The sequence below is a fragment of the Streptomyces sp. CA-250714 genome (assembly GCF_050936705.1).
In the GTDB taxonomy this organism is placed as follows: Bacteria; Actinomycetota; Actinomycetes; order Streptomycetales; family Streptomycetaceae; genus Streptomyces.
In genome coordinates this window covers 3,131,873-3,587,850 of record NZ_JBNJMI010000001.1, presented here as the reverse complement: position 1 = coordinate 3,587,850, position 455,978 = coordinate 3,131,873, and the positions used below count along the sequence as shown (strand labels likewise).

The window sequence follows — 455,978 nt, the reverse complement described above, 5'->3', positions numbered from 1 at the left end:
GCGGTCGAAGAACTCCAGGAAGTCGTCGTCCAGCCCGTGGTGCTTCTCGATCCGCAGATCACCGGTGACCGGATCGACGAGCTGCACATTGCCCATGCTCGTCTCGGCCACCTCCATGCTGCGCCGCAGCACGGCGGAGAGTACCTCCGCGGTGTTCGCGGAGGCTGCCCGCAGACCGGGCGCGAACGCCAGCGGGGGAGCGGGACGCCGCTCCCGCCCCGGGAACCACTCGCGGTCCAGGGAGCGCGGCGCCGGCACGGTGACGACAGCGGCGGCGAGGGTGCGCAGCCGTACGTTGAACCGCTGCGAACTGGCCTCCAGCAGCGCGAACGCCGCGCCGTCGTCGGGCAGCCGGTAGCGCTCCTCCAGAATGCCCTGGGCACGGGAGATCAACGGATGGGTGCGGACCTTGGCCCGCAGATGACGTACTTCCTCGCGCAGCCGGAGGAGTTCGCCCGACGCAGCCGTGGCCAGAGCGGGATCCTTCGTCGCGGTCGTGGAGGTCGAGCCGACCGACACCGCCGGTCCGGGCTGTCCCGGAACGCCCGGTTGCCCGGCAACGCCCGGCTGCCCCGGGTGGGCCACAAGGTCCGGTCGGCCCGTCTGCTCAGGCCGCCTCGGCGAAGGCAGGTCGGGCCCCGGGCCGGAGGCGGGGCCCCCGCACACGGTGGCCGCCTCGGCGACGGACCGTACGACGGTCAGTGCGCCGTCCGTGGCGAGCAGTCGGCCGACCGACTCGTCCTCGGTGGCCAGCAGCAGCCGGCCGCCGCCCTCCCGAATCGCATGCGCGCAGCCGACCAGCGCGCGGACGCCCGCCGCGGCGACCCGCGGGACCAGCGCGAGGTCGATCACCACGAAAACGCAGCCCGCTGCGGGCCGTTCGGCTGTCCTCAGCGCCGGATGGTCGGCGTCCGTCAGACCGCCCTCCGCGCGTACCACCCACAAGCCGTCCCCGCCCGGCAGCCGCACCACTTCCGCCCGTACGGAGCCGGGGCCGCCCGTACTGCCCATAGCGCGTCCCTTCTTCGTCCCCCGGAACATTTGCAGCGTGACAACGGTACTCATCCGTCGAACTGCACGGCAGTTCGGTCCCCGTCGGGGCGGGAAGAGGGCTGTGCCGCGCCCCGCCCCGGCGGGGAGGGGGCTGTGGCGCGCCTTCACCTCGGCGCGGAGGGGGCTGTGTCGCGCCCTCGCCCCAGCGGGAAGCGAGCCGCGGCGCTCCCCTTGTCGGCGGTCGGCGGCAGTCCCACCGTATGGACATGGACCTGGAACTCCGACACCTCAAGGTCGTCACGGCCATCGCCGAGGCGGGGAGTCTGACGCGGGCCGCGATCGGGTTGGGGCTGGCGCAGCCCGCGCTGAGCGCGCAACTGAAGCGGATGGAGCGGGCGCTCGGCGGCGAACTGTTCGTCCGGGGCCCGCGCGGGGTACGGCCCACCGAGCTGGGGGAGCTGGTGCTGGAGCGGGCGCGGGTGCTGGTGCCCGCGGTCGCCGAACTCCAGGAGGAGGCCCGCCGGTTCGGCCGCAAGCGGGCGGCCGGCCAGGGACAGCCGGCCCGCTACCGGCTCGGCGGTACGCACGGACCGCTGCTGGGCGGCCTGGTGGACCGGCTGGCGTCCGCCTGCCCCGGCGCTTCTGTGACCACGTACACCTCCTGGTCGACCCGCGAGCTGGCCGGCCTGCTGGCGGAGGGCCGGATCGACTTCGTGCTGACGGGGGTGTGCGGCCGGAGCCGCCCTCCCTCCGGGGGAGGCGGGGCTGCGCTGGTGTGGCGGGAGGTGGCCGTGGACCCGGTGTTCGTCATGCTGCCCGAGGGCCATGTGTGCGCTGCCCGTGAGGAGGTGCCGCTGGCGGAGCTGGCGGACGCGTGCTGGACCAATGTGCCGGGTGACGGCTGCTTCGCCCAGTGCTTCGCGGCGGCCTGCGCGCGGGCCGGGTTCACACCGGAGGCGGTGTACGAGACGGACACCGCCTCCTGCGTGCATCTGGTGCAGGTGGGGCGGGCGGTCGGCCTGTGCCGGGCGACCTTTCCGCCGACGCCCGGTCTGGTCACCAGGGCGCTGCGCGGATCGCCGCTGATGTGGCGGCATGTGCTGGGCTGGCACCCGGACTCGCCCGCGGCCCGTACGGCGGAGGCCATCCTGGCGCACACCCGCGCCGTACACACCCGCGCCGCCGAGCTGAGCCCCAGCTACGCCCGTTGGCGCAGGGGGCACCGGGCCGCTCTGTGACGCCGTCACACGGTGGTGGGAACGGCGCGCCGCAACACGGCCGCAGGGTCGCCCCATAACGCCGTGGCAGGGGGGAAAGTGGGAGGTCCGGGCCGACGCGGAACAGGTCTACGGTTTCGCCAACCCGTTCCCCGCCCCGCCGGGGAGCGCCCCCACAGAGGAGAACTCCATGGCGAGACCCACGAGTTCCAGTCCCCTCACCCTCCCACCCCGACCCCGCGCCGCGCGCCGGCACGGCGCCGCCGCTGCCGCCGCGGTACTGGCCGTCGTCGGCCTCGTACTGGCCGGATCCGCCGACCCCGCACCCGCCGCTGCCGCCACCGGCACCACCCCCAGGGCCGCGGAGCCCGACCCCGATCTGCTCCGGGGCATGAGCCGCGACCTCGGCCTCACCACCGACGAGGCCCGCACCCGGCTGGCCAACGAGACCAAGGCGGCAGCCACCGCGGCCAGGCTCCGTACCGCGCTCGGCGACAGCTTCGCCGGAGCCCGCGTCACCGGGCGGACGGCCGAGCGGCTGATCGTGGCGACCACCGACGCGGGCCGGACCGCACACATCACCCGGGCGGGCGCCACCGCACGCGTCGTCGCGCGGAGCCTCGGCGACCTCGGCCGCGTCCGGAAGGCGCTCGACCGCGTCGCCGCTCGCTCCGCGCCCAAGGGCGTACCGGTCTGGTACGTCGACATCGCCCGCAACGACGTCGTTCTGGAGGCGCACAACACCGTCGCCGCCTACGACCTCCTCACCCGCGCCGGCGTCGACCGGGACGCGGTGACGGTGCGCCACACCACCACCCGGCCCCGCACGTTCGCCGACCTGCGCGGCGGTGACGCGTACTACATGAACGGCAGGGGCCGCTGCTCCATCGGCTTCTCCGTCACCCGGGGCAGCCAGGGCGGCTTTGTGACGGCGGGCCACTGCGGCACCCCGGGCACCACGACCACCGGGTACAACCAGCAGGCCCAGGGCAGCTTCCAGGGCTCGACGTTCCCAGGGCGCGACCACGCCTGGGTGGCGACGAACGCCAACTGGACGCCGCGCCCGCTGGTCAACGGCTACGGCAACGGCGATGTGACGGTGGCCGGCTCCACCGAGGCGCCCGTCGGCTCGTCCGTGTGCCGTTCCGGCTCGACCACCGGCTGGCACTGCGGCACCATCCAGCAGCGCAACACCAGCGTCACTTACCCGCAGGGCACCGTCTTCGGCGTGGCCCGCACCACCGTGTGCGCCGAGCCGGGCGACTCGGGCGGCTCGTTCATCTCCGGCAGCCAGGCCCAGGGCATGACCTCGGGCGGGTCCGGCAACTGCACCTCGGGCGGCACCACGTACTTCTCCCCGGTCAACCCGGCGCTCCAGGAGTACGGCCTCACCCTCGTCACCAGCGGGGGCAGCCCCACGGCGTGACGTACCGCCGCGTCCAGGCGCACACCGCACAGCCACGCCTGGACCGGGCGGAAAAGTTTTCCGCGTCCATGTGTCACATTCCCCGCCCCGAGATCCGTCGTACGGGTGACCAAGCGAGATCGCCTCACCTGACGAAGGCGTGAGAGAGGGAGCGAGACATGACCGCACGGATCCAGAACCCCGCGGCCCTTCTGTCGGAGGCCGTACAGCCGATCCAGGACCTGGTGAGGAGCGCCCACGCCTCAGGGGTGCCGAGAGCCACGCTGGAGCTGGTCCACCTGCGTGCCAGCCAGATCAACGCCTGCGGCTTCTGCGTGGACCTCGGCGTCCGCACCGCCCGCAAGGCGGGGGAGACCGACGAGCGGCTGCACGCGGTGGCCGCCTGGCGCGACGCCCCCTACTTCACGGAGGCGGAGCGCGCCGCCCTCGCGCTGACCGAGTGCACGACCCGGCTGGCCGACCAGGCGGACGCGGTCCCGGACGCGGTGTGGGACGAGGCGGCCCGGCACTACGACGAGAAGCAGCTCGCCGGGCTGCTGTTGATGATCGGTATCACCAACCTGTTCAACCGGTTCAACGTCCCCACCCGGCAGCCTGCGGGTGGCCAGCCCTGGTGAATCAGGGGGCCCTCTTGCCGGGGTCCCGTGGGCGCCACGCGCGCCCGCGGGACCCCGCTCCCGTACCTGCCCGCCCCCCGGCGGCAGAATTGGGCGGTGTACGGGAGACGAGCTCGGCGAGAGGGGCAGTGCGTGCCGGCGGAAGGCGCACCCGGCGAAAGAGCCGACGGAGCGGAAGGGGCCGAAGCGAGCGGCCGGGCAGCCCGGGCCGACGGCCGGGAAGCCGAGGTGAACGGGCAGGCAGCGGAGGCGAACGGCAGGCCGCCCGCGGCCGACGGCCGGGACGCCGAGGCCGACGGCCGGTCGCCCGAGGGGGATGTGGTCGCGCGGGTGCTGGGTCAGTGGCGGCAGGTGCTGCCCGATCTCGACACCGAGCCGATCGCCGTCATCGGCCGCCTCACCAGGTGCGCGGCGCTGCTGCGGCAGGCGTCCGACGCGCCGCTGGTCCGCGAGGGCTTCTCGCGCCCCGAGTTCGACATCCTCAGCGCGCTGCGCCGTGAGGACCAGGAGCTGACCCCTGGCCGGCTGGCCCGGGAGACCTACGCCTCCGGCACGGCCGTCACCAAGCGGGTGCGGACGCTGGAGGAGCGGGGCCTGATCGAGCGGCGCCCGGACGCGCGGGACCGCCGCGTCGCCCATCTGTCGCTGACGGCGCACGGGCGTGAGCTGGTGGACCGGATCATGCCGGAGCAGGTGGCGTACGAGCGCTCGCTGCTCGCGGGCCTGGGCGAGGAGCAGCGCGACGGGCTCGCCCGGATGCTGGGCGAGCTGCTGTGGCTGCTGGAGAGCCGCGAGGAGGCGGGCGCCCGGCGCTGAACCCGGGCCCCTCGCCGGTCAGCGGGCGCCCTCGGCTCCTCCCGCCCCCTTGATCACCAAGCCCTCCAGGAGCTCCTCGGTGGCCGCGGTGATCCGCTCGACGGCCAGGTCGAAGGCGGCCTGGTTGTGCGCGGCCGGCGCGCGGAACCCCGACACCTTGCGTACGTACTGCAGCGCGGCAGCCCGCACGTCCTGCTCGGTGACGGCCTCGGCGTAGGGCGGACGCAGGGTCCGGATGCTTCTGCACATACTGCCGACCGTACGTCGCGTCTCCCAGGACTCGCCTGTTCGAGTGAGGCGAGGTACGGTGAAAAAGCCGTGACGTGGGAATACGTCGCTCCGTTCCCGGAAGGGAGGGCGGGCCATGCAGACCACGACGGGGCTGCTCGGCGAACTGACCCCCGAGCAGCGAGAGAGGGTGCGCTCCCTCGGCTACGAAGTGCGCTTCGAAGCCGGGGAACGGATCTTCGAGGAGGGCGGGAAAGCCGACCGCTTCTGGATCCTGCATACCGGCTCGGCGACGCTGGCCATGCACATACCGGGACACCGTGACGTGGCCATCGACCACGTCCGGCACGGGGAACTGCTCGGCTGGTCATGGATGTTCCAGCCGTATGTGTGGTCACTCGCCGCGCAGGCGGACAGTCCGGTCCGCGCCCTCGAGTTCGACGCGCTCTCGGTGCGGGTGCTCTGCGAGGAGGACAAGGCCCTCGGCCTGGCGATGACCAGGACCGTCGCGGCGGTGATGGGCGACAGACTCCAACGCTGCCGCGCCCGCCTGGTGGACCTCTTCGGCCCCTACGCCCCCCACGACCGCGCGGCGGGCCCGATCTGAGAGCGGGTTCCCCAGGAGCGCCTACCCGACCTCCTGCTCCTGCACAGGCACCGCCCCACCAGGGGCAGCCGCAACCGGATCCGGGTCGACCCCCTCACGCTGAGGCGCGGCGCCATAGCCGTCGGCGGCATCCACGCCGACGGCGTCAACGCCGACGGCCATCAACGCCGCGAGCCCATTGATGGCGCACAGATCCGGCTCCTCCGCCACCTGGACCGCCATCCCGGTGTGCTCCCGCAACTGATCGGCGAGGCCCGGCAGCAGCGCGGCGCCACCCGCCAGCACCATGCCGCGCTCGGCGAGGTCGGCCACCAGATCGGGCGGGCACCGGTGCAGGACGACGCGAATGGCATCCAGCAGGCCCGTGAGGGGGTTCTGGATGGCCCCGCGCACCTCCTCCGGCTCGATGGTGACGGTACGCGCGAGCCCCGTCACCACGTCGCGGCCCTGCACCTCGACCGGGCCGGTGCGGACCTCCGTGCCGGCGCCGCCGCTGCCGAGCAGAGCCAGATGGAGCGGCCGGACCTCCTGGCTGGGCAGCAGCAACTCATGCCGGTTGCGCAGGTACTGCACGACGGAGTGGTGGATGGTCTCCCCGCCCAGCCCGACCGTGCCCGCCGCCACCACGGCGCCCAGTGAGACCACCGCGACCTGTGTGGTGGTCGTTCCGCACAGCAGCACCATGGCCCCCTCGGGGCTCACCACCGGCAGCCCGCAGCCGATCGCGGCGGCGATGGGGGCCTCCACCAGCTCGACGTGGCGCGCGCCCACCCCGTTCAGCGTCTCGACGACGGCGCGGCAGGTCAGCGGGTCGGCGTCGTGCGGAACGGTGGCCACGGCCTGCTTCATCGTCCGGCGCCGCTTGAGCTTGTGCAGTTTGTCGCCGATGAGCGCTCGTAGCATCCGCCGGGCCATGTCGATGTCCACCACATGGCCCTTGGAGACGGGCCGGATGACCTGGATGTGCTGCGGCGTCCGTCCGTCCATCCGCTCGGCTGCCTGGCCGACCGCGATCAGGCTGCCGGAGCAGGTGTTCACGGCGACGACCGACGGCTGGTCGACGATGAGCCCCGATCCCTTCGCGTAGACGCGGGTCCTGGACGCCCCCAGATCGACAGCGACGGAGCAGCGGGTCAGGGACTCAAGGCTGGAGCAGCTCATGGCGCTCGTGTCCTTCCGGGAGCGGCTGGCGTGGACCAGTGGACCGCCCCGAGGGACGGTCCACCGCTCAGCCTGTGCCTGTGCGCGGCCCCGCGCGCGCCCAGCGCGTCCGGCAGGGTGACACCTGGGTGACTCCGCGTCAGGCGACGCTCTCCACCTCCGCGCCCTCCGCCGTCCTGGTCGCCCCCGCCGTACCGTCGTCGCCCTCCCGGAACTGCGTCCGGTACAGCTGCTCGTACCGCCCGCCCGCGGCCAGCAGCTCCTCGTGGGTGCCCCGCTCCACGATCCGGCCCTCCTCCAGGACGAGGATCTGGTCGGCGGCCCGCACGGTGGACAGCCGGTGGGCGATCACCAGTGACGTACGGCCTTGCAGCGCCTCGCCGAGCGCCTCCTGCACGGCGGCCTCCGAGGTGGAGTCCAGATGTGCGGTGGCCTCGTCCAGCAGGACGACGCGGGGCTGGGCCAGCAGCAGCCGGGCGATGGTCAGCCGCTGCCGCTCGCCGCCGGAGAGCCGGTAGCCGCGCTCGCCCACCAGGGTGTCCAGACCGTCCGGCAGGGAGGCGACGAGCCCGTCCAGACGGGCCCTGCGCAGCGCGGACCACAGTTCCTCGTCGGTGGCCTCGGGGCGGGGGAGCAGCAGGTTGGCACGGATGGTGTCGTGGAAGAGGTGGCCGTCCTGGGTGACCATGCCGAGCGTCTGCCGTACCGCGGCCGCGCTCAGGTCGCGTACGTCCTTCCCGGCGAGCCGTACGGCGCCGCTGTCCACGTCGTAGAGGCGGGGGACCAGCGAGGCGAGGGTGGATTTGCCCGCGCCCGAGGAGCCCACGAGCGCGATCATCTCTCCTGGCCCGGCGCGGAAGGAGATGCCGTGCAGCACCTCCTCGCCGCCCCGGGTGTCGAGCGTGGCGACCTCTTCCAGGGACGCGAGGGAGACCTTGTCGGGGGAGGGGTAGCTGAAGTGGACGTCGTCGAACTCGACGGAGACGGGCCCGGCGGGCACCTCTTCGGCGTCGGGCTTCTCCTCGATCAGCGGCTTCAGGTCGAGCACCTCGAAGACCCGCTGGAAGCTGACCAGTGCGCTCATCACCTCCACCCGGGCGCTGGCCAGCGCGGTCAGCGGCGCGTACAGCCGGGTGAGCAGCAGTGCGAGGGAGACGACGGCGCCCGCGTCGAGGCTGCCGCGCAGCGCGTAGTAGCCGCCGAGCCCGTAGACGAGGGCGAGCGCGAGGGCCGCCATCAGGGTGAGCGCCGTGAAGAAGACCTCCTGCACCATGGCGGTGCGCACCCCGATGTCCCGTACGCGGTCGGCGCGGGCCGCGAACTCCGCGGACTCCTCGGCCGGGCGTCCGAACAGTTTGACGAGGGTGGCCCCGGGCGCCGAGAAGCGCTCCGTCATCTGGGTGCTCATCTGCGCGTTGTGATCGGCCCGCTCCCGCTCCAGCCGCGCGAGCCTGGCGCCCATCCGGCGCGCCGGAAGCACGAACAGCGGCAGCAGCACCAGGGTGAGCAGCGTGATCCGCCAGGAGAGGTTGAACATCACCACGAGCGTCAGCAGCAGCGTGACGAGGTTGCTGAAGACCTCCGAGAGGGTGGAGGAGAAGGCCCGTTGGGCACCGATGACGTCGTTGTTGAGGCGGCTGACCAACGCACCGGTACGGGTACGGGTGAAGAAGGCCACCGGCATCCGCTGCACATGGTCGTAGACAGCCGTACGCAGATCGAGGATGAGACCCTCCCCGATGCGCGCGGACAGCCAGCGGGTCAGAATGCCGACTCCGGCCTCCGCCAGCGCGATGGCCGCGATCAGCCCGGCCAGCACCAGCACGGTGCTGCTGGAGTCCCGTCGGCTGATCGCGTTCATCACCTGCCCGGCGAGCAGTGGTGTGGCCACCGTGAGCACGGCGAGCACGCTGCTGAGCAGCATGAACGCGACCAGCTTGCGGTGGTGGCGGTGCGCGAAGCGGACGACACGGCGGACCGTGGCCGCGGAGAAGGGGTGCTGGTCCTGGTGGGCGTGGCGCGCGTTGTAGAGCGCGTGCCACGCGGTCATCTCCATGCTCATAAGGTGAAGCTAGAACTTGAAGCAAAGTTCAAGTCAAGGGTCTGACCGGCTGTGATGGGCTCGCGACCCGGGGTCGTGCACGTGCATCGGCACATGCATCAGTACGTGAACGAAGTTATGATCCCGGGAAGTTGGCAGTTCACGGCTGCACGACCAGGTCCCGCACGTTCGACCACCTCAGGAGATCCAAGTGCCCGACGCGTTCAACGGCATGGCCGCCAGGGACCTCCAGGGGGTCGTGTGGAGAAAGAGCCGGTTCAGCAACTCGCAGGGCACCTGCGTGGAGTTCGCCAAGCTGCCCAACGGTGACATCGCCATGCGCAACTCGCGCTTCCCCGACGGACCCGCGCTCGTCTACACCCCGGCGGAAGTGGCGGCGCTGATCCTCGGCGTCAAGGACGGCGAGTTCGACGACCTGGTAGCTCACTGACGACCGACCCCTCCCGGGCCCGGCGGTCGACCCGGAACAGCGCCCAGACGATCTTCCCGGCGAGCGGGCCGGACAGCGGGTGCCAGCCCCAGTTGTCGCTGAAGGAATCGACCAGGCACAGTCCGCGGCCGGACTCCGCCGTGAAGCCGGGCACCTCGAACTCCTCGGAGTCCAAGGCGCCCAACGCGTCGAACGCGTCAACGGCTTGCACGGCGCCCCCGTGCCCCCCGTATCCCCCGTGTCCCCCGTTTTCGAGGGTGCTCCCGTTTCCGAGGGAGCGCCCTCGATCCATGGAGCCCCCGTACTCCATGGAGTCCGCGAGTGCCGTGCGGCCCCCGTGGTCGGCACCGAATCCCCCGTGGGCCTCCCGGTGTGCGGCGGCACGTCGTACTGCCGACACATCGGGCGGCTGATCGCTGGGGTCCCGTACGGCACAGACCAGCCGGGCCGACCAGCGCATCAGATGCAGCCGGACCGGTGGGTCGCCCTCGTCCCCCGACGCCGCCCCGTGATCGGCGCCGGGGGAGAGGCCGTGCCGCATGGCGTTGGTCACCAGTTCGGAGACCACCAGCGCCACGTCGTCGAACTCTTCGGTCAGGCCCCAGCGCCGGAGTGTCCTGCGAGTGAAGTCCCGGGCGCTGGAGACCGCTTCGTAGCGCGGCGGCAGCGCGCAGGACGCGGAGCCGGAGACCGATGCGGCATCCGGCGTGGGGAGCCCCTGCCATAAGGGCTCCAGCACCGTCGATCCTTCGGTCCCCAACAAGGGCCACTCCTGGCGTCAGCGGCAGTGATGATCCTGCGCGGATCCTGTCGGCCGTGCTTTCCCGCCTGGTGCGGGCGCCACAGCGCAACCCGCGCAGCCAACTTCGGTGCTAGCGGGTCCACTTGTGCCATCCCCATGGTTCCCAATGCCCACAGCAGATGCAAGGGCAGATGCACGTGCACGAGAGACTTTCGATCGTGTGTAATCGGGCGGGCACGCAACGGAGCGCGGGGATGGCACACTTCCCTTCAAGCAGGGGTGGAGGGCTGATCGGAATGGCAACAGAATCGGCACAGAGCGGCACCGGAGGGGCGAAGGGGGCGAACAGCCCGAGTGGCTCAATGGTGCGGCGCATCCTGCTCGGATCCCAGCTCAGAAGGTTGCGCGAGGCCCGCGGCGTCACCCGCGAGGCCGCCGGCTACTCGATCCGGGCTTCCGAGTCCAAGATCAGCCGGATGGAGCTGGGCCGGGTCAGTTTCAAGGCCCGGGATGTCGAGGACCTGCTCACGCTCTACGGCGTCACCGACGACGCCGAGCGCGAGCCCCTCCTCAGTCTGGCCCGGGACTCCAGCGTCGCCGGCTGGTGGCACAACTACAGCGATGTGCTGCCTGGCTGGTTCCAGACCTACGTCGGACTGGAGGGTGCCGCCTCACACATCAGTACCTACGAGGTGCAGTTCGTGCACGGTCTCCTCCAGACCGGCGAGTACGCACACGCCGTCGTCACCGCCGGACACCGCACCCCGCTCGCCGAGGAGGAGGTCGAGCGCCGCGTCGCACTCCGACTGGAGCGGCAGAAACTGCTCCTCGGGGAGAACGCCCCCGATCTGGTCTGTGTGCTGGACGAGGCCGCGCTGCGCCGCCCGTTCGGCAGCAAGGCCATCATGGAAGCGCAGCTCAGCCACCTCGCCGAGGTCTCCAAGCAGCCGAACGTGCGGCTGCACGTCGTTCCGTTCGAACTGGGCGGGCACGCCGCCGAGTCCGGCGCCTTCACCCTGCTGCGCTTCCCCGAGTCCGACCTCAACGACATCGTCTACCTCGAACAGCTCACCAGCGCGCTGTACTTGGACAAGCGGGACGAGGTGGCACAGTACGACCAGGTGCTGCGGCGACTGGTGGATATCAGCCTTTCTCCCGAGCGAAGTCGGGATCACCTTCACCGAATCCGCCAACTCCTGTGACTCGCCGGTACGATGACCAAGCAGCAGCATCTCCTTCAACCCCCCGAAGGAATGGCATGTCCTACTTCACGGATCTGGCACTCCAGTGCATAGACGGCGAATGGCGTCCCGGCACCGGCTCCTGGGACATCATCGACTTCAATCCGTACAACGGGGAGAAGCTCGCCTCCATCACAGTCGCCACCCGCGACGAGGTCGACGAGGCGTATCGCGCGGCCGAACGTGCGCAGCGTGAGTGGGCTGCCACCAACCCGTACACCCGCAGACGTGTCTTCGAGCGGGCGATCCGGGTCATCGAGGAGAGCGAGCCGCGGATCACCGAGGCCATCATCGCCGAGCTGGGCGGCACCCGGCACAAGGCGGCCTTCGAGATCCACATGGTCAAGGAGTTCTTCCGGGAGGCGCTGCAGCTCTCGCTCAACCCGCTCGGTGAGATCCTGCCGTCCTCGGTGCCCGGCAAGGAGAACCGCGTCTACCGGGACCCGGTGGGGGTCGTGGGGATCATCTCCCCGTTCAACTACCCCTTTCTGCTGGCGGTGAAGTCCGCCGCACCCGCGCTCGCGCTCGGCAACGCCGTGCTCCTCAAGCCGCACCAGTCGACCCCGGTGTGCGGGGGCACCCTGGTCGCCAAGGTGCTGGAGGACGCGGGGCTGCCGCCGGGTCTGGTGAACGTCGTCATCACCGACAGCGCGGAGATCGGCGACACGCTGATCGAGCACCCGGTGCCCAAGGTCATCTCCTTCACCGGCTCCGACCGCGTCGGCCGCCATGTGGCCACCGTCGCCGGCCGCAACTTCAAGCGCGTCATCCTCCAACTCGGCTCCAACAGCGGGCTGGTGGTGCTCGACGACGCCGATGTGGACTACGCCGTGGACGCCGCGGTCTACAGCCGCTTCGTCAACCAGGGCCAGCTGTGCATGGCGGCCAACCGGATCATCGTCGACCGCCGCCTGGAGCCGGAGTTCACCGCCAAGTTCGTCGAGCGGGTCAGCAGACTGGTGGTGGGCGACCCGGAGAACCCGGAAACCCATATCGGCCCGCTCATCAACTCCCGCCAGGCGGAGCGCGTCACCGCCATCGTCGAACAGGCCCTCGCCGAGGGCGCCACGGCGCTGCTGCACGGCGGGGTCGACGGCAACCTGGTCTCGCCCAGCGTGCTGACGGACCTGCCGAAGGACTCCCCGCTGCTGCACGAGGAGATTTTCGGCCCGGTCGCCCTGATCATCCCGGTGGACGGCGAGGAAGAGGCCGTACGCGTCGCCAACGACACCCCCTACGGCCTCGCGGGCGCGGTGCACAGCGGTGACATCGAGCGCGGCGTCGCCGTCGCCCGCCGGATCGAGGCGGGCATGGTCCACGTCAACGACTCCACGGTCGCGGACGAACCGATCGTCCCCTACGGCGGCGAAAAGCACTCGGGCCTGGGCCGGCTGAACGGCCCCCAGGTGGTCGAGGCATTCACCACCACCCGCTGGGTCTCCATCCAGCGGGAGCGCAGCGAATTCCCGTTCTGACCTTGCGGGGCGCGTCTTCTCGGAAGGCGCGCCCCGCAACGGCGAGCGGCCGCCATTGAGGACAGAACCTGACCGCAAGCCCTCATACCTTGTAGTCAGCAGCCGGGGAGCAGAGAGCCCCGGCCCCGATCGAGAGGTGGCGGCAACATGCCGGTAGTCGTCAAGGCGGAGCAGCACGGTGACGAGCGCGGAGCCCTCCTGGCCTACCTGGAGGCCCAGCGCGGCGGCATCCGCCGCGCCCTGCACGGCCTCACCGAGGAGCAGGCCCGCAGCACCCCCTCGGCCAGCGACCTCTCGCTGGCCGGCCTGCTCAAGCACGTCACCGTCGTCGAGGAGGGCTGGCTGCGCACCTTCCGCGGAATCGAGACCAGCGAGGAGGAGCAGAAGGAGGCCTACGAGCACGGCTTCGCCCCCACCGACGAGCAGACCGTCGAGGCGCTGCTCGCCTACAACGAGCGGGTCGCCGCCGAGACGGAGAAGGCGGTGGGCGAGCTCTCCTCGCTCGACGAGACCTTCGTCGTGCCGCCGGCGCCCTGGGACAAGGGCGGCGAGTTCTCCTGGCGCTGGGGCCTGCTGCACCTGATCGAGGAGTACGCGCGGCACGCCGGGCACGCCGACATCGTCCGCGAGACGATCGACGGCAAGGGTGCCTTCGACCTCGTCTTCGAGACCGGTGCGATGCCCGAGCCCGACTGGTCGGCCTTCGAGCAGAATTGAGCCTCCGGCCGCTTCCCCCGGTCGGGATTTCCCTCCGCTGGTCAAGCTTGAATAGGCTGGACGGAAGACGAACGACGCAACGGAGCAGGGGAAGCGATGTCGGCGATCCGGCTGCTGGTGCTGGGAGACGTGCGCCTGCGCGGGCGGGCGCACGGTTACCAGGTCCGCAACGACCTGGAGTTCTGGGGCGCGCACCAGTGGTCGACCGCGAAGCCGGGGTCGATCTACCACGCGCTCAAGCAGCTGGCCAAACAAGGGCTGCTGCTGGCCCACGACATCGCCCCGAGTACCGCGGGCGGCCCGCCGCGGACCGAGTACGAGATCACCGAGGCGGGCGAGGCGGAGTTCTTCCGGCTGCTGCGGTACGCGCTGACCGCCACCCAGGAGAAGCAGGAGCTGCTGACCTCCGGTGTCGGCTTCCTGGTCGATCTCCCGCGCGGCGAGGCCATCGATCTGCTCAAGGAGCGGGTGGCCGCGCTGGAGGGCTGGCGTAACGAGGTCACCCAGAACTGGTCCCCGGAGGGCAGCACCCCTCAGGAGTGGGGCCATATCGGCGAGATCATGAAGCTGTGGGTGCACACCTGCGACAGCGACGCCGCCTGGGCCCGTGAACTGATCTCCCGGCTGGAGGGCGGCGCGTTCGTGATGGCGGGCGAGGGCGAGCGCGACCTCACCGTACTGACGGACCGACAGCCGCTCTGAGACCGGCAACATCTCTGAGACCGGCAACACCTCTGGACAACGTCGTCCGGCAGCTCGCCACATAGTCGCTAATCAAGTTTGACTAATCTCCCGACTGGCGCTATCTTCGTCCGCCGCTAGTCAAACTTGACTAGCAGCGGAAGGGAGACGTATGACGCACGGCGACGCCGTCCTCGTCGAGGGGCTGCGGAAGGAGTACGGGGAGAAACAAGCACTGGCCGGACTGGATCTGACGGTGCCCAGCGGCACCGTACAAGCAGTGCTCGGGCCCAACGGCGCGGGCAAGACCACCGCGGTACGCATCCTGGCGACCCTGCTGCGGCCGAGCGGGGGCCGCGCCCGGGTGGCCGGATACGACGTGATGGCGGAGCCCGACCAGGTGCGCCGCCGGATCGGGCTGCTGGGCCAGCACGCCGCGGTGGACGAGGAGCTGAGCGGCAGGGAGAACCTGGAGCTGTTCGGCCGCCTCCACCACCTGGGCACCCGGCCAGCCAAGGCCCGCGCCGACGAACTGCTGGAGCGCTTCGAGCTGGCCGGCACCGGCCGTAAACCGGTCAGCGCCTACAGCGGCGGGATGCGCCGCCGCCTCGACCTGGCGGTCTGTCTCATCGGCAGCGAGCACGAGGGCGGCCCCCAGGTGCTCTTCCTCGACGAGCCCACCACCGGGCTCGACCCGCGCGCCAGGGGCGAGGTGTGGAGCGCGGTGCGCTCCCTGGTCGCCGGCGGCACCACCGTGCTGCTGACCACGCAGTACCTGGAGGAGGCCGACCAACTGGCCGACGCCATAGCCGTTGTCGACCATGGCCGCGTCGTGGCCGAGGGCACCGCCGACGAGCTCAAGGCCGAGCTCGGCGCCGACCGGATCGACGTGGTCGTCCGCGACCCCGCCCGGCTGGCGGCCGCGGCAGCCCTGGTGGAGCGGGCCGCCGGCGGCGGCGAGGTGACCCGCGACCCGGACCGGCGGCTGCTCAGCGCCCCCGTCGGCAACCGGATGGCGGCCCTCGCCGAGACCGTACGGGCGCTGGAGGCCGCTGGGATCGAGGCCGAGGACATCGCCCTGCGCCGCCCCACCCTCGACGAGGTCTTCCTGCACACCACCGGCACCGAGGAGGACGCCGCATGAGTACGACGACCACCACCGGGCCCCACCCGGCGGTCGCGACCGGCCGCCGGGCGGGCATCGGCCCCGCACTGGCCGACTGCTGGACGATGACCTGGCGGGAGCTGGCCCACTGGCGGCGCCGGCCCGTCAAGGCGGTGATGACCGTGGTCTTCCCGCTGATGATGCTCCTGATGTTCGTCTACTTCCTCGGCGGCGGGATGCGGATCGCCAACTACCGCGAGTACCTGGTGCCCGGGATGTTCGCGCTGACCATGGCGTTCGGCCTGGAGTCCACGATGGTGGCGCTCACCCGGGATCTGACCGCCGGTGTCGTGGACCGCTTCCGTTCCATCCCGATGGCACGCTCCGCCGTGCTCGTGGGGCGCTGCGCGCACGATCTGCTGGAGTCGGCCATCGGGCTCGTGGTGCTCGTGCTGGCCGGGCTGCTGGTCGGCTGGCGCTGGCACGGCAGCCTGGTGGAGGTGCTGGCGGCGCTGGGGCTGCTGCTGTGGCTGCGCTTCGCGATGCTGTGGGCCGGCGTCTATCTGGGGCTGGTGGCCGGCAAACCGGAGATGGTGCAGACGGTGCAGATCCTGGTGTGGCCCATCGCCTTCTTCTCCAACGTCTTCAACTCGCCGGACGAGATGCCCGACTGGATGGGCGCCGTCGCCGACTGGAACCCCATGTCGGCAACCGCGCGTGCCGTACGGGAGCTGTTCGGCAACCCGGTGTGGGGTGGTGGCTCCTGGGCCGCCGAGCACGCCTGGCTGCTGGCGCTCGGCTGGCCGCTGTTGCTGCTCGCGGTCTTCTTCCCGCTGGCGGTACGCCGCTACGCGAGCATGGGGCGGTGACGGTTCCTCCCTTGGGAGCCCGTCGGGAAAAACGCGGCTTGCACCTCACGTGACGTGAGGGAGCACCGTGGATGCCCGTAAGCGACCGCAGCAAGCAAGGAGGCGGAAGTGAGCCACTCCGTCGGGCAGGTCGCCGGTTTCGCCGGTGTCACGGTGCGCACGCTGCACCACTACGACGAGATCGGGCTGCTGGTCCCCGGGGACCGTACGGCAGTCGGGCACCGGCGCTACACCGACGCCGATCTGGACCGGCTGCAACAGATCCTCTTCTACCGGGAACTGGGCTTCCCGCTGGAGGAGATCGCCGTCCTGCTGGACGACCCCGCAGCCGACCCGGTCGGTCATCTGCGCCGTCAGCACCATCTGCTGACGGCACGGATCGACCGGCTCACGGAGATGGCCGCCGCCGTGGAACGCGCTATGGAGGCACGCAAAATGGGCATCAGTCTCACCCCCGAGGAGAAGTTCGAGGTGTTCGGGGACTTCGACCCGGACGCGTACACGGAGGAGGTGGAAGCCCGCTGGGGCGGCACCGAGGCGTACCGGGAGTCGCAGCGCCGGGCCGCCTCGTACACCAAGGAGGACTGGAAGGAGTTCATGCGCGAGATGGACGAGATCCACCGCGCCATCGGCGACCGGCTGGCGGCGGGCGACGCGCCCGACGCGCCCGCGGTGACCGACCTCGCCGAGCGGCACCGGCTGTTCATCTCCCGCACCAGCTACGAGTGCGACCACGAGATGCACACCAGGCTCGGTGAGATGTACGTCCAGGACGAGCGTTTCACCGCCACCTACGAGGCGATCAGGCCGGGCCTGGCCCGGTACATGCGGGACGCCATCGCCGCGAACGCGGCGCGCGTCACCCGCGCCGACTGACGCCGTCCCTCTCCTTTCTGACGCCGTCTCTCCCTTTCCGGCGACTCTCGAAGGCCCTCTGTACAGCTCCGGTACAGGGGGCCTTTGGGAGGAGGTTTCCGGCCCGTGCTCCACTGTGAGGTAGCACGCTTCCGTTCCGTGGAATCGTCCCCGTTGGACACAGCGTTGCTCGTGTGACACTGCTGGAGAGCGAGGGAAAGGAGCGGAGACAGAGTGGTGGGGCACCCCAAGGGAAACGGCGATGCCGCGGAGCAGGGCGGTGAGCCGGAGGACGCCAAGCCGGTGTCCGACGAGTCGCACAGCGCCTTCACGGCGCCCCTGGGCGTGCCGCTTCCCCCCGTCCCGGAGGAGGAGCACCCGACCTCCGAGTTCACCATCCCCGAAGGGCTCGTCCCCCCGCCGCCGCCCGAACCCGGCAGCGCCTTCACCCCGCCCGAGGGCATCCCCGTCGTCGGCCCGCTGGCCAGGCCGGGCTCGCCCTGGCAGGACCGGATGCGCTCCCTGGTCCGGATGCCGCTCGCCGAGCGTCCCGTACCCGAGCGGATCGGGCGGGGCGACGAGGGCGCGGAGAGCGGGCCCCCCGTCCCTCGCGTCCTCGACCTGACGCTCCGTATCGGCGAGCTGCTGCTGGCCGGCGGGGAGGGCGCCGAGGACGTGGAAGCCGCCATGTTCGGCGTCGCACACGCCTACGGACTCGACCGCACCGAGCCGGAGGTCACCTTCACGCTGCTGGCCATCACCCACCAGCCGTCGCTGGTCGACGACCCGGTGACGCTCAGCAGGACCGTCCGCCGGCGCGGCACCGACTACACCCGGCTGTCCGCCGTCTTCGCGCTCGTCGCCGACATCACCCAGGGCGAGGTGTCACTGGAAGAGGCGTACCGGCGGCTCGCGGAGATGCGCCGCAACCGGCACCCCTACTCCAAGTGGGCCCTCACCATGGCCAGCGGTGCGCTGTCCGGTGCCGCCTCGCTGCTGGTGGGCGGTGACGCGCTGGTGTTCGTGCTGGCCGCGCTCGGCGCGATGCTCGGCGACCGGCTGGCCTGGCTGTGCGCGGGGCGCGGGCTGCCGGAGTTCTACCAGTTCGCTGCCGCCGCGATGCCGCCCGCCGCGATAGGGGTCAGCGTCGCGCTGCTGTCCCAGCACACCGACACCCGGATCCAGGCCTCCGCCGTCATCACCGGTGGTCTCTTCGCGCTGATCCCGGGACGCGCACTGGTCGCCGCCGTGCACGACGGACTCACCGGCTTCTACATCACCGCAGCCGCGCGCCTGCTGGAGGTCATCTACCTCATCGTCGGCATCGTCTGCGGCGTGCTGATGGTGCTGTACGTGGGCGACAGGCTGAACGCCCAGCTGACGCCGGACATTCTGCACCACACCGACCGGCGGCCGGTCACCCAGCTGCTGGCCGCCATGCTGCTGGCGCTCGCCTTCTGCGTACTGCTCCAGCAGGAACGTCACACCGTGGTGCTGGCCACCCTCAACGGGGGCGTCGCCTGGCTGATCTACGGCGTGCTGACCACCGCGGACGTCACGCCGGTGCCCGCCACCGTGGTGGCCGCCGGACTCGTCGGCCTCTTCGGCCAGCTGCTGTCCCGATACCAATTCGCCTCGTCACTGCCGTACATCACGGCGGCGATCGGGCCGCTGCTGCCGGGTAGCAACACCTACTTCGGGCTGCTGAACATCGCCCAGGGGGACGTGAACAAGGGCTTCGAACACCTCGCCACGGCGGGAGCGCTCGCGCTGGCCATCGCCATCGGCGTCAACCTCGGCGGCGAGCTGGCCCGGCTGTTCATCAAGACCCCCGGCCAGGAGACCCCGCTCCCGGGCCGCCGCGCCGCCAAGCGCACCCGCGGGTTCTGAGGGCTCGCCCCGAAGGGGCGCGGCCGGGAGGTGCCCCACCAACCACAGCTCACCCGCGGCCTGCGGGACCGGGCAAGGGGCACCCCCTCGCTCAGTGCCCGCCCTCGGCGGCCAGCCGCTTGATGGACGCCTCGACCTCGGCCTCGGCCTCGGCGCGCCCCACCCAGTTGGCGCCCTCGACCGACTTGCCGGGCTCCAGGTCCTTGTAGACCTCGAAGAAGTGCTGGATCTCCAGCCGGTCGAACTCGCTCACGTGGTGGATGTCGCGCAGGTGCTCCATCCGCGGGTCGGAGGACGGTACGCACAGCAGCTTGTCGTCGCCGCCGGCCTCGTCGGTCATCCGGAACATCCCGATGGCGCGGCACTTGATGATGCACCCGGGGAAGGTGGGCTCCTCCAACAGCACGAGCGCGTCGAGCGGGTCGCCGTCCTCGCCCAGGGTGCCGTCGACGAAGCCGTAGTCCGCCGGGTACACGGTCGAGGTGAACAGGTGCCGGTCGAGCCGGATGCGGCCCGTCTCGTGGTCCACCTCGTACTTGTTCCGCGAGCCCTTCGGGATCTCGATGGTGACGTCGAACTCCAAGGGAGGCTCCTCCGTATAGATCAAGATGAGATCAGCACTCATCAGCACTCGTGCGCCTGGGGGCCGTCCCCCAGAAGAACTCCAGTCTGGTGATTAAGTGTCCCCCACGCACATGTGTGCTCGCGAAAGGGGCTGGTCGAGGTGCGTGACGCCGGAACGAAGGTGCGTGACGCCGGAACGAAGGTGCGTGACACCGCGAACCGGGCATACCGCTCCGCGGCCCGGGTGGCCCGCACCGCGGCAACCCACACCCGTACAGCGCTGGCACGCACCCGCACAGCCGTGGCGCACCCCCGTACAGCAGTGGCGCACCTTCGCACAGCGGTGGCACGCACCCGTACGGCAGCCCTCCGCGCGACCGCCCGTGCCCGTGGCGCGGCACATGGAGCCCGGCGTCGTTGGCGGGCGGCCTCGCCGCAGCAGCGGCAGACGGTCCGGCTCACCACCGCCTCCTCCGCACTGGGACTCGTGGTCGCACTCGTGACGGTGGCAACGGCAGGGCCGTGGGACTCGGGTCAGCGTACGGCCGAGCGCGTCCGGGCAGCCCGGCAGGAGCCCGGAAGTGGCAGGGACCACACCCCGGGCCGGGACAGATACCCCCTCGCCCCCCAGGTGCTGGCCGCGGCCGGGCCGGTCCAGGAACAGGGCGCGGGGAAGGGCGGCCCGCAGAGCGGCTCCGGCAGCCGCGGCGGCACCCGCCCCGAGCAGGTGCCGCCGCCCACCGCCTCGGCCCTCGCCGACACCCTGGAACCGCTGATCGAGGACGGCTCGCTCGGCGCCGTCCGGCACGCCTCCGTGGTGGACGCCGTCTCCGGGCGGCAGCTGTTCGCGCGGTCCCCGAAGGCGGTGTCGGCGCCCGCCTCCACGGTCAAGCTGGCCACCGCCGTCGCCGCGCTGACCGCGCGGGGCGAGACGTACCGGATCGCCACCCGCGCCGTCGGCAAGGGCGACCGCGTCACGCTCGTCGGCGGCGGCGACCCCACGCTCACCCAGCGGGACCTGGCCACCATGGCGGCCCGCACGGCCCGCGCCCTCGACAAACGCGGCGTCCACAAGGTCCGCCTCGGATACGACACCTCCCGCTACACCGGCACCGACCAGCACGTCATCGGCCCCAACGAGAACCTCGCCCGGGTCACCCCGCTGATGGTCGACGAGGGCCGGACGGACGGTAGCGACCACGGGCCCGCGCCACGCGTCGCCGACCCCGCACTGGAGGCGGCCGAGGCCTTCGCCGACGAACTCGGCGAGAAGGGCGTCACCGTCGAGGGCGCCCCCGAGGAGCGCAAGGCGGCCAAGGGCGCGGCGAAGCTCGCCGTGCACCGCTCGGCCACGCTCGGCGCGCTGGTCGAGCGGATGCTCACCAACAGCGACAACGACATCGCCGAGGCGCTCGCCCGGCAGACCGCCCTCGCCCAGGGCGAGCCCGCCGGCTTCAAGGGCGCCGGCCGCGCCGTCCGCCGAACCCTCGAAAAGCTCGGCCTGCCCCTGAAGGGCGCCCGCTTCGCCGACGGCAGCGGCCTCGACCGCGCCGACCGTGCCTCTCCCGCGCTGCTCACCCAGCTGCTCACTCTTGCGGCCGATCCGGACCGGCCCGGTCTGCGCTCCGTCCTCACCGGACTGCCCGTCGCCGGATTCACCGGCACCCTCGACACCCGCTACGGCGGCGAGCGCGGCGAGCCGGGCGCGGGTCTCGTACGGGCCAAAACGGGCACCCTCACCGGGGTGAACACGCTGGCCGGCACCGTCGTGGACGCGGATGGGCGGATGCTGGCCTTCGCGTTCATGACGACGGGAGCCCCGGGACGGGACGCCGCCCAGAAATCACTGGACCGCCTCGCCTCGGCGCTGGCCAACTGCGGCTGCCGGGATTCGCCCTCCGCGGGCTGACCCCCTAGGGGCCGAGTGGTCCCCCGGTCCGCTCCCACGGCCCGCGTGCTGCACGTACGGTGAAAGAATGACGAGCCTCGGTGGTGTGCAGATGGTCGACTGGAATCTCGCGGTCGCGACCGCGACCCGGCTCGGGCGGCCGGGGCCGGAAGTCAGCAGGGAAGAAGCCCGCGGCATCGTCGCGGAGCTGCGGCGGCACGCCAAGGTGTCGGAGGAGCACGTACGCGACTTCACCCGGCTGACCCCCGCCAACCCCGAGATGGCGGACACGCCCGTGCTGGTGGTGGACCGGCCCGGCTGGGTGCGGGCGAACGTCGCCGGCTTCCGCGAGCTGCTCTCCCCGCTGCTGGCCAAAGTCGAGGAGCGCCGCGCCGGCACCCCCGGCGGGGCCGTGCTCGGCGCGGTCGGCGGCAAGGTCACCGGCGTCGAGGTCGGGATGCTGCTGTCGTTCCTCTCCTCGCGGGTGCTGGGCCAGTACGAGACGTTCGCGCCGGTCAGCCGCGATCTGCCGGGCGGCGCCGACGGCGGCGGGCGGCTGCTGCTGGTGGCGCCGAACATCGTGCACGTGGAGCGCGAGCTGGAGGTGGACCCGCACGACTTCCGGCTGTGGGTGTGCCTGCACGAGGAGACGCACCGCACCCAGTTCACGGCCGTGCCGTGGCTGCGCGACCACCTGCGGATGGAGATCCAGTCCTTCCTGGAGCAGACCGACATCGACCCCACCACGCTGCTGGAGCGGCTGCGCGAGGCCGTCCAGTCGCTGTCCGGCAACAAGCCCGGCGAGGGCGCGGGTGGCGAGGCGCCCGAGGGCGGCGCCGAGGAGCGGCCCAGCCTCGTCGAGCTGGTGCAGACCCCCGCCCAGCGCGAGGTCCTCGGCCGGCTGACGGCCGTCATGTCGCTGCTGGAAGGGCACGCCGACTATGTGATGGACGGGGTGGGCCCGCAGGTCGTCCCGACGGTCACGGAGATCCGCGAGAAGTTCCAGAAGCGCCGTGCCACCGGCGCCGGACGGCTCGACATGGCGCTGCGCAAGCTGCTGGGTCTGGACGCGAAGCTGCGGCAGTACCGGGACGGGGAGCGGTTCGTGCGCACCGTGGTGGACGAGGTGGGCATGGAGGGCTTCAACCGTGTGTGGACATCCCCGAACACCCTTCCGACGAAGGCGGAGATCGCCAGGCCCGCCGAGTGGATCGCGAGGGTGCACCGGAAGTCCGACTGAGGCGAGCGGAAGCCTCCCCAATCACCCTTCCGAGGGACCGTGCGGGGCTGGTACGCGTGCGATGCTCGGGGAACACCGTCCGTCTCTGTCACCATCGACATACACAGCGTGACAGTACTCGGCCTTCTACACACCCCCGGATCCGCGGAGCCCCCGCCCGCGATCGGCGCAGATCCCTGACGAGGAAGTGAATCGGACATGGGTCCCCACCCCGCGGTTGCCGCAATACGCCTGGCGGTCCGCCGCACACTCCACGACGTGCTCAGCGCGCACGACCTCAGCGCATCCGACGTCAGCACGCACGGCGTCGGCGCTCAAGGCGTCAGCACGCACGGCGTGCGCAGCGCACAGCTGACGGCCGCTCCCCAGCCCGCCGCCCCCCTCCCCACCGAGCCCCCGCCGCCACCGCTCGTACTGGTGGCCTGCTCCGGTGGCGCCGACTCCATGGCGCTCGCCTCCGCGCTCGCCTTCGAAGCCCCCCGCCTCGGCCTGCGCGCCGGCGGCGTCACGGTCGATCACGGCCTCCAGCCCGGCTCAGCCGAGCGCGCACAGGACGTCGCCGACCGCCTCACCGACCTGGGCCTGGCCCCCGTCGAGACCGTGGCCATCCAGGTGGGCCGCACCAACACCGGCCCCGAAGCAGCAGCACGCGAGGCCCGCTACGCCGCGCTGGACGCGATCGCCGACCGGCACGGTGCCGCCGCCGTGCTGCTCGGCCACACCCGTGACGACCAGGCGGAGACGGTGCTGCTCGGCCTCGCCCGCGGCTCCGGCACCCGCTCGCTGTCCGGCATGGCGGCCGTCTCCGGGCCCGGCGGCCGCTACCGCCGCCCCTTCCTCGCCGTCGACCGGCAGACCACCCGCAAGGCCTGCATGGTCCAGTCGCTCCCCGTCTGGGACGACCCGCACAACGCCGACCCCGCCTACACCCGCTCCCGCGTCCGCCACGAGGCGCTGCCCGCGCTGGAGAAGGCGCTCGGCAAGGGCGTCATCGAGGCCCTGGCCCGTACGGCACAGCTGTCCAGGGACGACGCGGACGCGCTCGACGCCTGGACCGACGACGCCGAACGCGCCGTGGTGCGCACCCCCGGCAGCACGGACGAGGCCGGAGTGCCGGACCAGGCGGACGGGACCGGACAACCCGGCCGGTCCGGACCCCGGCCGGACGCCGCCGGCGGCGCCGACGGGATCGTGGAACTGGACGTCGTCCGGCTGTACGCGCTGCCGCCCGCGGTGCGCCGCCGAGTGCTGCGCCGCGCCGCGATCGAGGCCGGCTCCCCGGCCGGATCGCTGTTCGCGCGGCACATCGAGGAGATGGACCGCCTCATCACCGCCTGGCGGGGCCAGCGGGCGCTCAACCTGCCCGGGCGTGTGGAGGTCGCACGGCAGGGTGGCAGACTGGTCATCCGGCACGGCTCACCGAACGCCCCGAACTGACCGGCGCCCCGGCACCGCCCGGGCCGTCCGGAGCGGCCAGGAGCGGCCATTCGGCGGGCCGGGCGACCGGACCGCGACGAGCGAGAGCAGCACGGGTGGACGAGAAAGACATGGGCACCGACCTCCAGTCGGTGCTGGTCAGCAAGGAAGAGATCGACGCGAAGCTGGCCGAGCTGGCCGCGAAGATCGACGCGGAGTACGCGGGCAAGGATCTGCTGCTGGTCGGGGTGCTCAAGGGAGCCGTCATGGTCATGGCGGACCTGGCGCGGGCCCTGTCCACCCCGGCGACCATGGACTGGATGGCGGTGTCCTCCTACGGCGCCGGAACCCAGTCCTCCGGCGTGGTGCGCATCCTCAAGGACCTGGACACCGACATCAAGGGCAAGCACGTCCTGATCGTCGAGGACATCATCGACTCGGGTCTGACCCTGTCCTGGCTGCTGTCCAACCTGGGTTCCCGGGAGCCCGCCTCGCTGAACGTGTGCACCCTGCTGCGCAAGCCGGACGCCGCCAAGGTGGCGATCGACGTGAAGTGGGTCGGGTTCGACATCCCCAACGAGTTCGTCGTCGGCTACGGGCTCGACTACGCCGAGCGCTACCGCAATCTGCCGTTCGTCGGCACACTGGCACCGCACGTCTACGGGGGCTGAACCCCGGGCGGCCGAATCCCCGGGCGTACGGACGTGCGGGCCGGGAACACAGGGCCGGTGCCCCTCGTTGCAGCTTTGAAGGGCGGTTGTAGTTGACCGTCCTCGGCGGCGCCGGGTGACAATGCTGGGGTACCGTCCGAAGGTCAGGCTTTTCAACTCACTGTGGCAGGAGGGACGGGGCCGCGCGCTCCGTATGGATGGACGTGAAGCGATACTTCCGTGGGCCGGTCATGTGGATCGTGCTGGCCGTCCTCGCCGTGGTCGTGTTGATGCAGGTCGTCGGCTCGTCCGGCGGCTTCAAGACGGTGGACACCGGCCAGGTCGTACAGGCGATCCGACAGGACAAGGTGAAGTCCGCAGAGCTCACCACGGGTGACGAGCAGATCGTCAAGCTGGAGCTCAAGGACGGCGCCAAGGTCGAGGACAGCGACAAGATCAAGGCGAGCTACATCGACGACCAGGGCGTCGATATCGCCAAGGAGCTTCAGCAGAAGTACGACCAGAAGGAGATCCCCAAGGGGTACACGGTCGCGCCGCAGGAGCAGAACCCGTTCGTCGGGATGCTGATCTCGCTGCTGCCGTTCGTGCTGATCATCGTCATCTTCCTGTTCCTGATGAACCAGATGCAGGGCGGCGGCTCCCGGGTGATGAACTTCGGGAAGTCCAAGGCCAAGCTCATCACCAAGGACACCCCGAAGACGACGTTCTCCGACGTGGCCGGCTCCGACGAGGCTGTCGAGGAGCTCCAGGAGATCAAGGAGTTCCTCCAGGAACCCGCGAAGTTCCAGGCCGTCGGTGCCAAGATCCCCAAGGGTGTGCTGCTCTACGGCCCGCCCGGTACGGGTAAGACGCTGCTGGCCCGCGCCGTCGCGGGCGAGGCCGGGGTGCCCTTCTACTCGATCTCCGGCTCCGACTTCGTGGAGATGTTCGTCGGTGTCGGTGCCTCCCGGGTGCGTGACCTGTTCGAGCAGGCCAAGGCGAACGCCCCGGCCATCGTCTTCGTCGACGAGATCGACGCCGTCGGCCGGCACCGCGGTGCCGGTATGGGCGGCGGTCACGACGAGCGGGAGCAGACCCTCAACCAGCTGCTGGTCGAGATGGACGGCTTCGACGTCAAGGGCGGCGTCATCCTGATCGCCGCCACCAACCGGCCGGACATCCTGGACCCGGCGCTGCTGCGCCCGGGCCGGTTCGACCGGCAGATCGCCGTCGACCGCCCCGACATGCAGGGCCGGCTGGAGATCCTCCAGGTCCACCAGAAGGGCAAGCCGATGGCCCAGGACGTGGACCTGAGCGCGGTCGCCCGCCGTACCCCCGGCTTCACCGGCGCCGACCTGAGCAATGTGCTCAACGAGGCCGCGCTGCTCTCCGCGCGCAGCGACCAGAAGCTGATCGACAACAAGTCGCTGGACGAGGCGATCGACCGCGTCGTGGCCGGACCGCAGAAGCGGACCCGGATCATGAGCGACAAGGAGAAGAAGATCACCGCGTACCACGAGGGCGGACACGCCCTGGTCGCGGCGGCCTCACCGAACTCCGATCCGGTCCACAAGATCACCATCCTCTCCAGAGGCCGCGCGCTCGGGTACACGATGGTGCTGCCCGACGAGGACAAGTACTCCACCACGCGGAACGAGATGCTCGACCAGCTCGCCTACATGATGGGCGGCCGGGCGGCCGAGGAACTGGTCTTCCACGACCCGACCACGGGCGCGGCCAACGACATCGAGAAGGCGACGGCCACCGCCCGTGCGATGGTCACCCAGTACGGCATGACCGAGCGGCTGGGCGCCATCAAGTTCGGCTCCGACCAGTCCGAGCCCTTCCTGGGCAAGGAGATGGCCCACCAGCGGGACTACTCCGAGGAGGTCGCCGGGCTGGTGGACGAGGAGGTCAAGAAGCTGATCGAGACGGCGCACAACGAAGCCTGGGAAATCCTGGTGGAGAACCGCGACGTCCTCGACAACCTCGTCCTGGCCCTGCTGGAGAAGGAGACGCTGAACAAGGAGGAGATCGCCGAGATCTTCGCCCCTGTCGTCAAGCGTCCCGCCCGTCCCGCCTGGACCGGTTCCTCGCGGCGCACTCCCTCCACCCGGCCCCCGGTCTCGGCTCCGCCCGCGGCGCTGACCAACGGCAACTCCGCTGCGGGTCTGGGCAAGGAGATCGGCCCCCGCGAGTCGGAGGCCATCGTCGAACCGGCGGATCCCGACAACGGATAACCGCAGGTCGGTGGGGTAGAGCCAGTACCCACGGAATGTCAGCCGCGTCCCTCGGGTTACCTTCGAGGGGCGCGGCTTTCCGCTGTGTACGCGACAGCGCCGAGTCGGTGACGCACTGTGCCGGCCCGCGGAGCTGTGCGAGTAAAGGAACGAGGGACCAGATGACCGACCCGGTGACCCTGGACGGGGAGAGCCTGATAGGCACGTTCGACGAGAAGCGCGCCGAGAACGCGGTACGCGAACTGCTGATCGCCGTGGGGGAGGACCCGGACCGCGAGGGATTGCTGGAGACCCCGGCCCGGGTCGCGCGTGCCTACAAGGAGATCTTCGCCGGGCTGCGGCAGCAGCCCGAGGACGTGCTGACCACCACCTTCGATCTCGGCCATGACGAGATGGTGCTGGTCAAGGACATCGAGGTCTACAGCACCTGTGAGCACCACCTGGTCCCGTTCCACGGTGTGGCGCACGTCGGCTACATCCCCTCCGCCTCCGGGAAGATCACCGGGCTGTCGAAGCTCGCCCGGCTCGTGGACGTCTACGCCCGCCGCCCGCAGGTGCAGGAGCGGCTGACCACCCAGATCGCCGACTCGCTGATGCGGATTCTGGAGCCGCGCGGCGTGATCGTCGTCGTCGAGTGCGAGCACATGTGCATGTCGATGCGCGGTATCCGCAAGCCCGGCGCGAAGACCGTCACCTCGGCGGTGCGGGGCCAGCTGCGGGACGCGGCCACCCGCTCCGAGGCGATGAGCCTGATCCTGCGCTGAGCCGTCGGCGGGCCGCCTGCTTGGGCTAGGCCGCGGCGGTCGGTGGGTTGTTGTTCTCGTCGTCGTCCTCGGGGAGGCGGCAGATGCGCTCGAGCAGGACGGCGGCCACTATCACGGCGATGCCCGCCACCACGGAGAGGCCCGCGTAGAGGGCCTGGGCGGCGCGGGCCGGGATGTCGGCGCGTTCGGTGATCAGATACAGCCCCGTTCCGCCGTACAGGCCCGAGACCAGGGCGGCGACCAGGGCGCTGGCCTGACCGAAGAGGACGGCGCGGGCCGCCATCATCGGGTCCACGCCCTTGGCGCCCGGCTCTCGCTCCCGCTGGGCCTTCAGCCGGGCGCGCAGCGACAGCGCGGTGGCCAGCAGGATGGCGGCGATGGCGCCGAGCACGATCGGCGCGGCGAACGGGACCCCCGGCAGCGTGCCCAGCGTGTCCCACAGCCGCGCTCCGCCCCATGAGAGCACCCCGGCGATGGCGAAGAGCGCCGCCAGGGTGCGGATACGGAGTTGGTTCATCGAGCTTCCACCTCGCGGGTGCGGTCCGGGCGGTGCGGGCGTCGCCAACGGCGAAAAGTGAGCGGCAAAGGGGAGGGGAGAAGGGGTACGGGTCGGCAACGCTCAGGCGTGCAGGCTGAGTTCCAGGTCGGGGCGGGCGATGACGCCCTCGGTACCGAGCCCGTCCAGCAGTTCCTCGACGCGGCCGTGGCCTGGCACCTCGGCGCCGGGGTCCACGTCGTGCCAGGGCACCAGGACGAAGGCCCGCTCGTGTGCCCGCGGGTGGGGGAGGGTGAGCTGTGGGTCGTCGGAGACGACCCCCTGGTAGGCGACGATGTCCACGTCGATGGGGCGTGGCCCCCAGCGCTCCTCGCGCACCCGCTCCAGCGCCTCCTCGATGGCATGGCCGCGTTCGAGCAGGGAGCCGGGCGGCAGGGTGGTCCGTACGAGGACGACCGCGTTGAAGTACGACGGCTGGCTGCCCGGATCGACGCCCCACGGCTCGGTCTCGTAGACCGGCGAGACGGCCGTGACCTTCAGCCCCGGGGTGTCCGCGAGGGCGTCGACGGCGCTTTGCAGCGACTCCAGCCGGTTGCCGAGGTTGCTGCCGAGCGACAGGACGGCGGTCTTCGGGTTGTGCAGCGTCGTGTCGGCGGCGTCCACCTGCTGCACAACGGAGGCGGGCACCGGCTGTACGGTCGGGTCACTGTTCGGCGTCATGCGCGGCTCCGCTTGATAGTGATGGTCACGTCTTCGAAGGGGACGGTGATCGGGGCGTCCGGCTTGTGGACGACCACCTCGACCTCCTGCACGGCTTCGTGCCGCAGGCAGGTGTCGGCGATCCGCTGGGCGAGCGTCTCGATCAGGTCGACGGGTTCGCCCTCGACGACCGCGACGACCTCCTCCGCGACGACGCCGTAATGGACCGTACGGGACAGGTCGTCGCCATCGGCGGCCGGGCGCGTGTCGAGGCCCATGTCGAGGTCCACGACGAAGGTCTGTCCTTCCTCGCGTTCCCTCGCGAAGACGCCGTGATGCCCCCGCGCTGCGAGGCCGCGCAGTGCGACGCGATCCACGCCATCACTCCCGTCGGTCGTACGAACATGAACACGGTGCCGCTGGTGGCGGCACCGGTTCGAATCTACCCGCGTGCTCAGCGGCTTTCGGCGCCGCCTACCCCACAGCGCCGGACGCCACTCGCACATTCCCGGCCCTGCGCCGGATCGGGTGGTCGGAGATGTTCGAGGAGATCGGGGGGAGTTGGGGGATTTTGGTCAGTATTGCGGAAGCTCGGGCGGGTTACAGCTCGATGTCCCCCTGGCCGAGCTCGCCCTCGCCGTCGGGGCCGTCCCCGTCCTCGTCGTCCTGCTCGACCAGGACCGGGGAGCCGTGGTGCGACCACAGCTTCCACTCGCCCTCCTCGGTACGGCGGAACACATTGGTGGCCACCACGAGCCCGCCGACCAGCGGCCCCGCGGAGCCGTCCGCCTCGGCCGGCCCCCCGCTGAGGATGTTCTCGGTGCAGCTGACCAGCGCGGTGTTGCCCAGTACGGAGATCTCGACGTCGGTCAGGAAGAACTGGACGTACTCGGTGTTGGCCATGATCAGGGCGTACGAACGGAGCACCTCGCCGCGGCCGGTGAGCACCGGCCAGCCGGGGTGGACGACGCGGACGCCGTGCTCGCCCTCGCCGCCCTCGGGGTCGTCCGGGTCCTCGACGTCCTCACCCAGCCACATCCGGGAGAGGGCTTCGATGTCGCCCCGCTCCACCGCGTCGTAGAGGGCGGTGTTGGCGGCCTCGACCGCCTCGATGTCCGTACGGGCGCCGCTCACGTCGCTGCCTCGGTCTCTGTGGTCTGCGTCCCCTGGCTCTCTGCCTCGGGGGTCTTCGTCTCGGTCTTCCTATTGGGTGTCTTCGTCTCGGCGGTCTTCGTCTCGGGGTGGGTTTCGGCGGCCGACTGGACGGCTTGTACGACGCGGACCGCGTCCGCGCTGGCCCGCACCTCGTGGACCCGCACTGCCCAGGCGCCCTCGCGGGCCGCCAGGGTGGTGACGGCGGCTGTGGCCGCGTCGCGCTCGCGGGCGGGCGGTGGGGGCGCGCCCTTGTCGTCGGCCAGCACCCGGCCGAGGAACCGCTTGCGGGAGGCGGCGACCAGCATCGGGTGGCCCAGCTCGGTGCGCAGCCGGGCGAGCGCCGCGACCAGCGCCAGATCGTGCTCGGCGCGCTTGGCGAAGCCCAGGCCGGGGTCGACGACGATACGGGCCGGCGCGATGCCGCCCGCGATGGCGCGGTGCACCGACTCGGTCAGCTCGGTGAGGACCTCGCCGACGACATCGGTGTAGACGGCGCGGTTGTTCATGTCGATGCTCTGGCCGCGCCAGTGCATCACCACGAACGGGACGCCTGCCTCGGCGACGGCGGGCACCATCTCCGGGTCGGCCTGGCCACCGCTGACGTCGTTCACCAGGACGGCGCCCGCTGCCACGGCCTGCGCCGCGACGGAGGCACGCATGGTGTCGACACTGACTACGACGCCTTCGCCGGCCAGCCCGCGTACGACGGGCAGCACCCGGCGCAGCTCCTCGTCCTCGCTGACCCGGGCGGCGCCGGGGCGGGTGGATTCACCGCCGACGTCCACGAGGTCGGCGCCCTGCGCCACCAGATCGAGTCCGTGCTTGATCGCGGCCTCGGTGTCGAACCATCGCCCCCCGTCCGAGAACGAGTCGGGGGTCACATTGACCACACCCATCACAGCGCAGCGGTCCCACTCGGGGAGGCCGTCCACGCGGCCACGCGTTCTCGCACCCATGCGCCCAGGGTAGGCGCCCACCCTTCGCGGGGCGGGACCGCCACCTGGTGGCCGCACCAACCCCGCCGAGCCCTCATCCCGCCGGGCCCTCTTCGCACCGCCGTCGGGGCGCACCTTCGTGTGGGCGGACACCCTTCCCGCCGCGTCGGTGATCAGCTGCCGGGGTGGGGCTCGGCGGTGCCGGGTGACGTCAGCCAGCGGTCGGGCGGCGCTGTGCGGCGGCCTGTCCGGGAGCGCTCGGCCTGGGCTTCCATGAGCGCGCGGGCCTCGTCCTCGTCGCGGAGCCGGGCGCAGACCTCGCCGTTGGCGCCGTGGTCCACGTACACATCCGCCACCCGGTGCCGGCGCTCCCACGGGCCCTGGGTCCAGCGCACGCTTTGCACCTTGGCGTGCGGGACCAGCGTGGTGCGCCGGGTGACCAGCCCCTGGCGGGCGACGAAGACCTCGGGGGTCACCCCGTGCCCGTATCCGCGCCGGACCACCGGGGCGCACCAGCGCGCACGCAGCGGTACGGGCGTGAGTGTGGCCAGGGCGGCGTGCGTATCCACTCCGGGCAGCACCCGCGCGAGGACGTCCGCCGCGTCCTGCCGGCCGGCGACGGGCACCAGCACCCCACGCCCTTCGTCGTCGTCGCTCTTGCCGACGCCCGCGATCTCCAGCTCGACCCGCACCCAGCCGCGCCGCCGCCACAGCAGCGGCTCGACGATCCGTACGGCCTGCACCCGCCCCGGCGGCACCGTGGCGTGCTGCCGGTCCAGCAGACCCGAGTCGAGGCGGAGCCCGTCGGGTGACTCGGCCACGGTCCAGTCGAACTCGCGGACGACCCGCCCGGCGGTGCTCGCCCAGCAGCCGCCCGCGAGGGGGACGGCCGCCGCCAGTACCGTCCACACGTTCTCCGTCGCCAGCCACAGCAGTGCCGGTACGACGAGCAGCGCGGCCAGCGTCCCCCAGCCCGCGCCGAGCAGCAGCACGCTGGTGATCAGGGTGCGCGGCGGGACATGCAGCAGCCGGCGGGCGGGCGCCTCGCCCGCCTCGGGGGCCGCGTCGGGCGCGATGCCCGCCGCGCGGGCGAGCAGTTCGGCGCGGAGGGCTACGGCCTGCCGCTCGCCCAGATAGGCCAGTTCGTCCTTGTCGTCGGTGCCGACAGCGTCCAGCTTCAGCTTGGCAACGCCCACGATCCGGGCGAGCAGCGGCCGGGAGAGGTCGACGGCCTGGATACGGTCCAGCCGGATGTGCGCGGCGCGCCGGAAGAGCAGCCCGGTGTGGATGCGCAGCTCCGTGTCGGTGACCAGATAGCTGGTGCACCACCACGACAGGAAGCCGTAGCCGGCGGCCACCGGCAGCAGCACCAGCAGGCCCAGCCCCACCCAGGCCGCCGTCAGCTGCTCGGACCACTCGCGGGCCTGCCGGAAGTCGTGCGCGACGAAGGCGAGCAGCGCGGCGAGCGGCGCCCAGCCCCGCCGCCATGGCGTGACCGGATGCAGCCGGTTGCCCTCGGGACGGCGCGGCAGGAACCGCGGCCCGCGGGTGGCGGGGGCCGACGCGGCGCCGGTGTCCCCCTTGTCCGCGCTCACAGCCCCGCCGACCGGGCCTCGCCCAGCTCGGTGAGCCGGTCCCGCAGCCGTTCGGCCTCCGCGGGGGCCAGCCCCGGGATGGTGGCGTCGGTAGTCGCGGCGGCGGTGTGCAGCTGGAGGCTGGCCAGCCCGTAGCGCCGCTCCAGCGGCCCGGAGGTCACCTCGACCAGCTGCATCCGTCCGTACGGCACCACCGTCGTCTCACGCCACAGCACTCCGCGCGAGATCAGCAGATCGTCCGCCCGTTCCGCGTACCGCCACGAACGCCAGTTGCGGGCCAGCGCGCCCCAGCCCCAGCCGGCCAGTGCGAGCGGGACCAGCGCGAACAGCGCCCACACCGGGCCCGCCGTCAGCGCGAGCAGCACCCCCCAGCGCCGCGGCGAGCGGCAGCAGCCAGCACAGCAGGACGAGCCTGCGCAGCGGCAGCAGCGCCTGCTCGACGCCGCGCCATTCGGTACCCGGGTCGGTCATGCGTTCAGCGTACGAGCGGGCGACAGGAGCCCTTGTCCGTCTGGAGGAGGAAGCTGACAGGATGAGCGTCATGACTCAGACGGAGACGACCGTCGGTATCGGCGGTGCCGCGGAGAGCACCGACATGGTGCTCAACATCGGCCCGCAGCACCCGTCCACACACGGGGTGCTGCGGCTGCGGCTGGTCCTGGACGGCGAGCGGATCGAGCACGCCGAGCCGGTGGTCGGCTATATGCACCGGGGCGCGGAGAAGCTCTTCGAGGCGCGGGACTACCGACAGATCATCGTGCTCGCCAACCGGCACGACTGGCTGTCGGCGTTCTCCAACGAACTGGGCGTGGTCATCGGCGTCGAGCGGATGCTCGGCATGGAGGTGCCCGAACGCGCGGTATGGACCCGCACCCTGCTGGCCGAGCTGAACCGGGTGCTCAACCATCTGATGTTCCTGGGCTCCTATCCGCTGGAGCTGGGCGGGATCACACCGGTCTTCCACTCGTTCCGGGAGCGCGAGGAGCTCCAGAACGTGATGGAGGAGGTCTCCGGCGGCCGGATGCACTACATGTTCAACCGCGTCGGCGGCCTCAAGGACGACCTTCCGGCGGGCTGGCGGGACCGGGCGCGGCAGGCGGTGGCCGCCGTCCGCAGCCGGATGGACACCTTCGACAAGCTGGTGCTCAGCAACGAGATCTTCCGCGGCCGCACCCGGAACGTCGGCGTCCTCAGCCCCGAGCTGGTGCACGCGTACGGGGTCAGCGGGCCGATCGCCCGTGCCTCCGGGGTCGATTTCGACCTGCGCCGCGACGAGCCGTATCTCGCCTACGGTGAGCTGGCCGACGTGCTGAAGGTGGTCACCCGGCAGGAGGGCGACTGCCTGGCCCGCTTCGAGGTGCTGCTCGACCAGACGCACAACTCCCTGGAGCTGGCCGACGCCTGCCTGGACCGGCTCGCCGAGCTGCCCCCGGGACCGGTCAACCAGCGGCTGCCGAAGGTGCTCAAGGCCCCGGAGGGCGCCACCTACACCTGGACGGAGAACCCGCTCGGCCTCAACGGCTACTACCTGGTCTCCAAGGGAGAGAAGACGCCCTACCGGCTCAAGCTGCGCTCGGCCTCGTTCAACAACATCCAGGCGCTGACGGAGCTGCTGCCCGGAACGCTGGTCGCCGACATGGTGGCGATCCTGGGGTCGTTCTTCTTCGTGGTCGGCGACATCGACAAGTAGCCGGACGCAGCCGGCAGCCAGCAGTCAGCACCGGCTGCCCGACCGTTCCCGTATGCCGCCGTCAGGACGAGGAGCGTGCCTTGCGCTTGCTACGTCCGAAGAAGTCGAAGCCGCCCGTACCGCCACTGCTGCCGTCCGGATCGGCAGCGGCGGGCTTGGTGGTGCCGTGCTCGGCGGACTCGGACTCCGGCTTGTCGGCGGAGGGCTTCGTCCTGTCGGGCTTGGCTCCGGGGGACTTGGCCGCGGTGGGCTCGGCCCTGTCGGGCTTGGCCGCGTCCGGCCTGGTGGGCCCGGCGGTCTCCTTCTTGTCGTCCCGCCGGGCTTCCGGAGCCGTCTGCGGTGGGACGACCGCGGCTGCCTTGCTCTCCCGCAGCCGTTCCTCCGTGCGCTGCCGCACCGCGCTGCGGGCGAGCGCGTCGAGGGCCTCGTTGGCCTGCCGGTAGGTCAGCGGGGTCGGCGCTCCGGAGCTGTGCCGGTGGTCGGTGGCCGAGGTGGTGAGCGCCTTGGCGGAGCCCGTGCTGCCCGCCTCCAGCTCCAGCAGCCTGCGGCCCTCCAGCGCGCTGGCCCGCTCGGTCTCGGCGTTGGCGTAACGGCGCAGCAGGTCGGCGTGTTCGGAGCGGAGCCGGGCCAGCTCGGCACGCTTCTCGCGGAGCTTGCCGTCCAGCTTGCCGCGGATCTCGCGCAGCTCCTCGGCCTCGCCCTCCAGCTCCGCCTGCCTCTCCTCGGCCCGCCACGCCGCGCTGGCCAGCTGCGCCTTGAGGTCGCCGACCTGTCTCCCCGCCGCGCGGTCCCAGCGGCGCAGCAGTACGGCGCCGGTGACGGCGGCGGCCGCCGCTGCCGCGGTGAGCGCGCGCAGCGTGACCGTCTCCCAGTCGGCGACGCCCGGCTCACCGATCAGCCAGGCGCCACCGGCGCAGGCCAGTGCGGCCACCGCGACCGACACCGGGGGGAGGCGTCGGTGCAGCGGCGGGGAATGGCGATGACGTCCACGAGGCATGGCTGGGAATTTACCGTGCTCCGCTGTGCGGACGACACCGGACGAACCGTGTCACGCGAGCCCGTTGCTCTTCAGGTACTCCTCGGCCACATCAGCGGGCTTCTCGCGGTCCTGGTCCACCTTGCGGTTGAGCTCGGTCAGGTCCTTGGTGGTGAGGGTGCGGTTGAGCTTGCCGAGCGCCTCGGCGATCTTCTTGCCGCCCGCGTCCTTCGCGTTGACGACCGGCACGATGTTGTCCGCGTTCTGCAGCTTCTTGTCGTCCTTGAGCAGCACCAGATCGAACTGGTCGAGGGTGGCGTCCGTGGTGGTCGTCAGCACGAGCTGGTCCTTGCCGTCCTTGACGGCCTGCTTGGACTGGCTGGTGCCCACCCCCTTGGGGTCGATGCCCTTGACGTCGATCCCGTAGGTCTTCTCCAGACCCGGCCGGCAGAACGGGCGGGTCTCGCACTCGTCGCCCGCCGCGATGGTGACGCGCTGCTTCGACTTGCCCAGGTCGCTGAGGGTCTTGAGGCGGTGCTTCTTGGCGTAGTCCTTGGCGACGGCGAACGCGTTCTGGTCCACCGCCTCGCCCGCCTCCAGCACCTTCAGCCCGCGCGGAGTGGCCAGTTCGCGCAGCGCCGCGACGGTCTTGTCCGTATCGCTGGAGGCGACCGGCTTCGCCTTGGGGCCGTTCTTCTTGGCGTTGAGGAACTCGGCCATCGTCGCCGCGTACTCGGGCACGACGTCGATACGGCCCTTCTCCAGCTCGGGCGCGTACAGCTCGCGGTTCTTGACCTTCTTGACCGTGGTCTTGTAGCCCGCCTTGGACAGCACTCCGGAGTAGAGCTCGGAGAGGATCTGCGACTCGGTGAAACCGGCCGAGCCCACCACCAGGCTGCCCTTGCCGCCGCCCCCGCCGGCGTCCTCCTTCTCCAGGTCGTTGCCCCCGCAGGCGGCCAGCGAGAGCGCCAGCGCGGTGACGGTGCCACCGGCGGCGAGGGCGCGCCGGGTGGCGGTTCTGCGCCGGGTGGGGGTGGCGCCGGGGGTGGCCTCGGCGCCGTGTGCGTGCGGGGTGGTGTGGGAGGGAGCCATCATGCGTCCATTCGTCCAGGTGTCGTTCTTGGTGGGGCCGTCAGGCAGCCGCCGGGCGCCCGGCGGGCCGGCGCCGCATCGGGTCCAGCAGCCGCTCGGCGAGGGTCAGGGTGCGCTCGACCAGCAGCGCCAGTACGGCCACGAGCAGGGCGCCCGCGACCACCTGGGGCGTGTCGTAGTTGCCGAACCCGGCCGTGATCAGCCGGCCGAGGCCGCCGCCTCCCGGCAGCGCGGCGAGCGTGGCGGTGGCGACGAGCTGCACGGCGGCGGTCTGCACCCCGGTCATGATCAGCGGGAGCGCCAGCGGCAGTTCGACCTGGCGCAGCAGCTGCCAGCCCGTCATCCCCATGCCCCGGGCCGCCTCGACGACCTCCCGGTCCGCCTCGCGCACCCCGGTGTAGGCGTTGGTCAGCAGCGGCGGCAGTGCGAACAGCACCAGCGCCACGATCGTCGCCCAGTCGCCGTACTTGCCCAGCGGGCCCATCGACAGCAGCACCAGCACGGCGAAGGTGGGTACGGCGCGGCCCGCGTTGGAGAGATTCACCGCCAGTGCGCCACCCCGACCCACATGGCCGAGCCACAGCGCGAGCGGCAGCGCCAGCGCACAGGACAGCAGCAGGCACACGCCCGTCAGATAGACGTGCTCGCCCAGCCGCTGGAGCACGCCGCCGTCGCCCGCCCAGTGGGAGCCGGTCACAAGCCAGGTCCATACGTCGGTGAGGACGCCCATACCGCTCAGCCCGCCTTCCCCACGAGATCCTGCGCGGAAGCGGCGGACGGGGCCGACGGGACGCGCACGGCGCGCTTGCGGGTGCGCACCCGGGTCCACGGCGTCAGCACCCGCTGGAGCCACAGCAGCAGCAGGTCGGCGACGATCGCCAGCAGGACGCAGATCGCCGAGGCGGTCAGCACCTGCGCCTTGAAGAAGCTCTCCATACCGTCGTAGATGAGGTTGCCCAGCCCGCCGTAGCCGACGATCGCGCCGACCGTGGTCAGCGACACCGCCGTGACCGTCGCGATCCGCACCCCCGCCAGCAGCGCCGGCAGTGCCAGCGGCAGCTCCACCTCGAACAGCAGCCTGCCCGGGCCGTACCCCATGCCCTGCGCGGCCTCCCTGGCCTCGCTGGGCACCGCGTCCAGGCCCGCCAGGATGTTGCGCACCAGCACCGTGAGGGAGTACAGCACCAGGCCCGTCACCACGACGGCGGCCGACAGCCCGAAGACCGGCAGCAGCAGCGCGAACATCGCCAGCGACGGGATCGTGTAGAGCACCGTCGTCACACCCAGGGCCGGGGCGCGGGCCGCCTGCCAGCGCCGGGCCGCCACCGCCAGCGGCAGGGCGAGCAGCAGCGCGACGGCGATGGAGAGCGCGGTGATCCAGATGTGCTCCACGGTCGCGTCGAGCAATTCGCTCTGCCGGGTGCGCAGATACTCCCCGCACAGCCATTCGTTCCGCGCGAGACAGCCCTGTGGGCCGCCTGCCGCCGTGCTGCTCATACCGGTCACCTCCCCGCGCTGTGCGGTTCTCGGACGAAGTCGCGAACTCTCATGCCACGATGACGGCCGACCCTATCCCGGCGGACTGACAATCGGTCCGCAGTGCCGTACCCCCGAAACACACTGTTCATCCTCTGCGCCGAGGATTGTCGGTGGCTCGTGTTTCGGTGTTCGGTACGCCGGAACAGCCGGAGCGGCCACGGACGGCCACAACGGCAAGGGACGGCCGGGATCAGCCGGGACGGGCCGGTCGGAGATGAGGATTGGGCAGATGATTCGCTTCGAGAACGTGGCCAAGCGCTACCCCGACGGCACCGTCGCCGTCGAGGGGCTCTCCTTCGAGGTGGCCGAGGGGGAACTGGTCACCCTCGTCGGGCCGTCGGGCTGCGGCAAGACCACCACCATGAAGATGGTCAACCGGCTCATCGAGCCCACCGAAGGACGCATCCTGGTCGACGGCGAGGACATCGTCGGCGTCGAACCGGTCGAGCTGCGCCGCCGGATGGGCTACGTCATCCAGCAGACGGGGCTCTTCCCGCACCGCACCGTGCTGGACAACACCTCGACCGTGCCGCATCTGCTGGGCTGGTCCAAGGCGCGCAGCCGCGAACGTGCCCGGGAACTGCTGGACCTGGTGGGCCTGGACCCGGACGTCTTCGGTGACCGATACCCCGAGCAGCTCAGCGGCGGCCAGCGGCAGCGCGTCGGGGTGGCCAGGGCGCTGGCCGCCGATCCGCCGGTGCTGCTGATGGACGAACCCTTCGGCGCCGTCGACCCGGTGGTGCGCGAGCACCTCCAGAACGAGTTCCTGCGGCTCCAGTCGCGGCTCCACAAGACAGTGCTGTTCGTCACACACGACATCGAGGAGGCCGTCCGTCTCGGCGACCGTATCGCCGTCTACGGCGAGGGCCGCATCGAGCAGTTCGACTCGCCCGCCACGGTGCTGGGCGCCCCCGCGTCCGACTACGTGGCCGACTTCGTCGGCGCGGACCGCGGGCTGAAGCGGCTGTCCGTCACCCCGATGGAGACCGGCGACCTGGAGCAGCCGCCGACCCTCCACCTGGGCGACCGGCTGGGCGAGGCCGCCGCGCGGATGGCGACCGACGGCGCCCGCTGGGCCGTCGTACTGGACGGCGCGGACGAGCTGCACGGCTGGGTCTCCGCCGCCACCCTCGCCGAGGCCGCGGTACGGGACGCGGACGGCTCGGGCACGGTCGGCGACCACGCGCGGCGCATGGAGGCGTGGCTGCCGCTGGGTTCCTCGCTCAAGCAGGCGTTCAGCACGATGCTGCAGCACGACGCGGGATGGATCGCGGTGCTGGACAAGACCGACCGGTTCGTCGGCGTGCTCACCCCGGCCAAGCTGCACGAGGCGCTGCGGCGGTCCGTCGACGCGGACGCCCGCGCGGTGGCTCGCCAGGACGTCGAACTGGAGACGATCGAGAGCTCGTGAGGCAGCGGTGGGCCGTGCGGCTGCGCCGTTGACAGTGTCCGTACGGTTGTGCTGCACTCCCGGCATGATCGGTACACGCGGCTTGTTCTGGCGGAGGGTCCATCTGGACCTGCTCCGCTACGCGGGCCGCGTGTGTCTGCCGTCCTCTTGATCGCTCGTTCTCGACTCCGCCGTCGGCGCTGACGCGGCCGGCGTGCGTCACGATCACTCACTCCAGGACGGTTCCTGTGTCACTCGCGCCTGCTTCCGCGCACTCGCACTCCGTGTCCGCCACGGGCACGCCCGGCTCATCCGGCCCCACCGAGGCCGAACTCCTCGCGTTCGTACGGCGGATCGCCGCCGACGACGCCCTCGTCGCCTCCCTCCCGCTCGACCCTGAAGGACGCACCTGGCTGCGGCTGGAGGGCCCTGGCGGCAGTGAGGCGTGGCTCATCGGCTGGCCGCCCGGCACCGGCACCGGCTGGCACGACCACGGCGGCTCGCGCGGCGCGTTCACCACCGCGCGCGGCGCCCTGACCGAGCACGCGCTGGCCGCCCGTATCCCCACCGAGGGATGGAAGACGCTGGAGCTGGCCGACGGTGTGGACCGCGAGCGGCAGCTGACGGCGGGCAACGGGCGCGCCTTCGGCCCGCACCATGTGCACGAGGTGCTCAACGTCTCCGACAGCGCCCACGCCGTCTCCGCGCACGCCTACTATCCGCCGCTGCCGATGATGCGCCGCTACAGCCGCACAGGTTTGGTGCTGCGGCTCGAAGAGGTCGAGCGCCCCGGGGAGTGGGCGTGAGCGCCGCGCCGGAGCCCGGGGAGAGCCGGGTCGACGCTCTGCTGGCCGAAGCGCGCAGCGGGCTCACCCGGCTGACGCCCCGACAGGCGGCCGAGGCGCAGCGGGCCGGGGCACTGCTGGTCGACATCCGGTACGCCGCGCTGCGCGAGAGGGACGGCACCATTCCGGGCGCGCTGGTGGTCGAGCGCAACGAGTTGGAGTGGCGGCTGGATCCCACCTGCCCGCACCGGGCGCCCGAGGCGACCAGCGCCGAGTTGCGGGTGGTGGTCGTCTGCAACGAGGGCTATGCCTCCAGTCTGGCCGCCCGCTCGCTGCATGCGCTTGGGTTGGCGCACGCCACCGATCTGGCCGGCGGCTTCCAGGCCTGGCGCGCCGCCGGCTTGCCGGTGACCCCGCCGCGAGAGGGCTGACGCCCTCGCCCCTCGTCCCGCTTGTGGGCGCCTTCCCCCGCTGCGCTTGGGCAGTCTGCTCCCCCAGCCTCCGGCCGGGAGGTGCCCCCAGGGCGCAGGGTGGGCAAGCGCAGCACCGGCCACCGGGCCGCAGACGGAGGGCGCCCACGCTGCGGTGCGGGGTGCGGCCGTCTTGCGGGTGCGGGCCGCTTGTGCCCACCCGTTCCGCCCTGCGGAACGATTGCCCACAAGCGGTGGGATTGCCCTCACTCCGCAGAGAGGGAGTTCAGGGCTTCCAGGACGCTGCGATGGAAGGTGGGGAAGGCGAACATCATGTCCCGCAACGTCGCGGTGGAAACCGCCCCCCGCACGGCGACCGCAAGCCCATACAGCACTTCGCCGCCCATCGGCCCGGCCGCCGTAGCGCCGACCAGAACACCGCGCTCCGCGTCCTCGACGAGCTTGATCAGGCCCTCGTTGCCCGCCTGGTGGATCCAGCCGCGAATACCGGCAGGCACCTGGGCCAGTCCGGTGCGTACGGTCAGCCCGCGCTCGTGCGCCTGCGCCTCGGTCAGCCCGACGGAGCCGATCTCCGGGTCGGTGAAGGTCACATGGAGCACCGCACGGTAGTCGGCGCCGGGCCCGGGCTCGCCCAGCCCCGCCTCGGCGAGGATGGCGCGTACCGCCACATCCGCCTGATACATCGCCACATGTGTGAAAGCGCCCTCGCCCACCAGGTCGCCGACCGCCCACACACCGGGTGCGGCCCGCATGTGCGCGTCCACCGTCACTCGGCGGGCTTCCGCGTCGAGGCCCAGCGCCTCGCGGTCGAGCGCGTCCAGCCGGGGCCGCCGCCCGGTGGCCACCAGCAGCCGCTCGGCGGACAGTTGCTCGCCGTTGTCCAGGGTGAGGGTGAACGTGCCGTTCGCGTAGCGCGCCGCCGTGGCACGCACGTTGGTCCGTACGGTCAGCCCCTCGTCCTCGAACACCCGCAGCAGCAGCTCCCCGGCCTCCGGCTCCTCCGCCGAGACCACCCGATCGGACGCCTCGACGACGGTGACGCGGGTGCCGAACCGGGCGTACGCCTGGGCGAGTTCGACGCCCACCGCACCGCCACCGAGCACCAGCAGCGACGCCGGGGCCTCGGCTGCGGAGACGGCTTCCCGGTTCGTCCAGTACGGCACCTGGTCGAGACCGGAGACGGGCGGCACCGCGGGGCCGCTGCCGGTCGCCAGTACGACGCCGCGCCGCGCGACGAACGTCTCCGGCCCGCTTCCGCCCTCCACCTCGACCCGGCCCTGGCCGGTGAACCTCCCCCGGCCGCGTACGAAGTGGCCGCCCTTGCTCGTGAACCGCTCGACTGCCGCCGCGTCGTCCCAGTCCGCCGTCGCCTCGTCCCGGATCCGCGCGTGAACGGGGGAGAAGTCCGGCTCAACATGGGCGCTGCCCGCCATTTGCGGCACCCGCCGCGCCTCGGCCAGCAGATTGCCCGCCCGCACCATCATCTTGCTGGGCACGCACGCCCAGTACGGGCACTCGCCGCCCAGCAGCTCCGCCTCGACGCCCACCACGTCCAGGCCCGCCTCGGCCAGCCGCCCCGCCACTTCCTCGCCGCCGGGTCCCATCCCCAGCACGACGACATCGCACTCCCGCGCCATGGGCCGCCTCCTCCGCCTCGTCGGCCCCGGCCGACGCCGCGGCCCCCTTCGGGGAGCATACGAGCCTGGGGGCTGCGCCCCGAAGGGGCGCGGGGAACTGCTCCCCCAGCCTCCGGCCGGGAGGTGCCCCCACCAGCCACAACCCACCCGCAGCCTGCAAACGACAGTCAGGGGCAGCCCTTGCCCACAACAAGGTGCGCCGCCCTAACCCGCCCCCCACCCAAAAGCGCACCGCACCTCACACACCAGCCACCCGAATCCGCCCAGCCCGCCCGGATCCAGCAGCTCCGCGGCCTCGCCGGCCGCGCTCAACTCCCGTACATACGCCGCGGGATCGCTGCCGGCCAGCGACAGCGCGGGACGCCGCCCCGTCACCCCCAGGGCGCGCAGCGCCGACCGCTGGGTCAGCAACGTGGTGGCGCCCGGCGCCGCGGCGGCCACCGCGTCCAGGGCGACATGCGAGGTCAGATCGCAGGAGCCGTCCGGTACGGGGCGGCACTCGTGGCCCTCGCGGAAGCCGGTGAGGGTGCCGAAGGGCGGCCGGGCCGCGCGCTCGTGCGCGTAGTCGACGGCGACGGCCACGCCCCGGCGCAGGGCGTTCGCGGCCCGCGCCCACGCGGCGTCGCGCGGATGCCCGATCTCGGCCCGCGCGCCCTCGCCCGCCGCCAGCGGCCACCAGCGCGCCAGCCACGCGGCGTCGTCCCCCGCCACCGGTGGGCCGAGCCGCTCGGTGCCGTCCGGCTCCACCAGAACCAGCCGTGCGGTGCCGGACGCGTCGTTCTCGGCGAGGTCCACGGGCACGTTGTCCAGCCACTCGTTGGCGAACAGCAACCCCGTCAGCGTCCCCGGACCGGGCAGTTCGTGCTGCCAGCCGATCGCCGCGTCCAGCCGCGCGGGCCGGGGACGGCGCTCGACGGCGACCGGACGCAGCCGGGCCACCACATCGGCACCGGCCGCCTCCCGGTCCCACAGCGCGGCGAGCACCCCGGTGAGCAGTTCGCCCTCGCCGGCCCCGACATCCACCAGGTCCAGCTGGTCGGGGTGCCCCAGGGCCTCGTCCACCCGCAGCAGGAGGCGCGCCACCGCCTCGGCGAACAGCGGGGAGGCGTGCACCGAGGTGCGGAAATGCGCGGCGGGCGCCTGACCTGCGTAGAAGCCGCGCGGCCCGTACAGCGCGCGTTCGGTGGCGGTGCGCCACCCGGGCGGCTCGGAGTTCATGGGCCTCACCGTAGGCCGCGTCTCGCCGTCGGTGCGGACCGCCACCCTCCACCTTGCGGAGTACATGCGGCGGCCAGGGATCGGCCGTCCGGTTGACCCCTGCACGTACTCGCCCTGCATACGCTTAGTTACGTGAACCGGCTCTACGACTTCATCCGCAGGCACCCCACCTGGGTGGACAGCCTCTGGGCTGTGTTCCTGCTGATGATGTCGTCGCTGTGGATCGTCGCCGCCGTCACCGCGCCCCCGGATGCCCAGGACCCGGCGCCGCTGCCGCAGGGGACGGGACGGCAGATCGCCATGATCCCGATAGCGCTCGCGCTGAGCCTCGTCGTGGCGCTCCGGCGGCGGGCCCCGGAGAAGATGCTGGTGCTGGCGACGGGTACGGGGCTCGCGCAGGTGATCGCCGATGTCGGCCCGTTCCCCGGCAACTTCGCCTTCCTGGTCATCATCTTCACCGTCGCCTCCCGGCACACCCGCTGGGCCTCCCGCTTCGCCCTGGTGGGCGCGCTGCTGGCGCCCACCATCGACACGCTGCGTTGGCCGGACGGGCCGCGGGATCTGTCGGAGCAGGTCTTCGGCACCCTGTTCATGACGCTGGCCTTCGTGATGGCGTGGGTGCTCGGCGACTCCCTGCGCACCCGCCGCGCCTACTACCTCCAACTGGAGGAGCGCGCCAAACGGCTGGAGAAGGAGCGCGAGGCGCAGGCCAAGGTGGCCGTCGCGGCGGAGCGCGCCCGGATAGCCAGGGAGCTGCACGACGTGGTGGCGCACAACGTCTCCGTGATGATCGTCCAGGCCGACGGCGCCGCCTACGTGCTGGACACCTCGCCCGAGCAGACGCGGGCGGCGCTGGAGACCATCTCCGGCACCGGCCGCCAGGCCCTCGCCGAGATGCGCCGCCTGCTGGGCGTGCTGCGCAGCGGCGACGCCGGCCGACGGGACGGTGACGAGTACGTACCGCAGCCGGGGGTCGACCAGATCGCCGATCTGGTCGAGCAGGTGCGCGGCGCGGGTCTGACGGTGGACTTCAAGGTCGAGGGCACCCCGCACCCGCTGCCCAGCAGCGTCGAGCTGACCGCCTACCGCATCGTTCAGGAGGCGCTGACCAACACGCGCAAGCACGGCGGCCCGGACGTGGGCGCCACGGTGCAGCTGCACTACGGGGACGACGAGCTGTCCGTACTCGCCGAGGACGACGGCCGCGGCGCCCAGCGCGAGCTGTACGAGGAGGGCGGTGCCGACGGCCTCGGGCACGGTCTGATCGGGATGCGCGAGCGGGTGGGCATGGTCGGCGGCGCGCTGGAGGCCGGGCCCCGCTCGGGCGGCGGGTTCCGTATCCGTGCGGCCCTCCCGCTCAAGGGCGCAGACTGAGGCCCGACTTCCGCTCCGCCCTACCGAGCCCTATTGAGCCCTACCGAGCCACCGAGCCCTACCGAGCTACCGAGAAGGACCCGAGGACCCCACATGACCATCCGTGTGATGCTCGTCGACGACCAGGCGCTGCTGCGAACCGGTTTCCGTATGGTGCTGACCGCCCAGCAGGACATGGAGGTCGCGGCGGAGGCGAGCGACGGCGCGGAGGCGCTGGCGGTCCTCCGCGAGACCCCGGTGGACGTGGTGCTGATGGACGTCCGGATGCCGAACGTCGACGGGGTGGAGGCCACCCGCCGGATCTGCGAGGGCGGCGAGGGCGGCCCCGGCGACCCCAAGGTGCTGATACTGACCACCTTCGACCTGGACGAGTACGCCTTCTCCGCGCTCAAGGCCGGGGCCAGCGGTTTCATGCTCAAGGATGTGCCGCCCGGCGATCTGCTGGCCGCCATCCGCGCCGTGCACAGCGGCGACGCGGTCGTGGCACCCAGCACCACCCGGCGGCTGATCGACCGCTTCTCGTCCGTACTGCCCGCCACCGCGTCGGAACCGGTCGCCAAGGAGCTGAGCCGCCTCACCGAGCGCGAGCGCGAGGTCCTCACCCTGATCGCCCAGGGCCTCTCCAACGGCGAGATCGCCGCCCAGCTGGTGCTGTCCGAGGCGACGGTGAAGACCCATGTGGGCCGCATCCTCGCCAAGCTGGGCCTGCGCGACCGGGTGCAGGCGGTTGTGCTGGCGTACGAGACGGGGCTGGTGCGCGCCGGGGGCTAGGTCAGCGCAGCACCGTTTCCAGGAAGTCGCTGCCCAGGCGGCCCACGACCTTCAGGTCGAGCTGGTACTGCACGTACCGCCCGCGACGCCGTGCGGTGATCAGGCCGGCCTTCTTCAGCAGGGCCAGGTGGCGGGAGATCTCCGGGGAGCTGACCCCGGTCTCGTCGGCCAGCTCCGAGGTGGTGTACGGCGCCCGCGCCAGATTGCGGCAAAGCCTCATCCGCATGGGGTGCGCCAGCGCCTCCATCCGCAGCTTGAACTGCTCTACGGACAGCGGCCCCGGCAGTTCCCGCGCCGCCAGCGGATAGTGCACGATGGGCCGCCACCCGTGCCGGTGCAGCACCGACAAATGCGGCCACTGGTGGACTGACGGCACGAAGGTGACCCCGGGCCCGACATCCGGGTCCACGGCAGTGGTGTGGGCGCTGACGAGCTTGTCCACGACGATGACCGAGCCCCGATCGTCCGTCGAGAGCGCCGGTGAGACCGCCTCCAGGGTGGCGGCCAGGCCCCGGCGGCGCAGCAGTTCCGACTTCTGCCGCGCGTCCGCGGTCAGCCGGCCGCGTACCCGGTTCCAGGTGTCGGCGAAGAACGCCTGTTCACAGTCCTCGAACAGGCGCCGTATCCAGGCCCGTACGGTGGGCGGGTCCGTCAGCAGCCGTTCGGTGAACCTCCGCTGCTGCGACCCCCGCGCGGCGGCCAGTTCCACGGCGCGCTCCTGAAGCCCCGCGTCGGACAGCGGCGAGAGCCGGGCCGCGGCGGCGTAGTCCGCACCACAGGTGAACTCCAGGGCTGCGGAGACGAACTGTTCGTCGTCCAGCTTGTCGAGCAGATCCAGTTCGTCGGCGAGCGTCGCGCCCGGCTGTACCGAGGGGTCGCGCAGCCCGGCGAAGCCCAGCAGGATGTCGGAGAACGTCGTACGCCACAGAAAGTCCGCCTCGCACAGCCGGTCGGCGAGGTCCGGCTTGAGGGACGAGTTCGTCGCGGTCGCCCAGGCGTGCGCCCCGGGGTGGTGCCCGGGCTCGGCCAGAGTGTGCAGCGCGGTGCCCAGTTCCGCCAGCGGCGAGGGGGCGAAGACGATGCGCTCCTGCGGCAGCCCCGCTATGTCGATGGTGACGCTCATGTCCCCATACTGCCCCGCTGGTCAAGCGCCATTTTCCGGCTCGGGTTCTTCCCCGATTGACCAGGCTCGTCAATCGAAGCGCGGTGGATTGACGACCCCCGTCAATTCGCGTGCTCCGGGAGGAAACGCGCCGCAGTGTCGTCGTCATGAGCATCAGTGAGCAGTACGCATTGGACATCTGGCGGCTCCGCTCCCAGGAGCAGGCACCGCCCCCGGCACCCGGCGCCCACGAGGCGAAGCTCCTGCGGGCGTGGTGGGTGGCCCGCAAGGAAGCACGGCAGGAGCTCGGCCACCCGGCGCGAAAGGAGCTCGGCCGCCCCGCGCGGGAGAGCGCGCCCCGCACTCTCCGGCGCCGTGCGCGGAGGGCTTAGCATGGCGTGGTCTCGTCCGGTACCGGCGACTGAGCGGACCGGAACGCATACGGAAGGCCACTTTCGTGAACGCACACCATGCCCACCCCCCGGGCGGCACAGGGGGTCCCGATCCGTCGACCCCGGCCAGGGCCGAGGACCGCCCGGCGCGGCTGTCCGTCGGCGTCGTCGGCGCGGGCCGGGTCGGCCCTGCGCTGGCGGCGGCGCTGCGGCTGGCCGGGCACCGTCCGGTCGCGGCCTCCGGCGTCTCGGACGCCTCCCGGCGGCGCGCGGCCGAGCTGCTGCCCGGCGTTCCGCTGGTTGACCCGGCGGAGGTGCTGGCCCGCTCCGAGCTGGTCCTGCTGACGGTGCCCGACGACGCCCTGCCGGACCTGGTGTCCGGGCTGGCGCAGACCGGCGCCGTCCGTCCCGGGCAGCTGGTGGTGCACACCTCGGGCCGGTTCGGCACCTCGGTGCTGGAGCCCGCACTGCGCGCGGGGGCGCTGCCCCTCGCGCTGCACCCGGTGATGACGTTCACCGGCACCGCTGTGGACGTACAGCGGCTGGCCGGGTGCGCGTTCGGGGTGACGGCACCCGAGGAGCTGCGGCTGGCGGCCGAGGCCCTGGTCATCGAGATGGGCGGCGAGCCGGAGTGGGTCGCGGAGGAGGCCCGCCCGCTCTATCACGCGGCCCTCGCCATCGGCGCCAACCACCTGGTGACCCTCGTCAACCAGTCGATGGATCTGCTGCGCGCCACCGGTGTGCAGGCCCCCGACCGGATGCTCGGCCCGCTGCTCGGCGCTGCCCTGGACAACGCCCTGCGCTCCGGCGACGCCGCGCTGACCGGCCCGGTGGCCAGGGGCGACGCGGGCACCGTGGCCGCACACGTCGCCGAGCTGCGCCGCAGCGCACCGGAGACGGTGGCCGCCTACCTGGCGATGGCCCGTGCGACCGCCGACCGAGCGCTCGCCCACGGCCTGCTCAGGCCGGAGCCCGCCGAGGCCCTGCTGGACGTGCTCGCGGCTGCCGACACCCCACGCGGCACCCGCCCTGACGACCATCCCTCCGACCGCCGCGACGATGACGGTGCCGACGGCGACGACGGCAACGGCGCCCGCAGGGACAGGCCGGACAGCGACGGTGACGGGGAGGCCGGCGCATGACCCCGCGAGTCGTCGCCACGGCCGCCGAGTTGCGCTCCTTCCCGCGCGGCCCTGAACGCGCCGTCGTCATGACCATGGGCGCCCTGCACGAGGGCCACGCCGCGCTGGTACGTGCGGCGCGCGAGCGGGTGGGTCCCGAGGGCCAGGTCGTGGTCACCGTCTTCGTCAACCCGCTCCAGTTCGGCGCCGGCGAGGACCTGGACCGCTATCCGCGCACCCTGGACGCCGATCTGGAGGTCGCCGGCAAGGAGGGCGCGGACGTGGTCTTCGCACCGTCCGTGGCCGAGGTCTACCCGGGCGGCGAGCCGCAGGTACGGATCTCCGCGGGCCCGATGGGCGCCGTACTGGAGGGCGCCTTCCGCCCCGGGCACTTCGACGGGGTGCTCACCGTCGTCGCCAAGCTGCTCCATCTCACGGCGCCCGATGTGGCGTTCTTCGGTCAGAAGGACGCCCAGCAGCTCGCCCTCGTCCGCCGTATGGTGCGGGACCTGAACTTCCCCGTGGAGATCGTCGCCGTCCCCACCGTCCGCGAGGAGGACGGCCTCGCCCTCTCCAGCCGTAACCGCTATCTGAGCGGCGCCGAGCGCGCCAGCGGTCTCGCGCTCTCCCGCGCCCTGCGCGCGGGCGAACAGGCCGTGCCGCGGGGCCCCGAGGCAGCTCTGCGCGCCGCCCGGCAGGTGCTGGAGTCCGCCGCCGAGCAGGGTCTCGACGTGGACTACGTCGCCCTGGTCGACCCCGGGAGCTTCGCCGAGATCACCGACGACGCGTGGCAGGGCGACGCCGTCCTCGCCGTCGCGGCCCGCGCGGGCACGACCCGGCTGATCGACAACGTTCCACTGCATTTCGGAGAAGCGCGATGACCGCCCTGAGCCGCACCCCCGCACCCGTCGGCCCCGGGATAGCCGGCAGCGCGCTGCCCGCACCCCCGCCGGGCTGGACCCTCGATGCGGACGTGGTCGTCGTCGGCTCCGGTGTCGCCGGGCTGACGGCCGCACTGCGCTGCGCGGCCGGGGGCGCCCGTACCGTCGTGGTCACCAAGGCCCGGCTGAACGCCGGATCGACCCGGTGGGCCCAGGGCGGCATCGCGGCGGCGCTGGACGAGGGCGACACCCCCGAACAGCACCTGGACGACACCCTGGTGGCCGGTGCCGGACTGTGTGACGAGAACGCGGTGCGCACCATGGTCACCGAGGGCCCCGCGGCCGTACGGCGGCTCATCGAGGCGGGCGCCGGCTTCGACCTCTCCGACACCGGCGAGATCGCGCTGACCCGCGAAGGTGGCCACCACCGCGACCGCATCGCACACGCGGGCGGCGACGCGACAGGCGCCGAGATCTCCCGCGCCCTGGTCGACGCCGTACGCGAACAGGGCATCCGCACCATCGAGAACGCCCTCGTCCTCGACCTGCTCAAGGACGCCGAGGGCCACACAGCGGGCGTCACCCTGCACGTCATGGGCGAGGGCCGGCACGACGGTGTCGGCGCCGTCCGCGCGCCCGCCGTCGTGCTGGCCACCGGCGGCATGGGCCAGGTGTTCGCCGCGACGACCAATCCGGCCGTCTCCACCGGCGACGGTGTCGCCCTCGCGCTGCGTGCCGGTGCCGAGGTCTCCGACCTGGAGTTCGTCCAGTTCCACCCGACGGTGCTCTACCTCGGCCCCGACGCGGAGGGCCAGCAGCCGCTGATCTCCGAGGCGGTACGCGGAGAGGGCGCCCACCTGGTGGACGCCGCGGGAGTCCGCTTCATGCTGGGCGCCCACCCCCTCGCCGAGCTGGCGCCGCGCGACATCGTCGCCAAGGGCATCATGCGGCACGCCGCCGAGCAGGGCACCGACCACATGTACCTGGACGCCCGGCACTTCGGCGCCGCCATGTGGGAGCGCCGCTTCCCCACCATCCTGGCCGCCTGCCGCGCCCACGGCATCGACCCGGTGACACAGCCGATCCCGGTCGCCCCCGCAGCGCACTACGCCAGCGGCGGCATCCGCACCGATCTGACCGGCCGCACCACGGTCCCCGGCCTGTACGCCTGTGGTGAGGCCGCCTGCACCGGGGTCCACGGTGCCAACCGCCTGGCCTCCAACAGCCTGTTGGAGGGCCTGGTGTTCGCGGAGCGGATCGCGGAGTCCGTCGTCGCCGGGGGGCAGTCGGAGCCCGGCCCCGTGGTCGACAGCGGCGGCGCAGCGGCAACTCTCCTCCCCGCCACCGCCCGCACCCGCATCCAGCACATCATGACGGCGGGTGCCGGAGTCCTCCGCAGCGCCAACTCCCTCTCCTCGGCAGCGGACCGACTGGCGGCCCTCGCCACCACGGCAGCCGAAAAGCACCCCGAACCGGGCGTCGACACCTGGGAGACGACCAACCTCCACCTCGTCGCACAGGTCCTGGTGGCAGCAGCGCTGCACCGCGAGGAGACACGAGGCTGCCACTGGCGGGAGGATTTCCCGGACCGCGACGACGAGAAGTGGCGCCGCCACATCATCGTCACCGTCGACAGCGCGGCGCGGCCCAGCGCCCCATTCACCCTCCGTACGACCGAGACGACCGCCTTCCCCGCGGTCGTCGCCCCGCCCAAGGAGCAACAGTGACCGACGACCTCCCCCTCCTCCAGATCGGCAGGGGTCCCTCGGCGCCGTCCGAGGAGGGCGGCTGCGGCGACGGCTGCGGCTGCGCGTCCGGGCCGGGGCCGGACGACCTCGACCCGCTGGAGTGCGGCCTGGACCCGGATCTGGCCCAGCTGCTGAGCGAGGCGGGCCTCGACCCGGTGCAGGTCGAGGACATCGCGCATCTGGCCGTCGAAGAGGACCTCGACCGCGGCGTGGACGTCACCAGTGTCGCCACCATCCCGGAAGACGCCTTCGCCACGGGCGACTTCACGGCCCGCGAGGCGGGCACCGTCGCGGGCCTCCGCGTCGCCGAGGCCGTCCTCTCCGTCGTCTGCACGGACGAGTTCGAGGTCGAGCGGCACGCGCTGGACGGCGACCGGGTCGAGGCGGGCCAGCGGCTGCTGACCGTCCGCACCCGCACCCGCGATCTGCTCACCGCCGAGCGCAGCGCGCTCAACCTGCTGTGCCACCTGTCCGGCATCGCGACCGCGACCCGCGCCTGGTCCGACGCGCTGGAGGGGACGAAGGCGCGGGTGCGCGACACCCGTAAGACGACGCCGGGGCTGCGGGCACTGGAGAAGTTCGCGGTGCGCTGCGGCGGCGGCGTCAACCACCGGATGTCGCTGTCGGACGCGGCGCTCATCAAGGACAACCACGTCATCGCGGCGGGTGGGGTCGCCGAGGCGTTCGCGCGGGTGCGTGCCGAGTTCCCCGACATCCCGATCGAGGTGGAGGTCGACAGCCTGGACCAGATTCCGCCGGTGCTCGACCAGGGCGCGGATCTGCTGCTGCTGGACAACTTCACACCGGGTATGACCGCCGAGGCGGTCACCCTGGTCGCCGGCCGGGCGCGGCTGGAGTCCTCCGGGCGCCTCACCCTGGCCAACGCGGCCGAATACGCGGCCACCGGCGTCGACTTCCTCGCCGTCGGTGCGCTCACCCACTCGGCGCCGGTCCTCGATATCGGCCTGGACCTGCGCGAAGACCCTGAGCTGCGAGAGGAGCAGCCCTGATGCTGCTCACCATCGATGTGGGCAACACCCACACCGTGCTGGGCCTGTTCGACGGCGAGGAGATCGTCGAGCACTGGCGCATCGCGACGGAGGCCCGCCGTACCGCGGACGAACTGGCCGTGCTGCTGCACGGTTTGATGGGCATGCACCCGCTGCTCGGCGAGGAGCTGGGCGACAACATCGAGGGCATCGCCATCTGTTCGACCGTCCCCTCCGTACTGCACGAGCTGCGCGAGGTGACCCGGCGCTACTACGGCGACATTCCGGCGGTGCTGGTCGAGCCCGGGGTCAAGACGGGCGTGCCGATCCTGATGGACAACCCGAAAGAGGTCGGCGCGGACCGCATCATCAACGCCCTGGCCGCGGTCGAGCTGTACGGCGGCCCGTGCGTGGTGGTCGACTTCGGTACGGCCACCACATTCGACGCGGTCTCGGGGCGCGGCGAGTACGTCGGTGGCGTGATCGCCCCCGGTATCGAGATCTCCGTCGACGCGCTGGGTGCGCGAGGCGCACAGCTCCGCAAGATCGAGATCGCCCGGCCGCGGAGCGTCATCGGGAAGAACACCGTCGAGGCGATGCAGTCGGGCATCATCTACGGCTTCGCGGGCCAGGTGGACGGCGTCGTCCACCGGATGGCCGCCGAGCTGGCGGACGATCCGGAGGACGTCACCGTCATCGCGACCGGCGGCCTCGCCCCCATGGTGCTGGGCGAGTCCTCGGTGATCGACGAGCACGAGCCCTGGCTCACGCTGATCGGCCTGCGGCTGGTGTACGAACGCAACGTCGACCGCGGCTAGCGAGGAATTCCGTCAGCGTGGCCGACGTCGCCACGCCGTGAATCGGGCGATAAGCACATTTAGCTCTTACACCCTCTATCGTCGCCTCATGCCCACGCCATACGGTTCCCGAGGCGGCGTGGCGTTCGGCCCGCACGAGCTGCGTGTGCTCAGCGGTGCTCTCGCCATCGCCCTCCAGTCCGACCCCGCGCCCGAGTCGGCCCGGGAGTATCTGCGGCTCGCCCAGGCCGTGGACGAGACGATCCGTGAGGGCGCCCGACTGCGCTCCTTCGTACGGGCGGACCTGGCCCGCTACCGCGCCGCGCTACCGGGTGCCGCCGCCGGCTACCTGGATCACCTGGAGGCGGGCCTCGCCACCGGGTACCTCCCCGTCCCCGCCGATCTGTCCGCGCTGCGCATCCTGTGCACGTACCCGGCGAGCCCGCACGAGACGGCCCGCCGCAAGGCGCTGCTCCGGCGCGCCCAGGCGGCCCGCATCCCCCAGGTCCGCCACCCCCTGGACGACGGGCCCGCCGCCCCCATCCGTATCCCCGCTGTACGTTCGGCCGAGGAGGGCGACCAGGGGGACGAAGGGCCCGAGCCGTCGCCGAAGCGCGAGGGGAAGCCGTCCCCCGGCCCCGCGAAGCCCGGCCCCGCCAAGCGCCCCGGCTCCCCTGAGCCCACCCCGCCCTCGCGACCCGTCCCCACCCCCGCCGAGGTCTTCCCACCCCGCCGCCGCCAACCCCCACCCTCCCCACCCTCCGAGCCCCCCGCAGAACCCGACACGGAGCAATCAACCCCCGCCGCCCACCACGTCGCCCTCCCGGTCTGACGCACTCGGCAGCCCGCGCCTGCACGCGGAGGGGAGGCGCGCCCCGTCAGGGGCGCGGGGCTGTGTTCATGTGCGGCTCCGCCGCGTGGGCGCGACCAGCCACGACGAAATCCGCAGTCCGCGTGTGCCGGACAGGGGCACCCTCTCCCCGGAAATCAGAAGGGCCCCGGGGCGAAGCCCCGGAATTCTGTCCGCCGGAACGGCGGCGAACCCACACAAGGGCCGGCGGAGAAGAGCCGACAGCCACCCACACCACGAGGGTCGCCCGCCCGGCGCAAGGGCCTGGCGTTAGTCTGGGGAGCCCGTTCACCGAGGAGGCCCAGTCATGGACTACGTCGCCGCACTCACCCCACCGCTCGTGATGGCGGTGGCATTCACGGCGCTCATCGTGACGATCGTCAAGACCCAGGGCGGCGCGAACAAGGCCAAGGAAGACGGAATCGTGGACGCCGCCATGGCACGTGCCGAGGCGACCAGGCAGAAGCGCCGGAGCTGAACGCCGACCGACCCCGCCCGCCTTCCGGGTAATTCCCTCGATTCGGACATTTTCCACTATTATTCTTCTGTGCCGAGGCCATTGGGAGAGCTGGAAGACGCCGTGATGACCCGGGTATGGCGCTGGAACCGCCCGGTCACTGTGCGGGAAGTCCTCGAAGATCTCCAGAAGGAACGCACCGTCGCCTACACGACGGTGATGACCGTAATGGACAACCTCCGCCAGAAGGGCTGGCTGCGGCGGGATCAAGAAGGCCGCGCCTATCGATATGCCGCTGTCTCCACCCGGGCCGCATACTCCGCTGCTCTCATGCACGAGGCATGGTCGGCCAGTGACAACCCCGCCGCCGCTCTTGTCGACTTCTTCGGGATGATGTCCCCGGAACAGGTCGATGTGCTCCGCACCGCCTTGCGCGTCGTACATCTGAACGGTGTGCATCTCGATCCCCCCGCTGCGGGCGGCGAGGGCGAGGCTCGATAGCGTCCGTTCATGGCAGAACGCGCACCGCTATCCCAGGTCACCATCCGCAGGGCACGTACGGCCGATGTCCCGGCGGTGCGCCGCCTCATCGACGCCTACTCACGTGACCGGATCCTGCTCGACAAAGCCACCGTGACGCTTTACGAGGACATCCAGGAGTTCTGGGTGGCGGAACGGGATGCGGACGCGGAAGTTGTCGGCTGCGGCGCCCTGCACGTCATGTGGGAAGATCTCGCGGAGGTTCGGACCCTGGCCGTTGACCCTTCCCAGCGCGGAACGGGAGTCGGTCATCTGCTGCTGGAGAAGCTGCTGCGCACCGCCCGCTGGATCGGGGTACGGCGCATTTTCTGTCTCACCTTCGAAGTGGACTTCTTCGCCAAGCACGGCTTCACGGAGATCGGCGAGACGCCGGTCGACGGGGATGTCTACAGCGAGCTGCTGCGTTCCCCCGACGAGGGCGTAGCGGAGTTCCTCGGTCTCGAACGAGTGAAGCCCAACACCTTGGGTAACAGTCGCATGCTGCTGCATCTGTGAACCGGCGGCGGGCCGCCGCCACTATGTCCGAAACATCCCGCCAATCCCAGCGGAGCCGCCCGGCAAACTCAGCACAGGGTTTGTGTTTCTCCGAAAAAAGCGGTTTGCTTTCCACGTCGGTATCTGTAATCCGTTATCCAGGATGAATGGGAGTAGCAGGTGGCACAGAAGGTTCAGGTTCTTCTTGTCGACGACCTCGACGGCGGCGAGGCGGACGAGACGGTGACGTTCGCGCTGGACGGTAAGTCCTACGAGATCGACCTCACCACCGCTAATGCGGACAAGCTCCGTTCCGCTCTGGAGCCCTATCTGAAGAACGGCCGGCGTACCGGTGGCCGTTCCGCGCGCGGAAAGGGGAGCCGCTCCGGCTCCGGTTCCGGCAGCAGCCAGGACACCGCGAAGATCCGCGCGTGGGCGAAGGAGCAGGGTTACGAGGTCAATGACCGCGGTCGCGTTCCGGCCAGCATTCGCGAGGCGTACGAGAAGGCCAACGGCTGACGCATTCCGGCTCACCGGTCGACCCTGATCCGATGGCCGTCCCGGTTCGGGAGGCCCCCGTGCGGTGGCCTCCCAAGGGACCACCGGCCCGGTCACCGCGGGACCGGGACCCGGCATTTTCAACGCCAGCTTTGTCACGCTCTGTTGAGATTCGTCACGTAACGTGCTCGCTTTACGGCGCTTCCGGAGAAGATGCCCGCCTGTTCGCCCTCAGCGGATGTGGGCCCCTGTATCGGCTCGATGCCGCATGGATTGTCACACCGAGCGGGTAAGAAGGCTCTGACAGCCAGGAAGCCCCAGGTGGCAAGGGCGGAGCGGGGGTGCTGAATGACAGGCGCTGCCGCAAGGCAAACGCGTCGGTGCGGGGGTGTTCGCCTTCGGCGTAGTGGATCCAGGTGAATACGCCTGGCCTGCGGGAACATCGTCTCGCACCATCGGGTTGGAACTGTTGTCGGCTGTCCGGGGCAGGAGGCGCATGATCGACTGGGCTGGCGTCGGCAGTTGGAATGAGCGGTCCCCCGTTGCGGGACTAAGCTGCGGAAGGACAGCGAGGGGAGCGTCCCCTCACTGCCTGACCGCTCTGAGGAGCGATTAACGATGTTCGAGAGGTTCACCGACCGCGCGCGGCGGGTTGTCGTCCTGGCTCAGGAAGAAGCCCGGATGCTCAACCACAACTACATCGGCACCGAGCACATCCTTCTGGGCCTGATCCACGAGGGTGAGGGTGTCGCCGCTAAGGCACTGGAGAGCCTCGGGATCTCGCTTGAGGCTGTCCGCCAGCAGGTGGAGGAGATCATCGGACAGGGCCAGCAGGCGCCGTCCGGCCACATCCCCTTCACTCCTCGTGCCAAGAAGGTGCTGGAGCTTTCGCTCCGCGAGGCCCTTCAGCTCGGCCACAACTACATCGGTACCGAGCACATCCTGCTGGGTCTGATCCGCGAGGGCGAGGGCGTCGCCGCCCAGGTCCTCGTGAAGCTGGGCGCTGACCTGAACCGGGTCCGCCAGCAGGTCATCCAGCTCCTGTCCGGTTACTCCGGTGGCAAGGAAGCCGCCACGGCCGGCGGACCCGCCGAGGGCACGCCGTCCACCTCGCTCGTGCTGGACCAGTTCGGCCGCAACCTCACGCAGGCTGCCCGCGAGTCCAAGCTCGACCCGGTCATCGGGCGCGAGAAGGAGATCGAGCGGGTCATGCAGGTCCTGTCCCGCCGTACGAAGAACAACCCCGTGCTCATCGGTGAGCCCGGCGTCGGCAAGACCGCCGTGGTCGAGGGGCTGGCGCAGGCCATCGTCAAGGGCGAGGTGCCCGAGACCCTCAAGGACAAGCACCTCTACACCCTCGACCTGGGCGCGCTGGTCGCCGGCTCCCGCTACCGCGGTGACTTCGAGGAGCGCCTGAAGAAGGTGCTCAAGGAGATCCGTACGCGCGGCGACATCATCCTGTTCATCGACGAGCTGCACACCCTGGTCGGCGCGGGCGCCGCTGAGGGCGCCATCGACGCGGCGAGCATCCTCAAGCCGATGCTGGCCCGCGGCGAGCTGCAGACCATCGGTGCCACGACGCTGGACGAGTACCGCAAGTACCTGGAGAAGGACGCGGCCCTCGAGCGCCGCTTCCAGCCCATCCAGGTCGCGGAGCCGTCGCTGCCGCACACCATCGAGATCCTCAAGGGCCTGCGCGACCGGTACGAGGCGCACCACCGCGTCTCCATCACCGACGCGGCCCTGGTCGGCGCGGCCACGCTGGCCGACCGCTACATCTCGGACCGCTACCTGCCCGACAAGGCCATCGACCTGATCGACGAGGCCGGCTCCCGGATGCGCATCCGCCGGATGACCGCGCCGCCGGACCTGCGCGAGTTCGACGAGAAGATCGCGAACGTGCGCCGGGACAAGGAGTCAGCGATCGACTCGCAGGACTTCGAGAAGGCCGCCTCCCTCCGGGACACGGAGAAGCAGCTGCTGGCCGAGAAGGCCAAGCGGGAGAAGGAGTGGAAGGCCGGCGACATGGATGTCGTCGCCGAGGTGGACGAGGAGCTGATCGCCGAGGTCCTCGCCACCGCCACCGGCATCCCGGTCTTCAAGCTCACCGAGGAGGAGTCCAGCAGGCTCCTGCGCATGGAGGACGAGCTGCACAAGCGCGTCATCGGCCAGGAGGACGCCATCAAGGCGCTCTCCCAGGCGATCCGGCGCACCCGTGCGGGTCTGAAGGACCCGAAGCGGCCCGGTGGCTCGTTCATCTTCGCCGGCCCCTCCGGTGTGGGTAAGACGGAGCTGTCCAAGACGCTGGCCGAGTTCCTGTTCGGGGACGAGGAAGCGCTGATCTCCCTCGACATGTCGGAGTTCGGCGAGAAGCACACCGTCTCGCGGCTCTTCGGCTCCCCGCCCGGCTACGTCGGCTACGAGGAGGGCGGCCAGCTCACCGAGAAGGTGCGCCGCAAGCCGTTCTCCGTCGTCCTCTTCGACGAGGTCGAGAAGGCACACCCGGACATCTTCAACTCGCTGCTGCAGATCCTGGAGGACGGTCGGCTGACCGACTCCCAGGGCCGGGTCGTGGACTTCAAGAACACGGTCATCATCATGACGACCAACCTCGGCACCCGGGACATCTCCAAGGGCTTCAACCTCGGCTTCGCCGGCCAGGGTGACGTCCGTGCGGGATACGACCGGATGAAGGCGAAGGTCAACGACGAGCTGAAGCAGCACTTCCGGCCCGAGTTTCTGAACCGTGTCGACGACACCGTCGTCTTCCACCAGCTGACGCAGGACGACATCATCCGCATCGTCGACCTGATGATCACGCAGGTGGACGAGCGGCTGAAGGACCGCGACATGGGCATCGAGCTCAGCACCGAGGCCAAGGAGCTGCTCGCCAAGAAGGGCTACGACCCCGTGATGGGTGCCCGGCCGCTGCGCCGGACCATCCAGCGCGAGATCGAGGACGTGCTGTCGGAGAAGATCCTCTTCGGCGATCTGCGCCCCGGTCACATCGTGGTCGTGGACACCGAGGGCGAGGGCGAAGCCAAGAGCTTCACCTTCCGCGGTGAGGAGAAGTCCGCCCTTCCGGACGCACCTCCGGTGGAGTCCGCCGCAGGCGGCGGCCCCAACCTGAGCAAGGAGGCGTGACCGGCCCGGCGGCCTGAGCGCCCGAACACCAAGTGGGACCGACCCGTTCCGGGTCGGTCCCACTTGCGTTCCGGTGTCCTGTCTTCCGGCGTCCTCGGGGGCCCTACGACAGGATGCGGATGCCGTCCGGCACCCCGTTCACCCGCGGCAGCCGGGGATTCACGCGCAGGGTCGTCAGCTGGGGAAAGGCGGCTAGCCAGTCCATGGGTACGCCGAGATCGTAGGCGAGCCACAGATGGGTGAGCTGTTCGTGAACCAGCCCCTCCAGCAGTTCGTCGGGGGTGAACGGCCCGACGATCTGCACGCGTGCCCTCCCGCCCAGCTTCCGCAGCGCGGCCAGCTCGAACCGGTCGGAGACCGGGAAGTACAGCCCCTCGGGATCGAGGTGGGCGATGATCTCGTCGGCGTACCGATCGGTGTCGAAGTTCCGCCACCCCCGCGCCAGCTCGGCGCGCAGCTCCAGTGAGGCCCGGTTCCGCAGCTGGGCGAGATAGTGGATGGCCGCGTCGTCGTTGATGCGGGTGACGGTCACCGCGAGGCGGTGGGCCTCCTTGTCCGAGACGCCGGCGGGATCGGGCAGCATCTCCAGCACGATGGGCCCCACCCAGCCCAGGCTGCGGGCCCCCTCGATGGTGGTCGGCCGCACCATGTTGCGGGTCTCGCGCCGGATGCGGGCGTGGGTGTCCGGGTCGAGCTCCGTCACATGCTCCAGACAGGCGGCTGCCAACAGCCGCCGCCGGTTGCGCTGCATGCCCTTGCGGCCCGGCGCCAGCAGCCCGCCCAGCAGCCGTGCGCACTCGGCGGGCCGCGCGTGCGCGACGGCCATCCGGATGACCTCCTCCCACTCCGCCTCGTGCGCATGGTCGAGCAGCATGTCGAAGGCGCCCTGCTCGACGGCCTCCTTGGCGGCCAGATAGTCCTGCACCGTACGGTGCACGAACTCGACGGAGCGGTCGGACTGTTCGCGCAGCAGCCCGGTGCGCAGCAGCAGATGGTTGAAGATGTCCTCCGGCTGCCCCTGGCCTGCGGTGGAGGGGATGGCGGGGAGGCTGCGGGATATCTCCTCCAGCGCCTCGTCCATGGTCAACTCAGCGCGCCGGTCGACCAGCATCCGGTAGGCCAGCTTGCGCAGCAGCCGCTCACGGGCGCCCCGGCGCAGCTTGACCGCGTCGGCGTACAGCACCCGTCGCTCGGGGTCGCGGCGCTGGAGGAGCATCTCCATCGCGGCCTCGTACAGCTCCTTGCGGCCCTGCGGCAGTGAGCCCGAACGGTCGCGGTTCAGCGCGCAGATCAGGCCGCACATCAGCGGGTTGGTGGCCAGCCCGCGCAGCTCCCGGTAGAGGGGGATGGAGGACAGCAGCTGGTCGCGGTACTCGGCGAGCTGCTGGTGGTCCTTGCCCTCGTCGTCGGCGGCTGCCGTGTGCCAGGCGGTGATGAAGGCGGCGACCTGGTCGCGGGTCATCGGGGCCAGCGCGAGCTCATCGAAGCCCTCGTCCGCCAGCCAATTCGGTTCGACGGCCGAGGGACGCGCGGTGACCAGGCAGAAGTTGCCCGAGTAGATCCGCATCAGCCGACGCAACTGATCCCGCAGCGCCGCCCGTTCCGACTCCGGCACCTCGTCTATGCCGTCGACCAGCAGCAGCCCGCGCTCCTCGTTGAGGACCCGCGCCACCCAGCCGTCGGGCGCCTCGTCCGCGAGCGGGTGGCGTACGGCCCGCAGGAAGTTGTCCGGCGAGGGGAAGCCCTCGCGCGCGAAGCGGCGTACGGGCAGGATGAGGGGGATCCGGCCGCGCAGCGACGTCAGTTCGGACGGCAGCACATCGCGCGCCGTGGAGACGGCGAGCCACTGCACCAGTGTCGTCTTTCCGGAGCCGGCGACACCGCGCAGCAGTACCCGTTCGTGTCCGCCCAGTGCCCGGTCGGCGGGCAGCACAGGCTCGCCGCTGCCCCCGTCGCCGGCCGCCTCCCGCCGCTCCGGGCTGGAGAACTCGGCGCTGAGACTGAGATAGGTGGCGTCCAGCGACCAGCTGTCCGGGGTGTTGGGGTTCGGCAGATCGATGCCGTAGATGGTCACGCGGTTGTACTGCTCGGCAATGGAACGGGCGTAGCGCACCTCGAACTCGGCGTCCACAGCGGACGGCTCCGGACGGCCCCGTACGGCCTCCACATCGTTCAGGTCGATCAATTGCCGTATCCGGTGGGCGCGTTCCGGCATCCGGTCCGCGAGGACGGGCGAGCGGCGGATCAGCTGGTGCAGCAGATGCAGACAGACGGTGACCAGCAACCGGTCGTGGAACCAGGCCGCCTCCGGGCTCAGCTCCCGGTCCGCACCGGGCACCGCGGAGCGCAGCCTACGCGCGAAGTCCTGCGGGCCCAGCCGGACGGCCTGCACATCCGTGGTGTCCAGCTCACCGGTGATCCACAGCGTACGGGAGAGCACGGCGGCGACGGGCGCCTCGTCCCCGGGCGGCAGCCGGTAGGCGGGCGCTGTGAGGCCCACCAGCTCCTGGGCGAGTGACAGCAGCGACTCGTACGACAGCGGTGGGCTCTCCCCGCGGAACGAGACGAGCCGCGCCAGCAGCTCCTCCTCGTCGGCCCGCGCCCTGTCGGGCGTGGCCTCCACGGGCAGCAGCAGCTGGCAGACGAGCGGATCGGCGACGCTCGAGGCGAGCCGGACGGCGGGGTCCATACGTGGGGACTCCCTGGCGAGGGTGACGGCGGTGGACTGGGTGCACTTGAGTGGGTCTTCGCGGACGGACGTTGACTGGTTGACGACCAGCGTAGGCCGTCCGTGTGCCTCCGGTCACCCTGCGTTCGCGTCAGCCTCCGCGGGGTCGGGGTGTGATGCTGACCTCGATGTGCGGGGGGAGGGGGGAGAGGTCGATGGGGCCTTGGGGGCGGAAGAGTGTGATGCGTTGGAGGTGGGGGAGTTCGGCCAGGGGTGCAAGATCGCAGGGCGCGCAAAGTTCGGTGAGGATCAGGTGCTCCAGCGTGGGGAAGCTGTCCGGCACGAGCCGCATGCCGTAGGCGTTGCCGCTGGGAAACAGGGCGAGCTCGGTCAGTTTCGCCAACTGGGCGTGCGAAGCCCTCAGGTTCAGCAGATGATGAGGCGCGCAGCTGAGCCGTTGAAGCCGCGGAAGTTCCGCCAGCTCCGTCCAGTCCTCCGCCGGCAACTGCTGCCACACATCGATGAGGTTCAGCATTTCCAGCTTCCGAAGAGCTGAGATCCCCCGGAGATTGTCGGTGTCCTCGGGGAGTAGCAGGCCCGCGAGGTCCGTAAGGGAGGCAAGGGGCGCCATGCCGGGCCAGTGCGTCCCTTCACGTACTGCCAGAAGGCGGAGACCGGTCATGGCCTCGATCCCCTTCAGGCCCGGGAGGGTCTTGATGTCCCACAGGTACAGGTCGGTGAGAGGCAGGCCGGCCAGGGGCGCGAGGTCCGTCACCGGGCACTCGCGAATATCCAGCTCGCGCAGGTTCGGGAACGACCGGACGAAGTCCAGCCGGTCGAGCACGGGGTTGCGGGCGACGGCCAGCTCGACCAGTTCGCTGGGCGAGGTGTGGGCCTCAAGGATGTCGCGCTCGGAAAACGCTCCTCTGATGCGCGAGGTGGACCTCTGGCCGAGTGTGCGCAGCCACCCAAGGTGCGCATATGTGCTCGCGGTGACGCGCACATAGCGCCTGTCGGGGAGGTGCGCGAGGATCTCCTCCGCGTACGCATCGGTGTCGAACCGGTCCCAGTGACCTGCCAGTTGCTGCAGCACGGCTTGTGACGGGTGGTCCAGGAACCGCTTCAGCAGCACGAGCGCCGCATCCGTGCCCATCTGCGCAGCTGTGTGGGCGACGGCCACTGCTTCGTCGCCGTCCAGATCCTCCAGCCCCGACAGCAGGTCCAGCACCACCCCACCCAGCGGCACCAATTCCTTCGCCTCGCCGATGTTGCGCGGCGGAATCAGCTCCCGCGCCCGCTCCTCCACATCCGCCCGCACCGCGGGATCCAGCTTCGTGGCGTGCTCCAGGCAGGCCATCGCCAGCAGATGCAGCCGGGCCCGGCACTCCGGCTCGGCGTCCCCGCGCTCGACCAGCCCGCGCAGCAGCCGTGCCCGCTCGTCGGGTCTGGCGTGGGCGACGGCCATACGGACGACGTCCTCCCACTGGTCGAGGTCGGCGTGGTGCACCAGTACGCCGAAGTCACGCTCTTCCACGGCGGCCTTGGCACCCAGGTAGTCCTGGAAGGTGCGGTGGACGAAATCGACGGCCCCGGGGCCCGGTTCGCGCAGCAGTCCGGAACGCACCAGCAGGAAGCCGAAGATCTCCCTCGCGGAGCCCTGTTCCGCCACGTGCGGCATGGCCGGCAGCATCCGTTCCACCAGCTCGACCGCGTCCGTCTGCGCCATCTCGGAGCGGCCGTTGCGAATCAGCCAGTACGCGAGCTTCTGCAAGAGCTCGACCTGGGATTCCTCGTCCAGTTCGACGCTCGCCGGATGTGCTGCGTACACGGCGCGCTCCCGGTCGCGCCGCTCCAGCAGCATCGACAGTGCCGCGTCGTACAGCGCCTTGCGGCCGCGCGGCAGAAAGCCGTGCCGTTCGCGGTGCAGGGCACAGATCAGGCCGCACATCAGCGGGTTGGTGGCCAGCAGGGACAGATCGGACCGGGCCCGTACGGCAGTGCGCAACGACGCGGCCAGTTCCTGGTCCGCCTCGGCCGCGGTGTGCCAGCGGTCGATGAACAGGTCCACGTCGGCGGGGCGCATGGGGGAGAGCGACAGTTCGGCGAAGTCGTCGCCGCCCAGCCAGTTCTCCCGTACGGCGGAGGGCCGGGAGGTCACCAGGACGAGATTGTCCGGGTAGGCCAGTGTGAGATCGCGCAGCCAGTCCCGGGCGCGGGTGCGCTCCTCCTCCGGCACCTCGTCGATGCCGTCGATCAGCAGCACCCCGCGTCCGGCTGCCAGCACGCGGTCGGCCCAGCCGTTCGGCTGTGCTCCGGCCAGCGGGCAGCCGACGGCGGACAGGAAGTCGGCAGGGGTCGGCAGTGTGGCCCCGCCGCGCGTCAGGGTGCGCAACGGCAGTACGAAAGGAACCCGGCCGATCAGATGGGCGAGTCGGCCTGTCAGCTCGGACTGGCGTGCTGTCGTGACGGCGAGCCACTGCACGAGTGTGGTCTTCCCGGAGCCCGCGATACCGCGCAGCAGTACCCGCCGATGGCCGGAAAGCGCCTGTTCCGCGGGTTGTGCCTCCATTGCGGCGGAGGCGGTCCGCAAGCTGCCCCAAGCGTCGAACGGGCCGGACCAGTGCTCGTTCGCCGTCGCTTCCAGGCTCAGATACGCCGTGTCCAGCGGCCACTCGTTCGCCTGCTGGGTGTCGATGCCGTAGATGGTGAGGGTGCGGTGCCGGTTGGCGATGTAGCGCGCGTACTGCTGCTCGAAACCGGCGTCCTGCGCGGACTGGGAGGGCACGCGCTCGATCAGTACGTCGACGAGGGTGACCAGGTCCCCGAGCTTGCGGCTCTGCTCGACCAGGGTGCGGGCGACGAAGGCGGAGCGCTGGGTGAAGAAGTGCAGGATGTGCAGGCAGGCGGTCTCCAGCACGCGCTGGTAGAGCACCTCCTCGGCGGGGTCGGCGTCCGGATGCGGGCTGTGCATGGTGGCCTGTGCGTGCAGGGCGCGGGCGAAGTCGGTGTGGCCGAGGCTGACCGCCTCCACGTCACTGAGGCCGATGTCCCCGAGCGCGTGCAGGGTGACGGCCAGCCGGGTGGCCACGCGCTGCGTTTCTTCGGACGAGGGAGCCTCGTGCGGCCCGATCTCCCGTACGGCCCGGCCGACCAGCTCCCCGGCGAGTTTTTCCAGCTCCCGCCGGCCCAGCTCGCGCTGCTCGCCGGTGAAGGAGACCAGCCGGGAGACGCGCACTGGCCGGTCCACCAGCCCGGCGCCCGCGCCCTCCCTCACGAACAGTCGTTTGACCAGTGGCGCCAGCACGCTGGAGGCGATGCGCAGCCCGACGACCCCCGCGTCCATCCATGACCCCCCGTTCGGCATCGACTCCCCGCAGTACGGGGCCGCGTACGGCGAGCAAGCGTAGAGGTGCCCGCGCGCCGCGTCGATGACCGCCCCCTCGCACTCCCCGGCCGCTCCGGGGTGCGCCTCGGGTGAGCGGGGTCATATGAGCGGGGCCACATCCGGGGCGCCCCCGCCGTGAGGTGCGGCACAGGCATTTGGGGGCGTACGAAGTGCGATAGGAGGCGCGGGGGTGTGAATGGCGTCGGGGGGCGGGGCGGGGCCGAAGCGGGGAGCGCGGGGTGACCTGGGTCTCTCGTGTTACTACGGGGTTGTTTAGTAATAACGGTCCTTGATGTCCGTTTTCTGGCGGGTTACCAAGGGGGCTGCGTCCGCTTCGAGGCGCACACCTGAACCCCCTCCCGGAGGTAGCACCCCTATGGCGATGTCTAGGACCACCAACCGCGCCAAGACCTACACGACGGCGCTCGCCGCCGGTCTCGGCGCGACGATGGCCCTGGGGGCCGGCACGGCTATAGCGGCCGCCAAGGCCGAGGCGGGCGCGGCCCAGCACGACATCTTCGCGACCAGCACGGCGAGCAGCCTTGCCAAGTCCACGAAGGCCCAGGCCGACGCACACCGCAAGGCGGCCGCAGCGGCCGAGAAGGCCCAACAGCGCGCCGCCGAGGCGAAGAAGCGGGCGGCCGAGGCGAAGAAGCGCGCGGCGCAGAAGGCCGCCAGGGACGCCAAGCGCCTCGAGGTCTCGTGGGTCAAGCCGATCGCGGACAAGTACCAGCTGAGCGCCTCGTACGGCAAGGCCGGCGGCCGCTGGGCGCACAACCACTCCGGCCAGGACTTCGCCGTGAACGTCGGCACCCCCATCCAGGCCGTGCACAAGGGCACCGTCGTCAAGGCGGGTCCGAACGGCGCGGGTGACGGCCCGGCGTACGGCAACGCCATTGTGATCCGGCACGACAACGGTGCGTACTCGCAGTACGCGCACCTGTCCCAGGTCGACGTCAAGCCCGGTCAGCAGGTCCAGACCGGCCAGACCATAGCCAAGTCCGGCAACTCCGGTAACTCCTCCGGTCCGCATCTGCACTTCGAGATCCGTCAGGGTCCCAGCTACGGCTCGTCCGTGGACCCGGTGAGCGCGATGCGTGCGGTCGGCGTCAGCTTCTGACGCTGACGTACCGCACCCCGCGATACGAAGCCACCGCCGATATCCGCGGAGCCTTTGATATCGGCGGCACCTCCGGCCAGGGGACGTGCCGGAGGTCGGCAGCAACGCCCGTCACTCGTGACGGGCGTTGCCCGTTTCCGGGCCCTGCCGCTGCACCGGTCCGTGATGGGCGGCGGTGACCAGCTCCTGGGCGACCTCCAGGGCAGCCTTGCGCTTCTCCTCGGGGTCGGTGTTGCTGGTCTCCAGCGCGAAGAACGTCGAGTGCATGGTGAACAGCGCCGAGGCGCAGCGCACCTGGTCGGTGAGGGCGGCGTCCCCGTCCTTGATCAGTTCGAGGAGCGTGAAGATGCGTGCCTTCATCTGCTCGCCGATGGAAAGTTCGCGCAGTGCCGCCTGGTTCTCGTGCATGAATCGCACGAGCGGGGTGGCGTTGCTGATGCACACGCTGTAGCGGTTCAGGATCTCCAGCTTCGTCTCCAGCGTGGTCGGCCGGTGCGCCTCCGCCCAGGCGATCACCTCGTCCGCAGGGCCCAGCACCAGGTCCTCGAAGAGGCTGGTGACCAGGTCCTCCTTCGTCTTGAAGTGGTAGTACAGCGCGGCCTTGGTGACCCCCAGCTGCTCGGCGATCTCTCTGAGCGAGGTCTTCTCGTAACCGCGCTCAGCGAACAGCTCCAAGGCGACTTCCTGGATGCGCTGACGGGTGTTTCCCCTGCTCATGCCGATCCCTTCAAAACTTACTTGACGCCCGGCTAGGAGCGTCCTACCTTGTCCATCGTACTGAACTAGCCGTGCGGCAAGTAAGTGGCAAGCAAAGGGGAGTGGCCGCGCATGGGTGCGAGTGGCGCGACAAACGGGGCAGACGTGGAGAAGGGGGGCGGCGAGGCCAAGGAAGCGTTGAGTCCGGGTCAAGCGGGAGCCAAGGGCGAGGCGGGGCCCGGACCGGCGGAAGGCGGGGCAGCCAAGCCGCGGAGCATGTACCTGGTCATGTTCTCCCTGATGGTCGCCGTCCTGCTCGCGATGCTCGACAACATGATCGTGGGCACTGCGATGCCCACCATCGTCGGCGAGCTCGGCGGCCTGGAGCATCTCTCCTGGGTCGTCACCGCCTACACCCTCACCACGGCCGCCTCGACGCCGATCTGGGGCAAGCTCGGTGACATGTTCGGGCGGAAGGGCGTATTCCTCACCTCGATAGTCATCTTCCTCGCCGGTTCGGTCACCTCCGGCGCCGCCCAGACGATGGGCCAGCTCATCGGCTTCCGCGCCCTCCAGGGGCTGGGCGCGGGCGGGCTCATGGTCGGCGCCATGGCGATCATGGGCGACCTGGTCCCGCCCCGCGAGCGCGGCAAGTACATGGGCATGATGGCCGGAGTGATGTCGCTGGCCATGATCGGCGGCCCGCTCGTCGGCGGCACCCTCACCGACCACCTGGGCTGGCGCTGGGCCTTCTACATCAACCTGCCGCTGGGCGCCATCGCCCTCGCGATGGTCGGCACCGTCCTGCACCTGCCGAAGAAGCGCACCAAGGGCCGTATCGACTACTCCGGCGCCGTGCTGCTGACCCTGGGCATCACCGCGGCCGTACTCGTCACAAGCTGGGGCGGCACCGAGTACGACTGGGGCTCGGGCACCATCATCGGGCTCGCGGCGCTCGCCGTGGTCGCGCTGATCGCCTTCCCCTTCGTCGAGCGCCGGGTCGCCGAGCCGATCCTGCCGCTCCGGGTCTTCCGCAGCAGCAACTTCTCGCTGGTCGCCTTCATCGGCTTCCTGCTCGGCTTCGTAATGTTCGGCTCGATGACCTTCCTGCCGCTCTACCAGCAGAGCGTCCAGGGCGCCTCGGCCACCAACTCCGGGCTGCTCCTGCTGCCGATCCTGCTGCCGATGATGGTCGTCTCGGTGGTCACGGGCCGCGCCACCACCAAGACGGGGAAGTACCGCATCTACCCCATCGTGGGCGGCGCGCTGATACCCGTCGGCCTCTTGCTGCTGGCGCAGATGGACGTCGGCACCAGCAGAGTGACCTCCGGCCTCTACATGGCGGTGCTCGGCGCCGGTATGGGCTTCCTGATGCAGCTGACCATGCTCATCGCGCAGAACAGCGTGGAACTCAAGGACATGGGTGTCGCCTCGTCGACGACCACGCTCTTCCGCACCATCGGCGGCTCCATCGGCGTCGCCCTGATGGGCACCATCTTCGCGCGCCAAGTGGAGGACTCCATGCGGGAGAGCGCCGCAGCGGGCGGAAACGCAGGCGGGGGGCTCGCCTCCAAGATTGCCGACGGCGGCGCCCAGCTCGACGCCGCGTCACTGGAGAAGCTCCCGGCGCAGGTCCGGGCGGCGTACGAGCACGCGGTGGTCAACGGCACCCAAGCCGTGTTCCTGCTCGCGGCCGGGATCACGGTGCTCGCCTTCGTCGCCGCGTGGTTCATCAAGGAGGTCCCGCTGAAGGACGCCGCAGCTCAGAAGTCGGAGGAGCCGCAGGACGACGCCCCTGCGGGGCAGGCCGTCGAACCGGGCACTGCCGACCCGCGGACCGCTGAAGACCCCGGCCCCGACACCACGGCGGACAAGCCGGCCGGAGTCGAAGGGCGAGCCGGCGTCGGGGCCTGAGAGCGAGCCAGCTCCCTCCGGCCGGCAACCGGTGAGGGTGCCCGCCCCTCTTCCCGCCGCCGGGACGAGCAACCACAGCGGTGGAGCCCGGCGGTGCCAGAACAACAGCAACCGCCGGGCTCATACGGAAAGCAGGTCTCCCCGGCGACGGTGCCGGCACCAACACACCGACACCGTCACCGGCAACGTCAACGGCACCGTCTACGGTGCCCGGGTCGGAGCCGGTGCCGATCCGGCGCCCTCGCGGCACCGGCTCCGAGAACGCGGCTCAGGTCAGCGGCAAGCGGTATCGCTTGCCTTCCAGGGGCTCGACCAGGCCGTCGGCCACCAGACCGTCCAGCGCCCGTGCGCGCTGGACGGGCTCGTGCCAGACGCGGTCGAGGTCGGACTGGGGGACCGGCTCCTTGGCGGCCCGCAGCACGGCAAGCAGCCGGCCACGTACCTGCCGGTCGGTACCCGCGTACGCCTGGGTGCGCCGCGCGGGGCCCTGGTGTTCCGGTGCGCCCGCGAGCTGCCAGGCGCACTGCGCCGTAATCGGGCACCGTCCGCACTGCGGGCTCCGCGCAGTGCACACCAGCGCGCCGAGCTCCATCGTCGCGGCCGCCCAGCGCGAGGCGGTCTCGTCGTCCTCCGGCAACAGCGCACGGGCGAGCTTGCGTTCGGCCGCGGTGGTGGCGTTGGGCGGGTACTGCTGTCCGCTGACGGCGCGCGCGAAGACCCGCCGCACATTGGTGTCGAGCACCGCGTGCCGCTTGCCGTAGGCGAACGACACCACGGCGGCGGCGGTGTACTCGCCGACGCCGGGCAACGCCAGCAACTGGGCGTGCTCGATCGGTACCTCGCCGCCGTGCCGTTCCGCTATGGCCTTGGCGGCTCCGTGCAGCCGGAGCGCGCGGCGGGGATAGCCGAGCCGGCCCCAGGCGCGTACGGCTTCGCCGGGCGCCTCGGCGGCCAGGTCGGCGGGGCGCGGCCAGCGCTTCATCCACTCCTCGTACACCGGCAGTACGCGGTTGACGGGGGTCTGTTGGAGCATGAACTCGCTGACCATGACGCCCCACGCGCCCGCCTCCGGGCGGCGCCAGGGGAGGTCGCGGGCGTGTGTGGCGAACCAGTCGACGACGGGAGCATGGAGGGCGCGCGCCGTCTCGCGCAGGGCGGGGTCGACGGCTTCGGTTTCCGCGGCGCGCGCATGCGGGGCGCCGGCCGAAGCGGCTTGGGGAGTCTCGGTGGTCGCAGTCATGGCATGACCGATCCTGGCACGGCGCTCCTCATCCGAAAAACGCACACGCGGTACGAAAGCCTGTCCGCTACTTCCGCCACGTATCTGTGCCGGATCCACCGCGTATCGACAGGGATGCCGTGGATGCCGCATGGCGGTACAGATTGCGGCAAATCTCTGCTGTGCCGTCCGTGCTTTGCCGCTCATCACAACAATTGGTGATCCGAGCGGTGGGTACGGTCCTGTGGTGTGGCTGATGTCTCGTAAGGTTTCCGCGTGGGATCTCTGCGCAATCCGATCGGGCCGCTTCCCTCCTCCATCTACTGGCGCCGGAGGGCAGTTGCCCTTGCTGTTCTCGCGCTGCTGGTCCTGATCGTCGTCTGGGCAGTGGCCTCGCTCGGCGGCGACGACGGCTCGCGGAACCAGGGGAAGAACGGCGACAAGGGCAACGGGCCCGCCAGCACGATCACTCCGGGCCCCACCGAATCCGGCCCGGCGATCAGCGAGCGCCCCGGTGGCCGGGACGAGGAGAACGGCGGCTCCGACGGATCGGGTGGCTCGGGCGGTTCCGGGGGGTCCGAGGAGCGGGACCAGTCCTCGGCGGGTGGCTCCGGATGGGGCCCGGGAAACAGCTCCGGCGCGGGCAACGGCGGTGCGGGCTCGCAGGGTTCGGGCTCCGGCGGTTCCGGCGGCGGGGGAGCGGCGGCTGTTCCGGCCCCGCCGAGTCTGGCGAGCTGCCGGCCGGGCGAGGTGCAGCTGGCGCTGCGCAGCGTCAAGAAGGAATACGGGCCCGGCGAGCGGCCGCAGTTCGAGCTGAAGGTCACCAACAAGCAGGGCAGCGACTGCCGGATCGACCTGGGCCGCACCGCGACCGTCGTGACGATCAACACCTCCGAGGACGCCAAGTTCTGGGCCTCCGACGACTGCCCGCCCACCAAGAAGCCGATGCCGCGCCTGGTGCCGGGCAACGGCAGCTCGACCCACACGCTCACCTGGTTCCGCAAGGCCAGCGCGGCCAACTGCGGTACGCCCACCTTCGAGGCGCCCAAGCCGGGAACCTACGAGATCGAGGTGAAGGTCAAGGGCCTCAAGACGGTCCGGACGTCCTTCAAACTGGTGAAGTAGCAGCGGGATACGGGGCGGCCGGGAAGCAGCCGTCACACATAGCGTTCGAGGATCGAGGACTCGGCAAGCCGGGAGAGGCCCTCGCGGACCGAGCGGGCGCGGGCCTCGCCGACCCCGTCAACCGCCTGGAGATCGTCCACGCTCGCCGCGAGCAGCTTCTGCAGTCCGCCGAAGTGGTCCACGAGCCGGTCGATGACGGTGCCCGGCAGCCGCGGCACCTTGGCCAGCAGCCGGAAGCCGCGCGGTGAGACGGCCGAGTCGAGCGTTTCGGGGGCGCCGCTGTAGCCCAGCGCCCGCGCCACGGTGGCCAGTTCGAGCAGCTCGGTGTGGGTGAGCCGGTCCAGGTCGTTGAGCGCGTCGGGTACGGCGCGCACCCGGCGGCCCGCGCCGACCGTCTGCGGCGCGTAGTCGCGGACGACCAGCTCGCGCTCCGGCTCCACGCCCGCGATCAGCTCGTCCAGCTGGAGGGAGAGCAGCCGTCCGTCGGTGCCCAGCTCGACGACGTACTGCTCGATCTCCGTGGCGATGCGGCGCACCATCTCCAGGCGCTGGGCCACGGCCGTCACGTCCCGCACCGTGACCAGGTCCTCGATCTCCAACGCGGAGAGTGTGCCGGCGACCTCGTCCAGTCGCAGCTTGTAGCGCTCCAGGGTCGCCAGGGCCTGGTTGGCGCGGGAGAGGATCGCCGCCGAGTCCTCCAGCACCCGCCGCTGCCCGTCGACGTAGAGGGCGATCAGCCGCATGGACTGGCTGACGGAGACCACGGGGTAGCCCGTCTGGATCGAGACCCGCTGTGCGGTCCGGTGCCGGGTGCCGGTCTCCTCCGTCTCGATGGAGGCGTCGGGGACCAGCTGCACACCCGCCCGGACGATCTTGGAGATGTCCTTGTCGAGGATGAGCGCGCCGTCCAGCTTGCACAATTCGCGCAGCCGGGTCGCGCTGAAGTCCACGTCGAGCACGAAACCGCCGGTGCACAGCTGCTCGACGTTCTTGTCCATGCCGAGGACGATGAGCCCGCCGGTGTTGCCGCGCAGGACGCGCTCCAGCCCGTCGCGCAGCGCCGTTCCGGGCGCGACCGCGCTCAGTGAGGCGCGCATCAGGCCGGATGCCCCCTCGGCCCTGCCGGGGACCGCTGCCCGGTCGTTGGCTGCCACTGCACTCCTTCGGTCGTGCGGGTGCCTGTCGGCATTTCCTCGACCACCGGATCCACCGCACCGCTGAGCGGAGCCCGTGCCGGTCCCCCCTCGCGGTGCCGTGCACAGCCCCCGTGGTGCTCGTGGTCGGTCGAGACCGGGGCAAAGTCTACCGGCGCGCCGGGCCGGGCCCTCGCCCCGTACGGTCCCGACCGCGTCGCCGGGGCCGTACGCAGCCACTATGCCGCCGCTCCGGCGCCTCAGCCCGCCGGCGCCGTACGGGCCGGGCGGGCCGGGAGGACGCGCAGGGCCTCGCCGATGTCGGCCACCTCCAGCACCCGCATACCCTCCGGGACGCGGCCCGGGTCGCCCGGCACCAGCGCGTGTGTGAAGCCCAGCCGCGCGGCCTCCGCGAGCCGTCGCTGGACGCCCGTCACCCGCCGGACCTCGCCGGCCAGTCCGACCTCGCCGATGGCCACCAGGTTCTTCGGCAGCGGGGTGTCGCTGGCGGCGCTGGCCAGCGCGAGCGCCACGGCGAGGTCGGCTGCGGGCTCGGACAGCCGCACTCCGCCGACCGTCGCGCTGTAGATGTCCCGCTTGCCCAGGGCGCTGATCCGGCCGCGCTGCTCCAGCACCGCCAGCATCATCGAGACCCGCGAGTTCTCCAGCCCGGAGGTGGTCCTGCGGGGGGAGGGGATCTGACTGTCGACGGTGAGCGCCTGCACCTCCGCGACCAGCGGCCGCCGCCCCTCCAGCGTCACTGTCAGACAGGTGCCGGGCACCGGTTCGGCGCGGCGGGTCAGGAAGAGCCCCGAGGGGTCGGCCAGGCCCGTGATGCCCTCGTCGTGCAGCTCGAAGCAGCCCACCTCATCGGTCGTCCCGTACCGGTTCTTCACCCCGCGCACGAGGCGCAGCCGGGCGTGCCGGTCGCCCTCGAAGTGCAGCACCACATCCACCAGGTGCTCCAGCAGCCGCGGCCCCGCGATGGCGCCGTCCTTGGTGACGTGGCCGACCAGCAGCGTGGACATGCCGCGCTCCTTTGAGGCCCGGATCAGCGCGCCCGCCACCTCCCGCACCTGGGCGACGCCGCCCGGCGCTCCGTCGATCTCGGGCGAGGCCACTGTCTGCACCGAGTCCAGCACCAGCAGTGAGGGTTTGACCTCGTCCAGGTGCCCCAGTACGGCCGACAGGTCGGTTTCGGCTGTCAGATACAGGTGGTCGTCGATCGCGCCGATCCGGTCGGCCCGCAGCCGCACCTGGCCGGCGGACTCCTCGCCGGTGACATACAGCGTGCGGTGGTCGTCGGACGCCGCCTTGGCCGCGACGTCCAGCAGCAGCGTCGACTTGCCGACCCCCGGCTCGCCGGCCAGCAGCACCACAGCGCCGGGCACCAGCCCGCCGCCGAGCACCCGGTCCAGCTCGGGCACGCCGGTGGCGCGGGCCGTGGCCTGCTTGCCGTCGACCTGCCCGATGGGCAGCGCCGCGACGGACACCCGGCCGGGTGCCGTGGTCCGTACGGCCGGAGCGCCGCCCGTCTCCTCGACGGTGCCCCAGGCGTGGCACTCGGGACACCGCCCGAGCCACTTGGCGGTCTGCCATCCGCATTCGGTGCAGCGGTACGTGGGACGGTCCTTCGCGGACGACTTACGGGCAGCCATGACGTCACCGTATAGGCGCCCACTGACAGCGAACCCGCGGGCGGCCGGGCGGGGGCCGCAGGGGCTGCGGAGCCCCGTGCGATTCCGTCCGGGCAGCAGGGGCTAAGCCCTCGCATGTTCGTCCGCCGCGACGGTGGGTAACCACCGACCACAGGTCCGGCGGAAGAATCGACGGTCTCGACATCAACGTTCGCCGGACCGCCGGTCCACGCGCGGTCGGCCGGGTGCGGGGTGTGCGCCCTTTGTGCGCCCCTTTGTGGACTTGCTGTCGCCAAACCCACCGCACGTGTCCTCTTTTGCCGACGCGCATCACCCGAAGGAAGTAATCCCGCGGCGGCGGCCCAGCAAAGCGCCATCATCCGCCTACCGTCGCCCGGGTGATGACGAGCAGGCGCGAGCACCCGACGAACGCCACCGGCGCACCCCCAGCGCACCGGGCGAGCAGGACGACGCACCACAGGTCCGCGAGCCGCTCCGCGAACCCGGACGTGCGCTGCGACGACGCGTACCTGGACGGCCTGTTCACCTACTGTCTCTCTGTGATGTGCGAGCACGAAGCCGCCGTCGCCGCACTCGGTGAGACGCTCGCCCTCGCGGAGCGCCAACGCTCGCGCGGGCGGGCCCCCGAGGAGGGGTGGGCCCAGCGGCCCTGGCGCTACGCACTCGCACGGTGGGTCTGTTCGCGACGGCTCGCCGATCAGAAGGCCGCCCTGGCCGCCGCCGGCCCGGCCGCCGCGGCGGCGGAACGGCTGTCCATCCCGAGGTCATCCGCTGTCCCCCGGTCATCCGCTGTCCCGCGGTCGCCCGCTGCCCCCGCGTCATCCGCCGCCCCCGCGTCGCCCCGCGTCCCCTCGTCGCCCCGCGTCCCCACGTCACCCACCGTCCCCGCGTCGCCCGCCGCCTCAGGGACCGAGCCGCTGAGCGCCGCCGCCCGCGCCCAGCGCCGTCGCGAACTCGCCGCGCTGGCCTGGCCGGAGGCGGCCGGTACCTCGCCCGAACAGCGCGAGGCCCTCGAACTGTCCGTCCGGCACGGGCTGTCCCCCGCCCAGATCGCGGCCGTGCTCGGGCTGCCGACCCCCGCGGCCGAGGATCTGTTGATGAACGCCGCCTGCGAAGTCGAGCGCACCAGGGCGGCGTTGTGTGTCGTCGAGTCCGGCGGCTGCGCGGCCGTCTCCCGGCTCGCGGGAGACGAACGGCTGCTGCTGGGCACCGCGTTGCGCAGGGAACTGGTGCGGCACGTGGACGAGTGCGGGCAGTGCCGCCGTGCCGCCGAGCGTGCCATGGCCGGGGTCTCCTGGCCCGGCACCGCGCCCGCTTCCGCCGCGCTGGCCGTCGTCCCGGCCCCGCGCCCCGCTGTCGAGGTGGCTCGCGCCCTGGCGCGGCGTGCGAGGGCGCAGCGCGCGCCCCGCTTCGACCGCGCGGGATTTCCCGTGTGCGAGAACGAGCGGGGGACGCGCCGGGACCGGCTGCGCGGGCGGGCGCTGACCTCGACGGTGATCGCCGCGGTGCTGGCGGCGCCGGTGGTCGCCCTGTGGGCCGCCTACCGCGGTTCCCCCGTCACGGGCGAACCCCAGGCGGACCGTTCCGTCACCGCGCCGGACGCGGCGGACGGCACCGGGGGAGGCCCCGGCAGCGAGGTGCCGCGCCCGGGGTTCGACGCCGGGCGCACCTTCCCCGACGGAGCCGGGGACGAGGCCAGGACCGGGGCCGGAACCGGCAGCCGGACCGGGAAGGCGGACGGCCGCGGCAAGGCGAAACCGTCCCGCACCCGCAGCCCGAAGTCGCCCGCGCGGCAGGGGCGCGGCCCGGCGGCCCCGCCGTCGGCGGACCGCCCCTCGGCACCGGTGCCAGGACCGGATCCGTCGGCGTCGGCCTCGCACCCGTCGTCACCAGCGCCGAGCGGGACACCGACCCGGCCGCCGTCCCCCACCGGATCCCCGACACCCTCCGACACCCCGACCCCGAGCCAACCCCCGGACCCGAGCGATTCCCCGTCCTGAGCGGTACGTGAAGCGCGGGAGGCTCGGCCAGTCCTGCTCCGCCCCTCCCGTCGTTCTGATCAGGGGCTGCCCCTGCCCGACGTCCGCAGGCTGCGGATCCGTTGTGGCTTGTCGCGCAGTTCCCCGCGCCCCTTCGGGGCGCGTCCTACCCTGCGGCGCTGTTACGGCACGCGCGGCTGTTCGCCGGCCTGCTCAGTGGCGTCGGCGGCAACAGCGTCAGCGGCCGCGCGGACCGTCGCCGGGTGCTCGGCCACCAGCGGGAGTTCGCTCGCCAGGCGCTGGGCGCACAGCTCGGCCAGCTGGTCGTAGGCGGGCTTGCCCATGAGCTCGGTCAGCTCGGCGCGGTACGACTCGTAGACCGGCTGCCCGGCGCCGTGCGCGGAGGGCGCCGCGGTGCACCACCAGTGCAGGTCGTGCCCTCCCGAGCCCCAGCCCCGCCGGTCGTACTCGCCGATGGTGACGTACAGCACTTCTTCGCCGTCCGGCAGCTCCACCCACTCGTAGCTGCGCCGGATCGGCAGCTGCCAGCACACGTCCGGCTTGGTCTCCAGCGGTTCGCGGCCCTCGCGCAGGGCCAGGGCGTGCAGCGCGCATCCGCCGCCGCCCTCGAAACCGGGGCGGTTGTTGAAGATGCAGGCGCCGTCCCAGCGCCGCGTCTGCCGCTCGCCCTCGTCGCTGACCTCGGTCCAGCCCAGCGCACCGGTGCCGATGTCGTGGAACTGCCAGGTCTCGGGCGTCAGCCGGGCCACATGTGCGGCGACGCGCTGCTCGTCGTCCTCGTCGGCGAAGTGGGCGCCCAGTGTGCAGCAGCCGTCGGTGGGGCGGCCGGGTGTGATGCCCTGGCAGCCGTTGCCGAACAGACAGTTCCAGCGGGACGTCAGCCAGGTCAGGTCGCAGCGGAAGACCTGCTCGTCGTCGGCCGGGTCCGGAAACTCCACCCAGGCGCGGGCGAAGTCGAGACCGACCTCCTCGTCGCGCGCCCGGGGCGCGGGAAGCGCCTGGTGTGCGCCGTCCTGCTTCTCGTACTTCGCCGCTTTCGTCTTACCCACACGCCCAGCGTACGGGCCACGCGTCACGGTACTCGGACACCGCACCCCCGGTGGTGCCCCGCGGCTGTCCACAGGCCCCGTGCGGCGGGCGGCCTGACGGTCCGACTGCCCGGCCGGGCAAACTTCCCGTAACGTCGGCGGGGAGGTTCCCGGCGGCTAGGAGGTACCTCCAGCGGTGGCCGGGGGAGGAGGCTAGCGTGCAGGGTATGAGACTCGGTGTCCTCGATGTGGGCTCTAACACGGTCCACCTTCTCGTGGTGGACGCGCACCCCGGTGCCCGGCCCCTGCCCGCGTACTCCCACAAGACGACGCTGCGGCTCGCCGAACTCCTGGAGCCGGACGGGTCGATATCGGCGGAGGGCATCGACCGGATCTGCGCCACCGTCACCGAGGCGCTGGAGGTCTCCGAGGAGAAGGGCGTCGAGGCGCTGCTGCCCTTCGCGACCTCCGCCGTGCGCGAGGCCGCCAACGCGGAGCAGGTTCTGGACCGCATCGCCACGGAGACCGGCGTCAAGCTGGAGGTGCTCTCCGGCGCCGACGAGGCGCGGCTGACATTCCTGGCGGTACGGCGCTGGTTCGGCTGGTCGGCGGGGCGGCTGCTGGTGCTGGACATCGGCGGCGGCTCGCTGGAGATCGCCTACGGGCTGGACGAGGACCCCGACGCCGCGGTGTCGCTGCCGCTGGGCGCCGGGCGGCTCACCTCGGGCCGGCTGCCGGGCGACCCGCCGGACCCGGCGGATGTCCGCGCGCTGCGGCGGCATGTGCGGGCGGAGATCGCCCGTATCGTCGGCGAGTTCAACCGGTTCAGCAAGCCGGACCATGTGGTGGCGACCTCCAAGACGTTCAAGCAGCTCGCCCGGATCGCGGGGGCGCCCCGCAGCGCGGAGGGCCTCTACGCCCGCCGCGTGCTGAGCCGGGCCTCCCTGGAGGAGTGGGTGCCCAAGCTCGCGGTGATGCCCGCCAGCGAGCGTGCCGCGCTCCCCGGCGTCTCCGAGGGCCGGGCCCACCAGCTGCTGGCGGGCGCCCTCGTCGCGGAGGCCGCCCTGGACCTCTTCGCCGTCACGGAGGCGGAAATCTGCCCCTGGGCCCTCAGAGAGGGCATCATCCTCCGCCGTCTGGACCGGTTGCGGGTCGTCTGAGCCGCCCCCTCCCGCCAGGGAGGGAGCTGTCTCACGGGGGCCGAGCCCTCGCGGCGGGCGAACCGCGCTTAGGGTGGCTGGGTGGGCATCGAAAGCGTGCGGGTCCCCCAGGCGAAGGTCGCGCTGTCGACGGCCTCGGTGTACCCGGAGTCGACGGCCGCGGCCTTCGAGATCGCCGCGCGCCTCGGCTACGACGGCGTAGAGGTCATGGTCTGGACGGATCCGGTCAGCCAGGACGTGGAGGCGCTGCGTCGGCTGTCCGACTTCCACGGGGTGCCGATCCTGGCCGTACACGCCCCGTGTCTGCTCATCACGCAGCGCGTGTGGTCGACCGACCCGTGGACGAAGCTGGTACGTGCCCGTACGGCGGCGGAGACGCTGGGCGCTTCCACCGTCGTGGTGCATCCGCCCTTCCGGTGGCAGCGCAACTACGCGCGTGAGTTCGAGCGCGGCGTGTGGCGGATGGCGAACGAGACCGACGTACGGTTCGCCGTCGAGAACATGTACCCGTGGCGCTACCGGGACCGCGAGATGCTGGCCTACGCACCCGACTGGGACCCGACCAGGAACGACTACCGGCACTTCACGATCGACCTCTCGCACACGGCGACGGCCCGTAACGACACGCTCGCCATGGTCGACCGGATGGGCGACCGCCTCGGTCACGTCCACATCGCGGACGGCAACGGCTCGGCCAAGGACGAGCACCTGGTCCCGGGGCGCGGCTCGCAGCCGTGCGCCGAGGTGCTGGAACGGCTGGCCGCACGCGGGTTCGACGGGCATGTCGTCGTCGAGGTGAACACGCGGCGTGCCATGTCGGCCGCCGAGCGCGAGGAGGACCTGGCGGAGGCTCTCGCCTACACCCGCCTCCACCTGGCCGCCCCCGGCGGCGAACCGGGCAGCGGCCAGAGCAGCGGCCACGGCGGCGGCCGGAGCGACGGCACGATCACCGGCCACCCCGCCGGCCGGGGGAACGCATGACCGGCACCCCCTCCCAGGAGCCCGCCCCCGCACCCCGCAAGCGCGGGCGCCCCGCGCGGCGCGCTGCCGAGGAGGGCCCGGGCGCCCGCGAGCGCATCCTGGCCTCGGCCCGCGGTGAGTTCGCCGAGCACGGCTACGACAAGGTCTCCGTACGTGCCATCGCACGCGGCGCGGGCGTGGACGCTGCGCTGGTCCACCACTACTTCGGCACCAAGGAGCAGGTGTTCGCCGCCGCGGTGGAGGGCGCCATGGCGCCGGCGATCGCCGTCCCCGATCTGCTGGAGGCCGCGTCGCCCGACGAGCTGGGGGAGACCATCACCCGCGCGTTCCTGCGGATCTGGGAGAACCCGGCCACCCGTGAGCCGGTGCTGGCGATCGTGCGCTCGGCGGTGAACAACGAGCGTGCGGCAGCCGTCTTCCGCGATCTGCTGACCCGCCATCTGCTCAGCCGGGCAGCCGCGCTGCTCAAGGAGCCCGACGCCGAACTGCGGGTCACTCTGGCGGCGGCCCAGCTGGTGGGCACGGCCATACTTCGGCACGTCATCCGGCTGGAGCCGCTGGCCTCCGAGCCGTTCGAGGGGGCGGTCGCCCGGCTGGCCCCCGTCGTCCAGCACCACCTGATGGGTCCTGGACCGGGCGCCGGGGAGCCGGTCCACCATCCGGACCCCCCGTCCGGATCCTGAGCCGGAGGCGTACCCTCGGTTCTTCTACGTACCGCAGCGGCCGCCGGGCCCCACCGCCATGGCGGCCGCCCGCACCAAGGGAGAGGCAGCCATGCCCGAGCTGAGGTCCCGCACCGTCACCCACGGACGCAACATGGCAGGGGCGCGTGCCCTTATGCAGGCGTCCGGCGTAGCGCGTGAGGACTTCGGTAAGCCGGTCATCGCGGTCGCCAACAGCTTCACCGAGTTCGTGCCGGGCCACACCCACCTCCAGCCGGTGGGCCGGATCGTCAGCGAGGCGGTCAAGGCGGCGGGCGGTATCCCGCGCGAGTTCAACACGATCGCGGTGGACGACGGCATCGCCATGGGCCACGGCGGCATGCTCTACTCGCTGCCCTCCCGGGATCTGATCGCCGACTCGGTCGAGTACATGACCGAGGCGCACTGCGCGGACGCGCTGATCTGCATCTCCAACTGCGACAAGATCACGCCCGGGATGCTGATGGCCGCGCTGCGGCTCAACATCCCCACCGTCTTCGTCTCCGGCGGCCCCATGGAGGCCGGCCGCGCGACGCTGGTGAACGGCACCGTGCGCAAGCTGGACCTGGTCGACGCGATGTCCGAGGCCGCCAACGACAAGGTCTCCGACGAGGACATCCTCCGTATCGAGCAGAACGCCTGTCCGACCTGCGGCTCCTGTTCCGGCATGTTCACCGCGAACTCCATGAACTGCCTCACCGAGGCCCTCGGCCTGGCCCTGCCAGGGAACGGCTCGACGCTGGCCACCCACACGGCCCGCAAGGAGCTGTACGAGACGGCGGGCCGTACGGTCGTCGAGATCACCAAGCGCTACTACGACCAGGACGACGCCACGGTCCTGCCGCGCAACGTCGGCTCCCGCGCCGCCTTCGAGAACGCCATGGCCCTGGACATCGCCATGGGCGGCTCCACCAACACGATCCTGCACCTGCTGGCCGCGGCCCAGGAGGCCGAGCTGGACTTCACGATGCACGACATCGACCAGCTCTCCCGCAAGCTGCCCTGCCTGGCCAAGGTCGCCCCGAACGTGGCGCCCGGCGGCACGTACTACATGGAGGACGTGCACCGCGCCGGCGGCATCCCCGCCATCCTGGGCGAGCTGTACCGCGCCGGGCTGCTCAACGAGGACGTGCACTCCGTGCACGCCGACTCGCTGGACGAGTGGCTCAAGACCTGGGACATCCGCGGCGGCTCACCCTCACCGCAGGCCGTGGAGCTCTTCCACGCCGCGCCCGGCTGCGTCCGCTCCGCCGAGGCGTTCTCGCAGTCCGAGCGGTGGGAGACGCTGGACGTCGACGCGGCCGGCGGCTGCATCCGTGACGTCGAGCACGCCTACTCGGCCGAGGGCGGGCTGGCGGTGCTGTACGGCAATCTCGCCGAGAACGGCTGCGTGGTGAAGACCGCCGGCGTCGACGAGTCCATCCTGACCTTCACCGGGCCCGCCGTGGTGTGCGAGTCCCAGGAGGACGCCGTCCAGAAGATCCTCGACAAGACGGTCAAGGAGGGCGACGTCGTCGTCATCCGCTACGAGGGCCCCAAGGGCGGCCCCGGTATGCAGGAGATGCTCTACCCCACCTCGTTCCTCAAGGGCCGCGGCCTGGGCAAGACCTGCGCACTGATCACCGACGGCCGGTTCTCCGGCGGTACGTCGGGGCTGTCCATCGGCCACATCTCGCCCGAGGCGGCAGGCGGCGGCGTGATCGCGCTGGTGGAGGACGGCGACACCGTCGTCATCGACATCCCCAACCGGCAGCTGCGGCTCGACGTGCCCGACGAGACACTCGCGGCCCGCCGCGAGGCGCTGGCCGGCCGCTACGCGCCCGCATCCCGCGAACGCAAGGTCTCCACCGCGCTGCGCGCCTACGCGGCAATGGCCACCAGCGCCGACCGGGGGGCTGTGCGGGACGTGACGTTGCTGGAGGGCTGAAAACCCCGCTTCCCCGCGCCCCGAAGGGGCGCGGGGAAGTTGACATGTGCGGCTCCGCCGCGTGGGCGCGACAAGCCACAACGAACCGCAAGCCCGCAACCGGCAGCCAGGGGCAGACGCTACTCGGACACCGCACGGCCATAATCGAACCGTGCCACAGCAACCCAAGACCCCCGAGACGGACGCCCCCAACACCCCGACCCCAGAACCCCTCCCCTTCTACGGCACCACCTGGGTCGACCACTCCAACGGCTACGCACTACGCCGCATCGCCCTCGGCGGAGGCGCCGTACTGGCGGCCATCGCGGGGGCCTTCGTACTGCGGTTCGCCTACCAGGGCGTCGTACTGGCCGACATCGGCCGCTGGGCAAGCGTCCTGCTCGTCGCCGCATTCGCAGTCTGCAGCGCGCTGGCCTTCTCCCGCACCCTCACCCACTACGGCCGCCGCCCCGACGAGCGCGAGGCGGCGGCCGAGTCGTCGATGCGCAGCATCCGCGTGATCGGCTTCATCGGTGTGCTGCTCGCCTACGCGCTGCGCACCTGCGTCGAGGCACCCGGCGAGAAGCTGCACCGCGCCGAGTACGAGGCCGCGCTGGCCCGCCACGAGCGGCAGCGCACCGCCCGCACCGGCAACCCGGCGCGCAGGCGGAAGAACAAGCGCTGATCCCGCGCGTCTCCACACCCCCTCAGGGAGGGCCCCTCGGGGCCCTCCCGCAGTCGTCTCAGGGGGAACCCTGAACTGTCCCCGACTAGGGGGTTCTTGGCTCGACACCGCACTCCGTCACATGTCAGATTCTTCTTACACCCAAGAGAGAGGGGTCGCGGTGAGCGCGATCGAGACCCCGACCGGAGACGAGCTGCTGAAGGTTCTGACAGCACTCGGCAACCCGCACCGGATGCGGATCGTCGAGGCGCTGGCCCAGGGCCGCAACTACGTCAGCAGACTCGCCCGCGAGATCGGCATGAGCCGCCCCCTGCTGCATATGCACCTCCAGCGACTGGAGGCGGCCGGCATCGTCGTCGGGTCGCTGGAGCTGTCGGACAGCGGCAAGGCGATGAAGTTCTTCGAGGTGGCGCCGTTCGCCTACGCACTGACCCCGCAGGTTGTGGCGGAGGCGGCACGCACCCTCACCGACCAGGTCGAGAAGGCTCAGGACGAGCCGGAAGCGGCCCGGACCGAGACGGCCCAGGACGAGAAAGAGAGAACGCAGTGAACGAGCAGCTGACGACTACGGCAGCAGCCGACCCTGCCGGTGTGTGGGCGGCGGCGCTCGGCACCGGGGGGATCTTCGTCCTGCTGATCGTCATCGTCTGGCAGATCGCCGTCACCTGGCGGTCCCGCATGCTGGCCGCCCGCGAGCAGCAGTACAAGGCACTGACCGAGAAGTACGCACAGCTCCTGGAGGACAACGTCGAACTGCACCGCCGCACTCTGGACGAGCTGACGCAGGCCAGGCAGTCGGTCGCCTCGATGGAGAAGATGATGCGCGAGATCGACTAGACACCGCAGGTACGACACCCACCGCGCTCGTACGGCCGGGAGCGGCAACTCCCGGCCGTACACGTGAGCGTGAGCATTTTGCGAACCCCTCGCGTCCCACACCCACACCATGGAGGTTACCCATGCCTGCGCCCAGCGTGCTGCGCCGCCTGGCCACGGCCCCCGGCGGCAAGCGCACCAAGTGGCTGGTACTCGCCGCCTGGCTGATCATCGTCGTCGCCCTCGGACCGCTGGCCGGAAAGCTCGGCGAGGTCGAGGACAGCGGGCCCAACGCCTTCCTGCCCGGCAACGCCGAGTCGGCAAAGGTCAATACGCAGCTGGAGAAGTTCCGCGGCGAGGACGAGATCATCCCCGCCGTCGCCGTCTACTCCCGCGCCGACTCCGCCCTCACCAAGGCCGACGCCGCCAAGGCACGCGCCGACCGCGCGGACTTCGCGCCGCTCGTCGCCAAGGGCGAGCAGATCAGCGGCCCGGTGCCGGCCGAGGACGGCAGGGCGCTGATGCTCGTGGTGCCACTGTCCACCAGCGGTGACCACACGACCGACGACCTGGAGAAGATCCGTTCGGTCGCGGCCGCCAACGCGCCACCCGGACTCGACGTCGAGGTCGGCGGCCCGGCAGGCTCGCTGGTCGACACCGTCAAGGTCTTCGACAATCTCGACTCCACGCTGATGCTGGCCACCGGCGCCGTCGTCACGCTGCTGCTCCTGATCACCTACCGCAGCCCGCTGCTGTGGCTCTTCCCCGTACTGGCGGTCGGCTTCGCCGCGGTCCTCACCCAGGTCACCACCTACGCGCTGGCCAAGTACGCCTCGCTGCCCGTCGATCCGCAGAGCGCGGGCATCCTCATGGTGCTTGTATTCGGGGTCGGCACCGACTACGCCCTGCTGCTGATCGCCCGCTACCGCGAGGAGTTGCACCGCCACGAGGACCGGCACGAGGCGATGCGGCTCGCGCTGCGCCGCTCCGGACCGGCCATCGTCGCCTCGGCCGGCACCATCGCCATCGGGCTGGCCTGCCTGGCCTTCGCGGACATCAACTCCTCGCGCTCGCTCGGGCTGGTCGGTGCCGTCGGAGTGGTCTGCGCCCTGCTGGCGATGATCACCGTGCTGCCCGCGCTGCTGGTGCTGGCGGGACGCTGGGTCTTCTGGCCGTTCGTCCCCAGCTACGCGGAGACATCAGCGGCTGCCGCCGCGGGAGAACCCCGCCAGGCTCGCACCGTCTGGTCCCGGATCGGCGGTCTGCTGGCCCGCCGTCCGCGCTGGTCCTGGCTGATGTCCATCGGCGTCACGGCGGTGCTGGCGCTCAGCGCGACCGGCATCACCATGGGGCTGACCAACGCGGAGATGTTCCAGGACAAGCCGGAGTCCGTGATCGCCCAGGAGAAGCTCTCCGCGCACTTCCCCTCCGGCTCCTCCGACCCGGCCACCGTCGTCGTCAGGACCGACGCGCGCGCCGGGGTGGAGCGGGCGGTGGCGGCGGTCGACGGAGTGGAGTCCGTACGGGCCGACGACCGTACCGCCGACGGCTCCCTGACCTCGCTGTCCGTCACACTGAAGGACGCGCCGGACAGTGCGGCGGCCAAGCACACCATCGACGAACTGCGTACGGCTGTGCACAAGGTCGACGGCGCCGACGCGCTGGTGGGCGGTACGACAGCGGAGGCGCTGGACACCCGGCGTGCCGCGGAGAGCGATCTGAAGGTCGTCATCCCGATCGTGCTCGCTGTCGTCCTGCTGGTCCTGGTGGCGCTCCTGCGCTCGCTGATCGCGCCACTGCTGCTGCTGGCGACGGTGGTGCTGTCCTACTTCGGCGCGCTGGGAGCCTCGCACCTGGTCTTCGAGCACGTGCTGGACTTCGCCGGGATGGACAATTCCCTGCCGCTGATGGGATTCGTCTTCCTGGTCGCGCTGGGCATCGACTACAACATCTTCCTGATGACCCGGGTCCGCGAAGAGGTCGCCCTGCGGGGCCACAGCAAGGGCGTGCTGGCCGGGCTCAGCTCCACAGGCGGCGTGATCACCTCGGCGGGCATCGTGCTGGCCGCCACCTTCGCGGTGATCGCCTCGATGCCGCTGGTGTCCATGGCGCAGCTCGGCGTGCTGGTCGGCATCGGCGTCCTGCTGGACACCTTCCTGGTCCGCACCGTCCTGGTGCCCTCGCTGGCCCTGGACATCGGCGCCCGCATCTGGTGGCCAAGCCGGCTGGGCCGAAAGACACGGCCGCACGACGCCCCGGCCGCAGCGACGGAGGAGCGGGTGCTGGAGAGGGTCTAGCCCCACCCTCTTCCTGCCGCAACAGCGAGAACGCCTATCCGGCGGTGCCGGACCAACCTCAGCCCGAATCGGTTGGTCCGGCACCGCCATTGTCGTGCGCCGCTTGACGCCGTCACATGGCGCCCCTCATAATTCATCACATGATGAATAAGCCTCCACCCAACCTCGGCGAAGCCCTCGCGGCCAGCGAACCCGCGGCGAGCGAACCCGCCGTACACGCCCGCGACCTCACCGTGGTCCGCGGCACCCGCCGGGTCCTCGACGGACTCTCGTTCGACATCGCACCCGGCACCGTCACCGGCCTCCTCGGCCCCTCCGGCAGCGGCAAATCCACCCTCATCAGGGCGATCGTCGGCACCCAGGCCAAGGTCACCGGCACCCTCGACGTGCTCGGCAGGCCCGCGGGGTCGGCCCCGCTGCGCTCCCGCGTCGGCTATGTCACCCAGTCCCCGTCCGTCTACGACGACCTGACGGCACGACAGAACCTCGACTACTACGCCGCGGTCCTCGGCATCCCACGCGCCGACCGCGCCGCCGCCGTCAACCAGGCCCTCACCGACGTCGACCTCACGTCGCACGCCGACGACCTGGCGGGCAACCTCTCCGGCGGCCAGTCCTCCCGCGTCTCTCTCGCCGTCGCCCTGCTGGGCACCCCCGAACTGCTCGTACTCGACGAGCCCACCGTCGGGCTCGACCCGGTGCTCCGCCGCGATCTGTGGAACCTCTTCCACCGCCTCGCCGCACGCGGCGCCACCCTGCTGATCTCCTCGCACGTGATGGACGAGGCCGACCGCTGCGAACACCTGCTCCTCGTACGGGACGGCACCCTCCTCGCCGCCGACACCCCGCAGGCGCTCCGCGAGACCACCGGCAGCGACACCGTCGAGGACGCCTTCCTCCAGCTCGTCGAGTCCGCCCGCGACGGCAACCCGCACGCACAGCCCCGACCCGCAGCCCACTCGCAGCACTCATAACGAGGTCCTCATGAACGCCGCCCGTACGCTCGCCACCGCACGCCGCGTCCTGCGCCAACTCGCCCACGACCCAAGGACGATCGCGCTGCTGCTCCTCGTCCCGGTCCTGCTGCTCGTCCTGCTCTACTACGTGTTCGACGCGGACCGCCGTGCCTTCGACAGCATCGGCGCCTCGCTGCTGGGCATCTTCCCGCTGGTCACGATGTTCCTGGTCACCTCCATCGCCACCCTGCGCGAACGCACCTCGGGGACGCTGGAGCGACTGCTGTCCATGCCCCTGGGCAAGGCCGACCTGATCCTCGGCTACGCCCTGGCGTTCGGCGCGCTCGCCGTCGTCCAGGCCTCGCTCGCCACCGGTGTCGCCCTCTGGTTCCTGGACCTCAACATCGTCGGCTCACCCTGGCTGCTGCTGCTCATCGCGCTGCTCGACGCTCTGCTGGGCACCGCGCTCGGGCTGTTCGTCTCCGCGTTCGCCGCCTCCGAGTTCCAGGTGGTCCAGTTCATGCCCGCGATTGTCTTCCCGCAGATCCTGCTGTGCGGCCTGTTCGCCCCCCGCGACAGCATGCAGCCGGCCCTGGAGGCGATCTCCAATGTGCTGCCCATGTCCTACGCCGTCGACGGCATGACGGAGGTCCTCAGGAACTCCGACGCCACCGGGGACTTCGTCCGCGACGCCGCCATCGTCGCCGGCAGCGCGCTCCTCGTCCTGTCCCTCGGCGCGGCCACCCTCCGCCGCCGTACGGCCTGACGAGCCGTACGGCCTGACGCGCTTCGACCTGGTGCGAGGATGGAGATCCCGCCCGTCACGGCAGCCGTCCCCGGGGGCAGCTGCCGGACGGAGTCCGGGGGAGGTCCACTCCTACGAGGCACGAGGTGAAGCACCCCATGAGCACCCAGAAAGTCGCGGTCCTCGGCACCGGCAAGATCGGGGAGGCGCTGCTCTCCGGCATGCTCCGGGGCGGCTGGTCGCCCTCCCGCCTCCTGGTCACGGCGCGCCGCCCGGAACGCGCCGCCGAACTGCGCGAGCGCTACGGCGTCGAGGCCGTCGGCAACGCGGAGGCCGCCAAGACCGCCGACACCCTCATCCTCACCCCCAAGCCGCAAGACATGGCGGCGCTGCTGGACGAACTCGTCCCGCACGTCCCCGCGGACCGCCTGGTGATCAGCGGCGCGGCCGGCATCACCACCCGCTACCTCGAACAGCGCCTCGCCGACGGCACCCCGGTCATCCGCGTCATGACCAACACCCCGGCCCTGGTCGACGAGGCGATGTCCGTCGTCTCCCCCGGCACCCACGCCACCGAGGACCATCTGAAACTCACCGACGAGATCTTCGGCGGCGTCGGCAAGACCCTCCGCCTCCCCGAGGGCCAGCAGGACGCCGCCACCGCCCTCTCCGGCTCGGGCCCCGCCTACTTCTTCTTCCTGGTCGAAGCCATGACCGACGCCGGAATCCAGCTCGGCCTCCCGCGCGACAAGGCACACGAGCTGATCGTCCAGGCCGCCGTCGGCGCCGCCACCATGCTCCGCGACAGCGGCGAACACCCCGTCACCCTCCGCGAGAACGTCACCTCGCCCGGCGGTACGACGATCAACGCCATCCGCGAACTGGAGAACCACCGCGTCCGCGCCGCCTTCATCGACGCCATCGAGGCAGCCCGCGACCGCAGCCGCGAACTCGGCGGCTGACGCAAGCGGAAGCCGGGGCCGCGCCAGCCGCGTCGGTCTGCGTCGGCTGGCGCAGGGGGCCGCGCCGGCCACCCGGCCCCCCTGCGTCCTGCCCCGGCCTACGCCCCGCCCCCGGTGCGGGCCCGCAACCCCCGCACCCCCTCGTGCAGCAGCGTGATCGTGAACGCGAGGGCCAGCCCCAGCGCCACCCCGTACAGCGGCGTCTCCTCGAACGCGGCCCCGCCCACATACCCCAGACAGGCCGAATACACCGCCCAGCTCACCACCGCCACGGCGTCGAACCGCGTGAACGACCGGCGCGGAAACCCCGTGGCCCCGGTGGTGAGCGTGGCGGCAGTCCGACCGCCCGGTATGTAGCGAGCCGCCACCAGCACCAGACCGCCCCGCTCGGCCAGCATCCGCCCCACCCGCTCATACACCCGCCGCGCCCGGCCACCCTCCCGCAGCCGCGCCCGGATCCGCGCCCCCGAGCGCCGCCCGATCGCATACGAGATGTGATCCCCCGCGAACGCCCCGAGCGCCGCCACCAGAATCACCCACCCCAGCGCCGGGTCCCCTTGCGCCGCCGCGAACACCCCCAGCGTGATCACCAATGTCTCGCTCGGCACCACGGGGAAGAAGCCGTCCAGCATCGCGATCCCGAACAGCGCCGCATACACCCACGGCGTGCTGACGAACCCCTCGACCGCGTGCACTATCGCGTCATTCATGCTCCGGAACGTACGGAGCGGGACAGCAGCCGAGCAGCGCACCATCGTCACCGGCCACCCTCCACTTTCGACAGATGTTCGGGGCAAAGCCGCCGCGTACCGTGACCGACGTGAACTCCCCCGCACCCGCCCCCCGCCTCCGGGACCGGCTCCGCGAGGGCCTGCGCCGCCGCCGGGTCCGCCAGGCCCTGGCCGATCTGGCCCTGTGGCTGTTCATGGCCTACCCCCTCCCCACCCTCACCGAAGTCCCGCTCTGGCTCCGCGTGGTGGCAGCACCCCTGCTCGCCGTCGCCGCACCGCTGAGTCGCCGGGCCCCGCTGGCAGCCGCGACCATCCCCGCCGTACTCGGTCTCGCCGTCACCCCCGAGCTGTTCACCAGCACCTTCAGCCCGGCCCTGGTCGCCCTCAGCTTCCTCCTCGGCCGCCGCACGCAGGACATACGCCCGTCGCTCACCGCCGCCGCACTCCTCTGCGCGGCGGGACTGGTGCTCGCCCTCACCCTGCCCGGCGCCGATCTGTGGGACTGGTTCACCCTGGTCACGACGGTGCTCTTCGCCGCCGTCCTCCCCTGGCTGCTGGGCCGCTTCCGCCGCCAGCAGTACGAACTCCACCGAGCGGGCTGGGAGCTGGCCGCCCGCATGGAGCGCGAACAGCAGCTGGTGGCCGAGCGCACCCGGCAGCGCGAACGCTCCCGCATCGCGGGTGACATGCACGACTCCCTCGGCCACGACCTCAGCCTCATCGCCGTCCGCGCCGCCGCACTCCAGGTCTCCCCAGGTGTGGACGACGCCGCCCGCGCTTCCGCCGCCGAACTCCGTCAGGCCGCCGCCGACGCCACCGAACGCCTCCGCCAGATCATCGGCCTCCTCCGCCAGGACGCGACGGAGACCTCACAGAGCCCCGCCACCGAAACCGTCCCCGACCTGGTGGCCCGCACCGCCGCCTCCGGCGTCCGCATCTCACTGCACCAGCACGGAACGGACGGCGCCGAGGACGCGGCGACGGACGGCCTGCCCCCACTCGTCGACCGCGCCGCCCACCGCGTCGTCCAAGAAGCCGTCACCAACGCGACGAAACACGCCCCCGGCTCCACCATCACCGTCGAGCTACGGCGGAACAGCACCGCACTGGAGGTGACGGTGCGGAACGGAGCAGGCAACAGCGCCACACCATCCGACCCGGCAGTCGGCAACGGCACTGGCCTGATCAGCCTGGACGAACGCGTCCGCCAGGCCGGCGGCACCTTCCGGACCCACCCCACCGACGACGGCTTCGAGGTACGTGCCCACCTCCCCCTCACGCCCTTCGCCGCCGACCCGCACCCGCGCACCGCCCCGGAGACGGTCACCGGCCGGTCCCGCTCCAGCCAGGAACTGGCCCAGGCCCGGCAACGCGCACGCCGCGGCATGGTGAACGCCCTCTGGATCCCCGCCGCCGCCACCGCAGTACTGGCCATGCTGATGTACGGCTTCCAGCTCTACACCTCCCACCAGTCCGTCCTCCCCCAGCGCACCTACGGCGACCTCCGCACCGGCGACACCGAGACCTCCGTGACCCCACGCCTCCCGTCGTACGAGTTCGACGACGAATCCCGCCCCTACGGCGCCCCACCGGACCCCTCCGACACGGACGAGTGCCGCTTCTACCGCACCGCCACCTTCGCCAACTCCCCGCTCTACCGCCTCTGCTTCACGGACGGCCGTCTCTCCCACAAGGACCGCGTCCCCAACGACAGGGACAGCGGTTGACGGAGACGAGGCCCGGAGTTGACACGCCCGCCATCCATCCGTAAGGTTCCTCGGGTTGTCAGCGTCCCGTCGCGGCCACTGGCGACCCCTCCCGCCATTCCGGCGGAATCCACTACTCAGCACCATCTCCCTTCGCAGGGGTCTGTTCGGCATGCCGAATTGCTTTTGCGGGTCGGCTCAATTTGGAGCCGGGCGGGGAAAGGCTCTAAAGTAGCGGCCAGCCGGAAGGCGCCCCGCCGACAGGGGAAATCAGATTCGGAAGACGGCACGGAAACGGGCCGGAAAACGGATCTGATAGAGTCGGAAACACCGAAAGGGCAAACGTCCGGAGGAAACCCGCGAGGGAATCCAAAGGAAGCGTCCGTTCCTTGAGAACTCAACAGCGTGCCAAAAGTCAACGCCAGATATGTTGATACCCCGACTCGCCGAAGGCGAGTTGAGGTTCCTTTGAAGAAAATTACAGCGAGGACGCTGTGGACAGTGCCCGACTATTCCTCTGGCTACTGTTCCGCTCTTCCGCGAATGAAGCATTCACGGAGAGTTTGATCCTGGCTCAGGACGAACGCTGGCGGCGTGCTTAACACATGCAAGTCGAACGATGAACCGGCTTCGGTCGGGGATTAGTGGCGAACGGGTGAGTAACACGTGGGCAATCTGCCCTGCACTCTGGGACAAGCCCTGGAAACGGGGTCTAATACCGGATACGACACGGGATCGCATGATCTCCGTGTGGAAAGCTCCGGCGGTGCAGGATGAGCCCGCGGCCTATCAGCTTGTTGGTGGGGTGATGGCCTACCAAGGCGACGACGGGTAGCCGGCCTGAGAGGGCGACCGGCCACACTGGGACTGAGACACGGCCCAGACTCCTACGGGAGGCAGCAGTGGGGAATATTGCACAATGGGCGAAAGCCTGATGCAGCGACGCCGCGTGAGGGATGACGGCCTTCGGGTTGTAAACCTCTTTCAGCAGGGAAGAAGCGCGAGTGACGGTACCTGCAGAAGAAGCACCGGCTAACTACGTGCCAGCAGCCGCGGTAATACGTAGGGTGCGAGCGTTGTCCGGAATTATTGGGCGTAAAGAGCTCGTAGGCGGCTTGTCGCGTCGGATGTGAAAGCCCGGGGCTTAACCCCGGGTCTGCATTCGATACGGGCAGGCTGGAGTTCGGCAGGGGAGATCGGAATTCCTGGTGTAGCGGTGAAATGCGCAGATATCAGGAGGAACACCGGTGGCGAAGGCGGATCTCTGGGCCGATACTGACGCTGAGGAGCGAAAGCGTGGGGAGCGAACAGGATTAGATACCCTGGTAGTCCACGCCGTAAACGTTGGGCACTAGGTGTGGGCCACATTCCACGTGGTCCGTGCCGCAGCTAACGCATTAAGTGCCCCGCCTGGGGAGTACGGCCGCAAGGCTAAAACTCAAAGGAATTGACGGGGGCCCGCACAAGCGGCGGAGCATGTGGCTTAATTCGACGCAACGCGAAGAACCTTACCAAGGCTTGACATACACCGGAAACCTCTGGAGACAGGGGCCCCCTTGTGGTCGGTGTACAGGTGGTGCATGGCTGTCGTCAGCTCGTGTCGTGAGATGTTGGGTTAAGTCCCGCAACGAGCGCAACCCTTGTCCTGTGTTGCCAGCAACTCCTTCGGGAGGTTGGGGACTCACGGGAGACTGCCGGGGTCAACTCGGAGGAAGGTGGGGACGACGTCAAGTCATCATGCCCCTTATGTCTTGGGCTGCACACGTGCTACAATGGCCGGTACAATGAGCTGCGATGCCGTGAGGTGGAGCGAATCTCAAAAAGCCGGTCTCAGTTCGGATTGGGGTCTGCAACTCGACCCCATGAAGTCGGAGTCGCTAGTAATCGCAGATCAGCATTGCTGCGGTGAATACGTTCCCGGGCCTTGTACACACCGCCCGTCACGTCACGAAAGTCGGTAACACCCGAAGCCGGTGGCCCAACCCCCTTGTGGGGAGGGAATCGTCGAAGGTGGGACTGGCGATTGGGACGAAGTCGTAACAAGGTAGCCGTACCGGAAGGTGCGGCTGGATCACCTCCTTTCTAAGGAGCATCTTTGGCCGCTTCGGCGGTCCAGAGGCCCACTACGCGAGCGAACGACTCGCGGTGGGTTGCTCATGGGTGGAACGTTGACTATTCGGCACTCTCGGTTGGTCTTGGGCTAGTACTGCTCTTCGGAGCGTGGAACGCGTAAGGCGGACTGGGGGTGTCGGGCGCGCTGTTGGGTGTCTGAGGGCACGGCCGTTGAAGGTTGTGGCTCTTGGTTGCCGGTCCCAGTGAACTCGCTCTTCGGGGTGGGGTGGTGGGTGGCTGGTTGTTGTTTGAGAACTGCACAGTGGACGCGAGCATCTGTGGCCAAGTTTTTAAGGGCGCACGGTGGATGCCTTGGCACCAGGAACCGATGAAGGACGTGGGAGGCCGCGATAGGCCCCGGGGAGCTGTCAACCGAGCTGTGATCCGGGGGTGTCCGAATGGGGGAACCCGGCAGTCGTCATGGGCTGTCACCTGCCGCTGAATGTATAGGCGGTGTGGAGGGAACGCGGGGAAGTGAAACATCTCAGTACCCGTAGGAAGAGAAAACAACCGTGATTCCGGGAGTAGTGGTGAGCGAAACCGGAGGAGGCTAAACCGTATGTGTGTGAGACCCGGCAGGGGTTGCGCATGCGGGGTTGTGGGATTCCACTTCAGTGGTCTGCCGGCTGCTGGACGAGTAAGAAATTGTCGATGTAGGCGAAGGGCATGCGAAAGGCCCGGCGTAGAGGGTAAGACCCCCGTAGCTGAAATGTTGGCAACTCGTTTGTGGGACTCCCAAGTAGCATGGGGCCCGAGAAATCCTGTGTGAATCTGGCGGGACCACCCGTCAAGCCTAAATATTCCCTGGTGACCGATAGCGGATAGTACCGTGAGGGAATGGTGAAAAGTACCGCGGGAGCGGAGTGAAAGAGTACCTGAAACCGTGTGCCTACAAGCCGTGGGAGCGTCGCGTTGCATGCTTGCGTGCAACGTCGTGACTGCGTGCCTTTTGAAGAATGAGCCTGCGAGTTTGCGGCATGTTGCGAGGTTAACCCGTGTGGGGGAGCCGTAGCGAAAGCGAGTCCGAAGAGGGCGACCCAGTAGCGTGTTCAAGACCCGAAGCGGAGTGATCTAGCCATGGGCAGGGTGAAGCGCGGGTAAGACCGTGTGGAGGCCCGAACCCACCAGGGTTGAAAACCTGGGGGATGACCTGTGGTTAGGGGTGAAAGGCCAATCAAACTCCGTGATAGCTGGTTCTCCCCGAAATGCATTTAGGTGCAGCGTCGTGTGTTTCTTGCCGGAGGTAGAGCACTGGATAGGCGATGGGCCCTACCGGGTTACTGACCTTAGCCAAACTCCGAATGCCGGTAAGTGAGAGCGCGGCAGTGAGACTGTGGGGGATAAGCTCCATGGTCGAGAGGGAAACAGCCCAGAGCATCGACTAAGGCCCCTAAGCGTGTGCTAAGTGGGAAAGGATGTGGAGTCGCAGGGACAACCAGGAGGTTGGCTTAGAAGCAGCCATCCTTGAAAGAGTGCGTAATAGCTCACTGGTCAAGTGATTCCGCGCCGATAATGTAGCGGGGCTCAAGTACACCGCCGAAGTCGTGTCACTGCAACGTGAAGGGCTAACGCCTGTTGTGGTGGGTAGGGGAGCGTCGTGTGCCGGGTGAAGCAGCCGTGGAAGCGAGTTGTGGATGGTTCACGAGTGAGAATGCAGGCATGAGTAGCGATACATGCGTGAGAAACGTGTGCGCCGATTGACTAAGGGTTCCTGGGTCAAGCTGATCTGCCCAGGGTAAGTCGGGACCTAAGGCGAGGCCGACAGGCGTAGTCGATGGAGAACCGGTTGATATTCCGGTACCCGCTATGCAGCGTCAAACATTGAATCAGGTGATGCTAAGTCCGTGAAGCCGCTCTGGATCCTTCGGGTGAAAGGGTTTTGGTGGAGCCGACGGCCCGAGCTTGTAGTAGGTGAGTGATGGGGTGACGCAGTGAGGTAGTCCAGCCCGGGCGATGGTTGTCCCGGGGTAAGGGTGTAGCCCGTCGGGTAGGGAAATCCGCCTGGCATGAGGGGTGAGACCTGATGCCGAGCCGTTTGTGGTGAAGTGGGTGATCCTGTGCTGTCGAGAAAAGCCTCTAGCGAGTTGTGTGGCGGCCCGTACCCTAAACCGACTCAGGTGGTCTGGTAGAGAATACCGAGGCGTTCGGGTGAACTATGGTTAAGGAACTCGGCAAAATGCCCCCGTAACTTCGGGAGAAGGGGGGCCATTTCTGGTGATCCAACGTGCTTGGTGAGCTGGGGGTGGCCGCAGAGACCAGCGAGAAGCGACTGTTTACTAAAAACACAGGTCCGTGCGAAGCCGTAAGGCGATGTATACGGACTGACGCCTGCCCGGTGCTGGAACGTTAAGGGGACCGGTTAGTCAGGGTTTCGATCCTGGTGAAGCTGAGAACTTAAGCGCCAGTAAACGGCGGTGGTAACTATAACCATCCTAAGGTAGCGAAATTCCTTGTCGGGTAAGTTCCGACCTGCACGAATGGCGTAACGACTTCTTGACTGTCTCAACCATAGGCCCGGTGAAATTGCAGTACGAGTAAAGATGCTCGTTTCGCGCAGCAGGACGGAAAGACCCCGGGACCTTTACTACAGCTTGATATTGGTGTTCGGTTCGGCTTGTGTAGGATAGGTGGGAGACTGTGAAGCGGCCACGCCAGTGGTTGTGGAGTCGTTGTTGAAATACCACTCTGGTCGTGCTGGATGTCTAACCTGGGTCCGTGATCCGGATCGGGGACAGTGTCTGGTGGGTAGTTTAACTGGGGCGGTTGCCTCCTAAAGGGTAACGGAGGCGCCCAAAGGTTCCCTCAGCCTGGTTGGTCATCAGGTGGTGAGTGTAAGTGCACAAGGGAGCTTGACTGTGAGACTGACGGGTCGAGCAGGGACGAAAGTCGGGACTAGTGATCCGGCGGTGGCTTGTGGAAGCGCCGTCGCTCAACGGATAAAAGGTACCCCGGGGATAACAGGCTGATCTTCCCCAAGAGTCCATATCGACGGGATGGTTTGGCACCTCGATGTCGGCTCGTCGCATCCTGGGGCTGGAGTCGGTCCCAAGGGTTGGGCTGTTCGCCCATTAAAGCGGTACGCGAGCTGGGTTTAGAACGTCGTGAGACAGTTCGGTCCCTATCCGCTGCGCGCGTAGGAGTCTTGAGAAGGGCTGTCCCTAGTACGAGAGGACCGGGACGGACGGACCTCTGGTGTGCCAGTTGTTCTGCCAAGGGCATGGCTGGTTGGCTACGTTCGGGAAGGATAACCGCTGAAAGCATCTAAGCGGGAAGCCTGCTTCGAGATGAGGACTCCCACCCCCTTGGAGGGGTTAAGGCTCCCTGGAGATGACGGGGTTGATAGGCCGGATCTGGAAGCCCAGTAATGGGTGGAGGTGACCGGTACTAATAGGCCGAGGGCTTGTCCGTAGATGCTCGCGTCCACTGTGTTGGTTCTGAGACAACAACCCCAGACACATTTGAATCAAGTGTGTTGCTGGTTGTGTGTTTCGCCGTGTTTCGGTGGTCATAGCGTGAGGGAAACGCCCGGTTACATTCCGAACCCGGAAGCTAAGCCTTTCAGCGCCGATGGTACTGCATGCGGGAGTGTGTGGGAGAGTAGGACACCGCCGAACTCATTGTGAGAATAGCCCCGTTGGCTCACGCCAACGGGGCTTTTTCCATGTTCAGGGGCGGCCCGATACGGTGTCGGGCATGAGCGGGCGCGCGCAGTTGATGTGGGATGAGGGAGTCACCGGCTACGACTTCGGCCGTGGCCATCCGATGGACCCGGTACGGCTTGCGCTGACGAAGCGCCTGATCGAGTCGCTGGGGGTGGAGCGCGCCCCGGACTTGAGCGTCGTCGCCGCGAAGCCCGTCGGGGATTCGACGCTGCGGCTGGTGCATCGCGCCGACTACATCGACGCTGTACGCCGTGCGTCCCTCGACCCCGCGTCCGCTGAGCAGCAGTACGGCCTCGGCACCCCGGATGATCCCGCGTTTGCGCGTATGCACGAGGTCTCCGCACTGATTGCGGGTCAGTCGGTGGGCGGCGCCGAAGCCGTGTGGCAGGGGAAGGCGCAGCACGCCGTGAATTTCGCCGGCGGGCTGCACCACGCGATGCCGCGAAGTGCGTCAGGCTTCTGCGTGTACAACGACCCCGCGCTCGCCATCGCCCGGCTCCTGGAGCTGGGTGCCGAGCGGGTGGCGTACGTCGATCTGGACGTGCATCACGGCGACGGTGTCCAGGAGGTGTTCTGGGACGACCCGCGGGTGCTGACCATCTCGCTGCACGAGCATCCGGGCACGCTCTTCCCCGGCACCGGGTGGCCGGAAGAGTGCGGCGGTGAGGGGGCCGAGGGCAGCGCGGTGAATGTGGCGCTGCCGCCGGGTACGGGCGACGAGGGGTGGCTGCGTGCGGTGCACGCGGTGGTGCCGGAGCTGCTGGGTGCGTTCGAGCCGCAGATGCTGGTCTCGCAGCACGGTGCGGACACCCATGTCGAGGATCCGCTGGCGCACTTGGCGGTCAGCGTGGACGCACAGCGGCTCGCGGCCGAGGCGGCACACGAGTGGGCTCATACGTACGCCGAGGGCCGGTGGCTGGCGACCGGGGGCGGCGGCTACGCCGTCGTCGATGTGGTGCCGCGTACGTGGACGCATCTGGTGGCGATCGCGGCGGGGGCGCCGGTGCCACGGGAGACCGAAGTGCCTGCCGAATGGCGGCAGGAAGTGTACGCACTCACCGGCAGGGCCGGCGCCCCGCAACGCATGACGGACGGGCTCGAACCGCGCTGGCGGGGCTGGGGCGAGGGGTACGACCCCGCGGACCGGCTGGACCAGGCGGTGCGGGCGACCCGGCGGGCGGTGTTCCCGGCGCACGGTTTGCTGCCGTAGTCCGGGCCCTCTCTCAATGCCTGTCGGTGGGGCGTACGCGCCAATGACAGTATGGGAGCGAACCGTTGCGGGCGGGGTTCGGTTGAGGGGTGCCCGGTGCGGGGTATCGGCAGTTCCGGGACCGTTTCCGGGCGGATGGTGCCCGGTTGTGTCAGCGTGGGTGTCGGCGTGGACGTCAGCGAGATCTGCTCGTCGGTGCCGGGTCCGGCCCGTCTCCTGACCGACTCCTGGTCAACTACGCCACATTGGCCCCATCCTTGTCGGCGCCCGGATGCCTCGGCCTAGCACTGTCGCAGGGGAAACGTGTCGACATAGCGATGCAATTCGGGGTACGTCAGTGCGGCTTCTCCTACGCAAGGGGGGTCGCGCTGTTCTGCGTAACCGGCGCCCGTCTCCAAGGTCGTACGCGGGGCGCGAAGGCACACGCCCCTCCCGTCACCGGGGCGGCGGCGCCCGGCGCGGCGAAGCGGGAAGGGACTGCCTCAAGCGGCGTACAAGAGGCGATGGTTGAGCTGTCAGTGCAGGTCAGCGCGGTAGCGGGGCTGTCGGGCCGCCGGGTGCGCAGGGGGCGGCGCTCGGCGCGGGGCAGCGGGAGTCAGGCACGGGGCAAGGGCGCTCGGACGTTCCGCCGGATGACGCTGCGCAGTCCGATTACTACCGGCCGCATACTCGCTATGTACTCAATCGAGCGTGTCTGTCACGGTAGGCGGACGATCCCTACTCCTCTTCACCACTTGCATCACGCGCCCCTAATCTGGGGAGGAGCGCACATGCGAGCAGGAGACACCGGAGGGGAAGCCGGTGCCCGACATGTGCGGAAGGTTCAGGTGTGACATGGCTGCTGACGAACGGCCGTTGAACGAGGTCGTGTTTCTGACCGTGGCGGAGGTCGCCGCGGTAATGCGAGTCTCCAAGATGACCGTGTACCGCCTGGTGCACAGCGGTCATCTGCCGGCGATCCGGGTGGGCAGGTCCTTCCGGGTGCCGGAGAAGGCTGTACATGAGTACCTCGAGGAGTCGTACGTGGGGGTGGAGAGCGCCTAGGCCGATATCGGGTGTGCGCTCGGTCGTCGCTGCACCGGAGCCCCGGTGCCCCTCGATTCACATCCATTCCCGGGTGGCGGGTAGGGTGGCCCCATGTAGGTCGTGTGGGCTCGGACGCCCCGCACCGAGTATCGAAGTGAGTTCGCCCCGCGTCGTGCGGGGATGATTCGTGAGCGAGGGTAGTCGTGGGCTCTGTCATCAAGAAGCGGCGTAAGCGGATGGCTAAGAAGAAGCACCGCAAGCTGCTGAAGCGGACGCGAGTGCAGCGTCGCAACAAGAAGTGAGCGAGCGCACCGCACGCCACTGACCGCCGCCTTTCTCTCCGTGCGGAGAGAAAGGCGGCGGTTCTGCTATGGATTCGCGGTGCGGCTCGTCGGGCGCGGACGGTATCCGGGTGTCAGGGAGGGATCGTGGGCAAGGTCGTGCTCGTCACCGGGGTGGCCAGACCGCTCGGTGGCCGCTTCGTACGCCGTATCCAGCGAGAACCCGAGGTGGACCGGGTGATCGGCGTGGACGCCCAGGCCCCCGCGCACCACCTGGGCGGCGCGGAGTTCGTACGGGCGGACATCCGGCAGCCGGCCATCGGCAAGGTGCTGGCCGAGCACGCCGTCGACACCGTTGTCCATATGGATGTGCACGGCACCCCGCCGACGCTGGGCGGTGGCGGGCGTGGCGCGGTCAAGGAGACCAACGTCATAGGTGCCATGCAGCTGCTCGGTGCCTGTCAGAAGGCGCCCACCGTCAGTCGTCTGGTGATCAAGTCGACGACGAGTGTGTACGGTTCCGCGCCCCGTGATCCGGCCGTCTTCGACGAGACGACGCCGGTCAGGGATCTGCCCAGCGGCGGTTTCGCCAAGGACGCCGTGGAAGTCGAAGGGTATGTACGCGGGTTCGCGCGGCGCCGCCCGGATGTCGCGGTGACCGTGCTGCGCTTCGCCCACATCCTCGGCCCCGCCGCCGAGTCGCCGCTCGCCGCGTACTTCTCGCTGCCCGTACTGCCCACCGTGCTGGGCTACGACCCCAGGCTGCAATTCGTGCACGACGACGATGTGATCGAGGTGCTCCGGCTGGCGGCGGGCGAACCGCGCCGGGGCACGCTCAACGCCGGTACGTTCAACATCGCCGGGGAGGGTGTCCTGCTGCTGTCGCAGTGCGCCCGGCGGCTGGGGCGGCCGACGGTGCCGATGCTGCTGCCGGCGATCCGGTGGAGCCGCAGCCTGCTTCGCTCGGTGGGCGCGACGGATTTCTCGCCCGAACAGATACGGCTGCTCACCCACGGGCGTGTCGTGCACACCGCCCACGCACGCGACGTGCTGGGTTTCACCCCGCGCCGGACGACCGCCGAGACGCTGGACGCCTTCGTACGGGAGCACGGCCCCGGGCTGCTGCCGCCGCACAGGCTCGCCGAGGCGGTCGACAGGTTTGCGGCACTGCTGCCGGCAACACCCGGCCCGGAGGCGTCGACCGCCGCCGCGGCGGGGTCAGAGGAGGTGCGCCAGGATGGCTGACGCGAAGGTCATACCCTTCGACGACGACAGGGACCGCTCGCGCGGCGCGGGCGCCTCGTCCGGCCGCAGCCCGGGTGACGGCGGCCTCGCCCCCCGTACGGCCCGCTCCGGCGCTCCGAAACCCTCCGGTGCGGCCGACTCCGCGCCGGAGAGCGGCTCGGGCTCGGTTTCCGGCGATGCCGATTCCGGTTCCGGTTCGGGTCCCGGGGGCGGTTCGGGCGGCCGTCGAAGGAGCGGTCGTTCAGCCAGGCGCTCCCGTCTGACGACGGTGCCGGAGCCGCAGCCGGACGCGGCGCAGGGCGCCGATGAGCCGACGGGGGAGAGCGAGCCCGCAGCGGCGGAGTCCGCGCAGCACACAGATGCTGGCCAGTCCTCAGGGCTGCTGGAGCGCGTGCTCGGCACCGACTGGGAGGCGCGGGCCTCCCGCGGCCTCGATTTCCTGCGGCGCAGGATCACCGGGGAGTACGCGGTCGACGACTTCGGCTACGACCAGGAGCTGACCGACCAGGTGCTGATGACGCTGCTGCGTCCGGTCTTCGAGAAGTACTTCCGGGTCGAGGTACGCGGGGTGGAGAACATCCCAGCGGACGGTGCCGCGCTCGTGGTCGCCAACCATTCGGGGACCCTGCCGCTGGACGGGCTGATGCTGCAGGTCGCCGTGCACGACCAGCACCCCGCTGACCGCCATCTGCGGCTGCTGGGCGCCGACCTGGTGTTCGTACTGCCGCTGGTCAACGAGCTGGCGCGGAAGGCCGGGCATACGCTCGCCTGCGCGGAGGACGCGCAGACGCTGCTGGAGCGGGGCGAGGTCGTCGGGGTGATGCCGGAGGGTTTCAAGGGCCTGGGCAAGCCGTTCGCGGATCGCTACAAGCTTCAGCGGTTCGGGCGGGGCGGTTTCGTCTCGACGGCGCTGCGTGCGGGCGCGCCGATCGTGCCGTGCTCGATAGTGGGCGCCGAGGAGATCTATCCGATGGTCGGCAACTCGCGTACTCTCGCGCGGCTGTTCGGCGTCCCGTACTTCCCGATCACACCCACGTTCCCCTGGCTCGGCCCGCTGGGGGCGGTGCCGTTGCCGACGAAGTGGACCATCCAGTTCGGCGAGCCGGTGCCGACCGACGGCTATCCGCCGGAGGCTGCGGAGGATCCGATGCTGATGTTCAACCTCACCGACCAGGTGAGGGAAACGATTCAGCACACCCTCTACAAACTGCTGGTGCGGCGGCGGTCGGTCTTCTTCTGAGCGCTTCCGTCAAGCGCTACGAGACCGCTCGCCGCCGCACCGGCCGACGTGTTCTTCCTCGCGTACGTGCCCGTCCTGCCGACTGCCGCGGCTAGCTGCCGCCGCCCAGGCCGAGTCGGGGCAGGACGTCCGGGACGATGGGAGGCAGGGTCACCTCGGGCTCGCCGCCGGGCGTGTCAGGACTGCCGGAACCGGGGCCGGACTGGGAAGGGCTGCCCTTCCTGTCCGGGTCCTCGGGCGGCTGGAGCAGGCTGCCGCCGAGCAGTCCCTCGCCCTCGCGTCCGGAGTCGGAGGGCGACGGCTCCTCACTGCCGCTGTCGCGCTGCCCGGCACCGTCGTCGGTGGACGGCGAGCTCGGCACGCTGGAGGGCTGCTCCTCACCCGTGCGGTCCCCGGTGCCGGGTTCGCGCTCGCGTGGGGCCGCCTCGCGCTCCCGTGGGAGGAGCGAGCGCAGCGGGCTCACGTCCTGGTCTATGGCGTCGAAGACGGAGCTGACCTCGTCGCTCACATCGTGCAGCTGCAGCGGCAGCCGGTCGCGCAGCCGGGACCATCCCGCGCGGTGCTTCTTCGAGAACGTGGACAGCGAACGGATCGGAGCCAGATCGCCGTTCCGCCGGTAGGCGTCGCTCAGCAGCCGGTGGCCCTCGGAGGCGTCGTGCCGCATCCCGGAGAGGGTCTTGCGCACCTCGGCCAGCGCCTCGTGGTCCAGCCCTCCGCCGGAGCGGTCGCGCTCCATCAGACGGCGGGCCTCGTGCAGCCGCGTCGAGGCGTGGTCCAGCAGAAGGCTGCCGCGGTCCGCGTCGTCGCCCGCCAGGTCGAGTTGGAGGTCCTCCATGCCGCGCTTGAGGCCGTACAGCGAGTCGCCGGGCAGGGCGTCCGTGCTGGCCGCGGTGGCGCCGCCGAAGGCGCTGGCCGCGACGCCGACGCTCAGCCCGCCGGCTGCCAGACCCTTGCCCAGCCGGGATTTGGGCCGCAGTTTGCCCAGTGGCCCGAGGCCGGGCGCCCGGTGTGCGCCCCGGCCGCGGGAGCCGCTGCGGGCGTCGCGCTGCTCGGGGAAGTACGCGCCGTGTGCCGCCGTCTCCCCCTCCCCGAAGGCGGCCTCCATGGCGGCGATCAGCTGGGCCCGCTGGACGGTCTTGACCTCGGGGTCCAACTCCGGTTTGGGCAGCCCGCTCAGCGAGTCCGCCAGGGACAGCAGCGACCGGTCCATACCGTCGGCCCGGTGGCTGTGCGGTGTGTCCGCCGGCGGTGCCCCTTCGCCCTTCCCTCCCCCGGCCTGCGGCCGGGAGCTGTCCCCGGCCCGGGACCCTTCGGGCCCTGCATCGGCCGCTGCGCCCGCGTCGCGCTCCTGCTCGTCCAGGGCTTGGGCGAAGGCGATGGCCCGTCGGCTCGTCGGCACGGATCCGATCACCGGCGGCACCTCCTCTCGTCAGCACGGTCGGCTCCCCGGCACACAGCCAAGAGCCTGGCCGGCCGTGCTCACTCAGGCGTGAGTGTGCCCCGGACAGCCATGGCTACGGGGAGTCTGCAACCCCCACAACGAGCGCAAGCCACTCGGGTTACGGAGTCGGATGTCACGATGATGTGACCGGTGCGATGGCCGATAGCCGACGGTCGATGACCGGGTGCTCAGCGCGCGTCGTCCGGCAGAAGTCTGGCGAGGGTGCGGACGGCGCGGTACTGGAGTGTCTTGATGGCGCCCTCGTTCTTGCCCATCACCCGGGCCGTTTCGGCCACGGAGAGCCCCTGGAGAAATCGGAGCGTTACGCACTCCTGCTGTTGGGGGTTGAGCTTACGTACGGCTTCCAGCAGGGCGGCGTTGGAGAGGGACTCGAGAACCGACTCCTCCGGGGAGCGCTCGACCTCGTTGGCGTCGAGCATCTCGCCGGTGGTCACTTCGAGGCGGAAGCGGCTCGACTTGAAGTGGTCGGCGACGAGATTCCGGGCGATGGTCACCAGCCAGGCCCCGAAGTCCCGGCCCTGCCAGGTGAAGGTTCCGATCCGGCGGAGGGCGCGCAGAAAGGTCTCACTGGTCAGGTCCTCGGCGGTCGCCCGGCCGCCGACCCGGTAGTAGATGTAGCGGTAGACGGTGTCGCTGTACTGGTCGTACAACCTGCCGAACGCCTCGGCCTCGCCGTCCTGGGCGCGTTCGACGAGGTCCATCATGCGGCGGCTGTCGGTGTCCGAGGCGGCGGGGCGCCGCGCGGTCGCACCGGTGCCCCGGGCGCGCCTGCCGCTCGCGGTGGAGGTGCGGGACGCGGTTGCCGCGCCCGAGCGGGCGGCCGGTGAGGTCGACGAGGAGGCCGCGGTGCGGGAGGCGGCGGACGTGGCCGCGGCCGGAGCGGTACGGGACGAGGCCGCCGGGGACGCGGCGGAGGCGGCCGGTCCGGCCGCAGCGGTCATGGCGCGGGCGGCGCGGCGGGCGAGGGCATGGCAGGGACCTGCGGGGACAGTTGAGACCCCTGCGGGGACAGGTGCGGCTGTTGCGGCGAGGGCAGGGACGGCGTACGCGGTGGGGACGAACGCACGCAGTTGGTCGATGACTGTCGTGCGCAGCGTAGCCAGGCCCGAGGCGTCAACCCCGACGTGTGGGTACACGGGACTCCCAGAGGCAGAGCTTCCATCACGTGCAGTGCGGGACCATTCACCCGGCGTAGGGACGGATGGGTACCGAATTGCGTCTGAGGAGAATAACGCTTCGTACAGGCTGCGCTACACCTAGTTGCCAAAAACGTCGCTTCGGTTCGTTCTGTTACGGATTGGAGCCGTAATCAGGCGCGAATCGGGGACTGTTTTTGATCGTTTCTCTGGCTGAATCTGATCCCTGCATGATGAGTTCCGCTCGACCCGGTAGACCGCGACTGTCGGCCCCGAGCGCCGGGTAACACTGCTGGATTAGCCCGCCGACAGTCGCGTACGGCAGGCGTGCGACGGGCGCCACGCGCCCCGGTGTGTTGGATGGTCGCCCTTGTGAGGGGCCCTAGCGGCGGCGGCGCTGAACCGCTGCCGCGGCAACCGCGCCACCCGCCAGCGCGCCGACTCCGGCAGCTGCCGGAATGCCCACCTTCGCCGCCTTGCGGCCCGTGCGGTAGTCCCGCAGTCGCCAGCCCATTTCACGAGCGTGTGCCCGAAGACGGCTGTCAGGATTGATCGCATACGGATAACCGACGAGCGACAGCATCGGGATGTCGTTCGCCGAATCGCTGTACGCGGCGCACCTGTCCAGGTCGAGCCCCTCGGCCGCGGCCAGCGCGCGCACCGCCTCCGCCTTCGCGGGTCCGTGCAGCGGTTCGCCGACCAGCCGACCGGTGTAGACGCCGCCGACCGACTCGGCGACCGTGCCCAGCGCGCCGGTCAGCCCGAGCCGCCGCGCGATGATCGTTGCCGTCTCCACCGGCGCCGCCGTCACCAGCCACACCTTCTGGCCCGCGTCCAGGTGCGCCTGGGCGAGGGCGCGGGTGCCCGGCCAGATGCGGCCCGCCATGTACTCGTCGTAGATCTCCTCGCCGATGGCCATCAGCTCGGAGACCCGGTGCCCTTTGACGATGGACAGCGCGCTCTCCCGCGCGTCGTGCATATGGTCGGCGTTTTCGGACCCGGCGAGTCGGAAGTACGCCTGCTGCCAGGCGAAGCGGGTCAGTTCGCGCTTCCGGAAGAACTTGCGCTTGTAGAGGCCGCGGCCGAAGTGGAAGAGGGCGGCGCCCTGCATCACCGTGTTGTCCAGGTCGAAGAAGGCGGCAGCATGCACGTCCCCCGCCACGGGGAACTCCGCTTCCTCCGCCTCCTCCGCGCCTTCGCGGCCGGCCGCCTCGGCCGCCGCCAGCTCCTGCTCCTGCTTCCGCGCCGCCTCAGCGGCGGCCTCGCCTGCGAGCACGCTGCGCGCAGTCGCCGAGCGCTTGCGAGAAGTGAGCCATGCGGGAAGGGCCATGCCGCGAGCATAGCCAGTCTGTTCGGAGAGTCGGTTGCGCCTGGATTGCCGGGGGTGTGAGGCGGGTGAACGGCCGGGGGTCCGGGGGTTGTCCTCCGGAGGGTTGCAGCGTGAGGGGAGTCGGTTGCGCGTGGATTGCCGGGGGTGTGAGGCGGGTGAACGGTTGGGGGGCTGGGGTGGGTGGGTTGGAGAATGGGGGCATGAAGACTGTGACCCTGATCGGGAAGCCCGGGTGTCATCTGTGTGATGTGGCGCGGGACGTGGTGATCCGGGTGTGCGACGAAGTGGGCGCCACCTGGGAGGAGAAGGACATCAACCAGGACCAGGAGCTCTACCGCCTGTACTGGGAGCAGATCCCGGTCGTGCTCGTCGACGGGCAGCAGCACGACTTCTGGCGCGTCGACCCCGAACGCCTCCGCAGCGCGCTCACCGCGTGACGCAGCGCTGACGCTCGCAAATTTCCGGCCCGTACGGCTCTCGCGCGGTGCGCGCCGAGTGTTCAGTCGAACACCGCTCAATGAGGGCTTGGGGCAGCCTTGTCCAGTGGGAATGTGGTCAGGGTTCGAGCTGGTTTCGATTAGTATCAAGGGCGTTTTGCCGTCCGGGGGCGTATACGTGAGGAGTGTGGCCGGGTGTCCCCGTTGGTGCCTGTGGCGCCGGTCACGTTGGCCGGACAAACCGGACACAATCTTTGTGCACGCGTTCACAAAGGCATAGCCTGGGCGCGACGGAGCGGTCCGGGAGAGTGCCTCACATACGACCGCTCACCGCTTCGCGCAACCGGCAGGAGCACCGTGGCAACTGGCCGAAATCACCGTCCGGCGACGAGTCGGAGCCGAGGAATCCCCGAGGCGACCGTCGCCCGCCTTCCGCTGTATCTGCGGGCACTCACCGCGCTGTCCGAGCGCTCCGTGCCCACGGTCTCCTCGGAGGAGCTGGCCTCCGCGGCGGGCGTCAATTCGGCCAAGCTCCGCAAGGACTTCTCCTACCTCGGTTCGTACGGCACCCGCGGGGTCGGTTACGACGTGGAGTACCTCGTCTACCAGATCTCCCGCGAACTGGGCCTCACCCAGGACTGGCCGGTTGTGATCGTCGGTATCGGTAACCTCGGCGCCGCGCTCGCCAACTACGGGGGTTTCGCCTCACGCGGCTTCCGGGTGGCGGCGCTGATCGACGCCGATCCGAGCCTGGCCGGAAAGCCCGTTGCGGGTATCCCCGTCCAGCACACCGACGAGCTGGAAAAGATCATCTCGGACAACGGGGTGTCCATCGGCGTGATCGCCACCCCGGCGGGCGCGGCGCAGCAGGTGTGCGACCGGCTCGTCGCCGCCGGGATCACCTCCATCCTCAACTTCGCGCCGACCGTGCTGTCCGTCCCCGAAGGGGTCGACGTACGCAAGGTCGACCTCTCGATAGAGCTGCAGATCCTCGCCTTCCACGAGCAGCGGAAGGCGGGGGAGGACCTGGGGGCACCGCCCGACCGGAGGTCGGGGGAGGACACGGCGCCGCCTGCCGCGCCGCCCGCCGTGGCCGTCGCCAAGCGGCGGCCGCCCGAGTCCGGAACTGACGGGGACCTGCCCGCCGTGATGCCGGCATGAGCCTGCTCGTCGTCGGCCTGAGCCACCGCAGTGCGCCGGTCAGCGTGCTGGAACGTGCCGCTCTGGCACCGCAGGCGCGGGGGAAGCTGTTGCAGGACACCGTGGGCGCGGAGCCCGCGGCAGAGGCCGCTGTGCTGTCCACGTGCAACCGGATCGAACTGTACGCGGACGTCGACAAGTTCCACGCGGGTGTCGCCGAGCTGTCGACGCTGCTGGCCCAGCACAGCGGGGTCGAGCTGGACGAGCTCACCCCGTATCTGTACGTGCACTACGAGGACCGGGCCGTGCACCATCTGTTCTCGGTGGCGTGCGGGCTCGACTCGATGGTCGTGGGCGAGGGGCAGATCCTCGGCCAGATCAAGGACGCGCTGGCCGTCGCGCAGGAGCAGCACACCACGGGGCGGCTGCTGAACGACTTGTTCCAGCAGGCGCTGCGGGTGGGCAAGCGCGCCCATTCGGAGACCGGTATCGACAAGGCCGGGCAGTCGCTGGTGACCTTCGGCCTGGAGCAGCTCGCCTGCGGGACGCCCGTCGACGAGTGGGTGCGCGGACGCCGGGCCCTGGTGATCGGGGCAGGGTCGATGTCGTCCCTCGCCGCGGTGACGCTGGCCCGCGCCGGTGTGGGCGAACTGGTGATCGTCAACCGGACGTTGGAGAGGGCGCAGCGGCTGGCGGAGAGCCTGGAGGCCCGGGCGATGCCGATGGCTTCGGTCGCCGATGAACTGGTCGCCGCCGACGTCGTGGTGTCCTGCACCGGGGCTGCCGGGTTGGTGCTGAGCGCCGCCGATGTCGAGGGCGCCGTGCGCCGTCGTGCTGCGGGTGCGTCGGCCGGCACAGCCTTGTCCGTGCTCGATCTCGCCATGCCCCGGGACGTCGAGACCGCTGTGCACCGTGTCGACGGAGTGCGGCTCGTGGACATCGAGTCGCTGGCCGACGCCGAGGCGAACGCCCCGATGGCCGGGGATGTCGAGGCGGTACGCGGCATCGTGGCCGAGGAGGTCGCCGCGTTCGGGGCCGCGCAGCGGGCGGCGACCATCACACCGACCGTCGTGGCGCTGCGCGCCATGGCCGCCGATGTCGTCACCAGCGAGATGACACGCCTCGAGGGGCGGCTGCACGGGATGGACGACAAACAGCGCGCGGAGATCACGCAGACCGTGCGCCGTGTCGTGGACAAACTGCTGCACGCGCCGACCGTGCGCGTCAAGCAGCTCGCGGGCGAGCCCGGCGGTGCCGGGTACGCGGACGCGCTGCGTGAACTCTTCGACCTCGACCCGCAGGCGGTCGCCGCTGTCAGCAATCCGGAACAGGAGCGGCAATGAACACCGACGCCACAGCCAACCCCCCACTGAGGCTGGGCACCCGCCGCAGCAAGCTCGCGATGGCGCAGTCCGGGCTGGTCGCCGAGGAAGTGCGCAGGGTGACGGGGCGGCCCGTCGAGCTGGTGGAGATCACCACGTACGGGGACATCAGCAAGGAGCAGCTCGCGCAGATCGGCGGCACCGGGGTGTTCGTCAACGCGCTGCGGGACGCGCTCTCCCGCGGGGAGATCGACTTCGCGGTGCACTCGCTGAAGGACCTGCCGACGACCCAGCCCGCCGAGTACGCGCTGGCCGCCGTGCCGGCCCGGGCCGACGCCCGGGATGTGCTGGTGGGCCGGGACGGGCTCGGGTTCGCGGCACTGGCCAGGGCGGCGGCGCCCGGCACGGCACGGATCGGCACCGGTTCCCCTCGCCGGATGGCGCAATTGCAGGCCTGGGCGCGTACGCTCGGGGTCGAGATCGAGACCGTCCCGATCCGGGGGAATATCGACACGCGGATCGGGTACGTGCGCTCCGGTGAGCTCGACGGCGTCGTGCTCGCCGCCGCCGGTCTCGAGCGCATCGGTCGCCTCGAAGAGGAGGCCGCCGAGTTGATCGAGCCCGACCAGGTTCTTCCCGCCCCCGGACAGGGGGCACTGGCCGTCGAGTGCGTGGCGTCCGACACGCACCTGGCCGCACAGCTCGCGGAGCTGGACGACCCGTACACACGGGCGGCCGTCACCGCTGAGCGAACCCTGCTCGCCGCCTTGGAGGCCGGCTGTAGCGCACCTGTGGGGGCGCTGGCCGACCTGCTTGTCGAGGGGCAGGTTGTCACCGAAATGCGCCTGCGCGGCGTCGTCGGCACCACCGACGGTCGCACGCTGGTGCAGTTGTCCACCACCGGTCCCGTACCGGCGTCCGACGGCGGTCCTGCCGACCTTGCGCCCTTCGAGCGTATGGGCCGGGAGCTCGCCGACGAGATGCTCGCCAAGGGCGCGGCCGGTCTGATGGGGGAGCGAGCACTTTGAGCCCCACCGCCGCCGACAGGTCGCGCGCCGACAAGTCGAGCACCGTACAGAAGACGGCAGTCGCGAACAGACAGCACCTGCACGGTGCACACGGACACGTCACCTTCCTGGGTGCCGGGCCCGGAGACCCGGGGCTGCTGACGTTGCGCGCCGTCGAGGCGCTGGGGCAGGCCGACGTGCTGGTCGCCGACCCACGCGTGTACGACGTCGTACGTGCCCATACCCGGCCGGGTGTGGACACACCGCTGCAAGCCGTGGCTGATGAGGCGTCAACTGCCTCCGCAGCGGCCGACGATGCAGCCCTCGACCCGGGCGAGTCTGCCATAGCCGCCGCACGCGCCGGCAAGCGGGTCGTGCGTGCGGTCGCGGGTGACCCCGGGCTGGACTCGGATGCCGCCCGGGAGATGCTCGCGCTGGCCGCCGAGGGGATTCCGTTCGAGGTCGTGCCGGGTGTCGCCGCGGTTGTGGGCGTGCCTGCCTACGCCGGGGTTCCGCTGCGCGACGCGCAGGGCACCGATGTGCGGTTCGTGGACGCGAGTACGGCGGACGACCGATGTTGGACCGAGTTGGGCGTGAGCGACGCGACCGTCGTCGTCTCCACCACCCTGGACCAGGTCACCGCCGCCGCCGGGGAGCTGGTGGCCGCGGGCCGCAAGCCGGACACCCCGCTGACCGTCACACTCGCCGGGACGACCACCCGGCAGCGCACCTTCACCGCGACGCTCGGCGGGATCACCCAGGCCCTCAAGCAGGCCAAGGTGCTGCCCTCGCCGGATGGCGGGCAGCCCGTCATAGCCGTGGTCGGCGAGCGCAGTGCCGCGGCCCAGCGCGATCAGCTGGCCTGGTTCGAGTCCAAGCCGCTGTTCGGCTGGCAGGTCCTGGTGCCCCGTACCAAGGAACAGGCGGCCTCCCTCTCCGACCAGCTCCGCTCCTACGGCGCCGTACCCGCCGAGGTGCCGACCATCGCCGTGGAGCCCCCGCGCACCCCGCAGCAGATGGAGCGCGCGGTCAAGGGCCTGGTGACGGGCCGCTACGAGTGGATCGCGTTCACTTCCGTCAACGCCGTCAAGGCGGTCCGCGAGAAGTTCGAGGAGTACGGGCTGGACGCCCGCGCCTTCGCCGGGATCAAGGTCGCGGCCGTCGGTGAGCAGACGGCGAACGCGCTGATCGAGTTCGGGGTCAAGCCCGATCTGGTGCCCAGCGGCGAGCAGTCGGCGGCGGGGCTGCTGGAGGACTGGCCGCCCTACGACCCGGTCTTCGACCCGATCGACCGGGTGTTCCTGCCGCGCGCCGACATCGCCACCGAGACGCTGGTGGCCGGGCTGATCGAGCTGGGCTGGGAGGTGGACGACGTGACCGCCTACCGCACGGTGCGCGCCTCGCCGCCGCCCGCCGAGACCCGGGAGGCGATCAAGGGCGGCGGGTTCGACGCCGTACTGTTCACCTCGTCGTCGACCGTGCGGAACCTGGTCGGTATCGCCGGCAAGCCGCACAACGTCACGGTCATCGCCTGCATCGGCCCGGCCACCGCCAAGACCGCGGAGGAGCACGGGCTGCGGGTGGACGTCATGTCGCCCGAGCCGTCGGTCCACAAGCTGGCCGAGGCGCTCGCGGACTTCGGCGCGCAGCGGCGCGCCGCGGCCGTCGAGGCGGGTGAACAGGTGAAGCGGCCGAGCGAGAAGCGCCCGGCCAGGAGGAGGGCACGCACATCATGAGCACGCACGGCGGCAGCCCGAGCGCGTACGGCAGCGGCGTGAGCACGTACGGCAGTTATCCGGCTGCCCGCCCGAGGCGGTTGCGTACCACGGCGGCCATCCGCAGGCTGGTCGCCGAGCACCGCACCCAGCCGGCGGATCTGATCCTGCCCGCCTTCGTGCGGGAGGGCGTCGGCGAGCCGGTGCCGGTGGGCACCATGCCCGGCGTCGTACAGCACACTCGCGACACCCTGCGCAAGGCCGCCGTGGAGGCGGTCGAGGCGGGCGTCGGCGGGCTGATGCTGTTCGGCGTGCCGGACGAGGCGAAGAAGGACGCGCGGGGCACCGCGGGCACCGATCCGGACGGCATCCTCCAGGTCGCGCTGCGGGATGTACGGGCGGAGGTCGGCGACGAGCTGGTGCTGATGTCCGACCTGTGCTTGGACGAGTACACCGACCACGGCCACTGCGGGGTGCTGACCGCCGACGGGCGGGTGGACAACGACGCGACGCTGGAGCGGTACGCGGAGATGGCCCGTGTCCAGGCCGACGCGGGCGCCCATGTGCTGGGCCCCAGCGGCATGATGGACGGTCAGATCGGGTACGTCCGCGCGGCGCTGGAGGGGGCAGGGCACAGCGATGTGGCGGTGTTCGCCTACACCGCGAAGTACTCCTCCGCGTTCTACGGGCCGTTCCGGGAGGCCGTCGGCTCCTCGCTCCAGGGCGACCGCAAGACCTACCAGCAGGACCCGGCCAACGCGCGCGAGGCGCTGCGCGAGCTGTCGCTGGATCTGGCCGAGGGCGCGGACATGGTGATGGTCAAGCCAGGGCTGCCGTATCTGGACATCCTGCGGGACTTCGCCGAGCGGGCGGAGGTCCCCGTCGGCGTCTACCAGATCTCCGGCGAGTACGCGATGGTCGAGGCCGCTGCCGAGAAGGGGTGGGTCGACCGGGAGGCGGCCATCCTGGAGACGCTGACGAGCTTCACCCGCGCCGGTGCGAACATGATCCTCACCTACTGGGCGACGGAGGCCGCGAGGCTGCTGCGCGCACGCCGCTGACCCCGTAGCCGCAGAGCACCAATAGGGCGTCATCCGCTGGGCGGATGGCGCCCTTCCGTTTTGCTCCTGCAGTTAACCACCGTTGCCGTTGTGGCCAGGCGGAAGGATCACTTACGCTCATCCCGCCTTGTTCGAACCGGCGCCGGGGGAAATCCGTCCGGCGCCAACGCAGTTGACGTCATGTCACCGCACTGTGCTGGGCGGCTAACCCCGCGCGACTTCGACGGCGTACCTCTTCCGTCTCGCGAGTCCCCTTTGTCGCAGCGCCATCGCAGAGAAAGAGGAGCACACCATGACGACTCTCGACCGGCCCGACTTCCATGTGGTCGACACCGAGGCGCTGGGACAGGTCGACCCGATCGAACTTTTCCCGGGGGTGACGGCGCAGGTGGTCGACTGGACCAGCCCGGCCGACGGTTCGGACCCGCTGCCGCGCGAGGCGTACGTACGGTTCGCACCCGGATCCGGCTACACCGAGCCCGACCACCACGGCGACAGCAGCGAGATCGTGGTCGTCCTGGAAGGCGAACTCCAGGACGAGGCGGGCAGTTACCCCGTCGGCAGCCGCGTACGCGGGGCGCAGGGCTCCACCCACACGCCGCGCAGCGAGCGGGGCTGCCTGCTGTACGTGTACTTCCCGCAGCGCTGAGGCTGTTGCTGTCCGTGCGTTGACGCGCGTGTTTGCCGCCTGTGCGGTGACGCCCGTGCGTTGACGCGTGCGCGTTGACGCGCGCTTTGCCGCCCGTGCGTTGGCGGGCGGACGTTGGCGCGCGGGCGGCAGGTGGGGCCGGGCGTGAGAGGGGTGAACCCTCTTGAGATGTGTGGCAGTTGTGACGACGCCGGTTCCGGCCCCCCGCCGCCCCGCCATCATGGCTAGACTCGCCACGCCGCGGCGGAGAATGAGTGTTCTCCGCCATGCGGAAGCTTTCCTTCCCCCGAATGAATCGCTTGAGGGAATCGATGCCCGTACCTCAAAGTTCCCCGACGCACACGCTGCGGGAAGCGCCCGCCGTCGTGGGCGCCGCGGGGGACGCGGCGCTGCGCCGCCGCATGGTGCGGCTGGCGTACACGCCCGCGCTCGTCGTGGTATTCGCGGCCGCCGGGGTGGTGGCGTACCTGTGGTCCACCTGGGAGCCGGACGACGCCACCACCGTGCAGACCGGCTTCGGTGACGCCGCCTCGCTGAGCGTGCTCGGCGCCGCGCTGCTGGTGGCCGCCGCCGCGATCGCGGCCGGCGTCCGGAGCGCGTCGACCCAGGCGCGTACGACGCTCGAACAGTACGCCGTGCTGCGGCGCGGGGCCGAGCGCAGCCGGCACCAGATCCAGAACCAGCTCCGCAGGCTGGAGGCGGGCGAGCCACCGAGCCCGCCCGCGTCCGGGCACACCGCGGCACCGGTTCCGGCGGATGGCGCGCTCGACTCCCTCGCCCAGGAACTCGCGCTCGCCCAGCGCACCGCCGAGGCGGCGGTGGCCCAGGCGGCGACCCTGAACCGGCCCGCCCGCGAGCCGGCCGCGGCCGCAGTTGAGGGCAACGGCGCGCAGGGGCTGCAGGCCGCCGACCGGGTCGCCGTCTTCGTCAACCTCGCCCGCCGCCTCCAGTCGCTGCTGCACCGCGAGATCAAGGTGCTGGACGAGTTGGAGAACCAGGTCGAGGACCCGGAGATCCTCAAGGGCGTCTTCCAGGTCGACCATCTGGCCACCCGGATCCGCCGCTACGCGGAGAACCTGGCGGTGCTGGGCGGCGCCGTCTCCCGCCGCCAGTGGACGAAGCCCGTCCCGCTCACCGAGATCCTGCGCTCCTCCGCCGCGGAGGTGGAGCACTACCAGCGCATCAAACTGGTGCCGCCGATCGAGGGCACCGTGCGCGGGCAGGCGGTGGCCGACGTCATCCATCTGCTCTCCGAACTGATGGAGAACGCGACCGTCTACTCCGCGCCGCAGACCCAGGTGCTGTTGCGCACCAGCCATGTCACCGCCGGGCTCGCCATCGAGGTCGAGGACCGTGGCCTGGGTATGACCGCCGACGAACAGCGGCGGATGAACGCCCTGTTGGCCGACCCCGAGGGCGTCGATGTCGCCGCGCTGCTGACGGACGGCCGGATCGGCCTGTACGTGGTCGGCACGCTGGCCCGGCGGCACGACATCGCCGTACAACTGCGCAGCAACATCTACGGCGGCATCCAGGCCGTCCTCGTGCTGCCCCACACCATGCTGGGCAACCAGGGGGGCAACCAGCGGGGCGGTCAGGAGAGCGGCCGGGAGGGCGGCCAGAGCAAGGTGGCCGACGCAGCGCCGGGTGCTGTGCGCCCGGCCGACGCAGCGCCGGGTCCCGCAGCCGGTGGGCTCGGCGCCCCCGAGCACACGGTGCGGCTGCAAAGGGGCCGCCATGCCGCTCCCTCGACTCCGGGCACGCCTCCGGACGCGGAGGCTCCCCGCCACGCGGCGGTTGACCGGCCCGACGGCCGTCTCCCGGCGTCCGCCGCAGGAATCGGCGGACAGCCGCCCCTCGGTGGGCAATCGCAGCCTGTTGCGCAGCCACAGCCCGGCGGTCCCGGCGGACAGCCGCAACCCGGCGCGCAACCCCAGCCCATTGGACAGCCGCACCCCGGTGCACAGCCGCAGCCTGCCGCACAGTCACACCCCGGCGGACACCCGCACCCCGATGGGCAGCCCCAACTGGGTGCCGAGGGGCGGCCTCGGCTGCCGCGGCGGCAGAAGCAGCAGCACATCGTTCCCGAGCTGCGGGACGCGCCGACGGCCGCGCCGGGCGGGGCGGCGAGCCCGCCCGGGGAGGAACCCGTGCACAATCCCGGGCTCATGGCCGCCTTCCAGCGCGGGGTCGGCCGCGCCGACGCCGAAGAGCGCGGCGGGACGCCGCCCACGCCCCCGTACGACGGTGACAGCTCGCCCCACTAGGAGGAAAACGCGAACATGATGAGCGAAGCACCCACGCGGCGCACGGCGGCGGATCTGTCCTGGCTGTTGACCGGACTCGTGGAGCGGGTACCGCACGCCCGCAGCGCCCTCCTGCTGTCGGCGGACGGTCTGGTCAAGGCCGCGCACGGGCTGGAGCCCGACACCGCGGACCATATGGCCGCGCTCGCCTCGGGGTTGTACTCGCTGGGCCGCAGCGCGGGGGTGCGGTTCGCCGACGGGGACAGCGTCCGCCAGGTCGTGGTCGAGCTGGACAGTTCGCTGCTGTTCGTCACCACCGCGGGCCAGGGCGCCTGTCTGGCCGTGTTCGCCGGGAGCGAGGCGGACGCGGGAGTGCTGGGCTACGAGATGGCCATGCTGGTCAAGAGCGTCCGCCCGTACCTGGTCACCCCCGCGCGGCACCCCAGCGGCGAATGACGGCACCGCCAGGTCCCGTACCCCCGGACCCCGTCGGTCCCGGCTGCGGTGACGAGCCGTGGCTCGACGACGACGCGGGCCGGCTGGTCCGCCCGTACACGGTGAGCGAGGGCCGCACCAAGCCCTCCACCGACCTGGACCTGCTGACCATGGTGCGGGCCACCGGGGTGCAACCGGACGGCTATCTGGGACCGGAGCACACCCAGGTGCTCCGGCTGTGCGACGGGCCGTTGACCGTGGCGGAGATCGCCGCGCACATCCGGCAGCCCGCCGCCGTCACCAAGGTGGTGCTGTCCGACCTGGTGGACTGCGGCGCCGTCGCCACCCGAGGGCCCGTGCATCTGCAGGCAGGGCCCGATCCGTACGACCGAGAAGTGCTGGAGGCGGTGCTGGATGGGCTCCGTAGAAGACTCTGACCCCTCTTCCTCCGATCCCGCTGAGACCGCGTCCGACTCCTTTCCGACCGCGCTGAAGATCATCGTGGCCGGGGGCTTCGGGGTCGGCAAGACGACCTTCGTGGGGGCCGTCAGCGAGATCGAGCCGTTGAGCACCGAGGAGCTGCTGACGCAGGTGAGCGCGGCCACCGACAGCCTGGAGGGGGTCGAGCAGAAGTCCACCACCACGGTCGCGATGGACTTCGGCCGGATCACCTTCGAGCACGGCTATGTGCTCTACCTCTTCGGCACCCCGGGCCAGGACCGGTTCTGGTTCATGTGGGACGAGCTGTCGGCCGGGGCACTCGGCGCGGTGGTGCTCGCCGACACCCGACGGCTGGAGCACTGCTTCCCCGCCGTGGACTACTTCGAGCGGCGCGGCATCCGCTTCGTGCTGGCCGTCAACGAGTTCGACGGCTCCTACCGCTACACCCCCGACGAGGTACGGGCCGCGATCGACCTCGACGAGGGCATACCCGTGGTGCTGTGCGACGCGCGGAAGTCGGACTCGTCGACCGGGGTTCTCATCTCTCTCATCCAGCACCTGATCGACCCGAGGAGCACGCATGTCATCCGCACCGCTTGACCTGACGGCCCGGCTGCTGCTGACTCCGCAGGACACGGAGGCACCGGCGCGGGTGGCCCGGCTCAAGGAGCTGGGCGTCGGCGACCGGCCGAAACCGGAGTTCGACGCCTTCGCCCGCGAGCTGGCCCGGATCACCGACGCACCGTTCGCGATGGTCAACTTCATCGACGAGGAGCGGCAGTACTTCTCCGGGCTCTACGACTCGACCATGGACCCCGAAAAGGGCCCGGTCGACCCCAACGGCGGCGTGGGCCGGGTGATGGCCCGCGACCACGGCTTCTGTGTGCACGTCGTCGCGCGGCGCACCGCACTGGTGCTGGAGGACGTCCGCGACTTCGCCAGGTTCGCGGTCAACCCCGTGGTGGACGAGGTGGGCATCACCTCCTACCTGGGAGCCCCGCTGCTGGACCCGTCGGGCATGGCGCTGGGCACGATCTGCGTCGTCGACCAGCGGCCACGTCCGTGGGGGCAGCAGGGGCTGCGCACCATCAAGAAGATGGCGGCGGACCTCCAGCAGGAGATCCTGGGAGGCCGGTCCGGCTGAACGCGGGACCGGCCCCCCAGGGGGACGGTCAGAGCCGCTCCGGCGTACGGATGCCCAGCAGCGCCAGGCCCTGGTGGAGGACCTCGGCCGTCAGATCGCACAGGAACAGCCGGTTCTCGGTCTGCTCCTCGGTGTCCGCCTTGAGCACCGGGCAGTTCTCGAAGAACCGGCTGTAGAGCGTGGCCAGTTCATAGAGATACGCCGTGACCTTGTGCGGCTCGTACTCGTCGGCCGCCGTCACCACCGTGTCCGCGAACGCGTCCAGGTGCAGGGCCAGCGCCCGCTCGGCCGGGGCCAGTTCCAGCTCGGGGTGCGGCACCGGCTTCAGCTCGCCCGCCTTGCGGAAGATGGAGCGGACCCGCGCGTAGGCGTACTGGAGATAGACGCTGGTGTCGCCCTGGAGGGAGACCATCCGGTCCAGGTCGAAGACGTAGTCCCGGGTCATCGAGTTGGACAGGTCCGCGTACTTGACCGCGCCGATGCCCACCTGCTTCGCCCGGCGCTGGATCTCCTCCTCGGTGACGGCTCCCTCGCCGGAGGCGGCCTTCTCCCGTACGACGGCAGCCGCCCGCTCGACCGCCTCGTCCAGCAGGTCCACCAGCCGCACCGTCTCGCCCTCACGGGTCTTGAACGGCTTGCCGTCCTTGCCCAGCACGGTGCCGAACGGCAGCTGCCGGGCCGCGCCCTCGGGCAGCCAGCCCGCGCGCTGCGCCGTCTCGAAGACCATCCGGAAGTGCAGCGACTGCCGGGCGTCCACCACATACAGCAGGGTGTCGGCCTTCAGCTCGCCGACCCGGTTGCGGATGGCGGCCAGGTCGGTGGCGGCGTAGCCGAAACCGCCGTTGGACTTCTGCACGATCAGCGGCGTGGGGGTGCCGTCCGGGCCCTTGACGTCCTCGAAGAACACGCACAGCGCACCCTCGGAGCGGACGGCGACGCCCGACTCCTCCAGGTCCTTGACGACCTGCTGGAGGTCGTCGTTGTAGGCGCTCTCGCCGACGATGTCCGCGTCCCGGATCTCCACGTCGAGCTCGTCGTAGACGCCCTGGAAGTACGTCTTCGACTCGTCGACGATCTTGTGCCAGAGGGCCAGCGTCTCCGGGTCGCCGCTCTGCAGCGCCGGCACCCGGTCCCGGGCCCGGGACTTGAAGGCCTCGTCGGAGTCGAAGAGAGCGCGCGAGGACTTGTAGAGCCGGTTGAGCCGGGCCATCGCGGCCTCGCCCGCGTCCTTGGCGCCCGCCGCGTCCGACTCGTGGTCCAGCTCGTGCGGGTGCTCGATCAGATACTGGATGAGCATGCCGAAGTTGGTGCCCCAGTCGCCGATGTGGTGGCGGCGGATCACCTTCTCGCCCCGGTGCTCCAGCAGGTGCACGATCGCGTCACCGATGACCGTCGAGCGCAGGTGCCCGACGTGCATCTCCTTGGCGACGTTCGGCTGCGAGTAGTCGATCACCGTGGTGCCGGGGTTGTCCTTGTACGGCACGCCGAGGCGCTCGTCCTGCCGCCGTGCCGCCAGGTTCGCCACGATCGCCTTGTCGGCGACGGTGATGTTGAGGAAGCCGGGGCCCGAGACCTCGATGTCCGCGATCTCGTCGTTGGCCGGCAGCGCCTCGGTGACCTTGGTGGCCAGCTCCCGCGGGTTGCCCTTCAGCTGCTTGGCCAGCGCCAGCATCCCGTTGGCCTGGAAGTCCGCCCGGTCGCTGCGTCGCAGCAGCGGGTCGGCGGAGGCGGCCTCCGGCAGCGCAGCCGAGAGGGCGTCCGAGACGCGCTGGTGGACCGTAGCGGCGAGGGAGGGGACCGTAGCCATGGAGTGCTGACCGTTCCTTCGGGGTGTCTGGATTCGAGGCCCAGTATCCCACGTGCATATGGGCGGGCGCCGCCGCATTGAGGGGTGGGAGAATGGGCGGCGCAGGCTTGAAAAGCGCGACGAGAAGGATGTGCCGGACGTGGCTGGGACCACTCACGAGGCCGACTGGGTCTCCCGTATCGCCGATGACGTCATCGCCGAAGCGGAACGTCGCGGTCTGAAAACAGTGGTCTGCGCCTCCGGGCTGAGCCCTTCCGGCCCCATCCACCTGGGCAACCTGCGTGAGGTGATGGTGCCGCACCTGGTCGCCGACGAGATCAGGCGCCGGGGCATCGCGTGCGAACACATCCTGTCCTGGGACGACTACGACAGGTTCCGCAAGGTCCCGGCCGGTGTCGAGGGCGTGGACGAGTCCTGGAACGAGCACATCGGCCGCCCGCTGACCTCTGTGCCCGCGCCGCCCGGCAGCCCGTACGCCAGCTGGGCCGAGCACTTCAAGGCCGCCATGGAGGCGTCCCTGCTGGAGCTGGGCGTGCAGTACCGGGGCATCAGCCAGACCGAGCAGTACACCTCGGGCGCCTACCGCGACCAGATCCTCTTCGCGATGCGCGAGCGCACCCGTATCGACGCCGTGCTCGACCGCTACCGGACGCTGGAGAAGGGCGCGAAGGGCGGCAAGAAGCAGCAGCAGAAGCCGGCCGACGAGGCGGAGGTGCAGGCCGCCGAGGGCTCGGGCGCCGCAGCCGAGGACGACGGTTCGGGCGCCGGCGCGGGCTCCGCGTACTACCCGTACAAGCCCTACTGCACCGCCTGCGGGCGGGACCTGACCACCGTCACGGCGTACGACGACGAGACGACCGAGCTGTCCTACAGCTGCCAGTGCGGGCACAGCGAGACCGTCGAGCTGCGCGACTTCCACCACGGCAAGCTGGTGTGGAAGGTCGACTGGCCGATGCGCTGGGCGTACGAGGGCGTCGTCTTCGAGCCGTCCGGCGTCGACCACCAGTCGCCCGGTTCGTCGTTCGTCGTCGGCGGGCAGCTGGTGACGGAGATCTTCGGTGCCGAGCAGCCCATCGGCCCGATGTACGCCTTCGTGGGCATCAGCGGCATGGCCAAGATGTCCTCTTCCAAGGGCGGCGTGCCAACCCCGGCCGACGCGCTCCAGATCATGGAGGCGCCGCTGCTGCGCTGGATGTACGCCAGGCGCAAGCCGAACCAGGCCTTCAAGGTCGCCTTCGACCAGGAGATCCAGCGCACCTACGACGAGTGGGACGCGCTCGTCCGCAAGATCGCGGACGGCTCGGCGCAGCCCGCCGACATTGCCGCGCACACCCGCGCCTCGTCCACCGCGCTGGGCCCGCTGCCGATCACGCCGCGCCCGCTGCCGTACCGCACCCTCGCCTCGGTCACCGACATCACCGGCGGCCACGAGGAGCAGACCCTGCGCATCCTCAGCGAGCTGGACCCGGAGCACCCGGTGCACTCACTGGACGAGGTCCGCCCGCGGCTGGACCGCGCACAGCGGTGGATCAACACCCAGGTGCCGGCCGATCAGCGCACCCGCGTCCGCGAGGAGCCCGACACCGAACTGCTGGCCTCGCTCGACGAGGAGCAGCGCGAGTCGCTGCGGCTGCTGCTCGACGGGCTGGACGAGCACTGGTCGCTGGAGGGCCTGACCTCGCTGGTGTACGGCGTGCCCAAGGTGCGGGCCGGTTTCGCGCCGGACGCCAAGCCCACCCCGGAGATGAAGGTGGCACAGCGCGGCTTCTTCGCCCTGCTGTACCGCCTGCTGGTCGGCCGTGAGACGGGGCCCCGGCTGCCCACCCTGCTGCTGGCGGTGGGCGCCGACCGCGTGCGCAAGCTGCTGGGCGCCTGATCTTCAGCCCGTTCAGCCTCTTGTTCAGCCCGCGAGGCCCATCTCGGTGTTGTAGCGGTCCTTGAACTCCCGCATATAGCCGCCGAGATAGGTCTCGCTCAGCAGGCTGCCGTCCGCCGAGGCGACACCGTGCCCCTCGTACAGGGCGCGGGAGAGCTGGCGCGCGGTCGGCCGGTCGCCGTGCGAGGCGACGTACTGGCGGTACACCGAGAAGTAGAACTCGTCCCGCGGCACTCCGTCGGGGATGCCGACGGGCTCGTCGCCGAGGTCCGGCGCGGCTGCGTACTGCGGCCCTGGTTCCGGCTCCGGTACGGCCTGTGGCCCCGGTCCCGGCTCCGGTTCCGGCTGGAAGGACGCGGGTTCGACGAAGAGTTCCTGCTGGCGGACCGGTGCCGGGTTGGCGAGAGTGCGATAGCGGCCGGGGGCCACGGGCACCGGGAACTCGGCGGCGGGCTGCGGCGCCGGCTCCGCTTCGGCGGGGACGGGCGCGGGCTCCGGCGTACGTACGGGCTCGGGCGCGGGCTCCGCGGGGGCGGGGGCGGCCTGCTCCGGAGAGGGGGCGGCCTGCTCCGGTACGAGGGAGGGCTGCTCCGGCGCGGGTGCGGGCTCCGCGGATGCGGGTGCTGGTGCGGCCTGGCCCGGTGCGGGGTCGCGTCCGTCGGCTGGGGGCTGTGCGGCTGCGGGCTGCGCGGCTCCGGACTGTGCGGCTGCCGCTGCGGGTTCGGCCGCGGCAGCCGGCTCGGGCGCCGGTGTGTGCTCGTGCGCCGGTTCGGCCCCTGGGCCGGGCGGGGTCTCGCGGGGGGCCAGTTCGTGGCCGGGCACGTCATGGTCCGGTACGGCGGCGGCCTTTGTGAAGGGCATCGGCTCCGGTTCGGGCAGGGTCGTCGCCTGCGGTGCCGTCCGGTGCAGGGGTACGCCGTAGCGGGTGAGTTTGAGGGGCATCAGTGCTTCGACGGGTGCTTTGCGCTTCCAGGAGCGGCCGTACTGGGCGCGGAGTCTGGTCTCGTAGACGAGGCGGTCCTGTTCCATGCGGATGACCTCGTCGTAGTTGCGCAGCTCCCACAGCTTCATCCGCCGCCACAGCCGGAAGGTGGAGGGGAAGGCCAGCAGCCAGCGGGAGAGGCGTACGCCTTCCATGTGCTTGTCGGCGGTGATGGCCGCGACGCGGCCGGCGGCGTGGCGGGCGGCCTCGACGGTGACGACGAAGAGCACCGGGATCACCGCGTGCATGCCCACCCCGAGCGGGTCGGGCCAGGCGGCGGCGCCGTTGAAGGCGATCGTGGCGGCCGTCAGCAGCCAGGCGGTCTGCCGCAGCAGCGGGAACGGGATCCGGATCCAGGTCAGCAGCAGATCCAGGGACAGCAGCACGACGATGCCCGCGTCCACGCCGATCGGGAAGAACGGCGCGAAGTCGCCGAAGCCCTTCCGTTCGGCCAGTTCGCGGACCGCCGCGTAGGAGCCCGCGAAGCCGATCGCCGCGATCACCATGGCACCGGTGACCACGACAGCGATAAGTATGCGGTGTATTCGGGTCAGTTGTACGCCCTGCACAGGAGTTGTCCCCCACCCTCGGAAACTGGCGGGCCCAGCCTGGCACATACGTACGGCTTGGACGGCACGAAGCCCGGTCCTCGGGGCGAGGGCCGGGCTCCGGTGCGAGGGGGAGGGGCGGTTACTTCACCTGCTTGACCGCTTCCTTCGCCGCCTTCTCGGCCTGCTTCTTCACCTCGTCCGCGCTGGGCTTCTTGGCGTCCTCGAAGCCGGCACCCTCGTAGTCGACGGTGATCACGACGTTCGCGGTACGGGCGATCAGGCGCTCGGCGCGGTACTCCTCGGTCTTGCCCTTGGTGTCCGACTTCTTGGTCTCGTACGAGAGAGAGCTGGCCTGGTCGCCGATGCCGGAGACCTCGGAGTCCTTGATGTTCCTGTTGTCCTTGTTGCTGGTCTTCTCGTCGGCCTGCTGCTTGGCGTAGTCCGCGGCGCGCTTGTCGCCGGAGCCGATCGCCGGGTCGGAGTCGAAGCGCTTCAGCGAGAGCGTCATCTGCCGGTAGTCGTACTTGTCCAGACCGCTCCACAGACAGCTGTTGGAGTCGTTGGTGTCACCGGAGCCGACGCGCTTGCCCGAGGCGTTCTTCGTCCCCGGCACCAGATCCTTCACGGTCTTCTTGCCGAGGCTCTTGCACGAGTCGGGCAGCTGCTTGAACTTCGCGGGCGCCACGGTGGGGGACTTGCTCGCGGAGGCCGAGGGGGAGTCGGACTCCTTGCTCTGGTCCGAGTCCGAGGAGCAGCCGGCGACCAGCAGGACGGGGAGCGCCACTGCCGCACAGGCGAGCGTGTTCCTGACGGTCTTGCTCCGTCGAGGGGCGTTGCGCGGGGCGTTTCGGTGCATGGTTCCTTCGCTTCCGGGGTCTTCACCAGTTGTGCCGAGCCGGGAGTGGCCGCGGTGCTGACGGCACGGTACGCGGCGCCTGGGGTGGTGTGGGCGTTTCGTGGCACCTTCCACACCGTGGGACTGCCCACAGGTGGGACTTGCCACAGAGCGGCCCGGTCAGCGGGGGGCCGCATCCGGAGTGGGAGTCGTCACAGTGCCCGGCGGGGAGGGTGTCAGTCCTCCTCGAAGCGTCCGGCGAGCTGCTCGGCGAGCTCGCGCGCCTTCTCCTGGAGCTCTTGGCTGTCCGGGATCCGGTGCTTGTCGGTCACCCATTGGTCGTACTCGACGGTGGCGATCACGTTGGCCGTCCGGAAGACCAGGGTGATGTCCCGGTGCAGTCCGGAGTCCGCGGTGTGCAGTTCGTCGTCGATGTAGGCGGCGTCGCCGATGTCGTCCAGGGCGCGGGGGGCCAGGTCCTCGTCCGGGGTGGGGGAGGCGCTGTCCTCGGCGTCGTCCTCCGGGTCCTCGGAGGAGTCACCATCGCCCGAACTGCCCTTTTTGTCGGTGGGGGAGGCGTGGCCGTCGGGCGTCTTCCCCGTCGACTGGCCGGAGGAGGAGCCGGAGCCGCCGGGGGAGGCGGCGATGCCGGCCTTGCGGACCTTCTTGTCGTACAGCCGCTCGGCCTGCTCGTCGTCGCTGACGGACGCGTCGTAGGAGACCACCCGTTCGAAGTCGACGGACAGATGGCGGGTGCTGAGTGTGGTGGCGCTCTTCCAGCGGCAGCCCACGCGCCGGTCGGTGTCATAGGTGACGCTCGCCTCGCCCTCGTACGGGCCGGCGCTGTCACTGGGCGCCGCGGTGCCCTCGTCGTCGGCCGCCGCGGCGCCGGGGAGCATCTCGCGGAGCTGGCCGACGCCGACCGTGCCGCACGGCTCGGGGAGGCTGTCGTACTTGCCGGGTGCCGGAGCCGAGGGGGAGGCGGAGGAGCTGCCGGGTTTGCCGTCCTCGCCGCGGTCGGCGCCCGAGGAACCGGTGCAGGCCGTGAGGGCTCCGGTGAGTGCGAGGGCCAGCGCGGCGTTGGTCGCGTACGACGCGAGTGCCCCGCGCGTCGCATACCTGTTTGCCCTCCGCGGCACGGCTGGCCTCCTCGTCCGGGGTCGTCGTCCGGGTCGTCCGGTATCCGGGACGTCCGGGTCCGCGTGCGCCCGAAAGCGTTTCGCCGACCGGCACATGTCTATCGCACCCGTCGCCAGGACGTCCGGTCACCTGGCCCCTATGGTGCGCAAAGTCAGGCTTTTCCCTTTCGCCTTTTATCGGGGATTCCCGCTGTTCCGATCCGCCCATGTCATGTTCCGGATCTACAACGACCCTCGCGGTTCGTGTCCTGGAGGGCGTCAGGGCGCGGGAGTGGGCCTAGGCTTACCGCGTTCTGCTGGTTACGCGCAGTGGCGAGCAGGCCTGAGGGGCGTTCAACTCTGCTGGAGAAGTGCTCAGTTGAGTGAGGGAATCGAGCTCTCAGGAGTGCTTTTCGGCCGGATTACTTTCCCGGAAGCCGGGTAGCGGCCCCCCGAATCCATGTCGGAAATGCTGCGCGAGTGCGTGGGCCGCATGTCCACCGGAGGAAGGGCAATAGACAAACGTGAAACATGAGACAGAGGAGGCATTCGCCTCCAGCGGGGGACTGACCCGGGGTCCGCAGACCGACCGGCTCGTGTTCGGCGTCACGGCGCTTCTCACGCTCGCCTTCGTCATCTGGGGCGCGGTCGCGACGGACTCCCTGGGGAACGTCTCGTCCGAGATGCTGAGCTGGACGATGCACAACGGCGGCTGGGCCTTCGTGCTCGCTGCCACCGGCTTCGTGATCTTCTCGCTGTGGCTGGCCTTCAGCCGCTACGGCAAGATCACCCTCGGTAAGGAGGGTGAGGAGCCCGAGTTCAAGACGGTCTCCTGGATCGCGATGATGTTCAGCGCGGGCATGGGCATCGGGCTGATGTTCTACGGGGTGAGCGAGCCGCTCAGCCACTTCGGCGCCCCGCCGCCCGGTACCAACCCGGGCAACGACGCGGCCAAGATGGAGACATCGCTGGCGACCACGCTCTTCCACTGGACGCTGCACCCGTGGGCGATCTACGCGGTCGTGGGCCTGGCCATCGCCTACAGCTGCTTCCGCCGCGGACGGCGGCAGACGATCAGCGCGGTCTTCACCCCGCTCATCGGCGAGAAGGCGGCCAACGGCGGTACCGGCAAGGTCATCGACATCCTGGCCATCTTCGCGACGCTGTTCGGCTCCGCCGCCTCGCTGGGTCTGGGCGCGCTCCAGATCGGCAGCGGCATGGAGCAGGCCGGCTGGGCGAACAAGGTCAGCACCGGTGTGCTGGTCAGCATCATCGTCGTGCTGACGGCGGCCTTCGTGTTCTCGGCCGTCTCCGGTGTGGAGAAGGGCGTCCAGTGGCTGTCCAACATCAACATGGTGCTGGCCGGGCTGCTGGTGCTCTTCCTGTTCATCGCCGGCCCGACGATCCTGATGCTCAACATGGTGCCGACCTCGGTCGGCAGCTTCCTGGGTGACCTGCCCCAGATGATCGGGCGCACCGACTCCAGCAGCGGCAAGGGAGTCGCGGAGTGGCTCTCGGGCTGGACGGTCTTCTACTGGGCGTGGTGGATCTCCTGGACGCCGTTCGTCGGCATGTTCATCGCCCGCATCAGCCGGGGCCGCACCATCCGTCAGTTCGTCGGCGGTGTGATCCTGGTCCCCAGCGTCGTGAGCCTCATCTGGTTCTCCGTCTTCGGCGGCACCTCGATGAAGCTGGCGTCCGACGGCGCCAAGCTCGGCGACACCGCGGAGGCCCAGCTCTTCAACGTGCTCGACCACTACCCGATCTCCAGCATCACCGGCCTCATCGTGATGATCCTGGTCGGCATCTTCTTCGTCTCCGGTGCCGACGCGGCCTCGATCGTGATGGGCACGCTCTCCCAGAAGGGCACGCTGGAGCCCGGCCGCGGCGTCGTCATCATCTGGGGTGTCCTCACCGGTGGTGTCGGCGCGATCATGCTGATGATCGGCGGCGGTGGTGACGAAGCGCTGGAAGGCCTGAAGAACCTCACCATCCTGGTGGCGGTGCCGTTCACGGTCGTGATGGTCGGACTGTGTGTGGCGCTCTCCAAGGACCTGCGCCGGGACCCGCTGATCATCCTCACCGAGCGCGGCGAGGAGGCCGTGGGCAGCGCGGTCGTCGCAGCCCACGAGCAGTACGGCGGCGAGTTCGAGTTCCAGATCGGCCCGGTCGACCCCGACGCCCCGAAGCTGGACGCCGAGGTACTGGACGCGGAGGTCGCCCAGGCCTGCGCCGACGCCGTGGTCGCGACCGACGACTCGGGCGGCTCGGACGAGGGGAAGTCGGGCCGTAAGTCGGACTGACCCCTCAGGTCCGCCAGGACCACGTACGACGGGCGTCCCGCCACCGCACAGCCGGTGACGGGACGCCCGTCGTATGTGCGACCGGGACTGTCCGTCGTACGCCGTGGGGAGGCGGCCTCGCAGTCGTCGTACGACGAGCGGACGCGCCCCTCAGCTCGCGCGGGCGCGCTTGTGCGCCCAGAACAGTTTCTGGCCCAGCAGGGTGAGCGACCCGGCCAGCACAATTCCGGCGAGGTTCACCAGCAGCTGGAGGAACGAGCCGCCCGTCTCCTCCAGATTGCCGTAGCTCAGCGCGACCGCCGCGTTGGCCGCGGCCGGCACCGTGGTCACCGAGATGGCGACCCCGACCAGCGCACCGGACTTGGCGGAGGTCAGCGAGACGATTCCGGCGACCCCGGCGAGCAGGGCCACGACGAAGGACATCGGGTCCGGCTTCCAGATGAAGGCCGTCATCGGATGCGGGTTGGTGAATTGCTCGTACGAGAAGATGCCGAGCGCGTCCAGCACCACGCTGAAGCCCCCCGTCAGCAGCATCGCCACCGGGAAGCCCACCAGCAGTGCCATCAGGGACCGCCACAGCAGCCGCGGTGCCCGCCGCACCAGGCCCGTGCACACGCCCGCCAGCGGACCGAACTCCGGGCCGACGACCATCGCACCGACGATCAGGATGGCGCTGTCGATCAGCACGCCGCAGGCCGCGAGCATCGTCGCGACGGTCAGAAAGGTGAGGTAGGTCAGCGACAGCCGCGACTCCTCGTGCGTGGCCTCGGTCAGCGACTCCCACAGCACCGCGTCCACACCCTCGCCCGGGGCCAGCTCCTCGGCGCGGTCGGCACGCGCCGAGAGGGACAGGTCGATGTCCTCCACGGAGATGGCGCCGTCCTCGGCCACCCCCATCTCGCGCAGCCGGCGCAGGAGTTCGTCCCCCGCCTCCCGTGCGACGTCGCACATGACGACATCGCCGACCGGATCGCGGGCCGCGCCCTCCAGCACCACGAGATGCGTGGTGCCCACTGACTTCTCCAGCAGGGAGGTGACCTCGGCGGTACGGCCGTGGGGAGTGATGATCCGCAGGTGCAGCATGGCGCGCAGAGTAGCGCTACGGCCGCCGGACGGGCGCCACGCGCTGGGGAGCTACGGCCACACCAGGCAGTACGCCTGGTGGCCCGCCTCGTGGAGGCGGTCGGAGAAATCCTGCCAGCGGTGCAGGAGTTGGTAGACGTTGAAGGCGTCCTGCGGGCCGGCGCGGTCGGGAACCGTGGACCAGATGAAGGCCGCGGCGCCCACCGTCTCCTCACCGACACCGCGCAGCGGATCCACGACCGTCATCGGGAGCTTCACCACCGCGTAGTCCGGATGCAGAACGACGAGTTCGAGCGGCGGAACGCGGTGCAGCGGTATCCCCTCGATCCCTGTCAGCACCATCGCCGCCATCGTCTCGGGCTTGATCTTGGTGAACATGCCCTGACCCAGCTCGTCCCCGCCCAGCTCCTCGGGACGCATCGAGATGGGTACGCGCGCGGCCGTGGCACCGTCCGGCGCCCCGAAGTACTTGTAGGTCACCCCCACTCGGCCGCCACCCCTGCCGCTCCTGGTCTTCGCCGTGCTCCCGATGCCCGCGAGGCCGCCGCCCCGCACAAGGCCGCTGCCGCTCGTGGTGCTGCCGCTCGTGGCGCCGCCCGTGGTCCCGCCGTTGGACGCGGAACCGGCGCCGGCCGTTCCCTCGTCCGTCGTGCTGCCGTTCGCGCCGCTCCCCGCCGTGGTTCCACTCTCCGCCGCAGTGCGCCTGTGGCGCCCCTGGGCTCGCTTCGGGCCAGTCTCCGAGGGGCCGGGCCCCTCCCCCAGTCCGCCACCGCGATGCATGTCACCACCCGACTGCTCATCCGAGCCGCACAGCCGTCCCCGTGCGGCCCGATCATCGTGTCAGAGACCTCCCCGCCCCGCGGAGTGTGAAACGCCCCCGGGCCCCCGCGCACAGGGCTCTGACACCATGGCTTTCGTGACTTACTCGTACAGCGCCCCAGTATCGCAGTCGCTCTTCGACCGCGCCGCCGCCGTGACGCCGGGAGGCGTGAACTCTCCGGTCCGCGCCTTCCGCGGTGTGGGCGGTACGCCCCGGTTCATGGTGTCAGGGTCCGGTCCCTACCTCACCGACGCTGACGGCAGGGAGTACGTCGACCTGGTCTGCTCCTGGGGGCCGATGATCCTCGGCCATGCGCACCCCGAGGTGACCGACGCCGTGCGCAAGGCCGTCGAGCGCGGTACCTCCTTCGGTACGCCCGTCGAGGACGAGGTGGCGCTCGCCGAGCAGATCGTGGACCGCATCGACCCCGTTGAGCAGGTACGACTCGTCTCCTCCGGTACCGAGGCGACCATGTCGGCGATCCGCCTGGCGCGCGGTTTCACCGGCCGCTCCAAGATCGTCAAGTTCGCCGGGTGCTACCACGGGCACGTCGACGCGCTGCTCGCCTCGGCCGGCTCCGGGGTCGCCACCCTGGGTCTGCCGGACACCCCGGGGGTCACCGGGGCGCAGGCGGGCGACACGATCGTGCTGCCGTATAACGATCTGGACGCGGTCCGGGAGGCGTTCGCCGCGCACCCCCGCGAGATCGCCTGTGTGATCACCGAGGCGTCGCCGGGCAACATGGGCATCGTCCCGCCGCGCGACGCCACCGAACACGAACCAAGCTTCAACCAGGGGTTGAAGGACCTGTGCAAGGCGGACGGCGCGCTCTTCATCTCCGACGAGGTGATGACCGGCTTCCGGGCGAGCGCGCGGGGCTGGTACGGCATCGACGGTGTGACCCCCGATCTGATGACCTTCGGCAAGGTGATGGGCGGCGGCTTCCCGGCGGCGGCGTTCGGCGGCCGCAAGGACGTCATGGACCACCTCGCGCCCGCGGGCCCCGTCTACCAGGCGGGCACGCTGTCCGGGAACCCGGTCGCCACCGCCGCGGGGCTGGCCCAGCTGCGGCTGCTGGCCGCCGACGACTTCGCCGCGCACGCGGTGGTGGACGCCGCGGCCCGCCAAGTGCGGCAGCTGGCCACCGAGGCGCTGAACAAGGAGGGCGTGGCGCACACCGTGCAGACGGCGGGCAGCATGTTCTCCGTCTTCTTCGGGGACTTCGGCGACGCGGGGGTCACCGACTACGCGGCAGCCAAGCGGCAGGAATCCTTCCGCTTCACCGCGTTCTTCCACTCGATGCTCTCCCAGGGCGTCTATCTGCCGCCCTCCGGCTTCGAGGCCTGGTTCGTCTCCGCCGCGCACGACGAGCGGGCCATCGAGCGCATCGCAGACGCGCTGCCCGCCGCCGCGCGCGCTGCCGCCGAGGCGGTGCCGGCATGAGCGGGAACCTCGCGGGCGGCACGGGCGACAAGACGGTCACCGTCGTCCATGTGATGCGGCACGGCGAGGTCGAGAACCCCGAGGGCATCCTCTACGGGCGGCTGTCCGGCTACCACCTCTCCGAGCTCGGCCGCCGGATGGCCGACCGGGTCGCCGAGCACCTGGAGCGGCGCGACATCACCCACGTCGCCGCCTCCCCGCTGGAGCGTGCGCAGGAGACCGCTGCGCCGATCGCCAAGCTGCACGGCCTCGACGTCGACACCGACGAGCGGCTGATCGAGGCCGGGAACGTCTTCCAGGGCAAGACGTTCGGCGTCGGCGACGGAGCGCTGCGCAGGCCGGAGAACTGGCGTCATCTGCGCAACCCCTTCCGGCCCTCCTGGGGCGAGCCGTACATCGAGCAGGTCGTACGGATGCGGGGCGCGGTCGAGAGCGCCAAGGACGCGGCGTACGGGCACGAGGCGGTGTGCGTCAGCCATCAGCTGCCCATCTGGATTCTGCGCAGCTTTGTCGAGCGGCGCAGGCTGTGGCACGATCCGCGGCGTCGGCAGTGCACGCTCGCCTCGCTGACGAGCTTCACCTTTCTCGGCGACCGCATCGTTTCGGTCGGCTACTCCGAACCGGCGCACGATCTGGTGCCGGCGCATCTGCGGGCGGGCGCGAAGCGCCCCAAGGGCGGGGGCGCCCAAAGCCGCGGGGCGGGCGCTTGAGCCCTCCCTCTCTGCCGCTTGTGGGCAATCGTTCCGCAGGGGCGGGACGGGTGGGCACAAGCGGGGCCGCACCCGCGCGACGGCCGTACCCCGCACCGTGCAGTGGGCGCCGTTCGTCTGCGGCCCGGTGGCCGGTGCTGCGCTTGCCCACCCTGCGCACCTGGCGCAGACTGCCCAAGCGCAGCAAGGGTGCAGGCCCCAAGCGCAGCAAGGGGGCAGCCCTCGCACGAGAGGGAGCAGGGGGGCGTGGAAGGTCCCGCAATGGGGCATGCGAAACTTTTCACATGAGCCAGACCCGCGCCTCCCGCCGCCGCATCACCCTGCTGGCCGCCGGGCTCGCCGCCGGCGCAACGCTGCTGTCCGCCTGCGGCGGCCAGGAGACCGGCTCGTCCTCCGGCGACACCAAGTTCGTGAAGGGTACGGGCGAGATCACCAAGGTCGCCAAGGGCAAGCGCACCTCGGTGCCCGACCTGTCGGGACCCTCGGTCGATGGGAAGAAGCTGAAGCTCTCCGACTACAAGGGCAAGGTCGTCGTGCTGAACGTCTGGGGCTCATGGTGCAGCCCCTGCCGTGCCGAAGCACCCAACCTCGCCAAGGTCGCGCGGGACACCAAGGGCAAGGACGTCCAGTTCCTCGGCATCAACACCCGTGACCTGGACAAGGCCAACGCCAAGGCGTTCGAGCGGAACTACGAGATCGACTACCCGAGCTTCTACGACCCCAGCGGCAAGCTCATCCTCAAGTTCCCCAAGAACACCCTCTCCCCGCAGGCCATCCCCTCCACCCTGATCCTGGACAAGGACGGCAAGGTCGCGGTGCGGGCCCTGAAGGAACTGAGCGAGAAGGAGCTGCGCTCGGCGCTCGACCCTCTGACCGACGCGAAGTGACCGCCCCATGACCTCCCTCGCGGCGACCTCCCTGGCGGCGTCCCAGGCGACGTCATCCCTGGCGGCAACGGGCATGAACGGCACCGTACTCAACGGTGCCCTGCTGCTCGCGCTGCCCATCGCGCTGCTCGGCGGACTGGTCTCGTTCTTCTCGCCGTGCGTGCTGCCGCTGGTGCCCGGCTACCTCTCCTACGTCACCGGCGTCAGCGGTACCGACCTGGCCGAGGCGCGGCGCGGGCGGATGTTCCTGGGCGCGGGGCTGTTCGTACTCGGCTTCACCGCGGTCTTCGTCTCCGGCGGCGCCCTCTTCGGCGGCTTCGGCGCCACGCTGCAGGAGAACCGCACTCTCATCTCCCGGGTGATGGGCAGCCTGACGATACTGCTCGGGCTCGCCTTCATGGGCGCGCTCGGGCCGCTGACCCGGTTCACCCAGCGCGAGCTGCGTATCCACAAGCGGCCAGCGATAGGGCTGGCCGGTGCGCCGATGCTCGGGGTGCTCTTCGGTATCGGCTGGACGCCGTGCATCGGGCCCACGCTCGCCGCCGTCCTCACGCTCTCCTCGAACCAGGCGAGCGCCGGGCGGGGCGCACTGCTGACGGTGGCCTACTGTCTGGGTCTGGGCGTGCCGTTCGTCGTCGCCGCGATCGCGTTCCGGCGGGCGCTGGGCGCGTTCGGCTGGGTGAAGCAGCACTACGCGTGGGTCATGCGGATCGGCGGCGGGATGCTCGTCGCGGTCGGCGTGCTGCTCGTCACAGGCATCTGGGACCGGATCGTCTACGAGATCACGGTCTGGTCGTCCGACTTCACGGTGGGGATCTGATCCATGAGCACGACCGGTACCGGCAAGGGCACCGCCGCGGCGGCAGCCGACGAGGCCGGTGACGCGACCCGGGCCGAAGCCGACAACGCGGCCGACGCCGACAAGGCGACCGAGGCCGACAAGTCGACCGACGCCGCGGGTGAGCGCGAGGCCACCGCCCAGCTCTCGACGGCCCCCAGCGAGGAGAAGCTGAACGTTCCCTCGCTCGGCCCGCTGGGCTGGCTGCGCTGGTTCTGGCGGCAGCTCACCTCGATGCGGGTGGCGCTGATCCTGCTCTTCCTGCTGTCGCTGGGCGCCATACCGGGCTCCGTCATCCCGCAGACGTCCGTCGACGCGCTCAAGGTCGAGCGGTTCCGCGAGGAGCACACCACCCTCGCTCCGCTCTACGACAAGCTCCAGCTGTTCGACGTCTACACGTCGGTCTGGTTCTCGGCGATCTACATCCTGCTGTTCATCTCGCTGGTGGGCTGCATCGTCCCGCGCACCTGGCAGTTCATCGGCCAGCTGCGGTCCCGTCCGCCGCGCGCCCCGCGCCGTCTCGACCGGATGCCGGTGTACGCGACCTGGCGCACCGACGCCGAGCCGGAGCAGGTGCTGGGCGCTGCCCGCGCGCTGCTGAAGCGCAGGCGGTTCCGTACGCACCAGGACGGCGACGGCGGGTCCCGCGGCGATGCCGTCGCCGCCGAGAAGGGCTATCTGCGCGAGGTGGGGAACCTGCTCTTCCACATCGCGCTGATCGTGCTGCTGCTGGCCTTCGCCTCCGGGCAGCTGTTCAAGTCCGAGGGCCGCAAGCTGATCGTGCAGGGCGACGGGTTCTCCAACGTCCTGACGCAGTACGACGACTTCCGGTCCGGCTCCCTCTTCAGCGCGGACATGCTCGACCCGTTCGGCTTCCGGCTGAAGGATTTCCACGCCAGCTACGAGGAGAGCGGCCCCAACAAGGGCACCGCACGCGACTACCGCGCCGACGTCGCCTACACCGAGGGTGCGAGCGGCAAGGAGAAGCACACCACGATCAAGGTGAACCACCCGCTGGAGATCGGTTCCTCCAAGGTCTATCTGATCGCCAACGGCTACGCGCCCGTGGTCACCGTCAAGGACGGCAAGGGCAACATCGCCTACCGCGGCCCGGTGCCCTTCCTCCAGCAGGACAACAACCAGACGTCCAGCGGTGTGGTGAAGGTCACCGACTATCTGGACGCCAAGGGCCGCAAGGACCAGCTCGGCTTCCAGGGCTTCTTCGTCCCCGACTTCGAGCCGCACAGCGGCACCATGTTCTCCCAGTCGCCCAGCCTGAAGAACCCGGCGATGTTCCTGACCGCCTACCACGGCAACCTGGGCGTCGACGGCGGGCCGGCCCAGAACGTGTACCAGCTGGACACCGAGAACATGACGAAGTTCAAGGACAAGGACGGCAGCCCCTTCGCCAAGAAGCTCACCCCCGGCGACACCATGACCCTCCCGAACGGGGCCGGCAGCCTCCAGTTCGACGGCGTCAAGCAGTGGGCGAACTTCCAGGTCTCCCACCAGGTCGGCAACGACTGGGCGCTCGGCGGTGCCCTCACCGCCATCGCGGGGCTCGCGGGCTCCCTGTTCATCCAGCGCCGCAGGGTGTGGGTGCGGGCCTACGCGGCCGACGACGGGCGTACGGTCGTCGAGCTGGCCGGGCTCGGCCGCAGCGAGTCGGCCCGCCTGCCCGACGAACTCGCCTCCCTGGCCACCGACATGCAAGACGCGGCCCCCGTCGCGTCCCCGGACACCGCCGATCCTGCTGACGCCCCCGAAGGAGCAGGCAAGTGAACCTCCTCGCAGCCGAACCCAACGAGCAGCTCGCCCAGATCAGCAACTATCTGATCTATTCGGCGATGGCCGTCTATGTGCTGGCCTTCTTCGCGTACATCGCCGAGTGGACGTTCGGCTCGCGCAGCAAGGTCGCGCGTACGGCCGCCGCGCTGACGAAGAAGCCGGCGGCGGAAGGGGCCGTTCCGGCCCAGGAGTCCGGCGTCACCGTACGGGCCAGGGAGGAGGGCGGCGGCACGGCCGTACTGGAGAAGCCCGCACCGCCGAAGATCGTCACCCGCTCCAGCAGCGGCCGCCGCGGCGATCTGCCCGACGGCCCCGGCGCCGCCGCGGGCGACGAACAGGGCGACATGTACGGGCGGATCGCCGTCTCGCTCACCGTGCTGGCCTTCCTGCTGCACGCCGGCGGGGTGCTGACCCGTTCGCTGTCCGTGCAGCGTGCCCCCTGGGGCAACATGTACGAGTTCTCGACGGCCTTCTCGATGGTCGCCGTCGGCGCGTACCTCGGCTTCCTGCTCGCCAAGAAGAACGTCCGCTGGATCGGGCTGCCGCTGGTCACCACCGTCCTGCTGGACCTGGGCCTGGCCGTCACCGTCCTGTACACCGACAGCGACCAACTCGTCCCGGCGCTGCACTCCTACTGGCTGTGGATCCACGTCTCGCTCGCCATCATCTGCGGCGCGCTGCTCTACCTCGGCTTCGTCGCCTCCGTGCTCTACCTGTTCCGGGACGGCTACGAGTCGCACCTGCTGGCCGGGCGGAAGCCGGGGAAGCTGCGCAGCTCGATCATGGAGCGGCTGCCCTCGGCGACGTCGCTGGACAAGTTCGCCTACCGGATCAACGCGACGGTCTTCCCCTTCTGGACCTTCACCATCGTCGCCGGTGCCATCTGGGCGGGCGACGCCTGGGGACGCTACTGGGGCTGGGACCCGAAGGAGGTCTGGTCGTTCATCACCTGGGTCGCCTACGCTTGCTACCTGCACGCGCGTGCCACAGCGGGCTGGAAGGGCCGTAAGGCGGCGTATCTCGCACTGCTCGCCTTCGCCTGCTTCCTGTTCAACTACTACGGCGTCAACATCTTCTTCAACGGCAAGCACTCGTACGCCGGAGTCTGAGGGGCCCTTCCCCAGGGGCCGGCTCTCTCCGGCGTGCCGGACGAAGGCAAGGCGGAGCTATGAGCACCGAAAGCCGTCCTGGGACCGTGGCCTCCCTGCCCTACGACATCCCGTACGGGACCGCGCGGAGCAGCGCGGACGGTGCGGCGCACACGGTCGGCTTCGAGCTGTCGTTCCCGCACCCGCTGGAGAGCGTTTGGGCGGCGGTCGCCACCCCCGCAGGGCTGCGGGGCTGGCTGGCCGCCGCCGACCCGTTCGAGCCGGGCCCCGGCGGAGCGGTGACGCTGCGCTGGCTGAACGGCGACCATACGGGCTCCGCCGACGAGGGCGGCCCCGCCTCCCCGGAGGGGGTCGCCGCACCGGGGCGGATCACCGCCTGGTCGCGCAGACGGCTCGCCGAGTACACGGTCGACGGGCGCGGCTCCTTCGGCTTCACCCTGCGCGGCTCCCTCGACGACGACCGCACCCGGGTCCGCTTCCGCAACGACTTCACGGGCGACGCGGAACGGGTCCTCGACGTCCTCGCGGGCTGGCACCAGCACTTTGAGTTGCTCGCCGACGAATTGCGGGGGCACCCCATGGACTGGTCCACCTGGACCCCCGCCCGCTTCGCCGCGCTCCGCGCGGAGTACAGCTCTTCTCGCGGCTGAGCCCTCTCTCGGGGCTGAGCCTCTTGTCGCCGCTTCCCGAGAAGAGTTCGCGGCGAGAAGGAGCGCGCTACTCGTCGCGGTCCTGCCGATTGCGGAGCTCCTCGTCCGGGCGGTCCGAACGGGGCGGCTCCGCGCGAGGCGGCTCCGCGTCATTCCGCGGCTCCGCATCCTTCGGCGGCTCGCTCCCCGAAGGGGGCTCCGCAGGGGACTGGCCCAGGGACTTGAGGAAGTCCGGATTGTCGTCCGGGGCAACCCAGCGCCGCTCATCGGCACGCACCGCGCCATACGGCGCGTTCCGGCGTGGGCGGCCCACCAGGAACCAGGCGATGGGCCCCAGCAGGACCTGCCCGAACAGCAGGATGATGATGACCCACACCACCTTCGGCAGCTTGCGCACCTCGTTCTCCGGGGTGTTCAGGCAGTCGATGAAGGCGTAGATCCACAGGGCGAGGACCAGAAGAAAGGGCAGGAGCCTGATGATCACGCGGAACGCCCCCTGGGTGCGAGATGCCGCCGGACGGATGCGGGGTGGGGGCCCGGCGTGCGGGTCCCCACGGGGCCAGCGTAATGGCCCGGGCCAAACCCCCGGCGCTCAGGGCGCGGACATCAGGGAGGATACTGAGGCGTATGGCATACGACGATCTCCGTTCGCTGCTGCGAGCCCTGGAGCGTGACCGCGACCTCGTACGGGTCAGGGCCGAGGTCGACCCGCACCTCGAGGTCGGGGAGCTCGTCGACCGGGTGAACAAGGCGGGCGGCCCCGCGCTGCTGTTCGAGAACGTCAAGGGCTCGGACATGCCGCTGGCCATGAACGTCTACGGAACCGACCGCCGTCTCCTCAAGGCGCTCGGCCTGTCCTCGTACGACGAGATCAGCGAGAAGATCGGCGGCCTGCTCAAGCCCGAGCTGCCGCAGGGCTTCGTGGGCTTCCGGGAGGCGTTCGGGAAGCTCGGCGCGATGGCGCACGTGCCGCCGAAGAAGGTGAAGGACGCGCCCGTCCAGGAGGTCGTCCACCAGGGTGACGAGGTGGATCTGGACCGGCTGCCGGCGCTGTTCACCTGGCCCGAGGACGGCGGCTCGTTCTTCAATCTGGGCCTCACCCACACCAAGGACCCCGACACCGGCGTCCGGAACCTGGGCCTCTACCGGCTCCAGCGGCACGACCGCCGCACCATCGGGATGCACTGGCAGATCCACAAGGACAGCCGCAATCACTACCAGGTGGCGGCCCGCCGCGGCGAGAAGCTGCCCGTCGCCATCGCCTTCGGCTGTCCGCCCGCCGTCACGTACGCCTCCACAGCGCCGCTCCCCGCGGACATCGACGAGTATCTGCTGGCGGGCTTTCTGCAGGGCAGGCGCGTGGAGATGGTGGACTGCAAGACGGTCCCGCTCCAGGTGCCCGCCGCCGCCGAGGTGGTGCTGGAGGGCTGGCTGGAGCCGGGCGAGATGCGGCCGGAGGGCCCGTTCGGCGACCACACCGGCTTCTACACGCCGCAGGAGCCCTTCCCCGCGCTGACCATCGACTGCGTCACGATGCGGAAGCGGCCGCTGCTCCAGTCCATCGTGGTGGGCCGCCCGCCGACGGAGGACGGGCCGCTGGGCCGGGCCACGGAGCGGTTCTTCCTGCCGCTGCTGAAGATCATCGTGCCGGACATCGTCGACTACCACCTGCCCGAGTCGGGCGGCTTCCACAACTGCGCGATCGTCGCCATCGACAAGCGCTACCCCAAGCACGCGCAGAAGGTGATGCACGCCATCTGGGGCGCACACATGATGTCGCTGACCAAGCTCATCGTCGTCGTGGACAAGGACTGCGACGTACGGAACCTGCACGAGGTGTCCTGGCGGGCGCTGGGCAACGTGGACTACGCCCGTGACCTGACGGTGGTCGAGGGCCCCGTCGACCACCTCGACCACGCCTCCTACCAGCAGTTCTGGGGCGGCAAGGCAGGTATCGACGCCACCCGGAAGCTGCCCGAGGAGGGCTATACACGCGACGGCGGCTGGCCGGAGATGATCGAGCCGGACCCGCGGGTGGCCGACCTGGTGAGCCGCCGCTGGAAGGAGTACGGACTGTGAGCGGGAGCACAGCCGAGGGGGTGCTGGGCCCCGGTCCGGGCGCGGACATCGGGCGGGTGCGGGCCTTCCTCCGCCTCGTCGTCATCGAGCACTCGGTCTTCGCGCTGCCGTTCGCCTATATCGCCGCGCTCACCGCGATGTTCCGCGACAGCCGCAGCGTCCACTGGTGGCAGCTGTTCCTGGTGACCGTCGCCATGGTGGGAATGCGGACGTTCGCGATGGCCGCCAACCGGATCATCGACCGCGAGATCGACGCCCGGAACCCGCGCACCGCCGGGCGGGAACTGGTCACCGGCGCGGTGTCGGTCCGTACGGCCTGGACGGGCGCCGTGGTCGCTCTCGTGGTCTTCCTGGGCGCTGCCGCCCTGCTCAACCCGCTGTGCCTGGCGCTGGCGCCGCTCGCCGTGCTGCCGATGGTGGTCTACCCGTACGGGAAGCGCTTCACCAACTACCCGCACGCCATCCTGGGGCTCGCCCAGGCCATCGGGCCCACCGGCGCCTGGATCGCCGTCACCGGCGCCTGGTCATGGCACGCCGTCGTGCTCGGCCTGGCCGTGGGCATCTGGATCGGCGGCTTCGACCTGATCTACGCCTGCCAGGACGTGACGGCCGACCGCGCCAACGGCGTCAAGTCCGTGCCCGCCCGGTTCGGCACCGCCGCAGCGCTGTACGCGACCCGGGCGGCCCACCTGGTCACGGTGGCGCTGCTGCTCGCCTTCGGCCTGCTCACCCACGCGGGGGCCTTCTTCTGGTTCGGCCTGCTGATCGTCGTCGTCGCCTTCCTCTACGAGCACACCATCGTCCGCCCCCACGACCTCTCCCGCCTCAACCGCGCCTTCTTCCAGGTCAACAGCTTCATCGGCATCGCACTGTTCGGGTGCGCGCTACTGGATCTGGCGGTGCGGGGGCTGGCCCTCTGAGCCGCCCGCCCACCCGCGTACCGGGCGGGCGGCCGCGGTCAGGCGTCAGTGCCAGGAGGGTTTGCCCTCGGTCAGGGCGCGGGGTTCGGCCGTGAGGCGGGCGGCGAGGACACCGCCGATCAGGCCGAAGAGGTGGCCCTGCCAGGAGACGCCGGCTTCGGTGGGGAGGACGCCCCACAGGATGGAGCCGTAGAAGACGGCGACGACCGTGCCGAGGGCGACATCGGTGATCCGGCGGTCCACGAAGCCGCGGGCCAGCAGATAGCCGAAGAGGCCGAAGATCAGGCCGGAGGCGCCGGCGGTGTTGCTGTGCGCCGGGGCGATCAGCCAGACGCCGAGGCCGCTGACCGCGACGATGATCGTGGCGACGGCGAGGAAGCGGCCCACCCCGCGCAGCGCCGCCAGGAAGCCGAGGATCAGCAGCGGCAGCGTGTTGGCTATCAGATGCTCGAAGCCGAAGTGCATGAAGGCGCTGGGGATCACATCCACCAGCTCGCCGATACGGCGGGGCTCTATACCGAAGGTGTCCAGCGCGTTGCCCGACGCCTGGTCCACCGCCTCCAGCACCCACAGCAGTGCCACCCAGCCGATGATCAGCTTCCCGGCCGCCATCGCCTTGGCGCCGCCCGAGCCGTCCGAGCCCTTCGCCATGCTGCCCTCCTCGCGGGGCGTCCCCCGCTAGGACATACCCCGTCACGTTCTATAACGGCGAACGGTGTGCTGAGGGTTCCCGAGCGTCGACAGCTACTCCGTTGTGCCGGTGAGGGGGTGCCCCTGGCCGAAGTGCGCGGGCTGCAGATTGCGGCGTGGCTGGTCGCGCAGTTCCCCGCGCCCCTTCGGGGCGCACCCCGCCCCAGGATGGCCTCAGATGTCGCCCGTGCCCAGGGCGCCGTACATCACGGCGGCCAGCAGGTCCTGCGGCTTCAGCTCGCTGACCCCGTCCGGAGCCTGTACGGAGACGGCGTCCCCGCTGCCGAAGTCCAGCCGCAGCGGGAGGTGCACCTTCCGGGCCTGCTTGCCGCTGAGGAACTGCTCCAGGTCGACGGTGAGCCCCGTCAGCTGGCCGCGCCGGATCTGGAGGTCGGCGCTGACGGTCCTGTCGGGCACCGTCGACGGATCCAGCCGGGCGCCCAGCGCCTCCAGGGCCCGCGACAGGTCGGGGGCCGCGCGGCGCGCCGGCATGGAGACCGTCACATGCTCGGCGCCGCCGTACTCGCCCGCCTTGCGGAACCGCGCGTGCTTGCCCAGGGTCTTCTCCAGCCCCTCCAGGAACTCGCGCTCGGACTCCCCGTTGAGGGCGCGGCCCGCGGCCGTCGCACGGCTCAGCCGCTTGCTCGTCTCGTCGCTCTGATCGGAGCCCTCTGCGGCGTGCCGCTGGGACCCGCCCCGCTGCTGCCCGTGCCTCTCGCCCTTGTCCTCCTCCGCGGTGATCTCCTGTGCGGCACGCGCGAAGTCGTCGAACGACTCCGGGTCGATCTCGACCCACCTGCCCTTGAGCGCGTCCTTGGCCGAACCGAGCGTCGTAGGAAGGTCCTTGGCCAGCGAGACGATCGTACGGGCGCGGTGCCGGTCCGCCTTCGAGCCGCCCGTCTGCGCGACGAGGGAGCGCAGGTTCATCCGTACGTACAGCTTTTCCTCGACCGACTTGGTGGCCAGTACGTCCTTCCCGCCGAAGTTGACGGCCGCCGCGAACCGGAGGCGTTCGGAGCGGCTCAGCTCCTTGAGGGGGGTCTCCTCGCGGTCGGAGCCGACGGCGAAGGTGAGTTCGCCGCGGGTGAGGAGCCGCGCCGCGTGCCGGACCGAGCCCTCGTCGTCGCCACCCGCGGCGCGCAGGAACTTCTCCGCGTCCGCCCTGCTGCCGTCCACCGACACCAGCACCGAGGCGGAAGGCTGATCGCCCAGCTTCTCGAAGGCGTGCTTCACCTTGAGCCCCGTGGTCACCTTCTCGGCCATGGAGCAGCCGCTGACGGCAACGGCCAGCACGGTCGCACACGCCGCCGCCGCGGCGACCTGACCCGTGTGCCGTACGTGACTGACGTGCCGTCGACTGCTGACGTGATAAGGGCGGGTGACAGGCATGCCCTTGAGGTTACGCGCTCCCGTCCCGGCGGGAGAGGCGCCCTGTAAGGGGCGCGGGGAACTGCGCGACAAGCCCCGACGTAGCCGCAGCCTGCGGACGTCGGACAGGGGCACCCCCTCACCAGTCGTAGGCTCTCAGGCGTGAACGCTAATGGACGGGTCCCCTGGATCGTGGGGGTTTCCGGCGCATCGGGAACCCCCTACGCGGCGGCGGTCATCAGGGCACTGCTCACCGCAGGCGAGGACATCGACCTCATCGTCACCCGCGCCTCCCGGCTGACGATCCTCGACGAGACGGGGCACCCCTTCCGCGACGCCCACGCGGAGCACGACCTGCGCCGCTGGCTGGCCCGCGGCGCAGACGGCACCCCGGACGCGTTCGACGTCGACCCGGCGCGGGTGCGGCACTGGTCCCCGGGCGATCTGGCGGCGGGCCCCTCCTCCGGCTCGTACCCGGTCAAGGGCATGCTGGTGGTCCCGGCGAGCACGGCGTGCGTGGCCGGTGTGGCGCTGGGGCTCTCGAAGGATCTGCTGCAACGGGCGGCGAGCGTGACGCTCAAGGAGCGCCGCCCGCTCGTCCTCGCCGTACGGGAGACCCCGCTGAACGGTCAGACGCTGCGGCACCTGGTCACGCTGGACGAGGCGGGCGCTGTGGTGCTGCCCGCGTCGCCCGCCTTCTACGCCGGCGCCCGGCACATCCAGGACCTGGTGGACTTCGTGGCGGGGCGGGTGCTGGACGCGGCGGGGGTGCCGCACAAGCTGTACAGGCGGTGGGAAGGGGAGCTTGGTCGGGGCGGCACCGGGCCGATGCCTTAGATTCGTTCCCCGGACTTCTACGTACAGGAGGCAGCGGCATCCATGGACGCGGTGGACAGGCAGCTCATCCAGGCGCTGCGCGAGAACGGCAGAGCGTCCTACGCCGAACTGGGGCGGCTGGTGGGGCTGTCGGGCCCCAGCGTCACCGACCGGATCAACCGGCTGGAGGCCGCCGGGGTGATCACCGGCTACCGCGCGACCGTCGACGCACCCTCGCTCGGTCTGGGGGTGACGGCGCTGATCGGCATCCAGCTCTCCGACGCCACCGACCACGAGGAGGTGGCCACCCGGCTGCGTGACCTCCAGGAGGTCGAGGACTGCTGGTTCATCGCCGGTGACGACTCGTACATGCTCAAGGTGCGGGCCGGTGACGTGGACGGGCTGGAGCGCACCATCCGCCGGCTGTCGGGCACCAAGGGCGTCTCGCGGACGCGGACGACGATCGTGCTGTCGACCAAGTGGGAGAACAGGGTCGGGGAGCTGCCCGAGGAGTAAGGGCCCGCGGAGGCCGGCGTAGTGTCGGCCGGGCGCGCGAATCATCAGGAACGATCACGAAGAAGCACCGAGGCAGGCAGGTGGCGCGAGGAATGGACGCGGCGGACATCGAGCGGAAGGTCCGCTCCGGTGAGCGGCTGACCCGCGAGGACGGCATCGCCCTGTACGACTGCGACGACCTGGCCTGGCTCGGCGGCCTCGCCCACCAGACGCGGACCCGGCACAACGGCGATGTCGCGTACTTCGCCGTCCACCGGACGCTGGAGGTGACCGATGTCGCGGAGGCGGTCGAGCGGGCCACCCGGTGGGCCGCCGACGGCGTCACCGAGGTGCGGCTGACCACCGGCGGCGAGACGGCGCGGAGCGACCTCGCCCGTGTGGTGCGTACGCTGCGGGGCGCGCTGCCCGAGAACGTCGCCGTGACGGTGAGCACCGCCGACGCCGGGGCGGCCGATGACCTGGACGAGCTGGTGGACGCCGGCCTGGCCGCACTGTCCGCCGAGGGCCAGGACCTCGCCTGGGACGAGGAAGCGCGCGTCCACCGGCTCGCGCACCGTAAGGGCCTCCCCACCGCGTGCGCGATGCGCTACGGGAGCACTCACGACGCCGCCGGCCGCGAAGCCTGCGTGGAGCGGGTACTGCGGCTGCGCGAACTCCAGGATGAGACCGGCGGGTTCCACGTCTTCGTACCGCTGCTCCAGGACGGACCGCAGGGCGCGACCGGTGCGGAGGTCCTGAAGACCTTCGCCGTCGCACGCCTGCTTTTCGACAACGTGCCGCATGTGGCGGTCGACTGGGCGCTGCACACCGAGCAGACGGCACAGCTGGTCCTCCAGCACGGCGCTGACGAAATGGCCGGGCGCGTCGTGGACGACGAGACCGAGCCGGAGCACGACGCCGACGCACTCACCCGCGACGACCTGCTCGAACTGATCCGCGACACCGGCTTCCACCCCGTCCAACGCGACACCCACTACGCCGCGCTGCACACCTACGAGGGCCCCGACCCACAGCGCCGCGAGACCCCCCAGCCCATGCGGGTGTAGCGCGCATTCCGGCCGTGAGAACCCCCGGAATCGGGGGTACCGCGAGCCGTATGGCAGCGAAGAAGCCCGCGGACAGTGACCGGCCGGAGGAGGCGTACGACGCGACGCCGTTTCTTCCCGAGCCCGAGCGGCGGGTGAGCGGTAACGCGGGGTTGAAGGCGTTGCGGGAGGCGGCGGCGGGGTGTCGGGGGTGTCCGCTGCATGAGAACGCGACGCAGACCGTCTTCGGCATCGGCGACGCGCATGCCCGGGTCTTTCTCGTCGGGGAGCAGCCCGGGGACCAGGAGGATCAGCGCGGCGCGCCGTTCGTCGGGCCGGCGGGCCGGATGCTGGACCGGGCGCTGGACGAGGCGGGCATCGACCCCGCGCAGACATACGTCACCAACGCCGTCAAGCACTTCAAGTGGGCGTACGAGGAAGGGCGCGGCAAGCGGCGTATCCACAAGCCGCCGACGCTGCGCGAGATGGCGGCCTGCGGACCGTGGCTAGCGGCCGAGCTGGCGCTGACCGAGCCCGAGGTGCTGGTCGTGCTGGGTGCGACGGCGGGGAAGGCGCTCTTCGGCTCGTCGTTCCGGGTCACCAAGGAGCGCGGTACGTGCACGGAACGTGAGGTGCACGGGCGTATCGAGCACGTCGTCCCCACCATCCATCCCTCGGCGATCCTGCGTGCGGGTGACGAGGACCGTGCGGAGGTCTACGGCGGCTTCCTCGCCGACCTGCGGGTGGCGGCGCGGATGCTGGAGTGAGGGCGGCGCGGGCCCGGGGGAGGCGCGGAGGGCCGACGAAGATCGCTTCCGGGGCTGTGCTTGACTGGTGAGGAACCACGAAACGCCCAAATGCATGGAGACTCCCCGTGAGCAGCAGCACCTCGCACGCGACGCTCCGCTACACCGCCATGCGGATCGGCATCTTCGTCGGCTGCCTCGTCTTCGTCGGGCTGCTGACATACCTCGGCGTCATCCCCGCCGGGGTCGGCAAGTCGAATCCGATCTGGGTGGTGCTCCTCGCGCTCATCATCTCGGCGCCGCTGAGCTACGTGCTGCTGCGCAGGCAGCGGGCGGCCATGGCGGAGCAGATCGCGCAGGGCGTGGGCAAGGCCAAGGAGCGGCTGGCGGCCAACCAGAGCCAGGAGGACGAGGTTCCGGACGCGCAGCCGAAGGCGAAGGCCAAGGCCAAGGCGCAGGCCGAGCCGGGGGCCGGCTCCGCCTGAGCACACCGCGCACACCGGGGGTGTTGTAACCCTCGTCACACCGTCGTCGGCGCCCCGCCGGGAATGAGCTTTCCCCGACGGGGCGTTGAGCTTTTCCGTAACTGTCCCCCAAAGGAGAGCTTTGGGTAAGCCAAAGACGGAGTGTTAGCGTGACGGCCATGACGAACGCAGCCACCACTTCCGACGCGCGCCTGGGCCGCCGTGGCCTGGCGCTCGTGGCGCGGCTGCATGTCGATCTCTGCCGCTGTATGTCGGCGACCTGTCGCTGACAGCGCGGCCGGACTACCCTCCGGCGCGACCGCATCGCCCGCGACCGCACCCACTGCGACGCACCGTCCTGCGATCTCCTGCTCGCGACGTCCTGTCCCCACAGTCCGCTTCCTGACGCCCCCGGAGTCTGTCCGTGTCTTCGTCCTCGTCGTCCGCGTCGTCCCCGTCGGCTGCCGCCGACACCGCCGCGCCTGAAAAGCGCTCCCGCATACCCAAGGTGCCGTTCTGGGCGCAGATCCTGCTCGGTCTCGTACTCGGCGTGGTCCTCGGCTGGGCCGCGCGCAACTGGGACGTGGCCTGGCTCGGCACCACCCTCACCAAGGTCGGCGAGATCTTCGTCCAGCTGCTGAAGCTGGCCGTCGCGCCGCTGGTGTTCTTCGCGATCACCATCTCCATCACCAACCTGCGGAACGTGCACAACGCGGCACGGCTCGCCACCCGCACCCTGCTGTGGTTCATGGCGACCTCGCTGATCGCCGTGGCGATCGGGCTGGTCATCGGCCTGCTCACCAACCCGGGCTCCGGCACGGGTCTTTCGGCCAAGGACGCCGCCAAGCCCGACACCCAGGGCTCCTGGCTGGACTTCCTCACCGGGATCATCCCGACCGACGTCATCACGCCGTTCACCGAACTCCAGGTGCTCCAGATCGTCTTCATGGCGGTCGTCGTCGGTATCGCCGCGCTCAAGCTGGGCGAGAAGGCCGAACCCATCCTGAAGCTGGGCGAGTCCGTGCTGGCGCTGCTCCAGAAGGCGCTGTGGTGGATCATCCGGCTGGCCCCGATCGGCACCATCGGCCTGATCGGCACCGCCATCAAGGACTACGGCTGGGATCTGATCGGCAGCTACGCGACCTTCACCGCCGACATCTACATCGGCTGCGCGCTGGTCCTCTTCGGCGTCTACCCGCTGCTGCTCGGCACCGTCGCCAAGGTCAACCCCATCCAGTTCTTCAGGGGCGCCTGGCCCGCCATCCAGCTGGCGTTCGTCTCCCGCTCCTCGGTGGGCACCATGCCGCTCACCCAGAAGGTCACCGAGCGGCTCGGTGTGCCCAAGGAGTACGCGGCGTTCGCGGTGCCGTTCGGCTCGACGACGAAGATGGACGGCTGCGCCTCCATCTACCCGGCGATCGCGGCGATCTTCGTGGGGGAGTTCTTCCACGTCGACATGGGCATCAAGGAGTACCTGCTGATCGTCTTCGTCTCGGTCATCGGTTCGGCCGCCACCGCGGGCCTCACCGGCGCGACCGTGATGCTGACGCTCACCCTCTCCACCCTGGGTCTCCCGCTGGAGGGCGTCGGGCTGCTGCTGGCCATCGACCCGATCCTGGACATGATGCGGACGGCCACCAACGTCGCGGGCCAGGCGGTGATCCCGGTGCTCGTCTCGGCCAAGGAGAAGATCCTGGACCGCGAGGCGTTCGCCTCCGCGCGCAGCTTCTCCATCGAGGAAGCCGACGACACCACCGGCCCGCGCCCGGCCACCACCCGGGAATCGGTGGCAACAACCTGACCTGAAGTTTTCCCTCGCTCCCGCGTACTGACTCGCGCCCCCGGCTGCACCGCCGGGGGCGCGTACCCTTTCGGGGAGCCGGAGTTGGTGGGGGAACGGCGCGCTGTCCGAGTCGGCGTGGCCGGTCCGGTGAGGGGGTCACGGGGCATACGGGGAAGGGATGGAAGCGCGTGGGGCAGAAGCGCATGCCGCGCGAGGTGAGGGAGCGACAGATGCTGGACGCCGCGGTGGCGGCGTTCGCGCGGCAGGGGTACCAGGCCGCCTCCATGGATGACATAGCCGAGGCGGCGGGCGTCTCGAAACCGCTGGTCTATCTGTACCTCAAGTCCAAGGAAGACCTGTTCATGGCCTGCGTGCGGCGTGAGGTCGGGGCGCTGGTCGCGGCCGTACGGGAGGGCACGCGGGAGCGGGGGCTGAGCGCGGACCAGCAGTTGTGGAAGGGCCTGACGGCGTTCTTCGCCCACACCGCCGCCCGTCCGGACGGTGTCGCGGTGCTCTACCGCGCCCGTACGCAGGGTGAGCCGTTCGCCCGTGAAGTCGCCGCCATGCGGGTCGAGGTCGTCACGATCGTGACGGCGTTGCTGGGGCAGGCGGCGCAGGACGCGGGCTGCGACAGCGAGTTGGCCGAACGCGAGGTCTCCGGGCTCGCCCACGCGCTGGTCGGCGCCGCGGAGTCGCTGGCCGAGTGGGCCAACTCCCGTACCGCCGAGCACTCCGGCACTCCGTCCGCCGGGGAGACCGCGGCGACGCTGATGAACTTCTGCTGGTCGGGCCTGGAGAACCTGATGAAGGGCCGGCGCTGGGTGGTGCGGGGCGCCGAACGGCACGGCTGACACCCCCCCCCCGCACCGGGGTGTGTGCGTTCGATGAAGGTGGCTACCGGGTGTTCCCCTGGCCGCACCGGGTCCCGTAAATTTACCTGTCGGTAAGGTTACCGTTACGTCAGGAGTTTGGCCGAGGACGGAGCAACCGGTGGAACTGGTCGAGCCGCACAAGAAGGTGGAGGGCGGCAGGGTCCGCGAGGTCTCCGTCCCGCCGCTGGCGCCGAGGGTGACCAGCGGCTCCCTCGCCGACATCCCCTTCACCAACGCCGCCGAGGCTCCCGACGAGCCGGCCTTCAGCCGCAAGGGCCGGGACGGCGCGTGGTGGGACATGGCGGCCCGCGACTTCGCCGCCGAGGTGCAGGCGATGGCCAAGGGCCTGATCGCGCTGGGCCTGCGGCCGGGGGACCGGCTGGCCATCATGGCCCGTACGACCTACGAGTGGACTCTCACGGACTTCGCCGCCTGGGCGGCGGGCCTGATCACGGTGCCGGTCTATCCCACCTCGTCGGCGTCGCAGGCCCGGCACATCCTGCAGGACTCCCGGGCGCGGGCCTGCTTCGTGGAGGACGTCGAGCAGACCCGGATGCTCAGCGCCGAGCGCGGCAATCTGCCGGCGCTGGAGCATCTGTGGCAGTTCAGTTCGGGCGCGGTGGGTCATGTGGTGGACGCGGGCCGGGAGATACCGGACGCGCTGGTAACCGAGCGCCGCGCACAGCTGGGCCCGCGGACCATCGCGACGCTCATGTACACCTCCGGCACCACGGGCCCGCCCAAGGGCTGTGTGCTCACGCACGGCAACTTCTTCGCGGAGGTCGACAACGCGATCGAGCTGCTGCACCCGGTCTTCAAGGCGCGGTACTCCGAGCCGGCCTCGACGCTGCTGTTCCTGCCGCTGTCCCATGTGTTCGGCAGGATGGTGGCCATCGGCTGTCTGCGGGCGCGGGTGCGGCTGGGGCACGCGCCGAGCATCAAGACCGAGGACCTGCTGCCCGATCTGGCGGGTTTCGCGCCGACGTTCCTGCTGGGCATCCCGTATGTGCTGGAGAAGATCTACAACACCGGCCGGGCGACGGCCGAACAGCTGGGGCGGGCCTCTTCCTTCGACCGGGGCGCGCGGATCGCCCAGCGCTACGGGGAGGCGGTCGAGGCGCAGGAGCACGGCTTCGGCACCGGGCCCGGATTCGGGCTGCGCGCCGCACGCGGCCTGTACGACGCGCTGATCTACCGCCGGATCCGCGCGGCGCTGGGCGGCCGCTGCCGGTATGTGATCTGCGGCGGCTCCCCGCTGGGCCACCGGCTCGCGGCGTTCTTCGAGGGCGCGGGCGTCACGGTCTACGAGGGCTACGGCCTCACCGAGACGACGGCGGCGACCACCACCACGCCGCCGCTCAAGCCCCGCCTCGGCACGGTCGGCTGGCCGGTGCCCGGTACGGCGCTGCGGATCGCGGACGACGGTGAGGTGCTCATCAAGGGCGACCACGTCTTCGCCGGCTACTGGGACGCCCGTACGGAGAGCGTGGTCCCGCACCGGGACGCGGAGGGCTGGATGCCGACAGGGGATCTGGGGGCGCTCGACTCGGAGGGGTATCTGAGCATCACCGGGCGCAAGAAGGACGTCATCATCACCTCCGCGGGCAAGAATCTGGCGCCCGCGCCGCTGGAGGACTGGCTGCGTGCGCATCCGCTGGTCAGCCAGTGTCTGGTGATCGGCGACAACCGGCCGTTCGTCTCGGCGCTGGTGACGCTGGAGCCGGACGGGCTCGCACACTGGCAGCGGATGCACAAGAAGGAGCAGCTGAGCCAGGCCGAGCTGCTCGTCGACCCGGATCTGCTGCACAACCTCCAGCAGGCCGTGGACGAGGCCAACTCGCTGGTGTCGCGGGCCGAGTCGATCCGCAAGTTCACCGTGCTGCCACGCGACTTCACGGAGGAGGACGGGCATCTGACGCCGTCGATGAAGCTGCGGCGTGGGGCGATCGTGCGGGACTTCGCGGCGGAGATCGACCAGCTCTACGCGCGCTGAACGGGCATCCCGAGAGTCATCCCTTGGCCAACGGCGGTACCGTGAGGCAAGCGCCAGGTACAGCACGGTCGGGGGACGGGATACACCTCCCTCGCCGGGAGGGACACGGGATGACGACACCCCCGCAGCCGCCGAACCAGCCCCCGGGCCGGCCTCCGGGCGGCGGTGGCTTCGGCCCGCCGTCCGCGGGCGGCTTCGGCCAGCCCGCCGGCGGCCCCGGTGCCCCGGGCGGTGGCTTCGGCCAGCCCGGATTTCCCACCCCGTACGGCAGTCCGCCGCCCCCGCCGCCGAACCGGAGCAACAACAAGGTTGTCGGCATCGTCGTGGCCGCCGTCCTGGTGGTCGCGCTCGCGGTGGCGGGCACGCTGCTGGCCGTCTCGGGCGGTGACGACGACAAGAACGACTCGGCCGACAACAAGGCCCATTCGGAGTCGTCCGAGTCCCCCTCCGACGAGCCTTCCGACGAGCCCTCGGCGGACGACGAGCCGACGCCGAGCCCGAGCGAGTCGAAGACCACCTACGAGCTGAAGTTCCCCAAGACGCTGGAAGGCGGCCAGTACCGGCTCCGTAAGGACCTCAGCGACTCGGTCGACTCCGCGGGCCCGGGCGAGGAGGCCCATCTGGGCTCCTACTCCAACTCCTCCGACACCTCCCGCCTGCTGTACGGGGCTGCCTCCGGCGAGGACTACGGCAATCCGGAGTTCTCCAAGAACCAGATGATGAACGGTATGGAGACGGGCGCGGGTATGTCGGTGGCCGTCAAGCGCCGCGACATCACCCCTGCCGGTGGCGACCCGCTGACCTGCGAGGTCCTGGTCAAATCGCAGGCCGGCCGGAAGCTGACGATCCCGGTCTGTGCCTGGAGCGACCCGGGCACCGCCGCCTACGTCGCCAAGGACAGCGCCGACACCTACTCGGTCCCCCCGAAGGACGTGGACCTGGAGGCTTGGGCGGACCGGGTCAGCGACATACGGGACGAGGTAAGGACACCCGCGAACTGACCGGTGCGGCCACCGTCCAGTTGACTTGAACCGATGTTGAAGTTGAAGACTGCTCTCCTGTCCGGCCGCCGGTCATCGACACCCCGGCGGTCATCTGCACAAGGAGAGTGGTCGCGATGCGTGGAATCCAGGTGCGGCGGTTCGGAGCCCCCGACGTCCTCGAGGTCGTCGAACTGCCCGATCCCGTCCCCGGTCCTGGACAGGCCGTCATCGAGGTGGCGTACGCCGACGTCATCTTCCTGGAGACCAGGATCCGGCACGACGGTGCCTTCTTCGCGCCGCCGCTGCCGTATGTACCCGGCGGCGCGGTCGGCGGGCGGATCGGCCCGCTGGGCGAGGGCGTCGACGCCGCCTGGCAGGGCCGGCAGGTCGTCGCCAAGACCGTCCCGCCCGCCGGGTCGGCAACCGGCGGCGGCTACGCACAGCGCGCACTCGCCGAGACCGGGGCGGCCAGTGTCGTCCCGCACGGGCTGGACCTCCGCGAGGCGACGGCGCTGGTGCACGACGGCCCCACCGCCGTACGGCTCTTCGACAACGCCGTCAGCACCGGCGCGCTGCGGCCCGGCGCCTGGGTGCTCGTCCTCGCCGCGGCCGGCGGACTCGGCGCACTGCTGGTGCAGCTGGCGAAAGCCGCCGGCGCACACGTGGTCGCGACAGCACGCGGCGAGCGGAAGCTGAAACTCGCCCGCGAGGAGCTGGGCGCCGACGCCGTCGTCGACTACACCCGGCACGACTGGACCGACCAGGTGCGCAGGACGGTCGGCGAGCCGGGCGTCCATGTGGTGTTCGACGGCGTGGGCGGCGCCATCGGCCACGCCGCGTTCGAACTCACCGCGCGCGGGGCCCGGTTCTCCGCGCACGGCGCGGCCTCCGGCGGCTTCACGGAGCTCGACGCGACGGCAGCCGCGGAGCGCGGGGTGACCCTGGCCGGTATCGACCAGGTCCAGTTCTCCGCGGCCGAGGCCAAACCGCTGCTGGACCGCGCCCTGTTGGAGGCGGCGGCAGGACGGCTGCGCCCGGTGATCGGCCAGACCTTCGCGCTGGAGGACGCGGCGAAGGCACACGCCGCGATCGAGGCCCGCGACGCGCTGGGCAAGACGCTGCTCACCGTAGGGTGAGAGGGATCCGGAAAGGCATTCGAGAACAGCCCCTCCGGAAAGGCTCCGTCCGCCCCCTTCGGGGGGAGGGGGCGGACGGAGCGGCTGAGGGATCTCAGAAGGGGCGGTCACCCACGATGGCCACCCGCTCGGCCACTCGCCGGTGCGGCGCGTAGTCGAACAGGGCGTAGTGCTGGGTGGCCCGGTTGTCCCAGAACGCGATGTCCCCGGGCTGCCAGGCGAACCGCACCTGGTACTCGGGAACATGCGCCTGCCGCACCAGCTCGGCCAGCAGCCGGTCGCTCTCCGCGCGCTCCATGCCCACGATGTGGGTGGTGAACGAGGTGTTCACGAACAGCATCCTGCGGCCCGTCTCCGGGTGCGTACGCACCACCGGGTGCTCGACCGGCGGGAACTCATCCTGGAGTTCGGCCAGCCGCTCCGCCGAGGTGAACCGCGCGAAACCGGGGATGAAGTCGTGCACGGCTGTCGCCCCGTCGATCCGCTCTCGCACCTGCGACGGCAGATTGTCGTACGCCGCCGCCATGTCCGCCCACATGGTGTGCCCGCCCAGCGGTGGCACCTCCCGCAGCTGGAGCACGGCACCCATGGCCGGCCGCTCACGGAAGGTGACATCCGTGTGCCATACGTTCTCGTACGTGGGCCGGGCCGCGGCGCCCTTCTCGAAGCGGACGATCTCGTCGCTGGAGCCGCGTGCCAGCAGCGGGTTGGTCTCCAGATCGCCCCAGTTCCGGGCGAACGCGGCCTGCTGCTCGGGGGTGAGGTTCGCGCCCCGGAAGAAGAGCACCTTCCACTCCAGCAGCGCCCGGTTCAGCTCGTCCCGCAGCGCGGGGCCCAGCGGCCGGGACAGATCGGCGCCCCGGATCTCCGCGCCGATCACCCGGGTCTGCGGCACGACCTCGATCAGCTCATAGGGCCGCTCCTCCCAGTTCTCCGGGAACGGCCGCAGAATGCGCACCCCTTCGTACAGGCCGCCCTCGGGCACGCGGGCTTCACGAAGGGTGGCGGGGGCAGTGATGCTCATGGGTCCTCCAGCGGATCCGGTCGAATTGGTGGGCCAGCACCGACCGCGCCGACGCGCGGCGGCTCCGTGACTCCCGCACGGGAGCCGAGGCCACACCTAGAGACCGGACCGCTCGCACCCACGCCGCCACGGGACGCCGTGGCGTCCGAGCGGGGAAGTGGAGTGCGCGACCATGCTGCTCATTGTGGGATTCGCACTCCGAATCGTCAACGTCGCGCAGGTCAGCCAACGGCGGCGATGGCGCGGCCCGCCCACTGCGGAGGCTCCTCGACGAGCGCGGCCAGCCGCTCCCGTACCTCCTCCGGAAAAGCGACGCTGCCCTCGTCCCCCACATGCAGCGCGAACAGCTCGCTCGTGGCGACCGTACGATCCTCGACGTATATCTCATGCGCGAAGCGCAGCTTCTTCCCGGCCACGCCCAGAACCCGCGTACGCACCGCGAGCGACGCCCCCTCCGAAACTTCGCTCACATACCGCACATGCGCCTCGACGGTGTACAGCGAGCACCCGGTGCTCTCCCGGTACGTCGGTCCCAGACCCACCGCGTCCATCATCGCGTCGGTCGCATGACCGAAGACGAGGACGTAGAACGCCTCGCTCATATGGCCGTTGTAGTCGATCCACTCGGGACGGACCGTCTGCTCGAACAGCGGCAGCCGCGTCATTCGGCACCACCCTTCGCCCCACCGGGCAGCCGGCCGGTGGCCCGCAGTACGTCGATGACGCCTTGGTCCCGCTCGGCGACCAGCTCGGCGATGCTGCGCCCGGCGGCCGCCTCCTCGCAGCCCGCCACCATCGCGTCCCGCAGCGCCGAGTCCAGCTCGGGCGCCTCCAGCCTGGTCCACGGCGACTTGAGGGACGGCCCGAAGTGGTCGAGCATGTGGCCCATCCCCCCTTCGCCGCCCGCCAGCGCGAACGTCAGACAGGGCCCCATGAACGCCCAGCGCAGCCCCGGCCCCTCGGTGATCGAGTCGTCGATCTCCTTCACCGTCGCCTCCCCGTTGGCGACCATGTGCAGTGCCTCACGCCACAGCGCCTCCTGGAGGCGGTTGGCGATGAATCCCGGCAGCTCCCGGTCCATCGTGATCACCGACTTGCCCGCCACCTCGTAGAACCGCGACGCCCATGTGACGGCCGCACGGTCGGTGCGTCGGCCTCCGGCCACCTCCACGAGAGGGATCAGATACGGGGGGTTGAACGGGTGCCCCACCAGGAGTCGGCCCGGGTTCGCCGCCTCGGTCTGCATGTCGGTCATCGGGTAGCCGGACGTGGATGAGGCGATGACGACGTCGCGCGGCGTCGCCGCGTCCGTCCTCGCCAGCAGGTCCCTTTTGAGCTCCAGCTTCTCGGGTGCGCTCTCCTGAACGAACTGCGCCTCCGCGCAGGCCTCTTCGAGTGAGCCCGCGAATCGGAGCTGCTCCTTTGAGGCCCCCTCGGCGAGCCCCAACTGGGTGAGTGCCGGCCATGCCGCGTCCACCAGTCGGCGCAGCTTCTCCTCTGCATCCGGCGCGGGGTCCCACGCCGTCACTTCATATCCGCGGGCCAGAAAGTGGGCGACCCAGCCGCCCCCTATGACCCCTGCGCCGATGCACGTTATGCGGGTTACCTCGCTGGGAGGGGAAATCATTGTGAGGGTCTCCTTTTGTGCTCTGCCTTTGAGGGCTCGTCGCTTGTGGGGGCACGTGGGTTGGTGGGGGCACGTGGCTCGTGGGGGCACGTGGGTGGGTGGGGGTGTCGGCTCGGGTGGGTGGGGGTTCGTGGCGGTGCGGGGTGGGTGGGGTTGGTGGCGGCCTGGGGTGGGTGGGGGTTGGGGGCGGCTCCCCCCGCCTGCCGCCGGGACGGCTGGCTTGTGGGGGCACGCCCCCTATCGTTTTCGGCTGTCGCCGAGGGGTCGTGTCGGGGGGCTCCGCCCCCCAACGGCCCCCCGCTAGGTGGGCTTCGCCCCCCTAGGACCCCCCTTCCGCAAATCGCCTAGCCATTGACGTAAGAGCAGCCCGCCTGTGAGCTGCTGCCTTTTGTCTGCGGGTGGCGCCCATATCTGGGGTTGGAGCAATGGGGGCTGTTATCCACCCCAGATATGGGCGCCACCCGCAGCGAATAGTCCTGGAGCGGGGGCGGAGGTCGAATTGTTCGTAGGGAAGGCATGGGGTCGGGGGGGCTCCTAGGGGGGCGGAGCCCCCGTAGCGGGGGGCAGTTGGGGGGCGGAGCCGCCCCAACGCCTGTCCGGCGAGGACCGGGGGTTTGGGGGCGGAGCCCCCAACAGAGGGAGGGGGCCCAAGGTTGGGCCCTCAGCCACCACCTCCCCCACCCACCCGCGGCCCTCAACCACTGGCGGCGGCCCTCCCAACCCGCGCGGGGAGCCCAAGGCGCGCACGGGCCTCATCCGCGGAGGCCACCGACACTCCGAGGTCCTCAACGACACGGACAGCCCTCTCGACGAGTTGCCCGTTCGTCGCCTTCACCCCCCGACTCAGATACAGGTTGTCCTCCAACCCGACCCGCACATTCCCGCCGAGCAGAATCGACTGCGCCACCCACGGCATCTGCATCCGCCCCAACGCGAATGACGCCCACTGCGCACCGGGCGGCAGGAAATTGACCATCGACTGAAGCACACCGGGATCGGCCGGAGCCCCCCACGGAATACCCATGCACAGCTGGAAAAGCGTCGGCTGATCCAGCAGCCCCTCCTCCAGCAACTGCTTGGCGAACCACAACTGCCCGGTGTCGAAGATCTCCAACTCCGGCTTTACGCCGAGCTCCTGGATCCGCCGAGCACCCTTCCGCAGCATCTCCGTGGTGGAGACATACAGCTGATCGCCGAAGTTGAGCGAACCACAGTCCAGGGTGCAGATATCGGGCAGCAGATCCTCCACATGCGGCAGCCGGTCGAGACCGCCGACCAGATCCGTACCGTCCAGCGCGCCCTTCTCCAGCGGCTGATCGGCGTCGAGCACCAGGTCACCGCCCATGCCGGCGGTCAGATTGATGACGACGTCCGTGCCCGTCTCCTTGATCCGCTCCACGACCTCGCGGTACAGCCTCCGGTCCCGCGAGGGCGCACCGGTCTCCGGGTCGCGCACATGGATATGTACGACGGCCGCACCCGCCTCCGCGGCCTCGACGGCCGAGGCGGCTATCTGCTCGGGAGTAACGGGCACATGCGGACTGCGCCCGACGGTGTCACCGGCACCTGTGAGGGCGCAGGTGATGATGACGTTCTCGTTCATGGGCATGGCAAGCGATCCCTCCGTAGGACACTCAGTCCGCGGCAACGGACAGCAATTCGGTACGCACATACGCGAGCAGCGCCGCGTACATGTCGTCGGGACTGGTCCCGTCCTCCGCTCCGGGGGCGCTGGCCAGCACCTGAGAGGCCAGCCCGTCGACGAGCGCGGTCAGCCGCAGCGCGCTGAACTCGGGGTCCACCTCGCGGAAGACGCCCTGTGCGATACCGCGCCGGATGACATCGGCGACGGTGGTGCGCCACTGCCGGTAGTACTCGACATGCAGGCGCCCGATGGCGGTCGAGCGGGCGGCCTCGGCCCACAGATCCAGCCACACCAGCCACTGCCGCCGCTGCTGCTCGGTCCGCGGCGTCTGCAGGGCGAGCAGCTCACCCAACTCGGCCTCGGTGTCCTCGGCAGCACCGGCCTCGGCGATCCGCGCCGCGCGGCTGGCGGTGTCCTCGTCCATGCACCAGCGCACGGCCGCCTCCAACAGCTCGGCACGGCCGGGGAAGTGGTAGTGGATGGCGGCGGTACTGGTGTTGCACGCGGCGGCGATATCGGCCACCCGTACGGCGTGGAAGCCATGTTCCGCGATCAGTCGCACCGTCTCCCGCACGATCTGCAACGGACGCCCTGAGGACGGAAGTACAGGCGCCCGGGCCGCCGCGTCATCCTTCGGCCCCGCGTCGCCGACCCCCGCGTGAGCGGCCCCCGTGTGGGCGACCCCCGTACTGCCGGAGCCGAGCAGCCATCCGGCGTCGACCTGCCCCGCGTCCGCGATCCGGGCCAGTTCCGCGACGGTGAAGCGGCGGGTGCCGCTGAGCGACCGGGAGAGCTTCGACGGGTCCATCACGATCCGCCGGGCGAACTCCCGCTGACTGCATCCGGCGGCCTCGATGACCTTACGGACACGCTCGGCGATCTCGCCCGCCCCGTCCTGGATCCGGTCGCCCGCTGTGTTCGGCATGCGGCCACCGTACGAGCGCGTTGAGATAACCGCAACAGCTGCTAGCTCAACAGCCAGTATTTGCCCTGATAGATCCCGTAAAGGAAGACTCGTTGCGCCACTGACTGATGTGCCAGTCAGGAGCGCAACGCCTCACTGGTCCCGGTGCCACTCGGGCGAACCGCCCCCAGCCCGGCGCAGCGCACCCAGCCGTGCGTTCGCTTTGAACAGCGCCGGTATCAGTACGTACGCGGAGACCGGCACGACGACGGCCGTGAGGATCAGCGTCCGCAGGGGGAGCGGCATCGTGGCGGTCGCCGGGCCGAGCAGGCCGAGGGCGACGGTGATGGTCGGATAGACGGCGAGCCAGGTGATCAGCGCCCGGCGGTGTACGGACGGTGCTGCGGGGGTCGGCGGTGCGGCGGGCACGGGTTCCTCCAGGTGGGACGGGAAGGGCGGCCGAAACGGGAACGGCGGTTGGAGCGGGGAACGGCGACCCCTCCCAAAACTCCAACCGGCCGGTTGGAGTTTGGCATGCGGGCGGGGCCATGTCCAACCGGTTGGTTGGAGTTCTCGGCTAGGCTGGCCCCATGGCCTGGGACACCGCACGCACCAAGCAGCGACTCCTCGACGCCGCCGTCGAGGAGTTCGCCGAGTACGGCCCGGAGGGCGCCCGTATCGCCCGCGTGGCGGCCGGCGCGGATGTCAACAAGGAGCGCATCTACCAGTACTTCGGCAGCAAGGAGAAGCTGTTCGTCGCCGTACTGAGGAGCGAGATGGAGCGGGTGGCCGCCGCCGTGCCGTTGACCGGCGACCAGGCTGCCGATCTCGGCGACTACGCGGGCCGCCTCTTCGACTACCACCGCGCCCATCCGCATCTGGCCCGGCTGCTGGCCTGGGAGGGGCTTCAGCGCCGGCACCAGGACCGGGTGGTCTCCGAGGCCGAGCGCACCGGGCGCTACCAGGAGAAGGCCGCGGCCCTCGCGGAAGCCCAGCGAGCGGGCGCCCTCACCACCGCCGCCTCGCCGGGCGCCCTGACGCACGCCGTCATCGCGCTGACCGCCTCCTGGTTCACCCTGCCGCAGGTGGCCCGGATGCTCGTCCCGGCGGACGGCGGGAGCTCGGACGACACCGACGGTGCCCTCGCGGCACAGCGCACCGCGCTCGTCGCCCTGGTACGTCAGCTGGCAGGACAGAGCCAGGCCGCCTCCGCAAAGTGACGTCATAGCCAGTCATCGATGGTGGCGCCGTCCGCCCGGAACGCGACCACCAATCCGGCGAACCTTTCCCCGCGCCCCCGAAAGGGGCGCGGGGAACTACAACGCAACCCGCGCCCCGCAAGCGTCGGCCAGGGGCACCCCCTCACCGGACGAGGCGGTGCCCCTTTCGGTCAGGGCTCCGCCCAATAGCGCGCCGTCACCGCGCGCACCGCTTCGATCATGGCGTCCCGCAACGCAGGCGGTCCCAAGACCTCCGCCTCCGCGCCGAGGCTGAGCAGATCGGAGACGGCGACCGGCTGCGACTCGACGGCCAGCTCGACCTCGACCCACCCGTCCGCGTCGGCGGGCCCCGCGCTTTCCAGCGCACGCTCGCCCTGCGTACCGAACTTGGCCGGGAGCAGCCGTCTGCCCTGCGGGGAGAGCCGAACCCGGGCCACGTCCTGCCGGAGCATCGCCTCCAGACGGCGTGCTGACGCCTCCCAGTACGCGGCCAGATCGAAGCCCGCGGGCCGGTCGAAGGTCTCCTCGCCGGTGCTGACCTCCACCAGCCGGGAGATCCGGTACGTGCGTACGGCCTCCTCGTCCGTACCGGCGGCCACGGCCACCGCGTACCAGATGCCGCCCTTCAGGACGATGCCGAGCGGGCGCAGTTCGCGCTGTACCTCGCCCCGCCAGCGCCGGTAGCGCACGTGCAGCACCCGCTGCTCCCACACCGCGCGGGCGACCTGCGGCAGATACGGCACCGGGTCCGCGTCCCGGAACCAGCCCGGCGCGTCCAGATGGAACCGGTCCTGGATGCGCCGGCTGTGCTCCGCGAGCGGGGCCGGGAGGGCGGCGCGGACCTTCAGCTGTGCGGTGGTCAGTACGGCGCCGATCCCCAACTCCTGGGCCGGGCCCGGGAGACCGGACAGGAAGAGGGAGCCGGCCTCGGAGTCGGTCAGCCCGGTGAGCCGGGTGCGGTATCCGGCCATGAGGCGGTAGCCGCCCGCCGGGCCGCGGTCGGCGTAGACGGGGACGCCGGAGCCGGCCAGCGCCTCGATGTCGCGGTAGACGGTGCGGACGGAGACATCCAGCTCGGCAGCGAGTTCGGGCGCCGTCATCCGGCCGCGGTTCTGCAACAGGAGGAGCAGCGAGAGGAGCCGGTCGGCGCGCATGCCGTCATTCTCGCGCCCCGGTTTCCGGTACCTGACAGAAGGTGTCAGGTACGACCGTGAGGATGCCGGTACGCAGTCCGCCGCTACTTACGGAAAGGCCGCCCGCCATGGCTGAGCACTCCACCACCGCCGTCTTCACCTTCTCCTCCTGGGACGAGAAGAACGTCACCGACGCCGAGCGCAGCCCCCGTCTCGCGCACGCCGCCGTCGTCAACAACTACAGCGGGGGCATCGAGGCGGAGGGCACCGCATGCCAGTACGTACTGACATACGCCGCCGAGACGCGCGGCTCCTTCTGCGGGATGGAGCTGCTGACCGGCTCCGTCGACGGGCGGGAGGGGACGTTCGTCATCCACCAGAACGGCACCTTCGACGAGGAGGGCGTCATCCGCTGCTCGTTCGACGTGGTTCCGGGTTCCGGAACCGGTGACCTCGCCGGTCTGGCCGGTACCGGAGGGTTCGAGGTCCACGAGGGGGAGAAGGATGTGAAGGTCTCCTTCACGTACCAGCTGGACTGAGGCCGCCCCGCTCGCCGAACGGGTGCGCAACGCGACGGCGGTCAGTGGGCGCTCCCACTGACCGCCGTCGCGGTGAGAAGAGGTGCTCGGCGAGCGGCTAGGCCGGCGTCGGGGTCGAGCTCTTGCCGGGAGGGGACGCGGTGACCGGCGCTGCGGAGCCGCCCTGTTCCTCGGGCATCTTGAGGAACAGGGTCAGCACCATGGCGACCAGGTACAGCGCCAGGAAGACGATGGTCACGCCACCCGCACCGACGAGGGGGAGGAACACGGACGCGATGGCGGGACCCACGAAAGTGGCGCCGCCCGCGCCGAGGTTGAGGAGTGCCATGGCACCGCCCTTGTTCTCGGGGGCCATGTTCGGGATCAGCGCCGAGATGGGGACGAAGCCGGCCAGTGTGGCGCCGTACAGCATGCCGGCGAGTACGGCGACCCAGTAGTAGTCGGGGCCGAGCCAGGTCGGCACGAAGTACAGCACCGTCACGCTGATCGCACAGCCGAGGGCGCCGAATGTCGCGATGGTGGTCCGCCAGCCGATCCGGTCGGAGACCGCGCCGAAGATCAGGTTGAAGAAGATATTGGTGCCATAGATGATCGCCAGCAGCTGGAGCCACTTGTCGGTGCCGAAGCCGACGTCGTCGGAGAAGATCCGCGGCAGGTAGACGAGCATGCCGAACTCGGGCGCCGTATTGATGATCCGTACCAGGCAGCCGACCAGCACCCGCGGGTGGGTCCAGATGATCGAGACGCTGTTGTAGAGGGACTCACCCGTGGTGACGCCGGGCTCGGCCAGCCGCTCGCCGCCCTCCCGCCGCTTGGCGCCGACCAGTGCGATGGCACCACCGGCCAGGATGAGGCCGAGCGCGCTCCACAGGGTGCCCATCTCGCCGATGGCGGGGATGGTGAAGCTGGACCAGAGGGAGCCGAGGGTGGGCAGGCCGCCGGTGAAGGCGAAGTAGAACCAGCCGACGGCGGTGCCCAACCGGGCTTTCGGGGCGCTGCCGGTGATCCAGACGAGGAACCCGAAGGCGAAGAGCGGATAGCCGAAGCCGCGGATGCCGTAGAGGATCAGCATCATCGGGTAGTTCTCGGTGCCGAGCGCGAAGACCAGGTAGAGCGCGTCGAAGACCGCCCAGATGATCAGGCCCACCCACATCACCTTGCGCGGGCCCCACACCTGGGAGAGCGCACCGGAGAACCAGGAGGCCAGCATCACGGCGACGCCGTAGGCGGTGATGACGTAGCCGGCCTTCACATCGCTGCCCGCGCCGTGGTCGGCCATGTACGGCGCGATGAACCCGCTCTCGACCCCGTCGCCGATCATGAACAGCAGTACGCCGATGTAGCCGAGGACCAGGGGCTTGGGCAGCCCTATGCGATCGAGGAGCCCTCGGCCGGGGGCTCGGGTCGCTGGATCCGTCATCGGGGGGCCTCCGCTCTGAGGTAACCAGTTGGTGCACCGCAGATACTCAGCCCGCCTGCGAGAAATATCAAGACCCCTGTTAAAAATAACGGCCAGGCCTGTTGCCGCGTAACAGCGCGGGGCGGGGGCGCCCCGAAGGGGCGCGGGGAACTGCTCCCCTGGGGGCACCTCCCGGCCGGAGGCTGGGGGACTCCGGCCGGGAGGTGCCCCCAGCGACCACGACGTACCGGCAGCCTGGGGTCATAGGAAGGGGCAGCCCCTACCCAGCACGCCCGAGAGGGCGAGCCCACATCCACCGGGCACCCCTCACGCGGAGACCACCCTCACCTCCGTAACCTTGCGCATCTCCGCCACCAACTCGTCCTCCACCGGCCCGCTGAGCACCACATGGTCGAACTCGCGCACCGGGTCGAGCCGGTGCAGCGCGCTGCGGCCGACCTTGCTGTGGTCCATCAGCAGCACGCTGACCGAGCCCGCCTCCCGCATGGCGCGTTTGAGGGCGACGATCTCCTGCTCCTGGTGGTAGGTCATGGTGCCGGTGATGGCGGAGGTGGAGACGACGGTCAGATCCACCGAGAAGCTCTTGATCATCTCCAGCGCGGAGAGCCCGATCCATGAGTCGTGGGTGCGCGAGTACTCGCCGCCGATCCCGATGAGCCGTACGTCCTCGACGGGCCGCAGCTCCTCGGTGATCAGCCGGTAGTTGGTCACCACCGTCAGCGGCCCCACCTGCGGCAGCAGCTTCGCGAAGGCCAGCGCCGTGGTCGAGTCGTCCAGCATCAGCGACATCCCCGGCGTCACGAACTCCAGCGCCGCCCTGGCCAGCGCCTCCTTCTCGCCGGTGTGCGCGTGCAGCCGGAAGTCGGAGCTGGACTCGAAGACGGTGGAGGGCTGGGCCGAGACGCCACCGTGGTACTTGCGCAGGATGCCGCGGTCGGCGAGCTCGGCGATGTCCCGGTGCACCGTCATCACGCTGACGCCGGTCAGCTCCGTCAGCTCCGCCACCGAGGCGTCGCCCTTGGCCAGCACATGGTCGACGATCTGCTGCTGACGCTTCTGGCGCGTGGCACGCGCTGCTGAGTGGGCGGTCATACGCACCATCCTGCACCCCTTACGGCGTCTTCCGGCCCCCGGTCCGCTCGAAGTCTCACATTGCCCCTGGTGCGAGTACCAACACCTGAGTGACAGATAACAGAAGCAGTGTTAATTTGCAGGGAGCCGAAGGTGAGGAGTTCCGGCCGTGGCCGATGCAGTGGTGTTTGACATGGACGGAGTGCTCGTGGAGAGCGAGCATCTCTGGGAGCGGCTGTGGACCGCGTTCGCCGCCGAACGCGGCAAGCAGTGGGGGCCCGAGCAGACCAGAAGCTGCCAGGGGATGAGCGCTCCGGAATGGGCCGCCTTCCTCACCGAGTTCGCCGGCGCGGGCGACAGCGCCGCCGACACCGAACGCACTGTCGTGGACGGCATGATCAAGGCGCTGGAGGACGGTGAGATCGAGCTGCTGCCCGGCGCCCGCGGGATGATCGCCGACGCGGCCGCGCGCGGTCCCATCGCGCTCGCCTCGTCCGCGCCGCGCCGCGTGATCGACGCCGTCCTCGCGCACCATGGAGTCGAGCACCACTTCAAGGCCACCGTCTCCAGCGCCGAGGTCCCGCGCGGCAAGCCCAGCCCCGACGTCTATCTGGCAGCGGCCGGCAAACTCGGCGTCCCCGCGGCCGACTGCCTGGCGGTGGAGGACTCCAGCAACGGGCTGCGCGCCGCCGCGGCGGCCGGGATGACGGTCGTCGCCATCCCCAACCCCGGCTATCCACCGGCCGCTGACGCCCTCGCGGGCGCCGCGCACTCGGCCACCGACCACGACGACGTACGCCGCTATCTGCTCTCCCAGCTCAAGGAAGGTGACCGGGCATGACGGACCCGATCAAGGTGCTGGCCTCGGGCGACCACTTCATCGCCCCCCAGCTCTTCATCGACGCGCTCAAGAACGCGGCCCCCGGCACCGCGCTGGACTTCCGCACCCGGACCACCCCCTGGCCGCACACCCCCTTCGGCCCCGTCGGCAACGTCAAGGAGGCCAGCGGCACCGAGGACGAGCTGCTCGAAGCGCTCGGCGACGCCGAGATCGCCCTCATCCAGATGGCGCCGTTCACCGACCGCGTCATCCGCGAGGCCCCGAACCTGAAGCTGATCGCGGTGGCCCGCGGCGGCCCGGTCAACGTCGATGTGCCGGCTGCCACCCGCGCCGGCATCCCCGTCACCTTCACCCCCGGCCGCAACGCGGCGGCCGCCGCCGAGTTCGCGCTCGGGCTGATGCTCGCCGCGCTGCGCCGTATCCCCGCCTCCGACGCGGAGCTGAAGAAGGGCACCTGGCGGGGCGACTACTACGCCATCGAGAACGCGGGCATCGAGCTGGACGGCACCACCGTCGGACTCGTCGGTTACGGCGCCATCGGCGCGATCGTCGCCCGCGTGCTGCGCGCCTTCGGCTCCCGGGTGCTGGTCGCCGACCCCTACGCCGACCCGGCCAAGGCCGCGGCGGACGGCGTGGAGTTGGTGGCGCTGGAGGAGCTGCTGCGCCGCAGCTCGGTCGTCAGCCTGCACGCCCGCGTCACCGCGGAGACGCGGCACATGCTGAACGCCGACAACCTCAAGTTGCTCCCCAAGGGCGCGGTGCTCGTCAACTCGGCGCGCGGCGAACTCATGGACTACGGCCCGCTGCCCGCGATGCTGGAGTCCGGCCACCTGGGCGCGCTGGCGCTGGATGTGTACGACGTCGAGCCGCCGCCCGCCGACTGGCCGCTGCACCGGGCGCCCAACGTCATCACCACCCCGCACCTGGCGGGCGCCACCCGGCAGACCGCCGACCGCGCCGCGGCCATCACGGCGGCCCAGGCAGCCGCGTATCTGCGCGGCGAGCGCCCCGAGTTCGTGGTCAACCCGGAGGTGTTCCAGGCCACGGGGGCAGGGGGAGGGCGGCAGTCGTGATCGTCGGGGTCGACGTCGGCACCTCGGTCACCAAGGCCCAGCTCATCGCGCGCGACGGGCGCACCACCCCCGCGCACGAGGCCCGCAGCACGCTGTACACGCTGCCGGGCAATCGCGTCGAGCAGGACATGGACGAGGTCATCGGCACGGTTGTCACCGTCGTACGGGCCGCCGTCGCCGACGCCGCACAACTCGACCCGGACGAGCCCCTCGAAGCCCTCGCGCTGACCGGGCAGGGCGACGGCCTGTGGCTGCGGGACGCCGGCGGCCGCCCGGTGGGCCGCGCACTGTCCTGGATGGACGGCCGCGCGGCCCCCGTCCTGGACAAGTGGGCAGCGGACGGCACGGCCCGCGAGGTCCACCGGCGCACCGGAGCCGGCATGTTCCCGGGCGCGGCCGGACCCCTCCTCGCCCACCTGGCCGAACACGAGCCCGAACGGCTGGCGGCCGCCGATGTGGCCGGGTACTGCGTCGACGCCATCGCCCAGCGGTTCACCGGCGAGCGGACGGTGGACGCCTCGGACGCCTCGGTGCCGTTCCTGGACGTGGCGCGCCGTACGTACGACGACGAGGCACTTCAGCTGTGCGGGCTGGGCCGGTGGCGCGGGCTGCTGGCCGAACCCGCGCCGCCCGGCGCGCTGTTCGGGCTGCTGCCCAAGGTCGCGGCGGAGCTGGGCCTGCCTGCCGGGCTCCCGGTCAGTGCCGGGCCGTTCGACATCCCGGCCTGCGGTTTCGGCTCGGGCCTGGAGCGGGTCGGCGAAGGCAACCTCATCATCGGTACGACGCTGGCCTGCCAGGTGCTGAGCGACGATCCCACGCCGGGCGCGGGGGACGAGGCAGCCGGGATGATCCTGGCCACCCCGTACCAGGACCGGTATCTGCGGGTCATGCCCGCCATGATCGGCACCGCCGGACTGGACTGGCTGCTGGGCATGCTGGGCGTGCGTATCGAGGAACTCGACGCGCTGCTCGCGCAGTCCCCCTACGGCGCCGCCGGGGTGACCGCCCTGCCGTTCCTGTCCACCAGCGGCGAGCGGGCCCCCTTCGTGGACGCCCGCGCCCGCGGCCGGCTCGACGGGCTCTCGCCCCTGACCGGCCGCGCCGACCTGGTGCGTGCCCTGTGCGAGGCCGTCGCCTACTCGGCGCGGCACTGTCTGGAGACCCTCGGCGTCGACGGGGCCGTCACCGCCTGCGGGGGCGGCGCCCGCTCCGGCGAGTGGGGGCGCATCTTCGCCGGCGTCCTGGGGCGGGACGTCCATGTGCGGGAGGACGCCGTGGGCATCCGCGGCGCCGCGCGGATCGCCTGGCGCGCGCTGGGCGCTGACGACGCGGCCGGCGGCGCTCTGGGAGAGGGCCGTATCGCGCGCGCCGACAACGCGGCCGTCGCCTTCTACGAGGACGGCTACCACCGGTACCTCGACACCTTGGAAAGAGCCCGCCAGTCCTGGTGACCCCGCCCCCGCTCCTTACCCGGGCTCCGTCCGGTCCCGGCACAACACCCTGCTGGAGTCCCCTATGACCCGCGTATTCAACGACCCTGCCCGCTTCGCCGAGGACATGGTCCAAGGCTTCACCGCGGCCCACCCCGAACACGTCCGCGCGGTCCCCGGCGGCGTAGTCAGAGCCCACCGTCCCGCCGCCGCGAAGGTCGCGGTGCTGACCGGCGGCGGCTCCGGCCACTACCCCGCGTTCTGCGGCGTGGTCGGCAAGGGGTTCGCCGACGGCTCGGTCATCGGCAACGTCTTCACCTCACCGTCCGCCGCGCAGGCGTACTCCGTGGCGGCGGAAGCCGAAACCGGCGCAGGTGTGCTGTTCCTCTTCGGCAACTACGCGGGTGACGTCATGAACTTCGGCCAGGCCGCCCAACGCCTGACCGCGGACGGCATACCGGCCCGCTGCTTCGCCGTCACCGACGACATCGCCGGCGCCCCCACCGCGGAGGCCGACCGGCGGCGCGGCATAGCGGGCGGCTTCACCGTCTACAAGACCGCCTCCGCCGCGGCCGAGGAGGGCGCCGACCTGGACGAGGTGGTCCGGATCGCGGAGCACACCAACGCCCGGACCCGCTCGCTCGGCGTGGCCTTCGCGGGGTGCACACTGCCGGGCCAACGGGAACCGCTGTTCACCGTGCCGACGGGCAAGCTGGGCCTCGGCCTGGGCATCCACGGCGAACCCGGCGTGCGCGAAACCGAGCTGACGACCGCCCAGGACCTGGCCCGCACCCTGGTGGAGGGGCTGCTGGCGGAGCGGCCGGCGGAGGCGGCGGACAGCCACCGGGTGGCGGTCCTGCTCAACGGTCTGGGCGCCACCAAGTACGAGGAGCTGTACGTGCTGTGGGCGTCCGTGGCGCGGCTGCTCACCGAGGCGGGGCTGGAGCTGGTACGCCCCGAGGTGGGCGAACTGGTCACCTCGCTGGACATGGCGGGCTGTTCACTGACCGTCACCTGGCTGGACGAGGAGATGGAACGGCTCTGGCTCGCCCCCGCCGACACCCCCGCCTACCGCCGCGGCGAAGTCGCACCCCAGGCCCCGGCAACGGACCGGAGGGCCGCGCCGCGTACGGCCACCGTCCCCCGTACGGCCGACGAGCCCGCCACCGCGACCGGGGAGGCGGTCGCCACCGCGGCCACCGTCGTACGTGCCTTCCGGACAGCGCACACCCTCCTCCACGAGCAGGAGGAGACCCTCGGCCGGCTCGACGCCGTCGCCGGGGACGGAGATCACGGGCGCGGCATGTGCAAGGGCGTGGACGCGGCGCTGGCCGCCGCCGAGAAGGCGCAGGCCACAGGCGCCGCGCCGGCCGCGCTGCTCGGTGCGGCGGGGGATGCCTGGGCCGCCGAGGCGGGCGGCACCTCGGGGGCGCTGTGGGGCGCTGGCCTGCGCGCGTTCGGCTCCGCACTGCCCGCCGACCGTGCTCCCGCGCCCGCGGAACTGGTGTCCGGCGCCCGGGCCGCGCTGGAGGCGGTCACCTCGCTCGGCAAGGCCGAACCCGGCGACAAGACCCTGGTCGACGCGCTCGCCCCGTTCGTCACCGCTTTCGAGGGACGGCTGGAGGCGGGCAGCCCGCCTGCCCAGGCCCTGGCCGACGCGGCCGAGGTGGCCCGTACCGCCGCCGAGGCCACCGCCGAGCTGCGCCCCAAGCTGGGCCGCGCCCGGCCGCTGGCCGAACGCAGCCTCGGCACCCCGGACCCGGGCGCCACCTCGCTGGCGCTGGTCCTGGGCGCGCTGGCCGGCACCGTACGCGCCGCAGCCTGATCTCTTCCCCCGCCACCAGGAGGAACGCACCATGAGCACCACCCCCGCAGCGCCCCGGCAGCCCTTCCGTATCGTCGTGGGCTGCGACGACGCGGGTCTCGACTACAAGGAAGCCCTCAAGAAGGACCTGCTCGGCGACGCCCGGGTGGCTCAGGTCACCGATGTCGGCGTCGGCAGCGGCGGCGCCGACCGGGACCGGGCCTATCCGCACGTCGCCGTCGAGGCGGCCCGCCGTGTCGCCGACGGCGAGGCCGACCGGGCGCTGCTGATCTGCGGCACCGGTCTGGGCGTCGCCATCAGCGCGAACAAGGTCCCCGGCATCCGCGCCGTCACCGCGCACGACAGTTACTCCGTGCAGCGGTCCGTACTCAGCAACAACGCTCAGGTCCTCTGCTTCGGCCAGCGCGTCATCGGCCTGGAACTGGCCCGCACACTGCTGGACGAGTGGCTGGACCAGCGCTTCGACGAGGGCTCGGCCTCGGCGGCGAAGGTCGCCGCGATAACGGGCTACGAGCAGGGCTGCTGACGGCCGCGGTCCCGCACAGGTGACGGGTCACGAAAAGGCAGGAGCCCCCGCCGAGGCGGGGGCTCCTTGGATTACTGCAGAGTCAGGGACTACTGCGCGGTGACGTTCTCCGCCTGCGGACCCTTCGGGCCCTGCGTGACATCGAACGACACCATCTGGTTCTCCTCAAGAGAGCGGAAACCGGATGCGTTGATCGCGGAGTAGTGGACGAAGACATCGGGACCGCCGCCGTCCTGGGCGATGAAACCGAAGCCCTTTTCGGCGTTGAACCACTTAACGGTTCCGGTAGCCATAAGCCCTCCTTGGGCCTATAAGGGTGTCCCTGCTCCCAGAACCCACAAAGAAGCCTGAAAACGACGAGAGCCCGCGGTCACATGCTCCGCAGGCTCTGTACTGCAAGGGAAACCAAACTGCAACTTGGCTCCGAGCCTAGCACGGTGGGACCCGGCGCGGAAGAGTTCCGGATCATGTCCCACAGCCCTCCCGGAGGACCCCGCGTGGCGCCTCCCGGAGGACCCCGCGTGGCGGGGTACAGACCGGGGCGTACTCTCCGGAGAGTGACTGCTGAACCGAGGCCTGTGCGCACCCGCCCCCGCGTCGCGCACATTCAGTTCCTCAACTGTCTGCCGCTCTACTGGGGCCTGGTCCACACCCACACGCTGCTGGATCTGGACCTGACCCGGGACACCCCGGAGAAGCTCAGCGAGATGATCATCGATGGGCGGCTCGACATGGGGCCCGTGACCCTGGTGGAGTTCCTGCGCAACGCGGACGACCTGGTCGCTCTCCCGGACATCGCGGTGGGCTGCGACGGCGACGTCATGTCGTGCGAGATCGTCTCCCGCCTGCCCCTCGACCAGCTCGACGGCGCGCGGGTGGCCCTCGGCTCGACGTCGCGTACCTCCGTACGCCTCGCCGAGCTGCTGCTGGCGGAGCGCTACGGGGTGCGGCCCGAGTACTACAGCTGCCCGCCGGACCTGGAGCGGATGATGAAGGAGGCGGACGCCGCCGTCGTCATCGGCGACGTGGGGCTGCGCGCCTATCTGCGGCAGTTGCCCGAGGACGACCTCCGGGTGCACGACCTTGGGCGGCTGTGGAAGGAGTGGACGGGGCTGCCGTTCGTCTTCGCCGTCTGGGCCGTGCGCCGCGACTTCCTCCAGCGGGCTCCGGAGACGGTGTACGAGACGCACCGGGCCTTCCTGGCCTCGCGCGATCTGGCCATGGAACAGGTCGACCAGGTGGCCGAGCACGCCGCGCGCTACGAGGTCTTCGAGCCGAAGGTGCTGGAGCGGTACTTCACCACGCTCGACTTCCGGTTCGGTGAACGGCAGCTGGAGGGCGTGGCCGAGTTCGCCCGCCGTACCGGCGCGACGACCGGTTTCCCGCCCGACGTCCGGGTGGAGATGCTCAGCCCCGAGCCGGGCAGCTGAGCCCCTCGGGGGCATGCGGACGCGTCTCGGGGACACTCCGAAGATCGGCCGAATGCCCCTGGCGTAGGCTGGTCCGGCGCCGCTGTGCTGTGGTAAGCGGCGAGATGTGTCGAATGTGCGACCTTTGGAGGGACGCCACGGTGACAGCGCACGTGTCGGAAGCCGACCTGCTCTCCGCCCTCGATCGCGCCGCCACCGGGGGGCGCGTCACTCCCGAAGAGGCGCTCGACCTCTACCGGTACGCGCCGCTGCACGCGCTGGGCGCCGCCGCCGACAAGGCGCGCCGCCGCCGGTACGCCGGGACCGAGCACATCGCGACGTACATCATCGAGCGCAACATCAACTACACCAACTCGTGTGTGACGGCGTGCAAGTTCTGCGCCTTCTACGCCTCGCCCAAGAGCGACAAGGTGTGGATCCGGGATCTGGACGACATCCTGCGCCGCTGCGCGGAGACGGTCGAGCTGGGCGGCACCCAGATCATGTTCCAGGGCGGCCACCACCCGGACTTCGGGGTGGAGTACTACGAGGAGCACTTCGCCGCCATCAAGAAGGCGTTCCCGCAGCTGGTCATCCACTCGCTGGGCGCCAGCGAGGTCGAGCACATGGCGCGGATCTCCGGGGTGTCGCCGAAGGAGGCGATCGAGCGCATCCACGCGGCGGGTCTCGACTCCTTCGCGGGCGCCGGCGCCGAGCTGCTGCCCGCCCGGCCCCGCAAGGCCATCGCACCGCTCAAGGAGTCGGGTGAGCGCTGGCTGGAGATCATGGAGATCGCCCACAACCTCGGTGTGGAGTCCACCTCCACCATGCTGATGGGCACGGGCGAGACGAACGCCGAGCGCATCGAGCACCTGCGGATGATCCGCGATGTGCAGGACCGGACCGGCGGCTTCCGCGCCTTCATCCCGTACACCTACCAGCCGGAGAACAACCATCTGAAGGGGCAGACGCAGGCGACCGTCTTCGAGTACCTGCGGATGATCGCCATCGCGCGGATCTTCCTCGACAACGTCGCCCACATCCAGGGCTCCTGGCTGACCACCGGCAAGGACGTCGGACAGCTCTCGCTGCACTACGGCGCCGACGACCTCGGCTCGGTGATGCTGGAGGAGAACGTCGTCTCCTCGGCGGGCGCCAAGCACCGCTCCAACCGGATGGAGCTGATCGACCTCATCCGCAAGGCGGGCCGCGTACCGGCGCAGCGTGCCACGACGTACGAGCACCTGCTGGTGCACGACGACCCGGCGAACGACCCGGTGGACGACAAGGTCGTCTCGCACCTGTCCTCCACCGCCATCGAGGGGGGAACAGCCCACCCCGAGCTGGCTCTCATCGACGCGAAGTGACGGGCGGAACAAGGGACATGAGCCGCGCATCCCTGGACAAGCAGCCGCACGAGGTCGCCGCCATGTTCGACGACGTGGCGGACAAGTACGACCTCACCAACGATGTGCTCACGGCCGGCCAGGCCCGGCTGTGGCGGCGCGCCGTCGCCGCCGCCGTCGACGCCCGGCCCGGCGAGAAGGTGCTCGACCTGGCGGCGGGCACCGGCACCTCCTCGCTGCCGTTCGTGGAGGGCGGCGCCTTCACCGTGCCGTGCGACTTCTCGCTCGGCATGCTCCGCAAGGGCAAGGAGCGCCATCCCTGGATGCCGTTCACCGCCGGGGACGCCACCCGGCTCCCGTTCGCCGACGGCACGTTCGACGCCGTGACGATCTCCTACGGGCTGCGCAACATCAGCGACATGGACGCCGCGCTCGCCGAGATGCGGCGCGTCACCCGGCCCGGTGGACGGGTTGTCATCTGCGAGTTCAGCGAGCCGACCTGGGCGCCCTTCCGCACCGTCTACATGCAGTATCTGATGCGGGCGCTGCCGTCCATCGCACGGCAGGTCAGCAGCAACCCCGACGCGTACGTCTACCTTGCGGAGTCCATCCGCGAGTGGCCGAACCAGCCGCAGTTGGCGGCCCGGCTCCAGCAGGCGGGCTGGACCAAGGTGGCCTGGCGCAATCTGACGGGCGGCATCGTCGCCCTGCACCGGGGTTTCCGGCCGAAGGACTGAGCGCCTCGGAGGACTGAGCACCTCGCGCGCTTCGTATCCGGTTGCGCTTGGATAAATGTCCTTCCCCCAAGGGGAGTTCGGCGGAACGATGTAACCCGTCCCTCGTACGGTACGCACACAAGCGGTGCCCCTGCGTGCCGCTTCGTCCCCCCACCTCCCCGAACGCAACCGCATCGGAGCGCCATGTCGTCCCCGCCGCCGTCGTCTTCGCCCTGCCCGCAATGCGGTGCTGATTCCCCGGCCGAGGCCCGCTTCTGCATGTCGTGCGGTGCCCCCACGGCCCCGGCAGCACCGCCTGCACCGGCAGCGCCGCCCGCGCCCGCCGCACCCGCGGCGCCTCCCGCCCCGGCGGCCCCGCCCGTGCCTGACGCGCCCGCCGCACCTCCCGAGCCGACGGCCGCACCCTCCCCGCCTGACGCACCGTCTCCGCCTGACGCACCGGCTCCGCCCGCCGCACCCCCCACGTACGTACCCACCCAGACCTCGCTGCCGGCACAGCCCGCCCACGTGCCGCCCCCGCCTGTGCCGCCCGCTGGGCCGACGCCGCTGGGGATGTTCCTGGCCCGGACCGTCAAGGGCGACTGGCTCGGGGCGCTGCGCGTCGCGGGCTGGCCGTTGGGGGTGCTGTTCCTGGCGGCCTGCGTGCTCGGCATCTGGTCCAACGACGACCTCGACGACCTGGACATCGGCTGGGGGACCCGGATGCGGGTCGCGCTGGCCGCGCTGCTCCAGGGCGTCGGCGGCGGGTTCGGCGTCTCCGGCGACCCCGACTACCTGACCGGTGGCACGCGTGTCGCGGGGGAGGGAGAGGTCTCCGGACTGCCGCTGCTGGCAACCGCCGTATGGATCGGCGCTCTCGTCCTCGCCGCCCGCTTCGAGCGGCGCCGGCTGGAATCCGCGCCACCCTCGGCCGGTTTCGAGGCGGCGCTGCGTATCGGCGCGCTGTGCGGAGTCGGCGGGTTCGCGCTGGGGCTGTACGCCTCGCCCTCGTACGAGGGACTGGAGTTGGAGTCCTCGCCCGGACTCACCCTGCTGTGGGCGTTCCTGCTCTCCACCTTCGTCGCGGCGCTCGTGCTGACCAGGGGCGGGACCGACGCCTGGCTGGCCGCGCGGCCCGCGGTGCGCGCGGTGGTGGGCGCGCTGCGGACGGCGGGGCTCGCGCTGGTGTGCGTGATCGCGCTGGCCTCCGTGGTGATGTTCGTCGTCCTGCTGGCCACCGAGGACGAGGTGAGTGCAGGGGACGTATGGGGGCTGGTGGCGCTGCTGCCCAACGTCGGCACGTTCGGGCTCGCGCTGGCCTGGGGCGCGCCCATCGACGTCAAGTGGGACATCAGCCAACTGGACGCGGGGCGCGAGTCGTTCGGCTACTCGGAGCTGAGCGAGCTGGCCCATGGCGACTGGGCGGTGGTGGGCGCGCTGGCCGGCGGGCTGGCGTGCGCGCTGCTGCTGGGCACGCTGGTGGCCCGGCGCAGCGTCGACCGCCGCGAACAGCTGCTCGCCGCCGGGTTCTTCGTCCTCGGCCTGCTGCTGGTCGCCGCGCTGGCCGGGGCGAGCTTCGAGGCCGGCTTCCGCGAGCCGACCGCCGGTGTGGACGACGGCAGCGGCCTCGGTGACGGCTACGGCGACGATTACGGCAGCGACTACGACGGCGATTACGGCAGCGGCTTCGGTGACGGCGGCCGCTTCTACGCCCATGGAGAGGTCTCGGCCGGCATCGCCGAGCTGCTGCTGTTCGCGCTGCTGTGGTCGTACGGCGGCACGCTGCTGGTCCCCTTCCTGCGGGCCCAGTTCGGCAAGGGCGGCCCGGGCGGTACGGGGCTGGGCGGCACCGGCCTGGGCGCGGGCGCCTTCGGCGCGGGCCTCCACGGTCCGGCCTCCCACGGCCCGGCCTCCCACGGCGCGGTCCCGCACGGCCCGGCCGCGTACGGTCCGCCCGCCGCTCCGCCGATGCCGCCCGCGCAGACCCCGCAACCCCCGCAGACCCCGCCGCCCGCGCAGGGCGATGAACCCGGCCCCGCGTACCCCGCCGCCGACGCCGAATCCGGCCCCGACGCCCTCGGCCCTGGCGGAGGCAGCCCGACGCCACCTCCGCAGCGCAACCGTGGCCTCATGTGGGCGGGCCTCGTCCTGGCCGGGTTCCTCGTCGTCGGCGCCGCGGCAGGGGGTGCCGTCTATCTCGCGGGCAGCGACGGCAAGGACGACCGCAAGCCGGCGGCCGAGGAATCCGCGAAGAAGCCCGCCAAGAAGTCCACCGAGGAGCAGCCCGCCGACAACAGCCCGGAGGGGCCGACGCCCGCGCCGTCCGACCCGACCGATCCGTCCGATGATTCCGGCCCGGGCGCCGAATCCGATCCGGACGCGCAGTCGGACGGCTCGCCCGGCACTCCCCAGCGCACCGATCTTCCCGCGGGCTTCACCAGGGCGGACGACCCCAAGGGCTTCTCCGTCGGAGTGATGGAGGGCTGGCAGCGCCGGGCGAAGGGCACCCAGGTCGACTACGAGGCACCCACCGGCGGCGACTATCTGCGCGTCGGCATCATCGAGAACGCGGGCCAGTCGTCGTACGACAACTTCCGCACCCTGGAGAAGGGCGCCGCCAAGCGGGACGGCTACCGGCGCCTCGAACTGACGAAGAACACCTTCAGGGGACGGCCGGGCGCCCGCTGGGAGTTCGTCTACACCTCGGACGACTCGGGCCGCACCATCCACGCCATCGACCAGGCGTACGTCAGCGAGGACGGCACGGAGTACAGCCTCTACGTGGAGAGCCGCTACGACGAGTGGGACCCGGACCGGGAACAGGTCTTCAGCACGGCGCTGAGCACCTGGGACGAGAACGGCTCCTGAGCCGGGGCGGGCGGGGGAGGGGCCGGACGGCGGCGGCCCCTCAACCCCCGCATAGACTGGCGCCGTCAGCACACCAGCCAGCAAGCGGGAGTCCTCGTGGCCGACCCCCAATCGAAGGCGCACTCCGAGTCCAAGGCGCAGCCCCGGCCGGAGGCGGCCGCTTCCGAGCGGTCCGCCGATGTGATCGTCGTCGGCGCCGGACCCGCGGGCTCCACCACCGCGTATCACCTGGCCCGCAGCGGCCTGGACGTACTGCTGCTGGAGAAGACCGTGTTCCCGCGCGAGAAGGTCTGCGGCGACGGCCTCACCCCGCGCGCCACCAAGCAGCTGGTGGCCATGGGCATCGACATCTCCGAAGAGGCGGGCTGGCTGCGCAACAAGGGCCTGCGCATCATCGGCGGCGGCCACCGTCTCCAGCTGCCGTGGCCCGAGCTGGCCAGCTACCCGGACTACGGGCTCGTCCGCAAGCGCGACGACTTCGACGAGCAACTCGCCCGCCAGGCTCAGAAGGCGGGCGCCCGGCTGCACGAGCGCTGCAACGTGACCGACCCGGTCCTGGACGAGCGGACGGGGCGGATCACCGGGGTGCACGCCAAGCTGGGCGAGGAGAAGACGCCCGTCACCTTCCACGCGCCGATCGTGGTGGCCGCTGACGGCAACTCCACCCGGCTGTCCCTCAAGATGGGCCTGCACCGCCGCGAGGACCGGCCCATGGGCGTGGCCGTACGGACGTACTTCACCTCGCCCCGGCACGACGACGATTACCTGGAGTCGTGGCTGGAGCTCTGGGACCGGCGCGGTGCGCAGGACCGGCTGCTGCCCGGCTACGGCTGGATCTTCGGTATGGGCGACGGCACCTCCAACGTCGGCCTCGGTGTCCTCAACACCTCCGCCGCCTTCAAGGAGCTCGACTGGCGCGAGATCCTCAAGGCCTGGTGCGCCTCGATGCCGCAGGAGTGGGGCTACACCCCGGACAACATGACGGGCCCCATCCGCGGCGCCGCGCTCCCCATGGCGTTCAACCGGCAGCCGCACTACACCCGCGGGCTGCTGCTGGTCGGCGACGCGGGCGGCCTGGTGAACCCGTTCAACGGTGAGGGCATCGCCTACGCGATGGAGTCCGGCGTCATCGCCGCCGAGACCATCGTCCAGGCGCACGCCCGTGCGACCGAGGCGCAGCGGGAGCTGGCGCTGCGCCGCTACCCGAAGGTCCTCAAGGACACCTACGGCGGCTACTACACGATGGGCCGCGCTTTTGTGAAGCTCATCGGCAACCCCAAGGTCATGAAGCTCGCCACCGAACGCGGCCTCTCGCACCCGGTCCTGATGCGATTCACCCTCAAGATGCTGGCCAACCTCACCGACCCCTCCGGGGGCGACGCCATGGACCGCATCATCAACGGCCTCGCCAAGGTAACCCCCCGCGCCTGAGCCTCGCGGCTCCCTATCTTCTCGGCAATCGGCGTATGTCCCTTCCGGGCGGTCTCGTGGCACTCTGCCCGCACAGTCGGGACGCGGCCTGGGAGGGCTCGATGGCGGACGGTACGAGGCGGGGCGGCACGGACGGCGCGAGACGGTTAGCGGTGGCGGCCGTGACCGCGGCACTCATGGCCGCCGCGGTGCCGGCGGCGGTGGCGCAGGAACCCACCCCGCACTGGACGGCACAGCGCATGACCGGCCCGGTGGGCTCGATGCACATCGTGACGGGCGCCAATGACCGGGGTCAGGTCGTCGGCTGGGGAGTCACCGGCGACGCGGAGTGGCGCTCGTTCCTGTGGGACGGCACCCGGCTGACGGCGCCGCCGGCCCTTCCGGACGGCACCGAGCCGCAGTTCGAGGCCATCAACGACAAGGGCCAGGTCGCCGGGTACGACAAGCAGCCGGACGGCAGCCGGCGCGCCGTGCTCTGGAGCCCGGAGGGCCGCCCCAGGGTGCTGGGCGCGACGAACATCCTCGGCGTGAAGGATCTCAACGAGCGCGGCCAGGTCCTCATCGACAGCCGTGCGCACCAGCGCGATCTGGTGTGGGACGGCGACCGGCTGCGTACCGTCACTTCGCCGGACCCCGACGACGCCGCAGCGCCCACCCAGGGCTTCCGGCTCAACAACCGCGGCCAGGTCCTGGCGAACACCTACCCCAGGCTGACACCCGCACCGCAGCCCCGTCCCGAGCGCACCTTCGTCTGGCGGGACGGCGCGAGCAACTGGATCCCCGCGCCGCCCGGCACGGAGGGGGAGGAGATCCTGCCCGCCGGGTTCACCGAGCGCGGCCTGTCGGCGGCCGAGGTGGGCAACCCGTTCGACAGCTCGGACCGCCGCCCGTATCTGACCTGGCGGGGGAAGGTCACCCAGCTCCCGCCGCCGTCAGGCAGCGACCACGCCGTGCTCTCCCGACGGCAGGACACCCTCAACGAGCGCGGGGATGCCGTGGGGACGGCGTTCGATCCGAGGACCGGCGAGCGCCGCGCGGTCCTGTGGTCGCACGGGCAGCCGCGGGAGCTGGGCGGCGGGCTGGGCAGCGACACGGAGGCGATCGTGCTCAACGAGCGCGGTGACGCGGCCGGGTGGAGCGAGACGGCCGGCGGCGTCCCGCACGCCGTGCTGTGGCGGGACGGCCGGATGCATGTGCTCGGCACGCCGGAGGGCTACGTCTCCAGCCGGGCGACCTTCGTGACCGAGCGCGGGGACGTCGCCGGGACCGCCATCAGCGAGGCCGGCGATGTGCACGCGTTCCTGTGGCGGCTGCGCTGAGGCTCTGCGCTCGCTTGAGGTCCTGGCGCTGAGATCTGGCGTACGAACGGTGCGAGGAGCCCCGCCGTCCTGGCGGGGCCCCTCGACTGCCGGCTGTGCGGCGTGGCGTTCGGTGCGGCGTCCGGTTCTCAGAGCACGCGGACCGCGCCCGTGGGCTGGTCGTAACTCAGGGGGCGCTCCACGACACCGGTGGAGGAGTTCTGGGCGCCGATGAACTTGCCGCCACCCACGTAGACACCCACGTGGTAGGCGCTGCCCGCGCTGCCCCAGTAGAGGATGTCGCCGGGCTGGAGGTTGTCCAGGGAGACGGGGGTGCCGGTGGTGGACTGCGGCTGCGAGGTGCGCGGCAGGTTGACGCCGACCTGCTTGAAGGCCGCCTGGGTCAGGCCCGAGCAGTCGTACGCGGAGGGGCCGGTGGCGCCCATCACGTAGGACTTGCCGACCTGGGCCCGCAGGAAGTTGAGGAGGGTGGCGACGTTGCCGCCCTGGGGCGCGGAGGCCTCGGGGAGGGAGGCGCGGTCGGCGGAGCGGGAGGCGCGCTCGGTCGTCTGTGCCGCCGCCTTACGGGCGGCTTCGGCCTTGCGCTTGGCCTCTGCCTTGCGCTTCGCCTCGGCCTCGGCCTTCTCCTTGTTCTCCTTGGCCAGCTTCTTGGCCTCGGAGGCCGCGTTCTCCTGCGCCTCCTGGAGGCTGTACTGCTCCGCGGAGTTGTGCAGGGACTCGGCCGCGAGGGTGCTGGAGTCGGCCGTGGACAGGGTGGGCATCTCCACCGTCTCGGCCGGTGCGTTCTTGTCGGCCGCAAGGGCCGGCGCCGCCGCCGCGGTAAGCGCGATGGTGCCCATGACGCCGCCCGTCATGCCCGCACGCAGCGCCGTATTCATCTTGCTGGAGCGGGGCTTTCGGTGGCTGGGTATCTGAGCTTTCGGGGACATGAGGGAATGCCTAGCAGGCTTCAAACGCTTCCCTCAACAATCGTGCGATGCGCCACAGTGACCGTGTACACGGGCACTTGGGCCCTACAGATACTGCTCTGCACCGCTTCCCCGACGTGATCATTGCCCAACTACGGGGCCGTGACCACGTAGTTGTCCGCATTGCCGGAATCCCTTGCGCGCTTACCACGGAGAAATCGAGAGCGCAAAGAAGGCAGCGGCTGCCGGGAATGGGAGTGGCGCAGCTCACATTTTCCCCCGACTCCCGAACTCAACTCTTCGTGCAAAGCGGGCGTTGGGCACCTATCGCCCATCCCGCTCGGTCACGGGCGGGACTCGGCGGGGTCGCGTGGGGGTCTCGGCGCTTGTGCCGGGCTTCACGAGTGCACGATCATCAGTGGTTCGCGCATAGCAGGTGAAACCATCCAGCGCGAATTTGCCTCTGCACCCCCGTGCTTGGTACAGCGACCCGCTCACAACGGGTGTGAGCACGTCTGAATGTGACCTCCAGTGATCATCTGTGGGCTTTGCGTATGAAGATTGCTGCTCATCGGATCGGATGATTGGCCGTCAGGTGGTGGAGATCACAAACCAGTTGGCGCCCCCCCGTGTCGCAGATCACAGAGGGGCGGGCTTAAGATGCCTGCGAACAGGGCTTGTGAACTGCCTCACATAAGAGCGATCTTCGTGGGGGTACGCAGCGGCCCAGCGGTCTGCCGGCAGTCAGAGTCGACGCCTGGAAGGAGACGGGAGCGGTGAACGTCTACACACCAATCCTCGTACTGGGAGCGATCGCGGCCGCGTTCACGGTCTTCTCCGTGGTCGTGGCCTCGATCGTCGGCCCCAAGCGCTACAACCGGGCAAAGCTGGAGGCATACGAGTGCGGCATCGAGCCCACGCCGCAGCCGGCCGGAGGCGGCCGCTTCCCGGTGAAGTACTACCTGACGGCGATGCTCTTCATCATCTTCGACATCGAAATCGTCTTCCTCTACCCGTGGGCCGTCCATTTCGACTCACTCGGGATGTTCGGGCTCGTCGAAATGCTGGTCTTCGTCGCCCTCATCGGTATCGCGTACGCCTACGACTGGCGGCGCGGCGGCCTGGAATGGGACTAGGGGCAGGATAAGCAATGGGACTTGAAGAGAAACTGCCGAGCGGATTTTTGCTCACCACGGTCGAGAAGATGGCCGGGGCGGCACGTAAATCGTCCATGTTCCCGGCGACGTTCGGGCTCGCCTGCTGCGCCATCGAGATGATGACGACCGGCGCCGGCCGCTACGACCTCGCCCGGTTCGGCATGGAGGTCTTCCGCGGCTCGCCGCGCCAGGCCGACCTGATGATCGTGGCCGGCCGGGTCAGCCAGAAGATGGCCCCGGTGCTGCGGCAGGTGTACGACCAGATGCCGAACCCCAAATGGGTCATCTCGATGGGTGTGTGCGCCTCTTCCGGCGGCATGTTCAACAACTACGCCATCGTGCAGGGCGTCGACCACATCGTTCCCGTCGACATCTATTTGCCCGGCTGCCCCCCGCGCCCCGAAATGCTGCTCGATTCGATTCTCAAGCTGCACGAGAAGATTCTGAATTCGAAGCTCGGCGTCAATCAGAAGGAAGCGGCCCGCGAGGCGGAGGAGGCGGCCCTGAAGGCCGTACCGACGATCGAGATGAAGGGGCTGCTGCGATGAACGCCGGCGAAAAGCGTCCCAAGGGGCCCAACGAGAACGACCCCGACCAGCGGGCCGAGGAGTCGCTGCCCGTCCCGCAGGGAGACCCGGGTGAGGTCATCGACGTCCGCCGCGGCATGTTCGGCGCCCGCAACGGCGGCGACACCTCCGGCTACGGCGGCCTGGTACGCACCGTACGGCTGCCCGGCGCGACGCCCCGGCCCTACGGGGGCTGGTTCGACGAGGTGGCCGATGAGCTCGAAGGCGCGCTGGAGGAGCAGGGGCTGGACCCCGCGCACGTCATCGAGCGGACGGTGGTCGACCGCGGCGAGCTGACCTTCCACATCGCCCGTGAGCACCTGCCCCGGGTGGCCCGCACCCTGCGCGACGACCCCGCGCTGCGCTTCGAACTGTGCACCGGTGTCAGCGGCGTCCACTACCCGGGTGACAAGGGCCGCGAGCTGCACGCCGTCTACCACCTGCGCTCGATCACCCACAACCGGCTGATCCGGGTGGAGGTCAGCGCGCCCGACGCGGATCCGCACGTGCCCTCGATCGTCGACATCTATCCGACGAACGACTGGCACGAGCGCGAGACCTACGACTTCTTCGGGCTGATCTTCGACGGCCACCCGGCGCTGACGCGGATCATAATGCCGGACGACTGGCAGGGCTTTCCGCAGCGCAAGGACTATCCGCTCGGCGGTATTCCCGTCGAGTACAAGGGCGCCCAGATTCCGGCTCCTGACCAGCGGAGGTCGTACACCTAAATGGCTTCTACAACCCACGCACCCGCAGGCATTCGGGAGACCACCGAAGGCACCGTCTACGACGTCACGGGAGGGGACTGGGACGAGCTGGCCGCGCACGCCGCCAAGAGCGACGACGAGCGGATCATCGTCAACATGGGCCCTCAGCACCCGTCCACGCACGGGGTGCTCCGGCTGATCCTGGAGATCGACGGCGAGACGGTCACCGAGGCCCGCTGCGGCATCGGCTACCTGCACACCGGCATCGAGAAGAACCTCGAGTACCGGACCTGGACCCAGGGCACCACGTTCGTCACGCGCATGGACTATCTGACGCCGTTCTTCAACGAGACGGCGTACTGCCTGGCCGTGGAGCAGCTGCTGGGCATCGAGGACGAGGTGCCCGACCGCGCCAACGTCATCCGTGTGCTGCTGATGGAGCTCAACCGGATCTCCTCGCATCTGGTGGCCATCGCCACCGGCGGTATGGAGCTGGGCGCCACCACGGTCATGATCTTCGGCTTCCGGGACCGCGAGCTGGTGCTCGACCTGTACGAGCTGATCACCGGGCTGCGGATGAACCACGCCTACATCCGCCCCGGCGGGCTCTCCCAGGACATTCCGCCGGGGACCGTGGACGCGCTGCGCGAGTTCATCAAGAAGATGCGCAAGAACTTGCCGGAGTACGACGCGCTCGCCACCGGCAGCCCCGTCTTCAAGGCCCGGCTGCAGGACATCGGCTATCTGGACCTGGCCGGCTGTATGGCGCTCGGCGCCACAGGACCGATTCTGCGCTCCGCCGGGCTGCCGCACGACCTGCGCAAAGCACAGCCCTACTGCGGCTACGAGACCTACGACTTCGACATCCCGACCGTCGACACCTGCGACTCCTACGGGCGGTTCCTGGTGCGTCTGGAGGAGATGCGCCAGTCGCTGCGGATCATCGAGCAGTGTGTGGACCGGCTGGAGCCGGGCCCGGTGATGGTCGCCGACAAGAAGATCGCCTGGCCGGCGCAGCTCGCCCTCGGCCCGGACGGGCTCGGCAACTCCCTCGACCACATCAAGAACATCATGGGCACCTCCATGGAGGCGCTGATCCACCACTTCAAGCTGGTGACCGAGGGCTTCCGGGTCCCGCCGGGCGAGGCGTACGCGGCCGTCGAGTCGCCCAAGGGGGAGCTCGGCGTGCACGTCGTCAGCGACGGCGGCACCCGCCCCTACCGGGTGCACTTCCGCGATCCGTCCTTCACCAATCTGCAAGCAGTGGCGGCGATGTGCGAGGGCGGCATGGTCGCGGACGTCATCGTCGCCGTCGCGTCCATCGACCCCGTGATGGGAGGCGTCGACCGGTGACAAACGTCGAGATGGGCATCCCCGAGATGCCCGCGCCCGACTACCCCGCCGAGGTACGCGAGCGGCTGGAGGCGGACGCCCGCGAGATCATCGCCCGCTATCCGGACAGCCGCTCCGCACTGCTGCCGCTGCTGCACCTGGTGCAGTCCGAGGAGGGGCATGTCACCCGCACCGGGCAGCGCTTCTGCGCCGAGGTGCTGGACCTGACCACGGCCGAGGTCAACGCCGTCGCCACCTTCTACTCCATGTACCGCCGCAAGGCGTCCGGCGACTACCAGGTGGGGGTGTGCACCAACACGCTGTGCGCCGTCATGGGCGGCGACGCCATCTACGCCTCGCTGCGTGAACACCTGGGCGTGGGCGATGGGGAGACCACCGAGGACGGCAAGGTCACCCTCGAACACGTCGAGTGCAACGCGGCCTGCGACTTCGCGCCCGTCGTGATGGTCAACTGGGAGTTCTTCGACAACCAGACCCCCGACAGCGCCCGCGCCCTCGTCGACGACCTGCGCGCGGGCCGCGAGGTCACCCCCACCCGCGGCGCCCCGCTGTGCACCTTCAAGCAGACCGCGCGGGTGCTGGCGGGCTTCCCCGATGAACGGCCCGGTGCGGTCGAGGCGTCCGGCAGCGCGGGTCCCGCCACGCTGGCCGGGCTGCGGCTGGCCAAGGGAGAGAGCACCCCTGGCGTCATCGCCCCGCGCGGAGCGGTATCCGACGAGGAGGGGAAGTGACGACGGTGACACACGACGGCGGACAGGACGAGACCTCCCAGCACCTGAGCCACAGCAGCGCCGACCCGCAGAAGCTGCTGACCCCCGTACTGTCCGCGCACTGGGACGAGTCCGACTCCTACACGCTGGCGGGCTACCGCCGGCACGGCGGCTACCAGGGGCTGCGCAAGGCGCTCGCCATGGACCCGGACGACCTGATCGCCTACGTCAAGGACGCGGGCCTGCGCGGCCGCGGCGGCGCCGGCTTCCCCACCGGGATGAAGTGGCAGTTCATCCCGCAGGGCGACGGCAAGCCGCACTATCTCGTCGTCAACGCCGACGAGTCGGAGCCCGGCACCTGCAAGGACATCCCGCTGCTGTTCGCCAACCCGCACTCCCTCATCGAGGGCATCGTGATCGCCTGCCATGCGATCCGCTCCAGCCACGCCTTCATCTATCTGCGCGGCGAGGTCGTGCCCGTACTGCGCCGGCTGCATCTGGCCGTACGCGAGGCATACGAGGCGGGCTATCTCGGCCCGGAGGCGCTCGGCCCCGGCAAGGGCCTCGAACTCACCGTGCACGCGGGCGCCGGCGCCTACATCTGCGGTGAGGAGACCGCGCTCCTCGACTCGCTCGAAGGCCGCCGCGGCCAGCCCCGGCTGCGGCCCCCCTTCCCGGCCGTCGCCGGCCTGTACGCGTGTCCCACAGTGGTGAACAACGTCGAATCCATCGCCTCGGTTCCCGCTCTCGTCGACAAGGGCAAGGACTGGTTCCGCTCCCTGGGCAGCGAGAAGTCCCCCGGCTTCACGCTCTACTCACTCAGCGGCCACGTCGCGCGCCCCGGCCAGTACGAGGCACCGCTGGGCATCACCCTGCGCCAGCTCCTCGACATGAGCGGCGGCATGCGGCCGGGCCACCGGCTGAAGTTCTGGACACCCGGGGGATCCTCCACGCCGCTGCTCACCGACGAGCACCTGGACGTCCCCCTCGACTACGAGGGCGTCGGCAACGCCGGATCCATGCTCGGCACCAAGGCGCTCCAGTGCTTCGACGAGACCACCTGCGTGGTGCGGGCCGTCACCCGCTGGACCGAGTTCTACGCACACGAGTCCTGTGGCAAGTGCACCCCCTGCCGCGAGGGCACCTACTGGCTCGTCCAGCTGCTCCGTGACATCGAGGCGGGCAAGGCGGGCCACGCCGATCTCGACAAGATCGCCGACATCGCCGACAACATCAACGGCAAGTCCTTCTGCGCCCTCGGCGACGGCGCGGCGTCCCCGATCTTCTCGTCGCTGCAGTACTTCCGCGACGAGTACGAAGCCCACCTCGCGGGCCGCGGCTGCCCCTTCGACCCCGAGAAGTCCACCGCGTGGGCCGATGGCCCAGGCTCCGCTCACCTGGAGGTGAACGCGTGACCGTCACCACTGCTGGCACCTCCCAAGGAGGAGGGGAGGTCGCCCCGCCGCCCGAAGACCTCGTGTCGCTGACCATCGACGGCGCCCAGATCTCCGTCCCCAAGGGCACGCTGGTGATCCGCGCGGCCGAGCAGCTCGGCATCGAGATCCCCCGCTTCTGCGACCACCCGCTGCTCGACCCGGCGGGCGCCTGCCGGCAGTGCATCGTCGAGGTGGAGGGCCAGCGCAAGCCGATGGCGTCCTGCACCATCCAGTGCACCGACGGCATGGTCGTCAAAACCCATCTGACCAGCGATGTGGCGAGCAAGGCGCAGCGCGGCGTGATGGAGCTGCTGCTGATCAACCATCCGCTGGACTGCCCCGTCTGCGACAAGGGCGGCGAGTGCCCGCTGCAGAACCAGGCGATGTCGCACGGCAACGCCGACTCCCGCTTCGAGGGCAAGAAGCGCACCTTCGAAAAGCCGGTGGCCGTCTCCACCCAGGTGCTGCTGGACCGGGAACGCTGCGTGCTGTGCGCGCGCTGCACCCGCTTCTCCAACCAGATCGCCGGCGACCCGATGATCGAGCTGCTGGAGCGGGGCGCGCTCCAGCAGGTCGGCACCGGTGAGGACCAGCCCTTCCAGTCGTACTTCTCCGGGAACACCATCCAGATCTGCCCGGTCGGCGCGCTCACCTCGGCGGCCTACCGGTTCCGTTCCCGCCCCTTCGACCTGGTCTCCTCACCGGGCATCTGCGAACACTGCGCGGGCGGCTGCGCCATCCGGCACGACCACCGGCGCGGCAAGGTCATGCGGCGGCTGGCCGAGAACGACCCCGAGGTCAACGAGGAGTGGCTGTGCGACAAGGGCCGCTTCGCGTTCCGCTACGCGCAGCGCCCCGACCGGCTGCACACCCCGCTGGTCCGCAGCGAGGACGGTGAACTGGCGCCCGCCGGCTGGCCCGAGGCGCTGGAGGCGGCAGCCCGCGGACTCGCCGGGGCGCGGGGCCGCGCGGGCGTGCTGACCGGCGGCCGGGTCACCGTTGAGGACGCCTACGCGTACGCCAAGTTCGCCCGGGTCGCGCTGCGCACCAACGACATCGATTTCCGCGCCCGGCCGCACTCCGCCGAGGAAGCGTCCTTCCTCGCCTCCCATGTGGCGGGCCACGGCCGCGATCTGGACTCCACAGGAGTCACCTACACGGCACTGGAGGCCGCGCCCGCCGTGCTGCTGGCCGGTCTCGAGGCCGAGGAGGAGGCGCCCGGCGTCTTCCTGCGACTGCGCAAGGCCTGGCGCAAGCACGGGCAGCGCACCTTCGCGCTGGCGACCCACGCCACCCGCGGTCTGGCGAAGGCGGGCGGCACGCTGCTGCCCGCGGCGCCCGGCACCGAGACGGAGTGGCTGGACGCGCTCGCGGGCGGCGTCGGACTGGACGAGCTGGGGGCCGCGGCAGCCGAGGCACTGCGCGGCGAGGGCTCGCTGATCCTGGTCGGCGAGCGGCTGGCCACCGTGCCGGGTGCGCTCACCGCCGCCGTACGCACCGCCGTCGCCACCGGCGCCACGCTGGTGTGGGTGCCGCGCCGCGCGGGCGAGCGGGGCGCGGTGGAGGCCGGCTGTCTGCCGGGGCTGCTGCCCGGGGCGCGGTCGGTCCAGGACGCCGAGGCACGGGCGGAGGTCGCCCGCGCCTGGGGCGTCGCCGAACTCCCCGCGCAGCCCGGCCGCGACACCTCGCAGATCATCGAGGCGGCGGCCGAGGGCGAGCTCGCCGCGCTGGTCGTCGGCGGGGTCGGCATCGAGGACCTGCCTGATCCGGCCCGGGCCCGGCAGGCGCTGGAGGCCGTCGGCTTCCTGGTCAGCCTGGAGCTGCGGCCCAGCGCCGTGACCGAGCTGGCCGATGTGGTGCTGCCCGTCTCGGCCACCGCGGAGAAGTCGGGCACCTTCCTCAACTGGGAGGGCAGGCTGCGGTCGTTCGAGGCGGCGATAAAGCCCGACCAGATGACGCGCCGCCACGCCCAGCCCGACGGCCGGGTCCTGCACATGCTCGCGGACGCGCTCGACGTACACCTCGGACTGCCGGACGTCCGCATGGTGCGCGGCGAACTCGACCGGCTCGGTCACCGCCAGGGCGGCACCCGGGCGACCGCGGCCGTCCCGGCGGCCCGCACCGTGCCGCAGCCGGAGGCGGGCGAGGCCGTGCTGTCCGGGCACCGGCTGCTGCTCGACCAGGGCCGGCTCCAGGAGGGCGACGAGGCGCTGGCCGGCACCCGGCACCGGGCGCTCGCCCGGCTGTCGGCCGCGACGGCGGACGAGATCGGCGTCAAGGACGGCGACGTACTGGCCGTCACCGGTCCACGCGGCGAGGTCCGACTCCCGCTCCAGGTCACCGAGATGCCCGACCGCGTCGTATGGCTGCCGCTCAACTCGCACGGCTCCGGCGTACCGGCCGACACCGGCGCGGGCCTCGGCGAGCTGGTGAGGATCGCGCCCGCGGCCATGGGCACCGTCGACCGGGGAGACGGGGAGGTGGAGGCGTGAGGGATCGACGTAACGGCGAGGTCGCCCTGCCCGCACCGGCCGCAGGCCCGGAATTCGCCGTGTCCGCCAATGACCACCACCCGGAGGAGGGAGGCGCCGCATGAGTGCTCTCGCCATGGCCGCCCCGTCCCAGCGGAGCGTTCTCGCCGCCGAGGACCTGTCGATGTTCGGCACGGACCCCTTCTGGCTGGTCGCGCTGAAGGCGGTGTTCTGCTTCGCGTTCCTGATGGTGACGGTGCTGGTCTCCATCGTCTTCGAGCGGAAGATCGTCGGCTGGATGCAGCTGCGCATCGGGCCCAACCGGCACGGGCCCTGGGGCATGCTCCAGTCGCTCGCCGACGGTGTGAAGCTGATGCTCAAGGAGGACATCACCGTCAAGGGCAGCGACAAGCTGGTCTATCTGCTCGCCCCGGTGATCGGCGCCGTGCCCGCCTTCATGGCGATCGCGGTCATTCCGTTCGGTCCCGCGGGCAACGAGATCTCGATCTTCGGGCACCGTACGGCGATGCAGCTGACGGACATGCCGGTCGCTGTCCTCTACATCCTGGCCACCTCCTCCATCGCCGCCTACGGCGTGGTGCTGGCCGGCTGGTCGTCCGGCTCGACCTACCCGCTGCTGGGCGGGGTGCGGGCCACGGCGCAGATCGTCAGCTACGAGATCGCGATGGGCCTCAGCTTCGCCGCGGTCTTCCTCTACTCCGGCTCGATGTCCACCTCGACCATCGTCGGGGAGCAGGCCGACGGCTGGTTCGCCTATCTGCTGCCGGTCTCCTTCCTGATCTATCTGGTCTCGATGGTCGGCGAGGCGCACCGGGCGCCCTTCGACATGCCGGAGTCCGAGGGCGATCTGGTCGCGGGCTTCCAGACCGAGTACAGCTCGATCAAGTTCGCGATGTTCATGCTGACCGAGTACATCCACGTGGTGACGGTCTCCGCGCTCGCGGTCACCCTCTTCCTGGGCGGCTGGCGGGCCCCGGCGCCGCTCTCCACCTGGTGGGAGGGCGCCAACCACGGCTGGTGGCCGCTGCTGTGGTTCAGCGCCAAACTCGCCGTGCTGATCTTCTTCTTCATCTGGATCCGCGGCACGCTGCCGCGGGTGCGCTACGACCAGTTCATGAAGCTCGGCTGGAAGGTCCTCATCCCGATCGCGCTGGTGTGGCTGATGCTCGTCGCCACCGTCCGCGCCATGCGCAACGAGGGCTGGGACTACAGCGAGGTCGTCTACTGGGTCGCCGGGACCGCGCTGGTGCTGCTGCTGATCACCTTCGTCGTGGACTTCTTCCGCGGCGCCGAGAAGGAGGAGGAGCAGCCACCCCCGGAGAAACCGTTCGACCCCATGGCCGGCGGCTTCCCCGTACCACCGTTGCCGGGGCAGACACTGCCACCGGTGCCGCGGCGGCCCTCGCGTGCCGACCGGGACCGTGAGCCGGTCGGTGCGCAGGCGGGCGGGCCGACCACCGCAACCGACGGAACCACCGAGAGCAAGGGGGCTGACGGTGCCTGAGAACCCCGTGGCCGGCTTCGGCGTGACCTTCAAGGACATGTTCAAGAAGCGGCTGACCGAGCAGTACCCCGAGTACAAGAAGCCGACAGCGCCCCGCTTCCACGGTCGCCACCAGCTCAACCGGCACCCGGACGGGCTGGAGAAATGCATCGGCTGCGAACTGTGCGCCTGGGCCTGCCCCGCCGACGCCATCTACGTCGAGGGCGCCGACAACACCGACGAGGAGCGCTACTCGCCCGGCGAGCGCTACGGCCGCGTCTACCAGATCAACTATCTGCGCTGCATCCTGTGCGGCCTGTGCGTCGAGGCGTGCCCCACCCGGGCGCTGACCATGACGAACGAGTACGAACTGGCCGACGACAGCCGAGAGTCGCTCATCTACACCAAGGAAGAGCTGCTCGCGGGCCTGGAAGAGGGCATGGTCGACTCGCCGCACGCCATCTACCCCGGCATGACGGAGAAGGACTACTACCGGGGCCTGGTCACCGAGGCCGCCCCCGGCACGGTGCGGCAGACGGTCACCGACACCGGAGAGCCGCAGAAGTCCGCGGACACCTTCGGCGCCGACGAACCGGCCGCCGCGGGGGACGCCACCTTCGACGCGGCACCGCACGGCGCCATGACGCACGGCACCGTGACAGCCAGCGGGGAGGGGGAACGATGAGCGCTCTCGCCGCACCGGTGACCGAGCTCGCGGCCACCGCCACCTCCACGGGCGAGGCCCTCCAGTTCTGGGTGCTGGGCACCATCGCCGTGCTGGGCGGGCTGGGCACCGTACTGATGCGCCGGGCCGTGCACAGTGCGCTGTGCCTGGCCGGGACCATGATCATCCTGGCGATCTTCTACCTCGCCAACGGCGCCTACTTCCTGGGCGTCGTACAGATCGTCGTCTACACCGGCGCGGTCATGATGCTGTTCCTGTTCGTGCTGATGCTCGTCGGCGTCTCTTCCGCCGACTCCCTCAGGGAGACCCTCAAGGGCCAGCGCTGGCTGGCGGCGAGCTGCGGTCTCGGGCTCGGCATCCTGCTGATCTCCGGCATTGGCCAGGTCTCGGTGAGCAGCTTCAACGGCCTGGACGCCGCCAATGCGCAGGGCAACGTCCCGGCGCTGGCCGCGCTGCTGTTCACCAAGTACGTGGTCGCCTTCGAGGTCGTCGGCGCGCTGCTGACCGTCTCCGCGGTCGGCGCCACGCTGCTCACCCACCGTGAGCGCGTCGAGAAGATCAAGTCCCAGCGCGAGCAGGCCATCGAGCGCGTACGCGGCGGCAAGCAGCTCCCGCCGCTGCCCGCGCCCGGCGTCTATGCCCGGCACAACGCCGTCGACCGTCCCGCGCTGCTGCCCGACGGTTCGCCCGCCGAGCTCAGCGTCAACCCCACGCTGCGCAGCCGCGGCCAGATCCGCGAGGTCAGCGCCGAACAACTGGCCCAGCTCGCCGCGATCGAGCAGCGCACCTCCGAGTACCACGGCCGGCCCGGCTACCCCGGCCCCAAGGACCCCGGTGAACGCGCCCTCGAGCGGAAGGCCGCGGCGGACCGTGCCGAGGAGGGGTCCACGGACGAAGGCCGTCCGGGGGACGAGGAACGAGCCACCGAACGCGGGACCGAGCGCGAGGAGGCCGCCAAGTGAGCCCGATGAACTACGTCTATCTGGCAGCGCTGCTGTTCACCATCGGCGCCGCCGGAGTCCTCATCCGGCGCAACGCCATCGTGGTGTTCATGTGCATCGAGCTGATGCTGAACGCCGCCAACCTCACGCTGGTCGCCTTCTCCCGGATGCACGGCAACCTCGACGGCCAGATCATGGCGTTCTTCGTCATGGTCGTCGCCGCCGCCGAGGTCGTGGTCGGCCTGGCGATCATCGTCATGCTCTACCGCGCCCGCCACTCGGCCTCGGTCGACGACGCCAGCCTGATGAAGCTGTAAGGGGTACGAACCAGTGGAGTCAATGATCGGACTGCTCGTCGGGGTGCCCCTGTTGGGGGCCGCGGTGCTGTTGTGCGGGGGGCGGCGCCTGGACCGTTCGGGGCACTGGGTGGGGACGCTGCTGGCCGCGGTGTCCTTCGCCATTGGTGCGGCGCTGTTCTTCACCATGCTGGGGGAGGACGCCGAACACCGGGCGATGCACAGCAAACTCTTCTCCTGGGTGCCGGTGGAGGGCTTCCAGGCGGATGTGGCCTTCCAGCTCGACCAGTTGTCGATGACGTTCGTCCTGCTGATCACCGGCGTGGGCACGCTCATCCACCTCTACTCGGTCGGCTACATGGAGCACGACCCGGGGCGACGGCGCTTCTTCGGGTACCTGAACCTGTTCCTGGCGGCGATGCTGCTGCTCGTCCTCGCCGACAACTACCTGCTGCTGTACGTCGGCTGGGAGGGCGTGGGTCTCGCCTCGTATCTGCTGATCGGGTTCTGGCAGCACAAGCCGACGGCGGCGACCGCGGCGAAGAAGGCGTTCCTGGTCAACCGGGTCGGTGACGCGGGTCTGGCCATCGCCATCTTCCTGATGTTCACCACCTTCGGGTCCTTCGCCTTCGCGCCGGTGCTGTCGAACGCGACGGACGCGGGCGAGGGCAAGCTGACGGCCGTCGGGCTGATGCTGCTGCTGGCGGCCTGCGGCAAGTCGGCGCAGGTGCCGCTCCAGTCCTGGCTCGGCGACGCGATGGAGGGCCCGACCCCGGTCTCGGCCCTCATCCACGCGGCGACGATGGTGACCGCGGGCGTCTACCTGATCACCCGCTCCGGCGCCATCTTCAACGCCGCTCCGGACGCACAGCTGGCGGTGGTCGTCGTCGGCGCTGTCACGCTGCTGTTCGGTGCGATCGTCGGTTGCGCGAAGGACGACATCAAGAAGGCCCTGGCGGGCTCGACCATGTCGCAGATCGGCTACATGATCCTGGCCGCCGGGCTGGGCCCGATCGGCTACGCCTTCGCCATCATGCATCTGGTCACCCACGGCTTCTTCAAGGCCGGGCTCTTCCTCGGGGCCGGTTCGGTGATGCACGGCATGAACGACGAGGTCGACATGCGGCGCTACGGCGGGCTGCGCAAATACATGCCCGTCACCTTCGTCACGTTCGGGCTGGGGTATCTGGCCATCATCGGCTTCCCGGGGCTGTCCGGGTTCTTCTCCAAGGACCAGATCATCGAAGCCGCCTTCGCCAAGGGCGGCACCGAGGGCTGGATCCTGGGCGCGGTCACCCTGCTGGGCGCGGCGATCACCGCGTACTACATGACCCGCGTGATGCTGATGACCTTCTTCGGCGAGGAGCGCTGGCGCAAGGCGGCCACCCCCTCCCCGGCCGAACCGAGCGTGGAGCCCGCCGCCGAGACGCGCGGCGAGCACGCGGAACCGCACCCGCACGAGTCCCCGAAGGTCATGACGATCCCGATGATCGTGCTGGCCTTCGGTTCCGTCTTCGCGGGCGGCATCTTCAAGGCCGGCGAGTCCTTCGTCAACTGGCTGGAGCCGGTGACCCAGTTCGAGCACGGGCACTCCCCGGTCTCCGCCGCCACGGTGACGACGGCGACGGTCGTCGCGCTGGTCATCGGCGTGGTCGCCGCCTGGTTCCAGTACGGGCGCAAGCCGGTGCCGGTCGTGGCACCCCGCGGCAACCTGCTCACCAGGGCCGCCCGCCGCGATCTGCTCCAGGACGACTTCAACCATGTGGTGCTGGTCAGCGGCGGTACGCATCTGACCCGCAGCCTGGTCTACGTCGACCACAAGGTCGTCGACGGCGCCGTCAACGGCACGGCCGCCACCTTCGGCGGGCTGTCCGGGCGGCTGCGGCGGCTCCAGAACGGTTTCGCCCGCTCCTACGCGGTCTCGATGTTCGGCGGCGCGGCAGTGCTGATCGCCGCGACCCTGCTGATGAGGGCGGTCTGAGATATGTCATTTCCTCTGCTGACGGTCACGGCAGCGCTGCCCGCCGTCGGAGCCGTCGCCACCGCGGCCGTACCGGCGGCCAGGCGCACCGCCGCCAAGTGGCTGGCGCTGATCTTCTCGCTGGCCACGCTGGTGCTGGCCGGTGTGGTGCTGGCCCGCTTCGACCCGGACGGGGCCCGCTACCAGCTGACCGAATCGCACGCCTGGATCTCCGACTTCGGGGTCCGCTACGAGCTGGGCGTCGACGGGATCGGCGCCGCGCTGATGGCGCTGACGGCGCTGCTGATCCCGTTCGTCATCGGCGCCGGCTGGCACGACGCCGACCCCGATCCCGAGGAGCGGGTCACCAGCCGCTGGCGGCCCACCCAGGGCTTCTTCGCGCTGATCCTGGCCGTCGAGGCGATGGTGCTGCTCTCCTTCGCCGCCACCGACGTCTTCCTCTTCTACATCTTCTTCGAGGCCATGCTCATCCCGATGTACTTCCTCATCGGCGGCTTCGGGGACCGGGCGCACGCGGCCGGTGAGGAGGAGGCCGCCAAGCAGCGGTCGTACGCGGCGGTGAAGTTCCTGCTCTACAACCTGGCCGGCGGACTGATCATGCTGGCCGCCGTCATCGGGCTGTTCGTCGTCAGCTCGGACAGCCTCGGCGAGGGCACCTTCTCGCTGCCGGAGCTGCTCAGGGCGCGGGCGGACGGCGAGCTGACGATGTCGACGACCACCGAACGGCTGCTGTTCCTGGGCTTCTTCATCGCCTTCGCCATCAAGGCCCCGCTGTGGCCGCTGCACACCTGGCTGCCCAACGCGATGGGGGAGGCCACGGCGCCGATCGCGGTGCTCATCACCGCGGTCGTCGACAAGGTCGGCACCTTCGCGATGCTCCGCTTCTGCCTGGGCCTGTTCCCCAACGCCAGCGATTGGGCCACCCCCGTGGTGCTCGGCCTGGCGCTGGTCAGCGTGTTGTACGGGGCACTGCTGGCGGTCGGCCAGCGGGACATCAAGCGGCTGGTGGCGTACGCCTCCATCTCGCACTTCGGCTTCATCATTCTGGGCATCTTCGCGATGACCAGCCAGGGCCAGGGCGGCGCCACGCTCTACATGGTCTTCCACGGCATCTCGACAGCCGCGCTGATGCTGGTGGCGGGCTTCCTCATCTCGCGCCGCGGCTCGCGTCTGATCGCGGACTACGGCGGAGTGCAGAAGGTCGCCCCCGTACTGGCGGGCACCTTCCTGGTGGGCGGTCTGGCGACGCTCTCGCTGCCCGGACTGGCGCCGTTCGTCAGCGAGTTCCTGGTGCTGGTGGGCACCTACAGCCGCTATCCGGTGGCCGGAATCGTGGCCACCGCCGGGATAATCCTCGCGGCGCTGTACGTGCTGGTCCTCTACCAGCGGACGATGACGGGCCCGGTCCGCAAGCCGGAGATCGAGCGGATGCCGGACCTGAAGGTGCGGGAGCTGGCCGTGGTGGCGCCGCTGGTGGCGCTGCTGCTCTTCCTCGGCGTCTTCCCCAAGCCGCTCAGCGAGATCGTTGACCCCGCGGTGGAGCACACCCTTTCGGACGTACAGAAGAAGGACCCCAAGCCGCAGCATCCCGTCGCCGACCACACCGCGTGGTTCGACTACAAGCCGGCTGGACACGGCGGAGGTGACCACGAGTGACAGGTATGACAGACGTGGCGTCGGCGGGAGGCGCACCCGGGGCATCCGGCGTCCCCAGCCTGTGGACAGTCGCGGCCGAAGCGGGCGAGACGCTCCAGGCCCCCAGCATCGAGTACGGCAAGCTCTCCCCGGTGCTGATCGTCCTCGGCGCCGCCGCGCTGGGTGTCGTGATCGACGCGTTCGCGCCGCGCAAGTCCCGCTACGGCGCTCAGCTGTTCGTGGCGCTGGCCGGGCTGGCCGCCGCGTTCGCCGCCGTCATCGGGCTCGCGGCCGGCGGCGTCGGCACCACCAAGGCGCAGATCGCCGGCATGGGCGCGCTCGCCATCGACGGCCCGACACTCTTCCTCCAGGGCACCCTGCTGCTGGTGGGCATCGTGGGCGCGTTCACCTTCGCCGAGCGGCGGCTGGAGCCGGCCGCGCACGGCAGCCGGGTGGACTCCTTCGCCGCGCAGCCCGCCTCGGTGCCCGGCGGTGAGGGTGAGCAGCAGGCCGTCAAAGCGGGCTGGACGACCACCGAGGTCTTCCCGCTGCTGATGTTCGCGGTCGGCGGCATGATGCTCTTCCCCGCCGCCAACGACCTGCTGACCCTCTTCATCGCGCTGGAGGTCTTCTCCCTCCCGCTGTACCTGCTGTGCGCGCTGGCCCGCCGCAGGCGGCTGCTGTCCCAGGAGGCGGCGGTCAAATACTTCCTGCTGGGCGCGTTCTCCTCGGCGTTCCTGCTGTTCGGCACCGCGCTGCTGTACGGCTACGCGGGCACCGTCAACTACTCGGCCATCGCCCGGGTTGTCTCCGGCGCCGACGCCGTCAGCGACCCGGTGCTGGCCGACACCACGGGCAACGACGCGCTGCTGCTGATCGGCGGCGCGCTGGTGGTGATGGGGCTGCTCTTCAAGGTCGGCGCCGTCCCCTTCCACATGTGGACCCCGGACGTGTACCAGGGCGCGCCCACTCCGGTGACCGGTTTCATGGCGGCCGCCACCAAGGTCGCGGCCTTCGGCGCGCTGCTGCGGCTGCTGTACGTGGTGCTGCCGGGGCTGCGCTGGGACTGGCGGCCTGTGATGTGGGGCGTGGCGATCCTGACGATGCTCGGCGGCGCCGTGGTGGCCATCACCCAGACGGACATCAAGCGGCTGCTGGCCTACTCCTCCATCGCGCACGCGGGTTTCCTGCTGGCGGGTGTCATCGCCACCTCGGAGGACGGCATCTCCTCGGTGCTGTTCTATCTGGGCGCCTACTCGTTCGTGACGCTGGGTGCCTTCGCGGTGGTCACGCTGGTACGGGACGCGGGCGGTGAGGCGACGCATCTGTCCAAGTGGGCGGGGCTCGGGCGGCGTTCGCCGTTGCTGGCCGCCGTATTCGCTGTCTTCCTGCTGGCGTTCGCGGGTATTCCTCTAACGTCCGGTTTCGCAGGGAAGTTCGCGGTGTTCAAGGCGGCGGCCGAGGGCGGAGCGGGCGCGCTGGTCGTGGTCGGTGTGATCGCCTCGGCCATCGCGGCCTTCTTCTACCTGCGCGTCATCGTCCTGATGTTCTTCAGCGAGCCGCAGGCCGACGGGCCGAGCGTGGCGGTGCCGAGCGTCATGACGACCTCCGCCATCGCGCTGGGCGTGGTGGTCACGGTCGTGCTCGGTGTGGCGCCGCAGTACTTCCTGGATCTGGCGGGTCAAGCGGGGGTGTTCGTTCGGTGATTGCACAACGGGTCATGCAGCGCACCCGGCCGGCTTGCCGTACCGCGTCGTAGATGCCGGTTGCAATGCTCATCAGGAGACCGCCAGAGGCCCACGAGAGGGGCTCTGGCGGCCTCTTGTGAGGTAACGGTGACAACAAGTGCGCTGAAACGGTAGGAATTCAAGGCATGGGTTGTGTGATTCTCCGCCGTGAGAACGGCGGTTACGAGGGGAAGCAGGGCGGGATCTTCACCGAGGGGGTGTCAGCCCAGTCGGTGGGTGCGAAAGGACTGTGTCTGCACGTCCTGCACATCCCGGCGAACTCCCGAGGCGAGCCCCATCTGCACGCGGGCCACGAGTCGGCGATATACGTCGTCAGCGGCGCGCACGAGATCTGGCACGGGGAGGACCTCTCGAACCGCGACATCCTCAACCCGGGCGACATGGTCTACGTCCCCGCGAACATGCCGCACATGCCGGTCACCGGCGAGGAGCCCGTCACCGTCGTGGTGGCGCGCACCGACCCCAACGAGCAGGAGTCGGTGCATCTGCTCTCGCCACGCGATCCCTGAAGGGCGGGGCGTGGCGCGCTGCGCCACGCCCCTCGGGCTCAGTTCCCGGGGTACTCCCGCACCTTGCCGGGCTCCTCGGTGACCTTCTTCAGCTTGTCCTTGAGGCCGGGGACATCGCCCAGTTCGCCGGGGTCCTTCGGCAGCTTCGCGGGGGCCTCGGCGACCTTGGTGTAGGTGTCGGTGGCGCCGCCGTTCCAGGAGACCGTCAGCGTCTTGGCCGTCATCTTCCCTACCTTGCCGTTGGTGCGCTCCTCGCCGACGCCTGCGGGGCACTTGAGCATGAGGGACTTGTCGGCGCCCGAGTTCATGACGTGGCCGTCGCACATCTTCTTCTCCCGCAGCAGGGAGACGGCGTCACCGACGACGGTCAGGGTCAGCTTCTCGCCGTCCGCCTGCGCCGACCACACGCCGGGCAGCTGCCCCTTGCCCGCGGGCTGCTTGCCCGGGGTCTCGGTGGGCGCGGCGGACTTCTCCTTGTCCGCCTTGGACTTCTCGTCCTTCTTGCCGTCGTCGCTGCTGCCGCAGCCGCTCACCAGGAGCGCGATCGCCGCCGCCGCGGCCATTGCCCCCGTCATCCGCGCTGACGTGCGCACTTCCCCTCCTCGATCGTCGTGCCCTGGTGTTTCCGCAGGGTCACGACAACCTAGCAGGGGAGGGTGGCGGGCCCGTCCCCGGCCACCTTGCCGTCGCACCGGTCGGCATCGGCATGCTCGTCGTCCTCGTCATGCCGACGCGCTTGCCGGGGCCCGGGCGCAGGCCGTTCGGGGCGGGCCGCGGATGTCAGCCGGGCGGCCTATGGTGGCGGCATGCTTCAGGAGAGTGCCGGGGGATCCGGCGGGGCGTCCGAGACGGCGGCGCTGCGTGTGCTGCGCAGGGTCTTCGGCTACGACGCGTTCCGCGGGCAGCAGGAAGCCGCCATCGAGCACGTCACAGCGGGCGGCGACGCGGTCGTGCTGATGCCGACCGGTGGCGGAAAGTCACTCTGCTACCAGATCCCGTCCCTGGTCAGACCGGGTACGGGCGTGGTGATCTCGCCCCTCATCGCCCTGATGCAGGACCAGGTGGACGCGCTGCGGGCGCTGGGCGTACGCGCCGGGTTCATCAACTCCACGCTCGACTTCGACCAGCGGCGTGTGGTGGAGGCCGAGTTCCTGGCGGGCGAGCTCGACCTGCTCTACATCGCTCCCGAGCGGCTGCGCCTGGAGGCCACGACGGCGCTGCTGGAGCGCGGCAAGGTGTCGGTCTTCGCGATCGACGAGGCGCACTGTGTCGCTCAATGGGGTCACGACTTCCGCCCCGACTACCTGAATCTGTCGATGCTCGGCGAGCGCTGGCCCGACGTGCCGCGTATCGCGCTGACGGCCACCGCGACCCGCGCCACCCACCGCGAGATCGTCCAGCGGCTCGGGCTGGGCGGGGCGCGGGACTTCGTCGCCAGCTTCGACCGGCCCAACATCCAGTACCGCATCGTGCCCAAACGCGACCCGAAGAAGCAGCTGCTGCGCTTCCTCAAGGACGAGCATCAGGGCGACGCGGGCATCGTCTACTGCCTGTCGCGGAACGCGGTCGAGCGCACCGCCCGGTTCCTGTGCGAGAACGGCATTGAGGCGGTGCCGTACCACGCGGGGCTGGACGCGGGCACCCGCGCGGCGCACCAGTCGCGCTTCCTGCGCGAGGAGGGCCTGGTCGTGGTGGCCACGATCGCCTTCGGTATGGGCATCGACAAGCCGGACGTACGCTTCGTCGCCCACCTCGACCTGCCCAAGTCCGTCGAGGGCTACTACCAGGAGACCGGCCGCGCCGGGCGCGACGGCCTGCCGTCGACCGCCTGGCTCGCCTACGGTCTCCAGGACGTCGTCCAGCAGCGCAAGCTGATCGAGAGCGGTGAGGGCGATCCGGCCTTCCAACGCCGGGCACGGACGCATCTGGACGCGATGCTCTCACTGTGCGAGACGGTCAGCTGCCGGCGCGGCCAGCTGCTCGCCTACTTCGGCCAGCAGCCGGAGGACGGCGCCGCCGAGACCTCGTGCGGCAACTGCGACACCTGTCTGACCCCGCCCGAGTCGTGGGACGGCACCGTCCCGGCGCAGAAGGCGCTTTCCACCGTCGTACGGCTCAAGAGGGAGCGCGGCCAGAAGTTCGGCTCGGGGCAGATCGTGGACATCCTGCTGGGCCGCAAGACCGCCAAGGTCATCCAGTTCGACCACGACGCGCTGTCGGTCTTCGGCATCGGCACCGAGCTGGGCGAGGCCGAATGGCGCGGCGTCATCCGCCAGTTGATCGCCCAGGGCCTACTGGAGATCGAGGGCGAGCACGGCACGTTGGTCCTCACCGACGCGAGCGCCACGGTGCTGCGCGGCGAGCGGGAGGTGCGGCTGCGCAAGGATCCGGCGCCGGTGAAGGTGCCCCGCCGCCGTGAAGCTGAGGGCTCGCGCTCGCGGGGCGGGTCCGGGAAGAGCGCCGCCCCCGTGGACCTCCCCGAGGAGGCCCAGCCGCTCTTCGAGGCCCTGCGCGCCTGGCGCACCGAACAGGCACGGGAACAGGGCGTCCCGCCGTACATCGTCTTCCACGATGCGACGCTCCGCGAGATCGCGGTCCGCCGCCCTGGCACTCTGGCGGAGCTCGGCGGCATCGCGGGTGTCGGCGAGAAGAAGCTGGCGACTTACGGGGAGGGGGTGCTGGCCGCACTCGCGGGCTAAGCCCTCCCGGGGGCTGCGCTTGCCCACCCTGCGCCCCTGGCGCAGACTGCCCAAGCGCAGCGCAGGGGGGACGGGACCGCGCCCCGTCAGGGGCGCGGGGAACTGCGCGACAAGCCACGACATAGCTGCAGTCCGCGGACGACGGACAGGGCACCCCCTCCCCGGAAGGGGTGCCCTTGAAGGCGGTGCCCTCACTTACACGCTGGGCTCCACCCGTCCGCGCACCTCGCCCAACCCGATCCGGCCCCCGCCAGGCCCCGGCGCCCAAGCGGTCAGCGTCACCTCGTCACCGTCTTCCAGAAAAGCCCGCTCGCCCTCAGGAAGGGCGAGCGGCTCGCGCCCGCCCCACGTCAGCTCCAGCAGGGACCCGCGCTGCTTGTGCTCAGGCCCGCTCACGGTGCCGGACGCGTACAGGTCACCCGTACGCAGCGAAGCACCGTTCACCGTCATATGCGCCAGCTGCTGCGCCGCGGTCCAGTACATGGTGGCGAACGGCGGCTCCGCGATGACGTGCCCGTTCAGCTCCACCGTGATCCGCAGGTCGAACCCGCCCGGCTCGATGTCCTCCGCGGAGTCGTCCAGATACGGCAGCAGGGGGAAGTCCCGCTGCGGCGGTGCCACCCGCGCGGCGTCCAGCGCTTCCAGCGGGGTGATCCACGGCGAGACGGAGGTGGCGAACGACTTGCCCAGGAAGGGGCCCAGCGGCACGTACTCCCACGCCTGGAGGTCCCGCGCCGACCAGTCGTTCAGCAGCGTCACGCCGAACACATGGTCGCGGAATCCGGTCAGCCCCACCGGACGCCCCTGCTCGCTGGGGGTGCCGACGACGAAGCCGACCTCCGCCTCGATGTCCAGCCGCTGCGAGGGGCCGAAGACGGGCAGCGGCTCCTTCGGGGGCTTGCGCTGCCCCTGGGGGCGCACCACGGGCGTGCCCGAGACGACGACGGTGCCCGCGCGTCCGTGGTAACCGATCGGCAGATGCTTCCAGTTGGGGGTGAGCGCGTCACCGTCGGGGCGGAAGATCCGGCCGACGTTGGTGGCGTGGTGCTCGCTGGCGTAGAAGTCGACGTAGTCGGCGACCTCGAACGGGAGGTGGAGCTGGACATCGGACAGCGGCAGCAGGTGCCGGGCCGCGGTCGCGCGGTGCGCGTCGTCGGTCAGCCAGCCGCGCAGCCGGCTGCGCACTTCCTGCCAGACGGGCCGGCCGGCGGCCAGCAGCGGATTGAGCGAGGGCGCTCGCAGCAGCTCGGTGTGGTCGTCGCCGAACGCGGCGGCGGCCGCGCCCACGTCGAGCACGTCGTCGCCGAACCGGACACCGAGCCGGCGGTGGCCGGGCTGGTCCGGGGTGCTGAAGAGGCCGTACGGAAGGTTGTCCGGGCCGAAAAGGGCACTGTCACTCATGAGGGTCAGGTTAAGTGCCGGGTGCCTGCCCTGCCTCTACCCGTTTCCGCGAAAGACCGGCCCTTCCGACGCCCCTTCCGTGCGGCGGCCGCCGCCCTCTCCCGGCGGACAATTTCTGGGTAAAACACGCCCTATGCGCGATTTGTCCCCTATCCGGTATATACCGGCATGGCACGCCAAGAGTGGTCTGCTGGGCAGGCGCCGACCGTGATCGTTATGTGACCGGTTACGCTGCCACAGGAGGGTGCACTCGAGAGACGGGTGACATCCGGCCGGGAAGACGCGACGAAGACACAGCAGACGCCAGGAAGACAGAGCCACCCAGGAGCCGGCGCCGCCGACCGGTGCCCAGCACCCGTACCCGTTCGTTCCACGTACGCAGACAGGAGTACCCCTCGTGACCGTCGTCGGGCCCTTCGGGCTGAGCGTGCGGGACCAGGCTCTCGAAGCCGATGTCCTGGCCGGGTTGGCGGCCGTCGAGGAGGGCCTGCTCGAGGCCACCAAGAGCGACGTGCCCTTCATAACGGAGGCGGCGCAGCACCTTGTGCGGGCCGGTGGCAAACGGTTCCGGCCACTGCTGGTGATGCTCGGCGCCCAGTTCGGCGACCCGCACGCGCCCGGTGTCGTCCCGGCTGCGGTGGTCGTCGAGCTGACCCATCTGGCCACGCTCTACCACGACGATGTGATGGACGAGGCCGACGTGCGGCGCGGGGTGCCCAGCGCCAACGCCAACTGGGACAACTCCGTCGCCGTGCTCACCGGCGACTTCCTCTTCTCCCGCGCCTCGCACATACTGGCCGACCTCGGCCCGGAAGCGGTCCGTATCCAGGCCCAGGCGTTCGAACGGCTCGTCACCGGCCAGATCATGGAGACCGCCGGCCCCGCCGACGGCCACGACGCCATCGACCACTACCTCGAGGTGATCGCGGGCAAGACCGGCTCGCTGATCGCCGTCGCCGGCCGCTTCGGCGCCATGATGTCGGGCGCCGACGAGCGGACCGTCTCGGTGCTCACCCAGTACGGCGAGCGCATCGGTGTCGCCTTCCAGCTCGCCGATGACGTCCTCGACATCGCCAGCGACGAGCACGAGTCGGGCAAGACACCGGGCACCGACCTGCGGGAGGGTATTGCCACCCTGCCGGTGCTCTATCTGCGCGCGCGTGCGGCGGGCCCGGACGGGACCCGCGAGGACCGCGAGTTGTGCGCGCTGCTCGAAGGGGACCTCTCCGACGACGGACGGCTCACCGAAGCGCTGACCGCGCTGCGCGTCCACCCCGCGCTGGAGCAGGCCCGCCGCGCCACCGTCCGGTACGCCGACGAGGCCCGCGAGATGCTGGCGCCGCTGCCCGACAACGCCGCCAAGGCCGCACTGTCCGGGCTGTGCACGGCGGTCGTCGACCGGGCGGGCTGACGGCGCGGACGAGTTGGGCCGACGAGCCGTACTCCTTCGCCCTGTACTTCCGTACTTCTCCGCGCCGTGCTTCTGTGGTCCTTCCCGCCGTACTCCGTACTCCTCCGCATCCCCGTACTCGTCCGCAACTGCGGCGTGTCCGCGCGGAGATGACCCCGAGTCGCCGTCGGCCGGTGCCAACCCGAAGGCGGAGGGCCGTCATCCCGGGGGAGTAGCGGAATGTGCCTCCCACGGTTGACGCGCCATAGCGCGGAATTTGGTGCCATGGAAGCACCCACCCAGCACCGATTCGGGTGAGAATGGCGGCAAAGGGTGGACGAGTGCGACCTTTGAAGCCGCCGCCGATCACGGAGGTAGGACAGACAGATGGCACAGATCCAACCGGGGAACCCCCGGCGCAAGACGGTCCGGTACGGCGTGCCGGTGGCTGTTGCCGGGGTTGCCGCCGCGACCGTCGGCCTGGTGCCCGCGCTCGCCAGTTCCGGCGATCCTGACCTGCCGAAGGTCAGCGCGGAGGAACTGGTCGCGAAGGTGGCCGCGTCCGACGTCGAGCACATGTCCGGCACCGTCAAAGTGAGCACCGACCTCGGCCTGCCCTCCCTTCCCGGCAGCGGGGGTGCGGGCGGTGGCGGAGGCGGCGGCTTCGGCGGCGGACCGCACGGTTCCGACGGCGGCGAGGGCAAGGAAGGCAAGGGGGAGAAGCCGGACGCCTCCCCGGACAAGAAGCTGGCCCAGCTGGCCTCCGGGGAGCACACGCTGCGCTTCGCCGCGGACGGTCCCGACAAGCAGCGCGTCTCGATCATGGAGGACGCGGCCGAGTACAGCCTCGTCCACAACGGCCGCGACCTGTGGGCGTACGACAGCGGCAGCAACACCGCATGGCACGCCAAGGCGCCCAAGGACGCCAAAGATTCCAAGGGGGCGCACGGCAGGTCCGCCGAGCGGTGGCAGGGCAAGAAGCCCGACGCGGTCACCCCGCAGGAAGCCGCGAAGCAGGCCCTCAAGGCGGTCGGCAAGTCCACTTCCGTGACCGTCGACGGCACCGCGAAGGTCGCCGGGCGCGACGCCTACCAGCTGGTGATCAAGCCCAAGGGCGCACCGGACTCCACCATCGAGTCGGCTCGCATAGCGGTGGACGCGGACAACGGTGTGCCGCTGCGGTCCACGCTCAACCCGAAGGACGGCGACAAGCCCGCCGTCGATGTGGCGTACACGAAGGTGGACTTCGGCAAGCCCGACGCCGACAGCTTCGACTTCACCCCGCCCAAGGGCACCAAGGTCACCGAAGCGAAGCCGCACGAGATGGCCGGCGGCGGCGACCGACGGGCCCCGGGAGGGCTCGCCGGGCTCTCGGGTTCGGGCCTGGAGGTCGTCAACAAGTCCGCCGGCGACTGGGGCAAGGTGGCCAGGATCGACACCGGGATGCCCGGCGGACTCGGCGGCCCGAGCTCCGGCGGCAAGGAGTCCGGCGAGATGCTGGACAAGTTCACCGACAAGGTGCAGGGCGACTTCGGCACCGGACGGGTCTTCAGCACTCGCCTGGTGAACGCTCTGATGACCGACGACGGCAAGGTCTACATCGGCGCCGTCACCAAGGACGGCCTGGTCAAGGCCGCCAACCAGGACAAGTCGGCCAAGTAGCCGCTGCCCGACCGGCGCCCAGCGGCCGAGCGGGCGCACAGCGGCCGCGCGAGGAAGGACAGGACGGGGGCATATGACCGAGCCGACCGCCGTAACGGAGGACGACAGCGCGGTGATCTCCACCCAAGGGCTCACCAAGCGCTACCGCGGCGGTCAGCTCGCCGTCGACTCCCTCGACCTGTCCGTCCCGCGCGGCAGCGTCTTCGGCTTCCTCGGGCCCAACGGCTCGGGCAAGACCACCACCATCCGGATGCTGCTCGGCCTGATCGAACCCACCGGCGGCACCGCTCGTCTGCTGGGCGAGCCGATGCCGGGGTCGGTCCGCCGGGTGCTGCCCAGGGTGGGCGCACTCATCGAGGGGCCGGCGCTCTACGGCTTCCTCTCCGGGCGGGAGAACCTGCTGCGCTACGACGCGGCCGACCCCACCGCCGATCCCCGTAACCGCGCGGCCCGGGTGGACCGGGCGCTGGAACGCGTGGGTCTCTCGGCAGCCGCGGGCAAGAAGGCGCGGGCCTACTCGCTGGGCATGAAGCAGCGGCTCGGCCTGGCCGCCGCGCTGCTCCAGCCCCGCGAGCTGCTCGTCCTGGACGAGCCGACCAATGGGCTCGACCCGCAGGGCATGCGGGAGATCCGTTCGCTGGTACGGGAGTTGGCGGGTGATGGCAGCACCGTCTTCCTCTCCTCCCATCTGCTGGACGAGATCGAACAGGTCTGCACCCATACGGCCGTCATGCACCGCGGCCGCCTCGTCACCCAGGGGACCGTCGCCGAGATGTCGGCGGGCGCCAGGGGCAGGCTGGCCGTCACCACCCCCGACCCGGGCGAGGCCGCCCGGGTGCTGAAGGAGCACGGGGTGTCTGACCTGATCACCGACGGCGAAGAGCTGACCGGCGACCCGCCGCCCGGCGATCTCGCCGAGCTCAACACGGCCCTCGTGAGGGCCGGCGTCCGAGTCCGCGCCTTCGGCGTGCAGCGTGCTTCGCTGGAGGACGTGTTCGTCTCGCTCACCGGGGAGGGCTTCGATGTCGCGGACTGAGGCGTCACCCGACGGGCGGTCGTACGACGGGGAGTCGCGTGAAGGGCAGTCGTACGACGCGAAGTCGTACGACCAAGAGGCCGGAGCCGGAGCCGGGACGGTGGCCGTAGCCGAGGCCGGGCCCGGGGCCGCGCCGCGTGCTGCCCGTAAGTCGTCGCCGCTGTGGACACTTGGGCTGTTCCGCAGCGAACTGCTCGTCACCTTCCGGCGGTGGCGGACCCTGGCGCTGCTGGCCGTGCTGGCGGCCGTGCCGGTGCTGGTGGGCATCGCGGTGAAGGTCGAGACCAGCGACGGCGGCTCGGTCGGCGACGGTGGGGGAGAGGGCCCGGCGTTCATCTCCCAGATCACCAACAACGGCCTGTTCCTGGTCTTCACCTCGCTGGCCGCCACCCTGCCGTTCTTCCTGCCGATGACGGTCGGTGTGGTGGCCGGGGACGCCGTGGCGGGAGAGGCGGGCGCTGGCACCCTGCGCTATCTCCTGGTCGCCCCGGCGGGCCGTACCCGGCTGCTGCTGGCGAAGCTGACCACGGTGGTCGTCTTCTGTCTGGCGGCGACCATGACGGTGGCCGTCTCCGCGCTGGTGACCGGTGCGCTGCTCTTCCCCACCGGCGAGGTCACCCTGCTGTCCGGCACCACGGTCTCCTTCGGCCACGGGCTGCTGCGTGCCCTGGCCATCGCCGCGGTGGTCGCCCTCAGTCTGCTCGGTCTGGCGGCGCTCGGCCTGTTCATCTCGACCCTCACCAACAGCGGTATCGCCGCCATGGCCGCCACGGTGGGACTGCTGATCGCGGTGCAGATCGTCAACACCATCCCGCAGCTGGACGAGTTCCACCCGTTCCTGTTCCCCAACTACTGGCTGAGCTTCGCCGATCTGCTGCGCGATCCCGTCTACTGGGACGACATCCTGAAGAACCTCGGACTCCAGGCCCTGTACGTGGCTGTCTTCGGCTCAGCGGCGTGGGCCAGGTTCAACAACCGCGACGTGACGGCATAGCAGCGGGTCCGGTCGTCGTGCGACAACCGGACCCGACGACGTTCGGCCGACCCGCGAGGACCGTCAGCGCTCGGCCGCCCCCGCAACCGGAGGCTCGGCGATCGGCGACTCGCTGCCAGGCGTCTCGTCGGCCTGCGACTCCGCGACAACGGCCTCCGCGGCAGCGGCACTCGCGGCCCGCAACCGGGCCCGCCCGCGCTGGGCGTTCCGCAAGGCGTCCCAGGTGAGAATGGTGAGCGCCACCCACACCAGGCCGAAGCCGGCCCACCGCTCCGGCGGCATCTCCTCGTGGAAGAGGGTGAGGCCGAGGACGAACATAAAGGCAGGAGCCAGATACTGGAGCAGCCCGATGGTGGACAGCGGCAGCCGTACGGCGGCGCTGCCGAAGAAGATCAGCGGCAGCGCGGTGGCCACCCCGGCGCAGGCCAGCAGCAGCGCGTTGCCGAGCCCGTCGGAGGCGAAGGAGGATTCACCGCGCGAGCCGAGGAAGACCAGGAAGCCGAGCGCGGGCAGGAACTGCACCGCCGTCTCCGCGCTGAAGCCCTCCACACCGTCCAGCTTCACATGCTTCTTGATCAGCCCGTACGTCGCGAAGCTGAACGCCAGGCAGAGGGAGAGCCAGGGCAGTTTGCCGTAGGCGACGGTCATCACGACGACGGCGGCGGCACCGATGGCGACGGCCGCCCACTGGGCGACACGCAGCCGTTCCCGGAGCAGCAGTACGCCGAAGGCTATGGAGACCAGCGGGTTGATGAAGTAGCCGAGCGAGGATTCGAGCACTCTGTCGACGCTGACGGCCCAGATGAACAGCCCCCAGTTGAGGGAGATCACGGCCGAGGCCAGCACCACCAGGCCCAGCTTCTTCGGCTGGCGCACCAGTGCGGTCACCCATGACCAGCGGCGCAGCAGCGCCAGGATCACCAGTGCTGTCGGCAGCGACCAGAGCATGCGGTGGGCGAGCACCTCTCCGGCACCGACGTGGGCGAGCGCGTGCCAGTACAGGGGCAGCAGTCCCCACATCCCGTACGCCGCGAAGCCGAACAGCAGCCCCGTGCGCTGTGTACTCGGTGTCTGCATGACCCTCCCTGCTTTCTGTCCCGATCGCCCGGCTGCCCCGGCTGCTCCAACTGCCTCGGCTGTCCCGGCTGCCCCGGCTGCCCCCGGCTGTCGCGGAACCGGTGTGCCGCTTCCCGAAAGGTAACGGGAGGGATCCCCTCTTGTCATTCCCGTTCCGAGTTATGGTCCTGTCGCCCCCGGTGGCAGGCGTTCCGGGCTCGGGAGACGCACCGAGGCCCGGCACCCACCGGGTGCCGGGCCTCGATGTCGGGCAGCGCTTCGGGGCGTCAGCCCACGACCGTCCAGGTGTCGTTGCCGTGCAGCAGCGCGGACAGATCGCCCTTGCCGTTCTGTTCGACGGCGCGTTCCAGCTGGTCGGCCATCTCCGTGTCGTAGACCGGGCGCCGCACATCGCGCAGCACACCGATGGGGGTGTGGTGCAGCGTGTCCGGGTCGGCGAGCCGGGAGAGGGCGAACGCGGTGGTCGGCGAGGCGGCCGAGGCGTCGTGCACCAGCACCTCGGCGGTGCCCTCCTCGCGGACGTCCACGATCCGCAGGTCGCCGGTGGCCCGGTCGCGGACCACGCCCTGGGAGCCGAGGCCGTCCTCGGCGGGGGCGCCGAAGCGGATCGGCTCGCCGTGCTCCAGCCGGATCACGGCCTCCTGCGCCTGCTCCTTGTCCTTGAGGGCATCGAAGGCGCCGTCGTTGAAGATGTTGCAGTTCTGGTAGATCTCCACCAGCGCCGAGCCCGGGTGGTCGGCGGCGGCGCGCAGCACGCTGGTGAGGTGCTTGCGGTCCGAGTCGACCGTACGGGCCACGAACGACGCCTCGGCACCCAGCGCCAGCGACACCGGGTTGAACGGCGCGTCCAGCGACCCCATGGGCGTGGACTTGGTGATCTTCCCGGCCTCCGACGTCGGGCTGTACTGGCCCTTGGTGAGCCCGTAGATCCGGTTGTTGAACAGCAGGATCTTCAGATTCACATTGCGCCGCAGCGCATGGATCAGATGGTTGCCGCCGATGGAGAGCGCGTCCCCGTCACCGGTCACCACCCACACGCTCAGGTCGCGCCGCGAGGCCGCCAGACCGGTCGCGATCGCCGGGGCGCGGCCGTGGATGGAGTGCATCCCGTAGGTGTTCATGTAGTACGGGAAGCGCGAGGAGCAGCCGATACCCGAGACGAAGACGATGTTCTCCTTCGCCAGCCCCAGCTCCGGCATGAACCCCTGGACGGCCGCCAGTACGGCGTAGTCACCGCAGCCGGGGCACCAGCGGACCTCCTGGTCGGACTTGAAGTCCTTCATCGACTGCTTGCCGACCGCCTTGGGCACCAGCGACAGCGCCTCGGGCGTGCCGGCCGGCGGAGGAGATGTGGGGGAACCGTTCTGCTGGGCCCGGGCGGTCTCCGGAGCGAGACCGGAGGACGTCTCAGCCATGTGTGATGGCCTCCTTGAGTGCGGTCGCGAGCTGCTCCGCCTTGAAGGGCAGGCCGCGGACCTGCGTATACGACTGTGCGTCGACCAGGTATCGAGCGCGGATCAACGTGGCGAGCTGGCCGAGGTTCATCTCCGGGATGACGACCTTCTCGTAGCGCCGTAGCACCTCACCGAGATTCTGCGGGAACGGGTTGAGGTACCGCAGATGCGCCTGCGCGATCTCGTCCCCGGCTTTGCGGATCCGGCGTACGGCGGCGGTGATGGGCCCGTACGTCGAGCCCCAGCCCAGCACCAGCAGCTTCGCGTTTCCGCTCGGGTCGCTGACCTCCACGTCCGGCACCTCGACGCCGTCCACCTTGGCCTGGCGGGTACGGACCATGAAGTCGTGGTTGGCCGGGTCGTAGGAGATGTTGCCGGTGCCGTCCTGCTTCTCGATGCCGCCGATACGGTGTTCGAGCCCCGGCGTACCCGGCACCGCCCAGGGGCGGGCCAGGGTGTGCGGGTCGCGCTTGTACGGCCAGAAGACCTCGGTGCCGTCGTCCAGCTGGTGGTTGGGCCCGGAGGCGAACTGTGTCCGCAGATCGGGCAGCTCGTCCACCTCGGGGATCCGCCACGGCTCGGAGCCGTTCGCCAGATAACCGTCCGACAGGAGGAACACCGGCGTCCGATAGGTGAGCGCGATCCGCGCGGCGTCCAGCGCCGCCGTGAAGCAGTCGGCCGGGGTGGCCGGCGCCACGATCGGCACCGGCGCCTCGCCGTTGCGCCCGTACATCGCCTGGAGCAGATCGGCCTGCTCGGTCTTGGTCGGCAGCCCGGTGGAGGGGCCGCCGCGCTGGATGTCGATGACCAGCAGCGGCAGCTCCAGCGAGACGGCCAGGCCGATGGTCTCCGACTTGAGCGCCACGCCGGGCCCCGAGGTGGTGGTGACCGCCAGCGAGCCGCCGAAGGCAGCACCGAGCGCGGCACCGATGCCTGCGATCTCGTCCTCCGCCTGGAAGGAGCGCACCCCGAAGTTCTTGTGCTTGCTCAGCTCGTGCAGCACGTCGGAGGCCGGAGTGATCGGGTACGAGCCGAGGAAGAGCGGCAGGTCCGCCTGCTGAGACGCCGCGATCAGTCCGTAAGAAAGCGCGAGGTTGCCGGAAATGTTCCGGTACGTCCCGGGCGGGAAGGCGCTGGAAGCGGGCGCGACCTCGTAGGAGACCGCGAAGTCCTCGGTCGTCTCGCCGAAGTTCCATCCGGCGCGGAACGCCGCGATGTTCGCCTCGGCCACCGTCGGCTTCTTCGCGAACTTCGAGCGCAGGAACGCCTCGGTCTGCTCGGTCGGCCTGTTGTACATCCACGACAGCAGGCCCAGCGCGAACATGTTCTTCGACCGCCCGGCCTCCTTGCGGCCCAGCTCGTAGTCCCTGAGCGCCTCGACCGTCAGCGTCGTCAGCGGCACGGGATGCACGCTGTAGCCGTCCAGCGAGCCGTCCTCCAGTGGGCTGGCGTCGTAGCCGACCTTCGCCATCGCCCGCTTGGTGAACTCGTCCGTGTTCACGATGATCTCGGCACCGCGCGGCAGATCCGCCATGTTGGCCTTCAGCGCCGCGGGATTCATCGCGACCAGCACGTTGGGCGCGTCACCCGGGGTGAGGATGTCGTGGTCGGCGAAGTGCAGCTGGAAGCTGGAGACGCCCGGCAGGGTGCCCGCGGGGGCGCGGATCTCCGCCGGGAAGTTCGGCAGCGTCGACAGGTCGTTGCCGAACGAGGCCGTCTCGGATGTGAAACGGTCCCCGGTGAGCTGCATACCGTCGCCGGAGTCTCCCGCGAACCGGATGATGACCCGGTCCAGGCGCCGGACCTCCTTGTCCCGTCCGCTGTCCTGGCCCCCTTCGGGGCCGGACTGTTGCCCGGCTGGGCTACTGACCTGACTGGTCACGTTGGATCGGACCTCCCTCAAGGCGGCGGCTCGCCTGCCATCGTACGTCGCTAAGGGTTGCCTTCCCGCGGCTGTTCCCATCGTGGACAGATTTCTGAGATGTCTTGGTACTGGAGGTACCTGAGGCATCTTTTGAGGCATCTGTGCGCGCCGTAGGACCCACGGTCCGCCCCCCTCCTGGAGGGTTCCTCAAACGATGAGCACTGGCGCAGTCCCCCTGAAGCACTCCATCTGAAGCGCCCCTGCTGTTCCCCTCTATTCCCGTTATGCCCCATCGCCCCCCGGCCGCGACGTGCCCGAGCCGCGGAAAAGCTCTACGCAGAGCAGCTCCGGAGCGCCTCCAGGGCGGCTCAAGGGCAGCTCCAGCAGGGCATCATGAGCCCCGGCAGAGCTTCACGAGTTCAGATACGCCAGCACAGCCAGCACCCTGCGGTGATCCGCGTCACTCTGGGAGAGCCCCAGCTTCACGAAGATGCTGCTGACGTGCTTCTCCACCGCCCCCGCGCTGATCACCAGCCGGGCGGCGATCGCGGAGTTCGTCCGCCCCTCCGCCATCAGTGCCAGAACCTCCCGCTCCCGCGGGGTGAGCCCCGCCAGCACATCCTGCTTCCGGCTGCGCCCCAGCAGCTGGGCCACCACCTCCGGGTCCAGGGCGGTGCCGCCCCCGGCCACCCGTGCGACCGCCTCCACGAACTCCCGCACCTCGGCCACCCGGTCCTTGAGCAGATAGCCCACCCCGCGGCTCGACCCGGCCAGCAGCTCCGTGGCGTACTGCTCCTCCACGTACTGGGACAGCACCAGCACCCCCACCGCCGGGTGCTCCGTGCGCAGCCGCACCGCAGCGCGTACCCCTTCGTCCGTGTGTGTCGGGGGCATCCGGACGTCCGCCACCACCACATCGGGGGCCTCACCCCTGGCGGCCAGCTCGCTCACGGTCTTCACCAGCGCGTCGCCGTCCCCCACCCCGGCGACCACCTCATGCCCCCGGTCCGTCAGCAGCCGGGTCAGCCCCTCCCGCAGCAGAACGGAGTCCTCCGCGATCACCACCCGCACCCCGGGCTCCCCTTGTTCCACGTTCTCCCCCACCTGCTGCCCCATGGCTCCCCCACTGTGCTGCCCATCGTCCGCGCTGTGCGCGTTCCGGTCGTCCGCGCTGTGCGCATTCCGGGCGATGAGCATCCCAGAACGTCACCGCCAGGGCAGTTCAGCCGTCACCGTCGTCGGCCCGCCGGCGGGGGAGTGCACCGCCAGCAGCCCGTCCACCGCCCGCAGCCGGTCGGCCAGCCCGGCGAGCCCGGAACCGTCCTCGACCTGGGCCCCGCCCTTGCCGTCATCCGTCACCTGTATGAGTAGGCGCTGCTCGCTCCGCCATATCTCCACCGACCCGCGCCGCGCCGCACTGTGCTTGCTGATGTTCTGCAGCAGCTCGGAGACGGTGAAGTAGGCGATGCCCTCGATCGCGGCGGCCGGACGCCGGTCCAGCTCGACCGTGACCGGGACCGGCACGGTGCAGCGGGCGGCCAGCGCGGAGAGCGCCGGGCCGAGACCGCGGTCGGTCAGTATTGCCGGGTGGATGCCCCGGGCCAGGTCCCGCAGCTCCTGGAGGGCGAGCTTCACCTCACCGTGCGCCCCGTCGATCAGCGCCGCCACGGCCTGCGGGTCCGGTTCCGGATCGTCCAGCAGCTTCTCCTTCGCCAGCCCCAGTTCCATGGCCAGCGAGACCAGGCGCGCCTGGGCACCGTCGTGCAGATTCCGCTCGATCCGCCGCAGATCGGCTGCCGCCGTATCCACGACCGCGCCGCGGTCCGTCTCCAGCTGAGACACCCGCGCCGACAGCGACCACGGCCCGAGCAGCCCGCTGACCAGCAACTTGTCCACCTGTACGAGACCGCGAACGAGCCAAGGCGTGAGCAGGACGATCACCAGCCCCAGCCCCAGGACGAACGCCTGCGCGGCACCGCCGTCCAGCACCGTGCTGCTCTGCTGCGGCGTCGAGGCGGAGGTGATGCCGTCGCGGCCGACCCGGAGCACGGGAACGTCTATAGAACCGGGGGACAGCCATTCCGCCGGCGGGTAGAGGACCATCGACCAGCCGCCACACCAGGCCAGCAGTGCCACGCCGCAGCTGAAGAACGACCACGGCAGATGCAGCAGGGTGTAGAGCAGATGCCGCCAGGAGACCCCGCTGCGCAACAGCGCCCCTATCCACGACATCAGCCCGCTCGACCGGCGCAGCGTCCGCACCGGCTTCGGCTCACCCACCTCGAGACCCAGCAGCGCCCGCGCCCGCCCCCGCTCCAGATGCCCCAGCGCCCGGCACCCCGCCAGCCCGGCCGCCAGCACCGGCAGCCCCACAAAGGTGACCGCCAGGAGCCCGCCGAAAAACAGCATCCCCGCGGCAAAGCAGAAGGCGATGCCCGCCACCGGCAGCCCCGTGACGACGTACGCCAGCTCGCGCAACGACCGCCGGGCCAGCGGAGCCCGCAGGAAGACGAGCCAGGGCCGCCGCGGCGCCGGAGCCGCGGGAGTGATGGAGCAAGCGTTGCCAGTCATGGATCAAGCATCGCCCGCCGAGGCGCCGCAGGTAATCGCGCGAGCTGGAGTCTTGATACGGGGGTTATCCCTAGCCCTCGACGCCGGCTGATCTCCGCGTCATGCCCGGAGATGCGCTTGCGCGATCTTGACCAGGCTGGACGGCGATCCGGCCGAGGCCCGGCGCCGAAGCCCTCGAGTGTGACGCGGCTGTCCTCAGCGGGTCCGGCAGGGCCTACACTCCGTGCGTACAGATCGTCGAACGTATAACACCGACACAGGACGGGGCAGGCGTGCCGGACTACTTCCACGGCTATACAGTCGTCGGGCTGGTAGCCGTCGTCGGTGTGCTCTTCGTCTGCGTGGCCTTCGCCGCAGGTCGGCTGCTGCGGCCGGTGGTTCCCACCCGCGAGAAGATGCTGACGTACGAATGCGGGGTCGACCCCGTCGGCGAGGGCTGGGCACACACGCAGATCCGCTACTACGTCTACGCGTTCCTGTACGTCATCTTCGCCGTCGACGCGATCTTCCTCTTCCCCTGGGCGACGGTGTTCGCAGCGCCCGGTTACGGCGGGACCACGCTGGCGGAGATGTTCGTCTTTCTCGGCTTCCTGGCCGTCGGCCTGCTGTACGCGTACAAGAAGGGCGTCCTGGAATGGACGTAACGAACACCCCGACTCCCGCAGCGACGCCGGCAGCCGAGGGACGCCCCCAGCTCGGCCTGCTTTCGCGGCTGGCGCCCGAACCCATGAAGGTGGTCCTCAACTGGGGCCGCCGCTACAGCCTCTGGGTCTTCAACTTCGGTCTGGCCTGCTGCGCCATCGAGTTCATCGCCGCCTCCATGGCACGGCACGACTTCATCCGGCTCGGCGTCATCCCCTTCGCGCCCGGGCCGCGGCAGGCCGACCTGATGGTGGTCTCCGGGACGGTCACGGACAAGATGGCCCCCGCCGTCAAACGGCTGTACGAGCAGATGCCGGAGCCCAAATACGTCATCTCCTTCGGTGCCTGTTCCAACTGCGGCGGCCCCTACTGGGACTCGTACGCGGTCACCAAGGGCGTCGACCAGATCATCCCCGTCGACGTCTACGTCCCCGGCTGCCCGCCCCGCCCCGAGGCGCTGCTGCAGGGCGTACTGAAGCTCCAGGAGAAGATCGCCGCCGAGTCCACCGCTGACCGCTATGCGCGCAGCGGCGGGCAGGGCGCCCCCGCCGTCGGCGCCCCTTCGGCCGGTGTTCCTTCGGCTGGTGCCCTCACCAGCGGTCTGGTCGCCCCACCGACGGCGTCGCCGTCGGCACCGGACGCGGGCCCGGACGGTGACACCGAGGAGGATGGACGGTGACCGAGCCGCCCCAGCACCCCGGCTGGCTGCCGCGCCCGGCCGACGAACTGTTCGGCGAGGGTGCGACGGCCGAGGACGCCTACGGACTCCTCACCGTCGACGTACCCGCCGAAGCCTGGATCCCCGCACTGACCGCAGCCCGTGACGAACTGGGCTGCACCTACTTCGACTGGCTCAGCGCCGTCGACGAGCCGGGCACCGGCTTCCGGACCTGCGCCCACCTGGTGGCGCTGCCCGCCCCGGGCACCGGCGTGCGCCGCCTCGTCCTGCGTACGACGATTCCGCACGAGGCCGCAGCGCTGCCCACCGCCACCGGCGTCTACGCCGGTGCGGCCTGGCACGAGCGGGAGACCCACGAGATGTTCGGCGTCGACTTCCCTGGCCACCCGCATCTCGTACCGTTGCTGCTGCCCGACTCCTTCGAGGGACATCCGCTGCGCAAGGACTTCGTCCTGGCAGCCCGCGTCGTCAAGGCGTGGCCCGGTGCGAAGGAGCCCGGCGAGTCGGGGCACGGCGGCCCCAAACGCCGCCAGATGCTCCCTCCCGGCGTCCCCGACCCGAACGAGTGGGGCCCCCTCAAGGGACAGCTCCCTCCTGCCCCCACCCGCGAACGCTCCCGCCGCGCCACCGGCGACACCCCGCGCCGCACCCGCAGCGCGAGCGCCGGTTCGGCGTCCCAGCAGGACGCGGAGGCAGCCGCGACCACCCCGCGCAAGCCACGCCGCGACCGCAGCGCAAGCAGCGGCTCGGCCTCACAGCGCGCGACGAGAGGGGAGCAGCCCGCACCTACGGAGGAACCCGCACCGTCCGAGGGGCGTCCGGCAGCTGAGAAGGGCCGTGCCGCAGGTGAGCGCCCGGCGGCCGGGGCCCCCAGGACGCCGCGCTCGACCGACGCGCCGTGGCGCCACGCCCCGTCGGCCGGTGAAGCCGAGTCAGGCCCCGACAGCGACGCGAAGCAGCCCGACAGCGACGCGAAGCAGGACGAAAGCCGGGACACACCCCAAGAAACCGGCGGCGACGACAACCGAACGGGCGACGACAACCCGACTGGCGACGACAGCCGAACCGGCGACGGCAACCGATCCGGCGACGACAACCCGACCAGCGGCAGCAGCGCCGGCAACCGGAACCAGAGCTCAGACGGCGAACAGAGCGAGAGCACAGACGGCGCACAGGGGGACGGAGCCTGATGGACGCCCTCGATGTCACCGTCCGGATCCTCGCCGTGCTGCTCGCCTTCCTCGTGCTCCCTCTCCTGGTGGGACAGACCGAGCACAAGGTGATGGCCCATATGCAAGGACGCGTCGGTCCGATGTACGCGGGCGGCTTCCACGGGTGGGCCCAGCTGGTGGCCGACGGGGTGAAGTTCGCCCAGAAGGAGGACGTCGTCCCCGACGGCGCCGACCGCCGCGTCTTCCAGCTCGCGCCCGCGCTGGCGCTGATCCCGTACCTCCTCGTGCTCGTCGCGATCCCGGTCGCCCCCGGCGGGGGAGTCGCGCAGGCGCTGGACACCGGGATCTTCTTCGTACTGGCCGTGATGGGCGTCGGCATCCTCGGTTCCCTGATGGGCGGCTGGGCGTCGGCCAACAAGTTCTCCCTTCTCGGCGGCCTGCGTACCGCCGCCCAGCTGATGGCGTACGAGCTGCCGATGCTGCTCGCCGCCGCCTCCGTCGCCATGGCCGCCGGCACCCTCTCCCTTCCCGGGATCCTCGGAGTGTGGGAGTGGTGGTGGCTGCCGTGGCAGCTCGTCGGGGCCGCCGTCTTCTTCATCGCGGGCCTCGCCGAGTTGCAGCGCCCGCCGTTCGACGCGCCGATCGCCGACTCGGAGATCATCTTCGGCGCGTACACCGAGTACACCGGGCTGCGCTTCGCGCTCTTCCTGCTCGCCGAGTACGCGGGCATCGTCGTACTGTCCGCGCTCACCGCCGTGCTCTTCCTCGGCGGCTGGCACGGGCCCTTCGAGGACGGTCTGGGCTGGCTGTGGATGCTGCTCAAGACCGGCATCCTCGCCTTCGGCGTGATCTGGCTGCGGGTCAGCTACCCCCGGTTGCGCGAGGACCAGATCCAGCGGCTGGCCTGGACGGTGCTCGTTCCCCTCTCCCTCTTCCAGATCGCCCTCACCGGTGTCGTCAAGGTGGTGATGTAGCCGTGTCCCACGCCCACTCCGAGGGCGCCCACTCCGCGGGCACGCCCGCCGAGCGGCCCGGCTCGAAGCGCGGAGTGTTCGGCTCCGGGCTGGCCAAGGGCCTGGCCGTCACCCTCCGCACGATGACCCGGCGTTCGGTCACCGAGCACTACCCCGACGCGCAGCCCGAACTGCCGCCCCGCAGCCGGGGCGTGATCGGCTTGTTCGAGGAGAACTGCACCGTCTGCATGCTCTGCGCCCGCGAGTGCCCGGACTGGTGCATCTACATCGACTCCCACAAGGAGACGGTGCCTCCCGCCGCGCCGGGCGGACGCGAGCGCAGCCGCAACGTCCTGGACCGGTTCGCCATCGACTTCGCCCTGTGCATGTACTGCGGTATCTGCATCGAAGTTTGTCCTTTTGACGCGCTGTTCTGGTCGCCCGAATTCGAGTACGCGGAGACCGATATCCGCGAGCTGACCCACGAGCGGGACAAGCTCCGCGAGTGGATGTGGACCGTGCCCGAACCGCCACCCCTGGATGAGGCAGCAGAGGAGGCCAAGGAGCTGGCCGCCGCCCGCAAGGCCGCCGACAAGGCAGCCCAGGCCGCCGGAACCGACATGCTCGCCGCCCACCGCGAGCAGCCGGCGCAGGAGACCGCCGAGGCCCCCGACCGGAAGCCGACGCAGAGCTCCGACCGGAAGCCGACACAGGCCCCCGGCCAGGACTCGCAGCGCCCCGGTCAGGACTCGCGGGGTGGTGCCGAGTGAGCACCGTCCTCGCGCAGCCCCTCGCCGCCGGCCACCCCGGCTTCCTCTCACCCACAGGTGTCGAGATCGTCTTCGTCCTGGTCGGGATCGTCACCCTCGGCGCCGCCCTGGTGACCGTGGCCACCAGACAGCTCGTGCACGCCGCGCTGTGGCTGGTGGTGGCACTCGGCGGGATCGCCGTCGAGTACCTCCTGCTGACCGCCGAGTTCATTGCCTGGGTGCAGGTGCTGATCTACGTCGGCTCCGTCGTCGTCCTCATCCTCTTCGGCCTCATGCTCACCAAGGCGCCCATCGGGCGCTCGCCCGACGCCGACTCGGGCAACCGCTGGATCGCGCTCGCCGTCTCGCTCGCCGCGGCGGCCACCCTCGTCACCGTCGTCGTCGACGCCTTCCGCTCCACCTGGATCGACCTCGATGCGCCCGCCGGTCCCGGCGAGGGCTCCTCCGAAGTGACCGGTACGGCCCTCTTCCGGCACTGGGTGCTGCCGTTCGAGGCGCTGTCCGTACTCCTGCTCGCCGCACTCGTCGGCGCCATCGTCCTCTCCAGGCGGAACAACACCGCCGCTGATGTCCACCCCGGGCGGAACAAGGCCGGTGAGCGCTGATGCATCTCGCCTATCCCGCAGTCCTCGCCGTCCTCCTCTTCTGCGTAGGCATCTACGGCGTCCTCGCGCGCAGGAACGCCATCCTCGTCCTGATGGCCGTCGAGCTGATGCTCAACGCCGTCAACCTCAACCTCGTCGCCTTCGACGTCTGGCTCCGCGACACCCTGCACGCGGGCCAGGCGCTCACCCTCTTCACCATCGCGATCGCCGCAGCCGAGATCGGCATCGGTCTGGCGATCGTCCTGCTGGTCTACCGCAACCGCGGCAGCTCCGACATCGACAGACTCAGGGACCTCCGCGAGAGCGACGGCCCACCAGGGGGCGACTCCAGCGACGGTTCACGCGATGAGAAAAGGATGGCACCCGCCACTGACAACGACGCCGAGAGCGGCTCCGACCAGCAGGTTCAGGGCCCGGCCGCAGGGAGGCGGCACGCGTGAGCACCACGACCCTCGCAGCGCTCGTCCCCGTACTCCCGGCGCTCGGCGCCCTCGCGGGGCTGCTCCTCGGCCGCCGTGCCCCCGGCTTCGTACGCCCGCTCGCGGTCCTGCCCACGCTCGCCGCCGCGGCCCTCGCCGTCGCCGTCGCGGTCCGCCAGGGCGGCGGTGCCCCGGTGCGCGCCGCGACGGAGCTGGCGCCGACCGGCAACGAGGCGCTGCCGATCCAGCTCGCGCTCAACCTCGACGGCTTCGCGGTGCTCGTCGCCGTCCTCGTCGGTGTCGTCGCCACCTGCGTGCAGCTCTACTCGACCGGCTATCTGCGCGACGACCCGCGCTACGCCTCGTACGCCGCGCTGGTGTCGCTCTTCACGGCCGCGATGTTCCTCGTCGTCTACAGCGACGACCTGATCGTGCTGCTCGTCGGCTGGGAAGTCATGGGCATCTGCTCATACTTCCTGGTCGGGCACTACTGGGAGACCCCGGCCGCGCGCTCCGCCTCCCTCAAGGCGTTCCTCGTCACCAAGCTGGGCGATGTGCCGTTCCTCATCGGCATCCTGGCGCTGGCCTCCGAGACGGGCAGCTTCCGCATCAGCACCGTCGTCACCCGCCTCACCTCCAGCCTCTCCGGCTTCGAACTGACGCACCCCACGCTGATCGCGCTGCTCCTGCTCGCCGGAGTCGCGGGCAAGTCGGCGCAACTGCCGCTGCACTCCTGGCTGCCGGACGCGATGGCAGGCCCGACGCCGGTCTCCGCGCTGATCCACGCGGCCACGATGGTCGCGGCGGGCATCTACTTCGTGGCCCGGCTGCTGCCCGTCTTCACCGCCTCCACCGCCGCACTCGTCGTCCTCGCGGTGCTGGCCGCGCTCACCATGACCGGCTCGGCGCTGGCCGCACTCGCCCAGGACGACATCAAGCGCGTCCTCGCCTACTCGACGATCAGCCAACTCGCCTACATGGCCGCGGCGCTGGCTGTCGCGGACCGGGGTGCCGCCGTCTTCCACCTGCTCACCCATGGCGCGTTCAAGGCGCTGCTCTTCCTCGCCGCCGGAGTTCTCATCCACACCGCCGGCACCAACTCGCTGACCGTGATGGCCCGTACAGGCGGCATCGCCAAGCGTGCGCCCGACGCCTACTGGACGATGACCATCGCACTGCTGGCACTCGCCGCCGTCCCGCCGTTCTCCGGGTTCTTCTCCAAGGAAGCCGTGCTGGCGGCAGCCGAACACGCTGCCTTCGGCGACGCGCACGCACCGTTTACGGGGGCGCACGCCGCCCCCGCGAGCGCCGGATGGATCGTCCTTGTCGCCGGGCTTGTCACCGCACTGCTGACCGCCGCCTACGCGGCCCGGCTGTGGCTGCTGGCCTTCCGTGGCACAACAGCGGTGGCACCGCTCGCCGTCAAGAGCGAGAAAGCCGCCGAACACGTACCCGAGCAGGTGCCGCAGCAGGCGCCCGAGACCGAACTCGCCACCCCCGGGCCCGCGCACCGACCGTCGCACGAACCGGCCGACCGCGACGCGCACGACCACCATCCCGCGCCCGCTGTCATGACCGTCGTCCTATGGGTGCTCGCGCTGCCGTCCCTCGTCCTGGGACTCGCTTTTCTCGTACTGCCCGACTGGTTCGACAGGGCGTCCCTCACCCCCACCCTGACCACCTCCGTGCTCGCCACCGGCGTGACACTGGTGGGCGGTCTTCTCACCTACGCGACCTGGCGGCACAGCAGCGCGCTCGCCGCACTGCACCCGGAACACGACGCCGACCCCGGCGTGCTGCTGCTGGGACCGCTGCACAGGCACGCGGCAGCCGGCTTCCACCTGGACACGCTCTACCGCGCTGTCGCCGTACGTCCCGCCCAGGGCGCGGCCCGGCTGGTGCGCTTCCTGGACCGCGAGGTGGTCGACGCCTATGTGGCAGGCGCCGGGCGGGGCTCCCGGCTGCTGGGCGCCGCTGTCCGGCGTGCGCAGACGGGCAACGTGCAGACCTACCTCGGTGCGCTTCTGACGGGCTCACTGGTGCTCGCCGTCGTCGCCGTGGTGGCCGTGACCGGAAACGGAGGGGCGTGACGTGATCCCGCTCGACGACACCGTCATGCAGGCGCTCCTCGTCGCCGTCGTCGTCCTGCCGCTGCTCGGTGCGCTCGCCGCACTGCTGCCCGCACCGCCCGGGCTGCGCGGCCGCGGCCCCGACCAGGCGGTGCTGCGGCACTGCGTGACCGTCACCGGCGCCGTACTCGCCCTCACCGTCCTGCTCGCCCTCGGCTTCGACCACGACCGCCCCGGCACCATGCAGGCCGAGTCCAACGTCAGCTGGATCCCCGCGCTGGGCGTGCGGCTGCACTTCGGGACCGACGGCGTCTCCCTGCCGCTGCTCGTGCTCACCGCACTGCTGACATTCCTGTGCGCGCTCTACAGCTACGCCAGAATGCCGCAGGGGCCGAGCCCCAAGGCGTTCGTCGCACTGCTGCTCCTGCTGGAGTGCGGCACCCTCGCCACGTTCGCGGTGCTCGACCTGATGCTGTTCTTCCTGGCGTTCGAGATGGTGCTCATCCCGATGTACTTCCTCATCGCCCGGTGGGGCGGCGAGGGCAGGGGACCAGCAGCGTGGAAATTCGTGCTGTACACACTGCTCGGCTCCGTGGTGATGCTGCTCGGACTGCTGGTGCTCGGGCTGAACGCCGGCACGTTCGACATGGTGCGGCTCGCCCACCTCCACGGTTCGGGCCTCAGCCACACCACCCAGCTGATCGCCGCCCTGGCCATCGGTATCGGACTGGCCGTCAAGGCACCCATGTGGCCACTGCACAGCTGGCTCCCCGACGCCCACACAGCAGCGCCCACAGTGGGCTCCGTCCTGCTGGCAGGCGTGCTGCTGAAAATGGGCACCTACGGGTTCGTACGGATCCTGCTGCCCGGTGCTCCGGACGGTGCGCACACATTCGCTCCGTACCTGGCGGCATTCGCCGTGGTCGGCATCATCTACGGGTCGCTGGCCTGCCTCGCCCTGGCGCGGAGGGGTGCCAAGGGCGACCTCAAGAGGCTGATCGCGTACTCCTCGGTCGGGCATATGGGCTTCGTCCTGCTGGGCATCGCAACCCTCACCCACACGGGCGTCAACGGCGCCCTCTACGCGAACCTCGCGCACGGCCTCATCACCGGCCTGCTGTTCTTCCTGGTCGGCGCCCTGAAGGACCGTACGGGCACCAGCGACCTCGACACACTGGCCGGAACCACCGGAGGCGCGCTCTACGGCAGGGCGCCACGGCTGGGCGGGCTGCTCGCCTTCGGCGCGGTCGCCTCCCTGGGGCTGCCCGGACTGGCCGGGTTCTGGGGCGAGTTGCTGGCGCTGCTGGGCGCCTACCACCCGGCGGCCGGACTCAGCAGACCCGCCTTCATGGTGTTCCTGGCGTGCGGTGCACTCGGCACCCTGCTGACCGCCGCGTACCTGCTCGTCGTCGTACGCCGCGTCTGCATGGGCGACCCGGCCGAGGCCCGCCCCGAACGCCTCGCCACGGTGCCCGATGTGCGCCCGTACGAGATCGCTGCCTGGACGCCCCTGGTCGTCCTCACCGTCGTGGCCGGACTGTGGCCCGGGGCCCTCCTCGGACTGATGGACCCGGCCGTGCAGAGCCTCCTGCCAGGAGTGACCCGATGACAGCGCTCACCGCCCCACAGGGCGTGCACAACCTCGCCCAGTCCGCGCAGAGCGTCGACCCCGCGCGGAGCGTGGACCTCGCCAAGGGCGGCGACCTCGTCCAGAACATCGACTGGGCCGCTATCGCGCCGCCCGTGATCGCCGCTGTCGCCGCACTGGTCGTCCTGGTGGCCGACCTGTTCCTGGACGAGCGCCACAAGAGCTGGCTCGGCCGGCTGTCCGCCGCCGCGCTCGCACTCGCCGGGCTGGCGCTCGTTCCGCTCGTCGGCGATGACCGCGCCACCTTCTGCCTCACTGCCGGCACGCGCGCGTGCAGCTACGTCGCCGACCCGTTCACTCTCACCGTGCAGCTGCTCGTCCTGGGCGGTGCCTTTGTGACCGCGCTGCTGTCGATGACTTCCGTACGCCAGGAGAAGCTCCCCGCGGGAGAGTTCTGGTTCCTGCTGCTCTCCTCGGCCTCCGGCGCCGCCCTGCTGCCCGCCTCGCGCGACCTGGCGACGCTTGTCGTCGCCCTGGAGGTCGCCTCGCTCCCGGCGTTCGCACTGGTCGGACTGCGGCGCGGAGAGCGGCTCTCCTCCGAGGCGGCGCTGAAGTTCTTCCTGTCGTCCGTCGCCGCCACAGCAGTGATGCTGCTGGGCGTCAGCTTCGTCTACGCCGCCACCGGCAGCATGCACCTGAGCACTGTTGCGCAGGCCCTGCCCAATGTCGACAGCAGGCTGAGCACTCTCGCAGCCACGGGAGTGGCACTCACTCTGGTCGGCTTCGCCTTCAAGACTGCTGCCGCGCCGTTCCACTTCTGGGTTCCGGACACCTATGTGGGCGCACCGGTGCCGGTCGCCGCGTATCTGTCGGTCATCGGCAAGGCCGCGGGCTTCTCGGGGCTGATCCTGGTCACCGTTCAGGCCTTCCCCTCGTACGCGGACGCCTGGGGACCCACACTCGCGGTGCTCGCCGCGCTGACCATGACCGTCGGCAACCTCGGTGCGCTGCGCCAGCGTGCCGACCGCGCGCACAGTGCCGTCCGCCTGCTCGCCTGGTCGTCGGTCGGACAGGCGGGCTATCTGCTCGTCCCGATCGCCGCCGCCGGGTACGCGGACGAACCGGACCAGGCGGTCGGCGCGACACTCGCCTACGCGCTGATGTACGCCGTCGTGAACCTGGGCGCCTTCGCCGTCGTCGCCGCCCTTCAGCAGCCCGGCTCGCACGGCCGTCTCGACGACTACCGGGGCCTGGTCCGTACGCACCCGCTGGCTGCCGCCGCACTGGCGTTCTTCCTGCTGTGCCTGGCCGGACTGCCACCGGGGATCGTCGGCCTGTTCGCCAAGGTCACCGTCTTCCAGGCGGCCGTGGACGCCGGGCTGGGCTGGCTCGCCGTCGTCATGGCCCTCAACGTCGTGATCGCCCTTGTGTACTACCTCACCTGGACGGCCCTCCTCTTCCGTCCCGCCCCCGGCCAGGAAACCGCCCCCGGCCAGGAGGCCGCCGCCCCGGCCCTCCCGCGGCTCTCCGCGCCGCTGACCGCGACGGTCGCCCTCACCGGGGTGCTCGCCCTGGCCACATCCGGTGCCCCGCAGCTGGTTCTCCGGTTCGCCGGCACGGCGCTGTTCTGAGCGCTCCCTCACGGCGCTGTGCTGAGCGCCCCCTCCCCGGGGAACTGAGGATGCCCACTCTCCGTTGACGCAGAAGGGAGGGTCCACTGGACGGGGTTGCTGAGGGCGGAAGGTCCGCCCGGCTCAGGGCTCCGCAGCACCATCTGGAGGGCGAACCGTGCACCGCCGGCACAACGGGCTGAGGACAGCTCTGCTCCTGGGAGGGCTGTCCGCCCTCATCATCCTCATCGGGAGCTTCTTCGGCACCACGGGCCTGGTCATCGCGCTGCTGATCGCGCTGGGTACCAACGCCTACGCGTACTGGAACAGCGACAAGCTCGCGCTGCGCGCGATGCGTGCCCGCCCGGTCAGCGAGTTCGAAGCCCCGCAGTTGTACCGCATGGTCCGCGAGCTGTCCACGGCCGCCCGGCAGCCGATGCCGCGGCTCTACATCTCGCCCACCCAGGCACCCAACGCCTTCGCGACCGGTCGCAACCCGCGCAACGCTGCTGTGTGCTGCACGGACGGCATCCTGCGCCTCCTCGACGAGCGTGAGCTGCGCGGCGTCCTGGGCCACGAGCTGAGTCACGTCTACAACCGCGACATCCTCATCTCCTCCATCGCGGGCGCCCTCGCCTCCGTGGTGCTCTTCCTCGTCAATTTCGCCTGGCTGATCCCCATAGGGCGCTCCGACGACGACGAGGGCCCCGGCCTGGTCGGCATGCTGCTGATCATGCTGCTGGGCCCGCTCGCCGCCTCCCTCATCCAGCTCGCCGTCTCCCGCTCCCGCGAATACGAGGCGGACGCCTCCGGGGCGCAGCTCACCGGCGACCCCCTCGCGCTCGCCTCGGCGCTGCGCAAGCTGGAGGCGGGTACGGCCCAGCTGCCGCTGCCGCCCGAGCCGCGGCTGGAGACGGCGAGTCACATGATGATCGCCAACCCGTTCCGCAGGGGCGAGGGCGGCATGACGAAACTTTTTTCCACCCACCCGCCGATGGCCGAGCGTGTCGCCCGACTGGAGAAGATGGCAGGCTGGCGAGGGTGAAGACCCTCCTCAACCTCATCTGGCTGATTCTGTCCGGCCTTTGGATGGCCCTCGGCTATGTGCTCGCCGGGCTCGTCTGCTGCGTGCTCATCATCACGATCCCCTGGGGCCTGGCGTGCTTCCGTATCGCCGCCTACGCCCTGTGGCCGTTCGGCAGAACGGTGGTGCAGCGCCCGGACGCCGGGGCTGCCTCCGGCGCCGGAAACGTCGTCTGGCTCGTCTTCGCGGGCATCTGGCTCACGCTCGGTCACATCACCATGGGCGTGGCGCTCTGCGCGACCCTCATCGGGATCCCCTTCGGCCTGGCCCACTTCAAGATGATCCCGGTCTCGCTGATGCCGCTCGGCCGCGAGATCGTCCCCACCAACACCCCGGCGGCCTACCCCGGATACCGCTGGTGAGTGCTCACCCACCCGGCGAGGCCAGTGCTCGCCGGTGGTAACTGCTCACCCCTCCCGCTCGGCCGCGGTCCAGGACGGAGCCGAGCGGGTCGGTGACGGTTCGCGCACCTCGACCTCGGTGCGCTGACCTCAGCGGAAGTTCACGTACTGCAGGGCGAAGTCGAAGTCCTTGCCCTTCAGCAGGCCGATGACCTCCTGCAGGCTGTCCCGGCTCTTCGAGGTCACCCGCAGCTCGTCGCCCTGCACCTGGGCCTTGACGCCCTTGGGCCCCTCGTCCCGGATCACCTTCGCGACCTTCTTCGCGTTCTCCTGGGAGATGCCCTCCTGGAGCGAAGCGGAGATGCGGTACTCCTTGCCGGACGCCTGCGGCTCCCCGGCGTCCAGCGACTTCAGCGAGATGCCGCGCTTGATCAGCTTGGACTGGAAGATGTCGAGCACGGCCTTCACTCGCTCCTCCGAGTTCGCCCGCATCTCGATCCGCTCGCCCGACCAAGCGATGGAAGCGTCCACACCCTTGAAGTCGTAGCGCTGGGAGATCTCCTTCGCGGCCTGGTTCAGCGCGTTGTCGACCTCCTGCCGCTCGACCTTCGAGACGATGTCGAAACTGGAGTCGGCCATGGTGAGTTGGCTCCTCGTACATAGATCCGGCAGAAACGGCCCCGAGGGCCGTGCGCAAAGCCTAGCCACCCGCGACGGCAGCCCGGCCCTGGCGGCGAGGGGCACGCGGTGGAGTACCTCCGGGGGCCGTTCCGGGACCGTTCCGGGACGGCCAGCGAGCCGTCCGGCGGATGCGTACGGCGGCTCGTACGCGACTGATCAATCGGGTGGCGAACCACCCCCGGCCATCGGGTATGGTTTACACCGTTGCCACGGCGCACCGCCCCGAGCGGGGTGTCGGGCAGCAATCCCAGGCGGTGTGCCCGAGCGGCCAAAGGGAGCAGACTGTAAATCTGCCGGCTCAGCCTTCCTAGGTTCGAATCCTAGCGCCGCCACAGCGAAGGAAAGCCCTTCTGACCTGCGATAGAGCAGGATCGGAAGGGTTTTTTCTTATTCGAACACACTGATTCGAACGAGGGTCGAAAAGGGCGGGTTGTCTCACCCTGTCTCGCCGGTGTGTCGGAGCTGACCAGTGTGCTTCCCCCAGGCGTCCCCCGGGGGGGGGCCGGTCAGGGGCCAGGTGTGGACCGTCCCCAGACATGCCGATGGCCCGCAGCGCGGGTGAGCGCTGCGGGCCATCGGCTATCGGACTACTCCTCTCCCCACTCCTTCATCGCAGCTTCGATCCGGCTGTTCGCTTGGTCCTGGGCCTGGGCCAGCACCTTGGCGTAGACGCGGAAGAGCACATTCAGGCTGTGCCCCGCCCGTCGTGCGCACTCCGCCGGATCCACCCCGGAGCTGAGCCAGAGGGAGACCCCGGCGTGACGAAGGTCATATGGCCTGCGAGCCAGTGGGGAAGCGGCTTCTTCCTCGCTCAGCGCCGCCCCTCGGGCCCTTGCCCAGACCTCCCCATAGCCGGTGTCCTGCAAGAGACCATTGCGGTTGGTGCGGAAGAGCCGTCCGTCCGGGGCAGTGCCGTGCTCATCCAGATGCGCACGGAGCAGCCGTACGAATGTCGGTGGGATCGGCACAGGGCGCGTGTCGTCCTCTGCTCGTGCCTTCAGTCCGCGCTCCTCATGTGAAGCACCGTCGTCAGTCCAGTCGCGGCCGGGGTAGACGACGCCCTTGCGCAGCTTGAGGGTCCCCCAGCCCTTGTCTGGGAGGTGGCACTGGGAGCGCTTGAGGTTGATGGCCTCCGCCGGGCGCATGGCCGCGTAGTAGAGGCAGCCGAAGAACGCTTCCAGGCGCTCCCCGCGCTCTCCCTGCTCCCGTACGGCAGTGAGGAGCCGCCGCACTTGGCGAGGGTTGGCGACGCTGTCGGGGTCCACCTCTTCGGCGGTCTTGGGAGGTGTCCACTTGACCGCCCCGATGGGGTTTACCGGGATTGTGAAGTACCCGGCTTCGACTGCGACGCCGAGAGCGTCGCTCAGGCACGCGCGCCGGCGCTTGGCCGTGCGTGCTGCCGCCTTGCCGCCGTCGAGCTTCCTGGAAAGGGCTTCCAACGCCTTGCGGACGGTCTTGGGGTCCTCGAAGTCAGAGACAAGCACGGAATGCTTCTCCAGCCATGCCAGGGCCTCCGCCCACTGCCGTGGAGGCTCCTCCTCTCCCTCCCATCGCTTCTTGTTGTATGCCCAGCTATAGAGCGCTCGGCGCAGTACACGAGGATCCGGGCGCTTCACGTTTGTGTTGACCATGGCCGGAGTGATGGACGCGAGTGCATCGGCGAAGTTTCTGCGGGACTTGCCCGGCGCGTCGGTCCACTTCTTCTCGATGAACGCGCAAGTGTGCTCGTACCAGGTGACCGCCTTCTCTTTCGCTTCGCGGGCCCTGAGCTCAGAAGCAGGCAAGCCCTGCTCAGTGTCGAACTGCTCGCCCCTGCGCAGCGCTTCCATCAGCTCGGAGCGACGGCCGTCAGCCTGCGGCTTGAGCCGGTAGCTCTTGGAGTGCTTACGCGCGTGCGGGCCCGAACCGACCAGCCACCGGACGCGATAGGGCTTGGGTCGGCCTGTCCTCGTCTCGATTGAGTAGATCCGGACGTCGTAGGTCAGCATGCCGTCAGGTCCTCCTCGCAGTTCGCCAGCCATGACTCGACGTCCGTACGGCGGAAGCGCAGCTGCCCGTTGGGGAGTTTCAGGCACCTGGGCGCCTTGCCGCGGGCACGCATTCGGTAGAAGGCCGGGCGGGACATGTCCAGCTCGGCGAGGACATCGCGAAGCTTCAGATAGGGCTCGTGGGACACGGCTTCCGACACCTTCCGTACGAGGCGGGCGGGGGAGGTTGAGGTTCCGACGCGGGGGACACCTGCCGCAGAAACCGCAGAATCCACAGAAATACGCGAATCTGGGGCCTGACCTGAGGTGATGGGGTGGGGCGGGGTGGTGCCGCAAAAATCGCGGGAAGTGCCGCAGAAATCGGCGGGGCCCTCGGCGGCGCCGGGCTCCCCCGGGGGCGTGGTGGATTTCTGCGGAGCTTTCGCGGGTTTCTGCGGCGAATGGGTCGTACTGCCGTGTGGGGTGCTCCGCCGCAGGTCAGCATGGGTGTGCTGGGGTTTTTGTTGTTTCTGCGGTTTCTGCGGCTGGGTGGTCGTGATCGCGGTCATGCGTCGCCCTCCCGCACCTGGGGGTGGACGACGTAGCGCGGGGCCGGGGGCCGGCCGCGCTTGCCATTGCGGGGTGGGGTGTCGACGCGGAGGTAGCCGTGATCCTCAAGGAGCGCGACAGCCGGTTCCATGTCGGCGACCGTCGGGAACTCCGAGCGGGAGAGCTTGGCGAACAGGTCGCGTCGGCTGACGGTCTCCCAGCCGTTCGCCCGCAGCACCTCAAGGAGAGTGGCGGCGCGGGCCTGGGCGGCGTCGGCGCCCATCAGGTCGAAGACCACCAGGGCGTGAGCGGCAAAGTAGTCGGCTACCTCGATGGCGGCCGTCATCGTCGTGCCATCGACGGGCTTGCCGTAGCCGTCCGCCAAGTGCGCGGCCAGATGGAGAAGCCCGGCGATACGCGCAGCGGTGCCGACCAGCTTGCCCGCCCACTTGCCGACGTGGCCCAGCTTGCCGCCCTTGGCGCGGAGCTGCGGCTCCATACGCTCCTCGTACGCGACGAGCGCAGCGCTCGCCTCGTCTGTCAGCCGGAGAACCATGGGGTCGGTCCACTCGGCGAGTGAGAGCGTGAGCGCGAGGACGTTGCGCTCATACGCCGTCGCGACCGCTTCCGGGACCGGCGACGGGTTGATCTTGCGGTAGCCGACCAGGGATTCCGGGAGCGCGTAGAGGAAGCGGGCGAGCAAGCCTCGTCCGTCGAATCCGCGGTTCTTGCCGATGTCCTCCAGGACCGACGGCTGTACTGCAAGTCCCATGGTGAGTGCCGGGGCCTCGATGAATTCCTCGCGGCTGCGGCGGTCGACGCGGAGACGGTCTCCGGCGTGGCCCTTGAGGAAGACCTCCATGTTCGGTGTGCCGGAGTAGCGCCCGGCGATGATGTCGAAGATGCCGCCTTCGGCCGACATCACTGCGAGGCGTCCTCCCTGCTCGGCGAGCAGGGAGGAGACGACCTCCGGGGTCGCGTCGTCCGCCAGGAGGCGGGGACGGACGGGCACTGTCAGGGACTCGGCGGCCTGGGCGAGCCCGACGGCCTCGGCCATCAGCGCGTCCTGTTCCGGGCCTTCGGCGTTCGCTGCCTTGGCCGCTGCCTTGTCGGCGGCCTCGCGGGCGACCTTGGCAGTCAGTTCCGCCTCTACGATGCGTCCGGCCGCCTCGTCCACGAGCCGTTTCTCCGCCACGTAGAGCGGGCCGGTCATGGCGGAGAAGACCGCGCTCTTGCGGTTGGCCGGCGGGAGTGCGACGACCACGTACAGGTTCGTCGGCTCGCGCCAGCGGCCCCGCACCTGCGCGACGCTGCGGCCACCAGCAGCCGTGCCCAACACGCTAAGGGCGAGCGCGGCAGCCATGTCCGGGGGTGTCTGCGTCTCCTCGGCAAGAGCGGCGCAGAAGTCACCCAGCCACCCCGGGAACGCGTGCAGCGGGAAGGGAGGCAGAGCCGGGCGGGCATTGAGGGGGACGGGCTCCTGCCACGCCTCCGGGAGCTTCCCCTCGGCCAGCACGTACGCCTCGCGTACCTCGTCGGCCGTCGCGTTGGGGGTCGAGGCGGCCTGTACCAGCCTCGTGCCCGCTTCGATGAGACGGCGTCGCTCGGCCAGTTCGTGAACGATCTCGGCGTAGTACCCGGCGTTCGCGGCTGTGGGCACCGCTTGGACGAGGGACTGGACGTAGCCGGGGCCACCGACACGGCGCAGCTCGCCGAGGTGGTCCAGGTGATGCGTGAGGGTGATCGGGTCTACCGGCTGGCCCTCTTCGTGCAGGACGAGGATGGCGCGGTGAATCGTCTCGTGCGCGGGCCGGTAGTAGTCCTCCGGACTCAGAGTCTCGGTCACCTCGGCGATGGCCTCGGCGCGGAGCATCATGGCTCCGAGTACGGCCGCTTCGGCTTCAACATCGTTCGGCGGACCACTGTTTTCGGACTGATCGAACAGAGCGCGCACATTGCTGTACGGCGCGGCCATGGACTCAGATGGCATGCTGGTGCCCTCCTGTTTCCTGGTTGGGATGGGAGAACCGGAGGCGGCGGGCGACCTTGGTCGGGAGTGCCGCCGCCTCCGGGCGTAGCTAGGAGTCGGTGTGAGCCGTGAGCCAGGCCAGGTACTCCTGGCGGACGTAAGGCCGGTAGGACCGGCCGGGCGGGTTCAACAGCGGCTTGATGGGGCCGCGCGTCGTGTAGTGGGTGTGATCGAAGTCGGCGAGCCGTCCGGCCGCCTCTTCCGCCGTCTCGACTGCTGCGGCAGCGACTTCGGGCGCGTGCTTCTCGACCTGGTCGAGAGCGACGCGGTCGAGTAGGGCGGCCTTGCGGAGCCAGAATTCGCGTCCCATCGGCACGCCGAATTCCCGGTCGGCTGCCGCGCCGGCCACCCACGAAATCTCTCGGGTGATGCGGGGTGCGTCCGCGTACGCGGTCTCGGGGGACGGGCACATTGCGGCGTTGGGATCGGGTGTCACTTCTTCTCCCTCGCTTGCTCGGGTGGGGCTCACTGCTCGATTTCGAGCGCGTTGAGAAGGTCGGCAACGCTTCCGCCGAGGGTGGCCAGCCGCCGTTCAATGGCCTGCCATGACTCGGCATCGATGGCCATGAGGCTGGCGACGGCGGTGCCTCGGTCGCCGCGTTCGAGGGCAGTGAAGGCGTCGCGCAGCTCGCCGACGGCCATGAGTGAGATGCGCTGCGGGCGGAGTGCTATGGCGTTCAAAGCGTTCTCCGTTCTGGTCAGTTGCCGATGTCTGCGACGGCGTCGCTGAGGGCGCCGATGAACTGGGTGATGGTGGGGGCAGCGTCGGTGTCGGAGAGGCTGAAGCCGAAGAGCGCGACGAGGATGAAGGCGCCGACGCCGATGGCGCGGAACTTCAGCGCGACGGCGACCAGGACGCCGAGGACGAGCACAACGGAAACGGTCAGGGTCATGGCATGGGCCTTTCTGCGGGTCAGCGGGTGCCTTGGTCGTGCAGCCGGGCGGCGCGGTTGTAGAGCCAGCGGCCAAGGCGGATGCGCTTGCCGTAGCCGTCGCAGCGGCGGCAGTCCTTGCCGCGCCGGAGCTGGCCGCGCCGGTTGGTCTTGAGTTGGAAGCCGAATCCTCGGCACTTGCGGCAGGTGCCGAACGGCGAGACCGCGCACAGCGCGACGTAACACAGGGTGAGGAATAGGAGGCCGGGTATAGCGGCCAGGACATCGGTCATGGAGCCCTCCCTGGGCGGGTTTTCGGGCGTGCGAGGAGAGGGCCGCTATCCGCTAGCGGCCTGATCAGGTGGGATATGCGGCGCTAGCGGGGCCGCTAACGTTAGCGGTGGCTGCCGCTAGCGTCAGCGGCCCCGGACACTCATCCGGCGTCGCGCTTTTCGTCACGCTCCGCAGCGATGCGGGTGACGTCGGCGCGGACGATGCCGCGCCGGTTGACGACCTTGCCGTCGATGCGGCGGCCGATCTGGGTCGTCTCGATGCCGAACGGCTTGAGCGCGGCGGTCAGTTGCTCGGCGCCCCAGCCCTCGTATGCCTCGGGGCGCAGTTCGGCCAGGCGCTCGATGACCGTCTCGTTCCACACCTTGGCTTCCTTGGGCGGGACGACGGAGAGGATGTCGGCCAGCAGCGTCTCGTTGCGTCCCTCGCGCTGCGGCTCCTCACCGGCGGCCAGGCCGCTGAGGGTGCCTGCCTTGATGCGCGCTTGGCGGGCGCGCTCACACACGCTGTCGGCCTTGGGGTTGTCGAGGTAGTAGCCACGCACGATCTGCGGCTCATCGACAGCGCCGACCAGATAGCCGATACCCACGTCGGACTTGGCGAACGTGCTGGCCTGGATGCCCCGCCTGTACATCGAGGTGCCAAGGATCATGTCGTTCTCCGTCTGCCCCATCACGCGCAGGCAGAAGCGGGTGCCGACGTTGGCGCTGATGGCCGTAGGAAGCGAGTCCTTGTCAGGGCGCTGGGTGGCCAGCAGCAGGATGACGCCCAGAGCGCGGCCCCGCTTGATGATGGCCGTGCACAGGTTCGCCGCTTCCTTGCGGTACCTGTCGTGCGTGAACAGCTCTTGGCACTCATCGATGGCCAGCACGAGTGGGTGCAGCCCCAGACTCTTGATCTTGGCCAGTTCGGCGGTGACCTTGTTCTCCGGGCACTTGTCCTTGGGCAGCGAGGCGATGACCTTCGCCCGACGCTCCAAGTCCCGGTAGACGTACCGCAAGGACTCCAGCGCGGCTGCGGCCGTGGCGTCATCCGGACCGCTGCCGTAGTCGGCGGCAACCTTGGCCAGCGGCGCCAGGTCGCCGGTTCCCTTCAGCTCCCACACCCGCAGCTCGGCGCGCACGTCCAGAGCAGCGGCCAGCAGCAGGTTCCGCAGCGCGAAGGTCTTGCCCATGCCGGGCATGGCGCCGATCAGCACGTTGTCGTACATCAGCGTCAGGTCGACACCCCGGCCACGCTGGTCGGTGCCGAACGGGACAGGCTTGAACAGTGAGGTGGACCCGCTGTTGAGCAGCGGTCCCGGGTTGGGCTTGCCCTTGTTGAGCGCCTGGTGTCCGACCCACAGCATCATGCGTCCGGCGTGCTCGTCCGCTACCGGTTCGGGCCACACGCAGCCCAGCGGGCGGCGCAGTCCGGAGGCGAGGCGTTCGCGGCGGTCAAGGATGTCGGCCACCGTCACGCCGTAGGGCAGGTCGACGTCCGCGCGCCAACCGGGGCCGTCCTGCCGGATCGGGTGCGGGAAGGTGATGCCTTCCCCGCCCTTGCCCAACGCCTTGTTGATCTCGGCGATGCCCAGGGCGCCCAGCGCGCGCTCGATCATCGGGGAAGTCAGCCGCTCCACATGGGTGGGTACGACGGCCTGCGAGATGACAGGCTTGTCGGCCGGAGCGCCGACGCGGCCCAGCACCAAGGCCAGGGCCGTGGTGGAGGTGACCACCAGCCAGGACGGCGCCAGCACGTAGAAGGCGAGCGCTGCGGGCAGGCCGATCAGTAGCGACAGCGCAAGGACGGCGCCGCGCCAGCGCACGCGCCGGTCGCGCTGCCGGGAGAGTTTCAGGTACTCGCCGATGTCCTCGCTCGTTGCGGCGGCCTGACGTAGCGGCTCCCCCTCGGCATCCGAGGCCCAGCGCAGCGTCCCCCCGACGACCTTGGCCGCGCCGACCGGGGAGCGCGCTGCCAGGTTCGCGGCGTAGTAAGGGGTGCGGATCGCGTGATACGCGGCGGTGTGGCCGACGTGCCCGACCAGCCATCCGGCAGCGTCCAGCAACTCCGCCTTGGACCGCAGCCAGCCGGGCAGCAGCGCGTTGCGCCGCGCGCCCCGGATGCGTTCCATCAGCCCGGGTCCGGAGAGGGCGGGCGGGTCCACCATCACGGCGTCGCCGTCCGGCTTCCCCTCGGCCGGCCCGGGCTCGGCGTCGGGAGTGACGCGTGAAGACCTGGCCTTGCCCAGGTCGAGCACATTGCTGGGCTCTTCCTGGCTCATCTCCGATTCGAGTCGTTCGAAGAGTTCGTTCTCTTCCTCGTGGTTCACTGACGATTCCTTCCTTGGCTGGGAGGAGCCAGGGGCCCGGCCGCTGCTTTGGTCGGTTGGTGACCGGGCCCCTGCGTTCAAGCGATCAGCTGGCGGTGGCGTAGAAGTTGGCGAAGTAGCCCTTCACGCCCTGACCGCGCAGCCAGGCGTAGACGTCGCGTCGCGCATCCTGGACGCTGTATCCGGCCGGACCGGTGGTGTGTCCGGCGTAGGTGTGCTGGATGAGCTGCGGGCCGCTGCTGGTGAGGACCTTCACGGTCCACCGGTAGGTGACAGTCGAATTGCTCATGTCGGAGGCTCCTTCGGCAGGCGTGGTGGGATCAGGCGGGCTGTTCTTGGCCGTCTGGGGCGGCGCGACTGGCGGCCGACGGCGAGGCAGCGCTGAAGGGCTAGGCGTGTTGCAGCTCACGCATGCGTGCGCTGATCCAGCCAACGGACCAGCCGGTTCGCTCGGCGAGCTGCCGCACGGTGTCGTCCGGGTCGGCGGTACGGATGACCTCCAGGGCCTCCTCCTCGCTCAACTTCCCGGACGCAGCACTGGCCTTCGGCAACGGCTGCTTGTCCGCTGCACCGGGCTGCGGCTGGTGTTCACGAGCGGCGTGCTCAGCGCGTTCATGAACGGAGCGCTGCTGCTTACGCTGTTCACGCTGCTGCCGTTCCTGCTGTTCACGGCGCCCTCGGTCGGCCCGTTCGCGTGCCTCGCGGGCCAGCTCGAACTCCCGCTGTTCACGCCGCTCTCGCTCCTCGCGCTCCGCGTCCAGGCGGCGCAGCCGCTCTTCGTGCTCACGCTGCTCACGGCGCTCGGCTGCTTCCCGCTCGGCGCGCTGTTGTTCCAACTGGGCGGCGTGCTCGCGTGCTTCCCGCTCCCGGCGTTCGGCAGCTTCCCTCTCCCGTTCACGCTCCTCACGAGCCAGGCGCGCCCGTTCATCGCTCTCGGCTTGTTCACGCGCGGCCTGTTCGCGCTGCTCACGCTCGATGCGTTCAAGCGCGGCAGCGATCGCGCGCCGGTAGGCCAGCCCTGCCTCGGCGGTGACGATGAGCAGGGTTGGCGCGACCGCGTGAACAGCGACGCCGACCAGGTCGCCATGAAGAGCCGAGTCGCCGATGTTGAGGGCGAGCGTCATGATGCCGGTCAGCCAGCGCAGCACGGTCGGCCAGCGGCCGGCCGAGCCGCCGAGGCGGGCCACGGTGGAGTCGAGACGTACGACGATCACGACCGCCGCATCGACCACCAACGGCAGTACCGGCGCCGTCGGCTCCCACCCATCCGGGGTCACACTGCGGACGAGCGGAGTGACGGTCAGAACGGAGTAGAGGATCGCGCCGAAGGTGATGCTCCACGTACCGGCCGACAGCGTCCGCTCGGCGGAACGGATCTGGCTCGCGCTCATGGTGGAGAGCCGCACGCCCCCTCCCGCCGGATGCGGCTCAGGAGTCGGGCTCAAGCTGCCTCACCACCCAGCAGCGCGCCGACAGACAAGGCGGCCGAGCGAACCGAGAACAGTGAGGTGGGCATATCCGGCAGCCCCTCGGCCACGAGTGCGGTGACCCGGTCGTACAGCTCTGGCTCCTCGGCAAGGATGTCGCGCGCTGCGTCCAGGCGAGCCGCGCGCTCCTCTGCGCTCTCCTCAGCGACGCCGAGCCACAGTTCTAGCGGCGTGCCAAGCGCCAGCTCCAAGGCGTCGTCCTCGGTGACGACCTGGTGACCAGCGATGAATGACTTCATGGTCATGATCCGGACTCCTGCTTCCTGGTTGGGATAGGGAGACAGGGACGGCGGGCGCTGCTTGGTCGGGAGTGCCGCCGTCGCCTGCTGAGCGCGTGCAGGTCAGACGCGAATGCGCCGGGGACGCAGAAAAACGCCGGTCAGGCCGGAGATGACGGTCACGGTGGAGGTGAAGGTGACCGACGCGATAAGGAACGTGCCTCCGCCGAGCTGAGCGACAGCGGTACCCATGACGACGCCGATGATCAGCCCGAGCGCGATGAAGCAGAGGTTGGCGACGTCCAGCGCCGGAGTCCGCGGCTTCACCGCGCGAGCCACCATCTCGACGTTCGCCGAGGGCACCGGGCGAACCGCGTCGTTGAGCCGCAACAGCACAACCCCGGAGGCCATGCCGGCGACCGTGCCCAGAGCGTCGTCCTGGCGGTCGCGGACGACGTCCCCAATGGCGAGCAACATGATCGTTCTCCTTCCGAGTCAGGCAGCCAGGAATCCCCTGGCTGCGAACCGCTCGTCACAGACGAGTGGTCATGACCCGCGACGCCGCAGCTCAGGCGGCATCGCGGACCAAAATCACTCGGCTTGGACACACTGTTGAGTTCTCAAAGAACAGCCGCTTCCTTTGGGCCCCTTTCACCGGGCCCTCCGGGCGGTCCAACACGTGACATCTTGTGCTGTCACGTTACATCGCGCAAGCCCCTCGGGGCGGTTTCTGTGCTGGTACGTGTTAGTGATGGGTAGGCTCGGGGTGTGACCAGAGCTGAGAACGACCCCAGAGCGCCCTTCGAGCAACTAGCCGATGACCTGCGGGAACGGATCAAGAGCGGCGCGATCGCACCCGGGGAGAAGCTTCCTTCCGTACGGAAGCTGGCCGAAGAGTCCGGCTTCGTTCCCGTGACGGTTCAGAAGTCCCTCAGTCTCCTTCGCCATGAAGGGTGGATCTTCACCACGGGGCGCGGAAGCTTCGCCTATGACCCCGAGTCGCCGTACAGCCCCACCGCTTCTCCGGTCACCGCTGAACAGCTCGCCGAACTCAAAGCTCAGATCTCGGAGTTGGCCAAGCGGGTCCAGGCCCTCGAAGAGCAACAGGCCGACCGTGCCGACTCGTAGGTTCCTCACCTCCTCTCCTCCCGTCTTCATCGCTGCGGTGAGCACTCAGCGTCGATAGGCTGTGTGCCGCTTGTGCATCTGTTGTACGGCCGCTGGCGGGCCGTCAAAAGACTGTCCATGTGGCCTCGATGGAGCCGCCACAAAGGACACAAGGGGAGGGCCGCTGTGGGACAGAAGCCCAAAGCGCTGACGCCAGAGGCGGGGCCTCAGCACGAGTTGGGCGCGGAGATGCGGGCGTGGCGCGACCACCGGGGCTACTCGCTGGGGGAACTCAGCAAGAGAATCAACTACAGCCCCAGCTACATGGCCCGCGCCGAGCGCGGGGACCAAGCCGCGTCGGCTGACCTGGTGACGGCCTACGACCACGAGTTGCGCGCCGAGGGTGCGCTCATCCGCAAGTACAGGCGCATTCGAGCCGCAGCTTCACAACGCCATGAGACACGTGACCAACCCCGTGTCCATGTGTCCTATCAGGGCCCTGATGTGTCCAACAGCTCTGTCCTTCTGGAGGACAGAGCCGAGGGTGAGGCAACGTCGTCGGAGGGGATTTCTGTCCCTGCCCGCACCGACGACGGAAGGATCATCTTCGTGTCGATATCCCGCCGAGCGTTGCTCGGCACCCTCGGCACTGCGGCGGCAGCAGCCGCGCTCTCGGATGCTCCCGCCGCCGCTGTCTCGCCGACTTCAGGGACGCTGCCCGCCTTGAATCCCATCGAACATTTGCAGGCCACCCGCCGCGTACTCATCGACAACGACAACCTGTTCGGGCCATACCAGAGCATCCCGATCGTTGAGCGCCAGATGGCGGCGATGAAGTCTCTACGGCGAGATCTACGCGGCGAGGATCGAAGGCAGCTTCTCCAGCTCCACACCCAGTACGCAGAGCTTGCGGGCTGGTTCCACCAGGACGCCGGGAACTTCCGCGCAGCCCAGCACTGGACGCGCGAAGCGCTGGAACTCTCCCACCTGACCGGGGACAACGAGCTCACCACCTACATCCTCGCGCGGCGTAGCCAGCTGGCCGGCGACATGCGCGACCCGATCGAGGCCCTGGACGTGGCGGAGGCGGCCGAGGGCCGAGCAGAGCCCGGCAGCCGCCTTGCCGCTGTCGCCGCGACATTCGGTGCTCATGGGTACGCGCTGCAAGGGGACGCGAACGCCTGTAAGCGCGCCTACGACCATGCGCACGACTTGCGGCAGGCCATGGATCCGAACCCCCACTCGCCCTGGGGCGTCTGGCTCGATGCCGCGTACATCGAAGTCCACCGTGCACAGAGCCTCAACGACCTCGGCGAGCACCAGGCCGCCGCTGAAAGCTTCGGCCGCGCCATTGCGAACCTCCCGGCGGGGTTCCACCGTGACCGTGGTGTCTACCTCGCCCGTCAGGCCGTCGCGCTCGCAGGAGCGGGTGAAGCGGAGGAAGCCGGGCGCACGGGCCTGCAAGCTCTCCGTATCGGAGTGGAGACCGGTTCCGGACGCATCACGCGAGAGCTGGCCCGCCTCGATGAAGACCTCGGCAAGTGGCATAGCGTCATCACCGTGAACGAGTTCAAGGACGCCATGAGGGACGCAGTGCTCAAGCAAGCCTGAGCCTCGTATCGTCTGCCTCAGTCCGCTCAGCCACCAAGGAGATGCCAGTGCCCCGCCCGTACGTCACGCTCAGCGTCGCCACCTCGATAGACGGCTACATCGACGACACCAGCCCGTCGCGTCTCCTGCTGAGCAACGCTGACGACTTCGGCCGCGTCGACCAGGTCCGCGCCGACTCCGACGCCATCCTGATCGGGGCCGGGACGATGCGGGCCGACAACCCGCGGCTCCTGGTGAACAGCGAGGAGCGGCGCGCAGCGCGCGAGGCAGCCGGCAAGCCCGCGTACCCGCTCAAGGTCACGGTGACGAAGACCGGCGACCTGGAGCGCGAGCTGAAGTTCTGGCACCACGGCGGAGAGAAGGTCGCGTACACAACGGACGCTGCCCAGGACAAGCTGCGGGAGCGGTTGAAGGGCCTCGCCGACGTTGTCTCCACTGGCGAAGACCTGGACTTCGGCGCCCTCCTGGACGACCTGGGGGAGCGCGGCATCCAGCGCCTCATGGTTGAGGGCGGCGGCCACGTCCACACGGCGTTCCTCTCCCAAGACCTCGTTGACGAGATCCACCTCGCCGTTGCCCCGCTCGTCGTCGGCCAGGCCGACGCTCCGCGCTTCCTTCACCCCGCCGACTACCCCTGGGCCTCCACTCGACGCATGAGGCTCGCCGAGGCCCGTCCGATCGGCGATGTCGTGTTCATGCGCTACCTGCCCAGGCAGGAGAGCCGCCCATGACGGCCGAGCCGTCCGCCGCCGACGAAGCCTGGATGCGCCGAGCCATCGAGCTGTCCCGTCTCTGTCCGCCGAGCCATACGGCGTTCTCGGTCGGTGCCGTCATCGTGGACGCCGAGGGAAACGAGATCGCGAACGGCTACTCGCGGGAGATGGACGAGCACGTACACGCGGAAGAGTCGGCCCTGGCCAAGCTCGCCACTGACGATGCTCGGCTCGGCTCGGCGACCATTTACAGCACGTTGGAGCCGTGCGCGAAGCGCCGCTCCCGGCCTCGGACGTGCACGGAGCTGATTCTGGCTGCTGGCATCCCGCGGGTCGTCATCGCCTGGCGTGAGCCAGACCTGTTCGTGACGGACGTTGACGGGGTGGAGGTTCTGCGTTCGTCCGAGGTGGCGGTCATTGAGCTGCCCCATATATCCGCAGAAGTACGCAAGGCGAACGCGCACCTACCCGGCATCGCCGAGTGAGCCGACGAGAACAGCCCTGCGGCCAGCCATGCGATTCCAGACTCCATCCGTATGAGATTTCCCGCGAATAATTGAAATACAGGGATTCCTCAGACCGAGATTAGACGGGCATGGCGGTTTTCCGGCAGTCGGCTCGCTGGTAGTGGGGAAGCGCGCTCGGGTCACTTGCGATGACTGCCGCTGTCGTTGCGATGGACCTCCAAAGACTGCGGCGGAAGATCGTGATTGAGCTGCCAGTGAATTTCTGAATCAAGTCCTGCAAGAGGCAAGCACGCACGCCGGTAGAGGAGGCTTAATCTTCTTTATCACCCGATCCAGGCAACCTGGCGTTGGGCGATAGACGATCAGTGAGTCGCCACAAGCCGTAAAGGAGACCGGCGCCCGTCAGGATCAGCAGGACAGATGAGCCAATCCTATCTCCCCAGGCAGTTCGCTCGTCGAGTAGGAGGCCAGGCGTCACGCTGAACACGATGACCAAAATTGAATAGAACAGCAGTCGCAACAATGATCCTGATACCGACCGCAGTGGGTACCACAGCAGAAGCTGTTCTGAACAGAGCCCAGAATCCCGGGCGTTTTGGTCGAAGCACTGCCGTAGACGCATATACGTCCTGGATCTGTTGATCCAAATAACTTACTGCCCATGCCCGCCAAGGTGTGATGTTGGCGTCTGGGGCGATCAGAGCATGCGCGTTGAACCACTCGGTGAGAAATCCCAAATAAGCACGAGCCTCATCAAGCTGTCGCCGACGTCTTGTCTCTTCGTTTCGTCGGGCACGCCACTCGTGAAACCACAAGCTTGCGACACCTAGAACCGAGGCAACAATGACTGGCAACACCGAGACGATTAGACTTGCAGGAATGCTCGTTCCGTCGTCTCTGGCCATGCCGTCACCTCATTCACCGGTCGGGGAGGCCATACGCAACCTGGAGTCGAGTATCTTGCAGTTCACAGAAATATGCTCAGGGTGAACCGCCGTCTGGGCTATCAGGCGGTCTGGGCTGGCTCCATAGTCACCAACGAGGCGCCCAGCTCTTCGATGATCGAGCACCACGCTGGCGTGGCGCGGCTCCGGGGGCTGTAGCCTCCTGGCACGCCTCGCGTGATCGGAGTCAACGTCAGCTGCGGTGGCGCAGATACCAGGCGCCACAACTGGGCAAACTCAGCGCTCACCTCCGCCTAGCAGGCAGCGCCTCGGCCTCGATCTCCCCGCCCGTCATTCTCCGGGGCTTATCTCCAGTTCGTAGACAATCTCCGCGCGTGCGGCAGTCACCACGATGTCGGCCGTCTCCACAGGTCGCCCGTCGTCGGCGTAGTACGTCCGCTCGATGCGGGTGACGAGAGAGCCTCGCGGGATGCCGAGCATCTGAGCTTCCCGAGCTGACGCTTCCCCGGGCTCCGGCTGCTCAACGGCGCGGCTCACCCGGATGCCGATCACATCCATGCGCTCAACCACACCACGGCCGGCGTGCGGGCCGCCTTCCGGCAGGACGATGATCGTGCCACCCGTGATGCTCAGCGGTTCCCAGCTGGTTGAGAGCTGCACCGGCTTGCCCTCGGCCAGGAACTCGTAATCCGTGCGGACGCAGAGGTCACCTTCAGTCAACCGGAGACGGGCTGCGATGTCGGGTGGCGCCAGCACCTTGGCCTCGCTCTGCGCCTCCCAGGTTCCGGTCTTGCCGAGATCGGCCATGTCTGCACGGAAGGGTGAGCCGTCACGCCGCGCACGCCGGAGCGAGCGCACCATGCGTAGGCGCTCGCGCGGCTCGGCGACGTAGGTGCCCGAGCCTGCACGGCCTTCCAAGAGGCCCTGAGAGATGAGCAGTTCTTGAGCGCGGCGGACCACTGCGTCGCCGACTCCGTACTCAGCGGCGAGACGCGCCCGAGACGGCAGCCGCTCGCCCGGCGACCACTCGCCGTCCGAGATGCGGCGCCGGAGCAGGTCAGCGATGTGGAGATAGGGCGGCTGCTCAGGCATGTGGAAAATCTAGCTCACCAGCTTTAATCTAGATATCTAGCTTCACTCACCGTGAGACCCGGCTGGCAGAGGATCACCATGCCCCAACCAGAGGCCGTGGCCCAATCGATCGCGTCAGCGATCACCGTGGCTGGGCTCACCCCACACATCAAACGCCAGGCCGGTTCCATCCGTGTCGAGGTGGTCACCACCGAAGTCATGTCAGCGACGGCGTGGAACGCGCTCTTAGCTGCGCTGGACAGAGGTGACCGGTTCGGGATGGAAGTCAGTGCGCAGGGTTCCGTTGCGTGGGCCGTCGTCCTCACCGACGCCTCACCGAGCGAACGCGCTGCCACTCCAGAGGGAACTGGGCCTCTGGCGTAGGGAGCTGCATGTCATGACCCGATACCTCGTCCGAGCCTTGGAGTGGACGGCTCGCTGGCTCTTCCCCGCGACCGGACGCCACCGGCCGGTTCCGCCTCCGAAGGTGAGTGGACACCTCGATGCCTCACCGAGGCTCTATCGGCCGCCCACTTACACGGAGGGGGCACCCAGCGCGCTCGTTCGCCCGTATTTCCTGGCACATGAAGCCCGTACGCGGCAGAGCAGCACGCAGGACCGCAGGCTCTTGATCTGTCCTCGTCCAGGCACGACGTACCTGGGCGGTGGCCAGGCATGAGCTATCGATCCCCCGCCTGCAGCCTCGGTCTCCATCAGGGCTGCCGCCACGCCGAGCCCAAACAGCCACCGGCCGGCACCGGCGTCACCTACGAGCCGTGCAACTGCTCATGCCACCGCACACAAACGGCAAGGGCCGCCCTTACAGGAAGGCCCAGGCATGGCGCGAAGTGAAAAGCAGGTCGCCATCGAGGTCAGCGCAGCTTCGGTCCTACTCGGCGACGAGATCCAGATAGGCGGTCAAGCCATGAGCGTGCGAGACCTCGTGCACCTCTCCGGAGGCTGCAAGCGGGTCACGTTCGCCAGCGGCGAGACCTTGATCATTACCCCAACGACCACGCTCACCGTTCTTCGTACAGCCAAGGGATGGGACGAATCATGCTGACCGCGACCACGAGACTCCGCGTCGGGGGGCGGGTACGTTGACCTACGACCGAGAAAACACGACCCCGCCCCGTCGAGGACTTCGCCTCCTGCCATGGGTGAACGAGACTGGCAATCCTTGCTTCCTCAGCCCAGAAGACGGCGCGAGCGTGCTCACGCTGCTCGCCGACGCCGTTGAGGAAGAGCAACTGTGTGACGCTGATGCGGCCCGCAGGGATGGACAAGAAGTGCTCGGCAACAGCGCGGCAGACGCGAGCGCGCTCCGCCAGGCGCTTGAAGCCTCCAACCGTGCGCTGACCGATACGCTGCGCGTCGCTGACAGCAGGGGTGACCGACTGGCGGACTATGAGGTCGCTGAGAGCGAGCGCGACGACTTGAACCGGGGGAGCGAGGGTGATGAAGACCCCGACTTCCTGGAAAGACGCTCAGCCGATGGCCAGGTGGGCGTGGCTACACGCTGACACATTCGGCGTAGCTCAGCGTTTGATGCGTCCGCGGACGGCGAGAAGGGCGAGGGGGCCAGGAGGCGGGAGATAGTGTCGTGGCCCGATTCTCGGTCCCCTGTAAACCTGACCAGCTACTACAAACCTGAGTATGTCTAGGGGACGGGCATCGTCGACCCGCGCCCGACCTTGCTAGCCCCTGTGGCGGGTACCGCCTCCTCTGCTGCATCAAGACGCTCGCTGCGCTAGCGCGTTGGTAGCCCGGGCCGTCGCCGGTGTGCGAGCCGCCCGATCGGCCCCCAGAAGGAAGGACCAGGACGGCCCGGCCGCCATGCTCGACAGCAGGGGAGGGGTGGGCAATCTGAGGGGCACATTTCGCGGGAGCGTCCGCAGCGATTCCCGGCCCCTCGTCATCGCCCGGGAGGCCAATGTCGTGGCGGGACGACATCAGAAGATCGGCGGCTTCGCTGTCAGTGCCTCGCGGTACGCTGCATGGTCGCTGGCAAGCAACAGTCAGAGCGGGCAATCGGGCTAACCGAGCTCGGAGCACCGTCGCCCCGTTAGGACACATCTGGAGACCCGAGTGCAGCCCACCAAAATCGTGGACCTCTTCGCCGGCCCCGGCGGACTCGACGTGGCAGCGGAGAAGCTTGGTGTCCCCACGGTGGGCGTTGAATGGGACTCGGCCGCATGCGCTACCCGCCGTGCCGCGGGCCTGGAGACTGCTGAGGGTGACGTTCGCCTCTATGGGCCCTCCGACTTCCCCGAGGCGGACGTGTTGGCTGGGGGGCCGCCGTGCCAGACCTTCACCGTCGCGGGGACAGGCGTCGGTCGTAGGGCCCTCGACGACGTTCTCACGTTTGGTGAACGGCTCGTGGCTCGAGAGGACCGCGAGGAGATCGAGAAGGATCTTGCCAAGCTGGACGACGAGCGGACGGGGCTCGTCCTGCAACCTCTGATGTGGGCGCTCGACGCCATCGACAGAATCGACCGCCCCTACCGGGCAATCGTCCTTGAGCAGGTGCCCGCAGTACTTCCAGTGTGGAAGGCGTATGGAAAGGCACTGGTCGAGGAGGGCTACCAGGTCGACTGCGGCATCCTGCACACCGAAGCATTCGGCGTCCCGCAAACCCGTCGGCGGGCTGTCCTGATCGCCCGATACGGCAAGGACCCGGTGACGCTCCCATCAGCGACACACCGCATCTACCGCAAGGGCGTTGCCCGAGACTCCGGAGACACGAACCTGTTGCCGTGGCGGACGATGGCCGACGTGGTCAGCCGACCGACCCCCTTCGAGGTCATCTCCAACTACGGCACCGGGGGCGACCCGAAAGCCCGCGGTCGCAGGCGGTCCGATGAGCCGTCCGCCACAGTCACGGGGAAGATCTCCCGCAACCGTGTCGTCGGCCAGGATGGCTCCGAACTCGACCGGTTCTCCTTCGCCGAGGCAGGCCGCCTTCAGACCTTCCCGTCCAACTACCCGTGGTCTGGACGGGATGTCGGTCAGCAGATTGGCAACGCCGTGCCGCCCCGGCTGGCTATGCATGTCCTCAGCGCCGCATTCGGCTGGGCCAGCCCAAGCGAAGACCAGCTACAGGGCCTTGACACGTGGCCGGTTCGCCAGCCGGTCGAGGATGCGGCTCCCGCTGCGCTGATTGCTGATTGACGACCGCGCCCGCCGTGGTGGGGCTCGTCGAACCCGGCTGAGTGGGTGCTGCCAGACTTCAGCGCGTGACGATACAAGAGGGTCTGCCGTTCCCGCAGGATGCCGCCCAGGCTGGCATGCAGGAGTCGCGAGCGTTGGCGGCGAAGCACTCGCGCCGCAATACGTTCCGCACCTGGGAGCCCCCGCGCGAGGCCATGGGCAAGGTGCCGCGCGAGTGGCGGATCCAGTCCGGTCTTACGCAGCACGTACCCGATGACCTTGCCCCGTTCGTGGATTGGTTCTACCACCAACCGGAGGCGCGAGAGCGCTTCCGATGGGCGCTCCGTGACTCCCTCGACGAATTGATCGATGGACCGCGGACAGGGCGCTGGGCGTACCAGCACCTGACGAAGACCGAGAAGACGTATCTCGGCACAGCTGTCGAGGTGAACCTCACCAAGGAGTTCGACATCGACAACGGCGCCGACCTCGACTGGTCCATTGCCGGCCTCGACATCGACTGCAAGTTTTCTAAGGATCTCGGCGGCTGGGAGATCCCGATGGAGATGTATCTGTGCGCTGACCACGGCGAGCGTAGTGGTCGGGCCGACCATGTTGCAGTCTTGACCTGGATGAACGACGACACGAGCCAGTGGGCCGCGGGCATAGTGCGAATCACCGATGAGCGCCTGCGCTGGAAGCAGAAGCGGGATGCAAGCGGCGGCCGCGTCCGTGCATACAACCGAGACAACAAACGCAAGCTCGACTACGGCGCCAAGTCTGAGGTGTACTGGCTCTGGGGTGGGCTCCAGACAGATCTGCCGACGAACCTGCTGCTCCACCTGGATGCCGAAGCACGCGAGCGGATTCTCACTGCATCATTGCCGCGCCGAAGTTCGTCGGGCCAGCAGCGGCTGAACCAGCTATTCCGCGAGGTGCGGGACCGGATCATTGGCCGACAGGCCGTGTTGACAGTCGGTCAGCAGGACGACTCGCCGAAGCGAGCCCGCGACGCACGGATACCCCTGCGCCCGGAGGGCATCGTCGTGCTGGGTCACCAAGGATCACACCCCCACGTCGCCCGTGCGCTCGGATTGCCGGTACCGATCAAGGGCGAATGGATCTCCACCCGCCTCGTTCCTGTCTCATTTGACGATGCGCGACCGAAGTTCTCACTCGACGGCCGGTTCTGGGCGCGCGCTCGGGAGGATGAGCTGCAGCTTGAACCCGATCCAGCGCCCGACCTTCCCCACGACCGAGAGATCGACGCGCCGAACCGCTCCGGGGTCGATTTCACCTCGTAGCTGCCCACTCAAACGTCTCCGGCGGCACGACGGCCCAGCAGATCTATGGGCTAGGCCGTAAGCCTCACGAAGAGCGCCGCGTTGTCATCTGTGCCACTCCAAGGTGTCCGATCAGAGACGTCGAGCGGTGCTGGCAGCGCGCTACCCCATGTGCAGGCCTGCCCATCTGGCCAGGGACCGTAGTACGTCTCAGGTCAACGTGCGCAGCCCAATGTCAGTGCCCGTAACTACTGTTCGGGCGTGGATGAACTCTTGAGTGAGGTGCTCGGCCTTCAGAAGGTGTGGCAGGCGAAGAACACCGAAGAGATGCAGCGCCGTGGCTTCGTCGTTCGTACCAAGATCCGCGCTTGGTTGCGTGAGCATGCCGAGGCTCTCGCCGTAGCCATGGAGATACCTCTCGACGACGTAGGAGTGGAGGGGAAGGATGGGGCCGGCCAGCGGGCCGAAGTCGTATGGAACCGCGTCTACTCGAAGAGCAGAGCCCCGAGCGCAACCGACGGCTGGTACATCGTCTATCTGTTCAGCGGCGATGGAGAACGCGTCTACCTCTCGCTCATGCAGGGCACGACCGAGTGGATCGCCGGAGAGCTCAAGCCCCGCGAGCCCGCCGCACTGAAGAAGCGCATCGACTGGGCCCGCCCGCTCATCGAGCATGTTGCCGTCGAGCGCGCCGACTTGCTGACGGAGATCCGTCTCAACGCACGCACGAAGCTTGGCAAGGGCTACGAGCCTGGCAACGTCGTGGCCATCGAGTACCAGCGCGACGCCATCCCCAACTCGGACGTCCTGAGTGAAGATCTGCTCTTCATGGCACGACTCTTGGGCCTCCTCTACAAGGCCGCGGACGATGCGACCTACGTTCCCGGCGACCTGCCGGTGGAGGTCCGAGAGGCAACCCAGAGTGCGGCGACCACCGCGAACCGCAGGAGCGCCCGCAAGGGCGGTCAAGGGTTCCTCCTGACCGCCGCCGAGCGCAGGGCCATCGAGAAACGCAGTGTCCTGCTCGCCACTGAGCATTTCGAGGCCCAGGGATGGACCGTGAAGGACGTTGGCGCCAGCAAGCCGTACGACCTGCACCTGACGCGAGGAGACGAGAAGCTTCACGTAGAGGTGAAGGGGACCGTGTCCGACGGTAGCCAGATCATCTTGACGCGGGCGGAGGTCGAATGGCAGCGCAGGTTCGCACCGGACAATGCCCTTGTGATCGTCCACTCGATCGAACTGGATCGCTCCGTTGAACCTGTGACCGCGACGGGTGGTGTCCTCCACTGCACCTCACCGTGGACCATCGAGGAGGAGACCTTGACCGTCATCTCCTACACCCACCGAACCGGACTGTGAGGCGGCTGGCGAGCGACTTCCTCCCCCAGGTGTCCCCCGGCAGAAAGGCAGCACACGGAACTTCGCAGGTCGTAGGTGGTCAACGGAGCCCGCTGTAAATCTGCCGGCTCAGCCTTCCCTAGGTTCGAATCCTAGCGCCGCCACAGCAGGAAGCGGCCCCCTCGCATCAGCGAGGGGGCCGCTTTCGTTGTCGGATCAGCAGGGCGCTCCGGGGGGTCAGCCCGCCTCGACTCCGGCCACCTCGTCGATGGCCTCGGGGATCGGCATGCGGCCGCCCACCAGTTCCAGCGTCAGTCCGGAGGTGCGCGGCTCGTCCAGCAGGGCGACCAGGACCGCTGCCACGTCGTCCCTCGTCACCTCGCCGTGGCCGGTCGCGGGGGCCAGATGGACGCGGCCGGTGCCCGGGTCGTCGGTCAGCCGGCCGGGGCGCAGCACTGTCCAGTCGAGGCCGCGCCGGGCCCGCAGATCGTCGTCTGCGGCGCCCTTGGCGCGCAGATAGTCGGCGAAGACCGGGTCCATGCCCTCGGGCGTCCCCTCCAGGGAGGCGTCGGCGCGCATGGCGGAGACCATCAGATAGCGGCGTACGCCGGCTGCCTCCGCGGCGTCCGCGAACAGGACGGCCGCCTTGTAGTCCACCGTCTCCTTGCGTGCGCTGCCGCTGCCCGGCCCTGCGCCGGCCGCGAAAACGACCGCGTCGGCGCCCTCCAGATGGCGGGCGACCTCGTCGACGCTCGCCGTCTCCAGGTCGCATACGACGGGTTCGGCGCCGGCCGCCAGGAGGTCGCTCGCCTGCTCCGGGCGGCGTACGATGCCCGCCGCCCTGTCCCCGCGCCCGGCGAGCAGCCGCTCCAGCCGCAACGCGATCTGACCGTGTCCACCAGCGATAACTGTGCGCATGTCTCGACCGTACGCCCACGTCGACAGTCACCGGCGCACCCCGGCCCGGGTCACCCCTGTGACTGGCGCGGCAGTCCCAACTCGCGGGCTCCGACCAGGTCGCAGTACTCGCGTACGGCGCTGGTGCGGGCCACCACGCGCCCCCGGTGGACGACGATCCGGCTGTAGGCGAGCGAGAGCGCCCCGGCCAGCTCGCTGCCGCGGACCGCGAGCAACTCGGCGGGGAATCCGGCCTCGACCCGTACCTCGGGCAGTCCCATCGCGGCTCGCGCGCGGGTGCTGACTGCCTCGTAGGCGCTGTACGGGCGGGCTTCGCCGTGCGAGGCCAGCAGGTAGGCGGCCTCCAGCGGGTCGCCCCGGCCGACCTGGTTGGCGGCGTCCCGCAGCGCCCCGCTGCCCGCGGCGACCGTGACCCCGGCCGCCGTCAGCACCCGTACGGGTGCCGTCCGGGAGGGCACGGTGGGGGTGGGACGGCCCAGGACACCGCAGTTGCCCTGCGGCAGACACACCACCGTCACCCCCGCGGCGGCCAGTTGACCCGCCGCGCGCTGTGCGACCTGGTGCGGCAGCCGGGCGAGGCCGCCGCACGGGCCGATCGTGACGCCGGGCCGCAGCCCGCCAACCGCCGCGGCGAGCCGGGCGAGTCGCGCCGGGTCGCTGCCGTCGGTGTGCAGGTCGACCGGGCAGCCGTGTTCGGCGGCGACCTCCATCACCGCCTCCACGTAGCCGCCCGGATCCGGATCCAGGTCGGGGCAGCCGCCCACCGCCGCCGCGCCCATCTTCACCGCGTCCCGCAGCATCGACAGCCCTTCGGCGCCCGCCGCACCGGTCAGCAGCCGGGGCACGGCGACGGCGCTCAGGTCCACCAGACCGCGCAGCGCCCTGCGGGCCTGGAGCACCGCGGCCAGGGAGCGCAGTCCGGCGACGTCACCGATGTGCACATGGGTGCGCAGCGCGGTGGCGCCCTGGCTGAGCTGGAGGAGCGCCGCCTCGGTCGTGCGCCGCTGTACGTCCTCCGCGGCAGGGTCGCCGGGTTCGGCACCGTCGCTGTGGCGGCCGAGTTGGGGCCGGCCAGGGGGTTCGGCTGTCAGTGCGGTGTCGTAGTGCGCATGGGGCTCGGCGGGAGCGGGGAGCAGCAGATAGCCCGACAGGTCGACACGGGTGGCGCTGTCCTGCCCGGCTTCGAGGCTGCCGGCCGTACCGACGGCCTCGATGCGCTCGCCGACCAGCCGTACGTCGACGGTGCGGCCGTCCGCGAGCCGTGCGCCGCACAGCACGAGGGAGCGTGCCGGGCGGGCGGAATGCCGGGCGGCGGCATCGCGGAAATCCCGCCCCGCCTTTTCCGGTTCCTGCGGCTCGCTGTCGGTCATCTGGCTCCCACGTCGCATCTGGGACGAGCGTAGGACGCCCGGTGAGCGGCGGCGGGGAGGAGGCGAATAGTCGTACTGGTGTGGTGGCGGAGCCGGTTGGGACGGCCGGTACGAGGTACTCGTAGGGGGTCCGTGCGCTGCACGATCCGCGACGGACGGGGCGTGATCCGGGACAAGATCGGGGAGTGTCGGCGGTGCGAATACCGATTTCACGTTTGGCGGCGGGACGTGTAATGTCTTCACCGCTCGCCCCAATAGCTCAGTCGGCAGAGCGTCTCCATGGTAAGGAGAAGGTCAACGGTTCGATTCCGTTTTGGGGCTCTGATGTGAGAGATCTTCCGTCGGGAGGTCGCCGCATCGTGGCGGTGTAGCTCAGTCGGTAGAGCAAGCGGCTCATAATCGCTGTGTCACCGGTTCAAGTCCGGTCACCGCTACTTCACCGACAGTAGCCGGTTGTGGGGTCGGTCCTCCGATCGGCTACTCTTTCTGCGTTAAAACCCCGTCCGTTCGTCAAGGAGCACTCACGTGGCTGCCACAGACGTCCGCCCGAAGATCACGCTGGCCTGCGTGGAGTGCAAGGAGCGGAACTACATCACTAAGAAGAACCGGCGCAACAACCCGGACAGGCTTGAGATGAAGAAGTTCTGCCCGCGCGACAACCGGCACACCGTGCACCGCGAGACGCGCTGATTCCTCTCATGCTCTGAGGCCGTCCCCGCCAGTCGGGGTCGGCCTCGTGCTGTGTCCGGCTCCCCTGACCCGGCTCCGGGAGTCCGGACGTCGCCCGGCTACTGGAGCCGGACGCCCGCGAAAGCCGTACCCGTCGTGAAACCGCCACACTGCCGCAGGAGGCGCCGCCGATGGCACTCGATCAGTCCTTCGTCGGACGGACGTACCCGCCCAGCAGGCCGTACGAGGTCGGCAGGGAGAAGATCCGCGAGTTCGCGGAGGCCATCGGTGACGACAATCCCGCCTACACGGACGTCGAGGCGGCCAGGGCGCTCGGTCACCCGGATGTGATCGCGCCGCCCACCTTTGTCTTCTCCGTCACCTTCCAGGAGGCGGCCGGCGTGGTGCGGGACCCGAAGCTGGGCCTGGACTACGCCCGGGTGGTGCACAGGGACCAGCAGTTCGCCTACCACCGTCCTGTCCGTGCCGGGGACCTGCTTTCGGTCACCTCCACGATCGAGTCCATCAAGTCCCTGGCGGGCAACGAGGTCCTCGACATCCGCGGCGACGTCCAGGACGCGGCGGGGCAGCCGGTGGTGACCGTGCACACCAAGCTGGTGGCGCGTGCGGTCGAAGCGGTCGAAGGGGAGTGACGGAAATGACAGCAAAGGTCGCCTACGCCGATGTGGAGGTGGGCACTCAGCTGCCCTCCCGCACCTTCCCGGTGGACCGTGCCCGGCTGGTCAGGTACGCCGGTGCCTCCGGGGACTTCAACCCCATCCACTGGAACGAACGCTTCGCCAAGGACGTCGGACTGCCAGACGTCATCGCACACGGCATGTTCACCATGGCCGAGGCCGCCCGGGTGATCACCGACTGGACCGGCGACCCCGGTGCGCTGCTGGAGTACGGCGTGCGCTTCACCAAGCCGGTCGTTGTCCCGGACGACGACAAGGGCGCGGCCATCGAGGTGGCGGCGACGGTCGCCAAGAAGCTGGACGACGAGGCCCGTACGGTCCAGGTGGATCTGACGGTCACCAGTGCGGGCACCAAGGTGCTGGGCATGTCCCGGGCCGTGGTCAAGCTCGCCTGACCGCTGCCCGCGCCGCTTCAAGGGCCACCGCGCCCGGCCTCCGGCGGAGCGGTGCGCGCTTCCCCGTACTCTGGAGCGCGTGCAGGAACTCTACGTTGACTCCGGTGTCCCTCTGGTCTCGCTCGCCCCGCTGACGACGCTGCGCCTCGGCGGGCCGGCCCAGCGGCTGGTCACGGCGACCACTGACGACGAGGTGATCGCGGCGGTCCGCGAGGCGGACGACAGCGGTACCCCGCTGCTGATCATCGCCGGCGGCAGCAATCTCGTCATCGCCGACGAGGGCTTCGAGGGAACGGTCCTGCACATCGCGACCGGCGGTTTCTCGCTCTCCGGCACCGGCCTGGAGCTGGCGGCGGGAGAGAACTGGTCCAACGCTGTCGCACGCACCGTCGAGGCGGGGCTGGCGGGCATCGAGTGCCTGGCCGGTATCCCGGGCTCCGCGGGCGCCACGCCGATCCAGAACGTGGGCGCGTACGGCCAGGAGGTCTCCAGCACGCTCACCGAGGTTGTCGCCTACGACCGGCAGACCCGCGAGACGGTCACCCTCACGAACGCCGAGTGCGGGTTCTCCTACCGGCACAGCCGCTTCAAGGCCGACCCCGCGCGCCACGTCGTACTGAGGGTGCGTTTCGCGCTGGAGGACGCGGAGGGCCTGTCCGCGCCGATCAAGTACGCGGAGACGGCACGTCTCCTCGGCGTCGAGGCCGGCGACCGGGTACCGGCCGCCACCGCGCGTGAGGCCGTGCTGCGGCTGCGCGCCGGGAAGGGCATGGTGCTCGACCCCGACGACCACGACACCTGGTCGGCCGGCTCCTTCTTCACCAACCCGATCCTGGACGACGCGGAGTTCGCCTCCTTCGTCGACCGGGTGCGGGACCGGCTCGGGCCCGAGGTGGCGCCCCCGGCCTTCCCCGCGGGGGACGGGCGGACCAAGACCTCGGCGGCCTGGCTCATCGACAAGGCGGGCTTCACCAAGGGATACGGCCAGGGCCCGGCCCGTATCTCCACCAAGCACACCCTGGCGCTCACCAACCGCGGCTCCGCCACCACCGCCGACCTGCTCGCGCTCGCCCGCGAGGTGCGCGAGGGAGTACACGCCGCCTTCGGTGTGACCCTCACCAACGAGCCGGTGATGGTGGGCTGCGCGCTGTAGGCAGTTCCTAGAGGCCGAAGTCCGGAGGGGCGGCGGGGCTCAGTTGGCGATCCCGATGACCTTCCGCTCGGTGCATGTGTCGTCCACCATCCCCAGCATCGCGGCCGCCAGGTCGGCACGGGTGATACGGAGCCGCCGCGGGACGGCAGTGCCCTCGCGCAGTTGCCACTCGCCGGTGGCGGGCTTGTCCGTGAGCTGCGGCGGGCGCACCACCGTCCACCGCAGCGCGCTGTTCCGGATCTCCTCCTCCATCACGGCCAGATCGGCGTAGACGTTCCTGAAGACCCGCCGCACCAGCGGCAGCAGGACCGCGCGGTGCAGGCGGCTCTCGTCGGGCGGCTGGGTGCCCACCGGCGCCGCGCTGACCGCGAGGTAGCGCTCCACGCCCTCCGCCTCCAGGGCGCGCAGAATGGCGCGGGTGCCCGTGGAGGCGATACCGGCGGCCTTGTTGGAGGGGGCGCCGAGCCCCGACAGCGCCGCGTCGGCGCCGGCGACCAGGGGGCGCAGTGCCTCGGTGTCCCGTACGTCGGCTGTGGCGACGTTCAGCAGTTCGTGCCGTACCGGCAGCCGGTCCGGATTGCGTACCACGGCTGTCACCTTGTGGCCCGCTTCCAGGGCCTGGCGTACGAGCTGCTGCCCGGTGCCGCCGGTGGCGCCGAAGATCGTGTAGCGCATGACGCATTGCCTCTCCGCCGAGGTGGGTGAGTATTCACTCACCGATAGGGTGGGTGAATGCCCACTCACAAGTCAACACGGCAGGTCCGGCCCACCCGTGAACGCATCATCGACGCCGCCGAGCATCTGCTGCGCACCATCGGCCTCGCCCGCACCACCACGAAAGAGATCGCTCGTGAGGCGGGCTGTTCCGAAGCGGCGCTCTACAAGCACTTCTCCGGCAAGGAGGAGATCTTCGTACGCGTCATGCACGACCGGCTGCCGCGCCTCAACCCGCTGCTGAGCGAGCTCGCCCAGGAGCCGGGGCAGCGCGGCCTGGAGCGCAACCTCACCGACATCGCCGAGCACGCCGCTCTCTTCTACGAGCAGAGCGTCCCCATCGCGGCGTCCCTCTTCGCCGAACCGGCCCTGAAGCGGCGCCACTTCGAGGGCGTACGCGAGCTCGGCGCCGGTCCCCGCACCCCGCTGATCGCCCTCGCCGCCTATCTGCGTGCCGAGCAGAAGCGCGGTGCTGTGCGGCCCGACGCCGATGTCGAGTCCGCTGCCGCGCTGCTGCTGGGCGCCTGTTCGCAGCGCGCCTTCCTCTACGACTTCGCCGGTGGAGAGCGCCCCGAGCAGCCGCTGGGCGACTTCGTACGCGGCCTCGTCCGCACCCTGCTGCACGGTCTGGCCCCGGGCGGGGCGGACCGTTCCGGGGCACGCTAGCCGGGCTCGGCCGCCAGCCAGGTGTCGATGTCGGCCAGCACTTCCTCCCGTACGTCCTGCGGCATCGCGGCGCCCCGCACCGACTGCCGCGCCAGTTCGGCCAGCTCGGCGTCGGAGAACCCGTGCTCGCGGCGCACCAGTTCGTACTGTGCTGCCAGCCGCGAGCCGAACAGCAGCGGGTCGTCGGCCCCCAGCGCCATCGGCACCCCGGCGTCCCACAGCACCCGCACCGGCACGTCCTCCGCCTTGTCGTAGACGCCCAGCGCCACATTCGAGGAGGGGCAGACCTCGCAGGTGACCTGCCGTTCGGCCAGCCGCGCCAGCAGCCAGTGGTCCTCGGAGGCGCGGACCCCGTGCCCGATCCGGGCGGCGCGCAGATCGTCCAGGCAGTCCCGTACGCTGCTCGGCCCCGACAGTTCGCCCCCGTGCGGCGCCGCGAGCAGCCCGCCCTCCCGCGCGATGGTGAAGGCCCGGTCGAAGTCCCGGGCGAAGCCGCGCCGCTCGTCGTTGGAGAGCCCGAAGCCGACGATGCCGCGGTCCCGGTAGCGCACCGCCAGCCGGGCCAGCGTGCGGGCGTCCAGCGGGTGCTTCATCCGGTTCGCCGCCACCAGTACGCGGATGCCGAGCCCGGTCTGACGGGAGGCCGACTCCACCGCGTCCAGGATGACCTCCAGCGCGGGGATGAGCCCGCCGAGCCGCGGTGCGTACGAGGTGGGGTCGACCTGGATCTCCAGCCAGCGCGAGCCGTCCTGCACGTCCTCCTGGGCCGCTTCCCGTACCAGGCGCTGGATGTCCTCGGGCTCCCGCAGGCAGGACCGCGCGATGTCATACAGCCGCTGGAACCGGAACCAGCCGCGCTCGTCGGTCGCCCGCAGCTTCGGGGGCTCGCCCCCGCTCAGCGCGTCCGGCAGATGCACGCCGTACTTGTCCGCCAGTTCGAGCAGCGTGGAGGGACGCATCGACCCGGTGAAGTGCAGATGCAGATGAGCCTTCGGCAGCGTACGCAGGTCCCGCTCTCCGGAAGAGTGCAACATCCCAAGATCCTGCCGCATCCGGGCCCCCGAGAGGTAGCCGGTTCCCGGAAGGGGACGTTCCGGCAGGGGACATCCCGAAAACGCGAGCGGGCCCGGGGCAGTGCCCCCGGGCCCGCTTCGCCTGCTCCCATGAGCCGGCCGCGTCAGTCGCTCGCCTCGGCCAGCAGCTTCTGCATCCGCGAGACGCCCTCCACCAGGTCCTCGTCGCCCAGCGCGTAGGACAGCCGCAGATAGCCGGGGGTGCCGAAGGCCTCGCCCGGTACGACGGCGACCTCGACCTCCTCCAGGATCAGAGCGGCCAGTTCGACGGTGGTCGCGGGCCGCTTGCCGCGGATCTCCTTGCCCAGCAGCCCCTTCACCGACGGGTAGGCGTAGAACGCGCCCTCCGGCTCCGGGCAGAGCACGCCGTCGATGTCGTTGAGCATCTTCACGATGGTGAGGCGGCGCCGGTCGAATGCCTTGCGCATCGCCGCCACGGCGTCCAGGTCGCCGGATACGGCGGCCAGCGCGGCGGCCTGCGAGACGTTGCTGACGTTGGACGTGGCGTGCGACTGGAGGTTCGTCGCGCCCTTGATCACATCCTGCGGGCCGATCAGCCACCCCACGCGCCACCCCGTCATGGCGTACGTCTTGGCCACACCGTTGACGACCACGCACTTGTCGCGCAGCTCCGGCACGACAGCCGGCAGCGAGCTGAACTGCGCGTCGCCGTAGACCAGGTGCTCGTAGATCTCGTCGGTGAGCACCCACAGCCCGTGCTCCAGCGCCCAGCGGCCGATCTCCTCGACCTGCTCGCGCGGGTAGACGGCGCCGGTCGGGTTGGAGGGCGAGACGAACAGCAGCACCTTGGTCTTCTCGGTGCGCGCGGCCTCCAACTGCTCGACCGAGACCCGGTATCCGGTCGTCTCGTCCGCCACCACCTCGACGGGGACGCCGCCCGCGAGCCGGATGGACTCGGGGTAGGTGGTCCAGTAGGGCGCGGGCACGATGACCTCGTCGCCCGGGTCGAGCAGCGCGGCGAACGCCTCGTAGATCGCCTGCTTGCCGCCGTTGGTGACGAGCACCTGGGAAGCGTCGATCTGGTAGCCGGAGTCGCGGAGCGTCTTGTCGACGAGGGCGGACTTGAGTTCGGGGAGTCCACCGGCGGGGGAGTAGCGGTGGTTCTTCGGGTCGCGCGCCGCCTTCACGGCCGCCTCGACGATGTAGTCGGGCGTCGGGAAGTCGGGCTCGCCGGCGCCGAAGCCGATCACGGGGCGCCCGGCGGCCTTCAGCGCCTTTGCCTTGGCGTCCACGGCCAGCGTCGCGGACTCGGAGATCGCGCTGATACGGGCCGACAGACGTCGCTCGGACGGGGACTGTGCAGGGGGAGTCGCTGCGGTCATACAGGCATGTTCCCAGACCCGGCACTCGCGGGGCACCGGGGTTTGGCCGCGACCGGATCACACTCCGCGACGGCGGGCGGGCCAGATCCTGTTCGACGCCCGGCCGTGGAGCACGTACACTCCTACGTCGTTGGCCTTCAACCGTCACTCACAGCGTGCTCTTGGCGCGCACTCCATGCAACGGCGTGGATGCGGTAGGTTGAGGGAGACACAAAGGGTCGTAGCTCAATTGGTAGAGCACTGGTCTCCAAAACCAGCGGTTGGGGGTTCGAGTCCCTCCGGCCCTGCTACACACACGTCGCCGAGGTGTGTGCTTGCGTACGTAGAATTGCACTGAATTGCACCGCCGTGCGGCCGGGCCGGACGCCGCAGGGCAACGACCCGGATCAGGTGAGGACGAGTGACGGAGATCACGGATACCACCGAGGTCCCCGAGCCCGGAGGGTCGTCCGAAGGCAAAAAGCCGCGGAAGGGCGGAAAGCGGGCGAAGAAGGGGCCGCTGGCTCGGCTCGCGCTCTTCTACCGCCAGATCATCGCGGAGCTCCGGAAGGTCGTCTGGCCGACGCGGCAGCAGCTCTCCACGTACACGAGCGTTGTGATCGTCTTTGTCATCATCATCATCGCTTTGGTGTTCGTGATTGACTATGGGCTGACCGAAGTCATGAAACACGTCTTCGGCTGACCCTCCGCGAAGAGCCCCCTCCGCGGGGCTTTCCGCATGTTCGACCCCTTGAAGCCAGGAAGAAGCAGCCACCGTGTCTGAGCCGAACATGAACGATGCCGTCGAGCCCTCAGAGGGCGACGACACGGCGCGCGACATCGTCGAGGCAGCGGACAGCAGCGTCGACCAGGCGGAAGCCGCCGAGGCCGCTGCCGGTGAGCCCGCCGAGGAGGCCGCCGTCCGCGAGGAGGGCGACGCCGAGGCCGTGGCCGAGTCCGACGAGTCCGCCGAGGAGGCGGCCGCCGAGGCCGAAGAGGCTGCTGAGGGCGAAGAGGCCGAGGAGGAGCAGGTCGACCCCGTCGCCCAGCTCCGCGAGGAGCTGCGCTTCCTCCCCGGTGAGTGGTACGTGATCCACACCTACGCCGGCTACGAGAACCGCGTGAAGACCAACCTGGAGCAGCGCGCCGTCTCGCTCAACGTCGAGGACTTCATCTTCCAGGCCGAGGTGCCGCAGGAGGAGGTCGTCCAGATCAAGAACGGCGACCGCCGCACCGTGCGCCAGAACAAGCTGCCCGGCTATGTGCTGGTCCGGATGGATCTGACCAACGAGTCGTGGGGCGTCGTCCGTAACACCCCCGGCGTCACCGGCTTCGTCGGCAACGCCTACGACCCGTACCCGCTGACCCTCGACGAGATCGTCAAGATGCTCGCCCCGGAGGCCGAGGAGAAGGCCGCCAAGGCCGCCGCGGCCGACGAGGAGGGGAAGCCCGCGGGCGGCCCCGGCCGCAAGGTCGAGGTGCAGGTCCTCGACTTCGAGGTCGGCGACTCGGTCACCGTCACCGACGGTCCGTTCGCCACCCTCCAGGCGACCATCAACGAGATCAACGCCGACTCGAAGAAGGTCAAGGGCCTTGTCGAGATCTTCGGCCGCGAGACCCCGGTCGAGCTGAGCTTCGACCAGATCCAGAAGAACTAACCCTCCCGAACCCTCTGCGGGTCCCCGGTCTTTCGGCCAGGGGGCGCCCCCAGGGGCGGGAACACCAGCTTCCGGACAGGTCAGGAAGGCGCTCGCGCCCTTCCTGACCTGCTCGGTTTCAAGCCGCGTAACGGTACGGGCTATCGTTGTGCGGTATGCCTCCGCCCGGGTGACGGGCGGAAGGACGAATCACCTCTCACCAGGACCCGGAGAGAACATGCCTCCCAAGAAGAAGAAGGTCGCGGGGCTGATCAAGCTCCAGATCCAGGCCGGCGCCGCCAACCCGGCTCCGCCGGTCGGCCCGGCGCTGGGTCAGCACGGCGTCAACATCATGGAGTTCTGCAAGGCGTACAACGCCGCGACCGAGTCGCAGCGTGGCTGGGTGATCCCGGTGGAGATCACGGTCTACGAGGACCGTTCCTTCACCTTCATCACCAAGACGCCGCCGGCCTCGAAGATGATCCTCAAGGCCGCCGGCGTGGAGAAGGGCTCCGGCACCCCGCACACCAACAAGGTCGCCAAGATCACCCGCGACCAGGTGCGCGAGATCGCCACGACCAAGATGCCCGACCTCAACGCCAACGACCTGGACCAGGCGGAGAAGATCATCGCCGGTACCGCCCGTTCCATGGGTGTGACCGTCGAGGGCTGAGCCCTCGGCACCGGCACCTCTCCCCACCCCCGTGGCAGGGCCAAGCGCTGGCCCGCACCACGACTCCATACCGTCAGGAGCAGCAGTGAAGCGCAGCAAGACTCTCCGCGAAGCGGACGCCAAGATCGACAGGACGCGTCAGTACGCGCCTCTGGAGGCGATCCGTCTCGCCAAGGAGACCTCCACGAAGAACTTCGACGCGACCGTCGAGGTCGCCATGCGCCTGGGCGTCGACCCGCGCAAGGCCGACCAGATGGTCCGCGGCACCGTCAACCTCCCGCACGGCACCGGTAAGACCGCCCGGGTCCTGGTCTTCGCGACCGGCGACCGTGCTGCGGCGGCGGAGGCCGCGGGGGCCGACATCGTCGGCTCCGACGAGCTCATCGAGGAGGTCGCAGGCGGCCGTCTCGACTTCGACGCCGTCGTCGCCACCCCGGACCTGATGGGCAAGGTCGGCCGCCTCGGCCGCGTGCTCGGTCCGCGTGGTCTGATGCCGAACCCGAAGACCGGCACCGTCACGCCCGACGTGGCCAAGGCCGTGGGCGACATCAAGGGCGGCAAGATCGAGTTCCGCGTCGACAAGCACGCCAACCTGCACTTCATCATCGGCAAGGCGTCCTTCGGCGAGCAGCAGCTCGTCGAGAACTACGCCGCCGCCCTTGAGGAGATCACCAGGCTGAAGCCCGCGGCGGCGAAGGGCCGGTACATCAAGAAGGCCTCCGTCACCACCACGATGGGCCCCGGCATCCCGGTCGACCCGAACCGCACCCGCAACCTCCTCGTCGAGGAGGACCCGGCCGCGGTCTGATCCGCGACCGGCTCGCAGGCGCCCGAAGGCCGGTGCCCGCCCCTCACGGGGCGGGCACCGGCCTTCGCCGTTCCCGGGTGAGGGCGCTTTGCCGTCCCCGGGCGAAAGCGAGAGGGGCGAGAGGTCGCCCGGCGAGGGCTTCCTGCGCGGGCCGTGGAACCCGTCCCGGTGCGTGCTTCGTCTTCTCCGTTGCATAAAGTGCGGATAAGCCGATGAACGGGGCCCGGCCGGGCCCGCCCATACCAAGGGGGAGTCCATGCGGAGGACCAGGATGGCGGCAGCTGCCGCGGGCATCGCACTGATGGCGGGCCTGACGGCGTGCGGCAGCGAGAAGGCGGGCGGCAGCAGCGGGGGCGGCGACGCCAAGGGCGACGGAGGCGGCTCGGCCGTCCAGAACGCCCTGACGGCCCTCAAGAAGGCCTCGACAGCCACCGACAAGCAGAACTCCGCCAAGGTCGAGGGCGTCAACAAGCAGACGTCCCAGGGCAAGTCCATGGAAACCAAGATGGACGGCGCCTTCGACTGGTCCGACGGCGGCATGAAGGGCGAGGCGAACCTGACCATGGCCGCCGGCGCCCAGTCGGCCGAGGCCCGCTACCTGCCCGACGCGATGTACGTCCACCCCACCACCGGAGGCGCTCCCGGCGGCAAGAAGTGGATGAAGTACGACTACGACGCGCTGGCCAAGCAGGGCGGAGCCTCGGGCGCCATGCTCAAGGACCAGATGCAGAACAACAACCCGGCCCGCTCGGTCCAGCTCGTGCTGGCCTCGGGCAAGGTCAAGGCGCTCGGTACCGAGACGGTGCGCGGCAAGAAGACCACGCACTACTCCGGCACGATCTCCGTCTCCGAGCTGACCCGGATGCAGTCGAAGGACCTCTCGGAGAAGGACCTTCAGACGCTGGAGCAGCAGTTCAAGCAGCAGGGGCTGAAGAAGGAGAAGATCGATCTGTGGATCGATGAGAACGACCTGCTGGTCAAGAAGCACGAGGTCGCCAAGAGCACCGACGGCGCCACGGGCATCGACGCCACCAACTACTACACGGACTACGGCACCCCCGTGAACGTGACCGCTCCGCCCGCCGGCGAGACCTCGGACGCCGCCGAGCTGATGAAGAGCGGCGGCGGCCTCAGCTGACCCGGGAGCCCGGGACCGGATTTGCCGGTCCCGGGCTCGTTCGCGTAGTCTCCATACGAAGCCAAAGACCGCTGGTCGTCGTCGTGCACGCACAGAGTGCCGACGGCCGAAGGATCCGCTCGCTGCGGACGACCCGCGCAGGTGACTGAGGAAGAACTCCTGAAGCGCTTGTACGCACGCACTTCGGTCGAGTCCACGCCCCATGCGCCTGCGCTGGGGCGTTTGTTGTGTTCAGCCCCTTCCGAGCGGTCCTCATCACCCGGAAGGAGGCCGAGGCCCATGGCGAGGGAACAGGTCGCTCCCGACAAGATCGCAGCCGTCAACGAGATCACGGACAAGTTCCGTGGCTCCAACGCGGCTGTGGTCACCGCGTACACCGGACTCTCCGTGGCCCAGCTCAAGGAGCTGCGCCGTGCGCTCGGTGACAACGCTCAGTACCGAGTGGTGAAGAACACGCTGACCAAGATCGCGGCCAAGGAGGCCGGGATCAACGAGCTCGACGAGTTCCTGACGGGCTCCTCGGCTGTCGCCTTCGTGACCGGTGACCCGGTCGAGGCGGCGAAGGGTCTTCGTGACTTCGCCAAGGAGAACCCCGCCCTCGTGATCAAGGGCGGCATCGTCGACGGCGCGCTGTACGGCGCCGACGACCTCAAGAAGCTCGCGGACCTCGAGTCCCGCGAGGTGCTGCTCGCCAAGCTGGCCGGTGGCATGAAGGCGTCCATGGCCAAGGCCGCGGCGACCTTCCAGGCCCCGCTCTCGAAGTTCGTCCGCACCGCGGACGCGCTTCGCAGCAAGGTCGAAGAGCAGGGCGGTGCCGACACCACGGCTCCCGCCGAGGCCGAGTCCGAGTAACCGGCGGAGCCGGTCCCCCGCGACAGCGGGTGACCGACCGTAACCGGTGACCGGCCGCACTCGGTCACAGCGGGCCGTAAGCCCGCCGACATATTGATCCGGCACCAGCCGACTGAAGTGGAAGGACCACCAACCATGGCGAAGCTCAGCCAGGACGAACTGCTTGCCCAGTTCGAGGAGATGACCCTCATCGAGCTGTCGGACTTCGTGAAGAAGTTCGAGGAGAAGTTCGACGTCGAGGCCGCCGCCCCGGCCGCCGCCGTCGTCGCCGCCCCGGGTGCCCCGGGCGCCCCGGCCGAGGCCGCTGAGGAGCAGGACGAGTTCGACGTCATCCTGACCGGCGCCGGCGACAAGAAGATCCAGGTCATCAAGGTCGTGCGTGAGCTGACCTCGCTGGGTCTGAAGGAGGCCAAGGAGCTCGTGGACGGCACCCCGAAGCCGGTCCTCGAGAAGGTCGCCAAGGACGCCGCCGACAAGGCCAAGGAGTCCCTCGAGGGCGCCGGCGCCTCCGTCGAGGTCAAGTGACGCTGACCCGATGAGCCACCGGCTCGCGGAGTCATCGCGGTAGACCGCGGGCTACCCCGCGCGGGTAGCTGTGCAGCGAAGGGCGATCACCCAGACGGGTGGTCGCCCTTCGCCGTTGCTGGACGGTCGCGCCCTGGGTGGGCGACGGCGGGTATGGTGATCTTCGTTGCTCCTGGGGGCCTTGACGAACGGCACGCAGCGCGCAATTCTCGGGACGCGTCGTCACATCGATCCGAACTCCGAGGCATGGATCGACGGCGAAGCGGGAAGTGTTGCGGCAGGCACGACGAGCCGCAGCAGAGCACGTCCGCCCTGGCGTATCGAGGCCGCCGGGGACGGGGGCGGAACGAGAAGAACAATCGCAGGAGGTGGAGACCGGGGCGTGAGCCGGTTTCCCGTAATCCTTTCTGGACATCAGTGGGCCTTGTGGCTACACTGACCCTTTGCGCTGCCTATTAGCTGCCCCCTGCCCGTCACCAGGGGCACCGGTATGCGTGTAGAGAGTCCGAGCCCTCGGAAGGACCCCCTCTTGGCCGCCTCGCGCACTGCCTCGACTGCCAATTCGAACAACGGCGCCAGCACTGCCCCGCTGCGTATCTCTTTTGCGAAGATCAAGGAGCCCCTCGAGGTTCCGAACCTTCTCGCGCTCCAGACCGAGAGCTTTGACTGGCTGCTCGGCAACGACGCCTGGAAGGCTCGCGTCGAGGCCGCGCTGGACAGTGGACAGGACGTCCCCACCAAGTCCGGTCTGGAAGAGATCTTCGAGGAGATCTCCCCGATCGAGGACTTCTCCGGGTCGATGTCGCTGACCTTCCGCGATCACCGCTTCGAGCCCCCCAAGAACTCCATCGACGAGTGCAAGGAGCGCGACTTCACCTACGCCGCGCCGCTCTTCGTCACGGCGGAGTTCACCAACAACGAGACCGGTGAGATCAAGTCCCAGACGGTCTTCATGGGCGACTTCCCGCTCATGACCAACAAGGGCACCTTCGTGATCAACGGCACCGAGCGTGTCGTGGTCTCGCAGCTCGTCCGCTCGCCGGGCGTGTACTTCGACTCCTCGATCGACAAGACGTCCGACAAGGACATCTACTCCGCCAAGATCATCCCGTCCCGGGGTGCCTGGCTGGAGATGGAGATCGACAAGCGCGACATGGTCGGTGTCCGTATCGACCGCAAGCGCAAGCAGTCCGTCACCGTGCTGCTCAAGGCGCTCGGCTGGACCACCGAGCAGATCCTGGAGGAGTTCGGCCAGTACGAGTCCATGCGCGCCACCCTGGAGAAGGACCACACCCAGGGCCAGGACGACGCGCTGCTCGACATCTACCGCAAGCTGCGTCCGGGCGAGCCGCCGACGCGCGAGGCCGCGCAGACGCTGCTGGAGAACCTCTACTTCAACCCGAAGCGCTACGACCTGGCCAAGGTCGGCCGGTACAAGATCAACAAGAAGCTCGGCGGTGACGAGCCGCTGGACTCCGGCGTGCTGACCAACGCCGACATCATTGCCACGATCAAGTACCTGGTGAAGCTGCACGCCGGTGAGACCGAGTCGACCTCCGCCGAGGGCGACACGATCGTCATCGAGACCGATGACATCGACCACTTCGGCAACCGCCGTCTGCGCAACGTCGGCGAGCTGATCCAGAACCAGGTCCGCACGGGTCTCGCCCGTATGGAGCGCGTGGTGCGCGAGCGTATGACCACGCAGGACGTCGAGGCGATCACGCCGCAGACGCTGATCAACATCCGGCCGGTCGTCGCCTCCATCAAGGAGTTCTTCGGCACTAGCCAGCTGTCCCAGTTCATGGACCAGACGAACCCGATCTCGGGTCTCACCCACAAGCGCCGCCTGTCGGCGCTGGGCCCGGGTGGTCTGAGCCGTGAGCGGGCCGGCTTCGAGGTCCGTGACGTGCACCCCTCGCACTACGGCCGGATGTGCCCGATCGAGACGCCGGAAGGCCCGAACATCGGTCTGATCGGCTCGCTCGCCTCCTACGGGCGCGTCAACGCGTTCGGCTTCGTCGAGACCCCGTACCGCAAGGTCGTCGACGGCGTCGTCACCGACGAGGTGAACTACCTCACGGCCGACGAGGAAGACCGCTTCGTGATCGCCCAGGCGAACGCGCCCCTCACCGAGGACATGCGGTTCGCCGAGGACCGGGTGCTGATCCGCCGCCGTGGCGGCGAGGTCGACCTGATCCCGGGCGACGACGTGGACTACATGGACGTCTCGCCGCGCCAGATGGTGTCGGTCGCGACCGCCATGATCCCGTTCCTCGAGCACGACGACGCCAACCGCGCGCTGATGGGGTCGAACATGATGCGGCAGGCCGTGCCGCTCATCAAGGCCGAGGCGCCGCTGGTCGGCACCGGCATGGAGTACCGCTGCGCGGTCGACGCCGGTGACGTCATCAAGGCCGAGAAGGACGGTGTCGTCCAGGAGGTCTCCGCCGACTACATCACGGTGGCCAACGACGACGGCACGTACACGACCTACCGCGTCGCCAAGTTCACCCGCTCCAACCAGGGCACCTCCTTCAACCAGAAGGTGCTCGTGGACGAGGGCTCCCGGGTCATCGAGGGCCAGGTGCTGGCCGACGGTCCGTCCACCGACGAAGGTGAGATGGCGCTCGGCAAGAACCTGCTCGTGGCCTTCATGCCGTGGGAGGGCTACAACTACGAGGACGCGATCATCCTCAGCCAGCGGCTGGTGCAGGACGACGTCCTCTCCTCGATCCACATCGAGGAGCACGAGGTCGACGCCCGTGACACCAAGCTCGGCCCCGAGGAGATCACCCGGGACATCCCGAACGTCTCCGAGGAGGTCCTGGCCGACCTCGACGAGCGCGGCATCATCCGGATCGGCGCCGAGGTCGAGGCGGGCGACATCCTCGTCGGCAAGGTCACCCCGAAGGGTGAGACCGAGCTGACCCCCGAGGAGCGGCTGCTGCGCGCGATCTTCGGTGAGAAGGCGCGCGAGGTCCGTGACACCTCGCTGAAGGTGCCGCACGGCGAGACCGGCAAGGTCATCGGTGTCCGCGTCTTCGACCGCGAGGAGGGCGACGAGCTGCCTCCGGGCGTCAACCAGCTGGTGCGCGTCTACGTCGCGCAGAAGCGCAAGATCACCGACGGTGACAAGCTCGCTGGCCGGCACGGCAACAAGGGCGTCATCTCGAAGATCCTGCCGGTCGAGGACATGCCGTTCCTGGAGGACGGCACCCCGGTCGACGTGATCCTCAACCCGCTGGGTGTCCCCTCCCGGATGAACCCCGGCCAGGTCCTGGAGATCCACCTGGGCTGGCTGGCCTCCCAGGGCTGGAAGGTCGAGGGCTCCGAGGAGTGGATGCAGCGCCTCCAGGCGATCGGCGCGGACGATGTGGCGCCGCGTACCAACGTGGCGACGCCGGTCTTCGACGGCGCCCGTGAGGACGAGATCGCCGGTCTGTTCGAGGCCACGCTGCCCAACCGGGACGGCGACCGCATGGTCCAGCCCTCCGGCAAGGCGCAGCTGTTCGACGGCCGCTCCGGCGAGCCGTTCCCGGACCCGATCTCGGTCGGGTACATGTACATCCTCAAGCTGCACCACCTGGTCGACGACAAGCTGCACGCTCGCTCGACCGGTCCGTACTCCATGATCACCCAGCAGCCGCTGGGTGGTAAGGCCCAGTTCGGTGGCCAGCGCTTCGGTGAGATGGAGGTGTGGGCCCTGGAGGCGTACGGCGCCGCGTACGCACTGCAGGAGCTGCTCACCATCAAGTCCGACGACGTCACCGGCCGCGTGAAGGTCTACGAGGCCATCGTCAAGGGCGAGAACATCCCCGAGCCGGGCATCCCCGAGTCCTTCAAGGTGCTCATCAAGGAGATGCAGTCGCTCTGCCTCAACGTCGAGGTGCTGTCCTCGGACGGCATGTCGATCGAGATGCGTGACACCGACGAGGACGTCTTCCGCGCGGCGGAGGAGCTCGGAATCGACCTGTCCCGGCGCGAGCCGAGCAGCGTCGAAGAGGTCTGACGGAGTCGGCCGGGGCGCGCGCCCCGCGTCCCGGCCCTCCCCGCGACCCGTTCAGACCATTGACATACGACCCTGAGAGGGATTGACGAGAGTGCTCGACGTCAACTTCTTCGACGAACTGCGAATTGGCCTTGCCACCGCTGACGACATCCGTCAGTGGTCGCACGGCGAGGTCAAGAAGCCGGAGACCATCAACTACCGCACCCTCAAGCCCGAGAAGGACGGACTCTTCTGCGAGAAGATCTTCGGTCCGACCCGGGACTGGGAGTGCTACTGCGGCAAGTACAAGCGCGTCCGCTTCAAGGGCATCATCTGTGAGCGCTGCGGCGTCGAGGTGACCCGCGCCAAGGTGCGCCGTGAGCGGATGGGCCACATCGAGCTTGCCGCTCCCGTGACCCACATCTGGTACTTCAAGGGTGTTCCCTCCCGGCTGGGCTACCTGCTCGACCTGGCGCCCAAGGACCTGGAGAAGGTCATCTACTTCGCGGCGTACATGATCACGTACGTCGACGAGGAGCGCCGCACCCGCGACCTGCCCTCCCTGGAGGCGCACGTCGGTGTGGAGCGCCAGCAGATCGAGCAGCGCCGTGACGCCGACCTCGAGGCCCGCGCCAAGAAGCAGGAGAGCGACCTGGCCGAGCTGGAGGCCGAGGGCGCCAAGGCTGACGTGCGCCGCAAGGTGCGCGAGGGTGCCGAGCGCGAGATGAAGCAGATCCGTGACCGCGCCCAGCGTGAGCTGGACCGGCTGGACGAGGTCTGGAACCGCTTCAAGAACCTCAAGGTGCAGGACCTGGAGGGCGACGAGCTGCTCTACCGCGAGCTGCGCGACCGCTTCGGGACCTACTTCGACGGCTCCATGGGCGCTGCCGCGCTGCAGAAGCGCCTGGAGACCTTCGACCTGGAGGAGGAGGCCGAGCGGCTCCGCGAGGTCATCCGTACCGGCAAGGGCCAGAAGAAGACCCGTGCGCTGAAGCGGCTCAAGGTCGTCTCCGCGTTCCTCCAGACCAGCAACAGCCCCAAGGGCATGGTGCTGGACTGCGTGCCGGTGATCCCGCCGGACCTGCGTCCGATGGTGCAGCTGGACGGTGGCCGCTTCGCGACCTCCGACCTGAACGACCTGTACCGCCGGGTCATCAACCGCAACAACCGCCTGAAGCGGCTTCTCGACCTCGGCGCGCCCGAGATCATCGTCAACAACGAGAAGCGGATGCTCCAGGAGGCCGTCGACGCGCTGTTCGACAACGGCCGCCGCGGTCGTCCGGTCACCGGTCCCGGTAACCGTCCGCTGAAGTCCCTCAGCGACATGCTGAAGGGCAAGCAGGGCCGCTTCCGGCAGAACCTGCTGGGTAAGCGCGTCGACTACTCGGCCCGTTCCGTGATCGTCGTCGGCCCGCAGCTCAAGCTGCACCAGTGCGGTCTGCCCAAGGCGATGGCGCTGGAGCTGTTCAAGCCGTTCGTGATGAAGCGGCTGGTGGACCTCAACCACGCGCAGAACATCAAGAGCGCCAAGCGCATGGTCGAGCGCGGCCGTACGGTCGTCTACGACGTGCTGGAAGAGGTCATCGCGGAGCACCCGGTGCTGCTCAACCGCGCACCGACGCTGCACCGCCTCGGCATCCAGGCCTTCGAGCCGCAGCTGGTCGAGGGCAAGGCCATTCAGATCCACCCGCTCGTGTGCACCGCGTTCAACGCGGACTTCGACGGTGACCAGATGGCCGTGCACCTGCCGCTGTCCGCTGAGGCGCAGGCCGAGGCCCGCATCCTGATGCTGTCCTCGAACAACATCCTCAAGCCGGCCGACGGCCGGCCGGTGACGATGCCGACGCAGGACATGGTCCTGGGTCTGTTCTTCCTCACCACGGACGAGGAGCAGCGCGTCACCAAGGGCGACGGCCGCTCGTTCAACTCCACCGCGGAAGCGATCATGGCGTTCGACGCCGGGGAGCTGTCGCTCCAGGCGAAGATCGACATCCGTTTCCCGGCCGGCACCACTCCGCCGCTGGGCTGGACCCCGCCGGCGCCGGAGGAGGGCGAGCCCGAGTGGCAGCCCGGCGACCCGTTCCGGCTGCGGACCTCCCTGGGCCGTGCGCTCTTCAATGAGCTGCTGCCCGAGGAGTACCCGTACGTCGACTACACGGTGGGCAAGAAGCAGCTCTCCCAGATCGTCAACGACCTGGCCGAGCGCTACCCCAAGGTCGTCGTCGCCTCGGCGCTCGACAACCTGAAGTCGGCCGGTTACTACTGGGCGACCCGTTCGGGTGTCACCATCGCGATCACGGACGTCGTCGTCCCGGACGCCAAGCCGGCGATCATCGCCGGCTGGGAGGCCCAGGACGAGAAGGTCCAGAAGCAGTACGAGCGCGGTCTGATCACCAAGGACGAGCGCACCCAGGAGCTCATCGCCATTTGGACCAAGGCGACCAACGAGGTCTCCGAGGCGATGAACGACAACTTCCCGAAGACGAACCCGATCTTCATGATGGTGGACTCGGGCGCCCGAGGGAACATGATGCAGATGCGTCAGATCGCCGGTATGCGCGGTCTGGTGTCGAACGCGAAGAACGAGACCATCCCGCGGCCGATCAAGGCGTCGTTCCGTGAGGGTCTCTCCGTGCTGGAGTACTTCATCTCCACGCACGGTGCCCGTAAGGGTCTCGCCGACACCGCCCTGCGTACCGCGGACTCGGGTTACCTCACCCGTCGTCTGGTCGACGTCTCGCAGGATGTGATCATCCGCGAGGAGGACTGCGGCACCGACCGCGGCCTCAAGCTGCGGATCGCCTCCAAGGGCGAGGACGGCGTGCTGCGCAAGGCGGAGGACGTCGAGACCAGCGTGTACGCGCGCTGCCTCGCCGAGGACATCGTCGTGGACGGCATGGTGCTGGCCCCGGCCGGTACCGACCTGGGCGATGTGCTCATCGACGAGCTGGTCCGGCACGGTGTGGAGACCGTCAAGACGCGGTCGATCCTCACCTGCGAGTCGCACGTGGGCACCTGCGCCATGTGCTACGGCCGCTCGCTGGCCACCGGCAAGCTGGTCGACATCGGCGAGGCCGTCGGCATCATCGCCGCCCAGTCGATCGGTGAGCCCGGCACCCAGCTGACGATGCGTACCTTCCACACCGGTGGTGTGGCCGGTGACGACATCACCCAGGGTCTGCCGCGTGTGGTCGAGCTGTTCGAGGCCCGTACGCCCAAGGGCGTCGCGCCGATCTCCGAGTCGGCGGGCCGGGTCCGGATCGAGGAGACGGAGAAGACCAAGAAGGTCATCGTCACCCCCGACGACGGCTCGGACGAGACCTCCTACAGCGTCTCCAAGCGCGCCCGGCTGCTGGTGGGCGAGGGCGACCACGTCGCCGTCGGCCAGAAGCTGACCGTCGGTACGGAGAACCCGCACGACGTGCTCCGTATCCTCGGCCAGCGCGCAGTGCAGGTGCACCTGGTGGGCGAGGTCCAGAAGGTCTACAACTCGCAGGGCGTGTCGATCCACGACAAGCACATCGAGATCATCATCCGGCAGATGCTGCGCCGTGTGACGATCATCGAGTCCGGCGACGCCGAGCTGCTGCCGGGCGAGCTGGTGGAGCGCACCAAGTTCGAGTCGGAGAACCGGCGCGTGGTGCAGGAGGGCGGCCACCCGGCCTCCGGCCGTCCGCAGCTGATGGGCATCACCAAGGCGTCGCTGGCCACCGAGTCGTGGCTGTCGGCGGCGTCCTTCCAGGAGACGACCAGGGTCCTGACCGACGCGGCGATCAACGCCAAGTCGGACTCCCTGATCGGCCTCAAGGAGAACGTCATCATCGGTAAGCTCATCCCGGCCGGTACGGGCCTGTCCCGCTACCGCAACATCCGGGTCGAGCCCACCGAGGAGGCGAAGGCCGCGATGTACTCGGCCGTCGGTTACGACGACATCGACTACTCGCCCTTCGGCACGGGCTCCGGCCAGGCCGTTCCGCTGGAGGACTACGACTACGGGCCGTACAACGCCTGAGGTCGCCGCAACACGCCCACGGGGCGGTCACCCGACACGGGTGGCCGCCCCGCGGCCGTATCGGCGGGTATCCGTACGGCGTGAACCAGCCAAAGGCCGCCTGCGTCATGGATGATGGAGGGGACGGCAAGCGAGCTGGGAGGTGGGGGCCGGTGGCGTTCGGACCGTGGAATCCTGGAGGTGCCCCGAGCCAGGGACACAAGCCTGGTCTTGTCCCGGGCCAGAGTCAGCAGAGTTCTGGCGGGCTCCCGACCCAGGGGCAGCAGAGTCCTGGCGGGGTCCCGATCCAGAGTCAGCAGCAGGTCGGTTCGATGCGGGCGTCGCACACGGACCGGGAGCGGGCGATCGACGTTCTGAAGGCCGGCTTCAGCGAGGGGCGGCTGGGTCAGGAGGAGTACGAGCAGCGGCTGGCGCGCGCGTCGCAGGCGCAGACGTACGCGGAGCTGAGCGTGCTCATCGCGGATCTGCCGCAGGGGCCGGTGCCCGTGCCGGCGCCGCAGCCCTCCTATCCGTCCGTGCCGACCACGTTCCTGCCCACGCCTCCGCCGCGTACCAACGGCACCGCGATCGGGGCGCTGGTCTGCGGTGTTCTGACGCCGATGTACGGGGTGACGGCGATCCCCGCGGTGATTCTCGGGCACAAGGCGAAGGCGGAGATCCGCCGGACAGGGGAGCAGGGAGACGGCCTGGCCACGGCGGGTCTGGTACTGGGCTGGCTGGCCATCGGTGCCGTCCTGGCGATCATCTTCGGAGTGCTCGTGGCAACGAGCTGACGTAGCTTGTGGCGGACCTGTCGGCGGGCCGAACACGAGCGCTCTCGCGTGCCCTTCTTCTCGCAGGTCGGGGGCGCTATGGTGGCCGGTCCATTTGTTTTGACCCCAGCCGATGAGGTAGGTACCCTCAGTCTCTGTGCCTGGGGTGTCCCCTGCGCTGTTGTCCCCCGCAGATGCGGTCCCGCAAATGCGGTGACGGTGCGCGCAGCTTGAGACACCGGAATCTGCATGCTTCTCACCATGGAGAAGTCTTCCGCCCTCAGCGGAGATCGCAGTCTTCGACACACCCGACCTCGTGGGTCGGGTATGGCCCGGGTTAGCTTTACCGAGACTGGCACACAGAAACCGGAGAAACGGTGCCTACGATCCAGCAGCTGGTCCGCAAGGGCCGGCAGGACAAGGTCGAGAAGAACAAGACGCCCGCACTCGAGGGTTCGCCCCAGCGTCGAGGCGTCTGCACGCGCGTGTTCACGACCACCCCGAAGAAGCCGAACTCGGCCCTGCGCAAGGTCGCCCGTGTGCGCCTGACCAGCGGGATCGAGGTGACCGCCTACATTCCGGGTGAGGGTCACAACTTGCAGGAGCACTCCATCGTGCTCGTGCGCGGTGGCCGTGTGAAGGACCTGCCGGGTGTTCGCTACAAGATCATCCGCGGCTCCCTCGACACGCAGGGCGTCAAGAACCGCAAGCAGGCTCGCAGCCGCTACGGCGCCAAGAAGGAGAAGTAAGAATGCCTCGTAAGGGCCCCGCCCCGAAGCGCCCGGTCATCATCGACCCGGTCTACGGCTCTCCTCTGGTGACCTCCCTCATCAACAAGGTGCTGCTGAACGGCAAGCGCTCCACCGCCGAGCGCATCGTCTACGGCGCCATGGAGGGGCTGCGCGAGAAGACCGGCAACGACCCGGTCATCACGCTCAAGCGCGCCCTGGAGAACGTCAAGCCGACTCTCGAGGTCCGCTCCCGCCGCGTCGGTGGCGCCACCTACCAGGTTCCGGTCGAGGTCCGCCCCGGCCGTTCCTCCACTCTCGCGCTGCGCTGGATCGTGGGGTACTCCCGCGCCCGCCGCGAGAAGACCATGACCGAGCGTCTGATGAACGAGCTGCTCGACGCCTCCAACGGGCTCGGCGCCGCCGTGAAGAAGCGCGAGGACACGCACAAGATGGCCGAGTCCAACAAGGCCTTCGCGCACTACCGCTGGTAGTCGCTACCCCCATCGAGACCGAGAGAAGACTGAAGCCTTATGGCTACCACTTCACTTGACCTTGCCAAGGTCCGCAACATCGGGATCATGGCGCACATCGACGCGGGCAAGACGACGACCACCGAGCGGATCCTCTTCTACACCGGTCGCAGCTACAAGATCGGTGAGGTCCACGACGGCGCTGCCACGATGGACTGGATGGAGCAGGAGCAGGAGCGCGGCATCACGATCACGTCCGCCGCGACGACCACTCACTGGCCGCTCAACGGCGTCGACTACACCATCAACATCATCGACACCCCGGGCCACGTCGACTTCACCGTCGAGGTGGAGCGTGCGCTGCGCGTGCTCGACGGTGCCGTGACGGTGTTCGACGGTGTCGCCGGTGTGGAGCCGCAGTCCGAGACGGTGTGGCGGCAGGCCGACCGCTACGGCGTTCCGCGCATCTGCTTCGTCAACAAGCTCGACCGTACCGGCGCGGAGTTCCACCGCTGCGTCGACATGATCAGCGACCGCCTCGGCGCGGTCCCGCTGGTCATGCAGCTGCCGATCGGCACCGAGGCGGACTTCAAGGGCGTCGTCGACCTGGTGTCGATGAAGGCCCTCGTCTGGTCGCCCGAGGCCAAGATGGGCGAGATGTACGACACCGTCGACATCCCGGACACCCACGCCGAGGCGGCCGAGGAGTGGCGCGGCAAGCTGCTCGAGGCCGTCGCGGAGAACGACGAAGAGATGATGGAGCTGTACCTGGAGGGCCAGGAGCCCTCCGAGGAGCAGCTCATCGCGGCGATCCGCCGGGTCACCCTCGCCTCCACCGGCGGCGAGGGCAGCCTCACGGTGACGCCGGTCTTCTGTGGCACCGCGTTCAAGAACAAGGGTGTGCAGCCGCTGCTCGACGCGATCGCGCGGTACCTGCCCTCCCCGCTGGACGTCGAGGCCATCGAGGGCCAGTCCCCGAAGGACGCCGAAGAGGTCATCAAGCGTCGTCCCTCCGAGGAGGAGCCGATGTCGGCGCTGGCCTTCAAGATCGCCAGCGACCCGCACCTCGGCAAGCTGACCTTCCTGCGCGTCTACTCCGGCCGCCTGCACACCGGCACCCAGGTGCTGAACTCGGTGAAGGGCCGCAAGGAGCGCATCGGCAAGATCTACCGGATGCACGCGAACAAGCGTGAGGAGATCGACTCGGTGGGTGCCGGCGACATCGTCGCCGTCATGGGTCTCAAGCAGACCACCACCGGCGAGACCCTCTGCGACGCGAGCAACCCGGTGATCCTGGAGTCGATGGACTTCCCGGCCCCGGTCATCGAGGTCGCCATCGAGCCCAAGTCGAAGGGCGACCAGGAGAAGCTGGGCGTCGCGATCCAGCGGCTGGCCGAGGAGGACCCGTCCTTCCAGGTCAAGACGAACGAGGACACCGGCCAGACGATCATCGCGGGCATGGGCGAGCTGCACCTGGACGTGCTGGTCGACCGCATGAAGCGCGAGTTCAAGGTCGAGGCCAACGTCGGTAAGCCGCAGGTGGCCTACCGCGAGTCGCTCCGCAAGAAGGTCGAGAAGGTCGACTACACCCACAAGAAGCAGACCGGTGGTTCCGGTCAGTTCGCGAAGGTGCAGATCGACGTCGAGCCGCTCGAGGGCGACGGCTACGAGTTCGTCAACCAGGTCACCGGTGGCCGTATCCCGCGGGAGTACATCCCGTCCGTGGACGCGGGCTGTCAGGAGGCCATGGAGTTCGGCGTGCTGGCGGGCTACCCGCTGACCGGTGTCCGCGTGACGCTGCTCGACGGTGCCTACCACGACGTCGACTCCTCCGAGATGGCGTTCAAGATCGCCGGTTCCATGGCGTTCAAGGAGGCCGCCCGGAGGGCGAGCCCGGCTCTGCTGGAGCCGCTGATGAAGGTCGAGGTGACGACGCCCGAGGACTACATGGGCGAAGTGATCGGCGACATCAACTCGCGGCGTGGCCAGGTCCAGTCGATGGAGGACCGCGGCAACGCGAAGCTCGTCACCGGTCTGGTACCGCTGTCGGAGATGTTCGGCTACGTCGGAGACCTGCGCAGCAAGACCTCCGGCCGTGCCACGTACTCCATGCAGTTCGACTCCTACGGTGAGGTTCCCAAGAACGTCGCCGAGGAGGTCATCGCGAAGGCCAGGGGCGAGTAAGACACTCGCTCAGGGGTGAGTGATCCACTCACCCGGGGGCGAGTAGGACACCCGTGCTCACCCCTTAGGCTGGAGCAAAAGGCATTCGGGGCACTCCGGTACAGATCGCTCGGTCATCGATGCGGACTGTGCCGGGGTCGCCCCGGCCGCCGGCCCACCCAAGCGAACAGGTCAAGGGCATCCCCCTCGGGGTCCTGACCGGTTCGGTACGACCACCTGAACCCCTCCGCAAAATGTGGAGGGTGTACAGCACCAGTCCACAGGAGGACCCCAGTGGCGAAGGCGAAGTTCGAGCGGACTAAGCCGCACGTCAACATCGGCACCATCGGTCACATCGACCACGGCAAGACCACTCTTACCGCGGCGATTACCAAGGTGCTGCACGACGCGTACCCGGACCTGAACGAGGCTTCGGCTTTCGAGAACATCGACAAGGCTCCCGAGGAGCGCCAGCGCGGTATCACCATCTCCATCGCGCACGTCGAGTACCAGACGGAGAACCGTCACTACGCCCACGTCGACTGCCCGGGTCACGCGGACTACATCAAGAACATGATCACCGGTGCCGCGCAGATGGACGGCGCCATCCTCGTGGTCGCCGCCACCGACGGCCCGATGCCGCAGACCAAGGAGCACGTGCTCCTGGCCCGCCAGGTCGGCGTTCCGTACATCGTCGTCGCCCTGAACAAGGCCGACATGGTGGACGACGAGGAGATCATGGAGCTCGTCGAGCTCGAGGTCCGTGAGCTGCTCTCCGAGTACGAGTTCCCGGGCGACGAGGTTCCGGTCGTCAAGGTCTCCGCGCTCAAGGCCCTCGAGGGCGACAAGGAGTGGGGTGACTCCGTCGTCAAGCTGATGCAGGCTGTCGACGAGGCCATCCCCTCGCCGGAGCGTGACACCGACAAGCCGTTCCTCATGCCGATCGAGGACGTCTTCACCATCACCGGTCGCGGTACGGTCGTCACCGGCCGTATCGAGCGCGGTGTGCTGAAGGTCAACGAGAACGTCGACATCATCGGCATCAAGGAGACGAAGACCTCGACCACCGTCACCGGTATCGAGATGTTCCGCAAGCTCCTTGACGAGGGCCAGGCCGGTGAGAACGTCGGTCTGCTGCTCCGCGGCATCAAGCGCGAGGACGTCGAGCGCGGCCAGGTCATCATCAAGCCGGGCTCGGTCACCCCGCACACGGAGTTCGAGGCGCAGGCGTACATCCTGTCGAAGGACGAGGGCGGCCGCCACACCCCGTTCTTCAACAACTACCGCCCGCAGTTCTACTTCCGTACCACCGACGTGACCGGCGTGGTGACCCTCCCCGAGGGCACCGAGATGGTCATGCCGGGCGACAACACCGAGATGAGCGTCCAGCTCATCCAGCCCGTCGCCATGGAAGAGGGCCTCAAGTTCGCCATCCGCGAGGGTGGCCGGACCGTGGGCGCCGGCCAGGTCACCAAGATCATCAAGTGACCTTGCGCGGCTAGCGCTCTTCAGCCTCGGCTGAGAAGAGGGCCCGTACGGCAGCTGCCGTACGGGCCCTCTTCGTGTGCGCACTTCTGATGCGCGGCCGTCACTCGTACGATGGACGGGTCGGCGCGCACCCCTGGCTGATGGGGGCGCGACCCTACTTTCACAACGGAGTGACGCCGTGCTGCGCACCATGTTCAAGTCCAAGATCCACCGGGCCACGGTGACCCAGGCCGACCTGCACTATGTGGGCTCGGTGACGATCGACGCCGAGCTGATGGCGGCAGCGGATCTGTTGCCGGGCGAGCTGGTCCATATCGTCGACATCACCAACGGCGCCCGGCTGGAGACGTACGTCATCGAGGGCGAGCCGGGATCGGGCGTCATCGGCATCAACGGCGCGGCTGCGCATCTCGTCCACCCCGGGGACCTGGTGATTCTGATCAGCTATGCGCAGGTGGACGACGCGGAGGCGCGCTCGATGCGGCCGCGCGTGGTGCATGTGGACGCGGCGAATCGGGTGGTGGGCGTCGGCGCCGACGCGGGGGAGCCGGTGCCGGGAGCGACCGATATGGCGCGGAGCCCGCAGGCGGTGGCGTCGCGCTGATCACGTCCGGTCGGCTGATCACGTCCGGTCGAGGGCCGCACGGGCGCGGAGCGCCGTCACGGCGGCCGTCGGGTCCTCGGCGTAGCAGCGGAAGACGCGGGCCTGGGCGGGCTTGCCCAGCGCGCGGACGAAGGCGACGGGCTGCGTCAGTTCCACGGTGACCGTCGTCTGACCGCCTACCCCGAGGTCCGCGGCGCCGTCCGCGCCGACGGCCGCCAGCGTACTGTCCGGGAAGCGCCGCTCGACGCGGGCCGAGGCCAGCAGACCGGCGGGGATACGGATGTCCAGCAGCGCCCCGTACCGCAGCCGCAGCCCGCCGTCGGCGTCGATGACGTGCGGGCGCACGACGCAGGAAGCGTGCAGGGCGATGACGAAGTACACGCCCCACAGGTCGAGGACGAGGGTGACGGCGTGCACCACCGGCCAGGGGATCAGATACGCGAGAGCCACCGTCTCGACGACGCAGACGAAGAGGAAGCCGTACATGGTGGCCGTCTGCCCCGAGGCGTACGGCACCGCCAGCTGACCCTCGCGCTCGCGTACGCCGTGCGGCCCGCGCCGGGTGACCCAGCGCAGAAAGCTGGTGGAGAGCCTGACCTCGTGGGCGCTGAGCGCACGCACGGGCGCCGGGACCGTGTCCGCGACGGCGGCAAGGAGGGCCGCACGCCGGTCGAGGCCGTCGCGCCGGTGGCGGAGGTGGTCCAGGGCCAGCAGCAGGCCCGCCGCCACGGCTGCCGCGAGCACCGCCAGTTCGACGGCGAGTCGCACGGGCGGGGGGATGCGCACCCCGCCTGCCAGGCAGAGGATCAGCACCAGTTCGCCGGGCAGCATCGCGCCGAGCGACCACCGCACCGCCCGGCGCAGTCCTCGCAGCCTGGTCATCGGTCCTGCTCCTCGCAGAGCAGCTGTATGACGCGGCGTACGGTCGCGGCCTGCGCCGGCGAGAACTCCGCGAGCAGCGCCTCGGCGAAGCCGCCGCTGTCGGGCGCCGCGTCCTGGTCGGCGGGGGGTGTCATCGCCCGCCTGGCCGCTTCCGGAAGGCTGTCGACGACGGCTCGCGCGGTCTGCTCCACCCGAGGGTCGTCCTCGGCCGCTTCCGCCAGTTGATCGAGCTGGGCGTAGACCGCGTAGGCCCGCGCCATGGCTTCGGGGTCGGAGCTGAGTGCGTGCAGCAGGCCGTCCAGCCAGTCGCGGTTCCCGCCGCCGGAGCCGGAGTCCAGCAGGGTCAGCAGCTCGCGCTCCTTCGCGGCCATCGCGGGCTCGGGACCGGGCAGCCGGGTGGAGAACCGCGCCATATCGTCGAAGAGCGTGGCGAGCGCGGGCGAGACCGGCGCCTCTGCGGGCAGCCTGCCGTCCTCCTCCGCCTGCCGCAGCAGCTGCGCCAGGCGCTCGCGCCGCTGCCGGATGGCCTCCTCCTGCTGCCGCAGATCCGCGTCCAACTCGGTGAGCACCTCGGCCAGTTCCTTGCCGGCGTCCTCAGCCAGTACGTCGCGGACCTCGTCGAGGCTCAGCCCCAGCTCCGTGAGGCGGCGGACGCGGGCCAGCTCGACGGCGTCGCGCAGCGTGTACTCGCGGTAACCGTTGGGCTGCCGCGCCGGCTCGGGCAGCAGACCGATCCGGTGGTAGTGCCGTACGGCACGTGTGGTGACGCCGACGATGCGGGCGAGCTCTCCGATGCGCATGCCGCCAGTAGAAACGTTGTCGTCGCGACAAGGTCAAGCGGCCGCTGCGCGGGGATCCTCAGCGAGGCGCGTCTATCGGAACGGCGGATACCAGTCCCTCGGTAGTCCCTGGATTTTTTCGATTTCCCCGACTTCCTCGTTCACGATGCGGAACGAGGAATACGTCGCAGGGTAGTTCACAGCAGATGTGGAGTGCTCCTGGCTGACCACGACCAACTCTGCTTCTTCCCCTGATCCGCGCCGCCGCAGGTAGGAGCGGAAGCCGATGGACGGGTCGTGCAGGACGTCTGTGATTTCCTGTGAGGGCGCACCCTCCCGGAAGCTGATCTGCCAGACGGTTTCCCATTCGCCGGTGTCCAGTTCTCGGTATTCCCCCCACTCGGTTTTGCGTAGAAAATCCGCCGAGTACGGGTTTTCCTGGCTCATCCGCCAGGAGTGATCGGGCCCAGCCATTGTATTTCCCTGTTCAGGTCGGAGAATGCATCGGGGTGGAATATCGTCTCCGGTGGGACGCCTTCGCCTATCTCTCTCACCGTTACATGCCCTTGGGAAACCAGCCGCTGGTACGTCTCCTCGGGTATGCGGGCGATGAGGACGCTGGATGGGGAGTCGGAACTCTTCCGCAGTCCCCACTCATAGGCCGACTGGAAACCAGGATGCGTCGGCCCGTCCACTTCGTGCGCGTAGAAGTGCCCCGGCCTGGCCAGCGAGCCGCCACTGGTCGAGACGCGGCCGGCGTCCTGGCTGAGGCCGTTGGCCTTGATGTCCTCGGCGAAACGCAGTGAGGTTCCGTGCGCGAAGTCACGATACGGCCCGAGTCCGAGCGGGTCGGCCCATGAGTGCGGATTCGTGACGTACGTCGCCGTGTTGGGTGCGGGATCGAGGCCCAACGGGTCCGGCGTCAGATAGCGGGCTGTGGCCGGGTCGTAGTGGCGGAAGCAGTTGTAGTGGAGGCCGGTTTCGGGGTCGTAGTACTGGCCGGGGAAACGGAGCGGGGTGTAGGCGGTGCTGTCGGAACGCCAGGCGGTGGTGCCCCAGAGAGTGGAGCGGGTGCGCCAGGCGATGGCGCCGGACTCGTCCACCAACTCGGTCGGGGTTCCCACCAGATCGGTGACTATCGCGTAGAAGCGAGAATCGATTTCCTGCTGGGTTGTTTCGCTGGTTATGCGTTCTGTTTGGGCGAGTGGCACGAAGCCCTGGTGGTCCCAGGTGAGAGTTACCGGGTGGCGGAGGCCCGGGGCGGTTGTGGTTTGTTCCACGAGGGTGTGGCCGTCCCACGTGAATGTGGTGGTTTCGGCCGGCTGCCGGCCCTCTTCCGCCATACGGTGTTTCGCCGTGCGGCGGCCCAGGGGGTCGTACTCGTAACGCCAGACCGTTCCGTCGGGTGTGATGACCTGGGTGAGGCGGTCTTCCGCGTCCCAGGTGTAGCGCCAGTTTTCGGGTTTCTTCGACAGGCGGGATTTCTGGCGGAGGGTGATGCGGCCGGCTTCATCGTGTTCGTAGCGCACCCGGCCCGCGGTGGTGATGGTGGTGCCGGTGTAGGTGCGGGGGCCGATTGCCTCCGGGGCCGCGTGGGTGGTGGGCCAGTGGGCTTCGGTCTGGTTGCCTGCTTCGTCGTAGGCGTAGCGCTCGGTCCAGCCGCGCGCGTGGACGGCTGTGACGCGGCCCGTCGAGTCCAGGTCGAAGGTGGTGCGGCCGGAGAGCAGGTCGTCGATGCCGGTGAGGTGGCCGTCCGGGCGGTAGGTGTACTCCCGGTGCTGGATCGTGTCCTGGCCGGTCAGGGACTGGGTTCGCAGTCGGCCTGCGGGGTCCCTGACCTGCGCCAGCGCGAGCCCTCCGGCGCCGATGCGGCGTTCCGTTTCGCGGCCTGCCGCGTCATGGGAGAAGACCACCGTGTGGCCCGACGCCGTCAGCGCTGTGCGGTTGCCGACCGCGTCGTACTCGCTCGTGGAGATCGCCCCCGAGGGGGTCACACGGCGGATGCTGCGGCCGAGGGCGTCATAGGTGTGTGTGAGCGCGCGGCCGTCGACCAGTTCCGTCTTGATCCGGCCGAGCTTGTCGCGTTGGTAGCGGAGCTCGGCGTCCGGACCGACGGCCTCCACCAGTCGGCCCGCGGCGTCGTACGTGTATGTCGTGACCTTGCCCGCCGCATCCTTGCGTGTCGTGCGGCCCAGCGCGTCGCGTTCGAAGGTGATCTCCTCACCCAGAGGGGTGACCCGCCGCCGCAACTGGCCTGCCGCATCGAGCTCGTATCGCTGCGTACGGTTGTCGAAGTCGGTCTCCGCGACCAGGCGGCCTGCGGGATCGTAGGCGTAATCCCAGGTCAGGCCCTGCGGGTTGGTGACGCGGGTCAGGCGGAGCTCCGCGTCGTACGCGAACTCGTAGCGCACTCCGTCCGGGCCGGTGCGAGCCTCCAGCATGTCGAAGTGGGTGTACTCGTACCGCGTTTCGCCGCCTGCCGGGTCGATATAGCGGACGCAGTTCCCCTCGCCGTCCCACTCCCAGCGCTCCGTCGCGCCGTCGGGCGCCGTGCGGGAGGAGAGGTGGCCTTCGACCGTCCAGGTCAGCTTCGTCTCGGCACCGAGCGGGTCCGTCAGCCGGACCGGGCGGCCGAACGCGTCACGCTCGTAGCGCGTCACCCCGCCCAGTGGATCGGTGATCTCCACCGGGAGTCCGGCCGCATCGCAGCGGACCCGTGTTGTGGCGCCCAACGCGTCCGTCACCGCCGTCAGATGGCCCTGGCCGTCGTACGTGTAGCGCGTCGTGTGACCTGCGGGGTCGGTGAGGGCGGTGCGGTTGCCGTGTTCGTCCCACTCCTGGCGCCACACCGCACCGTCGGGGTCCGTGGTGACGGTCGGCAGACCCAGGCCGTTGCGCTCGATGGTGAGCATCGTGCCGTCGGGACGGTGCACCGTGGCCAACTGGCCCGCCTCGTCGTAGGTGAACGACGTACGCCGGCCCAGCGCGTCCGCGTGGGAGACAGGCCGGTTGCAGGAGTCCCGCGCCGTGCGCGTGCGGTGGCCGAGCGGGTCGATCTCCCCGACCGGCTGACCCTGTTCATTGAACAGATGCCGGGTCGCGTGCCCGGCCGCCGTTGTCACCGTCGTGACGCTGTGGCCCGTTGCCTCGTCGACGCCGTCGTAGTCGATACGGATCTGCATATGGCCCGCGGTGCCGCCTTCGGCGATGACGCGGTGCAGGTTGTCGTAGACGTAGTCGTAGCGGCGGTCGTTGGTGTCGGTCCAGGAGGTGACGCGGTTGTCGTCGTCGTATTCGAAGTGGAGGGGGAGGCCGGAGGAGTTGGTGACGGCGGTGAGGTTTCCGTCGGTGTAGGTGTAGCGCATGACCGTCTGGTCGGTATGTGTTCCATGTGTGCCATGCGCCCCGGCGAGGGCCAGTGCTGTGATGCGGTTGTTCTCGACGGTCAGCTTCACCATGTAGCCGCCGCTGTGGACCAAGCGGGCGGGGGCGCCGGTGTGCTGGTCGTATTCGAAGGTGATGCTGTGGCCGTTGCGGTCGGTGATCTGTTCGAGCCGGGCGGTCCCGTTCCCGGAGGCGCCGCTGTGTGGGGGAGTGAAGTGGCGCACCTGCCCGGTGTCGGGGTCGGTGAGCGTGTAGCCGCCGTCCGGTGTGCGCTCCAGCGGCATACGGGCCGAGCCGGCCGTCGGCAGGGTGGGGACGCCGGGTGCGGGGTGTGGGTAGGACAGCAGGCGGCCATCCTCCGCGATGAAGACGACGCCCTCCGGGTCGATCTCCAGCCGCTGGTCAACCGTTGAGGCCCAGGTCGGCCCGAACCAGTGGCCCAGCCGGTAGCCGGATTCCACATGGCGGCTGAAGGTGAGGGGGAGTGAGCCGGGCAGCTCCAGGTCCGTCTGTTCCAGGAACATGAGCCCTGTCGCCAGGTCGACGGGGTCGGTGCCGTTCGCACACCTCTGGAACGGGAGAGTGGCCGACGGCTGCGCGCCCTTTGCCGTGAGGGCGTTGCGTGCGTCGGCGGCTTCCTTGGCGAGTTTGCCAGCGCGGCCGGCTTTGGTTGCCATGCCGAGGCCTTTGGTGCCGAGGAGTTCGGGCAGGAGGCGGCCGATCCCTTCTGAGGGGTCCTTCTTGAAGGTCTCCCACATCTGTTTGCCGGTGCCGACGGGATCGTTGGCGACGCGGACGAGACCAGTGACCGTCGAGTTGAGGTTGGTGACGTACTCGGCCGGGTGGGTGATGTTGTACGGGTCGAGCGGGTTGACGCCCCTCACAAAGTTGTTGAGCCCGGCCAGCCCTTTGACCACGCCGCCGCCGAGGTGGGTGGCATCCAGCTGGAGACCCTGGAGACCGTCACCGGCCTGGTCCCAGTAGTCCGGCTTGGGCGGAGCGGCATCGCGCGCTGCCTTGACGGCCGTCTGGGCGATACCCGCAGCCGTATTCCGCTGGGAGCGGGCGCGGGAGAGCTGTTCTTCGGCTTCGTCTTTCTTGTCGTCCTTGTATTTGGCCACCGCCTCGCGGGCCTGGGACTGGGCTCGTTCGACGGTGTGGGCGAAGTCCTCCAGCGCCCCGGCGGCCTTCTCACAGGCATCGGCGGCCTTGGTCCACTTGGCCGGCTCCAGGCCGACCTTCTCCCAGAACGCGTCCGCCGCCTTCCCCTTCAGCGTGCCTTTGGGAAGCTTCTTGAGGCCGTTGGCGACGTTGTCGAACGCGGTCTGGAAGTCCTTCAGATGCTTCGCGGTGGAGCGGATCTTGCTCGGGCTGCCGAAGATCAGCTTGGTGGGGTCGTCGGTCTCATCCAGCTGGAACTCTGCGGTCTCGGCACCCATGGCGTTGGCCGCCGAGCGGGACTTGTCCCGCGTCCAGTCGGCGCCGCTCTCCCAGCCGATGTCGTCCATCCGGTCGGCGGTCCAGTTCCCGCCGCCCTCGACCAGGTCGCCCGCGCCCTCGACGAGGTCCTCGCCCTTGTCCTCGATGGAGTCGGGTACGAAATCCCGCCAGCCCATCAGCCCTCACCCCCCTGGCCTGCCTGGCCCTGCTGCTGTTGCTGCGCGGCTGCGCGTTCCTCAGGGGAGGGGCCGAAGGCCCTGTCCCGTCCGGCCTCGATCTGCTCGTCTGTGAGGCCGGTGGCGTCCTGGGCCATGTCCATGTACATCCCGCCGCGGCCCTTGGTGGTCAGCTCCCGCCCGGTGTCCTGCCAGTCCTGCTTGATGTCCTGGCCCGCCTTCTCCCAGGACTCCCCACTCCAGTCCGGCGCATCCGGCATCAGAATGTCGCCATAGCCCTGCTTGGCGACCTCCTCCTCGGTCGCGTGCGGGTTACCGGTGTAGGAGACGGAGTTCAGGGCGACCTTCATCGTTCCCGCCCGGTACTGGTCCTCCTCGTGCGCCATCCCCGCCGACAGCCCCAGCCGCTCCGCCAGCCCGCTGGCGTTCTGCACCAAGGCGCGTACGCCCCACTCCCACTTCTCGCAGAAGTCCTCAAAATCCGTCGCCAACCCGGGATGCCCCATCTCCATCCCGGACAGCGACAGCCCCCCGAAACCCGCACCCTGCAACGACGACGTCGCCGAGCTGCCCGACTGCTTCAGCTCATCGATGGCGCCCTTGAGCCCCTTTTCGATCAGGTTGAGGGACTCTTTGTTCCAGTTGACGCCGTCGCCCTTGTCGTCACCCATCAGGCGCCCTCCCCGCTACCGGCGCCGACGGCCACCTCGTCCGGCACGATCCCCGGCACAGGCGGAAAGAGCATGGAGCCGTCCTCATCCGCGATGTCGACGGCCACACCCGTCGGCCCATCGAGTGCGGGGATGACGGCGTCCAGCAGCCGGGCACCCAGCACCGACGCGTACTCCCACGGCTCACCCGCGGCGCCCCCACCGCTCTCCCGGGCGAACCGCGCCAGCGCCCCCTCATCCGTGAACGCGAGAATCCAGCGCACCCCACCCAAGCTGCGCGTCAGCAGCTGATCGGCATCCGGCCCCAGAGTCGGCACCAATACCGCCGCCCGCCGGAACTCACCCAGCAACGCACCGGGATCCCCGGTCCCAGCGCGCATCGCAGCGATCTCCTCCGGAAGCTCCATCTCCGGTCCCCCCTCGTCCCCCGACGTTCGTTAACCCTCTTCACTGAATCAGGGTCCGGGACGGCCACGCAACGCCATACCTGCACAGCGGTTAGTGACCTTCCCCGCATTCGTGCACGTCAAGGGATGCGCCTGTGACACTGGGGCAGTCCGTGCGCGTGAGCGGCGAGTGTGCTAGTGGCCCGATTGGCGACTGCTCTCACCTCTATGGCACACTGTCCAGGTTGCTCGGTTGAGTGCCGATGCTGCGCGCCTCCCGCCGGGAGGACTGGAAGCGAGTCCCAGGTATTCGTCGTCCCTCATCAGGGACGGAAGTACGGGAATCTTCCGGGAAGCGTAGGAGGGGCTTCCAGCCAGGCACCCGGTGGGTTTCCTCCCCCGGCTCCCCTCTCACGGAACCCCTGAGGTCCGCGAGCCCCAGGGTTCGCGAAGGCCCCCAGGGGCGTATTCCTGCGGATCCGTACGAGAAGGAAGCCGACACGCCCGACCGCGTGGGTCGAGCGAAGGGTTGGGACCCATGGGTTCCAGAGCGTTACGAGAGACAGGACTACGAAGTAGCCATGGCGGGACAGAAGATCCGCATCAGGCTCAAGGCCTACGACCACGAGGTCATCGACAACTCGGCGAAGAAGATCGTCGAGACGGTGACGCGTACTGGCGCGTCGGTCGCCGGCCCGGTGCCGCTGCCCACAGAGAAGAACGTGTACTGCGTCATCAAGTCGCCGCACAAGTACAAGGACTCGCGCGAGCACTTCGAGATGCGCACCCACAAGCGTCTGATCGACATCCTCGACCCGACCCCCAAGACCGTTGACTCGCTGATGCGCCTGGACCTTCCGGCCGGCGTCGACATCGAGATCAAGCTCTGAGGGGTGTCGTAGAGATGGCTAAGCAGATCAAGGGCGTCCTGGGCGAGAAGCTCGGCATGACCCAGGTCTGGGACGACAACAACCGCGTTGTCCCCGTGACCGTCGTCAAGGCCGGGCCGAACGTCGTGACCCAGGTCCGCACCGCAGACAAGGACGGCTACGCGGCCGTCCAGATCGCCTTCGGCGAGATCGACCCGCGCAAGGTGAACAAGCCCCTCAAGGGCCACTTCGCCAAGGCCGACGTCACCCCCCGCCGCCACCTGGTGGAGATCCGCACCTCCGACGCGTCCGAGTACACGCTCGGCCAGGAGCTGAACGCGGACACCTTCGAGGCCGGCGTCAAGGTGGATGTGACCGGCAAGTCGAAGGGCAAGGGCTTCGCCGGCGGTATGAAGCGCCACGGCTTCCACGGCGGCAAGGCATCGCACGGTGCCCACCGCGTGCACCGCAAGCCGGGCGCCATCGGTGGCTGCGCCACCCCGGGCCGTGTCTTCAAGGGCACCCGCATGGCCGGCCGGATGGGCAACGAGCGGGTCACCACCCAGAACCTGACCGTCCACGCCGTTGACGCGGAGAAGGGCCTGCTGCTCATCAAGGGCGCAGTCCCCGGTCCGAACGGCGGCCTCGTCCTGGTCCGTACCGCGGCCAAGGGGGCCTGAGGAACCGATGAGCACCATTGACATCCTTTCGCCGGCCGGCGACAAGACCGGGACAGTCGAGCTCCCCGCGGAGATCTTCGACACCCAGGTCAGCGTTCCGCTGATCCACCAGGTCGTCGTCGCCCAGCTGGCCGCTGCCCGACAGGGCACGCACAAGACCAAGACCCGCGGCGAGGTCCGCGGCGGCGGCAAGAAGCCGTACCGCCAGAAGGGCACCGGGCGCGCCCGTCAGGGCTCGACCCGTGCGCCGCAGTTCGCCGGCGGTGGCGTCGTGCACGGCCCCGTGCCGCGCGACTACTCGCAGCGGACCCCGAAGAAGATGAAGGCCGCCGCCCTGCGCGGTGCCCTCTCCGACCGGGCCCGCCACGGCCGCGTCCACGTCGTCTCCGGCGTGGTCGAGGGTGAGATCTCGACCAAGGCCGCGAAGACCCTGTTCGGCAAGATCAGCGAGCGGAAGAACCTGCTGCTGGTCGTCGAGCGCACCGACGAGGCCGCCTGGCTGTCCGCCCGCAACCTGCCCCAGGTGCACATCCTGGAGCCGGGCCAGCTCAACACCTACGACGTGCTCGTCTCGGACGACGTGGTCTTCACCCAGGCCGCGCTCGAGTCCTTCGTTGCTGGCCCGCAGGCCCACACCGAAGGGAGCGACGCCTGATGGCTACGCGACACCCGAGCATTGCCTCCAAGGCAGCGAAGGCCGCGAAGGCCGCCCGCGTCGCCAAGGCCGCCCGCCGGGCTGCCGACGGTCCGGGCCCGGTCGCGCCGGCCGAGCCGAGCAAGGTCTTCTCCGACCCGCGCGACCTGCTCCTGCGGCCGGTCGTCTCGGAGAAGAGCTACGCGCTGCTGGACGAGAACAAGTACACGTTCATCGTCGACCCGCGTGCGAACAAGACCCAGATCAAGCAGGCCGTCGAAGAGGTCTTCTCGGTCAAGGTCGCCGGGGTCAACACGATCAACCGCCAGGGCAAGCGCAAGCGCACCCGCACCGGTTACGGCAAGCGCGCAGACACCAAGCGCGCCATCGTGACCCTTGTCGAGGGCGACCGTATCGACATCTTCGGCGGCCCGGCCTCCTGACGGGGGCCAGGTCGTTCAGAAGTCCTGAATCTTCCGAGGACTGAGAAATGGGTATCCGCAAGTACAAGCCGACGACTCCGGGCCGTCGCGGCTCATCCGTCGCCGACTTCGTCGAGATCACGCGGTCCACGCCGGAGAAGTCGCTGGTCCGCCCGCTGCACAGCAAGGGCGGCCGTAACAACGCCGGTCGTGTGACAGCACGCCACCAGGGCGGTGGCCACAAGCGCGCCTACCGCGTGATCGACTTCCGTCGGCACGACAAGGACGGCGTGCCGGCGAAGGTCGCGCACATCGAGTACGACCCGAACCGCACCGCGCGCATCGCGCTGCTGCACTACGCGGACGGCGAGAAGCGCTACATCCTCGCCCCGCGCGGCATCCAGCAGGGCGACCGCGTCGAGAACGGCCAGGGCGCCGACATCAAGCCGGGCAACAACCTGCCGCTGCGCTTCATCCCCGTCGGTACCACGATCCACGCGATCGAGCTGAAGCCGGGCGGCGGCGCCAAGTTCGCGCGCTCCGCCGGTGCTTCGGTGCAGCTGCTGGCGAAGGAGGGCCGGATGGCCCACCTGCGTATGCCGTCCGGTGAGATCCGGCTGGTCGACGTCCGCTGCCGCGCCACTGTCGGTGAGGTCGGCAACGCCGAGCAGTCGAACATCAACTGGGGCAAGGCCGGCCGGATGCGCTGGAAGGGCGTCCGCCCGACCGTCCGCGGTGTGGTCATGAACCCGATCGACCACCCGCACGGTGGTGGTGAGGGTCGTACCTCCGGTGGCCGCCACCCGGTCTCGCCGTGGGGTCAGAAGGAGGGGCGTACGCGCTCGCCGAAGAAGGCCAGCAACAAGTACATCGTCCGCCGCCGCAAGACGAACAAGAAGCGCTAGGAGGCGGGTTTAGATGCCGCGCAGTCTCAAGAAGGGGCCCTTCGTCGACGACCACCTCGCAAAGAAGGTGGACGCCCAGAACGACGCGGGCACCAAGAACGTCATCAAGACCTGGTCTCGCCGCTCGATGATCGTCCCGGCCATGCTGGGCCACACGATCGCGGTGCATGACGGCCGCAAGCACGTCCCGGTGTTCGTCACCGAGTCGATGGTCGGCCACAAGCTCGGCGAGTTCGCGCCGACCCGCACTTTCCGCGGCCACGTCAAGGACGACCGCAAGTCGCGTCGTCGCTGACGGGCGGGGTGTGTAGATCATGACTGACACCGAAGGGACAACCATGGAAGCCAGGGCCTCAGCGCGCTACGTGCGCGTCACGCCCATGAAGGCCCGCCGGGTGGTGGACCTTGTTCGTGGCATGGACGCCACGGAGGCTCAGGCGGTCCTGCGTTTCGCCCCGCAGGCCGCGAGCGTGCCGGTGGGCAAGGTGCTCGACAGCGCCATCGCCAACGCCGCGCACAACTACGACCACACGGACGTCGACAGCCTCTACATCTCCGAGGCCTACGTCGACGAGGGCCCGACCCTGAAGCGGTTCCGGCCGCGCGCCCAGGGCCGCGCCTACCGGATCCGTAAGCGGACGAGCCACATCACCGTGGTCGTGAGCAGCAAGGAAGGAACCCGGTAATGGGCCAGAAGGTAAACCCGCACGGGTTCCGGCTCGGCGTCACCACCGACTTCAAGTCGCGCTGGTATGCCGACAAGCTCTACAAGGACTACGTCAAGGAAGACGTCTCGATCCGCCGCATGCTCACCCAGGGCATGGAGCGGGCGGGCATCTCCAAGGTGGAGATCGAGCGGACGCGTGACCGCGTCCGTGTCGACGTCCACACCGCCCGTCCGGGCATCGTCATCGGCCGCCGCGGCGCCGAGGCGGACCGGCTGCGCGGCAACCTGGAGAAGCTCACCGGCAAGCAGATCCAGTTCAACATCCTCGAGGTGAAGAACCCCGAGACGGACGCGCAACTCGTCGCCCAGGCGGTCGCCGAGCAGCTGTCCTCCCGGGTCTCCTTCCGCCGCGCCATGCGCAAGAGCATGCAGACGGCGATGAAGGCCGGTGCCAAGGGCATCAAGATCCAGTGCGGCGGCCGTCTCGGCGGTGCCGAGATGTCGCGCTCGGAGTTCTACCGCGAGGGCCGGGTTCCGCTGCACACGCTGCGCGCCAACGTCGACTACGGCTTCTTCGAGGCCCGTACGACCTTCGGCCGCATCGGTGTGAAGGTGTGGATCTACAAGGGCGACGTCAAGAACATCGCCGAGGTGCGCGCCGAGAACGCCGCGGCCCGTGCGGGCAACCGCCCGTCGCGCGGTGGCGGCAACGACCGTCCCCGTGGTCGGGGCGGCGAGCGCCGCGGCCGTAAGCCGCAGCAGCAGGGCCAGGGCGGTGCCGAGACTCCGAAGCCGGAGTCCGTCGCGCCCGCCGGTGCCGCTGCCGAGCCGAGCGCTTCAGGAAAGGAGAGCTGACCCATGCTGATCCCGCGCAGGGTCAAGCACCGCAAGCAGCACCACCCGAAGCGCACGGGTATGGCCAAGGGCGGTACCGAGGTCGCGTTCGGTGAGTACGGCATCCAGGCTGTGACCGGTGCCTACGTGACGAACCGGCAGATCGAGGCCGCTCGTATCTCCATGACCCGTCACATCAAGCGTGGCGGCAAGGTGTGGATCAACATCTACCCGGACCGTCCGCTGACCAAGAAGCCCGCCGAGACCCGCATGGGTTCCGGTAAGGGTTCGCCGGAGTGGTGGGTCGCGAACGTCAAGCCGGGGCGCGTGATGTTCGAGCTGTCCTACCCGAACGAGAAGATTGCTCGTGAGGCGCTCACCCGCGCTGCTCACAAGCTTCCGATGAAGTGCCGCATTGTGCGGCGCGAGGCAGGTGACGCGTGATGGCGGCCGGAACCAAGGCGTCCGAGCTGCGCGAGCTGGGCGACGAGGAGCTTGTCTCCAAGCTCCGCGAAGCCAAGGAAGAGCTGTTCAACCTCCGCTTCCAGGCGGCGACCGGGCAGCTCGAGAACCACGGTCGGCTCAAGGCCGTCCGCAAGGACATCGCCCGGATCTACACCCTGATGCGTGAGCGCGAGCTGGGCATCGAGACGGTGGAGAGCGCCTGATGAGCGAGACGAATGTGACAGAGAAGACTGAGCAGCGCGGATTCCGCAAGACCCGCGAGGGTCTTGTCGTCAGCGACAAGATGGACAAGACCGTCGTCGTCGCCGTCGAGGACCGCGTCAAGCACGCGCTGTACGGCAAGGTCATCCGCCGTACCAACAAGCTCAAGGCGCACGACGAGCAGAACGCTGCCGGTGTCGGCGACCGCGTCCTCCTGATGGAGACCCGGCCGCTGTCCGCCACCAAGCGCTGGCGCATCGTCGAGATCCTCGAGAAGGCCAAGTAGGCAATTCCCGTAAGGGAATTCCAAGAGATGCTGCCTGGAGCCCGTCCTGGGCTCTCAGGTTCGTTCCGCCAGGCTCGGCAGGGATCGTGAGATCCCTGCCGGGAACCGGCAGACATACAGGAGATAGACGTGATCCAGCAGGAGTCCCGGCTTCGCGTCGCCGACAACACGGGTGCGAAGGAGATCCTCACCATCCGTGTCCTCGGCGGCTCGGGCCGGCGCTACGCGGGCATCGGTGACGTCGTCGTCGCTACCGTCAAGGACGCGATCCCCGGCGGGAACGTGAAGAAGGGCGACATCGTCAAGGCCGTCATCGTGCGCACCGTCAAGGAGCGCCGCCGCCCGGACGGTTCGTACATCCGGTTCGACGAAAACGCCGCTGTCATTCTGAAGAACGACGGCGACCCTCGCGGCACCCGCATCTTCGGCCCGGTGGGCCGCGAGCTGCGCGAGAAGAAGTTCATGAAGATCATCTCGCTCGCGCCGGAGGTGCTGTGACCATGAAGATCAAGAAGGGCGACCTGGTTCAGGTCATCACCGGCAAGGACAAGGGCAAGCAGGGCAAGGTCATCGTGGCCTACCCCCGCGAGGACCGGGTCCTGGTCGAGGGTGTCAACCGGGTCAAGAAGCACACCAAGGCCGGTCAGACGGCCCGCGGTTCGAAGACCGGCGGCATCGTGACGACCGAGGCCCCGATCCACGTCAGCAATGTTCAGCTGGTCGTGGAGAAGGACGGCAAGAAGGTCGTGACCCGCGTCGGATACCGCTTCGACGATGACGGCAACAAGATCCGCGTTGCCAAGCGGACCGGTGAGGACATCTGATGACTGCCACCACCACCGAGGCCCCGCGCCTCAAGCAGCGCTACCGCGCCGAGATCCAGGGCAAGCTGCAGGACGAGTTCTCCTACGACAACGTCATGCGGATCCCCGGTCTGACCAAGATCGTGGTCAACATGGGTGTGGGCGACGCCGCCCGCGACTCCAAGCTGATCGAGGGTGCCATCAAGGACCTCGCCACGATCACCGGCCAGAAGCCCGCCGTCACCAAGGCCCGTAAGTCCATCGCGCAGTTCAAGCTGCGTGAGGGGCAGCCGATCGGCGCCCACGTGACGCTGCGCGGCGACCGGATGTGGGAGTTCCTGGACCGCCTGCTGTCCCTCGCACTGCCGCGCATCCGCGACTTCCGCGGTCTGTCGCCCAAGCAGTTCGACGGCCGGGGCAACTACACCTTCGGTCTCACGGAGCAGGTCATGTTCCACGAGATCGACCAGGACAAGATCGACCGGGTCCGGGGCATGGACATCACCGTGGTCACCACGGCGACCAACGACGACGAGGGTCGTGCCCTGCTTCGTCACCTCGGCTTCCCGTTCAAGGAGAACTGATCATGGCGAAGAAGGCTCTGATCTCGAAGGCCAGCCGCAAGCCGAAGTTCTCGGTGCGTGCCTACACACGTTGCCAGCGCTGCGGTCGTCCGCACTCCGTCTACCGCAAGTTCGGCCTGTGCCGCGTGTGCCTTCGCCAGATGGCGCACCGTGGCGAGCTGCCGGGCGTGACCAAGAGCTCCTGGTAATCCCTTCGGGGATCAGCCAGGACTCTCGGTAAGCTGAAAAGTCGCTTACTACGCCGTAGGTCCCCCGCGACGCACCCGTCCCGTCGTCGGCCGCAAGGCCGGCGGACGGGGAGAAGGACGACGCATACAGGGAAACCCCGGCGAGAGAGGCCGAAGGCCATCACATGACCATGACCGATCCCATCGCAGACATGCTGACGCGTCTGCGTAACGCGAACTCGGCGTACCACGACACCGTGGAGATGCCGCACAGCAAGATCAAGTCGCACATCGCGGAGATCCTCCAGCAGGAGGGCTACATCACCGGCTGGAAGACCGAGGACGCCAAGGTCGGCAAGAACCTTGTCCTCGAGCTGAAGTTCGGCCCGAACCGCGAGCGCTCGATCGCCGGCATCAAGCGGATCTCGAAGCCGGGTCTGCGGGTCTACGCAAAGTCCACCAACCTGCCGAAGGTGCTCGGCGGCCTGGGCGTGGCGATCATCTCCACGTCGCACGGTCTGCTGACCGACAAGCAGGCGCAGAAGAAGGGCGTGGGTGGGGAAGTCCTCGCCTACGTCTGGTAACGGAAGGGAACGGAGGTAAAGCAATGTCGCGTATCGGCAAGCTCCCCATCCAGGTTCCCGCCGGTGTGGACGTCACCATCGATGGCCAGACGGTCGCGGTGAAGGGCCCCAAGGGCTCCCTCTCGCACACCGTTGCCGCGCCCATCGAGATCGCCAAGGGCGAGGACGGCGCGCTCGTCGTCACCCGTCCGAACGACGAGAGCCGGAACAGGGCCCTGCACGGTCTGTCCCGCACGCTGGTGGCGAACATGATCACTGGCGTGACCCAGGGGTTCAGCAAGAACCTCGAAATCAGCGGTGTCGGCTACCGGGTCCAGGCCAAGGGCTCCAACCTGGAGTTCTCGCTGGGCTACAGCCACCCGATCCTGGTGGAGGCCCCCGAGGGGATCTCGTTCAAGGTCGAGTCCCCGACCAAGTTCACGGTCGAGGGCATCGACAAGCAGCAGGTCGGCGAGGTCGCCGCGAAGATCCGCAAGCTGCGCAGGCCCGACCCCTACAAGGCCAAGGGCGTGAAGTACGCCGGCGAGGTCATCCGCCGCAAGGTCGGAAAGGCTGGTAAGTAAGCCATGGCATACGGCGTGAAGATCGCCAAGGGCGACGCCTACAAGCGTTCCGCCACCAAGCGCCGTCACATTCGCATCCGCAAGAAGGTCTCGGGCACCCCCGAGCGCCCCCGCCTTGTGGTGACGCGCACCAACCGTGGTATCACCGCCCAGGTGATCGACGACATCGCGGGCCACACGCTGGCCTCGGCGTCGCACCTGGACAGTTCGGTCCGCGGTGGTGAGGGTGACAAGAGCGCCCAGGCCAAGCAGGTCGGCGCACTGGTCGCCGAGCGTGCCAAGGCCGCGGGTATCGAGGCCGTCGTGTTCGACCGCGGTGGCAACAAGTACGCAGGGCGGATTGCCGCTCTGGCTGACGCCGCCCGCGAGGCCGGGCTCAAGTTCTGAGCCCTGGTTCCGTGAGCTAGCGGACAAAGAGAGAGGTAATTCCAATGGCTGGACCCCAGCGCCGCGGTGGCGGCGCCGGTGGCGGCGAGCGGCGGGACCGTAAGGGCCGGGACGGCGGCGCTGCCGCCGAGAAGACCGCGTACGTTGAGCGCGTTGTCGCGATCAACCGCGTCGCCAAGGTTGTGAAGGGTGGTCGTCGCTTCAGCTTCACCGCGCTGGTCGTGGTGGGCGACGGTGACGGCACCGTGGGTGTCGGATACGGCAAGGCCAAGGAGGTGCCGGCCGCCATCGCCAAGGGCGTTGAGGAGGCCAAGAAGCACTTCTTCAAGGTCCCGCGTATCCAGGGCACCATTCCGCACCCGATCCAGGGTGAGGAAGCCGCGGGTGTCGTGCTGCTCAAGCCGGCCTCGCCCGGTACCGGTGTGATCGCCGGTGGCCCGGTGCGTGCCGTGCTGGAGTGCGCGGGCATCCACGACGTGCTCAGCAAGTCGCTCGGCTCGTCGAACCCGATCAACATCGTGCACGCCACGGTGGCGGCGCTCCGCGGGCTTCAGCGCCCGGAGGAGATCGCGGCCCGTCGTGGTCTGCCGCTCGAGGACGTGGCACCCGCCGCTCTGCTGCGGGCGCGTGCAGGGGTGAGCGCGTAATGGCTCGCCTGAAGATCACGCAGACCCGTTCCGTTATCGGGACCAAGCAGAACCACCGTGACACGCTGCGGACCCTCGGTCTCAAGCGCGTCAACGATGTGGCCGTCCGCGAGGACAGCGCCGTCGTGCGCGGTCAGGTGCACACCGTGCGCCACCTCGTGACGGTCGAGGAGGTCGACTGAGATGGCTGACTCTCAGGGCGAAAACCCGCTGAAGGTCCACAACCTCCGTCCTGCCCCGGGTGCCAAGACCGCCAAGACCCGTGTGGGTCGTGGTGAGGCGTCCAAGGGCAAGACCGCGGGTCGTGGCACCAAGGGCACCAAGGCCCGGTACCAGGTTCCGGAGCGCTTCGAGGGTGGGCAGATGCCGCTGCACATGCGGCTGCCCAAGCTCAAGGGCTTCAACAACCCCGCCCACAAGCAGTTCCAGGTCGTGAACCTGGAGAAGCTGGCCGCGCTCTACCCCGAGGGTGGCGAGGTCACGGTGGCCGATCTGGTCGCCAAGGGCGCTGTGCGCAAGAACGAGCTGGTCAAGGTGCTCGGCGATGGCGACATCTCGGTGGCGCTGACGGTGACCGTCGACAAGGTCTCCGGCTCCGCCAAGGAGAAGATCACCGCTGCCGGCGGCACCGTCACCGAACTCCTCTGAGTTCGTTGACCAGGTGAACGACAGGCCGGGGATGTCCCAACGGGACATCCCCGGTTGGTCGTTTGCACAGCTGGTCGTTTCTCGGTGGTGCACCGGCCGGTAAGGTGGCACCACGTTGATAACTGTCGATCCTCAAGACCGTCACCTCTCGCGCAGTAGATCGCGGGGGGCGCAGGAGGCACCGTGCTCACCGCGTTCGCCCGGGCGTTCCAGACGCCCGACCTGCGCAAGAAGCTGCTCTTCACGCTCGGCATCATGGTGCTCTTCCGAATCGGAGCGCACGTTCCCGTGCCGGGCGTCAGCTACGAGAACGTCCAAGCCTGTATGGACGAGGCCAAGGGCGCGCAGGGCCTGTTCGGCCTGGTCAACATGTTCAGCGGTGGCGCGCTGCTCCAGATCACCATCTTCGCGCTCGGGATCATGCCGTACATCACGGCGAGCATCATCCTGCAGCTGCTGGTCGTGGTCATCCCACGGCTGGAGGCGCTGAAGAAGGAAGGGCAGGCCGGGCAGGCGAAGATCACGCAGTACACGCGTTATCTGACTGTCGCGCTCGCCATTCTCCAGGCCACCGGCCTGGTCGCCACCGCACGCAGCGGCAGCCTTTTCCAGAACTGCAGCGTCGGCACCCAGATCATCCCCGATCAGTCCATCTTCCCCACCATCGTGATGGTCATCACGATGACCGCGGGTACCGGCCTGATCATGTGGCTGGGTGAGCTGATCACCGACCGCGGAATCGGCAACGGTATGTCGATTCTGATGTTCGTCTCCATCGCGGCCGGATTCCCCGGCGCGCTGTGGGCCATCAAGAAGCAGGGCAAGCTGGCCGATGGCTGGATCGAGTTCGGCGCCGTCATCCTCTGCGGACTGGCGATGGTCGCCCTGGTGGTCTTCGTCGAGCAGGCGCAGCGCCGTATTCCGGTGCAGTACGCGAAGCGGATGATCGGCCGGCGGAGTTACGGCGGGACCTCGACCTACATTCCGCTCAAGGTCAATCAGGCCGGTGTGATTCCCGTCATCTTCGCCTCGTCGCTGCTCTACATTCCCGCGCTGATTGTCCAGTTCAGTGGTTCCCAGGCGGGCTGGGCGCAGTGGATTCAGGCCCACTTCGTGAAGGGTGATCACCCTCTTTACATCGCGACCTACTTCCTGCTGATTGTCTTTTTCGCCTTCTTCTACGTGGCCATCTCCTTCAACCCCGAAGAAGTTGCCGACAACATGAAGAAGTATGGTGGCTTCATCCCGGGCATCCGGGCTGGTCGTCCCACCGCGGAGTACCTGAGCTACGTGCTGAACCGCATCACGTGGCCCGGCTCTCTGTACCTGGGTCTGATCGCACTGGTGCCGACCGTCGCGCTGATCATGTTCAACGCCAACCAGAACTTCCCGTTCGGCGGCACGAGCATCCTGATCATCGTGGGCGTCGGTCTCGAAACCGTGAAGCAGATCGAGAGCCAGCTTCAGCAGCGCCATTACGAAGGGTTCCTCCGCTGATGCGTATCGTCCTCGTCGGGCCCCCTGGTGCGGGCAAGGGAACACAGGCGGCGTTCCTCGCCAAGAACCTCGCGATTCCCCACATCGCCACCGGCGACCTCTTCCGCGCCAACATCAGCCAGGGCACCCCGCTCGGGCAGAAGGCGCAGGAGTACATGCGGGCCGGCCAGCTGGTACCCGACGAGGTCACCATCGGGATGGCCAGGAGCCGGATGGAGGAGCCGGACGCTGCGGCCGGATTCCTGCTCGACGGCTTTCCGAGGAACATCGCCCAGGCTCAGGCGCTGGACGGCTATCTGGACGAGACCGGCCAGAAGCTGGACGCGGTGCTCGACCTGGAGGTCCCCGAGGACGAGGTCGTCAAGCGGATCGCCGGACGGCGCATCTGCCGCAACGACAGCAGCCACGTATTCCACGTCGAGTACAGCCCGGCCACGACCGAGGGCGTCTGCGACGTGTGCGGCGGCGAGCTCTACCAGCGCGAGGACGACCGCGAGGAGACCGTGCGCAAGCGGCTCGAGGTCTACCACAGCGAGACGGAGCCGATCATCGACCACTACAAGGCGCAGGGCCTCGTGACCACGATCTCCGCGCTGGGCGCGGTCAGCGAGGTCACGGAACGCGCAATGCAGGCGCTGTCCGCGGAGTAGTCGTACGTATGGGCTCGGCTGCGTGACGATGCGGCCGGACCCTGTGGCGCGGTGGCTGACTGCCGTCGCGGCCGGTTTCGAGGTGGGGCCGGGCTGACGCCCGGCCCCACCTCGCGTTCCGCGGCCCCCCGTCAGGGCGGGCCCTCGCGGTCGGGGCGCCCCCCAGGGGCTGGCAGACTGGTGGGAGTACTCAGTCAGCGGTGAGGCCCGAGCGGCCAGCGGAGAGGCGGACGTCGGCATGGTCGAGATCAAGACCCCGGAGCAGATCGCGAAGATGCGCGAGGCGGGGCTGGTCGTCGCCGCTATGCACGAGGCGTGCGCGGAGGCCGCCGTGCCGGGCGCGACGACGAAGGACCTGGACGAGGTCGCGGCGAAGGTGCTGGCCGACCACGGCGCCAAGCCGAACTTCCTCGGCTACGGCGGATTCCCGGGCAACATCTGCACCTCGGTGAACGATGTCGTCGTCCACGGCATCCCCAGCAAGGACACGGTCCTGAAGGCCGGTGACCTGCTCTCCATCGACGCCGGCGCGATCATCGACGGCTGGCACGGGGACGCCGCGCTGACCGTCTTCGTCGGCGAGGGCCACTCCGCGGAGCTGCACGAGCTCAGCCGGGTGACGGAGGCGTCGATGTGGGCCGGGATCGCCGCCATGCGCAAGGGCAACCGGCTGGTCGACATCTCCAAGGCCATCGAGGGCTACATCCGGCGGCAGCCGCGCCCGGCGGGCGGCAAGTACGGGATCATCGAGGACTACGGCGGCCACGGGATCGGCTCCCAGATGCACATGGACCCCCACCTGCTGAACTACGTCGAGCGGCGGCGGGGCAAGGGGCCGAAGCTGGTGCCGGGGATGTGCCTGGCCATCGAGCCGATGGTGAGCCTGGGCACGCCTCGTACGCATGTGCTGTCGGATGACTGGACCGTCAAGACGAATGACGGCACCTGGTCCTCGCACTGGGAGCACTCCGTCGCGCTGACCGAGCAGGGGCCGCTGGTGCTGACCGCGCGTGACGGTGGCCGCGCCAAGCTCGCGGAGCTCGGCGTCGAGGCCGCACCGGACCCGCTCGGCTGAATCTGTCTACACCGCTGAATCGGCCTCGATCGGCTCTTGATCCGGGCTCGGCGGATTAATCCCGTCGTGCGACGGGGAGACTCCCCGATTCGTCTATTCGGGAGCGGTGTCGTAGACTGGCTCGTCGGCCCAGGTGTACCCCTATGCCTTGGGCCTCCCAGGTAGCCGATCCCGGAAGGTGAAGCGCTCAAGCATGGCCAAAAAACAAGGGGCCATCGAGATCGAGGGCACCGTCGTCGAGTCTCTCCCGAACGCGATGTTCAAGGTTGAGCTCCAGAACGGGCACCAGGTCCTCGCGCACATCAGCGGCAAGATGCGGATGCACTACATCCGTATCCTTCCCGACGACCGGGTTGTGGTGGAGCTCTCTCCCTACGACCTGACGCGCGGACGGATCGTCTACCGCTACAAGTAGATCGACAGATCGTGCCGGCTTCCCGCTCCCGTGGGGAGATGGCCAGACCCGGAGAACCTCACACCATGAAGGTCAAGCCGAGCGTCAAGAAGATCTGCGACAAGTGCAAGGTGATCCGCCGCCACGGCCGGGTCATGGTCATTTGCGAGAACCTGCGCCACAAGCAGCGCCAGGGCTGACTTAACGACCTGCCTTTCGCAGTTCCTTCGCGCGACGCGAGCAACAGTTGCATAAGCAGGGCCCGACACCGGTGACGGTGTCGACACCCCCGGTCGGAGGCCGGGGACCCTCCCCTTCCGGGGACGGGAGCGGCACTGCTTCAGACCTCCGACGGAATACATCAGGAGCCACATCCATGGCACGCCTCGCTGGCGTCGACCTCCCGCGCGAGAAGCGCGTCGAGGTCGCCCTCACCTACGTCTTCGGCATCGGCCGCACCCTTGCCCAGCAGACCCTGCGCGAGACCGGGGTCAACCCGGATACCCGCGTCCGGGACCTGGGCGAGGAAGAGCTGGTCAAGCTCCGCGAGTACGTGGACAACAACCTTCGGGTCGAGGGTGACCTCCGCCGTGAGATCCAGGCCGACATCCGCCGCAAGGTGGAGATCGGCTGCTACGAGGGTCTGCGCCACCGGCGCGGTCTCCCGGTCCACGGTCAGCGCACCAAGACCAACGCCCGCACCCGTAAGGGCCCGCGTCGCGCCATCGCCGGCAAGAAGAAGCCGGGCAAGAAGTAGTCCGCACCGGACACGCTGCAAGCGGTCCGCGTAGTAGGACCGACCACCTCACGGGAGTTATCTCTATATGCCTCCGAAGGGCCGTACGGCCGGCGCCAAGAAGGTGCGCCGCAAGGAGAAGAAGAACGTCGCCCACGGGCACGCTCACATCAAGAGCACGTTCAACAACACCATCGTTTCGATCACCGACCCCACCGGCAATGTGATCTCCTGGGCCTCCGCCGGCCACGTCGGCTTCAAGGGCTCGCGGAAGTCGACGCCGTTCGCCGCGCAGATGGCCGCCGAGAACGCGGCGCGCCGCGCGCAGGAGCACGGCATGCGGAAGGTGGACGTCTTCGTCAAGGGTCCCGGCTCCGGCCGTGAGACCGCGATCCGTTCCCTCCAGGCCACCGGCCTCGAGGTCGGTTCCATCCAGGACGTCACCCCCACCCCGCACAACGGCTGCCGCCCGCCGAAGCGTCGCCGGGTCTGAGAACTGAAGTAGGAGATCACCACACATGGCGCGTTACACCGGGGCCGACTGCAAGCGTTGCCGTCGGGAGAAGCAGAAGCTCTTCCTCAAGGGAGCTAAGTGCGAGAGCGCGAAGTGCCCGATCGAGATCCGTCCTTACCCCCCGGGTGAGCACGGGCGCGGGCGCACCAAGGACTCCGAGTACCTGCTGCAGAAGCGCGAGAAGCAGAAGGCCGCCCGTATCTACGGCGTCCTGGAGAAGCAGTTCCGCGGGTACTTCAACGAGGCCAACCGTCAGCAGGGCAAGACGGGTGAGAACCTGCTGCGGATTCTGGAGACCCGTCTGGACAACGTCGTGTACCGGGCCGGCTTCGCCAAGTCCCGTGACCACGCACGTCAGCTGGTCAAGCACGGCCACATCGCGCTGAACGGTGTCAAGACCGACATTCCTTCGGCGCGGGTGTCCGTGAACGACATCATCGAGGTCCGCGAGTCCTCCCGTAACATGACGCCCTTCCAGGTGGCTGCTGCGGAGGCCGGCGAGAAGACCGTTCCGGCGTGGCTGGAGGCCATCCCGTCGAAGCTGCGGATCCTCGTCCACTCGATGCCCGAGCGCCAGGTGATCGACACCCAGGTGCAGGAGCAGCTGATTGTGGAGCTGTACTCGAAGTAATCGAGACGGCTGCTCGTAGAGGGGTGCGGGGCGGTTTCGGCTGTGATATGGCCGGGCCGCCCGTACCCTTGCAGTACCGGCATCAAATAGCGGTTGCCGAAGACTGGAGGAACACATCTCATGCTGATCGCTCAGCGCCCTTCCCTGACCGAAGAGGTCGTCGACGAGTTCCGCTCCCGGTTCGTGATCGAACCGCTGGAGCCGGGGTTCGGCTACACCCTCGGTAACTCCCTGCGTCGTACGCTCCTCTCCTCGATCCCCGGCGCTGCTGTGACCAGCATCCGGATCGACGGTGTCCTGCACGAGTTCTCGACCGTGCCGGGCGTCAAGGAGGACGTCACCGACCTGATCCTCAACATCAAGTCCCTCGTCGTCTCCTCGGAGCACGACGAGCCGGTCGTGATGTACCTGCGCAAGCAGGGCCCGGGCCTGGTCACCGCCGCGGACATCGCGCCGCCTGCCGGTGTCGAGGTGCACAACCCGGACCTGGTCCTCGCCACCCTGAACGGCAAGGGCAAGCTGGAGATGGAGCTGACCGTCGAGCGCGGTCGCGGTTACGTCTCCGCCGTGCAGAACAAGCAGGTGGGCCAGGAGATCGGCCGGATCCCGGTCGACTCCATCTACTCGCCGGTGCTCAAGGTCACGTACAAGGTCGAGGCGACCCGTGTCGAGCAGCGCACCGACTTCGACAAGCTGATCGTCGACGTCGAGACCAAGCAGGCCATGCGGCCCCGTGACGCCATGGCGTCCGCGGGCAAGACGCTGGTCGAGCTGTTCGGTCTGGCGCGCGAGCTCAACGTCGACGCCGAGGGCATCGACATGGGCCCGTCGCCGACGGACGCCGCGCTCGCGGCCGACCTGGCGCTGCCGATCGAGGAGCTGGAGCTGACGGTCCGCTCCTACAACTGCCTCAAGCGCGAGGGCATCCACTCGGTGGGCGAGCTGGTGGCCCGCTCCGAGGCGGACCTGCTGGACATCCGCAACTTCGGTGCGAAGTCCATCGACGAGGTCAAGGCGAAGCTCGCCGGTATGGGTCTGGCCCTCAAGGACAGCCCGCCCGGATTCGACCCGACCGCCGCGGCCGACGCGTTCGGCGCGGAGGACGACGCGGACGCCGGGTTCGTCGAGACCGAGCAGTACTGAGTACGTACTGATCGACGGGGGCTCCGCCCGGGGCCCCCGTAAACCCCCGGTACCTGATACGGCCGGGACTGCCGCCGGTGCCTGATACGGCCGGTGCAGTGACAACGAAGGAGAGACACCATGCCGAAGCCCACCAAGGGTCCCCGTCTGGGCGGCAGCGCCGCGCACCAGAAGGCGATGCTGGGCAACCTGGCGACCGCGCTGTTCGAGCACGGCCGCATCACGACGACCGAGGCGAAGGCCCGCCGCCTGCGTCCGGTCGCCGAGCGTCTGATCACCAAGGCGAAGAAGGGCGACCTTCACAACCGCCGCCAGGTCATGCGCACGATCCTGGACAAGAGCGTCGTCCACACGCTCTTCACCGAGATCGGCCCGCGGTACGAGAACCGCCCCGGTGGTTACACCCGCATCACCAAGATCGGCCCGCGTCGTGGCGACAACGCCCCGATGGCGGTCATCGAGCTGGTGGAGCCGCTGACGGTGCAGCAGGCCGCGGTCGGCGAGGCCGAGGCCGCGACCAAGCGTTCCGCGAAGGACGCCGCTGGTGACGAGGCTGCCGCCGAGCTGAAGAAGGAGTCGGCCGAGGGCGCCGAGGGCGAGTCCAAGGAAGCCTGACGCCTGACGTCGGATGACATGTGAGCGGGTCCGTTCCCTGCGGGGGGCGGGCCCGTTCCGTTCGAGTGGAGGATGTCGCCGTGGTGCGGATTCGGCTGGACCTGGCCTATGACGGGCGGGAGTTTTCCGGGTGGGCGCGGCAGCGCGGGCAGCGCACGGTCCAGGGTGAGATCGAGGACGCGCTCCGCGTCGTACTGCGGCAGAGCGAGACGCCGGAGCTGACCGTCGCGGGGCGTACCGACGCGGGGGTGCACGCGCGGGGGCAGGTCGCCCATGTGGACCTGCCGGAGGAGGTGTGGGCCGAGCACCGGGAGCAGCTGCTGCGCCGGCTCGCGGGGCGGCTGCCGATGGACGTACGGGTGTGGCGGCTCAGCGAGGCGCCCCCGTACTTCGACGCACGCTTCTCGGCGGTCTGGCGGCGCTACGCGTACCGCGTCACCGACCACCCCGGCGGCGCCGACCCGCTGCTGCGCGGCCATGTGCTGTGGCACAACTGGCCGCTGGACGTCGACGCCATGAACGAGGCGGCGCGAGGGCTGCTGGGCGAGCACGATTTCGCCGCGTACTGCAAGAAGCGCGAGGGAGCGACGACGATCCGTACGCTCCAGCGGCTGGAGTGGGTGCGCCGCCCGGACGGCGTACTGGAGGCGACCGTGCAGGCGGACGCGTTCTGCCACAACATGGTCCGCTCCCTGGTGGGCGCCATGCTCTTCGTCGGCGACGGCCACCGCCCGCCGGAGTGGCCCGCGAAGGTGCTGGCCGCGGGCGTACGGGACTCCGCCGTCCACGTCGTACGCCCCCACGGTCTCACCCTGGAGGAGGTCGCCTACCCGGCGGACCACGAGTTGGAGGCCCGAAACCTGGCCTCCCGCAACAAGCGCACGCTGCCGACGCTGCCGGGCAGCGATACGGGTTCCGGCTGCTGCTGAACGAGTACGGGGCCGCGCGCCCTACTTCGCGGCGGCTTCCGACTGGTCCTTGCCGCGCTTGAGGACTCGGGCGTAGGCGTAGTTGGAGCCGTCCAGGGCTGCCTGCTGGGCCTTCTTGTCGCTCGCGCCCGACGCCTGTCCGTTGGTGCGGCCGGCGATGGTGAAGTAGGCGTAGCGGCCGAGGGAGTTGGCCGTGGTGCGGCAGGTGACGGTGCGGCAGAAGTCGGGGACGCCGCCGCCGGGGAGGGCGACCAGGTTGGGCTGGTACTCCTGCTTGACCTTCTCCGCGGTCTTGGCGTCCTTGAAGGCCGCGATGCCGACGGTGACGGCGAGGCCGTTGTTGATGTAGGTGGCGCGGTAGAGGGCGGTGCACTTGTGACGGGTCAGCACCGGGCCCAGGCCCGCGTGGGCGGCCTCGGCGCAGTTCTTGCTGGTGTCGGTCTTGGCCAGCTTGTAGGGGTGGCCGTTGATGGTGACGCGCTTGGTGGGGTAGAGCGTCTGCGCGCTGAGCGGCGCCTTGTCCCGTTTGACGTCCGAGATGAAGTCACGGGGCGGCGGCGGGGGTGGCGGCTCGTTCTTGAAGGTGGGCTTCGGCTGGTCGCCCGTGGGGGACACGTCCTTGGCCGGGGGCAGGGAGTCGGAGGGCTTGTCGGAGGCGCCCTGCGAGCCGTCCTCGTTGACGACGGCCACAGCGACGATGCCCGCGATGGCGGCGGTTGCCAGCGCTCCGCCGCCCGCCATCAGCCAGCGGCGGCGCCGGGCACGGGTGCGTTCGGCCTGCTCCGCGAGTGCTGCCCAGTCGGGTCCGGAGCCCCCGGGGCCGCCGGGGTTCCAGCCCCCGGAGTTCCCACCGGAGTTCCAGTCGGGTCCGCCTTGGGAACCCCACCCGGGTCCCCCTTGCCCAAAGCTCATGAGCGCATCTTATTGCGCGCGATATTCGCTTGGCTCAGGCGTCGTCAGAACGTGACGATTGCGGGATGGGACATGTCGAAGTCGCGCATCTGGAGTTCTATCTGCCCGACGGGAGAGCGCTCTTCGATGATGCGTCGCTGCGGGTCGGCGAGGGCGCCTCGGTGGCGCTGGTGGGGGCGAACGGCGCCGGAAAGACGACGCTGCTGCGGCTGATCGCGGGGGAGTTGAAACCGGACGGCGGGACGGTGACGGTCAGCGGCGGTCTGGGCGTGATGCCGCAGTTCGTGGGGAGCGTACGGGACGAGAGCACGGTGCGGGACCTGCTGGTCTCGGTCGCTCACCCGCGCATCCGGGCGGCGGCGCGGGCCGTGGACGACGCGGAGTACGCCGTCATGACCGTCGACGATGAGGCGGCGCAGATGCAGTACGCGCAGGCACTCGCCGACTGGGCGGAGGCGCGCGGGTACGAGGCGGAGACGCTGTGGGACATGTGTACGGTCGCGGCGCTGGGCGTCCCGTACGAGAAGGCCCAGTGGCGGCAGGTGCGCACCCTCTCCGGGGGCGAGCAGAAGCGGCTCGTGCTGGAGTCGCTGTTGCGCGGCACGGACGAGGTGCTGCTGCTGGACGAGCCGGACAACTATCTGGACGTCCCCGGCAAGCGGTGGCTGGAGGAGCGGCTGCGCGAGACGAACAAGACGGTGCTGTTCATCTCCCACGACCGTGAGCTGCTGGCCCGCGCGGCGGACCGGATCGTGAGCGTGGAGCCGGGGGCCGCGGGCAGCGACGTATGGGTGCACGGGGGCGGCTTCGCGACGTACCACGAGGCGCGCAAGGAGCGGTTCGCGCGGTTCGAGGAACTGCGGCGGCGCTGGGACGAGGAGCACGCGAAGCTCAAGCGGCTGGTCGCCATGTACAAGCAGAAGGCGGCCTTCAACTCCGACATGGCCTCCCGGTTGCAGGCGGCCCGCACCCGGTTGCAGAAGTTCGAGGAGGCGGGCCCGCCGCTGGAGCCGCCGCGCGAGCAGGACATCCGGATGCGGCTGCGCGGCGGCCGTACGGGGGTCCGGGCGATCACCTGCGAGGGGTTGGAGCTGACGGGGCTGATGCGCCCCTTCGACCTGGAGGTCTTCTACGGGGAGCGGGTCGCGGTGCTGGGCTCGAACGGCTCGGGCAAGTCGCACTTCCTGCGGCTGCTGGCCGGCGGTGAGGTCGCCCATACGGGTCGCTGGAAGCTGGGGGCCCGCGTGGTGCCCGGCCACTTCGCCCAGACCCATTCCCACCCCGAGCTGGAGGGCCGCTCCCTGCTGGACATCCTCTGGAAGGAGCACGCCCACGACCGCGGCGCCGCGATGTCCGCCCTGCGGCGCTATGAGCTGACCCGGCAGGCGCAGCTCCCCTTCGACCGGCTGTCCGGCGGCCAGCAGGCCCGCTTCCAGATTCTGCTGCTGGAGCTGGCGGGGGCGACGGCGTTGTTGCTGGACGAGCCGACGGACAACTTGGATCTGGAGTCCGCGGAGGCGTTGCAGGAGGGGCTGGAAGCGTACGAGGGGACGGTGCTGGCGGTGACGCATGACCGCTGGTTTGCGCGTGCGTTTGATCGTTTCGTGGTGTTCGGCGCTGATGGGCGGGTGCGGGAGGTCGCGGAGCCGGTGTGGGACGAGGGGCGGGTGGCGCGGGTCCGGTAGGGGGTTGACCAGGGGCCGTTTTGACCCGGGGTGAGCGCCCCAGTATCCTGCTGGTTCGTTGTGTGTATTGGCTTGCCTGTTCTCACGTGGGGGGCTATACACCGGCCTACCGGTCGATGACCAGCGATCAGCATGCGGATGCGTCACCGCATGCGATCTTGCCTGTCGTGATCTGCCTGGTTGGCCCTGTCAGGACCCAATCACTGAAGAAGCGAAGGCTACGACCGTGCGTACGTACAGCCCCAAGCCTGGCGACATTCAGCGCCAGTGGCACGTCATCGACGCCCAGGACGTCGTCCTCGGCCGTCTGGCCTCTCAGGCCGCCACCCTCCTGCGGGGTAAGCACAAGCCCGTGTACGCGCCCCACGTCGACACCGGTGACTTCGTCATCATCATCAACGCCGACAAGGTGCACCTCTCGGGCAACAAGCGGACCCAGAAGATGGCGTACCGCCACTCCGGCTACCCGGGTGGTCTGCGTTCCGTCCGCTACGACGAGCTGCTGGAGAAGAACCCGGAGAAGGCCGTGGAGAAGGCCGTCAAGGGCATGCTTCCCAAGAACTCCCTGGGCCGTCAGATGCTCTCGAAGCTGAAGGTCTACGCGGGCGACCAGCACCCTCACGGTGCTCAGCAGCCCGTGCCGTTCGAGATCAGCCAGGTCGCGCAGTAAGTCCGGCCACCCCCTACGACTGAAGAGAAGCTGAGGAGAATCGTGGCCGAGACCACCGCTGAGACCCCCGTCGAGGGTGTCGAGGAGTACACGACCGAGACCCCCGAGGCGCCGGAGGAGTACACCTCCGAGTCCCTCGCCTCCCGTTTCGGCGACCCGCAGCCGGCCGCCGGCACCGGTCGCCGCAAGAACGCCATCGCCCGCGTCCGGATCATCCCGGGCTCCGGTCAGTGGAAGATCAACGGTCGCACCCTCGAGGGTTACTTCCCCAACAAGGTGCACCAGCAGGAAGTCAACGAGCCGTTCAAGGTCCTGGAGCTGGACGACCGCTACGACGTGGTCGCCCGTATCTCCGGCGGCGGCATCTCGGGTCAGGCCGGCGCCCTGCGCCTCGGCGTGGCCCGCGCGCTGAACGAGGCGGACGTGGACAACAACCGCGGCCCGCTCAAGAAGGCCGGTTTCCTCACGCGTGACGCCCGTGCGGTCGAGCGCAAGAAGGCCGGTCTGAAGAAGGCCCGTAAGGGCACGCAGTACAGCAAGCGCTGACCTGGCGCTCGCTGGGACTGGAGCCTTTTTGGATGCCCCGTCGGCACCTCACCTCGGTGCCGGCGGGGCATCGGTCGTTCGGGCCCGCCGTGCGGTGCCCGGCCCGACACCCGGTCTTGTGACGGCGGCGTAGTGGCCGTCACGCTGACAACGGGGCGTATACCTGGTGTGCCGGGCTTTCCCAGGCCCGCCCGGTGAATGCCCGGAGAACGCCCCCAGAACTCGGAGGAACGACTGTGGCACGACTCTTCGGTACCGACGGCGTACGCGGTGTCGCCAACGAGGGGCTGACGGCCGAGCTGGCGCTCGGTCTGTCGGTCGCGGCGGCACACGTGCTGACCGAGTCGGGGGCGAGCGCGGAGACGAGCCGTCCCGACGGCTCACGGCCGGTCGCCGTCGTCGGGCGGGACCCGCGGGCCTCGGGTGAGTTCCTGGAGGCCGCCGTCGTGGCCGGGCTGGCCAGCGCCGGGGTCGATGTGCTGCGGGTCGGCGTGCTGCCGACGCCCGCCGTGGCCTATCTGACCGGCTCCCTCGGTGCCGACCTGGGCGTGATGCTGTCGGCCAGCCACAACCCGATGCCCGACAACGGCATCAAGTTCTTCGCACGCGGCGGCCACAAGCTCGCCGACGAGCTGGAGGACCGTATCGAGGCCCTGCACCGCGAGCACGCGGCGGGCGAGCCGTGGGCACGGCCCACCGGGGCCGGGGTCGGCCGGGTCAGGGACTACGACGAGGGCTTCGACAACTACGTCGCCCACCTGGTCGGCGTGCTGCCGAACCGGCTCGACGGGCTGAAGATCGTCATCGACGGGGCGCACGGTGCCGCGGCCCGCGTCTCGCCCGAGGCGTTCGCCCGGGCCGGTGCCGACGTGATCACCATCGGCACCGACCCCGACGGCCTCAACATCAACGACGACTGCGGCTCCACCCACCTCGACGGGCTGCGGGACGCCGTCGTACGGCACGGCGCGGATCTCGGCGTCGCGCACGACGGTGACGCGGACCGCTGCCTGGCGGTCGACGCGGACGGCCACGAGGTCGACGGCGACCAGATCCTCGCCGTTCTCGCGCTCGCCATGAAGGAGGCCGGGCAGCTGCGCAAGGACACCGTTGTCGCGACGGTGATGTCCAACCTCGGCTTCACGCTCGCCATGGAGCGGGCGGGCGTCGGCCTGGTGCAGACCGCGGTCGGCGACCGCTATGTGCTGGAGGAGATGAAGCGCGGCGGGTTCTCGCTCGGCGGCGAGCAGTCCGGGCATGTGATCGTGCTCGACCACGCCACGACGGGTGACGGGACCCTGACCGGGCTGATGCTCGCCGCGCGCGTCGCCGCCACGGGCACACCGCTGGCGGAGCTGGCCGGGGTGATGGAGCGGCTGCCGCAGGTGCTGGTGAACGTGCCGGACGTGGACAAGTCGCGGGTGGACACCGCGCCCGAGCTGGTTTCCGCCGTCGCGGAGGCGGAGCGGGAGCTGGGGGAGACCGGCCGTGTGCTGCTGCGGTCCTCCGGGACCGAGCCGCTGGTGCGGGTGATGGTGGAGGCCGCGGACATCGAGCACGCGCGGGCGGTTGCCGGGCGGCTCGCGGATGTGGTGAAGCGCGCGCTGGGGTGAGGGCGCCGCGGATGGATGGGCGCCGCGCTGGGTGGCGCCGGCGCTGAGTGGGGTGCGCGTGGGCGGGCCGGTGCGGCTACAACTTGCGCAGTGACAGCCGCTGCACCTTGTGGTCGGGGTCCTTGTGCAGCTGGAGGGTGGCGCGGCCCCGCGTGGGGGCTATGTTCTGGCGGAGGTTGGGCTCGTTGATGGTGCGCCAGGTGTTGCGCGCGTAGTCGAGGGCCTCTTCCTCGGAGACCGCCGTGAAGCGGTGGAAGTACGAGCGCGGGTCCTGGAACGCGGTGGCGCGCAGTTTGCGGAACCGCTCCAGGTACCAGCGCTCGATGTCGGCCGTACGGGCATCGACGTAGACGGAGAAGTCGAAGTAGTCGGAGACGGCCAGCCGGGTGCGGCCGTCCTTGCCGGGCAGCGCGGGCTGGAGGACGTTGAGGCCCTCGACGATGAGGACGTCGGGGCGGTGCACGACCAGCCGCTCGCCCGGGACGATGTCGTAGATCAGATGCGAGTAGACCGGAGCCGTCACCTCCGGCTTGCCCGCCTTCACGTCGGCGACGAAGCGGGTGAGCGCGCGGCGGTCGTACGACTCGGGGAAACCCTTGCGGGACATCAGGCCGCGCCGCTCCAGCTCGGCCTTGGGCAGCAGAAATCCGTCCGTCGTCACCCGCTCCACGCGCGGGTGCTCCGGCCATCTGGCGAGCAGGGCCTGGAGCAGCCGGGAGACCGTGGACTTGCCGACGGCGACGCTGCCCGCGACGCCGATCACGAACGGGGTGCCGCGCTGCGGGGTGTGCTTGCCGGGACGGTTCGGGTCCTCCAGGAAGGTGTTGAGCGCCCTGCGCAGCTCGTGCGTGGCTCCGACGTACAGATTGAGCAGCCGGGACAGCGGCAGATAGATGTCCCGCACCTCGTCGAGGTCGATGACGTCGCCGAGCCCGCGCAGCGCCTCCACCTCGGCGGCGGTCAGGGGGAGCGGGGTGCGCTCGCGCAGGGCGCTCCACTCCGAGCGGCCGAGATCGACGTAGGGCTTCGTGGACACGGTGCCATTCTGCGCGGGCCGCGCGGGGCGCTCACCTCCGGGGCGGCTGACCCCCGGTAACCCGGACCGGGCCGGCTTCCGGTGCCCGGGGGCGGGGCTGCGAGTTGGCCGGATGCTGCTCTATGCCGACCGGTCGGACAATCTGCGAACAAAAGGTGTACGTGGTGTGCCGATCGGGGCTATCTTCCGCCCATGTCGTACCCCTTGCGTCGCATACGTCGCCCTCGCATCCGGCGCACTGTCCGCGCCGATCCGCTAACGGGCCCCGCGGGCCACGTCTACAGCGATCTGGCCGACGGGCTACCGGACGAGGATCTGACCGAGGACCTGACGGACGCGCTGGAGCTGTATGTGATGGGCAGCAAGCCGCGCTGCGAGGAGTCGGAGTACCTGGAGCTGATGCAGGAGGCCATAGAGCGGATGGCGCGGGACGAGTAGCCTCCGGCGGTCGCTGCGGTCGCTGCGGTCGCTGCGGTCGCTAAGGTCGCTGCGGTGGCTCGTGGCGCATCGGTGACCTAGGTGATGTACTCGCGGCGTGACCAGGTGGCGAGGTGCGGAGTGAGACAGCGGTGATCATCGGGGTGGGAATCGACGTCGCGGAGATCGACCGCTTCGCCGCCTCCCTGGCGCGTACGCCCAGCATGGCGGACCGGCTCTTCGTCGACCGTGAGCTGTGGCTGCCCAGCGGGGAGCGGCGCGGAGTGGCGTCGCTCGCGGCCCGGTTCGCCGCGAAGGAGGCGCTGGCCAAGGCGCTGGGCGCGCCCGCCGGGCTGCGCTGGACCGACGCCGAGGTGTGCACCGCCGACTCGGGCCGGCCGTATCTGCGGGTGCGCGGCACCGTGGCGGAGCGCGCCGCCGAGCTGGGGGTACGGGGCTGGCATGTCTCCCTCTCGCACGACGCGGGGGTCGCCTCGGCCGTGGTCGTCGCGGAGAGCTGACGCCCTCGAAGCCCCGGGCCCGGGGCGCGGCCGGATGAGGCGGACGCCACACTGGGGGCATGAGGACTGGTTACGGCGTGGAGACCGTGCGTGCCGCGGAGCGGGCGCTGATGGCACGGCTGCCGGAGGGCGCGCTGATGCGGCGGGCCGCGGCCGGGCTGGCGGCGGCATGCGGACAGTTGCTGGGACGGACGTACGGGGCACGCGTGGTGCTGCTCGTCGGCAGCGGCGACAACGGCGGGGACGCGCTCTACACGGGTGCCCGGCTGGCGCGCCGCGGCGCCGGGGTGACCGCGCTGCTGCTGGCGCCCGAACGTGCGCACGAGGGCGGGCTGGCCGCGCTGCGCGCCGCCGGGGGCCGGGTACGGGTGGCGCCGGGAGCCGTGGTGGAGGGCGTCGCCGAGCCGGTCGGTGACCTCATCGCGCGCGCCGACCTGGTGGTGGACGGCATCGTCGGGATCGGCGGCAAGGGCGGACTGCGGCCCGCCGCCGTGGAGTTGGCCGACCTGGTGCGGGAGGCGGAGGTGCCGGTCGTCGCCGTCGACCTGCCCAGCGGGGTGGACGCCGACACGGGCGAGGTGCCGGGGCCCGCCCTTGCCGCCGAGGCGACGGTCACCTTCGGCGCCTACAAGCCGGGGCTGCTGATCGACCCCGCCAGGGAGTACACCGGAGCCGTCCGGCTGATCGACATCGGGCTCGCCCCGCACCTGCCGGAAACCCCCGACGTGGAGGCCCTCCAGCACGCCGACGCGGCCCGGCTGCTGCCGCGGCCGCAGGCGGAGAGCGACAAATACCGGCGCGGGGTCGTCGGGGTCGTCGCGGGCTCCGGGCGCTATCCCGGGGCCGCGGTGCTGGCCGTCTCCGGCGCGCTGCGCAGCGGCGCGGGCGCCGTGCGGTATGTGGGGCCGGGCGGGGAGGCGGTCGTCACCCGCTTTCCGGAGACCCTCGTCTCCGAGGGGCCGCCAGGACACGCCGGGCGGGTGCAGGCGTGGGCCGTCGGCCCGGGCCTGGGCGACGAACCGGCGGCACGGCAGGCCGTCGACGAGGTGCTGGACTCCGAGGTGCCGGTGCTCGTGGACGCGGACGGGCTGCGGCTGATGGACATGGACGCCGTACGTGCCAGGACGGCCCCCACCCTGCTGACCCCGCACGCCGGTGAGGCCGCGGCACTGCTCGGTACGGCACGCGAGGAGGTGGAGGCCGGGCGGCTGGCGGCGGTACGGGAGCTGGCCGCGCGGACGGGGGCCACCGTGCTGCTCAAGGGCTCCACGACGCTGGTCGCCGAGCCGCCCAGGCCCGGCTCCCCGCCCTCCCCCGTACGGGTGAACGCCACCGGGACCGGATGGCTGGCCACGGCGGGCAGCGGCGATGTACTGACCGGCCTGGCGGGCGGTCTGCTGGCGGCGGGCCTGTCCGCACGCGACGCCGCCTCGGCCGCCGCCTATCTGCACGGACTCGCCGGCCGCCTCGCCGCCGACCCGCCCGCGGCGACGGACGTCGCCACGGCGCTGACCACGGCATGGCAGAACGTGATCCGGGGGGAGTGACCCGGGGGCGCGCGCCCTGTCATCCCCGCAGCCGGGCCGGCAGCTGCTCGTACGCCGCCGGCTGGGCCTCTGGGGCGATGCCGGCCAGGTTGAGGTCCCAGTGGCCCGCTACCGCACCGGCCTGCGTTCCTGGAGGGGGGCGAGCAGCGGGCGCAGCGGTTTGCCGAACCAGTGGTCGGCGTAGGGCGAGTCGTTGAACGGTGCGATCTCCTCGTACCCGTGCCGCGCGTACAGCCGCTTGGCCTCCACCAGATCGCGCCGGGTGTCCAGCCGTACGGACGTCGCACCCATGTCGAGCGCGGCGCACTCGGCGGTGCGGATCAGCAGCCCGCCGAGGCCGCCCTTGCGGGCGTGCGGGGCCACCCAGACGCGGCGGATCTCGGCTGTCGTCCCGGTCACCATGAGGACGGCGATACAGCCGGCGACGGCGCCGTCCGCACGCGCGCGGGCCAGCAGGAACGCGCCCTTGGGCGGGACGAGTTCGTCGTCCGGCTCCTCGGCCAGCGCGGCGTCGATCTCCTGCTCGGTCGCGGGGCGCCCGTAGTAGCGGCCGGCGATCTCGCCGATGTACGCGCGGACGGTGGCGACGGCGTCGGGGCTGTCGATGGGCTCGGGCTGAATGGTCCACGTCACGCCAGTCATTGTCCGAACGCCCGCAACCGGTTTTCCGCGGGCGCCCGTTGCCGAGTTCTCCGCAGCGCGCTCGTTGCCGAGTTGTCCGCAGCGCACCCGTCGCCGGGCCGATCCGGGTGGCCTCGCACGCCCGTGGCGTTGTCAGTGGCCGGTGTCACACTCCTGCCATGACCGAGCCGAGCGCCGCGAGCGCCACGCCGACCGCCTTCGCCGCCCAGTGGGCGGACGACAGCCGGGAACCCCTGCCCCTGGTGGGGGGCGAGCGGGAGCTGCTGACCCGCTATCTGGACTGGTACCGCGAGACGCTGCTGCTCAAGTGCACAGGGGTGCCGCCCGAAGCGCTCTCGGAGCGTACGGTCCCGCCGTCCGGTATGAGCCTGCACGGGCTGCTGCGGCATCTGGCGGGGGTGGAGCGCTGGTGGTTCCGCATCCAGTTCGCGGGGGAGGAACTGCCGCTGCTGTACTACTCGGACGAAGACCCCGATCAGGACTTCGACGCACTGGACGGTGACCCCGCCGAGGCGCTGGCCGTATGGCGCGCCGAGTGCGAGCGCTCCCGCGGGATCGTGGCTGCCGCGGAGCTGGACGCGACGGGGACGCACGCCCGCACGGGCCGCCCCGTCTCGCTGCGCCGGGTGCTGATCGACATGATCGCGGAGTACGCCCGGCACTGCGGTCACGCCGATCTGCTGCGCGAGGGGATGGACGGGGCGACGGGCCACTGAGAGCGCGAGGGGCCAATTGAGTGGCCGCATCGGATCCGGCACCTGCGACACTGAACCGGTGAACGACGTGTACCAGCGCCCTGGCGGCGACATCCAGGCCGAGGACTTCGGCAGGGCCCGGGCGACGATCGATCTCGGTGCCCTGCGGAACAACGTACGGACCCTGCGCGGATATGCGCCGCGGGCCGAGCTGATGGCCGTCGTAAAGTCGGACGGATACGGGCACGGGGCGGTGCCGTGCGCCCGCGCTGCCCGGCAGTCGGGGGCCGCCTGGCTGGGCACCGCCACCCCGCGGGAGGCGATAGCGCTGCGGGACGCCGGGGACCGGGGCCGGCTCCTGTGCTGGCTGTGGACGCCGGGCGGGCCCTGGCGGGAGGCGATCGAGCGGGACATCGACGTCTCGGCGAGCGGCACCTGGGCGCTGGACGAGATCGTGACGGCGGCCCGCGCCACCGGGCGTACCGCGCGTGTGCATCTGAAGGCCGACACCGGGCTCGGCCGCAACGGCTGCCAGCCCGCCGACTGGCCGCAGCTGGTGGCCGCCGCGCGGGCCGCGGAGGCGGAAGGCGCGCTGCAGGTCACCGGCATCTGGTCGCACTTCGCCTGTGCCGACGAGCCGGGCCACCCCGCCAACGCCGCGCAGCTCGACGCCTTCCGCGAGGCCGTCGCCGTCGCCGAGCGCGCCGGGCTGGACCCCGAGGTGCGGCACCTGGCGAACTCCCCGGCCACGCTCACCCTGCCCGAGTCCCACTTCGACCTCGTACGGCCCGGCGTCTCCGTCTACGGCCTCTCGCCGTCCCCCGAGGTCGGCACGGCCGACAGCCTCGGGCTGCGCCCGGTGATGACGCTCAGCGCCTCGCTCGCGCTGGTCAAGCGGGTGCCAGGCGGTCACGGAGTCAGCTACGGGCACACCTACACCACCCCCGGGGAGACGACTTTGGGGCTGGTGCCCGTCGGCTACGGCGACGGCCTCCCGCGGCACGCGTCCGGCGCGGGGCCGGTGCTGGTGGCGGGCAAGTGGCGGACGGTGGCGGGCCGGGTGGCGATGGACCAGTTCGTCGTGGACCTCGGCGGAGACCATGCGGCAGCGGGCGACCGTGTCGTCCTGTTCGGCCCCGGCGACCTGGGCGAACCCACCGCCGATGACTGGGCCCGCGCGGCAGGCACCATCTCCTACGAGATCGTCACCCGGATCAGCGGCCGGGTGCCCCGGGTATACGCCGATGAGCAGGCCGACCGGTAGCCGCGATCGGTAGGCGGTACGGGACCGGGCGTACGGGACGAACGGGGGGCGGTCATGAGCGACGACAGCAAGGCCCAGAGGCACACACAACGCGCACAACCGGCACAGCAGTCACCACCCGCACAGCAGGCACCGCAGTCGGCGCAACGTGCGCAGCAGGCGCTGCAGGCCGTCGGCGCCGTACAGACCGCCCGCAGCGCCTGGCGTACGGCAGCGGCAGCCGCCGAGGGTGCGGCGGATTTGTCCTCGCGGGCCGCGCAGCCCTCGCAGGCTGCCGGTGGTGCGGACTGGGCGCGCCGGGCGGGCGTCGCGGGGGCCGCCCTCGGTGTCGTCGCGGCCGGTGTCGCCCTGGAACGGCTCACCGTCCACCGCGCCGTACGCCGTAAGGCCCGGCTGGCGCTGGACGCGGCCGGCCCCTACGGCACGCTGCGCGGGACCTCCGGCCGGGTGCCGGCCGAGGACGGCACGGAGCTGTACTACGAGATCGACGAACCCGCCGACTTCCCGCTTCCGGCCGGATCGACGGAGACCGCGGCATCGGCCGCCGGATCCGGCGACGGCCTGGGCGGCCCCGAAGTGAGCCCCGTACCCCTGCCCGGGGAGCCGTCGGGGGCGGACGCGGACGACGGGGCCGCCGCCGGGTACTGGGCGCGGCTGATGGGGCTGCTGCGCGGCCGGAGCAGGACCGATGAGGCGCCGCTGACCGTGGTGTTCTCCCACGGCTACTGCCTCAGCCAGGACGTCTGGCACTTCCAGCGCGCCGCGCTGCGCGGTGCCGTGCGGTGCGTGTACTGGGACCAGCGCAGCCACGGCCGGTCAGCGCGTGCCCCCGCTGGGGAGCCGGTCTCCATCGATCTGCTGGGCCGCGATCTGAAGGCCGTGCTCGACGCCGCGGCACCCGAGGGGCCCGTGGTGCTGGTGGGGCACTCGATGGGCGGCATGACGGTGATGGCGCTGGCCGAGCAGTATCCGGAGTACGTGGCCGAGCGCGTCGCCGGCGTGGCACTGCTGGGCACCAGCGCGGGCGGCCTCGCGGAGGTGACCTACGGCCTTCCGGCCGCCGGGGTGCGGGCCGTACGGCGGGTGGTGCCCGGGGTGCTGCGCGCGCTGGCCGCGCAGTCCGAGCTGGTCGAGCGCGGGCGCCGGGTGACCGCCGACCTGTTCGCGGGGGTGGTGAAGCGGTACTCGTTCGGCAGCCCCCGCGAGGTGGACCCGGGGGTGGCACGGTTCGCGGAGCGCCTGATCGAGTCGGTGCCGGTGGATGTCGTCGCGGAGTTCTACCCCGCCTTCGCCGAGCACGAGAAGACCACCGCGCTGGCCGCCTTCGACGGGCGGCCCGTGCTGGTGCTGGCCGGTGACCGCGACCTGATGACGCCGAGCGAGCACAGCGAGCAGATCGCGGAGGCGCTGCCGGATGCCGCGTTCGTGATTCTGGAGGCGACCGGGCACCTGGCCATGCTGGAGCGTCCCGAGCCGGTCAACCGACATCTCGCCCGGCTGCTGACGACTACCATCCGGACGCATGGAAGCACCGCACCACCAGCATCCTGCCCCGCCTCCCCAGGCTCCGTCCGGCGACCGTTCCGGCGGTGACGGCGGCCTCCCCGGCGGCCCCGCAGGCGGCACCCGCCACGAGGTCACCGTCACCGTGCACACCGCCGAGGCCATGCGCGAGCTCGGCGTACGGCTCGCCGGGCTGCTGCGCGCCGGGGACCTCGTCCTGCTGACGGGTGAACTCGGCGCAGGAAAGACGACGTTGACCCGCGGCCTGGGCGAGGGGCTCGGCGTGCGCGGCGCCGTGACCTCGCCCACCTTCGTCATCGCCCGCGTACACCCCTCGCTGACCGAAGGACCGCCGCTCGTCCATGTGGACGCCTACCGGCTCGGCGGCGGCCTGGAGGAGATGGAGGACCTCGACCTGGATGTCTCGCTGCCCGAGTCGGTGGTCGTCGTCGAGTGGGGCGAGGGCAAGGTCGAGGAGCTGACGGAGGAGAGGCTGCACGTCGTCATCACCCGCACGCTGGGGGAAGGCGTGGAAGAGGGCGCCGACGACTCGCGGACGGTCACGTTCCTGGGGGTGGGAGCGCGCTGGGCCCGGGCGGATCTCGAAGCCCTCGCCGCCCTCGGCTAGGACGTACGGCGCAGGGCGCCCGGCACGGGCCGTCCCGACATGGTGTCGGCAAGATGTTGCGCGGTCGGTGCGGGCCATGGTCCCATGGGAGGTGAGAGCACGGTTAGGTATGCCTAAGTGCCGCCGTGCCGACGCCCCTGGAGGAGCCATGACCGCACACAAGCCGGAGCAGCGAGCGCTGCGCGGGCGGCCGCGTGTGCCCGCGCGGGACGAGGCGGCGTCCGCCGGCGGAAGCACCCACCGCGTCCCACACGGCCCCCCGCCCATGAGTGAGCTGCTCGCGTCCTGCGCGGCCGCGGCCGCCGTTTCTCGACCGCCGTCGGACGCGGAGCAGTCCGACTCGGAGCGTTAGCCTGCCCGGTTCCCCGGGTGCTGCGTAGGGGGTGCCCCTTTGTGTCGTCCGCAGGCTGCGGGTGCGTTGTGGCTTGTCGCGCAGTTCCCCGCGCCCCTTCGGGGCGCGCCCCTGCGGGGCGCCCCCGCACCCCGCGCCTAGCGGAGCACCACCACGCGGGTGCCGATTGGTGCGTGGAGCCATAGGGCTTCGCCGTCTGCTCGCTTCTCGCGGATGCCGCCTGTCTTGCGGGAGGTGTCCGGGGTCGGGGTCGAGCGGTTCAGGGCGGCGCTGAAGCCGATCGTGACGCCGTCGACGGTGGCGAACCGTACGACGTTCTCCACCGGCACCCCGTCCGAGCCCGTCACATGGGAGGCCCGCGAGGTGACCTTGTAGGTGCCCGGCGGTGGGCTGACGGCGCTGGGGGAGACCTTGTACGTCCTGGTGACCTTGCCGTTCTTGCCGACCAGCCACACCCGCTGCCGCTTGAGCGCGTAGACGACCCGGTGGCCCTGTCCGCTGGCGGAGGGCAGCGCGGTGTCCTTCTCGGCGGGCGCGCGGCCCTTCCCGTCGGAGCCGCCGGGGGAGGGCTCGGCCTGCTTCGCGTCGGACGGCTTTCCGGCCCGGTCCTGGGCGGCCGACGCCTGGTACGCGAAGAAGCCGATCACGGCGAGGGCCACAGCCGTCAGTCCGGCCACGATCACTCCGGCGCTGCTGCCGCTGCTGCGTGCCACCGTGCGCTGCCACCTCTCGTGCCTGCGTGCTCCGGCGGGGTGTTCGTCACCCGTCCCGCCCGGGAGCTGACCTCTGGTTGACGGTAGCAGCAGGCGCGGTGCCGACTGCCCCAGGCCGGGCGGCGCCCTCGGCCCTGCGGCCGGCCGGGGGCCACCCGGCCTGCGCTATCTTCCGGCGGTGGCCGGGGAGCGGCTGAAGAGAGAACTTGGAGTAACAGCCGTGCTTGTGTTCGCATAAGGCGATGACCCCCCACGGTTCATCGACAAACTCCACAACCCCCATACCGAAAATCCCCGAACCTCAGGGCCACCACGTCCCCGAGGGGTACGGGGGTCACCCGGGCCACCAGGGCGACCCCCACCGTCCGGCCAACCCGTACGAGGAACTGGCCGCGCTGGCCCCGCCGGAGGACGACGCCCCCACGAGCGGCCCCGCCCCCAACCCGTACGAGGCGCTCGGGGACGGCGGCGCGTCCGGGGCGCCCGATGACCCGTACGAGGGCGGACTGCGGGGTTTCGGCCTGCGCTCGGACTACGACGAGCCGGCGTACGAGGACCGGATGCCGTATCTGCGCGCCGTCCGCAGGCGCCGCCGCTCCCGCTTCTCGCGCACCGTCAAACTCGGCATCGCCTGCTGCGCGCTGCTCGCGTTCCTCGGGATCGGCGACCGCTGGGCCGCGCTCTACGCCGAGGGCAAGGCGGCCGAGAAGGTGCAGGACTCGCTGCATCTGCACGCGCGCCCCGAGGTGCACATCAACGGCTTCCCGTTCCTGACCCAGGTGGCGCGGGGCCGCCTGGACGACGTGGAAGTGGCGATTCCCGATGTGCCGGCGGGCCGGGTGTCGGTCGCACAGGTCAGCGGCACCGTCAACGATGTGAAGATCATCGGCGATGCGCCGTCCTCCGTCCGGGGTGCGGTGCTCGGCCGGATGAAGAGCGACGTCCTGCTCGACTTCGACGACCTCGACCGCGAACTCGGCACCTCGCAGGTGAAGTTCACCCCGGGTGGCAAGCGCACCGTGCTGGCCGCCGGGAAGCTGCCCGTCGCGGGCTCCGAGGTCAAGGTGCGGGCCCGCGCCCGCGTCGAGCGCACCGGGGACCACGGCGTGGGCACCACGGTGGACGACATGCGGCTGGTCGTCCCCAAGATGTTCAGCTTCACGCCCGGCACCGGCGACGAGGCGGGCCTGCGGCTGTCCCGTCCGCTGGCCGAGCGCATCCAGAAGGACCGGGAGAAGGCACGGGCGCTGTTCGGGGTGCGCGCGATCGCCAAGCGGTTCGGTATGACGCCCGAGCGCGCCCAGCAGGTACGGCGCAGCGACCGTGAGCTGCACCGGGTGACGGGGTCGCCGCGCTTCGCGGACAAGGTGATGCGGCTCAACCTGCTCGACGTCGTCGTCCGGCACCCGCAGCTGCTGAAGAAGATGGGGATCGACCCGGCGCTGGTCGAGGCCCTCAAGAAGATCGAGGAGCCGAAGCTCGCCGACAAGCTCGCCCTGCACCTCACGCTGCCCAAGATGCCCGGCGATGTGCGGCTGCGCGGCGTCTCCGTCGCCAAGGAGGGCATCCGCGCCGAGCTGACCGGCGTCAACGTGCCGTTCGGCAAGGCAGCCACGAAAGAGGCAGCGGCCCGGCACGGGTGAGGGCGTGCCGTGCGGGCGCCGTAGGCTGGTCGGGTGTTGATGCTCGCGCTGGATACCGCCACACCCGCCGTCACCGTCGCGCTCCACGACGCCGAGGGTGACCGCACGCTCGCCGCCGCCCACAAGGTCGACGCCCGCCGCCACGGCGAACTGCTGCTGCCCTGTGTCGATGCCGTGCTCAGCGAGGCGGGCCGGAAACTGGCCGAGGTCACCGACGTGGTGGTCGGCGTCGGGCCAGGGCCCTACACCGGGCTGCGGGTCGGCCTGGCGACGGCCGAGGCGTTCGCCGCGGCGCTCGGCCAGCGGGTGCACGGGGTGTGCACGCTGGACGGCATCGCGTACGCCTCCGGGCTGACGGAGCCGTTCGTCGTCGCGACGGACGCCCGCCGCAAGGAGGTCTACTGGGCGCGGTACTCCGACGCCCGTACCCGGGTGACCGACCCGGCCGTGGACAAGGCCGCCGACATCGAGGCCGCCGACCAGCAGATCGGCGAACTGCCGGCCGTCGGCGCCGGCGCGGTGCTGTACGAGTCCGTCTTCCGCGGCGTACGCCCCGATCTGCCGACCGACCAGTCGGCACCCGCCCTCGCCCGGCTCGCGGCCGAACGGCTGGCCCGCGGCGAGGAGCTGCTGCCGCCCCGCCCGCTGTATCTGCGGCGGCCGGACGCGCGGGTGCCCGCGGGCTACAAGGTGGTCACGCCGCGGTGAGTGCGGCAGAGCCGACCGGGGACGTGGCCGGCCCGGTCCGGAGCCCGGCCGGTGTCACGCTGCGCGAGATGCGCTGGTGGGACATCGAGCCGGTGCTCGCCCTCGAACAGCGGCTCTTCCCCGAGGACGCCTGGTCGGCCGGGATGTTCTGGTCGGAGCTGGCGCACACGCGAGGGCCCGGCGCCACCCGCCGCTATCTGGTCGCCGAGGACGCGGACGGTGTGCTCGTCGGGTACGGCGGCCTGGCGGCGGTCGGCGGCACCGGCGACATCCAGACCATCGGCGTGCTGCCCGCCCACCGGGGCACCGGGCTCGGCTCCCGGCTGCTGCGCGCCCTGCTGCGGGCCGCGACCGACTTCGAGTGCACGGAGGTGCTGCTGGAGGTGCGGGTGGACAACGCACCGGCGCAGCGCCTGTACGAGCGCTTCGGCTTCGTGCCCATCGGCATACGGCGCGGCTACTACCAGCCCGCGAACGTCGACGCGTTGGTGATGAGGCTGGCCGACCCGGCGGCGTACGCGGCCGTCGCCGACACCCCGGGGGACACCCCCGCGAACACCCTTCCGAACACGCACCAAGGATCGAAGACCCATGGCTGACGAACCGCTCGTTCTCGGCATCGAGACCTCCTGCGACGAGACCGGCGTCGGGATCGTGCGCGGCCACACGCTGCTGGCCGACGCCGTCGCCTCCAGCGTGGACACCCACGCGCGGTTCGGCGGCGTCGTCCCCGAGATCGCCAGCCGGGCCCATCTGGAGGCGATGGTTCCGACGATCGAGCGCGCGCTGAAGGAGGCCGGAGTCGCCGCGTCCGACCTCGACGGCATCGCCGTCACCGCGGGCCCGGGGCTCGCCGGGGCGCTGCTCGTCGGTGTCTCGGCCGCGAAGGCGTACGCGTACGCGCTGGGCAAGCCGCTCTACGGCGTCAACCACCTCGCCTCGCACATCTGCGTCGACCAGCTCGAACACGGCGCGCTGCCCGAGCCGACGATGGCGCTGCTCGTCTCCGGCGGCCACTCCTCGCTGCTGCTGGCCCCCGACATCACCTCCGACGTACGGCCGCTGGGCTCGACCATCGACGACGCGGCGGGCGAGGCATTCGACAAGGTCGCCCGCGTGCTGAATCTCGGCTTCCCCGGCGGCCCGGTCATCGACAAGTACGCCAAGGAGGGGGACCCGGACGCCATCGCCTTCCCGCGCGGTCTGACCGGACCGCGCGACGCCCCGTACGACTTCTCCTTCTCCGGGCTCAAGACGGCCGTGGCCCGCTGGATCGAGGCGAAGCGGAACGCGGGCGAGGAGGTGCCCGTCGCCCATGTCGCCGCCTCCTTCCAGGAGGCCGTCACCGACGTGCTGACCCGCAAGGCCGTCCGGGCCTGCCGCGACGAGGGCGTCGACCACCTGATGATCGGCGGCGGCGTCGCGGCCAACTCGCGGCTCCGCGCCATGGCCGAGGAGCGCTGCGCAGCCGCCGGTATCACCCTGCGGGTCCCCCGCCCCAAGCTGTGCACCGACAACGGCGCGATGGTGGCTGCGCTCGGCGCCGAGATGGTCGCCCGTAACCGCACCACCTCCGCCTGGGACCTCCCCGCCGACTCCTCCCTCCCGGTGACGGAACCGCATGTACCCGACCCCTCGGCGGCAGCGTCCGGGCCCGGGGACTCGCACTCCCACTCCCACTCGCACGACCACGATCACGTCCACGAGCTGAGCAGGAAGAACCTCTACACCTGATGCCCACCGTCGCCCTCATGTGGGAGGCCAAGGCCGCCCCGGGCCGCGCCGCCGAACTCCTCAGCTGGGCCCGCGCCCAGGACCTGCCGGAGTCCGGCATCCCCTGTGAACGCCGGGAACACTTCACAGCTCCGGGCGACCGGGTCCTGGTCATCACCTGGTGGCCCGGTGACTACACCGCGGATGTTCCCGAACTCCCCGATCCGCCAACGGAGTTGACGGCTCGGCCGGTGCACAGATGGCGGTTCGAGCGGGTGTAACGGGTGAGCTGGGTGTGTTCACGGTGAGTTACGCGGCAGGATGGGTCGGGTCGGGAAGGTCGACTGTCGCGGGGGGCCGGAATGCGCAGGGTGATCGCGAGGGCCGTGCGGGTCGGTGCGGTGCTGCTCGTCGTCCTCGCGGGGCTCGGTGCCGGTGCCGGGACCGGGACGGCGGCCGAGCGCGGGCAGCCGACGCCGGCGGCGTACCTGGCCGGGCAGCTGCGGAAGAGCCCCGTCTATCTCTCCGACCAGCTTCCGCGTACGAACCCCCTCTCCGCCCGACCCGCCTTCGTCAAGGAGGCGAAGCGGACCGGGGTGCCGACGTATGTGCTGGTGCTGCCCGGAACCGGGACCGGCGCCGAGACCGGGGACGGGCTGCTGGCGGCAGTGCACGAGCGGCTCGGGAAGGACGGGCTGTACCTGCTGTTCGGCGGGGACGGCGGCAGCCCTCAGGTGGCGACGTTCGGGGTGGACGTTCCGGCACGGGACGCGGCCATGGCGACCACATTCGAACTGCCCTACGACGCGGCCACGCTGGACACGTTCCGGCACTTCGTCGACGTGCTGCGGTCCGGCGACGCGGCACACCGCGCCGAGCAGGGGGCTGACGCCAGCCGGGCCGGCGAGGAGCCGGACACTCTGTACACCAGCCGCACCGACCGCGAGAACCAGAGCTTCCTCACCGGCATCCTGCTGACCGGAGTGCCGGTGCTCATCGTCGCCGTCGGCTGGTACGTACGCCGGTGGCGGGGCGGCAAGGGGCCGGGGCTCCGGCTGCTGGTGCCCGTCGCCGCCGGGGTGGCCCTCGTCATCGGTGCCGGCGCGCCGTTCGTCTGGGCCGACACCCGCTCGACCGGCGATCCGGTGCCCACCGCCGCCGATATGAAGGCCAGGACCGTCCGGGTCGCCCAAGGGCTGCGCTCCGGGCCCGTCTACCTCGACCCGCTCGCGGCGGGGCTGCTGAGCCGTGCCGAGCTGCACCGGCTGCGGGAGCGCGCGGAGCGGCTGGATGTGCCGGTGCACATCGCGGTCGTCCCCCTCGACACGACGGACGAGTCGGGCGGTGACGGCGAACTCCTCGCCAAGCGGCTGCACAGCAGGCTTGGCAACGACGGCGACGGCATCTACGTGATCGCGGACGCCGCCGAGGACGGCGAGCTCGAAGTCGTCAACTACGGCGCCAAGGTGGACAGTGCGGCGCTGTACGACGCGACGGAGGATCTCCGCTTCGGCGAGGACAAGGCGAGCAAGGACGACGCGGGGCTGTACCCGCGGCTGGCCGAAGCCCTGCGGATCGTCGACCGGGCCCCCTCAGGCCCGCGCAACGGCCCCTATCTGGACCCGCTCGCCGCCGAGGACCCGGTCACGGAGGACGAGCTGCCCTCGCTCTACTCCGGGGACTTCGGGCCCGGAGCCTTCATGGGGGCGGTGGCCGCGCTGGCAGCGCTCGGCGTGACGGCGGCCGGGCTGGCCATCGCCCGGCGCACCGGCCTCGGCGCGCCGCCGTCCGCCGCCCGGACGTCCGGGGCCACCACCGCCTCGGGCGACCAGTCCCCGCAGGCCCCCGCCCGCCCCTCGACCGGCTGGCTGCGCAGGACGGCACGGCGCGAACTGGACGAGCTGAACGACGAGTTCGAGCGGCTGGCCGACGGGCTCCCGGACGCCGTACGCACCCGCGCCTGGGACTGTCTGGACGCCGCGACCCTCCTCCTCGACCAGGAGGGCGACGACCGGGTGGACGCCGACGCCGACGCGCCCACCCTCGCGGCCGGACTCGCCCTGATCCGCACCGGCCGCGCGGTGCTCGCCGACCGGGCCACAGCCACCGCACCGCAGCTCCGGCTGTGCGCCCTCAACCCGCTGCACGGGCCCTGGGCCGCCACCAGGAAGCTGAAGCTGCCCGGCGAGGGCGGTGCGGCACGCTCCCACCCGGTCTGCGCCGGGTGCCGTGCCGCGCTCGACGGACGCGAGGAGGGGGCGTCCGCGTTCTCCGGCTCACGGACGGCCCGGTCGGCGCGGACGGCCCGGACAGCCGGTGTCGTCGCCGAGCGGCTGCTGTGTCTGCGCGCCCCCGGCTCCGGGCTCCCCCAGCCTCCGGCCGGGGGGACCCCCAGGCCGCACGAGCCCTACCACCGGATCCCGGGCCCGCTCGAGGCCGCCCAGGGCGGCGGCCGGGGCCAGAGCCCGACCGCCGATCAGATCGTCCGCCGAGTACGGGAGCAGCTAGGTGTCCACTGAGTCATGCGCCGCACCCGGCGCCCCCTCCGCCCGCCCCGCCCGGCTTCCCGCAGCCGTACTCGCGGCCCTGCTCGGCGCGGTGCTGCTGGTGCTCGGTACGGCCGGTGCAGCCGGTGCAGCCGAGGACAGGCCCGGCGAGCGGATCGCCGACGAGCTCCGTAAGTCACCGGTCTTTGTCGACCCGTCGTACCGGCAGGCGTTCCCGGCCGACCAGCAGCGCCGGCTGGCGAAGAAGATCAAGGCGTCGGGCATCCCGGTCCGGGTCATCGTGGTCCCGTTCATCTCCGGGGACGCCTGGGGCGGCGAGCCGGAGAAGATGGTCGACGTCGTACGCGACCGGCTCGGCGAGAGCCGGCAGAAGGAAGCCGTCTACATGACCCTCAGCCGGACCGAGGGCTTCCTGAACGGTTACGAGTTCCCGCGCGACGGCAAACACCAGGCGTTCTGGGGTGTTTCGGCCGTCGGCCACCAGGAGGACATGGCGGACAAGAGCCTCTACGCGAAGTTCTCCCGCGCGCTGGAAATCGTGAAGTCGGGCGACGGGGACAAGCAGTACGAGGAGGCCACCAAGGACCTCAAGGGCGGCGACCGCCCGTCGGCGGACGAGAACGGCGAGGACGGCCCGTCCCCGCTGTTGCTCGCGGCGCTGATCGTCCCCGCGCTGGCCGTACTCGTCGTCGCCGTGCTGACCGTACGGGCCCGCCGTTCGCGCACCTCCGTCCGGGCGCCGTTCACCTCACCGCGTTCCGTCTTCGCGACGGCACGCAAGGCGGGCGTACGCGATCTGCGCAAGCGCGCACAGCGCGAACTCCTCGCGTACAACGAGGAACTGCTCGCCCACGAGCCCGGCGACGCCGGTGCCGCGGCCGCCGACACCGAGCTGCTCCAGCTCTCCCTCGACGCCTACTCCGCCGCCGGCACGGTGCTGGACAACGCGCGGGACATACCCGACCTCGCGGGCGTTCTCGCGCTCCTCCACGAGGGCCGGGACGCACTGCGGCGCTCCGAGTCCGCCGACGGCGCCGCCGCGGCGCTGCCGCTGTGCTTCTTCCACCCGCTGCACGGGCCCGCCGCCGAGCGCGTCCGCTGGCGGCCGCTGGGCCGCCGCGAGTCGCTGCACGTCGCCGCTTGCGGCGATTGCGCCGCCGCGGTGGGCGCCCGCCGCGCGCCGGAAGTGCTCACCCAGACCCACGAGGAGCGGCGCATCCCCTACTTCGAGGTCCCGGCCGAACGCAGTTTGTGGGCCGCCACCGGGTATGGCTCCCTCACGGAGGATTCTCTGACCGAGCGCGTGCTGCGCGGCGATTTCACCCGTACCCGGTAGAGGGTGCCCCTGCTCGACGCTTGCGGGCTGCGGGTTGCGTCGTGGCTGGTCGCGCAGTTCCCCGCGCCCCTTGCGGGGCGCGTCCCTCCATGTCGGTGTTACCGCAGCGGGTGGCCCAGCAGCATGGAGGGGGCGCCGGCGACGCGGGTCAGAAACACGGTGCAGGAACCGGCCGCCGACTTCTCCAACTTCAGCTTCCGGCGCAACTCCTCCGGCTCGACCGCCGAGCCACGCTTCTTGACGGTGACGACACCGACACCGCGCTCCCGCAGCAGCGCCCGCAGCTTCTTGACGTTGAACGGCAGTACGTCGGTGATCTCATACCCGGCCGCGTACGGCGTCGAGTGCATCGCGTCCGTCGTCACGTACGCGATCGTGGCGTCGATCAGCCGCCCCGCCACCCGCTCCGCCAGCTCGGCGACCAGATGGGCGCGGATGACCGCACCGTCCGGCTCGTACAGGTACCGGCCCACCGGCCCCACCTCGGGGTCGGGCAGCCCGCGTCCGGTCAGCGTGTCACCGGCGGGCAGCAGTGTCGCCCGCACCCCGCCCGGCTGCCGCGCGCCGAACCACAGGACCGCCTCCTTGACGTCCCCGCCGTACGAGACCCATTCGGCCTCCGCCTCCGGCGGCACGGCCTCGTGCGGGATGCCGGGCGCCACCTTCAGCGCGGCCAGCGGCGCCGCGCGGGCCGCCGCCACGGCCCAGCTGAGCGGCGGCGAGTACGCCTCCGGATCGAAGACGCGGCCCCGGCCCGTGCGGCGCGCCGGGTCGGCGAAGAGCGCGTCGTATCCGTCGAAGGACACCTCCGTGACATCGGCGCAGCGCACCTCGACGAGGTCAGCGAGGCCCAGCGCCCCGGCGTTGGCGCGGGCCACCGCACACGTCAGCGGCGAGCGGTCGACGGCCAGCACCCGGATGCCCTCCCGGGCGAGGGCGAGCGCGTCCGCGCCGATACCGCAGCACAGGTCCGCGGCGGTGCGGACGCCGAGCTCCCTCATCCGCCGGGCACGGTGCGCCGCAACGGAGGTGCGGGTGGCCTGTTCGAGTCCGTCCGCGGTGAAGTAGAGGGCGTGCGCGTCGGCCGGGCCGAACTTCGCCTCGGCCCTGCTGCGCAGCCGGCTCTGCGCCATGGCCGCAGAGACGAGCGCGGGCTCGTGCCGCTGCCGCAGCCGGGTGGCCACGGCCAGCTCCTGCGCGGGCCCGACGCCCCGCACCTCGCGCAGTAGCGCTTGCCCCTCGTCGGAGAGCAGCTCCGCGAACACCTCGCTATCCACCTGGTCATTGTCCCGTGCCGGGTGCCGTGCCGGCGGCCGGGCCGGGGCAGTGGGGTGGGGCGCGCGAAGTGATGACTTGCGCCCCGCGCGGCTCCGTGCCCGCCTCGTCTGCTCCGGGCAAGGGGTGCCCCTGCCTGCAGCTCGCGGGCTGCGGGTGCGTCGTGGCTTGTCGCGCCGTTCCCCGCGCCCCTTCGGGGCGCGCCCCGTCGCGAACTCGCCCCACCACAACGGCGCCGCACCCGGCGGACAACATCACCCCCACGGCGAATCTCCGCACGCAGCGACAGCGTGAGAGGGGGCGCCCTCACATCGGCGCAAGCCGGAGCGGCTAGCACTCCGCTTGACCGAGTGCTAAGCCAGGCATAATCTCAACCCTGGCACTCTCCCTATGGGAGTGCCAGCAGTACGCGACGGGCAGATCCGGCACCCGCGACGACGGATCTACCAGGTCGCCACCCCAGACATAAGACCCCGTTTTGAGATCTCCGAAGGGGGAGGTCGGATCGTGACGACCGCCAGCTCCAAGGTTGCCATCAAGCCGCTCGAGGACCGCATCGTGGTCCAGCCGCTCGAAGCCGAAGAGACCACGGCCTCGGGCCTGGTCATTCCGGACACTGCCAAGGAGAAGCCCCAGGAGGGCGCTGTCCTGGCCGTCGGCCCGGGCCGTTTCGAGAACGGCGAGCGTCTGCCGCTCGACGTAAAGGTCGGCGACGTCGTGCTGTACAGCAAGTACGGCGGCACCGAGGTGAAGTACAGCGGCGACGAGTACCTCGTTCTCTCGGCCCGCGACGTTCTCGCGATCGTCGAGAAGTAATTCAGCCGCACAGTTTGCAGCGACCCGCGCCCTGGTGCCCGCTCCCGATGAGGTAGCAGGGGCCAGGGCGCAGCTCGTACCCGACGTGCGAGACGTGTGAGAGGACACAACAGCTTCCATGGCGAAGATCCTGAAGTTCGACGAGGACGCCCGTCGCGCCCTTGAGCGCGGTGTCAACAGCCTCGCCGACACCGTGAAGGTGACCATCGGCCCCAAGGGCCGCAACGTGGTCATCGACAAGAAGTTCGGCGCCCCCACCATCACCAACGACGGCGTCACGATCGCCCGCGAGGTCGAGGTCGAGGACCCGTACGAGAACCTGGGCGCCCAGCTCCTCAAGGAGGTGGCGACCAAGACCAATGACATCGCGGGTGACGGCACCACCACCGCCACGGTGCTGGCCCAGGCGCTGGTCCGCGAGGGCCTGCGCAACGTTGCCGCGGGTGCTTCCCCGGCCGCCCTGAAGAAGGGCATCGACGCCGCGGTGAGCGCCGTCTCGGACGAGCTGGTCAAGACGGCCCGCCCGATCGACTCCAAGGAGGACATCGCCTCCGTCGCCGGGCTGTCCGCGCAGGACAAGCAGGTCGGCGAGCTGATCGCCGAGGCGATGGACAAGGTCGGCAAGGACGGTGTCATCACCGTCGAGGAGTCCCAGACCTTCGGTCTCGAGCTGGACTTCACCGAGGGCATGGCCTTCGACAAGGGCTATCTGTCGCCCTACTTCGTCACCGACCAGGAGCGTATGGAGGCCGTCCTCGACGACCCGTACATCCTGATCCACCAGGGCAAGATCAGCTCCATCCAGGACCTGCTGCCGCTGCTGGAGAAGATCATGCAGGCGGGTGGCTCCCGGCCGCTGCTGATCATCGCCGAGGACGTGGAGGGCGAGGCCCTCTCCACCCTGGTCGTCAACAAGATCCGCGGCACCTTCAACGCCGTCGCCGTCAAGGCGCCCGGCTTCGGTGACCGCCGCAAGGCCATGCTCGGCGACATGGCGACGCTGACCGGCGCCACCGTCATCGCCGAGGAGGTCGGCCTCAAGCTCGACCAGGCCGGTCTCGACGTGCTGGGCAGCGCTCGCCGCGTCACCGTCACCAAGGACGACACCACGATCGTCGACGGTGCCGGTACGGCCGAGGACGTGCAGGGCCGCGTCGCCCAGATCAAGGCCGAGATCGAGACCACCGACTCCGACTGGGACCGCGAGAAGCTCCAGGAGCGCCTCGCCAAGCTGGCCGGCGGCGTGTGCGTCATCCGCGTCGGCGCCGCCACCGAGGTGGAGCTGAAGGAGAAGAAGCACCGCCTGGAGGACGCGATCTCCGCGACCCGCGCGGCCGTCGAGGAGGGCATCGTCTCCGGCGGTGGCTCCGCGCTCGTCCACGCGGCCAAGGTGCTGGACGGCAGCCTCGGCAAGGGGGGCGACGAGGCGACCGGTGTCGCCACCGTCCGCCGCGCCGCGGTCGAGCCGCTGCGCTGGATCGCCGAGAACGCGGGCCTGGAGGGCTACGTCATCACCTCCAAGGTCGCGGAGCTGGAGGCCGGCCACGGCTTCAACGCCGCCACCAGCGAGTACGGCGACCTGATCAAGGCCGGCGTCATCGACCCGGTGAAGGTGACCCGCTCCGCGCTGGAGAACGCCGCCTCCATCGCCTCGCTGCTGCTGACGACCGAGACCCTGGTCGTCGAGAAGCCGGCCGAGGAGGAAGAGGCCGCCGGTCACGGCCACGGCCACGGTCACGCCCACTGACGGGCGTCTGAACGACGCGCGGCTTCCCCGCGCCCTCGGGGGCGCCCCGAAGGGGCGCGGGGAACTGCGCGCTCAGCCACAAACAACGAGCACTCGGCGACGCACCAGCAACATCAGCGGCGGCGCCCCGCAACCTACTTGGGCCCGTACTTCCGCCCCGTCGTGGACGAAGCCCGCGCCAGCACCCCACGGGGAAGAAACTTCGAAGCGCCCAGCAGAGCCTTGTACCGCGGGTCCGGCACGGACAGCACGCGCCCCCGCGCAAGATCCCGCAGCGCCGTCTCGACCACCTGATCGGCATCCAGCCACAGCCACTTGGGAATGTCCCCCGAGTCCATCCCGGCCCGCTCGTGGAACTCCGTACGGACGAATCCCGGGCACAGCGCCAGCAGCCGTACGCCCTGACCGGCGAGATCCTTGGCCGCGCCCTGGGTGAACTGGGTGACCCACGCCTTGGAAGCGCCGTACGTCCCGCGAGGGAAGAACGCGGCGACGGAGGCGACGTTGATGACGCCCCCGCGCTCCCGTTCGCACATGGACTCGGTGGCGGCCGAGGTCAGCCGCAGCACCGCTTCGCAGTGCACCTTGAGCATCTTCAGCTCGTCGGCGACGGGCACTTCGAGGTAGCGGCCCTTGTTGCCGAAGCCCGCGTTGTTGACCAGCAGATCGACGGGGTGCTCGCGGTCGCGCAGCCGGTCCTCGACGGCGGTGATGCCCTTCTCCGTCGCCAGATCGGCGGTGATGACGTCGGCCTCCACGCCGTGCCGGTCGTGCAGTTCGGTCGCCTCGCGCCAGAGCCGGTCCGTGTTCCGCGCGGTGAGCACGAGGTTGTAGCCGCGGCTCGCGAGCCGCCGGGCGAAGGCGGCGCCGATGCCGGCGGTGGCTCCCGTAATGAGTGCAGTCGTCATACGGCCACGCTATCGGCCCTGCACCAGGGGTCCCGCCGCCGCGCAACCGCCGTACCCGGCAGCACGCATGGCAGTCCGTCAGCCGGCCCGGCCGTCGGGCGGCACGGCCTGTCAGGAGCGCGTACGCCGCAGCGCCTTCTCCCTGGCCAGCGGGTCCAGCGCCGCGCCGGCCGCCAGGATCCGCGGCAGCAGCTCGGGCTCCAGGGTCAGCGAGCGGAACAGAAAGCTGACCGAGACTTCGTGGTCGGGGCGGTGGACGACGGTGACGGCGTCCCCCGCGCGCACCTCGCCGGGCTCGATGACCCGCAGATAGGCACCGGGCATCCGGCGGTTCATGAACTGCTTCATCCAACCCTGTTCACCGAGCCAGCCCGCGAACGTACGGCAGGGGATCCGCATGGAGCACACCTCCAGCAGCGGCCCGGTGCCGGGGGCGCCGAGCTGCCAGCGCTCGCCGATGCGGGCGTCGTCGACGGGGACGCCGCGGGTGGTGAGGTTCTCGCCGAAGACGCCGTTGGGCAGCTTCCGGTCCAGCTCGCGCTCCCAGAAGTCGAGCTCTTCGCGGGCGAAGGCGTAGACGGCCTGTTCATTGCCGCCGTGATGGCGCAGGTCGCTGACGGTGTCACCGGCCAGACCGCTGCCGCCGGTGCCGCGCGGCCCGGGTGCGGTGACGGTGACGGCGCCTTCGACGGGCTGTTTGTCGATGCCGGTCCACCGGCCCTCGGCGTCGGTGTGTTCCGAGCGGTGCGGTTTGGCGAGGTTCACGGAAAGCAGCTGCATGGGCAGAGGCTAACGGTGTGCTTCCCCAAGCCGCGAGCGCGTTTGTGCGCCCTTCCCCAAGGAAGTCTTATGCTCGGACCCATGATCGAGGCCCGACATCTGCGTGTCCTGCGCGCGGTTGCCAGCACTGGTTCGTTCTCCGCGGCGGCGCGCGAGCTGGGCTGCACCCAGCCCGCCGTCAGCCAGCAGATGAAGGCCCTGGAAGCCGCCACAGGCACCCCGCTCCTGGTGCGGACAGGCCGCGAGACCCGGCTGACGGAGGCGGGCGAAGCCCTGGTACGGCACGCGTCGGGCATCCTTGCGGGGCTGGCGGCCGCCGAAGAGGAGGTCGCGGCGCTGGCCGGGCTACGGGCAGGGCGGGTACGGCTGGTGTCCTTCCCCAGTGGCAGCTCCACGCTGGTGCCGACCGCCGTCGCGGCAATGCGGGCCGACCATCCGGGCACCCGGGTTTCACTGGTGGAGGCCGAGCCGCCGCGCTCGGTGGAGATGCTGCGTGCCGGGGACTGCGAGATCGCCCTGGCGTTCCGCTACGAGACGGCGCCCGAGTGGGACGACCTGGTGATACGGCCGCTACTGACCGACCGGTTGGTAGGTCTGGTGCCCGAGGGGCATCCGTTCGCGGACGCCGAGGAAGTGGGCATCGGCACCCTCGCCGAGGAGCCGTGGATCGCGGGCTGCCCGCGCTGCCGCAGCCATCTCGTCCAGGTCTGCGAGGCGGCGGGATTCACACCTCGGATCGACTTCGCGACCGACGACTACCCGGCAGTGGTGGGCCTGGTCGGAGCGGGCCTGGGAGTCGCGGTCCTGCCGGAGCTGGCGGTGGAGTCCGTACGCCCGAGAGGCACACGCGCGGTACGGGTGACCCCGGCGGTCCAGCGCGAGGTCGTCGCCCTCACCCTCCCCGACCTCACCCACGTCCCCGCCGTCGCAGCAATGCTCGACCGCTTGGCGGCGGCAGCACACCGCTGAGAGGGACTGCGCCCCGTCAGGGGCGCGGGGAACTGCTCCCCCAGCCTCCGGCCGGGAGGTGCCCCCACAGCCACGACCTACCCGCAGCCTGCGGATGTCGGACAGGGGCACCCCCTGCGCAGCACGGCTCTACGACTCGTGGGCCGGTTCCGAGGCGCCGTCAGTGGAAGGGGCGGCAGAACCGCCTTCGGCGGCACTGTGCGTGGTCACCAGCCGGTTCCGCGCGCGGCCCAGCAACTCCTCGCGCTCGTCCTCGGTGAGCCCGCCCCACACCCCGTAGGGCTCCCGCACCTGGAGAGCGTGTGCCGCGCACTCGGCGCGCACGGGGCAGCGCATGCAGACTTCCTTGGCCGACGCCTCCCGCGCGCTGCGGGCGGCGCCGCGCTCCCCCTCGGGGTGGAAGAACAGCGAACTGTCCACCCCACGGCAGGCGGCCAGAAGCTGCCAGTCCCACAGATCCGCGTTGGGGCCAGGAAGGCGGGAGAAGTCTGCCATCGCGTCTCTCCTGAGTGCTGCTGGGGTGTGATCTGTCACTGGTGCGTAAATATGACTCTTTCGCGAATCTAGCCAGCAATTGCGCAAAACGAAAGAAATGCATCTGAATAGGGCACTTCCGTACGGAAGGTGCGTCGACTGCTGTAAAGCTCGGATGTTGCTGCTCTGTGTACGGACGCTCACGTAGAGTGCTGATGTCGGCGGCCGGAAGCCGTAACTCTTTCGGGTGACCGTCGTTGAGAGAGCGAAAGCGATTGGCTCGGAACCGGCCGGGGCATTCACGTCCGAGGCCGTCAATCGTGCAGGTGACGATTCTCAAGCAGCCTGGAGGCTCAAGGTGATGCGCATCAGCAGCGGAGGGCGGCCATGACATCCGTCCTCGTATGCGACGACTCCCCGCTCGCCCGAGAGGCCCTGCGCCGCGCGGTCGCGACCGTGCCCGGCGTCGAGCGTGTGACGACGGCGGCCAACGGCGAGGAAGTCCTCCGCCGCTGGGGCGCCGACCGGTCCGACCTGATCCTGATGGACGTGAGGATGCCCGGCCTGGGTGGAGTGGAGACCGTACGCCGGCTGCTCTCCGCCGACCCCGGCGCCCGCATCATCATGCTGACGGTGGCCGAGGACCTCGACGGTGTGGCACTGGCCGTCGCGGCCGGCGCACGCGGCTATCTGCACAAGGACGCGTCCCGCGCCGAACTGCGCGCGACCGTCACCCAGGCGCTGGCCGACCCCACCTGGCGGCTCGCTCCCCGGCGGCTGCGCTCGGCCGAGATGGGCGCTGCGCCGACGCTCACCGCGCGTGAGATCCAGGTGCTGGAAGGCATGAGCCACGGCCGCTCCAACGCGGAGATCGGACGTGAGTTGTTTCTCTCCGAGGACACGGTCAAGACGCACGCCAGGCGGCTCTTCAAGAAGCTCGGCGCATCGGACCGCGCGCACGCGGTGGCGCTCGGCTTCCGCTGGGGCCTCGTCCGCTGACCCGGTGCCGGGCGCCCGCCTGGTGGCAGGCCCCGGCCGAAGGCCGGGGGAGACGGTCCACCGCCTCGAACGACTCCCGCTCGTCCGCCCGCTCGTCCGCGCCCGGCACCGGTCGCAGACGGGTGGGACGGCGGCCCTCGTCCGGGTCCGGGTCCCCGCGGATTCCCCCGCGGCAGCCGGGAAATCTCGCGCGTGCCGCATGCTTGTTGTATGGAGTTCCTCGGGGACCGGTCGGTCAGGCGTGAGGGGAGGGCGTGGACATGAGGGCCAGTGCGCCTGCTCATAACGCTTCGGCTCACATCTACGAGCGCGGTGCGGCGAACCGCGCGGCATCGGTGCACCATGGACCGATGCGCGACGAGGAGAACGGGCCGCCGCCGCCCGGGGCCGCGGACGCGGCCGAGGTCGCGAAGGTCAGCAAGCTCGTCCAACGCGCGGTCGAGGGCGACCGCGAGGCCACGCACGATCTGCTCGCCCATGTACATCCACTGGCTCTGCGCTACTGCCGTACCCGGCTGACGCGACTGCCCGGTGATGCGCGTCACTTCGTCGACGACCTCGCCCAAGAGGTCTGCATCGCGGTGCTCTGCGCGCTGCCGCGCTACCGGGACACCGGGAAGCCGTTCGAGGCGTTCGTCGTCGCCATCGCCCAGCACAAGGTCGCCGACCTTCAGCGGGCCGCGATGCGCGGGCCCGGCTCCACCGCCGTGCCCTCGGACGAGATGCCCGAGCGGCCCGACGACTCCCTCGGCCCGGAGGAGCGGGCGCTGCTGTCCAGCGACGCGGAGTGGGCGAAGAAGCTGCTGGCCAATCTGCCCGAACACCAGCGCGAGCTGGTGCTGCTGCGGGTCGCTGTGGGGCTGACGGCCGAGGAGACCGGACAGATGCTGGGAATGTCACCCGGCGCCGTCCGCGTTGCCCAGCACCGGGCGCTCAGCAGGCTGCGAGCGCTGGCCGAGCAGTAGTTTCCGGGGCCGCCGGGGTTATCCACAGGCGGTCCGGTCATCTGCTCCGGGCCGATAGCATGGACATCCTGCCGGGGCAAGCAGTGGCTCCCCGTGAAAGTCGGGGTGGACCGCATGGGAAAGGTGTCATGACTGAGAACGTCGACGGGGTGCCCGCCAAATTCGCCACTATGGGCCTGACATACGACGACGTCCTGCTGCTGCCGGGCGAGTCGGACATGGCCCCGCAGGACATCGACACCGCGTCGTACGTCTCGCGGAACGTACGCGTCAACGTGCCGCTGCTGTCGGCCGCCATGGACAAGGTCACCGAGGCCCGGATGGCCATCGCCATGGCCCGCCAGGGCGGCGTGGGCGTGCTGCACCGCAATCTGTCGGTCGAGGACCAGGCCAACCAGGTCGACCAGGTCAAGCGGTCCGAGTCCGGCATGGTCACCGACCCCATCACCATCCGCCCCGACGCCACGCTCCAGGAAGCGGACGCGCTGTGCGGCCGGTTCCGCATCAGCGGCGTCCCGGTCACCGACGCGGCGGGCAAGCTGCTGGGCATCGTCACCAACCGCGACATGGCCTTCGAGCTGGACCGCAGCCGCCAGGTGCGGGACGTCATGACACCGATGCCGCTGGTCACCGGCGAGGTCGGCATCTCGCGCGACGCGGCGATGGAGCTGCTGCGCCGCCACAAGATCGAGAAGCTGCCGCTGGTGGACGGCGCCGGCACGCTCAAGGGCCTCATCACCGTCAAGGACTTCGTCAAGGCCGAGCAGTACCCCAACGCCGCCAAGGACGCCGAGGGCCGGCTGGTCGTCGGCGCCGCCGTCGGTGTCGCGGGTGACGCGTACGAGCGGGCGCAGGCGCTGATCGAGGCGGGTGTCGACTTCATCGTCGTGGACACCGCGCACGGCCACTCACGGCTCGTCGGCGACATGGTCGCCAAGATCAAGTCGAACCATCCGGGCGTCGACGTCGTCGGCGGCAACGTCGCCACCCGTGACGGCGCCAAGGCGCTGATCGACGCGGGTGTCGACGGTGTGAAGGTCGGCGTCGGCCCGGGCTCCATCTGCACCACCCGCGTCGTCGCCGGCATCGGCGTCCCGCAGGTCACCGCCATCTACGAGGCGTCGCTGGCCGCGCAGGAGGCGGGCGTCCCGGTCATCGGCGACGGCGGCCTCCAGTACAGCGGCGACATCGCCAAGGCCCTGGTGGCCGGCGCCGACACGGTGATGCTCGGCAGCCTGCTGGCCGGCTGCGAGGAGTCGCCCGGCGAGCTGCTGTTCATCAACGGCAAGCAGTTCAAGTCCTACCGCGGCATGGGCTCGCTCGGCGCGATGCAGACCCGCGGCGACGCCAAGTCCTACTCCAAGGACCGCTACTTCCAGGAGAGCGTCAGCGGTGACGACAAGCTGATCCCCGAGGGCGTCGAGGGCCAGGTCTCCTACCGCGGCCCGCTCTCCTCCGTGGTGCACCAGCTCGTCGGCGGTCTGAAGCAGTCGATGTTCTACGTCGGCGGCCGCACCGTCCCCGAGCTGAAGGCCCGCGGCCGGTTCGTCCGTATCACCGCGGCAGGGCTCAAGGAGAGCCACCCGCACGATGTGCAGATGACGACCGAGGCGCCGAACTACTCACGGCGCTGAAGCGGCGCCCCGGGGCTGTCCCGGGGTGGCGGCCGCGCGGCGTCGGCGGTGGCCCTCGGCGGTCGTGGGGTGCGGCGTGTCGGTGATACTGGACCGCGGCACACCAGAGTGAGAGGCAGTAGACGTGACTGAGATCGAGATCGGGCGCGGCAAGCGCGGGCGGAAGGCGTACGCCTTCGACGACATCGCCGTGGTGCCCAGCAGGCGCACCCGAGACCCGAAGGAGGTCTCGATCGCGTGGCAGATCGACGCCTACCGCTTCGAGCTGCCGTTCCTCGCCGCCCCCATGGACTCCGTCGTCTCGCCGCGTACCGCCATCCGGATCGGTGAGCTCGGCGGCCTCGGGGTGCTCAACCTCGAGGGCCTGTGGACCCGGTACGAGGATCCGGAGCCGCTGCTGGCGGAGATCGCCGAGCTCGACGAGGCCACGGCCAACCGCCGGATGCAGGAGATCTACGCCGAGCCGGTCAAGGAAGAGCTGATCGGGCAGCGGATCAAGGAGGTCCGCGACTCGGGCGTGGTGACGGCCGCGGCGCTGTCGCCGCAGCGTACGGCGCAGTTCTCCAAGGCCGTGGTGGACGCGGGCGTGGATCTGTTCGTGATCCGCGGGACGACGGTGTCGGCGGAGCATGTCTCCAGCGCGGCCGAGCCGCTGAACCTCAAGCAGTTCATCTACGAGCTGGATGTGCCGGTCATCGTCGGTGGCTGCGCCACCTACACCGCCGCGCTGCATCTGATGCGGACCGGCGCGGCCGGGGTGCTCGTCGGTTTCGGCGGGGGCGCCGCGCACACGACGCGGAACGTGCTGGGCATCCAGGTTCCGATGGCCACCGCGGTCGCGGACGTCGCCGCGGCGCGGCGGGACTACATGGACGAGTCCGGTGGCCGCTATGTGCACGTCATCGCCGACGGCGGGGTGGGCTGGTCCGGAGACCTGCCCAAGGCCATCGCCTGCGGTGCCGACGCCGTGATGATGGGCTCGCCGCTGGCCCGCGCCTCGGACGCGCCGGGCAAGGGACACCACTGGGGCATGGAGGCGGTGCACGCCGATGTGCCGCGTGGCCGCCGGGTCGACCTCGGTGCGGTCGGCACCATGGAGGAGGTCCTGCTGGGCCCCTCCCACACCCCTGACGGGTCGATGAACTTCTTCGGCGCGCTGCGGAGGGCCATGGCGACGACGGGGTACTCCGAGCTGAAGGAGTTCCAGCGCGTCGAGGTGACGGTCGCCCGCTCCCGCTGAGTCACCCCGCTCCCGCTGAGCCACCCCGCTCCCGCTGAGCCACCCCGGGCGGCCCCCTCACAGCCGGTGGGCCGCGCCGGTGGGGCTGGCGCCGCGGGTGTCGAGCAGCAGCTGGGCCTTGGCGGCGAGCCCCTGCAGGTCGTAGGTGCGGTGGTTCTGCAACAGCAGGGTGAGATCCGCGTCGGCTGCGGCTTCGTAGAGGGCGTCGGCGCGGGGTACGGGCTGCCCCGCGACGCGCCACTGGGGGACGTAGGGGTCGTGGTAGCTCAGCTGGGCGCCCAGTTCCTTGAGGCGCCCGGCGACCTCCCGTGCGGGAGCGCCCTCCTGACTGGCGAGGTCGGGCTTGTAGGTGACGCCGAGCAGCAGGATCCGCGCGCCCCGGGCCGACTTGCCGTGCTCGTTCAGGAGCACGGCCGCGCGCTGTGAGACATAGCGCGGCATCCGCTCGTTGACTTCCTGCGCGAGTTCCACCATCCGGAGCGGATAGCCCAGCGAACGGCTGTGGTACGAGAGGTAGTTGGGGTCGACGGGGATTCCGGGGCCGCCCACCCCGGGGCCGGGGCGGAAGGACTGGAAGCCGAAGGGCTTGGTCTCCGCGCACCGTACGACGTCCCACAGATCGATGCCCAGATCGTGGCAGAAGACGGCCATCTCGTTCATGAGGGCGATGTTGATGTGCCGGTAGTTGGTCTCCAGTAGCTTGGTGGTCTCGGCCTCCCGCGGCCCGCGGGCGCGGACGACCTTGGTGAGCCGGCCGTAGAACGCGGCGGCGGCCTCGGTGCAGGCGGGGGTGAGGCCGCCGATGACCTTGGGGATGCCGGCGTAGCCGTGGCTGCGGTTGCCCGGGTCGACCCGGGTGGGTGAGTAGGCGAGGTGGAAGTCGCGCCCGGCGCGCAGCCCGGACCCCTCTTCCAGCAGCGGCCGTACCACGTCCTCCGTGCAGCCGGGGTAGACGCTCGACTCGACGATGACGATGGTGCGCGGCCGCAGCCGTGCGGCCAGGGTGCGGGCCGCGGTGCGGACCGCGCTCATGTCGGGGGCCCGGTTGGGGCCGAGCGAGGTGGGCGCGCAGATGACGGCGGTGCGGACGCGGCCGAGGACGGCGGGATCGCTGCTGGCCCGGAACCCCTTGGCGAGCATCCGCCGCACCTCGGCGGCGGTCAGCGGCGCGTCCGCCGGAGGGCGGCCCGCGCCGATGTCGGCGACGGTCGCGTGGTCGGGGTCGTACCCGATGGTGCTGATTCCGGCCGCCGTGGCTGCCTGGGCGAGCGGCAGCCCCGAATGGGCGAGTCCCAGCACGGCGAGATCTGCGGGCATGACAGCGGTCTTCCCTTCCCCTTATCGTCCCGGTTCCGTCCCCGGGCAGCACCGGGAGTGGCGAGCGGCGCGCATTAAGGTTAAGAGCCCATATGACAGACAAGTCGGATTGCGCGCTCAGCAGGGCCGACGCTCGGCCAAAGTCGCGGGAATGGGGGACCATCGTCAGGGGGACCACGGGGGCGGTGTCCGAGAACTGACGACAACCCGACGACGAGCACCAGTCGAGCACCAGTCGAGCAGCTTGGGAGGCAGCAGTGAGGACAGCGGCACTGGGACCGGAACAGCGCGCGGACGCGCTGGCGAGAATGGCCGAGACCGAACTCGACGTACTGGTCGTCGGCGGCGGCATCGTCGGCGCGGGCACGGCGCTGGACGCGGTCACCCGCGGCCTGTCCACCGGCATCGTCGAGGCGCGCGACTGGGCCTCGGGCACCTCCAGCCGCTCCAGCAAGCTCATCCACGGCGGGCTGCGCTATCTGGAGATGCTGGACTTCGCACTGGTGCGCGAAGCGCTCAAGGAGCGCGGGCTGCTGCTGGAGCGGCTGGCGCCGCACCTGGTCAAACCGGTGCCGTTCCTCTACCCGTTGCAGCACCGCGCCTGGGAACGGCTGTACGCGGGCGCGGGCGTGGCGATGTACGACGTCATGTCCGTCTCCTCCGGGCACGGCCGCGGCCTGCCGAGGCACCGTCACCTGTCCCGCCGTCACGCACTGCAGGTGGCACCCGCGTTGAAGAAGGAAGCGCTGGTGGGTGCGTTGCAGTACTACGACGCACAGGTGGACGACGCGCGGTTCGTCGCCACGCTGGTGCGCACGGCGGCGGAGTACGGGGCGCTCGCGGCCAACCGCGCGCGGGTGGTCGGCTTCCTGCGGGAGGGGGAGCGGGTCGTCGGGGCGCGCATCGAGGACCTGGAGCAGGGCGGCGAGTTCGAGGTGCGGGCCCGGCAGGTCGTCAACGCGACCGGCGTGTGGACGGACGACACCCAGGGACTGATCGCCGAGCGCGGCCAGTTCCACGTCCGCGCCTCCAAGGGCATCCATCTGGTCGTGCCGAAGGACCGCATCAACTCCACGACGGGGCTCATCCTCCGCACGGAGAAGAGCGTGCTGTTCGTCATCCCGTGGGGCCGGCACTGGATCATCGGCACCACGGACACCGACTGGGACCTGGACAAGGCGCACCCGGCCGCTTCCAGCGCCGACATCGACTATCTGCTCGACCACGTCAACTCGGTGCTGGCCGTGCCGCTGACCCGCGACGACGTGGAGGGCGTCTACGCGGGGCTGCGGCCGCTGCTGGCGGGCGAGTCCGAGGCGACCAGCAAGCTGTCCCGCGAGCACACGGTCGCCCACCCGGTGCCGGGGCTCGTGGTCATCGCGGGCGGCAAGTACACGACGTACCGGGTGATGGCCAAGGACGCGGTGGACGAGGCGGTGCACGGGCTCGACCACCGGGTCGCCGACTGCGTCACCGAACAGGTGCGGCTGGCGGGCGCCGAGGGCTATCACGCGCTGTGGAATGGGCGCGCTCGTCTCGCACAGCGCGCCGGGCTGCATGTGGCGCGGGTCGAGCATCTGCTGGGCCGCTACGGCTCGATGACCGAGGAGGTGCTCGATCTGATCGAGAACGACCCGGAACTGGGCGAGCCGCTGCCCGCCGCGGACGACTATCTGAAGGCGGAGATCGTCTACGCCTGCACACACGAGGGCGCCCGCCATCTGGACGACGTCCTGACGCGCCGTACGCGCATCTCCATCGAGACCTTCGACCGGGGCGCACGGAGCGCCCGCGAGTGCGCCGAACTGATGGCACCGGTGCTGGGCTGGGACGCGGACCAGGTGGACCGGGAGATCGAGCACTATGAGAAGCGGGTCGAGGCCGAACGGGAGTCGCAGTTGCAGCCCGACGACCAGACAGCGGACGCGGCACGGCTGGGCGCGCCCGACATCGTGCCGGTGTAGCAGTACCGGCACCGGTGCGGGAGAGCCCGGACAGCCACGGGGGACCCGGCGCGGGTCCCCCGTTGGACTGGTCATCTCCGCAAGGGCTGTTGGCGGTGTGAACCCGGGTGAGAAGTGGTGGGGCTGTGGTGTAACTGTGCCGCCCCCGTACACGTCTTGTCAGAGCGATGGTTCACAATGAAGGCTCTGCCGGGGGCGGGCTCTCACGCAGAGGGGACACAAGGGGATTCATGAGCGAGGACGCGGGACGGCTGGTAGGTGGCCGCTATCGGCTCGGGGGAGTCCTCGGGCGTGGCGGTATGGGCACCGTCTGGCGCGGCGAGGACGAAATCCTGGGCCGGCGCGTCGCGGTGAAGGAGCTTCGGTTCCCCTCCAGCGTCGACGAGGAGGAGAAGCAGCGGCTCATCACCCGCACCCTGCGTGAGGCCAAGGCCATCGCGAGGATCCGCAGCGGCAGCGCCGTCACCGTCTTCGACGTCGTCAACGAGGACAGCCGGCCCTGGATCGTGATGGAGCTGGTCGAGGGCCGCTCCCTCGCCGACAAGATCAAGACCGACGGCCCGCTGGATCCGCAGCGCGCGGCCGAGGTCGGCCTCGCCATCCTGGATGTGCTTCGCGCCGCACACCGCGAAGGCATCCTGCACCGCGATGTGAAGCCCTCCAACGTGCTGCTGGAAGACGGCACAGGGCGTGTGGTCCTCACCGACTTCGGCATCGCCAAGGTCGAGGGCGACCCCTCCGTCACCTCCACCGGCATGCTCGTCGGCGCCCCCTCCTACATCTCGCCCGAGCGGGCGCGCGGCAAGCCCCCCGGCCCGCCCGCCGACCTGTGGTCGCTGGGCGGCCTGCTGTTCGCCGCCGTCGAGGGCCGCCCGCCCTACGACAAGGGCTCCGCCATCTCCACGCTGACGGCCGTGATGACCGAGCCCGTCCCGTATCCCGAGCACGCGGGCGAACTGCGCGACGTCATCTCCGGACTGCTGGTCAAGGACCCGGAGAAGCGGCTGGACGTGGACGGCGCACGGCTGCTGCTGGAGCCGGTCGCCTCCGGCCACAAGAGCCCGGCACCCGTGGACGGCCCCGCGGAACGTACGTCGATACTGCCGCCGGTTCCGGACGCGCCCTCGTCCTCGGCACCCCCGGCCGCCGGCAAGAGCGGCGGCTCCTCTCCGGGCGGCCCCGCCTACAGCCCCGGTACGACAGGCGGCAGGCGCAAGCGGCGCTCGGAGGGCAGCAGTTCGGGCGAGCGGCTGCGCGGTGCCTTCAAATCCGTCCGCAACGCGGCGGGCGGCGCCGGTTCGGCCGGTGCGGGCACCGCTGGCTCCTCCGGCCGTACAGGCACCGGGTCCGGCTCCGGTTCCCGCTCCACCGGCGGGGCGGCGTCCGGTGGTACGCGCTCGGGCCCCAAGCACGGCGGCAGCTCCGCGGGTGGCGCGGCCTCCTCCGCCGCGCGTGCCTCATCGACGCCGCCCCCGCCCACGAGCCCGCCGCCCTCGGCGCCCGCGAGTCCGCCCCGCCCCTCGACGCCGCCCTCCTCATCGCCGGGCCGGCACTCGGTCAAAAAGGGCGACGACGCGGCCCGGCGCGGCGGCCAGGGTGCCCGCACGACGGGCGCGGCAGCGGCCGGCAGTGGCGCGGGTGCCGCCGGTGCGGGCGGCGGCCGCACGGAGGCGGGGCACAGAGCCGAGCCGTCCAACGGCGCCGGGACAACGCCCGGTTCCGGCACCGGCGGCTCCGGCGGCGCTCCGCTGCCGGGCACGGGAAGCGGCGGCCGGGCGCTGCCCCCCGAGAGCGGCGGCAGTGACGCGATCACCTCGCTCCGCGACCTGCGGGAGCTGCCCGAGCTGCGCAAGGGCATCCCGCGCCGGACGCTGGCCATCGCGGCGGCGGCCGTGGTCGTCGTCATCCTCGTCATCGTGCTGATCGTCGCGAACCTCGGCGGCGGGGGCGGCGACAACGCGTCCAAGGGCGGCTCCGCCGACACCAGCGAGGGCAACGGCCAGGGCGGCAGCAGGGAGGCCGAGCAGGTCAACGCCGGTACCGCCGGGCAGTCCGACGAGAAGCCCGAGGGCGAGCAGGGCGGCAAGGCGGACGACGGCGGGAAGCAGGACGACGCCAAGGGCGACGAGAAGGACAAGCCAGAACTCCCCGATGGCTACGCCCAGGTCAAGGACGGCCGGTTCCACTTCTCCGTCGCCCTGCCCGACCACTGGAAGCCCGCCGGGATAGCGGGCAAGAACTCGGGCCGCAAATACGCCCCGCCCGGTGGCGGTTATCCGCGGATCCAGATCGACCACACCAGCAGCCCCGGCGGCGACGCCGTCGGGGCCTGGCGCAGTCTGGAGCCCGCGGTCAAGGGCTCCAGCCCCGGCTACAAGTCGCTGGGCATCAAGAAGGTCGACTGGCGCGGCTATCCGACCGTGGCCGACTGGCAGTTCCTGCGCAAGGAGAACGGCAAGAAGGTCCACGCCCTCAACCGCGGCTTCAAGGTCGACGGCAAGAACGGTTACGCCATACTCATCACCTGCAAGGCCGACGGCTGGCAGGACAAGCCGTGTGTGACGCTGCGGAAGACGGCCTTCGCGTCGTTCAAGCCGCACGGCTGACGGCTCCTCGCGCTTCCGCGTTCCGAGGGGCGGCCTCGATCTCGTTGTCGTCCGCGGGGCGGTGCCGCGGCCTCATGGCGGGGCAGTGGGTCGCTCATAGTGGGGCAGCAGGTCGCCGAGGCGCGGTGACGCGGACGGTTCCCGGACGTATCGTGAAGGACGCGGACCGTAGCTATCCGCAAGGAGGCGGAAACAGAACGAAATTGGCGGTCTCGTGCGCGGTGGGGAGGGCGTCGTGGAGGAGAACGCGGGATACGCGGGCCGGCTGCTGGCCGACCGCTACCGTCTGCCGCTGCCGCCTGCCGACGCGTACGAACTCGCCGAGTCGCCGGCCTGGGACACCGCCAGCGGCCAGGAAGTCCTCGTCCGACAGGTGCCGTTGCCCGAGGTCGTCGAGGCAGAGGTGGTCGACGACGGCTACAGCACCCCTGGCCGGAGCCCGGACGGCGGCCCGCGCGGCCAGGTCGGGCGCGCCACGCGGCGCCCGGCGGATCCCGGGGTGCGCAGGGCGATGGAGGCCGCCGTCGCCGCGGCGCAACTGCCCGACCATCCCCGGCTCGACCAGGTCTTCGACGTCTTCGTCGAGGACGACGGGCTGTGGATAGTGAGCGAGTCGGTGCCCGCCAGACCCCTCGCCTCGCTGCTGGCCGAACGCCCGCTGGGCGCGCATCGCGCCGCCGAGATCGCCGCTGATCTGCTCGCCGCGCTGCGCATCGTGCACGCGCACGGCTGGGTGCACCGCAATGTGACCGCCCGCACCGTGCTCATCTGCGAGGACGGGCGGGCGTTGCTGACCGGCCTCGCGGTGGGGGCCGCCGAGGAGGCGCTGTGCGGCTACGATCCGCTGCCGCCGCCCCCACCGGACGGACCCGAAACCGGACCCGGAGCCGGCCCTGGAACCGGTCCCGAAACCGGTCCTGGTGCAGGGCCGGTGGCCGGTGCTGAATCAGGCTCCGGCTCCCGGGCCGAGCGTGGCACCGGAAGTCGTCCCGGTCCCGTACCCCGGGCGCGTCGGGGGGCCGAGGATGTCTCCCGTCGAAGAGCCGGGGACGCCGGTGGCGCGGCGGGCCCGGAGGCGTCGCACCGGCCGGGGCGCGGCGGACCGGCACCCGCGACCTGGACCGGGCACCGGCTGCCCGCGGGCTTCACCGCGCGCGACAGCGGCTCGTACGAGGCGCGGCGGGACGAAGGGACCGACGACCTCGCCGCACACCCGTACGGCGCGGAGGAGCGCCGCAGAGGCATCTTCGGCTTCGAGGGCATCGAACCCGAGGAGGACGTACGGGGACCCCGCGGCCAGGGTCTCCCGGGCCGTGAGGACCCGCCCGACGACATCTCCGCACGCGCCGCGCGGCGTGGTGCGATCGCCGCGTACCGGGAGGGCGCCCAGCGTGCTGCCGCCGATACCCGGGACGCCGGGCGGCGGGCCCAGGAGGGGGACGAGGGCGCACGGCGGCCGCCCGGCACAGACTGGTGGTCCACCGCCCCGGGCGGCGGCCCGGCCGGGCAGGACGCCGAGGGCGAGCACGGAGCCGGTCCCACCCACGCCCTCGACGACGACGTGCGCTGGCTGCCGTCCGACGAGGACGAAGTGCTGCCCGGCGCGCTGACGGACGGCGGCGTGCGCGAGGTCGAGCGCGACGAGATCTACGGCCCGCACGCGTCGGGCCCGTACGGCGTGCCCCCGCCGTACGGGCGCACCGGCGCGGACGACGGGCCCGGCGGAGGCGGGCGCAGACCCGGGACCGACAGCGGTCCCACGGCGCTGCCCGGCGCCCGGCCCGCCGACACCCGCAGCATCCCCGCCCCCTGGGCCACCGGCCGCGACGAGCCCCACCGCGAGCAGCCCGCCACCGAGTACGCGGCTGAGTACGGCACCGAGTACGGGGCTGAATACGGCACCGAGCCCGCCACCGAGTACGCGGCTGAGTACGGCACCGAGTACGGCACCGGCACCGAGGCGTCCCCCGTCCCCGACGCGTCCCCCGACCCCGGCGACGGCGGCCCCTGGGGCGGCGCGGCGGAGTCCGTCGGCCGCTATCGCGGGCCTGCGACGGCGCTGGCGGCGGAGCGGGCGCGGCATGCCCGGATGACCGTCGTGGGGCCGGTCACGGAGCGCTGGGCGCCGGAGCAGGCGGGGCCCGTGTACGAGAACTGGCGGCTCGCCCCGCCCGTGGGCCCGGCCGCCGATCTGTGGGCGCTGGGTGTGCTGCTCTTCCGCGCCGTGCAGGGCCACGCCCCGTACCCCGAGGACAGCGCGGCCGAGCTGGTGCAGATGGTGTGCGCGGAGCCGCCCGCGTTCGCGGAGGACTGCGGGCCGCTGCGCCCGGTGGTCGAGTCGCTGATGCGGCAGGACCCCACCGAGCGGCCGGACTTCGAGGAGCTGCGGGGCTGGCTGCGGTCGATCATCCGCTCGGCGCCGGAGCCGGATGTCGGGCTGCGCACGGTCACGGCGCCGCTCACCCTGGACGCCGGCGGCCCGGCCGACCCGCGCCGGCTGCCGATCGTACGGCGGCGGGGCGAACTGGTACGCAGGCGCCGCCGGGCGAAGCGCGCGGCCGCCGCCGAGCGCCCGCCGCGCAGGGAGCGGGTACCGCGGGCCGACCGCCCGCAGGCCGAGCCCCTCGCGGAGCCGGTCCAGCGCCACCGCGGCCCGAAACGGGGCGGCGGTCCGCGTCGGCTGGGGCTGCTGGTCCTCGCGCTGATCCTGCTCGGCATGGCGGCGGCCGTGGCGTTCGTGGCGTGGTTCATGCCGGGCGACGACGGCGGGGAGGGCGCCCAGAAGGGCTCGGTCGTGGTGCCCGAGGAGCAGCAGCCGGAGCGGACCGGGGACGGCGGATCCGGCGACGACAAGCCCGCGGACAAGCCCGACGGCAAGAACGACGACAAGAACGACAGCAAGGACAACGACCGCAAGGACAACGGCAGCAGCGGCAGCGAGTCCGGCAACGAGAGCGGCACGGACGACAAGGCCCCCAAGGGCTACCGGATCAGCAACGATCCCGCCGGGTTCCGGATCGCCGTGCCGAAGGAGTGGGACCGCCGCTCCAGCAACGGGCGCGGACAGGTGCGTTACAACGGCGGCGAGGTCGAGATGGTCGTCGTCAACGGCCGGGACGGCACCGGCAAGTTCGGCAAGGACCCGATGGCGTATCAGAGCGAGGACGAGCCGGAGCTTTCCGCCTACCGCGCCTCCGACTGGGCGAGCACCGGCGGGCTGCGGCGTATCGACGTGGGGGACACGGCGATGGCCGAGGGGACGTTCAGCTGGCGTGAGGACGGCGGCCGGCAGGTGTACGCACGCAACCGGGCGATGATCCTGGGCGGGCGCTACCACGTGCTGCTCGTACTCGGCTCCAAGAGCCAGAAGGCGGAGATCGACCGGCACTTCGAGGCCGTCGCCGACACCTACCGCGTCACCAGGGCGCCTTGACTTCACAGGCGCCCTGACAGCACAGGCGCACTGACATCACAGCTCTGTGAACCCAGTGGCGATCGCGGTGCCCGGCGGGTGAAGCTGAGCCCATGATGAACGAGGGGGACCGGTTGGACGAGTCGACCAGCTACGGATTGCAGCCGCCACGACAGCCCGGCCCTCCCGAATCGAAAGCCTCCGCCGCCCGTTCGTACGAGCCGACCGAGGTCTCCGCGCCGCCGTCCGGCGCGGCCGGCGGCGCCCCGGGTGGCGGGCGGCTCATCGGCGGCCGCTACCGGCTCACGGCCCGGCTGGGGCACGGCGGCATGGGCACCGTGTGGCGGGCGCACGACGAGGTGGTGGACCGGGACGTGGCGGTCAAGGAGCCGCGGCTGCCCGACCATCTCTCCGAGCGCGAGCGCGAGACGATGTACACGCGGATGCGGCGTGAGGCGCGTACGGCCGCGCAGATCGACCACCCCTCCGTCGTCACCATCCATGACGTGGTGGTGGAGGACGAGCAGCCGTGGATCGTCATGGAACTGGTCCAGGGCCGTTCGCTCGCCGATGTGCTGAACGAGGGCACGATCGATGTGCGCGAGGCAGCGCGGATCGGGCTCGCCGTCGCCGGCGCGCTGGACGCCGCGCACGAGAAGGGTGTGCTGCACCGCGATGTGAAGCCGGACAACGTGCTGTTGGGACGTTACGACAGAGTCGTGCTCACCGACTTCGGGATCGCCAAGGTCCAGGGCGAGCAGGGCCTGACGGAGACCGGCGCGTTCGTCGGCTCACCGGAGTTCGTGGCGCCCGAGCGGGTGCTGGGCCAGCGGCCGGGTCCGGAGTCGGACCTGTGGTCGCTCGGAGTGGTGCTGTACACGGCGGTCGAGGGCGTCTCGCCGTTCCGCCGCTCCAACAGCCCCGCCACCCTGCAGGCGGTGCTCTCGGCCGTACCGCAGCGACCGACACGTGCGTTGAGCGGCTCCGGGGCCTTCGGGATGCTGCTCACCAGGCTGCTGAGCAAGGAGCCCGGGCAGCGTCCGGACGCCGCGGAGATCCGGCAGATCCTCGCCGAGGTGGCCCGTCCGCCGCAGCAGTCCCGCCCGCTGTCGCGCCCCGACGGCGGCAACGCCCTCGTCCGCGCGCTGCGCGGGTTCGGCGGCAAGTTGCGGACCAGCCGTGGCTGGCAGTTCGGCACCGGGGGAGTGGTGGTCGCCGCGGCCGCGGCGCTCGCGCTGTTCTTCGTCTTCACCGGCGACCAGGCCCCGGAGGGCTGGAAGACGCGGAACGAGGACGCGCGGGTCAGTGCTTCCCTCGCGGTGCCCGAGGACTACCAGCGCAGCGCGAACGACGGTGAGGTGACCTTCACCGACCCGGGGAACGTCGTCTCCCTCAAGCTGAGCCGCAGCAGCGACGACATCCAGGAGAACTCTCTCAAGGAGGCCAACTCCTGGAAGAGCTTCTACGACAACGGGGCAAAAGAGGACTCCTACAACGAAACGATGGAGGAGACGGATTCCCGGGTCACCGAGGCGAAGCAGCAGGGCAAGGACGCGGCCGAAGTCTCCACCACCTACCGGCCCAAGGCGGAGATCGGGGAGCCCAAGGAACCCAAGAAGTTCCGCCACGAACTGGTCTACGTCAACGACAAGGGCGTCCGCTGGCGGCTGTACGTGGACATGCCCGCCGCAGGCAATGCGCGCAAGGACGGCGAGGCCGTCTACCAGGAGGCGAAGAAGTCCCTCAAGATCAACGATCTGTAGCCCGGCGCTGCGCCGACGGCTCTGCCGGCAATCCGCCGATGGCTCTGCCAGCAATCACTGGCAGATTCCGTGAAAAGCGGTTACCGCTGGGTATACGAGCCCGCGTCCCCGGTCGTACGCTCACTCGCATGACGGACCCGAAGGACAGCAGCAATCCGGTCGCCCCCGCCGTCGAGCGTGCCAGGACGGCGGCCGACGTGGTCACCCCCGCCCTCGTCGCCGCGCTGAGCCGGGGCGTGGTGGGCAGCGGCAAGACCAGCAGCCGTTCCCCCTTCACCGGGGAGGTGCTGGCCGAGCTGCCCGAGTCCACCCCCGAGGACGTGGCCACCGCCTTCGAGAAGGCCCGCGCGGCGCAGCGCGCCTGGGCCGCCACCCCGGTACGGCAGCGCGCCGCGGTGCTGCTGCGCTTCCACGACCTGGTGCTGGCCCGCCAGTCGGAGGTGCTCGACCTCATCCAGCTGGAGACCGGCAAGGCGCGGCTGCACGCACACGAGGAGGTGCAGGCGGTCGCCGTCGCCGCCCGGCACTACGGGCGCAAGGCCGCCGCGTATCTGCGCCCCAAGCGGCACACCGGCGCGATACCCACCCTGACCAAGGTCACCGAACTGCGCCACCCGCGCGGCGTCGTCGGCCAGATCGCGCCATGGAACTACCCCTTCGAACTGTCCGTCGGCGACGCGCTGCCCGCCTTCGTCGCGGGCAACGCCGTCGTGATGAAGCCCGACACCCAGACCGCGCTGACCGCCCTGTGGGCACGCGATCTGCTGATCGAGGCGGGGCTGCCCGCCGATGTGTGGCAGATCGTCCTCGGCGAGGGCCCGGTGATCGGCCCCGAGGTCGCCGACCGCGGTGACTACATCTCCTTCACCGGCTCCACCCGCACCGGCCGCGAGGTCGCCCGGCGTGCCGCGGCCCGGCTGGTGGGCTGCTCCCTGGAGCTGGGCGGCAAGAACGCGATGCTCGTCCTGGAGGACGCCGACCTCGACAAGGCCGCGGCGGGCGCGGTGCGCGGCGCCTTCTCCTCCGCAGGGCAACTGTGCATCTCCATCGAGCGGTTGTACGTGCACGAGTCGGTCGCCGACGCCTTCCTGGAACGCTTCGTGGCCCGCACTCGCGCCATGCGGCTGGGCGCGTCCCTGGCCTACGGCGCCGATATGGGCTCCCTCGTCTCCGAGCGGCAGTTGGAGACGGTCAAGCAGCACGTCGAGGACGCCGTCGCCAAGGGCGCCACTGTGCTGACCGGCGGCAGGCCGCGCCCCGACATCGGCCCGCTGTTCTACGAGCCCACCGTGCTGGAGGGCGTCGAGCCGGCGATGACCGTTTGCGGCGAGGAGACCTTCGGCCCCGTCGTCTCCGTCTACCGCTTCTCCGACATCGAGGAGGCCGTCGAACTCGCCAACGCGACCTCCTACGGCCTCAACTCCAGCGTATGGAGCGGCAACGGCCGCCGGGCCCGCGACATCGCCGCCCGGCTGCGCACCGGCACCGTCAACGTCAACGAGGGGTACGCCTCCGCCTACGGCAGCGCCCAGGCCCCCATGGGCGGCATGGGCGACTCCGGACTCGGCCGCAGGCACGGCTCGGAGGGCATCCTCAAGTACACCGAGCCGCAGACGGTGGCACACCAGCGGGTGCTGCCCATGGCACCGTCGTTCGGCATGAGCGATGAGGCGTACGCCGCGTTCATGTCGCGCTCCCTCAAGGCGCTGAAGGCGCTCCGCTTCCGGTGAGGGGGTGCCCCTGGCTGTTGTTCGCGGGCTGCGGGCCGGTTGTGGTTTCTCGCGCAGTTCCCCGCGCCCCTTATGGGGGCGCTCCCATACCCGTTGGCGTCACCCCGCAGAACCGGAGGTATTCGTGTCCCAGGAACGTTTCGACTATGACGTAGTCGTCGTCGGCTCCGGTTTCGGCGGCTCGGTCTCGGCGCTGCGGCTGACCGAGAAGGGCTATCGGGTGTGTGTGCTGGAGGCCGGGCGGCGCTTCGCCCGTGAGGAGTTGCCCAAGAACTCCTGGGACCTGAAGAACTTCCTGTGGGCGCCCTCGCTCGGCCTCTACGGCATCCAGCGCATCCATCTGCTCGCCAACGTCATGATCCTGGCGGGCGCCGGGGTGGGCGGCGGCTCGCTGAACTACGCCAACACGCTCTACGTACCCCCCAAGCCGTTCTTCGAGGACCGCCAGTGGGGCCACATCACCGACTGGCAGGCCGAACTCGCGCCCTACTACGAGCAGGCCAAGTGCATGCTCGGCGTCCGCCTCAACCCCACCACCACCCCCTCCGACGTCCATCTGAAGGCCGCCGCCGACCGGCTCGGCTACGGCGACACCTTCCATCTGGCGCCGGTCGGCGTCTTCTTCGGCGACGGTGACGACGCGGACGGCACGGTACGGGCGGGCGCGGGCGAGACCGTCCCCGACCCGTACTTCGGCGGCGCGGGCCCCGAGCGCACCGCCTGTGTGGAGTGCGGCGAGTGCATGACCGGCTGCCGCCGGGGCGCCAAGAACACCCTCAACGAGAACTACCTCCACCTCGCGGAGCGGGCCGGCGCCGAGATCCGCCCGCTGACCACCGTCGTCGGCATCCGGGAGCGCACCCCGGGCACGGACGCGGACGGCTACGAAGTGCTGACCGTACGCACCGACAAACGGCGAGGGAAGCCGCACATCCTGCGCGCCCGGCACGTCGTGCTGGCCGCCGGTACGTACGGCACCCAGAAGCTGCTGCACCGGGTGAAGGACGCCGGCACCCTGCCACGACTGTCGCCCCGCCTGGGCGAGTTGACGCGCACCAACTCCGAAGCGCTGGTCGGGGCGCAGACGGTGCCGCGCCGGTACCGCAAGAAGTGGGGCAAGGACGCCGAACTCGACTTCACCAAGGGCGTCGCCATCACCTCCTCCGTGCACCCCGACGCCCACACCCACATCGAACCCGTCCGCTACGGCAAGGGCTCCAACTCCATGAGCGCCCTGACCACCCTCCAGGTACGGCAGAACACACTGCTGCCGCGCGCTCTCGCCCACGTCTTCACCTGCCTGCGGCACCCGGCGCTGTTCCTGCGCTCGCTGTCCGCGCGCAAATGGTCCGAGCGCATCATCATCGGGCTCGTCATGCAGACCCTCGACAACTCGCTGACGACCTACCGCAAGGACAAGGGCCTCGGCAAAGGCATGCTCACCGCACGGCAGGGGCACGGCGCGCCCAACCCCGTGCACATCCCGGAGAGCGCCGAGGCCGCCAGCGCGCTCGCCGAGGAGATCAACGGCTTCCCCGGCACCAACGTCGGCGAGCTGATGGGCACCCCCCTCACCGCCCACTTCCTGGGCGGCTGCCCCATCGGCGACAGCCCCGAGCACGGCGTCGTCGACCCCTACCACCGGCTGTACGGACACCCCGGGATCTCCGTCGTCGACGGCTCCGCGGTCTCCGCCAACCTCGGCGTCAATCCGTCCCTCACCATCACCGCACAGGCCGAGCGCGCCATGGCCTTCTGGCCGAACAACGGTGAGGAGGACAGCCGTCCCGCACAGGACCGCCCGTACGAACGGCTGACACCGGTCGTCCCCCGCAGCCCCGCCGTACCGGACGGCGCCTTCGGGGCGCTGCGGCTTCCCCTGCTGCCGGTCCCGGCCGTGCCGGAGCGGAGGGCTCCACAGGATGTGGCAGCCGTGCCGGAGCAGCCGGCTGCCGAGTGATGTGCTGGGGGGCTGCGCCGCACTGGTGGTGCCCAACTGGTGGGAGCTGTACCGGAGTTCACTCTCGGCCAGCTGTGAGCGGCGGCAGCCTCGCAGGTGGGCACCGACGAAGGGCCCCGGGCGCCGACCGGGTGGGTGGCGGCAGCCGCGGGGCCCTTGGGTCAGCACCGGCGTCAGGGCAGCGCCTGTGCTGAGGGCGGCGCCGGGGGGAAGCGCCGCCGGATTGGTCGAACCAATGGCAGAAGTGTGCCACGGTCCACCAACTGGCCTTGTGGTCAGGCGGTTTGTTCGTCGACTCTCTGCATCGTGCTGGATACGCCGCGCCCCGCGCAACCGTTTCGACGGAGAGGGATTCTCAGGTTCTGGCAAAGATCCCGTGCGGGGCCGGTGCATGGCATCCGGAGGCCGTTGAAGAGCCGGGAGAGCTGGGAGAGCCGCGGAGCGGCCGGCCCAGAGCGTCCCCGGGACCGGCCGCTGTCGTGACCGGGCTGCTGTCCCCTGCCGTCCGGTCACAGCACCGGAGCGAGGTCCCACGACACCCGGCGTCTCCCCTCCCGGGGAGGACGGGCGTCTCATCGCTCCGGTGACGCCGCCCCGCTCGCCGCCGGGCGCCCGGCGGAGATCAGGGACACCGGGTCCAACGAAGCCCCTTCGGGGCGGTCACGCGCCGTACGGGTGAGGGCCCCGCCCCGTGCTGGGTAGGGGGTGCCCCTTGCTGCCGTCCGCAGGCTGCGGGCGCGTTGTGGCTGGGCGCGCAGTTCCCCGCGCCCCTTCGGGGCGCAGCCCCACCGACCTAGTGCCCCCGGCACAGCCGCAGCAGTGTGCGGGCCAGCTCTCGGCCCGGCGCCCCTAGCTCCGCGCTGTAGTGGTCGAGGATCTGCATCTGGCGGGACAGCTGCACCCTCCCCCAGACTCCGTCCGGGGGTGCCCCCAGCCCGCCCGACTCGATCCGCGTCTGCTGGATGCTGTCGGACAGTTCCATACGGTCGCGTACGAGCGCGATCAGGCGGGCGTCGAGCGCGTCGATCCGGGCGCGTTGGGCCGCGATCGACGCCTCCGGCGCGGGCGCCGCCTCGGTGCTGGTGCTGGTGCTCGTCGTAGTCATCTGCTGCGTGCTCCTCGGCTCACGGAGCCCGCGGGCTGCGGCGGACCGGGCCGACACACACAGGCGCCCCGGGCCTGACCGGCCCGGGGCGCCTGGGGAAGTTCGTATGTGGCTTCTCTCACACAGAACGACGACCATGGCAGCCGGCCGGGCCGGTGCCATAGGTAAACCACGTGTTCCGCATGCGCATGCGCCCAGTATGCCACCCCTCCAGCGGCGGGCTCGGCCCCCCAGGGGCACCGTTATCATCGGTGGTGAACCCCCGCTTCACCGCCGAAAGGCATCAGCTTCGTGGCTTCCAACCCGTCCGAGAGCAACACTCCGGACACCGTTCTCGTCGTCGACTTCGGCGCGCAGTACGCCCAGCTCATCGCGCGCCGCGTGCGCGAGGCGCGGGTGTACAGCGAGATCGTGCCGTCGACCATGCCGGTCGCCGAGATGCTCGCCAAGAACCCGAAGGCGATCATCCTGTCCGGTGGCCCCTCCTCCGTGTACGCGGAGGGCGCGCCCTCCCTCGACCGTGCGCTGTTCGAGGCGGGCGTCCCCGTCCTGGGCATCTGCTACGGCTTCCAGCTGATGGCGACGACGCTGGGCGGCACGGTCGACAACACCGGCAGCAGGGAGTACGGCCGTACCCAGCTGACCGTCGCCAAGTCGTCCTCGACACTGTTCGAGGGCACCCCGGACGAGCAGCAGGTGTGGATGTCGCACGGCGACGCCTGCTCGGCGGCGCCGGAGGGCTTCACCGTCACGGCGTCCACGGATCTGGTGCCGGTCGCGGCGTTCGAGGATGACGCGCGGAAGCTGTACGGCGTGCAGCACCACCCCGAGGTGATGCACTCCACGTTCGGCCAGCAGGAGCTGGAGCACTTCCTGTACCGGGGCGCGGGGCTGTCCCCGTCCTGGACGACGGAGAGCATCGTCGACGAGCAGGTGGCGGCGATCCGCGCCCAGGTCGGCAGCAGGCGCGCCATCTGCGGACTGTCCGGCGGGGTGGACTCGGCGGTTGCCGCCGCGCTTGTGCAGCGGGCCATCGGCGACCAGCTGACCTGCGTGTACGTCGACCACGGGCTGATGCGCAAGGGCGAGACCGAGCAGGTCGAGAAGGACTTCGTCGCGGCGACCGGCGTCCAGCTGAAGGTCGTGGACGCGGCCGACCGCTTCATCGACGCGCTGGCCGGAGTCTCCGACCCGGAGCAGAAGCGCAAGATCATAGGCCGGGAGTTCATCCGGGTCTTCGAGCAGGCACAGGCGGAGATCGTCGCCGAGGCGCCGAGCGACGAGCCGGTGGCGTTCCTCGTGCAGGGCACGCTCTATCCGGACGTGGTGGAGTCCGGCGGCGGCACCGGCGCGGCCAACATCAAGTCGCACCACAACGTCGGCGGCCTCCCCGAGGACCTCGAATTCGAGCTGGTGGAGCCGCTGCGCAAGCTGTTCAAGGACGAGGTGCGGATGGTCGGGCAGGAGCTCGGGCTGCCGGACGAGATCGTCCAGCGGCAGCCGTTCCCGGGCCCAGGCCTGGGGATCCGTATCGTCGGCGAGGTCACCCGCGAGCGGCTGGACCTGCTGCGGGAGGCGGACGCCATCGCCCGCGAGGAGCTGACGGCCGCGGGTCTGGACCGGGACATCTGGCAGTGCCCTGTGGTGCTGCTCGCGGATGTCCGCAGCGTCGGCGTCCAGGGCGACGCCCGCACCTACGGTCACCCTGTGGTGCTGCGTCCGGTGTCCTCGGAGGACGCGATGACGGCCGACTGGTCGCGGCTGCCCTACGACGTGCTGGCCCGCATCTCGACGCGGATCACCAACGAGGTCTCCGAGGTGAACCGGGTCACGCTGGACGTCACCAGCAAGCCGCCGGGGACCATCGAGTGGGAGTGAGCTCCCGCTGAGCAGTACGCCGTGTGCCCCGCGCTCCTCCGCCAGGAGCCCGGGGCATACGTGTGTTCGGGGCGGGTTCGGGGCTGGGATACGGTGCCGGGGTGTCGGATGCGGAGGGCAAGCAGCAGCGGGACGAGACGGAGACCGAGGCCGAGCGGCGTGAGCGGTGGCGGCTCCTCCAGGAGCGCGGCGACCGGCGTCGCCGCCGTACGAGGATCGCCGTGTGGTGCGGCCTCGGCGTGCTGGCGCTCGGCGGCGTGGGGTGGGCCGTCACACCCACGGTCAAGGACCAGCTGATCACCTCGGACGCGTGCGACGGCGCGCTGCCCGACGGCAGCCTGGACACCCTGCGGGCCACCACGGGCAACGCTGAGGCGCACCTGGGCGATTCCAAGTCGGAGACCGACAGCGACCTGGGGCGCTACAGCTGCGAGGTGGTGAACGAGCAGGACGAACGGGTCCTGGAGATCCGCGTCTACAGCCGCCGCGACGACATCGACAGCGAGCTCGTACGGGAGTTCAGGGACGACGGGGTGCACCCGGCGGCCGCGCTCCCCGCCGGACTGCCGGGGTTCGAGTCCCGGCTGGCCGGTGTGACGCTGATGCCGGAGTGCCCCGGACGCGGCAAGGACGCCGCCGGGCACCGGGGGCAGCTGCTGGTGAACGTGCTGTCCGGGCACCGCTCCGAGCCGCACCAGTTGGTCCGCGCGGGTGCGGCAGTCGCCAACAAGGCGGCCGAGAAGCTCGGTTGCGACGCCGAGCCGCTGCGCGTTCCGGCGCGGGACACCGAGAAGGCCGAGCCCGACGGCGTACCGTCCGCACGCGCTGCGGGCACCACATGCGCGGCGCTCGCCCGCGATCCGTTCCAGGGTGCGGGCTGGTCCGTCGACCTCCGGATCCCCAAGGGGCGCGGCCCGATGACCAGTTGCCTGGTACGGCCGTCCGGCAGCGACGAGGACGGCGAATCGCACAGCCCGGTGGTCTCGCTCTACGGCCTGTACGGGGAATGGTCGCAGCGGGTGATGTACGGCGAGGCCGGCCTCAGCGGCGCGCGTACGGACGAGTCGCGGACCCGGCCATGGCTCACGGATACCTCCGGTTGGGCAACGGCACGGTGCGGGGGGCGGGCGGCCGGCTTCCAACTTGCCGTCAGCCGGCCGGATGACCAGTCGGACGGGCAGCAGAGTCTGAGCCGCGAGCAGTTGGATCGCGGCGCCATGCGTGCGATCCTCGCGTCCTTCGCCGAGAAGGAGAGCGCGGAGCGCGGCTGTACGCAGCTTCGGTTGCCCGGCGCGGGCTGATCCGGCGGGAGGGGGTGCCCCTGTCTGCCGTCCGCCGGCTGCCGGTGGGTTGTGGCTGGGCGCGCAGTTCCCCGCGCCCCTTCGGGGCGCAGCCCCCATGCGAAGTACGCGTCAGGGCAGGTTGAGGGCGTTGGCGTACCGCGAATCCATCTGTATGCGGAGACGTTCGGCGTGCCCCGCAGGAATCGCGCGCTGGCGGGTCCACGTGTCGAAGACGGCGAAGAGTTGGACTCTGCCGTCCATCAGTCGTTCGGCGGCCCGTTTGCCGTTGCCCGCGGACGCGTCGGGGTGGCGCTGGGCGAGGGTGGCGGACGAGGGCCGGCTGCGGATTCGGTGGTCGGCGGGGTGGTAGAGGCCGCGGGTGTGCCGCAGTACCGCGCGGTCGAACTCGGCGAGGGAGGGTGCGAGTTCTTCCTTGACGGCGAGCGTACGGGAGGCCATGAGCTCGGCGACGAAGGTGGCGCTCTGTTCGAGCTCCATCTCGGTGGACGACAACCCGTCCTTGGGCTTGTCGCCGGGCTCCTGTGCGCCGTCGGTCAGCCGCTCCAGGTACCAGGCGAAGCGGGCGCGTTCGGCGTCGTACAGCGTGGCGAACGCACGCGGTGAGGCGGCCACCCGGCGCACCACCTTCTGCGCCCGCTCGAACTCCGGGAAGACGACGTGCACATCGTACTTGTGGGGGAAGGGGGTGGCCCAGTTGCCGCTGCCGTCCCCGAATTCGGCTTCCTCGGCGGTGGCGGTGGGGTGTTGCCAGTCGTGCGGCGCCCCGTACGCCACCGATCTGCTGGTGTCCTGGATGTACGCGGCGAACATCTGGGCGAGGAAGGGGTTGAGCCCGAGCGGGAAGTCGGGCAGATAGCTCTTACTGCCCTCGCTGAGCAGCAGCACGGCGGCGTGCGCGACGCGTGCCGACCGTTCGGTATGCGGCCGGGCCTGCTTGTGCTGGTCGTCGGCGGTGCGGCCGGTCGTCGCCGCGACGAGCGCGCGGCCCGCGAGCTGTGTACCGTCCGCGCCCTCGCACAGGGGGGCGCCGGCGGTGCGCAGCAGATGCTTGAGCGGTCCCGTACGGGTGATGTCCGGGCCCGGGTCCAGCGCCTTCGCGGCCCGCCCTGGGTCGCGGGCCAGCGCGCGGGCGGAAACAGGCGCCTGTCGGCACGTCTGCGTATCCTCCCCGCCGAGCAGCAGGAGCGGGAGGAGGACGGCGGTCAGGGCGAGGGCGAGGACGCCGCTCAGTACGAGGAGCTGGGTGCGCCGTGCGGCGCCGCGTATCCGGCCGAGGAGAGACACCGGGTGAGGGTACCCGGGCGGCTCCTCGGCCGCGGAGTGCGGCTGTCCGGCGGCCGAGCCGGGCGTCACTGCCCCCAGGCGCGGGTCAGCGCGGCGGCCTCGCCGCGGGTGGTGACGCCCAGCTTGGCCAGAATGTTGGAGACGTGGAACTTCACCGTCGACTCGCTGATGCCGAGCGTGCCGGCGATCTCCCGGTTGCGGCGCCCGAGGGCGATCTGCTCCAGTACATGCACCTCGCGCGGGTGGAGCGCGTCCAGGCCCTCCGGGGTGCTGTCGGCAGGGCGCCGGGGCGCAGGCGCGGAGGGGGCCAGCGGCAGGGTGACCGTCACCGTCGTCCCCCAGTCCGGCACCGCGTCCACGTGCAGGGTGCCGCCGAGCGCCGCGACGCGCTCGGTGACGTTCGGGGTGACGGCCTCCGCGGCGCGCAGCCGCCCCGGCCCGTCGTCCCGTACGGTGGCCCGCAGTTCCTCGTTCTCCAGCCACCACCCCACGTGCACCCGCTCCATCCCCTCCTGTTCCAGCAGCGCTGACGTCGCGGCCCGTACGGCGGCGCGTGCGGTGTGCGCGGTGTCGGACGGTACGGAGCGCGTACTGCCCGGCGCACGCAGCACGAGCCGCGCCGTGTGGTGGCGGAACAGCGGCCGCAACTCGCGTGCCGCGCGGTGGAAGGCGTCGTCGGCGGGCTCCTCGCTCAGTTCGCGGTTCCAGTACGGCGCCCGCCGCAGCGCGGCCTGCGCTTCGACGGCCAGTTCGGTGGCCGTCGCGCGGGCTGCCGCGTCGTCGAGCGAGGGCGCCCTCAACGCCGCGAGGACGCCGGTGAGTGCCGCGCCGTGCGCGTCGGCCAGCTCCGCCAGCGCTGTCGCCCGCGCTGCCGCCGCGGCGCGGGAGACGGCGGTGCGCTCCGGGTAGGCCTCGGCGCTGAGTTGGTAGGTGTAGACGGTCACCAGGTCCCATACCCGCTGCACGGTGCGCAGTATGTCGCCGGGTACCGGGGCCGGTTGGGCGCCGAGGCCGGTGAGGGCCAGCAGCGCGCCCCCTTTGCCGCGCGGGGCCGAGGCGACACCGAGCACGGCACGGGGCGCGCCGGCCAGCACCGCCTCGCCCTGCCACGGCGTACCCACGGGCACCAGGACCGCGAGCTGTCCCAGCTCGGCGGCGGTGATCCGGCCGGCGAGCGCGCTGTCCGTACCGGCGGACTGCCTCGGCGCGTACGCGCAGACTTCGCTCAGCTGTGCCGCGGCGGTGTGCGGCACCAACCCGCGCAGCACCCGCGAGGTGCGCTGGAGCAGTTGGGGCAGCGGCGCGGCCACGATCTCCGTCACCCGGTCCAGCGCGTCCTCGGTACTCGTCCAGCGGCGTTCCACCCGCCCCACCGTACGGCGCTGCCGCGGGGGCGTGCCTGGTCGTCGGGGGAGGCGCCGACCGGCCGTACGACGGGCCCGGTGGCGGGACGGTGGCACGCACAGTGGTGCCGCACTGTCCGTCCGACGGTGCGCCACTGTTCGTCCGACGAGGGAGCACTTCCGCATGCCATCGACGACTCGCGCCATGGCCTTCGACCGCTTCGGCCCCGCCGACGTCCTCGCCCCGAGGGAGGTCGAACTGCCCGACCCCGGGCCCGGCCAGGTCCGCCTGGCCGTACGGACGGCCGCGGTCAATCCGCTGGACTGCAAGATCCGCAGAGGGGAGATGCAGGACCTCTTCCCGCTGCCGCTGCCGCATGTGCCCGGGCTGGAGGCGGCCGGCGTCGTCGAGGCAGTCGGTCCCGAGGTCGCCGAACTCGCCGTCGGCGACGAGGTGTTCGGCTGGACGCTGACCGGAAGCTACGCCGGACACGCGCTCGCCGAGGCCCGTAACCTGGCCCGCCGTCCGTACCAGCTCGGCTGGGCCGAGGCAGCCGCGGTGCCGTCCTCCGCCGAGACGGCGCTGCGCTGCTTCACGATGCTGGGCCTGAAGCCGGGCGAGACGCTGTTGGTGCACGCGGCAGCCGGCGGCGTCGGCACACTCGCCCTCCAGTTCGCGGCGGCCCGCGGGATCCGGGTGATCGGCACCGCGAGCGAGCGCAACCACGCCTACGTACGCGAGTTGGGCGCCGTGCCCGTCAGCTACGGGGAGGGGCTGGCCGAACGGGTGCGCGCCGTAGCCCCGCAGGGGGTGGACGCGGCACTGGACGGTGCGGGGCGGGACGGCGCCATCGAGGCGTCGATCGAGCTGACGGGCGGCACCGAGCGGGTCGTCACCCTCACCCATCCCGCCGAGGCGGCCCGCCACGGGGTGCGCTTCGCGGAGGGCGGCGAGGGCGTCGATGTCGCCGGGGCACTGGCGGAGGCGACCGCGCTGCACCTCGCGGCCGGCCTTCGGCTGCCGGTGCACCGCCTCTACCCGCTCACGGAGGCCGCCGAAGCCATGCGGGAGAGCGAACGCGGCCATGTCCGGGGGAAGTTGGTGCTGGTGGTGCGGTGATCCGCGGACGCCTGCCCGGCCTTCCGATGTTGCGCAGGTGCTGCCGCATATAGTACTTCTTATACATGAGCGAGCACGTACACAACAGGTTGGCGGTCGTGCGGGCGGAGCGGAAGGTGTCCCGGCAGGCGCTGGCCGAAGCGGTCGGTGCGCACTACCAGACGATCGGCTACATCGAACGCGGGCAGTACAACCCGAGTCTCGATCTGGCGCTGCGCATCGCCGCCTACTTCCGGCTGCCGGTGGAGGCCCTGTTCTCCCTGGAGCCGTTCCGCCCGCTCACGGACGAGGTGTACGGCACGGGCAGCGCCCCGGACACGACCGGCACCAACGCGCGAACCACGGGGAGGACCACCACATGAGCATCAGCACCCACGCCGACGGGCGGGCCACGCGCCACGACAAGTGGCTGCTCAAGACGATGAACGACCCGCGCACCAAGCGCTACCACGCCACCCGCGCCGCGCGGCTGCGCATCGTGGTGGCGCACATGGTGACGACGGCCGTGGGGCTGGCGGGCATGGTGGGCGCCTACGCGTGGGCCGCCGCCTGGCCGCTGGCCGCCCTGCTGGTCGCGCTGGTCGTCTGGGTCCCGCTGACCGGCCTCCTCAACTCCATGACCCGCGGCCTGCTGGAACTGCGCGTACGTGTGCTGGACGAGCGGCAGGTGGCCGAGCGCGGCGAGGTGCACGCCAGGGCGTACCGCATCAACTCCTGGGTGATGACAGCCGCGCTGCTCGGCTTCTATATCGCCTGGCTCGCGGACAGCTCCATGGCCGGCCTCGCCGTCCCGCTCGCCGCCACCGGGCTGGTCGTCTGGGCGCTGCACCGGCTGCTGCCGCTGTGGATCGCGGCCCTGCGGGTGCAGGACGAGCCGGAGGACGACGAGGTGGCGCCGCCGGCCTGAGCGGCGGGACGGCTGGGCCGTTCGAGGGGACTCCGGGAATCGCCGCGCGCGGCTCCCGGAGTCCGCCTTGTGCCGGTGCTAACCAAAGATCATGCGATCCGATAGTCATATTGTTTCGCGCAGGGCTCTGCTGTACATCGGCCTCGGTGCCGGTACGGCGGGGATCGTGGGCGTCGGTGCCGCGCTCACCGGCGAAGACGCCGGTGGCGGTGGCCATGCCGCGAGGGCGCCCGCTCCCGGAGGCCCCGCCCCCGGCGCACGGACGGGCCCGCGAACAGGCTCGCGCGCCGCGGGCGGCGCACCGCACCTGGCCAGGGCAGCACCGGACAGCTACCGCCTGCGTCCCCTCGCGGGTGAGACCTCCATGGGTGAACCCGCGGCCCACCCCCCGGTCCACACCCAGGCGGAAACGACCCTCCCCGAAACCGCGGGCGGACGCGTACTGGCCCTCACGTTCGACGACGGACCGCACCCCGAGAACACCCCCAGGCTGCTGGAGGTGCTGCGGCGGCACGGTGTGCAGGCCACATTCTTCGTCGTCGGCGAGAACGCCGCCGCCTTCCCCGGTCTGCTGAACGCCATCGCGGCCGACGGCCATGTGGTGGGCAACCACTCCTGGGCCCACCATCCCCTGAACCGGATGCGCCCGGCCGACGTACGCGCCGACCTGAGCCGCACCAGTGAGCTGATCGACCGCGTCGTCGGCACTCCGCCCCGCTGGTGCCGCGCCCCCTACGGCGCCTGGCACCCGCCCTCACTCGAAGTCTGCGCCGACCTGGGCATGGAACCCATGGGCTGGTCCCTCGACACCCTCGACTGGGCCCGCCCCGGCACCGCCCGCATCGTCCGCCACGTCACCGACCGGGCCACCCCCGGCGCCATCGTCCTCCAGCACGACGGCGGCGGCCCCCGCCACCAGACGGTCGCCGCAGTCGACCGCTACCTCCCCGTCCTCCGGGCCCGCGGCTTCACCTGCGTCCGGCCCCAGCTGTGACGGGTCGGCCGCAGCACGGTGCGCTTTCGCGCCCGTTCTACACCAGCCGCCGCGCCGTCGCCCAGCGCGTGAGTTCGTGACGGTTCGACAGCTGAAGCTTGCGCAGGACCGCGGAGACGTGGGACTCGACCGTCTTGACGGAGATGAAGAGCTGCTTGGCGACTTCCTTGTAGGCGTAGCCGCGGGCGATGAGGCGCAGGACCTCGCGTTCGCGCTGGGTGAGGCGGTCCATGTCCTCGTCCACGGGCGGGGCGTCCGAGGACGCGAAGGCGTCCAGGACGAAGCCCGCCAGGCGCGGCGAGAAGACGGCGTCGCCGTCCGCGACCCGGAAGATGGCGCCGACCAGATCGTCGCCGGTGATCGTCTTGGTGACGTAACCGCGCGCGCCGCCGCGGATGACGCCGATGACGTCCTCGGCGGCGTCCGAGACGGACAGGGCCAGGAAGCGGACGGGCTGCTCCGCGTCGCCCATCAGCGGGGCGCTGCGGCGCAGCACCTCCACCCCGCCGCCGCCCGGCAGATGGACGTCCAGCAGGACGACGTCGGGACGGGTCGCCTCGATGACCGTCATCGCCTGGTCGACGTCGCCCGCCTCGCCGACCACGTCCACGCCCGTCTCGTCGGTGCGGCCGATCTCCGCCTGAACGCCCGCGCGGAACATGCGGTGGTCGTCGACCAGGACGACCCGGACCCGGCGCTCCCCTCCGGGGTCGCTGCCGCCGTCGCCCTGCTGCTCGTTCGCCGTCGCCTCGTTGGTCACGACTCCGCCGCCCTCTCCATCTCCAGCTCGACCTCTGTCCCCTCGCCCGGTGCGGTGCGCAGCCGCGCCGTGCCGCCGTTGCGCCGCATCCGGCCGACGATGGACTCGCGTACACCCATCCTGTCCTCCGGGACGGCGTCCGGATCGAAGCCCGGCCCGCGGTCCCGCACGGAGATGAAGACCGTACGCCCCTCCACCTCGGCGAAGACCTGTACCGCGCCGCCCTCGCCACCGTACTTGGCGGCGTTGACCATCGCCTCGCGTGCGGCCTGAAGCTGGGCGCCCAGCGCCTCGTCGAGCGGGCAGTCGCCGACGCAGACCACCTCGACGGGCACCCCGTGGTGGTCCTCGACCTCCGCGGCCGTGGCCTTGACGCCCTCGGCGAGGGTCTTGGGCTCGTCCTCCTCCTCGGCGGCGGCGCCCGCGGCGTCGGCGGGCTTGTAGAGCCAGGCACGCAGCTCTCGCTCCTGGGCACGGGCGAGCCGCGCCACCTCGCGGGGCTTGTCGGCGTTGCGCTGGATCAGGGTGAGGGTGTGCAGTACCGAGTCGTGGACGTGCGCGGCGACTTCGGCCCGCTCCTGGGCCCGGATGCGCATCAGCCGTTCCTCGGACAGGTCCTGCATCATCCGTACGAGATACGGGCCCGCCATCAGCGCGATGCCGACCAGCACGGCGAGCGCCGCCTGGAGGACCGAACCCAGATGACTGACCGAGCCCTGTACGACGACGATGCCGGTCACGCCCACGGCGACCAGCGCGACACCGGCCGCACTGCGCGCGATCGGCAGCAGCCGCGTACGGCGGCTGACCTCCGCCCAGTGGGCGCGGCGGGAGTTGTCGGCCTGGCGCCACACCAGGGCGACACCGATGCCGATGAGGACGACCGGCCACAGATAGGTGTTGGCGGCGCCGAACTGGAGGTTGTCCGCGGTGATGAAGATCGCGACGATCAGCGCCAGGACGGCGATGAGCTGGCCCTTGTCGGGCTTCCGGAGGATGCGGCGGCGCAGCCCGTCGGGGTCGGTGACGGCTTCGGACAGCCCTGCGGCACCGGTGCGGTGCCCGGCACCGACCCCGCCCGTACCGAGCGGCACCACGAACCAGAACGCCGCGTACAGCAGCACCCCGAGGCCGTTGGCGAGGCTCAGCGCGATGAAGACGATCCGCACCCAGGAGACGGGCAGCCCCAGGTGCCCCGCGAGCCCGCGCGCCACCCCGCCGAGCATCCGGCCCTCCGCGCTGCGGTAGAGCTTGCGCAGCGGCGGGTCTTCGGTCGGCGGCTCCGAGGCGGCGGCTCCGTGTCCAGGGGCTCCGGGTCCCTGCGGGGCCGTCTCGGGGGCGGGCGAGGCGGGCGCTGTCATGCTCCGATCGTCACACGACCGGCCCGGCCGGACATCAGGGTTGAGCCCTGAGCCACCCCGGAGCCGGTCCCGGAGCCCGGTCCCGGATCTCAGGGATCGCTCGGGGTAGGCCCCCGATGCCTCCCCGTGCCCGGGGCGCGACCATAGGGGCTATGAGCGAGGAGGAGCAGCACGCGGCGGAGCACGCCGAGGGCGTCGGCCGGGCACGTGGCGGGGCCGGCACCTCACGCGGCGGGTCCGGCACCTGGGGCGCGCACAATCCGGTGCCCCGGCCTCGGCAGGGCAAGCTGCGGCGGAGCCGTACGCACAAGGTCGCGGGGGGCGTGTGCGGCGGCCTCGGGCGGTACTTCGACCTCGATCCGGTGATCTTCCGGGTGCCGCTGGTCGTGCTCTCCGTCCTCGGCGGGTTCGGCCTCATCTTCTACGGGTTCGCCTGGCTGCTCATCCCCGCCGAGGGGGAGACGCAGAACGAGGGGCGGCGGCTGCTGTCCGGCCGGGTGGAGGGCAGCTCGCTGTCGGCGATCCTGGTCGCGCTGGTGGGCTGCGGCCTCTTCCTCGCCTCACTCGGCAACCGGAGCGTGCCCTACTCGGTGCTGCTGATCGGCGTGGTCGCGGGCGCGGCGTACTGGTCGCAGCACCGGCGGCAGGTCGAGGCCGCCGGTGCCGAGGGTGCGCAGCTGGACCCCGCCACGGCGCACGCCGTCGCCGACGCGCCCCCAGAGGCGAAGGCACCCCCCGTCCCGGCCCCTGCCTCCTGGTGGCGGGAGCCGATCACCAAGGAGGCCGGGGCCACCAAGGGCGGTCCCGCCTGGGGCCGGGCCGGGGCGGCGACCGGCTATCTGTGGGGGCCCGAGGACGCCCTCCCGTACGCCGCGCCGCCCAGCGCCCATGAGCGTCCAGGTGCGCCGCCCAGGGCCCCCGTCGCCGCCGGAACCCCCGGCGGAGGGCCGCCCGCCGAGAGCCGTCAGGGCGGCGGGTTCTCGCTGGGCGGGCTCACCTTCCTGCTGGCGCTGCTGGTCGGCGGCATCTCCACCGCCGTCGCCTGGAACACCCACCCCCTGGCGGCCACCCTCACCATCGGGCTGAGCTGCGCGCTGGCCGTCTTCGGGCTCGGCCTGGCCATCAGCGCGTTCGTCGGCCGTACCGGGCCGGGCACCATCGTCTGCGTCGTACTGACAGCCGGACTGCTGGCGGGCGCGGCGGCGCTGCCCGACGACATCAGCACACACTTCCGCGAGACCCGCTGGGTGCCCACGGCGGCCAAGGAAGTCGACCGGCGGTACGCACTCGGGTCCGGCTCCGGCGAACTCGATCTGCGCGGAACGGGACTGAAGGCGGGCCAGACGCTGCGGACCGAGACCCGGGTCGGCGCGGGCGACATGAAGGTGGTCGTACCGACGGACGCGGTGGTCGAGGTGAGAGCGGACGTCGGCGTGGGGGACATGAGATTTCCGCGGGCCCTGGACGGCGACGGAGAGGTCGTCTTCGACAAGGCGAGCGGCCTGGGGACGAAGCGGAAGCTGACCCTGCATCCGCTCGACGGCAAGAAGGCGAAGGGCACGGTCGTGGTGAAGCTGAGCGTCGGCGTGGGCCGCGCCGAGATCGTACGGGAGCTGCCCTCGGGCGCGCGCTCCGACAACGATTCGGTGCCGGACACCCCGCCGGCACCCAGCCGGCCACCGGCGGCACCGAGCGAGACTCCGACCGCACCGGCGACACCGAGCACGCCGACGCCGCCGACGACGACCGCACCGAGCAAGGCTCCGACGGGAGGGGCCCGATGAGGCACCGCTTCGAACCCTCCCGGCTGCTGCTCGGGCTCGCCATGGGCGCGGTCGCGGTGGTCTGTCTGCTGGACGTCGCGGGCGAGGTGGACGTCCCGTTCTGGGTGCTGCTGGTGGTGGTGCCGGTCTCGCTGATACTGGCGGGCCTCACGGCGCTGGCGACGTTCCTGGTCCGGCGTTCGGTCGCCCGGCGGCGGGAGCTGCGCGACTGAGGCGGACCGGGGACCGGCTGCCGCCGCTAGCCGAATATCTGCTGCCCCTTGCGCCGCCTGCGTACCGCCAGCAGTGAGTCCAGCGAGAACATCGGCGCTCCTGCCATCACCAGGGGCAGCCACGCCATGAAGTAGGGCAGGTCGTTGCCGTAGTAGTACGGATCGCTGTCCCAGCTCACCGTCAGCCACAGGGAGAGGGAGAGCAGCGCCCCGCCGGCCGCCGCCACCCGTGCCCACAGTCCGCACAGTGTGCCGAGTCCGACGGCTATCTCGCCGACGGCGATGGCCGTACCGAACCCCTGCGGGCTCTGCTGCGCCAGTTCGACCAGCCAGGGAGCCGCCGCGGAGCCGTGCACGGCGCTCAGCGTCCCGGCGAGCGAATCGGGCCCCTCACCGGTGAGGAACACCGAGCTGGTCAGCTTGTCGATGCCCGCGTAGAGGAAGGTGACGCCGAGGAAGAGCCGCAGCGGGAGCAGCGCGTACCTGGCGGCGAGACCACGTATCCCCACGGGAGCCCCGGCGACCGGTCCCGGATAGGCGCTGACGGCCTTGGGTCCGTCGTCGGCACGGCCACCTGTCGGCCCTGTCACAGACATCCGTCGCTCCCGCCTTCCGCAAACGCGTTCGGTGTGCGGAGGCGATTCTTCCCCCTGTGCCTACCCGGCTGGCAAGTGTCCGACGGCCCCTCGGCAGTGCCTGCGTGCAGCCGTCATTCGACCACGTCGATCGGGTAACGGTTCGTCTCCACACCCGCCGCCGTGACCACTTGGACCTCCACCCGGCCCGGTTCGACCTCCACCGGGACCGGGACGGTCAGCGCGCTGTCCGCGGGGCTGCTGAAACCGCCGCGGACGGGGATGAGGGGCGCGTGCACGTGGACGGTGCCGATCCGCACGACCATACGGGCCAGCCGGTCGGCCGCGGTGGCGCCCGGCGGGACGAAGCCGGCACCGCGGATCTCGATGTCGTCGCCGGTACGGATCGGGGAGTGCAGGTCGCCCATCTCGCGCGCCCGTACGACCGAGAGCACGACGGGATGGCCGCCCTCGGCGTATTTCCCGGCCAGATACGTCGCCGCCGAGACGACCACCAGCAGCGCCAGCCCCCAGGGCAGATCGGGCAGCTGGTCGGGCTGGCGGGCCAGCCGCACCGCGGCGAAGACCACGGCTACCGCGCTGATGAGGACGTACTGCACATCCGAGAACGCGCCCCGGCCCGCGTCGTCCGTCAGCAGATCGGCGGCGTGCGGGCGGTCGGCACGCACCTTCTGCAACCGCCGGCCCTGCACCCGTACGGCCACCGTACGGCGCACCACCACAGCCACCGCGCACGTCAGCGCCAGCACGGTCACCACCCCCGCACCCCGCGACAGGTCCAGCCCGGCCAGCAGCGTACGGCGCTCGTCCGAGCCGGACGCCGCAGCCAGTTCGACGGCCAGCACCAGCACGGCGAAGACGGCCAGCAGCACCCAACCGGCAGCCACCGTACGGGAGGTGGAGAGCCGGTTGTCCTCGCCGATGACCGGCGCCAGGACACCGCCACGCGCCCGGTGCAGCCAGGCGGCGAGGGACAGCAGCGCGGCCGAGACGAAACCCGCCACCAGGCCGGCCGTCCGGCCGGTCGACCAGCCACCGGCCAGCGCCATCAGCAGCTGCACCAGCACCAGTACGCCGACAGCCGCCCATACGGCGAGTACGGTGCGCCGCCACAGCCGCGCCACCCACGCCTCGCCCTCCTCGCGGCTCCGGTCCGCGACAGCGCGCGCGGCCTCGGTCAGCTCGTCCGAGACCCACTGGCGCGAGGCACCAGCCGAGTGGGCCAGCCCCACCGGGACGCCTTCGCCCGCGGCCAGTTCGTCCCGGCGCTGCACGAAGGCGGCCAGTGCCTTGCGGTAGCCCTCGCGGGCGCTGTGCGGGCAGTTGTCGCACTGACACGGCGGCTTGGTGCTGTCACTGGTGGAACGGGTGTCTGGGGTGGGGCGGTTCGGCGGGGGAGGGGTGGACGGGGTGGGTGTGGTGGCTGGAGTGGGAGGGCTCGGGCGGGAGGGAGAGGCGGCGGAGGGTGTGGCGGGAGCGGAGGGGGTGGCGGCCGGGTCCGGGTACCGGGGGGCGCGCCCGGGGGAGGGCGCGCCGGCTCGCGTGCCGGGTACGCGGCCTGCGCCGGTGCCAGGGGCTGTGCCTGTCCCTGCGCCAGGGGTGGCGCTCTTCCCCGTGCCTGGGGCGGCGCCTCTCCCTGGGGTGGCGGGCTTCTCCATCGCGGGGGCGGTGCCTCTCGCCGGGGTGGGGGGCTTCTCCGAAGTGGGGGCGGCGCTTCGCCCAGGGGTGGCGCGCTTCCCTGTGGTGGGGGCGGCGCTTCTCCCTGGGGTGGAGGTGTTCTCCGCGGTGGGGACGGCGCTCCTCCCTGAGGCGGGGGGCTTCTCCGTGGAGGGGGCGGAGCTTCGTCCCGGCGTGGGGGGCCTTTCCGCGCTGGGGCTCTTCCTGGCGGTGGCGCCCTCTCCCGCGGGGGGAGTCTTCCCCGCGGCGGCTCCCTTTCCCGCGTCAGGGCCCGTACCGGCCGCCCGGCCCGTGCTGGAAGCACCGCTCGCGCCCGGCGCGCCGCTGCCCTGCCCGTCCTCGTCGCCCGGGCCCTTCGAGCCGTCCTGAGCCGTGTCCACGGCCACTGCGCAACCCCGCCTCTCAACTTCCGTGGGATGGAAGGGGATTGTGCCTTACATGAGTCGGTGTCAGCTCAGCAGGTCGGGGCTCGTCGCGGGTGATCCTGGTGGAGAGAGGTTGATAGCTGTGCCACGCGGCGAGATCACTGCCGAGCCGCTCGCGGGTCGCGACGGCGCTCTGGTGACCGATCGGCACCGGCTTTCCGGCCGCCTTCGCACAAGCCGTCTCTCGCGGGCACGCTCCATCTAAAAGATCCACCACGCCGCCGTATCCACCGGGCACCCGACCGTCAACGAGCCGTGACTGCGCAGGATGTCGCCCTTGTACGGCCCCAGCGCGGCGGCCATGCGCACACCCCGGCCGACGTCCACCGCCACACCGGTACAGCAGCCGAGCGGCGCGCGCCCCTCGCAGCAGTCGCACGCTTCCGGGCGATCGGCTCCAGCAGTTCACCGAGAGCCAAGAGGGCACGGCCTCACGCCGTATGCCCGTCGGCGACGGCGACAACCTCCGGCCGCGCGCTGTGCACCTGTGAGTGAACGGCGACAGCCCCCTGGTTGACACGGCCGCGCCCTCCTCGAAGTCCCGTGCCTCCGGGTTCACGAGGAGGAGGTGTCGACCGACTGACCAGTCGGTCGGTCAACACCTGTCTTCCCGCCGTCACGGCAAGAGACAGAGGGATCGACGGCCCTTCTCCCGCCGTACGACGAGAAGCTCGTCGTACGTGCATCGAGCGGGTCGCCGTCACCGCGAGGGGCCAAGGGATTGGCGGCGGCCCTTTTCCCGCCGCAGTGGCGAGAAGTTCGACGTACGTGCTCGGCGGTGCCGGAATCAGCTGCACCGCCGGGCCGCAGCACGGGGCGGGCGGGGGAGGCGTCGCCGTCACCGCGAGGGGCAAAGGGTCGGCGGCGGCCCTCTTCCCGCCGCAGCGGCGAGAAGCTCGACGTACGTGCTCGGCGGTGCCGGAATCAGCTGCACCGCCGGGGCGCAACATGGGGCGGGTCGCCGTCGCGGCGGGCGGGGGAAGGCGGTGGCGTTCCCGGCCCTCCGGGGCCGTCACGCGGGGCGGATCGCGCCGGCGAAGGGCATGTGGTCGATGGGGGCGACGCGCACGGCGGTGCCGGGGCGGGGGGCGTGGATCATGCGGCCGTCACCGATGTACAGCCCCACATGGCTGATGCTGTCGTAGAAGAACACCAGGTCACCGGGGGCGAGTTCGCCGCGGGAGACGCGTTTGCCCGCGTGGATCTGGCTGTAGCTCGTGCGCGGCAAGGACACGCCCGCCGCTTTCCACGCGGCCTGAGTGAGCCCGGAACAGTCGTATCCGGAAGGGCCGGTGCCGCCCCAGACGTACGGCTTCCCGATCGCGCTGCGGGCGAACGCGACCGCCACGGCGGAGCGCCCGGCCGGCGCTTGCCCGGTCGGACGCGCCGCCGGGCCGCCCTCCCGGCCGACACTCTCCCGATCGGCACTCTCCCGATCGGCACCCTCCCGGTCGGAGCCCGCTCGCGACGGGTGGGCCTGCCCAGCGCCGACGCGGCTGCGCGCAGCGGGGGCGTACTCGTCGAGAACGGCGGCGCGCTGCCGCGGAGTCAACCTGTCGAGCAGCCGCTGTGCGCTGCGGAGCTTCCCCTGGACGGTGCGCTTGTGGCGCCGCGCACCGGCAGCGGCCTCAGCGAACTCCGCGGAGACACCCGCTGCCTCCTTGCGCAGCTGCGCGAGCTGCCGGGTCTGGGCGGCGGTACGTTTCACCACCGCCGCCTGGCGGTCCCCGGCGCGCTCGGCGATTGCGGCGCGCTCCAGATAGTCCGCGGGGGCGGAGGACAGCGCGAGCCGGAGCGCGGGGTCAACGCCGCTGCCGTCGCGGTACTGCGCCGTCGCGTAGGTGCCGAGCCTGTCCCTGGAGGCGTTGAGCCTCTCCTGGCGGCGTGCTGCCTCGTCCCGTAGCGACTCCAGCCTGCGCTGCGCCGTCCGGGACTTCCGGTGCGCGCCGTTGTACGCCTCGGTCGCGCGCTCGGCGTCCCGGTGCAGACGGTCGACCTCGGCCTTCACCTGGGCCATGGCCGGCTTCGGCTGGGACCGCGGTGGGGGTTCCGGCTGCGGGTCCGGCTGCGCATGGCCCGTGCCCTGGAACGAGGTGGCGCCGGCGGCACCCGCCAGCACGAGCGTGAGGGCTGCACGGGCGGCGGGGACGGCGAGGGGGTGCGGCGAGGGCTTGCGGTGCGAGGCCATGGGCGGCCGTCACTTCCTTACTGGTGCTTACTGGACTGGTGCTTACTGGTCCCTACGAGCGGTGTTGTGCACATCACACCTGTCCCGGCAGCCGGGGTGGCCGCGCCGACCGGCAGGGCGCGGCCACCTGGCGAGGACGCTATGCGGAACCGCGGCGGCCGGGCACGGGGATGACCGCAAGTGATCCATTTCGCCGCCAAGCTGCCCGGGTCGGTCCGCTTGGCGGCTCGATGCAGGGGGCATATGCGCGGGCTCTGACCGGTGCCGGGAGAGCCTCGGCCCAGAAGCCGGGGGTGTGCTAAAGGCCCCGAAAACGCCCGGATACGCTCGCGCCCATGGACGTACTCATCAATGTCTTCGTCGGCCTGCACATCATCGGGATAGCCGCGCTCCTCGGCGGCTTCTTCACGCAGATGAAGGCGATGGGCAAGGGCGAGGCCCGGATCAGCCCCAGCATGCTGCACGGGGCGCTGACCATGCTGGTCACCGGCGTGGCCCTGGTCGGGCTCAACCAGGCCGACGACAGCTCGGTGAACAACGTCAAGATCGGTCTCAAGCTGGCGCTGCTCGTCGTGGTCCTCGGTATCACCTATGTGAAGCGGGACGAGGAACGGCTGAGCGCCCCGCTCTTCGGCACCGTCGGCCTGCTGACGACGGCGAACATCTTCATCGCCGTGCTCTGGGTCTGAACAGCCGTGCTCCGGGCCCTGAGCGTTCCGTACGCCGCCGGAGCCGCGAAGCGCCGGGAGGGGAAGCGCCGGGTTTTCCACAGGGCAATCCGGGTGTCGGTACGGCCGCCTAGACTCGTACGACGATGAGCAGCCTCTTCGACGACAGCTTCCTGGCGGACCTCGACGGCATGGCGCCCGACGCGGACGCGCCCCCGCCGCCCGACCCCGAGGGCTCCGGACACCCGGGCCCCGCGGAGGAGATCCCGGACGATCTCTTCGCGGGCACGTTCACGGGCGGACCGGGCACCGGCGGGCGCGACGCGTACCACCGCGACGGCGCGCCCCGGTCCGTCATCGACCCTGCCGCGCTGCTGGAGGGGATGAACGAGCAGCAGCGGGACGCCGTGCTGCACGCCGGCTCCCCGCTGCTCATCGTCGCCGGCGCGGGCTCCGGCAAGACGCGCGTGCTCACCCACCGCATCGCCTATCTGCTGGGCGCCCGTAACGTGCACCCCGGGCAGATCCTCGCCATCACCTTCACCAACAAGGCGGCGGGCGAGATGAAGGAGCGCGTCGCCGAGCTGGTGGGCCCCCGCGCCCAGTCGATGTGGGTCTCCACCTTCCACAGCGCGTGCGTGCGCATCCTGCGCCGGGAGAGCAAGAAGCTCGGCTTCACCTCGTCGTTCTCGATCTACGACGCCGCGGACTCCAAGCGGCTGATGGCCCTGGTCTGCCGCGATCTGGACCTGGACCCCAAACGCTTCCCGCCCAAGGCGTTCAGCGCCAAGGTCTCCAACCTCAAGAACGAGCTGATCGACGAGGAGGACTTCGCGGGGCAGGCGAGCGATGGTTTCGAGAAGACCCTCGCCGAGGCGTACACGATGTACCAGTCGCGGCTGCGCGAGGCCAACGCACTGGACTTCGACGACCTGATCATGACCACGGTCCATCTGCTCCAGGCGTTCCCCGACGTGGCCGAGCACTACCGCCGCCGCTTCCGGCACGTCCTCGTCGACGAGTACCAGGACACCAACCACGCGCAGTACCAGCTGGTGCGCGAGCTGGTCGGCCCCGCCGAGGAGCAGGCCGAGCTGTGTGTCGTCGGCGACGCCGACCAGTCGATCTACGCCTTCCGCGGTGCCACCATCCGCAACATCCTCCAGTTCGAGGAGGATTACCCGAACGCGACCACGATCCTGCTGGAGCAGAACTACCGCTCCACACAGACGATCCTCAGCGCCGCCAACGCCGTCATCGAGCGCAACGCCGACCGCCGTCCCAAGAATCTGTGGACCAAGGCGGGCTCCGGCCCTCGCATCACGGGCTATGTCGCCGACACCGAGCACGACGAGGCGCAGTTCGTCGCCGACGAGATCGACCGCCTCAGCGACGGGGAGCACGGCGAGGACGAGGGCGGCGCCGAGGGCAAGGTCCGCCCCGGCGACATCGCGGTCTTCTACCGCACCAACGCCCAGTCCCGTGTCTTCGAAGAGGTCTTCATCCGCGTCGGCCTGCCCTACAAGGTCGTCGGCGGGGTGCGCTTCTACGAGCGCCGGGAGGTCCGCGACATCCTGGCGTATCTGCGGGTGCTGGCCAACCCGGAGGACGCGGTGCCGCTGCGCCGCATCCTCAACGTGCCCAAGCGCGGCATCGGCGACCGCGCCGAGGCCATGATCGAGGCGCTGGCGCTGCGCGAGAAGATCACCTTCCCGCAGGCGCTCGCGCGCGTGGACGAGGCGTACGGCATGGCCGCGCGCTCCCTCAACGCCGTCAAGCGGTTCAACGCGCTGATGGAGGAGCTGCGCACCATCGTGGAGTCCGGCGCCGGCCCGGCCACGGTGCTGGAGGCGGTGCTGGAGCAGACCGGCTATCTGGCCGAGCTACAGGCGTCCACGGACCCGCAGGACGAGACGCGTATCGAGAACCTTCAGGAACTGGCCGCTGTAGCGCTGGAGTTCGAGCAGGAGCGCGGCGAGGAGGAGACCCCCGGTACGCTCGCCGACTTCCTCGAACAGGTCGCCCTGGTCGCCGACTCCGACCAGATCCCGGAGGAAGGCGAGGACGAGGGCGTCGTCACGCTCATGACCCTGCACACCGCCAAGGGCCTCGAGTTCCCCGTGGTCTTCCTGACGGGCATGGAGGACGGCGTCTTCCCGCATATGCGCGCCCTGGGGCAGACCAAGGAGCTGGAGGAGGAGCGCCGGCTCGCCTACGTCGGCATCACACGTGCCCAGGAGCGGCTGTACCTCACCCGCGCCGCGATGCGCAGCGCCTGGGGCCAGCCCTCCTACAACCCGCCCTCCCGCTTCCTGGAGGAGATCCCCGCCGAGTACCTCGACTGGAAGCGGACGGGCAGCGGGGCCATGGGCGGCGCTGCCTCGGGTGCCGCCGGGATCAGCGCGTCCCTCTCCTCGTCCGCGAGTGCCTCGGCCCGGCGCGGGGGCCCCTCCGGCTTCGCGACGCGGCGCGCCGGCGACCGGCCGGTGGTCTCCCTCCAGGTCGGTGACCGCGTCACCCACGACAGCTTCGGTCTGGGCACGGTGCAGTCGGTGAAGGGCAGCGGCGACAACGCCGAGGCGACGATCGACTTCGGCGGCGACAAGCCCAAGCGGCTGCTGCTGCGGTACGCGCCGGTGGAGAAGCTCTGAAGCGGTAGGGAGCGCGTTCGCCATGAGGTGGGGCGCCCTTCGCCATGCGGTCGGACCCCGGCACCGAGCGGCCTTCGCCATGCGGGCGGCCCCGGCAAGAGCGTGCCGGGGGCCCCGGCGTGAGCATGCGGCGGCCTCCGGCGTGAGCGTCCGGGCGGTCCCCGGCATGAGCGTGCGGGGCCCCGGCCTGAGCATCCGGGCGGTGCCCGGTTTCAGCCGATGCTGAGGCCCTTGCCCTGGAGCCACGGGATCGGGTCCACCGCCGAGCCGCCGCCCGGGTGGACCTCGAAGTGCAGGTGCGGGCCAGTGGAGTTGCCGGAGTTGCCGGAGTAGGCGATCACGTCACCCGCCTTGACCTCGCCGGAGCGGATCTTGTTGCTGCTCAGATGGCAGTACCAGGTCTCCGTGCCGTCCTTCGCCGTCACGACGGCCATGTTCCCGTACGACGCGTCGTGCTTCGTGGAGACGGTGCCGTCGGTGGCGGCCATCACGGGCGTGCCGTAGCTGACCGGGAAGTCGATCCCGGTGTGGACCGACATCCAGTTGACGCCTGCCTGGCCGTAGCGCGCGCTGAGGGTGTGGTTCTTCACCGGGACCACGAACTTGGGGCGCATGGCCTCCTTGCGCGCCGCCTCCTTCGCCTTGCGCTCCTTCTCGGCCTGCTGGCGCTGCTTGAGGTCGATGCGCTCCTGGGTACGGCTGGCGCGGTCGGCGAAGTCGTCGGCGTCGGCGGAGAGGCCCTGAAGCTGGGTGTCCAGCTTGTTGTTGGCGCTCGACGGTTTCACGGGTGCCGCGTCCGGCGCGGCGACGGTGGAGGTGTCCTTCTCGCCGCCGTCGTCCCCCATCACGCTTGCCGCCGCGGCGCCGGCGACACCCATGACGGCGACGGACGGCACGGCCACAGTCATCAGCGCCCGGCGGCGCGGACGGGGCTTGGGGGAGCGGCGGCGCCCACGTCCGTGCGGGCCGCCGACGCTGCCGAGCGCGGCGGGCGCGGAGGCGTCCTCGTGACCGTCCCACGCGTCGTCCGGCGCCGGAGTCCCGGGGAAGTCGGGCGCCGCGGCGTCGAATCCGTGCTCGCGTTCGTGCTCGTGCTCGTACGACGGCTCCTGCTCGTACGGCTGCTCGGGCACGTACGGCTGCTCGTGCTCGTACGGCTGCTCGGACCCGTGCTGTGCGAGTCCGGCGAAGTCCCACTGGGCGGTGGCGTCCTGGCCCTGGTCGGGCCCGAACTGCGCGATCCCGTCGCCGTAAGCACCATCCGCGCCGTAACCGGCCTCAGCCCCGTAACCGGGCTGCTCGGGCCCGGTCGGCTGCTGCCCGCCCGGACCGCTGTAGCCGTCGTAACCCTCGTAGGCGTCATAGCCGCTGTGGCCGTCGTGACTGCCGTGGCTGTCGTGTTGGCCGTCGTAACCGCCGTACGCCGCGTGCTCGTCGTAGGCCGCGTGCTCGTATCCGGCGTAGCCCTCATGGCCCTCGTAGCCGTAGGCCGCGCCCTGGCCGGCTGTCGTCCAGTCACCGGTTTCGGGTCCGGCCGCCTCCCAGCCGCCGGTGCCCCAGGAGGTCGCGTCCCAGCCGCCGGTCTCCTGGACGCCGAAGTTCCACTGACCGGTGCCGTCGTCCGCGGTGGGGAGACCTTGCCCGAACTCCGCCGTTGGGGCGCCCGCGTAGCCCTGGTCGGGGCCTGGCTGTGCCGGGATGTCGTGGGCGGCCATCGCGTCGGGGCCGTAACTGCCCGTTCCGTAGGCGGTGTTGGCGTCCCAGGAAGTCGTCGCGTAGCTGCCGGTGTCGGGCCCGGCTGTTCCGGGAAGAGTGCCGAAGAGGGGGTCGTCGTCTCCGTAGGAGGTGTACGAGGCGTACGAGCCGTCGGCGTAGGAGCCGCCGGAGGTGTCGTACCCGCCGGTGGAATATCCGTCGTGCGAGCCGGTCTGGTAGGCGTTCTCGCTGTACGTGCCGTACGCCGACGGTCCGTAGTCCGCGTCGTAGGTGCCGTACGAGAAGCCGGAACCGGGGTCGTCGGGATTCGGGACTCCCGACGGATGACGGTCGTTCACCACCAACTTCTCTTTCGCCTCGGCGACAGGGGCGGAGCAGTGCGGTGACTGTACCCGGCGGTATGCGACGGCGACAATCTTCGGGAGGTTTTAGCGGCGCAGGAAAAGGGCAATCGGCCGTCTTTCGGCGGACTACGGACTGGTAGCAGAGGTTGAGTTCGAAATTCGTTCGAAAGAGTGAGTCTCTCGTACGGGTTGTCAGCCGTCCCGGTGTCCGGCATGACGCTCACGGCCTCCTTGCCCTCGCCCGGTCCCAACTCCGCCCGGAGGCGGGCACAAACACCTGAGTCCGCCAGCAGTGGAACACGCCCGGCACCCTGCCCATGTGCAGCCGATACGCACAGGTCGGAATGGCCGCGCTGGTCGGTTTCCGATGGAAAGATCCATCGTTCGGGAATGCCGGTGCAGTCGGCGAAAGGTGAGCGGCGGCGGTGGCGGACGGTCGGCGCCGCGGTCGACCTGACCGCTCCGCGACTGTCCGGTGTCGACAGGTGGGGGCGCATCCGGCGCTCGCCGGGGAGCGCGCAGGGTCCGGGCGCCAGGCGGGTGTGCGCGTCGGTACCGGGTCGCGTGTCGAAGCGGAAGCGCGCCGCGTGTGGGGGTGGCGGGGCGGGGTGCGCGCGGATGTCGCGCTCATGTGGCTGGGGCGCCGTAGGGGAGGGGCGGCGCGTAGTGCGGGGCGACGCTGCGTGCGGGGGCGTGCCAGGGGTGATGCGGCGCGTGGCAGCGGTGCGGCGCGCGAGGTGCGGCGCGGCGTGTGGGGCGGTGCTCGTGGGCGAGATGCGGCTTCGCGTGCGAGGTGCGCCGCGGGATGCGAGGTGCGGCCCGCGTGGAGATGCGGCGCCGCGTGTGATTTCCCCCTCGCTTACGAGCACGGAACGGACGGGTGCGGGATGCTGGAGATAACGTGCGTTCACACCCCGTGGCCCGTTCCGGCCGGGAGGTCGTTCCAAGGGAGGCAGTGATGGATGTGACCGGTCCAATCCGCGTGGTGGTCGCCAAGCCGGGCCTCGACGGCCACGACCGGGGCGCCAAAGTCATCGCCCGCGCCCTGCGCGACGCCGGTATGGAGGTCATCTACACCGGGCTGCACCAGACTCCGGAACAGGTCGTGGACACCGCCATCCAGGAGGACGCGGACGCCATCGGCCTCTCCATCCTCTCCGGCGCGCACAACACGCTCTTCGCGCGAGTGCTGGAGCTGCTGCGCGAGCGGGACGCCACCGACATCAAGGTGTTCGGCGGCGGCATCATCCCTGAGGCGGACATCCCGCTGCTGAAGGAGCAGGGCGTCGCCGAGATCTTCACCCCGGGCGCCAGCACCACCGAGGTCGTCGACTGGATCCGCACCCATGTGGGCCCGGTCGCAGCCTGAGCGGCCTCCCTGCACGGCCTGCCCCCACGCCCGGTGTCACCCTTCGCCGTCCTCTCGCCTCCCTTCCCGCAGCTCCGCGAGCATCGCGGAGCGCAGCCGCAGCGTGGCGACGAGCCGCTGGAACGACTCCGCCCAGTAGGCCCCGGCCCCCGGTGACTCCCCCTCCTTCTCGTCGGGCACCGCGGCGAGCGGCGCGAGCCGTTCCGCGTCGGCCGGGTCCAGACAGCGCTCGGCCAGCCCCATCACCCCGCTGAAGCTCCACGGGTAGCTGCCCGCGTCCCTCGCGATCTCCAGCGCGTCCACCACCGCCCGCCCCAGCGGCAGCGGCCACGGCACGCCGCACACCCCCAGGATGCGGAACGCCTCCGACAGCCCGTGCGCCGCCACGAAACGCGCCGCCCACTCGCCGCGCTCCTCCTCGGGCAGTACCGACAGCAGCTTGGCCGGGTCGCCGGGGCCCTCGGCGAACGGCTCGGTGGGCTCCCCGATGAGGGCGCGCGCCCACTCGGCGTTCCGCTGTCGTACGGCCGCCCCGCACCACGCCGCGTGCAGATCGTCCCGCCAGCCGTCGGCGACCGGCAGCGCCACGATCCGGGCCGGCGCCAGTCCGCCCAACTGCTCGCTCCACACCTCCAGTGGCGCCGCCTCCACCAACTGGCCCAGCCACCAGGCTCGTTCGCCACGCCCCGTGGGCGGCTTGGGGATGACACCGTCGCGCTGCATGTCGGCGTCGCAGGTGTGCGGCGCCTCCACCACGATCCCTCCCCCTTGGGCGCGCCCACCGCTCCGGTCCAGAGCCACACAGCTGCGGGCGCGCTCCGCCATCCTTGAGGCCAGCGCAGAGCCGGGCAGCGTGGCCAGCAGCTCGGCCGCCGTCGCCCGAACGGTGCGGCTGCGGTCGGCCAGCGCCCGCTCCAGGAACGGCTCATCGGCGGGGCCGAGACCCTGGCGTAGCGAGTCCAGAAACATCAGCCTGTCCTCGGCGCGCTCGGTCTGCCAGGTGGAGGCCAGCAGCGCCAGCGCCGCCTCGGGCTCGCGCTGCCGCAGGGCCGTCAGCAGAGCCACCCGCTCGGCGAACAACCCCTCCTGCCAGAGCTGCTCGGCCTCCTCCGGGCGCTCGGCTGACACCTGCCGCCGGACACCGTCACGCAGTGCGAACTTCCAGTCGGCGTTCTGCCGAGCCAGCCACAGCGCCCGCGGACCGGCGAACGCCAGCGTCTCCGCCCGCAGATCTGTACGAGCACGCGCCGCGTCCAGCAGGGCGGGCAGCAGCGCGGCGGGCGCGCGGTAGCCCTGGGCGTTCGCCTCCGCCAGCCACTGCGGCAGCAGTTCGCCCAGGTCCGGGCCGGAACCACGGCGCCCGGCCGCAGCGCCCGCCGGGCTCGGCCCGCTCAACGCGCGGTCCGCGAGCAGCGTCGCCAGCCGTCGTTCGGCCGCGGTGGGCAGCGGAGCCCGCTCGTCCGCCGGCGCCGGCTCGGGCCGCTGCCCGGGTACGACGGGCCGGGCGCCTGCCCGACGGCGAACGGTCTCGATGGCCGCCGCGTCCAGCAGCGCCGCCACGCTCCCACCGGGCGGGCGCCGCCGCTCGGCACCCAGCAGCGCCGCGGCCACCAATTCCCCCCAGCCGTCGGTAGACCCGGTCCGCTGCATTGCCTTGTGCGTGGCCCCTGCCCCAGGCGCCGCCCTTGGCTCCGGGTCGGGCCCTGGTGCCGGGCCAGGCGCTGGCTCAGGGCCCGGCGCCGCTCCTGCCTCGCGCGCTGCTCCCGACTCCGGCCCGGGGCCTGTTGCCGGGCCAGGCCCCGGTTCCGGCCCTGGCCCCAACCCTGGCTGCGGCTCGGGCCCTGGTGGAAGGCCGAGCGCGGGCTCAGGCCTTGGCGCTGCCCATGGCTCCGGCGGCCTTGCCTCATGCACGGCCCCTGCCTCATGCGCTGCCTCCGCCCCAGGCGTCGCCCCAGGCTTTGGCGCCGGCCCGGGCTCCGGCCCAGGACCCGGCCCGCCAACCGAGAGCTCACCCGCCCGTATGCGCCGCCCCGCATCCGATTCGACCGTCACATCCGCCCCTTCTGTTGCCGCCCGCCCGCTTGTTCGCTTCGGTCCCGTCTTCCCGGGCCGCCCTCGGTCCTGCCCCGACAGCCTGTGCCTCTCGCCGTGCCACCCCGCCCTCACAAGGGGATGGCCTTGCCCTCGCTCCAGGCCGTGTGTGGGGCGAATCCGCGGTGGCCGCATTCGCCGAAGACGGTGACCGGGCCGTCGGCGGAGATCGCCAGCAGCCGCCACAGGGCCGCGGTGCCGGTGCCCGGCGCCACCGGCAGGGCGGACTCCCCGTCGGCCGCCGCGAGTTGCCACCCGCTCCCGTGCCAGTCCCCGGCGCGACCGCTTCCACCGCCCCGCTTCGGCCCCGCGCCACTGCTCCCCGTACCGGAATCGGACGGCGGAACGGGGATCATCTCCCGCAGCACGCACGGCCAGCCCTCCAGCCACGGGTCGTCCCGGAGCGCCCCGGCGTAGGCGTCCAGGGCCTGCGATATGTCCCCGCCCGGTGGCTGGAAGCCGGGCAGCGGCGCCCCGTGCCGCTCCCCGAGCGCGGCCCGCAGCGGTCTGGCTCCCGGGTAGTAGGCCAGCTCCGCGTCCAGCGCCGCGCCCACCGGCAGCGTCAACTCCGGAGCGCGCCCGCCCGCGCCGTAGGACAGCAACAGGGCGTGCCGTCCCGTGGCGCGGCCGTGCAACCAGAAGCGGCGCACCGTCAGACGCCCCTCGTCCGTGTCCCGCTGGGCCAGCACCAGCCACTCGTCACGTATCAACCGCTTCTCGTCCGCGAGCAGTTCGGCCGCCTCCACGGTCAGACCCACCCGTGATCTGACCGTCTCGGCGAGCGGGCCCGGCAGCTCGTCGGCCCGCATCCAGCCGCGGGCCAGCAGACGGAGCAGTGCGCACTCCGCCAGCAGCCGTTCGGGCCAGCCCTCCCCGGAGCCGGGGATCGCCCCCAGCTCGCGTATCCGGGTGGCCAGCCCGGGAGCCTGGGCGTCGACCATGCGGGCCGCCATCTCCTCCCACGGCGCGTACCCCGTCTGCTCCGCGCCCGCGAGGCCGCCGCGCAGCAGATCCGTCAGCCGCTGCTCCAACTCCTCGGTGCCTGCCGTGATCCGCGCGGCGCGCTGTTCGGCGCGGCGGCGCGCGGCCTCGGCCCGCGAGTGGACGTCCCCGCTGTCGTCCCCCGCCGCTTCCCCAGCGGTCACCCCCTCCCCGGCGGCCTGCGCCGCACCGGATGTGCCGTCCGTGGCCCCGCCGGCCCCGGCCGCCGTCTTCTTCTCCGCGCGCTGTCTGCGGCCGCTCAGCCAACCGTCGGCCCACTCCGGCGGTTCGCTCCCCTCCTTGACGGCCGCTTCGTCGCCCGCCCAGAGCAGCAGCAGCCCGACCGCGTGCTTGCACGGGAACTTCCGGCTGGGGCACGAGCACTTGTAGCCGGGCCCCTGGCCCCCGTTCAGATCCACGACCGTCTGATACGGCTTGCTTCCGCTGCCCTTGCACAGCCCCCAGACCGCGCCGCCGCCCGACCCGGCCTCCGTCCACGGACCGGGCGCCGACAGTTTGCTCCCCGCGCGACGTGACGCATCGTCAGGCGCCAGCGCCATTACTTGCTCCGCCGTCCAGCGGACCGCCTGTCCACCCATGCCGAAAACGTTAGGTGGCGCCACTGACATCGCCCCCTCAACTGCCCATCGCCGCAGGTCAGGGCGATTGTCAGTGGCAGGGTGCAGAGTGATTCACGGATCGGCCGAGGCGCTGCGGCGCGGGGGTTCCTTCCTTGGCCATCCCCTTGTCTTTTTCCGTACGAGAGCCCTGCGTTGAGGGGGAGTTGTGACCGAGAGCCATGTCGCAGACCCGGCCGTCGAGTCCGCAGTGGAGCCGGCGTCAGGCCCGGCCGCCGCGGCCACTCCCGCGACCGCGCTGCGGCCGCACGCCGAGGACGCCTTCGCCGACGAGCTGGCGGCCCTCGCCGAGGCCGACGACCGGCCGCGGCCCGCGCGCTGGCGGCTGTCCCCGTGGGCCGTGGCGACGTATCTGCTCGGCGGCGAGCTGCCCGGAGGAACGGTCATCACGCCCAAGTACGTGGGCCCGCGCCGGATCATCGAGGTCGCGATCAGCACGCTGGCCACGGACCGGGCACTGCTGCTGCTCGGCGTGCCCGGCACCGCCAAGACCTGGGTGTCGGAGCACCTGGCCGCGGCCGTCAGCGGGGACTCGACACTGCTGGTCCAGGGCACGGCCGGCACCGCGGAGGAGGCGATCCGCTACGGGTGGAACTACGCGCAGCTGCTCGCCCAGGGCCCGAGCCGCGAGGCCCTGGTGCCGAGCCCGGTGATGCGCGCGATGGCCGAGGGGATGACGGCGCGGGTCGAGGAGCTGACCCGTATCCCCGCCGATGTGCAGGACACGCTGATCACCGTGCTGTCGGAGAAGACCCTGCCGATTCCCGAGCTTGGCCAGGAAGTGCAGGCGGTCAGCGGATTCAACCTGATCGCGACGGCCAACGACCGGGACCGGGGCGTCAACGAGCTGTCCAGCGCGCTGCGTCGCCGCTTCAACACCGTCGTGCTGCCGCTGCCCGAGACGGCGGAGGCGGAGGTGGAGATCGTGGCACGCCGGGTCGGCCAGCTCGGCCGCTCCCTCGATCTGCCGCCCGCGCCCGAGGGGTTCGACGAGATCCGCCGGGTGGTCACCGTTTTCCGCGAGCTGCGCGAGGGCGTCACCGACGACGGCCGCACCAAGCTCAAGTCCCCTTCCGGCACGCTCTCGACGGCCGAGGCCATCTCGGTCGTCACCGGAGGTCTCGCACTGGCGGCGCACTTCGGGGACGGGGTGCTGCGGGCGGGAGATGTGGCCGCCGGCATCCTCGGCGCTGTCGTCCGCGACCCGTCCTCGGACCAGGTGGTGTGGCAGGAGTACCTCGAGGCCGTCGTGCGCGAGCGCGAGGGCTGGAAGGACTTCTACCGCGCCTGCCGAGAGGTGTCCGCATGACGGCCGTACGAGCGGGGTCGGCGGATCCGCCGGGCGGAGAGGGCGTGGCACGTGCGACCGTTCGGGGGAGCGCAGCGGGCGCGCCGGTTCCAGAGGGTGCCGGGGGAGCGCCGGTTCGGGGGAGCGCTGCGGGTCCGCTGCTGCTGGGGGTGCGGCATCACGGTCCTGGTTCGGCGCGTGCGGTCGGTGCCGTGCTGGATGCGTACGAGCCGCGCGTCGTGCTGATCGAGGGCCCGCCCGAGGGCGACGCGGTGGCCGAGCTGGCCGGGGACGAGGCCATGGTCCCGCCGGTGGCGCTGCTGGCGCACGCCGTCAACGAACCGGGCAAGGCCGCGTTCTGGCCGCTGGCGGAGTTCTCCCCGGAGTGGGTGGCGATCCGCTGGGCGGTGCGGCGTAACGTCCCGGTCCGCTTCATCGACCTGCCCGCGGCCCACACGCTCGCGATGGGCGACGGGGAGGAGAAGCCACCGGGAGAGGGGGAAGAGACGGTCCCCGGCGGCACCGACGGGGGTGGTGCTGCCGGGGACGCCGACACCGCGCTCGCGCCGGAGCGCGCGGACGGCGTACGGCTGGACCCGCTGGCGGCGCTCGCGGAGGCCGCCGGATACGACGATCCGGAGCGCTGGTGGGAGGACGCCGTCGAACACCGGGGCGGCCTGCGCGGCACCCAAGCCGCCGACCCCTACGAGCCGTTCGCGGCGCTCGGCGAGGCCATGGCCGAACTGCGCGCTGTGCACGGGGAGGGCGGCCACGCACGGGACCTCGTCCGGGAGGCCCATATGCGGCTGCGGCTGCGCGAGGCCCGCAAGGAGTTCGGGGACGCGGCGACGGCCGTGGTCTGCGGCGCCTGGCATGTGCCCGCGCTCACCGAGGCCACCACCGTCACCGCCGACCGGCAGGCCCTCAAGGGGCTGCCCAAGGTGAAGGCCGAGATCACCTGGGTGCCCTGGACGCACCGACGCCTGGCGCGCCAGTCCGGATACGGGGCCGGTATCGCCTCCCCCGGGTGGTACGGCCATCTGTTCGCCGCCCCGGACCGGCCCGTGGAGCGGTGGATGACGAAGGTGGCCGGCCTGCTGCGCGACCAGGACCACTCGGTCTCCTCCGCGCACCTCATCGAGGCCGTACGGCTGGCCGAGACGCTTGCCGTGATGCGCGGCCGCCCCCTGGCCGGGCTGACCGAGACGACCGACGCGGTGCGGGCTGTTCTGTGTGAGGGTTCGGACGTGCCGCTGGAGCTGATCCGGGACCAACTCGTGGTCGGTGATGTGCTGGGCGAGGTGCCCGAGGGGGCTCCGGCCGTCCCCCTCCAACGCGACCTGGCGCGTCAGCAGCGTGCCGTGCGGCTGAAGCCGGCCGCTGCCGAACGCGAACTGGACCTGGACCTGCGCAAGGAGACCGACGCGGAGCGCAGCCGGCTGCTGCACCGGCTGCGGCTGCTCGGCATCGGCTGGGGCGAGCCCGTCCGCTCCCGGAGCGGCAGCACCGGCACCTTCCGCGAGAGCTGGCGACTGCGCTGGGAGCCGGAGCTGTCCGTACGGGTGGCCGAGGCCGGTATCTGGGGCACGACCGTGTACGAGGCGGCCACCGCAAAGGCACGCTCGCAGGCGACGGACGAGGGCGGCAGCACGCTCGCCGACGTCACGGCGCTGGCCGAACTGTGTCTGCTGGCCCACCTGCCGGAGGCGCTGCCCGTCGTGATGCGGGTGCTGGCCGACCGGGCGGCACTGGAGTCGGACGTCGGGCATCTGGCGCAGGCGCTCCCCGCGCTGGTGCGCACGCTGCGCTACGGCGATGTACGCGGCACCGACGCGGGCGCGCTGGCACAGGTCGCCGGGGGCATGGCCGAGCGGGTCTGCGTCGGCCTCCCGCCTGCCTGCGTGGGGCTGGACGACGAGGGTGCCCGCGATATGCGGGGCCACCTGGACGCGGCGCACCAGTCGGTGAATCTGCTCGCCCGCGACGAGCCGGACACCTCCGGCGCCGCGTCGGCGCCCGACCAGGAGGGCCAGGTCGCCGGGGGACTGCTGGCCAGGTGGCGGGGGATGTTGCGCACGCTCGCCGGGCGGGAGCGGATACCCGGTCTGCTGCGTGGCCGCTGTGCCCGACTGCTGCTGGACGACGGTCAGTTGGCGGACGAGGAGGCGGAGCGGCTGATGAGCCTCGCGCTGTCCCCGGGTACTCCGCCCGCGGAGGCCGCGGCGTGGATCGAGGGCTTCCTCTCGGGTGGCGGGATGCTGCTGGTCCACGACGAGCGGCTGCTCACGCTGGTCGACCGCTGGCTGACGGGCGTTCCCGGGGACGCGTTCACGGACGTACTGCCGCTGCTGCGGCGGACGTTCGCGGAGTACGAGGCGGGAGTGCGGCGCACCCTCGGGGAGCTGGTGCGGCGCGGCCCGGCGGGCGACGGCGACCGGCGGGCGGCCGACGCGGCGGAGGGGCTGCCCGGGTTCGGGGCCGGGCTGGATGTGGCGCGGGCCGACGCCGTGCTGGAGACGGTACGGCTGCTGCTCGGCGAGGCGCACGAGAGGGACGGCGGACGGGGCGACCCGAGTTACGAGAGGGGCAGCAGAGGCCGGGGCGACCGGAGGCACGAGAGCGAGGGGGCAGGCGTATGACGGTCCGGGAGGAGCACGCCGAGGCGATCGGGACGGAGGCCGACGGGGCGGCGGAGACCGAAGAAGCGGCGGAGGCCGACGGAGTGGCGGAGGCCGAACGGCTGCGGCGCTGGCGGCTGGTGCTGGGTGGCGGTGCGGCGGACGGCACCGGCTGTGTGCTGGGCGCCACCGACAGCGGCATGGACCGCACCCTGGAGGCCGTCTACGGCGGGGGCGGAGGGCCCGGCGGCAGTGGCTCGGGCGGCAGCGGGACCGGCGGCGGCAGCGGCGGCGGCACTTCGGGCGGGCTCGGTGCCTCGGCCCCGCACGTGTCGCGCTGGCTGGGGGACATCCGTACGTACTTCCCCAGCTCCGTGGTACAGGTCATGCAGCGCGACGCGATCGACCGGCTCGGGCTCTCCGCGCTGCTGCTGGAGCCGGAGATGCTGGAGGCCGTGGAGCCGGACGTGCATCTGGTCGGCACCCTGCTGTCGCTCAACAAGGCGATGCCGGAGACCAGCAGGGAGACCGCACGGGCTGTGGTGCGCAAAGTCGTCGCGGAGCTGGAGAAGCGGCTCGCCTCCAGGACCCGCTCGACCCTCACTGGCGCGCTCGACCGCTCGGCGAAGGTCAACCGGCCCCGGCACCGGGACATCGACTGGGACCGCACCATCCGCGCCAACCTCAAGAACTATCTGCCCGAGCACGGCACGATCGTTCCGGAGCGGCTGATCGGATACGGGCGGGCGGCGCAGGCCGTCAAGAAGGACGTCATCCTCTGCATCGACCAGTCCGGCTCGATGGCGTCCTCCGTCGTCTACGCCTCCGTCTTCGGCGCGGTGCTGGCGTCGATGCGGACGCTGAACACCCGGCTCGTCGTCTTCGACACCAGCGTGGTGGATCTGACGGACGACCTGGACGACCCCGTCGATGTGCTCTTCGGCACCCAGCTGGGCGGGGGCACCGACATCAACCGGGCGCTCGCCTACTGCCAGTCCAGAATCAGCCGCCCGGCCGAGACGGTCGTCGTACTGATCAGCGATCTGTACGAGGGTGGGATACGGCAGGAGATGCTGAAGCGGGTCGCCGCAATGAAGGCCGCGGGTGTTCAGTTCGTCACCCTCCTCGCCCTCTCCGACGAGGGCGCGCCCTCCTACGACCGCGACCACGCAGCCGCGCTCGGGGCGCTGGGCGCCCCCGCGTTCGCCTGCACCCCCGACCACTTCCCGGAGGTGATGGCGGCCGCGATCGAAAAGCGCCCCCTGCCGGTCCCGGACTAGTTGGTGCCCCGCGCCCCGAAGGGGCGCGGGGAACTGCGCGAGCGACCACAACGCACCCGCAGCCTGCGAACGGCGAACAGGGGCACCCCCTCCCCCAGCACAGGGAGAGGGGGCAAGCCGCATAAGCCGGCGGGACCTGTCCGCGCTGTGACCGTTGTCACCGCGTATGTGTGAGGTGCGATTTAGGCAGCGCACGCACGCAGGGCTAACCTGCAAGGCGGACATGCCGCGCGACCCGTGGACGCCGCGGCCCTGCGGCACGCCCACGCTGACAACGACCGCGAGACCACTGATTAAGGGGACGGACGCGCGTGGACCTGTTCGAGTACCAGGCGAGGGACATCTTCGCCAAGCATGACGTACCGGTGCTGGCCGGTGAAGTCATCGAGACGCCCGAGGCGGCGCGCGAGGTGACCGAGCGGCTCGGCGGCCGGGCGGTCGTCAAGGCGCAGGTCAAGACCGGCGGCCGCGGCAAGGCCGGTGGCGTCAAGCTGGCCTCCGACCCGGCGGACGCGGTCGAGAAGGCCGGCCAGATCCTGGGCATGGACATCAAGGGCCACACGGTCCACAAGGTGATGCTGGCCCAGACCGCGGACATCCAGGAGGAGTACTACGTCTCCTTCCTCCTCGACCGCACCAACCGCACCTTCCTCGCCATGGCCTCCGTCGAGGGCGGCATGGAGATCGAGGAAGTCGCGGCCACCAAGCCCGAGGCGCTGGCCAAGATCCCGGTGGACGCCATCGAGGGTGTGACCGAGGCGAAGGCCCGCGAGATCGCCGAGGCGGCGAAGTTCCCGGCCGAGCTGGTCGACCAGATCAGCAATGTGCTGGTCAAGCTGTGGGATGTCTTCATCAAGGAGGACGCCCTCCTGGTCGAGGTGAACCCGCTGGTCAAGACCGCCGACGGCAAGATCATCGCGCTGGACGGCAAGGTGTCGCTGGACGCCAACGCCGACTTCCGGCAGCCCGACCACGAGGCCCTCGAGGACAAGGCGGCGGCCAACCCGCTGGAGGCCGCGGCCAAGGCCAAGAACCTCAACTACGTCAAGCTCGACGGCCAGGTCGGCATCATCGGCAACGGCGCGGGTCTGGTCATGTCCACCCTCGACGTCGTCGCGTACGCGGGTGAGGCGCACAACAACGTCAAGCCCGCCAACTTCCTCGACATCGGCGGCGGCGCCTCCGCCGAGGTGATGGCCAACGGCCTGGAGATCATTCTCGGTGACCCCGACGTCAAGTCGGTCTTCGTGAACGTCTTCGGTGGCATCACCGCCTGCGACGCGGTCGCCAACGGCATCGTGCAGGCGCTGGAGCTGCTCAAGTCCAAGGGCGAGGACGTCAACAAGCCGCTGGTCGTCCGCCTCGACGGCAACAACGCCGAGCTGGGTCGCAAGATCCTGACCGACGCAGCGCACCCGCTCGTGCAGCAGGTGGACACCATGGACGGCGCGGCCGACAAGGCCGCCGAGCTGGCCGCCAAGTAAGCCCGGACGAGACCGAACGAGGACATCGACACACCATGGCTATCTTCCTCACCAAGGAGAGCAAGGTCATCGTCCAGGGGATGACCGGCTCGGAGGGCCAGAAGCACACCAAGCGGATGCTGGCCTCCGGCACCAACATCGTCGGCGGTGTGAACCCCCGTAAGGCGGGCACCACCGTGGACTTCGACGGCACCGAGGTGCCCGTCTTCGGCGGCGTCAAGGAGGCGATGGAGGCCACCGGCGCCGACGTCACCGTGATCTTCGTCCCGCCGAAGTTCACCAAGGACGCCGTCATCGAGGCGATCGACGCGGGCATCGGCCTCGCCGTCGTGATCACCGAGGGCATCGCCGTCCACGACACCGCCTACTTCTGGGACTACGCCACCCAGAAGGGCAACAAGACGCGGATCGTCGGCCCGAACTGCCCGGGTCTGATCACCCCCGGCCAGTCGAACGCCGGCATCATCCCGGCCGACATCACCAAGCCGGGCCGCATCGGTCTGGTCTCCAAGTCGGGCACGCTGACGTACCAGATGATGTACGAGCTGCGTGACATCGGCTTCTCGACCTGCGTCGGCATCGGCGGTGACCCGGTCATCGGCACCACGCACATCGACGCCCTCAAGGCGTTCGAGGCCGACCCGGACACCGACCTGATCGTCATGATCGGTGAGATCGGCGGTGACGCGGAGGAGCGCGCGGCCGACTTCATCAAGGAGAACGTGACCAAGCCGGTCGTCGGCTACGTCGCGGGCTTCACCGCTCCGGAGGGCAAGACCATGGGCCACGCCGGCGCCATCGTCTCCGGCTCCTCCGGTACGGCACAGGCCAAGAAGGAGGCCCTCGAGGCCGCGGGCGTGAAGGTCGGCAAGACCCCGTCCGAGACCGCGCGGCTCGCGCGGGAGCGGCTCAGCGCCTGACGGCGCGACCGACTGGTCGGTCGGTCGCCCGACCCATGGCTCGACGGGCCCGCACCCTCCCGGCGTGCGGGCCCGTCAGCTTTTCCGGTCCGCACCGGGGGCCGCTTCCTCGGACCCGGGCTGCCGGAAATCGTCCAGATGTACGCGCTCATTGGTGGAGCGGAGCTGGGGGAGGTAGGCCTGACCGGCACCCCCAGCCGGCCCGTGATGAGCGCGTCCGGCCGTGTCCTCATCACTCGTACGAGTGGCGCCGGAGCCCGTTTCCCCGCCCCAGGCCGTGCCCGGTCCGCCCAGGAGCGTCACCGGGGCGAACGTCCGTGGCGGTGTGCGGACGACGGGCTGCTCCCGCGGCCCGCCGCCGGTCTCCGTCGTCAACAGCGTGAAGGCCGTCGCCGCGGTCACCATCGCGGTCAGCCCGATCGAGGCGCGGGTCCACAGCCGAGTCGTACGGAGACTGCCGCGCCGTACCAGCCGGGGCGGCAGGGGGTGCACCGGCTGCGCGGCCACAAGTTCGCGCAGCGTCTCCGCCAGTACGGCGCCGCGCTGCGGCCTAGGCGTACGGGCCAGCAGCGGCCAGCACTCCTCCAGCGCGGCACGGCCGTGCGTGACCCGTCCGGCCGCCGCCTCCGTACTGCACTCGACCTCGGCGGCCGTCTCGGGCAACGTCAGCCCGAGCCCGTAGTGCAGCAGCAGCGCGGCCCGGTAGCTGCGCGGCAGTCCGAGGAACGCCTCCAGGACCGCGCGGTCGTCGGGTGGCCCCGGATACGCCCGCGGTGTGCGGCGCCCAGGGTGGAATCGGTGCCAGGGAGAGAGCGCGTAGTCGTACACCGTCGCCCGTACCGTTCGGGTGGGATCGCCCGCTGACAGCACCTTCGGCCAGTGCTGCCACGCCTGATGGAACGCCCAGCGCACGGCCCGCTCCGCCAGCCGACGGTGCCCGCAGAGCAGGAACGCCTGCCGGGTCAGTGGCCGTGCCTGCCACAGGTACAGCTCGTCGAACGCCGCGACCGGATCGTCCGGCAGTGCCCCGGTCTGCCTGGCCGACCGCACGAAGTCCGCAACCGGACCGGGCACCGTCGTCACCACCTCGACCCGCGGTTCCGGCTCACTCCGCGGCCCCGGCGCCGCCACCCGCGGCAGACCCCCCGCTTCCGGCCACGGCTCACTCCGCGGCGTCGGCGTAATCGGCCCCCGACTGCCCCCCTCCTGCTCCTCGTCCCCGGCCGCCTCCGACACCGCGGGGGCACGTGCCGCGGGCGCCGCCGTCGAGCTCTCCGGGGCCTCCGGCTGCACCGGTGCCTCCGGCGGCTCGGCCGACGCTTCTGTGGCGGGGCCTGCGGTGACGTCCGGATCCGTTGGTTCCGTCCGGTCCAGCGCTTCCGCCTCCGGCGGCTCTGGTCCTGCTTCTATGCCGAGTCCTACGGCGACGTCTGGCTCCGTGGATTCCGTTGGGGTCGGCGCTTCGGGCAGCTCCGTTGCTTCCGGTGGCTCTGGTGTCTCTTCTGCGCCGGGCCCGACGGCGGCGTCCGGCCCCATTGGTTCCGTTCGGTCCACCGCTTCCGTCGGCTCCGGTGCCTCTTCTGCGCCGGGTCCTACGGCGACGTCCTCGTCCACCGGTTCCGTCGGCGTCGGTGACTCCGGCGCATCCGGCATCTTCGGGCGCTCCGGCCCGCCTTCCGTTCCGGGCTCCGCGATGAGGCCCTGTTCGGTGGGCTCCACCGGCTCTGTCGGCTCCGGCGAAGCCTCGCGATGCGGCTCCTCCGGCGGGTCCGGGGGCGGTGAGGCGGCGCCGTCTTTCGCCCGGTTCGCGGCCGAGCGCTTCCCCTGCGATCCCTCCGCACCGGGAGCCCCCTGCGCTCCCTGCCGCCCCCTCCTTCCTTTCGCTCCCTTCCTCGCCCTCTTCTTCCCAGTCCGGCCCCTTGCCGGAGCCTTCGCCATGGGAGCGGCCGAAGCGGCGGAAGCCGCAGATGCGCCATCGGCGGAGGCGGCGTCAGATGCTCCGGAGGAACGGCGCGTTGCCGCGTCCGCGGCTGCATCCGCAGAGGGGGCAGAGGCGGAAGGAAGATGCATAGCTCTTAGCTTGTGCGACACAGCGACAAAATGCCTGCTACTAGGGCAAAACGGGTGTTCTTGGCAGCATGGCGCTGTGAGCCAAGTGACGCACCGCGGTCCCTCGTTGTCCTCGGGCCGTGGCCACCCCCGCCCCCTGCCCCTCACCAGCGGCTGGCTGCTGAGCGGCGCCGTGGCCGCCGGGCTCGGGCTCGGCGCGTTCGCCGTCGTCGTCCTGCTGCTGTGGACCGTCTCGCCGTACCCCGACAGCGGGGCCGGTGGAGCCCTGCGGATCGCGGCGGACCTGTGGTTGCTGGCGCACGGGGCGCATCTCCTACGGCACGAAACGCTGTCCGGCCTGCCCGTACCCGTGGGGGTGACGCCGTTGCTGCTGACGGCGGTGCCCGTGTGGCTGCTGTGGCGGGCCACGCGTGAGGGGCTGGACGCTCGTGTGGAGTCGGCTGACGAGGAGTACGGGACGCTCGCGGTGGCCGGCTGGGTCTCGGGCGGCTACCTCCTCGTCAGCGCCGGCGCGGTCGCCTACGCGTCCGGCAGCCCGATCGAGGCGGAGCCGGTCAGCACGGTCTGGCGCCTGCCCCTGTTCGCCGTTGTGGTGACCGGCCTGTGCGCGGTCTACTACGCGCGGGCCCGCTCCGTCGTGACGGCCTGGACAGCGTTCTCCGCACACTTGCCGGACGCGGTATGGGCGTGGACCCGGGCAGTCCTCCGGCACCTCACCCGCGAGCGTGCCGTCGTTGCCGTACAGGCCGGCGGGGCGGCCACCGTGGTCCTGTGCGCCGGGGGCGCGACGCTGCTTGTGGGCGCCCTCATCTGGAACGTACAGGCCGTGTACGGCGCCTTTCCGCAGCTCACCAGCAACCTCTCCGGTCATTTCGCACTGCTGCTGCTCACTGTCGTGCTGCTGCCCAACGGGGTGCTGTGGGCGACGTCGTACGGGCTGGGGCCCGGCTTTACGCTGGGCGCCGACAGCGTCGTCGGCCCGCTCGCCACGACGGCGGCGCCGCAGCTGCCGCCGTTCCCGCTGCTGTCCGCCGTTCCCGAGGAGGGGGCGGGCAGTGTTCTGGAGTGGTGTGTGGCGGGCGTCGTCCCGCTGCTGGGCGGTCTGATGTGCGGCTGGTGGGTCGGTCGCTCGGAGGTGGCTGTCGGCACCGGGGCGCGGAAGGGTTCCCGTGGAACCACCGGCTGGCGCGCCATTGTCGTGACCGTCCCCCTTGCCGCAGTCCTGTGCGGCACCGTTCTGGCACTGCTGGTGGCCTGCGCGAGCGGCCCGCTCGGCAACAGGGCGCTGGCGCACCTGGGCCCCTACTGGTGGCAGACGGGTGGCGCGGCATGCGCCTGGATGATCGTCGTCGGCCTGCCGACCGCGCTGTGGATCCGGTGGTGGACGCGGTACAGCGCGCGGAGGGTGGCAGCCGCGGCGAAACGGGCGGTGGAACAGGCGGCGGAAGCCGCGGCCCAGGCTGCCGCAGGGCACGGCCCGGACGCCGCCTGGCATACGGACGAGGCCCGCCGCGAGCGCTGGTCCGCGATGAAAGTTGCCTCCGGCGGGCTGATGCCGGACTTCGAACCCGGCGACGCGGCGCCCGTAGGAGAGGGTTCAGCCCTCGAACCGGACCCCGTCCCCTAGGGCAAGCGCAGCAGGGGGATGCGGACGCGCCCCGTCAGGGGCGCGGGGAACTGCGCGACAAGCCACAACACACCCGCACCCCGCAAACCCCGGACAGGGGCACCCTCTCAGCGGTCTTCGAGGAACGGCCGCAACTCCTCCGGCAGATGCCGCTTGCACTCATCGCGGGAGGACTGCGTCAACGCATCGTTCTGGCAGGCGAAAAAGTCGCTGTACACAAACTGGAACGCGAACGTGGCGGCCACAATCGCGAGCGTCAGTCCGGCGGTGACCAGACCGCTGATGGCCGCTGTCCGCTTCGCCTTGTCCGCCTGTGCCGGAGTCACGGCGAGCGGCACCGGCGGCCGGCCGCCTCCGCGGCCGCCCCCAAGACCCGTATCGGCCCCGGCACCCTCCCGCTCCGTACCGCGGGACGTACCCGCCACGTCCTCCGCGGTGGCGGCCACTCCGCGATGTCCGCGCTTGCCGCTCTTGTCCCTTTTCTCCGCCGCGGACTTGGGCAGCTTGCCCCGCAGCGCGCTGATGCCCCAGTACAGCGAGAGCGCCCCCAGCAGCAGGGCGACCTGCGGCACGCTCAACAGGGCGAAGAAAAGCCCCCAGATGCCAGCGTGCAGTGAGTAGCGGGCGTGCCGCTGGAGGGGATCGGTCGGGTCCCAGCGCATACCGCGGGTGCCTCCGGAACCGGCCGGGCCGCCCGGTCCACCGGGACCGCCGGGCCCCTGACCGCCGTTGCCCGGGCCGCCCGCACCACCGTTGCCGCCGCCCGCGCCCGGTCCGCCGCCGAATCCGCCGCCCTGCCGCCCGGGTTGCTTGCTGCTCCACTGGCTGCCCCAGGCCGACGGCTGCTGCTCACCGGAGGAACCGGAATCGCCACCCTCGGCGTTCCCCTCCCCGTCACCGCTGTCGTTCCCGGTTCCGGATCCGGTCCCGGGACCGGAAGACCCGGAGTCCGCCGCACGCGGCACGCGCGGCTCCCACGGCTGGTCCGGCTGCCCCTCCGGCGGTGGCGCGAAGGGGTTGTCCTCGCGGGAGGTGCTGTCGGATGCGGCCGCACGGCGGCGTCGGTCGGTCATCTGGTGTGTGTCTTCCTCATCGCTTCCGCGTCGGTTACCACGGCCCTGCGGGCCCCCGAGCCCCCGCGGGAGCCCAAGGAGACCGTCTCCCTGACGCTACCTTCCGCTTGCGCCCCCGTCCCGTGGGGGCCGTTCCGAGTGCCGGTATCGTTGCCGACGGTCGGACGCTTCGTAGAGTTCCCCGGAATCATCGGGTCCACGTACTTGTACGACCACACAATTCCGTCTCCCCGCGAGAGAGAGCCCCGTCGTGGACGCGCAGTCCTTCCGTCCCGTCGCCCCCGTGCGTCTCGTCGTCCTGGTGTCCGGTTCCGGTACGAACCTTCAGGCGTTGATCGACGCCGCGGCCGACCCCGCCGTCGACACCCCGTACGAGATCGTCGCCGTCGGGGCCGACCGGAGCGGGATCGAGGGGCTGGCACGGGCCGAGCGGGCCGGTATCCCCACGTTCGTGTGCAGGGTCAAGGACTTCGGCAGCCGCGAGGAGTGGGATGCCGCGCTCGCCGAGGCCACCGCGGCGCAGGCACCGGATCTGGTGGTATCCGCGGGCTTCATGAAGGTGGTCGGCAGTCGCTTCCTGGCGCGTTTCGGCGGGCGGTTCCTCAACACCCACCCCGCACTGCTCCCCAGTTTTCCCGGCGCCCACGGCGTACGCGACGCGCTCGCGTACGGCGCGAAGGTGACCGGGTGCACCGTCCATTTCGTCGACGACGGCGTCGACACCGGGCCCGTCATCGCGCAGCGCGCCGTCGAGGTCCTGGACGAGGACTACATCGACGAGGGTGCCGCCCTGCACGAGCGGATCAAGGAAGTCGAGCGACGGCTGCTCGTCGAGGTCGTGGTGCGCATCGCACGCCACGGCTACACCCTCGAGGGGCCGAACATGAGAAGGGTACGACTGGGACATGAGTGAGAGTGCTGCACTGGGCGCCAAGCGGCCGATCCGCCGCGCGCTGGTCAGTGTGTTCGACAAGACGGGGCTCGAGGAGCTGGCGCGGGGGCTGCACGCCGCCGGGGTGCAGCTCGTCTCGACCGGTTCGACGGCGAAGCGGATCGCGGATGCCGGGGTTCCGGTCACCCCTGTCGAGGAGCTGACCGGCTTCCCCGAGTGCCTGGACGGGCGGGTCAAGACACTGCATCCGCGCGTACACGCGGGCATCCTCGCCGACCAGCGGCTTGAGGCGCACCGCGAACAGCTGGGCGAGCTCGGTGTCGAGCCGTTCGAGCTGGTCGTCGTCAACCTCTACCCGTTCGCGGAAACCGTCGCCTCGGGTGCCTCCGACGACGAATGCGTGGAGCAGATCGACATCGGCGGCCCCTCGATGGTGCGTGCTGCCGCCAAGAACCACCCGTCCGTGGCGGTTGTCGTGAACCCGGACCGTTACGGCGACGTGCTGCGGGCGGTCGAGGAGGGCGGCTTCGACCTGGCGGCGCGCAAGCGGCTGGCCGCCGAGGCGTTCCAGCACACGGCCGCCTACGACGTGGCGGTGGCGGGCTGGTTCGCGACGTACGCCGAGAACGCCCAGAACGCCGAAGCTGGGGAAGAGGCCGCCTCGTCGCAGTTCCCCGCCTTCCTCGGCGTCACCTACGAGCGCAAGAGCGTGCTGCGGTACGGCGAGAACCCGCACCAGCCCGCCGCGCTCTACACAGGAGGCTGCGGCGGTCTGGCCGAGGCGCAGCAGTTGCACGGCAAGGAGATGTCGTACAACAACTACGTCGACACCGACGCCGCGCGCCGCGCCGCCTACGACCACACCGAGCCGTGTGTCGCCGTCATCAAGCACACCAACCCCTGCGGTATCGCGGTGGGCGCCGACGTCGCCGAGGCCCACCGCAAGGCGCACGCCTGTGACCCGCTGTCCGCGTACGGCGGTGTGATCGCCGTGAACCGGGCGGTGTCCCGGGCGATGGCCGAGCAGGTCGCGGACATCTTCACCGAGGTCATCGTCGCTCCGGACTACGAGGACGGGGCGCTGGAGGCCCTCTCCCGGAAGAAGAACATCCGCGTGCTGCGCTGCCCCGAGGCGCCGACCACGCCGGCCGAGTTCCGCCCCATCGACGGCGGCGGTCTCGCCCAGGTCAAGGACGCCTTCCAGGCGGCGGGCGACGATCCGGCGAACTGGACCCTGGCGGCCGGTGAGCCGCTCTCCGCCGACGAGCTGGCCGAACTGGCCTTCGCCTGGCGGGCCTGCCGCGCGGTGAAGTCCAACGCGATCCTGCTCGGCAAGGACCGTGCGACCGTGGGCGTCGGCATGGGTCAGGTCAACCGTGTCGACTCCGCTCGCCTCGCCGTCCAGCGGGCCGGTGCGGAGCGGGCGCGCGGGTCGTACGCGGCCTCCGACGCGTTCTTCCCCTTCCCCGACGGCCTGGAGGTGCTGGCCGAGGCGGGCGTGCGCGCTGTCGTCCAGCCGGGCGGCTCGGTCCGCGACGAACTGACCGTCGAGGCCGCCACCAAGGCGGGCGTGACGATGTACCTCACGGGGACGCGGCACTTCTTCCACTGATCCCCTGCCGCACACCGATACGGGTCGGGCCCCTCTCCGCGGAGAGGGGCCCGACCCGCATGCCGGAGGAGGAAGGCTCAGTACTGCGGCCGGTTGAACCACTGACCCGCCGGGCTCATCGAGCAGAAGACGATGGTCAGTACGGCGGTCGCCAGCCACAGCAGGCACATGAAGAGCGAACCGCCGGCGAAGTTTCCGTTGCCGAGCGCCGCGATCATGGCCAGCAGCGGAATCAGCGTATTGAGCGAGCCGGCGATGATGGCGGTGACGCGGGTACCGATGCGTCCCTTGCCGAACATGCAGGCGGGCACGATGTGCAGCGCCGCAAGGCCACCGAAGATCAACAGGCCTACCAGCGCCCCGCCGAGCGCCGCACCGCCCACCGAGTCGGCGACAGGCACGTCGTCGAGAGCGTCGTTCGCCGCCGCGCCCGCGACGAGTACGGCGAAGGCGAACAGCGCCCACAGCACCCCGGCGACGAACAGCAGCACGCGCGCGGTGACAACCACCCCGGGCATGCTGACGGCCGGCTGGATGCCACCGCCGGGGCCGCCCGGATAGGCCGGCATCCCGCCCGGGTAGCCGCCGTAACCGGGCTGTCCGGCGCCCTGCTGGGGGTAGCCGTACGGGCCGCCGGGAGCGCCCTGCTGGGGTGCCGAGTACGGGTTGTTCGGGTTCTGGCCGGGGGGCGGGGGGTAGCTCACGGGCTGTTTCCTCCGACGGTGTTGAGGAGCGGATGGGGCCGAGTGACTCCGGAGAATCACGGCCTGCCCTCAGCAATGTCGCTTCCCCCGGTACGGCGCCGCACCGTCGGCCCTCCTGCACTGCCCGACGCCGTCCACCAATGGTGATGGTCCGACTGTCGGCCTGTCCAGCCAGGTTTCCCGACTGTGGCGAACTCGCAATCCCAGGTCAGGGCCGGGTCAGCAGCGAACCGGCAGCTCCCGCCGCCCGCGGCCTGCCGGGCGTTGCACGCCCCGTCACACCAACTGTCCCTCCAGGACGGCCAGATGCCCCTCCTGCACAAGGTCGAACCGGAGCGCGAACCGCACCAGCGCCTCACGGACGGTCTCCGGATCGTCCGGTGTGCGCAGCCGCAGCTTCACCCGCAAGTAATCGATGTTCCACGCGACGGCTGCGGGGGTGACATCGGGCCATACGGGGCGCAACCGCTCCGTCAGCTCCGCCACGTCCGGCACCGGGACCGCTGGAGCCTCGCCGGTGCGCAGACTCGCCTCGCACAGTGCTGTCAGAACGAGGAAGTAGTGGCAGGTGTGGTCGAGGGGATAGGGGCGGGGGAAGGGGTCGAAGCTCCAGTCCTCCGCCCCACGCGCCCCGTCGGCGCGCGGTCCGTCGACACCGGCCCCGTCGCCCACCGGTCCACCGATGAGCGAGCCGCACGGCGTCAGATAGTCGTGACGCGGCGCCAGTACGTCGAAACCGCAGCCGGGTCTGGACTCACCGGCGCACAGGTGTACGCGCGCGAACTCGAACGGCACCGGCGCATCCGCGCGGCCGGGCGCGACCCTGATGTGCTCTCCCGCGCTCTCGGGATTCTCGACGAGGTAGGTCTGGTCGCTGCTGAAGTTGGTCAGTATCCAGAAGGCACCGGTCGCCGTGATCTCCCCGGCCGCACACGCGACACCGGGGTGGGAGAGGGTCAGGCCGTTGCCTGCCGGTGCCGAGCGGCCGAAGCGCAGCGTATGGCCGGGCTCCAGCCGGTACTGCTCCTCGGGTCCCCGGCACCCGTCCGGGACGATGATCACGCTGAACACGCCCGGCACGCTACTGACTCTCCGTCCCTGTGCACAACGGAGCGTAGGGGGAGCAGAGAGGCACATGAACCGACCTTTGCCGTCCCGTTGCCAAGCCGACGCCACGCGGGTGACACGGGCTCGCACAGCAGGCTGAGCGGATCGCACAGCAGCACCGTGAAGCATGGCGGAGCGGCCTCCATGATGGCCGCGCAGAGGGTCCAGCGGGGTGTCGCGGAGCAGCCTCGTGAAGCGTCGCGGAGCAGCAACCGCGCGGCATTGTGGTGGAGCGTCGTAGAGCACCACCGTGGAGCTTCGCGGCGCCCTCAGACGAGCCTCGCGGCGCTCTCGGACGTGGCTGAGCGGAACCTGAGTGGAGAGCAGGGGCCCGGATCCGCGAGGATGGGCCCATGACCGCCCAGATTCTCGATGGCAAGGCCACCGCCGCCGCGATCAAGTCCGACCTCACCTCGCGAGTCGAGGCGCTCAAGGCGCAGGGCATCACGCCCGGCCTGGGCACACTGCTGGTCGGCGAGGACGTCGGCTCGCAGAAGTACGTCGCGGGCAAGCACCGCGACAGCCAGCAGATCGGCATCAACTCCATCCAGCGGGAGCTGCCGGCCACGGCGACGCAGGAGGAGATCGAGGCGGTCGTCCGCGAGCTGAACGAGGACCCGGACTGCACCGGCTACATCGTCCAGCTGCCGCTGCCCAAGGGCATCGACGTCAATCGGGTGCTGGAGCTGATGGATCCGGCCAAGGACGCCGACGGGCTGCACCCGACCAACCTGGGCCGGCTGGTCCTCAACAAGCCCGCGCCACTGCCGTGCACCCCGCAGGGCATGGTCGTACTGCTGCGCCGCTACGGCGTCGAGCTGAACGGCGCACATGTGGCGGTGGTCGGACGCGGCGTGACCGCGGGCCGCCCGCTGCCGCTGCTGCTGACCCGGCGCAGTGAGAACGCGACCGTCACGCAGTGCCACACCGGCACCCGCGATCTGCCGGGAGTGCTGCGGCAGGCGGACATCGTCGTCGCGGCTGCCGGAGTGCCGCACCTGATCAAGCCGGAGGACGTACGTCCGGGCGCCGCTGTGCTGGATGTGGGCGTCAGCCGGGACGAGAACGGCAAGATCGTGGGCGATGTGCACCCGGGCGTGGCCGAGGTCGCGGGCTGGATCTCGCCCAACCCGGGCGGCGTCGGGCCGATGACCCGGGCCCAGCTGCTGGTGAACGTGGTGGAGGCCGCGGAGGCCAGGGCAGCCGAGGCGGCGGCCCGCTGAGCGCGGTCAGGGGGAATGCGGTCATGGACGAGGGCGACCGGGCCGCCCAGGACAGCGGCGACGGCCACCCGAACGGTGCGACGGGCGGCGACGGAGCCCGGGACGGAGGCGGCGACGTGACAGGCGACTCCGCGACGGCCGCGCAGGAGCCGGCCTCGCCGCGCAAGGCGTCGCGGCGCTTCCCGGTCCTGACCCGGGACACCGCACGGCCCGAGGGCGGCGGTCGCGCCATAGGAGGACACCACCCGGCCCCGTACCGGCAGTGGCCACTGCTGGCCGTGTGCGCCGGGGTGCTGACGGGGCTGCTGGTGACGGTTGCCGAGTTCCGCGCCGGCACGCTCATCATCGGCCTGTCGCTGCTGGGCGGCGCCGTGCTGCGCTGGTGGAGGCCGTCGGTCGGCATGCTGGCGGTGCGCTCGCGCTTCACCGACATGATCACCTATGGCGTACTCGGCCTCGCCATCGTGCTGTTGGCCATGATGGCGCAGCCCGACCCTTGGCTCTCGGTGCCGTTCCTGGAGACCATTGTGCACTTCACAGTGCGCTGACCTGCGCCTTCCTCTGCGCTGAGTTCGCCTGCTGCGCCGTTGCAACAGTGCCGCGAAATGTGCCGGTGGCCCGCCCTTTCCGGGCGGGCCCGGTTCAGCTCCGCACCAACTAGGCCGGGAGGCACCCCGGTTCGGGGGGCGGGATGCGGCCGGAACGCCCGGCACCGGTACTAGCAGCGGGCGAGCACCGCGCCGCGCGAGGCTGCGCGGGGTGCTGGCTGCTGCCGTATCGGCCGGGGCGTGCGGGCTGACGCTCCAGGGAGTGCGTCATGGCACAGCTGTGAGCGGGTACGCGGGATGAACTGGCAACTGTTCGGGGACGTGTCGAGCGGCTGGGGCAGACGTGACGGGCGGTTACATGGGGGACGTATCGGTTGGCGTCCGGACGGGCTGGCAGACTAGGGGGCGTTTGCGCGGACGAGCACCGGCGGCCGTGGCGCGACACGGGGGAAGGGAACACTGAGAGCGCATTCGCGGACAAGGGGGAGGCAATGCCTCGTTGGAGGTCGCTACCGGAGGATCTGGACCCGCAGATCCGGGAGTTCGCGAGCCAGTTGCGGCGGCTCGTCGACCGCAGCGGGCTGAGCGTCGCCACGATCGCCGACCGGACCGGGTACAGCAAGTCGTCCTGGGAGCGCTATCTGAACGGCCGTCTGCTGCCGCCGCGCGGCGCCACCCAGGCGCTCGCCGAGGTGACCGGCACCGATGTGCGCCACCTCGGCACCATGTGGGAGCTGGCCGAACGCGCGTGGAGCCGCAGCGAGATGCGGCACGACACCACTCTGGAGGCCATCCAGATCGCCCAGGCGCGGGCCGCACTGAACGAGCCCGGAGAGGCGCGCGAGAAGGGGCGTAGATGGCGCAAGGGAAGGAGCGCGCCTGAGAGCACCACGCCTGACAGCGCCTCACTTGGTGGAGCCGCAACTGACGCCGCGCCGCTTGGTGGTGCCGCACTGGGTGGCGCCGCACCTGGTGGTGCCCCGTTGGATGGCACCGCACCCGACAGCCGCGCACCCGACAGCCCTCCGGCCGAGGGCGGCGTGCCCCCACAGAGCGGCACCCCGCAGCAAAACGCCCCCGAGGACGCGGACGTGGGGACGGCCATCCTGCGCAAGGACGCCATCCGCGCGGCGGGCAACAGCGCGAGCCTGCGCGAACGACGTCACCAGTCCGACTCCACCGACTGGGGAACTCCCACCCGCTCCGGCACGGACAGTCCCGCAACCACAGCTGGCCAAGGCGGGGGCAGCGCACCCGGCACATCAGCGACCCCCAGCGCACCAGCCACACCCGGCACGCCAAGTCCGACCCCGGCAGCCACGGGCAGCGGCAGCGCGGCCCCCCAAGGCGTGCCCGCACCGCTGGCCCCGGGAGATCCCGGCAGCGACCGCAGCGACCGCAGCGACCGCAGCGACCGTACGGCCAAGGGCCCGGGCGGCCGGCGCAAAGTCACCGTGCTGTTGGCGTCCCTCGTGGCCGTACTGGTCGTCGCGGCAGGCGCAGTGCTCTTCTTCGACCTCGACGGCGGCAAGGACGACTCCGCGGAACCGAAGCCCAGCCCCAGCCGGAAGAGCTCGCCGCAGCTCCCGGCAGGAGTGAAATGTTCAGGCAAGGACTGCTCGGGCAAGGACCCGGAAACGATGGGCTGCGGCGGCAAGCACGCCGGCACCAGCAGCTCGGCGTGGGTCGGCACCAGCTTCGTCGAGGTCCGTCACAGCAAGGTCTGCAAGGCCTCTTGGGCCCGGATCACCAGGGCCAGGACAGGCGACGCGCTGCGTATCACCGGGCCTGGCGGCCAGGCGGAGAGCGACAAGGTGAGGACGACCAACGACGCCTACACCAAGATGGTCTCCGTCGGAAAGCGGGACGAATCGCGCGCCTGTGCGACGCTGCTGGCGGGCGGCAAGGGCTGCACCGTTCCGGGGAAGAAGGAGCCGGCGAGCGGCCCTTCGGCGGGGCAGTGAGCGGACCCGGGGGTGAGGCGGGCACGGGGTCGGATAGCCTGACCGATGGGTCTCTTGACGTAGAGAGACTTCCGGCCACCCGCCAGCCACGTCAGGTACTACGGAGAAGCCATGACCCGCACTCCCGTCAGCCCCGTCAACGTCACCGTCACCGGCGCCGCAGGCCAGATCGGCTACGCGCTGCTGTTCCGTATCGCCTCCGGCCAGCTGCTGGGCGCCGACGTACCGGTCAGGCTCCGCCTGCTGGAGATCACCCCGGCACTGGGGGCCGCCGAGGGCACCGCCATGGAGCTGGACGACTGCGCCTTCCCGCTGCTCCAGGGCATCGACATCACCGATGACCCGAACGTCGCCTTCGACGGCGCCAACGTGGCACTGCTCGTCGGCGCCCGGCCCCGCACCAAGGGCATGGAGCGCGGTGACCTGCTGGAGGCCAACGGCGGGATCTTCAAGCCGCAGGGCAAGGCCATCAACGACCACGCGGCGGACGACATCAAGGTCCTCGTCGTCGGCAACCCGGCCAACACCAACGCCCTGATCGCCCAGTCGGCGGCGCCGGACGTACCGGCCGAGCGGTTCACCGCCATGACCCGCCTCGACCACAACCGCGCGCTCAGCCAGCTCGCGAAGAAGACCGGCTCCTCCGTCACCGACATCAAGAAGCTGACGATCTGGGGCAACCACTCCGCCACGCAGTACCCGGACATCTTCCACGCGGAGATCGCGGGCAAGAACGCCGCGCAGCTCGTCGACGACGAGAAGTGGCTGGCCGACGAGTTCATCCCGACCGTCGCCAAGCGCGGCGCGGCCATCATCGAGGCGCGCGGCGCCTCCTCGGCCGCCTCCGCCGCGAACGCCGCCATCGACCACGTGCACACCTGGGTCAACGGCACCCCCGAGGGCGACTGGACTTCCATGGGCATCCCCTCGGACGGGTCCTACGGCGTGCCGGAGGGCATCATCTCCTCCTTCCCGGTCACCACGAAGGACGGCAAGTACGAGATCGTCCAGGGCCTGGAGATCAACGAGTTCTCCCGCACCCGCATCGACGCCTCCGTCAAGGAGCTGACCGACGAGCGTGACGCTGTCCGCGGTCTCGGCCTGGTCTGAGCCGACCGCGCACTGCTGTGCGCTGCCCGAGGGCCCGTACGGATCCGCTGATCCGTACGGGCCCTCGGGCTTTCCGGCTGCTCGGGCCGGTTCGGGCTCACCGGTTGCTCCGGATTGTTCCGGGGTTTACCGGTTACTCCGGGTCGTTCCGGATCGTCGGGGTTGTTCCGGGTTGTTCGGGCGGCTCCGGTTGGCTCCGGGCGGCTCCGGGAGTGGGCCGGCGGCGCGCGGAGGCGCGTCAGTCCTCGTCGCCGCCGTCCTCCTCGGCCATCGCGTCCTCGTACGCACGCAGGGTGGTGACGATCAGGGCACGCTCCGCGGGGGAGAGCTCGGTGAGCACCTGGCGCCAGGCGCCCGCGCCCCGGGCCAGCCACCGCGAGATGGTGGGCCGCTGGGCCTCGGTGATGCTCACGATGCGGCGGCGCCGGTCGTTCTCGTCCTCCTGCCGCTCCAGTACGCCCTTCCGGCTCAGCTCACCCACCAGCAGGCTGACCGTGGTGGGGGCGACCTCCAAGCGGGTGGCCAGCTCGTTGACGGTCATCGGGCCGTCGAAGAGGAGGTACGAGAGCAGGGACAGATGGCGCGGAGCCAGCGCCAGGGCTTGCAGTTCCTCGGGCACGGGGATGCGCTTGACCCGGCCGACGATGCGCGGCATGAGCAGCAGGAGCGCGCGTACGGCGTCGTCCTCGGCAAGCTCTGTCTGCTGTTTCGTGGCCACCTGCTGTTCCTCGTATCCCAGTTGTCCCACTGTGCCCTGTGGTCCCTTCGCCTTCTCCCGTCTCTCTCTGTGACCGTCCATTGACATGGCGGCGGGCCTCCCATTAGCTTTGTTGTCAAAGATGCTTTGCCGTCAAAGGTGAATCCGTACCGCGATAGTAGCGATCCGGCTCTTCACCTTGCCGATCGGAGGGTCGCCATGCCGCACTTCGAGGTGCAGATTCATGAGGAAGCCCTGGGCGGGGAGGATTCGCCCGTCGCCGGGCAGTTGGTGAAGGAGCTGACGGAGGCGGCTCTGACGGTGTATCCCGAGTCGTTCCGGGAGCTGGTCGGCGTCGAGCTCTTCGGCGTCCCGCGGGGGAGATGGGGCGCGGGCGGGAAGGTGACGGACGAGCTGTCGCCGATCGTCACCTTGCGCTCCCGGGAGGGGCTCTTCCACCATCCCGACTTCGTCGGAGCGCCCACCCGGCTGATATCCGCGATCACCGACGCCGTGGTCGCCGTGCTCGGAGAGAGCGTCCGGGACCGGGTGACGGTACGGCTGGTGGGGATTCCCGCGGGTCGCTCCGGCGTGGGCGGCGAGCTGGTCTGAGCAGGCGGCCTACGGGAGAGGGGCTGCGGGCGAGGGTCAGGGGGAGACGGTCCCGTGCTCACCGGAGCGGAGGCCCGGCCGCTTCCTGGGCGAGGCCCGGCCGCTCCTTGGGGCGGAGGCTCGAGGCGAGGCTGAGAGTCACCGTCAGCGAGAGGGCGGCCAGCACGGTCATGGCAGTGGCGGGGGAGGTGTGTTCCGCGACGGCGCCCGCGAGCGCGGCGCCCACGCCCTGCATGGCCAGCGTTCCGGACGCGTGCAGTCCCAGCGCGTGACCGCTGAGCTCGTCCGGCGTCAGCTCCATCAACCGCTCCTGAAGCAGCAGGCTTGCGCCGAAACCAATGGACGCCAGCACCACCAGCACCGCCGCCAACGGCAGCGCAGGCTGCAGTACGAAGAGGAGATAGGGGGAAGCCAGCAGCACGAGCATCGGTACGGCCAGCCGCTTCCGCCAGTGCGGGGGCACGAAGCGGCCCGCGGCGGTGTCCCCGGCCAGCATCCCCACCGCTCCGCACGCGAAGAGGAGTCCGGCCTCCCGCGGGGCGAACGGCACGAAGAGGGACTCGCAGCCGACCACCAGACCATTGGGCACCCACAGCCCCAGATAGACGAAGCGACGAGAGGGGGACGACCACAGCAGGGCATTGGTCCGCCAGGTCCGGGCCAGGGAGGGCCGGCCCGTGGCGCGAGGCGGGCGGTGCCCCAGGCCGAGCCGGGCGACACAGGCGCCCGTCAGATACAGCGCGGCACCGGCCAGCAGGGTGCCGCGTGGGGAAAGAACAGTGACGAGCACACCGCCGAGCGCGTAGCCGCAGATCTGCATCACGCCGTTGGACATGTTGAGCACCGAGCGACCGAGGAGGTACCCGTCCTTGGAGAGGATCTCGTTGAGCAGCCCGTAACGCACCCCACCCCCCAACGAGGCCAGCACACCGAGGACCAGCAGCACGGAGAACGACGCCGCCACGGGTAGCCCCGGTACGGCCTGAACGGCGGTACCGAGCGCGAACACCAGAGGGAGCGCAGTCATCGCGGCGCGCGGCCGCAGCCGGTCGGCGGCCGAAAGCAGCGTCGTCGCCCCGATGAGCTGCGCCAACGAGGGGCCGAACATGGCGAGGGAGGACAGCAGTGGGGACCCGGTAGCGGTGTAGATGAGCGTGCCCAGCGCCAGGCCGCTCACCGTCTGCCCCGCCACCTGGAAGGTACTGGTGAGGAAGAGAGGGGTGAACTCGGGCGCCCGGAAAAGCTCGCGATAGGTGCGCATGCCCGGAGTCTCTGGCGGAGAGGGACGGCCGGTTAGTCTTTCGCAGCAGTGCGAAAGGTCCTTCGCGGACGGCGGGTTGGGCTGCGGGGCGGGTCCGCGGATGCGGGCCGCGGATCCGGATTGCGGTCCGGTCTGCGGGTCCGGACTATGGGTCCGGACTACGGGCCCGGCTGGCGGGTCCGGACTATGGATCCGGGCTGCGGATCCGGATTACGGGCCCGGCTGGCGGATCCGGTCTGCGGGGTCTGCGGGTTACGGATTTCCGATTCGGACTACTGGCCCGGCCTGCGGATCCGGTTCTATGGGCCCGGACTACGGATTCGGACTACGGGCCCGGTCTGCGGATCCGGACTACTGCTGGCCCAGGAACGGGAGGGAGTCGTGGGGTGGTGGCAGGTGAACGCCGACACGTTGGCGGGCAGCCGGTTCGTGGTGTCGCCGCTTGCCGAGGCGATAGCGAGCCTCAAAGTGCTGGAGCGGGGGAGCGCCGCCCACCCCGGCGAGCGTGCCTGGCTCGACGCCCACCAGCCGGCCTACCGTGCCCGTCAGGCGGCTGACCCTGTCACCGCGCAACTGATACGCGCGGCACTCGGCCCCACCTGGAACGCGGACTTCCTCACTCCCACCCCCGATCCCGACGCGGCTGATCCCGCCGGGGTGTCCTTCGAGGAAGAGGTCACCCGGGTAAGGGAGGCCGCGCCGGAGGTGGCGCGGGCCGACCTGCTGGTGTCGTCGGGAAGCAGGGGCCCGCTGCCCGCGCCCCTGCGCCGTGACGACTTGCCGCAGCGCACGGCGGACACCCTCGAGTGGGTGTGGCGGGAGACGGTGCTGCCGTACTGGGCGCGTCGGCGCCGGATCGTCGAAGCCGATGTGGTGGCGCGGACCGCGCAGCTGAGCCGGGGTGGCTGGGCCGCGGCGCTCGACGACATGCGGCCCGGTATGCGGTGGCTCGGCGGGAGCAGACTCCAGATAAACGCCCGGAACTATCCGCCGCGCGAACTGGCGGGCGCCCGGCTGATGTTCGTGCCGGTGACGCCACGCACGGGGTGGGTGTCCTGGGAGGTGCCGGTACGCCCTCGCTATGCCGTGGTGTATCCGTGTTCGGGGGCGCTGACCGACGCCGAAGGGACGCCTGTGCCCGAGGCGTTGGGGGCTCTGCTCGGCCATGCGCGGGCCACGGTTCTGGTGCTGCTCGACTCCCCGATGAGCACCAGCCAACTCGTCGCACTGACCGGCCAGGGGCTGGGCTCCGTTGGCCGCCATCTGCGGGTACTGCGCGACGCGCGGCTGGTCCAACGGCGACGGGCGGGGCGCTCGGTGCTCTACTACCGCACCGCGGCGGGAGAGTGTCTCCTCCACGCCCAACACTGAGCGCCCGCCTCCACCGTTGTGGCCCGGCTCCCGTCCTTGCCCCGCTCCCGTTTTGGCCCCGGCGCCCGTCCTTGCCCCTCTCCGGGCTCTGGGTTCCCGCTAGTTGTGTCCCGGCCCGGGGGTCCTGGTGCGGCCTCGGCTGCGGGCTCGGGTGCCCTTGCCCGGGGCCCTGGCTCCTGCCCATTCACCTGCTCCGGGGGCCTGGCTCCGGTGCTTGCCTCCCGGGCGGGTTCCCGGCTTGTGGCCTAGGTTCGGGGTACTGCCTTTGTTCCTGGGCTCCCCAGTTGCCTCCGGTCCTCTGGGCCTTCGGCTCGCGGCCTCGGCTCCGGCTCCCCGCCCGTGGCCCTGCCGGGGTCCGGCTCGCGGACCAGGCTCCAGGTTCCCGCCCGGGCTCCCGGCCCCCGGCCCCGGCCCCGGCCCACGGTCCCCAGTTCCGGGCCCCGGCGCCGGCTTGCCGGCTTCGGCTCCGCCCTCACCCCCTGCGACCCACGCGGCAACGTCGAGCTGTTGTGGGGGAGTTCCGGGGGCGGGGTGCCCAGGGGCCCGACAGTGGGGAACCTATGAGGGCAGCTTGGCTGGGGGAGTTGTCTGGGTTTTGGGAGTGGCCGGATTCTGGGATTGGGCGTCGGCTGGGTCGGTGTCAGGGGACTTGGCGGGACGTAGCCAGAGCACCGTGATCGTGCCGAGTAGGGCGAGGACGGCTGTTGCGACGCGGAAGCCGGCGGCCATTCCGGCTGTGAAGCCGCCGGTGTGGGAGGCCATCACGGTGCCCATGGCGGCGACGCCGAGGGCGCTGCCGAACTCTCGGGCCGCGCCGTTGAGTCCGGAGCCGAGGCCCGCGCGGTCGGCGGGGAGGGAGCTGAGGACGGTCATGGAGAGCGGCGGCATCGACAGTCCCATGCCGACGGCCATCAGCAGCAGGATGGCGGCGTAGGGGAGGTAGGGCGTCCGGCCGTCGACCAGGGAGAGCAGGCCGAGTCCGACTGTGAGGCAGGCCAGGCCGAGGGCCACCATCGGGCGGGGGCCGAACCGGTGGACGAACCGGGGGCTGAGGCGGGAGAAGACCAGCATGCCGACGGCGATGGGCCCGATGGCGAGCCCGGCGACGGCGGGGGAGTAGCCCTTGGCGTACTGCAAGTACTGGGCGTTGACGAAGAACAGGGCGAAGAGCCCGAAGAAGATGGCCGTCACCCCCAGAACGCCTGCCCGCAGTGGGCGGGCCCGGAAGAGCCGCGGGTCCACCAACGGGCGTGCCGCACGCAGCCCGTGGCCGACGAAGGCGCCCAGCAGCAGGGCGGCCAGCGCGAAGCAGGTGAGCACCAGCGGGGAGCCCCAGCCGTGTCCTGGGCCCTCGATCAGGGCAGTGAGCAGCGCGAGCGAGCCGAGCACCAGCAGCGCGGTGCCCACCGGATCGGCCGGGCCCGCCGGGGCGGAGGCCGTACGCGGGGTCAGCCGTGCCGTCAGCGCGAGCAGGAGCAGCGCGGCGGGGGCGGAGGCCCAGAACAGCCCCTGCCAGGGCAGGTATTGGAGTACGAGGCCGCCGCCGAGGTTGCCCAGCATGCCGGCTGCCCCGGTGGCGCCCGTCCAGACGGCGACGGCGTGGGCCCGGCGCTCGGGCGGCGCGGAGCGTACGGAGATCGACAGCGTCGCGGGCATCACCAGTGCCGCGCCCGCGCCGGAGAGCGCCCGGGCGGCGATGAGGACGGCCACGTTCGGGGCGAGCGCCGCCAGCAGGCAGCCGGTGGCGAAGACGGCGAGCCCGGCCAGCAGGGCGCCCTTGGGGCCGCGCCGGTCGCCCAACGCCCCGGCGGGGATGAGGAGTCCGGCGAAGACGAGGACGTACGAGTCGACTATCCACAGCAGTTGTGCGGAGGTGGGGTGCAGGCTGCTGGCGCTGAGCTTGGGCAGTGCGAGGTTCATGGCGGCCACCAGCGCGACGACGAGCATGACGCACGCCGACATCAAGCCGAGCACGGTGCTGTGACGTGGGGCGCGGGAGGCACGAGAGATTCGCGAGGCTGGAGCTGCGGGCAGGGCGTTGTCAGGCATGGGTGTACCTCGAGTACGAGTAGGTGTGAGGTGAAGGGAGCCGGGCGCGAGCCCGCGTCGTCGGTCTGCCGGACACCCGCCGCCGGTCCGCACGGCGCCCAGGCCCCCGGCACCGGACCGTCCGGTGTCGGGAGGCCCGGCGGCAGGCCCCGGCGTCGGACCACCCGGCGCCAGGCCTCCGGTGCCAGACCGACCGGTCGGACTGCCCGGCGCCAGACCCTCGGCGTCGGATCGCCCGGAGTCGGACCGCCCGATGCGAGGCCGCCTGGTGACGGACTGCCAGGCGCTAGGCCCCCGGTGTCGAACTGCCCGGTGTCGGACCGCCCGGCTCGGACCCCCGGCGTCGGGCCGTCCGGTGTCGGACCGCCCAACGCCGGATTGCCCGGCGCCAGGCCACCGGTGGCGGACCGACCGGTCGGACTGCCCGGCGCCGAACTGTCCGGCTTCGGAAGGCCCCCGGCGCCGGTTCGCGGGTCGGTTCCGAGGTGTCCGTGCGGTGTTCCGGTGTGCACCAGTACGGTAGACAGCCCGCCCGGATTACTTCAATTGCAACGTTCGCAAGGAGGAGTTGCGCCGCATGCAATCCACCCCATCCCTGGATCTCAACCTGCTCGTCGCCCTCGATGCTCTGCTCGCTGAGGGCAGCGTCACCGGGGCTGCGCAGCGGTTGCATCTGTCGGCGCCTGCGATGAGTCGGACACTGACGCGGATTCGGCGGGCGTTGGACGATCCGGTGTTGGTGCGGGCGGGGCGGCATATGGTGCCCACGCCGCGGGCGTTGGAGCTGGCCGGGGAGGTGCGGGAGATCGTGGAGCGCGCCGAGACCGTGTTCACGCCGGGTACGGGGAGCAGCTTCGAGCCGGCGACGTTGGAGCGTACGTTCACGTTGCTGGCCGAGGACGCGCTGCTGACCGGTATCGGGATGCGGCTGCTGGAGCGGGTGCGTACGGAGGCGCCGGGCGTCTCACTGCGGCTGATCCCCGAGGGGCCGGGGGAGTCGACGGCGTTGCGCGACGGCAGTGCGGACCTGGAGTTGGGCGTGGTGAACACGCCGGCGCCGGAGACGCGGGTCGAGCACATCTTCACCGACACCAATGTCGGCGTCGTCCGCCGGGGGCACCCGCTGCTGGAGGGGGAGATCACTCCGGAGCGGTTCGCGGCGGCGGACCATGTGACGGGCTCGCGGCGGGGCAGGCTGCATGGTCCGATCGACGAGCTGCTGGCCGCGCAGGGGCTGCGCCGTCGGGTGGTCGCCTCCGTGCCGACGCTGACCAGCACGCTGCTGGTGGTGGCGCAGACCGATCTGGTGGGCCGCACGGGGCTGCGGCTGGGCGCGGCCCATGTGGCGCGGCTCGGGCTGGCCACCTTCGAGATCCCGCTCGAACTGCCGGCCCTCCCCATCGCCCAGGCATGGCACCCCCGCTATGAGAAGGACCCGGCGCACTGCTGGCTGCGCCGTTGTGTGCGGGAGATCGTGCGGGACCTCGGCCCCGCACGATCAGCCTCGGCGGATCATTGATCCGCCGGCTACGACGATCAGCCGACTACACCGAATCCGACGGCGGTTCTACACCGATTCCGACGGTGGTTCGTCCCGCTGGGCGTGCTCGAAGTGCCGGCGGAGCTGGCCGACGGTGACGGTGCGGTCCTTGGACGGGACGGCGCGCGAGACGGGGCGGTCGAAGCGGCCGAGCTCGATCTCGTCGTGGTTGCCGCCCGCTCTGCGCTCCAGGCGCAGCGGGTAGGGCTTGCCCTCGGTGGCGACGTGCATGGTGACGCGGGCCTTCTTCTGGGCGCGGGTGACGGGTACGGAGCGGTGGCCCTGCACGCTCGACTCGTCGCCCCGCTTCCAGCGCGGGCCAGGGGTGTCGCGCACTCCGGAGGCGGCGCGGAAGGCGTCGAGGTCGCAGGCGGTGGCCAGGCCCTTGCCGCCGAGGTCGTCGTTCCGGGCGCTGCCCTTGATGTAGCGGCCCTTGAACTTCTCGGCAGCCGCCGCGCCCTGTTCGGCGCCGAGCTGCGCTCTCCAGAAAGCGGCGTCGGGCTTGAGCCAGACGGTGTCGCCGCGCTTGACCAGTTGTACGGAACCCTTGCCCGGAACCCCAATTTTTCCGGAACAGTTCGCCTTTTCGTCGAGGGTGAGGTCGAGCCGGAGGTCGGGTGCCTTCATTCTGACCCGCAGAGAGTGTGCGGAATTCAGCTCGGCGGACGCCTTTTCCGCTATTTCCTCACCCGACAACTCTGTGATATCCGGCCCGTCACGCTGGGTGGCCGTGGGGGCGGCATGAGCCGGGGCCAGGAGTCCGCCGGAGGCCGTCGCCGCAGCGCATACGGCTACGACCAGTGAGGTGCGGTGCTGCTTTCGCATGGATTGGCTCCGATCCGCCGTGGGGGAGGCAGTGGCCGTGCGTCGGCACGCCGATCCGCCATATACGGACAAAGACGTACTCACCGTACGTTCCGTCGGGGGGTGGCGCACTTCGGCCAGTGACGAAGCCCACTTGTCAACGGTTTTTGGACATGAGACAGGGAGAACGGGGCAGGGTTCCCGACTGCCATCTGCCCAGGGCTGTGGCAAAAGCCCCGCACGGGGTGTTCCGCGGAAAAGCAGTAAGTAACGGAAGGCAGTACCGAAGGTGTCCGTTCTGGAGAGCATTCACATTGACGGCGCGTGGCGCACCGCCGCGGCCGGCGGTACGCGGGAGGTGCTGGACCCCGCGGACGCCACCACGCTCGCCGTAGTCGCCGAGGGCGACTCAGCGGACACCGACGCGGCCGTCGCCGCGGCTCGCCGCGCGTTCGACGAGGGCCCCTGGCCGCACACCCCCACCGCCGAGCGGGCCGCGCTGCTGCGGCGCGTCGCCGACCTCCTCCAGCGCGACCGCGAGGAGATCGCACTGATCGAGTCCCGCGACACCGGCAAGACCCTCGAAGAGGGCCGGGTGGACGTGGACGACGTCACCAACGCCTTCCGCTACTTCGCCGACCTGGTGATGAACGAGTCCGGCGGCCGGGTCGTGGACGCGGGCAGCGCGGATGTGCACAGCGTCGTCGTGTACGAGCCCGTCGGCGTCTGCGCCATGATCACCCCCTGGAACTACCCCCTCCTCCAGGCGAGCTGGAAGGTCGCCCCGGCGCTGGCCGCGGGCAACACTTTTGTGATCAAGCCCAGTGAGGTCACCCCGCTGTCCACCGTCCACCTGGTGAAGCTGCTGGTGGAGGCCGGGCTTCCGGCGGGGGTGGCCAATATCGTCACCGGCGCCGGCGACCCGGTGGGTGCCCGGCTGTCCGAGCACCCCGACGTGGACCTGATCTCCTTCACCGGCGGACTGGTCAGCGGCACCAAGGTCGCACAGGCCGCGGCGCCCACCGTCAAGAAGGTCGCCCTGGAGCTCGGCGGCAAGAACCCCAACGTGGTCTTCGCCGACGCCTGCGCCACCGAGGAGGGCTTCGACACCGCCGTCGACCAGGCCCTGAACGCCGCGTTCATCCACAGCGGCCAGGTGTGCTCGGCCGGTGCCCGGCTGATCGTCGAGGAGTCGGTCAAGGACCGCTTCGTGACGGAACTCGCCTCCCGCGCCCAGCGCATCAGGCTCGGCCGCGGCACCGAGGAGGGCGTCGAATGCGGTCCGCTCGTCTCCCAGCAGCAGCTGGAGAAGACCGAAGCGTATGTCGCCTCGGCCCTGGAGGAGGGCGCCCGGCTGCGCTGCGGTGGCGAGCGCCCGAAGCCGTCCGAGGTGCGGCCCGAGGGCGGCTACTTCTACTCACCGACCGTGTTGGACAACTGCCACCGCGCGATGCGGGTCATCCGCGAGGAGACATTTGGCCCAATCGTGACGGTAGAGAGCTTCAGCACCGAGGACGAAGCTGTAACGCTGGCCAACGACACCGAGTACGGCCTGGCGGGCGCCGTCTTCTCCGGCGACACCGCCCGTGCGCGCAGGATTGCCGCGCGACTGCGCCACGGCACGGTGTGGATCAACGACTTCCACCCGTACCTGCCGCAGGCCGAGTGGGGAGGGTTCGGCAAGTCCGGCGTCGGCCGGGAACTGGGCCCCCACGGACTGGCCGAGTACCGCGAGACCAAGCACGTGTACGAGAACCTGCGCCCCGCGCCGGTCCGCTGGTTCGCCGGCTGAGCCGGCTGAGCCTGCCGAGCCGGCTGAGCCTGCCGAGCCGACCCGCGGCATCCCGCCCCCGACACCCCGAACAGAGCGCGACGGCGGCTCGCCCCTCCGAGCCGCCGGGGCGCACCCGTATCAACCGCAAGTCCCCTCCCGGAAGTCCCCAAGGAGCAGTACCTCTATGTCCAGCTATGACTACGTGATCGTCGGAGGTGGAACGGCCGGCTCGGTGATCGCCTCACGGCTCACCGAGGACCCGGACGTCACCGTCGCCCTCATCGAAGGCGGCCCCTCGGACATCGACCGGCCCGAGGTGCTCACCCTCCGTAAGTGGCTGGGTCTGCTGGGCGGCGAGCTCGACTACGAGTACACGACCACCGAGCAGCCCCGCGGGAACTCGCACATCCTGCACAGCCGCGCCAAGGTGCTCGGCGGCTGCTCGTCGCACAACACCCTGATCTCCTTCAAGCCGCTGCCCTCCGACTGGGACGAGTGGGAGGCGGCAGGCGCCACCGGCTGGGGCGCCGAGGCGATGGAGCCGTACTTCGGCAAGCTGCGCAACAACATCGTGCGGGTCGCCAAGAAGGACCAGAACGCGATCGCGCAGGACTGGATCGACGCCGCCAAGGACGCCCTCGACATCCCCGAGGTGGTCGGCTTCAACGACCAGCCCTTCGAGGAGGGCGTCGGCTTCTTCGACCTCTCCTACCACCCGGAGAACAACAAGCGCTCCTCCGCCTCGGTCGCCTATCTGCACCCGCACATCGAGGCCGGCGACCGTCCCAACCTGCACATCCTGCTGGAGACCTGGGCGTACAAGCTGGAGTTCGGCGGTGCCGACGGCAAGACCGTCACCGGCGTGCACGTACGCACCAAGGACGGTGAGGAGCAGCTGCTGACCGCGGGCCGTGAGGTGCTGGTGTGCGCGGGTGCCGTCGACACGCCGCGGCTGCTGATGCACTCGGGCATCGGCAAGAAGGAGGACCTTCAGGCGCTGGGCATCCCGGTCGTGCACGATCTGCCGGGCGTCGGCGAGAACCTCATCGACCACCCCGAGTCGGTGATCGTCTGGGAGACGAACGGGCCGATCCCGGACAACTCCGCGATGGACTCCGACGCCGGCCTGTTCGTCAAGCGGGACCCGGACCACAAGGGTCCCGATCTGATGTTCCACTTCTACCAGATCCCCTTCACCGACAACCCCGAGCGACTGGGGTACCAGCGCCCCGAGCACGGCGTGTCGATGACCCCCAACATCCCCAAGTCCCGCAGCCGCGGCCGGGTCTATCTGACCTCCGCCGACCCCGAGGTCAAGCCCGCGCTCGACTTCAAGTACTTCGAGGACGAGGGCGACTACGACGGCCGGACCCTGGTGGACGGCATCAAGCTCGCCCGCAAGGTCGCCCAGGCCGAACCGTTCGCCAAGTGGCTCAAGCGGGAGGTCTTCCCCGGGCCCGAGGTGACGGACGACGAGGAGATCAGCGAGCTTGTGCGCAAGGCCGCGCACACCGTCTACCACCCGGCGGGCACCTGCCGGATGGGCGCCGAGGACGACGCGCTCGCCGTCGTCGACCCACGGCTGCGGGTACGCGGCCTGTCGGGCATCCGCATCGCGGACGCCTCCGTCTTCCCGACCATGCCCGCCGTCAACCCGATGATCGGCGTGCTGATGCTCGGCGAGAAGGCGGTCGATCTCATCCGACCCACTGTGTCCGAAAAACGAGCGACTACGGCACCGGGAGGTGTTGCGTGATGTCCGAGACCGCTGAAGCCACAGCCGCCACCGAGACCGAGAACGCGAACGAGCAGAGCGGCCAGGCAGGTCCCGTCTTCTCCGTCCGCAATCTGTGGAAGGTCTTCGGGCCCAAGGCGGACCGGGTACCCGGCGACGCCTCGGTCAAGAAGCTCTCCCAGACCGAGCTGCGCGAGAAGACCGGTTGCACCGCCGCCGTCCGTGACGTCTCCTTCGACGTGCACAAGGGCGAGGTCTTCGTCGTCATGGGCCTGTCCGGCTCCGGAAAGTCCACCCTGGTGCGCTGTCTGACCCGGCTGATCGAACCCACCGCCGGGACGCTGGAGTTCAACGGCGAGGACGTCATCTCCATGGGCAAGGACGCACTGCGCCGGCTGCGCAGGCACCGCGCCTCCATGGTGTTCCAGAACTTCGGACTGCTGCCGCACCGCTCCGTGCTGGACAACGTCGCCTACGGCCTGGAGATCCAGGGCGTCTCCAAGCCCGAACGCCGCGCCCGCGCCGCCGAGATGGTGGAGAAGGTCGGTCTGGAGGGCCTCGGCGAGCGGCGCCCCGGCCAGCTCTCCGGCGGTCAGCAGCAGCGTGTCGGCCTCGCCCGCGCGCTCGCCGTCGACCCCGAGGTGATGCTGTTCGACGAGCCGTTCAGCGCCCTCGACCCGCTGATCCGCCGCGACATGCAGGAGGAGGTCATCCGGCTGCACCGCGAGGAGGGCCGCACGATGGTCTTCATCACCCACGACCTGTCCGAGGCGCTGCGCCTGGGCGACCGCATCGCGCTGATGCGGGACGGTGAGGTCGTGCAGCTGGGCACCCCCGAGGAGATCGTCGCCAATCCGGCCGACGACTACGTACGTGACTTCGTCCGCGACGTCCCCCGCGAGCAGGTCATCTCGGTGCGCCGCGCGATGCGCCCCGCGGACGCCGCCGAGGCGAAGAGCGGCACCGAGATCGCCCCCGGCACGCTCGTCGCGGACGCGATCGAGACCGTCGCGCGCAGTGGCAAGCCCTGCCGCGTCGTCGAGAACGGCCGCACGCTCGGCATCGTCGACCACGCGAGCCTGCTGACCGTGGTGGCCGGTCTCGACAAGGACACCACAGGCGAAGGCGGCAAGGAACGAGAGGTGGCCGCGGTATGAGCAGCACACGACACGGCGCCGCGGAGGCGTCCCATACCGGCGGGGGGCTGATATGAGTTCCCCGACCCTCGCCAAGGACGAGGCCACGAAGCCCGCGCCGTCGCCGGCCGGCGCTCCCGAGCCGCAGCAGCCGGCGGGTCCGCCCTCGGCGCTCGCCCGCTTGCTGGCGAACCCGAAGGCCCTCGCGCTGGTGGTCGCGGCACTCGTTGTCGTCGTCAGCTCACTGGTCACCGGTGCGGGCACCTGGCCGCACTCGCTGACCGCCGATGTGAAGTCGCCGCTGAACGACCTGGACAACTGGCTGGTCGACAACCGCGACACGCACTGGATCTTCCTGTACTTCCTGCTGCACATCAGCAACTTCGCGCAGAGCGCCTATGACACGTTGCTGAGCCTGCTGGAGTCGATGAGCTATGTCGGCGTCATCGTCGTCGGCACCCTGATCGCCTGGGCCGCGGGCGGTGCCGACCTCTCCCGGCGTGCGCTGCGCACGGGCGGTACGGCGCTCGCGGTGTTCGTCGTGTGCGGCGTGCTGGACGTGTGGGAACCGACGATGGAGACGCTCGCGCTGATGGTCGTCGCCGTCGTCTTCTCCGCGCTGCTCGGCGCGCTGCTCGGGCTGGCCTCCGGGCTCTCGGACCGGTTCGAGAAGATCCTGCGGCCCGTCTTCGACACCATGCAGGTCATGCCGGCGTTCGCGTATCTGCTGCCGCTTGTGCTGATGTTCGACATCGGCATCCCGTCGGCGCTGATCGCGACGGTGATCTACGCGGCGCCGCCGATGGCCCGACTCACCTCGCTCGGTCTGCGCCAGGCCGACCCGACCGTGCTGGAGGCGGCCACCTCGCTGGGCGCCGACTCCCGGCAGCGGCTGCTGACCGCGCGGCTGCCGCTGGCCCGCAAGCAGATGATGCTCGGCCTCAACCAGACGATCATGATGTGTCTTTCCATGGTCGTCCTCGCCTCGCTGATCGGCTCCGGCGGACTGGGATCCGAGGTGTACGAGGCGCTCGGCGCCCTGAAGATCGGTGACGCACTGGTCGCGGGCATCGCGGTCGTCCTGCTGGCCGTACTGCTGGACCGTACGACGGCTGCGGCCGGTGAGCGGCTCGACGACGTCGTCAAGGCGGGTGTCTCGCGCACGATGGCACAGCTGCGGCTGGCCCTCTGGGGTGTGATCGCCGCGCTGACCGCGGTGTTCGCGTTCGTCGGCACCGCGATCGCCGGAGACGAGTGGCCCGAGGGCTGGGTCGTCGACTTCTCCAGCTCCGTGGACAAGGCCGTCGACTGGTTCACCGACCACCTGGGCTCCGGAATCCCCGTCGTCGGCGGCACCATCACCTGGGCCGAGGGCTTCACCGAGTACGTCCTCAACCCGCTGCGCGACGGCCTGCTGGCCACCCCCTGGTGGGCGCTGGCGCTGCTCGTCGCCGTCGTCGGATGGATCGTCGGCACCTGGCGCGCCGCGCTGACCGGCGTGATCTGCCTGGCGCTGGTCGGCTGGATGCGGCTGTGGGACGTCGCCATGGACACCCTCTCCCAGGTGCTCGCGGGCCTCGTCCTGACGCTGATCGTCGGTGTGCTGGTCGGCATTCTGTGCGCCCGCGTCGAGCGGGTGGACAGGATCATGCGGCCCGTGCTGGACACCATGCAGACGATGCCGCAGTTCGTGTATCTGATCCCCGTGATCGCGCTGGTCGGCCAGAACCGTACGGGCGGCATCCTCGCCGCGGTCGTGTACGCGGCTCCGGCCGTCATCCGGATCACCGCGCAGGGGCTGCGCCACGTCGACCCGGCCGCGATGGAGGCCGCGACCTCGCTCGGAGCCACCGGCAAGCAGCAGCTGTTCGGTGTGCAGCTGCCGCTGGCGCGGAAATCCATGCTGGTCGCGCTCAACCAGGGCGTCGTACTGGTGCTGTCGATGGTCGTCATCGCCGGACTCATCGGCGGCGGCGCGCTCGGCTACATGGTGGTGCAGGGCCTGTCGAAGGGCGACCTGTCGCAGGGCTTCCCGGCCGGTATCGCCATCGTCTGCCTCGGCATCATGCTCGACCGCCTGTCCCAGCCGGCCGTCAAGCGGATCCGCGACTGAGACCTCCCCCGAGGAAGACTCCCCGCCCCGACGGATCTTCCCCGTCCGTCCCACAGAAAAGAGAAATTCGCATGAGAATCAAGCGTGCAGGCACTATCGGCGTCGCCGGCGCCGGAATTCTGGGCGTCCTCGCCCTGACGACCGGCTGCGCCGCCGACACCAAGGCGAGCGGCGGTGGCGACGACAAGGTCGTCCTGGCCGAGCCGTCCTGGGTCGGCGCCACCGCGAATGCGGCTGTTGTCAAGAAGCTTCTCGAAGACGAGCTCGACGTGAAGGTCGAAGCCAAGCAGATGGATGAGCCTGTCGCTTTCGACGCGCTCAACAGCGGCAAGGCCGACGCGATTCTCGAGGACTGGCACGGCGTTCCGAAGAAGGAAAAGCTGTACGTCGACAAGAAGAAGACCGTGGTCTCCGGCGGTGACCTGGGTGTGGTCGGCCACATCGGCTGGTTCGTGCCGAAGTACTGGGCCGACAAGCACCCGGACGCCGTCAAGGATTTCAAGAAGCTCAACAAGTACTACAAGGACTTCAAGACCTCCGAGAGCGGCGACCTGGGGCACTTCATCGGTGCCGCGCCGTCGTACTCGCAGCATGACAAGGAACTCATCAAGAACTTCGACATGAAGTTCAAGCACATCCCGTCCGGCGCGGAGGCGGCTCAGCTCAAGGAACTGAAGCGGCTGTACGACGCCAAGAAGCCGTTCCTCACCTACTGGTGGGAGCCGCAGTGGATGAACGAGAAGATCGACATGGTCGAGGTGAAGCTGCCCAAGCACACCCCGGGCTGCGAGGAGCCCGCTGCCAAGGCGAAGTGCGGCTACGAGACCAACCAGCTCGAGAAGTTCATGAACGCGGACTTCGCGAAGGGCAACAGCAAGGCCGCGCAGTTCATCAAGAACTTCCACTGGTCCACCAAGGACCAGAACGAGGTCGCCGGCATGATCGCGGGTCAGAAGATGGACCCGGAGGACGCCGCCGCCAAGTGGATCAAGGAGAACAAGCCGAAGTGGGAGAAGTGGATCCCGAAGAAGTAACGCTGCGCCGTTCCTTCTGAGAAGAGCCACCACCCCCACCGCCCGCCCCCGTGACACTGTCGTCGCGGGGGCGCGGTGTGCCCCGAAGGGGCGCGGGGAACTGCGCGCTCAACCACGACGTGGCCGCAGCCCGCAAACGACGAACAGGGGCACCCCCTTACCGGAACAACCCCCGGCGCAGCTCCGCCGCCATCTCCCGTACACCCTCATACGCACGGGCCGCGAGCCCACCGCCAAAGGTGACCCGCGCGCAACCGACCGCAGACAACTCAGCGGGAGACGGCCCTCCGTCAAGGGCCAACCCATTGACCGGCACCGACAACTCACGGGTCAGCACCGCAAGGTCATCGAGCGGCGCACCGATGGGATACACCCCATCCGCACCGGCCTCGACATAGGCGCGGCCCCGCGCCAACGCCTCCTCCAAAGGCTGCTCGGCGCCGCGGAGATAGACATCGATCCGCGCGTTCACAAAGGGCCCGCGCCCCAGCGCCTCCCGCACGCCGGCCAGAAACTCGGCCTGCTCCCCGGCCGCCACCAGCCCACCCGAGACCGAGTCCTCCAGGTTGCAGCCGACGGCTCCCGCGTCCAGCAGCCGCTCGGCGATCTCCCGCGGCGGCAGCCCGTACCCCCGCTCGATGTCGGCGCTCACCGGCACCTCGACCGCGCGGACGATACGGGCGACGGCGGCGAACATCTCCTCTGCGGGGCACTCCCCGTCGGCGTGGCCGAGCGACGCCGAGACGCCCGCACTCGGCGTCGCCAGCGCGGCGAACCCCGCCTCGGCGAAGATCCGGGCACTGGCCGGGTCCCAGGCACCGGGCAGCACCAGCGCCTCGCCCGGCTTCCTGTCGTGGTGCAGCTCCCGGAGCCGGGCGGCGGGATCGGTACCGCTCATCGAGCGGTGTCCTGCGCGGCGCCGTCCAGCAGGCTCTGCGGGACGCCCCGCACGGCCACGTTGAACCGGTTCCAGGAGTTGATGGCCACGATCTGGCCCAGCAGCGCGGCCAGTTCCTCCTCGGCGAAGTGCTTGGCGGCCTCCTCCCAGACCGCGTCCGGCACGAAGCCGTCCGTCAGTTCGGTGACGGCCTCCGTCAGCGCGAGCGCGGCCCGCTCCCGCTCGGTGAACAGGTCGCCGGCCTCCTCCCAGGCCGGGAGCAGGTCGAGCCGCAGCTGCGACTCGCCGTTCTTGCGGGCGTCGGTGAAGTGCATGTCCAGGCAGTAGGCGCAGCGGTTGATCTGCGAGGCGCGGATCTTGACCAGCTCGCCGATCACCGGGTCGAGCCCTGCCGCCGAGGCGGCCTGCTGGAAGGCGTACATGCCCTTCATGAGCCGGGGTGCGGTCTTCCAGATGTCCATACGCGGTGTCGTCGTCATGCCCTTGAGCCTATGCGGGATTGGGCCACGGGTATGGTCCACTTTCATGGCAGATTCGTGGGCCATTTCCGGGTCTGGAGAGCACCGCCACCGGCGCCGTACCGGCAGTGACCTCCACCTCGATCTCCCGCCGTCCGCAGGACCCGGCGCGCCCCGCCCCCGCGCCGCCCTCCTTGCCGCACTCCGCGACGCCATCCGCACCGGCCGCCTCGCTCCGGGCACCCGTCTGCCCTCGTCCCGTAGCCTCGCCGCCGACCTGGGCCTGGCCCGCAACACCGTGGCCGGTGCCTACGCCGAACTCGTCGCGGAGGGGTGGCTGTCGGCGCGGCAGGGCTCCGGCACCCGGGTGGCGGACCGCGCCGAGCCGGCACTCCCGTCCTGCCCGCGCTCCCCGTCCCGCCCGCGCTCCCCGTCCCGCGCCAGGAAGCCCTCGTCCCGCGCCGGGAAACCCTCCCGTCAGTCGCTCAACCGCATCCAGCGGTGGGAGCAGCAGCCCGCGCACGATCTGCGGACCGGCGCGCCCGATGTCTCGGCGTTCCCCCGCCCGGCGTGGCTGACCTCGGCCCGCCGTGCGCTCACCGCCGCCCCGGCCCACGCCTTCTCGCACGGTGATCTGCGCGGCGCCGGTCAGCTGCGGCAGGCGCTGGCCGGCTATCTGGCCCGGGCACGCGGCGTACGCGCCGACCCCGACCGCATCGTCGTCTGCGCCGGGTTCGCCCAGGGCGTCGCACTGCTGGCACGTGCGGTGCGGGGGGACATCGCCGTCGAGGAGTACGGGCTGCCCTTCCACCGCGAGCTGCTGGAACCGGCAGTCCGCACCCGCTCCCTCCCGGTGGACGAACAGGGCGCCCGTACGCAACTCCTGTACGCCGACGCGCAGCTCGCCGACGTACGCGCGGTGCTCCTCACCCCCGCGCACCAGTACCCGCTCGGCGTTCCGCTGCACCACGACCGCAGGGCGGCCGTGGTCGACTGGGCGGGGCGCACCGGCGGGCTGGTCCTGGAGGACGACTACGACGGCGAATTCCGGTACGACAGAAATCCGGTGGGGGCTCTGCAAGGACTCGACCCCGAACGCGTCGTCTATCTCGGCACCTCCAGCAAGGCCCTCGCGCCCGCACTGCGGCTGGCCTGGATGGTGCTTCCCGACCACCTGGTGGATCCGGTCCTGGCCGCGAAGACGCCCGCCGAGTGGACGACCGGCGCGCTCGACCAGCTCACCCTCGCGGACTTCCTGGAGTGCGGCGCCTACGACCGGCACGTACGGGCCATGCGGCACCGCTACCGCACACGCCGCGACCGGCTGGTCGAACAGCTGGCCGCCCGCGTCCCCGAAGCGTGCGCCACCGGCATCGCCGCCGGGCTGCACGCCGTCCTCCGCCTCCCGCCCGGCGTCACGGAAGCAGCCGCCCTCCGCGCCCTGCACCGCGCAGGCGTCGCCCTCGACCCCCTCGCCGCCTTCCGCCACCCGGCAGCCCGCCAGGATTCCGCTTCCGCCCCGTCCCTGGTCGTCGGTTACGGCACCCCGCCCGAACACGCCTACACGGCAGCCCTGGACGCCCTGTGCGGAGCGCTGGCGCGGTGCCGTCCGGGCGGCTCTTGACGGTTCGGCCCGGTCTCGCTGATCTTGAGTCGGCACGGGGCCGAGCGGCTCCCGTGAACGGAGCGGGGGTAACGCCATGCCGGCGGTGGAGGAGAACGGCCTCAACGTCATAGCGGAGGCCGAGCGCAAGGGACGGCCCGCGCAGCTGTTCTGGCCGTGGTTCGGTTCGAATGTCTCGGTTCTCGGGCTCGGTTACGGCTCGTTCGCGCTGGGCTTCGGCCTGTCGTTCCGGCAGGCGCTCATCGCGGGCGTGGTGGGCATCGTCGCCTCGTTCCTGCTGTGCGGCCTGGTGGCGGTGGCGGGCAAGCGCGGCTCCGCGCCGACGATGGTGCTGAGCCGGGCCGCCTTCGGAGTACGCGGCAACCGGCTGCCGTCCGCGGTCTCCTGGGTGCTGACGGTCGGCTGGGAAACCGTCCTGGTGACCCTCGCGACACTGGCGACGGCCACGGTCCTCGACCGGCTGGGCTGGGGCGGCGGTACGGGCACGAAGGTGACGGCCCTGGTGGTGGTCTCCGCGCTGACGGTTGCCGCTGGCATCGCCGGATTCGACCTCATCATGCGCCTTCAGACGGCCATCACCGTGGTGACGGGAGCACTGACGGTCGGCTACATGGTGCTGGTGGCGGACGAGATCCGCTGGGAGCGGGTGTCGGCGCTGCCGGACGGCTCGGCGCAGCAGATGCTGGGCGCCCTGGTGTTCGTGATGACCGGGTTCGGCCTGGGCTGGGTGAACGCGGCAGCCGACTACTCCCGCTATCTGCCCAGGACAACGCGGGGCGCGGCGGTCGCGGGCTGGACCACGTTCGGCGCCTCGCTCGCCCCTCTGCTGCTGTTTGTCTTCGGCCTGCTGCTGGCCGGTTCCTCCCCGCGGCTGAACGAGGCGGTGGCCGCCGACCCGATCGGCGCGCTCACCACCCTCCTCCCGCTGTGGTTCCTCGTTCCGTTCACCCTCGTCGCCGTGCTGGGGCTGGTCGGCGGCGCCGTCCTCGACATCTACTCCTCCGGCCTGGCACTACTGGCCGCGGGCGTCCGGGTGCCGCGCTATGCGGCCGCCGCCGTGGACGGCGCCCTGATGGTCGCGGGCACAATTGCCCTCGTCTTCTTCGCCGACGACTTCCTCGGCACGTTCATGGCCTTTCTGACGACGCTGGGCGTCCCCATCGCCGCCTGGTGCGGCATCATGCTGGCCGACACGGCCCTGCGCAGCCGCCCCTTCGACGACACCGACCTCTTCCGCCCCCGCGGCCGCTACGGCGACATCCGCCTCCTCCCCGCCGCGATCCTGGCCGGGGCCACCGCGCTCGGCTGGGGCCTGGTCACCAACACCGGCGCCGCCTGGCTCAACTGGCAGGGCTACCTGCTCTCCCCCCTCGCCCTGGGCGGCCGAACCGGCCCCTGGTCGGCCGCCAACCTGGGCCTCCTCGCCGCGCTGGCGTTGTCCTTCACCCTGACCTTGGTCACGCAGCGCCGGACGGTACGCGCGCAGGAAGCCGCCCCTCACTCGGGATGACGCCCTCTTACCTGGTTGCCTTCTCGATGGCCTCGAAGATGTCCGCGTCCGTTTCCCTCTGCCACTCGGGGAGATCGGGCCAGTCCGCAACGTAGCCCGGCTTCGGGTCCTCGAAGTGCTTGTACATCTGGGCTGTCCAGCAGATGGCGACGAACCGGCCCTTCTGTTCCCGGGTGATCCGGGAGGCGTGCCCGCCGCTCAGTTCGAGGAACTGCCGCACCTGCTCGTAGACGGCACCCGCGGCTTCGCGTTCCCAGTCGGGGGTGTCCTCCCAAGGAGTTACGTACCCGGCCTTCGGCTCACCGGGAAAGTACCGGCGCACACCCGCGATCCACGCCTCCCGGAACAGCCGCCCACCCTCGGTCTGGGACATCCTGCCCACCCCTTTCGTCAGTCCACGCCAAGCGCCTTGATGTCGGCCTCCAGCCCGGCGATACGTCCGTCACGTGCCAAGGGCCCGAAGTCGGCACAGAGTGCTTGGAGTCTACGGGCGACGTAGCCGGAGGACGTTTCGACAGCCAGGTGCAGTGCCTCCTGGGCGTACGTGATGACCTGGTCAGGGTCATTGCGCTTGGCGCCGATCGCGGCCAGGTTCGTGAGCACAGCGCCTCGCCTGCGGAAGGAGTGGCCGTGAGCGAGGGCGCCTTGGCTCAGGGCTGACTGGAGGGTGCGTTCGGCCAGGTCGAGCCGGCCCAGTTGTACGTAGCGGGCACCACGTTCCTCAGCCAGGCGGGTGCCGTCGAAGCGGAGCCAGCCCCCGTTGTGTCCGGAATCGGACAGGTCGGCCACCTTTTCCGCCTCATCGAGGGCGCGCTCGCAGTTGGTCAGGTCGCCGATGCCCGCGAATGCCTCGGCCTGCACAGCGGCGACCCAATGCCGGGTCGCGAGGGAGCGATCACCACGCCGAGCAATGCGCTCGGCAGCAGAAAGTACATCGAGCGCATCGCGGTAACGGCGCTCGTAGACGTCCAGGTAGGCGTGGCGGGTAAGTGCGCAGGCCCACAGATCGAACGCCCTCGCTTCTTTGCTGGCGGAGGCCGCGAGCATGTATGAGGCAGCCGCGTCCGGGTAGCGGTTGCCGTCGAAGGCCAACTCGCCCGCCAATTGGAACAGATCGCCTGCGGCACCGCACAGCGCTTGCGCGTCCTGCTCCGTGCGGTGGTCGAGTGTCCTGGCCAGCGCGGAGAGCTGGTCTCGGACGACGGGGTAGACGGAGCCCTTGGTTCGAGCGAGCTGATACACCTGCCAAAGGTGCTCGTTCATCCGGGCAAAGTCAGTGGAGGCTCGCCGCTGGACCCCTTCCGCAAGAGCCTCCGACTCCTCGGCCGTCAAAGCCCCGGCAACGGCGAGCACGCGCAGGAACTCGCGTCGGATCATGTCATCGATATCCCTTGAGCCGTAATGGTCGCCTGGATGCCGCCTTGCAACGTCTGGCGGGTCGGCTGACTGCCCGCTTAAGAAAACGTCCAGTTCGGCAAGATCGAGCTGAAGAGCCGCCGCATACCTTGCCCGAAGCGAGGGCTGGATCTCGCCCTTCCCTTTCTCCCAGCGGCCGACCGTTGTGCGGTCGACCCCGAGCACATGAGCGAGCCCTTCCTGACTGTAACCCAGTGCTTTCCGCCGCTCAGCGAGGCCCACTGACACTCTCCCTCCCCGCTCCGCCGGTCAGTGCCCGGCGTGCACACCGTGCACGGTTCTGCATCAAGGCTGCCGCAGTGATGCCGTGGAGCGAACCCTTCCGAAGCGGTTCGCTTGACCTTGTCAGCAACAAGAACCGGCGGAAACCACCGCGGGATGCGGTCGAGTGCCCCCACCGCCCGGAGGGAAGACCTCGTGACCATCACTGGAAAGCGATCTGTGGGGACCGGTGTTCCCGGTTACACAGAAGTCCTGACCCGCGAAGAGGCGTCATCCGCCCACGCCCGCGGACTCGTCATTGCCGCATTGCATACGTGGAATCTCGAAAACTTGGCGCAGGACGCGGAGTCGATCACAGCCGAATTGGTTGCCAACGCTGTACAGCACAGCAGAGGCAGCGTGCTGCGGGTCAGCGTCGACCGCATCTCTTCGAGCACCGTGCGCATTGGTGTAGCCGACCGGTCCCATACCTGCCCGGTTGTACGTCGGCCCGAAGGTGATGAGGACTCAGGGCGAGGCCTGCTCCTCGTCAGTGCCCTGGCACATCGCTGGGGCACCGGAACGCGCCGCTGGGGGAAGGTCGTCTGGGCGGAGATGGTCGCCGGTAAATCCACCAATGCCAGGAAGGAAGTCCTGTGAAAGCGATCCCTGAAGAGCCAACCGTCCAGCCGCGACTCACCAAATTATTGTGGCTCGATCTGACTCGCAAGTGCCAACTCCAGTGCAGCCCCTGCTTCAATTCCTCGGGCCCTCGGGGCTTTCACGGCACCATGACGCGCGAGGACTGGATCAGTGTCATCGACCAAGCTGCCGCCGGCGGAGTCCGCCGGGTGCAACTCATCGGTGGCGAGCCGACCTTCGTACGCAGGAGGCCGCCCCTCACTCGGGTGTCGGCTGCCCGTAGCGCTCGACGGCACCGCCGGGATCCGTCTGGTAGGAGAGAGTCAGCCGCGGTGGCAGGCACCATTCGCCGTACAGGATCATGCCGTCCTCGTCGCTCCAGCGGTGTGCACCCGCGAGGGTGGGCGCGCCCGGCGGAATGCCAAGGTGCCCGGCCTCGCGCTGGTCCGCTTCGCGGGCGTGCATGTCGTCGCGGGCGTAGGTGGGAGCACGCCCGGTGGCTTCGAGGACCTTGGACAGCAACCCGTGCACTTTGCCGGGCGCGGTGCTGAGCAAGTCCGGGACGAGCGCGGCGAAGTGGGCGGGGAACCAGTCGACAGCCAGCATCAGTCGCGCCTTGCCCCGACCGACGACGTACTCGCGCCTGACGACCTGGTCGCCGTGGTCGAGGTCGAAGATCTCCGCGACGTACAGCGGCGGCACGATCAGCTCCGCCGCGGTGACGACAACCGACTCGCCGTCCGTCAGCACGCTTCCGGTCCGCCGCGCGAGCCCCGCCCGCTCGGCGGGCGTCATACTGACCGGCGCCTCGTCCGCGACGAACGTGCCGCGCGGCGATGTCCGTACGACCCCTTCCACCGCGAGCTGCCCCAGCGCACGCTGCGCGGTCGCCCCGGCACATCGATAGGACGCCGCCAACTCCTTGACGGTCGGCACCTTGTCCCCGGGCCCCAACTCCCCGCTCAGGATCCGGTCCCGCAACTCCGCCGCGATGTCCATGAAGCGCTGCTCTGCCATGCAACGCACGCTAGCCCGTGAACTAGGTCACCGAAAGGGCCCAACTGCGAACCAGTACACCCCTGATGGGTGAATTCCGACGCCAGAGCTTGAGAGTGAACTAGGACGGCTACACAGTGACCTAGTACGCAATGGCTGATCCCCCTCACGGGAGGAGCGCTGCATGAGCACCGACAAAGGCCCCTACTTCAAGGAAGACCTCCGGCTGCTGCCGTGGGCGTCGGACACCGGGAAGCCCTGCTACCTGGCGCCCGGCGCGGAGGACGGGATGATCTCCGCGCTGGCCGACGCGACCGAGGACCGGCAGGTCAGGGACGCGGCACGGGTGTTGGGGGAGTGCGAGGCGGTGCTGGCGCAGCCCGCCGCAGGCGCCCTCGCTTTGCGGCTGGCCTTAACGGCAGCCGTCCGTGCCCTCGGCGACGTACTGCGGGTCGCGCACAGTCGGGGCTTGCGGCTCGGCGCCTGTGACGACGAGTAGCAGTTGTCCGGGATGATCCGGGGGCCGGTGTACGGGAGACAGATCGGAGACCGCCCCCATCGCCGTCCTGCCTCGTTCACGAACTGAGGCGATGCAGCGGGAGGGACACGCCCCGTCAGGGGCGCGGGGAACTGCGCGTTCAGCCAAGACGCACCCGCAGTCTGCGAACGCCCGGCAGGGGCACCCCCTCACCCGCACGAGGGAGGGGGCGCCCACAGACACCGGCTAACCCGCCAGCACCGACCGCAACTGCTCCAGCCCCCAGTCGAGGTCCTCCTTGGAAATGGACAGGGGCGGGGCGAGCCGGATGGTGGAGCCGTGGGTGTCCTTGACCAGGACCCCGCGGGCCAGCAACTGCTCGGAGATCTCACGGCCCGTGCCGCGGGCGGGATCGATGTCGACGCCGGCCCACAGACCCCGGCCCCGCACCTCGCGGACGGCCGAGCCCGGCAGCAGATTCAACTCGCGGTGCAGATGCTCGCCGAGCTCCCTGGCCCGCTGCTGATATTCCCCGCCGCGCAGCATGTCGAGGACTTCGAGGGCGACCGCGCAGGCCAGCGGGTTGCCGCCGAAGGTGGAGCCGTGTTCGCCGGGACGGTGGACGCCCAGCACCTCGCGGGAGGAGACGACGGCGGAGACGGGCACCACGCCGCCGCCCAGCGCCTTGCCGAGGACGTACATGTCGGGGACGACGCCCTCCTGCTCGCAGGCGAAGGTCGCGCCGGTGCGGCCCAGCCCCGACTGGATCTCGTCGGCGATGAACAGTACCCCCCGCGCGCGGGTCAGCTCGCGGACCCCGGCCAGATAGCCGGGCGGGGGCACCAGCACGCCCGCCTCGCCCTGGACGGGCTCCAGCAGAACGGCGACCGTGTGCTCGTCGACGGCTGCCTCCAGCGCCGCCAGATCGCCGTACGGGACGACCTCGAAACCCGGCGTGTACGGACCGTGGTCGGCCCGGGCCTCCTCGTCGGTGGAGAAGCTGACGATCGTCGTCGTACGGCCGTGGAAGTTGTTCTCCGCGACGATGATCTTCGCCTGCCCGGCGGGCACCCCCTTGACCCGGTAGCCCCACTTGCGGGCTGTCTTGACGGCTGTCTCCACCGCCTCGGCGCCGGTGTTCATCGGCAGCACCATCTCCATCCCGCACAGCTCGGCGAGCTGCGCGGCGAAGTCGGCGAAGCGGTCGTGGTGGAAGGCCCGGGAAGTGAGGGTGACCCGGTCCAGCTGGGCCTTGGCCGCCTCGATCAGCCGCGGATTGCGGTGGCCGAAGTTCAGGGCCGAGTAACCGGCCAGCATGTCGAGATAGCGGCGCCCCTCGACGTCGGTCACCCACGCGCCGTCCGCGGTGGCGATGACGACGGGGAGAGGGTGGTAGTTGTGCGCACTGTGAGCTTCCGCGGTGGCGATGCTCTGCGCGCTGCCCGAGGCACTCGACGCGTTCGAGAGAGCGCCCGAGGGGCTTGAGAGGGTGGACATCGTCGTCTCCGTTCCTCCGTACATACCGGCGTGCCTGCCCGGTGGGGCCGCACCTTTCTATCTTCTGTCGCCGGGGAGCGTGCGAGGGCGCCCCGTCCAATTCCCCGCGCCCCGTCGCTCAGGGCCCGCGCCCCCTGGCCGATCCGGGTGCTCCCATGGGCCGGTCCCGTGCCCCAGCTCACCCGGAACTGGGGGGCGGGCGGGTCCGGACACCTGAGAGAATGGCCGCATGGTCAATGATCGTCCTCGTGTGCTGTCCGGAATCCAGCCCACTGCCGGTTCGTTCCATCTCGGCAACTACCTCGGTGCCGTGCGCCAGTGGGTGGCGCTCCAGGAGACCCACGACGCCTTCTACATGGTCGTCGACCTGCACGCCATGACGATCCCGAAGGACCCGGCCGACCTGCGCAACAACTCGCGGATGGCCGCCGCCCAGCTGCTGGCCGCCGGGCTGGACCCGGAGCGCTGCACGCTCTTCCTGCAGAGCCATGTGCCCGAGCACACCCAGCTGAGCTGGATCGTGGAGTGCCTCACCGGCTTCGGCGAGGCCGCCCGGATGACGCAGTTCAAGGACAAGTCCGCCAAGCAGGGCACCGACCACACCAGCGTCGGGCTGTTCACCTACCCCGCGCTGATGGTCGCCGACATCCTGATCTACCACGCGCACCAGGTCCCGGTCGGCGAGGACCAGCGCCAGCACCTGGAGCTGACCCGCACCATCGCCGAGCGGTTCAACGGGCGCTACGGCGCCACGTTCCCCGTCCCGGAGGCGTACATCCTCAAGGAGACGGCGAAGATCTACGACCTCCAGGACCCGGAGGTCAAGATGAGCAAGTCCGCCTCGGCCCCGAAGGGCATCGTCGAGCTGCTGGACGAGCCGAAGACCACCGCGAAGAAGATCAAGAGCGCGGTCACCGACACCGACACCGTCATCCGGTTCGACCGGGACAAGAAGCCCGGTATCAGCAACCTGCTGACGATCTACTCGACGCTCACCGGTGCCGGAATCGAGGAACTGGAAGATAAGTACGCGGGCAAGGGCTACGGTGCGCTGAAGACGGATCTCGCGGAGATCGTCACGGAGTGGGTGACGCCGTACCGTGACCGGACGCGGGAGTTCATGGAGGACCCGGCCGCACTGGACAAGATCCTGTTCGACGGTGCGGAGAAGGCCAGGGCCGTGGCGAGCGAGACGCTGCGGACCGTGTACGACAAGGTGGGCCTAGTGCCCAGCAGGCGGTGAAGGGAGAACCTATGGGCGCGGGAGCGACCGTCACCCTCGGCGTATCGCTCGCCGTCCCGGAGCCGTACGGCACACTGCTCCAGGCGCGGCGGGCCTCCTTCGGCGACGCCGCCGCCCATGGCATCCCCACCCACATCACCCTGCTGCCGCCCACCGAGGTGGCCGCCTCGGCGCGGCCCGCGATCGAGGCACATCTGGCGGGCGTGGCCCTGGCCGGACGCTCCTTCCCGGTCCGACTGTCGGGTACGGGCACGTTCCGGCCGCTGTCGCCGGTGGTGTTCGTGCAGGTCGTGGAGGGTGCCACGGCCTGCTCCCGGCTCCAGGAACGGGTCCGCGACCCGGAGGGCCCGCTTGATCGCGAACTGCACTTCCCGTACCACCCGCATGTGACCGTCGCGCACGGCATCCCCGAGCCGGCCATGGACCGCGCCTACGAGGAGCTGTCCGACTTCGAGTGCGCGTGGACGGCCACCGGCTTCGCCCTCTACGAACAGGGTGAGGACCAGGTGTGGCGGCTGAAGCGGGAGTTCCCCTTCGCCCAGCAGCCGAGCCCCGGCTATGGGAAGGGCGGCCCGGGGCTCGACGGGGCGCCACCGCTGGAGGTCCCCGTCCCGGCGCCCTGCCGTCCGCCGCACCAGCGGCGCTCCTCCCTGCGCCCGCCCGCCGCCACCCTCTGAGCGGCCGCCGCCCTCCGAGCCACCGCGCTCCGAGCCGCCGCCCGCACCGGTCGGCACCCGGTCCCGGCGACCCGGACTGCCCACCGGCGGCGGGAACAGCCGGACAGCCGGTCGTGGACGGTAACGTCCGGTGACGGCTGAAGATCACCAGGGCTGGGCAGGTGGCTGATGTGGAGAGACTGAAGAAGCTGCCGCTCGTGGGCCCGCTCCTGGCCTGGTTCCGCGCCGGGGCCGCCCGCTTCCGCGCCACCCGGATCTGGCGGATCTACCAGCACCTGGAAGACCGCAAGTGGACGCGGCTGGCCGCCGCCATCACCTTCATCAGCTTCCTGGCGCTGTTCCCGATGCTCGCCATCGGCGTCGCCGTCGCCGCCGTGCTGCTCTCCCACGACCAGACGAAACGGCTCCAGGACACCCTCACCGACCAGGTGCCCGGCATCTCCGACCAGCTCGAAATCCAGTCGCTGGTGGACAACGCGGGCACCGTCGGCGGTATCGCGGGCGTAGCGCTGCTGTTCACCGGCGGACGCTGGGTCGGCACCCTGCGCGAGAGCCTGCGCGCCGTATGGGACCTGGAGGAGGACCCCGGCAACCTCGTCGTCCGCCGCGCCGTCGACGTGGGCATCCTGCTGGGCCTCGGCGTCCTCGGGCTGGTCTCCTTCGGCGGCTCCGCGTTCGCCGTGACCGCCGTCGCCTGGGTCGCCGAGCAGTTCGGACTGGCCGAGGGCGGGGCGGGAACGGTGCTGCTGCGCGCCGCCGGATACACCGCCGCCGTCGCCGCCGACTTCGTGCTGCTGTGGTACGTGCTCACCCTGCTGCCCCGCGTGCAGCCCCCGCGCCGCGCGACCCTGGCGGCGGCCCTCCAGGGCGCGGTCGGCTTCGAACTGCTGAAGCTGCTGCTCGGCGGCTACCTCCAGCAGGTAGCCGCCAAGAACGTCTACGGCGCCTTCGGCGTACCCATTGCCCTGCTGCTGTGGATCAGCTTCATGACCAAGCTGCTGCTCTACTGCGCCGCCTGGACGGCCACCGCCCCCGCACCGGGGGAGGGCCCAGGAGCCCAGCAGCCCGTCAAGGACCTCACCGGCGACGGCGACGACGTCAGCGCAGACGGCGACGCGCCAGCTCCGGAAGCGGCCAGCGACGATGCACCCCGTACGCCACCAGAGCCAGGGCGACCAGAACACCGGCCGTGATCCCCAGCGCCGTCCCGGCACCGCCCGAGGGCTTGCTGTCGGCGTTCGCCGCCGCGCGGGCGTTCGAGCCGCCCGCCTCGCCGCCCTTGCCCGCGGGCGTGCCCCCGCCGTTCGCCGCGCTGCCCGGCGCCGCCAGCTCGCCCACCGGCTCCACCTTGCCGTCGGCGGCGAAGCCCCAGTCCAGCAGCTTGGCCGTCTCCTTGTAGACGCCGTGTGCCTCGGTCGCCTCCGGATGCATGACGGTCACCAGCAGCACCCGGTCGCCGCGCTGTGCCACGCCGGTGAAGGTGTTGCCCGCGTTCGTCGTCGAGCCGTTCTTGACGCCCGCGATGCCCGGGTAGGGGTCGACGCCGACGTCTCCGGTCAGCAGCCGGTTGGTGTTCTGGATCTGGAAGCTCTCGCGCTTCTTCTTGCCGGTCTTCTTGTCCTTCTTCGTCTCACCGGGGAACTTCGCGGTGGCGGTGGCCGCGTACTCGCGGAAGTCCTTGTTCAGCAGGCCGGAGCGGGCGAACAGCGTCAGGTCGTACGCCGAGGAGACCTGGCCCTTGTGGTCGTACCCGTCCGGACTGACCACCTTGGTGTCGTTGGCGCGCAGGGTGCGGGCCCGCTGGTTCATCTCCTTGACGGTCTTCGCCTTGCCGCCGTTCATGGCCGCCAGCACGTGCACCGCGTCGTTGCCGGAGCGCAGGAAGACACCGAGCCACAGGTCGTGCACCGTGTACGACTCGCCCTCCTTGACGCCGACGAGGCTGCTGCCCTCGCCCATCCCCGCCAGGTCCGAGGCGACCACCTTGTGGCTGCGGTTCTTGGGCAGCTTGGGCAGCACCGTGTCGGCGAAGAGCATCTTCAGCGTGCTGGCGGGAGGCAGCCGCCAGTGCGCGTTGTGCGAGGCCAGCACCTTGCCCGACTCCGCGTCCGTGACGATCCAGGACCGCGCCGAGAGCTTGGTGGGCAGCTTGGGGGCGCCGTTCTTCAGGTTCACCTGGGTGCCGGGCCGGCCGAGCCGCTCGCCGCCGACGGTGGACATCTGCGCGGGCGGCTTGGGCTGCTTCTGCTTGCCCGCCGGCTCGTTCTCGTCGGCGTGGGAGGGCTGGGCTCCCACGGCGGTCAGCAGCGAGAGCACCAGGGCGGTGGAGGCGAGGCCACCGAGCGTGGTCGCGCGGCGCTTGCGCGAGGCGCCGCGCGGGCACGGGCGCGCGGCGTGGTCTGAATAATGCGAAGAAATGGGCACCCTGCGAACGTACAGGCCCCCCGGCCCGTTGGGGACGCCGAGGCCCTCCATGAGCGGGATCCGGTAGCCCAACTCGCGCAGTCCCGTAGGCCAATGGGGGCAGGGGCCGCAGCCGGGCCCCCGCGGGCCGGCACCCCGCCGGATGACGGCGCCGGACCCCGACCGGCGGCGGGTCCCGCTGCGGCCGCATACTGGACATCATGCGCGACACCTCCACACCCCCCGCCACGGACCGCGAGCCGGCGGCGGCTGAGCCCTCGGCGGCACGGCGGACGGGGCTGGTGCTCTCCCGGCGGGTCTCCTGGTTCCTGCTGGCCTTCGGGGTCTGGTCCTGGTTCGTCTGGATCACGTTCGTCAAGAACCTCTGGAAGGACAGCAGCGGACTGGCATTCGACGACGCCGGTGAGCCGACGGGTTATTTTTGGGTTCACCTGCTGCTGGCGATCACCTCGTTCCTGCTGGGAACAGCGATCGGTCTGATCGGTCTGCGCGGACTGCGGGCGGCCCGGCGCACCTGAGCCGCCCGGGGCAGGACCGGGAACGGGTGAGAGCGAGGGGGAGGGACGGGCTGTGATGGTGGTTGTGGGCGTACTGATCGGACTCGTCGTGCTGGGCCTGCTGGCCGGTACGCACCTGTATCTGTGGCGGCGCTTCGTACGCGACATATCCGCGCCGCGCAGCTGGTGGCGGCGCCTGGGCACGGTGCTGGCGGTGGCGCTGCCCGTCACCACGTTCAGCGGGCTGGTCTCAGGGCGCGCGGGCGCGCCCTTCGCGCTGGAGCGCGTACTGGCCTGGCCCGGCTATCTGTGGCTGGCCTGCCTGCTGTATCTGACGCTGGCGCTGCTCGCCGGGGAACTGGTGCGGTTCGTGCTGCGGCGCACGGCCTGGGGGAGGGAGCGGGCGGGCCGGCTCACGGCGGAACCGGCAGCCGTCATGGGGCAGCCCGCGCCGGTCGCGGAGCCCGTCACTGTGACCGAGCCGGCACCGGCGGTGGCAGAAGCGGTGGGCGGCGGCACGGGCGGCGGTGTCGCGACCGAACCCGACGCTCCCTCGCGCACCAGCCCGCACACCGTCCCCCTCTCCGCTCCCGTGCCCTCCCGCCGGGTCTTCCTCGCCCGCACCCTCGCCGGCACCGCGGCAGCGGTGGGTCTCGGTACGACGGCGGCCGGGGCCTACAGCGTGCTGAACGGGCCGACGCTCAAGAACATCACCGTCCCGCTGGCCAAGCTGGGCCGGCGTGCGCACGGCTACCGCGTCGCCGTCGTCAGCGACATCCACCTCGGGCCGATCCTGGGCCGCGCCCACACCCGGCGGATCGTCGACACCATCAACCGGGCGCAGCCGGACCTGGTGACGATAGTCGGCGACCTGGTCGACGGCAGCGTCGCCGATCTCGGCCCGGCCGCGGAGCCGCTGCGCGAGCTGCGGTCCCGGCACGGGTCGTACTTCGTGACGGGCAACCACGAGTACTTCGGCGACGCCCGCGAGTGGATCGACCACCTGCGCGAGCTGAACGTCCATCCGCTGGAGAACGCCCGGCGCGAACTGCCGGGCTTCGATCTCGCCGGGGTCAACGACCTCGCCGGTGAGGAGCAGGGGCAGGGGCCGGACTTCGGCAAGGCGCTCCGCGACCGGGACACCTCACGGGCCTGCGTGCTGATGGCGCATCAGCCGGTGCAGATCCACGAGGCCGTCGACCACGATGTCGACCTCCAGCTCTCCGGCCACACCCACGGCGGCCAGCTGTGGCCCGGCAACCACCTCGCGGCCCTCGCCAACCCCACGGTCGCCGGGCTCGAACGCTACGGCGACACCCAGCTGTACGTCACCCGCGGCGCCGGCGCCTGGGGCCCACCCGTGAGGGTGGGCGCCGAATCGGACATCACCATCGTGACCCTGGCCTCGAAGAAGGCGTAACCGCGTAGCCGCGGGCCTCACCGACCTGGACGGAAGCTGCCCCTGTTCGCCCGTCGCAGGCTGCGGGCCCGTCGTGGCTGCTCGCGCAGTTCCCCGCGCCCCTTACAGGCGCGTGCTCCCTGCTGCGCTCGGGCAGTCTGCTCCCCCAGCCTCGGCCGGGAGGTGCCCCCAGGGCGCAGGGGCAAGCGCAGCCGCCTGGTGCCGGGCGCGCCCTACTGAGCCAGCATCTGCAAGACCCTCCGCCAGGAGTCGCCGCGAGCGGCCTGGTCCGCCCTCGCGGTGGCGATGACCGCACCATTGCGGCCGCCCTCCTGACCGGGCTGCCCGAGCGGGAACCAGTTCACATGGTGCCCCGCGTCCGGATACACCAGCTTCTTCGCACCGCGCCGGGCCATGGCGGCAGCCGAGTCCGCCGAGCCCCACATCTTGTCGTTGCCGCCGGCCACGGCGAGCACCGTGCCGCGTACGCGGTCGAGCGGGATGGGGCCGGTCGGGACCGGCTTGCCATGGTCGGTCCAGGCGGTGGTACCGCTCGGATAGGGGCCGTTGACGTTCGAGGAGGGCGCGTACGCGATGACGTCGCGGAAGACGGACGGGCGGCGCTGCCCGAGCAGCTGCGCCGCCTCGCTGCCGCGCGAGTTGCCCATGACGGCCAGCCGTTCGGGGTCGGCACCCTCCTGCTTGCGCAGCAGCTGCCCGGCGCGGGTGAAGTAGTCCAGGTCGATGTCGTCGATACCGTTCGGGCGCCCGGACCCGGCCCCGCAGCGGAAGTAGCACACCGACATCGCGGGGTGCCCGTGCGAGGCGAGCAGCGCCGCGGTGTACGTACCGGCGTTGCCGCCCTCCGAGCCGCCGAAGACCAGTACCGGAGCCTTCTTGTCGCCGCCCTTCGGCGGCAGGTACAGATCGCCCGCGATCCGGTCCTCGGCGACGGTGAGCTTGCGGTGCGTCGCGCCCTTGGTCAGCCACTCGCGGACCAGATCGCGGCGGGCGACCCGCTCGCCCTTGTCCTTGCCCGTCAGGGCGGTCGCGCTGAGCCGCAGCGGGTAGGAGCGCTGCTTTCCGGGCGGGCCGGGGTGGTACGAGAACGCCTTGCCGCTGCCGATCAGCTTCGCGGTGCGCCCGCCCGTCGGCAGCATGCTCTCCAGCAGCCGTGCGCTGCCCTTGTCGCCCAGCTCGACGGTGCCCTTGCTGTCGGCCGTACGCGACACCGTGGCCGCCCACCGTGCGCCGTGGCGGTCCTCGGCCCGGGCGCTGATCTTCACCTTGGTGCGCGGCGCGAGCCCCTTGAGCCGTATGTCGACCGGCGCATCCGCGAGACCGACCGACTGGTCGGTCTCGAAGCGAACCCCATGCTGCCCCGAGGGCTTCGCGGGCCCACCCCCACCCCCGCCGTCGCCCCCCGCGCAACCCGCCGCGGCGAGCGCCAGTGCGACGGCCGCCGTTGCCGTCGGTCCAATCCGCATCCGTCCCATCAGCCGCACGATACGCACCCGGAACCGCCACCCTCCACGAGGGCCGTCCCCACTACCCACCCGCAGCGCCGGACGCCGCCCCGGTCCCGGACCCGTTCCCGGACCGGTCCGGCGCCCCGGAACCCCCAGGTCGCCGACGCCGTGCCGCCCACCGCCTCCGCGGTCGCCAGCACCGCCAACGAGGGGTCACCGCCGAGCGGTTGGAGCCCGACGAACAGCTGCGAGGCGCACCGTACGAGGTCCGTGGTGAGCGCGACCGTACGCGCCCGTAAGCGGTCGGCCAGCACTCCGCCGACCGGCAGCAGCACCAGCTTGGGCACCATCGCGCAGCCCAGCACGAGCGCGAGGGCCGAGGCGGAGCCCGTGGCGCGCAGTACGGCCAGCGCGAGAGCCGCTGGTACGACGGCATCGCCCAGCAGCGACAGCGCACGACCGGTGAGCAGAACGCGGAACGCACGCTGACGCAGCGGATGCGGCTGTGACGGCATGCCCGCACGGTAGGGGCGGCCCCCCGGCGGGCGCCGGGATATCGCTGGGGGGCTTATCGCATGGCGTAGCGTCAGGCAACTGCCCGACCACTAGTGGAGGAACCGGTGAAGCGCCCCGACCCGGCCCTGCTCGGACTGCTCCCCGCCCCGCATCCGGACGAGGCCCCACTCCCGCCCGCGGCGTCCCTCGGCGGCCTCCGGCTGCTGCGCGGCGTGCCCTACGCCGTCCCCGAGGGCAGCCGGCCCCTCGAACTGGACCTGTGGCTCCCCGAAGAGCCGGCTTCCCTGGTGCTGTACGTCCACGGGGGCGCCTGGCGGCGTGGACGCCGCGACGACATGGGGATGCGTACCCGTGACTGGAACCCCGGCCCCTTCGCCCGGCTCGCCGCCGCGGGGCTCGCGGTCGCCTGCGTGGACTACCGCCTCAGCGGCGAGGCCCACTTCCCCGCCCCGCTGGACGATCTCCGCGCCGCCTTGCGGTGGCTGACGCTGCGTTCGGGAGAGCTCGGCATCGACACCGGCCGCACCGTGGTGTGGGGCGAGTCCGCGGGAGGGCACCTCGCCGCGCTGCTCGCCCTCACCCACGCCGATCCGCCGTTGGCCGGAGCCGTCGTGTGGTACGGCCCCAGCGATCTGACCGCCCCACGGGGCGGCTTCTCCCCGGACGCCGCCAGCACTCCTGAAGCGCTGCTCCTGGGTGCCGCTCCGGCTGCTTGTCCCGAACTGGCTCGGGCGGCCAGTCCGCTGGCGCGGGTTCACGCCGGTGCGCCGCCGTTCTTCCTCGCCCACGGTACGGAGGACACCATGGTGTCCCCCTCCCACAGCGAAGACCTCGCAACTGCGTTGCGGGCTGTCGGCGTTGACGCCCAGCTTCACCTTTTGCGGGGTGCCGATCATGGCTGGTACGGCGCCGAAGATGCCGACGTCGCCGCCCTCTTCGCCGCCTCCACCGACTTCGCGGCTCACCGGGTGGCTTGAGGGCCCAACCTTGGGCCCGGGGTGGGTGGGGGAGGTGGTGGGTTGAGGGCCCCACCCCCGGGCCCCCTCTCGTGTTGGGGGCTCTGCCCCCAAACCCCCGGTCCTCGCCGGACGGGCGTTGGGGCGGCTCCGCCCCCCAACTGCCCCCCGCTACGGGGGCTCCGCCCCCCTAGGAGCCCCCCGACCCCATGCCTCCGTCTGGACAATTTGTCCTCCGCCCCTGCTCCAGGACTATTCGCTGCGGGTGGCGCCCATATCTGGGGTGGATGAGAGCGCCCATTGCTCCAACCCCAGATATGGGCGCCACCCGCAGACAAAAGGCAGCAACTCACGTACGGGCTGCTCTTACGTCAATGGCTCAAGGGTGTGCGGAAGGGGGGTCCTAGGGGGGCGAAGCCCACCTAGCGGGGGGCCGTTGGGGGGCGGAGCCCCCCGACACGACCTGTCGGCGTCAGCCGAAAAACAAAGGGGGCGTGCCCCCACAAGCAGCCGTCCCGGCGGCAGGCGGGGGGGGAGCCGCCACCACCCCCACCCACCCACGCCGCCCCCAACCCCCACCCACCCACGCCACCACGAACCCCCACCCACCCCAGGCCACCACCACCCCCACCCACCCGGAGGCCCCCAACGGCGGCCCGGCGGCAGCCGGGAGCACCAACTCGGCGGCAGCCGAAAACAGCGGCTCGGCGGCAGACGGAGGCCGCGACGGCGGGCGGAGCCCTCAGAAGCGGCGGGTGATAAGCGCCCGCTTGACTTCCTGAATAGCCTTCGTCACCTCAATACCCCGCGGACAAGCATCGGTGCAATTAAAAGTAGTCCTGCACCGCCAAACCCCATCCCGGTCGTTCAGAATCTCCAACCGCTGCTCCCCGGCCTCATCCCGCGAATCGAAGATGAACCGGTGCGCATTCACAATGGCGGCGGGCCCGAAGTACTGCCCGTCGTTCCAGAAAACGGGGCACGACGACGTGCACGCCGCACACAGAATGCACTTGGTGGTGTCGTCGAACCGCTCCCGGTCCTCTGCGGACTGGTACCGCTCACGCGTCGGCTCGTTCCCGGAGGTGACGAGGAACGGCATCACATCGCGGTAGGCCTGGAAGAACGGCTCCATGTCGACCACGAGGTCCTTCAGCACCGTGAGCCCCTTGATGGGCTCAACGGTGATCGGCTTCTCGGGAGAAATATCCTTCAGCAGCGTCTTGCAGGCGAGCCGGTTACGCCCGTTGATCCGCATGGCGTCCGAACCACAGATGCCGTGCGCGCAGGACCGGCGGAACGTCAGCGTCCCGTCCAGCTCCCACTTGATCTTGTGCAGCGCGTCCAGGACGCGCTCCTTGGGGTCGATCTCCAGCGTGAAGTCCTGCCACTGCGGCTCGTCGGAGACCTCGGGGTTGAACCGCCGGATCCGCAGCGTGACGGTGATCAGATGCGCAGCGGCAGCAGCGGAGTCCGCGGAATCCGCGGAGTCGTTCTTGTCCAGCGTTGCGGTGCTCACACGTTCCTCCTGGCGCCGTGCGGGTGAGCGAAAATGCCGATGGGGGCGGGCCGCGAGGCGACGGACCGTGCCGCCGCGTCCGGCCGGGCCGACCGGGTCGGCCGAGGGGTCGGGGGGTGTCCCCCGGGGGGATGCAGCATCAGTACTTACGCTCCATCGGCTGGTAGCGGGTCTGCACGACCGGCTTGTAGTCCAGCCGGATCGACTCGGTGCCGTCGTCGCCCACCTCGCGGTACGCCATGGTGTGCCGCATGAAGTTGACGTCGTCGCGGTTGGGGAAGTCCTCGCGGTAGTGGCCGCCGCGCGACTCCTTGCGGGCGAGCGCGGAGACCGCCGTGACCTCGGCCAGGTCGAGCAGGTTGCCCAGCTCGAGGGCCTCCAGCAGGTCGGTGTTGAAGCGCTTGCCCTTGTCCTGGACGCTGATGTCACGGAAGCGCTTGCGCAGGGCGCCGATCTCCTCGACGGCCTCCTTCAGCGTCTGCTCCGTACGGAAGACCATGACGTTCTTGTCCATGCACTCCTGGAGCGCCTTGCGGATCTCCACCACGCGCTCGCTGCCGGTGGCGTCCCGCAGGTTCTCGATCTCGTCGAGAACGAACTTCGCGGGCTCCTCGGGCAGTTCGACGTAGTCGGCCGTCGCCGAGTACTCGGCAGCGGCGATACCGGCCCGGCGGCCGAAGACGTTGATGTCCAGCAGCGAGTTGGTGCCCAGCCGGTTGGCGCCGTGCACGGAGACGCAGGCGACCTCGCCCGCCGCGTACAGGCCCGGTACCGGGGTGCTGTTGTCCTGGAGCACCTCGCCCCGCACGTTGGTGGGGATGCCGCCCATCGCGTAGTGCGCGGTCGGCTGGATCGGCACCGGGTCGGTGTACGGCTCGATGCCCAGGTAGGTGCGGGCGAACTCGGTGATGTCCGGCAGCTTGGCGTCCAGCTGCTCCGGCGGCAGGTGGGTGAGGTCCAGGAAGACGTGGTCACCCTCGGGACCGCAGCCGCGGCCCTCGCGGATCTCGGTGTAGATCGCGCGGGAGACGACGTCGCGGGAGGCCAGGTCCTTCATGACGGGCGCGTACTTCTCCATGAAGCGCTCGCCGTCCTTGTTGCGCAGGATGCCGCCCTCACCGCGGGCGCCCTCCGTGAGCAGGATGCCCATCTTCCAGATGCCGGTCGGGTGGAACTGGAAGAACTCCATGTCCTCCAGCGGCAGTCCGCGCCGGAAGGCGGCCGCCTGGCCGTCCCCGGTGAGGGTGTGCGCGTTGGAGGTCACCTTGAAGAACTTGCCGTTGCCGCCCGAGGCGAAGACGACGGCCTTGGCCTGGAAGACGTGTACGTCACCGGTGGCCAGCTCGTAGGCGACGACGCCGGCGGTCTTCTTGACGCCCTCGTCGTCGTTGAGCAGCAGGTCCAGGACGTAGAACTCGTTGAAGAACTCCACGCCCTCCTTGACGCAGTTCTGGTACAGCGTCTGGAGGATCATGTGGCCTGTGCGGTCCGCCGCGTAGCAGGAGCGGCGCACCGGGGCCTCGCCGTGGTTGCGCGAGTGCCCGCCGAACCGCCGCTGGTCGATGGTGCCGTCGGGGGTGCGGTTGAAGGGCAGGCCCATCTTCTCCAGGTCGAGGACGGAGTCGATGGCCTCCTTCGCCAGGATCTCGGCGGCGTCCTGGTCGACCAGGTAGTCGCCGCCCTTGATCGTGTCGAAGGTGTGCCACTCCCAGTTGTCCTCCTCGACGTTGGCGAGGGCGGCGGCCATACCGCCCTGCGCCGCGCCGGTGTGGGAGCGGGTGGGGTAGAGCTTGGTCAGCACCGCGGTGCGGCTGCGCTTGGTGGCCTCGATGGCCGCGCGCATACCGGCGCCGCCCGCACCGACGATGACGGTGTCGTACTTGTGGATCTTGACGTTGTTCATCGGGAAAACCTCAGCCTTCAGCCCCGGTACGTCAGCGGATGTTCGGGTCGAAGGTGAAGATCACCAGCGTGCCCAGCAGGACGGTGAAGACGGTGGCCGTGTACAGCAGCATCTTCAGCCAGAAGCGGGTGTTGTCGCGCTCGGCGTAGTCGTTGATCACTGTGCGCAGCCCGTTGGCGCCGTGCAGCATCGCCAGCCACAGCATCAGCAGGTCCCACGTCTGCCAGAACGGCGAGGCCCAGCGGCCCGCGACGAACGCGAAGCCGATCTTGCTCACGCCGCCGTCCAGTACCAGCTGGATCAGTAGATGGCCCAGGACGAGCACCACCAGCACGATGCCCGACAGCCGCATGAACAGCCATGCCTGCATCTCGAAGTTGCCGCGGGACGCCTTGGGCGTCTTCGCGGTCCGCTTGCGCGGCGGCTCGATCACCGGGGCCGGGTGGTCCACGTCGAACAGCGTGACACTGTCGGTGGGCTCACCGGCGGCGTCGTTCTTCGACTGCTCAGTCGTCTCGGTCGTCGACATCACGCATCAGCTCCCGAACAGTTCGCGCAGCGTGTGCTGGAGGACCGGGTAGAAAGCGCCCGCCATGAGGACGACCCAGATGCCCATCACGGTCCACAGCATCTGCTTCTGGTACCTCGCGCCCTTCGACCAGAAGTCCACGGCGATGACCCGCAGGCCGTTCAGCGCGTGGAACAGGATGGCGGCCACCAGGCCGTACTCCATCAGGTTGACGAGCGGGGTCTTGTAGATCGCGACAGTGTCGTCGTACGCCTCGGGCGAGACGCGCACCAGCGCGGTGTCGAGGACGTGCACGAACAGGAAGAAGAAGATGAGGACGCCGGTGACTCGATGAGCCACCCAGGACCACATTCCTTCCCGGCCGCGGTACAGCGTTCCAGCCGGCACGGATAAACCCTCCGGGAGCGGATATTGGGGCCTGCCGGCTTCGGTAGGTCGGGCGGGCCCGGCCGGGTACGGTCCACCGGCCTCGGTCATCGTAGCGACGGGCTGTCGGCACGTTCGCGCAGGGGTATGCAGGTGTGATCAATCAGGCACGGACGGCCTACCTGCGATGTGAGGGCCGCCACACAGCACTTTTGGGCCGCGGTGGACGTTCAGCGCCTCCGGGGCCACCGCCCGGCCGTGGTCCGGGGAGGTGCCGGGGGCTGTGCGGTCGAACCGGAGGTCGCCAGCCGCCCCAGCCGGCCCCGCGCCAGCCTTCGGAGCTCCTCGGCCGTCACGGCCCACTCCTCGTCCGCATCGTTCTCCAACCGCAACCGGATCCCCGCCAGCACCTGATCCAGCCGCTCCTCCACCGCGAACCCGTCCAGGCAGCACAGGAACGCGTGTCCGAACTTGCGCTCGTACGCGCCGTGGGCCGCCCGCAGGGCGGTGTGCGCGGCGAGTACGCCCAACTGCGGCTCCCCCTCCAGCGGGTGCGCGGCCGACTCGCAGACCAGCGCCTCGCGCAGGTCCGCACATGTCAGGTCGTAGCTCGCCTCGTCGGCCGCCGCCAGCAGCGCGTCCACATCGGGATAGGGCCGGTGCGCCACGATCCGGCGCGCCCAGCGGCGGCTGCCGCAGCAGCGCAGCAGAAGAGGCTCGACCGTGTCGACGGCCGCCGAGTTGAGCCGATCCAGATGTGTCCGCGTATGCGAGTGCGAAGAGGTGGGAAGGCTCATGCGCTCCGTAAAGTCCGAAGGATCCCGATGTCGGCCCGGAGTCGTCACCGTAGTCGGGGGCAGGGAAGATCGGCCGTACGAATCCTGTTTTTCACCCGGAAGGGAACGCGCTGGAGTGCATAGCTGACCGGGAAGGGTCGGAAAGGGGAAATACCGTATCCGTATGGGACGAAACTGGTCGAAGAAGTCCGGACGGGCTGCTGTCGGGGCAGCCGGCCGCCCCGGTGCGGTGCTGGCACTCACCCTCGCCGCCGGTCTGGCGGGCCTCACTAGCCTGACCGGCTGCTCCGGCAACGGCGAGGGCGGCGGGAACGGCGACCGCGACGCGCCCTCCGCGTCCAAGGCCGACCGGCACCCCAAGGGCCCCGACCGGCTCGGCCCGACCCCCGCCGCCGTTCCCTCCGTACGCGAATGGAAAGCCGTACGCGGCCCCGGCTGGCAGCGTACGAAGCACACCCGCGTGGTCACCGGCACGGACTCGCTCCGCGACGAGGCGAAACTACTCGCCGACGAGCTGAAGGTGGACGTGGCCAAGGGCCCGGCCCATACGGGCGACATCGAACTCAGGCGCGACAAGGGCGGCAAAGGCACCAAGAGCGGCAAGAGCGGCAAGAGCGGCGAGCCGGGCAGCGGGCCGGAGAGCTATCGGCTCGTCAGCCGCGACGGCACTGTCACCATCACCGGCGCCGACGACGCCGGGGTCTTCTACGGCACCCGCACCCTGCTCCAGACCCACCGCGCACAGGGCCGGTTCGCCGAGGGCACGGTCCGGGACGCACCGGACCGCCCGCAGCGCGGCTTCTCCCTCGACATCGCGCGCAAGAACTTCAGCGCCGACTGGATCAAGGCCCGGATCCGCGCCATGGGAGACCTGAAGCTCAACCAACTCCAGCTGCACCTCTCCGACGACCAGGCGTTCCGCGTCGAGAGCGACACCCACCCCGAGATCGTCTCCGACCCGCATCTGACCAAGGCGCAGATCCGCGACATCGTCCGGCTCGCCGCGTCCCGGCACATCACCGTGATCCCGGAGATCGACTCACCCGGCCACCTCGGCGCCGTCCTCAAGGCCCACCCCGACCTCCAGCTGCGCAGCGTCACCGGACGGACGCCGCAGGGCACGATCGACATCAGCAAGCCAGAAGCGGCGAAACTCGTCGACGACCTGCTGGTCGAGTTCGCCGATCTGTTCCCGGGCAAATACGCCCACGCGGGCGGCGACGAGTATCTGGCGCTGATGACGCAGAACCCCGAGCAGACCTACCCCGGTCTCGCGCAGACCGCGCGGCAGAAGTTCGGTGAGCAGGCCAGGGTCCAGGATCTGGCGACCGCCTGGCTCAACGACCGCGCCACGACGCTCCGCGAACACGGCAAGACGCCGCAGGTGTGGAACGACGGCATGCACCGCGGCGGCGTCGTACACCCGAACAAACCCCGCGAGGTCGCCTACTGGACCGGCCGGGAGGAGGGCGAGCGGCAGCCCGTCGAGTATCTGAAGGAAGGCTGGAAGGTCGTCAACCTCAACGACGAGTACCTGTACTACGTCCTCGGCCAGCCCAACCGATTCACGTACCCGACAGGCCGCCGCATCTACGAGCACTGGAACCCCGCCGTGGTGCGCGGCACCGAGCCGGTGCCCGCGAAGTGGGCCGGGCGCGAGCACATCCTCGGCGGGCGGTTCGCCGTCTGGGGCGACATCGCGGACGCGCAGACCACCGAGCAGGTCGCCAGCGGCATCCGGCTGCCGCTCGCCGCGACGGCCCAGAAGCTGTGGGACCCCCGGCAGCCGGAGCGCTCCTGGAGCGACTTCGTGAAGCTGGCCGACCAGGTGGACTGACCCGCACACCGGCACCCCCGGGGCCCCGGTCGCCCCCGCACCCCGTGCCCGCGGCACCCGAGCCCCGGGACCCCCGCGGCCCCCGGCCGCAGGGCCGGTAGGTGCCCACATGCAATCCGCAGGTGCCAGGAGGAGCATGGAAGAAAGGAGTGTCCATCACAGGAGTGCGAACGATGACACGGTTCATGGACGTACATCACGGTATGGAGGGGATCACGGCAGGCCAGCTCATGGCCGCCCACCGGGCGGACCAGGAGATCGAGAGCGAAGAAGGCGTGCGCTTCGAGCGGGCGTGGGCGGATCCCGAGTCGGGGACCGTCTACTGCCTCTCCGAGGCGCCCTCGGCCGACGCCGTCCAGCGTGTGCACGACCGCGCCGGGCACCCGGCGGACGAGATCCATCCGGTGCCCCTGGTGGTCTGACCCCGGCTCGACCCCGGCGGTGCCGTATCGGTCACCGGGCGCCCGACCAGGATCGATGGCGCACGGCCGGATCCGGAAAAGCCGAAGACGACCGGGGTCGCCACCCCCCACAGGAGAGACCCCGGTCGCCGTCGGACACGGGCTCACTACGCCAGCGGCTTGCCCGTACTCCCCTCAGCGTCACTGCCGCGCAATGTGTTACGCCGTGATGCCGCATCACCCCGAACATGTGTCACCAACCGGCGCACATGTGCCCGCCTCGCGCCGGGCCCCTCTCCTGTGTCCCGGCACCCTTGTCACCCCCGCACACAGCGCTGACGGCGGGCAACCACGCCCTCACGCACAGCGCACTGTCGCCCCGCCCCTCCCTCCGGCATGGACGAGCGTGCACACTTGGCCTTAGCGTGCTCCTCGCGCCGCGCCAGGTTGACCGATCCTGGCAGCCGGGACGCTGACCTGGCAGTCGGAGGGCCGACCCGGCAGTGGCGCGTGGCACAGACACCTTCGCGGAGTGGGGCGAGACACGAGCGTGCAGGGGGATGACGCGGAGCTGACCGCTGCGGTGCGCGCGGCGCAGGAGGGGGACGAGCCCGCCTTCCGCACCGTCTACCGCGCCGTGCATCCGCGCCTGCTCGGCTACGTCCGCACGCTGGTGCCGGACGCGGACGCCGAGGACGTGGCTTCCGAGGCGTGGTTGCAGATCGCCCGTGATCTGCCGCGCTTCAAGGGCGACGCGGACCGGTTCCGGGGCTGGGCGGCGCGTATCGCCCGCAACCGGGCCCTGGACCATCTGCGGATGCGCGGGCGCCGCCCGGCCGTCGGCGGCGACGAGAGCGAACTGACCAGCCTGCCCGCGGGCGCCGACACGGCGGACGAGGCACTGGAGGCGCTGGGGACGAGCAGCACGATGGCGCTCATATCCCAACTCCCGCGCGACCAGGCCGAGGCCGTGGTGCTGCGGGTGGTGGTCGGACTGGACGCCAAGAGCGCCGCACAGGTACTCGGCAAGCGGTCGGGCGCCGTACGGACGGCAGCACACCGCGGACTGCGCAAGCTCGCGGAACTCCTGGAGGAGGGGATGCCGGGGCCGTCCGGCGGTGCGGCCGACGGCGTGGCCGGTCCGGTGGCCGAAGGGCAGCGCACCGGGCCCAGGCCGGGCGGTGGTGTGGCCAAGGGCAGGGCACGCGGCATGGCGCGCGGTGTGACGCATAAAGCCACACGAACGCTGAGGGAAACGTGATGGCGGACGACCGGTACAGCTGGCTGGATGAAGAGACTGCGGAGCGATTGCTGCGCGGGCTGCCGGTCGACGCCTGCGACGGCGACGACCCCGGTACGGGCGCGGAGCAGGAACCCCGCACCAGGCCGGACGACCCCGCCGCGCCGGAGGGCCACCCGGAGACCGCCGTCGCCGGCCGGTCCGCACGGCCCGGACAGCACGGACGGCCCCCACAGCCCGAAAGCCCGGGACGAAGAGCCGAGGGCCGTCTCGACGTGCCCTCCCACGCCTGGTTCCGCGAGGCCGACCGCCGTACGGCCGCCCGGCTCGCCGCCGCGCTGGACGAACTGTCCGCCACCTACAGCGCGCCCCCGCACACCGCCCCCGGCACCACACCCGTCGAACTTCCCGGCGAGGCCGCGGCGCTGGACGCCTTCCGTGCCGCCCGGCTCGGCGCGGCGCGCGGCAGCGCCCCCGACGCCACCTCGGCCGGCGCGCTCGGTGGCGGCGGAGCACCCGGCCGCGCCCGCAGCCGTGCCCGCAATCTGCTGACGGGCAGGCCGCTGCGTGCCGGGTTCGCCGTCGCCCTCGCGGGCTGCGCGCTCGGCGGCGTAGCGGTCGCGGCCGGTACGGGCATGCTGCCCACCCCCTTCCACAGCGGCGACTCGCCCGCGGCCACCGCATCCCCGGGCACCAGCCGCAGCGACGGCAGCTCGGACGACGGCGGAAGCCACCCCGAGGAGTCACCGGGCCGGGACACCGCGGGTGACCGGCACGACGGCCGCGGCCGGTCCGACGGCGACGGCGGGGCCACCGAGGACGGCGACAAGGGGCCCGGGCAGGACGGCTCCCGTGACCTCGCCGACTCCGGCGGTGCCGGAGGCGACAAGGGCAAGGAAAAGGACAAGGGCAAGTCGGACGGCAAGCTTCCGGACACCGACAAGCACCTCGACGATTCCCAGAAGGACGCCATCGCTTCGGCGCTGTGCAAGGCGTACGTGACGAACAAGCTCGAAGCGGACGACCGCAGAAAGCTGGAGCGGGCGGCCGGCGGCCGGGCCGTGGTGCGGAAGTTCTGCGCGACGCACGACGGCGGTGGTTCCGGCGGCTCCGGTGGTTCCAGCGGCGGGCAGGGCGGCGACTCGGGCGGCTCCAGCGGGGGCAGCAGCGAGGGAAGCGGCAACAGCGGGGGAAGCGGCGGTAGCGGGGGAGACGGCGGTTCGGGCGGTGGTGACGGTGACCCCCCGCCCCCGGGTGACTCGGGCGGCGCGGCCACCGGTGGCTCCGGTGCGCCCTCCGCTCCCGCGGAGCCCGCGCCGAGTCCGACGGTGAGCGGCAGTACACCGGCGCCCTGAACCGGTGGTGTGACACTTTCGCCGGGCACGGCGCTGAAGAGAGTGAGCCGACTGGTCATCGGCGGCGCGGTAAGCCCGAGGTTCCCCCCGTACCTCTGGGTTCGCGCGATGGCGCGGGCGGGACACGTTCCCCCGGTCCCGCCCGCGCCCCCTTCTCTTCGGCCGGGGGTCCGGGGGTTGTCCCCGGGAGGATGCAGTCCCCGGTCCCGCCCGCGTCCCCTTCTTTCCGGCCGGGGCCCGGGGGTTGTCCTCCGGGAGAATGCAGTTCCCCGCCCCTTCGGGGCTCACTTGTAGACGATGACCTTGTCGCCGGGGCGGATTTGGGCGAAGACCTTGGCGATCTTCTTCTTGTCGCGGACGTTCACACATCCGTGTGAAGCTCCGGCGTATCCGCGGGCGGCGAAGTCCGCGGAGTAGTGCACCGCCTGGCCGCGGCTGAAGAACATCGCGTACGGCATCGGGGTGTCGTAGAGGGTCGAGTGGTGGTGCCGGCTCTTGAAGTTGACCTTGAACTGGCCTTCCCGGGTCGGCGTGTACGCCGACCCGAACCGCACATCCATTGCCGTCCGCACCTGCCCGTTCACCATCCATGTCGCGGTGCGGCTCGCCTTGCTGACGCACAGCGCGCGCCCCGTCAGACAGCGCGGATCGGGCTTGGCCGGCGGCCGGCTGGTGGGCGGGTACAGCTCGCTTCGGGTGGGCTGGTGGGTGCGGGCGCGCAGGGCGCTCAGCACCGCGTCGGTGACCTTGCCGGTGCGGGCCATGCCGCGCTGTCTCTGGAACGCGGTGACCGATCCGGCTGTCACCGGGCCGTAGTAGCCGGTCGGATTCCGGTGGAAGAGCCCCAGCTGCCGCAGCCGCGCCTGGAGTTCGCGTACGTGCGCCCCGCGCGCGCCCCGCGCCATCCGTACGGTCTGCGCGACCGGTTGCGCCGCCTCGGGCTTCTGCCGCGGCTGTGCGGGCTGCACCGGTTTCGGTGCGGCGTTGGTGTGTGCGGGCGTTGTGGACGGCTGGGACGGCGGCTTCTGCGGTACCTGCTGCGGCGCCTTGGAGACGCGGACAGCCGGACCGGCGGAACCATCCTTGACCTGGCATCCGGCGAGCGCGCCCGCCGACAGCAGCACCGCCGCCGAGGCCGCGAGGCCGCGCAGCGCCGCCGCTCCCCTCCTGTGCATCCCGAGCATCCCCACCCCCGGACGATTCGATGGATGTACGGGTCCATCACTGCCCAGCGCGCCGCCCTCGCGAACCTGTGGCGCCCCGGGTGATGCTGGGTGGGACGACGCCCGCCGAGCGCCCGCGCGCCCCTGGGTGCGGGGCTTTTCAGGAGGCACTTGCGATGACACGTCCCACCGATTCCGGCCGGCAGTCCGAGTCGGGGCTGCCCGTGGAGCCGGTCTACGGGCCGGATGCGCTGGCGGACTGGGATCCCGCCGTACGGCTGGGGGAGCCGGGCGGCTATCCGTTCACGCGGGGCGTCTACCCGACGATGTACACCGGGCGGCCGTGGACGGTGCGGCAGTACGCGGGTTTCGGGACGGCGGCGGAGTCCAACGCGCGCTACCGGCAGTTGATCGAGCACGGCACCACGGGCCTGTCCGTCGCCTTCGATCTGCCCACCCAGATGGGATACGACAGCGACGCCCCACAGGCCGCGGGCGAGGTCGGCAAGGTGGGGGTGGCGATCGACTCGGTGGAGGACATGCGGGCGCTCTTCGACGGCATCCCGCTGGGCGAGGTCTCCACCTCCATGACCATCAACGCGCCCGCCGCACTGCTGCTGTTGCTTTATCAGATCGTCGCCGAGGAGCAGCAGGTGGCGCCAGCGGCGCTGACCGGCACTGTGCAGAACGACGTGCTCAAGGAGTACATCGCCCGCGGCACCTACATCTTCCCGCCGAAGCCCTCGCTGCGGCTGACCGCGGACATCTTCCGCTACTGCGGCGCCGAGCTGCCGCGCTGGAACACCATCTCCATCTCCGGCTACCACATGGCCGAAGCGGGGGCGACGCCCGTGCAGGAGATCGCCTTCACGCTGGCCAACGGCATCGAGTACGTACGGGCGGCCGTCGCGGCGGGCATGGACGTGGACGCGTTCGCGCCCCGGCTGTCGTTCTTCTTCGTGGCCCGTACGACGCTGCTGGAGGAGGTCGCCAAGTTCCGTGCGGCGCGCCGGATCTGGGCGCGGGTGATGCGCGAGGAGTTCGGCGCGCGCAACCCCAAGTCGCAGATGCTGCGCTTCCACACCCAGACGGCCGGAGTCCAACTGACCGCGCAGCAGCCGGAGGTGAACGTCGCCCGTGTCACGGTGCAGGCGCTGGCCGCCGTGCTGGGCGGTACGCAGTCGCTGCACACCAACTCCTACGACGAGGCGCTCGCCCTGCCGTCCGACTCCGCCGCCCGGCTGGCGCTGCGTACCCAGCAGGTGCTGGCGCACGAGACGGACGTGACGGCGACGGTGGACCCGTTCGCCGGTTCGTACGCCGTCGAGTCGCTGACCGACGACGTGGAGGAGGCGGCGCTCGATCTGATGCGGCGTATCGAGGACCGGGGCGGCGCGGTGGCCGCCGTCGAACAGGGCTTCCAGAAGAGCGAGATCGAGCGCAGCGCCTACGCCGTCGCGCAGGAGATCGAGAACGGCGAACGCGTCGTGGTCGGCGTCAACCGCTACCGCACCGAGGGGCAGGACGAGAAACCGTATGTGCCGCTCACCGTCGACCCCGGTCTGGAGGCGGCCCAGGCGGAGCGGCTGGCGCGGCTGCGTGCGGGACGCGACGCCGCCGCCGTACGGTCCGCGCTGGACGCGCTGCGCACAGCGGCCGGGCAGGAGGACGAGAACGTGCTGTACCCGATGAGGGAGGCGCTGCGCGCCCGCGCCACGCTGGGCGAGGTGTGCGACGCGCTGCGCGAGGTGTGGGGTGCCTACGAACCGCGGGACGCGCTGTGAGGGTGGGCCCTTTTCCGGCTCCGACGGCAGTTTCTTGTTACTGATGGGTTTCCCCTCGGGCCCGGAGCGGGGACAGTAGGCGCGAGCCGTGAACGACGTCGAGCGCCTGCGAGGTGTCCGTGGCGACCGATACCAGGACCGGATCCGCCGAAGAGCCTGGTGCGGGTGGGGAGGGGGCCGCCCGGCCGCTGCCCGGCCTCGCCCGCGCGGCGGCGGAGCTGATGGCCGGTGAGACGACCTCACGGGCGCTGACCGAGCGGGCGCTGGCCCGGATCGAGGCGACACAGCCCACGCTGAACGCGTTCCGCCTGCTGCGCGCCGAGTCGGCACTGGCCGAGGCGGACGCCGCGGACCGGGCGCTGGCCCGTGGCGAGCGGGGGCCGCTGCTGGGCGTGCCGGTGGCGGTCAAGGACGACACCGACGTGTGCGGCGAGCCGACCGCGTTCGGCTGCGCCGGAGTCTTTCCGCTCAAGACGGCCGACGCGGAGGTGGTGCGCAGGCTGCGGGCCGCCGGTGCGGTCATCGTCGGCAAGACCAACAGCCCCGAGCTGGGTCAGTGGCCGTTCACCGAGGGCCGTGCCTTCGGTGACACCCGCAACCCCTGGAACGCGGCGCACACCCCGGGCGGCTCCTCCGGCGGCGCGGCCGCGGCCGTCGCGGCGGGTCTGGTGCCCGCGGCGCTGGGCTCGGACGGTGCGGGGTCTGTACGGATCCCCGCGGCGTGGACGCATCTGGTCGGCATCAAGCCGCAGCGCGGGCGGATCTCGACCTGGCCGGACCCGGAGGCGTTCAACGGCATAACGGTTTTCGGCCCGTTGGCGCGCACCGTCGAGGACGCGGCGCTGCTGCTGGACGTCGCAGCGGGCAACCGGGAGGGCGATCTGCACCGGCCGCCGCCGGTGGACGTGCGGGCCGCGGTGGGCCGGGACCCGGGGCGGCTGCGGATCGCGCTGTCCACCCGCTGGGCGTTCACGGCCACCCCGAAACGGCTGGACACCCGCGTGGACGCCGCCGTGCGCGCCCTCGCCGAGCGGCTCACCGCGCTGGGGCACGAGGTGGAGGAGGCGGACCCGCACTACGGACCGATAGGGCTGACGTTCGTGCCCCGCGCCACCGCCGGCATCCGCACCTGGGCGCGCCGCACCCCCGACCCCGGACTGCTGGACCCGCGTACCCGGTCCGCGGCCCGCACCGGACGGCTGCTGGGCGGCCCGGTGCTGCGCGCCGCGCGGGCCGCCGAGGGGCCGCTGCGCCGCCACGTCGGCCGGATCTTCCGCCGTTACGACGTCGTGCTGACCCCCACCACCGCCACCCCGCCGCCCCGGATCGGCGATCTGGCGCGGCTCTCCGGCTGGCAGACCGACCGCAGGATGATCGCCCACTGTCCGTACGCCTGGCCGTGGAACGTGCTCGGCTGGCCCGGCATCAACGTGCCCGCCGGGATCACCGAGCCGGAGGGTCTGCCGCTGGGCGCCCAGCTCCTCGGTCCCGCCAACAGTGAGCCGCTGCTGGTCTCTCTCGCCGCGCAGCTGGAGGCGGACCAGCGGTGGTATGAGCGGCGGCCCCCGACGGCGTGAGCGCGCCACCGGCGTCAGAGGGCCCGCCTGCGTGAGAGGGCCGCCTGCGTGAGCGGGCCGGGCCGGTGTCAGTGGTGTCTGTCACGGTGATGACGTGGACACCGAGATGTGGACGGCCGGGGGCGAGGGCTGGCGGATGTGGGCGCGGGAGCCCGCACCGCCGCTCCGGTACGCGGTGGCCGCTCCCTATCAGGGCTATCGGGAGCAGCGGGGTGCGCCGCTGCGCCGGGCCGAGCTGCCCTGGTGCGGGGTGACGCTGATCCTCAGCTTCGGCGACCGGATCGCCGTCACGCCCCGGGTGGGCTCCGGTAGGCCAGCACCGCCCGTTCCGTACGAGAGCTTCGTCGCCGGGCTGTTCGACAGGCCCGTCACCACGGAGCACGCCGGGACACAGCACGGGCTGGAGGTCCAGCTCAGCCCGGCCGGCGCCTATGGCCTCTTCGGCATACCGCCGGGTGCGTACGCGAATCAGGTGGTGCGGTTCGAGGAGTTGGCGGCAGCCGCGCCGCGCGGCAGCGGTGTGACCCGCACCCTGGCCGGGCTTGCGGAGCGGCTGGCGGAGGCCCCTTCCTGGGCGGCCCGCTTCGACCTGGTGGACCGGACGCTGGGCCGGCTGACGGTTCGGGGGCCGGCCATGGCGCCGGAGGTGGCCCGCGCCGCCGAGCTGCTGGCCCTGACCGACGGCCGTACGGCGGTGAGCGAGCTGGCCCGGGCGACGGGCTGGAGCAGACGGCATCTGAGCAGTCGCTTCACCGAGCAGATCGGGATGGGCCCGAAGGTCTACGCGCGGGTGTGCCGGTTCCGGAACGCCCTACGGATGCTGGAGGCGACGGCCGCACGTCCGCCCGGCAGCACCCGATCGGGTGGTCCGGCCGACAGCCTGGCGCGGATCGCGGAGGTGTGCGGCTACTACGACCAGGCGCATCTCAACCGCGACTTCCGCGAGCTGGCGGGCCGCGCGCCGACCGCCCATCTGTCCGCTCTCGCCGACCAGGGCGAGCCGGGGGCCTTCCCATTCGTCCAAGACGCGGACCGGTCCGGTGTCTAACGTCGGAGAGGAGATACCGGCAAGACGCGCGAAAGCCACAAGGAGGGCACCATGCCGCTCAACCCCGTACTGACCTACCGCGACCCGCGCGCCGCACTGGACTTCCTGCACAAGGCGTTCGGTTTCGAGGCCGTGAATGTCTACGACGCCGACGACGGCTCGGTCGCCCACGCCGAGCTGCGGTTCGGCGACGGCATCGTCATGCTCGGCACCGCCAGGAACAGCGGGGTGATGGGCGGCCTTGGCCCCAGCGCCGTCTACGTCACCGTGCAGGACCCGGACGCGCACCACGCCCGCGCCGTGGAGGCGGGCGCGGAGATCGTGCTGCCCGTCACCGACCAGGACTACGGCTCCCGCGAGTACGCCGCCAAGGACCCGGAGGGCAACCTGTGGTCCTTCGGCACCTACGAGGCCAAGGCCTGAGCGCGCGCAGGCCCCGGCGGACGGGCCGCGCGGGGCCGCCTGCCCGCCGGTCGCGCAGGGCGGCGCGGACGGGAATCAGCCCGGGGAGGGGCGTCAGCCCAGGGCGGCGCGCTTGAGGGCGCGGGCGCGGCGGGCGACGCGGCGGACCGTGCGGTTGCGGGGGACGAACGCGAACTGGCGGGGCACGGCGCCGGGGAGGGCCAGCGCGGTCAGCCGGCGGCGCTTGAAGTAGCGGCGGGTCTCCGGGGACAGCCGCGTGGCCAGATAGCGCTCCGCCTCCGGGCGCAGCTCCGGATAGATCTGCGACTGCATACAGAAGCCGACGGCACGGATCAGCCCCGTCAGCTCGCGGCCCGTGGGCGGGGTGAAGCCCTCGCCCGCCGCCTCGCTGTCCAGATCGGGCAGCAGTGCGTCCACCAGCGTCACCGGCACGCGGTTGCTGTTCTGATACGGCGTCACCCGCTCCAGCAGCAGCTCCGTTCCGGCGCGGGCGACGGGCAGCCCGTAGAACTCGGACGCCGTCAGCAGCGCCGTCGAGAAGCAGCCCACCACCAGCGCCGGGCGCATCCGCTCGTACAGCACCTCCGCCAGCACCGGCGCGTCCAGCACCGTCAGGCTGACGCCCAGCTCGCCCGCCTCCTTCTCCATGGCGCGGGAGTGCCGGGCCGGGGCCACCGGGTGCGGTTTGAAGACCACCTCGCGGTGGCCGCGCGCGGCGGCACCGCGCAGCATGCGCAGATGCAGCCGCTCCTCCTCGTCCGGGGAGAGGATGTCCAGCGCGGACAGATACTGGCCCAGCAGCAGCGCCCCGCCGCGGGGTGCCGCGGTCACCGACGGGGGCACGTCCTGTGCCACCTCGGCCAGCACCGCGCGGAACGCGTCCGTGGACACGATCTCCGGCTCCACCCCGAACTCCGAGAGCAGCAGCGGCGTCAGGCCCGGCACCAGGGCCAGATGGAGCAGCCGCCGCACCCGCGCGCCCACCAGCGGGTCCAGCTTGTTGCGGGTGGGGCCGTAGCTCATCAGCCCGTCCGCGTACACCTCGATCGGCGCGTCGGGGAACAGCCGTGCCACCGCCAGCGCGGGGTCGACCTGGATGGACTCCAGGACGAGCGTGACCTCGTCCTCCGGGCTGTCACCCAGGCCCCACAGCAGCCGCAGATGGCGCTCCCACAGCGGGGCGTCGTCCGTGCGCGGGGACCAGCCGCCCGGGTGGAAGGGACGGATCGTCTCGTTCCATGACAGCACCCGGTCGAAGCGGCCGCGCAGCCGCTCGAAGCCCGGCATGACATCGAGCGCGGGCGCGGTCTCCGGGTTGGCGGCGTTGTTGCTCACCAGCAGCAGCCGCTGGTCGGCGGCCTCGAAGCGGTCCGCGTCGATGGCCGCGGCGAGGGTGGCGGCACCGTACAAGGTGGAGGCGAAGAACAGCTGGGTACGCATCAGGCCGCCACCTCCGTGTCGCGCGCACCGGTGGTGGCGCTCTTCTTCGCATCGTCACCGGCGGCGCCCGCCGTGCCCGCCGCGGGCTCGTGGTGGCCCGGGCGCCTGCGGAGCCGCCGTAGCCGGGAGGCCCGTTCGCTGTCCATCGAGTCCAGTGCCTCGGAGAGCAGATCCGCCGGGAGCCGCTTGAGTGCCGCCGCGCTCATCGCCCGCAGCTTGCGGGCCACCTGCGGCTCGAACCTGCCGCTGGTCAGATGGTGCGAGATGATCGCGCAGTAGGTGCGGACCGCCTTCGGCAGCAGCTGCTCGGCGTCCCGGTCCTGCGCGGTCTCCTCGATCACCTGGTCGAAGGCGCGGATGAAGTCGAGCTGCCGTACGTCACCGATCTGGGTGAGCGAGGAGGCGACCCCGCGCCGGTAGAAGACGCCCAGCAGGCCGACCGCGGCGAACGAGCGGGCCTCACGGTGCAGCCGCCAGATCCACGGCCGGTCCTCGGCGGTGCGCAGCCCGTCGGTGAAGTGCAGCAGCCCCTCGTCCAGCAGCCTGCGGTGGTAGATCCCCGCCCAGGCGTAGGCGTAGTCCACCGAGGTGCTGCGGGTGGCGGGCAGGATCGCCGCGCGCGGGTCGTCCACCACGCCCCGCCGGCCGTGCGGCACCCGCGCCAGGGTGCGGGAGCGCGCCGTGCACTGGACGTGATCGGTGCGGACGAATTCGCAGCCCAGCCGCTCGATGCAGGACACCAGCTGCTGGTAGTAGCCGGGCGCCAGCCAGTCGTCACCGTCCAGGAACGTGACGTACTCGCCGTTCGCCCGGTCCAGTCCCGTGTTGCGCGCGGTCGCCAGACCGCCGTTGCGCGCATGCCGGGTCCTGATCACCTGCGCAACGTCCTGAAGATCATTTTCGGCGCGTTCCAGAATCTCCGGCGTCTCGTCCTTTGAAGCGTCGTCGACCAGAATGAACTCGAAATCCTGGCGCGCGTTCGCTCGGAGACTCCGCAGCGTTTCCGGGGCGTATGACTGCACGTTGTAAAACGGCACGATGACGGAGAGCTTGACCACCCAAGGGACCTTAGGGTCCGCGCCCCGCCCCGTCTTGACCTGCGGCGGACCCAGGAGTGAACGGCGCGTGGCGGGATGGTGAACGGGGCTGCGGCGCGGGCTCGTTGGGGATTCGTCGGTGTGCTGTTAACCGGCTGTTGCCTTTACGTTGGGCCGCCTTCCGGAATCCCTTCCTAGCGTCGATGACGTGCCCTCCCGAGAAATCCTCTCCGATTCCGCCGCGAATGCGCCGGCTGCCATGACCGCACTCGTCACACACGAGCGGTCGGCACCAGGCCGGGTGGCGGTGCTGGCGGATTCCGACACCCGCTGGAAGTGGGGTGTACTGACCGCCCGCAGGCTGGCGCCCGAGGCCGCCATCGACGGCCTGCTGCTGCGCGGCCGCGCCACGCCCACCCCGCGCCAGCTCGCAGAGGTCGGCGTCACTGTCGACACGCTGCGTGAGGTCACCACCGCCGAGTTCCTCCGCGCGGCCACCGCGCCCGCCGCCTACGACGTGATCGTCCTCGCCTGCGTCGGGGGCGCCGTGCAGGCCATGCTGCACGGGCTCGGGCGGGCGGTTGCCGGGGATACCGGCGAGCGAGGGCCCGCGCGCCGCCCCGTGGTCGTCACCGGGTACGTCGGAGTCGTCTACGAGAAGCTCACCGACGGGCTGCTGCTGCGGCACGGCGCCGATGTCGTCCTCGCCAACTCGCCCCACGACGCCGACCGCTTCCGCGCGGTGTACGAGGGCGTGGGGGCGGACGGCGGGAGCGTGGTGCAGTGCTCACTGCCGTTCCTGGAGGGGGCCGGAGAGGGCGCCCCGGCGGAGGGTGCGGGCGCTGCGGGGGAGACTCCGGACGGTCCGTTCACCGTCGTCTTCGCGGTGCAGCCCTCCGTGCCGGCCGGCCGCGCCGATCGGGCCTATCTGCTGCGCCGGGCCGTCGGCCACGCGCTGCGGCACCCGGAGCGCGACGTACTGATCAAACTGCGCAGTAAGCCCGGCGAGCACACCACGCACATCGAGGAACTTCCGTACCAGAAGCTCGTCCGCAAGCTGCCCGGCGGACGGGACGGCGGGGACGGCGGATTGCCGCCCAACTGCCGCCTCGTCTACGGGAACATGGGGGAGATCCTCGACCGGGCGCAGCACACCGGCGGGCTGCTGGTGACGGTCAGCTCCACCGCGGCGCTCGAGTCCCTGCACCGGTCCCTGCCCACCGCCGTCCTCACCGACCTCGGCGTCCGCGAGGCACTGGGCAATCACTACTTCACCGGCTCTGGCTGCCTGGCCTCCTGGGACGAGCTCGACGACGGCCTGCTGCCCCGAGCCGACGAGAAATGGGCGCTGCGGCAGGGCGTGCGCGGCGGCGACGGCTTCGCGACCGCCCGCGAACGGGTCGGTGAACTCGTCGCCCGCGCGGCGAGCGGCGGGCTGCCGCCGCTCGCGCCGTACTACACCGTCCGGACAGCGTCCGGCTATCTGCCCGGCATCCTGCGCCGTTACGGGCTCGAACCGGACGGTTCGCCCGCGGGCGGCGCGGCCGGTGAAGCGGCCGACGGGCTGGGCGCGGCCGGGCGCGGCGTCGTACGGCGCGTCGTACGCGAAGCCGCCCGCGGCGCCTACCGGCACGGGGTCCAGCGGGTCGCCCCGCTGATCCGGAAGGCGGGCGAACTGTGATGCCGCGCCCTGATGCCTCCCCGGCCCCGGCCTCCCCGGCCGCGCCCGGGATCCGTTCCTCTGCTCTGTCCGAGTCCCACCACTCAGGAGCCAGCATGTCCCCAACCCCCGCCGTACTCGCGGTGATTCCCGCCCGGGGCGGGTCGAAGGGTGTGGCCGCCAAGAACCTCGCCCCGGTCGCGGGCGTTCCGCTCGTCGCGCGGGCCGCACGCGAGTGCCTGGCCGCGCGGAACGTGACCGACGTCGTCGTCTCCACCGACGACAGTGCCATCGCCGAGGCAGCCCGCTCCGCCGGCGCCGAAGTGGTCGAACGGCCCGCCGAGATCGCCGGCGACCTGGCCACCAGCGAAGCCGCCGTACTGCACGCCATGGACGCCTACGAGAAGCGGTACAGCAGACCGCTGCAAACCGTGCTGCTCGTCCAGTGCACCAGCCCCTTCCTCGTCCGCGAGGACATCGAGCGGGTGACGGCGGCCGTCGTCGAGGACGGCGCGGACAGCGCGCTGACAGTGGCGCCGTTCCACGGCTTCGTATGGCGGGACGGCGCGGCCGAGGACGGTTCGGAGCTCGCTTCGGCGAACGCTTCAGGGGGCGCTTCGGAGAGGGACGCGGGCGCGGTGCAGGGTGCATCGGGCTCGGTGCGGAGCGCGTACGGCGTCAATCACGACCGTGCCGTACGCCCCCGGCGCCAGGACCGGCCCGAGGACCTGCTGGAGACCGGCGCCGCCTACGCCATGGACGCCATGGGCTTCCGCGAGTCCGGGCACCGGTTCTTCGGACGTACGGCCGTC

406 protein-coding genes, 4 tRNA genes, 3 rRNA genes and 4 pseudogenes (2 of these 417 running past the window's edge) are annotated in these 455,978 nt (G+C 70.6%); 288 read left to right on the top strand and 129 right to left on the bottom strand.

All coding sequences use genetic code 11. From position 1 onward, the window contains the following. Positions 1 to 1,065: the 5' portion of an ANTAR domain-containing protein gene (locus tag ACQEU8_RS15935; protein ID WP_433101067.1), read on the bottom strand. The gene continues 345 nt to the left of window position 1, outside the view; the window shows 1,065 of its 1,410 coding nt (coding positions 1-1,065); the start codon lies at positions 1,063 to 1,065; its stop codon lies off the left edge, out of view. Between the two features lie 194 nt (positions 1,066 to 1,259). On the opposite strand from ACQEU8_RS15935, the gene ACQEU8_RS15930 reads away from it, so the two are divergent. From ACQEU8_RS15930 to ACQEU8_RS15915, 4 genes are all read left to right on the top strand, one after another. Further along, positions 1,260 to 2,231, top strand: coding sequence for a LysR family transcriptional regulator (locus ACQEU8_RS15930; RefSeq protein WP_433101065.1), 972 nt, complete (start codon positions 1,260 to 1,262; stop codon positions 2,229 to 2,231). Between the two features lie 169 nt (positions 2,232 to 2,400). Then, positions 2,401 to 3,636 carry a S1 family peptidase gene (locus ACQEU8_RS15925; protein ID WP_433101063.1) on the top strand — a complete coding sequence of 412 codons (1,236 nt, stop codon included), beginning with the start codon at positions 2,401 to 2,403 and terminating at the stop codon, positions 3,634 to 3,636. 158 nt (positions 3,637 to 3,794) lie between these two features. After that, a complete protein-coding gene (locus ACQEU8_RS15920) occupies positions 3,795 to 4,253 on the top strand; it encodes a carboxymuconolactone decarboxylase family protein (protein ID WP_433101061.1) in 459 nt (152 codons plus the stop codon). A gap of 318 nt (positions 4,254 to 4,571) precedes the next feature. Beyond that, complete coding sequence (locus ACQEU8_RS15915; protein ID WP_433102433.1) at positions 4,572 to 5,069, top strand: MarR family winged helix-turn-helix transcriptional regulator; 498 nt, start codon at positions 4,572 to 4,574, stop codon at positions 5,067 to 5,069. A gap of 18 nt (positions 5,070 to 5,087) precedes the next feature. Here ACQEU8_RS15915 and ACQEU8_RS15910 read toward each other — a convergent pair whose 3' ends face one another. Continuing rightward, the gene (locus ACQEU8_RS15910) at positions 5,088 to 5,318 is read right to left on the bottom strand and encodes a DUF2277 domain-containing protein (RefSeq protein WP_433101059.1); all 231 of its coding nucleotides are present in this window, start codon (positions 5,316 to 5,318) and stop codon (positions 5,088 to 5,090) included. A 115-nt stretch (positions 5,319 to 5,433) separates the two neighbouring features. Here ACQEU8_RS15910 and ACQEU8_RS15905 point away from each other — a divergent pair, with 115 nt between their 5' ends. Beyond that, the gene (locus ACQEU8_RS15905) at positions 5,434 to 5,904 is read left to right on the top strand and encodes a Crp/Fnr family transcriptional regulator (protein WP_433101057.1); all 471 of its coding nucleotides are present in this window, start codon (positions 5,434 to 5,436) and stop codon (positions 5,902 to 5,904) included. A 21-nt stretch (positions 5,905 to 5,925) separates the two neighbouring features. Here ACQEU8_RS15905 and ACQEU8_RS15900 read toward each other — a convergent pair whose 3' ends face one another. Together ACQEU8_RS15900 and ACQEU8_RS15895 are read right to left on the bottom strand one after the other, a co-directional pair. Beyond that, on the bottom strand, positions 5,926 to 7,065 hold the full coding sequence (locus ACQEU8_RS15900) for a rod shape-determining protein (RefSeq protein ID WP_433101055.1): 1,140 nt from the start codon (positions 7,063 to 7,065) through the stop codon (positions 5,926 to 5,928). Positions 7,066 to 7,204: 139 nt separating this feature from the next. After that, positions 7,205 to 9,127, bottom strand: a complete 1,923-nt coding sequence (locus ACQEU8_RS15895; protein ID WP_433101053.1) for an ABC transporter ATP-binding protein — start codon at positions 9,125 to 9,127, stop codon at positions 7,205 to 7,207. A 190-nt stretch (positions 9,128 to 9,317) separates the two neighbouring features. Between ACQEU8_RS15895 and ACQEU8_RS15890 the strand changes: the two genes are divergently transcribed. After that, positions 9,318 to 9,557 carry a DUF397 domain-containing protein gene (locus ACQEU8_RS15890; protein ID WP_433101051.1) on the top strand — a complete coding sequence of 80 codons (240 nt, stop codon included), beginning with the start codon at positions 9,318 to 9,320 and terminating at the stop codon, positions 9,555 to 9,557. Here the strand turns inward: ACQEU8_RS15890 and ACQEU8_RS15885 are convergent. Next, positions 9,520 to 9,705 (bottom strand): annotated as a pseudogene (locus ACQEU8_RS15885) (ATP-binding protein); the annotation flags it as partial. The gene ACQEU8_RS15890 and the pseudogene ACQEU8_RS15885 sit on opposite strands and share 38 nt — an antisense overlap. 210 nt (positions 9,706 to 9,915) lie before the next feature. Beyond that, positions 9,916 to 10,317 (bottom strand): annotated as a pseudogene (locus tag ACQEU8_RS15880) (ATP-binding protein); the annotation flags it as partial. A 344-nt stretch (positions 10,318 to 10,661) separates the two neighbouring features. Here ACQEU8_RS15880 and ACQEU8_RS15875 point away from each other — a divergent pair. From ACQEU8_RS15875 to ACQEU8_RS15840, 8 genes are all read left to right on the top strand, one after another. Continuing rightward, positions 10,662 to 11,501 (top strand): helix-turn-helix domain-containing protein, encoded by an 840-nt coding sequence (locus ACQEU8_RS15875; protein ID WP_433101049.1) that lies wholly within the window; start codon positions 10,662 to 10,664, stop codon positions 11,499 to 11,501. Between the two features lie 56 nt (positions 11,502 to 11,557). After that, positions 11,558 to 13,015, top strand: coding sequence for an aldehyde dehydrogenase family protein (locus tag ACQEU8_RS15870; RefSeq protein ID WP_433101047.1), 1,458 nt, complete (start codon positions 11,558 to 11,560; stop codon positions 13,013 to 13,015). Between the two features lie 147 nt (positions 13,016 to 13,162). Further along, positions 13,163 to 13,732, top strand: coding sequence for a DinB family protein (locus ACQEU8_RS15865; protein WP_433101045.1), 570 nt, complete (start codon positions 13,163 to 13,165; stop codon positions 13,730 to 13,732). A 96-nt stretch (positions 13,733 to 13,828) separates the two neighbouring features. After that, positions 13,829 to 14,434, top strand: coding sequence for a PadR family transcriptional regulator (locus ACQEU8_RS15860; RefSeq protein ID WP_433101043.1), 606 nt, complete (start codon positions 13,829 to 13,831; stop codon positions 14,432 to 14,434). A 151-nt stretch (positions 14,435 to 14,585) separates the two neighbouring features. Next, positions 14,586 to 15,557 (top strand): ATP-binding cassette domain-containing protein, encoded by a 972-nt coding sequence (locus ACQEU8_RS15855; RefSeq protein ID WP_433101041.1) that lies wholly within the window; start codon positions 14,586 to 14,588, stop codon positions 15,555 to 15,557. After that, the gene (locus tag ACQEU8_RS15850; RefSeq protein ID WP_433101039.1) at positions 15,554 to 16,387 is read left to right on the top strand and encodes an ABC transporter permease; all 834 of its coding nucleotides are present in this window, start codon (positions 15,554 to 15,556) and stop codon (positions 16,385 to 16,387) included. The genes ACQEU8_RS15855 and ACQEU8_RS15850 overlap by 4 nt, the downstream gene beginning before the upstream one ends. 108 nt (positions 16,388 to 16,495) lie before the next feature. After that, positions 16,496 to 17,263: a MerR family transcriptional regulator gene (locus ACQEU8_RS15845; protein ID WP_433101037.1), complete on the top strand. Its 768-nt coding sequence runs from the start codon at positions 16,496 to 16,498 to the stop codon at positions 17,261 to 17,263. Positions 17,264 to 17,476: 213 nt separating this feature from the next. Continuing rightward, positions 17,477 to 19,132 carry a threonine/serine ThrE exporter family protein gene (locus tag ACQEU8_RS15840; protein ID WP_433101035.1) on the top strand — a complete coding sequence of 552 codons (1,656 nt, stop codon included), beginning with the start codon at positions 17,477 to 17,479 and terminating at the stop codon, positions 19,130 to 19,132. A gap of 91 nt (positions 19,133 to 19,223) precedes the next feature. Here the strand turns inward: ACQEU8_RS15840 and ACQEU8_RS15835 are convergent, their stop codons facing one another. After that, complete coding sequence (locus ACQEU8_RS15835; protein WP_099883295.1) at positions 19,224 to 19,715, bottom strand: inorganic diphosphatase; 492 nt, start codon at positions 19,713 to 19,715, stop codon at positions 19,224 to 19,226. Between the two features lie 141 nt (positions 19,716 to 19,856). Between ACQEU8_RS15835 and dacB the strand changes: the two genes are divergently transcribed. The 6 genes from dacB to folE all read left to right on the top strand — a co-directional run bounded on the left by dacB (position 19,857) and on the right by folE (position 27,894). Then, on the top strand, positions 19,857 to 21,605 hold the full coding sequence (dacB, locus tag ACQEU8_RS15830) for a D-alanyl-D-alanine carboxypeptidase/D-alanyl-D-alanine endopeptidase (protein WP_433101033.1): 1,749 nt from the start codon (positions 19,857 to 19,859) through the stop codon (positions 21,603 to 21,605). A gap of 67 nt (positions 21,606 to 21,672) precedes the next feature. Further along, positions 21,673 to 22,824: a zinc-dependent metalloprotease gene (locus ACQEU8_RS15825; RefSeq protein WP_433101031.1), complete on the top strand. Its 1,152-nt coding sequence runs from the start codon at positions 21,673 to 21,675 to the stop codon at positions 22,822 to 22,824. 198 nt (positions 22,825 to 23,022) lie between these two features. Next, entirely contained in the window at positions 23,023 to 24,261 is a 1,239-nt protein-coding gene (gene tilS, locus ACQEU8_RS15820; RefSeq protein ID WP_433101029.1) for a tRNA lysidine(34) synthetase TilS, read from the top strand. Positions 24,262 to 24,371: 110 nt separating this feature from the next. Further along, on the top strand, positions 24,372 to 24,911 hold the full coding sequence (hpt, locus tag ACQEU8_RS15815) for a hypoxanthine phosphoribosyltransferase (RefSeq protein ID WP_243088570.1): 540 nt from the start codon (positions 24,372 to 24,374) through the stop codon (positions 24,909 to 24,911). Between the two features lie 197 nt (positions 24,912 to 25,108). Beyond that, a complete protein-coding gene (gene ftsH, locus ACQEU8_RS15810) occupies positions 25,109 to 27,130 on the top strand; it encodes an ATP-dependent zinc metalloprotease FtsH (RefSeq protein WP_433101027.1) in 2,022 nt (673 codons plus the stop codon). 161 nt (positions 27,131 to 27,291) lie between these two features. Then, a complete protein-coding gene (gene folE, locus ACQEU8_RS15805) occupies positions 27,292 to 27,894 on the top strand; it encodes a GTP cyclohydrolase I FolE (protein ID WP_433101025.1) in 603 nt (200 codons plus the stop codon). 25 nt (positions 27,895 to 27,919) lie between these two features. Here folE and ACQEU8_RS15800 read toward each other — a convergent pair whose 3' ends face one another. The 7 genes and pseudogenes from ACQEU8_RS15800 to ACQEU8_RS15770 all read right to left on the bottom strand — a co-directional run bounded on the left by ACQEU8_RS15800 (position 27,920) and on the right by ACQEU8_RS15770 (position 33,245). Further along, on the bottom strand, positions 27,920 to 28,411 hold the full coding sequence (locus tag ACQEU8_RS15800) for a DUF3180 domain-containing protein (protein ID WP_433101023.1): 492 nt from the start codon (positions 28,409 to 28,411) through the stop codon (positions 27,920 to 27,922). 102 nt (positions 28,412 to 28,513) lie between these two features. Next, positions 28,514 to 29,110, bottom strand: coding sequence for a 2-amino-4-hydroxy-6-hydroxymethyldihydropteridine diphosphokinase (gene folK, locus ACQEU8_RS15795; protein WP_433101021.1), 597 nt, complete (start codon positions 29,108 to 29,110; stop codon positions 28,514 to 28,516). Beyond that, positions 29,107 to 29,466 carry a dihydroneopterin aldolase gene (gene folB / locus ACQEU8_RS15790; protein WP_433101019.1) on the bottom strand — a complete coding sequence of 120 codons (360 nt, stop codon included), beginning with the start codon at positions 29,464 to 29,466 and terminating at the stop codon, positions 29,107 to 29,109. Before folB ends, folK begins: the two co-directional genes overlap by 4 nt. 223 nt (positions 29,467 to 29,689) lie before the next feature. Beyond that, positions 29,690 to 30,223 carry a nuclear transport factor 2 family protein gene (locus ACQEU8_RS15785; protein WP_433101017.1) on the bottom strand — a complete coding sequence of 178 codons (534 nt, stop codon included), beginning with the start codon at positions 30,221 to 30,223 and terminating at the stop codon, positions 29,690 to 29,692. Continuing rightward, entirely contained in the window at positions 30,220 to 31,200 is a 981-nt protein-coding gene (folP, locus tag ACQEU8_RS15780; protein WP_433101015.1) for a dihydropteroate synthase, read from the bottom strand. Before folP ends, ACQEU8_RS15785 begins: the two co-directional genes overlap by 4 nt. Positions 31,201 to 31,352: 152 nt before the next feature. After that, a complete protein-coding gene (locus ACQEU8_RS15775) occupies positions 31,353 to 32,774 on the bottom strand; it encodes a PH domain-containing protein (RefSeq protein ID WP_433101013.1) in 1,422 nt (473 codons plus the stop codon). Beyond that, positions 32,771 to 33,245: pseudogene (locus ACQEU8_RS15770) on the bottom strand (PH domain-containing protein). The gene ACQEU8_RS15775 and the pseudogene ACQEU8_RS15770 overlap by 4 nt, the downstream one beginning before the upstream one ends. A 70-nt stretch (positions 33,246 to 33,315) precedes the next feature. On the opposite strand from ACQEU8_RS15770, the gene ACQEU8_RS15765 reads away from it, so the two are divergent. Continuing rightward, positions 33,316 to 34,464, top strand: a complete 1,149-nt coding sequence (locus tag ACQEU8_RS15765) for an NADH-quinone oxidoreductase subunit D (RefSeq protein ID WP_433102430.1) — start codon at positions 33,316 to 33,318, stop codon at positions 34,462 to 34,464. 61 nt (positions 34,465 to 34,525) lie between these two features. Here ACQEU8_RS15765 and ACQEU8_RS15760 read toward each other — a convergent pair whose 3' ends face one another. The 4 genes from ACQEU8_RS15760 to ACQEU8_RS15745 are packed head-to-tail and all read right to left on the bottom strand — an operon-like array spanning position 34,526 to position 38,029. Then, positions 34,526 to 35,461: a hypothetical protein gene (locus ACQEU8_RS15760; protein WP_433101011.1), complete on the bottom strand. Its 936-nt coding sequence runs from the start codon at positions 35,459 to 35,461 to the stop codon at positions 34,526 to 34,528. Between the two features lie 51 nt (positions 35,462 to 35,512). Then, entirely contained in the window at positions 35,513 to 36,535 is a 1,023-nt protein-coding gene (locus tag ACQEU8_RS15755; RefSeq protein WP_433101009.1) for an ABC transporter substrate-binding protein, read from the bottom strand. Between the two features lie 37 nt (positions 36,536 to 36,572). Further along, on the bottom strand, positions 36,573 to 37,262 hold the full coding sequence (locus ACQEU8_RS15750) for an ABC transporter permease (RefSeq protein WP_433101007.1): 690 nt from the start codon (positions 37,260 to 37,262) through the stop codon (positions 36,573 to 36,575). 5 nt (positions 37,263 to 37,267) lie between these two features. Then, a complete protein-coding gene (locus ACQEU8_RS15745) occupies positions 37,268 to 38,029 on the bottom strand; it encodes an ABC transporter permease (protein WP_433101004.1) in 762 nt (253 codons plus the stop codon). A gap of 271 nt (positions 38,030 to 38,300) precedes the next feature. On the opposite strand from ACQEU8_RS15745, the gene ACQEU8_RS15740 reads away from it, so the two are divergent. The 3 genes from ACQEU8_RS15740 (at position 38,301) to ACQEU8_RS15730 (ending at position 40,677) form a co-directional block, all read left to right on the top strand. Next, positions 38,301 to 39,482, top strand: coding sequence for an ABC transporter ATP-binding protein (locus tag ACQEU8_RS15740; protein WP_433101002.1), 1,182 nt, complete (start codon positions 38,301 to 38,303; stop codon positions 39,480 to 39,482). Positions 39,483 to 39,745: 263 nt separating this feature from the next. Next, entirely contained in the window at positions 39,746 to 40,267 is a 522-nt protein-coding gene (locus ACQEU8_RS15735) for a cysteine dioxygenase (protein ID WP_433101000.1), read from the top strand. After that, positions 40,264 to 40,677: a rhodanese-like domain-containing protein gene (locus ACQEU8_RS15730; protein ID WP_433100998.1), complete on the top strand. Its 414-nt coding sequence runs from the start codon at positions 40,264 to 40,266 to the stop codon at positions 40,675 to 40,677. Before ACQEU8_RS15735 ends, ACQEU8_RS15730 begins: the two co-directional genes overlap by 4 nt. Positions 40,678 to 40,922: 245 nt before the next feature. Here ACQEU8_RS15730 and ACQEU8_RS15725 read toward each other — a convergent pair whose 3' ends face one another. Continuing rightward, on the bottom strand, positions 40,923 to 42,314 hold the full coding sequence (locus ACQEU8_RS15725; RefSeq protein ID WP_433100996.1) for a dihydrolipoyl dehydrogenase family protein: 1,392 nt from the start codon (positions 42,312 to 42,314) through the stop codon (positions 40,923 to 40,925). 204 nt (positions 42,315 to 42,518) lie between these two features. After that, positions 42,519 to 43,532 carry an SAM-dependent methyltransferase gene (locus ACQEU8_RS15720; protein WP_433100994.1) on the bottom strand — a complete coding sequence of 338 codons (1,014 nt, stop codon included), beginning with the start codon at positions 43,530 to 43,532 and terminating at the stop codon, positions 42,519 to 42,521. A 132-nt stretch (positions 43,533 to 43,664) separates the two neighbouring features. On the opposite strand from ACQEU8_RS15720, the gene ACQEU8_RS15715 reads away from it, so the two are divergent. Together ACQEU8_RS15715 and ACQEU8_RS15710 are read left to right on the top strand one after the other, a co-directional pair. Then, a complete protein-coding gene (locus ACQEU8_RS15715) occupies positions 43,665 to 44,906 on the top strand; it encodes a sensor histidine kinase (RefSeq protein ID WP_433100992.1) in 1,242 nt (413 codons plus the stop codon). A gap of 93 nt (positions 44,907 to 44,999) precedes the next feature. After that, positions 45,000 to 45,677: a response regulator gene (locus ACQEU8_RS15710; RefSeq protein WP_433100990.1), complete on the top strand. Its 678-nt coding sequence runs from the start codon at positions 45,000 to 45,002 to the stop codon at positions 45,675 to 45,677. A 1-nt stretch (position 45,678) separates the two neighbouring features. On the opposite strand, the gene ACQEU8_RS15705 is transcribed toward ACQEU8_RS15710, so the two are convergent. Continuing rightward, entirely contained in the window at positions 45,679 to 46,800 is a 1,122-nt protein-coding gene (locus tag ACQEU8_RS15705) for a DUF5937 family protein (protein WP_433100988.1), read from the bottom strand. 146 nt (positions 46,801 to 46,946) lie between these two features. Between ACQEU8_RS15705 and ACQEU8_RS15700 the strand changes: the two genes are divergently transcribed. From ACQEU8_RS15700 to ACQEU8_RS15645, 12 genes are all read left to right on the top strand, one after another. Continuing rightward, on the top strand, positions 46,947 to 47,171 hold the full coding sequence (locus ACQEU8_RS15700) for a hypothetical protein (protein WP_433100986.1): 225 nt from the start codon (positions 46,947 to 46,949) through the stop codon (positions 47,169 to 47,171). 65 nt (positions 47,172 to 47,236) lie between these two features. Then, on the top strand, positions 47,237 to 48,313 hold the full coding sequence (locus ACQEU8_RS15695) for a Rossmann-like and DUF2520 domain-containing protein (protein WP_433100984.1): 1,077 nt from the start codon (positions 47,237 to 47,239) through the stop codon (positions 48,311 to 48,313). Continuing rightward, the gene (gene panC / locus ACQEU8_RS15690; RefSeq protein WP_433100982.1) at positions 48,310 to 49,173 is read left to right on the top strand and encodes a pantoate--beta-alanine ligase; all 864 of its coding nucleotides are present in this window, start codon (positions 48,310 to 48,312) and stop codon (positions 49,171 to 49,173) included. Before ACQEU8_RS15695 ends, panC begins: the two co-directional genes overlap by 4 nt. Then, on the top strand, positions 49,170 to 50,900 hold the full coding sequence (locus ACQEU8_RS15685; RefSeq protein WP_433100980.1) for an L-aspartate oxidase: 1,731 nt from the start codon (positions 49,170 to 49,172) through the stop codon (positions 50,898 to 50,900). The genes panC and ACQEU8_RS15685 overlap by 4 nt, the downstream gene beginning before the upstream one ends. Continuing rightward, entirely contained in the window at positions 50,897 to 51,931 is a 1,035-nt protein-coding gene (gene nadC, locus ACQEU8_RS15680; protein ID WP_433100978.1) for a carboxylating nicotinate-nucleotide diphosphorylase, read from the top strand. The genes ACQEU8_RS15685 and nadC overlap by 4 nt, the downstream gene beginning before the upstream one ends. Beyond that, a complete protein-coding gene (locus ACQEU8_RS15675) occupies positions 51,931 to 52,728 on the top strand; it encodes a type III pantothenate kinase (RefSeq protein WP_433100976.1) in 798 nt (265 codons plus the stop codon). Before nadC ends, ACQEU8_RS15675 begins: the two co-directional genes overlap by 1 nt. Positions 52,729 to 52,816: 88 nt before the next feature. Beyond that, positions 52,817 to 53,539: a hypothetical protein gene (locus ACQEU8_RS15670; RefSeq protein WP_433100974.1), complete on the top strand. Its 723-nt coding sequence runs from the start codon at positions 52,817 to 52,819 to the stop codon at positions 53,537 to 53,539. Positions 53,540 to 53,864: 325 nt separating this feature from the next. Next, a complete protein-coding gene (locus ACQEU8_RS15665) occupies positions 53,865 to 54,035 on the top strand; it encodes a hypothetical protein (RefSeq protein WP_433100972.1) in 171 nt (56 codons plus the stop codon). Between the two features lie 69 nt (positions 54,036 to 54,104). Further along, positions 54,105 to 54,515 (top strand): BlaI/MecI/CopY family transcriptional regulator, encoded by a 411-nt coding sequence (locus tag ACQEU8_RS15660; protein ID WP_433100970.1) that lies wholly within the window; start codon positions 54,105 to 54,107, stop codon positions 54,513 to 54,515. Between the two features lie 9 nt (positions 54,516 to 54,524). After that, entirely contained in the window at positions 54,525 to 55,049 is a 525-nt protein-coding gene (locus ACQEU8_RS15655; protein WP_433100968.1) for an amino-acid N-acetyltransferase, read from the top strand. A 159-nt stretch (positions 55,050 to 55,208) separates the two neighbouring features. Then, on the top strand, positions 55,209 to 55,547 hold the full coding sequence (locus ACQEU8_RS15650) for a histone-like nucleoid-structuring protein Lsr2 (protein ID WP_433100966.1): 339 nt from the start codon (positions 55,209 to 55,211) through the stop codon (positions 55,545 to 55,547). A gap of 597 nt (positions 55,548 to 56,144) precedes the next feature. Beyond that, positions 56,145 to 58,670: an ATP-dependent Clp protease ATP-binding subunit gene (locus ACQEU8_RS15645; protein ID WP_433100964.1), complete on the top strand. Its 2,526-nt coding sequence runs from the start codon at positions 56,145 to 56,147 to the stop codon at positions 58,668 to 58,670. Positions 58,671 to 58,773: 103 nt separating this feature from the next. Here the strand turns inward: ACQEU8_RS15645 and ACQEU8_RS15640 are convergent, their stop codons facing one another. Both ACQEU8_RS15640 and ACQEU8_RS15635 read right to left on the bottom strand, forming a co-directional pair. After that, positions 58,774 to 61,359, bottom strand: a complete 2,586-nt coding sequence (locus tag ACQEU8_RS15640; RefSeq protein ID WP_433100962.1) for an NACHT domain-containing protein — start codon at positions 61,357 to 61,359, stop codon at positions 58,774 to 58,776. 130 nt (positions 61,360 to 61,489) lie between these two features. Next, positions 61,490 to 64,681, bottom strand: a complete 3,192-nt coding sequence (locus ACQEU8_RS15635) for an NACHT domain-containing protein (RefSeq protein WP_433100960.1) — start codon at positions 64,679 to 64,681, stop codon at positions 61,490 to 61,492. Positions 64,682 to 65,099: 418 nt separating this feature from the next. Between ACQEU8_RS15635 and ACQEU8_RS15630 the strand changes: the two genes are divergently transcribed. Beyond that, the gene (locus tag ACQEU8_RS15630) at positions 65,100 to 65,843 is read left to right on the top strand and encodes a M23 family metallopeptidase (protein WP_433100958.1); all 744 of its coding nucleotides are present in this window, start codon (positions 65,100 to 65,102) and stop codon (positions 65,841 to 65,843) included. Positions 65,844 to 65,954: 111 nt separating this feature from the next. Here ACQEU8_RS15630 and ACQEU8_RS15625 read toward each other — a convergent pair whose 3' ends face one another. Beyond that, on the bottom strand, positions 65,955 to 66,560 hold the full coding sequence (locus tag ACQEU8_RS15625; RefSeq protein ID WP_433100956.1) for a TetR/AcrR family transcriptional regulator: 606 nt from the start codon (positions 66,558 to 66,560) through the stop codon (positions 65,955 to 65,957). Positions 66,561 to 66,815: 255 nt separating this feature from the next. Here ACQEU8_RS15625 and ACQEU8_RS15620 point away from each other — a divergent pair, with 255 nt between their 5' ends. Next, a complete protein-coding gene (locus ACQEU8_RS15620) occupies positions 66,816 to 68,453 on the top strand; it encodes an MDR family MFS transporter (protein WP_433100954.1) in 1,638 nt (545 codons plus the stop codon). Positions 68,454 to 68,721: 268 nt separating this feature from the next. Here ACQEU8_RS15620 and ACQEU8_RS15615 read toward each other — a convergent pair whose 3' ends face one another. Continuing rightward, positions 68,722 to 69,693, bottom strand: coding sequence for an A/G-specific adenine glycosylase (locus ACQEU8_RS15615; RefSeq protein ID WP_433100952.1), 972 nt, complete (start codon positions 69,691 to 69,693; stop codon positions 68,722 to 68,724). A 255-nt stretch (positions 69,694 to 69,948) separates the two neighbouring features. Here ACQEU8_RS15615 and ACQEU8_RS15610 point away from each other — a divergent pair, with 255 nt between their 5' ends. Continuing rightward, on the top strand, positions 69,949 to 70,797 hold the full coding sequence (locus ACQEU8_RS15610) for a hypothetical protein (protein ID WP_433100950.1): 849 nt from the start codon (positions 69,949 to 69,951) through the stop codon (positions 70,795 to 70,797). A gap of 32 nt (positions 70,798 to 70,829) precedes the next feature. Here the strand turns inward: ACQEU8_RS15610 and disA are convergent, their stop codons facing one another. Continuing rightward, positions 70,830 to 71,951 carry a DNA integrity scanning diadenylate cyclase DisA gene (gene disA / locus ACQEU8_RS15605; RefSeq protein WP_433100948.1) on the bottom strand — a complete coding sequence of 374 codons (1,122 nt, stop codon included), beginning with the start codon at positions 71,949 to 71,951 and terminating at the stop codon, positions 70,830 to 70,832. A 239-nt stretch (positions 71,952 to 72,190) separates the two neighbouring features. After that, positions 72,191 to 73,588, bottom strand: a complete 1,398-nt coding sequence (gene radA / locus ACQEU8_RS15600) for a DNA repair protein RadA (RefSeq protein WP_433100946.1) — start codon at positions 73,586 to 73,588, stop codon at positions 72,191 to 72,193. A 380-nt stretch (positions 73,589 to 73,968) separates the two neighbouring features. Here radA and ACQEU8_RS15595 point away from each other — a divergent pair, with 380 nt between their 5' ends. Beyond that, entirely contained in the window at positions 73,969 to 75,588 is a 1,620-nt protein-coding gene (locus ACQEU8_RS15595) for a hypothetical protein (protein ID WP_433102428.1), read from the top strand. 161 nt (positions 75,589 to 75,749) lie between these two features. Here the strand turns inward: ACQEU8_RS15595 and ACQEU8_RS15590 are convergent, their stop codons facing one another. Beyond that, positions 75,750 to 76,637, bottom strand: coding sequence for a hypothetical protein (locus tag ACQEU8_RS15590; protein ID WP_433100944.1), 888 nt, complete (start codon positions 76,635 to 76,637; stop codon positions 75,750 to 75,752). Positions 76,638 to 76,843: 206 nt separating this feature from the next. Here ACQEU8_RS15590 and ACQEU8_RS15585 point away from each other — a divergent pair, with 206 nt between their 5' ends. From ACQEU8_RS15585 to proC, 11 genes are all read left to right on the top strand, one after another. Continuing rightward, positions 76,844 to 77,776 (top strand): Ppx/GppA family phosphatase, encoded by a 933-nt coding sequence (locus tag ACQEU8_RS15585; protein ID WP_433100942.1) that lies wholly within the window; start codon positions 76,844 to 76,846, stop codon positions 77,774 to 77,776. An 81-nt stretch (positions 77,777 to 77,857) separates the two neighbouring features. Continuing rightward, on the top strand, positions 77,858 to 78,757 hold the full coding sequence (locus ACQEU8_RS15580; protein ID WP_433100940.1) for a sugar phosphate isomerase/epimerase family protein: 900 nt from the start codon (positions 77,858 to 77,860) through the stop codon (positions 78,755 to 78,757). Then, the gene (locus ACQEU8_RS15575) at positions 78,754 to 79,440 is read left to right on the top strand and encodes a TetR family transcriptional regulator (RefSeq protein ID WP_433100938.1); all 687 of its coding nucleotides are present in this window, start codon (positions 78,754 to 78,756) and stop codon (positions 79,438 to 79,440) included. Before ACQEU8_RS15580 ends, ACQEU8_RS15575 begins: the two co-directional genes overlap by 4 nt. 91 nt (positions 79,441 to 79,531) lie before the next feature. After that, complete coding sequence (ilvD, locus tag ACQEU8_RS15570) at positions 79,532 to 81,385, top strand: dihydroxy-acid dehydratase (protein WP_433100936.1); 1,854 nt, start codon at positions 79,532 to 79,534, stop codon at positions 81,383 to 81,385. Between the two features lie 151 nt (positions 81,386 to 81,536). Beyond that, positions 81,537 to 82,049 carry a hypothetical protein gene (locus ACQEU8_RS15565; RefSeq protein ID WP_433100934.1) on the top strand — a complete coding sequence of 171 codons (513 nt, stop codon included), beginning with the start codon at positions 81,537 to 81,539 and terminating at the stop codon, positions 82,047 to 82,049. Between the two features lie 160 nt (positions 82,050 to 82,209). Continuing rightward, positions 82,210 to 82,599: an ArsR/SmtB family transcription factor gene (locus ACQEU8_RS15560; RefSeq protein ID WP_433100932.1), complete on the top strand. Its 390-nt coding sequence runs from the start codon at positions 82,210 to 82,212 to the stop codon at positions 82,597 to 82,599. Then, positions 82,596 to 82,886 (top strand): hypothetical protein, encoded by a 291-nt coding sequence (locus ACQEU8_RS15555; protein WP_433100930.1) that lies wholly within the window; start codon positions 82,596 to 82,598, stop codon positions 82,884 to 82,886. The genes ACQEU8_RS15560 and ACQEU8_RS15555 overlap by 4 nt, the downstream gene beginning before the upstream one ends. Before the next feature lie 122 nt (positions 82,887 to 83,008). After that, complete coding sequence (locus ACQEU8_RS15550; RefSeq protein WP_433100928.1) at positions 83,009 to 85,162, top strand: MMPL family transporter; 2,154 nt, start codon at positions 83,009 to 83,011, stop codon at positions 85,160 to 85,162. A gap of 140 nt (positions 85,163 to 85,302) precedes the next feature. After that, a complete protein-coding gene (locus tag ACQEU8_RS15545; protein ID WP_433100926.1) occupies positions 85,303 to 86,136 on the top strand; it encodes an ABC transporter ATP-binding protein in 834 nt (277 codons plus the stop codon). A 10-nt stretch (positions 86,137 to 86,146) separates the two neighbouring features. Continuing rightward, a complete protein-coding gene (locus ACQEU8_RS15540) occupies positions 86,147 to 86,884 on the top strand; it encodes an ABC transporter permease (RefSeq protein WP_433100924.1) in 738 nt (245 codons plus the stop codon). Between the two features lie 137 nt (positions 86,885 to 87,021). Next, on the top strand, positions 87,022 to 87,825 hold the full coding sequence (proC, locus tag ACQEU8_RS15535) for a pyrroline-5-carboxylate reductase (protein ID WP_433100922.1): 804 nt from the start codon (positions 87,022 to 87,024) through the stop codon (positions 87,823 to 87,825). Positions 87,826 to 87,923: 98 nt separating this feature from the next. Here the strand turns inward: proC and ACQEU8_RS15530 are convergent, their stop codons facing one another. Then, entirely contained in the window at positions 87,924 to 88,535 is a 612-nt protein-coding gene (locus tag ACQEU8_RS15530) for a DedA family protein (RefSeq protein WP_433100920.1), read from the bottom strand. A gap of 110 nt (positions 88,536 to 88,645) precedes the next feature. On the opposite strand from ACQEU8_RS15530, the gene ACQEU8_RS15525 reads away from it, so the two are divergent. From ACQEU8_RS15525 to ACQEU8_RS15480, 10 genes and pseudogenes are all read left to right on the top strand, one after another. After that, complete coding sequence (locus ACQEU8_RS15525) at positions 88,646 to 90,283, top strand: sensor histidine kinase (RefSeq protein ID WP_433100918.1); 1,638 nt, start codon at positions 88,646 to 88,648, stop codon at positions 90,281 to 90,283. 530 nt (positions 90,284 to 90,813) lie between these two features. After that, positions 90,814 to 92,344 (top strand): 16S ribosomal RNA (locus tag ACQEU8_RS15520). A gap of 310 nt (positions 92,345 to 92,654) precedes the next feature. Next, positions 92,655 to 95,782 (top strand): 23S ribosomal RNA (locus tag ACQEU8_RS15515). Positions 95,783 to 95,871: 89 nt separating this feature from the next. After that, a 5S ribosomal RNA gene (gene rrf, locus ACQEU8_RS15510) occupies positions 95,872 to 95,988 on the top strand. Together the 16S, 23S and 5S rRNA genes form the textbook arrangement of a ribosomal RNA operon. A 79-nt stretch (positions 95,989 to 96,067) precedes the next feature. Further along, complete coding sequence (locus ACQEU8_RS15505; protein WP_433100916.1) at positions 96,068 to 97,246, top strand: acetoin utilization protein AcuC; 1,179 nt, start codon at positions 96,068 to 96,070, stop codon at positions 97,244 to 97,246. Positions 97,247 to 97,775: 529 nt separating this feature from the next. Beyond that, positions 97,776 to 97,952: pseudogene (locus ACQEU8_RS15500) on the top strand (phosphatase); the annotation flags it as partial. Between the two features lie 128 nt (positions 97,953 to 98,080). Further along, positions 98,081 to 98,290: a helix-turn-helix domain-containing protein gene (locus ACQEU8_RS15495; RefSeq protein WP_157846443.1), complete on the top strand. Its 210-nt coding sequence runs from the start codon at positions 98,081 to 98,083 to the stop codon at positions 98,288 to 98,290. 185 nt (positions 98,291 to 98,475) lie between these two features. Continuing rightward, complete coding sequence (locus ACQEU8_RS15490) at positions 98,476 to 98,574, top strand: 30S ribosomal protein bS22 (protein WP_003948845.1); 99 nt, start codon at positions 98,476 to 98,478, stop codon at positions 98,572 to 98,574. 126 nt (positions 98,575 to 98,700) lie between these two features. Next, positions 98,701 to 99,798 carry an NAD-dependent epimerase/dehydratase family protein gene (locus ACQEU8_RS15485; RefSeq protein ID WP_433100913.1) on the top strand — a complete coding sequence of 366 codons (1,098 nt, stop codon included), beginning with the start codon at positions 98,701 to 98,703 and terminating at the stop codon, positions 99,796 to 99,798. Continuing rightward, a complete protein-coding gene (locus ACQEU8_RS15480; RefSeq protein ID WP_433100911.1) occupies positions 99,791 to 101,038 on the top strand; it encodes a lysophospholipid acyltransferase family protein in 1,248 nt (415 codons plus the stop codon). Before ACQEU8_RS15485 ends, ACQEU8_RS15480 begins: the two co-directional genes overlap by 8 nt. Before the next feature lie 91 nt (positions 101,039 to 101,129). On the opposite strand, the gene ACQEU8_RS15475 is transcribed toward ACQEU8_RS15480, so the two are convergent. The 3 genes from ACQEU8_RS15475 to ACQEU8_RS15465 form a co-directional block, all read right to left on the bottom strand. Then, positions 101,130 to 102,449, bottom strand: coding sequence for a DUF5667 domain-containing protein (locus tag ACQEU8_RS15475; protein ID WP_433100909.1), 1,320 nt, complete (start codon positions 102,447 to 102,449; stop codon positions 101,130 to 101,132). Positions 102,450 to 102,667: 218 nt separating this feature from the next. Next, positions 102,668 to 103,636, bottom strand: coding sequence for an ECF subfamily RNA polymerase sigma factor, BldN family (locus tag ACQEU8_RS15470; protein WP_433100907.1), 969 nt, complete (start codon positions 103,634 to 103,636; stop codon positions 102,668 to 102,670). Between the two features lie 382 nt (positions 103,637 to 104,018). Next, a complete protein-coding gene (locus tag ACQEU8_RS15465) occupies positions 104,019 to 104,966 on the bottom strand; it encodes an HAD family hydrolase (RefSeq protein ID WP_433100905.1) in 948 nt (315 codons plus the stop codon). 200 nt (positions 104,967 to 105,166) lie between these two features. Between ACQEU8_RS15465 and ACQEU8_RS15460 the strand changes: the two genes are divergently transcribed. The 12 genes from ACQEU8_RS15460 (at position 105,167) to ACQEU8_RS15405 (ending at position 116,563) form a co-directional block, all read left to right on the top strand. Further along, positions 105,167 to 105,403, top strand: coding sequence for a glutaredoxin family protein (locus ACQEU8_RS15460; RefSeq protein WP_433100903.1), 237 nt, complete (start codon positions 105,167 to 105,169; stop codon positions 105,401 to 105,403). 357 nt (positions 105,404 to 105,760) lie between these two features. Beyond that, positions 105,761 to 106,564: a redox-sensing transcriptional repressor Rex gene (locus ACQEU8_RS15455; RefSeq protein ID WP_433100901.1), complete on the top strand. Its 804-nt coding sequence runs from the start codon at positions 105,761 to 105,763 to the stop codon at positions 106,562 to 106,564. Then, the gene (locus ACQEU8_RS15450) at positions 106,561 to 107,886 is read left to right on the top strand and encodes a glutamyl-tRNA reductase (protein ID WP_433100899.1); all 1,326 of its coding nucleotides are present in this window, start codon (positions 106,561 to 106,563) and stop codon (positions 107,884 to 107,886) included. The genes ACQEU8_RS15455 and ACQEU8_RS15450 overlap by 4 nt, the downstream gene beginning before the upstream one ends. After that, on the top strand, positions 107,883 to 108,893 hold the full coding sequence (gene hemC, locus ACQEU8_RS15445; RefSeq protein ID WP_433100897.1) for a hydroxymethylbilane synthase: 1,011 nt from the start codon (positions 107,883 to 107,885) through the stop codon (positions 108,891 to 108,893). The genes ACQEU8_RS15450 and hemC overlap by 4 nt, the downstream gene beginning before the upstream one ends. Before the next feature lie 77 nt (positions 108,894 to 108,970). After that, on the top strand, positions 108,971 to 110,608 hold the full coding sequence (locus ACQEU8_RS15440) for a uroporphyrinogen-III synthase (protein ID WP_433102426.1): 1,638 nt from the start codon (positions 108,971 to 108,973) through the stop codon (positions 110,606 to 110,608). Between the two features lie 38 nt (positions 110,609 to 110,646). After that, the gene (gene hemB, locus ACQEU8_RS15435) at positions 110,647 to 111,648 is read left to right on the top strand and encodes a porphobilinogen synthase (protein WP_433102424.1); all 1,002 of its coding nucleotides are present in this window, start codon (positions 110,647 to 110,649) and stop codon (positions 111,646 to 111,648) included. 292 nt (positions 111,649 to 111,940) lie between these two features. Further along, a complete protein-coding gene (locus ACQEU8_RS15430; RefSeq protein WP_433100895.1) occupies positions 111,941 to 112,297 on the top strand; it encodes a cupin domain-containing protein in 357 nt (118 codons plus the stop codon). A gap of 311 nt (positions 112,298 to 112,608) precedes the next feature. Beyond that, positions 112,609 to 114,564 (top strand): ATP-binding protein, encoded by a 1,956-nt coding sequence (locus ACQEU8_RS15425; protein WP_433100893.1) that lies wholly within the window; start codon positions 112,609 to 112,611, stop codon positions 114,562 to 114,564. A gap of 15 nt (positions 114,565 to 114,579) precedes the next feature. Next, positions 114,580 to 114,999 (top strand): roadblock/LC7 domain-containing protein, encoded by a 420-nt coding sequence (locus tag ACQEU8_RS15420; protein ID WP_433100891.1) that lies wholly within the window; start codon positions 114,580 to 114,582, stop codon positions 114,997 to 114,999. Further along, positions 114,996 to 115,415, top strand: coding sequence for a DUF742 domain-containing protein (locus ACQEU8_RS15415; protein ID WP_433100890.1), 420 nt, complete (start codon positions 114,996 to 114,998; stop codon positions 115,413 to 115,415). Before ACQEU8_RS15420 ends, ACQEU8_RS15415 begins: the two co-directional genes overlap by 4 nt. Beyond that, a complete protein-coding gene (locus ACQEU8_RS15410) occupies positions 115,393 to 116,019 on the top strand; it encodes a GTP-binding protein (protein WP_433100888.1) in 627 nt (208 codons plus the stop codon). Before ACQEU8_RS15415 ends, ACQEU8_RS15410 begins: the two co-directional genes overlap by 23 nt. Then, complete coding sequence (locus ACQEU8_RS15405) at positions 116,000 to 116,563, top strand: GAF domain-containing protein (RefSeq protein ID WP_433100886.1); 564 nt, start codon at positions 116,000 to 116,002, stop codon at positions 116,561 to 116,563. Before ACQEU8_RS15410 ends, ACQEU8_RS15405 begins: the two co-directional genes overlap by 20 nt. Positions 116,564 to 116,591: 28 nt before the next feature. On the opposite strand, the gene argS is transcribed toward ACQEU8_RS15405, so the two are convergent. Continuing rightward, the gene (gene argS / locus ACQEU8_RS15400; RefSeq protein WP_433100884.1) at positions 116,592 to 118,370 is read right to left on the bottom strand and encodes an arginine--tRNA ligase; all 1,779 of its coding nucleotides are present in this window, start codon (positions 118,368 to 118,370) and stop codon (positions 116,592 to 116,594) included. A 139-nt stretch (positions 118,371 to 118,509) separates the two neighbouring features. Here argS and lysS point away from each other — a divergent pair, with 139 nt between their 5' ends. Then, the gene (gene lysS / locus ACQEU8_RS15395; protein ID WP_433100882.1) at positions 118,510 to 120,246 is read left to right on the top strand and encodes a lysine--tRNA ligase; all 1,737 of its coding nucleotides are present in this window, start codon (positions 118,510 to 118,512) and stop codon (positions 120,244 to 120,246) included. Positions 120,247 to 120,270: 24 nt separating this feature from the next. Here lysS and ACQEU8_RS15390 read toward each other — a convergent pair whose 3' ends face one another. The 3 genes from ACQEU8_RS15390 to ACQEU8_RS15380 form a co-directional block, all read right to left on the bottom strand. After that, positions 120,271 to 121,734 (bottom strand): DUF2637 domain-containing protein, encoded by a 1,464-nt coding sequence (locus ACQEU8_RS15390; RefSeq protein WP_433102422.1) that lies wholly within the window; start codon positions 121,732 to 121,734, stop codon positions 120,271 to 120,273. A 184-nt stretch (positions 121,735 to 121,918) separates the two neighbouring features. Beyond that, positions 121,919 to 122,635: a DUF3558 domain-containing protein gene (locus ACQEU8_RS15385; protein WP_433100880.1), complete on the bottom strand. Its 717-nt coding sequence runs from the start codon at positions 122,633 to 122,635 to the stop codon at positions 121,919 to 121,921. 215 nt (positions 122,636 to 122,850) lie between these two features. Beyond that, on the bottom strand, positions 122,851 to 123,753 hold the full coding sequence (locus ACQEU8_RS15380) for a hypothetical protein (RefSeq protein WP_433100878.1): 903 nt from the start codon (positions 123,751 to 123,753) through the stop codon (positions 122,851 to 122,853). 503 nt (positions 123,754 to 124,256) lie between these two features. On the opposite strand from ACQEU8_RS15380, the gene ACQEU8_RS15375 reads away from it, so the two are divergent. Further along, entirely contained in the window at positions 124,257 to 126,035 is a 1,779-nt protein-coding gene (locus ACQEU8_RS15375; RefSeq protein WP_433100876.1) for a BCCT family transporter, read from the top strand. A gap of 150 nt (positions 126,036 to 126,185) precedes the next feature. Here ACQEU8_RS15375 and ACQEU8_RS15370 read toward each other — a convergent pair whose 3' ends face one another. Both ACQEU8_RS15370 and ACQEU8_RS15365 read right to left on the bottom strand, forming a co-directional pair. Then, entirely contained in the window at positions 126,186 to 127,118 is a 933-nt protein-coding gene (locus ACQEU8_RS15370) for a DUF389 domain-containing protein (RefSeq protein WP_433100874.1), read from the bottom strand. A gap of 51 nt (positions 127,119 to 127,169) precedes the next feature. Continuing rightward, positions 127,170 to 127,898, bottom strand: a complete 729-nt coding sequence (locus tag ACQEU8_RS15365) for a hypothetical protein (protein WP_433100872.1) — start codon at positions 127,896 to 127,898, stop codon at positions 127,170 to 127,172. Between the two features lie 127 nt (positions 127,899 to 128,025). Here ACQEU8_RS15365 and hemL point away from each other — a divergent pair, with 127 nt between their 5' ends. From hemL to ACQEU8_RS15330, 7 genes are all read left to right on the top strand, one after another. After that, a complete protein-coding gene (hemL, locus tag ACQEU8_RS15360) occupies positions 128,026 to 129,381 on the top strand; it encodes a glutamate-1-semialdehyde 2,1-aminomutase (RefSeq protein WP_433100870.1) in 1,356 nt (451 codons plus the stop codon). Then, positions 129,378 to 130,091 carry a histidine phosphatase family protein gene (locus ACQEU8_RS15355; RefSeq protein WP_433100868.1) on the top strand — a complete coding sequence of 238 codons (714 nt, stop codon included), beginning with the start codon at positions 129,378 to 129,380 and terminating at the stop codon, positions 130,089 to 130,091. The genes hemL and ACQEU8_RS15355 overlap by 4 nt, the downstream gene beginning before the upstream one ends. Before the next feature lie 284 nt (positions 130,092 to 130,375). Further along, positions 130,376 to 130,978, top strand: a complete 603-nt coding sequence (locus tag ACQEU8_RS15350) for a TlpA family protein disulfide reductase (RefSeq protein WP_433100866.1) — start codon at positions 130,376 to 130,378, stop codon at positions 130,976 to 130,978. A gap of 73 nt (positions 130,979 to 131,051) precedes the next feature. Next, positions 131,052 to 131,798 carry a cytochrome c biogenesis CcdA family protein gene (locus ACQEU8_RS15345; RefSeq protein WP_433102420.1) on the top strand — a complete coding sequence of 249 codons (747 nt, stop codon included), beginning with the start codon at positions 131,052 to 131,054 and terminating at the stop codon, positions 131,796 to 131,798. 3 nt (positions 131,799 to 131,801) lie between these two features. Continuing rightward, entirely contained in the window at positions 131,802 to 133,598 is a 1,797-nt protein-coding gene (gene resB, locus ACQEU8_RS15340) for a cytochrome c biogenesis protein ResB (RefSeq protein WP_433100864.1), read from the top strand. Then, complete coding sequence (ccsB, locus tag ACQEU8_RS15335; protein WP_433100862.1) at positions 133,595 to 134,713, top strand: c-type cytochrome biogenesis protein CcsB; 1,119 nt, start codon at positions 133,595 to 133,597, stop codon at positions 134,711 to 134,713. Before resB ends, ccsB begins: the two co-directional genes overlap by 4 nt. Before the next feature lie 59 nt (positions 134,714 to 134,772). Next, complete coding sequence (locus tag ACQEU8_RS15330) at positions 134,773 to 135,363, top strand: hypothetical protein (RefSeq protein ID WP_433100860.1); 591 nt, start codon at positions 134,773 to 134,775, stop codon at positions 135,361 to 135,363. 67 nt (positions 135,364 to 135,430) lie between these two features. Here the strand turns inward: ACQEU8_RS15330 and ACQEU8_RS15325 are convergent, their stop codons facing one another. Then, positions 135,431 to 135,844, bottom strand: a complete 414-nt coding sequence (locus tag ACQEU8_RS15325; RefSeq protein WP_433102418.1) for a PLD nuclease N-terminal domain-containing protein — start codon at positions 135,842 to 135,844, stop codon at positions 135,431 to 135,433. A gap of 146 nt (positions 135,845 to 135,990) precedes the next feature. Here ACQEU8_RS15325 and ACQEU8_RS15320 point away from each other — a divergent pair, with 146 nt between their 5' ends. Both ACQEU8_RS15320 and mqnP read left to right on the top strand, forming a co-directional pair. Next, positions 135,991 to 137,442, top strand: a complete 1,452-nt coding sequence (locus tag ACQEU8_RS15320) for a menaquinone biosynthesis decarboxylase (RefSeq protein ID WP_433100858.1) — start codon at positions 135,991 to 135,993, stop codon at positions 137,440 to 137,442. Beyond that, positions 137,439 to 138,362, top strand: coding sequence for a menaquinone biosynthesis prenyltransferase MqnP (gene mqnP / locus ACQEU8_RS15315; protein ID WP_433100856.1), 924 nt, complete (start codon positions 137,439 to 137,441; stop codon positions 138,360 to 138,362). The genes ACQEU8_RS15320 and mqnP overlap by 4 nt, the downstream gene beginning before the upstream one ends. A 45-nt stretch (positions 138,363 to 138,407) precedes the next feature. Here mqnP and ACQEU8_RS15310 read toward each other — a convergent pair whose 3' ends face one another. Beyond that, positions 138,408 to 139,013, bottom strand: a complete 606-nt coding sequence (locus tag ACQEU8_RS15310) for a rhomboid family intramembrane serine protease (protein ID WP_433100854.1) — start codon at positions 139,011 to 139,013, stop codon at positions 138,408 to 138,410. A gap of 213 nt (positions 139,014 to 139,226) precedes the next feature. Beyond that, positions 139,227 to 140,441: a hypothetical protein gene (locus ACQEU8_RS15305; protein ID WP_433100852.1), complete on the bottom strand. Its 1,215-nt coding sequence runs from the start codon at positions 140,439 to 140,441 to the stop codon at positions 139,227 to 139,229. Between the two features lie 141 nt (positions 140,442 to 140,582). On the opposite strand from ACQEU8_RS15305, the gene ACQEU8_RS15300 reads away from it, so the two are divergent. The 10 genes from ACQEU8_RS15300 (at position 140,583) to ACQEU8_RS15255 (ending at position 150,754) form a co-directional block, all read left to right on the top strand. Next, positions 140,583 to 141,257 (top strand): UbiX family flavin prenyltransferase, encoded by a 675-nt coding sequence (locus ACQEU8_RS15300; protein WP_433100850.1) that lies wholly within the window; start codon positions 140,583 to 140,585, stop codon positions 141,255 to 141,257. A gap of 42 nt (positions 141,258 to 141,299) precedes the next feature. Then, complete coding sequence (locus ACQEU8_RS15295) at positions 141,300 to 141,752, top strand: Lrp/AsnC family transcriptional regulator (protein ID WP_243084147.1); 453 nt, start codon at positions 141,300 to 141,302, stop codon at positions 141,750 to 141,752. Between the two features lie 92 nt (positions 141,753 to 141,844). Then, a complete protein-coding gene (locus ACQEU8_RS15290) occupies positions 141,845 to 142,798 on the top strand; it encodes a radical SAM protein (protein ID WP_433100847.1) in 954 nt (317 codons plus the stop codon). 50 nt (positions 142,799 to 142,848) lie between these two features. Then, positions 142,849 to 143,544, top strand: coding sequence for a UdgX family uracil-DNA binding protein (locus ACQEU8_RS15285; protein ID WP_433100845.1), 696 nt, complete (start codon positions 142,849 to 142,851; stop codon positions 143,542 to 143,544). Between the two features lie 107 nt (positions 143,545 to 143,651). Next, entirely contained in the window at positions 143,652 to 144,008 is a 357-nt protein-coding gene (locus tag ACQEU8_RS15280; RefSeq protein WP_433100843.1) for a DUF4229 domain-containing protein, read from the top strand. Between the two features lie 403 nt (positions 144,009 to 144,411). Next, positions 144,412 to 145,788: a dicarboxylate/amino acid:cation symporter gene (locus ACQEU8_RS15275; protein ID WP_433100841.1), complete on the top strand. Its 1,377-nt coding sequence runs from the start codon at positions 144,412 to 144,414 to the stop codon at positions 145,786 to 145,788. A 185-nt stretch (positions 145,789 to 145,973) separates the two neighbouring features. Then, the gene (locus ACQEU8_RS15270; RefSeq protein WP_433102417.1) at positions 145,974 to 146,621 is read left to right on the top strand and encodes a TetR/AcrR family transcriptional regulator; all 648 of its coding nucleotides are present in this window, start codon (positions 145,974 to 145,976) and stop codon (positions 146,619 to 146,621) included. Between the two features lie 139 nt (positions 146,622 to 146,760). Continuing rightward, complete coding sequence (locus ACQEU8_RS15265) at positions 146,761 to 148,635, top strand: AMP-dependent synthetase/ligase (RefSeq protein ID WP_433100839.1); 1,875 nt, start codon at positions 146,761 to 146,763, stop codon at positions 148,633 to 148,635. 110 nt (positions 148,636 to 148,745) lie between these two features. Further along, positions 148,746 to 149,636, top strand: coding sequence for a hypothetical protein (locus ACQEU8_RS15260; protein ID WP_433100837.1), 891 nt, complete (start codon positions 148,746 to 148,748; stop codon positions 149,634 to 149,636). 116 nt (positions 149,637 to 149,752) lie between these two features. Next, positions 149,753 to 150,754 carry a zinc-binding dehydrogenase gene (locus tag ACQEU8_RS15255; protein ID WP_433100835.1) on the top strand — a complete coding sequence of 334 codons (1,002 nt, stop codon included), beginning with the start codon at positions 149,753 to 149,755 and terminating at the stop codon, positions 150,752 to 150,754. Between the two features lie 94 nt (positions 150,755 to 150,848). On the opposite strand, the gene ACQEU8_RS15250 is transcribed toward ACQEU8_RS15255, so the two are convergent. The 6 genes from ACQEU8_RS15250 to ACQEU8_RS15225 form a co-directional block, all read right to left on the bottom strand. Continuing rightward, positions 150,849 to 151,778: a TauD/TfdA dioxygenase family protein gene (locus tag ACQEU8_RS15250; protein WP_433100833.1), complete on the bottom strand. Its 930-nt coding sequence runs from the start codon at positions 151,776 to 151,778 to the stop codon at positions 150,849 to 150,851. Positions 151,779 to 151,999: 221 nt separating this feature from the next. After that, positions 152,000 to 152,443 (bottom strand): thioesterase family protein, encoded by a 444-nt coding sequence (locus ACQEU8_RS15245; protein WP_433100831.1) that lies wholly within the window; start codon positions 152,441 to 152,443, stop codon positions 152,000 to 152,002. Next, entirely contained in the window at positions 152,440 to 153,405 is a 966-nt protein-coding gene (locus ACQEU8_RS15240) for a 3-hydroxyacyl-CoA dehydrogenase NAD-binding domain-containing protein (protein WP_433100829.1), read from the bottom strand. The genes ACQEU8_RS15245 and ACQEU8_RS15240 overlap by 4 nt, the downstream gene beginning before the upstream one ends. 694 nt (positions 153,406 to 154,099) lie before the next feature. Beyond that, positions 154,100 to 155,014 carry a 3-keto-5-aminohexanoate cleavage protein gene (locus ACQEU8_RS15235; RefSeq protein ID WP_433100827.1) on the bottom strand — a complete coding sequence of 305 codons (915 nt, stop codon included), beginning with the start codon at positions 155,012 to 155,014 and terminating at the stop codon, positions 154,100 to 154,102. A gap of 25 nt (positions 155,015 to 155,039) precedes the next feature. Further along, entirely contained in the window at positions 155,040 to 155,975 is a 936-nt protein-coding gene (locus ACQEU8_RS15230; protein WP_433100825.1) for a TetR family transcriptional regulator C-terminal domain-containing protein, read from the bottom strand. Between the two features lie 132 nt (positions 155,976 to 156,107). After that, positions 156,108 to 156,383 (bottom strand): hypothetical protein, encoded by a 276-nt coding sequence (locus tag ACQEU8_RS15225; protein WP_433100823.1) that lies wholly within the window; start codon positions 156,381 to 156,383, stop codon positions 156,108 to 156,110. 161 nt (positions 156,384 to 156,544) lie between these two features. Between ACQEU8_RS15225 and ACQEU8_RS15220 the strand changes: the two genes are divergently transcribed. Next, positions 156,545 to 157,174, top strand: a complete 630-nt coding sequence (locus ACQEU8_RS15220) for a TetR family transcriptional regulator (protein WP_433100821.1) — start codon at positions 156,545 to 156,547, stop codon at positions 157,172 to 157,174. Positions 157,175 to 157,344: 170 nt separating this feature from the next. Here the strand turns inward: ACQEU8_RS15220 and ACQEU8_RS15215 are convergent, their stop codons facing one another. Continuing rightward, positions 157,345 to 158,328, bottom strand: a complete 984-nt coding sequence (locus tag ACQEU8_RS15215) for a helix-turn-helix transcriptional regulator (protein WP_433100819.1) — start codon at positions 158,326 to 158,328, stop codon at positions 157,345 to 157,347. 107 nt (positions 158,329 to 158,435) lie between these two features. Here ACQEU8_RS15215 and ACQEU8_RS15210 point away from each other — a divergent pair, with 107 nt between their 5' ends. After that, positions 158,436 to 158,846 (top strand): DUF3224 domain-containing protein, encoded by a 411-nt coding sequence (locus ACQEU8_RS15210; protein ID WP_433100817.1) that lies wholly within the window; start codon positions 158,436 to 158,438, stop codon positions 158,844 to 158,846. A gap of 97 nt (positions 158,847 to 158,943) precedes the next feature. On the opposite strand, the gene ACQEU8_RS15205 is transcribed toward ACQEU8_RS15210, so the two are convergent. Beyond that, entirely contained in the window at positions 158,944 to 160,266 is a 1,323-nt protein-coding gene (locus ACQEU8_RS15205; protein ID WP_433100815.1) for an MFS transporter, read from the bottom strand. 306 nt (positions 160,267 to 160,572) lie between these two features. Beyond that, positions 160,573 to 161,358, bottom strand: coding sequence for a DeoR/GlpR family DNA-binding transcription regulator (locus tag ACQEU8_RS15200; protein WP_433100813.1), 786 nt, complete (start codon positions 161,356 to 161,358; stop codon positions 160,573 to 160,575). 148 nt (positions 161,359 to 161,506) lie between these two features. Here ACQEU8_RS15200 and ACQEU8_RS15195 point away from each other — a divergent pair, with 148 nt between their 5' ends. The 5 genes from ACQEU8_RS15195 to ACQEU8_RS15175 all read left to right on the top strand — a co-directional run bounded on the left by ACQEU8_RS15195 (position 161,507) and on the right by ACQEU8_RS15175 (position 167,032). Next, the gene (locus ACQEU8_RS15195; RefSeq protein ID WP_433100811.1) at positions 161,507 to 162,178 is read left to right on the top strand and encodes an HAD family hydrolase; all 672 of its coding nucleotides are present in this window, start codon (positions 161,507 to 161,509) and stop codon (positions 162,176 to 162,178) included. Next, complete coding sequence (locus tag ACQEU8_RS15190) at positions 162,175 to 163,251, top strand: 2-hydroxyacid dehydrogenase (protein ID WP_433100809.1); 1,077 nt, start codon at positions 162,175 to 162,177, stop codon at positions 163,249 to 163,251. Before ACQEU8_RS15195 ends, ACQEU8_RS15190 begins: the two co-directional genes overlap by 4 nt. Then, positions 163,248 to 164,702: an FGGY family carbohydrate kinase gene (locus ACQEU8_RS15185; RefSeq protein WP_433100807.1), complete on the top strand. Its 1,455-nt coding sequence runs from the start codon at positions 163,248 to 163,250 to the stop codon at positions 164,700 to 164,702. Before ACQEU8_RS15190 ends, ACQEU8_RS15185 begins: the two co-directional genes overlap by 4 nt. A 64-nt stretch (positions 164,703 to 164,766) precedes the next feature. Beyond that, positions 164,767 to 166,506 carry a dihydroxyacetone kinase family protein gene (locus ACQEU8_RS15180; protein ID WP_433100805.1) on the top strand — a complete coding sequence of 580 codons (1,740 nt, stop codon included), beginning with the start codon at positions 164,767 to 164,769 and terminating at the stop codon, positions 166,504 to 166,506. Positions 166,507 to 166,537: 31 nt separating this feature from the next. Further along, positions 166,538 to 167,032: a ribose-5-phosphate isomerase gene (locus tag ACQEU8_RS15175; protein WP_433100803.1), complete on the top strand. Its 495-nt coding sequence runs from the start codon at positions 166,538 to 166,540 to the stop codon at positions 167,030 to 167,032. Between the two features lie 89 nt (positions 167,033 to 167,121). On the opposite strand, the gene ACQEU8_RS15170 is transcribed toward ACQEU8_RS15175, so the two are convergent. Beyond that, the gene (locus ACQEU8_RS15170) at positions 167,122 to 167,325 is read right to left on the bottom strand and encodes a cold-shock protein (protein ID WP_019354156.1); all 204 of its coding nucleotides are present in this window, start codon (positions 167,323 to 167,325) and stop codon (positions 167,122 to 167,124) included. A 285-nt stretch (positions 167,326 to 167,610) separates the two neighbouring features. Between ACQEU8_RS15170 and ACQEU8_RS15165 the strand changes: the two genes are divergently transcribed. The 6 genes from ACQEU8_RS15165 (at position 167,611) to ACQEU8_RS15140 (ending at position 176,121) form a co-directional block, all read left to right on the top strand. Further along, a complete protein-coding gene (locus ACQEU8_RS15165) occupies positions 167,611 to 168,462 on the top strand; it encodes a menaquinone biosynthetic enzyme MqnA/MqnD family protein (protein ID WP_433102415.1) in 852 nt (283 codons plus the stop codon). Between the two features lie 140 nt (positions 168,463 to 168,602). Then, the gene (gene mqnC, locus ACQEU8_RS15160) at positions 168,603 to 169,808 is read left to right on the top strand and encodes a cyclic dehypoxanthinyl futalosine synthase (RefSeq protein WP_433100801.1); all 1,206 of its coding nucleotides are present in this window, start codon (positions 168,603 to 168,605) and stop codon (positions 169,806 to 169,808) included. A gap of 17 nt (positions 169,809 to 169,825) precedes the next feature. Further along, the gene (locus ACQEU8_RS15155; protein WP_433100799.1) at positions 169,826 to 170,524 is read left to right on the top strand and encodes a demethylmenaquinone methyltransferase; all 699 of its coding nucleotides are present in this window, start codon (positions 169,826 to 169,828) and stop codon (positions 170,522 to 170,524) included. A 507-nt stretch (positions 170,525 to 171,031) separates the two neighbouring features. Next, positions 171,032 to 173,371, top strand: a complete 2,340-nt coding sequence (locus ACQEU8_RS15150; RefSeq protein ID WP_433100797.1) for a hypothetical protein — start codon at positions 171,032 to 171,034, stop codon at positions 173,369 to 173,371. A 180-nt stretch (positions 173,372 to 173,551) separates the two neighbouring features. Then, on the top strand, positions 173,552 to 174,802 hold the full coding sequence (locus tag ACQEU8_RS15145) for a geranylgeranyl reductase family protein (protein ID WP_433102413.1): 1,251 nt from the start codon (positions 173,552 to 173,554) through the stop codon (positions 174,800 to 174,802). Between the two features lie 161 nt (positions 174,803 to 174,963). Then, on the top strand, positions 174,964 to 176,121 hold the full coding sequence (locus ACQEU8_RS15140) for a hypothetical protein (protein ID WP_433100795.1): 1,158 nt from the start codon (positions 174,964 to 174,966) through the stop codon (positions 176,119 to 176,121). A gap of 128 nt (positions 176,122 to 176,249) precedes the next feature. Here ACQEU8_RS15140 and ACQEU8_RS15135 read toward each other — a convergent pair whose 3' ends face one another. Then, positions 176,250 to 177,050, bottom strand: a complete 801-nt coding sequence (locus ACQEU8_RS15135) for a C40 family peptidase (protein WP_433100793.1) — start codon at positions 177,048 to 177,050, stop codon at positions 176,250 to 176,252. Between the two features lie 755 nt (positions 177,051 to 177,805). Here ACQEU8_RS15135 and ACQEU8_RS15130 point away from each other — a divergent pair. The 15 genes from ACQEU8_RS15130 to ACQEU8_RS15060 all read left to right on the top strand — a co-directional run bounded on the left by ACQEU8_RS15130 (position 177,806) and on the right by ACQEU8_RS15060 (position 194,731). Then, entirely contained in the window at positions 177,806 to 178,165 is a 360-nt protein-coding gene (locus tag ACQEU8_RS15130; protein ID WP_019354165.1) for an NADH-quinone oxidoreductase subunit A, read from the top strand. A gap of 14 nt (positions 178,166 to 178,179) precedes the next feature. Further along, a complete protein-coding gene (locus ACQEU8_RS15125) occupies positions 178,180 to 178,734 on the top strand; it encodes a NuoB/complex I 20 kDa subunit family protein (RefSeq protein WP_099883410.1) in 555 nt (184 codons plus the stop codon). Then, positions 178,731 to 179,483 carry an NADH-quinone oxidoreductase subunit C gene (locus tag ACQEU8_RS15120; protein WP_433100790.1) on the top strand — a complete coding sequence of 251 codons (753 nt, stop codon included), beginning with the start codon at positions 178,731 to 178,733 and terminating at the stop codon, positions 179,481 to 179,483. The genes ACQEU8_RS15125 and ACQEU8_RS15120 overlap by 4 nt, the downstream gene beginning before the upstream one ends. Then, the gene (locus tag ACQEU8_RS15115; RefSeq protein WP_433100788.1) at positions 179,484 to 180,815 is read left to right on the top strand and encodes an NADH-quinone oxidoreductase subunit D; all 1,332 of its coding nucleotides are present in this window, start codon (positions 179,484 to 179,486) and stop codon (positions 180,813 to 180,815) included. It begins immediately after the preceding gene. Continuing rightward, positions 180,812 to 181,546: an NADH-quinone oxidoreductase subunit NuoE gene (gene nuoE / locus ACQEU8_RS15110; protein ID WP_433100786.1), complete on the top strand. Its 735-nt coding sequence runs from the start codon at positions 180,812 to 180,814 to the stop codon at positions 181,544 to 181,546. The genes ACQEU8_RS15115 and nuoE overlap by 4 nt, the downstream gene beginning before the upstream one ends. Positions 181,547 to 181,551: 5 nt before the next feature. After that, positions 181,552 to 182,940 (top strand): NADH-quinone oxidoreductase subunit NuoF, encoded by a 1,389-nt coding sequence (nuoF, locus tag ACQEU8_RS15105; RefSeq protein WP_433102411.1) that lies wholly within the window; start codon positions 181,552 to 181,554, stop codon positions 182,938 to 182,940. Continuing rightward, a complete protein-coding gene (locus tag ACQEU8_RS15100; RefSeq protein ID WP_433100784.1) occupies positions 182,937 to 185,453 on the top strand; it encodes an NADH-quinone oxidoreductase subunit G in 2,517 nt (838 codons plus the stop codon). Before nuoF ends, ACQEU8_RS15100 begins: the two co-directional genes overlap by 4 nt. Positions 185,454 to 185,553: 100 nt before the next feature. Further along, entirely contained in the window at positions 185,554 to 186,957 is a 1,404-nt protein-coding gene (gene nuoH, locus ACQEU8_RS15095) for an NADH-quinone oxidoreductase subunit NuoH (protein WP_433100782.1), read from the top strand. Between the two features lie 37 nt (positions 186,958 to 186,994). Then, positions 186,995 to 187,621 (top strand): NADH-quinone oxidoreductase subunit NuoI, encoded by a 627-nt coding sequence (nuoI, locus tag ACQEU8_RS15090; protein ID WP_433102409.1) that lies wholly within the window; start codon positions 186,995 to 186,997, stop codon positions 187,619 to 187,621. Beyond that, entirely contained in the window at positions 187,618 to 188,583 is a 966-nt protein-coding gene (locus tag ACQEU8_RS15085; protein ID WP_433100780.1) for an NADH-quinone oxidoreductase subunit J, read from the top strand. Before nuoI ends, ACQEU8_RS15085 begins: the two co-directional genes overlap by 4 nt. Further along, positions 188,580 to 188,879, top strand: coding sequence for an NADH-quinone oxidoreductase subunit NuoK (gene nuoK / locus ACQEU8_RS15080; RefSeq protein WP_243084113.1), 300 nt, complete (start codon positions 188,580 to 188,582; stop codon positions 188,877 to 188,879). Before ACQEU8_RS15085 ends, nuoK (ACQEU8_RS15080) begins: the two co-directional genes overlap by 4 nt. Before the next feature lie 13 nt (positions 188,880 to 188,892). Beyond that, positions 188,893 to 190,839 carry an NADH-quinone oxidoreductase subunit L gene (gene nuoL / locus ACQEU8_RS15075; RefSeq protein WP_433100778.1) on the top strand — a complete coding sequence of 649 codons (1,947 nt, stop codon included), beginning with the start codon at positions 188,893 to 188,895 and terminating at the stop codon, positions 190,837 to 190,839. A gap of 3 nt (positions 190,840 to 190,842) precedes the next feature. Next, positions 190,843 to 192,495: an NADH-quinone oxidoreductase subunit M gene (locus tag ACQEU8_RS15070; protein ID WP_433100776.1), complete on the top strand. Its 1,653-nt coding sequence runs from the start codon at positions 190,843 to 190,845 to the stop codon at positions 192,493 to 192,495. A gap of 5 nt (positions 192,496 to 192,500) precedes the next feature. Further along, positions 192,501 to 194,180: an NADH-quinone oxidoreductase subunit NuoN gene (gene nuoN, locus ACQEU8_RS15065; protein ID WP_433102407.1), complete on the top strand. Its 1,680-nt coding sequence runs from the start codon at positions 192,501 to 192,503 to the stop codon at positions 194,178 to 194,180. 167 nt (positions 194,181 to 194,347) lie between these two features. Continuing rightward, on the top strand, positions 194,348 to 194,731 hold the full coding sequence (locus ACQEU8_RS15060) for a cupin domain-containing protein (protein ID WP_433100774.1): 384 nt from the start codon (positions 194,348 to 194,350) through the stop codon (positions 194,729 to 194,731). Positions 194,732 to 194,769: 38 nt separating this feature from the next. On the opposite strand, the gene ACQEU8_RS15055 is transcribed toward ACQEU8_RS15060, so the two are convergent. Beyond that, positions 194,770 to 195,324: a hypothetical protein gene (locus ACQEU8_RS15055; protein ID WP_433100772.1), complete on the bottom strand. Its 555-nt coding sequence runs from the start codon at positions 195,322 to 195,324 to the stop codon at positions 194,770 to 194,772. A 213-nt stretch (positions 195,325 to 195,537) separates the two neighbouring features. On the opposite strand from ACQEU8_RS15055, the gene recQ reads away from it, so the two are divergent. Beyond that, positions 195,538 to 197,430 carry a DNA helicase RecQ gene (gene recQ / locus ACQEU8_RS15050; protein ID WP_433100770.1) on the top strand — a complete coding sequence of 631 codons (1,893 nt, stop codon included), beginning with the start codon at positions 195,538 to 195,540 and terminating at the stop codon, positions 197,428 to 197,430. Between the two features lie 195 nt (positions 197,431 to 197,625). Here recQ and fahA read toward each other — a convergent pair whose 3' ends face one another. Next, complete coding sequence (gene fahA, locus ACQEU8_RS15045; RefSeq protein ID WP_433100768.1) at positions 197,626 to 198,831, bottom strand: fumarylacetoacetase; 1,206 nt, start codon at positions 198,829 to 198,831, stop codon at positions 197,626 to 197,628. Positions 198,832 to 199,228: 397 nt separating this feature from the next. Between fahA and ACQEU8_RS15040 the strand changes: the two genes are divergently transcribed. The 4 genes from ACQEU8_RS15040 (at position 199,229) to ACQEU8_RS15025 (ending at position 203,913) form a co-directional block, all read left to right on the top strand. Further along, on the top strand, positions 199,229 to 200,242 hold the full coding sequence (locus ACQEU8_RS15040; RefSeq protein WP_433100766.1) for a polyprenyl synthetase family protein: 1,014 nt from the start codon (positions 199,229 to 199,231) through the stop codon (positions 200,240 to 200,242). A 366-nt stretch (positions 200,243 to 200,608) separates the two neighbouring features. After that, the gene (locus ACQEU8_RS15035) at positions 200,609 to 201,883 is read left to right on the top strand and encodes a LolA family protein (RefSeq protein ID WP_433100765.1); all 1,275 of its coding nucleotides are present in this window, start codon (positions 200,609 to 200,611) and stop codon (positions 201,881 to 201,883) included. Between the two features lie 73 nt (positions 201,884 to 201,956). Continuing rightward, positions 201,957 to 202,919 (top strand): ATP-binding cassette domain-containing protein, encoded by a 963-nt coding sequence (locus ACQEU8_RS15030; protein ID WP_433100763.1) that lies wholly within the window; start codon positions 201,957 to 201,959, stop codon positions 202,917 to 202,919. After that, positions 202,906 to 203,913 (top strand): ABC transporter permease, encoded by a 1,008-nt coding sequence (locus ACQEU8_RS15025; protein WP_433100761.1) that lies wholly within the window; start codon positions 202,906 to 202,908, stop codon positions 203,911 to 203,913. The genes ACQEU8_RS15030 and ACQEU8_RS15025 overlap by 14 nt, the downstream gene beginning before the upstream one ends. Before the next feature lie 63 nt (positions 203,914 to 203,976). Here the strand turns inward: ACQEU8_RS15025 and rarD are convergent, their stop codons facing one another. From rarD to ACQEU8_RS15000, 5 genes are all read right to left on the bottom strand, one after another. Continuing rightward, positions 203,977 to 204,990, bottom strand: coding sequence for an EamA family transporter RarD (gene rarD, locus ACQEU8_RS15020; protein WP_433100759.1), 1,014 nt, complete (start codon positions 204,988 to 204,990; stop codon positions 203,977 to 203,979). Between the two features lie 266 nt (positions 204,991 to 205,256). Beyond that, the gene (locus ACQEU8_RS15015) at positions 205,257 to 206,273 is read right to left on the bottom strand and encodes a 2-oxoacid:ferredoxin oxidoreductase subunit beta (protein WP_433102405.1); all 1,017 of its coding nucleotides are present in this window, start codon (positions 206,271 to 206,273) and stop codon (positions 205,257 to 205,259) included. Between the two features lie 124 nt (positions 206,274 to 206,397). Next, positions 206,398 to 208,326: a 2-oxoacid:acceptor oxidoreductase subunit alpha gene (locus tag ACQEU8_RS15010; RefSeq protein WP_433100757.1), complete on the bottom strand. Its 1,929-nt coding sequence runs from the start codon at positions 208,324 to 208,326 to the stop codon at positions 206,398 to 206,400. Between the two features lie 393 nt (positions 208,327 to 208,719). Continuing rightward, entirely contained in the window at positions 208,720 to 209,379 is a 660-nt protein-coding gene (locus tag ACQEU8_RS15005; protein WP_433102403.1) for a response regulator transcription factor, read from the bottom strand. A gap of 135 nt (positions 209,380 to 209,514) precedes the next feature. Then, positions 209,515 to 210,879: a sensor histidine kinase gene (locus ACQEU8_RS15000; protein ID WP_433100755.1), complete on the bottom strand. Its 1,365-nt coding sequence runs from the start codon at positions 210,877 to 210,879 to the stop codon at positions 209,515 to 209,517. A 272-nt stretch (positions 210,880 to 211,151) separates the two neighbouring features. Here ACQEU8_RS15000 and ACQEU8_RS14995 point away from each other — a divergent pair, with 272 nt between their 5' ends. The 12 genes from ACQEU8_RS14995 to ACQEU8_RS14940 all read left to right on the top strand — a co-directional run bounded on the left by ACQEU8_RS14995 (position 211,152) and on the right by ACQEU8_RS14940 (position 222,832). After that, positions 211,152 to 211,523 (top strand): NADH-quinone oxidoreductase subunit A, encoded by a 372-nt coding sequence (locus ACQEU8_RS14995; protein WP_433100753.1) that lies wholly within the window; start codon positions 211,152 to 211,154, stop codon positions 211,521 to 211,523. Continuing rightward, positions 211,514 to 212,200 (top strand): NADH-quinone oxidoreductase subunit B, encoded by a 687-nt coding sequence (locus ACQEU8_RS14990; RefSeq protein WP_433100751.1) that lies wholly within the window; start codon positions 211,514 to 211,516, stop codon positions 212,198 to 212,200. The genes ACQEU8_RS14995 and ACQEU8_RS14990 overlap by 10 nt, the downstream gene beginning before the upstream one ends. Then, on the top strand, positions 212,197 to 213,390 hold the full coding sequence (locus tag ACQEU8_RS14985; RefSeq protein ID WP_433100749.1) for an NADH-quinone oxidoreductase subunit C: 1,194 nt from the start codon (positions 212,197 to 212,199) through the stop codon (positions 213,388 to 213,390). The genes ACQEU8_RS14990 and ACQEU8_RS14985 overlap by 4 nt, the downstream gene beginning before the upstream one ends. Beyond that, complete coding sequence (locus ACQEU8_RS14980; protein ID WP_433100747.1) at positions 213,390 to 214,346, top strand: complex I subunit 1/NuoH family protein; 957 nt, start codon at positions 213,390 to 213,392, stop codon at positions 214,344 to 214,346. The genes ACQEU8_RS14985 and ACQEU8_RS14980 overlap by 1 nt, the downstream gene beginning before the upstream one ends. Positions 214,347 to 214,468: 122 nt before the next feature. Further along, a complete protein-coding gene (locus ACQEU8_RS14975) occupies positions 214,469 to 215,095 on the top strand; it encodes a 4Fe-4S binding protein (protein WP_433102401.1) in 627 nt (208 codons plus the stop codon). Next, the gene (locus ACQEU8_RS14970; RefSeq protein WP_433100745.1) at positions 215,092 to 215,700 is read left to right on the top strand and encodes an NADH-quinone oxidoreductase subunit J family protein; all 609 of its coding nucleotides are present in this window, start codon (positions 215,092 to 215,094) and stop codon (positions 215,698 to 215,700) included. Before ACQEU8_RS14975 ends, ACQEU8_RS14970 begins: the two co-directional genes overlap by 4 nt. Next, positions 215,700 to 216,140, top strand: coding sequence for an NADH-quinone oxidoreductase subunit NuoK (gene nuoK, locus ACQEU8_RS14965; protein ID WP_433100743.1), 441 nt, complete (start codon positions 215,700 to 215,702; stop codon positions 216,138 to 216,140). The genes ACQEU8_RS14970 and nuoK (ACQEU8_RS14965) overlap by 1 nt, the downstream gene beginning before the upstream one ends. Continuing rightward, the gene (locus ACQEU8_RS14960; RefSeq protein WP_433100741.1) at positions 216,137 to 218,209 is read left to right on the top strand and encodes an NADH-quinone oxidoreductase subunit 5 family protein; all 2,073 of its coding nucleotides are present in this window, start codon (positions 216,137 to 216,139) and stop codon (positions 218,207 to 218,209) included. The genes nuoK (ACQEU8_RS14965) and ACQEU8_RS14960 overlap by 4 nt, the downstream gene beginning before the upstream one ends. Before the next feature lie 25 nt (positions 218,210 to 218,234). Continuing rightward, positions 218,235 to 219,797, top strand: a complete 1,563-nt coding sequence (locus tag ACQEU8_RS14955; protein ID WP_433102399.1) for a complex I subunit 4 family protein — start codon at positions 218,235 to 218,237, stop codon at positions 219,795 to 219,797. Continuing rightward, positions 219,794 to 221,407, top strand: a complete 1,614-nt coding sequence (locus tag ACQEU8_RS14950) for an NADH-quinone oxidoreductase subunit N (protein WP_433100739.1) — start codon at positions 219,794 to 219,796, stop codon at positions 221,405 to 221,407. The genes ACQEU8_RS14955 and ACQEU8_RS14950 overlap by 4 nt, the downstream gene beginning before the upstream one ends. A gap of 157 nt (positions 221,408 to 221,564) precedes the next feature. Beyond that, positions 221,565 to 222,431 carry a zinc metalloprotease HtpX gene (gene htpX / locus ACQEU8_RS14945; protein WP_433100737.1) on the top strand — a complete coding sequence of 289 codons (867 nt, stop codon included), beginning with the start codon at positions 221,565 to 221,567 and terminating at the stop codon, positions 222,429 to 222,431. Next, positions 222,428 to 222,832: a YccF domain-containing protein gene (locus ACQEU8_RS14940; RefSeq protein WP_433100735.1), complete on the top strand. Its 405-nt coding sequence runs from the start codon at positions 222,428 to 222,430 to the stop codon at positions 222,830 to 222,832. Before htpX ends, ACQEU8_RS14940 begins: the two co-directional genes overlap by 4 nt. A 129-nt stretch (positions 222,833 to 222,961) precedes the next feature. Here ACQEU8_RS14940 and ACQEU8_RS14935 read toward each other — a convergent pair whose 3' ends face one another. After that, entirely contained in the window at positions 222,962 to 223,450 is a 489-nt protein-coding gene (locus ACQEU8_RS14935; RefSeq protein WP_433100733.1) for a YajQ family cyclic di-GMP-binding protein, read from the bottom strand. A gap of 292 nt (positions 223,451 to 223,742) precedes the next feature. On the opposite strand from ACQEU8_RS14935, the gene ACQEU8_RS14930 reads away from it, so the two are divergent. Beyond that, positions 223,743 to 223,824 (top strand) — tRNA-Tyr (locus tag ACQEU8_RS14930). Positions 223,825 to 224,079: 255 nt separating this feature from the next. Here ACQEU8_RS14930 and ACQEU8_RS14925 read toward each other — a convergent pair. From ACQEU8_RS14925 to ACQEU8_RS14870, 12 genes are all read right to left on the bottom strand, one after another. Beyond that, the gene (locus ACQEU8_RS14925) at positions 224,080 to 225,480 is read right to left on the bottom strand and encodes a tyrosine-type recombinase/integrase (RefSeq protein WP_433100731.1); all 1,401 of its coding nucleotides are present in this window, start codon (positions 225,478 to 225,480) and stop codon (positions 224,080 to 224,082) included. Beyond that, positions 225,474 to 225,668 carry a helix-turn-helix transcriptional regulator gene (locus ACQEU8_RS14920; protein ID WP_433100729.1) on the bottom strand — a complete coding sequence of 65 codons (195 nt, stop codon included), beginning with the start codon at positions 225,666 to 225,668 and terminating at the stop codon, positions 225,474 to 225,476. Before ACQEU8_RS14920 ends, ACQEU8_RS14925 begins: the two co-directional genes overlap by 7 nt. A gap of 356 nt (positions 225,669 to 226,024) precedes the next feature. Continuing rightward, the gene (locus ACQEU8_RS14915; protein ID WP_433100727.1) at positions 226,025 to 227,998 is read right to left on the bottom strand and encodes a DUF3987 domain-containing protein; all 1,974 of its coding nucleotides are present in this window, start codon (positions 227,996 to 227,998) and stop codon (positions 226,025 to 226,027) included. Between the two features lie 88 nt (positions 227,999 to 228,086). Beyond that, a complete protein-coding gene (locus ACQEU8_RS14910) occupies positions 228,087 to 228,473 on the bottom strand; it encodes a hypothetical protein (protein WP_433100725.1) in 387 nt (128 codons plus the stop codon). A 29-nt stretch (positions 228,474 to 228,502) separates the two neighbouring features. Then, positions 228,503 to 228,718: a hypothetical protein gene (locus ACQEU8_RS14905; RefSeq protein WP_433100723.1), complete on the bottom strand. Its 216-nt coding sequence runs from the start codon at positions 228,716 to 228,718 to the stop codon at positions 228,503 to 228,505. 17 nt (positions 228,719 to 228,735) lie between these two features. After that, positions 228,736 to 228,930: a hypothetical protein gene (locus tag ACQEU8_RS14900; RefSeq protein ID WP_433100721.1), complete on the bottom strand. Its 195-nt coding sequence runs from the start codon at positions 228,928 to 228,930 to the stop codon at positions 228,736 to 228,738. A gap of 20 nt (positions 228,931 to 228,950) precedes the next feature. Then, positions 228,951 to 229,202, bottom strand: coding sequence for a hypothetical protein (locus tag ACQEU8_RS14895; RefSeq protein ID WP_433100719.1), 252 nt, complete (start codon positions 229,200 to 229,202; stop codon positions 228,951 to 228,953). A gap of 140 nt (positions 229,203 to 229,342) precedes the next feature. Beyond that, positions 229,343 to 231,511: a cell division protein FtsK gene (locus tag ACQEU8_RS14890; RefSeq protein ID WP_433100717.1), complete on the bottom strand. Its 2,169-nt coding sequence runs from the start codon at positions 231,509 to 231,511 to the stop codon at positions 229,343 to 229,345. 85 nt (positions 231,512 to 231,596) lie between these two features. Then, positions 231,597 to 231,800 carry a hypothetical protein gene (locus ACQEU8_RS14885; protein WP_433100715.1) on the bottom strand — a complete coding sequence of 68 codons (204 nt, stop codon included), beginning with the start codon at positions 231,798 to 231,800 and terminating at the stop codon, positions 231,597 to 231,599. Positions 231,801 to 231,900: 100 nt separating this feature from the next. Further along, the gene (locus tag ACQEU8_RS14880) at positions 231,901 to 232,902 is read right to left on the bottom strand and encodes a DUF2637 domain-containing protein (protein ID WP_433102397.1); all 1,002 of its coding nucleotides are present in this window, start codon (positions 232,900 to 232,902) and stop codon (positions 231,901 to 231,903) included. Positions 232,903 to 232,952: 50 nt separating this feature from the next. After that, a complete protein-coding gene (locus tag ACQEU8_RS14875) occupies positions 232,953 to 233,243 on the bottom strand; it encodes a hypothetical protein (RefSeq protein ID WP_433100713.1) in 291 nt (96 codons plus the stop codon). Between the two features lie 96 nt (positions 233,244 to 233,339). Beyond that, the gene (locus ACQEU8_RS14870; protein WP_433100711.1) at positions 233,340 to 233,693 is read right to left on the bottom strand and encodes a hypothetical protein; all 354 of its coding nucleotides are present in this window, start codon (positions 233,691 to 233,693) and stop codon (positions 233,340 to 233,342) included. Between the two features lie 291 nt (positions 233,694 to 233,984). Here ACQEU8_RS14870 and ACQEU8_RS14865 point away from each other — a divergent pair, with 291 nt between their 5' ends. The 4 genes from ACQEU8_RS14865 to ACQEU8_RS14850 all read left to right on the top strand — a co-directional run bounded on the left by ACQEU8_RS14865 (position 233,985) and on the right by ACQEU8_RS14850 (position 237,132). Further along, entirely contained in the window at positions 233,985 to 234,344 is a 360-nt protein-coding gene (locus ACQEU8_RS14865) for a GntR family transcriptional regulator (protein ID WP_433100709.1), read from the top strand. A 165-nt stretch (positions 234,345 to 234,509) separates the two neighbouring features. After that, entirely contained in the window at positions 234,510 to 235,934 is a 1,425-nt protein-coding gene (locus ACQEU8_RS14860; protein ID WP_433100707.1) for a helix-turn-helix domain-containing protein, read from the top strand. Between the two features lie 47 nt (positions 235,935 to 235,981). Then, a complete protein-coding gene (locus ACQEU8_RS14855) occupies positions 235,982 to 236,665 on the top strand; it encodes a RibD family protein (protein WP_433100705.1) in 684 nt (227 codons plus the stop codon). Continuing rightward, a complete protein-coding gene (locus ACQEU8_RS14850) occupies positions 236,662 to 237,132 on the top strand; it encodes a deaminase (protein ID WP_433100703.1) in 471 nt (156 codons plus the stop codon). The genes ACQEU8_RS14855 and ACQEU8_RS14850 overlap by 4 nt, the downstream gene beginning before the upstream one ends. A 1,217-nt stretch (positions 237,133 to 238,349) precedes the next feature. Here ACQEU8_RS14850 and ACQEU8_RS14845 read toward each other — a convergent pair. Then, positions 238,350 to 239,111, bottom strand: coding sequence for a GntR family transcriptional regulator (locus tag ACQEU8_RS14845; RefSeq protein WP_433100701.1), 762 nt, complete (start codon positions 239,109 to 239,111; stop codon positions 238,350 to 238,352). 817 nt (positions 239,112 to 239,928) lie between these two features. On the opposite strand from ACQEU8_RS14845, the gene ACQEU8_RS14840 reads away from it, so the two are divergent. The 5 genes from ACQEU8_RS14840 to ACQEU8_RS14820 all read left to right on the top strand — a co-directional run bounded on the left by ACQEU8_RS14840 (position 239,929) and on the right by ACQEU8_RS14820 (position 244,885). After that, entirely contained in the window at positions 239,929 to 240,153 is a 225-nt protein-coding gene (locus ACQEU8_RS14840; RefSeq protein ID WP_433100699.1) for a hypothetical protein, read from the top strand. A 97-nt stretch (positions 240,154 to 240,250) separates the two neighbouring features. Next, positions 240,251 to 240,613 (top strand): hypothetical protein, encoded by a 363-nt coding sequence (locus tag ACQEU8_RS14835; RefSeq protein WP_433100697.1) that lies wholly within the window; start codon positions 240,251 to 240,253, stop codon positions 240,611 to 240,613. A gap of 565 nt (positions 240,614 to 241,178) precedes the next feature. After that, positions 241,179 to 242,261: a DNA cytosine methyltransferase gene (locus ACQEU8_RS14830; protein WP_433100695.1), complete on the top strand. Its 1,083-nt coding sequence runs from the start codon at positions 241,179 to 241,181 to the stop codon at positions 242,259 to 242,261. 65 nt (positions 242,262 to 242,326) lie between these two features. After that, the gene (locus tag ACQEU8_RS14825) at positions 242,327 to 243,544 is read left to right on the top strand and encodes a NaeI family type II restriction endonuclease (protein WP_433100693.1); all 1,218 of its coding nucleotides are present in this window, start codon (positions 242,327 to 242,329) and stop codon (positions 243,542 to 243,544) included. A gap of 240 nt (positions 243,545 to 243,784) precedes the next feature. Next, positions 243,785 to 244,885 (top strand): MrcB family domain-containing protein, encoded by a 1,101-nt coding sequence (locus tag ACQEU8_RS14820; RefSeq protein WP_433100691.1) that lies wholly within the window; start codon positions 243,785 to 243,787, stop codon positions 244,883 to 244,885. A 216-nt stretch (positions 244,886 to 245,101) separates the two neighbouring features. Here the strand turns inward: ACQEU8_RS14820 and ACQEU8_RS14815 are convergent, their stop codons facing one another. After that, positions 245,102 to 245,782, bottom strand: a complete 681-nt coding sequence (locus ACQEU8_RS14815; protein ID WP_433100689.1) for an SDR family oxidoreductase — start codon at positions 245,780 to 245,782, stop codon at positions 245,102 to 245,104. Between the two features lie 50 nt (positions 245,783 to 245,832). Then, positions 245,833 to 247,152 carry an amidohydrolase family protein gene (locus ACQEU8_RS14810; protein ID WP_433102395.1) on the bottom strand — a complete coding sequence of 440 codons (1,320 nt, stop codon included), beginning with the start codon at positions 247,150 to 247,152 and terminating at the stop codon, positions 245,833 to 245,835. Between the two features lie 248 nt (positions 247,153 to 247,400). Between ACQEU8_RS14810 and ACQEU8_RS14805 the strand changes: the two genes are divergently transcribed. The 6 genes from ACQEU8_RS14805 to ACQEU8_RS14780 all read left to right on the top strand — a co-directional run bounded on the left by ACQEU8_RS14805 (position 247,401) and on the right by ACQEU8_RS14780 (position 250,067). After that, positions 247,401 to 247,473: transfer RNA gene (locus ACQEU8_RS14805), tRNA-Thr, on the top strand. A gap of 40 nt (positions 247,474 to 247,513) precedes the next feature. Next, a tRNA-Met gene (locus ACQEU8_RS14800) sits at positions 247,514 to 247,586 on the top strand. A gap of 91 nt (positions 247,587 to 247,677) precedes the next feature. After that, on the top strand, positions 247,678 to 247,842 hold the full coding sequence (gene rpmG, locus ACQEU8_RS14795; RefSeq protein WP_019354206.1) for a 50S ribosomal protein L33: 165 nt from the start codon (positions 247,678 to 247,680) through the stop codon (positions 247,840 to 247,842). Between the two features lie 170 nt (positions 247,843 to 248,012). Further along, positions 248,013 to 248,474, top strand: a complete 462-nt coding sequence (locus ACQEU8_RS14790; RefSeq protein ID WP_433100687.1) for an FAS1-like dehydratase domain-containing protein — start codon at positions 248,013 to 248,015, stop codon at positions 248,472 to 248,474. A gap of 5 nt (positions 248,475 to 248,479) precedes the next feature. Further along, positions 248,480 to 248,914: a MaoC family dehydratase gene (locus tag ACQEU8_RS14785; RefSeq protein ID WP_433100685.1), complete on the top strand. Its 435-nt coding sequence runs from the start codon at positions 248,480 to 248,482 to the stop codon at positions 248,912 to 248,914. Positions 248,915 to 248,993: 79 nt separating this feature from the next. After that, positions 248,994 to 250,067, top strand: a complete 1,074-nt coding sequence (locus ACQEU8_RS14780) for a UDP-N-acetylmuramate dehydrogenase (RefSeq protein ID WP_433100683.1) — start codon at positions 248,994 to 248,996, stop codon at positions 250,065 to 250,067. Positions 250,068 to 250,106: 39 nt separating this feature from the next. Here ACQEU8_RS14780 and ACQEU8_RS14775 read toward each other — a convergent pair whose 3' ends face one another. After that, positions 250,107 to 250,742 (bottom strand): NAD(P)-dependent oxidoreductase, encoded by a 636-nt coding sequence (locus ACQEU8_RS14775; protein ID WP_433100681.1) that lies wholly within the window; start codon positions 250,740 to 250,742, stop codon positions 250,107 to 250,109. 57 nt (positions 250,743 to 250,799) lie between these two features. Here ACQEU8_RS14775 and ACQEU8_RS14770 point away from each other — a divergent pair, with 57 nt between their 5' ends. Beyond that, positions 250,800 to 251,447 (top strand): TetR/AcrR family transcriptional regulator, encoded by a 648-nt coding sequence (locus ACQEU8_RS14770; protein ID WP_433100679.1) that lies wholly within the window; start codon positions 250,800 to 250,802, stop codon positions 251,445 to 251,447. On the opposite strand, the gene ACQEU8_RS14765 is transcribed toward ACQEU8_RS14770, so the two are convergent. Beyond that, entirely contained in the window at positions 251,444 to 252,499 is a 1,056-nt protein-coding gene (locus ACQEU8_RS14765) for an adenosine deaminase (RefSeq protein ID WP_433100677.1), read from the bottom strand. The genes ACQEU8_RS14770 and ACQEU8_RS14765 overlap by 4 nt on opposite strands. Positions 252,500 to 252,624: 125 nt before the next feature. Further along, positions 252,625 to 253,863, bottom strand: coding sequence for a pyridoxal phosphate-dependent aminotransferase (locus ACQEU8_RS14760; protein WP_433100675.1), 1,239 nt, complete (start codon positions 253,861 to 253,863; stop codon positions 252,625 to 252,627). 214 nt (positions 253,864 to 254,077) lie between these two features. Between ACQEU8_RS14760 and ACQEU8_RS14755 the strand changes: the two genes are divergently transcribed. The 16 genes from ACQEU8_RS14755 (at position 254,078) to panD (ending at position 273,686) form a co-directional block, all read left to right on the top strand. Then, positions 254,078 to 254,150, top strand: a tRNA-Trp gene (locus ACQEU8_RS14755). Positions 254,151 to 254,263: 113 nt separating this feature from the next. After that, entirely contained in the window at positions 254,264 to 254,545 is a 282-nt protein-coding gene (secE, locus tag ACQEU8_RS14750) for a preprotein translocase subunit SecE (protein WP_433100673.1), read from the top strand. A gap of 73 nt (positions 254,546 to 254,618) precedes the next feature. Beyond that, the gene (nusG, locus tag ACQEU8_RS14745; protein WP_433100671.1) at positions 254,619 to 255,500 is read left to right on the top strand and encodes a transcription termination/antitermination protein NusG; all 882 of its coding nucleotides are present in this window, start codon (positions 254,619 to 254,621) and stop codon (positions 255,498 to 255,500) included. A gap of 217 nt (positions 255,501 to 255,717) precedes the next feature. After that, positions 255,718 to 256,152, top strand: coding sequence for a 50S ribosomal protein L11 (gene rplK / locus ACQEU8_RS14740; RefSeq protein ID WP_433100669.1), 435 nt, complete (start codon positions 255,718 to 255,720; stop codon positions 256,150 to 256,152). An 85-nt stretch (positions 256,153 to 256,237) separates the two neighbouring features. Continuing rightward, on the top strand, positions 256,238 to 256,960 hold the full coding sequence (gene rplA / locus ACQEU8_RS14735; protein ID WP_433100667.1) for a 50S ribosomal protein L1: 723 nt from the start codon (positions 256,238 to 256,240) through the stop codon (positions 256,958 to 256,960). 256 nt (positions 256,961 to 257,216) lie between these two features. After that, positions 257,217 to 258,098, top strand: coding sequence for a hypothetical protein (locus ACQEU8_RS14730; protein ID WP_433100665.1), 882 nt, complete (start codon positions 257,217 to 257,219; stop codon positions 258,096 to 258,098). Between the two features lie 279 nt (positions 258,099 to 258,377). After that, complete coding sequence (gene rplJ / locus ACQEU8_RS14725) at positions 258,378 to 258,950, top strand: 50S ribosomal protein L10 (protein ID WP_433100663.1); 573 nt, start codon at positions 258,378 to 258,380, stop codon at positions 258,948 to 258,950. Between the two features lie 135 nt (positions 258,951 to 259,085). Then, entirely contained in the window at positions 259,086 to 259,475 is a 390-nt protein-coding gene (gene rplL, locus ACQEU8_RS14720) for a 50S ribosomal protein L7/L12 (RefSeq protein WP_433100661.1), read from the top strand. 529 nt (positions 259,476 to 260,004) lie between these two features. Next, the gene (gene rpoB, locus ACQEU8_RS14715) at positions 260,005 to 263,487 is read left to right on the top strand and encodes a DNA-directed RNA polymerase subunit beta (protein ID WP_433100659.1); all 3,483 of its coding nucleotides are present in this window, start codon (positions 260,005 to 260,007) and stop codon (positions 263,485 to 263,487) included. A gap of 91 nt (positions 263,488 to 263,578) precedes the next feature. Beyond that, positions 263,579 to 267,478 carry a DNA-directed RNA polymerase subunit beta' gene (locus tag ACQEU8_RS14710; RefSeq protein WP_433102393.1) on the top strand — a complete coding sequence of 1,300 codons (3,900 nt, stop codon included), beginning with the start codon at positions 263,579 to 263,581 and terminating at the stop codon, positions 267,476 to 267,478. Positions 267,479 to 267,789: 311 nt separating this feature from the next. Continuing rightward, complete coding sequence (locus ACQEU8_RS14705; RefSeq protein WP_433100657.1) at positions 267,790 to 268,251, top strand: DUF1707 and DUF4190 domain-containing protein; 462 nt, start codon at positions 267,790 to 267,792, stop codon at positions 268,249 to 268,251. Positions 268,252 to 268,607: 356 nt separating this feature from the next. Next, positions 268,608 to 268,979, top strand: a complete 372-nt coding sequence (gene rpsL / locus ACQEU8_RS14700) for a 30S ribosomal protein S12 (RefSeq protein ID WP_003948652.1) — start codon at positions 268,608 to 268,610, stop codon at positions 268,977 to 268,979. A 2-nt stretch (positions 268,980 to 268,981) separates the two neighbouring features. Then, positions 268,982 to 269,452 carry a 30S ribosomal protein S7 gene (gene rpsG / locus ACQEU8_RS14695; protein WP_019354980.1) on the top strand — a complete coding sequence of 157 codons (471 nt, stop codon included), beginning with the start codon at positions 268,982 to 268,984 and terminating at the stop codon, positions 269,450 to 269,452. A 39-nt stretch (positions 269,453 to 269,491) separates the two neighbouring features. Further along, positions 269,492 to 271,615 (top strand): elongation factor G, encoded by a 2,124-nt coding sequence (gene fusA / locus ACQEU8_RS14690; protein ID WP_433100654.1) that lies wholly within the window; start codon positions 269,492 to 269,494, stop codon positions 271,613 to 271,615. 273 nt (positions 271,616 to 271,888) lie between these two features. After that, entirely contained in the window at positions 271,889 to 273,082 is a 1,194-nt protein-coding gene (gene tuf / locus ACQEU8_RS14685; protein WP_433100652.1) for an elongation factor Tu, read from the top strand. Between the two features lie 178 nt (positions 273,083 to 273,260). After that, positions 273,261 to 273,686, top strand: coding sequence for an aspartate 1-decarboxylase (gene panD / locus ACQEU8_RS14680; protein WP_433100650.1), 426 nt, complete (start codon positions 273,261 to 273,263; stop codon positions 273,684 to 273,686). An 18-nt stretch (positions 273,687 to 273,704) separates the two neighbouring features. Here the strand turns inward: panD and ACQEU8_RS14675 are convergent, their stop codons facing one another. The 6 genes from ACQEU8_RS14675 to ACQEU8_RS14650 all read right to left on the bottom strand — a co-directional run bounded on the left by ACQEU8_RS14675 (position 273,705) and on the right by ACQEU8_RS14650 (position 281,425). Next, positions 273,705 to 274,568, bottom strand: a complete 864-nt coding sequence (locus tag ACQEU8_RS14675) for a hypothetical protein (RefSeq protein WP_433100648.1) — start codon at positions 274,566 to 274,568, stop codon at positions 273,705 to 273,707. Next, entirely contained in the window at positions 274,565 to 275,368 is an 804-nt protein-coding gene (locus ACQEU8_RS14670; protein ID WP_433100646.1) for a MerR family transcriptional regulator, read from the bottom strand. The genes ACQEU8_RS14675 and ACQEU8_RS14670 overlap by 4 nt, the downstream gene beginning before the upstream one ends. Positions 275,369 to 275,440: 72 nt before the next feature. After that, complete coding sequence (locus ACQEU8_RS14665; protein WP_433100644.1) at positions 275,441 to 275,794, bottom strand: hypothetical protein; 354 nt, start codon at positions 275,792 to 275,794, stop codon at positions 275,441 to 275,443. Next, positions 275,791 to 280,347 carry a putative T7SS-secreted protein gene (locus ACQEU8_RS14660; RefSeq protein WP_433100642.1) on the bottom strand — a complete coding sequence of 1,519 codons (4,557 nt, stop codon included), beginning with the start codon at positions 280,345 to 280,347 and terminating at the stop codon, positions 275,791 to 275,793. Before ACQEU8_RS14660 ends, ACQEU8_RS14665 begins: the two co-directional genes overlap by 4 nt. Continuing rightward, on the bottom strand, positions 280,347 to 281,018 hold the full coding sequence (locus ACQEU8_RS14655; RefSeq protein WP_433100640.1) for a hypothetical protein: 672 nt from the start codon (positions 281,016 to 281,018) through the stop codon (positions 280,347 to 280,349). The genes ACQEU8_RS14660 and ACQEU8_RS14655 overlap by 1 nt, the downstream gene beginning before the upstream one ends. Beyond that, complete coding sequence (locus tag ACQEU8_RS14650; protein WP_433100638.1) at positions 281,018 to 281,425, bottom strand: hypothetical protein; 408 nt, start codon at positions 281,423 to 281,425, stop codon at positions 281,018 to 281,020. Before ACQEU8_RS14650 ends, ACQEU8_RS14655 begins: the two co-directional genes overlap by 1 nt. 560 nt (positions 281,426 to 281,985) lie before the next feature. Between ACQEU8_RS14650 and rpsJ the strand changes: the two genes are divergently transcribed. The 32 genes from rpsJ to truA all read left to right on the top strand — a co-directional run bounded on the left by rpsJ (position 281,986) and on the right by truA (position 299,934). Beyond that, the gene (gene rpsJ, locus ACQEU8_RS14645) at positions 281,986 to 282,294 is read left to right on the top strand and encodes a 30S ribosomal protein S10 (protein ID WP_016473429.1); all 309 of its coding nucleotides are present in this window, start codon (positions 281,986 to 281,988) and stop codon (positions 282,292 to 282,294) included. A 14-nt stretch (positions 282,295 to 282,308) separates the two neighbouring features. Continuing rightward, the gene (gene rplC / locus ACQEU8_RS14640; RefSeq protein WP_433100636.1) at positions 282,309 to 282,953 is read left to right on the top strand and encodes a 50S ribosomal protein L3; all 645 of its coding nucleotides are present in this window, start codon (positions 282,309 to 282,311) and stop codon (positions 282,951 to 282,953) included. 7 nt (positions 282,954 to 282,960) lie between these two features. Continuing rightward, positions 282,961 to 283,608: a 50S ribosomal protein L4 gene (gene rplD / locus ACQEU8_RS14635; RefSeq protein ID WP_433100634.1), complete on the top strand. Its 648-nt coding sequence runs from the start codon at positions 282,961 to 282,963 to the stop codon at positions 283,606 to 283,608. Continuing rightward, entirely contained in the window at positions 283,608 to 284,030 is a 423-nt protein-coding gene (gene rplW, locus ACQEU8_RS14630; RefSeq protein WP_433100632.1) for a 50S ribosomal protein L23, read from the top strand. Before rplD ends, rplW begins: the two co-directional genes overlap by 1 nt. A gap of 47 nt (positions 284,031 to 284,077) precedes the next feature. Beyond that, entirely contained in the window at positions 284,078 to 284,914 is an 837-nt protein-coding gene (gene rplB, locus ACQEU8_RS14625; RefSeq protein ID WP_433100630.1) for a 50S ribosomal protein L2, read from the top strand. Positions 284,915 to 284,927: 13 nt separating this feature from the next. Continuing rightward, positions 284,928 to 285,209 carry a 30S ribosomal protein S19 gene (gene rpsS, locus ACQEU8_RS14620; protein ID WP_099883474.1) on the top strand — a complete coding sequence of 94 codons (282 nt, stop codon included), beginning with the start codon at positions 284,928 to 284,930 and terminating at the stop codon, positions 285,207 to 285,209. 43 nt (positions 285,210 to 285,252) lie between these two features. Further along, positions 285,253 to 285,600, top strand: a complete 348-nt coding sequence (gene rplV / locus ACQEU8_RS14615) for a 50S ribosomal protein L22 (protein ID WP_237320015.1) — start codon at positions 285,253 to 285,255, stop codon at positions 285,598 to 285,600. After that, complete coding sequence (gene rpsC / locus ACQEU8_RS14610) at positions 285,600 to 286,436, top strand: 30S ribosomal protein S3 (protein ID WP_433100627.1); 837 nt, start codon at positions 285,600 to 285,602, stop codon at positions 286,434 to 286,436. Before rplV ends, rpsC begins: the two co-directional genes overlap by 1 nt. A 3-nt stretch (positions 286,437 to 286,439) precedes the next feature. Then, positions 286,440 to 286,859, top strand: a complete 420-nt coding sequence (gene rplP / locus ACQEU8_RS14605; RefSeq protein ID WP_099883477.1) for a 50S ribosomal protein L16 — start codon at positions 286,440 to 286,442, stop codon at positions 286,857 to 286,859. Then, positions 286,859 to 287,083 (top strand): 50S ribosomal protein L29, encoded by a 225-nt coding sequence (rpmC, locus tag ACQEU8_RS14600; protein ID WP_016473420.1) that lies wholly within the window; start codon positions 286,859 to 286,861, stop codon positions 287,081 to 287,083. The genes rplP and rpmC overlap by 1 nt, the downstream gene beginning before the upstream one ends. Continuing rightward, entirely contained in the window at positions 287,083 to 287,367 is a 285-nt protein-coding gene (rpsQ, locus tag ACQEU8_RS14595; protein WP_433100625.1) for a 30S ribosomal protein S17, read from the top strand. The genes rpmC and rpsQ overlap by 1 nt, the downstream gene beginning before the upstream one ends. Positions 287,368 to 287,496: 129 nt before the next feature. Continuing rightward, the gene (rplN, locus tag ACQEU8_RS14590) at positions 287,497 to 287,865 is read left to right on the top strand and encodes a 50S ribosomal protein L14 (protein WP_019354942.1); all 369 of its coding nucleotides are present in this window, start codon (positions 287,497 to 287,499) and stop codon (positions 287,863 to 287,865) included. Between the two features lie 2 nt (positions 287,866 to 287,867). Continuing rightward, entirely contained in the window at positions 287,868 to 288,191 is a 324-nt protein-coding gene (gene rplX / locus ACQEU8_RS14585; protein WP_099883479.1) for a 50S ribosomal protein L24, read from the top strand. Further along, positions 288,191 to 288,754 carry a 50S ribosomal protein L5 gene (gene rplE, locus ACQEU8_RS14580; RefSeq protein ID WP_099883480.1) on the top strand — a complete coding sequence of 188 codons (564 nt, stop codon included), beginning with the start codon at positions 288,191 to 288,193 and terminating at the stop codon, positions 288,752 to 288,754. The genes rplX and rplE overlap by 1 nt, the downstream gene beginning before the upstream one ends. Before the next feature lie 2 nt (positions 288,755 to 288,756). Next, entirely contained in the window at positions 288,757 to 288,942 is a 186-nt protein-coding gene (locus ACQEU8_RS14575; protein ID WP_027738922.1) for a type Z 30S ribosomal protein S14, read from the top strand. Positions 288,943 to 289,106: 164 nt separating this feature from the next. Continuing rightward, entirely contained in the window at positions 289,107 to 289,505 is a 399-nt protein-coding gene (gene rpsH / locus ACQEU8_RS14570; protein ID WP_209239898.1) for a 30S ribosomal protein S8, read from the top strand. Positions 289,506 to 289,528: 23 nt separating this feature from the next. Continuing rightward, positions 289,529 to 290,068 carry a 50S ribosomal protein L6 gene (rplF, locus tag ACQEU8_RS14565; protein ID WP_433100621.1) on the top strand — a complete coding sequence of 180 codons (540 nt, stop codon included), beginning with the start codon at positions 289,529 to 289,531 and terminating at the stop codon, positions 290,066 to 290,068. Between the two features lie 3 nt (positions 290,069 to 290,071). Further along, positions 290,072 to 290,455 (top strand): 50S ribosomal protein L18, encoded by a 384-nt coding sequence (rplR, locus tag ACQEU8_RS14560; RefSeq protein ID WP_433100619.1) that lies wholly within the window; start codon positions 290,072 to 290,074, stop codon positions 290,453 to 290,455. A gap of 44 nt (positions 290,456 to 290,499) precedes the next feature. Further along, positions 290,500 to 291,102: a 30S ribosomal protein S5 gene (rpsE, locus tag ACQEU8_RS14555; RefSeq protein ID WP_016473411.1), complete on the top strand. Its 603-nt coding sequence runs from the start codon at positions 290,500 to 290,502 to the stop codon at positions 291,100 to 291,102. Next, positions 291,102 to 291,284 (top strand): 50S ribosomal protein L30, encoded by a 183-nt coding sequence (rpmD, locus tag ACQEU8_RS14550; RefSeq protein WP_433100616.1) that lies wholly within the window; start codon positions 291,102 to 291,104, stop codon positions 291,282 to 291,284. The genes rpsE and rpmD overlap by 1 nt, the downstream gene beginning before the upstream one ends. A 1-nt stretch (position 291,285) precedes the next feature. Beyond that, positions 291,286 to 291,750 (top strand): 50S ribosomal protein L15, encoded by a 465-nt coding sequence (gene rplO / locus ACQEU8_RS14545; protein ID WP_209239894.1) that lies wholly within the window; start codon positions 291,286 to 291,288, stop codon positions 291,748 to 291,750. A gap of 183 nt (positions 291,751 to 291,933) precedes the next feature. Further along, on the top strand, positions 291,934 to 293,247 hold the full coding sequence (gene secY, locus ACQEU8_RS14540; RefSeq protein WP_433100614.1) for a preprotein translocase subunit SecY: 1,314 nt from the start codon (positions 291,934 to 291,936) through the stop codon (positions 293,245 to 293,247). Continuing rightward, a complete protein-coding gene (locus tag ACQEU8_RS14535) occupies positions 293,247 to 293,897 on the top strand; it encodes an adenylate kinase (RefSeq protein WP_433100612.1) in 651 nt (216 codons plus the stop codon). The genes secY and ACQEU8_RS14535 overlap by 1 nt, the downstream gene beginning before the upstream one ends. Positions 293,898 to 294,135: 238 nt before the next feature. Next, the gene (gene map, locus ACQEU8_RS14530; protein WP_433100610.1) at positions 294,136 to 294,972 is read left to right on the top strand and encodes a type I methionyl aminopeptidase; all 837 of its coding nucleotides are present in this window, start codon (positions 294,136 to 294,138) and stop codon (positions 294,970 to 294,972) included. A 193-nt stretch (positions 294,973 to 295,165) separates the two neighbouring features. Further along, positions 295,166 to 295,387, top strand: coding sequence for a translation initiation factor IF-1 (infA, locus tag ACQEU8_RS14525; RefSeq protein ID WP_003948620.1), 222 nt, complete (start codon positions 295,166 to 295,168; stop codon positions 295,385 to 295,387). Between the two features lie 65 nt (positions 295,388 to 295,452). Then, positions 295,453 to 295,566 carry a 50S ribosomal protein L36 gene (gene rpmJ / locus ACQEU8_RS14520; RefSeq protein ID WP_009740505.1) on the top strand — a complete coding sequence of 38 codons (114 nt, stop codon included), beginning with the start codon at positions 295,453 to 295,455 and terminating at the stop codon, positions 295,564 to 295,566. Positions 295,567 to 295,742: 176 nt separating this feature from the next. Further along, on the top strand, positions 295,743 to 296,123 hold the full coding sequence (gene rpsM / locus ACQEU8_RS14515) for a 30S ribosomal protein S13 (RefSeq protein ID WP_209239890.1): 381 nt from the start codon (positions 295,743 to 295,745) through the stop codon (positions 296,121 to 296,123). Positions 296,124 to 296,190: 67 nt separating this feature from the next. Next, positions 296,191 to 296,595 (top strand): 30S ribosomal protein S11, encoded by a 405-nt coding sequence (gene rpsK, locus ACQEU8_RS14510; RefSeq protein WP_016473404.1) that lies wholly within the window; start codon positions 296,191 to 296,193, stop codon positions 296,593 to 296,595. Between the two features lie 25 nt (positions 296,596 to 296,620). Further along, the gene (rpsD, locus tag ACQEU8_RS14505; RefSeq protein ID WP_433100606.1) at positions 296,621 to 297,247 is read left to right on the top strand and encodes a 30S ribosomal protein S4; all 627 of its coding nucleotides are present in this window, start codon (positions 296,621 to 296,623) and stop codon (positions 297,245 to 297,247) included. 120 nt (positions 297,248 to 297,367) lie between these two features. Then, entirely contained in the window at positions 297,368 to 298,390 is a 1,023-nt protein-coding gene (locus ACQEU8_RS14500) for a DNA-directed RNA polymerase subunit alpha (RefSeq protein ID WP_030883950.1), read from the top strand. A gap of 120 nt (positions 298,391 to 298,510) precedes the next feature. Then, the gene (gene rplQ, locus ACQEU8_RS14495) at positions 298,511 to 299,005 is read left to right on the top strand and encodes a 50S ribosomal protein L17 (RefSeq protein ID WP_433100603.1); all 495 of its coding nucleotides are present in this window, start codon (positions 298,511 to 298,513) and stop codon (positions 299,003 to 299,005) included. 80 nt (positions 299,006 to 299,085) lie between these two features. Further along, complete coding sequence (truA, locus tag ACQEU8_RS14490) at positions 299,086 to 299,934, top strand: tRNA pseudouridine(38-40) synthase TruA (RefSeq protein ID WP_433100601.1); 849 nt, start codon at positions 299,086 to 299,088, stop codon at positions 299,932 to 299,934. 21 nt (positions 299,935 to 299,955) lie between these two features. Here the strand turns inward: truA and ACQEU8_RS14485 are convergent, their stop codons facing one another. Continuing rightward, entirely contained in the window at positions 299,956 to 300,846 is an 891-nt protein-coding gene (locus ACQEU8_RS14485) for a hypothetical protein (protein WP_433100599.1), read from the bottom strand. Positions 300,847 to 300,911: 65 nt separating this feature from the next. Between ACQEU8_RS14485 and ACQEU8_RS14480 the strand changes: the two genes are divergently transcribed. From ACQEU8_RS14480 to glmM, 4 genes are all read left to right on the top strand, one after another. After that, positions 300,912 to 302,531, top strand: a complete 1,620-nt coding sequence (locus tag ACQEU8_RS14480) for an ABC-F family ATP-binding cassette domain-containing protein (protein WP_433100597.1) — start codon at positions 300,912 to 300,914, stop codon at positions 302,529 to 302,531. A gap of 226 nt (positions 302,532 to 302,757) precedes the next feature. Next, a complete protein-coding gene (gene rplM / locus ACQEU8_RS14475) occupies positions 302,758 to 303,201 on the top strand; it encodes a 50S ribosomal protein L13 (protein WP_433100595.1) in 444 nt (147 codons plus the stop codon). 42 nt (positions 303,202 to 303,243) lie between these two features. Beyond that, complete coding sequence (gene rpsI, locus ACQEU8_RS14470) at positions 303,244 to 303,747, top strand: 30S ribosomal protein S9 (RefSeq protein ID WP_099883495.1); 504 nt, start codon at positions 303,244 to 303,246, stop codon at positions 303,745 to 303,747. A 236-nt stretch (positions 303,748 to 303,983) separates the two neighbouring features. Continuing rightward, on the top strand, positions 303,984 to 305,360 hold the full coding sequence (gene glmM, locus ACQEU8_RS14465; RefSeq protein WP_433100592.1) for a phosphoglucosamine mutase: 1,377 nt from the start codon (positions 303,984 to 303,986) through the stop codon (positions 305,358 to 305,360). A 76-nt stretch (positions 305,361 to 305,436) separates the two neighbouring features. Here the strand turns inward: glmM and coaA are convergent, their stop codons facing one another. Next, positions 305,437 to 306,396 carry a type I pantothenate kinase gene (gene coaA / locus ACQEU8_RS14460; protein WP_433100590.1) on the bottom strand — a complete coding sequence of 320 codons (960 nt, stop codon included), beginning with the start codon at positions 306,394 to 306,396 and terminating at the stop codon, positions 305,437 to 305,439. A gap of 192 nt (positions 306,397 to 306,588) precedes the next feature. Here coaA and ACQEU8_RS14455 point away from each other — a divergent pair, with 192 nt between their 5' ends. The 3 genes from ACQEU8_RS14455 (at position 306,589) to ACQEU8_RS14445 (ending at position 308,881) form a co-directional block, all read left to right on the top strand. Continuing rightward, positions 306,589 to 306,834 (top strand): hypothetical protein, encoded by a 246-nt coding sequence (locus ACQEU8_RS14455; protein WP_433100588.1) that lies wholly within the window; start codon positions 306,589 to 306,591, stop codon positions 306,832 to 306,834. 131 nt (positions 306,835 to 306,965) lie between these two features. Beyond that, positions 306,966 to 307,334 (top strand): holo-ACP synthase, encoded by a 369-nt coding sequence (locus ACQEU8_RS14450; RefSeq protein ID WP_433102390.1) that lies wholly within the window; start codon positions 306,966 to 306,968, stop codon positions 307,332 to 307,334. A gap of 59 nt (positions 307,335 to 307,393) precedes the next feature. Further along, positions 307,394 to 308,881 (top strand): NAD(P)H-hydrate dehydratase, encoded by a 1,488-nt coding sequence (locus tag ACQEU8_RS14445; protein ID WP_433100586.1) that lies wholly within the window; start codon positions 307,394 to 307,396, stop codon positions 308,879 to 308,881. A 108-nt stretch (positions 308,882 to 308,989) separates the two neighbouring features. Here ACQEU8_RS14445 and ACQEU8_RS14440 read toward each other — a convergent pair whose 3' ends face one another. Continuing rightward, on the bottom strand, positions 308,990 to 309,523 hold the full coding sequence (locus ACQEU8_RS14440; protein WP_433100584.1) for a GNAT family N-acetyltransferase: 534 nt from the start codon (positions 309,521 to 309,523) through the stop codon (positions 308,990 to 308,992). A gap of 158 nt (positions 309,524 to 309,681) precedes the next feature. On the opposite strand from ACQEU8_RS14440, the gene ACQEU8_RS14435 reads away from it, so the two are divergent. From ACQEU8_RS14435 to tsaE, 4 genes are read left to right on the top strand one after another with little or no spacing between them, the layout of a single operon-like run. After that, the gene (locus ACQEU8_RS14435) at positions 309,682 to 310,239 is read left to right on the top strand and encodes a DinB family protein (RefSeq protein WP_433100582.1); all 558 of its coding nucleotides are present in this window, start codon (positions 309,682 to 309,684) and stop codon (positions 310,237 to 310,239) included. 58 nt (positions 310,240 to 310,297) lie between these two features. Further along, positions 310,298 to 311,482 carry an alanine racemase gene (alr, locus tag ACQEU8_RS14430; RefSeq protein WP_433100580.1) on the top strand — a complete coding sequence of 395 codons (1,185 nt, stop codon included), beginning with the start codon at positions 310,298 to 310,300 and terminating at the stop codon, positions 311,480 to 311,482. A 54-nt stretch (positions 311,483 to 311,536) separates the two neighbouring features. Then, positions 311,537 to 313,075 carry an alpha/beta fold hydrolase gene (locus tag ACQEU8_RS14425; protein WP_433100578.1) on the top strand — a complete coding sequence of 513 codons (1,539 nt, stop codon included), beginning with the start codon at positions 311,537 to 311,539 and terminating at the stop codon, positions 313,073 to 313,075. Continuing rightward, positions 313,005 to 313,613, top strand: a complete 609-nt coding sequence (gene tsaE / locus ACQEU8_RS14420) for a tRNA (adenosine(37)-N6)-threonylcarbamoyltransferase complex ATPase subunit type 1 TsaE (protein WP_433100576.1) — start codon at positions 313,005 to 313,007, stop codon at positions 313,611 to 313,613. Before ACQEU8_RS14425 ends, tsaE begins: the two co-directional genes overlap by 71 nt. Positions 313,614 to 314,102: 489 nt before the next feature. Here the strand turns inward: tsaE and ACQEU8_RS14415 are convergent, their stop codons facing one another. Next, complete coding sequence (locus ACQEU8_RS14415; protein ID WP_433100574.1) at positions 314,103 to 314,678, bottom strand: L,D-transpeptidase; 576 nt, start codon at positions 314,676 to 314,678, stop codon at positions 314,103 to 314,105. A 242-nt stretch (positions 314,679 to 314,920) separates the two neighbouring features. On the opposite strand from ACQEU8_RS14415, the gene ACQEU8_RS14410 reads away from it, so the two are divergent. The 7 genes from ACQEU8_RS14410 to ACQEU8_RS14380 all read left to right on the top strand — a co-directional run bounded on the left by ACQEU8_RS14410 (position 314,921) and on the right by ACQEU8_RS14380 (position 322,585). Next, positions 314,921 to 316,321: an LmeA family phospholipid-binding protein gene (locus ACQEU8_RS14410; RefSeq protein ID WP_433100572.1), complete on the top strand. Its 1,401-nt coding sequence runs from the start codon at positions 314,921 to 314,923 to the stop codon at positions 316,319 to 316,321. Between the two features lie 33 nt (positions 316,322 to 316,354). Further along, positions 316,355 to 317,029, top strand: a complete 675-nt coding sequence (tsaB, locus tag ACQEU8_RS14405) for a tRNA (adenosine(37)-N6)-threonylcarbamoyltransferase complex dimerization subunit type 1 TsaB (protein ID WP_433100570.1) — start codon at positions 316,355 to 316,357, stop codon at positions 317,027 to 317,029. Next, positions 317,026 to 317,628 carry a ribosomal protein S18-alanine N-acetyltransferase gene (rimI, locus tag ACQEU8_RS14400; RefSeq protein WP_433100568.1) on the top strand — a complete coding sequence of 201 codons (603 nt, stop codon included), beginning with the start codon at positions 317,026 to 317,028 and terminating at the stop codon, positions 317,626 to 317,628. Before tsaB ends, rimI begins: the two co-directional genes overlap by 4 nt. After that, positions 317,621 to 318,763, top strand: a complete 1,143-nt coding sequence (tsaD, locus tag ACQEU8_RS14395; RefSeq protein ID WP_433100566.1) for a tRNA (adenosine(37)-N6)-threonylcarbamoyltransferase complex transferase subunit TsaD — start codon at positions 317,621 to 317,623, stop codon at positions 318,761 to 318,763. The genes rimI and tsaD overlap by 8 nt, the downstream gene beginning before the upstream one ends. Then, a complete protein-coding gene (locus ACQEU8_RS14390; RefSeq protein ID WP_433100564.1) occupies positions 318,763 to 319,023 on the top strand; it encodes a hypothetical protein in 261 nt (86 codons plus the stop codon). Before tsaD ends, ACQEU8_RS14390 begins: the two co-directional genes overlap by 1 nt. Positions 319,024 to 319,104: 81 nt before the next feature. Beyond that, a complete protein-coding gene (locus tag ACQEU8_RS14385; RefSeq protein WP_433100562.1) occupies positions 319,105 to 321,261 on the top strand; it encodes a hypothetical protein in 2,157 nt (718 codons plus the stop codon). Next, positions 321,251 to 322,585 carry a hypothetical protein gene (locus tag ACQEU8_RS14380; protein ID WP_433100560.1) on the top strand — a complete coding sequence of 445 codons (1,335 nt, stop codon included), beginning with the start codon at positions 321,251 to 321,253 and terminating at the stop codon, positions 322,583 to 322,585. The genes ACQEU8_RS14385 and ACQEU8_RS14380 overlap by 11 nt, the downstream gene beginning before the upstream one ends. Before the next feature lie 98 nt (positions 322,586 to 322,683). On the opposite strand, the gene ACQEU8_RS14375 is transcribed toward ACQEU8_RS14380, so the two are convergent. After that, positions 322,684 to 323,862, bottom strand: a complete 1,179-nt coding sequence (locus ACQEU8_RS14375) for a class I SAM-dependent methyltransferase (RefSeq protein WP_433100558.1) — start codon at positions 323,860 to 323,862, stop codon at positions 322,684 to 322,686. Between the two features lie 505 nt (positions 323,863 to 324,367). Here ACQEU8_RS14375 and groES point away from each other — a divergent pair. After that, complete coding sequence (gene groES, locus ACQEU8_RS14370) at positions 324,368 to 324,676, top strand: co-chaperone GroES (RefSeq protein ID WP_433100556.1); 309 nt, start codon at positions 324,368 to 324,370, stop codon at positions 324,674 to 324,676. Positions 324,677 to 324,794: 118 nt separating this feature from the next. Continuing rightward, a complete protein-coding gene (gene groL, locus ACQEU8_RS14365; RefSeq protein WP_433100554.1) occupies positions 324,795 to 326,423 on the top strand; it encodes a chaperonin GroEL in 1,629 nt (542 codons plus the stop codon). A 134-nt stretch (positions 326,424 to 326,557) separates the two neighbouring features. Here the strand turns inward: groL and ACQEU8_RS14360 are convergent, their stop codons facing one another. Together ACQEU8_RS14360 and ACQEU8_RS14355 are read right to left on the bottom strand one after the other, a co-directional pair. Continuing rightward, positions 326,558 to 327,331 carry an SDR family NAD(P)-dependent oxidoreductase gene (locus ACQEU8_RS14360; protein WP_433100552.1) on the bottom strand — a complete coding sequence of 258 codons (774 nt, stop codon included), beginning with the start codon at positions 327,329 to 327,331 and terminating at the stop codon, positions 326,558 to 326,560. A 111-nt stretch (positions 327,332 to 327,442) separates the two neighbouring features. Further along, on the bottom strand, positions 327,443 to 328,111 hold the full coding sequence (locus ACQEU8_RS14355; protein ID WP_433100550.1) for an MOSC domain-containing protein: 669 nt from the start codon (positions 328,109 to 328,111) through the stop codon (positions 327,443 to 327,445). 81 nt (positions 328,112 to 328,192) lie between these two features. On the opposite strand from ACQEU8_RS14355, the gene ACQEU8_RS14350 reads away from it, so the two are divergent. Continuing rightward, complete coding sequence (locus tag ACQEU8_RS14350; RefSeq protein ID WP_433100548.1) at positions 328,193 to 329,080, top strand: LysR family transcriptional regulator; 888 nt, start codon at positions 328,193 to 328,195, stop codon at positions 329,078 to 329,080. A 129-nt stretch (positions 329,081 to 329,209) separates the two neighbouring features. Here the strand turns inward: ACQEU8_RS14350 and ACQEU8_RS14345 are convergent, their stop codons facing one another. Continuing rightward, entirely contained in the window at positions 329,210 to 329,575 is a 366-nt protein-coding gene (locus ACQEU8_RS14345; protein ID WP_433100546.1) for a WhiB family transcriptional regulator, read from the bottom strand. Positions 329,576 to 329,941: 366 nt separating this feature from the next. On the opposite strand from ACQEU8_RS14345, the gene ACQEU8_RS14340 reads away from it, so the two are divergent. From ACQEU8_RS14340 to ACQEU8_RS14325, 4 genes are all read left to right on the top strand, one after another. After that, positions 329,942 to 330,553: a response regulator transcription factor gene (locus ACQEU8_RS14340; protein ID WP_003948568.1), complete on the top strand. Its 612-nt coding sequence runs from the start codon at positions 329,942 to 329,944 to the stop codon at positions 330,551 to 330,553. A gap of 350 nt (positions 330,554 to 330,903) precedes the next feature. Further along, positions 330,904 to 331,518, top strand: coding sequence for a sigma-70 family RNA polymerase sigma factor (locus ACQEU8_RS14335; RefSeq protein ID WP_433100544.1), 615 nt, complete (start codon positions 330,904 to 330,906; stop codon positions 331,516 to 331,518). 128 nt (positions 331,519 to 331,646) lie between these two features. Next, positions 331,647 to 333,152, top strand: a complete 1,506-nt coding sequence (guaB, locus tag ACQEU8_RS14330) for an IMP dehydrogenase (RefSeq protein WP_433100542.1) — start codon at positions 331,647 to 331,649, stop codon at positions 333,150 to 333,152. A 124-nt stretch (positions 333,153 to 333,276) separates the two neighbouring features. Then, positions 333,277 to 334,392 carry a GuaB3 family IMP dehydrogenase-related protein gene (locus tag ACQEU8_RS14325; protein ID WP_433100540.1) on the top strand — a complete coding sequence of 372 codons (1,116 nt, stop codon included), beginning with the start codon at positions 333,277 to 333,279 and terminating at the stop codon, positions 334,390 to 334,392. Positions 334,393 to 334,449: 57 nt separating this feature from the next. On the opposite strand, the gene ACQEU8_RS14320 is transcribed toward ACQEU8_RS14325, so the two are convergent. Next, positions 334,450 to 335,709 carry a nucleotide sugar dehydrogenase gene (locus tag ACQEU8_RS14320; protein WP_433100538.1) on the bottom strand — a complete coding sequence of 420 codons (1,260 nt, stop codon included), beginning with the start codon at positions 335,707 to 335,709 and terminating at the stop codon, positions 334,450 to 334,452. A 257-nt stretch (positions 335,710 to 335,966) separates the two neighbouring features. Here ACQEU8_RS14320 and ACQEU8_RS14315 point away from each other — a divergent pair, with 257 nt between their 5' ends. The 6 genes from ACQEU8_RS14315 to ACQEU8_RS14290 all read left to right on the top strand — a co-directional run bounded on the left by ACQEU8_RS14315 (position 335,967) and on the right by ACQEU8_RS14290 (position 349,144). Then, positions 335,967 to 337,673, top strand: a complete 1,707-nt coding sequence (locus ACQEU8_RS14315) for a glycerol-3-phosphate dehydrogenase/oxidase (RefSeq protein ID WP_433100536.1) — start codon at positions 335,967 to 335,969, stop codon at positions 337,671 to 337,673. A gap of 230 nt (positions 337,674 to 337,903) precedes the next feature. Beyond that, complete coding sequence (locus ACQEU8_RS14310; RefSeq protein WP_433100534.1) at positions 337,904 to 340,279, top strand: serine/threonine-protein kinase; 2,376 nt, start codon at positions 337,904 to 337,906, stop codon at positions 340,277 to 340,279. 235 nt (positions 340,280 to 340,514) lie between these two features. Then, a complete protein-coding gene (locus ACQEU8_RS14305; RefSeq protein ID WP_433100532.1) occupies positions 340,515 to 343,712 on the top strand; it encodes a protein kinase in 3,198 nt (1,065 codons plus the stop codon). 92 nt (positions 343,713 to 343,804) lie between these two features. Beyond that, entirely contained in the window at positions 343,805 to 345,454 is a 1,650-nt protein-coding gene (locus ACQEU8_RS14300; RefSeq protein WP_433100530.1) for a serine/threonine-protein kinase, read from the top strand. 128 nt (positions 345,455 to 345,582) lie between these two features. Further along, positions 345,583 to 347,184, top strand: coding sequence for a succinic semialdehyde dehydrogenase (locus ACQEU8_RS14295; protein ID WP_433100528.1), 1,602 nt, complete (start codon positions 345,583 to 345,585; stop codon positions 347,182 to 347,184). Positions 347,185 to 347,308: 124 nt separating this feature from the next. Then, positions 347,309 to 349,144, top strand: a complete 1,836-nt coding sequence (locus ACQEU8_RS14290; RefSeq protein ID WP_433100526.1) for a GMC oxidoreductase — start codon at positions 347,309 to 347,311, stop codon at positions 349,142 to 349,144. A gap of 793 nt (positions 349,145 to 349,937) precedes the next feature. On the opposite strand, the gene ACQEU8_RS14285 is transcribed toward ACQEU8_RS14290, so the two are convergent. Further along, positions 349,938 to 350,306 carry a chorismate mutase gene (locus ACQEU8_RS14285; protein ID WP_433100524.1) on the bottom strand — a complete coding sequence of 123 codons (369 nt, stop codon included), beginning with the start codon at positions 350,304 to 350,306 and terminating at the stop codon, positions 349,938 to 349,940. 234 nt (positions 350,307 to 350,540) lie between these two features. Here ACQEU8_RS14285 and guaA point away from each other — a divergent pair, with 234 nt between their 5' ends. Continuing rightward, positions 350,541 to 352,127: a glutamine-hydrolyzing GMP synthase gene (gene guaA / locus ACQEU8_RS14280; RefSeq protein ID WP_433100522.1), complete on the top strand. Its 1,587-nt coding sequence runs from the start codon at positions 350,541 to 350,543 to the stop codon at positions 352,125 to 352,127. A gap of 101 nt (positions 352,128 to 352,228) precedes the next feature. After that, positions 352,229 to 353,428, top strand: coding sequence for a hypothetical protein (locus ACQEU8_RS14275; protein WP_433100520.1), 1,200 nt, complete (start codon positions 352,229 to 352,231; stop codon positions 353,426 to 353,428). A gap of 111 nt (positions 353,429 to 353,539) precedes the next feature. Here the strand turns inward: ACQEU8_RS14275 and ACQEU8_RS14270 are convergent, their stop codons facing one another. Both ACQEU8_RS14270 and ACQEU8_RS14265 read right to left on the bottom strand, forming a co-directional pair. After that, complete coding sequence (locus ACQEU8_RS14270; protein ID WP_433100518.1) at positions 353,540 to 354,715, bottom strand: hypothetical protein; 1,176 nt, start codon at positions 354,713 to 354,715, stop codon at positions 353,540 to 353,542. Positions 354,716 to 354,780: 65 nt separating this feature from the next. After that, positions 354,781 to 356,079, bottom strand: a complete 1,299-nt coding sequence (locus ACQEU8_RS14265; protein WP_433100516.1) for a LuxR C-terminal-related transcriptional regulator — start codon at positions 356,077 to 356,079, stop codon at positions 354,781 to 354,783. A gap of 163 nt (positions 356,080 to 356,242) precedes the next feature. Between ACQEU8_RS14265 and ACQEU8_RS14260 the strand changes: the two genes are divergently transcribed. The 4 genes from ACQEU8_RS14260 (at position 356,243) to ACQEU8_RS14245 (ending at position 359,079) form a co-directional block, all read left to right on the top strand. After that, complete coding sequence (locus tag ACQEU8_RS14260) at positions 356,243 to 357,178, top strand: NADP-dependent oxidoreductase (RefSeq protein WP_433100514.1); 936 nt, start codon at positions 356,243 to 356,245, stop codon at positions 357,176 to 357,178. A 65-nt stretch (positions 357,179 to 357,243) separates the two neighbouring features. After that, positions 357,244 to 357,540: a helix-turn-helix transcriptional regulator gene (locus tag ACQEU8_RS14255; RefSeq protein ID WP_433100512.1), complete on the top strand. Its 297-nt coding sequence runs from the start codon at positions 357,244 to 357,246 to the stop codon at positions 357,538 to 357,540. Continuing rightward, positions 357,537 to 358,085: a hypothetical protein gene (locus ACQEU8_RS14250; RefSeq protein ID WP_433100510.1), complete on the top strand. Its 549-nt coding sequence runs from the start codon at positions 357,537 to 357,539 to the stop codon at positions 358,083 to 358,085. Before ACQEU8_RS14255 ends, ACQEU8_RS14250 begins: the two co-directional genes overlap by 4 nt. A 91-nt stretch (positions 358,086 to 358,176) precedes the next feature. Continuing rightward, positions 358,177 to 359,079 carry a polysaccharide deacetylase family protein gene (locus ACQEU8_RS14245; protein WP_433100508.1) on the top strand — a complete coding sequence of 301 codons (903 nt, stop codon included), beginning with the start codon at positions 358,177 to 358,179 and terminating at the stop codon, positions 359,077 to 359,079. Positions 359,080 to 359,116: 37 nt separating this feature from the next. Here the strand turns inward: ACQEU8_RS14245 and ACQEU8_RS14240 are convergent, their stop codons facing one another. Both ACQEU8_RS14240 and ACQEU8_RS14235 read right to left on the bottom strand, forming a co-directional pair. Further along, positions 359,117 to 359,839, bottom strand: coding sequence for a LuxR C-terminal-related transcriptional regulator (locus ACQEU8_RS14240; protein ID WP_433100506.1), 723 nt, complete (start codon positions 359,837 to 359,839; stop codon positions 359,117 to 359,119). After that, a complete protein-coding gene (locus ACQEU8_RS14235) occupies positions 359,836 to 361,200 on the bottom strand; it encodes a PspC domain-containing protein (RefSeq protein WP_433100504.1) in 1,365 nt (454 codons plus the stop codon). The genes ACQEU8_RS14240 and ACQEU8_RS14235 overlap by 4 nt, the downstream gene beginning before the upstream one ends. A gap of 152 nt (positions 361,201 to 361,352) precedes the next feature. Here ACQEU8_RS14235 and ACQEU8_RS14230 point away from each other — a divergent pair, with 152 nt between their 5' ends. After that, positions 361,353 to 362,984, top strand: coding sequence for a PspC domain-containing protein (locus ACQEU8_RS14230; protein WP_433100502.1), 1,632 nt, complete (start codon positions 361,353 to 361,355; stop codon positions 362,982 to 362,984). Further along, positions 362,981 to 363,196, top strand: coding sequence for a hypothetical protein (locus ACQEU8_RS14225; protein WP_433100500.1), 216 nt, complete (start codon positions 362,981 to 362,983; stop codon positions 363,194 to 363,196). The genes ACQEU8_RS14230 and ACQEU8_RS14225 overlap by 4 nt, the downstream gene beginning before the upstream one ends. A 26-nt stretch (positions 363,197 to 363,222) precedes the next feature. Here the strand turns inward: ACQEU8_RS14225 and ACQEU8_RS14220 are convergent, their stop codons facing one another. From ACQEU8_RS14220 to ACQEU8_RS14210, 3 genes are all read right to left on the bottom strand, one after another. Next, positions 363,223 to 363,792: a DoxX family protein gene (locus ACQEU8_RS14220; RefSeq protein ID WP_433100498.1), complete on the bottom strand. Its 570-nt coding sequence runs from the start codon at positions 363,790 to 363,792 to the stop codon at positions 363,223 to 363,225. Positions 363,793 to 363,905: 113 nt separating this feature from the next. Continuing rightward, positions 363,906 to 365,078: a hypothetical protein gene (locus ACQEU8_RS14215; RefSeq protein WP_433102388.1), complete on the bottom strand. Its 1,173-nt coding sequence runs from the start codon at positions 365,076 to 365,078 to the stop codon at positions 363,906 to 363,908. A gap of 1,828 nt (positions 365,079 to 366,906) precedes the next feature. Then, the gene (locus ACQEU8_RS14210; RefSeq protein ID WP_433100496.1) at positions 366,907 to 368,082 is read right to left on the bottom strand and encodes an NlpC/P60 family protein; all 1,176 of its coding nucleotides are present in this window, start codon (positions 368,080 to 368,082) and stop codon (positions 366,907 to 366,909) included. Positions 368,083 to 368,417: 335 nt separating this feature from the next. Here ACQEU8_RS14210 and ACQEU8_RS14205 point away from each other — a divergent pair, with 335 nt between their 5' ends. Both ACQEU8_RS14205 and pcrA read left to right on the top strand, forming a co-directional pair. Continuing rightward, on the top strand, positions 368,418 to 368,771 hold the full coding sequence (locus ACQEU8_RS14205) for a hypothetical protein (RefSeq protein WP_433100494.1): 354 nt from the start codon (positions 368,418 to 368,420) through the stop codon (positions 368,769 to 368,771). A 125-nt stretch (positions 368,772 to 368,896) separates the two neighbouring features. Continuing rightward, on the top strand, positions 368,897 to 371,401 hold the full coding sequence (pcrA, locus tag ACQEU8_RS14200; RefSeq protein WP_433100492.1) for a DNA helicase PcrA: 2,505 nt from the start codon (positions 368,897 to 368,899) through the stop codon (positions 371,399 to 371,401). 212 nt (positions 371,402 to 371,613) lie between these two features. Here the strand turns inward: pcrA and ACQEU8_RS14195 are convergent, their stop codons facing one another. Beyond that, positions 371,614 to 373,455: a M23 family metallopeptidase gene (locus ACQEU8_RS14195; protein WP_433102386.1), complete on the bottom strand. Its 1,842-nt coding sequence runs from the start codon at positions 373,453 to 373,455 to the stop codon at positions 371,614 to 371,616. Positions 373,456 to 374,419: 964 nt separating this feature from the next. On the opposite strand from ACQEU8_RS14195, the gene ACQEU8_RS14190 reads away from it, so the two are divergent. Next, complete coding sequence (locus tag ACQEU8_RS14190; RefSeq protein ID WP_433100490.1) at positions 374,420 to 374,830, top strand: cobalamin B12-binding domain-containing protein; 411 nt, start codon at positions 374,420 to 374,422, stop codon at positions 374,828 to 374,830. A 36-nt stretch (positions 374,831 to 374,866) separates the two neighbouring features. Here the strand turns inward: ACQEU8_RS14190 and ACQEU8_RS14185 are convergent, their stop codons facing one another. Further along, positions 374,867 to 376,480, bottom strand: coding sequence for a DUF5691 domain-containing protein (locus ACQEU8_RS14185; protein WP_433100488.1), 1,614 nt, complete (start codon positions 376,478 to 376,480; stop codon positions 374,867 to 374,869). Between the two features lie 512 nt (positions 376,481 to 376,992). Beyond that, positions 376,993 to 378,501 carry an SWIM zinc finger family protein gene (locus ACQEU8_RS14180; RefSeq protein WP_433100486.1) on the bottom strand — a complete coding sequence of 503 codons (1,509 nt, stop codon included), beginning with the start codon at positions 378,499 to 378,501 and terminating at the stop codon, positions 376,993 to 376,995. Between the two features lie 187 nt (positions 378,502 to 378,688). On the opposite strand from ACQEU8_RS14180, the gene ACQEU8_RS14175 reads away from it, so the two are divergent. From ACQEU8_RS14175 to sucD, 5 genes are all read left to right on the top strand, one after another. Next, the gene (locus ACQEU8_RS14175) at positions 378,689 to 379,849 is read left to right on the top strand and encodes an ATP-binding protein (protein WP_433100484.1); all 1,161 of its coding nucleotides are present in this window, start codon (positions 378,689 to 378,691) and stop codon (positions 379,847 to 379,849) included. Then, positions 379,846 to 382,467 carry a DUF5682 family protein gene (locus tag ACQEU8_RS14170; protein WP_433100482.1) on the top strand — a complete coding sequence of 874 codons (2,622 nt, stop codon included), beginning with the start codon at positions 379,846 to 379,848 and terminating at the stop codon, positions 382,465 to 382,467. The genes ACQEU8_RS14175 and ACQEU8_RS14170 overlap by 4 nt, the downstream gene beginning before the upstream one ends. Next, complete coding sequence (locus ACQEU8_RS14165; protein WP_433100480.1) at positions 382,464 to 383,726, top strand: VWA domain-containing protein; 1,263 nt, start codon at positions 382,464 to 382,466, stop codon at positions 383,724 to 383,726. Before ACQEU8_RS14170 ends, ACQEU8_RS14165 begins: the two co-directional genes overlap by 4 nt. A 311-nt stretch (positions 383,727 to 384,037) precedes the next feature. Then, positions 384,038 to 385,210, top strand: coding sequence for an ADP-forming succinate--CoA ligase subunit beta (sucC, locus tag ACQEU8_RS14160; protein WP_433100478.1), 1,173 nt, complete (start codon positions 384,038 to 384,040; stop codon positions 385,208 to 385,210). Between the two features lie 35 nt (positions 385,211 to 385,245). Further along, positions 385,246 to 386,130, top strand: a complete 885-nt coding sequence (gene sucD, locus ACQEU8_RS14155; RefSeq protein WP_433100476.1) for a succinate--CoA ligase subunit alpha — start codon at positions 385,246 to 385,248, stop codon at positions 386,128 to 386,130. A gap of 75 nt (positions 386,131 to 386,205) precedes the next feature. Here sucD and ACQEU8_RS14150 read toward each other — a convergent pair whose 3' ends face one another. Next, positions 386,206 to 387,204, bottom strand: coding sequence for an RNA polymerase sigma factor (locus ACQEU8_RS14150; RefSeq protein WP_433100474.1), 999 nt, complete (start codon positions 387,202 to 387,204; stop codon positions 386,206 to 386,208). Between the two features lie 1,072 nt (positions 387,205 to 388,276). Here ACQEU8_RS14150 and ACQEU8_RS14145 point away from each other — a divergent pair. Next, positions 388,277 to 389,827, top strand: coding sequence for a cell division protein PerM (locus tag ACQEU8_RS14145; RefSeq protein WP_433100472.1), 1,551 nt, complete (start codon positions 388,277 to 388,279; stop codon positions 389,825 to 389,827). A 107-nt stretch (positions 389,828 to 389,934) separates the two neighbouring features. On the opposite strand, the gene ACQEU8_RS14140 is transcribed toward ACQEU8_RS14145, so the two are convergent. Then, on the bottom strand, positions 389,935 to 390,900 hold the full coding sequence (locus tag ACQEU8_RS14140; protein ID WP_433100470.1) for a hypothetical protein: 966 nt from the start codon (positions 390,898 to 390,900) through the stop codon (positions 389,935 to 389,937). A gap of 250 nt (positions 390,901 to 391,150) precedes the next feature. On the opposite strand from ACQEU8_RS14140, the gene purN reads away from it, so the two are divergent. Together purN and purH are read left to right on the top strand one after the other, a co-directional pair. Next, the gene (gene purN, locus ACQEU8_RS14135; protein WP_433100468.1) at positions 391,151 to 391,813 is read left to right on the top strand and encodes a phosphoribosylglycinamide formyltransferase; all 663 of its coding nucleotides are present in this window, start codon (positions 391,151 to 391,153) and stop codon (positions 391,811 to 391,813) included. Next, on the top strand, positions 391,806 to 393,404 hold the full coding sequence (purH, locus tag ACQEU8_RS14130; protein WP_433100466.1) for a bifunctional phosphoribosylaminoimidazolecarboxamide formyltransferase/IMP cyclohydrolase: 1,599 nt from the start codon (positions 391,806 to 391,808) through the stop codon (positions 393,402 to 393,404). Before purN ends, purH begins: the two co-directional genes overlap by 8 nt. A gap of 77 nt (positions 393,405 to 393,481) precedes the next feature. Here the strand turns inward: purH and ACQEU8_RS14125 are convergent, their stop codons facing one another. Both ACQEU8_RS14125 and ACQEU8_RS14120 read right to left on the bottom strand, forming a co-directional pair. Continuing rightward, on the bottom strand, positions 393,482 to 394,108 hold the full coding sequence (locus ACQEU8_RS14125; RefSeq protein WP_433100464.1) for a hypothetical protein: 627 nt from the start codon (positions 394,106 to 394,108) through the stop codon (positions 393,482 to 393,484). Between the two features lie 276 nt (positions 394,109 to 394,384). Continuing rightward, a complete protein-coding gene (locus ACQEU8_RS14120) occupies positions 394,385 to 395,179 on the bottom strand; it encodes a hypothetical protein (RefSeq protein ID WP_433100462.1) in 795 nt (264 codons plus the stop codon). 389 nt (positions 395,180 to 395,568) lie between these two features. Between ACQEU8_RS14120 and ACQEU8_RS14115 the strand changes: the two genes are divergently transcribed. The 4 genes from ACQEU8_RS14115 (at position 395,569) to ACQEU8_RS14100 (ending at position 400,060) form a co-directional block, all read left to right on the top strand. Then, positions 395,569 to 396,438: a bifunctional methylenetetrahydrofolate dehydrogenase/methenyltetrahydrofolate cyclohydrolase gene (locus ACQEU8_RS14115; RefSeq protein ID WP_433100460.1), complete on the top strand. Its 870-nt coding sequence runs from the start codon at positions 395,569 to 395,571 to the stop codon at positions 396,436 to 396,438. 23 nt (positions 396,439 to 396,461) lie between these two features. After that, the gene (locus ACQEU8_RS14110) at positions 396,462 to 396,986 is read left to right on the top strand and encodes a DUF3017 domain-containing protein (protein WP_433100458.1); all 525 of its coding nucleotides are present in this window, start codon (positions 396,462 to 396,464) and stop codon (positions 396,984 to 396,986) included. A gap of 491 nt (positions 396,987 to 397,477) precedes the next feature. Then, on the top strand, positions 397,478 to 398,950 hold the full coding sequence (locus ACQEU8_RS14105; protein ID WP_433100456.1) for a helix-turn-helix domain-containing protein: 1,473 nt from the start codon (positions 397,478 to 397,480) through the stop codon (positions 398,948 to 398,950). Positions 398,951 to 399,061: 111 nt separating this feature from the next. Continuing rightward, positions 399,062 to 400,060, top strand: coding sequence for a malate dehydrogenase (locus tag ACQEU8_RS14100; RefSeq protein WP_433100454.1), 999 nt, complete (start codon positions 399,062 to 399,064; stop codon positions 400,058 to 400,060). 238 nt (positions 400,061 to 400,298) lie between these two features. Here the strand turns inward: ACQEU8_RS14100 and ACQEU8_RS14095 are convergent, their stop codons facing one another. Next, a complete protein-coding gene (locus ACQEU8_RS14095) occupies positions 400,299 to 400,715 on the bottom strand; it encodes a MarR family winged helix-turn-helix transcriptional regulator (RefSeq protein WP_433102385.1) in 417 nt (138 codons plus the stop codon). A 261-nt stretch (positions 400,716 to 400,976) separates the two neighbouring features. Between ACQEU8_RS14095 and ACQEU8_RS14090 the strand changes: the two genes are divergently transcribed. After that, on the top strand, positions 400,977 to 401,369 hold the full coding sequence (locus ACQEU8_RS14090; RefSeq protein ID WP_433100452.1) for a tautomerase family protein: 393 nt from the start codon (positions 400,977 to 400,979) through the stop codon (positions 401,367 to 401,369). 58 nt (positions 401,370 to 401,427) lie between these two features. On the opposite strand, the gene ACQEU8_RS14085 is transcribed toward ACQEU8_RS14090, so the two are convergent. Then, entirely contained in the window at positions 401,428 to 402,630 is a 1,203-nt protein-coding gene (locus ACQEU8_RS14085; RefSeq protein ID WP_433100450.1) for an MFS transporter, read from the bottom strand. Between the two features lie 381 nt (positions 402,631 to 403,011). On the opposite strand from ACQEU8_RS14085, the gene ACQEU8_RS14080 reads away from it, so the two are divergent. Then, positions 403,012 to 404,001 carry an ArsR/SmtB family transcription factor gene (locus ACQEU8_RS14080; RefSeq protein WP_433100448.1) on the top strand — a complete coding sequence of 330 codons (990 nt, stop codon included), beginning with the start codon at positions 403,012 to 403,014 and terminating at the stop codon, positions 403,999 to 404,001. Between the two features lie 558 nt (positions 404,002 to 404,559). Here ACQEU8_RS14080 and ACQEU8_RS14075 read toward each other — a convergent pair. Further along, on the bottom strand, positions 404,560 to 405,963 hold the full coding sequence (locus ACQEU8_RS14075; protein WP_433100446.1) for an MFS transporter: 1,404 nt from the start codon (positions 405,961 to 405,963) through the stop codon (positions 404,560 to 404,562). Positions 405,964 to 406,627: 664 nt separating this feature from the next. On the opposite strand from ACQEU8_RS14075, the gene ACQEU8_RS14070 reads away from it, so the two are divergent. Next, entirely contained in the window at positions 406,628 to 407,569 is a 942-nt protein-coding gene (locus ACQEU8_RS14070) for a LysR family transcriptional regulator (RefSeq protein ID WP_433100444.1), read from the top strand. A 48-nt stretch (positions 407,570 to 407,617) separates the two neighbouring features. Here the strand turns inward: ACQEU8_RS14070 and ACQEU8_RS14065 are convergent, their stop codons facing one another. After that, positions 407,618 to 408,415 (bottom strand): hypothetical protein, encoded by a 798-nt coding sequence (locus tag ACQEU8_RS14065; protein WP_433100442.1) that lies wholly within the window; start codon positions 408,413 to 408,415, stop codon positions 407,618 to 407,620. A 268-nt stretch (positions 408,416 to 408,683) separates the two neighbouring features. Here ACQEU8_RS14065 and ACQEU8_RS14060 point away from each other — a divergent pair, with 268 nt between their 5' ends. From ACQEU8_RS14060 to ACQEU8_RS14040, 5 genes are all read left to right on the top strand, one after another. After that, positions 408,684 to 410,186 (top strand): aldehyde dehydrogenase family protein, encoded by a 1,503-nt coding sequence (locus ACQEU8_RS14060; protein WP_433100440.1) that lies wholly within the window; start codon positions 408,684 to 408,686, stop codon positions 410,184 to 410,186. Positions 410,187 to 410,352: 166 nt separating this feature from the next. Beyond that, a complete protein-coding gene (locus tag ACQEU8_RS14055; RefSeq protein ID WP_433100438.1) occupies positions 410,353 to 411,924 on the top strand; it encodes a GMC family oxidoreductase in 1,572 nt (523 codons plus the stop codon). Further along, complete coding sequence (locus tag ACQEU8_RS14050) at positions 411,924 to 413,060, top strand: quaternary amine ABC transporter ATP-binding protein (protein WP_433100436.1); 1,137 nt, start codon at positions 411,924 to 411,926, stop codon at positions 413,058 to 413,060. The genes ACQEU8_RS14055 and ACQEU8_RS14050 overlap by 1 nt, the downstream gene beginning before the upstream one ends. A 52-nt stretch (positions 413,061 to 413,112) precedes the next feature. After that, the gene (locus tag ACQEU8_RS14045) at positions 413,113 to 415,152 is read left to right on the top strand and encodes an ABC transporter permease (RefSeq protein WP_433100434.1); all 2,040 of its coding nucleotides are present in this window, start codon (positions 413,113 to 413,115) and stop codon (positions 415,150 to 415,152) included. 71 nt (positions 415,153 to 415,223) lie between these two features. After that, a complete protein-coding gene (locus ACQEU8_RS14040; RefSeq protein ID WP_433100432.1) occupies positions 415,224 to 416,186 on the top strand; it encodes a glycine betaine ABC transporter substrate-binding protein in 963 nt (320 codons plus the stop codon). Between the two features lie 157 nt (positions 416,187 to 416,343). On the opposite strand, the gene ACQEU8_RS14035 is transcribed toward ACQEU8_RS14040, so the two are convergent. Together ACQEU8_RS14035 and ACQEU8_RS14030 are read right to left on the bottom strand one after the other, a co-directional pair. Next, the gene (locus ACQEU8_RS14035) at positions 416,344 to 417,084 is read right to left on the bottom strand and encodes an isocitrate lyase/PEP mutase family protein (protein ID WP_433100430.1); all 741 of its coding nucleotides are present in this window, start codon (positions 417,082 to 417,084) and stop codon (positions 416,344 to 416,346) included. After that, complete coding sequence (locus ACQEU8_RS14030; protein WP_433100428.1) at positions 417,081 to 417,563, bottom strand: carboxymuconolactone decarboxylase family protein; 483 nt, start codon at positions 417,561 to 417,563, stop codon at positions 417,081 to 417,083. The genes ACQEU8_RS14035 and ACQEU8_RS14030 overlap by 4 nt, the downstream gene beginning before the upstream one ends. 46 nt (positions 417,564 to 417,609) lie before the next feature. On the opposite strand from ACQEU8_RS14030, the gene ACQEU8_RS14025 reads away from it, so the two are divergent. Next, on the top strand, positions 417,610 to 419,166 hold the full coding sequence (locus tag ACQEU8_RS14025) for a PLP-dependent aminotransferase family protein (RefSeq protein ID WP_433100426.1): 1,557 nt from the start codon (positions 417,610 to 417,612) through the stop codon (positions 419,164 to 419,166). Positions 419,167 to 419,242: 76 nt separating this feature from the next. Then, a complete protein-coding gene (locus ACQEU8_RS14020; RefSeq protein ID WP_433100424.1) occupies positions 419,243 to 420,676 on the top strand; it encodes a purine-cytosine permease family protein in 1,434 nt (477 codons plus the stop codon). A 7-nt stretch (positions 420,677 to 420,683) separates the two neighbouring features. Here the strand turns inward: ACQEU8_RS14020 and ACQEU8_RS14015 are convergent, their stop codons facing one another. Both ACQEU8_RS14015 and ACQEU8_RS14010 read right to left on the bottom strand, forming a co-directional pair. Further along, complete coding sequence (locus tag ACQEU8_RS14015) at positions 420,684 to 421,049, bottom strand: hypothetical protein (protein WP_433100422.1); 366 nt, start codon at positions 421,047 to 421,049, stop codon at positions 420,684 to 420,686. A 17-nt stretch (positions 421,050 to 421,066) separates the two neighbouring features. Next, on the bottom strand, positions 421,067 to 422,314 hold the full coding sequence (locus ACQEU8_RS14010; RefSeq protein WP_433100420.1) for a helix-turn-helix transcriptional regulator: 1,248 nt from the start codon (positions 422,312 to 422,314) through the stop codon (positions 421,067 to 421,069). A 195-nt stretch (positions 422,315 to 422,509) separates the two neighbouring features. On the opposite strand from ACQEU8_RS14010, the gene ACQEU8_RS14005 reads away from it, so the two are divergent. Next, positions 422,510 to 422,953 (top strand): ATP-binding protein, encoded by a 444-nt coding sequence (locus tag ACQEU8_RS14005; RefSeq protein WP_433100418.1) that lies wholly within the window; start codon positions 422,510 to 422,512, stop codon positions 422,951 to 422,953. Between the two features lie 240 nt (positions 422,954 to 423,193). Here ACQEU8_RS14005 and ACQEU8_RS14000 read toward each other — a convergent pair whose 3' ends face one another. Then, positions 423,194 to 423,952, bottom strand: a complete 759-nt coding sequence (locus tag ACQEU8_RS14000) for a GntR family transcriptional regulator (protein ID WP_433100416.1) — start codon at positions 423,950 to 423,952, stop codon at positions 423,194 to 423,196. 163 nt (positions 423,953 to 424,115) lie between these two features. Between ACQEU8_RS14000 and ACQEU8_RS13995 the strand changes: the two genes are divergently transcribed. Further along, entirely contained in the window at positions 424,116 to 424,430 is a 315-nt protein-coding gene (locus ACQEU8_RS13995) for a hypothetical protein (RefSeq protein WP_433100414.1), read from the top strand. Positions 424,431 to 424,655: 225 nt separating this feature from the next. On the opposite strand, the gene rocD is transcribed toward ACQEU8_RS13995, so the two are convergent. Then, a complete protein-coding gene (gene rocD, locus ACQEU8_RS13990; protein ID WP_433100412.1) occupies positions 424,656 to 425,906 on the bottom strand; it encodes an ornithine--oxo-acid transaminase in 1,251 nt (416 codons plus the stop codon). A gap of 229 nt (positions 425,907 to 426,135) precedes the next feature. Between rocD and trpS the strand changes: the two genes are divergently transcribed. The 3 genes from trpS (at position 426,136) to ACQEU8_RS13975 (ending at position 429,019) form a co-directional block, all read left to right on the top strand. Then, entirely contained in the window at positions 426,136 to 427,149 is a 1,014-nt protein-coding gene (trpS, locus tag ACQEU8_RS13985; protein ID WP_433100410.1) for a tryptophan--tRNA ligase, read from the top strand. 11 nt (positions 427,150 to 427,160) lie between these two features. Further along, positions 427,161 to 427,826 carry a 2'-5' RNA ligase family protein gene (locus ACQEU8_RS13980; RefSeq protein WP_433100408.1) on the top strand — a complete coding sequence of 222 codons (666 nt, stop codon included), beginning with the start codon at positions 427,161 to 427,163 and terminating at the stop codon, positions 427,824 to 427,826. Positions 427,827 to 427,996: 170 nt separating this feature from the next. Further along, positions 427,997 to 429,019, top strand: coding sequence for a YihY/virulence factor BrkB family protein (locus tag ACQEU8_RS13975; RefSeq protein WP_433100406.1), 1,023 nt, complete (start codon positions 427,997 to 427,999; stop codon positions 429,017 to 429,019). Here ACQEU8_RS13975 and ACQEU8_RS13970 read toward each other — a convergent pair. Continuing rightward, positions 428,925 to 430,046: a D-alanyl-D-alanine carboxypeptidase family protein gene (locus ACQEU8_RS13970; protein WP_433102384.1), complete on the bottom strand. Its 1,122-nt coding sequence runs from the start codon at positions 430,044 to 430,046 to the stop codon at positions 428,925 to 428,927. The two genes, ACQEU8_RS13975 and ACQEU8_RS13970, sit on opposite strands and share 95 nt — an antisense overlap. A 482-nt stretch (positions 430,047 to 430,528) precedes the next feature. On the opposite strand from ACQEU8_RS13970, the gene ACQEU8_RS13965 reads away from it, so the two are divergent. Together ACQEU8_RS13965 and ACQEU8_RS13960 are read left to right on the top strand one after the other, a co-directional pair. Further along, entirely contained in the window at positions 430,529 to 430,768 is a 240-nt protein-coding gene (locus tag ACQEU8_RS13965; RefSeq protein WP_433102382.1) for an SCO4848 family membrane protein, read from the top strand. 55 nt (positions 430,769 to 430,823) lie between these two features. Continuing rightward, positions 430,824 to 432,167 (top strand): metallophosphoesterase, encoded by a 1,344-nt coding sequence (locus ACQEU8_RS13960; protein WP_433102380.1) that lies wholly within the window; start codon positions 430,824 to 430,826, stop codon positions 432,165 to 432,167. Positions 432,168 to 432,379: 212 nt separating this feature from the next. Here ACQEU8_RS13960 and ACQEU8_RS13955 read toward each other — a convergent pair whose 3' ends face one another. Both ACQEU8_RS13955 and ACQEU8_RS13950 read right to left on the bottom strand, forming a co-directional pair. Next, on the bottom strand, positions 432,380 to 433,642 hold the full coding sequence (locus tag ACQEU8_RS13955) for an alpha/beta hydrolase family protein (RefSeq protein WP_433100404.1): 1,263 nt from the start codon (positions 433,640 to 433,642) through the stop codon (positions 432,380 to 432,382). Continuing rightward, positions 433,642 to 434,130: a hypothetical protein gene (locus ACQEU8_RS13950; protein WP_433100402.1), complete on the bottom strand. Its 489-nt coding sequence runs from the start codon at positions 434,128 to 434,130 to the stop codon at positions 433,642 to 433,644. The genes ACQEU8_RS13955 and ACQEU8_RS13950 overlap by 1 nt, the downstream gene beginning before the upstream one ends. A gap of 105 nt (positions 434,131 to 434,235) precedes the next feature. Here ACQEU8_RS13950 and ACQEU8_RS13945 point away from each other — a divergent pair, with 105 nt between their 5' ends. Continuing rightward, entirely contained in the window at positions 434,236 to 435,108 is an 873-nt protein-coding gene (locus tag ACQEU8_RS13945; RefSeq protein WP_433100400.1) for an alpha/beta hydrolase fold domain-containing protein, read from the top strand. A gap of 721 nt (positions 435,109 to 435,829) precedes the next feature. On the opposite strand, the gene ACQEU8_RS13940 is transcribed toward ACQEU8_RS13945, so the two are convergent. From ACQEU8_RS13940 to ACQEU8_RS13920, 5 genes are all read right to left on the bottom strand, one after another. After that, positions 435,830 to 436,606, bottom strand: coding sequence for a succinate dehydrogenase iron-sulfur subunit (locus tag ACQEU8_RS13940; protein ID WP_433100398.1), 777 nt, complete (start codon positions 436,604 to 436,606; stop codon positions 435,830 to 435,832). A 139-nt stretch (positions 436,607 to 436,745) separates the two neighbouring features. Further along, positions 436,746 to 438,509 (bottom strand): succinate dehydrogenase flavoprotein subunit, encoded by a 1,764-nt coding sequence (sdhA, locus tag ACQEU8_RS13935; RefSeq protein WP_433100396.1) that lies wholly within the window; start codon positions 438,507 to 438,509, stop codon positions 436,746 to 436,748. A gap of 31 nt (positions 438,510 to 438,540) precedes the next feature. Next, positions 438,541 to 439,038, bottom strand: a complete 498-nt coding sequence (locus tag ACQEU8_RS13930) for a succinate dehydrogenase hydrophobic membrane anchor subunit (protein WP_433100394.1) — start codon at positions 439,036 to 439,038, stop codon at positions 438,541 to 438,543. Between the two features lie 6 nt (positions 439,039 to 439,044). Continuing rightward, a complete protein-coding gene (gene sdhC, locus ACQEU8_RS13925) occupies positions 439,045 to 439,425 on the bottom strand; it encodes a succinate dehydrogenase, cytochrome b556 subunit (protein WP_433100392.1) in 381 nt (126 codons plus the stop codon). A 209-nt stretch (positions 439,426 to 439,634) separates the two neighbouring features. Further along, positions 439,635 to 440,201, bottom strand: a complete 567-nt coding sequence (locus tag ACQEU8_RS13920; protein ID WP_433100390.1) for a 2-oxo-4-hydroxy-4-carboxy-5-ureidoimidazoline decarboxylase — start codon at positions 440,199 to 440,201, stop codon at positions 439,635 to 439,637. A gap of 163 nt (positions 440,202 to 440,364) precedes the next feature. Between ACQEU8_RS13920 and ACQEU8_RS13915 the strand changes: the two genes are divergently transcribed. The 4 genes from ACQEU8_RS13915 (at position 440,365) to ACQEU8_RS13900 (ending at position 445,034) form a co-directional block, all read left to right on the top strand. Further along, positions 440,365 to 442,038, top strand: a complete 1,674-nt coding sequence (locus ACQEU8_RS13915; RefSeq protein ID WP_433100388.1) for a beta-N-acetylhexosaminidase — start codon at positions 440,365 to 440,367, stop codon at positions 442,036 to 442,038. Positions 442,039 to 442,211: 173 nt separating this feature from the next. Beyond that, positions 442,212 to 442,460 carry an SCO4226 family nickel-binding protein gene (locus ACQEU8_RS13910; RefSeq protein WP_433100386.1) on the top strand — a complete coding sequence of 83 codons (249 nt, stop codon included), beginning with the start codon at positions 442,212 to 442,214 and terminating at the stop codon, positions 442,458 to 442,460. Positions 442,461 to 442,989: 529 nt separating this feature from the next. After that, complete coding sequence (locus ACQEU8_RS13905; protein ID WP_433102377.1) at positions 442,990 to 443,700, top strand: RNA polymerase sigma factor; 711 nt, start codon at positions 442,990 to 442,992, stop codon at positions 443,698 to 443,700. Then, positions 443,700 to 445,034, top strand: a complete 1,335-nt coding sequence (locus ACQEU8_RS13900) for a hypothetical protein (RefSeq protein ID WP_433100384.1) — start codon at positions 443,700 to 443,702, stop codon at positions 445,032 to 445,034. The genes ACQEU8_RS13905 and ACQEU8_RS13900 overlap by 1 nt, the downstream gene beginning before the upstream one ends. 284 nt (positions 445,035 to 445,318) lie before the next feature. On the opposite strand, the gene ACQEU8_RS13895 is transcribed toward ACQEU8_RS13900, so the two are convergent. Then, positions 445,319 to 446,209 (bottom strand): L,D-transpeptidase family protein, encoded by an 891-nt coding sequence (locus ACQEU8_RS13895; protein ID WP_433100382.1) that lies wholly within the window; start codon positions 446,207 to 446,209, stop codon positions 445,319 to 445,321. 164 nt (positions 446,210 to 446,373) lie between these two features. Here ACQEU8_RS13895 and ACQEU8_RS13890 point away from each other — a divergent pair, with 164 nt between their 5' ends. The 4 genes from ACQEU8_RS13890 (at position 446,374) to ACQEU8_RS13875 (ending at position 451,029) form a co-directional block, all read left to right on the top strand. Then, complete coding sequence (locus ACQEU8_RS13890; protein WP_433100380.1) at positions 446,374 to 447,981, top strand: acyl-CoA mutase large subunit family protein; 1,608 nt, start codon at positions 446,374 to 446,376, stop codon at positions 447,979 to 447,981. A gap of 221 nt (positions 447,982 to 448,202) precedes the next feature. Then, complete coding sequence (locus tag ACQEU8_RS13885; RefSeq protein WP_433102375.1) at positions 448,203 to 449,558, top strand: amidase; 1,356 nt, start codon at positions 448,203 to 448,205, stop codon at positions 449,556 to 449,558. A gap of 94 nt (positions 449,559 to 449,652) precedes the next feature. After that, entirely contained in the window at positions 449,653 to 450,606 is a 954-nt protein-coding gene (locus ACQEU8_RS13880) for a helix-turn-helix domain-containing protein (RefSeq protein ID WP_433100378.1), read from the top strand. Positions 450,607 to 450,657: 51 nt separating this feature from the next. After that, positions 450,658 to 451,029 carry a VOC family protein gene (locus ACQEU8_RS13875; protein WP_433100376.1) on the top strand — a complete coding sequence of 124 codons (372 nt, stop codon included), beginning with the start codon at positions 450,658 to 450,660 and terminating at the stop codon, positions 451,027 to 451,029. A gap of 93 nt (positions 451,030 to 451,122) precedes the next feature. Here the strand turns inward: ACQEU8_RS13875 and ACQEU8_RS13870 are convergent, their stop codons facing one another. Together ACQEU8_RS13870 and ACQEU8_RS13865 are read right to left on the bottom strand one after the other, a co-directional pair. Next, positions 451,123 to 452,469 carry a polysialyltransferase family glycosyltransferase gene (locus tag ACQEU8_RS13870; RefSeq protein ID WP_433100374.1) on the bottom strand — a complete coding sequence of 449 codons (1,347 nt, stop codon included), beginning with the start codon at positions 452,467 to 452,469 and terminating at the stop codon, positions 451,123 to 451,125. After that, complete coding sequence (locus tag ACQEU8_RS13865; protein WP_433100372.1) at positions 452,469 to 453,527, bottom strand: glycosyltransferase family 2 protein; 1,059 nt, start codon at positions 453,525 to 453,527, stop codon at positions 452,469 to 452,471. The genes ACQEU8_RS13870 and ACQEU8_RS13865 overlap by 1 nt, the downstream gene beginning before the upstream one ends. Positions 453,528 to 453,765: 238 nt before the next feature. Between ACQEU8_RS13865 and ACQEU8_RS13860 the strand changes: the two genes are divergently transcribed. Together ACQEU8_RS13860 and ACQEU8_RS13855 are read left to right on the top strand one after the other, a co-directional pair. Continuing rightward, positions 453,766 to 455,187 (top strand): DUF6716 putative glycosyltransferase, encoded by a 1,422-nt coding sequence (locus ACQEU8_RS13860; protein WP_433102373.1) that lies wholly within the window; start codon positions 453,766 to 453,768, stop codon positions 455,185 to 455,187. Positions 455,188 to 455,282: 95 nt separating this feature from the next. Further along, positions 455,283 to 455,978, top strand: partial view of a cytidylyltransferase domain-containing protein gene (locus tag ACQEU8_RS13855; protein WP_433100370.1) — the 5' portion only. It continues 585 nt past the right edge of the window; 696 of the gene's 1,281 nt are visible here — the first part of the coding sequence; it begins with the start codon at positions 455,283 to 455,285; its stop codon lies beyond the right edge, outside the window.

Coding starts and splice junctions, on each gene's coding strand:
- ACQEU8_RS15575 (WP_433100938.1), top strand. CDS start 78,754: ATGACCGGCACCCCCTCCCAGGAGCCCGCCCCCGCACCCCGCAAGCGC.
- ACQEU8_RS14385 (WP_433100562.1), top strand. CDS start 319,105: ATGCGCAGGGTGATCGCGAGGGCCGTGCGGGTCGGTGCGGTGCTGCTC.
- ACQEU8_RS14040 (WP_433100432.1), top strand. CDS start 415,224: ATGAGAATCAAGCGTGCAGGCACTATCGGCGTCGCCGGCGCCGGAATT.
- ACQEU8_RS15405 (WP_433100886.1), top strand. CDS start 116,000: ATGTCATCCGCACCGCTTGACCTGACGGCCCGGCTGCTGCTGACTCCG.
- ACQEU8_RS15085 (WP_433100780.1), top strand. CDS start 187,618: ATGAGCGCTCTCGCCGCACCGGTGACCGAGCTCGCGGCCACCGCCACC.
- ACQEU8_RS15420 (WP_433100891.1), top strand. CDS start 114,580: ATGATGAGCGAAGCACCCACGCGGCGCACGGCGGCGGATCTGTCCTGG.
- rplX (WP_099883479.1), top strand. CDS start 287,868: ATGAAGATCAAGAAGGGCGACCTGGTTCAGGTCATCACCGGCAAGGAC.
- ACQEU8_RS14770 (WP_433100679.1), top strand. CDS start 250,800: ATGCCCACTCACAAGTCAACACGGCAGGTCCGGCCCACCCGTGAACGC.
- ACQEU8_RS14045 (WP_433100434.1), top strand. CDS start 413,113: ATGAGTTCCCCGACCCTCGCCAAGGACGAGGCCACGAAGCCCGCGCCG.
- ACQEU8_RS14440 (WP_433100584.1), bottom strand. CDS start 309,523: ATGACTGGCGTGACGTGGACCATTCAGCCCGAGCCCATCGACAGCCCC.
- ACQEU8_RS15720 (WP_433100994.1), bottom strand. CDS start 43,532: ATGAACTCCGAGCCGCCCGGGTGGCGCACCGCCACCGAACGCGCGCTG.
- ACQEU8_RS15635 (WP_433100960.1), bottom strand. CDS start 64,681: ATGGACGCGGGGGTCGTCGGGCTGCGCATCGCCTCCAGCGTGCTGGCG.
- ACQEU8_RS14185 (WP_433100488.1), bottom strand. CDS start 376,480: ATGCAGCGGACCGGGTCTACCGACGGCTGGGGGGAATTGGTGGCCGCG.
- rpsC (WP_433100627.1), top strand. CDS start 285,600: ATGGGCCAGAAGGTAAACCCGCACGGGTTCCGGCTCGGCGTCACCACC.
- tilS (WP_433101029.1), top strand. CDS start 23,023: ATGGGTCCCCACCCCGCGGTTGCCGCAATACGCCTGGCGGTCCGCCGC.
- ACQEU8_RS14485 (WP_433100599.1), bottom strand. CDS start 300,846: ATGAGCTTTGGGCAAGGGGGACCCGGGTGGGGTTCCCAAGGCGGACCC.
- ACQEU8_RS13970 (WP_433102384.1), bottom strand. CDS start 430,046: ATGTCCACCGTCGGCGGCGAGCGGCTCGGCCGGCCCGGCACCCAGGTG.
- ACQEU8_RS14190 (WP_433100490.1), top strand. CDS start 374,420: ATGGATGTGACCGGTCCAATCCGCGTGGTGGTCGCCAAGCCGGGCCTC.
- ACQEU8_RS15530 (WP_433100920.1), bottom strand. CDS start 88,535: ATGAATGACGCGATAGTGCACGCGGTCGAGGGGTTCGTCAGCACGCCG.
- ACQEU8_RS15350 (WP_433100866.1), top strand. CDS start 130,376: ATGAGCCAGACCCGCGCCTCCCGCCGCCGCATCACCCTGCTGGCCGCC.
- ACQEU8_RS14760 (WP_433100675.1), bottom strand. CDS start 253,863: ATGACCGCAGCGACTCCCCCTGCACAGTCCCCGTCCGAGCGACGTCTG.
- ACQEU8_RS14090 (WP_433100452.1), top strand. CDS start 400,977: ATGCCGCACTTCGAGGTGCAGATTCATGAGGAAGCCCTGGGCGGGGAG.
- ACQEU8_RS15710 (WP_433100990.1), top strand. CDS start 45,000: ATGACCATCCGTGTGATGCTCGTCGACGACCAGGCGCTGCTGCGAACC.
- folK (WP_433101021.1), bottom strand. CDS start 29,110: ATGACGCCGAACAGTGACCCGACCGTACAGCCGGTGCCCGCCTCCGTT.
- ACQEU8_RS15235 (WP_433100827.1), bottom strand. CDS start 155,014: ATGCCCATGAACGAGAACGTCATCATCACCTGCGCCCTCACAGGTGCC.
- ACQEU8_RS14085 (WP_433100450.1), bottom strand. CDS start 402,630: ATGCGCACCTATCGCGAGCTTTTCCGGGCGCCCGAGTTCACCCCTCTC.
- ACQEU8_RS15460 (WP_433100903.1), top strand. CDS start 105,167: ATGAAGACTGTGACCCTGATCGGGAAGCCCGGGTGTCATCTGTGTGAT.
- hpt (WP_243088570.1), top strand. CDS start 24,372: ATGGGCACCGACCTCCAGTCGGTGCTGGTCAGCAAGGAAGAGATCGAC.
- ACQEU8_RS14665 (WP_433100644.1), bottom strand. CDS start 275,794: ATGAGCCAGGAAAACCCGTACTCGGCGGATTTTCTACGCAAAACCGAG.
- ACQEU8_RS14925 (WP_433100731.1), bottom strand. CDS start 225,480: ATGCTGACCTACGACGTCCGGATCTACTCAATCGAGACGAGGACAGGC.
- rpmD (WP_433100616.1), top strand. CDS start 291,102: ATGGCTCGCCTGAAGATCACGCAGACCCGTTCCGTTATCGGGACCAAG.
- rpsK (WP_016473404.1), top strand. CDS start 296,191: ATGCCTCCGAAGGGCCGTACGGCCGGCGCCAAGAAGGTGCGCCGCAAG.
- ACQEU8_RS15615 (WP_433100952.1), bottom strand. CDS start 69,693: ATGACTGCGACCACCGAGACTCCCCAAGCCGCTTCGGCCGGCGCCCCG.
- ACQEU8_RS15480 (WP_433100911.1), top strand. CDS start 99,791: ATGGCTGACGCGAAGGTCATACCCTTCGACGACGACAGGGACCGCTCG.
- ACQEU8_RS15425 (WP_433100893.1), top strand. CDS start 112,609: ATGCCCGTACCTCAAAGTTCCCCGACGCACACGCTGCGGGAAGCGCCC.
- ACQEU8_RS15060 (WP_433100774.1), top strand. CDS start 194,348: ATGGGTTGTGTGATTCTCCGCCGTGAGAACGGCGGTTACGAGGGGAAG.
- ACQEU8_RS15355 (WP_433100868.1), top strand. CDS start 129,378: ATGAGCGGGAACCTCGCGGGCGGCACGGGCGACAAGACGGTCACCGTC.
- ACQEU8_RS15415 (WP_433100890.1), top strand. CDS start 114,996: ATGACGGCACCGCCAGGTCCCGTACCCCCGGACCCCGTCGGTCCCGGC.
- ACQEU8_RS14765 (WP_433100677.1), bottom strand. CDS start 252,499: ATGCGGCAGGATCTTGGGATGTTGCACTCTTCCGGAGAGCGGGACCTG.
- ACQEU8_RS14880 (WP_433102397.1), bottom strand. CDS start 232,902: ATGAGCGCGAGCCAGATCCGTTCCGCCGAGCGGACGCTGTCGGCCGGT.
- ACQEU8_RS15700 (WP_433100986.1), top strand. CDS start 46,947: ATGAGCATCAGTGAGCAGTACGCATTGGACATCTGGCGGCTCCGCTCC.
- ACQEU8_RS13915 (WP_433100388.1), top strand. CDS start 440,365: ATGGGACGAAACTGGTCGAAGAAGTCCGGACGGGCTGCTGTCGGGGCA.
- ACQEU8_RS13860 (WP_433102373.1), top strand. CDS start 453,766: ATGACCGCACTCGTCACACACGAGCGGTCGGCACCAGGCCGGGTGGCG.
- ACQEU8_RS15180 (WP_433100805.1), top strand. CDS start 164,767: ATGACCCGCGTATTCAACGACCCTGCCCGCTTCGCCGAGGACATGGTC.
- nuoI (WP_433102409.1), top strand. CDS start 186,995: ATGTTCAAGAAGCGGCTGACCGAGCAGTACCCCGAGTACAAGAAGCCG.
- tsaE (WP_433100576.1), top strand. CDS start 313,005: ATGGAAGCACCGCACCACCAGCATCCTGCCCCGCCTCCCCAGGCTCCG.
- rpsE (WP_016473411.1), top strand. CDS start 290,500: ATGGCTGGACCCCAGCGCCGCGGTGGCGGCGCCGGTGGCGGCGAGCGG.
- ACQEU8_RS14165 (WP_433100480.1), top strand. CDS start 382,464: ATGACGGTCCGGGAGGAGCACGCCGAGGCGATCGGGACGGAGGCCGAC.
- ACQEU8_RS14875 (WP_433100713.1), bottom strand. CDS start 233,243: ATGACCATGAAGTCATTCATCGCTGGTCACCAGGTCGTCACCGAGGAC.
- proC (WP_433100922.1), top strand. CDS start 87,022: ATGAGCACCCAGAAAGTCGCGGTCCTCGGCACCGGCAAGATCGGGGAG.
- ACQEU8_RS15740 (WP_433101002.1), top strand. CDS start 38,301: ATGATTCGCTTCGAGAACGTGGCCAAGCGCTACCCCGACGGCACCGTC.
- ACQEU8_RS15645 (WP_433100964.1), top strand. CDS start 56,145: ATGTTCGAGAGGTTCACCGACCGCGCGCGGCGGGTTGTCGTCCTGGCT.
- ACQEU8_RS14225 (WP_433100500.1), top strand. CDS start 362,981: ATGAGGCACCGCTTCGAACCCTCCCGGCTGCTGCTCGGGCTCGCCATG.
- ACQEU8_RS14030 (WP_433100428.1), bottom strand. CDS start 417,563: ATGACGACGACACCGCGTATGGACATCTGGAAGACCGCACCCCGGCTC.
- ACQEU8_RS13950 (WP_433100402.1), bottom strand. CDS start 434,130: ATGCCGTCACAGCCGCATCCGCTGCGTCAGCGTGCGTTCCGCGTTCTG.
- ACQEU8_RS14435 (WP_433100582.1), top strand. CDS start 309,682: ATGACCGAGCCGAGCGCCGCGAGCGCCACGCCGACCGCCTTCGCCGCC.
- ACQEU8_RS15250 (WP_433100833.1), bottom strand. CDS start 151,778: ATGAGCATCACTGCCCCCGCCACCCTTCGTGAAGCCCGCGTGCCCGAG.
- ACQEU8_RS14255 (WP_433100512.1), top strand. CDS start 357,244: ATGAGCGAGCACGTACACAACAGGTTGGCGGTCGTGCGGGCGGAGCGG.
- sucD (WP_433100476.1), top strand. CDS start 385,246: ATGGCTATCTTCCTCACCAAGGAGAGCAAGGTCATCGTCCAGGGGATG.
- ACQEU8_RS14775 (WP_433100681.1), bottom strand. CDS start 250,742: ATGCGCTACACGATCTTCGGCGCCACCGGCGGCACCGGGCAGCAGCTC.
- ACQEU8_RS15230 (WP_433100825.1), bottom strand. CDS start 155,975: ATGCCGAACACAGCGGGCGACCGGATCCAGGACGGGGCGGGCGAGATC.
- argS (WP_433100884.1), bottom strand. CDS start 118,370: ATGGCTACGGTCCCCTCCCTCGCCGCTACGGTCCACCAGCGCGTCTCG.
- ACQEU8_RS15330 (WP_433100860.1), top strand. CDS start 134,773: ATGAGCACCGAAAGCCGTCCTGGGACCGTGGCCTCCCTGCCCTACGAC.
- ACQEU8_RS14210 (WP_433100496.1), bottom strand. CDS start 368,082: ATGGCCTCGCACCGCAAGCCCTCGCCGCACCCCCTCGCCGTCCCCGCC.
- ACQEU8_RS15410 (WP_433100888.1), top strand. CDS start 115,393: ATGGGCTCCGTAGAAGACTCTGACCCCTCTTCCTCCGATCCCGCTGAG.
- ACQEU8_RS15175 (WP_433100803.1), top strand. CDS start 166,538: ATGAGCACCACCCCCGCAGCGCCCCGGCAGCCCTTCCGTATCGTCGTG.
- ACQEU8_RS14000 (WP_433100416.1), bottom strand. CDS start 423,952: ATGGCAGAGCAGCGCTTCATGGACATCGCGGCGGAGTTGCGGGACCGG.
- ACQEU8_RS14815 (WP_433100689.1), bottom strand. CDS start 245,782: ATGCGCACAGTTATCGCTGGTGGACACGGTCAGATCGCGTTGCGGCTG.
- ACQEU8_RS14105 (WP_433100456.1), top strand. CDS start 397,478: ATGCCTCGTTGGAGGTCGCTACCGGAGGATCTGGACCCGCAGATCCGG.
- ACQEU8_RS14140 (WP_433100470.1), bottom strand. CDS start 390,900: ATGACCGACCGACGCCGCCGTGCGGCCGCATCCGACAGCACCTCCCGC.
- ACQEU8_RS14935 (WP_433100733.1), bottom strand. CDS start 223,450: ATGGCCGACTCCAGTTTCGACATCGTCTCGAAGGTCGAGCGGCAGGAG.
- ACQEU8_RS14115 (WP_433100460.1), top strand. CDS start 395,569: ATGACCGCCCAGATTCTCGATGGCAAGGCCACCGCCGCCGCGATCAAG.
- ACQEU8_RS14455 (WP_433100588.1), top strand. CDS start 306,589: ATGTCGTACCCCTTGCGTCGCATACGTCGCCCTCGCATCCGGCGCACT.
- ACQEU8_RS13900 (WP_433100384.1), top strand. CDS start 443,700: ATGGCGGACGACCGGTACAGCTGGCTGGATGAAGAGACTGCGGAGCGA.
- ACQEU8_RS14220 (WP_433100498.1), bottom strand. CDS start 363,792: ATGTCTGTGACAGGGCCGACAGGTGGCCGTGCCGACGACGGACCCAAG.
- ACQEU8_RS14340 (WP_003948568.1), top strand. CDS start 329,942: ATGACATCCGTCCTCGTATGCGACGACTCCCCGCTCGCCCGAGAGGCC.
- ACQEU8_RS14730 (WP_433100665.1), top strand. CDS start 257,217: ATGCGGAGGACCAGGATGGCGGCAGCTGCCGCGGGCATCGCACTGATG.
- ACQEU8_RS14790 (WP_433100687.1), top strand. CDS start 248,013: ATGGCACTCGATCAGTCCTTCGTCGGACGGACGTACCCGCCCAGCAGG.
- ACQEU8_RS14110 (WP_433100458.1), top strand. CDS start 396,462: ATGGACGAGGGCGACCGGGCCGCCCAGGACAGCGGCGACGGCCACCCG.
- rpsQ (WP_433100625.1), top strand. CDS start 287,083: ATGAGCGAGACGAATGTGACAGAGAAGACTGAGCAGCGCGGATTCCGC.
- ACQEU8_RS15665 (WP_433100972.1), top strand. CDS start 53,865: ATGGACTACGTCGCCGCACTCACCCCACCGCTCGTGATGGCGGTGGCA.
- ACQEU8_RS15640 (WP_433100962.1), bottom strand. CDS start 61,359: ATGGACCCCGCCGTCCGGCTCGCCTCGAGCGTCGCCGATCCGCTCGTC.
- ACQEU8_RS15000 (WP_433100755.1), bottom strand. CDS start 210,879: ATGACTGGCAACGCTTGCTCCATCACTCCCGCGGCTCCGGCGCCGCGG.
- ACQEU8_RS14035 (WP_433100430.1), bottom strand. CDS start 417,084: ATGAGCGGTACCGATCCCGCCGCCCGGCTCCGGGAGCTGCACCACGAC.
- rpmC (WP_016473420.1), top strand. CDS start 286,859: ATGGCGGCCGGAACCAAGGCGTCCGAGCTGCGCGAGCTGGGCGACGAG.
- ACQEU8_RS14075 (WP_433100446.1), bottom strand. CDS start 405,963: ATGTCGGCGTGCGTCATGCTCGTCGTCGCGCTGGTGGCCGCCATGAAC.
- ACQEU8_RS14235 (WP_433100504.1), bottom strand. CDS start 361,200: ATGACAGCGCCCGCCTCGCCCGCCCCCGAGACGGCCCCGCAGGGACCC.
- ACQEU8_RS15120 (WP_433100790.1), top strand. CDS start 178,731: ATGAACGCCGGCGAAAAGCGTCCCAAGGGGCCCAACGAGAACGACCCC.
- ACQEU8_RS15495 (WP_157846443.1), top strand. CDS start 98,081: ATGGCTGCTGACGAACGGCCGTTGAACGAGGTCGTGTTTCTGACCGTG.
- ACQEU8_RS15125 (WP_099883410.1), top strand. CDS start 178,180: ATGGGACTTGAAGAGAAACTGCCGAGCGGATTTTTGCTCACCACGGTC.
- ACQEU8_RS15685 (WP_433100980.1), top strand. CDS start 49,170: ATGACCGCCCTGAGCCGCACCCCCGCACCCGTCGGCCCCGGGATAGCC.
- ACQEU8_RS15900 (WP_433101055.1), bottom strand. CDS start 7,065: ATGAGCTGCTCCAGCCTTGAGTCCCTGACCCGCTGCTCCGTCGCTGTC.
- ACQEU8_RS15930 (WP_433101065.1), top strand. CDS start 1,260: ATGGACCTGGAACTCCGACACCTCAAGGTCGTCACGGCCATCGCCGAG.
- ACQEU8_RS14445 (WP_433100586.1), top strand. CDS start 307,394: ATGAGGACTGGTTACGGCGTGGAGACCGTGCGTGCCGCGGAGCGGGCG.
- ACQEU8_RS14300 (WP_433100530.1), top strand. CDS start 343,805: ATGATGAACGAGGGGGACCGGTTGGACGAGTCGACCAGCTACGGATTG.
- ACQEU8_RS15625 (WP_433100956.1), bottom strand. CDS start 66,560: ATGAGCAGGGGAAACACCCGTCAGCGCATCCAGGAAGTCGCCTTGGAG.
- ACQEU8_RS15365 (WP_433100872.1), bottom strand. CDS start 127,898: ATGCATCGCGGTGGCGGACTGGGGGAGGGGCCCGGCCCCTCGGAGACT.
- groL (WP_433100554.1), top strand. CDS start 324,795: ATGGCGAAGATCCTGAAGTTCGACGAGGACGCCCGTCGCGCCCTTGAG.
- ACQEU8_RS14535 (WP_433100612.1), top strand. CDS start 293,247: ATGCGTATCGTCCTCGTCGGGCCCCCTGGTGCGGGCAAGGGAACACAG.
- ACQEU8_RS14785 (WP_433100685.1), top strand. CDS start 248,480: ATGACAGCAAAGGTCGCCTACGCCGATGTGGAGGTGGGCACTCAGCTG.
- ACQEU8_RS15875 (WP_433101049.1), top strand. CDS start 10,662: ATGGTGCGGCGCATCCTGCTCGGATCCCAGCTCAGAAGGTTGCGCGAG.
- ACQEU8_RS14670 (WP_433100646.1), bottom strand. CDS start 275,368: ATGCGCATCGGAGAGCTCGCCCGCATCGTCGGCGTCACCACACGTGCC.
- recQ (WP_433100770.1), top strand. CDS start 195,538: ATGCTTCAGGAGAGTGCCGGGGGATCCGGCGGGGCGTCCGAGACGGCG.
- ACQEU8_RS15240 (WP_433100829.1), bottom strand. CDS start 153,405: ATGATTTCCCCTCCCAGCGAGGTAACCCGCATAACGTGCATCGGCGCA.
- ACQEU8_RS14335 (WP_433100544.1), top strand. CDS start 330,904: ATGCGCGACGAGGAGAACGGGCCGCCGCCGCCCGGGGCCGCGGACGCG.
- fusA (WP_433100654.1), top strand. CDS start 269,492: ATGGCTACCACTTCACTTGACCTTGCCAAGGTCCGCAACATCGGGATC.
- ACQEU8_RS14810 (WP_433102395.1), bottom strand. CDS start 247,152: ATGACCGACAGCGAGCCGCAGGAACCGGAAAAGGCGGGGCGGGATTTC.
- rpsM (WP_209239890.1), top strand. CDS start 295,743: ATGGCACGCCTCGCTGGCGTCGACCTCCCGCGCGAGAAGCGCGTCGAG.
- ACQEU8_RS15245 (WP_433100831.1), bottom strand. CDS start 152,443: ATGACGCGGCTGCCGCTGTTCGAGCAGACGGTCCGTCCCGAGTGGATC.
- ACQEU8_RS14675 (WP_433100648.1), bottom strand. CDS start 274,568: ATGACCAGGCTGCGAGGACTGCGCCGGGCGGTGCGGTGGTCGCTCGGC.
- ACQEU8_RS13955 (WP_433100404.1), bottom strand. CDS start 433,642: ATGGGACGGATGCGGATTGGACCGACGGCAACGGCGGCCGTCGCACTG.
- ACQEU8_RS15320 (WP_433100858.1), top strand. CDS start 135,991: ATGGCATACGACGATCTCCGTTCGCTGCTGCGAGCCCTGGAGCGTGAC.
- ACQEU8_RS14980 (WP_433100747.1), top strand. CDS start 213,390: ATGGACGCCCTCGATGTCACCGTCCGGATCCTCGCCGTGCTGCTCGCC.
- ACQEU8_RS14845 (WP_433100701.1), bottom strand. CDS start 239,111: ATGCCTGAGCAGCCGCCCTATCTCCACATCGCTGACCTGCTCCGGCGC.
- ACQEU8_RS15850 (WP_433101039.1), top strand. CDS start 15,554: ATGAGTACGACGACCACCACCGGGCCCCACCCGGCGGTCGCGACCGGC.
- ACQEU8_RS15135 (WP_433100793.1), bottom strand. CDS start 177,050: ATGTCCCCGAAAGCTCAGATACCCAGCCACCGAAAGCCCCGCTCCAGC.
- ACQEU8_RS14990 (WP_433100751.1), top strand. CDS start 211,514: ATGGACGTAACGAACACCCCGACTCCCGCAGCGACGCCGGCAGCCGAG.
- ACQEU8_RS15290 (WP_433100847.1), top strand. CDS start 141,845: ATGGACGCGGCGGACATCGAGCGGAAGGTCCGCTCCGGTGAGCGGCTG.
- hemC (WP_433100897.1), top strand. CDS start 107,883: ATGAACACCGACGCCACAGCCAACCCCCCACTGAGGCTGGGCACCCGC.
- ACQEU8_RS15725 (WP_433100996.1), bottom strand. CDS start 42,314: ATGGCGCGGGAGTGCGATGTCGTCGTGCTGGGGATGGGACCCGGCGGC.
- ACQEU8_RS14055 (WP_433100438.1), top strand. CDS start 410,353: ATGTCCAGCTATGACTACGTGATCGTCGGAGGTGGAACGGCCGGCTCG.
- ACQEU8_RS15070 (WP_433100776.1), top strand. CDS start 190,843: ATGTCATTTCCTCTGCTGACGGTCACGGCAGCGCTGCCCGCCGTCGGA.
- ACQEU8_RS15030 (WP_433100763.1), top strand. CDS start 201,957: ATGACCGAGCCGACCGCCGTAACGGAGGACGACAGCGCGGTGATCTCC.
- ACQEU8_RS14170 (WP_433100482.1), top strand. CDS start 379,846: ATGACGGCCGTACGAGCGGGGTCGGCGGATCCGCCGGGCGGAGAGGGC.
- tsaD (WP_433100566.1), top strand. CDS start 317,621: ATGGCTGACGAACCGCTCGTTCTCGGCATCGAGACCTCCTGCGACGAG.
- ACQEU8_RS15035 (WP_433100765.1), top strand. CDS start 200,609: ATGGCACAGATCCAACCGGGGAACCCCCGGCGCAAGACGGTCCGGTAC.
- ACQEU8_RS14295 (WP_433100528.1), top strand. CDS start 345,583: ATGACGGACCCGAAGGACAGCAGCAATCCGGTCGCCCCCGCCGTCGAG.
- ACQEU8_RS14650 (WP_433100638.1), bottom strand. CDS start 281,425: ATGGAGCTTCCGGAGGAGATCGCTGCGATGCGCGCTGGGACCGGGGAT.
- ACQEU8_RS15870 (WP_433101047.1), top strand. CDS start 11,558: ATGTCCTACTTCACGGATCTGGCACTCCAGTGCATAGACGGCGAATGG.
- ACQEU8_RS15270 (WP_433102417.1), top strand. CDS start 145,974: ATGCCGCGCGAGGTGAGGGAGCGACAGATGCTGGACGCCGCGGTGGCG.
- ACQEU8_RS15620 (WP_433100954.1), top strand. CDS start 66,816: ATGTACCTGGTCATGTTCTCCCTGATGGTCGCCGTCCTGCTCGCGATG.
- ACQEU8_RS14025 (WP_433100426.1), top strand. CDS start 417,610: ATGGCAGATTCGTGGGCCATTTCCGGGTCTGGAGAGCACCGCCACCGG.
- ACQEU8_RS15025 (WP_433100761.1), top strand. CDS start 202,906: ATGTCGCGGACTGAGGCGTCACCCGACGGGCGGTCGTACGACGGGGAG.
- ACQEU8_RS15630 (WP_433100958.1), top strand. CDS start 65,100: ATGGCGATGTCTAGGACCACCAACCGCGCCAAGACCTACACGACGGCG.
- ACQEU8_RS15800 (WP_433101023.1), bottom strand. CDS start 28,411: ATGAACCAACTCCGTATCCGCACCCTGGCGGCGCTCTTCGCCATCGCC.
- rplQ (WP_433100603.1), top strand. CDS start 298,511: ATGCCGAAGCCCACCAAGGGTCCCCGTCTGGGCGGCAGCGCCGCGCAC.
- pcrA (WP_433100492.1), top strand. CDS start 368,897: ATGAGCAGCCTCTTCGACGACAGCTTCCTGGCGGACCTCGACGGCATG.
- ACQEU8_RS14390 (WP_433100564.1), top strand. CDS start 318,763: ATGCCCACCGTCGCCCTCATGTGGGAGGCCAAGGCCGCCCCGGGCCGC.
- ACQEU8_RS15260 (WP_433100837.1), top strand. CDS start 148,746: ATGACGACACCCCCGCAGCCGCCGAACCAGCCCCCGGGCCGGCCTCCG.
- folP (WP_433101015.1), bottom strand. CDS start 31,200: ATGGGTGCGAGAACGCGTGGCCGCGTGGACGGCCTCCCCGAGTGGGAC.
- ACQEU8_RS15220 (WP_433100821.1), top strand. CDS start 156,545: ATGGCCTGGGACACCGCACGCACCAAGCAGCGACTCCTCGACGCCGCC.
- nuoN (WP_433102407.1), top strand. CDS start 192,501: ATGACAGACGTGGCGTCGGCGGGAGGCGCACCCGGGGCATCCGGCGTC.
- ACQEU8_RS15345 (WP_433102420.1), top strand. CDS start 131,052: ATGAACGGCACCGTACTCAACGGTGCCCTGCTGCTCGCGCTGCCCATC.
- ACQEU8_RS14050 (WP_433100436.1), top strand. CDS start 411,924: ATGTCCGAGACCGCTGAAGCCACAGCCGCCACCGAGACCGAGAACGCG.
- rpsS (WP_099883474.1), top strand. CDS start 284,928: ATGCCGCGCAGTCTCAAGAAGGGGCCCTTCGTCGACGACCACCTCGCA.
- ACQEU8_RS15215 (WP_433100819.1), bottom strand. CDS start 158,328: ATGCGCGCCGACCGGCTCCTCTCGCTGCTCCTCCTGTTGCAGAACCGC.
- ACQEU8_RS15765 (WP_433102430.1), top strand. CDS start 33,316: ATGACTCAGACGGAGACGACCGTCGGTATCGGCGGTGCCGCGGAGAGC.
- ACQEU8_RS14915 (WP_433100727.1), bottom strand. CDS start 227,998: ATGCCATCTGAGTCCATGGCCGCGCCGTACAGCAATGTGCGCGCTCTG.
- ACQEU8_RS15540 (WP_433100924.1), top strand. CDS start 86,147: ATGAACGCCGCCCGTACGCTCGCCACCGCACGCCGCGTCCTGCGCCAA.
- rplF (WP_433100621.1), top strand. CDS start 289,529: ATGTCGCGTATCGGCAAGCTCCCCATCCAGGTTCCCGCCGGTGTGGAC.
- ACQEU8_RS15550 (WP_433100928.1), top strand. CDS start 83,009: ATGCCTGCGCCCAGCGTGCTGCGCCGCCTGGCCACGGCCCCCGGCGGC.
- purH (WP_433100466.1), top strand. CDS start 391,806: ATGAGTGAGAGTGCTGCACTGGGCGCCAAGCGGCCGATCCGCCGCGCG.
- ACQEU8_RS13885 (WP_433102375.1), top strand. CDS start 448,203: ATGGCCGGTGAGACGACCTCACGGGCGCTGACCGAGCGGGCGCTGGCC.
- guaB (WP_433100542.1), top strand. CDS start 331,647: ATGACTGAGAACGTCGACGGGGTGCCCGCCAAATTCGCCACTATGGGC.
- ACQEU8_RS15670 (WP_433100974.1), top strand. CDS start 52,817: ATGCCCACGCCATACGGTTCCCGAGGCGGCGTGGCGTTCGGCCCGCAC.
- ACQEU8_RS14065 (WP_433100442.1), bottom strand. CDS start 408,415: ATGCGAAAGCAGCACCGCACCTCACTGGTCGTAGCCGTATGCGCTGCG.
- ACQEU8_RS15430 (WP_433100895.1), top strand. CDS start 111,941: ATGACGACTCTCGACCGGCCCGACTTCCATGTGGTCGACACCGAGGCG.
- ACQEU8_RS15755 (WP_433101009.1), bottom strand. CDS start 36,535: ATGATGGCTCCCTCCCACACCACCCCGCACGCACACGGCGCCGAGGCC.
- ACQEU8_RS15015 (WP_433102405.1), bottom strand. CDS start 206,273: ATGAAGGACTTCAAGTCCGACCAGGAGGTCCGCTGGTGCCCCGGCTGC.
- rplV (WP_237320015.1), top strand. CDS start 285,253: ATGGAAGCCAGGGCCTCAGCGCGCTACGTGCGCGTCACGCCCATGAAG.
- rplK (WP_433100669.1), top strand. CDS start 255,718: ATGCCTCCCAAGAAGAAGAAGGTCGCGGGGCTGATCAAGCTCCAGATC.
- ACQEU8_RS14840 (WP_433100699.1), top strand. CDS start 239,929: ATGGCGCGAAGTGAAAAGCAGGTCGCCATCGAGGTCAGCGCAGCTTCG.
- ACQEU8_RS14480 (WP_433100597.1), top strand. CDS start 300,912: ATGGGACATGTCGAAGTCGCGCATCTGGAGTTCTATCTGCCCGACGGG.
- ACQEU8_RS13930 (WP_433100394.1), bottom strand. CDS start 439,038: ATGTCGACGACCGAGACGACTGAGCAGTCGAAGAACGACGCCGCCGGT.
- rplW (WP_433100632.1), top strand. CDS start 283,608: ATGGCTACGCGACACCCGAGCATTGCCTCCAAGGCAGCGAAGGCCGCG.
- rplO (WP_209239894.1), top strand. CDS start 291,286: ATGGCTGACTCTCAGGGCGAAAACCCGCTGAAGGTCCACAACCTCCGT.
- rplD (WP_433100634.1), top strand. CDS start 282,961: ATGAGCACCATTGACATCCTTTCGCCGGCCGGCGACAAGACCGGGACA.
- rpsH (WP_209239898.1), top strand. CDS start 289,107: ATGACCATGACCGATCCCATCGCAGACATGCTGACGCGTCTGCGTAAC.
- ACQEU8_RS14260 (WP_433100514.1), top strand. CDS start 356,243: ATGCCATCGACGACTCGCGCCATGGCCTTCGACCGCTTCGGCCCCGCC.
- rplB (WP_433100630.1), top strand. CDS start 284,078: ATGGGTATCCGCAAGTACAAGCCGACGACTCCGGGCCGTCGCGGCTCA.
- ACQEU8_RS14895 (WP_433100719.1), bottom strand. CDS start 229,202: ATGACCGATGTCCTGGCCGCTATACCCGGCCTCCTATTCCTCACCCTG.
- ACQEU8_RS15705 (WP_433100988.1), bottom strand. CDS start 46,800: ATGAGCGTCACCATCGACATAGCGGGGCTGCCGCAGGAGCGCATCGTC.
- ACQEU8_RS14410 (WP_433100572.1), top strand. CDS start 314,921: ATGACCCCCCACGGTTCATCGACAAACTCCACAACCCCCATACCGAAA.
- ACQEU8_RS14850 (WP_433100703.1), top strand. CDS start 236,662: ATGACGGCCGAGCCGTCCGCCGCCGACGAAGCCTGGATGCGCCGAGCC.
- infA (WP_003948620.1), top strand. CDS start 295,166: ATGGCCAAAAAACAAGGGGCCATCGAGATCGAGGGCACCGTCGTCGAG.
- ACQEU8_RS15545 (WP_433100926.1), top strand. CDS start 85,303: ATGATGAATAAGCCTCCACCCAACCTCGGCGAAGCCCTCGCGGCCAGC.
- hemL (WP_433100870.1), top strand. CDS start 128,026: ATGGCTTTCGTGACTTACTCGTACAGCGCCCCAGTATCGCAGTCGCTC.
- ACQEU8_RS13960 (WP_433102380.1), top strand. CDS start 430,824: ATGGTGGTTGTGGGCGTACTGATCGGACTCGTCGTGCTGGGCCTGCTG.
- ACQEU8_RS14250 (WP_433100510.1), top strand. CDS start 357,537: ATGAGCATCAGCACCCACGCCGACGGGCGGGCCACGCGCCACGACAAG.
- ACQEU8_RS14205 (WP_433100494.1), top strand. CDS start 368,418: ATGGACGTACTCATCAATGTCTTCGTCGGCCTGCACATCATCGGGATA.
- ACQEU8_RS14015 (WP_433100422.1), bottom strand. CDS start 421,049: ATGTCCCAGACCGAGGGTGGGCGGCTGTTCCGGGAGGCGTGGATCGCG.
- ACQEU8_RS15285 (WP_433100845.1), top strand. CDS start 142,849: ATGGCAGCGAAGAAGCCCGCGGACAGTGACCGGCCGGAGGAGGCGTAC.
- ACQEU8_RS14070 (WP_433100444.1), top strand. CDS start 406,628: ATGCAATCCACCCCATCCCTGGATCTCAACCTGCTCGTCGCCCTCGAT.
- ACQEU8_RS15465 (WP_433100905.1), bottom strand. CDS start 104,966: ATGGCCCTTCCCGCATGGCTCACTTCTCGCAAGCGCTCGGCGACTGCG.
- ACQEU8_RS14975 (WP_433102401.1), top strand. CDS start 214,469: ATGACCCGGCGTTCGGTCACCGAGCACTACCCCGACGCGCAGCCCGAA.
- rpsG (WP_019354980.1), top strand. CDS start 268,982: ATGCCTCGTAAGGGCCCCGCCCCGAAGCGCCCGGTCATCATCGACCCG.
- ACQEU8_RS14900 (WP_433100721.1), bottom strand. CDS start 228,930: ATGACCCTGACCGTTTCCGTTGTGCTCGTCCTCGGCGTCCTGGTCGCC.
- ACQEU8_RS15385 (WP_433100880.1), bottom strand. CDS start 122,635: ATGCACCGAAACGCCCCGCGCAACGCCCCTCGACGGAGCAAGACCGTC.
- ACQEU8_RS14180 (WP_433100486.1), bottom strand. CDS start 378,501: ATGGGTGGACAGGCGGTCCGCTGGACGGCGGAGCAAGTAATGGCGCTG.
- ACQEU8_RS13910 (WP_433100386.1), top strand. CDS start 442,212: ATGACACGGTTCATGGACGTACATCACGGTATGGAGGGGATCACGGCA.
- ACQEU8_RS14425 (WP_433100578.1), top strand. CDS start 311,537: ATGAGCGACGACAGCAAGGCCCAGAGGCACACACAACGCGCACAACCG.
- rpsD (WP_433100606.1), top strand. CDS start 296,621: ATGGCGCGTTACACCGGGGCCGACTGCAAGCGTTGCCGTCGGGAGAAG.
- ACQEU8_RS15115 (WP_433100788.1), top strand. CDS start 179,484: ATGGCTTCTACAACCCACGCACCCGCAGGCATTCGGGAGACCACCGAA.
- rplL (WP_433100661.1), top strand. CDS start 259,086: ATGGCGAAGCTCAGCCAGGACGAACTGCTTGCCCAGTTCGAGGAGATG.
- ACQEU8_RS14500 (WP_030883950.1), top strand. CDS start 297,368: ATGCTGATCGCTCAGCGCCCTTCCCTGACCGAAGAGGTCGTCGACGAG.
- ACQEU8_RS15210 (WP_433100817.1), top strand. CDS start 158,436: ATGGCTGAGCACTCCACCACCGCCGTCTTCACCTTCTCCTCCTGGGAC.
- ACQEU8_RS15675 (WP_433100976.1), top strand. CDS start 51,931: ATGCTGCTCACCATCGATGTGGGCAACACCCACACCGTGCTGGGCCTG.
- map (WP_433100610.1), top strand. CDS start 294,136: ATGGTCGAGATCAAGACCCCGGAGCAGATCGCGAAGATGCGCGAGGCG.
- ACQEU8_RS15190 (WP_433100809.1), top strand. CDS start 162,175: ATGACGGACCCGATCAAGGTGCTGGCCTCGGGCGACCACTTCATCGCC.
- ACQEU8_RS15920 (WP_433101061.1), top strand. CDS start 3,795: ATGACCGCACGGATCCAGAACCCCGCGGCCCTTCTGTCGGAGGCCGTA.
- nuoK (WP_433100743.1), top strand. CDS start 215,700: ATGCATCTCGCCTATCCCGCAGTCCTCGCCGTCCTCCTCTTCTGCGTA.
- ACQEU8_RS15305 (WP_433100852.1), bottom strand. CDS start 140,441: ATGCCTGTCACCCGCCCTTATCACGTCAGCAGTCGACGGCACGTCAGT.
- rplR (WP_433100619.1), top strand. CDS start 290,072: ATGGCATACGGCGTGAAGATCGCCAAGGGCGACGCCTACAAGCGTTCC.
- ACQEU8_RS15310 (WP_433100854.1), bottom strand. CDS start 139,013: ATGGCGAAGGGCTCGGACGGCTCGGGCGGCGCCAAGGCGATGGCGGCC.
- ACQEU8_RS14655 (WP_433100640.1), bottom strand. CDS start 281,018: ATGGGTGACGACAAGGGCGACGGCGTCAACTGGAACAAAGAGTCCCTC.
- ACQEU8_RS15200 (WP_433100813.1), bottom strand. CDS start 161,358: ATGACCGCCCACTCAGCAGCGCGTGCCACGCGCCAGAAGCGTCAGCAG.
- panC (WP_433100982.1), top strand. CDS start 48,310: ATGACCCCGCGAGTCGTCGCCACGGCCGCCGAGTTGCGCTCCTTCCCG.
- ACQEU8_RS15595 (WP_433102428.1), top strand. CDS start 73,969: ATGACGAGCAGGCGCGAGCACCCGACGAACGCCACCGGCGCACCCCCA.
- ACQEU8_RS15505 (WP_433100916.1), top strand. CDS start 96,068: ATGAGCGGGCGCGCGCAGTTGATGTGGGATGAGGGAGTCACCGGCTAC.
- ACQEU8_RS15910 (WP_433101059.1), bottom strand. CDS start 5,318: ATGTGCAGAAGCATCCGGACCCTGCGTCCGCCCTACGCCGAGGCCGTC.
- ACQEU8_RS15895 (WP_433101053.1), bottom strand. CDS start 9,127: ATGAGCATGGAGATGACCGCGTGGCACGCGCTCTACAACGCGCGCCAC.
- ACQEU8_RS15295 (WP_243084147.1), top strand. CDS start 141,300: ATGGACGCGGTGGACAGGCAGCTCATCCAGGCGCTGCGCGAGAACGGC.
- ACQEU8_RS15865 (WP_433101045.1), top strand. CDS start 13,163: ATGCCGGTAGTCGTCAAGGCGGAGCAGCACGGTGACGAGCGCGGAGCC.
- nuoH (WP_433100782.1), top strand. CDS start 185,554: ATGAGTGCTCTCGCCATGGCCGCCCCGTCCCAGCGGAGCGTTCTCGCC.
- rplE (WP_099883480.1), top strand. CDS start 288,191: ATGACTGCCACCACCACCGAGGCCCCGCGCCTCAAGCAGCGCTACCGC.
- ACQEU8_RS13980 (WP_433100408.1), top strand. CDS start 427,161: ATGGGCGCGGGAGCGACCGTCACCCTCGGCGTATCGCTCGCCGTCCCG.
- ACQEU8_RS14310 (WP_433100534.1), top strand. CDS start 337,904: ATGAGCGAGGACGCGGGACGGCTGGTAGGTGGCCGCTATCGGCTCGGG.
- ACQEU8_RS15450 (WP_433100899.1), top strand. CDS start 106,561: ATGAGCCTGCTCGTCGTCGGCCTGAGCCACCGCAGTGCGCCGGTCAGC.
- ftsH (WP_433101027.1), top strand. CDS start 25,109: ATGGACGTGAAGCGATACTTCCGTGGGCCGGTCATGTGGATCGTGCTG.
- ACQEU8_RS15905 (WP_433101057.1), top strand. CDS start 5,434: ATGCAGACCACGACGGGGCTGCTCGGCGAACTGACCCCCGAGCAGCGA.
- ACQEU8_RS15170 (WP_019354156.1), bottom strand. CDS start 167,325: ATGGCTACCGGAACCGTTAAGTGGTTCAACGCCGAAAAGGGCTTCGGT.
- sdhA (WP_433100396.1), bottom strand. CDS start 438,509: ATGAACAACGTCAAGATCCACAAGTACGACACCGTCATCGTCGGTGCG.
- ACQEU8_RS15370 (WP_433100874.1), bottom strand. CDS start 127,118: ATGCTGCACCTGCGGATCATCACTCCCCACGGCCGTACCGCCGAGGTC.
- resB (WP_433100864.1), top strand. CDS start 131,802: ATGAGCACGACCGGTACCGGCAAGGGCACCGCCGCGGCGGCAGCCGAC.
- fahA (WP_433100768.1), bottom strand. CDS start 198,831: ATGAGTGACAGTGCCCTTTTCGGCCCGGACAACCTTCCGTACGGCCTC.
- ACQEU8_RS15155 (WP_433100799.1), top strand. CDS start 169,826: ATGAGCCGCGCATCCCTGGACAAGCAGCCGCACGAGGTCGCCGCCATG.
- ACQEU8_RS14320 (WP_433100538.1), bottom strand. CDS start 335,709: ATGCCCGCAGATCTCGCCGTGCTGGGACTCGCCCATTCGGGGCTGCCG.
- ACQEU8_RS13870 (WP_433100374.1), bottom strand. CDS start 452,469: ATGCGTACCCAGCTGTTCTTCGCCTCCACCTTGTACGGTGCCGCCACC.
- trpS (WP_433100410.1), top strand. CDS start 426,136: ATGGTCAATGATCGTCCTCGTGTGCTGTCCGGAATCCAGCCCACTGCC.
- ACQEU8_RS14950 (WP_433100739.1), top strand. CDS start 219,794: ATGACAGCGCTCACCGCCCCACAGGGCGTGCACAACCTCGCCCAGTCC.
- ACQEU8_RS13875 (WP_433100376.1), top strand. CDS start 450,658: ATGCCGCTCAACCCCGTACTGACCTACCGCGACCCGCGCGCCGCACTG.
- ACQEU8_RS14095 (WP_433102385.1), bottom strand. CDS start 400,715: ATGCCGCGCATCGTCGGCCGGGTCAAGCGCATCCCCGTGCCCGAGGAA.
- ACQEU8_RS15585 (WP_433100942.1), top strand. CDS start 76,844: ATGAGACTCGGTGTCCTCGATGTGGGCTCTAACACGGTCCACCTTCTC.
- ACQEU8_RS13995 (WP_433100414.1), top strand. CDS start 424,116: ATGAGCACCGACAAAGGCCCCTACTTCAAGGAAGACCTCCGGCTGCTG.
- ACQEU8_RS15745 (WP_433101004.1), bottom strand. CDS start 38,029: ATGAGCAGCACGGCGGCAGGCGGCCCACAGGGCTGTCTCGCGCGGAAC.
- ACQEU8_RS15255 (WP_433100835.1), top strand. CDS start 149,753: ATGCGTGGAATCCAGGTGCGGCGGTTCGGAGCCCCCGACGTCCTCGAG.
- ACQEU8_RS14870 (WP_433100711.1), bottom strand. CDS start 233,693: ATGTTGCTCGCCATTGGGGACGTCGTCCGCGACCGCCAGGACGACGCT.
- ACQEU8_RS14230 (WP_433100502.1), top strand. CDS start 361,353: ATGAGCGAGGAGGAGCAGCACGCGGCGGAGCACGCCGAGGGCGTCGGC.
- ACQEU8_RS15390 (WP_433102422.1), bottom strand. CDS start 121,734: ATGGTGATCGCGGCGATCGGCTTCGCGGGCTCCTACGCGGCGGTCCGC.
- ACQEU8_RS14955 (WP_433102399.1), top strand. CDS start 218,235: ATGCAGGCGCTCCTCGTCGCCGTCGTCGTCCTGCCGCTGCTCGGTGCG.
- ACQEU8_RS13895 (WP_433100382.1), bottom strand. CDS start 446,209: ATGCACAGGAGGGGAGCGGCGGCGCTGCGCGGCCTCGCGGCCTCGGCG.
- ACQEU8_RS15925 (WP_433101063.1), top strand. CDS start 2,401: ATGGCGAGACCCACGAGTTCCAGTCCCCTCACCCTCCCACCCCGACCC.
- ACQEU8_RS14360 (WP_433100552.1), bottom strand. CDS start 327,331: ATGACGACTGCACTCATTACGGGAGCCACCGCCGGCATCGGCGCCGCC.
- ACQEU8_RS13920 (WP_433100390.1), bottom strand. CDS start 440,201: ATGAGCCTTCCCACCTCTTCGCACTCGCATACGCGGACACATCTGGAT.
- ACQEU8_RS14020 (WP_433100424.1), top strand. CDS start 419,243: ATGCCGGCGGTGGAGGAGAACGGCCTCAACGTCATAGCGGAGGCCGAG.
- ACQEU8_RS15825 (WP_433101031.1), top strand. CDS start 21,673: ATGACGAGCCTCGGTGGTGTGCAGATGGTCGACTGGAATCTCGCGGTC.
- ACQEU8_RS15860 (WP_433101043.1), top strand. CDS start 13,829: ATGTCGGCGATCCGGCTGCTGGTGCTGGGAGACGTGCGCCTGCGCGGG.
- rplC (WP_433100636.1), top strand. CDS start 282,309: ATGGCTAAGCAGATCAAGGGCGTCCTGGGCGAGAAGCTCGGCATGACC.
- ACQEU8_RS14705 (WP_433100657.1), top strand. CDS start 267,790: ATGCGGGCGTCGCACACGGACCGGGAGCGGGCGATCGACGTTCTGAAG.
- rocD (WP_433100412.1), bottom strand. CDS start 425,906: ATGTCCACCCTCTCAAGCCCCTCGGGCGCTCTCTCGAACGCGTCGAGT.
- rplJ (WP_433100663.1), top strand. CDS start 258,378: ATGGCGAGGGAACAGGTCGCTCCCGACAAGATCGCAGCCGTCAACGAG.
- ACQEU8_RS14345 (WP_433100546.1), bottom strand. CDS start 329,575: ATGGCAGACTTCTCCCGCCTTCCTGGCCCCAACGCGGATCTGTGGGAC.
- folE (WP_433101025.1), top strand. CDS start 27,292: ATGACCGACCCGGTGACCCTGGACGGGGAGAGCCTGATAGGCACGTTC.
- rpmJ (WP_009740505.1), top strand. CDS start 295,453: ATGAAGGTCAAGCCGAGCGTCAAGAAGATCTGCGACAAGTGCAAGGTG.
- ACQEU8_RS15205 (WP_433100815.1), bottom strand. CDS start 160,266: ATGACGGATCCAGCGACCCGAGCCCCCGGCCGAGGGCTCCTCGATCGC.
- ACQEU8_RS15655 (WP_433100968.1), top strand. CDS start 54,525: ATGGCAGAACGCGCACCGCTATCCCAGGTCACCATCCGCAGGGCACGT.
- ilvD (WP_433100936.1), top strand. CDS start 79,532: ATGCCCGAGCTGAGGTCCCGCACCGTCACCCACGGACGCAACATGGCA.
- rarD (WP_433100759.1), bottom strand. CDS start 204,990: ATGCAGACACCGAGTACACAGCGCACGGGGCTGCTGTTCGGCTTCGCG.
- ACQEU8_RS14575 (WP_027738922.1), top strand. CDS start 288,757: ATGGCGAAGAAGGCTCTGATCTCGAAGGCCAGCCGCAAGCCGAAGTTC.
- ACQEU8_RS14660 (WP_433100642.1), bottom strand. CDS start 280,347: ATGGGCTGGCGGGATTTCGTACCCGACTCCATCGAGGACAAGGGCGAG.
- rplP (WP_099883477.1), top strand. CDS start 286,440: ATGCTGATCCCGCGCAGGGTCAAGCACCGCAAGCAGCACCACCCGAAG.
- ACQEU8_RS14245 (WP_433100508.1), top strand. CDS start 358,177: ATGCGATCCGATAGTCATATTGTTTCGCGCAGGGCTCTGCTGTACATC.
- ACQEU8_RS14350 (WP_433100548.1), top strand. CDS start 328,193: ATGATCGAGGCCCGACATCTGCGTGTCCTGCGCGCGGTTGCCAGCACT.
- ACQEU8_RS15760 (WP_433101011.1), bottom strand. CDS start 35,461: ATGCCTCGTGGACGTCATCGCCATTCCCCGCCGCTGCACCGACGCCTC.
- ACQEU8_RS14100 (WP_433100454.1), top strand. CDS start 399,062: ATGACCCGCACTCCCGTCAGCCCCGTCAACGTCACCGTCACCGGCGCC.
- radA (WP_433100946.1), bottom strand. CDS start 73,588: ATGGCTGCCCGTAAGTCGTCCGCGAAGGACCGTCCCACGTACCGCTGC.
- ACQEU8_RS14885 (WP_433100715.1), bottom strand. CDS start 231,800: ATGAGCAATTCGACTGTCACCTACCGGTGGACCGTGAAGGTCCTCACC.
- rpsJ (WP_016473429.1), top strand. CDS start 281,986: ATGGCGGGACAGAAGATCCGCATCAGGCTCAAGGCCTACGACCACGAG.
- ACQEU8_RS15750 (WP_433101007.1), bottom strand. CDS start 37,262: ATGGGCGTCCTCACCGACGTATGGACCTGGCTTGTGACCGGCTCCCAC.
- ACQEU8_RS14355 (WP_433100550.1), bottom strand. CDS start 328,111: ATGCAGCTGCTTTCCGTGAACCTCGCCAAACCGCACCGCTCGGAACAC.
- ACQEU8_RS13890 (WP_433100380.1), top strand. CDS start 446,374: ATGACACGTCCCACCGATTCCGGCCGGCAGTCCGAGTCGGGGCTGCCC.
- ACQEU8_RS15855 (WP_433101041.1), top strand. CDS start 14,586: ATGACGCACGGCGACGCCGTCCTCGTCGAGGGGCTGCGGAAGGAGTAC.